Raw genomic sequence first — 328,422 nt, 5'->3', positions numbered from 1 at the left:
TGGCCGTCGAAACCAACGAAAACTGGATGGAGGCCAACCGCTATATCAACATGGATGATCTGCGCGAGCACAAGAAGCTCGCTCTGCGCCAAGCCGCATGACCAGCATCATGATCGCCCATTTTGCAGAACTTGACGCACACAACCTGATTTTGACTGATTTGGCGCCTTCGGACATACTGTGGCACCGCTTGGAGGGTCGGGGCACCGCCAGGGCACCATAAAATAGACAACCCGGCGACACTCACGGAAGCACCGTAGCTGATTTGCGTTGAAACTAATAACTTCCCGGACACTGGCTGCAACGCACGGAAACAGAACGAAAGAAAGGCCCTATGAATGGCATTCAAGAGGTCGTCGGTTCGATCCCGATTGGCTCCACCAAACAGTCTCTTTCCGACGCTCGGTTTCGCGGCATTCATGCTTGTCGCCTGCCAGTCGGCGCCTGAACCATCATCGCCGCCGCCAGCGCCCGCACCTCAGCCCATGGCTCCTGCCGCGATCTCTGCTCCGGATGGTGCGGCGGTCCTCGATCCATCCGTGCGGGTCATGCCCCCGGGCGAAGGCGTCCCAGCCAAATATGTCGCGTTTTCCGGCATATGGGGCGGACAGTTGGACGGGATGTATGACGGCAAGCTCGCCGTGCTGACGATTACGCGCGGCGGCAATGTCACCGCCACCTATGCCTGGGGCGATGTCGGCGACAACAAACCGGGCGTGGCCGACGGCGAAGGCAAGATTTTCGGCAACACGTTGAAACTGCGGCGCCTTCCCAATGGCGCGGACGTCAGCGCGGTGATTCAAGCGGACGGAACGCTGGCCGTCACCTATGGGCTTGCCGACCGCACCTATACGGGCACGTTCACCAAGCAGTAATCGCGAGAGCTAATCTTCCGGGGGAGCCACGGCGGGCTCCTTCCCTTGATCAATGCAGGCCGAATTCGCGCAGCAGTTCTTCGCGATAGCGCACGAAGCGGCTCTCGCTGCGCTCGCGCGGGCGTGGCAGGTCGATGTCGATCAACCGCGCCGCGCCGCCTTTCTCCTTGGGCAGGATCAGCACCCGGTCAGCCAGATAGATCGCCTCCTCCAGATCGTGGGTGACCATCACCATGGTGACGTTCTCCTCGCTCCAGATGCGCGCCAGTTCCTCCTGCATGCCGATCTTGGTCATGGCGTCCAGCGCCCCCAGCGGCTCGTCGAGCAGGAGGATCTCGGGCTGCACGGTGAGCGCCCGGGCGATGCCGACGCGCTGCGCCATGCCGCCGGAAAGCTGGCTCGGAAAAGCATCGGCGAATTCGGCAAGGCCGACCAGCGCGACGTAGAAGCGGGCGCGTTCCTCGGCCTGCCTCTTGGGAACACCGCGCACTTCGAGGCCGAACGCGACATTGCCGAGCACGCTCAGCCACGGCAGCAGCCGCGGCTCCTGGAAGATCACGGCACGCTCGGCGCCGACGCCATGCACCGGCTGGCCGTCGATCGCGACACCGCCGCTGTCGGCCGCCTCCAGCCCGGCCAGAATACGCAGCAGCGTGGTCTTGCCGGAGCCGCTGGCGCCGACAATGACCAGGCATTCCCCCGAACGAATGTCGAGGTTGAGCGTCCGCAGCACGGCAAGCTGGCGCCCGCCGAGGCTGAAGGATTTGGACAGGTCGCGGATCGAGACCTCTCCGCCACGGTTGGAACCGGCCATCTTATCTCTCAGCTGTTTCAAAGCTCAGTTGATCTTGGTTTCGCCGGGCCGGTACAGGATGTCGGCGGCTTTCAGCTTGCCCTGGGCCAGACGGCCGTCGCGCTCCAGCACGGCGACCCAGAAGTCGATGTCGCGGTCGGTCGCCTGTGCACCTTCGCGCAGACCAAAGCCGGTCCAGTAGCGGGCGAGATCGCCGTTTTCACCGCGCTTGTCGAGGATAGTGGCCAGCACCTTGCGGGCTTCGTCCGGGTTCTGGCGCGACCAGTCCGAGGCGCGCGCCGACTGTTCGACGAAGTTGCGCGCCGCATCCGGGTTGGCGGCAATGAAGTCGCGCCTGAGTACGACGAAGCCGCCGGCGAGTTCGCCGAGCACCTGCGTGTCGTCGAACACGCCGCGCACGCCGCCATTGGCGACCAGCGCGCCGGCAAAGGTCGCCTGCCAGTAGCCGAGGCCGGCAATGTCGACCTGGCGCGAGCGCAGCGTCTGCTCAAGCTGCGGGCCGGGCACGACAATGAGGTTGGCGGCGGTCGGCGGCAGGCCGACGCTGTGCAGGGCCTCACGCACCGTATAGTCGAGATGAGCGCCGAGCGTGTTGACCGAGATGGTCTTGCCGGCAATGTCGGCGATCGATTTGATCGGGCTGTCTTCCAGCACGTAGAAGACGCTCTTCACATCCTTGTTGATGCCGTTGCTCGGATACGCCGCGACGAAGTCGTTGCCGCCCGAGATTGAGTTGATCACCGCCGCGGTGGCGGCCGAGCCGATGTCGACGCTGCCGGAAGACAGCGCAAACAGCGATTCCGGTCCACCCGAGGAATAGCCGACATTCTCCAGCTCGACGCCGAGCCCTTTGAAGTAGCCAAGCTCGTCGGCCAGCTCGTGCGGAGAGATGCTGCCACGGCTGGCGAGGTAGCGGAACTTGACGGCTGCGGCTTGCGCAAAGGCCATGCGCGGCAGGCCGGCGGCGATGAGGCCGGCGGCAAGCGGCGCGCCGGCAAGCAGCGAACGGCGGGTGATTTTCATGATCGGGTCCTTCCTGGAGGTAAACGGTGAGGGGCGGACTGCTCAGTTGACAGGATTGCTCCAGCGACAGAGCCGCCGCTGCAGGGTGACCAATGCCTGGTTGGCGATCAGGCCAAGCCCGGCGAGGATGACGATTGCCGCAAACATCAGCGGGATCTGGAAATTGTACTGCGCGTTCATCACCTGGAAGCCGATGCCCTTGTTGGCACCGATCATCTCGGACGCGATCAGCAGCAGCAGCGCCGTGGTGGCGCTCAGCCGCAAGCCGACGAAGATCGACGGCACGGCGCCCGGCAGTACGACGCGGCGAAACACGGTGAGCCGGCTCGCACCATAGACGCGCGCCATTTCAAGCAGCTTGGGATCGACTTCCTTGACGCCGCTGGTGGTGTTGAGCAGCAGCGGAAACAGCGTCGCCCAGAAGATGACGAAGATCTTCGAGGTCTCGCCAAGTCCCAAGAGCAGGATGAACACCGGATAGAGCGCCAGCGCCGACGTCTGCCGGAACACCTGCAGGATCGGATCGAGCGCGGTTTCGACCGGGCGCACCTGGCCCATGAACAGGCCGAGCGGAATGGCAACGGCGACAGCCGCCGCAAAGGCGATGCCGGCGCGCTGCAGGCTGATGGCGATGTCGCCGAGCAGGCTGCCGCCGGCAAGCCCCTTCCAGAGCGCTTCGACGATCATGTCGATCGGCGGCAGCACCGCCGCGTTGACCCATCCGACGCTGCTCGCCACCTGCCAGAGCGCCAGGAAGCCGGCAAGCACGCCGTAGCGCTTCAGGAAGCGAACAGCAGCCCGACCGCCGAGGCGCAGAAAGTCGGTGCCGAGCCCGGTTTCGCCACCACTGCGGCGAACCGTGATTTGCCGATCGATGTGCTGCAACGTCATTGCTTCACCCCTTCGATGCCAAGGTCATTCGGCGGCAAGGACGGTCGAGCGGGCGACGGTCCATGGATTTTCCGGGCGCCTGAGGCCGAGATTCTCGCGCAGCGTGCGGCCTTCGTAAGCCGTGCGGAACAGGCCGCGCCGCTGCAGCTCGGGAATGACCAGGTCGACGAAATCGTCGAGCGCGCCGGGCAGCCAGGGCGGCAGGATGTTGAAGCCGTCGGCCGCCTCGCTGGTGAACCATTCCTCCAGCTGATCGGCGACCTGCGTGACGCTGCCGACGATGGTGTAGTGGCCGCGCGCCGTCGCTACCCATTGGTAAAGCTGGCGGATGCTGAAATTGTGCTCGTCGGCAATCTGCCGGATCAGCGCCTGGCGGCTCTTCATGCCTTCGGTTTCCTTGCTCGGCGGCAACGGGCCGTCGAGCGGATAGCCCCTGATGTCGAGCGTCTGGCCGGCAAGACCGTTGAGGAGCGCAACACCGTCCTCGGGCAGGATAAGGTCGTTGAGCTGTTGGTATTTGGCGCGGGCCTCGTCCTCGGTGCGGCCGACGAAGGGCGCGACGCCCGGCATGATCAGCACCTGGTCGGGATCGCGGCCGACTTCAGCCACGCGCGCCTTGATGTCTCGGTAGAATTCCTGCGCCGTCTCGAGCTTCTGATGGGCGGTGAAGATGACCTCGGCCGAGTGCGCGGCAAGCCCGCGTCCGTCTTCCGACTGCCCGGCTTGTACGACAACCGGATGCCCCTGCACCGGGCGCGGCACGTTGAGCGGACCCTTGACGCTGAAATGCTCGCCCTTGTGGTCGATGTCGTGCAATCTGTCCTTGTCGTAGAAACGGCCCGACTGCTTGTCGCGGATGAAGGCGTCATCCTCCCAGCTGTCCCACAGCGCCTTGACCGTCTCGACATGCTCATGCGCCCTGGCATAGCGCTCGGCATGGCTGGGCTGGACGTCGCGGTTGAAATTGCGTGCCGTTTCGTCGCCGGCCGAGGTCACCACGTTCCAGCCGGCGCGGCCGTTCGACAACAGGTCGAGCGAAGCGAATTTGCGCGCCAGCGTGTAAGGCTCCTCATAAGTGGTGGACGCCGTTGCGATGAAGCCGAGATGCGTCGTCAGCGGCGCCAGCGCCGCAAACAGCGTCACCGGCTCGAAACCGGCGATCTTGGCATTGCCGCCCTCGCGGGCGCCGAGGCCGACCGTCAGATTGTCGGCCAGGAAATAGGCGTCGAACAGGCCGCGCTCGGCGGTCAGCGCCAGCTGCTTGTGGAACTCGAAATTGGTGGCGCCGTCGGCCGGCGCATCGGGATGACGCCAGGCGGCGATATGCTGCCCGCCGCCGGGCAGGAAGGCGCCGAGCTTGATCTGCCGCGGCCTGCTATCGGACTTGCTGGCTCGAGTCATTGCAGGCGTCCTTCTGGTCTATGCGGGATGGACTATTGCGTCGCGGATCGTGGTTTCAGGCGGCAAGGACGAGGCTGTAGGGCACGCCGGCCACCCGGCATGCCTCGGCGACCGCCTGCCGGGCTCGCGCCTTGACTGCCTCTGACACCAGCACGCCATCTGCAAAGTCCTTGTCCGAGGCGTAGATCGCGGTCGGCAGGGTCTGCGCCTCGAAGAAGCCGAACAGCGGCCGCAACTGGTGTTCGACGACAAGCGAATGACGCTCGCCGCCGCCTGTCGCCGCCAGGATGATCGGCTTGCCGCGCAGCGACGACGGGTCGAGCAGGTCGAAGAAGTGCTTGAACAGCCCGGTGTAGCTGCCCTTGAAGGTCGGCGAGCCGACCACCAGCACGTCGGCGCCGAGCAACTGCTCGACAATGCCGCGTGCCGCCGGATCGAGATCGCCAAGCTGTCTTGCAGGCGCAAAGGACGGGCCGAGATCCTCGATGTCGAAAACGCTCAAAGCCGAGCCGGCCCGGCTCGCCACCTCACCGGCGATGTGGCTGACGAATGCCTTCGTCTTGGACGGACGGGTCAGGTTGCCGGACAACCCCACCACCAGCTTTTTTGACATCCGAGGCTCCTTCTTGCAGACGCACTATTCGCATTAAGCCTACCGATTTTGTAGAATTAAATGAGCGAGAAGATTTCAAAACCGGGCTCTGAAGCGAATGGAGTTTGCGGTACATCGCCTTTGGTTGGTTCATTTGGCCCCAAAAGCGCCGCGGCAGATGCTGACGCGGTCGCGCAAGGCATCGCCGGGGACCATGGCCTTGGTCCTTTGCGCACCGATGGGTATCGTTGCGAAACCGTCAAGGGCCGGCGGCATTGACACTGCGTTGTGTGAGTGTCGATTGAACCCGATCGCGTGGGCGACGAAGTAGGCAACTGGAATCAAAGAACAGGATGCGCGCATGAAAAAGATCGGCTTTCTTTCCTTCGGCCATTGGTCGCCCTCGTCGCAATCGCAGACGCGCTCGGCGTCCGACGCGCTGCTGCAGTCGATCGACCTGGCCGTCGCCGCCGAGGAGCTGGGCGCGGACGGCGCCTATTTCCGCGTCCATCATTTTGCCCGCCAGCTCGCTTCGCCGTTTCCGCTTCTGGCCGCGGTCGGCGCCCGCACCAGCCGCATCGAGATCGGCACCGCCGTCATCGACATGCGCTATGAGAATCCGCTGTATATGGCCGAGGATGCCGGTGCTGCCGACCTGATCGCCGGTGGCCGGCTGCAGCTTGGCATCAGCCGCGGTTCGCCGGAGCAGGTGATCGACGGCTGGCGCTACTTCGGCTACGTGCCGCAGGACGGCAAAAGCGATGCCGACATGGCACGCAACCATGCCGAGGTGTTCCTGGACGTGCTGCGCGGCGAAGGTTTCGCGCAACCCAATCCGCGGCCGATGTTCCCCAATCTTCCGGGGATGCTGCGGCTCGAGCCGTTCTCGGCCGGCCTGCGCGACCGGATCTGGTGGGGCGCCGCTACCAACGCGACCGCCGAATGGGCGGGCAAGCTCGGCATGAACCTGCAAAGTTCGACGCTGAAGTTCGATGAGAGCGGCCAGCCGCTCCACATCCAGCAGGCCGAACAGATTCGCGCCTATCGTGCGGCGTGGAAGGAAGCCGGCCACACACGCGAGCCGCGCGTGTCGGTCAGCCGCAGCATCTTTGCGCTGGTGAACGACCGCGACCGCGCCTATTTCGGCGGCGGCAGCAGCGAAGATCATTTCGGCTATATCGAGCCTGAGAAGCTTGCCGTCTTCGGCCGCTCCTATGCCGCGGAGCCCGATGTGCTGATCGATCAGCTGAAAGAGGACGAAGCGATCGCCGAGGCCGACACGCTGCTTCTGACCGTCCCCAACCAGCTCGGCGTCGAGTACAACGCCCACGTCATCGAGGCGATCCTGAAGCACGTCGCGCCGGCTCTGGGCTGGCGCTGACAAGAGGCGGCAGCCGCCCGGCAAACAAAGAGATAGACCGTTTCGCCGGCAAACGGTGAAACGCTCTAAGGGAAGAGGCGGCTAGGCATCCGCCTTGAAGGTCTGCTTCTGCTGGCCTAGCCCCTCGATGCCCAGTTCCACCACATCGCCGGGCTTCAGGAACACGGGCGGCTTGATGCCGAGACCGACGCCGGGCGGGGTGCCGGTGGAGATGATGTCGCCAGGATGCAGCGACATGAACTGGCTGAGATAGGAAACGAGATAGGCGACGCCGTAGACCATGGTCCTGGTCGAGCCGTTCTGCATCGTCTTGCCGTTGACCGTCAGCCACATTTTGAGGTTCTGCGGATCGGCAACCTCGTCCTTGGTGACAAGCCACGGGCCGGTCGGACCAAACGTGTCGCAGCTCTTGCCCTTGGTCCACTGGCCCTGGCGCTCGGCCTGGAACGCGCGCTCAGACACGTCATGGGCAACGGCATAGCCGGCGACATAATCCAGCGCCTCGGCTTCGGTGACGTATTTGGCTTTTCTGCCGATGACCACGGCGAGTTCAACCTCCCAGTCGGTCTTTTCCGAGCCGCGCGGGATCAGCACATCATCGTCGGGACCGACGATGGCCGAGCTCGCCTTCATGAAGATGATCGGCTCCGGCGGCACGGTGGCGCCGGTTTCGGCGGCATGGTCGGAATAATTCAGGCCGATGCAGATGAACTTGCCCGTGCCGGCGACGCAGGCGCCAAGCCTCGGGCTTCCGGGTACGGCCGGCAGCGACTTCGGGTCGAGCTTCGATAGCGCATCGAGCGACGCCGGATCGAGCGCCTTGCCGGCAATGTCGGCGACATGACCTGAAAGATCGCGGATCGTGCCATCCGCATCGAGCAGGCCGGGGCGTTCGCTCCCTATCTCGCCATAGCGCAGCAGTTTCATCTTGCTCTCCAAATTGCGGCCCAAGGCCGTTTTCAAAACTCGTTCCGCCAAGCGATGACTGGGTGGACTCTGGCTATCGGACCCGACCTAGGGCAAGCCGGACTTTAGAACTGTTCGAGCCTGGACCTGCGGATCGAGGCTATTGCTCAGATCGACCAGCCGCCGTCGATATTATAGGCCTGGCCTGAGGTGTACGTGGCGCCGGCGAGGTAAACCGCAAGGTCGGCGATTTCCTCGGGGGTGCCGAGACGGCCCATCGGCTGGCGGGCGATGAAGGCCGCCCGGGCGGCGTCATAGTCGCCCTGCGCATGCATGCGGTCCTGCAGCGACGGGCTTTCGACTGTGCCGGGGCAGATGGCGTTGCAGCGAATGCCCTTGGCGACATAGTCGGCGGCGACCGCCTTGGTCAGGCCGATCACGGCCGCCTTGGTGACGCCGTAGGCGAACCGGTTGGGCACACCCTTGCCGGCGCCGGCGACGGACGACATGTTGATGATCGAGCCATCGCCGCGCTCCAGCATGCCGGGCAGTACGGCCCGAATGGTGCGGATCATGGCGCGGACATTGAGGTTGAAGGCGAAATCGAGATCGGCGTCCTTCATCTCGAGGATAGACCCGGAATGGACGAAGCCGGCGCAGTTGAACAGCACGTCGACGCAGCCGATTTCGGCGAAGCCGGATGCCACCGCATCGTCGTTGAGAACGTCGAGCTTGCGGGTCTTGATGCCGGAGGTCTTGGCGAGTTCGGCCAGCAGCGCCTCGTTGATGTCGGTGGCGTGCACGATGGCACCTGCCTTGGCGAAGGCCAATGCGCTCGCTCTGCCGATGCCTTGTGCCGCCGCGGTGACGACAACGACCTTGCCTGCTAGATCCGCCATGCGTTTCTCCTCGCCCTCTTTGGCCACTGCTCGGCCCGATTTACTGCCGGCTGACTGGGGCGTCCCGTGCCAGACAGGCGCGACTATGCGGCCTGCACAATCCATCAGTCCTTAAATAACAAATGTTTTTTCTGGTTAAAGAACACATGTCCAAGCGTCAAGCCCGAACGCGATCACCTTCGCGACGGCCGATGTAATACACATCGCTTGCTCTGATGCAACAACATGTATGACAACCGGACAACGAGTCACGCTGCCATTGTTTACTCAAGCACAGCGCGCTCAGGGGCATTAGTCGCCGTATGGCACCCAGACGTTCTTCACTTCGACGGCGCGGCGCAGCAGGGCATCGCCGGCGGCCTCGTCGGAGGCCCAGTCGAGGCTGCGGCCGTTGCCGGTCCAGACGCGCTTGAGATTGCCGACGGAATCGGCCTCCGCCCTGGCGCAGGTGTCGGCATCGGCGAACAACCACAACCCGTCGACGTCGTCATGCTTGGCCAGCACGCCGGCAAGCTCCGCCGTGCGGCCGGTGACGATGTTGATGGCGCCGGCCGGAACGTCGGAATATTCGATCACCTGGTAGAGATCGGTGGCAAGCAGCGGGTATTTTTCCGACGGCACGGCCACCACGGTATTGCCCATGGCAAGCGCAGGTGCGGTCAGGGAGATGAAGCCGAGCAGCGGCGCGCTGTCCGGGGCGACGATGCCGACGACGCCGACCGGCTCGTGCAGCGCCAGCGTGACGGCGCGGGCCGGTGGCTGATGCACCCTGCCCTCGAACTTGTCGGCAAGGCCGGCATAGAGGAAGAGCCGCTCGATGGACTGTTCTACTTCCTCCCGCGCGGCCTTGGCGTTGGCGCCGGTCAGTTCGGTGAGGCGGGCGGCGAACTCGCCGGTGCGGCCGGACAGGTTTTCGGCAAGATAATAGAGCACCTGGGAACGATTGTAGGCGGTCGCCTCCGGCCACGCCTTGCAGGCGCGGGCGGCGGCAACGGCGTCGCGGATGTCCTTGCGGCTGCCGAGACCGACTTCGCCGGCGAGCTTGCCCCTGGCAGTGGCTATCGCCAGCGAATAATTGCCGTCGGGCCGCACCTGCTTGCCGCCGATGAACAGCTTTGCGGTACGATCGATGGCGCCGCCATCCGATTGCTCGACGGGCTGCGCCGAAGACGCCGTCGGCTTGATCACCGGGCCGAGCGGCAGCTTTGCCGAGAGATACTCGAACATGCCCTCGCGCCCGCCCTCGCGGCCAAAGCCGCTTTCGCGATAGCCGCCGAAGCCGCAGGCGGCGTCGAACATGTTGGTGCCGTTGACCCAGACGACGCCGGCCTTCAGCTGCGGCGCGACATGCAGCGCGAGGTTGATGTTTTCGCTCCACACCGAGGCGGCCAGCCCATAGCGCGTGTTGTTGGCGAGTTCGATCGCTTCCTCGGTGTTGCGGAAGGTCATGGTGGCCAGAACCGGGCCGAACACCTCTTCCTGCGCCAATATATTTGCCGGCGAAACACCGGTGGCGAGCGTCGGCAGATGGTAGTAGCCGGAAGACGGCAGCACCGCGTCGGGCTGCCAGCAGACGGCGCCCTGTCTGGCGCCTTCTGCGACCAGGCCCTTGACGCGGTCGAGCTGTGTGGCGTCGACCAGCGGGCCGATATCGGTGTTCTTGTCGAGCGGGCTGCCGACGCGAAGCCGGCTCATCCTGACCTTGACCTTCGCGATCAAGGCATCGGCAATGCCTTCCTGCACCAGAAGCCGTGACCCGGCGCAGCAGACCTGGCCCTGGTTGAACCAGATGCCGTCGACCAGTCCTTCGACGGCGCTGTCGAGATCGGCGTCCTCGAAGACGATGAATGCCGACTTGCCGCCGAGCTCCAGAGACAGTTTCTTGCCCGATCCGGCCGTGGCTTTCCTGATGATCTTGCCGACCTCCGAAGAGCCGGTGAAGGCGATCTTCTGGACGCCGGGATGGTTGACGATGGCGACGCCCGCTTCAGGTCCACCCTGGACGATGTTGACGACTCCCTTCGGCACGCCGGCGCGCTCGCAGATCTCGGCGAACAGGATGGCCGTGAGCGGGGTGAATTCGGCCGGCTTCAGCACCACCGTGCAGCCGGCGGCGAGGGCCGGCGCAATCTTCCAGGCCAGCATCAGCAGCGGGAAATTCCATGGGATGATCTGGCCGACGACGCCGACACCCTTGTGGCCTGGGAAATCCTTGTCCAGCGCCTGTGCCCAGCCGGCATGATGGATGAAATGGCGGATGGCCAGCGGCACGTCGATGTCGCGGCTTTCGCGGATCGGCTTGCCGTTGTCGATTGACTCAAGCACTGCGAACAGGCGCTGATGACGCTGCATCGCGCGGCCAATGGCGTAAAGCACTTTTGCGCGCTGGTAGCCCGAGGATGCCGACCATTTCGGTAAGGCCCTGGTGGCTGCGGCGACGGCTGCGTCGATATCGGCGGCGCCGGCATCGGAGATCTTGGCCAGCAGCTTGCCGGATGAGGGTTCGCTGGTCTCGAAGGTCTTGCCGCCGCCTGCTGCCTTCCAGCCGCCGTCGATGAACAGCGCCTTGCCGAAATCGCGTCCGGCAAGCCAGGCATCGGCCTCGGTGCGGGCTTCCGGCGCCGGGCCGTATTCCATGGCGTGATAGCGTTCGAGAATGTTCATGACGCGCTCCAGATAATCGTCTTGGCAGGCGCTCTGTGGCGCCCCCCTCTGTCCTGCCGGACATCTCCCCCACAAGGAGGGAGATTAGCCTTCGCGCCTGTCGGCTCTGAAACGTCGACAATTGGCGAAATCGCCGACGTTAGCCAATCTCTCCCCAATCGGGGGAGATGTCCGGCAGGACAGAGGGAGGCGCGAAGGAACTCGACGTTCAAGACCTTCTCCGCCTCACGCCATCGCGTGGCGGTGATTGGCCGAATAATGCCCGGTCAGATGGTGCTCGAGCTGGCGCTCGATGTCGGTGAGCAGGCTCGAGGCGCCGAAGCGGAACAGGTCTGGCTCCAGCCATGGCCGGCCGAGCTCCTCCTTCATCAGCACCAGCCAGTCGAGCGAAGCCTTGGCTGTAGAGATGCCGCCGGCCGGCTTGAAGCCGATGAGAAAGCCGGTCTCCTCGAAATAGGCTCGGATGGCGCGCACCATGGCGAGGCCGACGGGCAGCGTGGCGTTGACGCTTTCCTTGCCGGTCGAGGTCTTGATGAAATCGGCGCCCGCCATCATCGCCACCATCGAGGCCAGCATGACATTTCGCAGCGTGGCGAGGTCGCCGGTGCCGAGGATAACCTTGAGATGCGCATCACCGCAGGCTTCGCGCATCGAGACGATCTCGTTGTAGAGCTCCTGCCATTTGGCGCCGAAGACGAGGCCGCGCGGGATGACGACGTCGATCTCGTCGGCGCCGTCGCGCACCGAAGCCTCGATCTCCTGCAGGCGGGTCGACAGCGGCGCAAGGCCGTGCGGGAAAGCGGTGGAAACGGCGGCGACATGGATGCCGGTGCCGCGCACGGCATCAACAGCCGTCGCGACGAAGGGATGATAGACGCAGACCGCTGCCGGCCGGATTTTTTCGCCCTCGATGCCAAGCCCCTCGACGATGTCGCGGCGGAACGGGTTGATCGCCTTGGCGCACAGGCGGCGGACGCGCTCTTCGGTGTCGTTGGAATTCAGCGTCGTCAAATCCATGCAGGAGACGGCGCGCAGCAGCCAGGCGGCCTGGTTGTCGGCCTTGATCGAACGACGCTTGGTCAGGCTGGCGACGCGGCGCTCCAGCGCCGAGCGATTGACCGAGCGCACCGATTCCATGAAGCCGAGATCGAGCCGCATGCCGGTGTTGCGGGCGATGCCATGCGATTGCGGAACGGGCGTGTTGGCTGCGGCACGCGCCGGCAGCGGCGTGACCTTGGACCCGCCGAGATTGGCTTCGCGGATTGTGCTGCTCATCTCCTGCCCTTTCGCTCGACGATTTTACGTCGTGGTGCGTGTCGTTGCTCCCGGACCGCATGGCGGCTTTAGGCGACGCACACCGAAGATAGCTCGTGAAGCATCGCTTCACGAGTCCTTCAAGCGGTCATAGCAGAAAAAGGCGGCGAAAGCAGCTGAATTTTGACCGCATGGTCAAAATTCCAATCGAGAAGCTGGCGCCGAGGCGCCTGCTGATGTCAGCCGACGAAAGCGCGCTCGACGACGAAGGTCGACGGATGGCTGAGCGAGCCCTCATGGAAGCCGAGGCTTTCGGCCATTTCCTTGACGTCCTTCAGCATATGCATCGAGCCGCAGATCATGATGCGGTCCGTCTCCGGATTGAGCTTCTCGATGCCGAGGTCGGCGTAGAACTTGCCCGAGCCGATCAGCGCCGTGATGCGGCCCATGCGCGCCGATTCTTCGCGGGTCGTCGAATTGTAGAGGGTGACGCGGCCGCCGGTCAGTTCGCCGATCAGGGGATCGTTCTCGAGCGCGGCCACCAGTTCCTGGCCATAGGTCAGTTCGGCATTGTCGCGGCAGGTGTGGGTCAGGATGACCTGATCGAATTTTTCGTAGGTATCGGGGTCGCGCAGAAGGCTGGCGAAGGGCGCGATGCCGGTGCCGGTCGAGATCATGAACAGGCGCTTTGCCGGGGTCAGCGCGTCGACAACCAGCGTGCCGGTCGACTTCTGGCGCATGATGACGGTGTCGCCGACCTGGATCTTCTGCAGTTCGGAGGTCAGCGGACCATCCGGCACCTTGATCGAGAAGAATTCCAGCTCCTCGTCCCAGGCCGGGCTGGCGACCGAATAGGCGCGGTACACCGGCTTTTCGGCATTGGGCAGCCCGATCATGACGAACTCGCCGGAGCGGAAGCGCAGCGACTGCGGACGGGTGATGCGGAACGAGAACAGGCGGTCGGTGTAATGCTTCACCGAGACGACGGTTTCGGCATAGACATTGGCCGGAATCGGAAACTGCAGCGGACGGGCGCCGGCTGTGTTGAGTGCGGATGTGGTGTTCATCAATCCAACTCTGTCTTGCCCAAGCCACTACGCGGGCGCCAAACCGTTTCCTGCGCGCCCAGACCCTTCAGGTCCCGGCGTGCCGTTCACACACTCCAAAGCAGTAAGCTCTTGTGTCCCAAATTTATTAGTATACAAACGATATTTGTGTCAAGATACCACGCTAAAACAGCATTCCAAACTGCGGCATATTCATAGTCCTGGCATTTCGGGTTTCGACAATGAAAGAGAATTTTTCGGTGAAGCAGCCGGATTCCGCAGGCGACGTCGTTGCCGGCATCGATGTCGGCGGAACCTTCACCGACCTCATTTTGATCGACGGCAAAGATGGCGGAAAGGTGCATATCGCCAAGACGCCGACGACGGTCGACAATCAGGCGTTCGGCGTGGTTTCAGCGCTGGGCGCCACAGGCTTTGCCATAGACGGCATCGACCTCATCGTGCATGGCACGACCACCACCACCAATGCGGTGCTGGAACGCAGGCTGGCGAAAACCGGCATGATCACCACGCGCGGTTTTCGCGACGTGATCGAGCTTGGCCGCCGCACACGGCCGCAGCCCTACGGCATGACCGGAAGCTTCGTTCCGATCATCCCGCGCGATCTCCGGCTCGAAGTGTCGGAGCGCGTCGAGGCGTCGGGCGCGGTGCGCACGCCGCTCGACGAGGCCGAGATGCGCGACGCCGTGAAGACGCTGATCGGGGCCGGCTGCGAGTCCCTCGTCATCCATTTCCTGCATTCCTACGCCAACCCTGGACATGAGCGGCGCGCGGCCGAAATCGCCGCCGAGCTTTGGCCGAACGGCTACATCACGACTGGCCATGCGCTGCTGTCGGAAGCCCGCGAATTCGAGCGCGGCGTGACCGCCGCGGTCAACGCCTCGGTGCAGCCGATCCTCGAGCGTTATGTCGAGCGGCTGCGCAAGGAATTGGCCGCCAAGGGCTATGCCCGCGACTTCCTGATCATGAACGGCAATGGCGGCATGATCTCGGCCCGCTTCGTCACGCGCGAGTCGGCCAAGACCGTGATGTCAGGCCCGGCTTCGGGTGTCATCGCGGCCGCCTATACGGGCAAGCGCGCCGGCTTTGAAAACCTCGTCACCTACGACATGGGCGGCACCTCGACCGATGTGGCGCTGATCCGCAACGCCGAGCCGGCGGTCTCCAACGAGATCGAGATCGAATATGCGATGCCGATCCATGTGCCGATGGTGGCGGTGCATACGGTCGGCGCCGGCGGCGGCTCGATCGCGCGCGTCGATGCGGCCGGCCTGATCCAGATCGGCCCGGAAAGTGCCGGCGCCAATCCCGGTCCGATCTGCTACGGCCGCGGCGGCTTGGAGCCGACCATCACCGATGCCAATCTGGTGCTGGGACGGCTGGCGCCGAAAAAACTGCTGGCGGTCGAAAATCCGGTCACCGTCGAGCGCGTCACCGGCATTTTCGAGAACAGAATAGGCAAGGCCACCGGCCTCTCCGGCGTCGAGGCGGCGGGTGCAATCCTGCGGCTCGGCAACATGAAAATGGCCGGCGCCATCCGCATGGTCTCGGTGTCGCGCGGCCATGATCCGCGCGATTTCGCGCTGTTCGCCTTCGGTGGCGCCGGGCCGCTGCATGCCTCCGCCCTGGCGCGCGAACTCGGCCTGCCCCGTGTGCTGGTGCCGGCGCGTCCGGGCATCACCAATGCGCTCGGCTGCGTCGTGGCCGATCTGCGCCATGACTTCGTCAACACCATCAACCAGCCGGTCGCCGTGCTCGATGAAGCCAGGCTTCGCGAGGTGCTGGAACGTCACCGCGGGGAAGGCGAGGAACTGATCGGCAAGGAAGCGGTGAAGCCGGAAACGATCCGCGTCACGCACTCTGCCGACATGCAGTTCGTCGGCCAAACCCACATCATCAACGTGGCGCTGCCGTCTTCATCGGTGACAAGGCAAGAGTTGCAGGCGCTGTTCGAAAAAGCCTATTTCGCCCGCTTCAAGGTCGAGTTGCCGGAGATCCGCGCCAATCTGGTCAACCTCAACACGTCGGTGACGGGCGTGCGGCCGGCAATCGACCTGTCACGGCTGATCGACCCGGCCGGACGTACAAAGACGCTTGACGAGGCACGGCGCGAGATCAGGCCGGTCTGGTATGCCGGACGCTGGCACGATACGCCGATCTATGCGCGTGAAAAGCTGCCGCTCGATGCCGTCATCGAAGGGCCGGCGATCCTCGAACAGATGGATGCGACCACCGTGCTCGAACCCGGCGACCGCGCAAGATCGGACGCCGACGGCAACATCATCATCGATATCGGCGAGGCCTGAGATGCAAAAGCTCGACGCCATCACGCTTTCGGTCCTGCAGGCTGCCCTCCAGCAGGTCTGCGACGAGATGGATCTCACTTTCTCCCGCGCGGCCTTCTCGCCTGTCATCGCCGAAGCCAATGACCGCTCCGACGGCATCTACTCGGCCGTCGACGGCTCGCTGATCGCACAAGGCAGCCAGGGCCTGCCGGTGTTCGTCGGCGTCATGCAGTATTCGACCAGGACAGTGATCGAGATGATCGCCGCCGGCCGCTGCCTGCCACCTGAGCCGGGCGACATCTATATCGTCAACGATCCCTATCTCGGCGGCACGCATCTGATGGATGTGCGCTTCGCCATGCCGGTCTATCGCGACGGCAAGATATTTTGCTGGCTATCGAATACCGGCCACTGGCCCGATATCGGTGGCTCGGTGCCGGGCGGCTTCTCCGCTTCCGCCACAGCCGTCGAGCAGGAAGGCCTGCGGCTGCCGCCGGTCAAGCTGTTCAAGAAGGGCGTGCTGGACACGGAAATCTACGCCATCATCTGCTCCAACATCCGGGTCGCCGACCAGCGCATCGGCGATATAAGGGCGCAGGCCGCGGCACTGCTGATCGGTCAGGACCGGCTCAATGGAATCCTCGATCGTTACGGCAACGAAACTGTTGTCGAGGCGATCGCCGAACTGCGTCGCCGCGCCGCCGAGCAGATGCGCGCCAACATCTCCGCCATTCCCGATGGCACATACAGTTCGAAGGCCTTTGTCGACTCGGACGGCGTGGTCAACGAGCCGCTGACCATCGCGCTCGCCGTCGACAAGCAGGGCGACACGCTGACCTTCGACTTTACCGGCTCGTCAAAACCATGCGCGGGGCCCATGAACAGCGTGCTGGCGACGACCTTGTCGTCGGTCTATCTAGCCATGCGCCATATTTTCCCTGATGTGCCGATCAGCGCCGGCGCTTTCGAGCCGCTGATCGTCAAGCGGCCGGAAGGCACGTTCCTCGACGCCAAATACCCGCGTCCCGTCTCCGGCTGTGCGGCTGAAGTCTCGCAGCGCATCGCCGAGGCGGTGTTCGCGGCGATGGTGCAGGCGCTGCCGGAAAAGGTGACGGCCGCGCCCGCCGGCTCCAGCGGCAATTTCGCGCTCGGCGGCAACGATCCGGCCCGCGGCCGCGACTATGTGATGTATCAGATCTCCGGCGGCGGCTATGGCGGCAATTCCGGCCATGACGGCCTGACCAATGGCTGCTCGACCATCGGCATTTCGAAATCGCCGCCGGTCGAGATCATGGAGCAGGCCTTTCCGGTTCTCTACCGCCACTATGCCTTGCGCGAAGGCTCCGGCGGCGCCGGCAAGCAGCGCGGCGGTTTTGGCCTCGCCTATGAGGTCGAGATATTGCGAGGAGAGGCGCGCGCGTCCTTCGTCATGGACCATGGCCGTTTCGGCCCGCAAGGCGCGCTCGGCGGCAAGGACGGCGCGGTGAACACGGTGACCGTGTTCCGCGACGGCGAGGCACATGTGCCGCCGCATCTGTCCAAGGAACAGGACATCGCGCTCAAGGCCGGCGACCGCGTGAGGGTCGGCACGCCCGGGGGCGGCGGCTATGGTGATCCGCGTGAGCGCGACCCGAAACTGGTCGCCGAAGACATCAGGCTTGGTTACTACACCGTTGAACAAGCCAAAGAGCTGTTCGGAACCTGACAGCCGACAGGCCCGAGCCGCGTCAGGTCTGCAGCTTGGCCTTCAGCGCATCGGCGAATTTTTGCGCGATCTTCTTGAAGCCGGCGGGATCGGGATGCAGTTCGTTGGCCCAGTCGGCCACCTTCAACGTTCCCTGCGTGTCGACCAGATGGAAATTGTTGTTGGGATCGTCGGCCAGGCGCTTCACCACATCGCGGAACGCCGCCAGCGCGTCGTGAACGATGACCGTGCCCTTGCCGACCGTCCAGTTGCAGAAATCGAGCGACGGTTTCAGCCACGGGCCGACACAGGACGGATGCGCTCCGTTCGGGATCGGAAAATCATAGCAATGGCCAAAGATCGGCACGCCTGGCGCGACGCGGTCGCGCAGCGCGAACAAATCGAGATAGCAGGCCTCGACCATGCCGAGCGCCTTGGTGAAGCGGTTCTTGTTCAGCCCGGGGGCGTGGCCGTCATTGAAGTCAAGGAAGATGCAGAACTGGTCGCCGGCAATGTCGTTGCCACCGGCAGAGAACAGGATGGCATCGGGCTTGCCGTCCAGCCAGTTGGCCTTGTTGCGCAGGGCGGCGATCATGCGCTGCTGCTTGGGCAGCGACATCTCGTCGGTCGCCGCATCGCCATGATGGGCAAGGTTGAGGATGGTCGGCGGCATCGAGCCGATGCGGCGCAGCTGCGCGATCACGTCGGTGTCGACGAACGGAAAGCCGTTGCCGGTGAGCGGATAGTCGAACCAGGAATCGCCCTGCGCCAGCATCACCAGCGGCCGGTTGGCGACGGCCGCCTCGAGATTGCCGGCGCTTTCCCTTGCGGTTTCGAGCCGCTCGATGTTGGCCTGGTGAACCTTGATGCGCTTGGCGATGTCGTCGTCTATGCGCCGCTGCGCGGCTTCCTGCACGAATTCCTGCTGGTCCATCCCCAGGTCCCTCCCACGACCGTCTACTTCCAGCTGAACATGCGCCCATGTCCATGATCGGTCTGTAATTTAGATCACAGTAAGATTCCTGGGGAAGGACGGCTTGCCGCGCCGTGATCGCCGCAGAGCATGTCGTTTCCGTCTCCGTGGGGCCTGCAAAAGACCATAGACTTCTATCCTTGTTTTCGCGCAATTCCGGACGGGAAACCGCCAACACCTTCCCTGGAATTGCTTAGTCAACGGAGATCAGGAACATGCGTCTTTTCGGTCGTTTCGTGCTTGCCGCTTCCGCCGCCCTGCTGCTTGGGACCGGTGCTGCCTCCGCCGAGAAACTCAGGATCGGGACCGAGGGCGCCTATCCGCCTTTCAACTATGCCAACTCGGACGGCACGCTGGGCGGCTTCGACATCGACCTCGGCAAGGCGCTGTGTGCCGAGATGAAGGCCGAGTGCGAATTCTCCGTACAGGATTTCGATGGTTCCATTCCGGCGCTGCAGGCCGGCAAGTTCGACGCCATCATCAACATCACCATCACGCCGGAACGGGCCGAGAAGGTCGAGTTCACCCACAAATATTACCAGACGCCGCCGGCCATCGCCGTGCCGAAGGATTCGACCATCGCCGGCACATCGCCGGACGATCTGAAGGGCAAGGTGCTGGGCGTGCAGAGCGCAACCATCCACCAGAATTTCGCCGAGCAGAAATACTCCGGCTCGACCGTTAAGGCCTATCCGACCGGCGACGACGCCCGCACCGACATGGCCAATGGCCGGCTCGACGCGATGATGGACGGCTCGATCATCCTGACCGAATGGCTGAAGAAGCCCGACGGCGCCTGCTGCAAATTGCTCGGCACGTTGACGGCAGATCCGGCCATTCACGGCCCCGGCGTCGGCATCGCGCTGCAGAAGGGCAACAAGGAACTGGCCGACAAGTTCAATGCCGCCATCGACGCCCTGCGTGCCAACGGCAAGTACAAGGAAATCAACGACAAGTACTTCGCCTTCGACGTCTACGGGGGTTAATCCCTCAGCCAACCCGACCTCGGCAGCGCCACCCGGCGCTGCCGTTTTCATGAGATGACGGAGAAGTTTCTTGGTTGAGCGGCGCTCCCCTTTCTACACCAGCATCGTTGGCCTCGGCGCCACGATGGGCCGGGTCGGCGGCGACTTCGTCTCGGCCAAAACTTATTCCGGCATCGCCGACGAGCATCTGAACACGCGCAAGAATGTCGGCGTGCAGGATCTCAGCACCATGGGCAAGATGGACATCAAGGGGCCGGAAGCCGAGGCGCTGGTCAACCACATCATCGTCAACGATGCCGCCGCGATGAAGCCCGGCCAGGTGCGCTATTCCACCGTCTGCCGCGACGATGGCGGCATCATGGACGACCTCACCGTGTTCCGGCTGGCGCCTGAGCATTTCATGCTGGTGACCGGCTCGGTCAACCGGCTGAAGATGCTGCCCTGGCTGCAGCATCATGCTGAAGCGCGAAAGGCCTATGTCACCGACATCACCGCGGCCGTCGCCTTCCCGACCATACAGGGGCCGCGCTCACGCGAGCTGCTGAAAGCTATAGTGTCGGATGCCGATCTCGAAGAGTTGAAACGCTGGGCGTTCACTTCAGGGCGCGTCGGCGAGACCAAAGTCCTGATCTCACGCACCGGGGTGACCGGCGAGCTCGGCTTCGAACTGTTCGTGCCGGCGGACGAGGCCACTTCCGTCTGGGACGCGCTGATGCGGACCGGTAGCGATTTCGGCCTGAAGCCATACGGCGTGCTGGCCATGTTCACGCTCGGGCTGGAAAAGGCCTATCCGGCGCATGGCATCGACATGGACGAGAGCCGTACGCCCTTCCATGTCGGGCTCGATCGCTGGATCAAGTTCGACAAGGGCGAGTTCATCGGCCGCGAGGCATTGCTCACAATTCGCGGCAAGGGGCTCGACGAACGCTGGACCGGGCTGATTCTCGACGGTGACAAGCCGGCCGCGACGGATGCCAGGGTTTTCGCCGACGGCGAGGATGCCGGTGTCGTCACCTATAGCGATCACGGCTATTCGCTGGGCAAGGTGCTGGCGACCGCGCATCTGCGGCTGCCGTTCACCGCCATCGGCACCGAACTCAGCATCGACATTGACGGCAAGCCGACCCGCGCGGTGGTGGCGCCGATGCCATTCTTCGATCCTGAAGGCGCTCGGCTGCGGGCCTAAATCAGGCTAACTTCGCTAGCAGCCGCATAAACGTGGCCGCTTCCTTGGCCGTCAGCGGCGCCAGTGTCTCCTGGGTGATGGCGCGGGCCAACGGGATCAGCCGTTCGATCGCCTCGCGTCCCTCGGGCGTGAGGTTGACCAGCAGCCGCCTCTTGTCGACCTCGTGCTTGGTCAGGTCTACCAGGCCTCGCGCCTTCAGCCGGTCGATGACGCCCTTGACCGTCGCCGCGTCCATGGCGATCAGCGTGCCCAACTGGTTCTGCGAGGTCTCGCCGACATCGTGCAGCTTGGCAAGTGCAGCAAATTGCGGCGGCGTCAGGTCGCTGATCTGGGCGGCAAAGATCGAGACATGGCGCTGATGCGCCTTGCGCAGGATGAAGCCGACCTGCTCCTGCAGGCGGTAATCATGTTCGTCGGGCTCTTCGGCCTCGACCAGCTTGAGAAGATTGTCACCGCCGCTCATCGCAGGCCATCCCAGGCCTTGATGTCGCCTGCAGCCAGGCCGCCCATGCGGTCGTGCACGCGCGGGCCGCAGCTCATAGCGAGGCAAAACAGGATTTCGTCGGCACGCGGCCCGTCGCTGAGGCCGACCTCCATGGCGTCGAAATGGCTGCGGACATAGGCAGCGTTGGTGTGGCCGAGCGGCACGTCGAGCCGCGAGCCGAACGCCCCGACCTTGGTTGCCGACGGCACGATCGCCTTGGCGTCGCCCAGCCGCTCGCGCATGGCATAACCGCCCGGCACATGCCAGAGCGCGCCGTGCTCCAGCTCCCCTGACGAACCGACGATGGTGCCCTTGCCGTAGGCGTCGATCTGCTTGATGTCGCCGCCCAATGCGGCAATGAGCTTGTCGGTGAGCAGCAGGCCGAGCGGCTTCAGATCGTCCATGGCGCTCTGCAGTTCTTCGACGTAGCGGCCGGCGAACGGGTTCTTCACCAGGGCCACGGCTGCAGCGCGGCGGCGCGGCAGAGCAGCGACCGGCCCGCCATCGTGAAAGATCTCTTCGGTAAGAACCGCGATCTTGCGGATCGGAAACTCAGGCATGGGCAACTTCCTTCCCTGGACTTTTGTTGGGCGCGGCAAGCGCCATGGAACCACTGATGCGGGCTTCCCCGCCTAGAAACAGCGCCGATGCGGCAATCAGGCCGCGCCGGCGAAAATCTTCGGCGACGGCAAGGCCATTGTCCAGCGCCCGCTCCACATCGCCACGCGCGAGCATGCCGACGGCTTGTGTCACCAGCCGTGCACCGAGATCGCTGTCGGGCACCAAGTCCTGCGCGGGAATGCGCTTGATGGCGGGATTGCCGGGCAGGTCGACGGCGTTGGCAATGAGTGTCGCGGCCGCATCGGCCTCGGCGCCGGTGCGCGCGAGCACGGTGACGGCGTCGGCAATGCCAAGCGAGAACGAACGGCCGCGCCAGCCGCTCGTGGCGACGCCGCGCACGCCGTCCGCCGAGCGAATGGTGAGACGGTCGGCCAAGCCGTTGCCGGTGCCGGCGATCGCCAGGTTCATCGACTGGCCCTTGCCGATGTGGAGTGCGCTGTCGCCGCCATTGTTGACATAGGCGCGGTCGAGTCTGCGGCCTGCAAGCAATGCCGAGAGCATTTCGTCGGCTACCGATCCGGCGACGGCGGCCATCGGCGTGATGAAGCTTTCCGCCAAGGGCATGACGGCTGCTTCCATGCGCCGCGCGGTCGGGCCGGCGAAGGTGCGCGGCGCCAGGAAAAATGCCGGCAGCCGCAATTCGGGAAGCTCCTCGACCAACTCGATCAGGATCGTCTGGAAGCGCTCGATCGCCTGATCGTAGGCGGCACGACACTCAGCCGCCTCACCAAAGGCCTCGACGATCAGGTCGATCGGCCCGTGGTTGAGGTGCAGCCGCTTGCCGTCCTGCAGCCAGTGGACTTGCGGGCCTTGCATCACGCGGCCCCGTTCGAGCCGGCGCGGCGCAACTGCGCCAGCGGCGGCCATGGATTTTGACAGGCAGCCCCGGAGCCGCGACGCGGATTGAGGTATTCGCCGCCCTTGGCAACAATATCCTCGACGCTGCGTATCTCGGCCTCGTAGCCGCCCAGCCTGACATAGTCGTCGCGGCGCAGCGTGAACTCGATCGGCGCCACCAGGGCCGGGGTCGGCACATAGCCGAACGCGCCTTCCGGCACGCGCGTGACGTCGACCATCAGCGTGATGCCGCCGCCCGGCCAGACATAGACCGGCGCGCCGCCGACGGTGACATAGGTCTTCAAGCCCTGCACCGAGCGGGTGAGATTGACCGGGTTTTCGGTGACCCCGGCGCGCAGCGACCCGCCGGCGCCGCCGATGAACAGCACGGTGCAGAGCGCCGGTTCGCAATTGTCCTCGATCAGGCCGACCGATTTTTGCAACCGGTCCGGGAACGGTTTTTCCACAGGCTTCAACTCGTCGTCGAGCTCGTAATAGGCGAACTGCTCGCCAGTGGTCGACACCATCAACAGCGACAGGCCAGGACGCGCGCCCTTCTTGGAATTCCATTCGCCGAGGATCGACAGCGGGTCGGAAATGCTTGTGCCGCCCCAGCCGAGGCCGGGCTCGGAGACCTTGAAGTAGCGGCCCGGCGTCGAACGGCGGCCGATGATTTTTATCCCCGTATCCTGCCAGCCCAGCACCTTGCCGGCTTGATGCTCCGACACGACGCCGGTGATGTGGTCGTCGACCACCACCACTTCGTCGACCAGGCCGCGCCATTGCGTGGCGAACATGCCGATGGTGGCCGAGCCGCAACCGACGCGCATGCGATGTTCCTGCTTGCCGTCGATGACAGGTGGTTTGCCGGCTTCGACGATGATGGTGGCGCCACCGTCGATGGTCAGTTCGACAGGCTTGCGGTTGCACAGATTGAGCATCGCGTCGCAGGTTGCCCGGCCTTCGGCCTTGGAGCCGCCGGTCAGATGATGCACGCCGCCCAGCGACAGCATCTGCGAGCCATATTCGCCTGTCGTGACGTGGCCGATCGGCTCGCCTTGCGCGCGCACGATTGCCGTTTCGGGGCCGAGATGACGGTCCGTGTCGATCTTCACCTTGACGCCGCAGTACGAAAAAATGCCTTCGGTGACCACGGTCACCAGATCGACCCCCTCGACCTCCTGGCTGACGATGAAGGGAGCCGGCTTGTAGTCGGGATAGGTGGTGCCGGCGCCGATTGCAGTGACGAAGCGGCGGCCGGTGTTGACCAGTTCGCCGTCCCATTGCTCGCCCTCGGCAGTGAAAGGCACGACCGCGGCGCCGCTCTCTGCCGCATGGTCGAGGATGGTCAGCGGGTCCATACGCACGATGCGGCCACCGACATTGCCGTAGCGGTCGCAGGCGCCGGTGCGGCCATCGGCGATGTAGCACATGACCGGACAGGCATCGCAGCGGATCTTTTCCGCCACCAGCTTTTCGCCGGGATCGTGGGTTTCGAAGCGTTCGGCAAGCTCGCTCATCGGCGTGCCTCCTTGTCGTCGATGCCATCTTTTTCGCGGATGGCGGCGCGGATGCGCGTCGGCGTCGCCGGAACCTTGGTGATGAGAAGGCCGGTTGCGTGGCGGATGGCATTGAGGATGGCGGGTGCGGTCGGGATCAGCACATGCTCGCCCAGGCCCTTGGCGCCGAACGGCCCCTCGGGATCGGGAACCTCGATCAATATGTGCTCGATCTCAGGCACGTCGCCGATGGTCGGAATGAGATAGTCGTGCAGATTCTCGGTGCGGCCGGGGATGTATTCCTCCATCAGCGCCATGCCGATGCCTTGCGCGATGCCGCCCTCGATCTGGCCTTCGACCAGAAGCGGGTTGATCGCCTTGCCTACATCGTGCGCGGCGGTGATTTTCAAGAGCTTCACCGTGCCGAGCTTGAGGTCGACCTCCAGTTCGGCGATCTGCGCGCCATAGCCATAGACGGCGTAAGGCTTGCCCTGGCCCTTGGCGTCGAGCGGCAGCGTCGGCGGGTCGTAGGTTTCCTCGGCGCGGAAGACGTAGCCGTCCGCATCGACATCGAGGGCGGGGAGATCGATGCGCCGAGTGGCTTCGCCCTCGCGAATGACGATCGCCGGGCCGTCCAATTGCAGGCTCGCGTTCTCCGAGACATTGGCAAAACGCAGGATCTTTTCGCGCAAGGCGCGGCCGGCCTTCTCGGCCGCCTTGCCGGTGACAAAAGTCTGGCGCGAGGCCGATGTTTTGCCGGCGTCGGGGCTGATCGCGGTGTCGGCGCTCTTCAGCTTGAATTTTTCCAGCGGCAGGCCGAGTGCGTCGGCGCAGATCTGGGCGATGACGGTGTTGGAGCCCTGGCCGATATCGACGGCGCCCTGGTGCAGGATGACGTCGCCCTCCGGCGAGATACCGACCCTTATGGTCGACGGATTGGGCAGCGAGGTGTTGCCGCAGCCATACCAGCAGGACGCGATGCCGACGCCGCGCTTTTTGCTCGTATTGGCATTGTTGAATGTATCTGCGTCGGCCGTCGCGCGAGCCCAATGCGGCCGCAAGGAGTCGAGGCACTCGAATATGCCGACGCCCGACTCCAGTCGCTGTCCGGTAACCGTTTCGGATCCGTTCCGAAGGCAGTTCTTCAGCCGAAAATCGAGCCGGTCCATGCCCAGCTTGCCGGCGAGCTCATCATAGAGCGTCTCCTGCATGATCGTCGCCTGCGGCACGCCGAAGCCGCGGAAGGCGCCGGAAATCGGCCCGTGGGTGTGGATGGCGCGGCCTTCGGCGCGGTAATTCGGCGTCGCATAGGGACCGGAGGCATGCACCGGCACGCGGTTGGCGACGGTCGGGCCCCAGCTGGCATAGGCGCCGGTGTTGAAATCGCCGGAAAAGATCATGCCGGTGACATGGCCCTCGGCGTCAGTGCCGATCGTCGCCTTCATCTCGGCTGGGTGGCGCTTGGTGGTCGACATCATCGATTCGGTGCGGGTGTAGGCAAGCGCCGCCGGCCGGCCGGTTTTCAGCGCCACAAGGCCGATGAGCGGCTGCAGTGAAACGTCCAGTTTCGAGCCGAAGCCGCCGCCGGTCGCGGTCGGCACGATGCGCACCTTGTCGACGGCAAGACCGAGCACCTTTGCCGTTTCGTCACGGTCCATATAGGGGGCCTGGGTGCAGGCGACGACGACCAGCGTGTCGCCGTCCATGTAGGCATGGCCGGCTTCCGGCTCGATATAGGCGTGCTCGACATAGGAGGTGTCGATGGCACCGGACACCGTGTAAGCAGCCTCGCCAAGCGCCGCCTCGGGGTCGCCGCGCTCGACAAAGCCCTTGGTCAACAAATTGGCCGGGCGGTTCGCGTGGATGAGCGCAGCCCCTTCTGCCTGCGCGTCGCCGGGCTGCAGAAAATGCGGCAGCTCGGTCCAGCGGACCGGGAAATCCTGGAGGTCGAGATCGAGCATGGCCTCGCGCTCGCCGGCGACCAGCGCCACTGCCTCGCCGCGCAGCCGCGCAAAGCCTTCGGCCAGCGCCGGCTGGTCGGCAAACGGACCGATGACGCCGAAACAGTTTTTTCCCGGAATGTCGGCGGCGGTGAAGACGCCGACGATGCTGGGATGCGACTTCACCCAGCCCTCCAGGTCGCCGAAGGCGAAGCCGGCATGATAATGCGGCGAGCGGACCACCAGCACGGCCAGCGCATCGGCGGGAAAGGCATCGGCGCCGAATTTTTCAGCGCCGGTGACTTTTGGCACGCCGTCGAGCCGGACCGGGGAGGCGCCTACAGCATTCCCTGTGGTTGGCATTCTACGTTCAAAGTTGAATTCCAACGAATGACGTTGGCGCTGCCCCTCACCCTTACCCTCTCCCCGTGAAGAACGGGGAGAGGGGAGCGTCGGCGCTGGAGCACTTCCCTTCTCCCCGTCACTATACGGGGTGAAGGTGCCGGCAGGCGGATGAGGGGCAGCGCCGTCGGTCGACGTCCCGAACCGTCCCGCATCCATCACTGCCGCGACGATCTTTCTGTAGCCGGTGCAACGGCAGAGGATGCCGCCCAGCGCATCCTGCACCTCGGTCTCGGTCGGATTCGGCGTGCCATCCAGCAGCGCCGTTGCCGCGACCAGCAGCGCCGGCGTGCAGATGCCGCATTGCGCGGCGCCATGCGCCAGGAAAGACGCCTGCAGCGCCGACAGCCGGCGATCGGCGAGGCCTTCGACGGTCGTTACGGACGTCCCGGCTGCGGAGGCCGCCGGCATCAGGCAGGCGCAGACGGCGTCGCCGTCGACCAGCACCGTGCAGGCGCCGCAATCGCCGGCATCGCAGCCAACCTTGGTGCCCGTCAGCTGCAATTCGTCGCGCAAAACCTGCGACAGACGGCGCAGCGGCGGCACATTGACCGAGACGGCGGCGCCATTGACGGCGAAGGCGATCTCGGCGCGCTCGATGCCGAGGCCCGGCACGAGGTCGGGCAGGGCTTCAATCATCTCAGAGTGGCTCATGCCGCCACCATGCTGTTGTCGTTCGTCAGCCCGCAGGCCCCCAGCACGGCGCGAGCGACAAGCTCGCGCGCTGCGTCGAGCCGGTATTCGGCGCTGCCGCGCACGTCGGCAATCGGCGAGAGCTCGGCCATCGGCGCGGACAGGAGAGCATCGGCGAGTGCCGGGCCGACAGGCTTGCCCACCAGCACGGCTTCGACAGCGGCGAGCCGCCTGGCGACGGCCGAGCAGGACCCGACCGCGACAGCGGCTTCCATGACTATGCCACTCTCGGCAACGAGGCGCGCCGCCACCATGGCGATGGAGATGACGAGGTAGCGCCGCGCACCGAGCTTGACGAAGGCCGACGTGCCGGCAGAGGCCCGCTTCGTGATGCGGATGGCGGTGACCAGTTCGCCCGGCAGCAAAGCGGTGCGGCGGTTGCCGAGAATGAACTCCTGCAGCGGCAGATGACGCGTCGCGGCTGCAGAGCGCAGCTCGACCTCGGCGTCCAGCACCAGCAGTCCCGGAACGCCATCGGCGGCAGGCGAAGCATTGCAGAGATTGCCGGCGATCGAGGCGACATTCTGGATCTGCAGGGAGCCCACTTCGCGCGCGGCCTGCTTCAGCGCATCGAAAGCCGCCGGCAATGGATGGCGGACAAGGTCGGTCCAGGTGGTGCGGGCGCCCAAAACCCAATGGGTTTCGGTCTCGGCAATGCCGCGCAGCGAGACCAGGCCGTTAATATCGAGAACATTGTCGCGGAACGGTTTGGCGCCCTGCGCCGGATAGAAATCGGTGCCGCCGGCAAGCACGCGCCAGGCGCCCTCGCCCAGCAGAGCGAGCGCCTCGTCGAGCGTGGCGGGTTTCGCGTAACGGATCACGCTTTGCCTTCCAAAAAAATAGGCCTTCCCATTGGGACCTTCAAAAGGTGGGGTCTTCCCGAACCCCGCCAATGTCTGATCAGGCCAAATTCATTCGTATGCAAATGATATCAAGCTGGCGGAAATTGTCAAAGCCGGAGTTTAAGGGAACCCGGCCGCCAAGCATTTCTTACGCTTGCAGAGGTTGACGCAGGCGGCCATCCGGTCAAGTTTCAGTCGCATCAGCGGCGTATTTCACTCGATCCCCCGTTCGAGACGTAGAAGAGGAGAGGCGCCATGGCCGACGAAGCGCTTGTTGTCATCGACCTGCAAAACGACTTCTGCCCCGGCGGCGCACTGGCGGTTGCCGGCGGCGACGAAATCGTGCCGCTGGTCAACGATCTGATTCGGCATGCCGAGCATGTCGTGCTGACGCAGGACTGGCACCCGGCCGGACATTCGAGCTTTGCCTCCAGCCATCCGGGGGCGCAGCCCTTTAGCGCGATCGAGATGCCCTATGGGCCGCAGACGCTGTGGCCGGACCATTGCATCCAGGGCAGCCTCGGCTCGGATTTTCACTCGGGGCTCGCCTGGACCAAGGCCGAGCTGGTGATCCGCAAGGGATTTCGCCCTGATATCGACAGCTACTCCGCCTTCTTCGAGAACGACCACAAGACGCCGACGGGGCTCGCCGGCTACCTCAAGGAGCGCAGCATCGACAGTGTGACCCTGGTTGGCCTGGCGACCGACTTCTGCGTTGCCTTTTCGGCCCTCGACGCGGTCAAGCAAGGCTTCAAGACGACGGTGCGGCTCGACGCGTGCCGCGGCATCGATCTAAACGGTTCGGTCGAGGCGATGCTGAAGAGGATGCGCGATGCCGGGGTGAAGCTCGAAGACCCGATCTCGGAGTGACTGGATCGTGACGCATCGAGGGGGCTGCACACAGTTGGGGAAGGCTTTCGCGGCAGGTGTACTCGCTTCCGCTGTGTCTCCGCAAATGGCCTTCGCGGCCGAGGCCCGCGGCCTGCCCGATGCTGCCATGTCGCTGTGGTGGGCGCTGCCTTTCGCCGGCCTGCTGCTCTCGATCGCCACCGGACCGCTGCTGTTCCACCATGTCTGGGAGCATCATTACGGCAAGATCGCCGCCGGCTGGGCAGCGCTGGCGATCATCCCCCTGATGGTTGCATTCGGCGTTCCGGTAGCCGGCGAAGCCGTGCTGCACACGCTGCTCACCGAATACATGTCGTTCATTATCCTGCTGTTCGCGCTCTACACCATTTCGGGCGGCATCCTTGTGGCCGGCAACATCCATGGCACGCCGCTGGTCAATGCCGGGCTGCTGCTCGTCGGGGCAATGCTGGCCTCGGTGATCGGCACCACCGGCGCCTCGATGATCCTGATCCGGCCGATGCTGCGCGCCAACGACAACCGGCAGTTCAACGCCCATGTCGTCATCTTCTTCATCTTCCTGGTGTCCAACATCGGCGGCTCGCTGACGCCCTTGGGCGACCCGCCATTGTTCGTCGGCTTCCTGCGCGGCGTCGACTTCTTCTGGACGACGGCGAACCTCTGGCGCGAGACGCTGTTTACCGGCGGCCTGGTGCTGCTTGTCTTCCTGGCCATCGACATCATGCTGCATCGCCGTGAAGGCGGCGCGCCGAAGATCAAGGATCCGACGCCGGATACGAAGGTGCGTCTGCGCGGCCTGGCCAATCTGCCGCTGCTGGCCGGCGTCATCGCCGCCATCCTGCTGTCGGCAGCGTGGAAGCCGGGCGTGAGCTTTTCAGTGCTGGGCGTCAGCCTCGAATTGCAGAACCTGGCGCGCGACGCCATCATCCTGGGGCTCGCCGGACTGTCGCTTGTCGTTTCCCTCAAGAGCCATCGCGAGGCGAACGGCTTCACCTGGGGCCCGATCGCGGAGGTGGCAAAACTGTTTGCCGGCATCTTCGTCTGCATCGTGCCGGTCATCGCCATCCTTCGCGCCGGCCATGACGGGGCGCTGGCGCCGCTGGTCGCGCTGGTGACGTCACCCACCGGCCAGCCCAATGATCTCGCCTATTTCTGGCTGACCGGCGGGCTGTCGTCCTTCCTCGACAATGCGCCGACCTATCTGGTGTTCTTCGAACTCGCAGGCGGCGACGCGCGGCACCTGATGACGGAGGCGGCCTCGACGCTGGCTGCCATTTCGGCCGGCGCGGTGTTCATGGGCGCCAACACCTATATCGGCAATGCCCCCAACTTCATGGTCTACGCCATCGCCCGGCATCGCGGCGTGAAAATGCCGGGCTTCTTCGGCTACATGGCGTGGTCGGGCGTGGTGCTGATCCCGATATTTCTGATTACAGGTTTTGTCTTCTTTGCGTGATGCGAAGGGCGCTGGGCCCTTACCTACCCCGTGTGGGGAGGTCGGACCGAAGGTCCGGGTGGGGGTAGGTGCCGCCCCCACCCGGCTGCTTCGCAGCCACTTGTCGGGGCGAGCCACGGGTCTCGCCCGTCCTTCGGACCCCCACAAGGGGGAGGGTAATCTTAGCCGACGCCCACATATCGGCGCACCGCCGACGGATCGGCGCGAAGCTGTTCGACATCCACCGTCTCGCGGTTACGGCCGTTTTCGATGAAGCAGACGCGGTCGGCGACGGACAGCACGGCGTCGACGCGCTGTTCGACCAGAATGGTGGAGACACCTAGCTCACGCAGCTTCACCACCGTCTCGCGGATCTTGGCGATCATCGACGGCATCAGCCCCTCCGTCGGCTCGTCTAGCAACAGCACCTGCGGCTCAAGGCAAAGCGCACGGGCCATGGCCAGCATCTGCTGCTCGCCGCCGGACAAAGTGCCGGAGCGCTGGCGCAGCCGCTGGCGCAGCAGCGGGAAGAGATCGAGCACGCTTTCGCGCGTCGCTCTGCCCTTGCCGCGCGCCATCAGACCGATCTCGATGTTTTCCGCCACCGTCATCTCGGCGAACAGCCGCCTGCCTTGCGGTACATAGGCGACGCCGGCCTTGGGCACCTCATGCGCCGGCAGGCCGGTCAACTCCTTGCCGGCGAGCCGGATCGAGCCGGCGCTCGACGGAACCAGCCCCATGATCGCTTTCAGCGCCGTCGTCTTGCCGGCGCCGTTGCGACCGAACAGGCACAGCACCTCGCCCTTGTTGAGCACGAGATCAAGCTCGTAGAGCACCTGGACCTCGCCATAGAAGCAATCGAGCCTGGAGATGGTCAACGCTTCAGTCTCGTGGGCCTCAGTCTTGGGGGCTTCGCTCATGGCGCCGTCCCCAGATAGGCTTCCTGCACCTGTGTGTTGGCGCGAACCTGTTCGGGCGTGCCTTCGGCCAGGATCCTGCCGGCGTTGAAGACGGTGATGCGGTCGGCCAGCTGCATGACGACCGGCATGTTGTGCTCGATCAGGAGCACGGTGGCGCTCTTGGCAATCTCGCGCACCAGTCCGATGAAATTGTCGATCTCGCTGTCGGCCAGCCCCTGCGTCGGCTCGTCGAGGATCAAAAGCCGCGGCTTAAGCGCCAGGCCCATCGCGACTTCCAGCAGGCGCTGGTGGCCGTAGGAAAGCTGGCCGGCCGGCATATGGGCGCGGCCGGCAAGTCCGGTGCGTTCCAGCGCGGCCATGACGCCGGTGCGCACCGCACCTTTCGAGCGGCCATCGGTCAGCGTGCGCTGCACCGGCAACGCGACATTATCGTAGGCAGAGAGGTTGGCGAAGACGCTGGTGATCTGGAAGGTGTAGGCGATGCCCCGGCGCACCCTGAGATAGGCCGGCTGGCTGGTGATGTCGGCGCCGTCGAAGACGATCATGCCGGACGATGGCTGAATGCGGCCGCTGACCAGGCTGACGAAGGTGGTTTTGCCGGCGCCATTGGGGCCGATGACGGCGCGGATCTCGCCCGGCATCAGCTGAAAATCGACACCATCGACGGCGCGCAGGCCGCCGAAACTGCGCGCCAGGCCTTTGGTGGTCAGCAACGGCATCATGGGAGCCACCCGAGCCAGCGCTGGCGGATGGTGCCCAGAATGCCTTTGGGGAAAAACAGCACCAGCAGGATGAGCGCAATACCGACGATCAGGAGATAGGCGGAGGTGTAGCCGCTGGCGGTGTCGATGACATAGTACATGAACACCGTGCCGAGCAGCGCGCCCAGCGTCGTGGCGGCGCCGCCGAGCAGCACCCAGAGCAGCGGCAGGATGGAATACTGCACCGAGGCAAAGCTCGAGCCGACATAGCCGAACAGCAGCGCATAGGCCGCACCCGAGGCGGCGCAGATGGTGCCGGAGACGACGACGGCGATCAGCTTGTTGGAGAAGGTGTCGTAGCCCAGCATTTTCGTGCGCTCCTCGTTCTCGCGCACCGCGACCAGCACGCGGCCATAGCGGGAGCGGACGATGGCGAGGGTGATCAGCAGCACGACCGAGAACAGCGCCAGCGCGCTCATGTAGCGCACGGTCGGGTTGGTTAGGTCGAGCGATGTCGCGCCGAAGGCCAGAACCCGCGCCGGCTGCGGCACGACCAGACCCTGGTCGCCGCCGGTCCAGGCGGCGAAATAGAGGATGACGAGGTAAAACACCTGCGCGAACATCATGGTGACGATCATGAAGGCGACGCCGGTGGTGCGCAGCGCCAGCAGGCCGATCACCAGTGCCAGCAGCGCGCCGCAGGCGATGCCGGCGAGGAAAGCCAAAGGCACGCTCCAGCCGAGATGGATGACCGCGAGACCAGCGCCATAGAGCCCGGCGGCGAAGAACATGGCGTGGCCGAGGCTGAGCAGGCCGACATAGCCGAACAGCATGTTGTAGCCCATGGCGAACACCGCCAGCACCATGATTCGGGCCAGCAGGCCATGATGGTAGTCGGGCAGGACGAAGCTCAGCGCAAACAGTAGCGCGATGACGCCGAGATGCAATGCATAGGCTTTTGCCGGCGAAGCTTCGCTCATCGCGACGCCTGCCCGAACAGGCCCTGCGGCCGGAATACCAGCACCATGGCCACCAGCAGCGTGGCGATGATCTTGGCCAAAGTCGGCGAAAAGAACACCGAGATGATGCCGTCGGACAGGCCGATCAGCACGGCGGCGACGACGGTGCCGCGCAGCGAGCCGAGGCCGCCGATGATGACGACGATGAAGGACAACAGCAGCGGGTCCTGTCCCATCAGATAATGCGCCTGACTGATCGGCACGATCAGCACGGCGGCGATGGCCGCCAGCATGGCGCCGAGCCCGAAGACGCCGGCATAGACGCGGTCGACCGGAATGCCGAAGGCCTGCGCCGTCTCGCTGTCATATTGGGTGGCGCGCATGATGAGGCCGATCTTGGTGCGCGTCAGCACCAGCCAGGTGGCGATGAGCAGAAGGGCCGAAGCGGCAATGATCGACAGCTTGTAGCCGGAATAGCCGAACCAGGGCAAAAGGATGCGGTAGCTGAAGGGCGGCTCCACCGGGCGGGCTTCCGGGCCATAGAAGCTCAACGCCAGCTGCTGGATGATGTAGAGCATGCCGATCGTGGCGACGATGGTGGCTTCCGGATTGTAATTGAGCCGCCGCAGCACAAGCCGCTCGGCTACCAGCGCAATGGCGCCGACAATCAGCGGCGCAATCACCAGCGCCGCCAGGAAGCCGAGCGTGGGATGGCCGGGTATCGCCGTCGAGATCGCCCAGGCCAGCACCGCGCCCAGCATGAAGAACTCGCCATGGGCGACGTTGACGACGCGCATGACGCCGAACACCAGCGACAGCCCAAGCGCCGTCAGCGCCAACACGGCGGAGGTGACAAGGCCTTCGAGGGCGGCGAGGAGGAGATGGGGTCCGAAATGCATTCAGGGCGCCCTTACCCTCCCCTTGTGGGGAGGGTGACCGCGCAGCGGTCGGGTGGGGGTTGGGCACGGGCCGTCGCGACCCCCCCCCCCCCACGGGGGCCGAGGCAGGAGAGAGGGGGAGGGGGGGGCGCCCCCCCCCCCCCCCCGGGGGGGGGGGGGGGCCCGCCCCGGGGGGGGGGGGGGGTTGGGCCCGGCCCGGCGCGACCCCCACCCCGTCTCGCAAGCTTCGCAAAAGGCCGAAGCTTGCGTGCCGACCCTCCCCACAAGGGGGAGGGTAAGGCGCCTCACAGCGCCTGCGTCGTATAATCCCCTTCGGCCTCGTAAAGCCCGTCCTCGATCTTGGTCTTGTGGACGACATTCAGCTTGCCACCTTCGACCTTGGAGATGTTCTGGATGCCAAAACACTGGTGGATCTTGCCGTTGAAGGTCTTCGGCCCCTGCGGATGCTCCGGCCCTTCGGCGAATTCGGTCAGCGCCTCGGTCGCCTCGACCAGCTTGGCGCGGTCTTCCGGGCCCTTGTAGCCGGCGTCTTCCATCGCCTTCTTGACGACATAGAGCGTCTCCCAGCAGCCGAACATGTGGGCGGCGGTGGAGACGTCCTTGGGGTCGCCAACGGCAGCGCCATTTTCGTCGATGCCGACGGCGGCGCGGTAGGCTTTCTGCGCGGCCGAGTCATTGGCCTGGGCATAGCGCGGCGAGCCTTCCCAGAAATGGCTGCCGTCCAGGAATTCGAGGCCGGGGCTGTTGATGTCGGTGGCTTCGAGCGAATCGATGAAGCCGAACAGCTGCGGCCGGTTGGAGCCGTAGAACTCGCCGAGTTCCTTGACGAAGGTGAGCACGGCCGGGCCGACCATCACGTGGTAGATGACTTCGGTCTCGGCGGGTATCTGCGGGAAGTATTTCGTGAAAGACGACTCTGTCGGCGGGATGGCGATCTGGGCGATGACCTCGGCGCCTTGCGCCTTCAGCGCCGGCGGCAGGTAGTCGCGATGGTCGTAGCCGAAGGCGAAATCCGGGAAGATCTGCGTCACCTTCTTGCCGGCATTGGCCGCGATCCATGGCGCCATCGACTGGATCTGGCTCTTCACATCGGTGATGCCGGGCTGGAAGACGTAGCGGTTGAGCTTGGTCGAAGCGACATGGTGGCCTTCGCTGACGACGAAATAAGGGATCTTGTTTTCGCCGGCGGCCGGCGCCGAGCCGATCACGACATGCGAGAACAGCGTGCCGAAGACGATGTCGGTCTTGTGCTGGGTGGCGAACTTGCCGACCACTTCGGCGCCACGGCCGGGATCGGTGCCGTCATCCTCGATCACCAGTTCGACCGGCCGGCCGTTGATGCCGCCGGCATCGTTGATCGCCTTGACAGCGGCGGCACTGGTCTTTTCGTACCAGCGGCCATAGGCGGCGCCGATGCCGGTGCGGTGCGACTGGAAGCCGATCTTGATTGGCGCTGAACTCTGCGCCTGGCTGTAGCGGACGAAGCCGGGCGCGAGCGTCAGCCCGGCGCCGGCGGCGAGACCTTTCAGCGCGGTGCGGCGGCTAAGGGTGGATTTGGAGAGATCGAAAAACCCATTCTTGTCAGTCACGGCAGTTCCCCTGTTTTTGAGTTTTGACTGTCTGTAACGAGGCAAGGCCACTCCCTTGCAGGAGGGGCAGAAATTGCATGTGTACAAACTAAATCACCAAAGCACAGAGCTTGCAAGCGGGCTTTCCGCAAACGCATGTTGATCAGCTTGTCTCATCCGGCCGTCGGCGTGGCAAGCAACCACAGGCCGAAGATGGTGTAGGCAATCATCAGCATGGTGAGCGGCAACTGGCTGAGGGCGGCGCGCGATGGCACCTGGTGCAGTCGCCAGGCCAGTCCATGGGCAACGAGCACCGCCAGCATGTGCCCGGCGATGATGATGCCGGCCTGCAGGTTCCACAGCCACCAGGCGGAGTGGGCCCCGGCGACGATGCCGGCCTCGATCTGCATGTCGGCGGCGCCGAACAGGTTCCATCCCAGCGCGAACGGGTCGGACAGAGCGGCGATCGCATACTGGCCGTCGACCAGCAGCGCCGTCAGATAGTGCGCGACATGATAGGCGAGCGCGATCGGCACGATCGACCACACCAGCAGCCCGGCGGCCTCGCGGAGGGAATGTCGGCTGCCGGCGAGGCGCTGGCCGAGGATGACGGCCAGCAGGAATGCCGCCGCCAGCAGAACGAAGGTCAGCACGAGGCCGAAGCTGCTAATGCCGATGAGCGCGGTGCGGCCGGGATATTCCAGCGGGTTGATGCCGGACAGGCCGAGCCAGAAGAAGGTTTTCGACAGGCCGTCGAAGGACACCGATGACAGGCTGAGCAGCAGGACGGCCATACCGCTTGCCGGCAGGGGCGCTGCGCCGAGCAGTTTTGAGCCCGGCCAGCAGAGAGCGAGGCGACCGTGTTCATCGCGCTCGACGATGGCGAAACGAGCCACCATGGCGAAAAAGATCGTCAGGAATTCGCCGCGCCGGCTCCAATCGCGGTAGCCAAAGGCGAGCATGGCGATGAAGGTAAGCAACCAGTAGAGGCCAGCGACATAGGCAAGCCGCGCCGGGTCGTCGGGCGCCGGGTAGATCAGTTCGAACCAGGCGAAGGCGAAGAACAGGATAACGGCCGGCCAGCGGCCGAGCCATGAAGGCAAACGCGATTTCTGTCCCTCACCGCCACGAAGCTTGAACAGGCGGCTTACGATCCGCCACGGGCCATACCATGGATTCAGCCACGACCAGAGATCGCCGAACAGGCCTTGGGCGATGGCAAGGCCGACCCAGAGCAGCGTCCAGATGATCAGGGGCAGCGGATTGGAGAGCGGGTCGCGGCTGCCGAACAGGCCGGCGGCGACGAGGGTTGCGAAGCCGGCAAAGGAGATGAGGCTGATGATTGTGCGGGCGGTGTCGGCGAATGGGAAGAGCGGCAGGCGGCGGCGCCAGAAGCGGTCGAGGGTTGCGGGTGGCAGCAGGGCGAGGACGAGGAAGCTGAGGGCGACGGCGAGCGCGCCGCCGGCGATGTAGTAGCCGGTGGGCAGGAGGAGGACGTGGCCGCGGTCGGAGGCGTGGGCGAAGGCAGGGTTGGGGAGGAGTGTGAGGGTGGGGGAGCAGGCGACATATGTCAGCCTGATGCGATCCTTCACACCCCCCTCTGGCCTGCCGGCCATCTCCCCCGCAAGGGGGGAGATTGGATGTCGCCGGGGCTTTCGCCAACTTTCAAGGGTAAAGAAAGAGGCGCGGTACTCGACGCTGCCAATCTCCCCCCTTGCGGGGGAGATGTCCGGCAGGACAGAGGGGGGTGGGCGGGAACTCACGCTATCGCGATTTCCATTTCGTCCAGCAAGGCACCCGCCGACCCTCAAACCTTGACCAGCTGCTCCACGCGGTCCTTCGCCCCAAAAATCCGGAGATAGCGCTCGATCTCCTTCTTGTCGCCCGTCGCTTTCGCCGGATTGTCCGACAGCTTCACCGCCGGCCGGCCATTGGCCTCCGTCACCTTACAGACCAGCGATATCGCATCCAGGCTGTTGGTTTCGGTCGGCGCGCAGCCTTCGAAATCGTTGGTGAGGTTGGTGCCCCAGCCGAAGGACATGCGCACCTTGCCCTTGAAGTGCCTGTAGGTCTCCTCGATGGTCTCGACCTCGAGCCCGTCGGAGAAGATCAGCAGCTTCTGCCTGGGGTCCTTGCCCTTCTCGCGCCACCAGTCGATGATTTTTTCGCCGCCTTCGATCGGCGGCGCACTGTCGGGGCGGAAGCCGGTCCAGTCGGCGACCCAGTCCGGCGCGTCGCGCAGGAAGGATGCGGTGCCGAAAGCGTCGGGCAGCACGATCAGCAGGTTGCCGCCATAATAACGCTGCCAGTCCTGCAGCACCTTGTAGGGCGATTCCTTCAATTCCTTTTCCGACTTGGCAAGGGCGGCAAAAACCATCGGCAGTTCATGCGCGTTGGTGCCGAGCGCTTCGAGGTCGTTGTCCATGGCCAGCAGCACGTTGGAGGTGCCGGTGAAGGCTTCGCCAATACCTTCTTTGAGCGCCTCGACGCACCAGCGCTGCCACAGGAAGGAATGGCGGCGGCGGGTGCCGAAATCGGAGATGCGGATGCCGGGCAGCGCCTTCAAGCGTTCGGTCTTGGCCCACATCTTCCCCTTGGCGCGTGCATAGAGCACGTCAAGCGCGAAGGGACCGAAGGCGCGCATGGCGGCGCGGGAGCGAAGCTCATTGATGATCGCCAGCGCCGGGATTTCCCACAGCGTAGTGTACATCCAGGGGCCACTGAAGGAGAGCTCGTACTGCCCGTCGCGCTTGGAGAGCTCGTAGTCGGGCAGCCGAAAACCTTCCAGCCAGGCGAGGAATTCCGGCTCGAAGATCTGCTTGCGGCCATAGAAATTGTTACCGCCAAGCCAGATCATCTCCTTTTTGGAGAAGCGCAGCGTGCGGGCATGGTCGAGCTGGTCGCGCAATTCGCCTTCGTCGATGTCGTCGGCCAGGCGCACCGAGGTGGTGCGGTTGATCAGCGAAAAGGTGGCGTCGACCTTGGGGTACATGCCCCAGATCATCTGCAGCATCAGAAGCTTGTAGAAATCGGTGTCGAGCAGGCTGCGGACGATCGGGTCCAGCTTCCAGGTGTGGTTGTAGACGCGCCGCGCTATATCGGTTCTTGCCATGTCCTGCCGTCGCCTTCGCTGCTCACGTCTGTCTTACGCAATTCCGGACGGAAAACCGCCGCACTCGTTTCCTGGAATTGCCTGGCAAGAGCTTAGTAGCATTGAATTTTTGAAAGCGCTTCCCGCTTTCCGGGCTGGCCCGACAAAAAGCAGTCGCTCCGGTCCAGCCTCAACTCTTGGCGCCCACCACCCGCAGCGCCGGACGCTTCCGGCGGCTGCCGATGCGGCCAGCCACCGGCGCGTCGGCGCGGCTGTCGGCCTGTTCCTTTTCGGCGAACAGCCAGTCGACGAACAGCTGTACGATCGGCGCTGAACGCATCTCGTTGCGGCAAACGACGTAGAAATCGTCGACCGCCGGCACCGACAGGCTGAACGGCGCCACCAGCAGGCCCCTGGCGAGCAGCATGCTGGCGGTGACGGAATCGCCGAGCGCCACGCCATGTCCGTGAACCGCGGCTTCGATGGCCGTGCGGGCGTCGCCGAGATGGTGACGGCGGCCGCGTTCGAGGTCGAGCCCGTCGGCGGCGGCCAGCCAGGTGTGCCATTCGCGGCCATCATCGCCATGCAGGATGACATGGCCAGCAAGATCCCGGCAGATGCGGAGCGGCCGGTTGTTGATCAGCGTCGGGCTGACCACCGGGAACAGTTCGAGGCCCGACCATTTGCGCATCCAGCAATCGGTCCAGCTGCCGTCGCCATAGAGCACGCAGACATCGACCTGTGGGGCGCGGATGTCCTTGGGGTCGTTGGACGGGATCAGCGTCAACCTGATATCAGGATATTGCGCCATGAAGCTGCCGAGCCGCGGCGTCATCCACAGAAGCAGCAGCGCCGGCACGCAGGAGACCGACAGCGTACCGGCGCTGGCTGGCCTGGTCATGCGCTGGGTGGCGGCGGCGATGCCGTCGAAGGCGGTCGAGACCGCCGGCAGCAGTTCGGCGCCGTGCGGGGTGAGCTTTACCCGCTGTCCGGTGCGTTCGAACAGTTTTACGCCGAGTGATTGCTCGAGCGCCTTGATCTGGTGGCTGATCGCGCCGTGGGTGACGTTGAGCTCACTCGCCGCCTTGGTCAGCGAGGCATGCCGCGCCGTCGCCTCGAAGGCGCGCAGGGGATTCAAGGGGGGCAGACGCTTGGCCATGAGCAACCGGATACTCTGTGAGATTTTCTCACAATCAGCACCGTAACAATATCAATTGATTTTTCAATGCGGCTGCCGGACACTTTGGCAGGTCAACAGCATCAATGACGTGAAATCTACAGGCAGCCAGCGGGACAGCGACCCGGCCGGATGATGGTCAGTTCGCAGATGTCGCCACGGCCGCATGCATCAGCCCGCAGGAGGAGACCGACATGGGTTATGACAGAGGCAAGCTGGAAGCCTTGCGCCGCAAGTATGGCGAGAGCCATGGCGGCGAGATGTTCGACCCGAAGTTCCGCAAGGTCGCCGACAAGATCTTCTCCAAGAGCGGCACCCGACTCGCGCCCTATGCCGGCATCCCGACCTTCCTCGCCGCGCCCTACCGTGAAATCGCTGCCGACAATCCGGATTTCGGCGATTTGCAGGTGGCGATCATCGGCGTGCCGATGGATCTCGGCGTCACCAACCGGCCCGGCTCGCGCTTCGGGCCAAGGGCGCTGCGCGCCATCGAGCGCATCGGCCCTTACAATCATGTGCTGGAATGCGCGCCGACGCATGAGCTGCGCGTCGCCGACATCGGCGATACGCCGTTCCGCAGCCGCTACCGGCTGGAGGTCAGCCACGAAGACATCGAGCGCCGCACCAACCAGATCGTCGATGCCGGCGTGCTGCCGCTTTCGGTCGGGGGCGACCACTCGATCAGCCATCCGATCCTGAAGGCGGTCGGCAAAAAGGCGCCGGTCGGCATGATCCATATCGACGCCCATTGCGACACAAGCGGGCTGTTCGACATGACCAAGTTCCATCATGGCGGACCGTTCCGCAACGCGGTGCTGGACGGCGTGCTCGACCCGACCCGCACTATCCAGATCGGCATCCGCGGCTCGGCGGAGTATCTGTGGGAGTTCACCTATGAATCCGGCATGACGGTCGTGCATGCCGAAGAGGTGACGGGTCTCGGCATCCCGGCCATCATCGAGAAGGCGCGCAGAATAGTCGGCGACGGCCCGACCTACATTTCCTTCGACGTCGACAGTGTCGATCCGGCCTTCGCGCCGGGTACCGGCACGCCGGAAATAGGCGGCCTGACGACGCGCGAGGTGCTCGAACTGCTGCGCGGCTTGAAAGGTCTCAACATTGTCGGCGGCGATGTCGTCGAGGTGGCGCCGCAATATGACGCGACCACCAACACCGCCCATGTCGGCGCCCAGGTCCTGTTCGAGATCCTGAGCCTGATGGTGTTCAGCCCGGCGATCACCGGCAAGGGGGCCTGACGGATTTCACACGCAAAGGCGGCCGCCGCGCTGGAGCCGGCGGCCGTTTCCAAAACAAACAAGCTTCCAGAAGGGGAATACCAATGACAATCCAAATGAAATCAACCATCGCCGCCGCGCTGATGCTCGCCGGCCTCGGCTTCGCCTCCCAGGCCCATGCCGACGCCGTCGACGACATCACCAAGGCCGGCGCCATCAATGTCGGCATCTTCTCCGACTTTCCGCCCTTCTCCTCGGCCAGCGCCGATATGAGCATCAAGGGCTATGACGTCGACGTCGCGCAGGCGATCGCCGATTCACTCAAGGTGAAGCTCAATCTAGTCAGCGTCACCGGCCAGAACCGCATCCCGTATCTCACCGACAAGCGCGTCGATATCCTGATGAGCGTCGGCTATTCCAAGGAGCGCGAGGAGGTGATCGATTTCGCCGCCGCCTACGCGCCCTATTACATCGCCGTCATCGGTCCGGCGGCGCTCTCCGTCAAAGGCAAGGAAGACCTTGCCGACAAGTCGATCGCCGTAAATCGCGGCACGCTGGAGGATACGTCGCTGACCTAGGCGGCGCCGGCATCGGCCGACATCAAGCGCTTCGACAACTACAACTCCGTCATCCAGGCCTTCATCTCCGGCCAGACGCAGCTGATGGTGGTCGGCAATGATGTCGGCGCGCAGGTGCTGGCCAAGCAGGACGCGCTGAAGCCGGAGCAGAAGTTCCAGCTTTTGACCTCGCCTTCGCATATCGGCCTCAACAAGAAAGAGGACCGGCTGAAGACGACGGTCAATGATGCGGTTGCCAAGATGCTCGCCGACGGCAAGCTCGACGAGAGCTCGAAGGCTTGGCTGAAGACGCCGCTCAATCCCGACAACCTCAAGGATTGAGTTCCCGTGGCCTTTGCCTGGCTCCCAGGTGCTGTGGGCGACATCGCGCGCGGCGCGCTCACGACGATCCTGTTGATCGTCGTGACCACGCTGGTGGGTACGCTGCTCAGCATCCTCGGCGCTGCCGGCCGGCGCAACGGCCCGGTATTCGTGAAGCGCGCCATCGCGGTCTATGTGGAGGTGATGCGTAACACGCCGTTCCTGGTGCAGCTGTTCTTCATCTTCTTCGGCCTGCCCAGCCTCGGCATAAGGCTCGATCCGATCCTGGCCGCCATGCTGGCAATGACGCTCAACATGGCGGCCTACACCATTGAAATCGTCGGCGCCGGCCTCGATGCCGTGCCCGGCGGACAGACGGAAGCCGCGCTTGCACTCGGGCTTCGGCCACGCCAGGTGTTCATCAAGATCGTGCTGCCGCAGGCGCTGAAGGTGATCTACCCGGCACTGACCAGCCAGATCGTCATCATGATGCTGGAGTCCGCCGTTGTGTCGCAGATCGCGGTGCGCGAGCTGACCTATGAGGCCGACATGCTGCAGGCGCGCACCTTCCGTTCCTTCGAGACCTATTTCGTCGTGACCTTGGTCTATCTCGCTTTGTCGATGGCCTTGCGCCGGCTGCTGGTCACGGGCGGACGCCGCGTTCTGGGAGCCGGCGTGTCATGATCGAATTCACCTTCTGGGACATCGTTCGCAACCTTTTGCTCGCCGCGCGCTGGACGGTGCTTCTGTCGCTGGCCGCCTTCGTCGGCGGCGCGCTGGTTGGGCTGATCGTGCTGTTCTTCCGCATCTCAGAGACTAAATGGAGCCGGCGCATCGCCTCCGGCTACATCGCGCTGTTCCAGGGAACGCCGCTTCTGATGCAGCTGTTCCTGATGTTCTTCGGCCTGCCGATGCTGGGCCTGCGCATCGAGCCGTGGACGGCCGCCGTGCTCGGCCTGACCTTCTTTGCCAGCGCCTATCTCGCCGAGATATGGCGCAGCGGCGTCGATGCGCTGCCGCGCGGACAGTGGGATGCCGGCGCCAGTCTCGGCCTGCACCGTCTGCAGGAGCTGAGGCTCATCATCCTGCCGCAGGCCTTCTCGATCACAAGGGCGCCGATCGTCGGCTTCCTGGTGCAATTGATCAAATCGACGGCGCTGACCTCGATCATCGGCTTCGAGGAGCTGGTCAGGACTTCCAACGCCATCAACAACGCCACTTTCGAGCCGTTCAAGGTCTACGCGCTGGTGGCGCTGATCTTCTTCGTCATGTGCTTTCCACTGACGCAATACGCCCGTACGCTCGAACAACGAGCGGCGGCCCACTGACGCCAGGCGGCGACAGTGCGTGAAGGGAACCTGCCGGCATGGCCGGCATCAACTGAGGAGCAATCGGATGAACAGACTGATCGGAAAATCCATGACACGGCGCGGCGTGCTTGGCGCGGGCCTCGCAACAGCCGGCGTGCTCGCCATGCCGTCGATCCTGCGCGCGCAGGACAAGTCGCTGAAGGTCGGCGTCTATGGCGGCTACTTCAAGAAATCCTTCGACGAGCACGTCTTCCCCGACTTCACCAAGGCCACCGGCATTGCCGTGGAATCGGTCGCCGAGCCGACCGGCGAAGCCTGGCTGGTGCAGCTCGAACAGGCGTCCAAGGCCGGCCAGGCGCCGGCCGATCTTTCGATGATGTCGCAGACCTCGACGCTGAAGGGCCAGTCGACCGAATTGTGGACGCCGCTCGATACGTCGAAGTTCAAGCACTACAACGACCTGTTGCCGCGCTTCATCAACAAATACCCGGATGGCCGCGTTGCCGGCATCGGCGCCGTCGCCTGGTGGATCACGCTGGTCTCCAACACCGACGTCTACAAGGATGCGCCGACCTCGTGGGATGCGCTGTGGGACAAGGCCAATGAGGACAAGCTCGGTCTTCTGGCGCTTGCCTCCAACTCGTTCCTGCTCGAAGTGACGGCCAAGACCTTCATGGGCGGCACCAATGCGCTCGACACCGAGGAAGGCCTGAACAAGGCGTTCGAAAAGCTCGCCGAGCTCAAGCCGAATGTTCGCCTCTGGTACCGCGACGAGGCGCAGTTCGAGCAGGCGCTGAAGTCGGGCGAGATCCCGATGGGCCAGTATTATCACGACGTTACCGGGCTCGCGGCCGCAGACGGTTTCCATGTCCGCTCGACCTTCCCGAAGGAAGGCGGCATCCAGGATTCCGGCAATTGGGTGCTGTCGCGCGCCTCGACCAAGGTCGACGAGGCACATGCCTTCATCGACTATATGACCCAGCCGTCGATGCAGGGCCTGATGTCGCGCAAGGTCGGCACCACGCCGACACTGAAGAAAGAGGTGCTCGACCTCAAGCCGGAAGAGTTCGCCGCTGTGTCGTCGGATATCGATCCGATCATCCCGCGCTACGACCTCTATACGTCGAAGGCCGACTGGATCAACCAGAAGTGGACCGAGCTGATCGTCGGCTGAGCCGTTCGATCCGCTTGAAAACTGATCGGCCGCCGGATTTCTTCCGGCGGCCAGTTGGAGCAGTTCACCGTTTCATTCAAACGGCGACCTGCTTCAACTTCTTGCTTCTAGGCAATTCCGGACGGAAAACCGTTACACACTTTTCCTGGAATTGCTCCAGCGCACAGCCTGAGAGGGATGAGCATGTCCGGACTAGACATCAACAGCATCACCAAAAAATTCGGCAATTTCGCCGCCGTCGACAATGTCCAGCTCAACGTGCCGCATGGCACGTTCGTGTGTCTGCTCGGCCCGTCGGGCTGCGGCAAGACCACGCTGCTGCGCATGATTGCCGGACTGGAGGAGCCGACCAGCGGCGCCATCGTGCTCGACGGCGAGGACATCACGCCTTTGCCGACGCACAAGCGCAATCTCGGCATGGTGTTCCAGTCGCTGGCGCTGTTTCCGCATCTCTCCGTCGGCGACAACATCGCCTATGCGCTGCGCATTCGCGGCGCCTCGAAGGAGGAGCAGAAGAAACGCGTCGACGAGTTGCTGGGCCTCATCCATCTGACCGGCTTTGCCGACCGTCCGGTGGCCAAACTGTCGGGCGGTCAGCGCCAGCGCGTGGCAATTGCGCGGGCCTTGGCGCTGTCGCCGAAACTGTTCCTGCTCGACGAGCCGCTGTCGGCGCTCGACGCCAAATTGCGCGAGGCCATGCAGGTGGAACTGCGCCAGTTGCAGCAGCGGTTGGGCATCACCACCATCGTCGTCACCCACGACCAGCGCGAAGCCATGACCATGGCCGACCTGGTCGTCGTCATGGGCCACGGCAGAATCCTGCAGGCGGCGCCGCCGATCGAGATCTACCGCAAGCCGGCCGACGCCTTCGTCGCCGACTTCATCGGCATCACCAATCTGCTGCCGGCCGAGATCGACAGCACCGGGCGTACCACCATTCTGGGCACAGCCATTCCAGGTCTTGCCATGCCGGCGGGTCAGACCAAAGCGTCTGTTTCGGTCCGCCCGGAGGACGTGCATCTGGGCAGCCCCGGCGGCTCGGCCATTACCGGAGAGGTGAGCTTCGTTCGCGATCTCGGCGGCACCATCGAGACCTTCGTCGACGTCGGCGGCACCAGCATCATTGCGGTGACGACGCCGCGCGAGCGGCATGACGTGCCGGTCGGCGCCAAAGTCGGGGTCACGCTGCCACCGGCAAGCTGCGTGGTGCTCGGCGCATGAGACGCGAAGCCCCGAAGTCCATAGCCGACTATACGCCACTGTTCTTTCCGGCGCTGATGCTGATAGTCTTCTTCGTCGTGCCCTTCTCGACGATGATCGCGGTGAGCTTCTTCAAGCGCAACCCGTCCGGTTTCTACACGCCGGATTTCGTGTTCGACAATTACGCCCGCTTCCTGTCGGTGTTCTTCGGCGGCGTGCTCGGCTTTTCGCTAATGCTGGCGGTGCTGGTCGCCGTCTGCTGCGTCGCCATCGCCTTCCCCTTCACCTACCTTTTGACCCGTCGGCCGCGCCGCGTGCAGACGCTGTGGCTGGTCGGCCTCCTGTCGGTGCTGTCGCTGTCGGAAGTCATTATCGGCTTTGCCTGGTCGACGCTGTTTTCGCGCACCGCCGGCATCACCAATTTGTTCGTGGCGATCGGGCTGATGGACAAGCCGGTGGCGCTGCTGCCGACCTTTGGCGCGGTGCTGACCGGCATGGTCTACCAGGCGCTGCCCTATACGATCCTGGTGCTGTACCCCGCCCTCGTGCGCCTCGACCCGACATTGCTCGAGGCAGCGCGCACGCTCGGCGCCTCGCCGATCCGCGCCTTCTTCAACGTCGTCGCGCCGGCGCTCCGCAACACCATCGTGGCGACGCTGATCATGGTCTTCGTGTTCGCCCTCGGCTCGTATCTTTTGCCGCAGATTCTGGGACGGCCTCAACACTGGACGCTGTCGGTGTTGATTACCGACCAGGCGATCTACCAGTCCAACATGCCGTTCGCGGCCGCAATGGCGGTGTTCCTGGTGCTGATCTCGCTGGCGCTGGTCGGATTGACGCTGCTCGTCGGACGCCGCGAGAATGCACTATGACCGCGACCTTGCTGCGCCGTGTCTATTTCACCATCGTCGCTTTGTTCCTGGCGGCGCCACTGATCGTGGTGGCCGGGGTTTCGGTCAACTCGCGGCAGGAACTCAGCTTCCCGCCGGTCGGTTTCTCGCTCGCCTGGTACGCCCAGATCTTCACCGATCCGGAATGGCGGCTGGCGCTGATCCATTCGGTGACGCTGGCCGTCTGTTCGGCGGCGATTGCCGTTGCGGTGGCGCTGCCGCTGGCCTGGTTCTTGTGGCGGCGCATCGCGCCCTGGGCAAACATCTTCCAGGTGCTGGGGCTTGCCCCCTTCATCCTGCCGCCGGTCATCACCGCGCTCGGCTTCCTCTCCTTCTGGGCGACGGTCGGGCTGTTCGGCCAGTTCTTCACCGCCATCATCAGCCACGCCATTTTCTTCGTGACGCTGCCGCTGGTGACGCTGTCGCTGGGCTTTGCCTCGATCGACCGCTCGCTGGTCGAGGCCGCCGCCACCATGGGCGCCAACGACCGCACGGTGCTGAAAACCGTGGTGCTGCCGCTGATCCTGCCCTACCTCGTCTCGGGCTACGCCTTCGCCTTCGTCTTGTCGCTCAACGAATACATCGTCGCCTACATGACGATCGGCTTCACCACCGAGACGCTGCCGATCAAGATCTTCAACGCGCTGCGCTACGGCTACACACCGACCATGGCTTCGGTGTCGGTGTTCTTCGTCGCGGTGGCGGCACTGGTGTTCGGCTCGATCGCGCGATTTGGCGATATACGCAGGCTGCTCGGCGCGATGTCGTCGGACGGGAGTTGAGCGGACCCAGGCAACTTTGCATAGCGAGACTTCAGAATACGGCCGATCTGGACCAGATTCAGAAGGACAAAGAAAACGTTCCAGCCGACGACGTTCATGAGTGGCGCCGGCTGGCTGTAGAAATACACGGCAAGACAGATCGCAGCGGCTGTGGTGAGAATCCTCAGCCGCAAAATGTCCAGCGTGAAGTAGGCGATCACATACATGATGTTCGCCATGTTTATCAGAAGTTCCATGTCCCTGGTTTCCAATTCGCTGGCACTCAGACAAGACGGTCCTTGAAGTGCTCACGAACGGCATAGGAGATCGCACCGCGGCGAATGCCTATGTCCTTCAGGATGTGGTCAGGCAGTTCCTGCAAGGCCCTCTCGGCCCTGCGTGCTCTCAGACCGATCGAAACGCGTTTCAGGTAGTTAAACATTAGTTTCTCCATACGTGGGGAATTGCAGCGCTGGGAAGCGGCATGCCGCCCCGAGCGCGTCTGTTCATTGCTTGCTGGTTGGATGACGCTGCCCCGCTTTGATCACGCGAGGCAGCGACTGGAGGTCGTCAGGCCGCGGCCGTCATCGGATCGTTGCGAAGGATGACCGTGTCGAGGATCGGGTAGAATTCCTCACCGGGCATGCCGACGCGCTTGGCGTGATCCCGGATGGCATCGCCGTCTTTCGCCTCGTAGATGCAGAAGGTGCCGATGCGCCCGTCGGGTTCGTGCACGACATAGCTGCGGATCCAGCTGACCGTGCCCGACATCTGTTCCTTGGCGACCTTTGCCGATTTGGCGCCGGCGGCTTCGAGTTCCTGCAGAGATGCCCAAGCGCTGGGGCGGCGGATGACAAACAGGTTCATGATCTTTCCCTTTCGATTTCGCGCCAGCTTCTTCGCGGCGCCATTGATCGCAGGCGTGTCTGCCTGGCTGGGGAAAATTACCTCTAGGGGGACCGATCGTCCTTACCGGGACCTGATCTCTGGCTGATCTTTCGCTGTCACCGCTGATAAACTCGTCAGAGGGTGAGTTCCTGCGTAGAGCCATCGACAAGCGGCTGGCTATCGCGCGAAAAGCTATGGCTGAGCGTTGCGGCTTTCTCTTCCAGGCGCCGTGATCCCAGCTGGCGGGCCGATCTCTCAGCTGCGGTGATCTCCACTTTCGCTCCGCTGATGTCGCCGGAACTCAACAAGGCACTGGCGAGCTGCAGCCGGACCCTTGCCGCGTGATACTCGACGCCTGCACTGGTCCAGAGCTGGCGGGCCAATAGCAGAAGCCGATGTCCGTTCGGGTCGCCTGGCTCGCAAAGTGCGGCCTTGGTTTCGGCTATCAATGCTTGCGTTGCCGGTTGCCGCCAGCGTTCAGGCTGCGCATCGATTTCGTCGAGATAGATCGACGCCTGGGCTGGGCGCCCGCCGCGCGCTGCAATGCAGGCCGCATTCACCAGCAGGTTTCCGCGCCGCTGCAGATGGAACCACGACATCCCTTGCAGAGCCCTGTCGAGTGCAGCAAGCGCCCCGTCCAGATCGCCTGTTTCGGACAAAAGCACGGCATTGCCCGGCTCCGCGTCCCAGCCCAGTGCATAAGCCTGGTCGTAGTCGGCGCGCGCCGATGCGAGGTCGCCGATCATCGCGAAGATATCGCCGCGGACACGGAAGCCTTCGCCGAGCGACCAGGATTCCTCCGCGGAGAGTTTCGGAAGCGCTTCGTTTATGCAGGTCAGGGCTTCAGGCAATATCTGCTGTGCCGCCACCACTTCGGCTCGGTGAAGGTCGCACGCGCCCGAGGTCTGCGCAAAACTTGCGGTGCACCAGCTTTCGAAGCCTTCGCTCCACTGGCGAGCACGGGGCCAATCGGCGTATGTCCTGCAGCTCCACAGGATATTGCAGTAAACCAGACTGCCGGTGATCGGGTCGACCTGGCTCGACAAAGCGATGGCCGCCGCATGGTTCTGCTGCTCGCTGCCCTCGTCGATCTTGCCAAGGGCGAGATTGAAAAATCCCTTGTATGTCAGTGTCAGAGCTCGCAGGCCGGGATCGTCGCAATGTTCAGCTATCGCGTAAGCAGCTGACGCCAGTTGCAGCGCTTCCTCGGGGTGGCCGCCAGAAGATGCCAGGCGCGACTTCATCCAAAGCAGATAGGCTTGCGTACTATCGTCTGGCGACTGAGACAGAAGCGACGCAGCACGCTCCAGCCATCCCTCTGCGACGGAGCCGGATCCGCGCTCGGCCTGTATTTTTGCAAGTGTGACGGCGGATCTGGCGGCGCGGGCCAAGTCGCCGGAGTCGACATGAGCCGCCACCGCGCGGGCCAGCACAGGGATAGCCTCGGTCGGTCGCCCACCACATTCGACGACCAGCGCCCAAAGATCGACATCGGCAGGAGACAGATCTTCAGTGGCCGCCAAATGGGCGAAAAGTTTTGCAGCCGCGCTCCAATCGCGTGCCGCGGCCAGCCTGCGGGCGTCGGCAAGCTGGTCATCGCCTTGCAACGACGCGGGCCGCACGTAACCCAGTCCCGGTTCATCGATGGCGAAGCGATAGCCGTGGCGAACGTAGCTGTGGATTGCATCCTGCAACCCGCCTGCTGCAAGCACCTTTCGGGTGAGGCTGACGACCCGCTGAAGCGATGCTTCCGTCACGATGACATTCGGCCAGAGGGTGTCCATCAGTTCGTCTTTGGGGACCACCCGGCCGGCATTGCGCACTAGGTACACCAGCAGATCAAAGACAAGCGGCTGAATCTTCTGCCTAACGCCGCCTAGTGACAGCTTGCGGGCAGCTTCATCAAGTTCGAATTGTCCAAATGAGTGTCGCATCACCTTTCCCGATGCGACAATCTACATTATCGGCTCTGACTATGGGAGAGGCTTGGGCCGATAGGTCGCAAGCGCGTAGGTTAGGTCAGTAGCTAACGGCAGCTCCAGCGATAGTCCTCCATCCAAAACTGGACGGTCCGCTTTTTGTGTTCAGTGCCTGAAGACAAGTGGCGGTGCGATGCGGTCCCGCCGCAGCCAGCGCGCGAGCAGCAGCACCGCCACCACGGCCAGACCTGACGCCAGGCCGACCCAGATGCCGACGCCGTGCAGGCCGAAATGGAAGGCGAGCAGCACGCCGAGCGGCAGGCCGATGCCCCAATAGCCGATCGCGGCATAGATCATCGGCAGCTTGGTGTCGTGCAGGCCGCGCAGCATGCCGGCGGCAACGGCCTGCGCGCCGTCGAAGATCTGAAACAGCGCGGCAAAGGCCAGGAACGACACGGCCAGCGCGATCACCCTGGCGTTCGCCGGATCGGTCATGTCGATGAAGGCGCTGATCAACAGATGCGGCCACAGCACCATCACCAGCGCCATCAGAGCCATGGACGAGACGCCGATGACGAAGGCGGTCCAGCCGGCGCGCGAAACGCCTGCCGGATTGCCGGCGCCGTGGGCCAGCCCGACGCGCACGGTGACGGCCTGGTTGAGACCGAGCGGCACCATGAAGGAGATCGAGGCGATCTGGATGGCGATGGCGTGCGCGGCGAGCGAATCCGCATCGATCAGGCCCATCAGCAGGGCTGCGGCGTTGAAGATCGTCACCTCGAAGGCGAGGATGCCGGCGATCGGCATGCCGAGCCGCAGCAGACCCTTGAAGCGCGGCCAGTCGGAGCGCCAGAAGCGGCCGAACAGGCGGTAGCGGCGGAACTTCTTCTCCAGCATCACCACGGCTGCCAGGCCGCAGAACATCAGCGTGCTCGACAGCGTGGTCGCCAGCCCCGAACCGGCAATGCCCATTGAGGTGACGCCGAGATTGCCGAACATGAACACCCAGTTGAAAAAGGCGTTGCAGGCAACGGCGACGAAAACGATGACCAACGCCCAGCCTGGCCGCTCCAGCGCCGAGATGAAGGAACGCAGCACGATATAGCCGTAGAACGGCAGCACCGCCCATTCCAGCCAGCGCAGATAGATGCCGGCCTGGTGGGCGAGCGCCGGCTCCTGGCCCATGGCCAGCAGAATGGCCTCGCCATGCCACAGCACCATCCAGATCGGGATCGAGATCAGGATCGCCAGCCACAGCCCTTGCCGCACGGTGCGGCGCAAATCGCGCACCGAATAGCGGCGGCGGCCAAGCTCGGTGGCGATCATCGGCGAGGTCGCCAGCATCAGGCCGAGGCCGAAGATCAGCGGCATGAAATAGAGGTTGGCGCCGAGCGCGCCGCTGGCCAGCGTGTCCGCGCCCAGACGACCCATCATCATGACGTCTGTGGCGGTCATCGCGGTCTGGCCGAGATTGGTGAGCACCATCGGCCAGGCCAGCGCCAGCGTCGCCCTGATTTCCTGACGCCAAAGATTTTCCGGCGCACGAGCGCCGGCTTCGATCGCAGACATTGTCCTGCTCTTTCCGATTGCGGCGCGTCGGCAACGAGGCCGGAAGCCGCACTTCCAAACGGCAAAACCTTCGGTTTCGCAGCGTTTGCGTCGTTCTATTGGACGAAATGCGGCATGAAGGCAAGGGAAGACGGGCAGCCGGCGATTGAGCCAGCCATGGATACTCATCAACCGCGTTCATTTCGAAACTGCGTGGGCCTCCCCCCAAATGAAGCTCAGCACCCTTGCATGAGAACTAATTCATTACCATTTGCGCTAAATCATCAACAAGGGAGGCTTTAGATGGCCGTATATTTCTTTACTGCATCTGCGAAGAAACTTCTTGAGGATTTTGATTCAAGGATCGCCCAGAAGGAAGCAAAAGGTAAAATCGAAACCTGGGAGAAGGTTGGAGATTATTACACGCATAAAGCTGATGCATGGGCAAAAAAGGCATGGTTTAAAACCACGGTTTCGGATGATCGGCTTAAATTTAATATATATCCTTCTAAAGATCAAAAGGTTTCTGTTATCGCCTATGGCTATTACCACGGCCATCTTATCGAAACTTTTCTCAATCACTTCGACAATAGTTTCACCTCGGGCTCTGCAACTGCGAATGCAAAAGATGGTGACCACGTCGGATAATGGACCGTTCCAGCACACCTAGCACCAAGATTCGAATCAAGCGGCGCGGTGGCAACTCCTTTTGAAGAGTGGTGAGCACGTGTGAGAGGCGCGTTCCCACGTATCCCAGAAAAAGTCGCACGATACTGGCTGCATGAGCATTGGAACCATTCTCCTTATGGCTGGCTGCCCTGACGCCAAAGATTTTCCGGCGCACGAGCGCCGGCTTCGATCGCAGACATTGTCCTGCTCTTTCCGATTGCGGCGCGTCGGCAACGAGGCCGGAAGCCGCACTTCCAAACGGCAAAACCTTCGGTTTCGCAGCGTTTGCGTCGTTCTATTGGACGAAATGCGGCATGAAGGCAAGGGAGGACGGGCAGCCGGCGATTGAGCCAGAGGCGGGAACCCTCCTATCCGGCTGCCCTTATTTGTTTTTCGCAATTCCGGACGGAAAACCGTTACACACTTTTCCTGGAATTGCTCTAGATCAGCCGATGCTTTCGCCGCCGTCGATCACCAGCGCCTGGCCGGTCATGAAGGATGAGCGGTCCGAGACGAGGAACAGGATCGCTTCTGCGATCTCTTCGGCGCTCGCCCAGCGGCCCATCGGAATCTTGGTGCGGACATAGGTTTCGATCGCCTCGCGTCCGCCCATCTGGGCGATGAACGGCTCGTTGAAAGGCGTGTCGACCCAGCCCGGGCAGAGCGCGTTGACGCGCACATTGTGGCGGGCATAGTCGAGCGACATCTGTCTGGTCATCGCCACCACCGCATGTTTGGACGTGGCATAGGCGATCATCTCGCGGTCGTAGAAGACGCCCGAATTCGAAGCCGTGTTGAGGATGACGCCGCCGCCTTGCGCGACCATCGCCGGCATGGCCAGCCGCGCGGCCAGGAACTGCGCCCGTACATTGATGCGCCAGGACGCATCCATGCCATCGACCTCGACCTCGGTCAGCGTGCCGCCGACCTGGATGCCGGCGTGATTGTGCAGGATGTCGATGCGGCCATACTTGCCGAGCGTGCCTGTGATGAGCTGCCCGACCGCCGCGTCGTCAGAGACGTCGGTGACAATCGCCTCGGCCTGCCCGCCCACTGCCCGGATGTCCGCCGCTGTCGTCTCGCCGCTGGTCTTATCCCGGTCGGCGATGACCACCACAGCGCCTTCGCTGGCCATGATCATGGCGCCGGCGCGGCCGATGCCGGAACCGGCGCCCGTCACCACGGCGATGCGGTCTCTAAGGATCATGAATTTGTCTTTCAGCTGGATGGCTTGTTCAGTTTGACGGCTGGCGCTGGCGCAGCTGCCATTGGGCAAGCACCACCAGAAGAACCGAGGCGACGAGCACGATGGTGGCGATGGCGTTGATTTCCGGCGTCACGCCGCGCCGGATCGAGGCGAAGACATAGATCGGCAGCGTCGTCTGCGCGCCGGCGACGAAGAAGGCGACGATGAAATCGTCGAAGGAGAAGGTGAAGGCGAGCAGGAAGCCGGCGATCACCGCCGGCATGATCTGCGGCAGCACGATCGAGCGAAACGTCGTCAGCGGCGTGGCGTAGAGATCGCTCGAGGCCTCGACCAGGTTGCGGTCGAGGCTGGCGAGACGCGTGCCGACGATCATCGTCACCAGCGCCATCGAAAACAGGCCATGCGCGGCAATGATCGATCCATAGCCGAGCGACAGGCGCGGCGGCTGGTCGTTTGGCCAGATCGAGGCGAGGAACGGGTTGAGCACGCCAAACAGCTGGACCAGCGCGACAAGCGTCGAGATGCCGATGACGACGCCGGGAACGACGATCGCGGCACCCATCAGCGCGTCGAAGACGGCGCGGGTTCTGGGCCCGACCCGCGCCAGGCCGAGCGCTGCTGCCGTGCCGCACACCGCCGCCAGAAGCGCGCTGGTGGTGGCGATGAACAGGCTGTTCTTCAGCGCCTCGATCAGGAACGGGTTCGACAGCGCCGTGCCGTACCACTGCACCGAAAAGCCGGTGAACTCGCTAGCATGGCGGCCGGCGTTGAAGGAGAACAGCACGACCAGCGCGATCGGCAGATAGAGAAAGGCGAAGACGGCGGTGACGAAGGCGCGCATCAGATCAGATCCACCCTGCGGGCGCCCGACACCCGTGTCGAGATACGGTTTGCCGCGATCAGCACCATCACCGAAACCGCCACCAGCGTGATGGCGATGGCCGATCCGAACGGCCAGTTGCGCGACTGCAGGAACAGGTCGACCAGCGCATTGCCTATGAAGAACACCTTGCCGCCGCCAAGCAGCGTCGGGATCAGGTATTCTCCAAGCAGCAGGATCATGACCAGTGAGAAGCCGGTCATGACGCCCGGCAGCGACAGCTTCAGCGTCACCCCCAGAAAGGTTGAGAGCGGGGTCGCGCCGAGATCGGCGGAGGCTTCCAGCAGCCTTCGGTCGAGCCGCTCGAGACTGACATAGATCGGCAGGATCATCAGGGGCAAATAGCCGTAGACAATGCCGAGCAGAACGGCGCCCGGCGTGTTGATCAGCCTGACATCCTCGATGCCGACAAAGGCCAGCAGTGCGGGAATGCCGCGTCCGCCCAGAATGTACATCCAGGCGTAGGTGCGCATCAAAAGGCTGGTCCAAAAGGGAATGACGACGAGCGCCAGCAGGATCAGCCGCCAGCGTTGCGGCGCCTTCAGGGCGAGATAGTAGGCAACCGGGTAGGCGACGAGCAGGCAGGCAAGCGCGCCCACCGGCGCCAGCATCGTCGTGTTCCAGAAAGCAGTCGCCCGCGCCGGAAGATTGGCATACTGCGCCAGCGTGAAGGCGGCCTGATAGCCGCCCTCCGGCGCCCGCTCGCCGACGCTGAACACGGCCATGGCGATGAACGGCAACACCAGAAACACCACCAGCCACGCTGTAGCCGGAGCGAGCAGCAGCGCTGTCAGGATGTTATACCGAAATCTGTTGCCGTGCATGGAAACCGCCCCGATGCCGGCGGACATAGGCCCACCGGTTTCCGTTTGCGTCAGGCCAGCCTCAAGCCGACTTGAAGCGCGCCATCAGCTCGGCGCGACCCGGATCGGTCAGTGTTGCCGCCGCGCCGAACTCAAGCGGTGTCAACAGGTCGGCCGCCGGGTAAAGGATCGGATTGTCGAGCACTTCCTTGGGCAGCAGCTTGTTGACGCGTGCGTCGGTCGAGGGCGCGCCGTTGGCGAGATGCTCCTTCACAGCAACCTCCGGGGTCATCAGATAATTGAGCAAGGCATAGCCGGCCGGCTTGTTCGGCGCGTCCTTCGGGATGGCGTAGAAATCGGTCCAGATTTCCCCGCCCTCCTTGCCCAGCACGTAGGCGATCTCCGGGATATCGCGATGCAACTGCGCGCCGTCATTCGTCCAGCACATGGCCATCCAGGCGTCGCCCGCCCGCATTCCCGGCTGGTAGTCGGACGAGACCGCGAACAGATGCGGCTTGACCTTGAGCAGCAGCTCCTCGGCCTTGGCGAGCTCGTCCTGCTTCAGCGAGTTGAAGGAATGGCCGTAATATTTCAGCGCGTTGCCGATGGTGGTCAGCTGGTAGTCGTGGACCATGGTGCGGCCATCGCCCTCGGCCATGGCGACGTCCCAGAATTCCTTCCAGCTGGTCATCGGCTTGGCCAGCTTCTTGGTGTTGACGGCAAAGCCCGTGGTGCCCCAGTTCTTCGGCACCGCGTAGGTCGTGCCGTCGATCGTGCCTTCCGAGGTGAAGCGCGGGTCCTCCTGGGAGCTGTCGAAATTCGGCAGCTTGGCCATGTCGAGCGGATCGATGATGCCGAGTTTCTTGTAGGTCGAGATCGTGTAGTTGGTCGGCACGAACAGGCTCCAGCCCGAGGCGCCGGCCTGCAGCTTGGCCAGCATCTCCTCATTGGAGCCGAACACGTTGACCTCGACGGCGACGCCGGTGTCCTTCTTGAAATTCTCGAAGGTCTGCGGGTCGTGATAGTTCGGCCAGGTGGCGATCGACATGCGGTCGCCGAGGTTTTCGGCGGCGAAGGCCGGCGTCGGCATGATGCCGAGCTCGCGCGCCATCACCGCGGTTGCGATGCCAAGGCCGGTGAGGCCGAGGAAGTCGCGGCGGCCGATCGAGCCGCGCTTCAGGCGCATCAGCTGGTCGACGAAGTTCTCAGGGCTAATCGGCAGTCCGTCACGATATGATTTCGACATTTTTTGCTACCCTCTGGTTGGTCCCGTTGTTCTTGGTCTCCGGAAACGCCAGCGGCGTCCCGGAGGCAAAGCCGATGGCGACGGGTTCACCCGGCTTGAAGAGGTTGCCATGGCCGATCACATGGTCGGCCTTGGCCAGCAGCGTTCCGATACCCTGCACCTCGATGGCGTATTCCGCCGTCGAGCCCAAGAAGATCCGGTTGCGTACGATGCCCTTGAAAGGGCTGCCTTTGGTGGCGCCGAGGCTTAGCGATTCAGGACGCAGGCTAACAGAAACGGTCTCGCCCTGCTGCAAGGCGGTTCGTTTGCGCGCGGCAATGACGGTCCCGTCCGCCAGCGCCACATTGACAAGATCGCCTGTATGCCCGGCAACCTTGCCGCTCAACAGATTGGTCTTGCCGACGAAGTCGGCGACGAACAGGTCGGCCGGCTCGTCATAGATCTCGCTTGGTTGCCCGAGCTGTACGATGCGGCCGCCGTTCATGACGCAGACGAAGTCGCTCATCGACAGCGCCTCCTCCTGGTCGTGGGTGACCAGCACGAAGGTGATGCCGATCTCGCGCTGCAGGTTCTGCAGCTCGATCTGCATGTCGGTGCGCAGCTTTTTGTCGAGCGCTGCCAGCGGCTCGTCGAGCAACAGCACGGCCGGCTTGTTGACCAGTGCGCGCGCCAGCGCGACGCGCTGCTGCTGGCCGCCGGAGAGTTCGTGGATCTTGCGGCGGCCATAGCCGGCGAGCCGCACCATTTCGAGCGCCTCGCCGGCGCGCCGGCCGATTTCCTGCGACGACAGGCGCGGCCGTGCCTGGCGCAACCCGTAGGACACATTGGCTTCGACATCGAGATGCGGAAACAGCGCGTATTGCTGGAACACCATGTTGACCGGCCGACGATAGGGCGGCGTTCCGGCCATGTCCCGGCCACGGATAAACACCTGGCCTTCGCTCGGCTGCTCGAAGCCGCCGATCATGCGCAGGCATGTGGTCTTGCCGCAGCCGGACGGTCCGAGAAGGGCGACAAAGGCGGAGGGCGGCACAGCCAGATCGATGCCGCTGACAGCGGTCACGGCGCCATAGCGCTTGGTGACGCCGCGAAACTCGATGTCGGGCACTGCGGTCAAAGTGCTGGCTCCAGCAACAGGGCTATTCCAGGACGCTACCAGAGCCAATGGCGGCTAGTATATACCTCACTGGTGGTATATCTGATCTATTTTCTCGTTTGAGGGGGTATAGGTTGAGTGCGTCCCGCAGCGACGAATACAGCCGGCTCGCAGCCCTTGTCGCGGCAACGCGAGAGACCAGCGGCGAAATGTTCGGCCAGGCAATGGTCGATTGGCTGAGCCAGCATGTCAGCTTCGACCACTGCGTTATCTTCGGCTATCGCGGCGCATCGCGACCGCCGCTGCTGTTCGAAACCTTCTCGCCGGCCGAGAGCCATGTCTTCGTCACGCTCTATCAGGAAGGACCTTATCTGCTCGACCCATTTCATCACGCGGCGGTGGAGCGCAAGGAGGGGTTCTGGCGCATGCGCGAACTGGCGCCCGACCGCTTCTATGCCAGCGAGTATTTTCGCACCTACTATAGCCAGACAAGGCTGGCCGAGGAGGTCGGCTTCTTCGTGCCGCTGCCCGGCAAGGATGCCCTGGTGCTGTCGCTGATGCGATTGCACGCGTCGGGTCCCTTCGGCACCGCCGATGCCAGGCTGCTGCGCGACATGGCGCCGGCGGTCATCAACTTCGCCCGGTTGCGCTGGCCCGCACTTTCGGCCGAGGAGCAGGACGAAGCGGAGCAGGGCGAGACGATCGCCGCCGTCGACGAGTTCGACCGCGCCCACATCTGGGAAAGCCTGTCGCTGACCCCGCGCGAAAAGCATGTCGTCGATCTGGTGCTGCAGGGGCATTCCACCGAGTCGATCGCGAGAGCCATGCGCATCGTGCCGGGAACGGTGAAGGTCCATCGCCGCAACATCCATCGCAAACTCGGCGTCAAATCCCAGGCCGGGCTGTTCGCCCGCTTCATTGAGATCATCGAGAGCCGGCGTTGAAATCGCTGAGGCAGACATCGTTCACTTGCGGGCAACAGACTGCTACGGATTACCCGAAACCAGTCGCTTCCTCATACGCCCCGGAGAGCAGACGATGGCATTCAGGCGCAGAAAGAACACGGCCGCGATCCCTCGCACGGTGCCGGCTTTCGAGCACATCGTCACCGAGGCGAGCGACAGTTTCCTGTGGCGGCTCGACGACTATCCCTGGGAGCGCAATGTCTGGAATTTTCATCCGGAATACGAGATCCATCTCCTGAGGAAGTCTTCCGGGGTCGCGCTGGTCGGCGATCACATCGGCGAATTCGGGCCGGGCTACCTGAGCATCGTCGGCGGCGGGCTGCCGCATGACTGGGTGACATCGGTGCAACCCGGCGAGCTGATCGAAGGACGCGACATCGTGCTGCAATTCGATCCGCAGCGGCTGCGCGGCTCGGCGGGACTGCTGCCGGAGCTGCGCGAACTGGAACCGTTCCTGGAGCGATCGCTGCGCGGCCTGGTCTTCCATGGCCGCGCCGCGCTCGAAGGCGCCGCGCTGATGGAACGGATGGGCACGGTGCACGGGCTCGCCCGGTTTTGCCTCTTCCTCGAACTGGTCGATCTGCTGGCCAGGACAGACGAATACGAGCTTTTGTCCTCGCCGGATTTCTCACCCGCGCTCGACGCAACCTCGCTGGACATCATCCAGCGCACGCTGACCTATCTCTTCCAGCATTTCGCCGAGGATCTGAAGCTGCCGGAGGCGGCGGAGCTGGCGGGGATGAGCGAAAGCACGTTTTCGCGCTTCTTCCAGAAAAACACCGGCAACAGTTTCAGCGACCACATCGCCAAGCTCCGGCTCTGGCAAGCCTGCAAGCTGCTGGCGGACACCGATATTCCGATCACCGACATCTGCTTCCAGGTCGGCTACATGAACATCTCCAACTTCAACCGCGCCTTCCTGCGCAAGCACCGGATGACGCCGTCATCCTACCGCAAGCTGTCGAAGCAGCGGATGACGATGCGCGCCTGAAAACCGGCCTTCCTCACTCCATCGGTACTCATGTGACAGAGCCCGTGCAGGCGGGCCGGATTTTGCAGCGCACAATGCATAAAAGTACAGGTCTGCTGCAACGGGGCTTCTAGCGCGGCCTTTAGCAACTCCTCATTTTGGCGATGGGTGGCTTGTCGCTCGGGCGATGGCGAGGATCGCGCAACCGAAGACTTCCGCTTCCTGCGACTGTTCCTGGAGGAGAAAATCAATGAAACCAATTCGGCTTGCTGCGAGCATAAGCGCAGCTTTCATGCTTACCACGACCCTCTCGACCATGGCGCTGGCGGCGCCGGTCTGCTCGGCGCCGGTCAAGGTGCTGGCGCAACCGCGTGACGGGCTGACGCTGCTGGAGGCGTCCAAGGACGAGTTCCAGAAACTGGCCGGCGCCAGCTTCCAGATCGACTATCTCAACGAGAACGACCGCCGGGCAAAGTCGCGCGCCGATGCGTCCACGGTCGGCAACTACAACGTCTACTATGTCGACGAAGCCAATGTCGCGCTGTTCGCCTCGTCGAAATGGATCGTGCCGCTCACCGACTATTACCCGGCTGACTACGACTACGCCGATTTCGACCCGGGCCGGCAGAAGGTCGCCACCTATGACGGCAAAGTGTGGTTCGCGCCGCTGACCGGCGGCGGCGACCTGATGGTCTACCGCAAGGACATTCTGGAAGCCGCCGGCATCCAGCCGCCGAAGACGCTGGACGAGTTGATCGCCGACGTGCCGAAGCTGACCGATCCCGACAAGGGCATGTACGGCATCGCGCTGCGCGGCGCGCGTGGCTCGGGCGCCAATGTCTGGCGCTGGATGCCGTTCTTCAAGGCCTATGGCGGAAAATGGTTCGACGGTGACAAGCCGGCTTTCAACTCCGAGGCCGCGGTCAAAGCGACCGAGACCTATCTTAAACTGTTCAAGGATTCAGCGCCCGGCACGCAGACCGGCAGCTGGGATGAATCGACCGGCGCCTTCCTGTCGGGCCAGGTTGCCATCTTGGTCGAATCGACGCCGCTGTCGGGCATGGCGGTCGACCCGAAGACCTCGCAAGTGGTCGGCAAGATCGGCTTCCTGCCGCCGCCCTCGCCACTGACCGGCGGCGGCTACGGCCACGGCCTCGCCATCGCCGCCAAGGCCAATGCCGATGACGCCGCGAAGCAATGCGCCGGCCTGTTCATCGCCTGGGCGACGTCGAAGGAGAACGAGAAGCGCCGGCTCGACGCGCACCAATTCGGCGAGCTCAACCGCACCAGCGTGCTGTCCAGCAAGGAGTTCGCCGACATCTATGGCGCCGATCTCGGCCAGGCGCTTGCGGATACCGGCAAGGTGACGGCGGTGAACTTCTGGCAGGATCCGCGCTGGCCGGATCTCGGCGACCGCTGGGGCATCATCCTGGAAGAGCTGGTCACCGGCACGCGCACCGACGTCAAGGGCGGCCTCGACGAACTCGAGGCCTACGCCAACGAGCTGGTGAAGAAGAAGTAATCCTCCCGCCCGCGGCGCGCGGTCCACGGCATTCGACCGGATGCCGGGACCTGTGCGCCGCGGGTCTCTCCAAAAAGGCACAGCCCGAGGATAGGCAATGCGCCGACGCTCTTCCCTGCCCGTGACGTTTCTGGTTCCGACGCTCGCCATTCTTCTGGTGCTGTCGATGGTGCCGACGCTGTACGCCATCGTCATTGCGCTGCAGAACCGCGAGCTGAGCTCGTCGGACTATTCCTGGGTCTGGCTGTCGAACTTCATCGACCTGTTCGCCGACCGGCGTTTCCTCAACGCGGTCTGGGTTTCGGTGAAGTGGGAAATCGTCACCGTGGTGGCGACGATGATGGTGGCGATCGGGCTCGGCGTGCTGATGTTCGAAGTAGCGTCGCCGCGGCTGCGCAACATCTACTGCCTGCTGTTCATCATCCCGGTGCTGTTGCCGCGTGTCTCGGCGGCCTTCGTGTGGAAGTTTGCCTATCATCCGCTCTACGGCATCGCCACCTATCCCTACAGGCTGATCACCGGCGGGCTGATCTTCGACCCGCTGTCGAAGCCGTCGATTGCCCTGTTTGCCGTCGCCTCGGTCGATGTCTGGCAGTGGGGACTGTTCTTCGCGGTCATCGTGCTGAAGCTTCTGGAGACCTTGCCGCCGCAGCCGATCGAAGCGGCGCGGCTCGACCACGCCAAACGCTGGCAGATCCATGCCTATGTGACCTTGCCTATGCTGAAGGCGCCGCTGATCAGCCTGATGTTCGTCAAGATGATCGAATCGCTGCGCTCCTTCGACCTGATTTATGTGATGACGCGCGGCGGGCCGGGCGTGGCGACCGAGACGCTCGACATGTACGCCTTCTCGCAAGGCTTCATCGAATCCGGCAAGGTGTCCTATGCCTCGGCCATGGCGGTGCTGATGATGATCGCGACTGTCATCACCTTCACCATGCTGTGGAAGCGGGTGCAGGCATGAGGCCGTATCGCATGAGACCGGGCCGCCTCATCGGCAAGATCATCCTAGCCTTCGCCGGCTTCATGGCGGTGTTTCCGCTCGCCTGGACGGCGGTCAATTCGCTGAAGAACAATGTCGACATCATCACCCGCGTGCCGCGCCTGGTGTTTACCCCGACCTTCGACAATATCAGCTACATCATCGGCCGCGACAGCGTCATGACCGGTCTCTATAACTCGGTCATTTCCTGCGGCGTCGCCGTGCTGATCGGCGTCATGCTCGGCCTTCCGGCAGCCTATGCGGTGGCGCGCTATCCCAATCGCTTCGCTGGCGACATCCAGTTCTTCGTGTTGTCGCTGCGCTTCCTGCCCCCGGTGGCGGTCGCCATTCCGCTGATGGTGATCTGGCTGCAGATCGGGCTCTACGACACCTTGCCGGCGCTGATCGTCACCTATTCGCTGCTCACCATCTCGGTGATCATGTGGCTCGCCATTCCCGCCTTCCAGGCCGTGCCGAAAGAAATCGAGGAAGCCGCTTTCGTCGACGGCTACGGCGCTTACTCGGTGTTCTGGCGCATTGCGCTGCCGGTAGCGGCGCGCTCGCTGATCGGCGCCGTCGCCTTCAGCTTCGTGCTGGTGTGGAACGAATTCCTGATCGCGCTGATGCTGTCCAGTTCCAACGCCAAGACATTGCCGATCGTCGCTTCCGAACTTTCACAGCAAGGCATGAACGTGCCGTGGGGAATCCTCAACGCCTCGGTCGTGCTGTTGTCGCTACCGCCGCTGCTGTTCCTCGGCGTGCTCAGCGGCTTCCTGAATTCCGTTTTCCGGCAAAAAAAGACTTGATGCGAGGACTTACCTATGCGGGCACTGGTGCTTGAGAAAAAAGGCGAACTGTCGCTGCGCGAGATCGCGCTGCCGCTCGACGTCGGACCGGGCGATGTCAAGATCGCCATCCACACGGTCGGCGTCTGCGGCAGCGACGTGCACTATTACACCCATGGCGCCATCGGCAGCTATGTCGTGCGGGCCCCGATGGTGCTCGGCCACGAAGCCGCGGGAACGATCGTCGAGATCGGCGCCAATGTCGGCACGCTGAAGGTCGGCGACCGCGTCTGCATGGAGCCGGGCGTGCCGAACCTGTCGTCGCGCGCGACCAGGCTCGGCATCTACAATGTCGACCCTGACGTCTCCTTCTGGGCGACGCCGCCTGTGCATGGCGTGCTGGCGCCCTATGCCGTGCACCCGGCCGCCTTCACCTACAGACTGCCGGACAATGTCACCTTCGCCGAAGGCGCGATGGTCGAACCCTTTGCCATCGGCATGCAGGCGGCGCGCCGCGCCCGCATCGTGCCTGGCGACGTCGCCGTCGTCGTCGGCTGCGGCCCGATCGGCATCATGATCGCGCTGGCGGCGCTGGCCGGCGGCTGCTCGAAGGTGCTGATCTCCGATTTTTCCGCACCCAAGCTCAAGATTGCCGCGCAATATCCCGGCATCGTGCCGGTCAATATAGGTGAGCAATCGCTGGTCGACGCAGTCTCCGCCGCGACCGACAATTGGGGCGCGGATATCGTGTTCGAGGCGAGCGGCAGCCCGAAGGCATTCGCCGACCTGTTCGATGTCGTGCGGCCGGGCGGCGCGGTGGTGCTGGTCGGACTGCCGGTCGAACCGGTCACTCTCAACGTTCCGGCGGCGATCTCCAAGGAAGTGCGCATCGAGACGGTGTTCCGTTACGCCAACATCTTCGACCGCGCGCTGCAGCTGATCGCCTCGGGGAAGGTCGACCTCAAGCCGCTGATCACCGGCACTTATGATTTCTCGGACAGCATCGAGGCCTTCGAGCGGGCGGCGCAAGGCAAGCCGCAAGACGTCAAGCTGCAAATCCTTCTTACCGGCGAGAAGGGCTGACCATGTCCGCGATCGTTTGCTCCCATGTCGACAAGGCTTACGGCGCCACCACCGTCATCCGCGACCTCAATCTCTCGATCGAGGAGCACGAATTCGTCGTATTCCTCGGCCCGTCCGGCTGCGGCAAGTCGACCTTGCTCAGGATGCTGGCCGGACTGGAGGATATCAGCGGCGGCGAAGTGTCGATCGGCGGCAAAGTGGTCAACGATCTCGAGCCCGGCGAGCGCGGCATTGCCATGGTTTTCCAGAACTATGCGCTCTACCCGCATATGACGATCTTCGACAACATCGCCTTTGGGCTCAAGCGACAGAAAGTGCCCCCGGCCGAGATCCGGAAGCGGGTCGAGGCGGTGGCAGAGACGCTCGGCCTCGAACCTTACCTCGCCCGCAAGCCGACCGAACTTTCCGGCGGCCAGCAGCAGCGCGTGGCGATTGCGCGCGCCATGATCAAGACGCCGAAAGTGTTCCTGTTCGACGAGCCGCTGTCGAATCTCGACGCCAAACTTCGCAACCATATGCGGGTCGAAATCGCCCGCCTGCACCAGTCGCTGAAGACCACTACCGTCTATGTCACCCACGACCAGCTCGAAGCGATGACGCTGGCCGACCGGATAGTGCTGCTCAGGGATGGCGTCATCGAACAGATCGGCTCGCCGGCCGAGATCTATCGCCAGCCGGGCAATCTGTTCGTCGCCGGCTTCATCGGTACGCCGAACATGAATTTCATCGACGTGGCCGTCGGGCGGAAGGACGAACGCTGGACGCTGACAGGCGGCGGCTCGACCTTCTTCATAGAAGGCCTGGGCTTCGATCTGCGCGGCGTCCATCGCGCCGTGCTTGGAATCCGACCGCCGGACCTGAAGACCGCCGGTGCTCAGAGCATCAATCTTCTGCAAGGCACCGCCGACCTCATCGAGTTCCATGGCAATGACGCGCTGGTGACGTTCGCCTGCGGCGGCAAGGAGGCCGGCGCATTGGTATCGGCCCGCGAATGCCCGGCGTTGCGCGCGCCTGTGCGCTACACATTCGAGGAGGAGAGCGTGCATCTGTTCGACGCGGCGACCGGCGCATCCTTGCGCCGGCGAGAGGAGGCCTAGATTTGGTACGCAATTCCGGACGGAAAACCGTTTCACGCTTTTCCTGGAATTGCTCTAGCTGATGGCGTCGAGCTCCTGCCGCTGGCGGTGCATTTCGAGGAAGACCTTGTAGTCGCGGTCAAAGCGGCCTGAAGCGGCCGGGTTCGAAGCGCGGGTTCTGCCGCCTTGCTGCATGGCGACGCAAGCGGCATTCAGGTCCGGGAACAGACCGGCCGCGGTGGCGGCGACCATGCCGGTGCCGAGCAGAACGGCTTCGTCGGCCAGCGGCTCGATCACCGCGCAGCCGGTGGCGTCGGCATAGAGCTCCATCAGCAACGGGTTCTTGGTGTGGCCGCCGGTGACATGCAGCGTGTCTATGAGATAGCCGTTCTCGTTCAGCGCCTCCAGCACATGGCGCACGCCGAGCGCGATGCCGACGGCGGTGCGCCAATACAGCTTGCACAGGCTGTCGAAGGAGGAATCCAGCGTCAGCCCGCTGACCACGCCGACCGCATGCGGATCGGCAAGCGGCGAGCGGTTGCCATGGAAATCCGGCAGCACATGCAGCCTTGCCGCCAGCTTGTCACCTTCGGTGCTGCGCAGTTCGGCGACGCGCCTGGCGATTTTTGCATGCATGGCCGCGTCCGGCTCGCCGCCGGCGCCGTGCCAGCGGATGATATGGTCGAGCAGCGCACCGGTCGCCGACTGGCCGCCTTCCGACAGCCAGAGTTTTGGCAGTGCGGCGCCATAGTATGGACCCCAGACGCCGGCGAAAGGCTGCGGGTCGGGCGACATCGCCATGACGCAGGACGAGGTTCCGGCGATCAATGCCAGATGGCGGCCGATATTCTGCTCGTCGCCAGCAAAGCCGCCGAGCACGCCAAGCGCGCCGGCATAGGCATCGATGACGCCGGCGCCGACCCGACAGTTTTCGCTCAAGCCCAACTCCGCCGCCGCTTCAGGGGTGAGCGTGCCGATGTCTGCGCCGACAGCGCTTGCCTTCTCCGGCAGGCTGCCGTGTTCGAACAGATCGCCAAGCCCGACCCTGTCGAAGAAGTCACGGCGCCAGCCGGTTTCCTCATGCGCCAGATAGGTCCATTTGGCGGTCAGCGTGCATTGCGAGCGCGCCAGCGACCCGGTCGCCTTCCAGGTCAGGAAATCGGTGAGGTCGAATAGGTAGCCGGCTTCATGCCAAGTTCCCGGCAGATTGCGCTTCAGCCACATCAGCTTCGGCGTCGCCATTTCCGGCGACATGACGCCACCGATATAGTCGAGTACGGCGTGGCCGCTATCGGTGCATTCATCTGCCTCGGCGATGGCGCGATGGTCGAGCCAGACGATGGTGTCCCAGCGCCGTTCGCCCGTCACCGAGACGCTGAGCTGGCCGGCATTCCTGTCCAGCACCACCAGCGAGCAGGTGGCGTCGAACGACATGCCGACAATATCGTCGGCTGACACACCGGCCTTTTCGCGCGCGGCACGCACCGCGATGCACACAGCCGACCAGATATCCTGCGAATTGTGCTCGGCGTGATCGGCCTGCGGCTGGTTCATGACGATCGGATGCTCGGCGCGGCCGAGCAAGGTGCCTGACGTGTCGAGAATGCCCGCGCGGGCGCTCCCGGTGCCGACATCGACCGCGCAAACGAAGCTTTTCGTCAAGATGCTTTTACTCTCGCTCCCTAGAGCCGGATGATTTCAGGTCTGTTCGACCTGAAATCTGAATCCGTCTCTAAATCAAAGAAGTAGAGCATGATGTCGTCCGAAAACCGCTTCACACTTTTCGGCATCATGCTCTAGCCTGCAATCAGATCGGGCAATTGCAGCATGTCCGCGAATATAAAGTCCGGTTCACTCGACGCAAGCCGCGCTTTCAAGGCCGGGTTGCCGGCGTGCGAACCGCCGGTGAAAGCAAAGACGCGCATGCCGGCCGCACGCGCCGCCGCGATGCCGGCAGGGCTGTCCTCGATTACGATGCAATTACCGGGATGCGCGCCCATGGCGGCGGCGGCATGGAGAAAAAGATCCGGCGCCGGCTTGCCGCGCGCGACCATGGCAGCGCTGAACAGATGGGGCTCGAGCAGGCCGAGCAGGCCGGTAACGTCGAGCGCATAGCGAATGCGGTCGAGCGTGCCGGAGGAAGCGACGCAGCAGGGCACGCCCAGCCTCGGCAGGATGTCGCTGATGCCGGGAATCGGCTTCAGCTCCTCGCGGAATTTGCGCATCAGCTCGACGCGCATATCGGTCAGATGCACGTCGGTGATGTCGATGGTGAAATCGCGAAGAAGTATCTCGCGCACGCTCTTCATGCTCTTGCCTAGGAAATGCTCGTAGGCCGCATCCTCGCTGACCGAGCCCCCGGCGGCAGAGATCATGCCGAGCAGAGCCGAAACCGACAGCGCCTCGCTGTCGACCAGCACGCCGTCACAGTCGAAGATGACCAGTTCGGGCGTCATTGCGGCTGGCGTCAGAGCTTGCCGGAGATGTAGCGCGTCAGCGTCGCGCGCGTGCCATTCGCCCACAAGACGTTGAGCGCATGGGCAAAGGCCTCGGCGAACGCCGCCGAGCGGCCGACATCGCCATAGATGTCCTCCATCGCAAGCCAGGCGCCGGGCGCATCCTTCGCCGCCTTGGCGGTTGCCTGCAGCCGGTCCCAGCTCGGGTCGTTGGCTTCGATGTCGGCGCCGCTGTCGGTGGTGCCGAAGCAATAGCGGCACCACAGCGCCGATTCCAGCGCGAGACCCGCAACGCTCTTCCCGGCTTTCAGCCGGTCGGCGATGGTCGGGATGATGAATTTCGGCTGCCGGTTGGAACCGTCGAGGCAAAGCCGGCGGATGGTGTCGCCGATCTTGGGGTTGGAAAAGCGGTGCTCGATGAGCTGGTAATAATCCTCCAGCACGGTGTCCGGCACCGGCGGCACGGTCGGGATGATCTCGTCATGCTCGAGCTTGGCGAGGAAGCCGCGCACCAGCGGCTCCTGCATCGCCTCATGGACGAAATGGATGTCCATCAACCCTGCGGGATAAGCGATCGTGGCATGACCGCCATTGAGGATGCGGATCTTCATCAGCTCATAGGGCGCGACATCCCTCACGAATTGCACACCGACCTTTTCCAGCGGCGGGCGGCCGTCGGTGAAATGATCCTCCAGCACCCATTGCTTGAACGGCTCGCAGAACACCGGCCAGTTGTCCTCGAGGCCGAACTCGGTGGCGAGAATACCGCGCTCGCGGTCGGAGGTGGCGGGGGTGATGCGGTCGACCATGCCGTTGGGAAAGGCGACATTGTCGCTGACCCAGTTTGCCAGATCCTCGTCGATCAGCCGGGCGAGGCCGATGACGCCATCCGAGGTGACATGGCCATTGTGAGGGATGTTGTCGCAGGACATGACGGTGAACGGCACGATGCCGTCGGCCCGGCGGCGCATCAGGCCCGCAAGGATGAGGCCGAACACCGTCTTCGGCGTCGTGCCTGCCTGTGCGTCGGCGACGATGTCGGGGTGGGTCGGGTTGAACTTGCCGGAGGCCGGATCGATGAAATAACCGCCTTCCGTGATGGTCAGCGAGACGATCTTGATCGCCGGATCGGCGAGCTGGTCGATGATGGCATCGGCATCGCCGGGCGTCAGGAAGTCGATCATGACGCCGGTGACGCGGGCGCTCATATGGTCGGAATCCTGCTCGACCACGGTGGTCAGCCAGTCCTGCTCCTGCAGCTTGGAACGGCCGATTTTTTCGCCCTCGAAGACCCCGGCGCCGACCAGCGCCCAGTCATGGCCGATGCCTGAATTGAAGAGATCGTCGAGGTAGACCGCCTGATGCGAGCGATGGAAATTGCCGACGCCGAAATGGACGATACCGGGTTTGAGCCTGGAGCGATCATATCTGGGACCGGCGACCTTGGCGGGGAGTTCCGAGAGGATCGAGGAGGAGAGTTTCACGGTCATTTTTTTACCCTTTTGGCCGGGCTGCGGCCTTCGTGATCCCGGCCCATCAACTCATCCATTGGCCGCCATCGACATTGTAGGTCTGGGCGACGATGTATTCGGCGTCGTCGCTGGCCAGGAAGACCGCCATGCCGGTCAGGTCCTCCGGCTTGCCCATGCGGCCATAGGGCACGCCCTCGCCGACCAGCCGCTTCTTCTCGCCCTTCGGCCGGTTCTCATATTTGGCAAACAGCGCATCGACCTCATCCCACATATCGCTGTCGACGACGCCGGGCGCGATGCCATTGACGTTGATGCGGTGCTTGATCAGGTCGAGCCCGGCGGACTGGGTCAGCGAAATCACCGCGGCCTTGGTGGCGCAATAGACGGCGACCAGCGGCTCGCCGCGCCGTCCTGCCTGGCTGGCGATGTTGATGATCTTGCCGCCCTTGCCCCTTGCGATCATCGAACGCGCCGCTGCCTGCAGCATGAACAAGGTGCCGGCGACGTTGACGGAGAACAATTTGTCGTAGCTTGCTTTGGTGATCTCGACGATCGGCGCCAGGTCGAACAAGGCAGCGTTGTTGATCAGTATGTCGAGGCCGCCGGTCTTTGTTTCAACCGCATTGACCGCCGCATGGATCGAAGCAAGGTCGCTGACGTCGAGCCTGACCGGATAGGAGTTGGCGCCAATCTCGGCGGCTGTCTTTTCGGCAGCCGCCAGATTGATATCGGCAATGGCGACGGTCGCACCCTCACGCACATAAGCTTCGGCGAAGGCCTTGCCGATGCCGCGTGCTGATCCGGTGACCAGCGCCGATTTGCCTTTCAGCCTCACTGCGTCAGCGCCTTTCCGTCGGGGCCGAAGCGATGCATGCGGACCTTGTCCGGCGTCAAATAGATGGTGTCGCCATGGCGTACGGCCAGTTCGCCATCGGCGCGTACCGTCAGCGGACCGACGCCGTCGGCCTGGACATGCAGGAAGGTGTCGGAGCCCAGATGCTCGGCGACGCCGACAAGGGCTTTCCAGTCACCCGCCGTGGTCGATATCCCCATATGCTCGGGACGGATGCCGATGGTCTTGGCGTTGTATTTGGCCGCCGGCGCACCTTCGATCAGGTTCATTTTCGGCGAACCGATGAAGCCCGCCACGAACAGGTTCTTCGGCGACTTGTAGAGTTCCATCGGCGAGCCGACCTGTTCGATGTTGCCGGCGTTGAGCACGACGATCTTGTCGGCCATGGTCATGGCTTCGATCTGGTCGTGGGTGACGTAGACCATCGTCGTCTTGAGCTGATGGTGGAGCTCGCTGATTTCGAGCCGCATGGTGCCGCGCAGTGCGGCATCGAGGTTGGACAGCGGCTCGTCGAACAGGAAGGCCGAGGGCTGGCGCACGATGGCGCGGCCGATGGCGACGCGTTGCCGCTGGCCGCCGGAGAGCTGGCCGGGCCGGCGTTCGAGATAGTTGGTGAGGTTGAGGACCCGGGCTGCGTCCTTCACCTTCTTGTCGATCGTCGCCACATCTTCGCCCGCCATCTTCAGCGGGAAGCCGATGTTCTTGGCCACCGTCATATGCGGATAGAGCGCATAGGACTGGAATACCATGGCCAGCTTGCGCTTGGCCGGCGCCTCGCCGGTGACGTCACGGCCATCGATGTTGATGGTGCCCCCGCTGGTGTCCTCGAGCCCGGCGATGAGGCGCAGCAACGTGGACTTGCCGCAACCCGACGGCCCGACGAAGACGACGAACTCGCCATTCTCGATGACCAGGTCGAGGCCTGGAATGATGACCGTCGATCCGAAATGCTTGGAGACGTTCTTGAGCGTGATGTTTCCCATGGTTTCCTCCCCGAGGGGTTATTTGGCCGGATTGCTTCAGGCAACGTCCGTTATTTTACCGCGCCGAATGTCAGGCCGCGCACCAGCTGCTTCTGGCTGAACCAGCCCATGATCAGGATGGGGGCGATGGCCAGCGTCGAGGCCGCCGAAAGCTTGGCCCAGAACAGGCCTTGCGGGCTCGAGAACGAACTGATGAAGGCCGTCAGCGGCGCTGCCTCGGTGGTGGTCAGGCGGATGGTCCAGAACGCTTCGTTCCACGCCAGGATGATGTTGAGCAGCATGGTCGATGCGATGCCCGGCACGGCCATGGGGGTCAGCACATAGACGATCTCGCCCCACAAGGTGGCGCCGTCCATGCGTGCCGCTTCCAGGATCTCGCCGGGGATTTCGCGGAAGTAGGTGTAGAGCATCCAGATCACGATGGGCAGGTTGATCAGCATCAGCATGATCATCAGGCCGATGCGGCTGTCGAGCAGTCCGGCATCGCGGAAGATGAGGTAGATCGGGAACAGCACGGCAACCGCCGGCATCATCTTGGTCGAGAGCATCCACATCAGGATGTCCTTGGTCCACTTGCCCGGCGAGAAGGCCATCGACCAGGCGGCCGGAACCGCGACTATCAGGGCCAGGATGGTCGAGCCGACCGAGAGCAGCACCGAGTTGAAGAAGAACTTGAAGTAGCCGCTCTGCGCCTGGACCTCGGTATAGCTCTCGAACGTCCCCGACGGGATCAGCGCGAAGCCCTGGATGGCCTCCTGCTCCGACTTGAACGAGGTGATGATCGTGTAGAGGATCGGGAAGAAGATCAGCAGCGCGACGATCCAGGCGGCGCCTGTCGCAATGACCTTGTGTTGGGTGGTGACTGCACGTGCCATCGTATCCTCCCTTACTTGTCCAGGTTCTTGCCGACCGCGCGCATGGCGAAGAAGGCGACGATGTTGGCGAGAATGACGGCGATGACACCGCCGGCCGATGCCTGGCCGATTTTGAACTCCAGCAATGCCTTCTGGTAGACGAGGAAGGGCAGGTTGGTGGAGGCATAGCCGGGTCCGCCATTGGTGGTGACCAGGATTTCGGCATAGACCGACAGCAGGAAGATGGTCTGGATCAGGATGACGACGGTGATGGCGCGCGACATGTGCGGCAGCGTCAGATAGATGAAGCGGCTGACGAAGCCGGCGCCGTCCATCTCGGCGGCTTCCTTCTGCTCGCCGTCGAGCGACTGCAGGGCGGTCAAAAGGATCAGCGTTGCGAAGGGCAGCCATTGCCAGGCGACGATGATGATGATGGCCAGCATCGGATGCTGCCCGAACCAGTCGATTGGCTGGGCGCCGAAGAAGCGCGCAATGTCGGCAAAGACGCCGTATTGCGGGTGCATGATCATGTTCTTCCAGACAAGTGCAGCCACCGGCGGCATGACGAAGAACGGAGAGATGACGAGGATGCGCACGATCCCCTGTCCCCACATCGGCTGATCGATCAACAGCGCCAGCATGATGCCGCCGATCACGGTGATCAGCAGCACGCTGCCGACCAGGACGAGCGTGTTCAGGATCGATTGCAGGAATGCCGGGTTGGAATAGAACAGCGAGTAGTTCGAGAACCAGACGAAGCCGTCGCGGATCGGGTTCAGCGGATTGTATTGCTGGAAGGAGAACCAGAAGGTGATGACCAGCGGCACGATCATCCAGACGAACAGCAACACGACGGACGGCGCCATCATGAAGCGGGCAAGCGAACGGGTCTGCTGAGTAGCCATGACGGTCACCCTTCACTAGTCGGACTGAATTTTCACAGCGGGGAAAAAGCGGCCGCCCGAACTGGGACTCGGGCGGCCATCGCCGGTCAGGAGGCGACCGGCGTTCGGCACCGGGAGGAGCCTTACTTGATATAACCGCCTTCGGTCATGGTCGCCGTGGCGGCGTCCTGCGCCTGCTTGAGCGCGTCGTCTACGCTGGTCTGGCCGGCGAGCGCCGCCGAGAACAGCTGGCCAACGGTTGTGCCGAGGCCCTGGAACTCAGGAATGGCGACGAACTGCACACCGACATAGGGCACCGGCTTGACCGTCGGATGCGCCGGATCGGCGGCATTGATCGAGTCCAGCGTCATCTTGGCGAACGGGGCCGCCTTCTGGTACTCGGGATTGGCGTAGAGCGAGGAACGCGTTCCCGGAGGAACGTTGGCCCAGCCTTCCTTGGAAGCGACCAGTTCGGCATAGTGCTTGCTCGTCGCCCATGAGACGAACTTCTGGGCGGATTCCGCCTTCTGCGTGCCTGCGGGGATCGCCAGCGACCATGCCCAGAGCCAGTTGGCGCGCTTGCCGAGGCCATTGTCCGGCGCCAAAGCATAACCGACCTTGTCGGCCACCTTCGAGGCCTTCGGATCCGAGACGAAGGACGCCGCCACGGTGGCGTCGATCCACATGCCGCACTTGCCTTGCTGGAACAGAGCCAGATTCTCGTTGAAGCCGTTGGACGAAGCGCCTTCCGGACCGTCGGCCTTCATCAGGTCGACATAGAACTGCAGTGTGTTCTTCCATTCCGGCTGGTCGAACTGCGGCTTCCAGTTCTCGTCGAACCAGCGGGCGCCAAACGAGTTGGACATGGCCGTCAGGAACGCCGTGTTCTCGCCCCAGCCGGCCTTGCCGCGCAGGCATACGCCGTTCACGCCATTGGCGCGGTCGGTCATCTTGTCGGCGGCCTGCTTAATGAAGTCCCAGGTCGGGGCATCGGGCATGGTCAGCCCGGCCTTCTCGATCAGGTCCTTGCGGTACATGACGAAGGAGCTTTCGCCGTAGAAGGGCGCGGCATAGAGCTTGCCGTCGACCGAGAGGCCGCCGGCGATGGCCGGGATGATGTCCTTGGCGTCATAGTCGTCGCCGAGCTTGTCGAGCGGCAACAGCCAGTTCTGCTTGGCCCAGATCGGAACCTCGTAGGTGCCGATGGTCATAACGTCATACTGGCCGCCTTTGGTGGCGATGTCGGTGGTGACGCGCTCGCGCAGCACGTTCTCTTCGAGCGTGACCCAGTTCAGCTGGATGTCGGGGTTCGCCTTGGTGAAGTCGTCCGTCAGCTTTTGCATGCGGACCATGTCGCCATTGTTGACCGTGGCGATGGTGATGGATTCGGCGTGTGCGGCAAAAGCGAAAGCGCTGGCCGACAACAAGCCCAGGGTGAGCGTGCGCAGTTTCATCAAATTCCTCCCATGAACCAAGATGAGCATTTGCCTTGGTAATGGGCAATTACTCACTTGGCGTTAATTATGTCAAGCCGGATTCGATGCTGCAGCGCAGCACACGGGGCAGGTGCGCGACGTTGCGCGCGTAGAGGATATTGAATGGATTTGGGAAGCTGTTTGCACGGGATGTAAGAGCGGGTTGATGCCGACCCATCGCAACCCAATCATGGCGCCAAGGGAGCGATAGGGCCCAGCCCGTCAGCCGTGGGACGGGTAGCTTCCCACGGAATATTCGAAAACCCTGCCGTCGCGTGTTTGCTTGGCTCTGGTCAGCACTTCCGTCACCTGGATCCAGCTGGGCTCGTCCTTGCGCAGCCTAACTTCCCGGCCGATTACCTTCACGGCAGCTTGAAACGGCGTAAATGCTTCGATCACGTGCGTCGTGCGCACGGTGTTGTTTTCGATTTCTTCGACGCGATAGACTTTCATCAGCCGGCTGATCGACCCTGTTTCAATCTGCAGACGATTGATCCTGCTCAATTGGGTCGTCACAAGCACAAGCCTATGCCGGGCGAGTGATATCGACAGCGTTTTTGTCAAGCTTGGTTAACCCGGCGGCCCGATCGCACTGTTGGTCCGCGAAAGCGAGCATTCGTCGCGGATCCATGGCTCGCTTTGCAGATCGATCTCGGAAATCAGTACGCGAATCGCTCGCCGTCAGGCGCAGGCGATCTCGGCCAGGATCCAGTCCCGGAAGGCTTTTATCTTCGGCACGTTGCGACGCGCCGTCGGGTAGACCAGCCAATAGGCGTGGCCGTCGTCGCCGACCAGGTCGAAGGGCTGGATCAGGCGGCCGGCGGCGAGCTCGGTCTTGAACAATGCGGTGGTCAGGATCGCAACACCATGGCCGGCGATGGCCGCGTTCGCCTCATAGGCCTGCGCGCCCATGCTGGTGCCGGTGCGCCTGGCAAGTTCGTCCGCCGGGACGCCGGCAAGGGCGAACCATTCCCGCCACCAGATGTCGCCGGGATCGAGAATGGGCAGCTTGAACAGGTCGGCGGGTTCGTGGACGCCACCTATGGTGGCAGCGAGTGCCGGGCTCAGCACCGGGGTGAAATCGGCCTTGAACAAAAGATGGGTCTCCACTCCATGCCACTTGCCGCTGCCGGAGCGGATAGCGATGTCCATGTCCTCGCGGGCAAAATCGATCACCCTGTTCGAGGTATCGACGCGCACCGCCAGCGACGGATGCGCGACCTGGAAGGAGCCGAGGTGCTGCGCCAGCCAGTTCGAGGCAAAGGTCAGCAGCGTCGAGACGCACAGCACACCATCGGCGCCCCCACGCGCGGCGGAATAGGCGCTTGAGAGCAGGCTGAACGCCTCGCTGACGGCGGGCGCCAGGCGCTGGCCGGGTTCCGTCAGCACAATCTGGCGCGGCTGGCGCAGGAACAGCGGCGAACCGATGCGCTCTTCCAGAAGCTTGATCTGGTAGCTGGCGGCGGCCTGCGTCATGCCGAGTTCCTGCGCGGCCTTGGTGAAGGAGAGATGCCGCGCGACGGCTTCGAACACCCTGATGGCCTGCAGCGGCGGCAACTGGGCGAGCTGTGGTGCCTTGAGATCGGGCATAAGCCCTCCTTATGGGTCGTGATCGACGTTTGATTGGCGGCAAGAGGCAATCAGGCCGATATCTGGTGTCAACGATCAATCAAGTTCAAGCATAGCGGAGGCTGAAGATCATGACCACGGTACAGCAAAAGCTCCATTCGACCCCGGCGCAGAGCTGGTTTTCCCTGCTGGTGCATGAATTTTCCCTGCTTGTGCACCGCCGGCGCGGCTACGTCGACGTCCGGGAGTTGTCGCCGCATCTGCAGCGCGACATGGGTTTTCTCGACGGCAACGACCCGTCCGGGCGCTGCAAATAAACGTGTTGGATTTTATCGATGGACCGCTTAATCTATCAGGAACCGTCGAGCAAGGCCGTGGCGGTCCGCTCGTCGGTGATGAGGCCATTGACCAGCCGGCGGTTCACAGCGGCCAGGATGCCCGGCAACTTACGCTCGCCCATGGCGAGCGCAATGACCAGCGACTTTTCGCGTGACGGCAAGGCTGCCGACGATACCCGGTCGTTGGTGATGCCCTCGATCATGCGGCCTTCCCGATCGAACACCCAGCCGACGATCTCGGCGACGCCGCCAGCCTTTTGCAACGCCTTCAACTCGCTTTCCGAGATAAAACCGTCCTCGTAGAGCGGCGCCTTCGGGCCGAGATCGCCGATGCCGACAAAGGTCACGTCGGCTTCCGCGGCCAGCGCCAGCGTCGGTTGGATCATCGGCTGGGCAAGCAGCATCTCGCGCTCTTCCGGCGACGAGGCGATGACCGGCAGCGGCATCGGGAACGAGCGCGCCTTGACCCGGTCGGCCATGGTGAAGATGACGTTGTAGAAGGCGGCCGAACCGTCGGGCGAGATGTTGCCGGTCAAGGACACAACCTTGTGCTGCGAGCATTCCATCGGCGGCAATTGCTCGATCGCCGCCTTCAGCGTGCGGCCGGTGCCGATGGCCAAGACGATGGGCGTCGGTGACCGCAGCCGCCGCTCGATCTCGGCCGCAGCCGCCTCGGCAATGCCGATCGTGGTCGAGGATGAGGTTGGATCGCTCGGCACCACTTCGACGAGGTCGAGCGCGAAGCGTGACTTCAGTCTAGCTGCGAGATCAAGGCAATTGGCGATCGGGTGGTCGACCCGCACCTTGATCAGCCCCTCCGACACCGCCAGCGACACCAGCCGCTGCGCCGTCTGCCGGGAAATGCCGAGCGTGGCGGCGATCTGGTCCTGGGTGTTGCCGGCAACATAGTAAAGCCAGCCGGCGCGCGCTGCCTCGTCCAGCCTGCTGCTGCCGCCATCTTGCCGCGAATTCAAAATGTGCCTCCAGCCCTGCCCCTTTGCGCGCCCTTGGGCGAAGCGTCATAGTCTTGCAGGGAATGTGTCGGCGCGCAATTGTCTATCGGCAGGGCAATTGCTTGCTGCTTCGATCCGGCCGCCGCGCGGCAACCAACCAAGCGAAAATCGCCAGCGGACGGGCTCGGCGGTTTATCTCCTGATACAAACGCTTTAAGGGGATCGGAAAAGGAGCCTCGCATGACGCCGAAAGCGGTTTTCTGGGATATGGACGGCACGCTGGTCGACAGCGAGCCGCTGCATGAGGCGGCCTTGGTGGCGGCGCTGCGCAGCGTCGGTATCACGCCGCCGGCCGACCTGCATGAGCGGGTGCTGGGCGTCGCCGCCGCACCGGTCTACGAGATGCTGCGCAGCGAGTTCGGCCTCGACCTGCCCTTCGACGACTGGATCGTGCGCAAATACGATCACTACATGCCGATGGCCGAGACGCTGAAGCCGCGCCCCGGCGCGATCGAAGTGTTCAACGAATTGCGCGCGCTCGGCGTGCAGCAGGCGGTGGTGTCCAATTCCGACCGGGTGATCGTCGATGCAAATCTGAGCGCCGTCGGCCTGATCTATCCCGGCATGCGCACGATCAGCCGAAACGACGTGCGCGAAGGCAAGCCGCATCCCGAACCGTTCCTGCGCGCCGCATGGCTGGCCGGCGTCGATCCCGCAGACGCGGTGGCCGTCGACGACAGCGTTACCGGCGCCACATCAGGCCTGGCCGCGGGGATGCGGACGATCTTCTGGCCGGAAGCGCCGATGGCAGGACCGAAGGGCGCTGTCGTGATCAACAGTGCGGAAGAGTTGCGGGCTCAGTTGGGACTCTGAGTGAGCCTATGAACGTCGGCGCTGCCCCTCATCCCCCTGCCGGGACCTTCTCCCCGTGAACGGGGAGAAGGGTGAACTCATTCAGCTGCGGTACACCGGCTCCTCCTCGTCGAGGATCGCCTTCAGCTCGGCAAGGTGACGCTCCGCCTGGCCGGGATAGTCGTCCATTTCGCTGGCGGCCTTTTCGGCAATGGCGTCGGAGAGCGTGCGCAGCGGCCGGCCGGTCCACAGCGCCTTGATGTAGGTCTCGGCGGCGCGTTCGAAATAGAACATGCGGTTGAAGGCGTCGGCGACGGTGTCACCGATGACCATGACGCCGTGATTGCCCATCACCATCACCTTGACCTTAGGGTCGGTGAGCAGTTGCGAGCAGCGCTCGCCCTCTTCCTCGAAGGCCAGCCCGCCATAATGGGCGTCGACGACGTGGCGGTTGAAGAACATGGCCGAGTTCTGATCGATCGGCGGCAGGGTCGAGTCGGCCAGCGATGCAAGCACGGTGGCATGAATGGAATGCACATGCATGGCGCAGCGCGCATGCGGCACATTGCGGTGGATGGCGCCGTGCAGGCCCCAGGCCGTCGGGTCAGGCGCGTTGGGGCCAGTCAGTGTGTCGGGATCATTGGCGTCGATCAGCAGAAGGTCGCTCGCCTTGATGCGCGAGAAATGCACCTGGTTGGGGTTCATCAGGAATTTGCTGCCGGCCTCGTTGACCGACAGCGAGAAGTGGTTGGCCACGGCTTCATGCATGTTGAGCCGCGCCGTCCAGCGGAAGGCGGCGGCAAGGTCGACGCGCTCCTCATAATAGGGCAGGTTGGTCAGCGGCTCTTTCTGCAAACGGGCGATGCTCATCAAAAAATCCTCCATTTCCCCGAGAATGCCGCGCCCAATGCCGACCAGCAACCGGTAAGTACTGGGTCAGGCCGCCGAGCGGGCCGACTGCAGCCCGCCATGTTCGACGATGAAGTCGATGACTTCCTGCAGTCCCTTGCCGCGCGATAGATCGGTGAAGCCGAACGGGCGCTTGCCCCGCATTCGGGCGGCGTCGCTCTCCATGACATCGAGGTTGACGTTTACATAGGGCGCCAGATCGCTCTTGTTGATGACCAGGAAATCGGAACGGGTGATCGCCGGCCCGCCCTTCCTGGGGATTTCCTCGCCCTGGCAAACCGAGATGACATAGAGGGTCAGGTCGGCAAGGTCCGGCGAGAAGGTGGCGGCAAGATTGTCGCCGCCGGATTCGATGAAGACGATGTCGAGATCGGGGAATTTCCTGTTCAGCCCGGCGATCGCCTGCAAATTGATCGAGGCGTCCTCACGGATGGCGGTGTGCGGGCAGCCGCCGGTCTCCACGCCGACGATGCGGTCCTCAGGCAGCGCCTGCAGGCGAGCCAGCATCATGGCGTCTTCCTTGGTGTAGATGTCGTTGGTGACGACGGCGATGGAGAAATCGTCGCGCAGCGCCTTGCAGAGCTTTTCGGTTAGCGTCGTCTTGCCGGAGCCGACGGGACCGCCGATGCCGATGCGCAGGGGACCGTTGGCCTGAGTCATAGCGAAAAATCCGTCATGCCGAAAAACTCCGTGATGGCGAGGATGGCGAAGCTGAGCCCGATCAACAGGCAGAGCGGCGAATAGAAGCTGACATCGAGCCGCGCAAAAGGCTGTTCCGGCGCCAGACGGCGCCACCACGGCGTGAAGCCGGCAATGCCGCGGCCGAGGAAGACCAGCCCTATGAGCAGCGCTGTGGCGGCAAGGCCTTCCCTTGGAAAGGGGGTGGCGAAGACCCCGGTCAGCGCCAGCGGCCACAGGGTTGCGAGGCACAGGCACGCGGCAACGGCGAAACAGGCAAACGGCGTCGGCATCTCGTCGACGCCGCGAAAGCCGACGACGGCGTGGGCGCAGGAGACGCCGTCCCTGCCCGGCCAGATGCCGCCAAGGCCCCAATAGACATGCAGCGCGGTGATCAGCAGCAGGACGGCCGAGAGGGCGAAGGCGAGGACGATCATGAGCGGAACAGCCTGGAATACTGCGTCTCGTGCTTCATCGCCATGATGTCGGAGATGAAGGCGCAGCCGCCGAGATCGTCCAATGTCGAGCCGGCGGCGCGCGCGGCCGTCGACAGCGCCAACGGCTCGAAGCCGGCGAGCAAGGCCATAGCGTCCGTCTGGCCGACGATGCCGAGTCGGATCGCCGCCTGGACGAGGTTGGAGAAGAAGGCCTGCAGGAAGGCCGACATCGCGTCCTGAAGCGCGATGCCGTTGCCGCCGGCAACGGCGCCGACGGCGACACAGTAGGCGCATTCGGCCGGCAGGCGGCCCAACACCGGATTCGCCCAAGCCGCTGCCGCTTTCAGGAAGGCGGCGCCTTGCAGCATGGTTTCGGTGTGACGCTCACGCGAGCCGGCCAGCGCTTCGGCGAGATCGGCAATTTCATGGAGATCGCCGCCGCCGCGGGCGCGGCGCCAGGCTTCCGTGAAGAGCACGGCGTCGTTCCAGCCCGAGCCCATCTCGACCAGCGTCTCCAGCCAGAAGGCGAGGCTGGCGGTATCGGCAACCAGCCCGTCTTGCCCGGCGCGTTCGAGACCATGGCTGTAGGCAAAGCCGCCGACCGGAAAGGCCGGCGACAGCCACGCCATGAGCCGCAGCAAAGCGATGCCGGATGGCTGGTCAGTCATGATCGTGATGATGCCCGTCATGGGAATGGCTGTGCGAATGCGACTCGCTGTGTGCGTGGGAACGTCCATCATGGGAATGCGCTTCGGCGTGCGCATGCGCATGGCCATGATCGTGACCATGCGCACCTTGGGCGGAATAGGCGCCGCGCACCGGCTTGAACGGTTCGGAGACTTCGCGGACTGTGGCGCCCAGCCCTTCCAGCATAGCCTTGATGACATGGTCGCGCAGGATCAGGATGCGGCCGGGCTCGATCGCTGCCGCCAGATGGCGGTTGCCGATATGCCAGGCAAGCTCCGTCAGATGCACCGCGTCGCGGGCGCGGATATCATAGACCTCTTCGGGTGCCGCGGTGATCTCGACCTGGCCGCCATCCTCCAACACCAGCCGGTCGCCATCGTTCAAGGTCACGGGTTCGGGCAGGTCGACCAGCACCTTGCTGCCGTCGGCAAGCTCGATGGCGCGGCGGCGCAAATGACGCTCGTCATGGGGCAGGACGGCACGGCCGGATCGGGCCGTGGTTACGGCAGTGCCGGCAGGCACCACCGAGACGGCGCGCGGGAATTTGGTGAAGTCGGTGTTCAGGTTGAGTTTCATCGCTTGGCTCCACCGTTAGCCTGGGCTCTCGCACGGGCAGGCCGCGCCAGGACGCGGTCGAAATACGCGTTGACGCGCTCGGATTCGATCGGGAATTTTCCGGCGCGGGCCCAGCCGCCCATGTCGCCCAACAGCACGTCGACGGCGGAAAACCGGTCGCCCAGCGCAAACTCCCGATCTCCCAGCCGGCCGTCGAGCGCCTTGGCCTCCGAGGCGAAATCGTAGGCGGCGGCGGGGCCGACATCGACCCGCACGTCCTTCGGCAACAGGAAGCGGTGGCGCAATTTGTTCCACAGCGGCGCTTCGAATTCGCTCTGGGCAAAATGCATCCAGGAATCCATCTCGGCGCGTCCGGCCACACCTGGATTGGCGCCCATGCCTTTGTCGGCGTGCTTGTCGGCGAGATAGACGCAGATTGCCGCCGAATCGGTCACCGTCAGTTCGCCATCGATCAGGATCGGCACCTTGCCCGACGGGTTGAGCGCATAGGCTTCGGGCGAACGCAATTTGACCTCGACGAATTCATAGGGCTGCCCGAGTTCCTCGAGCATCCACAGAACGCGGCTGACGCGGGATCCACGCGATCCTATGGCCTTGTACACGGTTGAACCCTCTTTCCCGCGACCCTAAAGCGTTTCACCGTTTCAGGGAAACGGCGAACCGCTCTATCTCTTTGTTCTTGCGCAATTCGGGACGGAAAACCGATCACATTTTTGCTGGAATTGCTCTAGACGATTGCGCTCGCTCAGACGATGGTGTCGAAGAGCCGCAGGATGAACGATATCTGATAGATCAGCGTGCCGGCGACGAAGGCGATGTGGAAACGGCGGTCACGCACCAGTATGGCGGCAATGGACAACACCACGAAAACCGGCGTTCGGAACAGATATTCATTGCCGTAGCGGGCGAAATGCTCGGGACCTTTCAGCAGCGTGTCGACAACATCGAGCAGATAGGTGGCCGCCAGCAGGCCGAAGAACCAGCCACGGCGCGAATAGAAGAAATCCTCGTAGCTGGTGTAGTCGAGCATCGAATCCGGAAACAGCAGCGCGCACAGCAGGAACAGCGTGATGGCGTAGAAGATCAGGAACAGGTACTTGCCGAAAGTCCAGACCTCTATGGTGTAGAGGCCGAACTCCCACCACCAGAAATGCACCAGCAGCAACAGCATGGAGGCGACCCAGCCGAGGTGCACGGGATAGAGCCTGTACTGGCCGGGATGCTGGACGATTCGCGCCACCCCCGACAGCAGGCGAGCGACGCCAAGTCCGATCACCATGCCCATGACGATGCGGATATGCGGGAAGATGTCGTGGGCGGAGGCTATTTCGGTGGCCATGACCTGCTACGCGGTTTCTTTGAGCCGCATATTGCGGCGGCACCGACCGGCTCGCAATGGAATTTGCCGGGTCGATCAAATCGCCCCTCGCCTCAAAACAGGAAATACCGCTGCGCCATCGGCAGCACGGTTGCCGGCTCGCAAGTCAAGAGTTCGCCATCGGCGCGAACCTCATAGGTTTCGGGATCGACCTCGATATGCGGCGTGGCGTCGTTGAGGATCATCGAGTGCTTGCCGATGCCGCCGCGGGTATTTTCGACCGCGACGAACTGCTTGTCGACGCCGAGCCTGCCATGCAGGCCGGACTCCAGCGCCGCCTTCGAAACGAAGGTCACCGACGAGTTGGTCCTGGCCTTGCCATAGGCGCCGAACATCGGGCGGTAGTGCATGGGCTGGGGGGTCGGGATAGAGGCGTTGGGGTCGCCCATCGGGGCTGCGGCTATCATGCCGCCGATCAGCACCATGTCCGGTTTGACGCCGAAGAAGGCTGGGTTCCACAGCACCAGATCGGCGCGCTTGCCGACCGCGATCGACCCGATGTCCCTGGACAGCCCATGCGCGATGGCCGGGTTGATGGTGTATTTGGCGATGTAGCGGCGGACGCGGAAATTGTCGTTGTTGCCGGTCTCCTGCGGCAATGACCCGCGCTGGCGCTTCATCTTGTCGGCGGTCTGCCAGGTGCGGATCGCCACCTCGCCGACACGGCCCATGGCCTGCGAGTCCGACGAGATGATCGAGAAGGCGCCGATATCGTGCAAAATGTCTTCCGCCGCGATGGTCTCCTTGCGGATGCGGCTTTCGGCAAAGGCGATGTCTTCAGGGATCGACGGCGACAGATGATGGCACACCATCAGCATGTCGAGATGCTCGGCCAGCGTGTTGACGGTGTAGGGCCGGGTCGGGTTGGTCGAAGACGGAATGACGTTGGGCAGGCCGCAGACCTTGATGATATCGGGCGCATGGCCGCCGCCGGCGCCTTCGGTGTGGAAGGCGTGGATGGTGCGGCCCTTGATGGCGGCGACGGTGTTCTCCACAAAGCCGGATTCGTTCAGCGTGTCGGTGTGGATCATCACCTGCACGTCGTAATCGTCGGCAACCGACAGGCAGCAGTCGATGGCCGCCGGCGTCGTGCCCCAGTCCTCGTGCAGCTTCAGCGAGCAGGCCCCGCCCAGCACCATTTCCTCAAGCGCCGCCGGCAGCGAGGCGTTGCCCTTTCCGGACAGGCCGATGTTCATCGGGAAAGCGTCGAAGGACTGGATCATGCGCGCCATGTGCCAGGGTCCGGGCGTGCAGGTGGTGGCCAACGTGCCATGCGCCGGGCCGGTGCCGCCGCCGAGCATGGTGGTGATGCCCGACATCAGCGCTTCGTCGATCTGCTGCGGGCAGATGAAGTGGATGTGCGCGTCGAAGCCGCCGGCGGTGAGGATCTTGCCCTCGCCGGCGATGATCTCGGTACCGGGGCCGATGATGATGGTGACACCGTCCTGCGTGTCGGGATTGCCGGCCTTGCCGATCGCCGCGATGCGGCCGTCCCTGAGACCTATATCGGCCTTGAAGATGCCGGCCGTGGCATCGACCACCAGCGCGTTGGTGATGACGGTGTCGACCGAGCCGCCGGCGCGCGACACCTGGCTCTGGCCCATGCCGTCGCGGATGACCTTGCCGCCGCCGAATTTCACCTCCTCGCCATGGACGGTGAGGTCCTTTTCGACCTCGATAAACAGCTCGGTGTCGGCCAGGCGCACTCTGTCGCCGACCGTCGGGCCATACATCTGCGCGTAGGCGGCGCGGGTAATTCTAGCCATCAGTCAATGCTCCCCAAACGAGAGGCCGGCCGCAGCCGAACTCCACATCGTCGCCATCCAATGGTCATGCAATGACCCGCTCGGCGACACCTTCTGATCCCATTTGGCCGTTGAGGTGGACGTGCCACCCCAAACCGCCCGTTTGCCAAACCCTTGGCCAAATCGATGAAAGGAAAATACATGCGCAAAATCATCGTTCTTGCAGCCGCCGCCACGCTGGCCTCCGCAACCGTAGCCGGCGCCCAGCAACAGCCCACGCCGCAACCGAAGCCGGCGGCGCCCAGCGCTCAGCCGGCGGCGCCGGCGATCCAGAAGGTCAACATCGTCGATATCAGCGAATTGCCCAAGGCCACCCAGACGCAGGTCAATCAGGTGATCGCCCAGCGTGGCGATGCCGGGCTGCAGAAACTGCGCTCTTCGATCGACGCGACGCCGCAGATCAAGTCGGCGCTCGAAGCCAAGGGGCTCACCTCGGCACAGGTGGTCGCCGCCAGCATGACCACCGATGGCGCGCTGACCCTTGTCACCAAGAAGGCAAGCTGAAAGAAGCGCTTGGCGGGCCGGCACCCGGCCCGCCAGCCCACAGGGAACCTTCGCCCGACAGGAGGCGTTTCGTTCCTTTGGCGCCGAACGGCGTTGCACAGAAAAGTCCACCAGGAGCGAGCAATGCCTGTCTTTGCCGACACCAGATGGCTCCAGAGCCTTGCTGCCTGCACATTTCTCGCAGCTTTCGGCCCGCAAGCCGCGCAAGGTCTTGAAAGCGCTGACGCCGTCAACCGGGCCGAGACCGTCAACAGGATCGTCGGCTCCGATGTCCGGCAGGAGGAGGCGCGGACGGAACCACAGACCAACAAGATCATCACCGCGATCGAGCGGACGCGTGAGAACATCGGCGCCGTGCGCAAGACGTCCAAGCTCGATACTGTGGATATCGTCTTCCTCACCGACGCGGCGCGCAGCGAAGGCGGCCCGCCGCCGGCGGTCGAGAGCAAGGTCGAACAGCATCAGGACGACATTGCGGAACTGCGCAAGGAGATCGACGCCAACGCCTTGCTGTTCAACGCCATCGATTCGCGGCGCGTGCTTACGGAAGACGTCCTTGCGGTGGAATTCGACGGCTCGGCAAGAATCGTCATCTACGCGGCGGCCAGGCCGTCGAACTGACCTCAGGGCGCTCGACCCCGTCGATCTCACAGCCTGCCCATGATTTTCTGCTGAAAGCCGTAGACCTCGCGCTTTCCCCCCAATGGCACCAGCGTGACGTCGCGCTCTTGTCCCGGCTCGAAGCGCATGGCCGTGCCGGCGGCGATGTCGAGACGCATGCCGCGGGCTCTGTCGCGATCGAATTTCAATCCCTCATTGGCCTCGAAGAAATGATAGTGGCTGCCGACCTGGATCGGCCGGTCGCCGCTGTTGGCGACCTTCAGCGTCACCGTCGGCAGCCCCTTGTTGAGCTCGATGTCGCCGCTTGCCGTGATGATTTCGCCGGGAATCATCGTTAGCCTCACAAAACGCCGAAGACCAGGCCGGCGCCGACTGCAGCACAAGCGGCGCCAGCGGCGCGGGCAAGCCCGCGAAAGCGCATGCCGAGGCCAAGGCCGGCAGCGATGCCCATGGCATGGAGAAGTGCGGTGGCAACGGCAAAGCCGGCCATATAGTCAAGCCCACCGGCATTTTCCGGCACTTCGGTGCCGTGGGCATGGCCATGGAACAGCGCGAACAGGCCGATGATGGTGACTCCGGCCGAGACCGGCAGATCGACCGCCAACGCCACCAGCAAGCCAAGCGCGACGACGGAGGCAAGGATGCCCGGTTCGACGAAAGGCACCGGCACGTGGAGCATGCCGAACGCGCCGCCGACCAGCATGACGCCGACAAAGGCCAGCGGCCAGGCCCAGATCGCCTTGCCGCCCTTGAGCGCCGCCCACAGGCCGACGGCGACCATGACGGTCATATGGTCGAGGCCGGACAGCGGATGCGCGAAGCCCGCCGCGAAGGACGAGGTGGTGGCGATGCCGACATGGGCATAGGCGGGCATCGCCGCCGCCAGCAGCAGGATCGCTGCAAGCGTGGTGCGTTTGGTTGAAGCAGAGATCATCGGTCTTCCCTTCGAAGCCACGAAAACAATCACGCAGCCTTGCGCGGGCCGCAGCCCTCGGCCTTGAGCACGCGTTGGGTCGAGGCCGGATATTTCACCAGTTTCTCCACTGGGCGGATCGGGCGTGCGGAAAAATTGCCGCCGCAGTTCGGGCAGACGCCGCCCAGCACATGTTCAGCGCAGTCAGCGCAGAAGGTGCATTCAAAGGTGCAGATCAGCGCGTCCGCCGCTTCCGGCGGCAGGTCCTTGTCGCAGCATTCGCAATTCGGTCGCAGTTCCAGCATCGTTTTCTCCTCACCTGATCGGTTCGTGCACGGTCACCAGCTTGGTGCCATCGGGAAAGGTCGCCTCGACCTGCACGTCGTGGATCATCTCGGCGATGCCTTCCATCACCTGCGCGCGGGTAACCACATGGGCGCCGGCCTCCATAAGTTCGGCGACCGGGCGGCCGTCGCGGGCGCCCTCGACGACGAAATCGGTGATCAGCGCGATCGCTTCGGGGTGATTGAGCTTGACGCCGCGTTCCAGCCGCTTGCGCGCCACGATCGCCGCCATGGCGATGAGCAGCTTGTCCTTTTCACGCGGCGTCAGGTTCATGCGCTTTCCTGGATTTGGCCTGGATTTGGCTCAGAGTGACCATAATTTGGGCAGACCCGCCCGCCCGTTGAGCAGTTCGACGAGCGGAACCAGCCGCTTGCGCAGCTGGTAGCCGTCCTCGGCAAACAGCCTCGCAAGAAGCTTGCCAGATTTTTTGACGCTCCAGGCGCTGGCATCGCCGTCGGCGCCGATGATGTCGCGGGCCGCATCGAGCAAGCCTTCGGCCTGCGGCGAAACCATCAGCAGCGTCGCAGCGGCAATGGCGCCGCCGGCGACCGCCGGGCGGCCAAGTGCCGCCGCGATAGCCGGCCCGATGCGGGAATCCTCGGCATGAACGAGCGCACCATCCTGGCGGACACGCCAACGGTCGTGGAAATGGCCGTGCGCGGCCTCTTCGCCCATGGCGAGGCGGCCGAATATGGTGGCTTCAAGCAGCAATGCCTCGGCGCCTGCGGCAAGCTCGACCTCGAGCGTGCGGGCAAAGGCCGAGCGGTCGAAGACGATGGTTTCCTGGGGCAGCCAGGCGATACGCCCGCCCGCGCCGACGCTGAGCTTCACCCGAACTTCGGCGCGGTCGCTTGCGGCACGATAGATCTTTTCGCAGGCCTGGGTGGTTATCGAGGCGGAAGCACCTGGCCCGACATCGATTTCCCAGCCGAGCCGATCGCCGCCGGTCAGACCGCCGGCGGTGTTGATGAGCACGGCTTCGAGCGGATCGGCCGCAACGGCCGGCATGCGGATTTTGGCCGAGCCGTCCTGATAGAGGCGCAAAAGCCGGGTGCGTCCATCCCTGACGCCGCACGCAAGCCGGGCCGCCCCGGCCGCGCGCTGGGCCGGAAGAGCTGAGATCAAGACATGCTGCAACGTATCCACGGCGCTAACGTTAAGCACTCCCGGCGCTTTGTCGATATGGTGCTTGTTGATATAGCTTGTTGCTTGACAGCGTTTCCGTTTCTATAGAGGGAGCCTCTTTGGAACGGTCATGCTGCGCCTGGCGGGTTTTTGAAGGCGACGGCGATTTCAGTCCAGGCAACAGGGGCGCCAACCAATCGGCACCGCGACGTTATAAAATTGGGGAAGGAATCGAATGGCTGACGAGCTGGCAACGGAAATCATCGCCAAGATCAGGGCACATGCGGAGCCCGGTGGCGAAGAGATCACCACCAATACGGAATTGACCGCGCTTGGCATCCATTCCCTGGAACTGACCGAGATCATCTTCGATCTCGAGGAGCAGTACGGCATCGAGATCGAGATGAACACGGTCGATGCCTGGAGCAATCTCAAGAATGTCGGCGATATGGTTGAGGCTGTTCGCGCGCTGATTGCGAAAAAAGCCTGAGCTGAATGCAAAAGCGCGTCGTCATTACCGGCATCGGCGGCATATGCGGGCTCGGCGCCAATGCGCCTGCAATCTGGAACGAAATGCGGGCCGGCCGATCGGCCATCGGTCAAATCAGCAATCCCGGTTTGCATGATTTGAAGGTCAAGGTCGGCTGCGAAATCAAGACGCTGCCCGACCATGGCATCAGCCACAAGCAGACCGTGTCGATGGACCGCTTCAGCCTTTTGGCGACGATTGCCGCGCGCGAAGCCATGCAGCATGCCGGCCTGACATCGACTGAAGCAACCAGCTACCGGATGGGCGCGGTTGTCGGCGTCGGCGTCTGCGGCTGGGAGGCGATCGAGGAGAACTACCGCGCCATCCTGGTCGACGGCAAGAACCGGGCCGGCATCTTCACCGTGCCGAAAGTGATGCCGAGTGCGGCGTCCGGCCATGTCAGCATGAATCTCGGCCTGCGCGGGCCGGTGTTCGGCGTCACTTCGGCCTGCTCCTCGTCCAATCACGCCTTTGCCTCGGCGGTCGACCAGATCCGGCTCGGCCGCGCCGATGTCATGGTCGCCGGCGGCACCGACGCGCCGCTGCTCTGGGGCATCCTGAAAGGCTGGGAAGCCCTGCGGGTGCTGGCGCCCGATACCTGTCGGCCGTTCTCAGCCGATCGCCAGGGCCTGTCGCTCGGCGAAGGTGCTGGAATGGCGGTGCTGGAAACCTATGAACACGCCATGGCGCGCGGCGCGACCATTCTGGCCGAATTTGCCGGAGCCGGCCTTTCCGCCGACGCTTCCGATATCGTCGCGCCGACAGTCGAGGGACCGACGGCGGCGATGCGCGCCTGCCTGGCGGACGCCGGGCTCAATCCCGAGGACGTCGATTATCTCAACGCCCACGGCACCGGCACCAAGGCCAACGACCAGATCGAGACGGCGGCAATCAAGCGCGTCTTCGGCGACCATGCCTACAAGCTGTCGGTGTCGTCGACCAAGTCGATGCATGCCCATTGTCTCGGCGCCTCGGGCGGCCTGGAAATGATCGCCTGCGTGATGGCGATCCGCGAAGGCATCGTGCCGCCGACGGCCAATTTCCGGCAGGCCGACCCCGACTGCGATCTCGACATCACGCCGAATGTGGCGCGCGAGCGCAAGGTGCGCGCGGCGATCAGCAACGGTTTTGCCTTCGGCGGCACCAATGCCGTGGTGGCGTTCAAGGCGGTCTGACGGCAAGCGACTGGCCCTGAGCGACTGGCCCTGAATGACTGCGAAGACGGTGTGCGCACCGTCGGCCGGTTGATCGGCAAAGACGCCGAGGATAATCCTTCGCAACCCGCCAAACGGCGCGAGACCGCGCCAAATTCCCGACCGGAGCTTTCGATGACCGACCTGTCCGTCTTTCCGATCACCAAGCGCTGGCCGGCCAGCCACGCCGACCGCCTGCAGCTCTATTCCGCGACGACGCCGAATGGGGTGAAAGTCTCGATCGCGCTGGAAGAACTCGGCCTGCCCTACGAGGCGCATCTGGTGGATATCGGCAAGGACCAGAGCTGGACGCAGGAATTCCTGTCGCTGAACCCGAACGGCAAGATACCCGCGATCATCGACCCCGACGGGCCGGGCGGCAAGCCGCTCGGCCTGTTCGAATCCGGCGCCATCCTGCTCTACCTCACCGACAAGACCGGCAAGCTGATCCCGGTCGATCCGGCGCGGCGCTACGAGACCATCCAATGGGTGTTCTTCCAGATGGCGGCGATCGGACCGATTTTCGGACAGGTCGGGTTTTTCAATAAATTCGCCGGGCGCGAGATCGCCGACAAGCGGCCGCTGGATCGCTACCGCAATGAATCGCGGCGGCTGATCGGGGTGCTGGAGACGCGGCTGAAGGGTCGAACCTGGATCATGGACGACGACTATACGATCGCCGACATTTCGATGCTGGGCTGGGTGCGCAATCTGATCGGCTTCTACGAGGCGCGCGAACTCGTCGGCTTCGACGACTTCCCCACCGTCGCGGCATGGCTGGAGCGCGGGCTGGCGCGGCCCGCGGTGCAACGCGGCCTGACCATTCCCGCCAGGAATTGACCTCGGCCGGCCGAAGCAACCAGGTCTATTTCGCCTTGGCCTTGCTTTTCGAGCTGCCCTTGCCGATGACGGACGCAGCGAGCGACGCGGCGCCCCTGGCTGTCGCCGCCACCGCACCAGCGGCGACATTGGCAGTCGCCTTGACCGTGCGCATGGCCCCGCCGGCCATCGAGCCGCGGCTTGCCGGCTTCTTGGGTTTGGCGGTTTTCACCGCCACCTTCGCCGTCGCGACCGGTTCTACCTTCCTTGGCGCCGCTTTGCCGAAAGCCGGCTTTGCGTCCTTGGACCGCTCGGCGATCGCCGGGCCGGCGCCTGCCTTGGCCTGCGTGGCCTTTGCCTGCCTGGCTTTGGGTTGAGCGGTCTTGCTCTTGGCGGGTGTTTTTGCCTTGGTTGCCATCTGACGGTTCCCTCACGGCGGCACGATTGCCGATGAGAGATAACGACCTGAAAGTCTTAAGGTTCCCGTTCCGAAGTCCAGCGAACTATGCGGGATCGCCAACAACCAGGTCGGCGGACCTGCGACGGCCGAGCACGCGATCGATGTTGGGCATGTCGTTGGAAGCGATCCAGGCGCGGGCGTCTTCGTCGGAGCGGCCATGCTCGTGCCAGCGCACCAGAAGGCGGCGCTCGAGTTCGGCACGCGGCACATCGACAAAGATGGTGAAGTCGAACAGCGGCGCCAGCCGCGACCACGGCTCCTCGTCCAGCAGGAGGTAATTGCCTTCGACCAGGATGAACTTGGTCTCGGCGGCAACGATGGAGGCGGCGGCGCGCGACAATTCCATGCTGCGGTCGAACACCGGAATGGCGATGTCTGGCTCGCCCGAACGGATGCGCTTCAACAGCGTCTCGAAGCCGGCGAAGTCGAAAGTCTCCGGCGCGCCCTTTCTTGACCGCAGGCCGCGCTGGTCGAGCACGATGTCATCATAGTGGAAGCCGTCCATCGGCACGACTTCAGCCGCGCCCTCCGGCAACAGATCATGCAGGCCGGCCGAGAGCGTCGACTTGCCGGCGCCGGGCGGGCCGGCAATGGCGACGATGAAGCGTTTCGCCTTGCCGGCGCGCTTGAAGATGGTGGCGGCGAGATGGGCGATTTCGGACATTGGGCGCTTCCAGCTATGCTTTGCATCTTGTCGGCAGTTTGAGGAAATTTCAAACCGCGATTTGGGCAATCTCACGACATCCGCCACGTCAGCGCTGCCCCTCGTCGCCCTGCCGGTGTGCAGCCGATAGATGGGTAACACTTCTCCCCCTATGCGTCCGCCGCAGCGCCAAGCAGATTGGTTGGCGCGGCGGTGCGGCGGACAAGCTCCATGTGCCGTGTGTCGAGGATGCCGGCAGGCAGGTGAGGGGCAGGGCCAGCGTTCGAAAATCAGCCGGGCTGGCCGATCCGCAGGAAATCGCTGTCGAATGCGACATCGCGGGTCGAACCATCGGCTCCGGTGAGATGCATGTGACCTGAGGCTGTCCCGATAGCGCGCGGCGGCTCGCCGCTCGCCAGCGGCAGCGTGCCGATGACATGGCGGAAGGAGACTTCGCCGCCGAGGGTAAAAGCGGTCGCGACCCCTTCGCGCTTCAGCCAATTGTCGTCGATCGATGCGGCATGGCCGATGGCGGCGCGGCCGTCCTCGATGCCGAGCACGCCGCGATGGCGGCTGCTCCACGGCGCGTAGTCGCGGCCGCCATTGCTGAACCACAGCATGGTGACCGGAAGCTCCGCCGGGTTCTTCAGCACCAGCACCAGATCCTGTTCGGCCCGGCGCGCCAGCGCCGTCCAGCCCGGACCGTCATGATCGGCTTCGACCAGGGTGATGAAATCCTCGCGCTCATCCTCCATGCGGTAGTCGGTGAGATCGAGCGTGCCGCCGCCAGTGGCTGGAAAGCGCGTCAGATCGGTCGAGCGGGCGGGATAGGAAAGCTTGAAGCGGCCGCGGGCCGGATCGGGCTCCAGCGGTGCGTCCAGTGTCCCGGCAAAGCGCTTCGGCGAAAAGGCCAGCCGGCCGCCATCGCGCATCGCCGCCATCGGATGGTGGGCGGCGGAGACCGCTCCGGAACCGCCGGAAAAGACATGCTCCTGATAGAGAAAGGGATGACTGTTGCGGAGCGTGAAGATCTTGTCGACCGTCGCGCCCATCACCGTGCGGCGCAACCGGAAGACGGCCCGCCAGCCGTCGGATGTCGCTTCGCTGACGGTGACATCCCAGGGGCTGTTGGCCGGCCAGCCATGCAGCGGTGCGGCCTCGATGTCGCTGGCCGAAAACGGTGCGCATAGGAAATCGCCCGACAGCCGCACCGTGCCTTCAGGCAGGTCCGGCGGCAGCGTCTCGCCGGCATCGATCCAGGGCGCGCGGTGCAGCGGCTTCAGCTGGCGGCCATCGCTGTCGACCGTTATGTCGGCGATATGGCCGACAGTGAGATCGAGCGTGACCGAAATGCCCTTTGCCTTGATCGTGACCGTATCCATCCGCGCACCTGCTGATTCTGATGGCAGCGAACAAACCCGCTCCGCGAGGGATGCGCAAGCACAGCGACCGGCATTTTGCATCAGGGCGATTTTTACCCTCCCCCTTGTGGGGAGGGTCGGCGAGCGATCGGAGCGAAGCGGAGATCGATCGACGGGGTGGGGGTAGCGCCCTACGAGGACCCCCACCCCGATCCGCTACGCGGATCGACCCTCCCCACATGGGGGAGGGTGGGCGCCTACTGCCGCTTATACTCGCGCACCGGCGACTTGGTGCCGTCGGTGTAGGTGACCTGCACCGCCATCGACGTCACGTTGTCGGCGACCTTGAAGTAAGGCTGGTAGTCATAAGGAATGGCGTACGGGTCCTTCTTGTCGCAAGGCGGCAGCTTGATCTCCCTGTCGAGCGCCGTGCCGTTCAGGCTGTAGCGCACCTCCTTGATGCCGCAGCGGAACGACAGCATCTGGGAGAAATAGACCAGGCCATGATTGCCGCTGGCGTCGAAGGCGATCCACGACGTCCAGAACTGGTCGAGGATCTGTTTGTTGCCCTGTTGCAGCGCTGCGTCCGGATCGAAACTTATGTTGAACGGCCCGGTCTCGCGGCCCCTGAGATCGAGATACTTGACCCCGATGGTGGTGGCCGTGGTGCTGTCGGGCAATTCGAAGCTCGGATTGGGCATCGGCTTGCCGGTGCGCTGGTCGTTCATCGCCATCAGCCCGGTGTCGGTGAACGGACCTGACACACCCATGCGCCAGGAAATGCCGGTCGCGGCCTCGGGCAGCGAGATGGAGATCGTCCAGCCGGCATTGGAGCGCATCGGCGTCAGCGTCGGGGCAAAGCGTGCTGGGTCGAGCACGTCGCCAAGCGCCGTCAGGCGGGTACGGCTGCGGTCGAGCCAGTCGGCGAGCTGCGTCTGGTCGACGAAATATTTGAGCAGCCCGCCTTCCTTTTCATAGGAGACGAACCTGGTCAGCGCCTCGGCCTCGCTGCGCTTGTCGGACAGCGACTGGACGCCGAGGCGATCCTCGGAAAACTCCTGCGCGAGCAGGTAATAGGCCGGTGCGAAATCCGGATTGGCGGCGATGAAGGCGTTGAGCTTGTCGAGACGCTGGGCATCGTCGAACTGCAGGATATGGACCAGCTTGATCGACAGCGCCTTGGCCTTGTCGGCCAGGGCGCCGAACACTTCGCGGGCGCCGGCCTTGCCGTCCTGCACGCGCAGCAGGGTGGCGAAGCGTGTGTAGGGATCGACGGCGTCGACGTCGAAACCGGCGAAAGCGAGATAGGAGCGCCGCGCATTCAGCATGTCGCCGGAAAGCTCGTAGACGCGGGCATTGTGATAGAATTCGTCCGGCCGCTTCGGCTCGGCGATCGTCCCGCCCTGCGCGGCCAATGCGGCAAAGCCCTTGGCGATGGTGTCGATCGAGGCGGCGATCTGCTCGGTGGTCGCCTGAAGCTTATCCGCCTGCTCGGCCTGTTTCTGCTGGCCGGCAGCGAGCGTTTCGGTCGTCTGCTTGACCGCCTCTACCGACTTTTGCGTCTGCGCGCCCTGCTCAGCCTGCTGCTGCTGGGTCGACGCAATTTCCTCGGTCTTCTTCGCCACCGCGTCGGTCGATTGCTTGACCTGGTCGACCGCCAGCTTCGTCTCGGTTACCGTTTGCTCGATCCTGGCCACCCTGGCCGAGACGATGCCCATCTGCTGCTGCAACTGGGCGATGGCCGGCACCAGGCCGGCGATCACACCGTTCTGCGAATTGGACTGCTGCTGCAGGCCATAGACGCCGCCGGCGACGGCGGCAGCGCTGGTGGCAAAGATCAGCGCCGGCAGCGCCTTGGCGGCCAGCACCAGCCGCAGAACGATGGCAATGGCGATGACGGCGGCGGCAACCGAAGCGACCAGCGCGATATAGGCGGCGAACGGCGCCAGCGGATTGAGGATGTCGGAAGCCGCGCCGCCGATGAAAGCGACGCTGCCGGCCCATTTGCCGGTGCGGCTGAGCGAAGCCCTGATAAGAGATGGCGCAGCCGCGCCGATGTCACCGGTCATTGTCAAATCCCCCAAGCAATTGCCGCCTCTATAGCAGCACCGCGACCCCGCAGGCAAAACAGGACAGGAAGCAGGCGATTTCGGGGCGGGGATTACGGAGTTGGTGAGTAGCGAAGACCGAAGTCACAGCTAATCTCCCCCGCAAGCGGGGAGATTGGCAGCTCCGCCATTAACCAAATGGACGAACACAATGGGTTAGGCTAGGTTCCGGCCCTCTCAGCAACGCCGGACTTGCCTTGCCAAACTTCCATCTACCCTCCCTCGTCCAAAAATTTCTCGCAGCCCTGCTGCTTGTCTTCGTGGCCGGCTGCAGCACCACCGCACCGCCCGACAGCGTGCTGGCGGTGCCGGCGCCGCAGGAGAAATATGCCGCCATCGTAATCGATGCCGGCAGTGGCAAGACGCTGTTCGAGGTCAGTTCGAGGGCGCAACGCTATCCGGCGTCGCTGACCAAGATGATGACGCTCTACCTGCTGTTCGAGGCGCTGGAGACCGGCCGCGTCTCGAAGGAAACCCGGATCCCGGTCTCCGAGAATGCCGCCCGGCAGCCGCCGACCAAATTGCGCTTCAAGCGCGGCGAGAGCATCGATGTCGATTCGGCGATCCGGGCGATCGTGGTCAAGTCGGCCAATGACGTGGCGGTGGCGGTGGGCGAATATCTCGGCGGCTCGGAGAACCAGTTCGCCGCCATGATGACCTCGAAGGCGCGCCAGATCGGCATGAGCAGCACCGTCTTCCGCAACGCATCGGGCCTGCCCGACGATGGCCAGCACACATCGGCGCGCGACATGGCGACGCTGGGGATGGCGCTGCGCGCCCGCTTCCCGCAGCAGTTCCACTATTTCTCCGAAAGCGACTTCATGTTCCGCGGTCGGCTGGTGCGCGGCCACAACGACATGCTCGGCCGGGTGCGCGGCGTCGACGGCATCAAGACCGGCTATATCAGGGCATCCGGTTACAATATCGTCACGTCCTACAATGCCGACGGCCGGCATCTGATCGTGGTGGTGATGGGCGCCGACAGCGCCCGTCAGCGCAACGACCATGTCGAAGCGCTGATCCAGCGCAGTCTTTCGCCGACGCTGGCCGATACCAAGACGCGGCTGATGTTTGCGGGAGACCAGCCGGCAGCATCGCCGCTTCCCGGCCTGCCGCCGCCTGGTTTGCCGGCGCAGTGGTCGCAGTTGCCTGGTTTACCGCCGCAATAGAACCCGTTGTTGGGTGGAGGAACTCTGAAACGCCGGCGGGACAGCACCCCCCTCTGGCCTGCCGGCCATCTCCCCCTCAAGTGGGGAGATTAGCAGCTTCGGCGTCTCGCCTCTTTTTCGTGTTTGGCGAAGCCATGGCGACATCTGATCTCCCCCCTTGAGGGGGAGATGTCCGGCAGGACAGAGGGGGGGTCGTGAAGGATCGCTGCCTCATCTTAACTCTGCAGCAGGCGCAACAGCACTTCGGCGGTCTGGTTGCCGAGCAGCAGGCGAGCGAGGCCCCGGGGGGCTGCGCCGCCACAGGCAATTGCAGCAGGCATTCATCACAAGCGCTTGCACAAGCCCCCAATCTTCACCGCCACAGTGGCTATGGCGTGCCGGCTTGGCGTATCGTGGGCGCGACAGCAGGAGCCGGCATCATGAGCCCAAAACCATCCGAACAGGCCGCCAATGAAAACGACAGCGGCGGCGAGTATTTCGAGGCGCCGACCGACCACGACGCCGAGCTGGTGGCCGACGAGGCGCTGGAAGCGCCCGATGTGCCGGACTCCGAACCTCATGGCCGCCTGAAGCCGAAGCGGAAACCATCGGCGATATCAGGTAGAAAGTTTCGCAAGCGTGACCTGGTGCGCATCGACGACCTCAGGCCGAGCCTGGCCGACCGCATCCGCTCCGATCATCCCGACCTGCCGCGCGGCGCCCGCATCAGCCGGGAGGAGCTCGGCCGTTACCGCATGCGCTACATGGAGGAGCTGCTGCAGCAGGAGCATGGCGAATTCTCCGAGCTCGACCGCCAGGTGGTCGAATCGATCGCCAGGCAGGACACGATTTCGGAAAACTCGGAAGAGGAGTTCGAGGAGCACCGCTCGTTCGCCGACCGCGTCTCCGACAACATGGCGGCTTTCGGCGGCAGCTGGTGGTTCCTGATCTCGTTCGGCAGCGTGCTTGCGGTGTGGATCGGCATCAATTTGATCGCGGGCGTGAGCAGCGCCTTCGACCCCTACCCCTTCATCCTGCTCAACCTGCTGCTCTCCTGTATCGCCGCCATCCAGGCGCCGATCATCATGATGAGCCAGAGACGGACGGAGGCCAAGGACCGCCTGCGCTCGTTCAACGACTACCGGGTGAACCTGAAAGCCGAGCTGGAAGTGCGCCATTTGCACGAAAAGCTCGACTATCTGATCTCGCGCCAATGGACGCGGCTGGCCGAAATGCAGCAGATGCAGCTGGATGCGATGCACGAACTGACCGGCGCGAAGAAGGCGAAGCGGGCGCCGCGCAGGGTGCGCAGGCGGGTGGCGAAGGTGGAGGTGGCGGGGTGAGTCCCGGGCTGAGGCTGCAGGGCGGACGCGAAGTTGCCAAGCCGCGCGACGTGGCTTCGAAAATATCGCCACGCCAATTGCCCGTTGAAGCCCGGCGCGGCTTCCGCTAAGAAGCCGTGGCTGGCCGGCCTATCGGCTGGTTCGTTTTCAGGTTCCTTGAAGGCACCCGTAGCTCAGCTGGATAGAGCGCTGCCCTCCGAAGGCAGAGGTCACAGGTTCGAATCCTGTCGGGTGCGCCAATCTACCCATGTATTACAATAGCTCAGATAACCCTAAAGCGCGTCACGCTGAACGGATCCATGCGACCCGCTTGAAGTCTTTGTTTTAATGCATGTCGTTGTCCCAGAACCGCGGCTCACTTCTGGGCGACATGCATGAGTGCCCGGTGTAGGCATGGGCGATCAGTCCATATTCGGCGTCATGGCGCGTCGATTACCACTTCCGCCCGTTCAGTCAGACGCTATGCTGCCGACCATGACACCAAGGCGCGCGTTCCGTTCGTGATGAAGCAAAGTCAACACCGCTTGCATGAGCGGATGACCATTCGCGGCCACCTCGAACCCGCGTCCTTCCTGCCCTGGATCATGCGCCATGCGGCCAAGCTCGGTCTCGCGCACCACATCGCTCATGCAAGCACCGATCGCATCGAACTCGATATTGCCGGTGCGGCGGAACTGATCGACATGATGGAGATGGGATGTTCGCTTGGGCCCATTGAAGTCTGGGTCGAGACGGTCGACCGCGCGCCTGTCGAGCAAAAAAACATATAGCTTTGCGTGTGGTTACCCTCCGTTTGCACTTAATTTAATCAATATTGCAATTGCGAAATAATTATGCATACGTCAGCCGCATCGAGCGGTTCGCCAACTCCTTGCGCCGGCATCTCTCTGATAGCTTTGCGTGTGGTTACCCTCCGTTTGCACTTAATTTAATCAATATTGCAATTGCGAAATAATTATGCATACGCCGCATCGAGCGGTTCGCCAACTCCTTGCGCCGGCATCTCTCTGGTCGGGAAACAGTAGTATCAGTACGGAAAGTAAGGTCATGCTGTCCGACAAGACGGACACCTGGGTGCCGGTCGCCCTTACCCAGGATCTGCCAACAGGACAGGTAATGCCGGCGCGGACGCCCGCCGGTCCCATTGCCCTCTGGCGAAGCCAATCGGGGCGCTTGGCGGCATCGGCGGATCGCTGTCCGCATCGCGGCATGCGCCTCTCCCATGGCTTCGTGCGCGGCGAGGCGCTCTCCTGCATCTATCACGGCTGGACCTATTCGCAGGCCGGTCAGTGCCTGCGCATTCCTGCCCATCCCAGCCTCACGCCGCCGGAGACGATTCGCGTTGCGACCCGGTTGGTCGAAGAGGCCGGCGGGATCATCTGGGTCGCTGATGGAGAGCCTGATGGCAACCCACCCCTTTTTGAGGGTTACGTGCCGCTCCGTTCATTGACGGCCCGTGCCGGACATTCGGCGCTCTCGGTCGCTGCCGGTACGAAGGCCACCGTTGAAGGATACGTCTGGCAGGCACCCGGCGCGCCGGCAATTCGCCTGCTGCCTATCCCGCGGGAAGCCGGCGAGACGCTGATCCACGTCCTTGTTCCAGCCGATTGCGATGCGTCCGAGCGCATCGCCGCCTCGCGAGCCGCCGAGAGCCTTCGGCGCATGGCCGAAGGGATCGAGGCGAAAGGGGCTGTGCCATGATCGACGATGCGATGCGCGACGAATGGTATCCGGTCGGGCTTTTCAGCCGGCTCGACCGCTATGGGCGCGAGACCACCCTGATGGACGAGCGGATCAAGGTTGCGCTCGACGCCAATGGCGCGGCGAAAGTGACAGGCGAAAACGGGCGCGTGCTGCCGGTTTCGGTGCGCTATGGCCATATCTGGTCGTCGCTCGGCGAACCGAAGAAACCGGTCTTTCCGATTCCCGAGGCAGACCAGCCCGGGCGCCGCTTCGTCGATGTCGGCGTGGTGCGGGTGCGCTGCTCGCCGCTCCGCGCCGTCGAGAACTTCCTCGACATCGCACACTTCCCCTTCGTCCATACCGACATCCTCGGCTCGGAGCCACATACCGAGGTCGAAAACTACAAGGTCGATATCCGCGAGGAAGAGGATGAGGTCTGGGCGACCCAGGTGAAGTTCTACCAGCCGCAGGCGGCGAAATCCGCGAGCGGAGGTATCACGACGGAATACATGTACCGCGTGCCGGCTCCGACCTGCTCAGTCCTCTACAAGACCTGCCCGCCGCGCCCGGGCGAATGGGATGTGATTGCGCTATTCGTCCAGCCGCTTGCCGAGGATCTCTGCGACGTCTGGCCGTGGATGGCGCTTTTTGATGACGAGACGCCACAGACCGACCTCATCCATTTCCAGCAGACGATTTTCCTGCAGGACCGCTCGATCCTCGAAAACCAGATCCCGCGTCTTTTGCCGCTCGATCCCGGCATGGAAATCCCGACGCGCGCCGACCTGACCTCGGTCGCCTATCGCCGCTGGCTGAAGCGCCACAATTATACCTACGGCGCGCAATTGGTGGCACAATGAAGCTTTACGACTACATCCTCTCCCCAAGTTGCTACAAGGTGCGCCTGATGGCGACGCTGTCAGGTGTGAAGCTCGAAATCCGCCCGGTCGACTTCCATCCCGGCGCCGAGCATCGTGGCCCCGAGCTTATGGCGCTTAATCCGGGAGGCTCCATCCCGATCCTTGAAGACGGCGACCTGATCCTGACCGAGTCTTCCGCCATGCTTGGCTATCTCGCCGCGAAGGCAGCACCGGCCTGGCTCGGCAGCGGCGCCCCCGAGGAGACGGCGCGCATCCAGCAATGGCTTTCCTTCTCGCACAGGCTGACCGCCAACCTCGGCGGCGCGCGCCTGCATGAGATGCTGCTGCGCCCCGGTGACATCGGTGCGCTTCAGGCCAATGGCATAGCGGCACTGCGTGAGCTGGAAGCCGGCCTCTTCGAACAAAAAATGCGTGGCGACCGGTTTCTCGCTTCCGACCGGCCGACGATTGCCGACATTGCTTGCTTTCCCTATGTCGCGCTCGCGCCCGACGGCGGCGTTTCCCTCGATTCGTATCCCACGATCCGGCTCTGGTCGCGAGCGCTCCGCAGCCTCGACAATTTCATCGAGATGCCCGGTATCCACCGGCTGCACGAGTTGAAGCCCGAACCGCGACCCATGCTGGACGAGGCGTGAGGTGACCGGCTATCTCCTGAAGAATTGCGCAGCGGTCATCACCGACGAGGGCAGGGGTCCGAGCGTCCGGCGCAATGTCGATGTGCTGACGAATGGCCCGCAGATCGAGGCAATCGGGGATGGCCTGCACAGAAGCGAGTTGCCGGCCGGTACTATCGTGCAGGACGCCGACGGCTGGTTCGTCTATCCCGGCCTCGTCAACACGCACCATCACTTCTTTCAGTGCTTTGTGCGCAACCGTGCCGAACTCGACTGGACGAAGCTGTCGGTCATCGAATGGCTCGACCGGATCTATCCGATCTTCTCCCGGCTCAACGAGGATTGTTTCTACCACGCCTCGATCACGGCGATGGCAGAGATGATAAAGCACGGTTGCACGACGGCCTTCGACCACCAGTACAATTTTCCGCGCCATGCCGGAAAACGGCTCATCGACCGGCAGTTCGAAGCGGCCGATCTTCTCGGCATGCGTTTCCATGCCGGCCGCGGCGGCAACACGCTGCCAAAATCGGAAGGCTCGACCATTCCAGACGAGATGCTGGAGACCACGGACGAATTCATTGCCGACTGCGCACGCCTCATCGACACTTATCACGACACCAGTCCCTTCAGCATGCGTCAGGTCGTGGTCGCTCCCTGCCAGCCGGTCAACTGCTACCGCGAGACCTTCGTGGAATCGGTTTCGCTGGCGCGTGATCGCGGGGTGCGGATGCACACCCATGTCGGCGAGGGCGAAAGCCCGATCATCGAGGCCCGCCATGGCATGCGTACGGTGGACTATCTCGAGGACCTCGGATTTGCCGGCCGAGACACTTTCTATGCCCATTGCTGGGAGCTGACGCATGACGAACTGCGGCTGATGGCGGCGAGCGGCACCGGTGTCTCGCATTGCCCGGAGCCGGTCTATCTGGTGGGTGCGGAGGTGACTGATATTCCCGCCATGTCCGCCTTTGGCCTGCGCGTCGGTCTCGGCTGCGACGGTGCTGCCTCGAACGACAATTCCAACCTCATGCACTGCGTCCATTCCGCCTACATGCTGCAATGCCTGGCGGCCTCGACGCGCGCTCATCCCGTGCCTGCGCCGGTCGATTTCCTCGGCTATGCGACAACGGGCGGGGCCGCGCTTCTGGGCCGCAATGACATCGGCCGACTGTCGCCCGGCATGGCCGCCGACCTCTTCGCGATCGACACGCGCCGCATGGATTATGTCGGCACGCGCCACGATCCATTGAGCCTGATCGCCAAGGTCGGCATCGGCATGCCCACCGACATGACCATGATCAACGGCCGCATCGTCTGGGAGAAGGGTGCGTTTACCGGGCTGAACGAGACCCGGCTTGCTGCGGACGCGGAAGCCGCTTTTGCCGCGGTGGAATTCTAACAACTTAAGACAGGGGAACTGACATGCTGAACTATCTGACCCGCAGAACTCTGATGAAGGGCCTTGCCGCGACAGGGCTTGCCGGCGCGCTTGGCAGCCGTCCCGCCTTTGCGGCCGACGAGCCGCTCGGTATCACGCTCGTGCTCCCGTCGCCGGTCGGCGATGTCGGCTGGGGCCATGCGCTCGCCGCCGGCCTCGAGCCGGTCAAGGCCGCATACGGCGACAAGGTGAAGATCACCGTCATCGAGAACATCGCCGAAGGGCCGGACGCCGACCGGATCATGAACAAGACCGTCGCCGACGGTAACAAGTTCCTGATCGCCGGCTCATTCGGCTACCAGAATGGTGCATTACAGATCGCCCGCCGCGATCCTGCGGTCACCGTGCTGCATGCCTCCGGCTTCCAGACCGCGCCGAATTTCTCGCCCTTCGCGGCGAAGTATTTCCAGGGCACTTACCTGCTCGGCATAGCCGCCGCAGCTCTTTCCAAGACCGGCAAGGTCGGCTCCGTCTCGGCCTTCGCCATTCCGGAGCTGATCACCTCGATCAACGCATTTACGCTCGGCGCACAGACCGTAAATCCCGATATCGAGGTATCGGTCGTCTGGGTGAACTCCTGGTTCGACCCGGCCAAGGAACAGGAAGCCGCCAAGGCGCTGATGGCACAGAACTGCGACGTGATCTTCTCGAACGCGCAGGACACACCCTCCGTGATCTCGGCCTGCGAGGAGGCTGGCGTCTATGCGTTCAACCTCAATTCGTCGATGAAGAAATATGCGCCGAAGAAATATCTCGGCTGCATCGCGACGGACTGGTCGCCCTTCTTCAAGGCTTCCGTGGATGCCCATCTGGCCGGAACCTTCAAGGGCGCCAACACCTTCCTCGGCGTCGCCGAAAAGGTGGTGGAGGTCGTGGACTGGAACTCAGATATCCCAGCCGACACGATGACGAAGATCAAGGAAGTGGCGGCGAAGATCGCCGACGGCAGCTTCTCGCCCTTCACAGGTCCAATCACCAAGGCCGACGGCAGCGAAGCCGCCGCCGCCGGTGCGACGATAGCGGATCCCGAGATCGTCGCGATGGACTGGCACGTCAAGGGTGTCACCACACCACTGCCGAAGTAAGTCATGACCCCGCCCCTTCTGTCGCTCCGCGGCATCTCGAAGAGCTACGGCCAGATCCGGGCCAACCAAGCCATCGATCTGGACGTGGCGCCCCAATCGATCCATGCGATCCTCGGGGAGAATGGGGCGGGCAAATCGACGCTGATGAAGCTCATCTATGGCGTTGAACAGCCGGACGAAGGCACCGTCGTCTGGAACGGAGAGCATCTGCGCCTTGCCTCGCCGGCTGAGGCACGGCGCAGGGGCATCGGCATGGTCTTTCAGCATTTCTCGCTGTTCGAGACGCTGACTGTCGTCGAGAACATCCAGCTCGTCGTCCCCGGCGGCAAGGCGGAGCTGGCGGGGCGCATCCGCAGCCTCGGCCAGGATTTCGGCCTTGAAGTGGATCCTCTCGCCGATGTGCACGCGCTCTCGGTCGGCGAACGGCAGCGGGTGGAGATCATCCGCTGCCTGATGACGGACCCGAAGCTGCTCATTCTCGACGAGCCGACCTCGGTCTTGCCGCCGCAGGCGGTGAAGAAGCTGTTCGACACGCTCAGGCGCCTTCGCGACCGCGGCGTGTCCATCCTGTTCATCTCCCACAAACTGGAGGAAATTCGCACGATCTGTGACCAGGCGACGGTCTTGCGTGGAGGGCGCGTTATCGGCACCGTCGACCCGCGCGACTATGATGCGCACGACCTCGCCCGGATGATGATCGGCCGCGACATGCCCGAGGTGATGCCCGCGTTGGCCATGCCCGAGGGGGAGAAGCGGCTGGAAATAATCGACATGGACTACACGCCGGACGACCCCTTTGCCACGCCGCTCTCCGGCATCAGCCTCACGGTACGATCAGGCGAGATCCTTGGCATAGCCGGAATATCGGGCAATGGCCAAGGCGAGCTTGCCGCGCTCATCTCGGGCGAAGCGATGCTGCTGAAGGAACAACGCGACCGGATCTACATGATGGGCCGCGACGTAGGCACACTCGATGCGGCCGCGCGCAGGAGATTTGGCTTCGCCTTCGTGCCCGAAGACCGGCTGGGACGCGGCGCGGTCCCTGAAATGTCGCTCGTGCTCAACACCGTTCTTACCGCCCATCCTTTCGATCTCGTGAGGCGCGGCCTCATCAACAGCGCCGGAGCGACGGCTTTCACCAGCGAATGCATCCGTCGGTACGACGTCCGCGCCTCCGGCCCGGATGCCGAAGCGGGCTCGCTGTCCGGCGGCAACTTGCAGAAATTCATCGTCGGTCGCGAGATGATGCTGTCGCCAAAACTGCTTTTCGTGGCGCAGCCGACCTGGGGTGTAGACATTGGCGCTGCATCCGCCATCAGAAGGCGGCTCATCGCGTTGCGCAACCTGGGCGTGGCGATCCTCGTAATTTCCGAGGAACTCGAGGAACTTTTCGAACTCTGCGATTTCATCCAGGTGCTCCATCATGGAATGCTGAGTCCGCCTCTGGTCACGCGGGACACGCGCCCCGAAGACATCGGCAGATACATGATCGGAGCACATGCCTCGCCAGAGAAGGTTCCTGCATGAGCGTTTGGGCCGCGACGTTCCTCCCCGCGCTCGTCCGCCGGGAGCATGCCTCGCTCGTCGCGGCCATGCTGGCCCCGGCTGTCGCGCTTGGCATGGCGATCATCCTCAATCTGGGCCTTTATGTGCTGATAGGCCGAGATCCGGCGGCCGTCCTGTACGCGATGCTTCTCGAGCCGTTCCTCTCCTGGGCATCGTTTGCGGAGGTGCTGCTGAAGGCGGGGCCCCTTCTCCTCATTGCTCAGGGGCTGGCGATCGGTTTCCGCGCAAAAGTGTTCAACATCGGCGCGGAGGGCCAGTTTATCCTGGGCGCTATTTTCGCCTCGGCGATCCCCGTCTGGTTTCCGCAGGCGACCGGGCAGTGGATCTGGCCGCTGATGCTGCTTCTCGGTGCCCTCGGCGGTGCACTTTGGGCATCTATCACCGCCTTCTGGCGCGTCAGGCTCAATGCGAACGAGATCCTGGTCTCCTTGATGCTGAGCCTCGTTGCGGCGCAAGTCCTCAACTACCTGCTGCTCGGCCCATGGAAGGACCCGGCCGGCTTCAATTTCCCACAATCCGTCATGTTTCAGAACGACGCGATGGTGCCGACCCTGATCACCGGTACCCGCGTCAACGTCTCGCTGCTCATCACACTTGCGCTCTCGCTGGTGGCCTGGGTTTTCATGCAGCGAAGCTTCATGGGGTATAAGCTCAAGGTCGGCGGCCTTGCCCCGCGCGCGGCCGGTTACGCCGGCTTCAGCGAAGGGCGTGCGATTTGGCTATCGCTTCTGATCGGTGGCATGGCGGCGGGACTGGCAGGCGCGGCGGAAGTCGCGGGTCCGCTCGGCCAGCTGCAGCGCTCGATCTCGACCGGCTACGGTTATGCGGCCATCATTGTCGCCTATCTCGGCGGCTTGCATCCAGTCGGCATCATCTTTTCCGCGCTCTTCATGGCTGTCCTCTATATCGGCGGCGACAATGCGATGGTGTCGGCAAACCTGCCGATCGCCGCCGTCCGCGTCTTCCAAGGCAGCTTGCTGCTCGCCTATCTCGGCGCTGTGGCCTTCGTGCGCTACCGCATCGAGTGGCGCCGCCCCCATCACCTGAGCCAGCCATGAACGCCGTCGAGTTCATTATTTCGGGCATGCTCGCAGCGGCAACCCCCTTTCTCCTTGCCGCACTCGGCGAGTTGGTGGTCGAGCGCGCCGGTGTTCTTAACCTCGGCGTAGAGGGCCTGATGGCCCTCGGCGCGGTGCTCGCGTTCATCGTCGTCTACCACGGCGGTGGACACCTGCTGGGGTTCGTTGCCGCCGGCCTCGGTAGCGCCGTCCTGTCCCTCGTCTTTGCAGTGCTGGCACTCGGATTCCGGGCAAACCAGGTCGCGACAGGCCTTGCGATCGGCATTCTCGGCCAGGGCCTTTCGGCGCTGTTCGGCAAAAGCTACGAGAGCTTGACGGTGAAGGGGCTCCCGAAACTTGCCTTTCCCGGCCTCTCGGAAATCCCGGTAGTCGGCAGGCTGTTTGTCCAGGACATCGTCGTATGGCTTTCCCTTGCCGTGACGTTTGCGATCTGGGCGATGTTTGCCTATACGAGAGTCGGCCTTGTCGTGAGGGCAATCGGCGAGAATCCCAAGGCAGCCCATGCCATCGGCTATCCGGTCATCGCTATCCGTATCGCGGCCATAGCTTTTGGTGGCATGATGGCGGGTTTTGCCGGCGCCTATGCGGCGGCGGTGTACACGCCCCTTTGGGCGGACGGTATGATTGCCGGACGTGGCTGGATCGCGATCGCACTCGTTGTCTTTGGTACGTGGCTCGCTGGCCGCATCTTCCTGGGTGCCTGCCTCTTCGGTGCGGTTTCGCTGATGAGCCTCGCCGCCCAGGCGACCGGTCTGGACTTGCCATCGCAACTGCTTTCCAGCCTTCCCTATCTCGTTACGATCGTCGTGCTCGGTGTCATCTCGGCGGACCGCCGCTTGCTCAGGCTGAACGGTGTCGCCTCGCTTGGCGAACCCTTCGAACGTTAGCCGGGATTAAAGTGGATTTGCGAAACTCGGCGTAAGTTGAAGAGATTCGAAACGCCAGCGGACGATCGGCATCCGATCCAAAGGGCAGAAACGCCAAACGGGGCGAAGGTATGCCCGCAAGGGTAGCGCTGACGCCGTCGACTGCGAGCAGCGGAACGATGTGGCGCACAACGCGCCCGACATCGGTGGAGATCGTCGCGGGTTTCTTGGATCGTCCCCTTTTCTGCAGTACGAGCCCCATTCTCGAGGGTCCATTCTCCACCGCAGCCTAGGGAAGCGGCGTCGCAAGATGGCCTGAGGCATGCGACCGGTAAATTCCCGCATGCGAGCACTCGTCCTGCCTGTCTAAGGTTCCGAGTCTAACCGCAAATCCTCGATTTTTTCCGACAATTCCAACATATATATTCCGGTCGCCGCAAGAAGCCATAACAACGATTTCCAATACTACCTATTCTTGCAGAAACTAAAAACGCTACACTCGCGTAATCATATTGGTAACGGATGCTGTTCAACCTGCGTCCAGGCAACCAGCACGGGGAGTGGCGTTATGGATTTCTTTAAAAGTTTAACAAAGGTCTTGGCCGGCGGCGCGGTTTCCGTAGCTTTGTGCTTTCCGGCTGGCGCGGGCGGGCTCAGTGTGGGCATCGGCGGCAGCGGTGGGGTGGGTGTTTCGGTCGGCGGCAGTGGCGGCGGGCTTGGCGTCGGTGTCTCGGTCGGCGGGAGCAAGGGCGTCAATGCCGGAGCGACGGTCGGAGGCACCAGCGGCACCACCGCCAGTGTCGGCGCCTCGGTTGGCAGCGGCGTTACCGCCGGCGCCGGCGTATCGGTCGGCACGGGCGTCGGGGTCGGGGTCGGCGCAACCGTCGGCAGCGGTGTCGGGGTCGGCGCCGGGGTCGGGGTGGGCAGTGGAGTGACGGCCGGGGTCGGCGTCGGCATTGGCACACAGACAACGACCACCAGCCCCAGGGATCCCAACACGCCGGCGGTGCCGGCGCGACCGGCGGTGGTTGCCATCAGCGCCATGTCGGCCGGCCAGATCGCCAAGATGAAAAAACGCTGCGCCAGCGTGCTCAGCGGCAAGGGCACCTACGACCGGGACCTGAAGGAGCTCTGCCGGATATTGGCGCGGCGCTGAGTACCGCAACATCGCATCTGCCGTGGGGCGTCAGTCTCTCAGCCAGCCACTGCCGCAAGGTGGCGGGCATTCTTAGGGGGTAGCTTTGCCAAGCGGTTCAGAGTTTCGCGGAAAGGCGGAACCGCTCAGGCTGTGCGCTTTCATCGGCGGCATTCCGCATGGCTTGGTCGCCGAGCCGAAGGAAGCGCGCCGCCCGGTAGCGGCCTTGCTCCGACCTCTGCCGTCCGTCCGGTCACCCGTTTGGGCCGGCTCGAAGATTCGCCTCTGGCCTTTTGTATCACCCGCTCTAGCTGCTTTGTGTTAGGCTCGTCATGTTAGCCTTGTCTTGCTGATGGAGGTTTTGATGGATCGGCGATCATTCTTGACAGCATTGTTTGGCGTTGCGGGGGCCGCGGCGCTTGCTACCGCGGTTCGGCCTCTCGAGGCCGTGGCCGGGGTTCCCAATGTCGGTAACGGCATTCTCGATGAACTCGACAAGCAGGATGCCAATTCGTTTGATGACGACGAAGGCGCTGGCGATGTCGAGCAGATCTCGCATCGGCGATGGCACCATCGTCGCCACCACAGGCGGCATGTCTGGAGACGGCACTGCCGCACGTTCTGGCGGCATGGCCGGTTGCGCCGGCGCTGCTATCGCAGGCGCTCCTTCGTCGTCTTGCGGTTCTAACCGCGGCACGTTCCCGGATTGACCCTGCCCTGAGGCGCAAACACCAAACAGACCCATCCCGATTTGCATCGGGATGGGCTGGTTCAGCTTTATCCAGCCACAGCTGCCACCGAATCCCGCTGCACCAGCGGGCATTCCAGCTTGGTGATTGGATAGCGGCCGCGGCCGGGAGGCGGCGGCACTTCGAGCTGTTCGATCGCCCATTGGCCCATCGCCATGTGCGGCAGGATCGATGTTGTCAGCGGCGGGAACAGGTGGCGGGCGATCTCCTCGTCGTCATAGCCGACGACGGAGATGTCCTGCGGGATGTGCAGGCCCGCCTCCTTCAGCGCTTCGTAGCAGCCGATGGCTGTGCGGTCGTTCTGGCAGAAGATGGCGGTCGGGCGCTCCTTGAGCGCCAAAAGCTTAACGGTCGCGGCATAGCCGGCGCTCGCCGACCAGTCGCCCTCGACCACCAGTTCGGGATCGAACGGGATGTCGGCGGTGGCGAGCGCTCTGCGGTAGCCTTTCAGCCGGTCCTGCGCGGCCTGCATCCACGGCTCGCCGGTGATGGTGGCGATGCGGCGGTGGCCGTGGCCGATCAGATGCCGGGTCGAGTTCTGGCCGCCGGCGATCTCGGACGGCACCACGGCCGGGAAGGCATAATCGGCCGTGTAGCAGTTGAGCAGGATGACCGGGATGTCGAGGCCGTAGAGGAAGTCCGGTGCCGTGATCTCGCGGGTGAAGATGGTCATGTAGACCAGCGCCGAGATGCCGCGCCTGGTGAGCGCCGCAATGGCGCGCGGCTCCATGACGGAGTCGCCCATGGTCTGCGCCACGAGCAACACATTGCCGGCGTTCCACGACGCCTGGCGCGCGCCCTCGATGGCGACAACGGCTTCCGGGCTTGTCGCCAGCTGGTCGACGGCGAAACCGATGACACTGTCAAGTCCATCGAAGGCGGGAACAGGTTTGCGCAGCGCCGAGAAGGCGGGTGCTGCGTAGCCGAGCGCACGCGCGGCGTCGATCACCCGCTCGCGCGTCTGCTGCGACAGCCGGATGCCGGGCGAATCGTTGAGCACGAAAGAGACGGTCGCCTGCGAGCACCCGGCTGCCCTGGCGATGTCGGTCATGGTGACGCGGCCGCCCTTGGCGGCTCTCGCCGGCGCCTTGCGCCGCTTCGCCGTGTCGTCCGGATCCCTCGTCTCGCTCATGGCATTGCGTCCCAATCCACAGCCTGTCTAGTCGCAAGCCTGCCACACCGACAAGATGGTGTCGCGCCGTCGACCGATGGAAATAGTCGAAGGCGTTTATCTTTATTAGCAGCTTTGAAGTTCCCCGCCATGCCGCTGCGGGCCGCGTGAAATTCGAGGACTGCAAGGCATCTGCTTGCGCGAAGCGGTGCTGCACCTGTTCGGGAAAACTAGACCTAGGGCCACCGCCGAGTGTCCGCGCGGGACCTCTGCTAATAGTGTTTACTAATACAAAACGACGCTGTAACGTCAATCCGCCGTGTCCGGTCAGGTGGGACCCGTGCGGCGAGAAGTGCACGTGAATGGCCCGATGGCGAGCGGGGTTTGCCTCCGCAAGCGTGGTCTCGGACATGTGATATGTCAGACAAATCAGACTATTTACGAGCACGGGATGAGTCTCTAATGTCCGTGATCGCGACCGACGACGCCATTCTTCAGCGCCGGGAACCCCTGAGGAGGAGGGCGTCCAAATCGCGAGCGGCAAGTCAGTGAATGCAAGATCGGTTCAGTCCGACGACTGAGCCAAAACGGGAGGTTGAACATGAAATCCTTGATACGACATGCATCCGTGGCCACCGCAGCCCTGCTGCTTGGCCTGACCGCGACAGCCATTGCGCGCGCCGACGACAAGCCGACGCTGGCCTTCGTCGTCAACGGCGCTTCCGATTTCTGGAAGGCCGCCGAAGCCGGCGTCAAGAAGGCGCAGGCCGAATTGCCCGACTACAATCTCGAACTCAAATATCCCGAGCAGTCCTCGGTCGCCATCCAGCAGCGGCTGATGGATGATCTGGTGACCGCCGGCGTCAAGGGCATCATGGTCTCGGCCGTCGATCCCAAGACCTCGACCGACGGTCTGAACAAGATAGCGTCGGAAACGGCGCTGTTCACCACCGACTCCGATGCCCCGCAGACCAAGCGTGTTGCCTATATCGGCTCGTCCAATGTCGACGCCGGCAAGCAGGCGGCCGAGATCGCCAAGAAAGCGATGCCGGACGGCGGCAAGTGCCTCGGCTTCGTCGGCCTGCTCGGCGCCGACAATGCCAAGGAACGCATCCAGGGCATGAAGGACGGCCTCGCCGGCAGCAAGATCGAACTGGTGGACGTGCGCGGCGACGACATCGACCAGGCGCGCGCCAAGAAGAATGTCGAGGACGCGCTGGTCGCCAGCCCCGACATCACCTGCATGGTCGGCTTCTATTCCTACAACACGCCGCGCATCTATGAAGCGCTGCGCGACGCCGGCAAGCTCGGCTCGATCACCGTCGTCGGCTTCGATGACGATCCGATCACGTTGGGCGGCGTCAAGGAAGGCACCGTGGCGGCCACCGTCGTGCAGCAGCCCTTCGAATGGGCCTATCAGGGCATGAAGCTGATGGCCGCCTATCTCAAGGGCGACAAATCAGGCATTCCGGAAGGCGGCCTGATCATCATCCCGACCAAGATCATCGGTAAGGACGATGTCGACACCTATGCCGCCAATCTGAAGGCGATGTCCGGAAACTGAGACCACGAGCAGTTGCGCCGGCTCAGGGTTCGCCTTGAGCCGGCGATCGTGTTGACGGGTCGGCCAAGGCCCGTCAGTCTGTAGCCCACCAGCTGCTGGCAAGCCTGATCAAATATGGCGTGATGAATTATTCCGACCCATCCATCGTCGCAACCACCCCGTTCCTCGGCCTCGAGAACGTGCGCAAGACCTATCCGGGCGTGGTGGCGCTGGACGGCTTTTCCATGGAGGTCAGGCCGGGCGAGGTGATCGGCCTGGTCGGCGAAAACGGCGCCGGCAAATCGACCTTGATGAAGATCCTCGGCGGCGTCACCAGGCCGGACAGCGGCGCCATCACCGTCGACGGCGTTGCGCATGACGGGCTCACCGTCGAAGGCAGCCTGGGGTCGGGCATCGCCTTCGTCCACCAGGAACTCAATCTCTTCGAAAACCTCGATGTTGCCGCCAATATCTTCTTCGGCCGCGAGCCGTTGCGCGGCGGGCCGCTGAGATTGGTCGACCGCGCCAAGCTGCGCGAAATGGTGGCGCCACTGCTGAAGCGCGTCGGCGCCAATTTCTCCGCCGATACGCCGGTTGCCTCGCTGTCGCTGGCGCAGCAGCAGATGGTCGAGATCGCCAAGGCACTGTCGATCAAGGCGCGGCTGGTGATCCTCGACGAGCCGACGTCGAGCCTGCCGCTCGCCGAAACCGACAAGCTGCTCGACGTCATCAAGGCGCTGAAGGCCGATGGCATCAGCGTCATCTTCATTTCGCACCGGCTGCATGAGGTCGAGCGCGTCGCCGACCGCGTCGTGGTGCTGCGCGACGGCATGCTGGCTGGCACCTTGCCGAAGAGCGCCATCAACCACGACCAGATGGTCAAGCTGATGATCGGCCGCATGCTGAAGGAGCGCGAGAAGGCCTCCGAGGCGGCTCGGGCGCCGGGCGCCACTGCGCTCTCGGCCAAAGCCATCCGCACCCCCGCCTACCCTGCCCGGCCGGTCGACCTCGACATCAGGCGCGGTGAAATCCTCGGCCTCGCCGGCCTTGTCGGCTCCGGCCGCACCGAACTGGCGCGGGTGTTCTTCGGCATAGACAGCACGCTTGGCGGTGGGCTCGAACTCGACGGCAAGCCGCTTGTGCTGGGTTCGGCGGCCGATGCGGTCGCGCATGGCATTTTTCTGGTTCCGGAAGACCGCAAGCTGACCGGCATTTTGCTTGACCTGTCGATCGCGCAGAACATCTCGCTGCCCAACCTGCCGGCGCATGCGAAGCGTCGACTGGTGTCGGCAAGCGCCGAGACCGCCACCGCCGAGAAGCAGAAGAGCAATCTCGGCATCAAGGCGCCGTCGGTGCAGACGCGAACCGGCACGCTGTCGGGCGGCAACCAGCAGAAGGTGGTGCTGGGCAAATGGCTGGCGATGAACCCGAAGGTGATGATCCTCGATGAGCCTACGCGCGGCATCGATATCGGCGCCAAGGCCGAGATTTACGGGCTGATGCGAGCCTTGGCCGATGCCGGCGTGGCCGTGCTGATGATCTCCAGCGACATGGAAGAGGTGATCGGCGTGTCCGACCGCATCGCCGTCATGCATGAGGGCCAGATCTCGGGCATTCTCGACAAAGAACAATTCAGCCAGGAAAACGTGCTGTTGCTGGCGGTCGGCAAGCCGGCAAACTAGCGGGCTTCAGGCGATTGCCGGTCCGGCGCATTGGGGAGAAGACGATGAGCAAAAAAGATCTCGGCCTGCTGATCCTGATCCTGGTGGTCGGCGCCGTGGTGACCGCCATCAACCCGCGCTTTCTTTTGCCGATCAACCTCGCCAACACCTCGAACCTGATCGGCCTGTTCGGGATCCTCGCCATCGGCCAGGCCTTCGTCATCATTACCGGCGGCATCGAATTGTCGGTGGGATCGCTGGTGGCGCTGCTCGGCACGCTATTCATCGATTTCATCGCCGTGCGCGACATGCCATGGCCGCTGGCGCTGCCGCTGATCCTGGTGCTGGGCGGCATCATCGGACTGGCGCATGGCTGGCTGATCACAAGGCTGAAATTGCAGCCCTTCGTGGTCACGCTGTGCGGCCTTTTGATCTATCGCGGGGTCGCCCGTTTCTATACCGCCGACGGCACCGCCGGTTTCGCCTTCGGCCAGAATTTTCCCGAGCTCGAATTCCTCACCGCGGGCCGCAGCTATGGCGTGCCCAACAGCTTCATCGCACTGATCGTCATTTCGATCGTCATGTGGGTGGTGCTGCACCGCTCGGTGTTCGGACGCTACCTCTATGCCATCGGCAAGAACGAAGAGGCGGCGAAATATTCGGGAATTCGCACCGGCCGTGTCGTCATGGCCGCCTATGTCATCTGCGGCGTGCTGACGGCGCTGTCGGCGATCTATTTCGCCATGTACACGCGCTCGATCTCGCCGGCCAGCCACGGCCAGTTCTACGAGCTCTACGCCATTGCCGCCGCCGTTCTCGGCGGCTTCTCGCTGCGCGGCGGCGAAGGCTCGCTGGTCGGCGTCATCCTGGGCACCGTGCTGCTGCAGGAGTTGCAGAACCTGGTCAATCTGCTCGGCATCCCGTCCTCGCTCAACTTCGCGGTGATGGGCGGCGTGATCCTGATCGGCGTGCTGGTCGACCAGCAATGGGGCGTGTTCCGCGCAAGGCGGCTGATGCTCGATGCCAGCCGGAAGACTGTCGCGGCGGAGTAGCGCTACATCACGCCGGATATATCCGAGAAGGCCATCGCCTTGCGCAGCACCTCGGCGAAGCGTTCTCCGGCGGCTTCGCGCTGGCCGCCATTGTCGATCGAGGTGACGCCGGAGCCGGACAAAGCGATATTGGCGCTGCGGGCGAGCCGAGCCAGCACTTCGCCGCGCGATTCGCGGCCGCGCTGGGCGAGACGCTCGGCGAGGATTTCCGGCGAGGCGGTGATCTCGACGACAGCCAGATTGGCATAGCGCTCCCGCAGCACCGGGATGACTGCGCGCGAGACATTGGCGACCGCGACATAGCCGTTGGCGATGGACGAGTCGACATCGGCCGGAATGCCGTAGCGCAGGCCGTGCGCCTCCCAGGAAATGGCGAAGGCGCCGTCGGCCTCGGCTTCGACAAAGGCCGCGTCGGCCAGCGTGTCGTGATCCTCGCTTGCCGCATCGCTCGGCCTGGTGATGACCCGGCGGACGAACTCCAGCCTCGTCTCGTCGGCAAACAAGGTGCGGGCATAACCGATTACCGTATCCTTGCCGGCGCCACTCGGGCCGACGACGGCGACAAACACGCCGTTGCGGAGCGGAAAGGCCTCGCTGCTGAGTTCGCGCTCGATCGACGCCGAGACCATCAGGCGACCCGGCGCCCTTGGCGCCAGACAGTGCGCACGACCGGCACATGGTCGTCGACGCGCACACGCACGAGGTCGGCGCGGCGGCCCTGTTCGATGACGCCGCGGTCGTTTAGGCCGATCGCCTCGGCCGGATTCTTCGACACCATCGCAACCGCCTGCGGCAGGGAAATGCCCTCGACGACGTCGCCGAGGAAGAAGGCCGACTGGATCAGGCTGAAGGGAATGTAGTCGGACGACAATATGTCGAGCAGGCCGTCGCCGGCCAGCGTGCGGGCCGAGACGTTGCCCGAATGCGAGGAGCCGCGCATGACGTTGGGCGCGCCCATCAGCACGCCGAGCCCGGCATCCTTCGAGGCCTTGGCGGCTTCCAGCGTGGTCGGGAATTCCGCGACGCGCACGCCCTGCTCGATCGCTTCGTCGACATGGCCCGATGTGGCGTCGTCATGGCTCGCCAGCACAATGCCCCGCTCGTTGCAGGCGGCTGATATCGCCACCCGGTTCGGTCCCGAATTCTTCGCTGATTCCGACATCCGCTTTTCGCAGAACAATTGGAAGTCGCGATCGGTCAGCTTCAGCTTGCGCTGGTAGTAATAGGCGTAGGTCTCGAGATTGACGAACTGGCGCTGTCCCGGCGCATGGTCCATCAGCGAGGCCAGTTTGACCCGCTCGTCGCCATCGAAATTGGCGAAAGCCCGCAAGCAATCCGGCGCCGAGACCTCGCAGCGCAGGTGCAAGAAATGGTCGGCCCGCAACCGGTCTTTCGCGACGCTGTCCTCGATCGCGCCGGCGAGCTTGCGGATGTCGTCGCAGGTAATATCCGCGTCCTCGTCCATGCCGACACGCAAAGCGTCGAGCACGGTGGTGATGCCGGCGGTGGCCACCTGCGCGTCATGGGCAAGGACGGCGGCGATCGGGTTCCAGCGCACTTTCGGGCGCGGCGCATAGTGGCCTTCGAGATGGTCAGTGTGCAGCTCGACCAGGCCGGGAATGATGTAGTCGCCGCCCATGTCCTCGCCGCCCATGCTCCCGCCGGTGTGGCCGGTGCCGGCGTCGACGCCGGAGATAAAACCGTCGCGCAGCACGAGCGACCCTTCGACGATCTCGTCGGCAAGCACGATGCGGGCGTTGTGGAGAACAGTTTCGGCGGTCATTCAGGCAGTCCTTGCTTACTCGGACGAATTGCGGTCAGGCGGTTTTTCGGGCAGCGCGGCGGCCGAGCGCATGATGCGAAAGCACCATGAACGGAGCGCCCGGTTCGGTTTCGACGAACAGCGTCAGCGCATCCACCAGCACCGGCTGCTGCAGCACATCGGCGAACAGGCTGTCAATTGCCGCGCGCAGACGTTGGCTTTCCTGCGGCCCGGCCCGGCCGGACAGTGTCATGTGGAAGCGAAAGGTCTCGAACACGTAGGGGTAGCCCCACTGACAGAGATTGCGGAACTCGGCGGGTTTCAGCGAATCCGGGCTGCGCCGCTCGATCTCGGCCTCGGTGAGCGGCGCGCGAAAACGGTCGAAGCTAAGCACGACATCATCGGCGAAACGGTTGAGCGGCGGCAGCGGGCCTTCCGGCAGCAAAGCGAAGAAACCATCGATCTGGCTGACGACCAGGCGCGGGATGGTGACGGTCGGCGTTGCTTCGGCAAAGGCGTCCAGCGCCGCGCGCAACGAGCTTTCGGTTTCGTTGGCGGCCAACCGGAAGGGCGCTTTCAGCGTCGCATGAAAACCGTAGCGCCGCGCCGATGCGGTGTGAAAGGCGACTTCGGCCGCCGACAGTTCGCCCACCGCCTCGACCGGCCTGGTGGCGGCGCCAAAGGGGTCGCGGCCCAGCCAGTTGGCGGCGAGCCGCGCCAGCGGCTCGTCCTGCTTCGGGGTGAAATAGATGGCGTAGCGCATCGAAAAAAATCCTCGTCAGCCCGCTGCCATAGGTGATTTCCATGACGGATTGACGAAGCTTATGCGAGTTTTCGAAGGCAAATCGACCCCATGGATCGTTAGCCGACGATTTTTCTTCCGGCGCAAGCGAAGGCCGATCAGGCCTTCATGAGCCATTCGTGCTCGGGCGCGTTGTGGAACTTCCACGTCCGCTTCGGCCCGGCCATGACGTTAAGGTAATAGAGGTCGTAGCCGTGACAGGCCGCGCACGGATGATAGCCCTTGGGCACCAGCACGACATCGCCGTCCTCGATCGCCATCGCCTCGTCCAGTTCGCGGGCGCCCGACTTGTCGGCGTCGGTGTAGACCCGCTGGAAGGCAAAGCCCTGCGGCGGGTTGAGGCGGTGGTAATAGGTTTCCTCAAGATAGGATTCGGCCGGCAGATTGTCCTGATCGTGCTTGTGCGGCGGGTAGCTCGATGTGTGGCCACCGGGCGTGATGACCTCGACCACCAGCAGCGAGTCGGCGGGCTTGCCCTCGGGCAATATGTTGGTGACGTAGCGCGTGTTGGTGCCTTTGCCCCGAGTCTCCTGGCCGAGGTCGTCGGGTGCGATGACGCGAACGGGCAAGCCGCCGCCCAGGCCCGGCGCCGAGCAGACCGCGAGTTCGAGATCGGTGTCGGCGGTGACCGACCAGTCCGAACCCTCCGGAATATAGACCGACCACGGCTTGCCCTCGAAGGGCGACATGCGCTCGCCGAGCAGGCCGAGTTCCTGGCCGCCGGCCTTTGCCGTGCCCTTGCCGGTGACGAACACCAGGCAGACTTCGCGATCCTGCGTCTTGCCGGATGCGGTCTCGCCCGGCTTCAGCCGGTGCAGGTCGAAGCCGACATAGGTCCATCCGGCGCTTTTGGGCGTGACATGGGCGACGCGGCCATGGCCCTTGTCGGCTTTGACGAGCAGTTTCGACATGTTTTGTCTCCTATCGCAAGTCTTCGAGGTCGGCCTCTCAACTTCGTCATCCTAGGGCGAAGCAGGAGCGAAGCTCCGTCGCGAAGACCCTAGGATGACGAAGCGAGGGACGTTCCGGCCAATCACCGACGTAGGCGATACGCCAGGTGTCCAGTGTCCGACCCGCAAGCCCTTCCGAGCCACGGCCGCTTCATTCCTTCGGTTCGGCGTCCGCCTTCGCTTCGCCGGTCTTCGGTCGATCAGGCGCAGCCTTGCTCTCCTCCACCGGCTTGTAAAGATAGAAGAACTGCCAGACGGCGTAGGCGGCAAAGCCGAGCGCAATGATGCCCCAGAATGGGGTGCCGGAGGCGAATTCTATTCCGGCCCAGATCACGCAGACGGCGACGACGGCAACGCGCCGCCACAGCGGCCGGAAGAACGGGTGTTCGTAATCCTTCATCGGATCGCCTCAGGCATTGGGAAAACCCTGCGTTTCCACCGTGTAGCCGGCCGCCGTCATCACCCGCATCAATTCCTTGTGGCCGACCTGCGCCATCTTGAGCGGCGGGTTCTTCTTCGGGTCCTGCTCGGCCTCGACGACGAACCAGCCTTCATAGCCATGGTCGGCGAAGCGCTGCACGATGGCGCCGAAATCGAGCGAACCGTCGCCAGGCACCGTGAAGGCACCGAGCGCCACGGCGTCGAGAAAGGACTGCTTTGTGCGGTCGAGCCCGTCGATCACGCCCATGCGCACATCCTTCACATGGACATGGCTGATCCGCTTGTGGTGGTTGTCGATGGCGCGCAGCACGTCGCCGCCGGCAAAGGCGAGATGCCCTGCATCGAGCAGCAACGGAATGCCTTCGCCGGAATGGCGCATGAAGGCATCGAGCTCCGGCTCGGTCTCGACCACCGCCGCCATGTGATGGTGATAGGACAGCGGCATGCCTTGCTCTGCGCACCATTCGCCGAACTCGGTGAGGCGCCTGGCATAGGCCCTCATCTCGTCATTCGACAATTTCGGCTTGGTGGCGAGAGGCCTGGAGCGATCGCCCTGGATCGAGCGGCCGACCTCGCCATAGACGATGCAAGGCGCATTAACCGCCTTGAACAGGTCGATCATCGGCTGGATGCGATCCTTGTTCTTGCCCATGTCCTCATCGACCAGCGTGCCGGAGAACCAGCCGCCGCACAGCGTCACGTCGGCCTTTTTCAGGATAGGCAGCATGATTTCGGGGTCATTCGGAAAGCGGCGGCCCATTTCCATGCCGGTGAAGCCGGCCAAGCGCGACTGGCGCAGGCACTCTTCCAGCGAGACGTCGTCGCTGAGTTCGGCAAGATCGTCGTTCCACCACGCAATGGGGGACATGCCCAGTTTGGCTTTCAAGTTTTAGCTCCGGTCTCTTGTTCACCCTCCCCCTTGTGGGGAGGGTCGCTGCGAAGCAGCGGGGTGGGGGTGCGGCGCCAGACCCCCACCCGGACCTGCGGTCCGACCTCCTCACAAGGGGGAGGTAGGGGGCAGCGCTGACTTAGCATCAATCGCCGATTGTCTGCATCTGCCGCTTTTCGTCATAGGCTTTGCGCGCTGCGTTGACCTGCGGCCGTGCGGAGACTTCCGGCACCGCGACATCCCACCAATGGCCGCCGGCATCGGTGGAAATCAGCGGGTCGGTGTCGATGACCAACACGGTGGTGCGGTCGTTGGTTTTCGACTTTTGCAGCGCGGTCTCCAGGCCGGTGATCGACGGCACCTTCTCGGCAATAGCGCCCATGCTCGCCGCATGCGCGGCGAAGTCGATGTCGGGCAGGATCTCGTGGCGCGCGTCCTTCAAGAGGTTGTTGAAGTTGGCGCCGCCGGTGGCCATCTGCAGCCGGTTGATGCAGCCATAACCCCTGTTGTCGAGCACCACGATGGTCAGCTTCAAGCCAAGCATCACCGACGTGGCGATTTCGGAATTCATCATGAGGTAGGAGCCGTCCCCGACCATGACGACTATCTCCTGGTCGGGCTTGGCCATCTTGGCGCCGAGCCCGCCGGCAATCTCGTAGCCCATGGTCGAGAAGCCATATTCGCCATGGTACGAGCCGGGCGCGCCTGCCTGCCAGAGCTTGTGCAACTCGCCCGGCAAACCGCCCGACGCATTCAGCAGCGTTACGCCGGACCCCAGCGCGCGCTGCACGGCGCCGATCACCTGCGCGTCCGACGGGAAGGCGGCGTTGGTCGACGCCGTCACCTTCGAGGCTTCGGCCTGCCATGCCTTCTTGCCCTGGGTCGCATTGTCGGTCCATGTCGCCGGTGCTTTCCAGCTCCCCAACGCCGCACCCAGTTCGACAAGCCCTTCGGCCGCGTCGGCGACCAGCGGCAGCGCGCGGTGCTTGCCGGCATCGAAAAGCTGCACGTTGAGTCCGATGATGGTCTTGCCGGAATTCTTGAACAGCGCCCATGAGCCAGTGGTGAAATCCTGCAGGCGGGTGCCGATGGCGAGCACGACATCGGCTTCTTCCGCCAGCCGGTTGGCCGCGGACGTGCCGGTGACGCCGACCGCCGCCATGTTGAGAGGATGTGTGTCGGGCAGCGAGGATTTGCCGCCTTGCGTCTCGCAGACCGGAATGCCGGCGCTCTCGGCGAATTTCGCCAGTTCATCCCAAGCCTGCGAATACAGCACGCCGCCGCCGGCGATGATCAGCGGTTTTTTCGCACCCTTCAGCGCGGTGACCGCCGCCGCCAATTCATGCCGGTCCGGACGCGGCCGGCGCTGGTGCCAGACGCGCTCGGCGAAAAAGCTCTCGGGATAGTCATAGGCCTCGGCCTGCACGTCCTGGCAGAGCGACAGCGTCACCGGGCCGCATTCCGCCGGATCGGTCAGCACCTGCATGGTCCGCGCCAATGCCGGGATGATCTGCTCGGGACGGGTGATGCGGTCGAAATAGCGCGACACCGGACGGAAGCAGTCATTGACCGTCGCGGTGCCGTCGGAAAAGTCCTCGGCCTGCTGCAGCACCGGGTCGGGAATGCGGTTGGCGAAGACATCGCCCGGCAAAAACAGGACGGGCAACCTGTTTACATGGGCGAGCGCCGCCGCCGTCACCATGTTGAGCGCACCGGGGCCGATCGACGAGGTCGCGGCCATGAAGCGGCGGTGGAAATTGGCCTTGCCATAGGCGATCGCCGCATGCGCCATCGCCTGCTCATTGTGGGCGCGGAAGGTCGGCAATTCGTCGCGCAGCTGGTACAGCGCCTCGCCGATGCCGGCGACATTGCCGTGACCGAAGATCGCCCACACACCGCCGAAGATGGGCACTCGTCTGCCGTCGATCTCGGTCATCTGCTTGCTCAGAAAGCGGGTCAGCGCCTGCGCCATCGTCAGGCGGATTGTCTTGCTCATGGTGTTTTCCTCCGCAGTCCTCTTGCCGCGCCTTTATGCTGCTTTACGGCCACGCGCAGCAAGCCACGCTTCGGTCAACTGTTCGAAGCGCGCGGCCATGTCGGCGATAGCCTGGTCATCCGTCATCCTGCCGGCCAGCCATTGTTCGGCGGCGTGGACGAAGATGGTGCGGCCGACGGCAAAGCCCTTGACGATCGGCGCCTTGGCGGTGGCGGCAAAGGCCGCTTCCAGTTCGTCCTGCGGCGCTTCGAGACCCAGCAGCACGACGCCACGACACCAGGGATCGTGCTTCAGGATCACCGCTTCGATCTTGGCCCAGGCGCCGGCCGACGCCTGCGGTTCGAGCTTCCACCAGTCCGGCTTGATGCCAAGCGCATAGAGTTCTTCCAGGGCGCGCGGGATCGTCGTGTCATCGAGCTTGCCGTGCTTGCCGGCGATGATCTCGACCAGAAGCTCCCGGCCGACCTTCCGCGCGGCTTCGAACAGCGAGCGCAGCTTCTGCTGCTGCTCTTCCTTGAGCGCTGCCGGATCGTCGGGGTGATAGAAGCACAGGCATTTGATGCAGTGGTCGACCGGCCATTCCACCAGTTGCGAGCCGATGTCCTGCGAGAACTCGAAGCGCAGCGGCCGCGAGCCCGGCAGTTCGACGGGACGGCCGAGCCAGGCAAAGGGGTGGCGGGCGAATTCGAACATCGCCTCGCGGCCATGCTTCTCGTCGATCAGCATGCCATAGCCGTCGCGGCCGGCGGCGACTTTCGCCGCAGCCTTGACCGCCAGCACCTTGAAATCGCGGATGCGCGCCGGATCGGCGCCGGTCTTTGCCGCGACGTCCTCAAGCTGCACACGGTGGTCGCAGGCGAGCGCCATCATCGAGGGGATATCGCGGCGGCGGGTCGTCGCCCAATGGATGTGGTTGATAGCCTCGTCCTTGCGCAACGCTAAGTGCTTGCTGCCGTTCTTGAGGAAGAACTGCAATTCCTCGAAGGTCGGATATTCCGGCGCGCAGAGCAGCCGCGACACGGCGAAGGCGCCGCAGGCATTGGCCCAGGTCGCCGCTGTCGCATGATCTTCGCCACCCAGCCAGCCGCGCAGGAAACCGGACATGAAGGCATCGCCCGCGCCCAGCACATTATAGATCTCGATCGGAAAGCCCTTGCCGACGATACCGTCTTCCAGATCGTCGCTGATCGGCCCGTCATAGACGATGCAGCCCATGGCGCCGCGCTTCAGTACGATGGTTGCCTTGGACAGCGCGCGGATCGTCTTCAGCGCGCTCAGGCAATCGTCGGCGCCCGAGGCGATCATGATCTCTTCCTCGGTGCCGACGATGAGGTCGCAATCGGGCAGCACCGTCTTCAGCTGGGCCGAGACGCGGTCGGATTTGACATAGCGCTCAAAACCCTCGGCATGGCCTGCGAGTCCCCAGAGGTTGGGGCGGTAGTCGATGTCGAACACCACCTTGCCGCCCCTGGCCTTGATGATGCGGATCGCCTTGCGCTGGGCGGCGTCGCTGTTGGGTCGGGAAAAATGCGTGCCGGTGACGACGATGGAACGGGCCGAGGCGATGAAGGCTTCATCGATGTCTTCTTCGGCGAGCGCCATGTCGGCGCAGTCGCTGCGATAAAAGATCATCGGCGAGACGCCTTCGCTCTCGACCGAAAGCAGCACCAGAGCCGTCAGCCGTTCCTTGTCGGTCTTCAGCCCGTCGACATTGACGCCTTCGCGCCGCAGCTGCTCGCGGATGAAGCGGCCCATCTGCTCGTCGCCGACGCGGGTGAGCAGCGCCGAGCGCAGGCCTAGTCTCGCCGTGCCAACCGAGATGTTGGCCGGGCAGCCGCCGACCGATTTGGCGAAGGAGGTGATGTCCTCCAGCCGCGAGCCGATCTGCTGGCCGTAAAGGTCGACGGAAGCGCGACCGATGGTGATAACATCGAGCGTCGCCTGTTTGGCGTCCACGGCTTCGCTCATTGGAACCTCCCGTCGGTCTTGTTGTCTTGAGCAACGTAGTTGGGGGACACGCGCGAGCGGCAGCGTGGCGCCGGGAATATGAAATAATAATTCCAATCTATAGTCAATATGGAATGAGCATTCCTTCCGCGAATTCGAGCGCCGGGCGCCGGCCTAGGCTTTGCGCTTCTTGCCCGTGCTGCGCCGCTTCTCGCCGACGCCGACGGTGAGCGCCATGGCCAGCGCCATGGTGGCCGACAGCGAGCGGAAGCCGGCAAAATCGGCCTCGGCGACCTCGAACCAGACCTTGGCGAACTGCGCTAGTGGCGAAAACGAACTGTCGGTGATGGCGATGATCGGCACGCCCTGTTCGGAAATGGTGCGGGCCTCCTCGATGGTGGCCGGCGCATAGGGCGAGAAACTGATGGCAATGACGGCGTCCGCCGGGGTGGCGAAGGCGACCATCTCGGCATTGAGGCCGGCGGCGGATTCGATCAGCTGGTTGCGGATCTTCAGCTTGCCCAAGGCATAGGCGATGTAGCTCGCCACCGGGTAGGAGCGGCGCTTGGCCAGGACATAGATGGTCTCGGCCTTGGCCAGCAGCGAGATCGCGTCTTCCAGATGCGCCTCGTCCAGCGAGCGCGAAATATCGTTGAGCGAAGTGCTGGCGGCGGCGACGAAGCCGTCGAAGATGGCTCGGTGTCCAGCACCCGCATCGGCCTTGGCGCGCAGCGCCTGCAGGCGTTCGTCATAAGAGGAATTGCGCTCGCGCAGCCGCTCGCGAAACACCTGCTGCAGGCTGGTGAAGCCGTCGAAGCCTAGTTGCTGGGCAAAGCGGATCAAGGTGGACGGCTGCACGCCCGCCGAAGCGGCGATGCTGGCGGCGGTGCCGAAGGCGATGTCATCGGGATTGTCGAGCGCATAGGCGGCGATCTGGGCGATGCGCTTGGGCAAGGTTTCACGGCGATCGAGGATCGTGGCGCGCAGCGTCTCGAAGTCGCGAGGTACCCGTTCGTCCATCGTCGCCCCGTCCAAGCTCATCTAGAGCATGATGCCGAAAAGTGTGCAGCGGTTTTCGGACGACATCATGCTCTCTTTAACTCAAGTGACGTCCTCTCTGCCCCATCATAGCGAGCCTGCGCAAGAAGGCCATAAAAAATGAGGCAGACATTCCATTCGGAGAAGAAATGGACTAATTCATCCATCGATCGCTTCAGGTATTGGGAGAAAGAAATGGTCGGCGTTGGTCTTATCGGCACGGGTTTCATGGGCAAATGCCACGCCATTGCGTGGAGCGCCGTCGGCGCCGTCTTTCCCGATGTCGCCAAGCCGAAGCTGGTCCATCTCGGCGAGGTCAACGAGGAGCTGGCCAAGCGCAAGGCCGGTGAGTTCGGCTTCGCCAAGGCGTCGGGCGACTGGCGTGCCGTCGTCAACGACCCCGAGGTCGATATCGTCTCGCTGACCACGCCCAATCAGTTCCATCCGGAGATGGCCATCGCTATTCTCGAAGCCGGCAAGCATCTGTGGTGCGAGAAGCCGATGGCGCCGAGCTTTGCCGAAGCAGCGGCGATGGCGGCCGCGGCGAAGAAGTCCGGCAAGGTCGCAGCGCTTGGCTACAACTACATACAGAGCCCGGCCATCCGCCACATCGGCGCGCTGCTCGAGGAAAAGATCATCGGCGAGGTCAACCATCTGCGCATCGAGATGGACGAGGACTTCATGGCCGACCCCGAAGCGCTGTTCTTCTGGAAGCATGAGGCCGCATCCGGCTATGGCGCGCTCGACGATTTCGCCGTGCATCCGCTGTCGCTGGTCTCGACGCTGTTCGGCCGCGTCGCAAAAGTCATCTGCGACATGGCCAAACCCTATGTCGACCGCAAGCTGGCCAGCGGCGGCCGCCGTGCGGTGGAGACCTACGACATCGCCAGCGTTTTGATGCATCTGGAAAACGGCATTGCCGGCACGCTGCTGGTCAACCGCTCGGCCTGGGGCCGCAAGGGCCGCATCGCCATCCAGATTTTCGGCTCCAAGGGATCGATCCTGTTCGACCAGGAGCGGATGAACGAAATCCAGCTCTATGTCACCGCCGATCGCCCGACCGAACAGGGCTACCGCACCATACTGGTCGCGCCACATCACAAGCCCTACGACGCCTTCCTCCCGGCGCCGGGCCATGGGCTCGGCTTCAACGATCTCAAGATCATCGAGTGCCACGAATTGCTGACGCGGCTTGCCGGCAGGCCGGCACGGGTCATCGAGTTCGCCGAAGGGCTGGAGATCGAACGCACCGTGCACGCGATGGCGAGGTCGTTCGAGGAGAAGCGCTGGGTGGATGTGCGGTAAGATCCGCTCGCTTCAGCCGCCAGCGACAGCGTTCCAGCCATCGACCCAGACCTGCCGCAGGCGATCGCCTTCGCCCTTGAAGCGCAGGCCGGTCGCCCGGCAATCCGCGATGCGGTCGCTGCGGAAATTGCGGATGGCCTGGCGCAATTCGCACCAGGCGACGATGTTGGCGGTTTCTGAATAGTAGATCAGCGCGATTGGACGGATCAGCCGCTCGGAGGCGCGGCCGATTTCGTCGCGATAGGACAGGTCGAGCTTTTCCTCGTCGCGGATGGCGCGGCGCACAAGCGCCAGATCGATGGTGCCGATTGCCGGTGCTGCGAACCCCCAGACATGCAGTGCGTTGGCGTCGAACGCCTGGCGCAACGGCGGCGGCACGGCGCCGGCGATCTTGGCGCTGACGCGCTTGGCCGCCTGCTTGAGTTCGCTGTCTCCCGTGCGCTCCAGCAGGGCGAGCGACAGGACGATCGCTTCCATCTCCTCGATCGAAAACATCAGCGGCGGCAGGTCGAAGCCGGGCCGCAATATATAGCCGATACCGCGCCCGCCTTCGATCGGCACGCGCATCGCCTGCAGTGCGGCGATGTCGCGATAGATCGAACGCACCGTGACTTCCAGCTGCCCGGCGATCATGGCCGCCGTCACCGGCTGCCGCGCCAGCCGCAGGATCTGGATGATCTCGAACAGGCGCGACGCCTTGCGCATTTCCTCTCCCTGATGAAACGCTACTGACACATCCCCGTCAGTTGGGATGATTTATTGGACTGCCTATCGGGTTGAAAATCAACAAATTCCTCAACGGCACCCCAGCAGGAAGCGACAGGCAACTGACATGAGTTACGCGGAAAATCTCTGGCTGTTCTTTATCCTGCTGTCCGGCATCATCATCGTGCCCGGCATGGACATGCTGTTCGTGCTTGCCAATGCGCTCACCGGCGGCCGCGACCGGGGCCTCGCCGCCACCGGCGGCATCATGGCCGGCGGCATCGTGCACACGCTGAACGGCGCCATCGGCGTCGGCCTGCTGATGCATTTCGTGCCGATCCTGTACAAGCCGCTGCTGATAGCCGGCGCCGCCTACATGGCCTTCATCGGCATCTCGCTGATGCGCAGTTCCATCACCGTCGGCCATGACGGGCCCGCCGGCAGCCGTACGGCCTGGAAGGCCTTTCGCCAGGGACTGGTGACCTGCCTGATCAACCCGAAGGCCTATCTCTTCATATTTGCCGTCTATCCGCAGTTCCTGAAGCCGGATTACGGCCCGATCTGGATGCAGGCGACGGTCATGGGCTTGCTGACGATGCTGACGCAGGCCGCCATCTATGGCGGGCTCGCCATCACCGCCGGCCGCAGCCGCAATCTGCTGGTGGCCAATCCGCGGGCGACCGCTTTTGCGGGCCGGGCGGCCGGACTGCTGCTGTTTGCGGTCTCGGTGTTTACGGCATGGGAAGGGTTGAGGGCAGCGTGATCCCGATCAAGCGATGACGCCGCGTTTCTTCGCCTCGGCGCGGCGCTTGCGGATCACTGTCCCGGTCTTTTGGTCGTCGAGGGCGGCAGCTACCCCGTCCGCGAGACCGATGACGTCATGACCGCCTCACGCCCTCGCCCAAGACGACGAGAAGCTCGTCCAATTGCTCGAACGTCTCGCCCATCGCATCCGCCGCCCCGGTACCGGCCGCGTCGAGAGCCTCCTTCGAGGGATAGAGTTCGTGCATGACCAGCAGCGTCTTGCCACCCTTTTCCTCGAAGGTCAGCGTGGTGACGGGTCCACCGTCACCACCTTCGTCATTGGTCCAGACGAGGCGTGAGTGGGGTGTCACTTCGATATACCTGCCGAAGAATTCGTGAAGGTCCGAGGCGTCGTGGCCGAACACCAGGCGGTACGTGCCTCCGGTACGAGCATCCATCTCGCAGGAACGCAGGAACATGCCCATCGACTTCGGCACCCACCACTGCTTGAACAGCTCGGGCTTGGTCCACGCCTCGAACACGATGCGCGCCGGACCGTTGACCGTTCGCGTGACGACCAGCTCCCGTTCGGACTTCCGTTCGACCGTGGTGCGGCTGTTCGTGGGCTCACTCTCGGTTCTTTGGCGCATCGGCTTTCTCCTTCCGTTTCAATTCCTCGACAACCTTGTCCAACTCGTTGAAGCGTGCGTCCCAGAGCAGGCGGTGCCGCTCGATCCAGGCCGCCTCTTCCTCCAGTCCGCGCAGGCCGAGCTTGCAGGTCCGCACGCGGCCAACCTTCTGCGTGGTGACGAGCCCCGCCTGCTCCAGGACGCCGACGTGCTTCTTCATGCCCGTGAGGGTCATGTGGAACTTTCCGGCAAGCTCGGTGATCGAAGCGTCTGCGCGTCCGAGCTGCTCCAGAACGCCACGCCGGGTGGCGTCCGAGAGCGCGGCGAACGAGGAATCCAAGTCGGTATACTGAACCATACGGTTCAGTATTTAGCAGACCGGTTGCCGGGGTGCAAGGGGAGCCGCAGCGTCCTTCCCGCGCATCGCCTCGTATCAGGCGGCGCCCGGCCGGTTCTCCATCATGGCGCGGCGGGCTGAGCGGCGCCATTCTACGGCGCCGGCGAGGCCGTGCAGCACCGTCTCTGTGGTCGCCCAGTCGATGCAGCCATCTGTGATGCTCTGGCCATAGACGAGCGGCTTGCCTGATACCACGTCCTGCCGGCCGGCGACGAGATTGCTCTCGATCATGACGCCGATGATACGCTCGTCCCCTGCTGCCACATGGCCGGCGACATCGGCCGCCACCTTCGGCTGGTTCTCCGGCTTCTTGCTCGAGTTCGCGTGGCTGACATCGATCATCAGACGGGGGGCGACGCCGATGCGGGCAAGTTCGACCGAGGCCGCCTCGACGCTCGCCGAATCGTAATTCGGCTGAACGCCGCCGCGCAGGATGACGTGGCAGTCCTCATTGCCGGTAGTAGTCGCAATGCCGCTGCGTCCGCCCTTGGTCACCGCCATGAAATGATGCGGCTGGGCGGCGGATTTCACCGCCTCGGCGGCGATCCTGAGATTGCCGTCGGTGCCGTTCTTGAAGCCGACCGGGCAGGACAGGCCGGAAGCCAGTTCGCGGTGGATCTGGCTCTCGGTGGTGCGCGCGCCGATGGCGCCCCAGGCGACGAGGTCGGCAATGTATTGCGGCGTCGTCATGTCGAGAAATTCGGTGGCCGAGGGCAGGCCGAGATTGTTGACCGCCGACAGCACGTTGCGCGCCATCCGCAGCCCCTTGTCGATGTTGAAGCTGCCGTCGAGATCGGGATCGTTGATAAGGCCCTTCCAGCCGACAGTCGTGCGCGGCTTTTCGAAATAGACCCGCATGACGATCTCCAACCGGTCGGACAGGGTCTCGCGCAGCGCCACTAGCCGGCTGGCATAGTCAACGGCCGCGACCGGGTCGTGGATCGAACACGGGCCGACGATGACAAGCAGCCGGTCGTCGGTGCCGTTCAAGATGGCATGGGTGGCGTTGCGTGATGCGCTCACGGTGCGCGTTGCCATCAGCGTGCGCGGGATCTCCCGCATCACCTCGTCCGGCGTACTCAATTCTCGGATTTCCTTGACCCGAAGATCGTCTGTGGTGGTCAACACGGCTTTCTGCTCCTGTTTTTAGGAGACCTGCCGGCTGATACAAAAAAGCCGCCAGGTCTGGCGGCTGTTCGGACTTGTTGCTGCAATCTTCAGATCGAGCGCAATCCTCCCGCCGCCAGCGAGCTCGTAAAGTACCAATAGGTGGCGGTCAGGTTGATCATGAGGTTCATATAGTCGATGCCGAGGCGCTTGTCACGTGGGGTATGCGGAGACAATTCGGGATTGGCCGAATCCTCGCGATTTCGTCATCCCTGGGCGGAGCAGGAGCGAAGCTCCGTCGCGGAGACCCTGGGATCCATTCCGTGACCTGGGCCGTGGAGTGCGGCAGAGCAGAATTCTGGACCGTAGCAGCGCTCTGAAGTCGCGGCATGGATCCTCGGGTCTGCGCTGCGTCGCCACGCTCCTTGCTCCGCCCGTGGATGACGAAGTGCCGGCGGTTCGCCAATCGCCAACACGTATAACGCGGAGCGGCTCATGCGGTCCAGGGATCGAAGAGTTCAAGCCCAAAGCCTTCGAAATCTTTCGTATTGCACGTTGCCAAGGTGAGCTCGTGCGCAATCGCAGTGGCTGCGATCAGGCCGTCCATCGACGACAGACCACGACCGCGGCGCTTCGCAAGACCCATCAGGTCGCCCCAGGCCAAGGCAACCGCATCGTCCACCGGCAAAACCCGCTGTTCGAAGCGCTGGGGCAGGTCCCGGGCGAGCCATTCGGCCAGCGCCTCGCGTTTGCGGCCCTCATCCATCAGAGAGACGCCGCGCCGGATCTCGGCGATCGACACTACGCTGATGAAGGAGCGGTCCTCATCAAGCTCGTCCAGCCAGCCCAGGACACGTGCGTCAGGCGCTGGCCTCGTCACCTCGGACAGGACATTCGTGTCGAGCAGCAGTCTCACTGCGGCAGGTCACGCGGTTCGTCGCGCTGACGTTCAAGCTCGAGATCGGCGCCGCGCAGCGGCGAGTCCAGCAGGAACTCGGCAAGCGTACCCTTGCGTGCGATCTTGCGCTGCCATTCCTCGGCCGAGACGACAATCACCCTTGGTTTGCCGTTCTTGGTGATCGTCTGCGGCAAGGACTGTGCGCGCTCGATGACCTCGGAGAGCCGGGCTTTTGCCCCGGCAACCGTCCAGTTGGTGTCTTTGGATGACGTTAGCATCGCATGCTCGTGACTAGCCTGACTATCAGGACTATGTGGGAATGGCGATGTTGCTGCAACAGGGTTTGAGGCTACTCCGGCGAGGTCCCCGCGACGTTCTGGTCGTAGTCAACCAGCGAGCCGGTCATGACACCGGATTGCGGGCTGGCCATGTAGCTGATCAGCCGCGCCAGTTGGTCGGGCTTCACCAGTTGGCCCATGGGCTGGCCGGCCTCTGCCTTTGCCAGCCAGTCGTCGGAGGCACCGTGCCATTTCTTCTGCACGATGTCCTCGCCCTCGGTGTCCATCCAGCCCGGCAGCACGGCGTTGCAGCGGATGCGGTTGAAACGATAGGCGTTGGCGACGTTCTTGGTCAGCGTCGCCAGCGCGCCCTTGCTCGAGGAATAGGGCGCAAGGAACGACTGGCCGCAATGTGCCGACATCGACAGCACGTTGACGATCGAGCCCGGCGCCTTCTTGTCCAGCAGATGCGCCACCACGCCCTGCATCAGGAAGAAGGGACCACGCACATTGGTGTGGAAAATCTGGTCGAACACCTCTTCCGAAGTTTCGACAAGTGAACCACGCGCGGACGTGGCGGCGGCGTTGACCAGCGCGTTGATGGTGCCGAAATGCGAGATCGCGGTTGCCACCGCACGCTTGCAGTCCGCCACTTTCGAGACGTCGGCGCTGATGAAGATCGCATCGACGCCGGCCTTCTTGAAGTGGGCGACCGCCTTGTCGCCCTTCTCCTGCGAGCGGCCGATGAGCGCCAGCGCCTTGCAGCCCTCGTCGGCCAGCGCTTCGGCGACGGCAAAGCCGATGCCTTGCGCACCGCCGGTGACGATGGCGCGCGTGTTCGAATTGCGATCGGCGGATGTGCTCATCGCTCTGCTCCTGTGCCTTGGTTCCGGTTCTTACTTGTCGAGACGGACGGTCTTGCCTGATGTCGCCGACTTCAGCGCGGCATCGGCCAGCTTCAGCGCCACGAGGCCGTCGGCGCCGCTCGGCGATGCCTTCTTGCCCGAGGTTGCAGCAGTGATGAAAGCGGCAATCTCGATGGCGTAGGCGTCGAGATAGCGGGTCATGAAGAAATCGTGCAGCGGCGGGCGCGTATAGCCCTTCTCGTTGGCGACCTCTATCGACACCGGCCGCTGGTTTTCGGCGGCGACCATGCCTTTGGAGCCATGCACCTCGATGCGCTGGTCGTAGCCATAGGTGGCGCGGCGCGAATTGGAGATGACGGCCTGCTTCCCGGACGCGGTTTCGAGGATGACGCTGACCGAATCGAAATCGCCGGCCTCGCCGATCTTCTTGTCGACCAGCACCGAAGCATGGGCGCTGACCGCCGCCACCTCTTCGCCGAGCAGGAAGCGCGCCATGTCGAAATCGTGGATGGTCATGTCGCGAAAAATGCCGCCCGAGCGCTTGATGTAATCGACCGGCGGCGCGCCCGGATCGCGCGAGGTGATGGTGACCATCTCGACAGTACCGATGGCGCCGTCGTCGATCGCCTTGCGCACGGCGGCGAAGTGCGGATCGAAGCGGCGGTTGAAGCCGACCATCAGCGTCGCCTTGGCCTTGTCGACCACGGCCAGGCACTTCTCGACGCGCTTGACGTCGAGGTCGATCGGCTTCTCGCAGAAGATCGCCTTGCCGGCCTTGGCGAAACGCTCGATCAGATCGGCATGGGTGTCGGTCGGCGTGCAGATGACCACGGCGTCGATGTCGTTGGCCTTCTCGATCGCGTCGATGGTGCGCTCTTCGGCGCCATAGGCGGTTGCCAACTCGGTCGCCGCCTTTTCAAAAGCGTCGGCAACGGCCACCAGTCTGGCCTGCGGGTTGGAGCCGACGGCGCGGGCATGGACCTTGCCGATGCGGCCGGCACCGAGGAGGGCGAAACGAACAGTCATGGGGTTTTCCTCTAGGGGGATGGGTTCGAGAGAGTTGTGTCTCCACCTTCCTTTTGAGAAAGGTGGCAAGATAATTTTTCGAGCACGCCAGAAAACAGGATGACCATCCTGTTCAGGCCGCGAGTTCCGCCTCCCCCGTCTTGGCGCCGGTGATGTAGGAGACGATGTCGTTGCCGTCGGTGTTTTCCTTGCGCAGGTTGGCGACGATGCGGCCGCGCCGGAAGACGACGATGCGATCGCACAGGTCGAACACCTGGCGCATGTTGTGGCTGATCAGGATCAGCGGTTCGCCATTGTCCTTCAGGGTGCGGATGATGTTTTCGACCTGCGCGGTCTCCTGCACGCCAAGGGCTGCCGTCGGCTCGTCCATGATGATCAGCTTGGAGGCGAAGGTCGCCGTCCTGGCGATGGCAACGCACTGGCGCTGGCCGCCCGACATGTGGCGGATGGTGTTGGAGAGGTTGGGGATTTTCACTGCCGTGCGGATCAGCGCCGCCTCGGTCGCCTTGCGCATGTATTTGCGGTCGAGGATCGAGAACGGCCCGAGATTGAAAAGCACCTTTTCGCGGCCGAGGAACAGGTTCGACGGCACGTCGAGATCGTCGGCCAGCGCCAGATTCTGGAACACGGTCTCGATGCCCGCCGTGCGCGCTTCGATCGGCCCGGCAAAATTCACTTCCCTGCCGTCGAACCAGATCTGGCCGCTGGTGCGTTGCTCGACGGCGGTGATCTGGCGCACGAAGGTCGATTTGCCGGCGCCATTGTCGCCCATGATGGCGACATGCTCGCCCTTGCGCAGCTCGAAATTCGCGCCTTCCAGCGCGTGCACGCCGCCATAACGCTTGGTCAGGTTTTCGGTCTTCAGGACGATGTCTGTCGTGGAGATATCTGGCATGGTCAAGCCCTCAATGCCCGCATGCGCTGGCGCCATTGGTCGAGAACGACCGCGCCGACGATGATCACGCCCTTGACCATCTCCTGATAGTAGGCGTCGAGGCGCAGGAAGGTGAAGCCGGAAATGATGACGCCGAAGATCAGCGAGCCGATCACGGTGCCGACGATCGAGCCGCGGCCGCCCGACAAAGAGACGCCGCCGATGACCGCCATTGCGATGGCGTCGAGCTCGTACATGACTCCCATGCCGGACTGTGCCGTCAGGTTCTTGGAGGAGAGCACGATGGCGGCCAGCGCGGCGAGGATGCCGGCAATGACGTAGACGAGGATCTTGTGGTTGGCGATCTTGATGCCGGACATGCGCGCGGCATCCTCGTTGGAGCCGATGGCATAGCAATGCTTGCCGTAGCGTGTGTAGGTCATGATCAGCTGGAACAGCACCGCCAGCGACAGGAAGATGATGACCGGCATCAGCCCCTTGCCGATACCAGCGAAACTTTCGGTCGGAAACGAGATCGGCTGACCCTTGGACCACCATTTGGCAATGCCGCGCGCGGTCACCATCATGCCGAGCGTGGCAATGAACGGCGGAATGCGCGTGTATGCAATCAAGGAGCCGTTGACGAGACCGGCGAGCAGACCGCAGCCGATGGCGACCAGCACCGGCACGATAACCGGCAGGTCGGTCCAGCCTTGCGCCAGGAACATCGCCTTGGGGTTGGGGTTACCGTTGACCGTCGCCACCTGGGCAAAACTCATGGCGATCATGGCGGTGGCGCCGACGATCGAGCCCGAGGACAAGTCGATGCCGCCGCAAATGATCACCTGCGTGACGCCGATGGCGATGATGCCGACGATCGACACCTGCAGGATGATGATCTGCAGGCGGGCCTCATTGAAGATCCCGGCGACGTTGTCGCGCGTGTTGAACAGGAAGCTGTCGCCAAGAAAGATGCGGCCGATCATTTCGAAGATGACGACCAGAATGACCAGCGCCAGGAAGACGTTGAATTCGGCCGGCCATGTCCGCCTCTTCGCGTCATAGCTGACCCCGCCGACGCCATGAGATGTCTGTGACATGTCTGTCCTCCGTGAGGCGGCATTTGCCCTCCCGCACGTAAGGGCGGTGAGGGAAACGGGAGCGGCGCGATTGATGCGCCGCTCCGTTAGTCGAACGAGTTGCCGGCTCAGTTCTTCTTCAGGAACTTGTCGATGTTGGCCGGCGTAACCAGCTGGAAGGGCACGTAGACCTTGTGCTCGACCTTCTCGCCCTTGGCGAGCTTCAGTGCCGCGTCGAGCGCGCCGGCGCCCTGGCCGGCCGCGTCCTGGAACACGGTCGCATCGAGGTCGCCGGCTTGCATGGCGGCAAGCGCGTCCTGCGTGGCGTCGACCCCACCGACGACAACCGTCTTCATGTCGATGTTGGCGGCCTTCATCGCCTGGATGGCGCCGATGGCGCTTTCGTCATTGTTGGCGATGACGCCGTCGAACGGCTTGCCGGTCGACAGCCAGTTGGTCATCAGGTTCTGCGCTTCGTCGCGGTTCCAGTTCGAAGTCTGCTTGTCGATGATCTTGATGAAGCTGCACTCCGGCGTGGCGATCACCTCTTCGATGTCCTTGGTGCGCTGCACGGCGGCCTGGTTGGAAAGCTCGCCCATGATGACATAGACATTGGCTTCCTTCTTGCCGGCCTCGGTGAACAGGCGGCAGACTTCCTTGGTCTCGAGCGTGCCGGAATCGGCCTCGTTCGACGCGACGAAGGCCTGGTTGTCCGGCAGCGTGTCGACATTGACCGGCTGGCGGTTGACATAGACCAACGGGATCTTGGCGGCTGCGGCGGCGTCCGACATCGCCTGCGTGGCCGAGGTATCGACCGGGTTGACGATGATGGCGTCGACGCCCGAGGCGGCGAAGTTCTTGATCTGGTCGAGCTGCTTGGCGACGTCGTTCTGCGCGTCCTCGACCTGCAGTTCCACGCCGCTCATGCCCTTGGCCTGCTCGATCATGCCGTTGCGCAGCACGGTGAGGAAGTTGTCGTCGAACTTGGCCATCGACACGCCGACCTTGGCGGCAAAAGCGGACGAACTCATCAGCGCCGCAAAGGCGACGCCCAAAATCAGTTTCTTCATTGTGTTTCTCCTCCACATTGGTGTCCGGCTGCACCGATCTACCCGGAATCCCCGATAGCCCGAGGAATCGCTCCCTGATGCCTTCCTGTTCCGTATGGCGTTTTGTCCAAGGGATGGAACGCCAGGCTCCCAGTTTGAAACAGATGTTCCGGAACGAAAGAACCAAAATACCAATCTGATGAAATATTTATTCCATTTTTTCGCAAGACGTCAAGAGCGATTCCTAAGTCGGAAAGCGGATTTTCGGTCGCCGCGCCGCAATTTCACGTCGAATCAAGGCCGACAGCGGCCCAGGCCGAGTCTGAAGGCAGAATCTGATAGATTCTATCATCGCCGGGAGAGCCCACGCCGAACGGGTCGGCGCGGCAGAACGCGTTAGATATTTTCCGGCAGATAGATGTCGAAGGGCAGGAAGGTCTGGCCCGGCGCGTTGGCGGCGCCGGCCTCGATGGAATGCGCCATCAGGTCGACAAGCTCGCGGCACAAGGCGGCGAGCGGAGTCGAGATCACCATTGTCAGGATGTTGTCGGCGAGTGCCGCGCGCGATTCGGCGTTGATCTCGTTGCAGACGACCACCGGCATGTTTGCGGGCTTCGCTGCGCGCAGCGCCGAGACCGCGCCTTCCATGCCGCCGCCGGCGACATAGCAGCCGGCAAGATCCGGATACCGCACCAGGAGATCGATCATCGCATCGTGGGTGACCTGGTTGGCTTCCAGATTGACCAGCGTTTCCATCACCGTGAAGTCCGGCGCATGTTCGCGGAAGAAGGAGCGAAATCCGATCTCGCGCAGTTCATGGCCGTGGAAGCGATGACTGCCGACGAAAAGGGCGACCTTGCCGGGGTTCTTTGCCGCCCTGGCGATCATCCAGGCCGCGGTGCGACCGACCTTGCGATTGTCGAGGCCGACATATCCCTCACGGATGCCAGCGGCAAAGTCGGACAGCAGCGAGAAGACAGGTTGCCCCCTCGCTTTCAGCGACTCCACGACCGCCGTCAGCGTCGGATGGTCCGGACCGACAACGGCGATTGCTCTGGATTTCGCTGCCAGCTTGCGCATCTGGGCGGCGATCTCGTCGGCGGCTAGCGAGCTGGCGAAATCGATGGTGGCGACGCCGCGGAAGCGCTGCGATTGCGAGACCGCCATTTCTAGCTCCCTCGCGAAATCGCCGTAAAAAACATCATTGCCCCGCAGCAGCAGAAAGCCGAGGCGGTATTCCGGCAATTCCTGGCGCATGCGCCGCTTGATCAGCCCGGCGGCGTGGTAGCCGATGCCGGTCGCCGCCTCATAGACGCGGCGCGCGGTTTCCTCGCGCACCGGCAGCCGGTTGTTCAGCACCCTGTCGACAGTGGCGACGCTAACGCCGGAGATGCGCGCCAGATCGGTGATGGTTGGCCGTTTTGCCATGACTGTCCCGCATGAGTGCCTGCAACTGCTTACATCGTTCTGATGGAAAATGATAGAAACTATCTTTGTGATATTGAGACTATCACCGCATGGCGCTATTTTGCGCTCGGACACAGGCGCCTGTAATGGACATATCCGTCCTGACGGATGCTGTGGCCGACGGAGGCAGCCCCTATGGAAGCGACACTATCCACACCACCGTTTCGGCGCGACTACAGCCTGATCGGCCGCGATTCCAAGCTCGCCGTCGAGACCGGGCTGGCGGCGGCCGAGTGGTATCACACCGATATTCCGCGCAAGCAGATGAAGGAGCTGATGCAGCGCTCCGATGGGCCGGCGATCCGCGACACCGCGATCTGGCTGGCCGCGCTGATCCTGAGTGCCGCCGGCGGCGCCTGGTTCTGGGGCAGCTGGTGGTGCGTGCCGTTCTTCTTCGTCTATGGCGTGCTCTACGGCTCCTCCACCGACTCACGCTGGCACGAATGCGGCCATGGCACCGCCTTCCGCACCCAATGGATGAACGACGCCGTCTACCAGATCGCCTGCTTCATGATCATGCGCAATCCGGTGACCTGGCGCTGGAGCCACACCCGCCACCACACCGACACCATCATCGTCGGCCGCGACCCGGAAATCTCCGTCATGCGGCCGCCGGATCTGTTGCGCGTTGCGCTTGGCTTTATCGGCGTGCTGGATGCCTGGCATGCGATGTCGGACATGCTGCGCAACGCCGTCGGCAATATCAGCGCGGCGGAAAAGACTTTTATCCCCGAACAGGAGCAGCCTAAAGCCATTCGCATCGCCCGAATCTGGACGGCCATCTATGCCGTCACCATCGCGATCGCACTGTATTTCGGCTCATGGCTGCCGCTGATGCTGGTCGGGCTGCCCCGGCTCTACGGCGCCTGGCATCATGTCATGGTCGGCCTGCTGCAGCATGGCGGGCTCGCCGAAAATGTCGTCGACCACCGGCTGAACAGCCGCACCGTCTACATGAACCCGGTCAGCCGCTTCATCTACTGGAACATGAACTATCACGTCGAACACCACATGTTCCCGATGGTGCCCTATCATGCGCTGCCTAAACTGCATGCGCTTATCAAGCACGATCTGCCGGCGCCGACGCCGTCGATCCTGGCCGGCTACCGCGAGATGATCCCGGCCTTTTTGCGCCAGCTGCGCAACGAGGACTATTTCCTCAAGCGCGAACTGCCGCCAACGGCGCGGCCCTATCGCGAGGAACTCCACAACGACGCCGTCGCCGCCGCGGCGGAATGATCGCGCGATTAAGCTTTTGTTTTGTCGCAACTCCGAACGGAAAACCGCAACGCACTTTTCCTGGAATTGCTTTTGGGAGGAACACATGAGCGACTGGATCGAGGCCTGCGCCGCCGGCGACATCGACCAAGAAGATGTGATGCGCTTCGACCATGGCGGCCGCACCTTCGCCATCTATCGCAGCCCTGACGACGATTATTTCGCCACCGATGGCCTGTGCACGCACGAAAAGGTGCATCTGGCCGACGGGCTGGTGATGGACGACATCATCGAGTGCCCCAAGCACAATGGCCGCTTCAATTACAAGACGGGGGCGGCACGGGGCGCGCCGGTTTGCGTCAATCTCGCCACCTATCCGGTAAAGGTCGAGGCCGGCAAAGTGCTGATCCAGATCGGATAGGACCATGCAGGCGGGAATGGTCATCATTGGCGCCGGCGAGTGCGGCGGGCGGGCAGCGCTGACACTGCGCGAGCTGGGCTATGACGGGCCGGTGACGCTGGTGGGTGACGAACCCCATCTGCCCTATGAGCGGCCGCCCCTGTCCAAGGACGCAATGACGAGCGACGCGGCCGAGATCAAGACGATCGCCAGCGACGAAATTCTGGCCGAGAAATCGATCCGGCATATCCATTCCGTTCAAGCGGTGGCGATCGACCGCCCGGCGCATATGGTGCGGCTGTCGGACGGTTCGGCCCTGCCCTACGACAAGCTGCTGCTGGCGACCGGCTCGACACCGCGCAAGCTGCCGATGCCGGGATTGGGTCCGCGCTGCGTCTACCTCCGCACCTTTGCCGACGCGCTGGCCATTCGTGCCCACCTCAGCCCGGCAAACCGCATCGCCATCATTGGTGGTGGCTTTATCGGCCTGGAGCTCGCCGCTTCGGCGCGCAAGCTCGGGGCCAGCGTCACGGTCATTGAGGCGCAGCCGCGCATCCTCATGCGCGGGGTGCCGGCGGAGATCGCTGAAATCATCCATCAGGCGCATGAGGCCGAAGGCGTGACCGTGCTCACCGGTCAGGGCATCGCTGATATCGCCGACGACGGCGCTGAGGTGCACATCATGCTCGCCGATGGGCAGGACATCGTCGCCGATCTCGCCGTCATCGGCATCGGCGCCGTGCCGGTGACCGGGCTTGCCGCGGAAGCGGGCCTGACCGTCGATAACGGCATCGCCGTCAATGGCGAACTCCAAACAATCGATCCCGACATCTTCGCCGCCGGCGATTGCTGCTCGTTTCCGCTCGCTGTCTATGCTGGCCGGCGGGTGCGGCTGGAAGCCTGGCGCAATGCGCAGGAACAGGGTGCGCTGGCCGCGAAGAACATGTTGGGCGCCCGCGAAGCGCATGCCGCGGTGCCATGGTTCTGGTCGGATCAGTATGGTTTGTCGCTGCAGATCGCCGGCCTTTCGGACGAGGGCAAAAGCACGGTCCGCCGCGATCTCGGCGACGGTGCTTTTATTCTGTTTCATCTGGCCGAGGATGGCAGGCTGGTGGCGGCGAGCGGCCTCGGTACGGGCAATGCCGTGGCGCGCGACATCAGGCTGGCCGAGATGCTGATCGCCAAGCGGGCTAGGCCGGCGCCGGAGGCGTTGGGGTCGCCGGATGTGAAGCTGAAGTCGTTGCTGGCAGCGTGAAGGACTGACTTACCCTCCCCTTGTGGGGAGGGTCGCTGCGAAGCAGCGGGGTGGGGTGCGGCACCGGCCCCCACCCCGACCTGCGGTCCGACCTCCCCACAAAGGGGGAGGTAGACGGCTGAGCTAAGCCCGCTAAAACAGCGCCTTCAGCTCGTCCAGCTTGTCGTTGACCAGCCAGCCGTAATAATTCTCCTCGGGCAGTTTGACCGTCTCACCCGCGGCGCGGCGCTTGTCGTTCTCAGCCTTCAGCGCATAGGCGCGCTGCTCGGGATTGCCGACATTGTAGAGCGTGGCGGTCAGCCCCGGATTGCCTGAGATGTCGAAGCCGGCAATGTTTTTGTAGGCGTCGACCGATTTTCTGATCGTCGCTGCGACGTAGGGCAATGTCAGATCCGGATCCATGATCGTCTTGTAGACCCCATTGGGGTCGCCGACATCGAGTTCGGGCAGCCCCGAAACCTTATGCACGAGATCGCTCATCTGCAGCGCGGTCAGCGGGTTGAGCTGGCCGAGGCCAAAGGTCTGGCCGGCATAATAGGGCTGGAAGAAGGTGGCGCCGAAGCGGTCGTTGGGAAAGCTTGTGCCGCCGACGGTCTTGCCGCGGAAGGAGCGGTTCCACACCTGCTCGCGGCATTCCCACAGGTCGTAGCTGTCCGACATTGTGCACTTCTTGAATTCCGGCCGCTGCACGAAATCGGTGATGTCCTCGCCGTCATAGGCGAAGGACAGCTTGCTGGAGAGGTAGGAAATCGCCTTGACGTAGTAGGTCTGCAGCCGGTCGTAGGCGTCGACATTGTAGGTGTGCTCGCCGACGATGGCGCCGACGATGTGCAAAGGATTGATGCCGTAGGCAGCGGCGGCCTTCCTGATCTTGGCGCGCAGTTCGGCGTCGTTCTGAAGCAAGGCGTAGACCTTGCGGTATTTGGCCTGGAAGGTGGTGTTGGTGGCCTGGGTGCGGCGGCTGGAGGCGCCCGGTATGTCAGGTTGCACGGCATTGCGGTTGCCCGCCGGCACCAGTGTCGCCGCGTCGGCCGCGAACAGCGTCGCCGCCAGCGTCAAGCCGAGAATGACAAGGATCAGTTTTTTCATGCGCCGCCGCCCAAGCAATTCCAGGAAAGTGTGAAACGGCTTTCCGTCCGGAATTGCGTCTAGAGAATTGCCGCGCAAACTAGGGAGTGCTCCCGGTCGAGTCGAGAGCGCCCCTGCAGCCGGCAAGACGAAAGGTGGTCCGATGATACCATCCGGCCACACATCAACCTGTTAGCCGGATTGTTGCCTAAGCATCGGCCCAAAGATCGAAACCGATTTTTGGAAAGTCCGATGCATCGATTCAATACTGCTAGAGCGACCTTTGCGTGTCCAAAGGACGCGCGGCGCTCTAATACCGGCGCCGGATGAACCGGCGCCCTCGTTTAAAGGATGAATCGCGACAAATCTGTGTTTCGCGAGAGGTCGCCGACATGCTTTTCCACATAGGCGGCATCGATGGCGACGCTGGTGCCGTTGCGGTCGGGCGCGTCGTAGGAGATCTCGTCCAGCACGCGCTCCATCACCGTCTGCAGGCGTCTCGCTCCGATGTTTTCGACGCTAGCGTTGAGGTCGACAGCGATGCCGGCCAGCGAATCGATGGCATCGTCGGTGAAGGTGAGGTCGACGCCTTCGGTCTTCATCAGCGCGATATACTGCTTGATGAGGCTGGCCTCGGTCTCGGTGAGGATGCGAATGAAATCGTCCTTCTCCAGCGCCCGCAACTCGACACGGATCGGCAGGCGGCCCTGCAATTCCGGCAACAGGTCGGACGGCTTGGAGACATGGAAGGCGCCCGAGGCGATGAACAGTATGTGGTCGGTCTTCAACGGTCCGTATTTGGTCGCCACCGTCGTGCCTTCGATCAGCGGCAGCAGGTCGCGCTGCACGCCTTCGCGCGAGACGCCGGCGCCCATGCCGCCTTCGCGCGAGGCGATCTTGTCGATCTCGTCGAGGAAGACGATGCCGTCATTTTCGGTCGCGTCGAGCGCCCGGCGCACCACCTCGTCCTGGTCGAGCAGCTTGTCGGACTCGTCGTTGACCAACAGCGCGTAGGACTCCTTGACCGTCGTCTTGCGCGCCTTGGTCTTCTTGCCACCCATCGCCTTCGACAGCATGTCGTTGATGTTGAGCACGCCGATATTAGCGCCCGGCATGCCGGGGATCTCGAAGCCGGGCATGCCGCCGGTGCCGGTATCGGCAACCTCGATCTCGATCTCCTTGTCATCGAGCTCGCCGTCGCGCAGCTTCTTGCGGAAGGAATCGCGGGTCGCCGGGCTCGCCGTCTTGCCGACCAGGGCTTCCAGCACGCGCTCCTCGGCATTGAGGTGCGCGCGCGCCTTCACGTCCTCGCGCATCTTCTCGCGCACCAGGCCGATGGCGATCTCGACCAGGTCGCGGATGATCTGCTCGACATCGCGGCCGACATAGCCGACTTCGGTGAACTTGGTGGCCTCGACCTTGACGAAAGGCGCACCGGCGAGCCGCGCCAGGCGGCGCGAGATCTCGGTCTTGCCGACGCCGGTCGGGCCGATCATCAGGATGTTCTTCGGCATCACCTCTTCGCGCATCTGGCCTTCCAGCTGCTGGCGGCGCCAGCGGTTGCGCAAGGCAATGGCCACGGCGCGCTTGGCGTCCTTCTGGCCGATGATGAAGCGGTCGAGTTCCGAAACGATTTCACGGGGAGAGAAGGTGGTCATATCACTGAATTCCACTTTGCCACTGCTTGATGGACTCGAACGGATGCAGCAGCATGATCACGTTGAGCGTCAGATTGTCCCGGATGAGGTAGCCGACACCCAGTTCGAAGATGAGGGCGAGGCCGACGACCACCCATATAGGTAGCTTTCTGGCCATCACAAACCCCAGCACCATGGCCAGCGTGTCGGACACCGAATTGATGATGCTATCGCCATAGTAATCCAGCGAAATGGTGCCGGCGCGGTAGCGCTCGATGATGAACGGGCTGTTTTCCAGGAGTTCCCAGCCGCCCTCGATGACAACGGCGAAAGCCAGGCGCAGACCGATTGGCGAGCGCGGGAAGAGGAACCAGGCCAAGGCGTAGAACAGGAAGCCGTGGATGATGTGCGAGAACGTGTACCAGTCGGAAATATGCTGGGAATTCTCCGAACTGTTCACCACACCGTGCCAGAGTTTGACGTAACCGCAGGTGCAGATCGGCGTGCGGCCCATGCCGTAAAGCGCGCCGGCCTGGAAGATGAGCAGAGCGAGCACGAGCAGAAGCCCCATGCGCCAGCTGTCTTCATAGGCCGAGTAATTTTTGGCAGTGCCCGGTGTCGCCATCAACTCATTCCCCTTCTTCCGCGTCGCTCTCTTTGGCATCGACAGACATCAGCACGACGTCCCCATATCTAGAGTGTCTGCGATCGATAGCCCTGAAGCCCGCCTTTTCATAGGCGCGGATGGCGCGGCCATTGTCGGGATGCGGATCGATGATGACGCGCGGCGCGCCTTCCTCGAACAGTTGCTCAACGAATTGCCTGACGATAGCCGAGCCATGACCTTTGCCGACCAGGTCCGGCACGCCGATCGACAGGTCGATGCCGAGCGTGCCGAACGGCTGGTCGGCATAGGGATGGCCGTGTTCCAGATGCGGATCGTAGCTCTGCAGATAGGCGATCGGCCTGCCGTCGAGCTCGACGATCAGCGGCTCTACAGAAATAGAGTCGATGTGCTCCCGGATTTCGGCGATTTCCGTCTCCGGATCGTCCCACCATTCGGCGACATGCGGCTCGGCCAGCCAGCCGGCGATCATGGGCAGGTCTTTTTCGGCAACCGGTCGAAAATCATAGAGCACCGGCGGGTTAGCCGGCATCGAGCGTTTCGACAACAAAGTTGTTGTTGGTGTAGACGCAAATGTCGGAGGCGATCTGCATCGCCTTGCGGGCGATCTCCTCGGCATCCTTGTCGCTGTCCATCAGCGCGCGGGCAGCGGCCAGCGCATAGTTGCCGCCGGAACCGATGGCCATGACGCCGAATTCGGGCTCCAGTACGTCGCCGGTGCCGGTGAGCGCCAGCGAAACCGACTTGTCGGCCACCAGCATCATCGCTTCCAGCCGGCGCAGATAACGGTCGGTGCGCCAGTCCTTGGCGAGCTCGACGCAGGCGCGTGTCAACTGGTCGGGATATTGTTCGAGCTTGGCTTCGAGCCGCTCCAGAAGGGTGAAAGCGTCCGCTGTGGCGCCGGCGAAACCGGCAATGACATTGCCGCCCTTGCCGATGCGGCGCACCTTTTTGGCGTTGCCTTTCATGATGGTCTGGCCAAGGCTGACCTGGCCGTCGCCGGCGATCACCACCTTGTTGCCCTTGCGCACCGTCACGATGGTCGTGGCGTGCATACTCAGTTCATTGGACATTTTTAGCTCCGATTCGCGCGATCCCGATAAGGCGATTGGCGCGCGGTACGAGTGATTTCGATCGGCCATATGTATGCATGGGGCGGGTGATTGCAAACGGCGTACGCCATGGCCGGTGGCTGTCCGCATCGCAACTGGCAATCGCCGGATCATGCTGCTAGAAGGCTTTCGTTTTCAAGCAAATGACAGCTTGGAACCCCGTCTTGAGTTTCGAACCCCTCAGCCAAGGACAAGGTCATGGCGTCCCGTTCCGCCGAAGTCAGCCGCAAGACCAAGGAAACCGAGATCAGCGTCTCGGTCCATGTCGACGGCACCGGAAAATCCGACATGTCGAGCGGCGTCGGCTTCTTCGACCACATGCTGGACCAGCTGTCGCGCCACTCGCTGATCGACATCACGGTGAAGGCCAAGGGCGACCTGCACATTGACGACCACCACACGGTCGAGGACACCGGCATTGCGATCGGCCAGGCGCTGGCCAAGGCGCTGGGCGAGCGGCGCGGCATCATGCGCTACGCCTCTGTCGACCTTGCCATGGACGAGACGCTGACGCGGGCCGCGATCGACGTGTCGGGCCGTCCGTTCCTGGTCTGGAATGTCGCCTTCTCGTCGCCCAAGATCGGCACGTTCGACACCGAACTGGTGCGAGAATTCTTCCAGGCGCTGGCGCAGAATGCCGGCATCACGCTGCATGTCACCAACCATTATGGCGCCAACAACCACCATATTGCCGAGACCTGCTTCAAGGCGGTGGCGCGCGCGCTGCGTTTCGCACTGGAGCGCGACCCGCGCCAGCCGGAAGCGGTTCCCTCCACCAAGGGATCTCTGAAAGGGTAGGCTGATGGCCATCTATGTCGTGATGGAACCGCCAGGCCGCACCGAGGCGGCCGACGCAACCATTTTTGTCCGCGACGGTTTTTCCTGGCTGGCTTTCCTGGTGGCGCCGCTGTGGCTCGCCTGGCACAGGCTGTGGATCGAGGCGGCGCTCGCCTTCGTCGCCATGGGGCTCATCTCGGTGCTCGGCCAATGGCTGGGACTGGACTGGGCCGGCTCCGCACTGTCTTTACTGGTCTCGCTCTATATAGGGCTGGAAGGCCAAGGGCTGCGGATCGCAGCGCTGCGCCGCCGCGGCTGGCATGAATGGGGCGTCATCGAAGCCGACAATCCTGATGATGCCGACATTCGCCAGACGCTGGATGCCGAGGCGCTCGCCGATGAGCCGGCGCCGCTGCCGCGCATCGTGCCGGAAGCCAGCCTTGCCCGACCGGCTCAGATCGGGCTGACGCTGGGCCTGAGCCATACGCCGGGAAAAGCCTGAGATGCGGGTTGCCATCATCGATTACGGGTCGGGCAATCTGCGCTCGGCCACCAAGGCCTTCGAGCGCGCCGCGCATGAAGCCGGCATTGCCGCTGCCATCGAGCTGACCGCCGATGCCGAGCGTGTGCGCAGCGCCGACCGCATCGTTTTGCCCGGCGTCGGCGCCTATGCCGATTGTGCGGCGGGCCTGCGCGGCGTCGCCGGCATGTGGGAAGCGGTGGAAGAGGTAGCGATCGCCAAGGCGCGGCCGTTCCTCGGCATCTGCGTCGGCATGCAGCTGATGTCGGAGCGCGGCCTGGAAAAGACCGTGACCAAGGGCTTCGGCTGGATTGCCGGCGACGTCAAGGAGATCACGCCCGCCGATCCGGCACTGAAGATCCCGCAAATCGGCTGGAACACCATCGATCTGGAGCGCAAGCACCCGCTGTTTTCGGGTATTACGACCGGGCCTAAGGGTCTGCACGCCTATTTCGTTCATTCCTACCATCTCGAGGCGACAAGGCCGGACGAAGTGCTGGCCGTCGCCGATTATGGCGGCCCGGTAACGGCGGCGGTCGCGCGTGGTAACCTTGCCGGCACGCAATTCCATCCGGAAAAGAGCCAGGCGCTCGGCCTGGCACTGATCACCAACTTCCTGCGCTGGAGGCCTTGAGATGAGCAAGAAGGGCTACTGGATGGCGATGGTCGATGTGACCGATCCGGAAAACTATCCGAAATACATCGCCGCCAACAAAGCGGCGTTCGACAAATACGGCGCGAAATTCCTGACGCGAGGCGGTCAGTCGTCAAGCCCGGAAGGGCCATCCGGCAATCGCCATGTGATCGTCGAGTTCGAAAGCTACGAGGTCGCGCTGGCTTGCTTCCATTCCCCCGAATACCAGGCAGCGCTGAAATTCCGGCGCGCTTATTCGACCTCGCATTTCGCCATTGTGGAAGGGGTCTGAACGGTGATCCTGTTTCCGGCCATCGACCTCAAGGACGGCAAGTGCGTGCGGCTGAAGCACGGCGATATGGCGACCGCGACCATCTACAATGACGATCCGGCGGCCCAGGCCAAGGCCTTCGAGGACCAGGGTTTTGATTGGCTGCACGTCGTCGACCTCAATGGCGCGTTCAAAGGCCAAAGCGTCAACAGCGCGGCGGTCGGCGCCATCCTCAAGGCGACGAAAAACCCGGTGCAGCTCGGCGGCGGCATCCGCACGCTGGCGCAGATCGAGGATTGGCTCGACCGCGGGCTGGCCCGCGTCATCCTCGGCACAGTGGCGGTGCGCGATCCCGACCTGGTCCGGGAAGCCTGCAAGGAATTTCCTGGAAAAATCGCCGTGGGCATCGACGCCAAGGGCGGCAAGGTGGCGGTCGAAGGCTGGGCCGAGGCCTCCAGCCTCGGCGTCATCGAACTCGCGCAGAAATTCGAAGGCGCCGGCGTTGCCGCCATCATCTACACCGACATCGACCGCGACGGCGTTCTGACCGGCATCAACTGGGATGCCACGATCGATCTCGCCGACGCGGTGTCGATCCCGGTCATCGCCTCGGGCGGGCTGGCTTCGATCGCCGACATCGTGCGCATGACCATGCCCGACGCGAAGAAACTGGAAGGCGCCATCTCCGGTCGCGCGCTCTATGACGGGCGCATCGACCCGGCCGAGGCGCTGGCGGTGCTGCAGGGCAAGGCGATGGAGACCCGGCCGTGAAAATCTCCATCATCCTGGCCTCTTATGACAGCGGCCACTATCACGGCGGTATGGGCCGAGGCCCGGATGCACTCATCGCCGGCGGGCTTGTCGACGCGCTGACGCTCTCCGGGCATGACGTCGTCGTCACCGACATCGGCAGGGTTGGCGACGAACAGCAGCGCGAGATCGCCACCGGCTTTGCCGTGTGCGGTGCCGTCTCCGGCGAGGTCCGCATCGCCATAGACCGCGGCCGGTTTCCCATCGTGCTGGCCGGCAATTGCCTGACATCGGCCGGTGCGGTTGCCGGCGAGGATGCCGATGCGATCATCTGGGCCGACCAGCATGGCGATCTCAACACGCCGGAGACGTCCATCTTCGGCTTTCTCGACGGCATGGCGCTGGCCACGGTTCTCGGCCTGTGCTGGAAGCCGATGGCCTCGGCCATCCCCGGCTTCAGGCCGATCGATCCGGCGCGCTGCGTGCTGGTCAACGCGCGCGATCTCGATCCGGCCGAAACGGAGCTGTTGAAGACGTTGCCGGTCATCCGCACCGAATGCCCGGACTGGGCGACGGCGAGCGGCAGGCTGAAGGCGCCGGATGCGAAGCGGGTGCACCTGCATCTCGATCTCGACGTGCACGACCCCGGGGCGCTGCAGGCCAACCGCTACACCACGCCCGGCGGCCCGGAGCCGAAACAGCTGCGCCAGGCTGTCTGCGGCATGGCCGGCCTGCTGCCGATTTCCGGCATCACCATTTCCGCCTACGATCCGGCGTTCGATGCGCAGGCCGAGGTTCCGCCGCTGGTCGGCGAACTGCTCAGCGAGTTGCTGGCGACGATGGAGAAGGGCTGATGCTGAAGGCCCGAGTCATCCCTTGCCTCGACGTCAAGAACGGCCGCGTCGTCAAGGGGGTCAATTTCGTCGACCTCATCGATGCCGGTGATCCGGTCGAGGCGGCCAAAGCCTATGACGCGGCCGGCGCAGACGAGCTTTGCTTTCTCGATATCACCGCGTCGTCCGACAACCGTGAAACCATCTTCGACGTCGTCGCCCGCACCGCCGAACAATGCTTCATGCCGCTGACCGTCGGCGGCGGCGTGCGCCAGGTCGCCGATATTCGCAAACTGTTGCTGGCCGGCGCCGACAAGGTGTCGATCAACACTGCGGCGGTGAAGAATCCCGATTTCGTCGCAGAAGCCGCCGACAAGTTCGGCAACCAGTGTATTGTCGTCGCCATCGACGCCAAGAAGGTGTCGGCGCCGAAAGAGCCCGGCCGCTGGGAGATCTTCACCCACGGTGGCCGCGAAAAGACCGGCATCGATGCGGTCGAGTTCGCGCGAAAAATGGTCGATCGCGGCGCTGGCGAGATCCTGCTGACCTCAATGGACCGCGACGGCACCAAGGCCGGTTACGACATTGCGCTGACCCACGCGATAGCGGATGCGGTGCGCGCGCCGGTGATCGCGTCGGGCGGCGTCGGCACGCTCGATCATCTGGTCGAGGGCATTCGCGACGGCCATGCCGGTGCCGTGCTCGCCGCCTCGATCTTCCATTTCGGCACTTACACGATTGCGGAAGCCAAGGCGCATATGGCCGAGGCCGGGCTGCCGATGCGGCTGGACTATCCGGTTCAATCCACTCCACAAAGGCTGTAGGCTGCGCCATGGCTGAATTTTCGCTGTCCGATCTGGAAACGATCATTGGCGAACGCGCCCGTTCCGGCGACCCGGACTCGTGGACGGCAAAACTGTTCGCCAAAGGCATCGACAAGGCGGCGCAGAAGCTTGGTGAAGAGGCAGTCGAGACCGTCATTGCCGCCGTCAAGGGCGACGAGAAAGCCCTCGTTTCCGAAAGTGCCGATCTCATATATCATTGGCTCGTCGTGCTTGGCATGGCCGGCGTTTCGCTGGACGAGGTGCTGAAAGAGCTTGAGGGCCGCACCGGCCGTTCGGGCGTCACTGAAAAGGCATCCCGGCCGAAAGGCTGACCGCTAGAGCCGGGTGATTTCGGGCCGAGGCCTTAAATCTGAATCCGTCTCTAAATTGATAGAGGGAGCATGATGTCGCCCGAAAACCGCTTCACACTTTTCGGCATCATGCTCTAGAGGGCAGGAAACTCGATGGACCAGCTCGCTCCGACCGAGAAATACTCCCCCTATCGTTTCTTCTCGGCCGAGCAATGGTCGAACTTCCGCGCCGACACGCCGATGACGCTGGGCGAAGACGAGATCAACCGTCTGCGCTCGTTGAACGATCCGGTCGACCTGGAAGAAGTCAAGCGCATCTATCTGTCGCTCTCGCGGCTGCTTTCGGCGCATGTCGAGGCCAGCCAGTTGCTGTTTCGCCAGCGCCAGGCCTTCTTCAACGCGCTGGATGTGGTAAAGACACCGTTCATCATCGGCATTGCCGGTTCGGTTGCGGTCGGCAAATCGACCACGGCGCGCGTGCTGAAGGAGCTTCTGGCGCGCTGGCCGTCGAGCCCCAAGGTCGATCTCATCACTACCGACGGGTTCCTGCTGCCCAACAAGGTGTTGCGACGCGACAATCTGATGGAGCGCAAGGGCTTTCCCGACAGCTACGATGTCGGTGCGCTGCTGCGTTTCCTCTCGGGCATCAAGTCGGCCCAGCGCAATGTCCGCGCGCCCGTCTATTCGCATTTGACCTATGACGTCATTCCCGGCGAGTTCGTCACCATCGACCGGCCAGACATTCTGATCTTCGAAGGCATCAACGTTCTGCAACCCGGCAAATTGCCGAAGGACGGCAAGATAGTGCCGTTCCTGTCGGATTTCTTCGATTTCGCCATTTATATCGACGCCGACGAAAAGCTGATCCACCAATGGTACATCGCCCGCTTCATGCGCCTGCGCGAGACGGCCTTCCGCAATCCGGACTCCTTCTTCCACCGCTATTCGCAGCTTTCGGAAGACGCCGCGCGCGCCATTGCGGAAGGCTTGTGGGCCAACATCAACCTGAAAAACCTGCGCGAGAACATCGTGCCGACACGGGCGCGGGCCGACCTCATCCTGCGCAAGGGCGCCAATCATCTGGTCGAGGAAGTGGCGCTCAGGAAACTGTGACGACCGCCTCCGGGCGGCTGCCGCCAGCCGCCGATTGCCGGGCCGGGCCTGGCATCAGGATTTCGCCGTCGGGTACCAGCTTGCGGACGGCCGCACATAGGGCGATCGTGAGCGCGACCGCCGCATAACCATCGATCGCATAGTGCCAACCAAGATAGACCGAACTCGCGACTATGAAGGCGACATACAGAAATGCGATGGCGCCCAACCGCTGGTCGTACTCCCAGGTATACACCGCATTCAGGGTGATCAAGGCGACATGAACGCTTGGAAATGCCGATATTCCCGACGCGAGTCCAGTCACACCCTCGGTCTGGAGCGTCCACAGATACTGCTGGTACACGGCGGCGGAACTCGCCGACGGGCTTTGCGCAAGAAACGAAAGCTGTTCACCGAAGCGTGGCACATCGCCGGTGACATAGCCGTAGAACGCCGGTCCGGCCGACATGAACAGCCCGGCCAGGATGTTTCCGACGACTACCCACACCACCATGAAGGACAGCACATAGCGTCTCTTCAGATGCGTGGTGCGTGGTGACGTGACCATGAAAAACAGCATGCTGTAGCAAATGATGAACCACAGCATGTCGTAGTTCCATCCGACGGTTTCCCGTACCCAGTCATGCTTGCCGATAACGTAGAGCCATCGCCACGGATCAGTGCCGAAATGCAGATAGGCATCGATATCCGCCAAGGCGCGATCATAGGGGAAACCTTTCCACAGGACGGACATGCCGTTCTTGACCGAGGTGAAGGTGCTTTGGAAAATCATGATGCCCATCAACAGACATATGCCGGAAAAGAGAACCGCCATCCGCTCGGCTGAGAACATCTTGCCCGCAGCAAATTTCCGCCGACGCTCAAATCGATGCAAAAGCCAGCCGGTTTCCAGGAGAAGCGATACCGCCGGCAGCACGAAACCGAAAACCATAAGCCATATCGGCACGTAGGTCTGGTATGCGGTGCGATGGAGCGCGCCGACCCAAGCCAGAAACCCCAGCCCCGTTGCAGTGTAGATGCCAATGAACAGGTAGAGCGATGCATCCGAGCGGGCGATCGAAACCGTGCGCCATGCGGCATTTCGAATGTAGCGCCAAATCACTTCGGATTCGATTTCGAGCATGGTATCCACACCGGGAATGATGACGTTTTGGCGCAGACTAGCGGCCGAAACCTTAAATTCCGTTAGGGACTTTTCATTCGCAAGGTCAGTGGTTCAGTAAGTGCAAGAATGCACTCTCACCTCTTCAAGGCAAGGTCACCCGCCGCAGCGTGAGATTGATCCTGCCGCCTTTTTTCAGAAGCGCCGAGGTCGACGGATAGATGCGGTCGACGCCGTGGAAGCAGAGCCGGCCTTCGCCGCCGAGCACGACGACGTCGCCGCTTTTCAGGCGGAACGATTTGGTACCGCCGTCGCGTGTGGCCCCCCTGCCCGTCACTTGGCCGACCCGGAACAGGCAATCGTCGCCAAGTGACACCGAGACCACTGGGGCCGAGAAATCGGCTTCGTCGCGATCCTGGTGCAGACCCATTTTGGCGTCCTGCGTATAGAAATTGACCAGGCAGGCCTCCGGCGGATTCGGATAGGCGGCGACCTCCCGCCACAATTGCAGCAGCGCGTCCGGGATCGGCGGCCATGGCTCTCCGGTGAGTGGGTGCGTTGGCTGGTAGCGATAGCCCAGCTCCTTGTCGGTGACCCAGCCGAGCGTGCCGCAATTGGTCATGCGCACGCTCATCTCCTTGCCGGTCCGCGGCATCGCCGGCACGTACAGCGGCGCCCGCTGTACAATTGTCCTCACCTCTTCGACCAGCGCTTCCTGCGCCGCGCGGGACAGATAACCAGGCAAGTGGCGGACGCCTTTGGGCAGAACGAGCATGACTTCGCCTCCGGTTGATACTGAAACCATGCCACCGCCAATCAGAAACGGCGACCCGAAAGCCACCGTTGTCGGCCTCCCTTTCTGTGGCAATGGCGAAACCTTGCGGCTGCGGCAGGGGAGGCCGCTTTATGCGCAGTCGGCGCGGTCCTTAGTCGTTCTCTACCCGGCCGCGCAGCTTTTTGATCGTGCCGCGCCCTGCCTTGCTTTGCAGCCGCCGCTCCACCGAGCCTTTCGACGGCCTGGTCTTCTTGCGCGGCGGCGGCGGCGGTTCCGCGGCCTTGGCGACCAGCGCCGTCAGCCTTGCCCGGGCATCGGCCCGGTTCTGCTCCTGGGTGCGGAAGCGGCCGGCCTCGATGACGATGACGCCGTCCTTGGTGGCGCGCTGGCCGGCGAGCTTGATCGTGCGCGCGCGCACGCGTTCGGACAGGCCAGCTGCATTGGCGGCGTCGAAGCGCAATTGGACGGCGGTCGCCACCTTGTTGACGTTCTGGCCGCCGGGACCCGACGAGCGGATGAAATCCTCGTGCAGGTCGCCCGGATGGATTACGGCTTCGTCTGATATGATGATGTCGTCGATAGGCATGCCGCAGTCATGGCGCGGCGGACCAAAAAAGAAAAGGCCCGATCGAGACCGCGCCTTTCAAGGATGCTTCGGTGAAGATGCCTGGACTATTCCGCAGCTTCCTGCAGGCGGGGTGCTGCGCCGAGCACGACGGCATCGACATGGCTCTCGAATTTCTCGAAGTTGACGGCGAACATGCCGACCAATCGCGCTGCCTGCCGGTCATAGGCTGCCTTGTCGGCCCAGGTCGAACGCGGGTCGAGAATGGCGCTCTCGACGCCAGGCACAGCAACCGGCACCTCGAAGCCGAAATTGGCGTCAGTGCGGAAACCGGACGCCTTCAGCGAACCGTCAAGCGCTGCGGCCAGCAAGGCGCGCGTCGCCTTGATCGGCATGCGCTTGCCGGTGCCGTAGGCGCCGCCGGTCCAGCCGGTGTTGACCAGCCAGCAATCGGCGCCGTGGCGGGCGATCAGCTCGCGCAGCAGATTGCCGTATTCCTTGGGGTGGCGCGGCATGAACGGGGCGCCGAAGCAGGTCGAGAAGGTCGCTTCCGGCTCGGTAACGCCCTTCTCGGTGCCGGCCACCTTGGCGGTGTAGCCGGAGAGGAAGTGATACATCGCCTGCGCCGGGGTCAGCCGTGCGATCGGCGGCATGATGCCGAAGGCATCGGCGGTCAGCATGATGATGTTTTTCGGGTGGCTGGCCCGTCCGCTCTTCGAGGCATTGGGGATGAAATCCAGCGGATAGGCGCAGCGCGTGTTTTCGGTGAGCCGGCCGTCGTTGAAGTCCGGCACGCGGTCGGCGTTGAGCACGACATTTTCCAGCACCGTGCCGAAGCGCTGCGTGGTGGCGAAAATCTCCGGCTCGGCCTCGGCCGACAGCCGGATCGTCTTGGCGTAGCAGCCGCCTTCGAAGTTGAAGATGCCGTGCGGTCCCCAGCCGTGCTCGTCGTCGCCGATGAGCGTACGTGACGGATCGGCCGACAGCGTCGTCTTGCCCGTCCCGGAAAGCCCGAAGAAGATCGCCGCGTCGCCGGCCGGGCCCTCATTGGCCGAGCAGTGCATCGGCATGACGCCCTTTTCCGGCAGCAGATAGTTGAGCATGGTGAACACCGATTTCTTCATCTCGCCGGCATAGGAAGTGCCGCCGATGAGCACGATCTTGCGGGTGAGATCGACCGCAATCACCGTTTCGGTGCGGCTGCCGTGGCGGGCCGGATCGGCGCGGAAGGACGGCAGGTCGATGATCGTCATCTCCGGCACGAAATCCTCAAGCTCGGCGGCCTGCGGGCGGATCAAAAGATTGCGGATGAACAGCGAGTGCCAGGCGAATTCGGTGATGACCCGCGTCGGCAGCTTCAGCTCGGCATCGGCGCCGCCGACGAGGTCCTGCACATAGAGATCGCTATTCGCGGCGTGGACAAGGAAATCGGCGAGCAGCATTTCGAACTGGCCCGCCGAAATCGCCTTGTTGTTGTCCCACCAGACATGGGGCTCGGTGGCGCCATCGCGGACGACAAACTTGTCCTTGGGCGAGCGGCCAGTGTGCTGGCCGGTCTCGGCAAGCAGCGCGCCGCCGGCGGTCAACCGGGCCTCGCCACGACGGATCGCTGCCTCATAAAGGGCGGCCGCACCAAAATTATAATGCACCGTGCCGGTGGTTTTCAGGCCGATACGATCGATCGCGCAAGCAGAATTGCGTTTGCCGACTTCCGACATCAAGGGTCCCTTCTTCTGGATTCGCCGCACTTTGCCGGCGCGTTTCCGGCGAGCCCGCGTTAGGGGCTGAGACGGTGAGAACCAGAAAACTCGAATGATATCAAATCATTAATCGATTTAAAAATTTTGAAAGTTGTTTAAATCGTTTATATGTGCAAAAAATCACGGTGGTTGCCCAAAGGATTGGCACACAGTGTTCGTCCAACCCGTGTAGAGGTTCCGATGGGGCCGCCGGCAAGCCGTCCGCGACAGCGGGTGGAGCCTGTGCCACATTTTGTACCTAATTTGTCCTGCAAAAGCCCCTTCTCTAAGACAGAAGGGACAGCTCATGAGGGAGCCGCTTGAAATGGCAACAATCGCGCTTGTCGATGACGACCGCAACATTCTGACATCGGTGTCGATCGCCCTCGAGTCCGAGGGGTATCGCGTCGAGACCTACACGGATGGTGCGTCGGCGCTGGAAGGCCTGGCGGCGCGGCCGCCGAATCTCGCCATCCTCGACATCAAGATGCCGCGCATGGACGGCATGGAGCTGTTGCGCCGGATGCGGCAGAAGTCCGACCTGCCGGTGATCTTCCTGACCTCGAAGGACGATGAGATCGATGAGCTTTTCGGCCTCAAGATGGGCGCCGACGATTTCATCCGCAAACCGTTCTCGCAGCGCCTGCTGGTCGAGCGGGTGCGCGCCGTGCTGCGCCGCGCCAGCGCCCGCGAAGCTGCGGCAAAGGCGCCCAGCCAGCAGGCCCGTTCGCTGGAACGCGGCCAGCTCGTCATGGACCAGGAACGCCATACCTGCACCTGGAAGGGCGAGCCGGTGACGCTGACGGTCACCGAATTTCTCATCCTGCACTCGTTGGCGCAGCGCCCCGGCGTGGTAAAAAGCCGTGATGCGCTGATGGATTCCGCCTATGATGAGCAGGTCTATGTCGACGACCGCACCATCGATAGCCACATCAAGCGGCTGCGCAAGAAGTTCAAGGCCGTCGATGACGACTTCGAAATGATCGAAACCCTTTACGGAGTCGGATACCGGTTCCGCGAAGCTTGAGTTGATGCATGTCGCCCAAAAGTGGTCGCGGTTTTTGGGACGACGACATGCATAAAACCAAAGACTAGGCGGGAGCTGCTATTCGATGGCAGTGGATGTACAGCGGAGCAGACGAACGAGCGCTGTCAGGCGGTCGCGGATTCTGCCCGCATTCCTGTTGAGGTTGACGGTGCCGATGCGCCGCTTCCTCGGCCACCACATCTTTTCCAGCCTGACCCGGCGCATCCTGTTCCTCAACCTGGCCGGTCTCGCCGTGCTGGTCACCGGCATCCTCTATCTCAACACCTTCCGCGACGGGCTGATCGACGCCCGCGTCGAAAGCCTGATGACGCAGGGCGAGATCATCGCCGGCGCCATTGCCGCGTCGGCGACGGTCGAGACCGATTCGATCAGCATCGATCCGGAAAAACTGCTCGAACTGCAGGCCGGTGAAAGCCTGGGGCCGGGCTCAGACCAGCTCGACAATCTGGATTTCCCGATCAACCCCGAGCGCGTCGCGCCGGTGCTGCGGCGGCTGATTTCGCCGACGCGCACCCGCGCCCGCATCTATGACCGCGACGCCAATCTGCTGCTCGATTCGCGCCATCTCTACTCGCGCGGCCAGATCCTGCGCTACGACCTGCCGCCGGTCGAGGACGAGCAGCCGGATATGCTGGAGCGCGTGCAGAAATTCGTCTTCGACTTCTTCCGCAACAAGGACCTGCCCGTCTACCACGAGCAGCCCGGCGGCAACGGTGCGGCCTTCCCGGAAGTGGTCAAGGCGCTGACCGGCAGTCCATCGACGATCGTGCGGGTGAGCGAACAGGGCGAGCAGATCGTTTCGGTGGCGGTGCCGATCCAGCGCTTCCGTGCCGTTCTCGGCGTGCTGATGCTGTCGACGGAAGGCGGCGACATCGACAAGATCGTCGCCGCCGAGCGCAAGGCTATTTTGCGCGTGTTCGGCATCGCCGCCCTGGTCACCGCCATCCTGTCGATGCTGCTCGCATCCACCATCGCCAATCCGCTGCGCCGGCTATCGGCGGCGGCAGTGCGGGTGCGGCGCGGCGTCAAGAGCCGCGAGGAGATCCCCGACTTTTCCGACCGCCAGGATGAGATCGGCAATTTGTCGGTCGCGGTGCGCGACATGACCAATGCGCTCTATGCCCGCATCGAGGCGATCGAAAGCTTCGCCGCCGATGTCTCGCACGAGCTGAAGAACCCGCTGACCTCGCTGCGCAGCGCGGTGGAGACCTTGCCGCTGGCCAAGAACGACAATTCACGCGGCAGGCTGATGGAGATCATCCAGCACGATGTCCGGCGTCTCGACCGGCTGATCACCGACATTTCCGATGCCTCGCGCCTCGACGCCGAACTGGCGCGTGAGGATGCCGCCACGGTCGATTTGAAGAAATTCATAACCGATCTCGTCGCCGTGTCGCGCGAAGCGACGCGCAACAAAAAGGCTGTCGAGATCGAATTCAAGGCCGCCAAGCTGCCGCAAGGCGTCAAAGGCTATTTCGTCACCGGCCATGATCTCAGGATCGGCCAGGTCATCACCAATCTGATCGAGAATGCCCGCTCCTTCGTGCCGGAGGACCACGGCCATATCGCCATTTCCCTGGCACGCGCGGGCAAGGTCAACATCGTCACCGTCGACGACAACGGCCCCGGAATCCGCGCCGACGCCATCGACCGCATCTTCGAGCGCTTCTACACCGACCGCCCGGCGGGCGAGGCGTTCGGCCAGAATTCAGGGCTTGGCCTGTCGATATCCAGGCAGATCGTCGAAGCCCATGGCGGCACGCTGACCGCCGAGAACATCCCCGGCACCAAGCCCGGCGACATCAAGGGCGCGCGCTTCGTCGTTACGCTGCCGGCCGAAGGCTGATCGCGGCTGCGCATGCCCGATCCCACCGCGAAACCCGAGAACATCCATGCCACCGCAATCCTGATTGGCGAGCGGGGCGTCCTGATCACCGGGCCGTCCGGCTCGGGCAAGACAACGCTGGCGCTGGCGCTCATCGACCATTTCAGCCGGCTCGGGCTGTTTGCGCGGCTGATCGGCGACGACCAGCTGTTTGTCGCGGCGCGTTTCGGGCGGCTGGTCTGCCATGCGCCCGCCAGCATCGCCGGCCTCACAGAGGTGCCCGGACTTGGTCCGAAGCCGCTTTTGTTCCAACCTGTGGGGGTCATCGACCTTACGATCCAGTTGGTTGCCGCAAACGCTGTGGAGCGTTTCCAGGAAGAGTCGAGCGCGACCATTGCCGGCTGTGTGGTGCCGCGCATCGACCTCGTTCAGCGCAACGTCACTGCGGCTTTGCCGGCGGTAATGGCGCGGCTGGCGATTGCGCCTTTCGTATGATCCGCCGCCGGTTTTTTGCTGCAATGCGTCAAATTGGCCATGGCCGACGCAATTTTGGGCTTGTCAACGCGCCGCGCGTCGACAAGATAGCGCTCCCGCCGCCTGGGATGGCCGGCGAGCATAAAAAGCGCCTGTGAAGCGGCGATGACGGGAGCCACCATAGAATGATCGGACTCGTGCTTGTAACGCACGGTCAACTGGCCGCCGAGTTCCGCCATGCCGTGGAACATGTCGTGGGGCCACAAGACAATTTCGAAACCGTGGCAATCGGCGCCGATGACGATATGGAGCAGCGTCGGCGCGATATCGTCGACGCCGTCGGCCGCGTCGACACCGGGACCGGCGTCATCGTTCTGACCGATATGTTCGGCGGCACGCCTTCCAACCTCGCCATTTCGGTGATGGAATCCGGTCGCACCGAGGTCATCGCCGGCATGAACCTGCCGATGCTGATCAAGCTGTCGTCGATCCGCAAGGGCGACAACATGGCGACCGCGCTCGACGAGGCGCAGGCCGCGGGGCGCAAATACATCAACGTCGCAAGTCAGCTGCTGAGCAGCAAATGAACGCGCTGTCGCCCGGTGAGATCGTGCGCGAGTTCCCGATCGTCAACCAGCGCGGCCTGCATGCGCGCGCCTCGGCGAAGTTCGTCCAGGTCGCCAGCGGCTTCGACGCCACCGTCCATGTCGAGAAGGATGGTCTCAAGGTCGGCGGCACCTCGATCATGGGGCTGATGATGCTGGCGGCGAGCCCCGGTTATTCGATCCGCGTCACCGCCAGCGGCGCTGAAGCCGCAGCGGCGATGGACGCGCTGGAGCAGCTGGTCGCCTCGCGCTTCGGCGAAGAGTGCTGAAGTTTTTGCTTTGAACGCCGTTGTCCCAAAACCGCGGGATACTTTTGGGCGGCATGCATCCCCGTAAAACACATACGCGCATAAAGATTTCTTTATATCCCATTGTCGTCTTGGCGGCGATCTGCTAGTCAGTCCGGCATTCCGCGCCCTTCGACGCGCCGTGTGGCGCAGGCGCATTCTGAAGACAAATCACACCGGAGCACTGCCATGACAGGTAGCAAGGACTATGTGGTCGCCGACATCTCGCTTGCCGGCTGGGGCCGCAAGGAACTCGATATCGCCGAAACCGAAATGCCGGGCCTGATGGCCTGCCGCGAGGAATTCGGCGACAAGAAGCCGTTGAAAGGTGCGCGCATCACCGGCTCGCTGCACATGACCATCCAGACTGCGGTGCTGATCGAGACGCTGAAGGCGCTTGGCGCCGATATCCGCTGGGCCTCGTGCAACATCTTCTCGACCCAGGACCATGCGGCCGCAGCCATCGCCGAGGCCGGCATCCCGGTGTTCGCCGTCAAGGGCGAGTCGCTCGAGGAGTATTGGGACTACACCGACAGGATCTTCCAGTGGGCCGATGGCGGCCTCTCCAACATGATCCTCGACGATGGCGGCGACGCCACCATGTACATACTGATCGGCGCCCGCGCCGAGGCCGGCGAGGACGTGCTGTCCAACCCGCAGAGCGAGGAAGAGGAATACTTCTACGCCCAGGTCAAGAAGCGCCTGAAGGCGTCGCCCGGCTTTTTCACCAAGCAGAAGGAAGCCATCCGCGGCGTCACCGAAGAGACGACGACGGGCGTCAACCGGCTCTACCAGCTGCAGAAGAAGGGCCTGCTGCCCTTCCCGGCGATCAACGTCAACGACTCGGTCACCAAGTCGAAGTTCGACAACAAATATGGCTGCAAGGAATCGCTGGTCGACGGCATCCGCCGCGGCACCGACACCATGATGGCCGGCAAGGTTGCGGTCGTCTGCGGCTATGGCGACGTCGGCAAGGGCTCGTCGGCTTCGCTCAAGGGCGCCGGCGCCCGCGTCAAGGTCACCGAAGTCGATCCGATCTGCGCGCTGCAGGCGGCGATGGACGGCTTTGAAGTCGTCACGCTGGAAGATGCCGCACCGACCGCCGACATCGTCATCACCACCACCGGCAACAAGGATGTCGTCACCCTCGACCACATGCGCTCGATGAAGGACATGGTGATCGTCGGCAATATTGGCCACTTCGACAATGAGATCCAGGTCGCGTCGCTGCGCAACCTGCAATGGACCAACGTCAAACCGCAGGTCGACATGATAACCTTCCCGGACGGCAAGCGGATGATCCTGCTGTCCGAGGGGCGCCTGCTCAACCTCGGCAACGCGACCGGTCATCCGAGCTTCGTGATGTCGGCTTCGTTCACCAATCAGGTGCTGGCGCAGATCGAGCTCTACACCAAGCCCGGCCAGTACCAGAACCAGGTCTATGTGCTGCCCAAGCACCTCGACGAGAAGGTGGCGCGTCTGCATCTCGGCAAGCTTGGAGCCCGCCTAACCGAACTGTCCGGCGAACAGGCCGCCTATATCGGCGTGACCCCGCAGGGTCCGTTCAAGCCGGAACACTACCGCTATTAACAAAAGCAGCGTTTACCACTAGATATTGAAGCCGGGCGATTGACTTTTCGCCCGGCTTCTTTTTTGCGCGGATGATTCTTCACGCCGATTCCAGCACGCGCTATTGTGCTGATTCGTGGGCCGGGGACGAGGGCCGGCTAACGCATCGAGAGCATGATTCGAACCGAAGGACCGCGTCAGCGAAAAGTGGGAAGCGGTTTTCGGAAAAGATCATGCTCTTCAAGAGAGAGTTAGGTCAGAAGGGCGTTTCCATCAAACGTGATCCTGATCTAGGCGGTCTTGCATTCAGGCGGCGAAGAGGACCAAGGCATGCCGGGGGAAAACCCGCCTCGCGCGGGATCGGCCGTTTCCGGCGGCCATGACGATTCCGATAGCAATGGCTCCGTCACGACAGGCGGTGGCCTGAAGAGGCGCGTTGGCGCCCGCACCGCCGGCTTTCTTGCCACCTCAGCTCTTGCCGGCCCGCTCACCTCGTTTGCCGCCCATGCCGAGCCGGCCATTGCGCAGAAGGCCGGACTGTCGGTCAGCGCGGTCGAAGTCATCCAGCTCGCCATGTTCGTCGGGGTCATGGGCGCGGCACTGGTCTCGGCCATCTTCCTGATCCGCGAAAGAGCCCGCACCTCGGCGCAGAATGTCGAACTCAGAGCCCGCATTGCCGACATCAATGCGGCGCTGCAGCGCTCCGAGGCGCTGCTCAATCTGCGTGACCAGCGCGTCATCGTCTGGGCGTCGGAGAACAAGAAGCCGGAGCTGATCGGCACGCTGCCGCTGGAAAGCGGTGCGCCGGACGACCGTGCAGCCTTCCTCGCCTTCGGCCGCTGGCTGATGCCGCGCTCGGCGGCGGCGCTCGAAAATGCCGTCGCTGGTCTGCGCGAGAAAGCGAAACCCTTTGATCTCGTGATCGAATCGCAGGCCGGGGCGCCGCTTGAAGTGCATGGCCGCAAGAGCGCCGCGCATGTGCTGGTGCGCTTCGTCTCGCTGTCGGAAACTCAGAGGAGCCAAGCCAGGCTGAAGATCGAGAACCAGCGGCTGGCCGCCGACTACGAGACCATGATCGGCCTGCTCGACGCCTTGCCGATGCCGGCCTGGCTGCGCGCCACCGACGGGCGGCTGAAATGGGTCAACCGTGCCTATGCCGGAGCGGTTGAGGCACCGAACGCCGAGACCGCGGTGCGCGAAGCCAAGGAATTCCTCGGCGCCCAGGCGCGCGAACAGATCGCCGCGCAGCACAAATCGCGCCCAATCTTCGAACAAACGCTGTCGACAGTGATCGAGGGCGACCGCCGCGTGTTCGCCGTCACCGACTTCGCCGGTGCCGACGGCTCGGCCGGCCTTGCCTGCGACACCAGCGCCATCGAAACCATTCGCGGCGAATATGAGCGCACGGTGCGCAGCCATGCCGACACGCTCGACCAGCTCAACACGGCGGTGGCGATCTTCGATGCCAACGAGAAGTTGCGCTTCTTCAACCAGGCGTTCCAGAAACTGTGGGGGCTGGACCCGGGCTTCCTGCACAGCGCGCCCGACAATGCGCTGCTGCTCGACCGGCTGCGCAGCGAAGGCAAGATCGCCGAGCAGCCGGAATGGCGGCGCTGGAAAGAAGGCCTGCTTGGTGCCTACCGCGCGGTGGAATCGCAAGAGCATTGGTGGCATCTGCCCGACGGCAAGACCATCCGCGTGGTGGCCAACCCGCAGCCGAAGGGCGGCGTGACCTGGGTGTTCGAGAACCTGACCGAGAAGATGGACCTGGAAAGCCGCTACCAGACGGCGGTGCGGGTCCAGGGCGAAACGCTCGACAATCTGGCCGAAGGCGTCGCGGTGTTCGGTCCCGATGGGCGGCTGCGCCTGTCGAACCCGGCCTTTGTCGCGCTGTGGGGACTGAGCCAGGATGTGATCAAGCCCAACGTCCATGTCTCGGCGATCCGCGATCTCAGCGACCAGCGCGCCGTCGACAGCCCGTGGGGCGGGTTCGTCGCCGCCATCACCGGTTTCGACGACGAGCGCCGCGACCGCCATGGCCAGACCGAACTGAAGAACGGCACAGTGCTCAGCTACGCCGTCATCCCGCTGCCCAACGGCCAGGTGATGATGACCTTTGTGGACGTCACCGACAGCGTCAATGTCGAGCGCGCGCTGAAGGACAAGAACGAAGCGCTGCAGAAATCCGACCAGCTGAAGAACGAGTTCGTGCAGCATGTCTCCTACGAGCTGCGCTCGCCGCTGACCAACATCATCGGCTTCACCGAGCTTCTGTCGCTGCCGGCGACCGGGCCGCTCAGCCCAAAGCAGCGCGAATATGTCGAGCATGTCGGCTCGTCATCCTCGGTGCTGCTCACCATCGTCAACGACATACTCGACCTCGCCACCGTCGACGCCGGCATCATGCAGCTCGACATTTCGGAAGTAAGCGTCGAGCGCACCATCGAGGCCGCGGCCGAACTGGTCGCCGACCGGCTGCAAGAGCATTCGATCAAGCTCCGGATCGACGCCGCTGCGGCGCCGAAGAGTTTTCACGGCGACGAGACCCGGGTTCGCCAGATCCTCTACAATCTGCTCAGCAACGCCGCCAATTACGCGCCGGAGGCGAGCACTATCACGCTTGCCTGCCGGCATTTGGAGCAAGGTGTGGAATTCTCCGTCCATGACAACGGCCCCGGCATGCCGCCGGACCTGCTCGATTCGGTGTTCCGCCGCTTCGAGCCGCGCACCAATGGCGGGCGCCGGCGCGGTGCGGGCTTAGGCCTGTCGATCGTCAAGAGCTTTGTCGAGCTGCACGGCGGCAGCGTGCGCATCGAGACCGGCAAGGACAAAGGCACCACCGTCATCTGCACCTTCCCCGATGCACCGTCGGGCATCCGCGCCGCGGCCGAGTAGCGCGCTCGATGACCGTTGTTGTGCTGGAGCGTTTTCTCGCCGACGAGGCTGCGACCGCAAGGCTCGGCGAGGACCTGGCCATGGCGCTGCGGCCGGGCGACGTGCTGGCGCTCAAGGGCGATCTCGGCGCCGGCAAGTCGACGCTGGCGCGGGCCCTGATCAGGGCGCTGGCCGATGATGCCGGCCTCGATGTGCCGAGCCCTACCTTCACCTTGGTGCAAAGCTACGACACGCGCATCCCCGTGCACCATTTCGATCTCTATCGCCTGTCCTCGGCCGGCGAGATGGACGAGCTGGGTTTCGACGAGGCGCTGCTGCAGGGCGCTGCCCTTGTCGAGTGGCCGGAACGGGCGGAGGCCGCTCTGCCCAGGACGTCGATCTGGATCGAACTCGTCCATCAGGGCGAAGGCCGCCTGGCGAAACTATCGGGCCAAGGCGTTGCCTTCGAACGCGTGGCCCGATCGCTGGCGATGCGCGATTTCCTCAAAACGGCCGGTTGGGGCGACGCCGCGCGGCGCCATTTCGTCGGCGACGCCTCGGCGCGCTCCTATGAGATCGTCTCGCGCGCCGGCCTTGCGCCGCGCGTGCTGATGAATTCGCCGCGGCTGGTGCTGGGGCCGCCGGTGCGCGACGGCAAGCCCTATGCCGTGATCGCCCACACCGCGCAGTCGGTCACCGCCTTCGTCGCCATCGACAAGGCGCTGCTGGCGCAAGGTGTCAGTGTCCCAAAAATCCATGCCGAGGATCTCGAGCAAGGGTTTCTGCTGCTGGAGCATCTGGGCTCGGAAGGTTTTCTCGACGGCAATGGTGAGCCGGCGGCCGAGCGCTACACGGCAGCAGCCGAATTGCTGGCCATGATGCATGGCAAGACCTGGCTGCAGCGCATGGAGGCCGTGCCGGGCGTCTTCCACGAGGTGCCGCCCTTCGATCGCGACGCCATGCTGATCGAAGCCGATCTCTTGGTCGATTGGTATGTGCCGATGGTGACCGGCAGCCCGGCAAGCGAGGCTTTACGCGCCGGCTATCACAGGGAATGGAACGCGGTTCTCGATCGGCTGGACACACAGGAATACACGCTGATGCTGCGCGACTTCCATTCGCCCAACATCATCTGGCGCGGTGACCGCAAAGGCCACGACCGCCTCGGCATCGTCGACGTCCAGGACGCGCTGATGGGTCCGGCGGCCTATGACGTTGCGTCGCTGGCCATGGATGCCCGCGTCACCGTTTCGCCCGATATCGAGCAGCGGACCGTGGACGCCTATGTCGCTGCGCGCCACGCCGCCGGCGGCTTCGATGAGGACGCCTTCCGCGCGGCCTATGCGATCATGGCGGCGCAGCGCAATTCGAAGATCCTCGGCATTTTCGTGCGGCTCGAAAAGCGCGACGGCAAGCCCTATTATCTCCGACACCTGCCGCGCATCCGCGATTATCTCAGGCGGGCGCTGGCGCACCCGGCGCTGGCTCAGCTGAAGGAGTTTTACATGGCACATGGCCTGCTGGAGGAACGGCTCCCGTGACCTTGACCACAGCGATGGTGCTGGCGGCGGGTCTTGGCAAGCGCATGCGGCCGATCACCGACACCATGCCGAAGCCGCTGGTGCGGATCGCCGGCAGGACCTTGCTCGACTGGGGGCTGGACAGTCTCGAAGCGGCCGGCGTCGAGAAAGCCATCGTCAACGTGCACTATCTGCCGGACCAGATCGTCGCCCATATCGCCCACAGGCGGGCGCCAAAGATCGTCATTTCCGACGAGCGCGACGCACTGCTGAATTCGGCGGGTGGCATCGTCAAGGCATTGCCGCTGCTGGGCAGCGACCCCTTCTACATCATCAACGCCGATACGTTCTGGATCGACAGCGGCCAGCCCAGCCTCGAGCGCCTTGCCCTTGCATGGGACGGCGCGAAAATGGATATTCTGCTGATGCTTACCGATCTCGACTCGGCCACCGGACACGGTGTCGGCACGGATTTCCTGATGGCGCCGGATGGCGGCCTGCGGCGCTCGAAAGGCGATCCGGCCGGGTTGATCTATGCCGGAGCGGCAATCGTCAATCCCGCCATCTTCAGGGATGCGCCGGCCGGGGCGCATTCGCTCAACACCTATTTCGACAAGGCAATCGCCTCTGGCCGTCTGTTCGGCATGCAGATGCGCGGAAGCTGGATCACCGTCGGCACTCCCGACGCCATTCCGCAGGCGGAAGCGGCCGCCGCCGAAGCTCTCGCGAAGGTGGTATGAGCGGCGCGCGCCGCGTTCTTTCGATCCCGCCCGGAGCGCCATTCCTGCCGACTCTGGCCGAGGCCTTGCTGGCCGGACGGCTGGTGCCCGGCTTCCGGTTCGACGGCGATCCGCTGGCGCTGGCTGATGTCACCATCTATGTGCCGACACGGCGCGCGGCCCGTGCGCTGCGCGGCGCTTTTGTCGACGCGCTTTCGGGACCGGGGGGGAGCCGCCGTTCGGCGATCCTGCCGGTCATCCGCCCGCTCGGAGAGTTCGACGAGGACGAAGCCGCCTTCGACGCCGGCACGCCGACCGAGCTTGAAATGGCGCCGCCGATCGCAGCCATCGAACGCCTGCTGCTACTGGCGCCGCTGGTGCGGGCCTGGAAGCGCACCTTGCCGGCGCATGTCCTTGATATGTTCAACGAAGAGATCGTCGTGCCGGCCTCCGCCGCCGATGCGATCTGGCTGGCGCGCGACCTCGCCCGGCTGATGGACGAGATCGAAACCGAAGGCACGGACTGGACCAGGCTTGCCGATCTGGTCACCGGCAATCTTGCCGGATGGTGGCTTGTGACGCTCGATTTCCTCCGTATCGTCACCGAGGCCTGGCCGAAATTGCTGGAGGAGCGCGACCGCTCCAACCCGGCCGCGCACCGCAATGCGCTGATCCGGCGCGAGGCGAAGCGGCTGGAACGCAACCCGCCCAAAGGCCCGGTGATCGCCGCCGGCTCGACGGGCTCTATTCCCGCCACGGCCGAACTGCTTGCCACGGTCGCCAGCCTGCCCAACGGCGCCGTGGTGCTGCCCGGGCTCGATGGGATGCTGGACGAACCGTCTTTTGCCGCGATTGGGGCGCCCGGTGCGCGGCCGGCACTGCTTGGCCACCCGCAATACGGCATGGCCAAGCTGATCGGCAAGATTGGCGTGCTGCGTGGCGATGTCGAGGAAGTGGTCTCCGCCGAGCCCGCACTGGCGCTCCGCGCGGCCCTTGTCGGCGAGGCGCTGCGGCCGGCCGAGACCACGGAATTATGGGCCGAGACCCGCATATGCTTCAACGCCGTAGACATCGCCGAGGCCTTCGCCGACGTGACGCTGATCGAAGCCGCCAGCGAACGCGACGAGGCGGCGGCGATCGCCATCGCGCTGAAAACCGCCGTGGAACAGCCGGGACTAAGGGCAGCGCTCGTTACCGGCGACCGCTGGCTGGCGCGGCGCGTCTCGGCCGAGCTGTTGCGCTTCGGCGTGATCGCCGACGATTCCGGCGGCACGCCGCTCGCCAACACGCCTGCCGCCAGCCTGCTGCGGCTCACACTTCAAGCGGTATTCCGGCCCGGCGATCCCGTCGGCCTTTTGTCGCTGCTCAAGCATCCGCTGCTCGGGCTCGGACTTGAGCGCACCGGCGTGCGCCATGCCGCCGAGCTCATCGAACTCGTGGCGCTGCGCGGCGGCACCGGACGCCCCGACATCGCCTCTTTGCCAGCACTGTTCGAGGAGCGTCTCGCCGGGCTGAGCGGGGACAAGCGCCAGCCCTTCTGGTTTTCGCGCCTGAGCGGGCGCGGCATCGACGATGCCCGCGATATGCTGAGCCGGCTTGTGACGGCACTGGCGCCGCTGACCGCCTTTCGCGGTAAAGAGAACGCCGATCTCGTCGCGTTGACCAGAGCGAGCGTCGCCGCGCTGGAAAATCTCGGCCGCACGGCGGAGGGCAGCCTGGCTGAATTTTATGCCGGCGACGCCGGCGAGAAACTCGCCGAGCTGCTGCGCGGTGTGGTCGCCGCGTCTGCATCGTTCGACTTCCCGGCCGACGAATGGCCTGATGTGATGGACGCGCTGGTAGCACCGGAAACGGTCAAGCCGGGGCAAGGCACAGACCGCAACATCGCGATATGGGGCGCGCTGGAGGCACGGCTGCAGAGCGTCGACACGCTTGTCATTGGCGGGCTGAACGAAGGCGTGTGGCCACGCAAGCCGGAAAGCGATCGCTTCATGTCGCGGTTGATGAAGACCGGCATCGACCTCGAGCCGCCGGAGCGGCGCATCGGCCTTGCCGCCCACGACTTCCAGATGGCGATGGGGGCGAAAAAGGTGGTGCTGACGCGCTCCGCCCGCGCCGGCGACGCACCGGCGGTGCCGTCGCGCTGGTTGCAGCGCATCCTCACCTTCATCGGCAAGGATCCTGCAGCCGCACTGCGCGGACGCGGCGACGAATTGCTTGCCTGGGCGCGCGCGCTCGATGCCGGCGAGCGGCAGCATTTCGCGCCGCGACCGCAGCCGAAACCGCCGCTGAGCATGCGGCCCACCCACTTCTCGGTGACCGAGATCGAGACGCTGCGCCGCGACCCCTATGCGGTCTATGCCAAGCGTATTCTGAGCCTTCTGCCGCTCGAGCCGGTGATCCGCGACCCCGGCGCGGCCGAGCGCGGCACGCTGTTTCATGACATCCTGCATCTGTTCTCGACAGAGGTGGCGGATCCCCGCGCGCCCGAAGCTCTGGAACGCCTCATCGCTGCCGGCCGGACCTGCTTTGCCGAGATCGCCCTGCCCGCCGACGTCGAGGCTGTGTGGTGGCCGCGCTTCGAAAAGCTTGCCGCCAACATCATCGAATGGGAGCGCGGCCGCGCTCCCGCCGTCGCCCGGCGGCATGCCGAGGAGCGCGCCGAAAAGACCGCTGTCGGCCGCACCGGCGTGACGCTGTCCGGCTATGCCGACCGCCTCGACCTTTTGGCCGGTGGCATGGCCGACATTCTCGATTACAAGACCGGCTCGTCCCCGTCCAAGGCGCAGGCCCACACGCTGCTGGCGCCACAGCTGGCGCTCGAAGGGGCGCTGCTCCGGCGCGGCGCCTTCAAGGGGCTTGGCGCGCGCGAGCCCTCCCAGCTCGCATTCGTGCGGCTGAAGCCGAATGGCGAAGTGTTCGAGGAATCCATCCTCGACTACAACCGCCAGCCTCGGACCGCCGAAGACCTCGCCGAGGAGGCTTGGGCGCGGTTGGAAAAGCTGCTGGTCCACTATGCCGATCCGACGACCGGCTATCTGTCGCGGGCGCTGCCTTTTCGCGAGGGCGAGAGCGATGGCGATTACGACCATCTGGCGCGCGTGCTCGAATGGTCGGCCGGCGGCGACAGCGATGACGAGGCGGGGGAGGCATGAAAAAAGCCTATCCCATCCCCAGCGAAACCGCCGCCAGCCAGGCGCGCGCCTCCGACCCGAAGAACTCGGCCTGGGTGTCCGCCAATGCCGGCTCGGGCAAGACGCATGTGCTGGCCCAGCGCGTCATCCGGCTGCTGCTCAACGGCACCGATCCGTCGAAGATCCTGTGCCTGACCTATACGCGGGCGGCCGCCGCCAACATGTCGAACCGCGTGTTCTCGACCCTGTCGGAATGGACGGCGCTCGGCGATGCCGAGCTTGCCACAAAGATTGAGGCGGTGGACGGCCGCCGGCCCGACCGCGACACGATGCGGCGGGCGCGCCGGCTGTTTGCCGAAGCGCTGGAAACGCCGGGCGGGCTGAAGATCCAGACCATCCACGCCTTCTGCGAATCGGTGCTGCACCAGTTTCCGCTGGAGGCCAACATCCCGGCGCATTTCGAAATGCTCGATCCGCAGATGGAGGCCTCGCTGTTTGCTGGCGCCCGCCGGGACATGATTTCGGGCACGTCAGCCGGAGACACCGGACTGGCCGAGGCCTTTGCCACCGTGCTGGAGCGCGGCGGAGAACACGGGCTCGATGCGCTGCTCGCCGAAATCGTTCGCAAGCGCGACGGCTTACGCGGCTTCATCGATGCGGTCCGGCGCGACGGCGCCGGCTTTCGGGCCCTGTTCGACGAATTCCATTTCCGCCCCGGGCAGAACGCCGAAGACATAGCGGCATCGGTATGGCCGCTGCCGGGTTTCCTGCTGGACTTCTTTGCAGTGTTCGCCAGTGCCGCCGAGGCCGCCGACGCCCGCACCGTGCTCAACAATCTCTTGCCCTATGCCCGCTTGGCCTTTGCCGAGACGGACCCGACCCGCCGGCTGCAGATGCTCGGCAAAGCCTTTCTCAAGGCCGATGGCGACCCCTATGATCCCTCAAAGTTGTTCAAGAAGGCGCTGCTCGGCCGGCTGCCCGACCTTCCCGAGCGCTATGTGGCGGCCGTCGAGGCGATAACAGAGGTCTCCGACCGGCTGGCGCTGTTCCGGATGCTGGAAGGCACGGTCGCGGCGCTGACCATCGCCGACTGGCTGATCGTGCGGTACGAGCGGCTGAAACGCGGCCGCGGCTTCCTCGACTTCAACGACCTCATCACCCGCACCGTCAACCTTCTGGCGCGGCCCGATGCCGGCCCCTGGGTGCAGTACAAGCTCGACCAGGGTATCGACCACATCCTGCTGGACGAGGCGCAGGACACCAGCCCCGACCAATGGGAGGTGGTGAAGCGGCTGGCGGAGGAGTTCTTTGCCGGCCACGGCCAGCGCGGCACGACCAATCGCACGGTGTTCGCCGTCGGCGACGAAAAGCAGTCGATCTATTCCTTTCAGGGTGCCGCGCCGGATTCCTTCGCCGACAGCCGGCTCTTGTTTTCCGGACGCGTGAACGCCGCCAATGCTTCGTTTGCCGACCTGAAACTGACCTGGTCGTTCCGGTCGACCGACGACGTGCTTGCCGCCGTCGACCGCGTCTTTGCCGATCCGGGCGTGCGGCGCGGCATCAGCCATGACCCCGATCCGCTCGACCACAAGGCGATCCGCAACGACGCGCCTGGCTATGTCGAGGTCTGGCCGTCGCTCGGCGCTGACGCCGTCGAGGAGCCCGACGACTGGACGTTGCCGGTCAATCATGCCAGCGCGCCGGCTGTGCGGGTGGCCGAGCACGTGGCTGCGACCATCCAGACCTGGCTCAAGGACCGCGAGATCATCGAGGGCAAGGGACGCAGGCTGAGGGCCGGCGACATTCTTGTGCTGGTGCGCAAGCGCGACCGCTTCGTCCATGCGCTGTCGCGCGCGCTGAAGGACCGCGATATTCCCGTCGCCGGCGCCGACCGGCTGAGCCTGCCCGGCCACATCGCGGTCAAGGACCTGATCGCACTCGGCCATTTCCTCATCCAGCCGCAGGATGACCTGTCGCTCGCCGCCGTGCTGCGCAGCCCGGTTTTCGACGTGTCGGAGGAGACGCTTTTTACGCTTGGCGCCGGACGGCCAGCCGGAACATCGCTGATCGCCTCATTACGCCAGCATGCTGGCGACAACACCGCGCTGACCGATGTCGTTGCCCGGCTCGACGGCTGGGCCAACGAGGCGGCGTTCCGGCCGGTGTTCGAATTCTACGCCGGGGTGCTGGCGCGCGACGGCCTGCGCAAGAAGATGATCGCCCGGCTTGGACCGGAAGCCGGCGATATTCTCGACGAGTTCCTGAGTTTCTGTCTGGCCGAAGAACGCACCGGCTTGCCGGGGCTGGAGGCTTTCCTGGCGACGCTGGAAAACACCGGCCCGGAGATCAAGCGCGAGATGGACCAGACGCGCGACGAGGTCCGCGTCATGACCGTGCATGCTGCCAAGGGCCTGGAAGCGCCTGTTGTCTTCCTGGTCGATGGCGGTTCGGCGCCGTTCAGCGACCAGCATCTGCCGCGGCTCATGCCGTTCGACGCTTCGGGCCGCAATTTCGACGGCAAGGGCTATCTCTGGCGCTCGGCCGCCGATGTCGCCAACGGCTTCTCCAAGGCGGCCTCGGCCAGGGCGCGGGAGCTTGCCGACGACGAATACCGGCGGCTGCTCTATGTCGGCATGACGCGCGCCGAGGACCGGCTGATCGTCTGCGGCTATCACGGCAAGCGTCAGCCCAGCACCGGCACCTGGCATTCGATTGTCAGCCGCGCGCTGCTTGCCGCGCCGGAAAGCACGGAGCGCCGCCACCCCGCCAGCAGCGAGCCGGTGCACCGTTTCGTCATGACCAAGCTTCCGCCGGTGGCGCAAGCGGCAGCCGACGAGTCGCGGCTGCCGCAACAGGTGCCGCCGCTGCCGGTGGGCTTGTTCCGGCCCTTGCCGCCTTATGAGGAGCTGCCGCGCCCGCTGTCGCCTTCCGGCGCGTCGGCGCTGATCGACGAGGCCAAGGAAGCTGTTGTCGATACCCGCTCGCCGGTGCTGGACAGCGAGGCGGAGCCGGGCTTTGCGGTGATGCGCGGGCTGGCGCTGCACAAGCTGCTGCAGATGCTGCCCGGTTTTGCCGAAGACGAACGGCAAGGCGCGGCGGCGCAGTATCTCATTCGAGCCGGCGCCGACTGGCCGGAGGCCGAGCGCAACAAGGCGCTGGCTTCGGTGATGGCGATCCTCAGAGATTCGCGTTTTGCCGGGCTGTTTTCGCCGTCGTCCCGCGCCGAAGTTGCTGTGATGGGCAGCCTTGAGGTCAAGGGCAGGCTGCGCTCGATCTCCGGCAAGATCGACCGGCTGGCGGTGACGCCCGGGCGCGTATCGATCGTCGACTACAAGACCAACCGGCCGGCGCCCGCAGGCCTGGCCCAGGTGCCGCCGGCCTATATCCTGCAGCTGGCGCTCTACCGCGCGCTGCTCCAGCCGCTTTACCCCGGCCGCGCGGTGACGGCAGCACTGCTGTTCACCGAGGCACCGAGGCTTATCGAACTGCCGGTGCAAGCGATGGATGACGCCCTTGCCCGACTCACGGGAGCGTGACACAAGTTCTGCTTGAAGAAGGGCTGCTGAACCACCACATTTGGTGCGAGATAAATTTCGAAAGGATTTTCGTATGGCCACCGTCAAGGTCGACAAGAGCAATTTCCAGGCCGATGTGCTCAACGCCTCGCAGCCCGTCGTCGTGGATTTCTGGGCCGAATGGTGCGGCCCCTGCAAGATGATCGGTCCGTCGCTGGAAGAGATCGCCAACGAACTCGGCGACAAGATCAAGATCGCCAAGCTGAACATCGACGAGAACCCCGAGCTTGCCGCCCAATTCGGCGTGCGCTCGATCCCGACGCTGATGATCTTCAAGGGCGGCGAAGTCGCCGACATGAAGGTCGGCGCCGCGCCGAAGACCGCGCTGTCGCACTGGATCAATGGCAGCCTCGCCTGATCTGGCTTTGTTTTGATGCATGTCGTCCTCCCAAAACCGGGACCACTTTTGGGCGACCTGCATTAGTTCCCGAGATCGAAGCCCGGCCCTCGCGCCGGGCTTTTTCTTTGGCGTCATCGCCCGGCCGCCTCTGGCCCTCGCATCGGCGCACTCCATGTCATCTGCTTGAGGCAGGACAGGGAGAAACAGAATGACCGGATCCGCCAAGGCCACCGTCTTCATCGACAATGAGCGCGTCATCGTCACCGAATACCGCTTCCAGCCCGGCGACAACACCGGCTGGCACCGGCATCGCCATGACTACGTCGTGGTGCCGCTGATGGACGGCAAGGTGAAGCTGGTGACCAAGGACGGCGAGAGTTTTGCTGAAATGAAGAAGGGCGCGCCCTACTTCCGCAAGGAAGGCGTCGAGCACGACGTCATCAGCGCCAATGACGGCGAATACGCCTTCATCGAGATCGAGCTGAAATAGGCCTCAGACTGGTGCCGCGGCCGCCGATGTCTATTTAGTTTGAGCCACGGTTTTTTTGGCCTGCCTAGGCTTGCCGGGCTTCCGTCCGGTCGCGGGCTTCAGGACCTGCCCATATCCCTCTATAGCGCCCGTATACACACGATAGAGAAACGTCTCTCGGCTTACGAAATACGCGACACTGGGCTGGCCGGATGCATCATTGGGCGCGTCGGTCTGTGGGCCACTCGAACAATTGGGTGCGGTGGCTCGATGGCTCCCGGTAACATCACATGATCGCCGACCCGCGGAGCATATTCAAATATCAGCTCCTCCGGCGGGTCGTTGTCGACGGTAACAAGACACTTCACAACCATTCGAGCTTGCCTCCATGCTTGGCCAAGCATATCGGGGCTTCTGCCCGAGGGGCAACCGCCCGATAGATTCCCCGGGCCAAAATACTACCAGTCGGCGATGCGGTCGCCTCCGGTAAATTGCGCGCTTTTTGCGGTGTATTCGAACAGCTCGATCTTCACGCCGTTGGGGTCGCGGATCCAGGCCTGAAAAGTGTCGTCGCAGGCGTGCTTCTTGGCGGTGACGTCGATGCCCTTCGATTTGATATGGGCGATCGCCGCGTCGAGATCTTCGACTTCCAGGCAGAAATGGTTGATCTGGTTCTGCTCGCTGTATGCAGTGCCGTCCTTCTGGAACACCTCGACATGGCTGCGGCCGCCGCAATTGAGGTAGAAGCCGAAGACCTTGTCGTCGCGCAGGAAATTGAACTGCGTGTCGAGGCCAAGCACGTCGCGGTAGAAGCTTCGCGTCGCCTCCAGATCATGCGCGAAGATGCAGACATGGGCGAGTTGCTTGACCTTGATCATGATGGGCTCCTCGCAGTGAAATGGCTTCAGGTTGGCGGCGTGCCGTTTTCGGCCAGCACCGCGCCGGCGAGATATAACGACCCCCCGATCAGGATGCGTGGCGCCGGCCCGTCCCAGGTGTCGCGCAGCAGCATCAGCGCACTGGCGACGGAACTGACCGGTTCGGCCGTGAGGCCGGCTTCGGTCGCCCGCACCGCCAGCTCGTCATTCGGCACGCCGGCATCGCTCATGCTCACCGGCACGGTGTAGACGTGCCGAGCCAGGCCCTTGAAGGCGTGGAAGTAGCCGCTCTGGTCCTTGGTGTTGATCATGCCGGAGATCAGAAACAGCGGCCGCGGGTTCTTTTCCTCCTGCTCGGCCAGCGCCTCGGCAATGACCATGCCGGCGCCCGGATTGTGGCCGCCGTCGAGCCAGATGTCGGCGCCCTTGGGCGCCAGCTCCATCAGCCGGCCCTGTACCAGTTTCTGCATGCGGCCCGGCCATGCGACGCTCGCCATCGCCTTCTCAGTGGCGCGATGACTGATTTCGAAACCGGTGGCCTTGACGGCGGCAATCGCTGCCGCCGCATTGGCGAACTGGTGGCGCCCGGGCAGGCGCGGTGGCGGCAGGTCCATCAGCCCGTCCTCATCCTGATAGACCATGCGGCCGTTTTCCTCGAAGGCGAGAAAATCCTGGCCGTAGACGAAGGTCGGGCAATCCAGCCGCTCGGCGGTTTCGATCAGCACTTGCAGCGCCGTCTCGCTCTCCTGCGCGCCGATGACCACCGGGCAGCCGCGCTTCATGATGCCGGCCTTTTCGGCGGCGATCAGTTCGACCCGGTCGCCGAGATAGGCTTCGTGATCCATCGACACCGGCATGATCACCGACACCGCCGGCCGGGCAACGACATTGGTGGCGTCGAAGCGGCCGCCAAGGCCGACCTCGATGATGGCGGCGGCAGCCGGATGCTCGGAAAACAGGATGAAGGTGACGGCGGTTAGGATTTCGAAGACGGTGATCTTCTGGCCGGCATTGGCCCGGGCGACGCGGGCGATGGCCTCGGCGAAGGTCTCGTCGTCGACCAGCCGGCCGCCGCCCTCGGCCGCCAGCCGGTAGCGCTCGGCCCAGTTCACCAGATGCGGCGAAGTGTGGACATGGACAAGGTGGCCGCCGGCTTCGAGCAGCGCGCGCGAAAAGGCCGCGCACGAGCCCTTACCGTTGGTGCCGGCGATATGGATGACCGGCGGCAGCCGCTCCTGCGGATTGCCGAGGCGTTCGAGCAGCCTTGTGATGCGGTCGAGCGAAAGGTCGAAGCCTTTCGGATGCAGCGCCATCAGGGCTTCGATTTCACGATCTGCGGCAAGCGTTGTCATGAGCGAATCCTACGCATGCGCGCAGGTGCACGCAATCGCGGTTTGCGGCCAGAAATGTCGCGTCAGGCTTGCGGGCGGGCTTCCGTCGGGATGACCGACGGCGGCAGGATTTCCGGCTCCAGCGGCTTTTGCTCCTGCGGCAGTTTGAGCAGGATTTTCAACAGCCGTGAAATCGTCTCGCGCAGTTCCAGCCGCGACACCACCATATCGACCATGCCGTGCTCCATCAGATATTCGGAGCGCTGGAAACCGTCCGGCAGTTTCTCCCGGATGGTCTGCTCGATGACGCGCGGGCCGGCAAAGCCGATCAGCGCGCCGGGCTCGGCAATGTGGACGTCTCCCAGCATGGCGTAGGAGGCGGTAACGCCGCCGGTGGTCGGGTTGGTCAAGACGACGATGTATGGCAGGCCGGCTTCCTTCAGCCGGTCGACGCCGATCGTGGTGCGCGGTAACTGCATCAGGGACAGAATGCCTTCCTGCATGCGCGCGCCACCGGAGGCGGCAAACAGGATCAGCGGCCGCTTGCGCTGCAAGGCGACCTCGAAACCGTGCACAATAGCTTCACCCGCGGCCATGCCGAGCGAGCCGCCCATGAAGGCGAAATCCTGCACCGTCACCACAACCGGCAGACCTTCGACCGTGCCCAGCGCGTTGATGATGGCGTCTTCCAGGCCGGTCTTGGCCTTGGCGTCCTTCAGCCGGTCCGTGTAGCGCTTCTCGTCGCGGAACTTGAGCGGGTCCTGCACGACCTTGGGGTTCTCAAGCTGCTCGTATTTGCCGTCGTCGAGGAAGAATTTCAGCCGTTCCTTGGCCGAAATCTTCATGTGATGGCCCGATGACGGGATGACGAACTGGTTGGATTCCAGGTCCTTGTGGAACACCATCTCGCCGGTCTCGGGATCCTTGATCCAGAGATTCTCGGGCATGTCGGTGCGCCGACCGAGCATCGAATTGATCCTCGGGCGAACGTAATTGGTGATCCAGTTCATCGCTTCGGCTCCTGTCCTGACGAAGAGTTGGCTCGTGCATGTCGCCCAAAAGTGGGAACCGGTTTTGGGATAACGACTTGCACAAGGCCTAAGTAGGGAAACTATTCGGCAGCAGCAAGGCGGGCCGAACGCACGCCCTGAGACAGTCCGCTGACCAGGGTGGCGACGGCCTCGGCCGGGTCGGCGGTCTTCTCGCCCTTCGGTCCCAACACATTGGCGACCGCGTTGACGATCGCGGTGCCGACGACGACGCCATCGGCATTGGCGCCGATAATGCGCGCCTGCTCGGCGGTCTTGACGCCGAAGCCGACGCAGACTGGCAAGTTGGTGTGGCCCTTGATGCGCTTGACCGCGGCGGCAACCTTGCCGGTGTCGGCCAAAGCCGAGCCGGTGATGCCGGTCATCGACACGTAATAGACGAAGCCCGACGTATTCTGCAGCACCTTGGGCAGGCGCTTGTCGTCGGTGGTCGGCGTTGCCAGGCGGATGAAGTTGATGCCGGCCTTCAGCGCCGGAATGCAGAGTTCTTCGTCCATCTCCGGTGGCAGGTCGACGACGATCAGCCCGTCAATGCCGCTGGCAATCGCGTCCTTGAGGAAGCGATCGACACCGTAGATGTAGATCGGGTTGTAGTAGCCCATCAGCACGATCGGCGTTTCATTGTCGGTGGCGCGGAAATCAGCCGCCGTCTTCAGCGTCTTGACCAGCGTCTGGCCCCCTTTCAGCGCGCGCAGGCCCGCGGCCTGGATCGCCGGTCCATCGGCCATCGGATCGGAAAACGGCATGCCCATTTCAATGATGTCGGCGCCGGCCTTCGGCAGCGCCTTCATGATCGACAAAGCGGTGTCATAGTCGGGGTCGCCGCTCATGAAATAGGTGACGAGCGCCGGGCGGCCCTCGGCTTTCAGTTTTGCCATGCGGCGGTCGATGCGGGTCACCATGATCAGATCTCCATGCCCAGCATCGAGGCCACTGTGTGCACATCCTTGTCGCCGCGTCCCGACAGGTTGACGATGACGATCTGGTCCTTGTCCATATCAGGCACGATCTTCACCGCATGCGCGATGGCGTGGGCGGATTCCAGCGCCGGGATGATGCCTTCGACGCGCGTCGTCAGCTTGAAGGCCTCCAGCGCCTCGTCGTCGAGGATCGGCACATATTCGACGCGGCCGGAATCGCGCAGCCAGGAATGTTCGGGGCCGACGCCCGGATAGTCGAGGCCGGCCGAGATCGAATGGCCGTCGAGGATCTGGCCATCGGCGTTCTGCAGGAGATAGGTGCGGTTGCCGTGCAGGACGCCTGGCGCGCCGGCATTCATCGAGGCGCAATGCTCGATGCCGTCGAGGCCGCGGCCGCCAGCTTCGATGCCGATGATGCGGACTTGCCTGTCGTCGAGGAAAGGATGGAACAGGCCGATGGCGTTGGAGCCGCCGCCGACAGCCGCGATGATGGTGTCGGGCAGCCGGCCTTCCTGTTCGAGGATCTGGGCGCGCGCCTCGATGCCGATCACCGACTGGAAGTCGCGCACCAGCTCCGGATAGGGATGCGGGCCGGCGGCAGTGCCGATCAGGTAATAAGTGTCCTCGACATTGGTGACCCAGTCGCGCAACGCCTCGTTCATGGCGTCCTTCAGCGTGCCGTGGCCGGCGGTGACCGGCCGCACTTCGGCGCCGAGCAGCTTCATGCGGAAGACGTTGGGGCTTTGGCGGGCGACGTCGGTGGCGCCCATATAGACCACGCAGGGAAAGCCGAAGCGCGCCGCGACTGTGGCCGCCGCCACGCCGTGCTGGCCGGCGCCCGTCTCGGCGATGATGCGCTTCTTGCCCATGCGCTTGGCGAGCAGAATCTGACCGAGGCAATTGTTGATCTTGTGCGAACCGGTGTGGTTCAGGTCCTCGCGCTTGAAATAGACCTTGGCGCCGCCCCCGAGGCCCTTCGCCGAGGAAACCTCACGAAGATGTTTGGTCAGGCCTTCGGCGAAATACAGCTTTGACGGCCGCCCGGCATAGTGGGTCGAGAGGTTGGTCAACTCAGCCTTGAAGTCCGGATCGTCCTTGACCTCGTTCCAGTGCCGCTCGAGGTCGAGGATCAGCGGCATCAGCGTCTCGGCCACGAAGCGGCCCCCGAAGATGCCGAACATGCCCTGTTCGTCGGGTCCCGTGCGGAAGGAATTGGGTGTCGCCGGCTTGTTCATCGCCGATCTCCTGGTCTTGGTTCTGAGCATGTCTTATCGGAAAACCGGTTCCCACTTCTCCGGAACATGCTCGGGTTCGAAAGAAGTGCCTCAGGCAGCGCGGTCGTCGCGCGCGGCCCTGACGGCCCGGAAGAACTGCTCGATCAGCGCCGGATCCTTGACGCCCGGGCCGCTTTCCACCCCCGACGAAATGTCTATCGCGGGCGGATTGGCTGATATCAGGGCGTCGCCGATATTGGCGGCGTTGAGCCCACCGGAAAGCATGTAATCGAGCCCGGCGTCAAGGCCGGCCAGGATGCGCCAGTCAAAGGCGACGCCATTGCCGCCCGGAAGTTGCGAGCCCTTTGGTGGCTTGGCATCGAACATGAAGCGATCGGCAACGCCGATGAACGGCTTTAGCCGCTCGAGATCGGCAGCCTCATTGACGGAGAACACCTTCATGACAGGCAAGCCGTAGCGGGCTTTCACCTCGGCCACCCGCTCGGGCGTCTCCGTGCCGTGCAGTTGCAGCATGTCGGGTCGCATCTTTTCGACGATCTCGTCCAGGAAGGCGTCATCGGCATCGACCGTCACGGCAACCGCCAGGGCCTTGCCGATTGCCGCCTGGCGCAGGCGGCCGGCTGCCGCAGGCTCGACATAGCGCGGGCTCCTGGCAAAGAAGATGAAGCCGACATGGCTGGCGCCGCCGGCCAATGCCGCGGCCATTGCTTCATCGGTCTTCAATCCGCAGATCTTGATATCGAGCGCCATGGCGCGGGGATTGGCACGAAACCGGCCAAGAGTCGAGAAAAAGCATGCTGTTTGCCGGCAACGCCAAAGGCGCTACCTATTGATGGGAGAAGCAAGGCGGAGCAGACGAATGGCCGACCAGAGCATAGCCGAACTCAGGCAGAAGATCGCGCAAGCGCGCGACGTCATCGCCCATCTGATGCAAAAGGCCGCCTTCGACGGGGCGGAAGCGCACCGGGTCCTGGATTATTTCGGCAGCGATGCGTTCGAGCAGAATTTCCTGCCATGGCCGCGCCATGGCGACGAAGGGCTGCGGCCTGAAGAGCTTAATGCGGCCAATGATGACTAAGCGCGCCGCCGGCGAAGGCTAATCGAACACGATCGCCTGCAGCGCGCCGCCATTGCGCTTCAGCCAGTCCTTGCAACGGTCGGTGTCGGGGCAGAGGTGTTCGCACAGTTTCCAGAATTTCGGGCCGTGGTTCATCTCCTTGAGATGCGCCACTTCATGCGCGACCAGGTAGTTTATCACCGGCGTCGGCGCCATCATGATGCGCCAGGAGAAGGACAGATTGCCGTCGGAGGTGCAGGAGCCCCAGCGGCTCGACGTGTCCTTGAAGCGGATCGCCTTCGCGCGCTTGCCGATGGCCTCGGTATGCTTGACCACCAGCTTCTCGATGTCCTTCTTGGCCTCGCGCTTGAGGAAATCGGCGATGCGGCGCGGCAAATGTATGCGCTCGCCATGGACGATCAGCAGCGGACCGCGCTCGTCGCGCGACACGGTGACGGTTCCGCGTTTCGACGGTTCGTGGACGATGCGATGCGCGACGCCGCGTATCGGGATCTTGATGCCGGGGCGCACTTGCGGCCGGGTCGGGACCTTGGCCAGCCGCTGCTCCAGCCAGTCCTGGTGGCGGTGAAGGAATTTCTCCACCTCGCCGCGGCGCAGGCCCGGCGGCACGGTGATGCGCAGCCCCTGGCCGCCGGAATCGATGCGCAGCGTCAGCCGCCGTGCGCGGGCGCTCTCGACGATCCTGAGCGGCAGTGTGCGGCCGGCAACGACGTGCTCTCGCTCTTCGACAGGCGAGGGTTTTGGTTTGGTCAGGTTGCGGAAAAAGCCGAAGGACATGGCTGAACGATACGCGATTCGAGGAAAACGACCAGAACAAAAAAGAAACGGCGCCGCTCGCGCGACGCCGTCCATCATGCCAAGGCCTGTCTTAGAGCGCCGCGCGTCTCTGACGCGCAAAGGACGCTGTAGCACTCTAATTCGGCGCATGAACCTTTCCGAAAATCGGTTTCGATTTTCGGGGTCATGCGCGCAGCCTCAGTCGTCAAGCAGGTTCGGGCCCTTGCGCTTGGGCGTCGCGGGCTTGGCCGTTTCGGCCGAGCCTGTCTTCGCAGGCGCTGTCGACTTGTTGCGGTTGGCCATGAAGCGGTCGAACTCGTCCTGGTCCTTGGCGCGGCGCAATTCGCGGGCGTACTCGTCGAACTCGCTCAGCATCTCATCGAGCTTGCGACGCTCTTCGGCGAGGCGTTCGAGTTCCTTCTCGCGCCAGTCGTCGAAAGCGACATTGCCGGTGCGGGCCGAACCGTGGCCCCAGCGCGCGGCCTTGTCGGAACCGCGACGGCAGCCGGCGAAGATGCCGTCGGTGGCCCGGTTGACGTCGCGCTTGAAGCCGTCAAGCCGGTCGCCCCAGATGATGTAGGCGAGCATGGCGAAGCCAAGCGGCCAGAACACCATGAAGCCGATCACCATCAGCGCGATGGTCGCCGGCGTCCAGGCCGGGCGGATCAATGCGGATGTGTTCATTTTCTCCCATTCCTTCGGTTGGAGACAGCCAAGAGCGGCTGCGTGGATTCGAAATGGGATGAGAAAAACGGCGATTCAAGACAACGTCCGCCAAAACCGGACAAGGTCCTGAATTGATTATCGCTTTTTGACCGCTTCGAGGAAAAGCACGACCAGGCCGGCGACCAAGCCCCAGAAGGCGGCGCCAACGCCGAACAAAGTCAGCCCCGACGCGGTGACAACGAAGGTGACAGTAGCCGCCATGCGCTGGTCCTCGTCCTTGAGCGCGATCGCCAGCGCGTTGGCCAGCGACCCCATCAACGCCAGGCCGGCCACCAGCACGATCAGGCTTTGCGGCAGCACTGCGAAGATCGCCACCAGCGAGGCGCCGAAAACCGCGAAGATCAGATAGGCAAGTGCATAGAAGGGTCCGGTCTTCCAGCGCTCGGCCGGGTCGGGATGGACGTCCGGCCCGGTGCAGATCGCCGCAGAGATCGCGGCCAGATTGGTGGTCGAGCCGCCAAACGGCGCCGACAGCAGCGAGAACAGGCCGGTGACGCCGATCAGCGGGCCGGGTTCGGGGTGATAGCCGGCGGCGCGCAAGACGGCGAGACCCGACAGGTTCTGCGACGCCATGGTGACGAGGTAGAGCGGCAGCGCCAGGCCGATGACAGCTGCGGCGCTGAAATGCGGGGCAATCAGCGTCAGCGTCGACAGTTCCGGCGCCGGCAGTCCGCCGACGCGGCCTGTCAGGAAGGCGGCGATGCCGCCGCCGATCAGCACCGCCAGCACCGACAGCGCCGGGTTGAACAGGCGAATGACGAAGAAGGCCGCGATCAGCGGCAGGATCAACCAGGGGTCGACCGGAATGGTCTTGACGGCATTGAGCGCGAAGGTGACGACGATGCCGGCCAGCATGCCGGACGCGACCGACGTCGGTATCCTTGATATAAGCTGGGTCAGCGGCTTGAACAGGCCGGTGGCGATCAACATTAGGCCGGTGACGATGAAGGCGCCGACCGCATCGGCCATGGTAAAGCCGCTCGATGCCGCCATCAGCGCCAGGCCTGGTGTCGACCAGGCGGTGATGATGGGCATTTTCGTGCGCCAGGACAGCCACAGGCATTCGATCGCCATCGCCACGCACACTGCTGTCACCCAGCTCGCGGTCTCGGCCTGGGTGGCGCCAACCGCCTTGGCGGCGGCAATGACGACGGCGAGCGTGCCGCCGAAGCCGACGATTGCCGCGACAAAGGCGGATATCGGGATGGAAATGCGCATTCTTGCCTACCCCGCCCGCTGAACCATGTCGCCCACCGCCCTCAGCAGCATGTCGAGATCCTGCGGCCGCGACAGGCGGTGGTCGCCGTCGGGAATGAGCGACAAGGTGACGTCGTCGGCTGGCAGCAGCGAGACCAGCTTCAGCGCATGGCTTGCCGGCACGTCGGCGTCGGCCAGACCCTGCAGGATGTGGACGGGGCAATGGGTATCGATCGGCCCGGTCATGACCCGGTTCGCCCTGCCGTCCTCGATCAGCGCGCTTGTGTAGATGTAAGGCTCGGCGGAATAGTCCGAAGGTTCTTCGAAAAAGCCTTTCTCCCGGAGGTCGCGCCTCTGTTCCTCCGTCAGAGCCGGCTCGACCAGCTCGGCGGTGAAATCCGGCGCCGGCGCGAGCAGCACCAGGCCAACCACATTGCTGTCGCCCGCCTTGCGCATTTCCTGCACCATGCGCAGCGCGATCCAGGCGCCGATCGATGAGCCGACCAGGACCTGCCTGTCCTCGGTGAAACGCCGGAAGACGGCGAGGCTCTCGCCAAGCCATTTCGAGATGGTGCCGTCGGCAAAGGCGCCGCCGGATTCGCCATGGCCGGAATAGTCGTGGCGCAGATATGCGCGGCCTTCCCTGGCCGCCCAATCCGACAGCGTCTGCGCCTTCGTGCCCAGCATGTCGGATTTGTAGCCGCCGAGCCAGACGACGCCGGGCGTTGCGCCCGAGGAATGGCGAACCGCGATATCGATGCCGTCGACATCCAGCAGGGTTGGGGTGGTCGCGGTCATGGCTGTGGATCAATCCTGGTTCTGGGGGCTGATTGTGGGAGCCTGATTTTACTCGCCGGTCTTTTGACACAGGCACAGGCGAGGCGGAAAGTGCTCGCGACATCCTTTGTTTGGTGCAGGCCTGCGATCAGGGTGATTTTCTGTCAGCGCTGTGCTATTGACTCCGCCCGCGCGCTCACCACATTGGCGCGTCCCGAACATTTTTAGATTGAAACCCTGAACGAAACGGCCAAGGAGACCACGACCATTCGCAGACCTTTCAAAGCAGCGGCGCCCACCAAGGATGGCCCGCGCTCAAACCGTGATATCCGGGTTCCCCGGGTCCAACTGATCGACGCCGATGGCCAGAACCGCGGCGATATTTCCATCAACGACGCATTGCTGCTCGCCGAAGAGGCAGGGCTCGATCTGGTCGAGATCTCGCCCAATGCGGTGCCGCCTGTCGTCAAAATTCTCGATCTCGGCAAATTGAAATACGCCAACCAGAAGAAGGCGGCCGAGGCGCGCAAGAACCAGAAGGTCATCGAGATCAAGGAGATCAAGATGCGCCCGAACATCGACAGCCATGACTACGAAACCAAGATGAAGGCCGTGCGGCGCTTCTTCGAGGAAGGCGACAAGGTCAAGCTGACGCTGCGCTTCCGCGGCCGCGAGATGGCGCATATGGAACTCGGCATGCAGCTCCTGAACAAGGTGCGCGAGGAGACGGCTACCATCGCCAAGGTCGAAGCCGAGCCGAAGCTGGAAGGCCGCCAGATGATGATGGTGCTGGCCCCGCGCTAGATCAGTTCGGGCATTGCGCTCTAAATCCGCCTGAATCCTGTCTCATGGCGTCCCGGCGATCGGCGGGACGCCTATTCTCCTGCCCAGACGCCGCGATCGCCGGCAAAGCTTCTCGACGATCGGATTCCCGACATGGCCAATGAAATCAACCCTGCGCCCATCAAGGAGCTGGGCGGCTACCAGCACATGCGCCGCATGGTGCTTGCGGTGCTGGTGGTGGTGCTGTTTGCGGCACTGCTGTTCGGCCAGTCGACCTTCCCGCCCGATACCCCGGTGCATGAAACGATCGAGATGGTCGGCGTGCTGCTGATCTTCCTTGGCGTCGTCGGCCGTTTGTGGTCGACACTCTATATCGGGGGGCGCAAATCCTCCGAAGTGGTCACCGGCGGACCCTATTCGATCACCCGCAATCCTCTCTACGTGTTCTCGACCGTTGCCGCCGCCGGCGTCGGGGCGCAGATCGGCTCGTTCTCCGGCATCGTCCTGTTTGCGCTGTTGTGCGCCGGCGCCTTCCACATCGTCATCCTGCGCGAGGAACGGTATCTCAAGGAGGTTCTCGGCGCGCCCTACACAGCCTATCTGGCGCGGGTGCCGCGTTTCTTCCCCCAGCTGTCGCTCTACCAGGAAGGCGACACCGGCAGCTTCAAGCCGCGCCTCTTGCTGACCACCTTGCTCGACGGGCTGGTGTTTCTGGTGGCGTTGCCGGTGTTCGAGACCATCGATGGCGCCCAGCAATCGGGCATACTCCCGGTGCTGTTCAGGCTGCCCTGATCGCGGACAGAGCGTCGCAGCCGCTCGGGTGTTGCGCGCCAGCCCGCTTTGACGTATAGGACCGCCGTTCCAAGAAAACCGCCCGGCAGGGCATGCCGTGGCGGTTTCATTTGCTTTTCGGGCTTTTGGTCCGCCCGAAGCGAACAAGAAGCGCGATTGTGCGCCACCAATACGGAGTAGCAAAATGCCCAAGATGAAGACCAAATCGGCCGCCAAGAAGCGGTTCAAGATCACAGGTACGGGTAAAGTCCTGTCGGCTGCGGCCGGCAAGCGTCACGGCATGATCAAGCGTTCCAACAAGTTCATTCGAAATGCCCGCGGCACGATGGTTCTGGCTGAACCGGATGGCAAGAAGGTCATCAAGAATTTTCTGCCGAACGGCCTCTGAGCATTCGGTTTCAGGAACAGCGTTTAAGGAGATCATGACATGGCACGCGTAAAAAGAGGCGTCACCTCGCACGCCAAGCACAAGAAGGTCCTGAAAGCCGCGAAAGGCTTCTACGGCCGCCGCAAGAACACCATTCGCATCGCCAAGCAGGCGGTCGAAAAGTCGATGCAGTATGCGTATCGCGACCGCAAGAACCGCAAGCGCTCGTTCCGCGCGCTGTGGATCCAGCGCATCAACGCCGCGACGCACGAGCATGGCCTGACCTATGGCCGCTTCATCGACGGCCTCAACAAGTCCGGTATCGAGATCGATCGCAAGATCCTGTCCGACATGGCCATCCATGAACCGCAGGCGTTCGCCGCACTCGTGGCCAAGGCCAAGGTCGCGCTCGAATATCTGAAGAACACCACCCCGAATGCTTTTGAAAGCGCTGTCGCCTAGAGCATGATGCCAAAAAGTTGCTGACTTTTTGGACAACATCATGCTCAGGGAAATTTAGCGAGGAGCGCGATCTTTCCGAAAAGTCTGCAACTTTTCGGGATCGGGCTCCGAGCCCAGCGCTTCCCAGCATTCGCAATTCTGATTGGGGAACCCGCGCTGGCACGGCTGGCGCGGGTTTTTCTTATGGCTGAACTTTCAACTTGAAAGTGACTTTCACCTCAAAGTTGACTCCCAACACAGCGAGTTTGACCGTGAACGACATAGCTACCGGCTTGGATACTCTCGAAAACTCCCTGCTTGCCGACGTCGCGTCGGCCGCCGATGAGGCTGCTATCGAAGCCGTGCGCGTCGCGGCTCTCGGCAAGAAGGGGTCGATCTCGGAATTGCTGAAGACACTGGGCGCGATGAGCGCCGAGGAGCGCCAGGTCAAGGGCCCCGCGATCAACGGCCTGAAGAACCGCGTCACCGAAGCGCTGACGACACGCAAGGCCGAGCTGAAGGATGTTGCTGTCACTGCGCGCCTCGCCGCCGAGACGGTCGACGTGACGCTGCCGGTGCGGCAATCGCCGGCCGAGCGCGGCCGCATCCATCCGATCAGCCAGGTCATCGACGAGATCGCGGCGATCTTCGGCGATCTCGGCTTTGCCATCGCAGAAGGTCCCGATGTCGAGAGCGACTATTACAATTTCACCGCGCTGAATTTCCCCGAAGGGCATCCGGCGCGCGAGATGCACGATACCTTCTTTTTCCAGCCGGACGAAAAGGGCGAGCGCAAGCTGTTGCGCACCCACACCTCGCCGGTCCAGATCCGCACCATGGAGAAGCAGAAGCCGCCGATCCGCATCGTCATTCCCGGCAAGACCTACCGCCAGGATTCCGACGCTACCCACTCGCCGATGTTCCATCAGGTCGAGGGGCTGGTGATCGACAAATCGGCCAATGTCGCCAACATGAAGTGGGTGCTGGAAGAATTCTGCAAGGCTTTCTTCGAGGTGCCGCAGGTCAAGATGCGCTTCCGGCCGTCCTTCTTCCCGTTCACCGAGCCCAGCCTCGAGGTCGACATCCAGTGCGACCGCTCGCGGCCCGGCGAAGTGCGATTCGGCGAAGGCTCGGACTGGATGGAGATCCTCGGCTGCGGCATGGTGCACCCCAATGTGCTGCGCGCCGGCGGGCTCGATCCCGACGAATATCAGGGCTTTGCCTGGGGCATGGGCATCGACCGCATCGCCATGCTGAAATACGGCATGCCGGACCTGCGCGCCTTCTTCGACGCCGATGTCCGCTGGCTGTCGCATTACGGTTTCAGGCCGCTCGACATGCCGACGCTGTTCGGAGGTCTTTCCGCATGACGGCGCCGCACACGGGTGGCTGCCGCTGCGGCGCGGTACGGTTCGAGGCATCAGTCGAACCGCACCATATCAGCTATTGCCATTGCGGCGATTGCCGGCGCGCCAGCGGCGCGCCGGTGTCGGCCTTTGTCGGCTTCCTGACCGAGCAGGTGGCTTTCACCGGCAAGGCGCTGAAGATGTACGAGAACGGGCCGGTGACGCGCTCGTTCTGCGGCATTTGCGGCTCGCCTATCGCCTATGTCGACGAGCGGCTGGAAGACCACATCTATTTCATGCTGGGCGCCATGGACATGCCGGCCTATTTCCGGCCGACGCACCATGCCTATGTGCGCGAGCAGCTGCCCTTCGTGCATATGCCCGACGACTTGCCGCGCCATTTGAAGACAAGCGTGCCCAGACCCGATGGACAAGGTCCGGGCGGGTACAGACAAAACGGAACATAGTGATGAAACTCACCCTTTCCTGGCTCAAGGATCATCTCGACACCGACGCCACGCTCGACGAGATCGTCGAGAGGCTGACCTCGATCGGCCTCGAAGTCGAGCATGTCGACGACAAGGCCGGCCTGAAGCCGTTCGTCATCGCCAAGGTGCTGACGGCGGTGCAGCATCCCGACGCCGACCGGCTGCGGGTGCTGACCGTCGACACCGGCAATGGCGCAGCCCCTGTCCAGGTGGTGTGCGGTGCGCCGAATGCCCGCGCCGGCCTGATCGGCGCCTTCGCCGCGCCCGGCGCCTATGTGCCCGGTATCGACGTGACGCTGACCGTCGGCAAGATCCGCGGCGTCGAGAGCCATGGCATGATGTGTTCCGAGCGCGAGCTGGAGCTGTCGGATGAGCACAATGGCATTATCGACCTGCCGGCCGATGCGCCTGTCGGCACCAGCTTCGCGGCTTACGCGCATCTCGACGATCCGGTGATCGAGATCAATCTGACGCCGAACCGGCCGGATGCGACCAGCATTTACGGCGTCGCCCGGGACCTGGCGGCAAGCGGGCTTGGCCGGCTCAAGACCGCGCCGGTCGAAGCGGTCCTTGGCAAAGGTGAAACGCCGGTCAAGGTGACCATCGAGGCGCCGGAGCTCTGCCCCGGTTTCGCGCTGCGCCTGGTGAAAGGCGTGAAGAACGGGCCGTCGCCGAAATGGCTGCAGCAAAGGCTGATCGCCATCGGCTTGCGCCCGATCAGCGCGCTGGTCGACATCACCAACTACGTCACCTTCGACCGTGGCCGGCCGCTGCATGTGTTCGATGCCAAGAAGGTCGCCGGCAATCTCGTCGTGCGCCGCGCACGCGACGGCGAGAAGGTGCTGGCGCTCGACGGGCGCGAATACACGCTGACGCCGCAGATGTGCGTGATCGCCGACGACAATGGCGTCGAATCGATCGCCGGTGTCATGGGCGGCGAGCATTCCGGCTGTGACGAGAACACCACGGACGTGCTGATCGAATCCGCTCTTTGGGATCCGATCACCACGGCCCGCACCGGCCGTACGCTCGGCATCATCACCGATGCCCGTTACCGTTTCGAGCGTGGCGTCGACCCGGAATTCATGGTGCCCGGCGTCGAGCTGGCGACAAAGCTGGTGCTGGAGTTCTGCGGCGGAGAGCCGACCGAGACGGAGGTGGTCGGCTATGCCGGCTACAAGCCGAAGATCGTTTCCTTCCCGATCTCGGAAGTGAAGCGGCTGACCGGCATCGAGGTGCCGAAGGCGGAAAGCCTCGACATCCTGACCCGCCTCGGCTTCAAGCCGTCAGGCTCGGGCGACGTCGTCGATGTCGCTGTGCCGTCCTGGCGTCCTGACGTCGACGGCAAGGCCGACCTGGTCGAGGAAGTGATGCGCATCCACGGCGTCGACAACATCGCGCCGCAGCCGCTCGGCGCGCATGACGCGGTCAACTCCAAGATACTGACGACGGTGCAGGTTCGCACCCGCACTGCCAAGCGCTCGCTCGCCGTGCGGGGCATGCTGGAGGTTCTCACCTGGTCGTTCATCCCGGCCAAACACGCCGAACTGTTCGGCGGCGGCCAGACGGCGCTGAAGCTCGCCAATCCCATTGCAGCCGACATGTCCGACATGCGGCCCTCGTTGTTGCCCGGCCTGATCGTCGCCGCGCAGCGCAATGCCGACAAGGGGATCGGCGATGTCGCGCTGTTCGAGGTCTCCGGTACCTATGAGGGCGACGGCCCCGACCAGCAGCGGCGCGTTGCCGCCGGTGTGCGCCGCGGCACCGCCAAGCTCGACGGTTCCGGCCGCAGTTGGGCCGGCAATTCCGGTCCGGTCGGCGTGTTCGACGCCAAAGCCGACGCGATTGCAGCGCTGGAAGCCTGCGGCGCGCCGGTCGACAGGCTGCAGATCGAGCCAGGCGGTCCGGCCTGGTATCATCCCGGCCGCTCCGGCACGATCAAGCTCGGCCCGAAGACAGTGCTCGGCACCTTCGGCGAGTTCCACCCGAAGACGCTGGAGGGGTTGGACGTTTCCGGACCGATCTGCGGTTTCGAGGTCTATATCGACGCCGTGCCCGAGCCGAAGGCCAAGCCGACGAAAACCAAGCCAAAGCTGGAGCTGTCCGCCTTCCAGGCGGTGAAGCGCGACTTTGCTTTCGTCGTCGACAAGACGGTGGAGGCCGGCGCGCTGGTGCGCGCGGCGCTCGCCGCCGACAAGAAGCTGGTCACCGGCGTTTCGGTGTTCGATGTGTTCGAGGGGGCATCTCTCGGGACCGCCAAGAAGTCGGTTGCCATCGAAGTATCTATCCAGCCGGTTGAAAAGACGCTCACCGACGAGGATTTCGAGGCGCTGGCCAAGCGCATCGTCGACAATGTTGGCAAGCAAACGGGCGGCATGCTGAGAACGTAGAGCGGCTAACGCCGCCCTACGTATTTCGACTTCACGCAATTCTTAGGGAAAGCGCGTCTTAGGGAAAGCGCGGCGCGCTTTCCCAGTAAAACCGCTACACACTTTTCCTGGAATTGCTTCTGAGGATTGCCGGCACTTGCGAATCGCTCTCCAAAGGGCGATGGACCATCTGCGCTATTCCGGTCTGCCGTTCGAAGCCCAGCGCGAAGCGTTTCTCGCCATGGTGTTGGCGGATGCGCTCGTCAGCGACGCGCTGGAGCGGGCCCGCACGCTGGCGTTGCCGGACTGGCTGGTGGTGTCCGGCGCGCTCTACAACAGCGTCTGGAACCACCTGACCGGCAAGCCGCCGGGCTACGGCATCAAGGATGTCGATCTCTTCTACTTCGATGACAGCGACCTGTCCTACGAGGCCGAGGACGCGGTCATCCGTCGAGCCGCGCAGCATTTCGAGGGGCTGGCTCTGCCGGCCGAGGTGCGCAACCAGGCACGGGTGCATCTGTGGTATCCGCAGAAATTCGGCCAGCCCTGCCCGCGCTATACGAGTTCCAGCGAGTCGGTGAGCTATTTCGCCTCGAAGACGCATGCGGTCGGGGTGCGATACGATGCCGATGGGCAGCTTGAGGTCGTGGCGCCGTTCGGGCTGGATGACCTCTTCGCGTTTCGCATCACGCCCAACCGGCTGATGGATAACAGGCGCACGCATGAGGCCAAGGGGGCGAGGGCGAAGGCGTGCTGGCCGGAGATTACGGTGGTGCCTTGGTAATACGAAATGGCGGCGCGAGGCACCCCCCTCTGGCCTGCCGGCCATCTCCCCCGCAAGGAGGGAGATTGGCAGCTTCATCGTTGGCGCACTTTCTGCAACGTTGGTGATTGGCGAAAACAGCGACGACAGCCGATCTCCCCCCTTGCGGGGGAGATGTCCGGCAGGACAGAGGGGGGTGCCGCGCGCTGACTTCTCAGGGCGCCAAGCTCCCCCGCTTGTTCACCCATTCACCAGCGCCAACAGCTCCTCCGTATAGCGCTTACCCACCACCTTGTCCGGCGACAGCGCATCGCCGATCGCCGCGACCTCAGCCGCGCTCAGCTCGATCCCGACCGCCGCCGTGTTCTGCTCGAGATGGCGTATCTTTCTTGCGCCGGGGATCGGCACGATGAAGTCGCCCTGGTGCAGCACCCAGGCCAGCGCCAGCTGGGCCGAGGTGACGCCTTTTTCCACCGCCAGCTTTTCCAGCGTCGCAACGACCTTGGCATTAGCGGCCATGGCGTCGGCCTGGAAACGCGGCAAGGTCCGGCGCCAGTCGTCGTCGCTGAGGGCCTCGGGCTTGGCGATGGTGCCGGTGAGCAGGCCGCGACCGAGCGGGCTGTAGGGGACGAAGCCGATGCCGAGTTCGCGGCAGACATCGAACACTTCGTCTTCAGGGTCGCGGCTCCAAAGCGAGTACTCACTCTGCACGGCAGCGATCGGATGCACGGCGTGCGCCCGGCGGATGGTGGCGGCACTGACCTCCGACAGGCCCAGCGCCCGCACCTTGCCGTCGCGCACCAGTTCCGCCATGGCGCCGACCGTGTCCTCGATCGGCACGTTGGGATCGACGCGGTGCTGGTAGTAGAGGTCGATGACATCGGCATCGAGCCGCTTCAGCGAGGCTTCCGCCACCGCCTTGACGTGCTCCGGGCGGCTGTCGACGCCGACCATGCGTTCGAGGCCTGAGCCTTCCTCGGAGATCTTGAAGCCGAATTTGGTCGCGATCGTCACCTTGTCGCGCACCGGCTTCAACGCCTTGCCGAGAAGGATCTCGTTCTCAAAGGGACCATAGACTTCGGCGGTGTCGAAAAACGTCACGCCGATCTCGACAGCGCGGCGCAGCGTGGCGATTGCGTCAACCTCTGCCTGACCGCCATAGGCGAAGCTCATGCCCATGCAGCCGAGGCCGACGGGGAAGACTTCGAGTTCAGTACCAAGTTTGCGGGTTTTCATGGCGCGTCTCCTTGTTGCGATGAAAGGGAGATAGCGCCTGGCTTTACGTTCGATAATCGGCTGTCATTCGCACGGGCTGTTCTATAAAATAGAGCAATGAACCGAGCGCATCTTTCTCAACTGGCTGTACTGGCGACAGTCGCCCAATGCGGCAGTTTTCGTGGCGCGGCGCGCGAACTGGCCATCGCGCCCTCGGCAGTGAGCCATGCCGTGTCCAGCCTGGAGGCGCGGCTCGGCGTGCGGCTTTTGGCGCGCAGCACCCGCAGCGTAGCGCCAACGGAAGAGGGCGCGCAGTTGCTCGAACGGCTGCGGCCGGCGCTGTCCGAGATCGATCTGGCGCTGGAAACGGCGATTGAGGCGCGCGACCGGCCGGCCGGCAACCTGCGGCTGACCGTGCCGCGCACCGCGGCCCACCTGGCATTGACGCCCAGGCTCGGCGGCTTTGCCGCGGCCTATCCCGACATCGTGCTGGAAATCGTCATCGAGGATCGCTTCACCGACGTCGTCGAAGGCGGCTTCGATGCCGGCGTGCGGCTCGGTGAGAGCCTGCAGCGCGACATGATCGCGGTGCGCATCGGACCGGACCTTCGCGGCGCCGTGGTCGGCGCGCCATCCTATTTCGCGACCATGCCAAGACCCCGTCATCCGCGCGATCTTGCCGACCACCGCTGCATCCGCTTCCGTTTTTCCAGCGGCATTCTTTACCGCTGGGAATTCGAGAAGGATGGCGAAGAGATCGAGATCGCGGCGCAAGGGCCGCTGATCCTCGACGAAGACCATCTGATCGCCCAGGCAGCGGTCGACGGCGCAGGGCTCGCCTTCGTCTTCGACGATTATGTGCGCGCACCGCTCGCTGACGGCCGCTTGATCCACGTGCTGGAAGACTGGTGTCCGCCCTTCGACGGCTTCTTCGTCTACTACCCCAGCCGCCGCCAGATGCGCCCGGCGCTGCGGGCGTTTGTGGATTTCTTCAAGGTGAGTGGTTAGCCACCCTCCCCCTTGTGGGGAGGGCCGATCCGCGTAGCGGATCGGGGTGGGGGTCTTCGTAGGGCGACACCCCCACCCCGTCGCTTCGCGCCGACCCTCCCCACAAGGGGGAGGGTGGAAGAAAGCCCATCTGCCATTCGTTCACCAACCATGCCGGCATCCATCACCAACAACTCAACCCGCTACGGCTGGGCGGCGATCGTCCTCCACTGGCTGATCGGCATCCTGTTCATCGGCCAGTTCATGCTCGGCTTCATCATGGTGCGGTTGACCAGCCAGCGCACCGCCTTCGAGCTGATCCAGCTGCACAAATCCTTCGGCTTCCTGCTGCTCGGCCTCCTTATCCTGCGCATTGCCTGGCGGCTCGGCAATGCGGCCCCGGCCTTGCCGGCCTCGGTCGGAGGCCTGGAGCGTCGGACGGCGCCGCTGGCGCATCTGGCGCTTTATGGCTTCCAGCTCGCGCTGCCGCTGTCCGGCTGGGCACTGGTTTCGGTGTCGATGCTGGAGATCCCCAGCATGCCGTTCAACCTTTTCGTGATGCCGAACCTGCCGCTCGGCGTGTCCGACGAGGCGGAAAACTTCTGGGCGGTAGCACACTGGTATCTCGCCTATGCCGGCATTGCCTTGGTTGCGCTGCATGCGCTGGCGGCGCTGCGGCATCATTTCTGGCTGCGCGACAGCGTGCTCACGCGCATGATCACGCCTTCGTCAGATCAGGACATGGAATAGCGAGCGCCGCGCATTCGTTCATTGAGTGAGGGCGCAACACTTCGCCTGCCCCAGAAGGACAAAACCCATGTATGCGCGCATCTTCGGATTGGCGGCTGTTGCCGCTTGCCTTGCCATGCCTGTCTCCGCCGCTGTGGACCTCGGCGACGCCGCCGGCAGCTACACGGTCAACCCGGCCAGCTCCAGCATTCGCTTCTCCATCGGCAAGGTCGGTGGCGGCGGCCTCGACGGCGCCTTTGGCCGCTTCAAGGGCTCTATCCGCATCGACAACAGCGATGTCGGCCGTTCCGCGGTCAACTTCACCATCTATCCCGAAAGCGTTGGCACCGGCCAGGGCCGCATCGACGCCTTCCTGCGCTCCGATGCGGTGTTCGACGTGGCCAACAGCCCCGAAATCCAGTTCCGCTCGACCAGCGTAACCCGAACCAGCGACACCACGGCGCTGGTCAGCGGCCGGCTGACGGCGCGCGGCAAGACGTTTGCGGAAAAGTTCACTGCCGAGCTCGGCGGGCTGAAGGGTGGCGTCATTAAATTCCACGTCACCGGCAAGGTGCTGCGCTCCCGCTACGGCATGGGTGTCGGCACGCCGATCTATTCGAATATTGTCGATTTCGACATGACGCTGACGGGCAAGCGAGGCTAGCAGGACCAGCGATCCGCATTGGCTTTTCCCGCAATTTCGGGCAAACCTCTTCGCCTGTAAATCGATAGGAGAAGCCTGATGTTCCGATGGGGTGTTTTGTCGACGGCCAAGATCGGCCGCGAGCAATTGTTGCCGGCAATCGTCGAGGCCGAGAATGGCGTTTTGTCCGCGATCGCCAGCCGCGACCTGTCGAAGGCCGAGGCCCTGGGCGAGCGGTTCGGCGCCAGGCATGCCTTTGGTTCGTATGAGGAGCTGCTCGCTTCGAAAGACGTCGACGGCGTCTACATCCCGCTGCCGACCTCGCAGCATGTCGAATGGACGGCCAAGGCCATCGAAGCGGGAAAACATGTGCTGGTGGAGAAGCCGCTGGCGCTCGACGCCAAGGACATCGCGCCGCTGATCAAGCTGCGCGACAGCAAGAAGGTGCTGGTCTGCGAGGCCTTCATGGTCATCTACCACCCGCAATGGATCAAGGTGCGCGATCTCATCGCCGATGGCGCCATCGGCCGGCTGCGCCATGTGCAGGGCGCCTTCTCCTATTACAATGTCGATCCCACCAACATGCGCAACCAGCTCGATCTCGGCGGCGGCGCGCTGCCTGATATCGGCGTCTATCCGACGGTGTCGACGCGGTTTTCGAGCGGCAAGGAGCCGCTGCGCGTGCAGGCGACGATCGAGCGCGACAAGAAATTCGGCACCGACATCTATTCCTCGATCCGCGCCGATTTCGGCGATTTCGAACTGTCCTTCTATCTGTCGACGCAGATGGCGGCGCGGCAGGTGATGGTGTTCCACGGCGAGAAGGGTTTCATCGAGGTGTTCTCGCCGTTCAATGCCGGGCTCTACGACCATCACCGCATCGAATTGCACAACCAGAACCACACCGAGGCGCAGGTGTTCCGCTTTCCCGGCACGCAACAGTACCGGCGCGAGGTCGAGACGTTTGCCAGGGCGGCACAGGGCGGCAAGGAGCGTATCTTCACGCTGGAGGAGTCCGTACTCAACCAGAAGGTCATCGACGCCATCTTCCGCGCCGGTGCCAAGGAAGGCTGGGAGGCCGTCTGATACACCAATCTTAGCCGGTAATTTCATGGGAGAAGGGCATTGTGCATGCGGACGCTCCTTTCCTATTGGACTGACGATCTCACGCGCCTCTGAGCGTCAGGTGCAAGGTCTCGGCGAAGCGATCGGGATAGGGCGCAAAGCCCATATGGTCGCCGGGGAAGGCGGCGCGCTTGCTGCCGAGCCTGTCGGCCAGCGCCTTGCCCATGCCGTCGATCGGCTGGCCGATGGACTCTTCGCCGATGCCGACCACGACCGGGCGGCCGCGCAGCGCCCCGATATCAGGACGGTAGAGCGACAGCGGCATGACGCCATGCGCCAGCCAGTATTCGAAATTGCCGCTGACCCTGGCAAAGGTCTCGGCCTCCTCGGGCGACGGTTCGAACGAAGGCGGTCCGTCCTGCGGCCCGGCTTCATCCTGACCCGGCCCTTCCGACAGGCTGTTCTCGCTGAAGAATTTCTGCATCGCCGCCTCGACACCCTGGCTGCGATAGGTGTCGTGCAGGTCGCGCATGCCGGCCAGTGACGGCGACGGGTCGTCGAGCAGCATCATGCTGGGCGGCTCATGCGCCACCAGTGCACGAACCCGGCCGGGATGGCGGGCGGCGAGGTTGAGCCCGATCTGGGCGCCGCCGCTGGTGCCGAACACATAGGCCGGTCCGGCGCCAAGCGCCTCGATCAATCGCGCGGCATCGTCGCCATGGACATCGAGGTCCTGCTCTTGCGGCTCTCCGTCGAAGGTGCTGCGCGAATTGCCGCGCGGATCATAGGCGACCACCGTGTAGCGGTCGGCGAGGTGGCCCGCGACATCGGCGAAGACGCCGGCGTCCTGCGGTCCGCCGGGGATTATCAACAGTACGGGGCCGGAACCGCGCATCTCATAATAGAGGCTGGCGCCCGGTACTTTCAGCGTCGACGTTTGGGGGGTCATGTCCATCTCTCCTGTTGTTCTCATGTCAAAGTTCGGCTTTGCGCCGGGTCCGATCATTTGCTGGCGACAACCATGCGGTTGCCCTCGCTGTCGCGGAATTCGGCGACCGTGCGGCCCGGCTGCCAAGGCGCTTCCTGCGGCTCGGTGATGATTTCGACGCCGCGCGCCTTCAGGCCCGCGACCGTTGCCTCGACATCGCCATCAACGAGCACCAGCACGGGCTCAGTGCCCGGCGTGTCATCGGGGCGTTTGACGAAATGCAAATTGGTGACGGCGCCGGGAAATGTCAGCTCGATCCAGCGCCAGCCGCTGTCGCCCATCAGCTGGTCCTCCGCCACCTGGCAAGCAAGATGTCCGGTGTAGAAGGCCTTGGCGCGGTCCTGGTCGAACACCGGCAATTCGGCAAACTGGATGTGCATGATGGGTCTCTCCTGCTCCTGGACGGCTGCCGCGCAGCCGTCGACGGGAAAGACGATCCGGACGATCGAAAAGATTCGCCGGGCGACGAATCTTTTCGAGGCCGCGAAACGTCTTCTCTGTGCAGAGTTGAAAAACAGGAGACGACAATGGGCTACAATCTCATCCGCTACGGCGTGAAGGACGAAAGCATCGCCGAGAACCGTATGCTGGTTGCACAGGTGTTCGAGGCACTCGACGACACGAATCCGCAATCCGTGCGCTACCTCGTCCTGGAACTGGAGAATGGCGAGTTCATCCATCTTATCAGCCAGGATGGCGACGGCCTGACCGGGCTCGCAGCCTTCAAGGCCTTCAGCGCCGATCATGCCGGACGCCGCTCGACGCCGCTTGCCAGATCGCCGGCAAAGATCGTCGGCAATTATCGTATGCTGGCCGGCGAGGTCGTGCCGGCTTGAATGCAAAGACCGGCATTTTGGGAACGGACAGGATGAACACAGCAAAACTCGACCGCGTTGCCCTGGAGGCGATGCTCGGCTCCTTGCGACCGAAGCTGCACCGCTACTGCGCCCGCATGGCCGGCTCGGTGATCGATGGTGAGGACATCGTCCAGGAGACACTGATCAAGGCACTGCAGGCCATCGACGGCGACGCCGCCGTCGAGCGTCCGGAGCAATGGCTGTTCCGCATAGCCCACAATGCCGCGCAGGATCATCTGCGCCGGCGCCAGCGGGAGCAGGCGCGCATGAGCGAGACCGACATGACGACGATCGAAGACCCCTCCGCCAGCGCCGATGCGAGGCTCGCCACCGCCGCCAGCCTGCGAAGCTTCATGCAGCTGGCAACAGTGCAGCGCAGCGCCGTGATCCTTGTCGACGTGCTTGGCCTCAGCCTGCACGAAACCTGCGAAGTGTCCGGCGCGACCCTGGCTGCGACCAAGGCAGCGCTCCATCGCGGGCGGTCGCAGCTGCGCCTGCTGGCGTCACAGGACGAGCAGGCGCCTGCCCCAAAGCTCGACGCCGACGACGAGCGGCGCCTGCGCCGCTATGTCGACCTGTTCAACGCGCGCGACTTCGACGCCGTGCGCGCGTTGATCGCCGAGGATATCCAGCTTGAAGTCGTCAACCGCACCCGCATGCGCGGCAAGGCGCAGGTTTCCAACTATTTCGGCAATTACGACCGTGTCCAGGACTGGGCGCTGTCGCTCGGCTTCGTCGACCGCAGGCCGGCCATCCTGATCCGCAACCCGCAAACGGGAGATGACGCCGTGCGCGGCTTCATGCTGGTCGACTGGCAGGATGGAAAGGTCAGCCATATCCGCGATTTCCGCTACGCGCCCTATTGCCTTGCCGATGCGGACATCCGCTTCATCGACGGGTAAGCATCGGCCAGAGAGCGCGGGCTTCGCGCCTCAGGCGAAGCTTTGCAAATTGGCGTCCTGCAGCTTGGAGCCGGCGAGCAAGGCCTCGAGCACCTGCTTCTTGAGCGACAGGCACTGCGAACGGGCAAGCTTTGCGATGGCCGAGACCTCGGCCAGCTCGCAGGCAAGCACCAACTCCTTCTGCTGGCCGATGATCGCTTGCGTGAAGTCGCGCGATTTGAAGCCGAGATGGAGGACACGCTCCGACTGGTCGAGCGTTTGGTCGAGCAGGCGAACTAGGCGCAGATTGCCGGAGAGTTCGGCCAGGGCCAGGCGAAAGGCGCGGTCGGCCGCCAGAAAGGCGACATGGCTGCGCAGCGTCTCCGGCTTCAGCACCTTTTGCGCCGCCAGCCTGATGTCGTCGAGCCCGCGTTCGGTGAGGTTGGCCGCGGCCACCCGGAACACTTCCGGCTCGATCAGGCTGCGGACGTCGAAGATCTCGTCGACGTCGCGCAGGCTAAGCGGTGCGATGACATAGCCGCGGCGCGGCTCGCTCTTGATCAGCCCTTCCTGCGTCAGGCGGGCCAAAGCCGAGCGGATCGTCGCCTTTCTGATCTGGTAGCGGTCGCCGATCTGCTTTTCGGTCAGGCTTTCGCCGGGTTGCAGGACGCAGGCGACGATGTCGCTCTTCAGCTGCTCATAAGCTTCCTCGCTGCGCAATATGTCGGCGGTCGACGGCGCCTTGACGGCGGACGGTGACACTGATTTCGGAAGAGCCATATCTGCCTGCCCGTTTGGTCTGCCCGCGTGGTCTGCCCGCGTGGTCTGCCCGCGTGGTCTGCCCGCGTAGTCTGCTTGCCGGTTTCGACCATCCGGTTGACGGGTCTGCCGGCATTCGCTAGGTCTGAGCATCTCAGTTGTATTGATTGAGCTTCCCAATGGAGATGACGACAAATGTCTCTTGCCGCCAACTCGCCTCTTTACGCCGTAACCTCCGATATCGTCAACGCAGCCAAAGGTGCTCATGCCTTCGAACGGGTCAAGGCGGTGCTGCGCGAACACACCGACCGCTTCCATGCATCAGGCGTGCTCGCGCATGAGGAAGACGACGATGAGGTGCTGCTGCATGCCAGCCCTGACTTGACCATCTACCACATCACGCTGTCACCCGGCCTGCAGTACCCGCCGCACAACCATCTGATGGATGCGCTGATCGGCATCTACAAGGGCAGCGAGACCAACTTCATCTATCCCGTCGACGGCAGCGAGATCGATGCGCCGGAACGCCACGACATCGCGGCGCCCGCGGTGGTGCATATGACCCCGGATACGGTGCATGCGGTCGCCAACACCGGCAGTGCCCGCTCAGGCGCACTGCATGTCTATCTCGGCAATCTGACCGAGACCCACCGCCACATGTGGAGTCCGGACAGCACCCAGGCCGAGCCGTTCGACAATGAGCGGTATCTGGCTGGGGCGAGGCCGATTGGGCCCTGATCCGGGAAAGGCGGAAGAAAAGTGAGCGTGCTGCGCGGCGGCGTGAATGAGCATTCAGCGTCGCTGCGCCCAGATAACGGTCGCCGCGTACTCTCCCGTTTCAAGAACATCGCAGCGCGTTTATAGCGCAGTCAGGCTGACGACTGGGGTAATAAATGAAGAAGCCCGGAATAGGCGGCGTCCAGTTCTCCAGCACTCGGATGAGGCGGTGCTCGGCAACGTGTTCCGCGACCTGCTCTTCATATGCGAGCCCAAGACCGAAAGCGGATCGCAGGAAATCGCAGATTCGGCGGAAATGGCGCGCCCGAAGAGAAGCAGCGCACGATCGCCTTAAGCATTGATTCTGTTTATCTATTTTCATCGTATCGTAGCACGCCTGTAGCATGAATCGGCGACAAAGGCCAGTGCGGCTAGCCGAAAGATTGGGGCACCGATCTTGCAACGCTTGCGTTGGCAATGACTGATCTGGGCTGAGGGCGGACGTTCCGGCTTTCGGGATGTTTGCAGTCCGGAAGCAGACGTTCATGCACAGTGTGGCTTGCAACGCGGTGCACGAATTCCGGCATGAAAGCATCTCAATCAGTTCGATCCGGAAACGCTATTGCCTCTCCCGACGCAGCGGATTGCGTTTCGTAGACGTACACCAATCGCGGTAATGGTTCCGGTCATTGTTCTGCGGTTATCGTCGGCAAGGTGACAGTCCGGGTAGACGAGCATAGCGATCTGGCTGAATGGCTCTGTGAAAATACGGGGGCGCTCTAGAGTGGTGATCGATGTGTCGCCGCTCAAACGTGCCCAATGCAACAAGCGGGCCGAGGTCTTCATATCCAGAGTATTTCCCTGCGCCAGCTCGCAGATCTGCCCGTTGTGCCACATTCGGGTCAGCGATCTCGTGACCATCCAATCCTGTAAACGCATCCTGTTTGCTTGCCTTCGACACATTTGACGTAACCAAGCACCACGTCGTTCGTCGCGACGGCCTTCGAACCCCGGAAGTAAGGACCGTAGAGTGCAGAGGACTCCTCGAGCATAGTCGGACCCACCAGATTGATCCGACGATCTTGCCGAAGCTCAATTGCAGCACTTCGGACAAATCCCTCGAGCGCGCCGTTGACGATCGCGGACGATGTCCCAAGCGGTATCGGATCGTCGTTCGTTGGACCGGAGGTCAACGTGAACGATCCTTCCTCGCGAAGGAATTTAAGTCCAAGTCTGACAAGGTTCACCTGCCCCATAAGTTTGCTTTGCAAGCCGATTGCATACTGCTCAATGGTGAACTCCGCGAGCGGGGCGAAATGAACCGTGCCCGCTGTGCATACCAGGGCATCGAACTCGCCGATCTGGCTGAACATTCGACTTATGCTCGAGGGATCGTCGATATCGACCCGGAAATCGCCGGTGCTTCGGCCGACAGCGATGACATCATGCCGTCTGCCGAGTTCGGCCGACACGGCCTTGCCGATCACGCCACTCGCACCAACATGAACGATTCTCACGAAGCCCTCGCCTCTCTTCGCTCTAGACGCCCAACGGTTCAAGCGAACGGCGAAGCTGCGCTTCCTGATCTGCCGATAGCTTTCTCAATGGGCTGCGAACATTTCCTGTCCCGTAGCCGCGCAGTTGCGCCGCTCGAAGCACCGACGGCGTATAGGGCGACCTCCAGATAAAGAGCAACGAGGGCAACATGCGCTGCCAGAGCGCTAGCGCCTGTTCGTACTCATTGCGGTCCACCAATCTATATAGCTCGACCGCTTCAGAAGGCATGTAATTCGCACCGCCCCATATGACGCCGCGTGCCCCGGCCATCAACGCGTAGAGTGTGGTGGTGTCGCAGCCATTGAGGACCGTGCCGCTTGTCTGCAGGTATTCCTGATGGACAGTAAAGTCCCCTGCACTGTCCTTGATGTAGTTGAAGTTCTTCAACTGGCTCAGGCGCTCAAACAGCTGTGGTGAAACCGAAATGCCGGTGGCCTGTGGGATGTTGTAGCCGACCAGGTCGATACCCAGTTCGGCATCGACCGCTTTGTAGAAGTCGAAGATTCCCTGCTCATCACTCGGACCCTCCAGGTAGGGTGGCAGCACCATCAATGCGTCGGCGCCGACGGACTCCGCGTGACGCGACCTTCTGATGACTTCGTCCATATTCAAAGCGGAGGTCTGGCAAATGACGTTGCAGCGACCAGCTATTCGCTTTGCGCCTACTTCGTAGAGGCGGTTGCACTCGGCCTCGGTAAGATAGGGATGTTGCCCGGTCCCTGAGCCAAGCACCAGCCCGTGAACACCTGCGGCGACGTACTTGTCGATCAGATCCTCGAAAATCGAATAGTTGATCGCACCATTCTCATCGAACGGTGTCTGCATTGCCAGATTTATGCCCTTCAGGTCCGCCATGATCTCTCTCGTTGTATCTAGACTTCAGCTCCGGCCTGTCGGAAACGGACCGCGGTTACGATTCGAACGCCCATCGCTGTGACAGGCCTGGGATACGGCTTGCTGGGACTTGCGCGAGTCTTGAGGATGTCGACTACCGGCGACGATCGCCCTGACGCCAGGTCGGCTATGGCCTTGCCGAAGGCAGCTCCTCGCGCGACGCCTGTACCGTTGCAGAATGCGGCGCCGTAGACCTTCTCCGCCAACTCGCCGAAGACCATTCCGCCATTTTGCGCGAGAGTAAGAAGGCCACCCCAACTGGCCTCGAATCCCATCGACGAGAGCTCCGGCCACCGCCGATCGAATGCGATCTGCTGCTGCACCCGAGCCTTCATCACGTCCTGCGTGGTGGTCTTGAAGTCCGTCGCATAGGAATAGACGTTGCGAAGGAAAAGCCGGTTGTCGATCGTGCGACGAACCGTCGTGCCGAAGCTGTTGGCTGGGATAAGTCCGTAAGCTCTCTTGTTCCCCACCTGCGAAAGCTCGCTCTCGGTTAGCTGTCGTGTCATGCTCGCAAATGTGTACAGCGGTATAGCGCGGTTGTCGAAGAAACCGAACTTGGTCAGATAGCCTGACGCGCAGATGATGACCTTCGACGCCCTGATAGTTCCGGTGGGGGTCTCGCAGACGTGCTTCGGTGCCCCGAACTGCACCGCCACGATGGGGGTGTTTTCGTGAACGGTGACGTTCGCGGGCAGGCTTCTTGTCGCATTCTGGAGATATTTCGCAGGCTGGACCAAGACGGTGCCGGGATGATGCAAGGCTTTGATGTAGTGCTTGCTGCCGGTGATCGCCTGAATTTCGGGGGTCTCCACCCAGCTGTAGTTCTGGCCAAGCTTATCCAGCGCCTCCGAAAAGCGGTGCAGGTCCTCCACGCCGTGAGCGGTGGCCGCGCTGTGGTATTTTCCCTGCGCGTCCCAGTCGCAATCGACCCCATGCTCTTCGACAGCGCTTCGGATGTAGGCGATCCCGTCCAGGTTAACGAACAACTCTTCCTTGTTCCCTTTGATGTCTTCGACGAAATCGCGCTTCCGGGGATTGTGCGCGAGATCGATGACGAAACCCATGCACCGTCCGGATGCATTGTTGCCAATGCGCCCGGCATCTACCAAGACAACCGAAGACTGCGGGTTGAGTTCGGCAAATCGACGGGCCGCGTGCAGCCCCATCCAGCCGCCGCCAATCACCAGGCAGTCACATGCAACGTCGCCTTCTTGAGGTAGCAGCGCCAACTCCGGCCCTGACGTAGTGTACCAACCGGACATAGTCGGTTCGGGATGGGGTGGCTGAACGACTTTGCGCTCTTTCGTCATCGTTTGGTTGAACGAATTCACTGCCAACTCGCTGGGTTCAGGCGACCGATGACGAAGGCTTGGCAACAATCCGCGGTCGCATTGTTTGCCTGTTCGAATAGACCAGTTGGCGGGCATCTCGTAGACGGAAAAGATGGCGTCTGATATAGAACTGCTTCATGTCAAAGCTTCGTAGCCTGGTGCCTTCGACGCATTCGCTTTTTGTCTTCGAAGCGGCTGCCCGAACCCTGAGTTTCAAAAGCGCAGCCAGCGAGCTCAACGTGACGCAACCGAGCGTCTCGCACTCGATCAAGTCGTTCGAGAAGCATTGCGGGACCGCGCTCTTTGCCCGTGATAATCGAGGCGTGCAGCTGACGGAGGCTGGCCGGCAGCTCTACGATGAGGTGCGCACCAGTTTCCGCCGTCTGGAACAGAGGCTTGAGACCATCTCCGATCGCGGAAAGAAATACATCACTTTTGCTGCGTCGACATCCCTAGCCGCACATTGGCTTGCGCCTCAACTCTATCATTTCCAGGAAGAACATCCGGACGTTATGATCAAGGTTGTCGCCACCGATCGGGATATCGAGCCCGATCACGAAGTGGACGTCACCGTATGGGTGCGCCCACGGGATTTTGACAGTACGAATAGTTGGTTCGTATGCGACGAGATCATTTTTCCCGTCTGCTCCCCCGCATATCTTCTGGCACATGCCGCTCCAAAGAGCGTCGATGAATTGGTTCGACACCAGCTCATTCATTCGTCCGATGCTTTTCGCAAGCGAATGAGCTGGCCGGAATGGGTCGCGCTTGCAGGCGGAGATGCCAACGAGACAAAGCCTAACATTGTATTCAATGACTATCAGCTGACGCTTCAAGCAGCTCTTGCAGGCGAAGGAATCGCATTGGGATGGTCTCTGACCGCCCAACACCTGCTCAACAACCGCCAGCTGGTTCGGCCCATCGCGACCGAGATCAAGACCGACCGCGCCTTCTTCCTCTTGTCAAATGAAGATGCCGGCAAAAACAAGAAGTGCAAGGTTCTTGTGGACTGGTTCCTCGCTCAGTCGAAGGAATTGCGCCCTTAGACCGGCTACCGGCGTCGCGCCCCGGTTCCTGACCTCGCCGCGTCGGCTATCCTTACCAGGTAACCGGCACCTGCGCCGTCGACCCAGGTATAAACTGAGTTTAACGCCAGCGAAACCTTTTGCGAGTCCTCAGGGCGTTCGCCGAACCCTATCATCAAAGTCAATGAGCAGGGCCGCGTTCCTTACGCGGACCGAAGAAGGCTCTTTTGACGGCGACCTTTTGCGCCCCTCTGGGAAAACGCGATGTTGGACACTGATACTCCCGCAATCCGGCGCCGCGGAGGACGCGCGTCGGTCGTAGCCGCCCGGGAAGCAGAGAAGAGGCCTCGCGTCTCGACCATCAAGTACGGCATTCGGCCTGTGGAGGCCGTCACGGCTGAGCAGCTTGAGCGCATTCACCAGGCTTCGTTGGCGATCTTGCGCGAGATCGGAATCGAATTCCGCGATGAAACGGCGATCCGGCAATGGAAGGAGGCTGGCGCCGACGTCCAAGGCCAGCGTGTGCGCCTCGATGGCGAGATGCTGATGCATCTGATCTCCAAGGCGCCATCCCGTTTTGAGATGACATCTCGCGATCCGTCACAGCGTTTCGAGATCGCGCCGGACACAATGACCTTCGGCGCCATGCAAGGCGCGCCAAACGTCCGTGACCTTCAGGGTGTGCGACGCGCATCCACGATCGAGGATCTGCGGAACATGAACCGGCTGACCCAGATGCTGCCGGGGTTCCATATCGCCGGCGGGTTCACCTGTGAGCCGACCGACATCGCTGTTCCATGGCGCCATTTGCACATCAACCATTCGAGCCTGGTGGAAACCAACATGCCCTTCTTCGGTCTGACGACCGGGAGACAGCGAGCCGAGGACTCGATCGCCATGGGGCAGATCGTCCATGGCACGGCTTTTATGGACCAGAACGCGGTGATGATGGGGCACGTATCGGGAAACTCACCGCTGGTTTGGGATTCGACCATGCTGGAAGGGCTCCGCGCTTTCGTCGAAGCGAACCAGGTCGTCCTGCTGTCGCCTTTTGTGCTCGGTGCCGCAAACACTCCCGCCGACATCCCGGCCACAATCGCCCAGTTGAACGCCGAGGCGCTGGCAGCCCTCGCCTACACCCAGTTGGTCAGGCCCGGCGCCAAAATGATCTATGGGCAATATTCAGTCTCGGTGTCGATGCGCAGCGGCGCCCCGATGTCCGGCATGCCCGAAGTCACTCTGATCAACGCCGTCATCGGCCAACTGGCAAGGCGGTATGGTCTGCCGTGGCGAACGACTGCATCCCAGTCATCCGCCAAGACCTTTGATGCTCAGTCCGGCTACGAGTCGGCGATCGCTTACATGTCGGGGGCGAGCGCAGGCGCGAACCTGATGATGCACGCGGGCGGCTGGGATGAGGCCGGCCTCGTATGCTGCATGGCGAAGTTTGTCGCCGATGCCGAACAGAACCTGCTGATCGAAAAATACGCGCGGGGGATTTCGTTCGAGCATTTCGACGACGCTCTCGAGGCAGTGCGGCGCATCGGCCCCGGCGGCCACTATCTCGGAGATTCCTTCACGCTCAAGCGCTTTAAGGACGCATTCTTCGCGCCTGAGATCCTCGATTACCTCAGCTATGAGCAGTGGAAGGTCAAAGGCTCCAAGGATATGGCGCAGCGCTGCCGTGAGAAAGCGACATCGATCATCGCGAGTTACGAGCAGCCGCAGATGGATCCAGCCGTGCGCGAGGAACTCGATGCATTCGTGGCGCATCGCCAGGAGGAAATCTCGCCAAGCCTCGCCTAGGCATCCAAGAACCCACGCGATCAATATCCGGGAAACACTAACAAGGGAGAAGAAAATGGGACTGTTCAGAAGCAATGGGAATCACGTTCCGGCTGCCATCGAAAAGATGGCGAGCGACGTCAAAGCCGGACAAATGGACCGGCGCGAGTTTCTCGCGCTTGCAAGCACGTTCGGCGCCTCGGCTGCGATGGCCTACGGCTTGATCGGCGTGGCATTGCCGCAGCCCGCACGCGCGGCCGAGCCGAAGAAGGGCGGGACTCTGCGCGTGTCCATGCCGGTCAAGGCGCAGAAAGACCCACGTACCTATGACTGGGTTGAACTTGCCAACATTTCTCGCTGCTGGCTCGAACCGCTGGTTCGCTACACACATGAATTCACATTTGAACCTGTCCTGCTGGAAAGCTGGGAGGTCAATGAGGATGCCACCGAATATGTCTTCCATGTCCGGAAGGGCGTGACCTGGAACAATGGCGACGCTTTCGACGCCGATGACGTAGTCCTCAACATCACCCGCTGGTGCGAGAAGGGCGTCTCCGGCAATTCGATGGCCGCGCGCGTCGGGGGACTGATCGATACCAAGACCGGCAAGGCGAGAGATGGAGCGATCGTCAAGGTCGATGACCATACCGTCAAGCTCAAGCTGAGCGACCCGGACATCGCCATCATCGCGAATTTCACCGACTACCCTGGACTGATCGTCCATCGCAGTTTCGATGCCGGCGGCGCCGACCCGGTCGCAAAGCCGATCGGAACGGGCGCCTTCGAACTGGTATCCTACGCGGTCGGCAGCAAGGCTGAAGTCAAGCGGCGGGAGAATGGCAAATGGTGGGGCGGCGAAGCTCTGCTGGATGGAGTGCAATTCATCGATTATGGCACCGACTTCCAGGCAACGGTGGCAGCCTTCGACTCCGGTGAGATCGATGTGAATATGGAGACACCGGCTGACTTCATCGACATTCTGGACAAGATGGACGTGGTCAAATCGGAGGTCGCCACCGCAACGACGCTGGTGTGCCGCACCAACACGGCCAACAAACCCTATGACGACAAGAAGGTCCGTAATGCGCTGCAGATGGCGGTCGACAACAACACCATCCTTCAACTCGGCTATGCAGGACGGGGAACGGTCGGCGAAAACCATCACGTCGCGCCGATCCATCCGGAATATTATGCCTTGCCCAAGAAGAGCCGGGACGTCGAGGGCGCGAAGAAACTCATTGCTGAATCCGGACATGCCGACTTCGAGCATGAACTAATTTCGATCGACGAAGACTGGCAGAAAAACACCGGTGACGCCATTGCGGCGCAGCTTCGAGAGGCCGGCATCAAGGTCAAGCGCACGGTGCTTCCGGGTTCGACTTTCTGGAACGACTGGGCGAAGTATCCCTATTCGCTGACCGTTTGGTACATGCGACCGCTCGGGGTGCAGGTCCTGGCGCTGGCTTATCGCACTGGCGAGGCGTGGAATGAGACTGCGTACGCAAACGCCGACTTCGATGCCAAGCTCAAAAAGGCGTTCTCGGTCAGCGACGCCGCCAAGCGGAAGGAACTGATGCAGGACATCGAAGACGTGCTGCAGGATTCTGGGGTCATCATCCAGCCGTTCTGGCAAAGCCTCTTTGGTCACATGAACAAAAAAGTTCAGAATTATGCAATCCATCAGACTTTCCAGATGGATTTGCAGAAAGTCTGGCTGGCAGCCTAGCAGACTCCCAAGGCTCCAACCGGAAGCCTGGTCGGTGCGCCATCGGGCATGGGGTGCCGACCTCCTTTGAACTATGCGTGAGGCGACCCGACATGGCCGACGACGAGATCATCCTTTCCGAGCTTTCCGACGACGAGTTGGTGCAGCAGATGCACGACGACCTCTATGACGGGTTGAAGGAAGAGATCGAGGAAGGCACCAACATCCTGCTCGAGCGCGGCTGGGTGCCCTACAAGGTGCTGACCGAGGCGCTGGTCGAAGGCATGCGCATCGTCGGCGAGGATTTTCGCGACGGCATCCTGTTCGTTCCCGAAGTGCTGCTCTCCGCCAACGCGATGAAGGCCGGCATGTTCATCCTGCGGCCGCTGCTCGCCGCCACCGGCGCGCCCAAGCAGGGCAAGATGGTGATCGGCACCGTCAAGGGCGACATCCACGACATCGGCAAGAACCTCGTCGGCATGATGATGGAGGGCGCCGGCTTCGACGTCATCGACCTCGGCATCAACAATGCGGTCGAGAAATACATGGCAGCGATTGAAGAGCACCAGCCCGACATCATCGGCATGTCGGCGCTGCTGACCACGACCATGCCCTACATGAAGGTCGTCATCGACACGATGAAGGAAAAGGGCATTCGCGACGACTATGTCGTGCTGGTTGGCGGCGCGCCGCTCAACGAGGAATTCGGCAAGGCCGTCGGCGCCGATGCCTATTGCCGCGACGCGGCGGTAGCGGTCGAGACGGCCAAGGATTTCATGAAGCGCAAGCACAACGTCCGCAACTGAGTACCCATACTGCCGATACCCGCAGAACAGAGGCACAGGCATTCTTTGCCGAACCCAAGCGACTTCGCCAACATGTCCTCGTTTTCGATCATCAGTCATAAAATCGATCCCACTAGGGGAGAGATCGCGCGAAGGCCTGATGGGAGCATCGACGACAATGATCGTGTCGAAATAGGACCGACGGACATCGCGTTTGCCGAGTGGGCTGCATTGGGTCTCTCGGCTCCCACCCTCGATCGGATGAGAAGCACGCGCCTCCAACGGATCGTGAGCCAGCTACGCAAGCGGGACTACGCCGGCGTGCTATGCTTCGATCCATTGAACATCCGATATGCAACTGACTCCTCGAACATGCATCTTTGGATCACGCACAATCCGTCACGGGCCGTTTTTGTTTCAGCAGATGGCTACGTTGTTCTTTGGGACCTCCATCACTGCGGGCACCTTTCGGAGCATCTGCTATTGGTGAACGAGATTCGCATGGACGGTGCGGGCTTCTACTATTTCGCGGCTGGCGATCAGGAGCAAGCCGTTGCCAAAAGTTTTGCAGGGCAAATTGATGAGTTGTTGCGAACGCATGGGGGCAAGAACCGCCGCCTTGCAGTCGATAAGATCGAGATCCCCGGCTTGCGCGCACTGGACGCCGCCGGCATCGAGATCTGCAACGGTATGCAACTCATGGAGCATGCAAGGGCTGTAAAGGGTATCGACGAGATCAATGCCATGCGCTGCTCCCTGGCAACGTGCGAAATCGCGGTTGCGAAAATGCGCCAGCTTTTGCGACCAGGTATTGCAGAAACCGAATTGTGGTCAGTTCTCCATGCAGAAAACATCGCGCGCGGAGGCGAATGGATCGAGACACGAATACTCACTTCTGGCCCGAGGACAAATCCCTGGATGCAGGAAGCAGGACCCCGAAGGATAGCGGCAGGAGATCTGGTTGCCTTCGATACCGATATGGTGGGACCATATGGTATGTGCGCAGACTTTTCGCGAACCTGGTTTTGCGGTGATGGGCGCCCCAGCGATGAACAACGCAGACTTCACGCCATAGCTCTTGAGCACATAACGACCAACATGGAACTTTTGCGGCCAGGCATCGCCTTCACTGAGCTCACCCAGCGCGGCCACAAACTACCTGAAGAATTCGTAGATCAACGATACGGGGTCATGATGCATGGTATCGGGCTGTGTGACGAATATCCTGCGATCTATTACCCTCAAGATTTCATTCCGGGAGCGTTCGACTACATCCTCGAGCCAGGCATGACATTGTGCGTAGAGGCTTACATTGGTGCCGTCGGGGGCCGTGAAGGCGTAAAACTCGAAGAGCAGGTCCTGATAACCGAGGACGGGTACGAGAAGCTCACGAGGTGTCCTTTCGACGCTGCATTGATCAGTTGAGCCGTTGTCTCCAGGTCTGGTTTCGATGTCGGTGAGTTGGCGGCCGAAGCATCACCCTCCTGCTATTCGACGGCCAACCCCATGACAGGCGACGATCGAACCCTTGATAGCGGATTGACTATGGGTATCCCGCTTGTCGGCACGACCGAGACAGTCACGCCGCCGTTCTCCAGGCGCCTCACGAGGTGCCCTAAGCCAGCCGCACGGGCGGTCTTGTGCTTGGCCCGTCACGGTTACTCACGGCCTCTGTCAAAGCAGGCAACAAATCAGCCGCTCCTGATCGTGGTCGGCCTAACGCCGGTGTGCTGGCGGAAAACGCGACTGAAATGTCCGGCGTTCGTGAAGCCACACTTGGACGCGATTTCGCCAATCTGCAGATCGCTATTTTCAAGCAAGGATTTAGAGCAGTGCACCCTCAGGGCCAGGTAGGACGCCATCGGGCTCAGCTCGAGTTCAGCCGCAAAGAGCCTTTCCAATTGCCGCCGGGAGCAACCGACCCGACCGGCTATGTCTGTGACAGACATTTTCTCTTCCAGATTGCTCTCCATCAACAGCAAAGCTCGTCTTACCACCCGGCTCGATGCATTTGGAAATAGATCGCCAAGTGGTTGGACATCGCGGGTGCTGCGGATACGGTCAAGGACGAGGATCTTGGCCGCCTTCTCCGCGGCCTTCTGGCCGATCAATTGGGAAACGAAGAAACCGGCCAGATCGGCCGCGCCCGTGCCTCCAGCGCAGGTCGCGCGATCACGATCGACCGAATAAAGACTGTCGGCGTTTGCGTTGACTTGGGGAAATGACGTCCGAAAATTTGTGATATGGAACCAGCTTACGGTTGCTTTGTATCCATCCAGCAAGCCATATCGGGCAAGGACGAAACTTCCCGTGCAGAGCGCGGTCAACGGTATTTTCTTCTCGGCAGCGCGAAGAAGAAACTGCTCACCATCGGAGCTTAGTCCGCGGCTTTTGTCGAGAAGGCCCCCGACCACGACAATGTTGTCGAAATCCTCGGGTCTGCCCGAGGTTTTGCCAGGGAGCAATTCGACGCCGCAACTCGCCCTGATCGGCAGGCCATGATCGCCGATGATCTGCCAGTCGAATTCGACCCGACGGCTCCTGTCCCCTTCATCGCCTGCCAGGCGCAGTGTGTCGATGAACAGCGAGAGGGGCGAAAGCGTGAAATCCCGAACCAGCAAAAATGCAAATCTCTTGGTCACGCGATAAGTATCTCTATTCCGACGACTTAACCGGTCTGCCAAGGTCAGCAGGGGGCTGGCTGCCGACCCATAGGCACCAGAAAGCCAGCAATGGAGCGTTGTCTGAGGCCATAGCGTGCCGGATGTTCGGTTCGTTGTAGAGTGTCCCACCGACACCCGGCTCGAACCAACCCGAATTGCCGTGCTGGAAACGGCCTGGTGACAAGATGAGGTACACTTCTTCGGGCCCGTGATTGTGATCAGGGTATCGAACATCGGGGGCGAGCAGCGAAGCGCCGACGGCGACGTCCTTGCGTTGCTCGAGACCTCCTTGCCCGATGATCATCGAGTTTGCGTGACCAGTCGACCAGTTCTCGCTGGCAAAAGGCCCACTTGCTGGCCGCACAGCCCATTTCAGATTTGGCTCTAACGCAGCAAATGCATCCGTGACGCGAGCGAGCTGCGCTGATCCTGACCGCCCAAAGGAATAGGCATTTCCAAGATGCCGGCAAACCGGGATTCGCGTGCCTTGTACGGTGCCGCTTGTGCCAGCTACGCGAAGTGCTTCAAAAATTCGGGCGACTGAGGCTTCCGCTTCCGCCTCCATGGGGGCAACTGCAAACGCCTCATCGAGGGCCGCCACAAACGTTTCCAGCAATGTCGATCGGCTTTCCAAATCCTGATTTCTCCTCGTGCTTCAATTACGAATGATTGTCGCAGCCTTAGCGGCGGCGGCCTCCAGTCCGCTTGCCACGACATGGTTGAACCCTCCATCCAGCATGGCTTGCAACGCCGCGGCGGTGAGGCCGCGATAGTCGATCATTTCTTTGACGATGTCTGCCGGGTCGACATCGCCGCTAGCAAACAGCTGGCTGGCACCGGCCACCAAACCCTTGGCGGCGCGTTTGGCAAAATCGGGCGGAAGCCCTTGGCTGACGGCATGTGCTACGAGCGCTTCGGCAAGCAGAGCTGGAAAAGCCGCACCGGTGCCTGTCATACCCGCACAATAGTCGACGTGGAATTCAATCGGTACCTCGGCGGACTCCCCGCAAGCCTCAAACAGCTGGTGGACCACGCGCTTGTTTTCAGCCGAGACCGAAGCCGTTGCAAACCACGGGGTAAAGGACCGGCGGATCGCGGCGGCAGCATTGGGAATGGACCGGACGATCTCGTGCGTATTCGTGCCGTCAGCAATCGTCTGCGCCGAAACACCGGCCATTACGGACACCACCAGCTTGCCGCGGGCATCAATGAGCACTCCTGGAAATTGATCTGGGCGGACCGAAAGAACTACTACGTCTGAACGTTCGACCAAATTTTTGTTGTCATGGGTCCACTTTGCACCCGGAATGTCCACGCGGCGATCTGATCGTCCAGATAACGTCAAGCGGGTCGGATCAATCGACCCGCTTGAAACAGCTGCTTGCGCTATGGCGCTCCCGAGCCAGCCATTGCCGCCAATGATGCCTATGCGCGCTTCGATGCTCACGTGCAAATCTCCCTCTCTGGCCTACAGATGTCGAGCGTCGGAACTTCTAGCGAGCCACGCCAAGTTTGGTTGCTGTGGAGCAAGCTGATCAGATACCGGAAAACTGCCTTTGGAGGCCGTGCCGACTGGACTCTTCAGATACTTCCCGGCTGCGCGTTGTCGGCCATTCCTGACGACGGACAAGCCGCCCTCCCTGCCTGTGCGCAAACGGCGATTCCCCATAGGTGGCTTTGTACAGCCTGGAAAAATGACCGTGGCTCGCAAACCCGCAAGCGAAGGCAACTTCCGTAACATCGGTTTCCGTCTGCAGGATCAAATGTCGCGCGCGCTCGAGCCGGATTTCCAAGAAATACTTCTTGGGTGTCGTTTGGAGGTACCTCTCGAAGAGACGCTGCACTTGCCTAGGCGTGATTCCGATGCGGCGGGCGATCTCAGCGGCAGACGGCGGTTCCTCGATTCGCTCGCGCATGATCTGAATTGCCTCGATTAAATGCCTGCTTCGGATGCCGCTGCGCGCCTGTAGCGAGAAGCCCTGTACAGAGTTGGCGGTGCGAACGCCGCTGTAAACCATCTGCTCGGCCACGGCGATCGAGAGATCTCGACCATGCTTCCTCTCAATCAGGTGAAGCATCAAATCTGTGGCAGCAGTGCCGCCTGACGCGGTGATGCACCTTTCGTCCGCGACGAATACGCTGCGGACCAAGTCTACTTGGGGAAATTCCTGGCGGAAACTGTCATGGTACTCCCAATGGATTGCGGCGCGCGCACCGTCCAGAAGGCCGGCCCGGGCCAGGATGTGTGCACCCGAGCACAAGGCCCCGATTTGCACGCCGCGGGCGCGCTCCCGTCTTACTGCCGAGACCAGCAGGCGGATATCTTTGTGCTGCATGTCTATTCCAGAGAGCACGAACAGCATGTCACATGCCGGAAGCCTATCGAACCTGTGATGCACCTTGGTCTCGAAACCGTTGGAGCTTCTAGCTGATGCTCCGTCCGCCGAGGCAAGCGACCATGTGTAGAGTTGCTTTCCGCTCACAAGATTGGCGAGACGAAGCGGCTCGCTCGCGCATGAAAACGCGAAATGCGTGAAGTCATCAACCAAAGCGAACAAAAAACGTTGGGGCGTCTGCGATCGTGCCAAGCCTGGTTCGAGGGACTTTTGACGCACAAGATTGTAGTCAGGCTGCTCGATCCTGGCTTGCTGAGTGTGCTGCTTTGTGCCGGCTGAAGCTCTTGTCTCCCTGCCGGTAAAGGCGTGGTCGGATAGCTTCCCGAGCTTATTGTTTGACGTATTGCCCCCGACAATCGGATGGCGGATCCCGATCATTTCACCTCCGCCTCGCCTTCCGATGAGATGGCCGCCGTGATCAGGCGTAGGGAAACCGCTCCGATAGGGCGATCACGGTCATCAATGATGATAGCCGTATCGAAGGATGAACTCGTCAGTTCTCCGGCGGCGACCTCGAGCGTGGTACCGGACTTCAACTTTGGCATTGAACCGGTGTCGGATTGTCCGAGCGCCTCCATCACCGCGTCAACCTTCAGGTAACGCGCGCGGTTCACATCCTTGATGAAACGCTTGATGTAGTCGTCGGCGGGGTGGATTAGAATACGCTGGCTGTCACCTTGTTGGATGATCTCCCCGTCACGTAGAATCGCGATCGAATCGCCAAGCCGAAGTGCCTCGTCGAGGTCGTGAGTTATGAACACCACGGTCTTTTTCAATTCCTTTTGCAGTTCCAGCAACATCTTCTGCATGTCGGTTCGGATCAGCGGATCAAGAGCCGAGTAGGCTTCATCCATCAGCAGAATGGAGGCGTCGTTGCTCAGGGCGCGAGCGAGTCCGACCCGCTGCTGCATACCGCCCGACAACTCATTGGGATAGCGCGCTTCAAACCCATTGAGACCGACCCGTTCGATCCAGCGCATGCCGATCTCGCGGCTTTTGGCCTTATCCATCCCGCGCACTTCCAACCCGAACGTCACGTTGTCGATGACGCTGCGGTGCGGCAGCAGGCCAAACCGCTGGAAAACCATGGCCGTATGGGTGCGCCGAAACTCACGCAGCTCCGTTTCCGGCATGTCCAGGACGTTGCGCCCGTTAACAAGTATGGAACCGGAGGTTGGTTCGATCAGCCGATTGACGTGGCGGATCAGAGTCGACTTCCCGGACCCCGAAAGGCCCATGACAACCTGGATCTTACCTCCCGGCATCGAGATATTGATATTGTTCAGGCCCAGAATATGCCCATGGACCTTGCTCAGTTCGGTCTTCGTCAGACCGTTCTTAATCGAAGCGACGTACTGCCGAGGCGAAGGCCCGAATATCTTGTAGAGATCACGAATCTCGATCGAAGTTTCATTGCTGCTCATGCCGCGCCGCCTCGGTGCTTCTGCAGCCGCTGACCATATGCCTGGCTGATCCTGTCGAAGATGATGGCGATGCCGACGATAGCGAAGCCATTGAATATTCCCTGTGTGAAATACTGGTTGGCGATGGCCTGAAGCACGTTGAGTCCAAGGCCTTGCACGCCGATCATAGAGGCGATGACCACCATACCCAGCGCCATCATGATGGTCTGGTTGATACCGGCCATGATCGTGGGCATCGCGAGTGGAAACTGAACCTTCCAAAGCTTCTGGGAGCGTGAGCAGCCATAGGCGTCGGCCGCCTCGAGCACTTCCTTATCGACAAGCCGGATGCCAAGGTCGGTGAGGCGGATGATCGGCGGGATGGCATAGATAACGACGGCAATGAAACCGGGCACGCGGCCGATGCCGAGCAGCATGACAACGGGAATGAGGTAAACGAAGGGCGGCATGGTCTGCATGACGTCGAGGAGTGTCTTAAGGACACCGCCGAAACGCTCCAAGCGGTTCATCATGATGCCCAGGGGAATGCCGATACCGATGGAGAAGATCGTCGCGGCGAAAACAAGCGAGATCGTCAGCATAGCATCGTGCCAGAGGCCCAGGAGACCGATAGCGATCAGCGTGCCGACCACTCCCGCGACCACGCTCCATTTATGGGACGCAAACCAAGCGATGCCGGCGAGCACCAGAATGATGAGCGGCCACGGCGCACCTGTCATGACGTTCTCAAAGAAAGTCAGCATACGCTGCAGTGGATAGAAAGAGTTCTCGATAGACTGGCCATACAGGCGAGTCAGCGCTTTGAGAGAACCGTCAATGCCGCGCTTGATAGCGAGAAGAGCCTCGGGACTTACCTGAGGGAACTTGAACAGCCAATCCATATCTATTCCCCCTTCTGCGCCACCTTGCGCCGAAACCGTGCATGCCGGATCGGCGGCGGCGAATTTGAATTCCGCCTTGTCCATCGCACGGGCAAAGGGCATTTTGGTCCATTGGACGACGGCCTGCGATCCGGGAGGCCCCGGAGTCGCCGGGGCCTTCCGGTAGTCTCAGGTTTTAGAGAGCGGCCTTGACCTTCGCTGCGACCTCGGCGGGAACCCACTTCTCCCAAACTTCCGGCATGTTCTTCAGGAACCACTTGGCACCATCGGCACCGTTTGCCTGGTTATCGGTCATCCAAGCCATCACCTTGCTCACTTCTGCCTGGTTCCAGCTGCGCTTGGCCAAGTAGTCTTTGACAGCCGCATCGGCGCGATCCGAAAACGACTTGCTTGCCAACGTGACCATCTCGGCCTGCTTCCAATAGTTCGGCTTCGGGTCTGGGCAGTCCTGCTTGGAGGTGCAGCGTGCCCATTCAGCTTCATCGTGTGCCATCTCGAGGCGCACCATTGGGTATTTGACGAGAAGGGAGGTCGGCGCCCAGTATTGGGTGATAAAGCCCTGCTTCTGCTCATATGCCTTCGAAATGGCACCATCGAGAGCAGCGGCCGATCCGGTCGGCACCATGACGAAGTTGGGGTTATTCAGAGCCTTGAAGAGCTGAGCGGTGACAACGGTGTCGCCCCAGCCTTGCGGGCCCTGGATGACAGCGCCCTTCGACGAGTCCTCGCTTGAGGGAAACAGTTCTGGATGCTTCATGGCATCCTCGACTGTCTTAATGTCCGCATGCGCCTTGGCGAAGTATTCCGGAATGTACCAACCCGAAACCTGACCGTCGCTGATTGCCGTGCCAACCTGGCTGATCCGGCCTTCCTTCTCCCCATCCGTGTAGACTGCTCCAAGCAGACTCGGTGTCGCCTCAGAGGCTATATCCGGTTGGCCCTTTTCAATCATAGCGGTGATGGTCGGGACGGTATCACCGGCCACGACGGTCGCGTTGCAGCCATAGCCTGTCTGCAAGATCGCCTGATCGACATTCGTCATGGCCTGGCTGGACTGCCAGCTAAACTCGCCCAATGAAACATCGCCACAATCTGCATAAGCCGACCCAGCAAAACATGTTGCAGCGATGACGACCGTTAAAGGAAGTATATTCTTCATTTTATTCTCCTCTGTAGTGATGTGAATGTAGCAATTCGATAAGCATGCTCTCATATATATTTTGGCGCACCTTCAGATTGCTTGTATAGAGCGTTAGAATGCTGCAATTTCATGATCACAACGTGGCAAACGCTCGCCAGTTGGAATCGCAGCAGGATGATCGGCCCCAGTTCCCAGTCGCCCGTCTTGGCGATCTTACCTGCGCTAAAAAACACAAAACGAAGCTGTAGACAATATGTATTTTATCCCGCTACAAAGAACCTTCACTAAGGTTCGCGTCGAGGCGATCGGGAGCGGGGGCTATGGAAGAGGACAATCGGAGTAGGAAAGCGATCTGCCTGGATGCGCTCCGGCGGCGAATTTTGACCCAAGACCTGGAACCCGGTCTTTACGTCGACGAGACGCAACTGGCCGATGCCTATTCAATCTCGCGTCCGCCGCTTCGCGAAGTGCTGCGCCAGCTGGCCGGAGAAGGTTATCTCGTCTTGCACGAAAATCGCGGAGCTCAAGTTGCCCCGATGACGCACAAGACGTTGCGCAACTTCTTCGTTGCCGCACCGATGATCTATTCGGCTGTTTCGCGGCTGGCTGCGGAGAATGCCAAGCCGGCACAAGTGATGCGACTGAAGGATATCCAGTTGCTCTTTCGTGCCGCCATCCGCGATGGAGACACCGCAGGTAGAGCCCTTATGAACGAACGCTTCCATGCGGTTATTGGCGAGATGGCTGACAATGATTTTCTGATACCAAGCCTGCGGCGGCTGCTGATCGACCACACCCGCATTGGCATGACCTTCTACAATCCGCGCAATCCGGCACTGGCAGCGCAGCGCGCTATAGCCGCCGACCAGCACGATGAATTCATCGACTTGATCGAGGCTGCCGATTCTGACGGCTCCGCCGCCCTAGCGATTGCGCACTGGGAATTGTCTCGAACAGAAATCGAGAGTTTTGTCCGCGTGCCCAGCATCCAGATTCCTTTGGGTCGCGCACCCGTCGCCGAGTGAAAGTGAGGGAATTATGAAGTTCGAGGGTATTTACACACCTGTCATCACTCCGCATCACGACGACGGTTCGATTGATCGGGATAGTTTTGTCATGATGGTCGAGCATCTGATCGAATCTGGTGTCCAAGGCATCATCAATGGCGGATCGACAGGCGAATACTACGCCCAGACCATGGATGAACGGATCGAGATGGCCAAGCTTACCAAGGAGGTCATCGGAGATCGGGTAGAACTGATCATCGGCACCGGCGCGATCCGCTTACCCGATTCGATCACGATGGCCGACACCGCAGCGAGTATCGGCGCCTCTGCCATCCTGATCGGCTCGCCTCCCTATTCGGTCCCAACGGAACGCGAGAATGCCTTGAATGCGCTTGCCATCGACCGCGCGGCCGACCTTCCGATCATGCTCTACAACTATCCCGGCCGCATGGGCATCAACATGGGCGAAGAGTTTCTCGACAGGGTGGGGCGAAGCCGGAATTTCTGCGCCATCAAGGAAAGTTCCGGCGACATCAACCGCGTCCATCTTCTGGCGCGAGACTATCCGCATATTCAGATGTCGTGCGGGATGGACGACCAGGCGCTTGAATTCTTCGCATGGGGCGCGCGCAGCTGGGTCTGCGGCGGCTCTAACTTTTTGCCGAAAGAACACATCGCGCTTTACAAGGCTTGCGCAATCGATGGCGACTTTGCCAAGGGCCGACGCATTATGTCGGCCATGATGCCGCTGATGCGCGTGCTTGAACAAGGCGGCAAGTTCATTCAGTGCATCAAGTATGGCTGCGAGATGGCCGGCTTCAAGGCCGGCCCCCCCAGGCCGCCCCTGCGGGCGCTGAACAGGGATGATATGCGCGAGCTCGAACAGGTCGTCCAGGTACTGAAGCGGACGATCTCGAAAATCCAGGCGGAGGCATGAAAATGGGCAATCTTCTCACACACGAAGAATATGCAGCGCTTGCCGCCAAGATCGAGTTCCCGACCCAGGCCTTCATAGACGGCAGCTTTCGGCCCGCGATCTCCGGAAAAACCTTCGATACGACCAATCCAGCGACTGGAAAAGTCCTTGGCAAGGTCGCGGCATGCGCCGCCGAGGACGTGGACTTCGCCGTCCAGAAAGCACGAGACGCCTTTGAGGACGGTCGCTGGTCGCGCCTGCATCCGACAGCACGCAAGCAGATTCTGCTCCGCATGGCCAAGCTTATAAAGCGCAACGCCCGCGAACTCGCGGTTCTCGAAAGCCTCGACAGCGGCAAGACAATCTATGACTGCGAGAACGTCGACGTGCCCGAGACGATCCACTGCTTGCAGTGGCATGCGGAGCTTATCGACAAGATCTACGATCAGGTGTCTCCAACCTCCGACAACCATATTGCAATGATCGTTCGGGAGCCGATCGGCGTCGTGGGCCTCGTCCTGCCCTGGAATTTCCCACTGCTGATGCTGGCGTGGAAGATCGGTCCGGCACTTGCGGCAGGCAATTCCGTCATCGTCAAGCCGGCCAAGGAAACGACGCTGACCGCACTGCGAATTGCCGAATTCGCGATGGAAGCGGGCGTCCCCGCGGGTGTATTTAATGTGCTGCCAGGTGGCGGCGCCGAAGTTGGTGAACCTCTCGGACGCCATATGGATGTAGACATGGTGTCCTTCACCGGCTCGACCGCGACAGGACGGCGATTCCCTCAATATTCGGCCGACTCCAATCTCAAGGAGGTGACCCTCGAGATGGGTGGCAAAAATCCAGCCGTGGTTCTCGACGATGCCGAGAATCTCGACCGTGTCGCCGCCCACATTGTCAACGGCGCGTTCTGGAACATGGGCGAAAACTGTAGCGCGGCCTCACGTCTTATCGTCCAGCGCGGCATCAAAGACGAGTTGATGAAACGGGTGGTGGCGCACGCGCGGGAATGGCCGATGGGCGATCCGCTCAATCCGGAAAATCGCGTCGGCGCGTTAGTCTCGAAGGCGCATTTCGATAAGGTGTGTTCCTATTTTGAGAAGGGGCAAAAAGTGCTTCTCGGCGGCAAGGCCAAGGACGGCTTTGTCGAACCCACAATCATCGACGTCACAGACACGAACTCCAAGATCGTTCGCGAGGAGGTGTTCGGCCCGGTACTTTCGGTACTCACGGTTGGCAGCTTCGAGGAGGCGATCGCGCTGGCCAACGACACGGAATACGGCCTTGCTGCATCGATCTTCACCAGCAACGTCAAGCGCGCGTTGCGCGGCGCCCGCGCCATTCGAGCAGGCACCGTGACTGTCAACTCATTCGGCGAAGGCGACATCACGACACCCTTCGGGGGCTTCAAGTCGTCTGGCTTCGGTGGCCGTGACAATGGCATTCACGCGCACGACCAGTACACTCGCATCAAGACCATCTGGGTCGACCTTGCCGACGACGCCGATGAGGCTGTGGATTGAGCTCATACTCCGCGCGGCGCTTGCCGGTACGTCTAGGACCGGCGGCCTGGAACGCCATCCTTGGACAACAGGTGTCGCTCCCGCGAATTGAGGGCGACAGCACCGCCGATTTCGTCATCATCGGCGGTGGTTTCGCCGGCCTGTCAGCGGCAAGGCGGCTGACAGAATTGCAGCCGGGAGCGCGTATCACTGTTCTCGAAGCCGGGCGACTGGCCGAAGGGGGCACCGGGCGTAATTCAGGATTCATGATCGACCTGCCGCACGAAGTGCAGTCTGACAATTATTCCGGCGACGGCGACGACCGCGCAATGATCGGGCTCAATCGCCACGCCATCGCCTATGCACGCGATGCCGTCGAAGAATACGGCATAGACCGGAACTTCTTTGACCCAGCTGGCAAGATCAACGGTGCAGCGAGCGCCGCTGCAGATGAACACAACAGGAGCTACGCCAGCCACCTGACAAAGCTCGGCGAGCCGAGCGAACTGCTCGGCGAACGGGCCATGCGTGAGGTCACCGGCTCGTCGCATTACGTTTCCGGGCTTTACACGCCCGGTACGGTGATGCTGCAGCCGGCCGGATACGTCCGCGGTCTCGGTGCTGGTCTCGTGAGCAAAGGCGTCACCATCTTCGAGGACAGCCCGGTCACTGGCTTCATGCGCGAGAGCGGATGCTGGCGCGTGATTGCGCCAACCGGCTCGGTGAGCACCCCGCGTGTGATCCTGACCGTCAACGGACATCTGGAAAGCTTCGGTTTCGAGCAAGACCGGCTAATGCAGATATTTCTGTTCGCCGTGATGACACCCGAACTGGATGCTGAAGCGCTCAAAAGCCTCGGCGGCCAGCCACGCTGGGGGGTTACACCTTCCGATCCCATGGGCACCACCGTGCGTCGCATCGACCTCGGCCAGGGCGGAAACCGAGTCGTGACACGCACCTGCGCAGTGCTGAGGCCGAACTGCGAGGCGACGCAAGCCGACCTCCAGCGCGCCGCCAGAGTCATGCAGCGCAAATTTGATCAGCGCTTCCCGAGCCTCGCGGGCATGACCATGGAGTATGCGTGGTCCGGACACCTATGCTTGACGCTCAACGGCGTTGCCGTGATGCGCCAGGTCGACGACGGCGTCTATTCCGGCTGCGTCCAGAACGGTCTTGGAACGACGCGCGGGACCTTGACCGGCATTGGCGCAGCCGAACTGGCCTGCGGACAGACCAGCATTGTCACGGACTATTTTACGGCCCAAGCGCGGCCTAGGAAACTGCCACCGCAACCGTTTCGCCAGATTGGCGCCAACTTCTTGCTGCGTTGGAAGGAATGGAAAGCGCGCGATGAATAAAACCAATCCGATGCAGAGAACAGGCACGATCATTGTCACCGGCGCGACCCAGGGTATCGGCAAGGCGATCGCTCTGGCAGCCTTGCGCGAGGGCAAAAGAGTGATCGCGGTAGGACGGTCTCAAGAGAAACTTGAGGCGCTCGCCGAGGGTGTGGGCGACGCCGCACCCGGGTTGGTTGCCGAAGCTCTTGATCTTCGCGACGCGCGAGCCTTTGGCGCTCGACTGGCGACCTGGATCGATACCGATCCCAATATCATCGGGCTGGTGAATGCCGCCGGTATGCTGGAGACAGGCAGTCTGCTGCATTGCGACCCTGAAAGCCTGCGTCGGGTTATCGATCTCAACCTGATCTCCACACTGGAAATCACGCTTCCGGTCGCGCGGCATATGGCATCGCGACATGCGGGCAGCATCGTAACATTGGGGTCGAATTCAGGCACTTCGGCGCGCATGGGGCTCGGCTCCTACCCGGCTTCCAAGGCCGGCATCATCCATGCGATGAAGTGTCTTGGATTGGAGCTGGCCGAGTATGACGTTCGCTGCAACATCGTGTCGCCGGGCTCGACGAACACCGAAATGCAGCAACATTTTCAGACGACAACGGGCAGTCGAGAAGGCGTTTTGAAGGGTGACCCGAAACGCTACCGCCTTGGCATCCCGCTCGGCCGCATGGCCGAGGTGGAGGACGTCTGTGATCTCGTCCTGTTCCTGCTGTCGGGCCGTAGCCGCCACATAACCATGGAAAACATCGTCATCGACGGCGGCGCAACGCTCGGCGCCCGCTAATCACTGTGGCAGACTGAGCTTCGCCATCCGGCCGCCGTCCACGGTCCAGACTTGTCCAGTGACAAAAGCCGCCTCTTCGGATGCCAGCCAGGCAACCAAGGCTGCAACCTCTTCCGGCTTGCCGGTGCGACCGACGGGATGAATTCGGGCGATGTCGCGGCGAAAGGCGACCGGGTCGGGCATGCTGTTGATGAAATCAACGTTGAGGTCGGTGTCTATCCAGCCCGGCGCCACTGCATTGCAACGAATGCCTTCCCCGCCGTGATCGACCGCCACGGCACGGGTCAGCCCATGCAGACCAGCCTTCGACGCGCAGTAGGCGGCGTGCTTCGGGTTGGAGCCGAGACCTTCGATCGAGCCAACGTTGACGATGCTACCCTTCACTGCGCGCAGGTGCGGCAGGGCTGCCTTGATCAGGAGAAACGGCGCGGTCAGATTGATGCGCAAGGTCCGCTCCCAGTCGGCGAGCGACACGTCTTCGACGCGGGCTTCCTGCATCATGCCGGCATTGTTGACCAGCACGTCGAGGCGCCCGGCGAGCCCGACGACGTCGTCGATAATGGCCTCGGGGGCTCCGCCGTCGGCGAAGTCGGCGGTCATCGCTTCGAACTCGGCATGATCGCCTCGCTGTGCGGTGAACACGCGCGCGCCGTCCTCTCGCAGGCGAAGCGCAATGGCGTGACCGATGCCGCTGCGCCCGCCGGTGACGAGCGCCACCTTTCCGGTGAAGCGGCCCATACTCAGAACTTCGCTCCGTTCACTTCAACAAGCGCGCCGCAGACGTAGCGCGCCTCGTTGGATGCGAGGAAAACCACCACATCGGCAATGTCTTCCGGTTCGGCGATGCGGCCAATCGGTACGGTCTTGTTTAGCTCCCCAACTGCTGTATCCGGGTCAAGCCCGCGTATCGAGAAGCCGGTGCGCAACATCGGCGTGTTCACTTCATTGGGGCAAACGGCGTTGATCCGGATGCCCTGCGGCGCGTGATCGATTGCCATGCATTGCGTCAGCGATGCGATGGCCGCCTTCGTCATGCAATAGACCGCATGGTTCGGGCCGGGTCGTACGCCCCAGCAGGAAGAGATGTTGACGATCGCGCCTCCGCCGGCTTGGCCATGAGCGGAATCGCGGCGCGGCTGATGCGGAACGGCGCCTCGACATTGACACCTAGGGACAGCGACCAGTCTGCGTCAGTCGTTTCAGTGACTTTGCCGCGCGTGATGACACCTGCATTGTTGACGACAATATCAAGGCCGCCGAGGGCTTTGGCGACCGCTTCTGGAAGTGCGCCCGAATAGGCAGCGTCGCGGAGGTCGCCCGGAAAATGGGCGTCGGCTTCGACCGCCGAGACGTCTCGATCGGCGACCGCGACTTTCACACCCCGCGCACGAAGGGCTCGCACAACTGCCGACCCTATACCGCCCGCCGCGCCGGTCACCAACGCTACTTTACCCCTCATCACAGCCTTCCTTTTCTTCAAGAGCAACAGATCAGCCGCCCTTGCATTGTCGTTTCAACGCAGACACTCGCCAGCCATCATAAAACTAGTAGCTTTGATTGAGTTCATCGGCTGCCGGGATTTCCTGCTCACGACGAGCGATGTAGTCCCTCAGCGCCTCGTCCTTGGCCTCGTCGAGCTTGGGTTCTTGGTACTCCGACAGCAGCCGGCGAGCGTGGTTCAGGGCGCGTTTCGTGGTGTCGAGGGCGCCTTCCGCCTGCCATTGCTCGACCGAGTTGTTGTCAAAGAGTTCGGGCATGAAGTACGCTTTTTGAAAATTCTCCAATGTGTGAGGATGGCCCAGATAGTGCCCGCCCGGTCCGACATCGGGAATCGCGGTTAGGGCCTGATCGAAATCGTCCCATTTAGGTCCCTCGGCCATTCGATAGGCCATGGCGCATTGCTCCGCGTCTACGACGAATTTTGCGACCGAGCAGTGCATCCCGGCCTCATTCCAACCCGCAGAATGCCAGATGTAGTTCGCGCCCGAATGCAGGACCGCCGACATCGTCGTTGCGCTTTCATAGCCGGCTTGCGCATCGAAGGTCTTGGCCCCACCGAGATGGCTCGATGTGCGCCATGGCAGGTTATAATGGCGCGCCATTTGCCCTATCATGAAGTTCATTAGGGAGATCTCGGGCGTGCCTGCCATCGGGGCGCCGGATTTCATGCTGACGGTCGACAGGTAGTGGCCATAGATCGCCGGCGTCCCCTTGCGGATGACTTGGGTGTACGCCAGCGCCGAGAGTGCCTCGGCGTTAAGCTGTGCGACGGTCGCAGGCACGGAGGCTGGCGTGTTGGCGCCGCCGAGCACGAACGGAGAGCACAGCACCGGCTGATTGCGCCGACAGAACGCCCGCATTGCACCCAGCATGACCTCATCCCAGACCAGCGGAGAATTTCCGTTGCAGTTGCCGGTAGTGACGGGATGCGTTTCCATGAAATCTTCGCCGAAGAGGATCGCACACATATCCATCACATCTTCGGCGTTCTTGGCGCTCGTCGTCATTCCCATGAACATCTTGTCGGAATGCTTCATCGAGGAATAGGTAATGCGAAGATGCCGCTGGCTGATCGGATGATCATAAGGTTCCACGATGTGATGGGCCGATGAATGCAGTGCGGGCATCATGTGGCTCAGCTTGTGGAACATCGCCAGGTCTTCGAGCATGGGATTGCGCCTAACGTCATCCAGGTCGCGCAGATAGGGGGCGCCCGTCATCGGGACAAAGACCGAATGCCGTCCGCCGAGACGGACATTGTTGGCGGGATTTCTCGCGTGGTAGGTGAAATCCGATGGGATGGTGGAAATGAGTTCACGCACCAATCCACGGTCGAGGTAGACCATCTCTCCCTCGACCTTGGCGCCGGCGCGTTTCCAATCGTCCAGCGCGATCGGATCGCGAAAAAGCACGCCGATGTTTTCGAGGATGTGCATGGACGCATTGTCGATCTTCTCGACTTGGGATCCATCCATAACCTCACAGACGGGGATGCCACGGGTCAAACCGGGCAGCATTTGAAAGTCGGGGGTTGTACGCAGGATTTGTCGCGCTGCACGACCTCCTGATCTTATTCTGCCTGACGTCGCGGTGTTGCTCATGTCAAATCTCCGAATGGCTGGACACTGACACTCGTTGGCCACCGAGCCTTACACAAAACGGAACTGAACATGCCGAATGCGACATGCAAGTCAGCCACACAGACGTTTAACTCAACTAGCGCGAGCCCGACCCTTTGTGGGCTCGGCAGCCATCGGGAGCATTATCACTCAACGCAAGTGCGAGCGGATGGCACCACGTAGCGCTAGCCTGTCTCGGTCCCGGGCAGAAACATTTTCGCTATGTGCTCTTTACGAGCCAGTCCGCGAAAAGCCGGGCTTTCGGGCCTGCCCTGGGATGGATTTTCAGATAGAATGCCCTGGGCGATGGAATATTGTCGGGCACAAGTGCGACCAGCCGTCCCTGATCCATCAGACTTTTGACCAATCCATCCCAACCCAACACCGCCCCGATATCATCCTGAGCGGCCTGGAGGGCAATCATGTAGTTGTTGACTGAAAACCTTCGGCCCTTTGGGATGGTGTGTCCAAGCGCTTGAAACCAGTCCGACCAGTTCTCCCAGTCGGTTTCCTCGTTACTCGTATGAATCAACGGTGCCTTGAGCAGATCCTCCACTCGCCCAATGCCATGCTCAGCGGCGAATTTTGGAGTTCCCAGCGCGACGATGCGATCGTGAAAGAGTTTGTGGCACTCTTCGAGATTCTCCTGCGCATCCCCGTATTGAACACTTAGATCGCAACGGATGGCTGCTCCAGGCACGTCGCTGACGATCTGTGAGACCGTGATGGTGGGATGGCTTTTCCAGAAGGTAGAAATCTTCGGTGTAAGCCAAAGCGAACTGACGGCCGTCGTGATCCGGATGGTCACGTCTGCGGCTTCCGGCCGATCACGCATGTGACTGACGGCGTCGGAAATCGTTTCAAGCCCGCGTTGCACCGCAACGAACAAGAACGCGCCTTTCTCGGTCAATTCGACACCGCGGCTCCTGCGCAGGAACAGGCTGCATCCCAAGTCGCCCTCAAGGGCCTTGACTTGGTGGCTGATAGCCGCGGGTGTCACGTTCAATTCCTGAGCGGCCTTCTTGAAACTTGCATTTCGGGCGGCCGCCTCGAAGCAGATGAGTGCGGTCACCGAGGAGAGATCGTACGGTCTTGGCATCAAAGCCCCTTCGGAACCGCTTGTTGGCTCGTGGGAGCTCGCGGCGCGGAAGACATTAGCTGGACTAACTCGTGCTGAAAATTACTGCTGTTGCGCAAAAGGCGTTCAAGCCAGAGAATTTCATTCCAAATAGGCCTGCAATCTATGGAATTTCTGCATGAACGCCGCCTCGCCGTCCATCCAAGAGCTGCTAGCGCGCCGCGTCTCGGGCTATGCCCTTGAGCAGCCGTTCTACACATCGCCGACAATTTACCAGCTCGACCTCGAACACATCTTCTACCAGGAATGGCTTTACGCGGCCCCGGCGTGCCAGCTTGCCAAAGCTGGTAGCTATGTAACGATGCGCGTGGGTGCCTACGAGGTGATCGTCGTTCGAGGCCGGGATGGTGAAATCCGCGCTTTTCACAATTCCTGCCGGCATCGCGGGTCGCTGATCTGCAAGGCGCGCGAAGGCCAGGCGGCCAAGCTCGTTTGTCCCTATCACCAGTGGACCTATGAGCTCGATGGCAAGCTGATCTGGGCGAATGAGATGGGCCCAGCATTCGATGCGTCGAAACATGGTCTCAAGCCCGTCAATCTTCGCAATCTCGACGGCTTGATCTACATCTGCCTGTCCACCACTCCACCTGATTTCGATGCTTTCGCCCAGATGGCCCAGCCATATCTTGAAGTCCACGACCTTACGGATTCTAAGGTCGCTTACACGTCGACCATCATCGAAAAAGGCAACTGGAAGCTGGTGTGGGAGAACAACCGCGAATGTTATCACTGCAGCAGCAATCATCCTTCGCTGTGCCGCTCCTTCCCGCTTGATCCCGAAGTCGCCGGCGTTCAGGCTGATGGGGGGGTATCGGCGCGGCTCCAGGCGCATTTCGACCGTTGCGCTGGCGCCGGTGCGCCGGCGCAGTTCCAGCTCGCTGGCGACGGGCAATATCGCATGGCGCGGATGCCGCTTCAGGAAAAGGCTGTGAGCTATACGATGGACGGCAAGGCCGCCGTCGCCAAGAACCTTGGCCGGGTTGCACCGCCCGATGCCGGTTCGCTCCTCATGTTCCATTATCCCTCTACATGGAACCACTTCCTACCGGACCACTCCCTCACGTTCCGAGTGTTGCCGGTCAGCGCCACTGAAACCGAAGTCACCACCACCTGGCTTGTGCACAAGGACGCGGTCGAAGGTGTGGACTACGACCTCAAGCGCCTGACCGAGGTCTGGATCGCTACCAATGACGAAGACCGCGAGATTGTCGAAAACAACCAGCTTGGGATCCTGTCGCCGGCTTACATCCCTGGCCCCTATTCGCCCGGGCAGGAAAGCGGCGTGACACAATTTGTCGATTGGTATGCAGACTGGCTTGAGCGCGCGCTTGCGCCGCTTCAAGTTGCAGCGGAATGACCCGATGAGTGCATTCAAAAAGCTCTCGTTCTGGACCGACGCAGAAGAGTTGGAATGCGTCACCCGTACTCCGGAAGCGCCGAATGTCGTGACCTTCAGCTTTCAGAGTCCGTCAGGCGCGCTGTTCAATCATGAACCGGGACAGTTCGTCACCCTTGAACTACCTGTTCCTGAGGGGCCGGTCTATCGCACATATACGATCTCGTCTTCGCCCTCGCGTCCGACTGCCCTGACGGTCACTGTCAAGGCGCAGGAAGGGTCCATCGGCACCAGATGGATGCTCGACAATTTGCGCAAAGGCGCGCGCATCAAGGCTATAGGGCCGACTGGGAAATTCTCGATTGTCCACCATCCGGTCGAGAAGTACCTTTTCATCTCGGCCGGTTCCGGCATCACACCGATGGTGGCGATGACCACTTGGCTTTACGATTCCGGGCGCGAGCCGAACATCGTTTTCATCAACTGCGCCCGCCGCCCGTCCGACATCATTCTGCGCGACAGGATGGAACTCATGGCATCGCGCATCGTCGGCATTGATCTCAAGTGGGTCGTCGAAGAGGCAGATCCCTTCCGGTCCTGGACCGGCTACCGCGGGATGTTCAACCAGATCATGCTGGGCCTGATGGCGCAGGACTATCTGGAGCGCGAAGTGTTCTGCTGCGGACCTGAGCCTTTCATGCGGGCAGTGCGTGAGGCGCTTGCCGGTCTCGGCTACGACATGAGTCGCTACCATCAGGAAAGCTTCGCGGTAGAGCCGGAGCAGGCCGAGGACGTACCTGACGACGTGATGCCAAACGAAGAGAATCAGGCTGAGATCATCTTCGCCTCGTCTGGCGTCACAGCGAAATGCGCCGAGACTGATACCCTTCTTGCAGCAGCACGCTCTGCGGGCCTGGTGATCCCTTCAGGATGCTCGATGGGAATCTGCGGGACCTGCAAGGTCCTCAAGACCGAAGGGCAGGTGCACATGGTGCACAATGGCGGCATCACGGACGAGGACATCGCCGATGGCTATATCCTTGCCTGCTGCTCTCGCCCGATCGGTCGTGTGAGCGTCGCCGCATAGAAAACATTCGATCGATCCTCGATCCGGTCCGTCTTCGATGCGCGGCGCTCCGCGCTCAATCGAAGATGGATGGCGCTAAGGCGTCGACGAACAGTTCTATGGAGCTGCTGGAAAAGTCGTTCAATGATGGGTCTGTTCTACCAGCAGCGCCCAGAAAGCGAAAAGCGGTGACTCCAGCGATCTCATCGCGTGCTTGATGCCTGGCGGATTGTAGAATGATCCACCGATGCCCGGCGAAAACCACTCCTTGTCAGCCTGCCTGAACTCGGAATCCGAAAGCACGAGGTAGGTTTCTTCCGGCGGATGATTGTGGTCGGGATACCGGACGTGAGGAGCCATCAAAGTGACGCCGAGCCACAGATCGTTTCTGTCCTCGATGCCGCCCGGACCAAGGATCATCGCGTTGGCGTGACCGTCAGCGAAATTGCTGCTGGCAGACGGGGCGGGATTTGATTTCGGCCGCCATTCGAGCAGCGGCTCGATCGCCTTGAAGCGTTCGATCAAGTTGCGGAGCGTGGACGGGATCGCTTCTTCCGCCAACGCCGAGCCAAGATAAGAGCAGACCGGCAAACGGCTCCCGGCCTTGGTCCTTTCCGGCCCAGGAACCTCCGATTGGGCGAAGAGTTGGATGATCGATCTGCGCGATCGCAGGTCGTGTGCGAACTGGTCGAAGGCCACGAACGCGGTGTCTACAAAATATTGCAGGGCATCACTTCTGTTCATCTTGCAGCCCTTGGTGTGAGCGGGTGGTATCGTCCGTGGCCGAACGTCAGATATCTTTCGCCAGTCGAAGTGCGTCGTAGATCGCAGCGTGGGTGTTGCGCGCTGAAACGGCGTCGCCGATACGAAACAACTGGAATTGGCCTTGCGGATTCCGCACCACCGACTGCGGTTGTCCGGCGATCAGCTCATCGTGTGAAATCTCGCCGTGATTGGTCGATTTCGGTTTCAGCTCGAAATAGATGTCATCGAGTGGAATGGTGCCGTGGTTGACAACGACCTGGTCCACGATGCGTTGCCTGGATATGCCGCCGTAGTCGCTGCCGACATTTGCAATGAGCTGGTTGCCATTCTTTTCAACAGACTCGAGCCGATAGGTGACCGTGAAGGTCACATCGAGCTTTTGCAGGGACCGCATGTAAGGCACTAGGTTCATAGCCATCACCTCGGGGGAGAAGGACCGATCCGGCGTCATGATCTCAACCTTCGCTCCCCCACCCGCGATGAATTCCGCGGCCTGGAGTGCGGCATGGTCGCCGGCGTCGTCGAAGATCAGGACATTGCTACCCGGCTTTACGTCTCCGGAGATGATGTCCCATGAAGACACCACCAACTCATTGCCCTTGGAAAGGACGTCGGTGTGCGCCACCCCGCCCGTCGCAACGATGACGACATCCGGATTTTCCGCCTCGATGGTTTCGGCTTCCGCCCAGGCGTTGAACTTGATGGTCACTCCGTATTTTTCGCACTGGGCAATGCGCCAGTCGATGATGCTCATCATCTCCTTGCGGCGCGGGCTCAGCGCTGTCAGGCGGATCTGTCCGCCAGGGTTGCTGGCAGCCTCGAAGACCACGACCTCGTGTCCTCGCTCGCCCGCCACGCGGGCGGCCTCGAGGCCGGCCGGACCTGCGCCGACGATGACGATTTTCTTGCGGGTTTCTGCCTTGGGGATGATGTGAGGCATGGTCAGTTCGCGGCCGGTTGCGGCGTTGTGAATGCAGTATGCCGCCCCGCCCTGGTAGATGCGGTCAAGGCAATAGTTGGCGCCCACGCAGGGCCTGATTTCGTCTTCGCGATTTTCGATGATCTTGCGCACGAGGTGTGGGTCGGTCATGTGGGCGCGTGTCATGCCGATCATGTCGACTTTGCCCGATGCAATGGCGTGGCGCGCCGTCGCTACATCCGGTATTTTCGCTGCATGGAAGGTTGGGAAGTTGGTTGCCGCACGAATCTCACCGGCAAAATCAAGATGCGGCGCATTCGCCATTCCCTGAATCGGAATGACGTCCGTCAGGCCAGCATCGGTGTCGATGTGACCGCGGATCACGTTGAGGTAGTCGACAAGTCCGCTTTCCCTAAGCCGTTTGGAGATTTCAATGCCCTCCGACTTGCCAGTGCCGCCGGGGAGACATTCATCCGCAGTATAGCGCACGCCCAGGATGAAGTCCTCGCCGACCCGTGACCGGATCGCCTTCAAGACGTCCATACAGAAGCGCATGCGGTTCTCAAGGGAACCGCCATAAGGGCCGTCAAGGTCATTCATGAGAGGAGACGTGAATTGTTCGAGCAGGTGGCCGTAGGCCTCGAGCTCGACGCCATCCATCCCGCCCGCCTTCATCCGCTCGGCGGCGTCCGCGAAGTCCTTGATGATGCGCTCGATATCCCAGTCTTCAATTTTCTTGGGAAACGCGCGGTGGGAGGCTTCGCGATGATGGGACGGCGCCACAACGGGAAGCCAGTCGCCTTTGTCCCAGCGTGTACGCCGTCCAAGGTGGGTTAGCTGGATCATGATGGCGGCGCCCTCTTCGTGCACCGCATCGGTCATCTGCCTGATCCATGGCACGATCTCGTCCTTGTAGGCGAGCAGGTTGTTGAAAACCGGGGGACTGTCCTTCGAGACGGCTGCGGACCCGGCTGTCATCGTCATCGCTACACCGCCCCGCGCCCGCTCTAGCGTGTAAGCGAGATAGCGCTCCTTCGGCATCCCGTCCTCCGGATAAGCCGGCTCGTGAGAGGTCACGATGATGCGATTGCGCAGGGTCAAATGCTTGAGTTTGTAAGGTTGCAGAAGAGGATCGCTCGACATCTGACCGGCTCCGGGCTGGTAGGACAAGCGCGAACGCTAACCGGAAATGTACATATATGTCAAGTTTAGCTTCGGTAGAGTCGACAGAGTCGACACAGGTGTACATTTTGCTGGTTTTCAGTTTGACCTTTTGTTAGGCTAGTCGCCCATGGAGCAGATTTCGAACGATAGCGGATGGCGTGGATCGCCGGAGGGATGGCTCGAAGCCGCCTACGACCTGCTTCTGGAATCCGGCGTCGACACGGTGAGAATTTCGCCATTGGCCAAGAAGCTGGGCCTGTCGCGCACCAGCTTCTATTGGTTCTTCAAGGACAGAGAAGAACTGTTGGCGGCCCTCGTAGCGCGTTGGCGCGACAAGAACACCGGCAGCCTCGTCAAGCAGGCCGAGGCCTATGCCGAGACGGTTGCCGAAGCGATGCTGAACGTTTTCGACTGCTGGCTCGACAAGTCCTTGTTCGATGCCCAGTTCGAATTCGCAGTCAGAAGCTGGGCGATTCAATCCCCTGACATTCTGGCGGAGGTCCAGAAAGCCGACCAGACGCGTCTCGACGCCATGAGCCAGATGTTCGTCCGCTTCGGTTACAAGGAAAGCTTGGCCGATGTTCGAGCGCGCACCGTCTACCTCGTGCAGATCGGCTACATCTCAATGCAGACCCGGGAAGATCTCACGGCCCGCATGAAGCGCATTCCCGGATACGTGGAGATTTTTACAGGCGAGACCCCGCAGCAGCGTGAACTGGATCGGTTCTTCGCCAGACATGACTATTTGGCGGACTGAGGAAGAGTTGCGACAATGAGCGAACCCATGAGCATCGGGATAATTGGCGGTGGCGGCTGGCTTGGACGCGCCTTCGCCGAGGCCATTGTCGATGCACAAATAGTTGCAGCAGAGCACCTCATGCTCTCTTACAGGAGCGGGCAACCGGGCTTTCTGCCAAACGCCGCCTGGACCAGGGACAATCAGGAAATGGTGGATCGATCTGATGTCATCATCGTCTCGGTCCGGCCCCAGGATTGGCCTGCCATCGACATTTCTGCGTCCGGCAAGCTTGTCATGTCGGTCATGGCCGGGATCCCTCTCGACCAATTGGCTCGACGTCTCAAGACCGACCGCGTCGTCCGCACGCTTCCTAATGCAGCCGCAGAGGTGCGCAATTCCTACACGCCCTGGATAGGCTCCCAAGGCGTCACCGCGGATGACCGCAATGTTATTCGCCGGATCCTTGAAGCCTGTGGCGCTGCCGACGAAGTCAAAACCGAAGCAGACATCGACTACATGACCGGCCTCACCGGCTCCGGCCCGGCGTTTCCGGCGCTTTTGGCGGCGGCGATGATCGACGATGCGGTCAGCCGAGGAATGAACCCAGATATTGCCCGGCGGGGCGTCAGCGCGGTGCTTGTTGGAACCGGAAAACTCCTCGAGGCTCGCGCAGACAATCCCAAAGATATCGTCCAGACCTTCCTCGACTACCGCGGCACCACCGCGGCAGCAATCGAAGCCATGCGTGCAGCCGGGTTTGAATCTGCCGTGGCGGACGGCCTTGCCGCAGCGCTTCAGAAATCCGTGACGATGGGACAAGCCAACTGACCGCCGCACGAGCCGTGCCATCCGACTGCTGGTGAGATACTTATGTCAAAACTCTTTCCGCATCTGTTCTCGCCAGTAAAGCTGGGCAGTCGCACGCTGCGAAACCGGATCGTGTTCGGGGCTCATACCGCCAACATGGCGGAGAATGGCGTGCCGACAGAACGACACGTCGCCTACTATGCCGAGCGAGCCATCGGTGGGGCCGGCATGATTGTTGTCGAACCGATGCCCGTTCATCAGGCCGCCGTCCTGACACGCGGCAATTTTCGACCTGGCGACGATAGCGTCATTCCGCACTTCCAGCCGATTGCGCGCGCGATCAAGGACTATGGGGCGATCGCCATCCAGCAGCTCTATCACGTCGGTGCGCACGGAGATTCTGACAACTCGTTTCATGCGCATTGGTCGCCCTCGGGCCTGCCAAGCTACCATGACAGCGACGGTTCCCACGCTATGTCCGAGGATGAGATCTGGGAAACCATCGACGGCTTTGTCCAGGCCGCGCGCCGCTGCAAGGAAGCCGGCTTCGACGGCGTCGAAGTCTGGGCCGCCTATCTCGGACTGGTCGATCAGTTCTGGACACCCTGGACAAACCGACGTGAAGACCAGTGGGGAGGCTCGCTCGAAAATCGTACGCGGATCTCCCGCGAGATCCTGACCCGCATCCGCGAAACATGCGGCCGAGAGTTCATCGTTGGACTGTCGGTCAGCGATGAGCCCGACTACACCGTCGCGCTTAGTCGGCCAGAACTGGCGGAGATCATTCGGCTGCACGATGAGCAGGGGCTGGTCGACTACGTGACCTGCGGCACCGGCAGCTACCTCGATTTCTACAAGATAATGCCGACGTTTCTCTACCCGGAGAGGCTTGGCACCGATCTCGCAGCGGTCCTCAAGAGTGTGGTCAAGACGGCGCTCGTGATCGCCGAAAGCCATATCAGGACGCCCGAAAACGCCGAAACGGTGCTCGGCGAGAAGGCTGCAGACCTGGTCTCGATCGTGCGGGGCCAGATCGCCGACCCGCACCTGGCCCGCAAGGCCGCTGCAGACCGGCCGGAAGATGTGCGCGGATGCATATCGTGCAACCAGATGTGCTGGGGCCGCCGTTCCCGCGACTACTGGATCAGCTGCCTTATCAATCCCTCGGCAGGGCGCGAGTTTGAGTGGGATGGTGACCGGTTCACGGCAGCCGCCATCAAGAAACGGGTGCTTGTCGTCGGCGGCGGTCCCGCCGGCCTCGAGGCGGCTCGGGTTGCCGCCGAGCGGGGTCACGACGTGGTGCTGGCCGAAGCCTCCAGCAGATTGGGCGGGAACTTTCTGCTCGCCGGACTGCAACCGCGACGCGGCCAAATCCTCGACCTCATTGGGTGGTATGATCGCCAGCTCGGCAAACTGAACGTCGACGTACGACTGAATACCTATGTCGAAGCTTCGGAAATCGCCTCATTCGAAGCTGATACCGTCATCCTGGCTACGGGGTCCGTGTCTCCTGAAACCGGGTTTCAGAAGGCTATGCCGGCAATGCCGAGCCTGCCGGGCATCGAAAAGGGCAATGTCTTCTCCATCGAGTCCGTTATGGCCCGCGTTTCGCGACCGGGTAAGCGCGTGCTTTTGCTCGATGAGGGCGGCGGTTGGCGCGGCGGTGGCACAGCCTGGAAACTTGCCGAGGAAGGTCACCAAGTCACCATTCTGACGCCCGATCCGCTGGTCGGCAAGGAACTCCAGCGCACGGCTGCCGATTTCCCGCTGCGGCGGACATTGCGTCAGCTTGGCGTCACATGGCTGGTGGATGTCAGCGTGCTGGCGTGGCACGGGGACGGCGCGACCGTCGTTGACCACAACACCGGTGAAGAAAGCTTCGTGCCGGGCGATTGCCTTGTTCTGGCAACCACCAATGTGGCAGCGAATTGGCTGGCGAAAGAGTTGGAAAGTACGTCCCAGCCTTTCATGGAGATCGGCGACGCCGTCGCGCCGCGCCAGGCGCCCTATGCCTTCCACGAAGGGCGGAAGATTGCCTTGGGGCTATGAAGCGCGGACGTTGTGCTTGCGCTTCATGTAGTCCTTGGCGGTTTCGACTGCCACGGCCGCATCGCGGCAATAGGCGCAGGCGCCAACGGCCTTGCCGAATTCCTCGTTGAGCGGAGCGCCGCCAACCTTGCCCTCATAAACCCAGCAGCCCGACATGACGTGCCGGGCTGCCTCGACGGCAGCTACGGCGCCGCCCCCGCCCGCGGCAAGTTGAACGGCGTGATGATCTGGATGTTGGCCATTCCCGCCACAGGCGATTTCGGAAGCAGCCCGTGCGCACGCATGACATGCAGGCAGGCGTTGCGCATGTCTTGACCGAGATCGTGATGCAACACGGCGCTGATGCGGCCGGCCCGCAATAGCGCGATGTTGTCGGCATCGAGATCATGACCGACGAAGGCGCGGCAGGGGCGGCCAAGCGCGGCGAAAGCCTCGATCACAGCCAGATTACCGCCGCCGATCGAATAGACGCCGGCAATGTCAGAATGCGCGCGCAAGGCATCACGCGCGAGCCGGCCGGTGTCGCGGTCGAGGCCATGGCCTTCGCTGACCTCGACAATGCCAAGCCCGGGATAGCGCTCGCGAAGCGCCTGCCTGAAGCCGATCTCGCGCTCTTCCTCGCCGCGGAAACGGTTGCTTGAGATGGTCACCAGTATGCGCGCCGGGCCGCCGCCAAGCCATTCGCCCAAGAGGTAGGCCGCCGTCTCGCCCGCCGCGCGGTTGTCCACCCCCACATAGGCCTGCCGTCCTGTGTCGGGGAGATCGGTCACCAGCGTCACCACGGGGATGCCGGCGCCGACAAGCCGCGCTGCCGCAGCCCTCACCTCCGCGACGTCAGGCGTCTTGAGGAACACGCCATTGCTGCCCCTGCGCTGCAGGCCATCGATGATCCCGACGGTGGCCTCGACGTTGCGGGTCTCGGCGAGGTGATAGCGGGCGCGAAAAATCGCCGGCTGCAAGGACGGCATCGCCTGCTCAAGTCCTTGGCGGACCGCATCGCTGAAGCGGGCGGGCGCTTCCATGACGACATCGAGGACGAATTTGCGGCCGGAAAGGCCGATCTGGTCGCGCTGCTGTTCGAGCTCGCCGATGGCCTGCTTCACCCGCCGCACGGTGTGCTCGCGCACGCCCGGCCGGTCGTTCAGCACACGATCGACGGTGGCGAGGCTGAGCCCGGCTTGGAGGGCGATATCCTTGAGAAGAAATGCGCGCGACATCGACTGAGGTGTTTTTGAGGTGTTTGCGAGGCAACAAGCACAGCAGGCTGTTGTATACGGCACTCACGACGGACGGCCCGCCAGTCATCGCCGTTCTCCCGTTCGACAATCTAGGCGGAGAAGAACGCTGGACTCGTATCGCTGATGGTTTGTCGGCGGACCTCATAGTTGATCTCGCCCGCTACCGTGACCTTGCGGTGATCGCCCGCCAAACAATGCTTTCTTACAAAGGACGGCGTGTTGACGTGCGAGCCCTCGGACGAGAGTTGAATGCTGACTATGTGATCGAGGGAAGTTTTCAAGTGGACGGGCAGCGGGTGCGCATCCGTGTCCAACTCGTCGACGCCCACACAGGGGTTGATGTTTGGAGCGTGCGTTACGATCGGTCCGCGAACAACCTGTTTGCGATGCTGGACAGCGTGACCGAAAACGTCATCAATGTCCTTGCAACTTGCCACGGTCAGCTCGCCAATCTGCGGCGCGATGCGGCTCGTCGGAAGGCTCCAGCAAGTTTGCAGGCCTATGACTGCTATCTGCTTGGGCTTGAGCAGAAGCACCTTTTCACCCGTGAGTCGAACAAGGAGGCGATACGGCTACTGGCGCGTGCGGTCGAACTCGACCCGGGTCTAGCAAGAGCTTGGACCGCGCTGGCACTTGCGCATGCTGTGGAAGCTATCAACGGGTTTACCGACAACCTTTCCGGCTCGATCGAGAGCTGGAGCCAATGTGTCAAGCAAGCGCTGGCGCTCGATCCGGCCGACATTTACGCCCGCATAATGCTTGCCGATCTTCGGGCATTGCAGGGCGATGTCGAAGCTGCTGTCGAAGAACATGACCGAGTGTTGGTGGCTGCTCCAAATGACGCGGACTCACTTGCCTTTCTTGCGGGTAGCCTTGCTCTTGTTGGCAGCGACCCGAAGCGGGGCTACGAACTGGCCAAGCGAGCGGTCCGGCTAAATCCTTATGTTCCCTGGTATTATGGAATGCTTGCTCGATGCAGCTACGTTCTAGGCTTTTACCGTGAATCACTGGTCGCGCTACGTCAATCTGCGCCAGATTCGCCCGCCACCCTTCTGTTTCTGGCAATGGCTCATGCGATGCTCAATGAAACTCCTCAGGTCGCCAGGATCAATTCGCGACTGAAGGACGAGTTCCCGAATTTCACGGCTGAGGTGTTCATCAGAACCTATCCGGTTACCAATCCTGTCGCCATTGCTGCAATCAGAGAAGGCGCCCGTCGTGCGGGTTTGGCCTAGCTTCTTCACTCTGGTCACCTCAGAGGCGCATTGCTCCTCGGGCAGCAATGGGGCCGTAACCGGACCGAGGGCTTTCGGCGCACCTGCGCCGAAAGCTGACGTTGTGGTTATTGGCCGCGACATGGGGCACCACCACGTGGCAGAAATGGAGCGCGTTGCTGACATTCGGTCAGAGGGGCGTGTGTCGTAGGGGCGGTAACCCCCGATAGCAAACAACTGCTCCGGATTTGTCGCGCCCCCCTTTCCAGGAAGCCATCTTGCTTGGGATTGCGCCACTGCGGCCGCCAATGGCGGTTCCGCTATCAGATCATGTTCGACATGCCGAGCGCAGTGAGCAGGTTGTTTTGAATAGGAGCGACGGCCTGATTCAGTCCCTCCACCCCGAAGTCCATGCCCTCTGGCATGACGACGGTGCGCAATGGGCGCCTTTCCGTAGTGTCGACTAGCCGTGCGATGGCGTCAGCCACCAACTGAGGGCGGGGTGGATTCGCAGGATCAAATCCCTGATCGGAGTTGTTTTTGATTTGGCCTGGGACCAGCGCAACTTCGCCATATGCCGCCAAGACCTGCTCGTCCGAGGGCGCTGGGCTAGATGGAAGCAGATTGCTCGGAAATGGCCCGGGTTCCACGATCACCGAGTCTACGCCGAAGCTGGACAGTTCATATCGATATGCCTCGGCAAGCGCTTCAAGCGCGAACTTGCTTGCGGAATAGACACCAAAGAACGGAAAGATGACGCGCCCCATCAACGAGGTGACATGGATCAGCACGCCACTACCCGCAGCACGCATATGGGGCAGCACGGCGCGGTCGGTCCTTACGGCCCCAAAAAAGTTCACCGCAAATTGCTGCTCGATGTCTGGCACCGTGTAGGCTTCGGTCACGCCGACGAACATCGTGCCTGCGTTGTTGATTAGCGCATCAATCCTGCCGTGTTGCTCGACGACCCGGTCGATTGCAGCGTTGACCGACGCTTCGTCCGTCACATCCATCTCAATGACCTGCAGCTTATGCCCTTCGGTTTTTGCGGCGTTGATTAGCTCACTGCCTATCTGGCTGTTTTTGCCTTCGATGTCGCGCATGGTCGCGACCACCACGTGCCCGCGCCTGGCGAGCTCCAAGGCGGTGAGCTTTCCAAAACCGCTGCTCGCGCCGGTAACAACTACAACCTTACTGCTCATTTCTCGATCCTTCGCTTGTCGCTCTGATGGGACGAAAGCGGGGTATATACAGACCTGTCTGTCCTTGCAAACGAAAAATGGACAGACTATTCTGTCTCTGCAGCGAACGCGCAATGGCAGTATGAAATGAAAACTTTGGATGTAAGTGAGTGCGTCGACCTGGAACCGCTGCCGCTGGACGCCTTGGCTCCGCGAGAGCGAATTCTCAAAACAGCGTCCGAACTATTTTACCGGAACAGCATCCATACGGTGGGAATAGATCGCATCATCGCCGAGAGCGGCGTCGCAAAGATGACGTTCTATAAGCACTTCCCCTCAAAGGCCAATCTTGCAGCTACCTATCTGCGCCATAAAAGCGCGCTGTGGTTCGACATGCTGGCGACTGCGACCGAACAGGCCGGACCGGTGCCGCTGAATCGCGTGCTGGCCATATTCGACGCACTGAATGAGTCCTTCCAGGCGCCTACTTTTCGCGGCTGTCCTTTCGTTCGAGGGCTGGCCGAGTTCGGACCGGACGCGGAAACCCCAGAGGTGCAGGCAACGCTCGCAGCATATTTCCACGACTTACATGAGTTTGTCGTGTCGCTCATCCAGCCCTTGAAGTTAAAAAATCAAGAGAGCGTGGTCGTTCAGATCCTAGCGCTCATCCAGGGCTCGCTCGTGAACGCACAAGCCATGAGGGGGGGCATTGAACCTCTTGCAACGCGCGATGCGGCCAAGATGCTGCTCGAGGCTGCGGTTGAGCGCGGCTGATCGAAGGAAATTTCGGCGTGTGCGGCGCGCCTGATGGTCAGCTCAGACGAAAAAAAAACGTGGCCACAGGCCGAGCGCGAGAATTTGGCGGCGAATGGAGCGCATTCGGCCGAAGGCCGCGTGCCGCCGCTTATCGCGGGCGGCCGCAAGCTAAATCAGGCAGAGAGAGACCGATTGGTTGCTACTGCGGCAGCTCGGGTGAACTCTGCATCCGGCTTGGAGAACGATGCCATGATGGCGTCGCGGTTCGAAGGAGCGCGTTTCCTGTCAGCGGCGGTGAGCGCAGCCTTGAGTTCGTGGGCGGTCAACTCAGTGCAATAGGCGGGAGTGCCCGGCTGCAGTCGCCAGGACTCCTCAAGAGTACCCGCATCCACCGTATCGAAGCCAGTGACGCTGACGAGATCGGATACAAGTGCTTTGGCCGCGGCGTCGTCACCCGAAATGGGGATGGCAATGCGACCTGGAGCACCGGCCTCCAAACCGGCCTCTGCCAATGTCTGCGCTAGCAGCGCGTTCCAAGCCTTAACAAGGGGGCGCCCCACCTGCTCGCTGACCCAAACGGTCTCCGGCTTGCCGCTATCAGCCTCGAAGATTTTGCTGTCACGGGTTGGATAGTAATTGGAGGTGTCCACCACGATTGCGCCAGCAGGGGCGCCGGCAAGAATCGTTGCCAGGTCTGGGTTCTTGGCAAAGGGCACTGACAGGATGACCACATCGGCATCCAGCACTGCCTCCTCTCTCTCAACGGCCTGGATGCCGGTGCCGGCAACTGTGTCCGCAAGACTTTCGGGTCCACGCGAGTTCGCCAGTTTCACCTGGTGGCCAGCGGCGTCCAGCTTCTTTGCAACCAGCGAGCCGATGTTGCCGGCCCCAATGATTCCGATTTTCATTTTACATCCTTTGGTTTTCAAATTTTAGCAGGGTGAGCGAAGTCATGAAGAGTGTCTCGCAGCGCAATGATCTCGTCCTCGGACATTTGACAGGCACTCTTGATCTTGCCGGAGATGGTCCAGACCTCGTCCTTGATGCTGTGAGCGGCAGGTGTGAGATCGACAAGGACCCGGCGTTCGTCCTCGGGATCGCGCATTCGCGTCACCATCCCGCAGGTATCGAGCCGCTTGAGCAATGGGGTGATCGTGCCGGTGTCCATGCCCAAAGAGTTTCCAAGATCACCTACGGACCGAGGTGCGGACGCATAGAGCTCCAGCATCACAAGGTACTGGGGAAAGGTCAGGCCCAGCGGATCGAGGAACGGCTTGTGCATGCGTGCCATCCGGCCCGCCGCCCCATAGACGGCGAACGAGATTTGCATTCGAACCTGATGTGACGCGCTTTTTCGAGGTGCCATACCGTGGCCTGCAGAGACAGAATTCACTGGTTAACTAGTATCTAGCGCACTAGATAATACCCCTTGTTGAGAATTGCAACCTCCCAGGTTCGGGCGCTGCTATGGCAACTTGAGGCGCGCTGCATTCGACTTGAGGTGGGTACGGAAGGATTGATCGTTTTGCCGCTGCTGAACCGGAAGGCGACCGAAGGAAAGGCTTGTCGCTATAGGAGTTCGCGATACGGCGACAACTGCTGTTTGCGGAAAACGTCCGCCACCTTCCCTGGTTAGACAGAGGTCAACGTCCGGTTTCGGGCAATCGATGATCCGTAGTCAACGGCCGGAATGAGGCGCGAAGCTGCCGTTTGTTGGGGCACGGCCCACTCTAGTCCGCACTTTCGTTTCACTCCACCGAATTTTCTGCTTGAATACCTCTGAAACCTGGCCGTGGAGCGCCTCCCATTTTGGAAGATCCCTTCGCCCTCCTACGGGAACGTTTCCTGGCCCGGTGCGCCGCTCAACTAGCGGAGTTGAAGGCGGCGCGTCAAACAGGCCTTTTGCCAGTGTCCAGCGACACGCTGATCGGGACCGCGCACTCGCTCGCCGGAGCCGCGGGAACGTTCGGGTTTGCGGAGATAAGCGTGCGGGCATCGGCGCTGGAAACATTGCTGATTGGGCAGGCGGATGACGGGGCCGCGCACACGGCGCTCGATGCGCTTATCACTGAAATCGAGCGGACGCTGCGGTGAGCCAACTGGCTGGCTCACTTCTTCGGCCCAGTCAGGCCGGTCCTAGTCATCTCGCCCCAGCTTTGGTCGGCGCGCAGATATTGCCACCATCCCTTCACGCGCCAGAGATTGTTGAGCTGGCGGTAGCCGAAATTCTCGATCACAGCCACGGCCGTGAGCAAGGCGAGGTCCCGCGCGCGCGGAAAACGTTGAAGCTCGGCCTCTTCGAGGACCAGCGAACACACGCTCACGCAAACCCCGTAGGTGAAAACCAGCGACGTGAATGCCAAGAGATATTCGGTCGAAAGGATGCCGAGCAGCCAGAAGGTCGGGATCAGCACATAGCCCAGCACCTCCGATATCGGCCCCAGCACATCGACAATCAGTATGTGGCCAAACCCAAGGAAGCCAACGCGCCCATAGCGGGGGTTGAAGAGCATGGAGCGGTAACGGAAGAAGCATTCGAGCGCACCGCGCTGCCAGCGCGTACGCTGCCTTGCCAGAACGCGAAGTGACTCCGGCGCTTCGGTCCAGCACACCGGCTCAGGAATGAACTGGATGCTGTATCTTCGCTTGGTGTCCAGCATGTGGCGATGCAGCTTGATCACGAGGTCCAAATCTTCACCCATCGACCCACTGGTGAAGCCGGCAACCGCCACAACTTCCGTGCGGCGAAACAGACCAAAGGCGCCGGACACCAGCATCAGCGAGTTGATGCGGCTCCACGCAAGCCGCGCCATGAGAAAGGCCCGCAAATATTCGACCACCTGCAGCAGCGGCAATAGCCGGCGCGGCAGCCGGACCTCGCGCACCCTGCCACCTTCGATCCTGGAGCCGTTGGCAATCCGAATCGTGCCGCCCACGGCGATGGTGCGCTCTGGATCGTCGATGAAGGGCTGCGCGGCACGCATCAACGCATCGGGCTCGAGGATGGAATCGCCGTCGATCACGCAAAACAGCGGCGCGCGGCAGACATTGATACCGGCATTCTGGGCATCGGCCTTGCCGCCATTTTCCTTGTCGACCACGAACAGCCGTTCGGTAATCAACGAGGAATAGAGCCCGCGAACCGGCTTGTGCGCCAGGGCGTCCTCATAAGGCCGGTGGAATTTCACCAGCTTGAAGCCTTCGATAAGGCGCTGCAGAGTCTGATCCTTCGAGCCGTCATTGATGACGATCACCTCGAAATTCGGATATTCGAGCGCCAGCATCGAGTGCACGCTCTCGACTACGTTAACTTCCTCATTGTAGGCAGGCACCAGCAGCGCGATCGGCGGCGCGACGTCGCCGTAACGGTGCCACAGCAGGGCGGATCGCGCGACCGGCGGGCGCTTGGACAGCGCGTAGGCGGCAATGATGAGTTGCAGGAGGTATACCGCCGTCTGCGCCAGCCCTGCCCCAATGATGAACCAGGACAGGATGGAGGCACCCAGGACGATCTCTTGGCTCCAGTCGAACATCACGCGGCCGGCCCCTCGGCAAGGATCAGTGAGGCCGTGCGCTGGCGGCGCGAGACCTCGCTGGCGGCGATCTCGCGCAGCACCTGTTCTCCCTGCTGGCCGAGCGAGCGCAATGCGTTAGCGGCGGCATAACGCACGGTCCATGCCTCGTCGTCCATCAGCTGAGCGAGCGGCGCGGCGAGTTCAAACAGGCCGAGGCGGCCCGCTGCATCGGCAGCGTCGGCACGCACATCCCAGCCGCCATTTTCCATCGCCTTGGCCAGGATGGCCGGCGCATTGGCATGTCCCGTCAGGCCGAGTGCCCGCAATGCGGCTGCGGCGACCTCCGGTGACGGATCGCCAGCCGCGCGAGCAAAGAACTCACCAAACCGGAAGCCGCCGTTGCGAGCAAGCGCATCGATTGCCGCCGCCCTGATAAAAGGCACCGCGTCCTCACGGCTGCCGTAATCCTCAAGCTCGTCGAACCGCTTTGACGGAAAGCGCCTGAAAAGCTCGATCACGCGCCGTGAGCGCTGCCCCGCCACGCCGATCTTGCGTAGCGTTATGACCAGCGGCGGCAGGGCGCCGATATCGCACAGCGCAATGGCGACGGCGATCCTGACCTCGCGCGAGCGGTCGCGATCGAGCGCCGAAAGCAGGTTTGCCACCGCGTCCTCCGAACGCAGCGCGGCCAGCATCTCGGCCGCGTGGATGCGTTCGGCGCCGTTGCCCTTTTCAAGCTGGGTGCCGACAAGGGTCGGCAAGCCACATTCGTTGAAGGCTGAAAGCAGCTCGTCGTGCTCCTCGCCGCGCAGCAGCGAGATAAACTCGAAGCCGGCATCGATCGCCACCCTTGCCGGCACCGCAAGCAGCGCCGTCTTCAATGCCTCGCGATCGCGATTTTCGGTGAAGGCGATCAGCGCCGTTAGAAGAAGGCGCCGCTGATCGGCGCCCGCCGTCCCCCGGCGCTCGTGCAGCACCCGGCGCCCGATCAGCAGAAGCATGATCACCAGGGAAAGGGCACTGAGCAGGATGGACAGGTACCAGACGTACAACATGATCAGAACCGCGCAGTCAGGCCGAGCCCGAATGTGGTTAGATCGAATGTCGGGCGCTGCTCATGGGCGAAGCTACTGCGCAGCGTCAGCGGGTCGGAAACGTCCCAGGAGATGCCCCCAAAGACGGTACGCGTAGGCACCAGCGTGCCGTCGGAGATCTCGGGGGCATCCCCAAAACCACCAAAAACATTGACGCTAGGGGTGACTGCAAGATCGACTCGCAGGACATAACCGTCGGCGCGCGTGCCGATATCGTCGGCCGCGTGCACCCATCGCGCCGCAAGCCCGAGCCGGCCATCCAGGACATAGGCCTGCACCCAAGGCGAGATGGTGGTGATCTCGGTGTTGGCAAAATTGTCATAACGGGTATCGATGTTGAGCGAGAACGGACCGAACGCTTTGGCGGGCGCGAGGATCTGCCATGAAGCGCCGGCTCCGATCGAGTAGCGCGCGAGGGAATCGGCATCCGGCGTCGCAGCCACCAGCGCATGCGCTGAAACAGTGGGCGAGAAAGCCTGGTCGATGCGGCCCTCGATCTGGAAGTCGGTGTGGCCGAAGCGGGTCGCCACCCGGGTGCGGCCCGAAATTGTCGTTTGCGCGCTGAGCCGATATGCTAGGCTAGCCGAACTGTCGGTCCAGCCACCAAGCCCCTCGGTGAGATCGCTCACTTCGCTGCCCAGATCGAGCCGCCATTTGCGTGGCGGCGGCGCGGCGAGCCTCTGCTCGACATCGCGCGAGCCGGGTTCGAGGGCAAGCGCCTGGCGGTAGGCGTCTCGCGCGCCAGCATCGTCGCCACGCGCTCTGCGCAGATCGCCGATCCCCACAAGCGCCTCAGCGTTGCGCGGATCGACCGCCAACACCCGCAGAAACGATTGCTCGGCCCGCGTGTAATCCTGCTCCAGCATGGAAATCCGCGCATCGAGAGCGATCAGTTCGGTATTGTCACGTTCAGCGCCAAGCACATCACCGATCATTGTACGGGCTCGCGGCACGTCGTTCTGCCAGATCGCCAGACGGACCTTGCCTAAACGGGCGTCGAGAAGTCCGGGCCTGATGGCCAGCGCCCGGTCGAAAAAATTCCCGGCTTCGTCAAATTTCTGTTGGGATCCAGCCACGAGACCCATGGCGACCAGGATGTCGGTATTTTTCGGCGCCAGCAGTAGCGCTCGGCGATAGGCGTTCTGCGCCTTAGGCAATTGTCCCGCCGCCCGCAATCTCTGGCCCTTCTCCATCAGGCCGGCGACGGGATCCGGCCGCGGCGGACGCAGCCCCTTCCTCGCGGTTGCAGGCTTCGCTTTGCTGCTGCCGGCTTGCTGGGCCTTGTGGATGCTGGCGACAAGCGTACTAGCATCGGCGTTGTCGGGCTGGGCACGCGAGACTTTTTCGGCCAGCGGCAGGGCAGCGTCCAGATTGCCCGACCGGAACTCGACCTGAGCCATGCCGAAGCTGGCATCCAGATATTCCGGCGCAATCGCAAGCGCCTTGGAAAACGCTTCACGCGCCGCTGGCAGATTGTTGCGGCCAAGTTCGGTGAAGCCAAGTTGCACCAGGGCGTCGGCATTGTCCGGCTTGAGCGCCAGCGCACGCCTAAGCAGCTGCGCCGCCTCGTCGAAATGCTGGGCCTGTCTGGCCTTGACGCCGGAGGCGTACAGTTCCTCGACCGTCTGGGCCAGCGTCGCGGCGGGCGCTGCCGCAACCGCCAGGAAGACGCATGCTGCAACCATGGCGCACCGGCCGCGCCTCATCAGCGCTTCCCGCTCTTCCGCGCCAATAGACGCGCAAGCCGGGCCAGGAGTTCCTCGGGAATGAAGGGTTTCACTAGGTAGTCGTCGGCCCCCTTCTCAAGGGCCGAGACGATGTCTTTTTCGCCCTTGCGGGCGGTCAGCATGACCACCGGGATTGCCGACAAAGCCGGGTGGCTCCTTATGCGGGCAAGAACCTCCAGGCCGTCGGCCTTAGGCATCATCGCGTCGAGCACGATTATATCGGGCGCCTCATGCTCCGCCTTCAAGAGCGCTTCCGCCCCGTCTACTGCTTTGATGACCTCGTATCCCTTTGCCCTGAGCCTGAATTCCATCAGTTCGATCAAGAGGGGATCGTCATCGCAAATCAGAACTCTTGCCTTCTCTCCGTTCAACAGCCTTGCTCCGGTTCCGTCGCCCCCCGGAGTGATCAATCCATGAACCACATCCGCCAATGCGGCTCATCAGAGAAATACTGTTCTCAACTCTCATCGCCGTCCGCCGATGCCAGGCGATTATAGACCACCTGATTCGCTACGCCTGCACCTCGTCAAAATCAGTAGATGAATAAGGAGACATGGTATAGGAGCCGTGAACGGCGGCGCTCAGTCTGCAGCCAGACTGCGCTCGGTGCCAAGCCAAACGTCGGCTCAGGCGCGCGGTCGAAGCAATCTTTTGACTTCACCGGCAAGCGCCAGGGGGTCGAACGGCTTCGCGATGACTCCTACCGCCCCCATCGCCAGATAGCGTTCGACCTCATGGATCTGGGTGCGCGCGGTGATGAACACCACGGGTATCGAAGCCGTCGCCCCAGATCCGGCAAGGCGCCGCAGCGTCTCTGGTCCGTCCATGTCCGGCATCATTACATCGAGTAGAATAAGGTCGGGTCGCCATTCGGCGGCATCGGCGAGCGCCTGCACGCCGGACGGGCAGGACAGCACCTCGAACTCCGGCTCGAGTTCCAGCGACATCTGGGCGATTTCGCGGATATCGTCCTCGTCATCCACATAGAGAATCCTTGCGGGCATGAGCGTCACTCCTTGGCGTGCGCGACAGGTTGGGTGCGGGACGAAACCAACATGCTCCTGACCAGCTTTGCCACATCGATTTCCGACGCCCTGGTCTTGGTCATGATGGCCTGCACGCGATCCCCCAGTTTCTGGTCTAGCTCCGCCGCCGAAAACACGATGACTCCAGTCTCAAGAGGCAGATCGGTCAGCAGGTCCAACCCCGATCCGTCGGGGAGTGCTATATCCAGGATCACCAGGTCGAAGCGATGCTGCGCGATCGCCTCCCGGGCGTCCTTGAGCGTCTTCGCAGAAGTGATCGAGACACCCGAACCCAACCCCACCGACATCACCGCAAGCACGCCCTCGTCGTCCTCGACATGCAGAATCTTAGGCCTCTGCTCGGTCCTGCCTGCAAGGATCTTGACAAGGGCGGCGTGAAGCCGCTTTGAATCCACCGGCTTCTCCAGCCAGTCGACAATACCGACGGCGCTGCCGTTCAGCGATCCCCTGGCCTCATCGGCAACGGCGGAGATGACGATGACCGCAATGTCGGAATTGACCGGCGATGCCCTAATGTCGTGGAAGAGCTTGATACCGGATTCCCCCGCCAGCTTGATGTCGAGGGTCAAGGCCACGTATTCGCGGGACCTCAGAAGGGCCGTTGCCGTCGCGATATCGGGTGCGATGTCGCTGGAAAAGCCCTCCGCATCCAAGAGTGCCGCAATCACGGCGGCGACGTCGGATTCGTCTTCACAGATCAGAACCCGTAGGCGGCCATCGGGCTTCCGCGTCAGGTGCGGTGGCGGATACGGCCTTGGGTGGTGCCTGCGTGCTTCTGCAAGGTCGAGGTGGAACGAGGTTCCCTTGCCTTCCTCGGTTTCGAAGGATATGGCTCCGCCCAGTTTTTCGGTAATGGCCTTGACGATGCTCAACCCCAGGCCGGTGCCGCCTATCTTACGGGTGCTGGAAGCGTCCGCCTGCTCGAATTTTCCGAATATACGGCCGCGGAAAGCCTCCGGGATGCCAGTGCCCTGATCCATGACGGAAATACGCAGCATGTCGCCGTCACGACGCTGGAATTTCACCGTGACGGTGCCATCAGCATGCGAGAACTTGATCGCGTTCGACAGAAGGTTCGCCATCACCTGATGCAGGCGATCCGGATCGATGTTGGCCTCAGCGCGTGGGGCATCGTCGATCAGAACGATCTTGATCCGGCTGTCAGCCATGTAGTTGGAGCTGGCGGCAATGGCCTGCTCTAGCACCTGACGGACAGACATCTGCTTGATCTTGAAGGTGATCACGCCCGATTCGATCTTCTCGATATCCAGAATGTCGTTGATGAGAAGAACCAGCCTTTCGCTATTGGTGTGGGCGATGTTGACGAGATTCGCGGCCTTCGGCGGCAGTTCGCCGGCAACACCGGCCGCGATCAGGCCAAGCGAGCCGCGGATGGAGGTCAACGGGGTGCGCAATTCGTGGCTGACCGTGGAAATGAAATCGTTCTTGAGCTGGGCGGTGCGTTTCTGATCGGTGATGTCGCGATTGTAGGTGATGACGCCAACGATGTTGCCCGACTCGTCGCGGAAGGGGGCCTTGAGCGTGTAGAGCCAACCTTGCCGGCCGTCCGGGAAAAGCGCCGGCTGGTCGATCCGCAACGTCTGCCCGGCCTCCAGTGCGCCCATCTCATCTTGCCGGAAGCGCTCGGCCACCTCCCTGGGATAGAAATCGTAATCCGTCTTGCCGATCAAATCGTCGACCGATGCGGCACGCACCATTTCGGCGGTGGCGGGGTTGGCGGCGATGAAGCGGCCGTCCACATCTTTTATGTTCAGGCAATCCGGCAGTTCGCGGACCATGGCCCGGTAGATCATGTTGGACATCAAGAGCTCCCGCCGGCGCTGCTGCCGGTCGAGCAAAACGCCGATGATGAATGTGCCGAGGAAGCGGAACACCAGGGACGGAAACGTGCTCTGCTGCACTAGGCCGGTGGCTTGCGCGGGGATTACCAGGAGCGTGATCAGCCCGGCGAGAGCGACCGTTAGGCCCAGACCGAATATGTCGTACATGGTGCGCGATCGGGCCGCTACGATGTGGTGCCACGCAATGCCGACGACTGCGGTGATGAGGATACCCATGACCCCAGCACCTGCACCCTGCCCGCCGAGATGGGCGCGATAGGCAATGGAGCCGGCCGTAGCGATGAGCATTGCCGGCCATCCGCCGAAGAACGCGGCCGCAGCAATGAAGGCGGCGCGCAGATCGACGACGAAGCCGGATATGGACAGCGCGTTCGCCATCGAAATGATTGCGCCCGCGCACATCACCACGCCGAGAATCAGGGATTGCGTCCGCTTCGACAGGCGCCCGGTGAAATCCGCGACAAGATCCCAGGCGACCACGAGGATCGAGACCAGCGCAAGATTGGCGAGGAGTGAATGCCAGATGTCGGTCATCACTTCGGCTCCTTTTCCCGACAAATACCGGGAAAACCTATCTGAGGTCTAAAGAAGCTACAGTTCCCGTCGGTGGCACTGCGACCCGGCGATCAGGGCAGCACGGTGGTAGCGACTTGATTGCTCGCACTTCTCAAGCATCAGGTCAGTCAGACGGCGTTAAGGGCGATGACCTGCGCAGACTTCCCTACTGCATTGTTCTGCTCTAACTGCTGCCGGACAGAGGCGAAGTTCCTTATGGCCGACATGATGCGCGCATAGTGACGTTCGCGTAAGGCCGAACGTAGCTATCATCTTATCGCCATTGTCACATCGAGGTTTAGGCTTCGGCCCCATCATGTCACAACGGGCGATGCCGGGCCCAAATGTTATGCTGGACCGCGCCGGATAAGGGCCTAGGGGTATACCCTGATGTTATCAGCGACTATCCACCCCTCGGCTAAGGCACCGGTTTTTAAATTCGCTTGATGGTGTCCCTGCCCTTGCCGTTCGATGCCGTCAATCCTGTCAACGTGTCGCGACGAGAGCTAGTCCCTGTCGTGCTGGTCCCTCTCGTCTCATCCTCGTAGCGTTGCGTTACAAACCGTAGCAGTCCGGCGTCGTCTCCCTCAAAGCAGCGCCGGCGAGGCTGGCGCCCTTCGGTTTCCCCGTATGTCAAAAGGAGGTCGCCGGGCCTACCCGGCCGTTGCTCATCGTTTGCGGGATGCTCCTGGGCTGCGCTTGGCCCCGTGGCCTAACGGAGAATCAACCTTCCGAAAACCTTTCGCTGCACAAGAGGGATCGTCAGACCGCTCCTGGCGCACCACAGCGACACCACCAAGCTGTAAGTCAGGTCCATCGGCCCTGCTGATGAGTGCCCTTGGACAGATGGATTGCGTTTGCCACGAAAAAGGAATCGTACCGGCCCGTTCTCAGCACGTCAGCCGGAACGGGCCATGAGCAGAAGCAGCCAACTAGCTAAAATCGCAAGACGACCGAAGGACCACGTCGGCGATAGCACCGGACCCGACGGCGCCCGTGTCGCCAGTAACTACGGCAGACTCTTCTCCAGCCGCGCCGGCGGCGGCGGCGCCGGTGGTAGTAATCTGGGTCGTAGTCTGGGTCGTAATCTTGGTCGTAGTAGCGCCGATGGTTGACCGGCTCCACTTCCGCGTGAGTACCTTCGTTGTCGAAGGCGTCTGGCGCGTCGAGTTCTTCGAGAATGCCGCTTTTTGCCGCTGGAACACCGGCCAATGCGTTGATAGGCCGGACCGCGCTTGCAAAGGCTGCTGCCCCTGCAACGCCAAATATCGCTGTCAAAAAGGATCGCCGATCCATAGTAAACCTCCCAAGTTAAATGAGCTGAACGAAGCGCCGCGCCTGCTGAAGGAGCAGGCCCAGCGCACGGTAAAATAGAGGATTCGCCAGCCGATCAAGCAACTCGCGAATCCTATCAGCGCAGGAAGGGACCTGGCTGCGCCGATCCAAGACATGTCAGCTAAGGATGACCGCCATTACCAGAAAGGTAACGGCTGTTGCAAAAATCGGTGCGAGCAACCATCGCGCCTGGCCAACACTTTGATCCATTTGTTCTCTCCCGTTGTGGAGAACCAACAGGCTGAAGCCCTAATCCGTTCCGCCTAGTCCAAAGGTAAGACCATTGCGTTGTACGGTCGGACTTTAGACCAAACGGATTAGACAAAGGTGCGTAGGCGGAACGATTACCCCGGTTCAAAGTTGGTTGCCGGGCAGTGCGGGACGATGATCGTCGTGTGCCGGTCCTTGCAGGAGAGAATATATGAAGATGCACATTGTGAACACCGCCGCAGCCATGTTGCTCTTGGCGGGGATCGGCTCCGCCGCCGCTGACGACATTATCATCCAGCCGGAACAGGACACGGTCATCCGTGAGTATGTCAAGAAGCAGCCCTTGGCTTCGGTGAACCTTCCCGGCGTGGAATTGAACGTCGGGACAGCTCTGCCGGAAACTGTGGAGATCCACGAGGTCCCGAACGTCAAATACCGTTACGTGGTGGTCGACAACCGCACGGTCCTGGTCGATCCGGGCACCCGCAAGATTGTCAAGGTCTACGACTGAGATTTCGAACGAACCCACACTCGCCACCCTTGGGTGGCGAGTGTGTGCATTCAAACGCTACTCAGCCGGACAATTCAAATTGCCACTCAGCTGGACAATGAACATGACGAACCCTGAACTCGAGAGGACGCAAGCCCTGGTTGCCCGCTTGGCTGATCTCCAAGCAAGAATGCAGGCAGCACGTCTTGTTGGTGCCGAGGTAACAACCGTCCGAAAGGTTGCAGCCACAATCGATGACGGCCGCGGCCAAATTGCTGGCAACGACCTGGTCGCAGCATCGTTCCTAGTCGGCAATACGGTTGAGTGACTGCGACTGAGGCGCAAGATGTGATCGTTGACCCTGCCCAGCCGTAGAAACGGCCGGCGCGGTGACTGCTTTAGGAGTGGGGGAACCGCACCGGCGGGGAATTGAAGTCCCGTAAGATACATGCACATTAGCAACCACGCAGTTAGCCCTATAGGCGAGCTTGCGAAGCTGTTCCCTCGAACAGCAAAGAGAGCGATACGGCCACCCCGACATCAGCGTTGCGACGCTTCTATTGGAGTCCGCTATGGGAATCCGCTCATCTTGACGCCAGAGCAGCGCTAGCCGGTCCGTCAACCCGGCTACCCGCAGAAGCAGTGCGACACCGACCCCATAAGGGATGAACACAGCCGCCAACGCCGACCCAGATGCCCGGATCGGCGAGCACGTGCATTTCCTTGCGAAGCCGTTCCATAGGACCCAACGGCAAAAGGCCGGCTGTGTTCCCAAAACGGAAAAGGCCGGCGCACACAAGCGGTCGACGGGCATTAGGTTCCATTCACCAGCAAGCGCGCTTACCTGCAGCGGAACCTGACGGCCACTACGACCGTTATTCGAAAGGACGAAGAAAGGAGATCGCCATCATGGACTGGAACCGTGTCGAAGGAAATTGGAAGCAATTCAAAGGTAAGGTCAAGGAGCAATGGGGCAAGCTCACTGATGATGATCTCGACCGCATAGCCGGCAACCGCGATCAGCTCGAAGGGACGATCCAGGAACGCTACGGCATTGAGAAGGATCGCGTGCGGCGAGACGTCGACGACTGGTATGGTCGGCAAGACTCGTAGGCCACGACAGTTGAACCTATTCAAATAAAAGGGCGCGTCATGAACCGCGCCCTTTTCACATTTTGGCATCCGTGTGCAGTTCGGCTCGGCCTTGAACAAGCGATTTTTGGGAACGTGTCGGCTTCCAGCCGCGTTGATCTCCAAAATGGAGATTGTAGCAATGTCCATCCACAAAGAAGACTATCGAACGAACAGGGCTGACTACCTGATAGCGAAAAGGCCAGATCTGGTTGAGAAGACCAAGCCGAAAAAGAAGACGTTGCGGCGTGACGATCAGCGTTCCGCAAAGTTATTGGAAAACCCCGCCGCGTTACCCGAGAGGCCGGCCTCACGCCGTTAGAAATCGCAGAAGGTCAAGAGGAACATTTTAGCGATATTGAATGTTCGACTGTCTATGGACAGTCGAACCGTACTCTCAGCAGATCAATCCAGAGCAGCACGAGCCCTACTGAACTGGCCGCGTGTGCGACTTGCCGCAAAGGCCAATCTTAGCGAGATGGTGATCAGCGATCTTGAGAACGGCTTCAGGAGACCGCGTCCCCACAACATCGCGGCCGTCCGCAAAGCGTTTGAAGACGCCGGAATCATCTTCACAGTCGAAGGCACTCCATCGCTAGCCCGCTCAGAAGGTGATAGCAGCCTCGCCACCGATAATAGACAGTGGCGCCGCAGGGAGAAAAAAGGATAAGGAGAAAAGCCCGTGTACCCTCCTCTGCAACCCGATCTCTAAAGCGGCCGTTAACAAGGGCGGTTGTTCACTGAATTTGTGCTGGCGCTCACCTTTCTAAGGTGCCGGTCGAATATGGCCAGCTTCTCTTCGTAGCCGATCCGCACTCTGGACCTGCAGCTATCGCAGTTGAAACCGGCAATCGTTTTCAGCCAGGATCCCCTTCTCACCATTGGGCACGAACAGGAGGGGCATTGGAATTCTATAGGTACGTCGCGCAGTTCATTTGATAGAGGCACTGTGCATGTTCTCCTCAGCGGCACGGCCACTGCAACAAAGTGGAAGGAGAAATGTTTCGCGGCTCGGCCATTTACGTGAAGGAATCAGACCTAAGTCCAAATGCTGGGGGGGCAGGCAAGCTGTTCGTTGGCCCTCGATCCCGGTTAGTCGCAGTGGCCTCACCAGACACAGCCCTAGCTCAAAGGCTCGTATCACCGGCCAGAAGGCACAGTTCATCCAGTGGACGCGACCGCAAAGGCCAGGGCATAGGATTCGAGCCCGAATGATCGGCTGTCTTCCTTGCCCTTCTCTACCACGCGGACGAACCATTCTCCGCAGGCTTCGACCACCTCAACCACTGTCTGAGTTTTGGTGTTTTGAACTCCGCCCATCGCAATTGCCTCCACCGCCCAACGGGACAATTAATGGATTTATAAGATGGGGGAAAATCGATCTTTCAAGGTGGAATCCGCATTGGCGCTGGATTGTGCATCGTGGCTTGGATCGCCCTGCGCGATTCCCATGTTCTGGCGAAACGTGGCGCGTTGCTCCATGGACTTCTGCCACCTCAGCAAGGTGGCCGTAGTCGCAGTGGCCGCTTGAGCGATATCTATGGACGTTGCAACCATCGCGTCCTCCCAAAAAGGCAATGGTAAACGCCTCATTAATAAGCCGGCCGACGCCCTCGCTGCAATGAAAAGTTGTACGAGTTTTACTCAATGGCGAGGCACATTGCCATGCGACAGCCTCATCGCCGGCCCCTACCACACGTCAAACAAAAAACCCACTGATCGAAGTCAGCTAAAGCCGCTCAACCTTGTCGAGATGCAGGCGTATCCGCTGGCCTTCCGCGAAGGACAGCGCGAACGATTCCAGGGCGAATGAGCGTGTAATCTCCTGGTCAGTTTCAAAGATGCGGACGACCCATTCGCCACTGGCTCCGACCACTTGCACGCAAGGCGCGGCCTTCCAGATTGGCACCACGTTGCCCATCACGTCCTCCTACGAAAAGCAATGGCAAGTCGACTTAAGACCGTCGTAGCCGGTAGATCAATAACAATTGCTTGTTCGGATCGGGCGAACCATCCTGGATGGGCAACACGACGGGGGCTAATGCCACTTCGGTCAGGCAAACCCTCCGGGGAACCTCCCGTGAGATAGCCTCTGCTTCAGGTCGTTGGCATTCAGGATGGCGACCAGCTCTTCGGCATACTCCATGTCGGGAAGGTCGACAGATGGGTGGCCCGCTACAATAGCCGGCAGCCCGGTGAACACGTCGAACACCGTCCACGTCCCATCCGGTTCTCGCCTTACGCCGTACCGCAGAGTTGCCATGAGAGGATGCTAATGGAAGCCGCGAATATATGGTACAAAAAATGCAAGCGGGCGATCGGGCAACAGGCACCGGAAGTCTTTGCCGCTGCGACGGGTTCGGTCGGGCATGACCAGATTAGCCGACCTCGGACCGCCCATCCCCGGCAAGCCACACGACCTGACTGGGAGCATTTCTATGCGCGCCCCATCTGCGGCCAGCGGGTCGACCGGCGTGACTTCCGCCAGGTCATGGGGCACGAGCAACCGGACCGTGAGCCGCTCGAACTGGATCAGGAGGCAGGAAAAACTGGGCAGCCTTCATTTTTCAGTATCGAACCAGCGTTTGCGCGCCACCGCTTCTAGGCGCATGGTGCATAGATGAGCTCTATTGATCGGAAGCTGGCGGAACTGAATCACATTCAGGAGGCCTTGACTGAAGAGGCTATAATCCTGCGCTATCTCTCCGAGATTTCGCGCCAAGACGCGAGAGAGATATGCGAAGAGCTCCGCCAAATGGTAGGTGTGGCTCGCAGCAGCAACAAATTCGCGTCCGTCATAACCGGCTCGTGCAAAGGCTAGGCGACGGCGGCCCGCGCCACCCCAGGAAGGAAAGCACGGGCCCGACTGTTGCTGTCTTCCATCTTCCGGGGGGCGAAGATGATGGCGTCATCGGGCAAAAACTTGGCACCACTCCACGCATGACTTGATACTCTTGGGATTGTCATCGGATAATGAGGTCCAATAGAGGCGGCTGATCCGACGGGGGCGAGTTGCCCACCAACGAGCGCCTTATGGCAATACGGGTGGGATCGGATGGCGCCACGATTTATAGCGAAACAACTATCCTGGCCGACCGGAGTCGGCGGCTGGCTGGTCCGGGCCGGAATGAACCGGGGCAATGCCCGGCTCAACGGCTACGCTCTCGATCAATGCAACTGGTCACGGCAGATCGTGCCGTGGAGGTCGGTTTCGGCGGCGCAGTTTTACTGCCGCAACTTATCCGTGAGGCAGCATTCGTTTGCGGTGTTGATCGCTCGCAGGATGTCGTGAACGCTGCCTCCCAAAGGTTCGCCGATGCAGTGCGCGTCGGACGAGCCGAGTTCCGAACCGGCTAGTCGAGGACTTGCCTTGCCGGATAGCACATTCGACAAGGCTCTCCGCGTCCACACAGTGTACTTCTGGCAAAGCCTTAGAGCTGGATCCGCAGAGCTCCATCGCGTCCTCAAACCAGCCGGTCGCGTCGTGCTTGGCTTCCTCCCGAAGGCACATATGGACCGGATGAACATGCCGGCCGATATTTTTACACCTCGCGAGCCGGATGAGGTCATTGCTGCCTTGCGAGATGCAGGGTTCAGCGACCCTGAAGTGCGGAGACCGAGCACGGAAACCGCATGGCTCGTTGTGACAGGCACGCGAAGATAAGTTTCGGCCGCCTGGAAGCGGAAAAGCCCGCCGGCGAAGCCAACTGGCTTTGTTGCAGGGGTTTGCCTAGGCTCCTCTGGGTTCAACACTGGGTGCCAATTGCGCCGTCACTGCGCTGAGACGCCCACGTTTGGTCAGTACCGGCTTGCTGTATTCTTTCTTCACTGCAGTCCCTCTCTGGTGAATTTCGGCAAAACGCCGGTCTAAAGGTTCTCACTCATCGGTGCAGGTTGATGGCGTGCACACAGCCGTTACGGCCGAGAGCTTGTCGCGCTTCTTTAATTCAGGCTTCTGATCAGGCTTGTTCATGCAGGATCCCCAAGTTTGTCCCTCAACGCCAAAAATGCGGTGCGCCGATCACGATTGTCAACCGGAAACACTGAAGTAGCGGCCGAGCGACGCCAGGGGACCGGCACGCGCGGTCAGGGCGGCGTGCGCAGCGTGGATGCTGCAATTGCCTGGCCGGTTGCCATTGCCTGCTAACGAGCGCACACTGCTGCGGTCGCCTCGAAAAATCAAAAAAAACAGGCACGAGGCGCTTGGGAGCGATCATCAGGCTTTCGCCCGACCAGGGAGAAGGCCCATGCCCACACAGGCACAGAGCCGGCTCATGTATTTTATGGGCCAACTCGTTCACAACGAGAGCATCGTTTCCAAGCAGGATATTATCGTCGGCTTACTGGATCACGAAGGCAGTCCGACGGCCGACGCCGACGAATTGCTGGCGAACTTGCATCGATCACTGCAACAGGCCCGCCAGAGCTTGCACGAGGCGCAAGAGATATATCGAGTCAGAAATGCGGAGTAGCGAAAAAACCGCTTCATTGTCAGGTTGAGCAGCCAAATCGCACCGGCTGCGAAAGAGCTTGTGCCTGCGGCAAATCCAAAAAGTCTGTGTTCCCGGATCACATCATCAGCCTGGAAGACGGCCGGAAATTCAAGTCTATGAAACGCCACCCTGGCCTACTTGGCATGACTCCCGACGAATACCGGGAGAATTGGGGCTTGTCTCACGATTACCCCATGGTCGCGCCGAACTACGCCGCGAAGCGATCGGCCCTTGCGAAGGCGTCTGGTCTAGCTCGGAAGGCTGAGGTTAAGGCGCCGGCGAAACGGGCGAAGAAGGCGTAGTCCGAACCCCACCTGACGCAACGTCAAGAATCAGCTATCGATTGAGTTGCGGCGGACCTGATTTTACCGCCCGGCCGGCGCTGATCAGGCAATGCTCCCATTGCGGCGCCGGCCATCTTCATGCAGATGCCACGGTCCCCCGAATTAGCGGTGCACAAAGAAAAGCCCGTCGCGGCAAGCGGCAGGCTTTTCTATTGGGACTTGCGAGGACTAGAATTTGTAGGCGATGCCGAGGCGAACCTCATTGGTTTTCAAATCAACCTTCCCATTTGGCAACGCTTCAGTGCCGAAGTCAGTATAGCGGTACTCGGCCCGCAGCAGAAGATTGTCGGTCATGGCGTAGTCCAAGCCCGCGCCTATCGTCCATCCTGTGGATGTATCTCCGAAGAACCTGAGACGGTAGTATTACTGCTTGTGTCGATGCCGCCATATGCAACGCCGCCCGCGATATAGGGCAGAAAGCGATCGACGGCATACCCTAGGCGAAGTCTTGCCGCCCCACTCCAATTCAGTTCCTCGGTCCCGATGCCGCCCGGAAACGGGAGACCTGGAGCCGCGAATATTTGGCCGCTGCCATCAACATTCGCATACTCGACGTCGAGTTCCACACCAATGACGATATTGCTCGGCATCTGATAGTTGTAACCGGCGTAGACACCGCCAAGGAACCCGTCAGGATCTGTCTCAATGAAGCCCCGGCCGTTGCGTTGGCGTATATTTCCGTCGCTCCGAGCGTAGCCTGCCTGAAGACCGATATACCCACCTGTCCAGCTAAAAACTGGGGTGACTTCTTCGAGGACGGCATCGGCAGCAAACGCCGAAGACCCCATCAGAGACAACGACGAACCAAGAAGCAGCGTCTTCGTGGGCATCTCCTAACCTGCCCTTCGGTAGCAGAGCGCGCCGTTAGGGGTAGTTGTTTTTCTGCCACAGTTGGCAGTCAAATCGGCTGCCCACAGGTGGCATGAGCCTCATCTGCCAAGTCGCTGGCGGCGATCGGATCGCCCCGCGCCACAATTGGCAACTCTTCGGCTACCCATTTATCGAGAAACTTCCTGCCGCGAACACTCATTCGGTCAAGCCAGGATCAAAGTGCACCACAGCATCGACAAGCGTCCGATATAGGCTGTCAACTTCTTCGTCGATCTCTTCGCGCCTGATCCCCAGCGCCTTAGCGTCGGCGTACAATTTGTGTGTGTACTCACTTATCGAAACCGTGTCGGCCTTCGCCGTTTCGGGGAGATTGTTGCCGATCCAGCGATCGAGGAAATTGATACCGCGTGTACTCATGGAGCCTTAAGCTCCATCAGGCGCTTAGGTTCCGGCTGTTCGGTGGCGAGGTCATAGACTAGGCTCTTCGTAGCGGCCGAAGCAGCTTTTGACCTTCAACCAGGCCGCACATCGGCCCAATCAAGAACCCCCGTCGGAGTCCATGAGTTCGGCCTGGAGGATGATACCACCCCCGAGCAGGCGTCATCGATCATACTGAAAGATGACGCACGACAGTCGCCAGTGATCGGCGCGAAATCCATGATCGGAATGCTCGAAGACGAGACCGACGAGACCGCGAAACAGATAGTCGCTCTGCTTCAGCGCGTCGCTCGCTGATTTCGTCAAGTTGCTCGCTTCGGGGGAGCTTCCAATCCTAGACGAGAAGACTGATCGCTGGCGAAAGCGACGGCATCTGCTTCATATTCGAATGCTCGGGAATACGTTTCACCGTTCCTCCCTATGATGCGAACAACCCACTCGCCCAACGAATGGCGGATCTCTAGGAAGACGGAAGACGAAGACGGCGGCCGGTAAGTGACGCTGCCCAATGCCCTCGGGAGGCCTGTCCCGCCAAAATCGGCTCCATCATCGGAGGAATGAACTTCACGCATGCACTGACTCCCGAGACCGCGAGTCAATTAGCGCGTGCTTAATTAGTTCCAGAACGTTTTAACGAATCGTTGACCGCGCTGTCCCATTATAGGACGGCGCGGTCAAACCCCAACCTTGGCTGCGCAGGCGGCTTCGGCATTGAGTTCCACCCCGAACTGTCGGAGCCGCCCCCCACATTCCACAATTTACCAGCAATGGTTGAATCAACCGTTACTGCACGTGCTTTCCAGGGCGCTCGCCTGACCGTCAGATTTTGACGGAACGAACCGGGGATTCAAATATTCGCGATTGGGATCTAGAATCTGGGGTCATGGAAGCGATCTTCGATGATATCGCCAACGCCCTCAGAGAGCCCCGCCAGGACGTGTGGTGCCCTGTCCTCGCCTTCGCCATCGATATGGCAGGCAAGCTGTTCATGGGCCTCGCTATCGGCCTAGGTGTTGGCTTTGGAATGGTGCTGGCTGGTTAGCGTAGATCTGCCCCGGCGATGCGCCGCGTGAATGCCCGTTCGACTCCAACAACAGCCTCATCTTTCGTTTTGACTGTTCGCACGCGCCGCCGTCATGGCAGGTCCAGAACCAAGTGCCTGCGGCTGGGCATTCACGCCTCGTCCTGCTTCTCGAACGTCTGGAGGATCGCGCTGCCGTCGAGGACCTGAAAGCCGCGTTGATAGGCGAAGCGGACGGTAAGGCGATCTGCTGCTGGCATGGCTCCGATATAGCGTTCAATCTTCCTCGCGGAAATCCTGCAGTGAGGCATGACGCAGGTCATCCTCGCCGCGCAGGTGCTTCACGCGTCCGATCAGCCCCGGCTTGACCCATGCCCTTGGGCGCCGTGCCTGAGTGCTCCTGGACGCGTTTCCATAGCCTCTCGCGCATTTCCCGGTTCAAGGTGACGAAGGCGCTTCCGACATAGCGCCCGGTGCCGCGCTCAGCCATCAGAGCGAAAGCCGGCTTGCCAGTTTCACGCTCGACGCCGAGCAGATCGAACTCGTCGATCGCATAGCACTTGGCCTTCAGCCAGTTGGTCGACGGACCGCTTCGGTATTTGCTGTCCTTCCGCTTCGACACCATGCCTTCAAGTCCGGCCTTGTCGAGCAAGTGAAAAATGGCCTTCGGTTCGTCCGGCAGCGGCTCGCTGAACTGAATGCGCCCGCCGGACTCGGTCATGCTGGCGAGGATCTCGCGCCGCTCCGCTAGCGCCTTATCGCGCAGATCGTGGCCGTTAAGATGAAGCAGATCAAAGGCATCAAAATACAAGTCGTGCTGCCGGCGGGTGATGGCTTTGCGCAGCGCTGTGAAGTCCGAAAGGCCCTTGTCGTTCAGAACGACGATCTCGCCCTCGACAATGGCGCTTTCGGCACCAAGGCGCTTTGCCTCTCTCACCAGGTCGCGATATTTCGCCGTCCAGTCGTGGCCATTGCGCGTATAAATGCGTGTGCCGACTTCATCAATGATCATCTGCGATCGGTAGCCGTCGAACTTGACCTCGTGGGTCCAGCCTTCACCCTCGGGAGGCTTCTCCACAAGGGTCGGCATCAACGGCTCGATGAACTTCAAACGAAGCACTGACCCACCCTCCGGCGATTCAATAAGATTATAGTTCCGAAACCGGAAATCAGCCTTTTGGTGCAACAAACACGTCAACTCGACGTTGCGGGATGAGGGAAGGAGGAAACGATATGGCCGATGACAAGAGCAAGCGGGATTTTCGCGATCGGGACCGTGTCTCAGCCGACGAGGATTATGAAGTTGAATATTTCGCAACAAAGACCGGCATCACACCCCAGCAGGTCAAAGAGCTGATCGCGAAGCACGGCAACCAACGCGAGACTTTGGAGCGGGTAGCCAAGGCGCTGCGGAAACAATGACCAGGCTATCTGATCTCGGCAGACCACTAATCGGGCACCGACATGAAGGCCCGCCCGCGAGCGAACTCGCGCATTTCCTCCCTTGCCCTGTTTGCGGTCAACAGATCGATATGCGCGATTTTCGCCAGGTCACTTATCATGCCGATCCGGAGCACGAGCCGCTCGAACTGGACGCTTAGGACCAAAAGTGCCGAAATACCACGTTGAGGAAATGGACGGCGATACCGTGACGGCTACCCACATCGTCCATGCGACAACGCCGACCAGGGCGGCGCGGGAAGCGACAGAGCGGGAAGTCACTCTGCGCACCAGCGAGCCCATCTGGATCAGGGTTGCCGACGAAAAGCGCGGCCACATATTCGAATACAGTTTCAGCCTGTAGCTGGCGATCCAACTCGGCTAGCTGAGTTTTTGAATGGCATACCATGCCGTCGACCTCGATACGCAAGTTCGACTATGACCCCAACACCAGGGTTCTCTCGGTTTGGTTTGTAGCGAGTGGGAAGCATTACGAGTTTTTGGACGTACCTGCTGAGGCCGTTGCTGCTTTCAAAGCTGCCTTTGCCAAGGGCGTCTATTTTAACAGCCACATCCGCAATCGTTATGCATTCCGGCTTGCGCCATGGAGGGCATCAGGCCCGACGGGCGATTGACAGAGTCTCAGATCGAGTGGCCCGCGCCATCCCAGGGAGCAACTGTGCGAATTGGCCCAGGGTCCGAGGGCAAATGAAAACGCCCGCCGGCCGGGCCAGCGGGCGCGTATTATACTAAGCTAGGTGTTGGGCCTATTTGCCCATCATCATCGCAGCTTTGCAGAAGTTTTCATGGGCCTTCGCAATATCTGCGTCAGCGCAGTCCTTCATCACCGCGTCCTTATCCTCCTGAGACATAGCCGACCAAGCGGTTTTCGCTTCGGCCTCAGACTTCATGGTCTTCATGCTGCTGTCCGTGAAGAAAGGAGACATTTTTGCAGGATCGTCGAGCGCAGACGTGCCAGTGGCACTGCCGGCAAAGGCCGATCCGGTCATAAGGGCAAATGTCGCGCCGAGAATGAGCATTTTCGAATTCATCTAAATTCCTCCGAATGCAACTGCTTGAATGCAGCCGTGCTAATTCAACGCTTGCGGGTAGAAAGGCTTTCCAGCCAAATTGAGAATTGTAGAAATGGCTACCGATAGTCCGTCGTCAACCTAGGAGGAATTGGCCCGCAAGTTCGGTCAACGCCGGCGGCCACCATCGATGCTGCAATTGCCTGGCCGGTTGCCCCGGACTTGTTCAGGGATGGCCCGCGCTTGCTTCCGAGCGCGGGCCGACCACGATGAGTGAGGGGCCATCTTGGTCACCGGCAGGACCGCTTAAGAACGAGCCGGGTGTGACTGAACAGCCTCAGGGCGAGGATGTTCCCGACTGACCCAAAAAAGCCCGCCAGCGTGAGCCAGCGGGCAATCGGCCGAACGAGTTCCCGGCTCGCTCGTTGAGAGGCATGAAAGACAAATGGGAATCTGACCACCAGTTCGTCGAAGGCGACCGCAGTAGCCAGAGATGGGCGGAGAGAGAACTGAATCCCTACAATCGACCATCCAAGAGACGCGCCGTGTCCTGGCTTCACGGAAGCTCTTGGAAAAGATTTCCGAGCGCGAATACCATACGCAGCCGTAGGGAATGGCCGGCGCAGTTGGGCATGCTTGTGGGGCTTAACCCCACCGGAATGCTCAACCGCGAAGCCAACGTAATTCCGGCAGAATGGACGGAATTGGTGAACGCGATGTCGAACCTTGATAACGGTGAGCATCTTTGGGCTTTGGCCCTTGCCGACCTGCGCAAGGAGTTTGGAAAGTTCGCTCAAGAGCACGGGACAACGCCTCTTGAATGGGACGAGCACACCAAGCTGTTCCTTGAAGAACGACGGGAACGCCGCCGGGAACCGGATCTCTCCCAGCCGTTGGGGGAATGGCTAGGCTAGAGCCTGTCGCGATTTAAGGCATTCAGGATTCCATTTGGTTTGAGTTCGTGATTCATTGCGGTTGAAAGGAGACCGCGATGGGCAAGCCGCTGCCGCTTGAGTTGCGTCAGCGTGTTGTTGCGTATGTCGATGAGGGGCATGGTCACCGCGAGGCAGCGCGCCATTTCCGCGTTTCGCCTCGCTTTGTGAACAATCTGATCAACTTGCGGCGGCAGACCGGTTCGCTTGAAGCGCGCCGGCAGGGCCATGTGGGCGGCGGCAAGCTTGAGCCGCATGCCGAGTTTGTGCGTTTGCGTTGGCCGAGACCGGCGAACTGACGCTGGATGAGCTTTGCGTCGAACTGGAGGTGCGTGGTGTGAGCGTGCACCGCTCCAATGTCGGGCGCCTGCTCCATCGCCTTGGGCTCAGTCATAAAAAAAACTCTACTGGCCAGCGAGCAGCAGCGGGCCGACGTGCGCCAGGCGCGTGAGCTGTGGACCGGGCGGCGAAAGCGCTTCTTCAACAAGGCTTTGGCGCGGCTGATCTTCATCGATGAGACGTCGACCAACACCAAACTGACCAACACCGGCTGGGCGCCGAAGGGCGAGCGCTTCAGGACCCATGCGCCCTCGGCAAATGGCAGACGCAGACCTTCATCGCCGGGCTACGATGCCACGGCCTTGTCGCGCCGTGGATCGTCAACGCGCCGATGAATGGCGCCATCTTCGAACACTACATCGAAACACAGCTTGCTCCCCAACTGTCGCCCGGCGATATCGTCATTCTCGACAATGTTGGCTTCCACAAGAACGAGCGCGCCGCACAACTGGTTCGCCGGGGGCGCTTGGCTCCTGTTCCTGCCGCCATACTCACCCGATCTCAATCCGATCGAGATGGCCTACTCAAAACTCAAGGCGCGGCTGAGAAAGAAAGCGGCCAGAACCTCGACGAACTCTGCCAAGCTCTCGGCGATATCTGCCACCTGCTCGAGCCAGTTGAATGCAGAAACTTCTTCAAGGCTGCAGGATACGAGGCTAATTAATCGCGACACGCTTTAAGTCGTCGCGATCATCATTCGCCTTCCGGCTTTGGGGTCTTGTTGTCAGCAAGGCGCGGCGTTGCGGATTGGCACCACGTTGCCCATCACATCCTCCCTACGAAAGAGAGAGTTCCCGCCAAGACGCGAGAGAGATATGCGAAGAGCTCGGCCAAATGGTAGGTGTGGCTCGCAGCACCAACAAATTCGCGTCGCCGGCTTGGTGAGAACGAAAGGCCGATCCTGCATTCCGATCAGGGATGGCAGTATCAGATGTCGGCATTCCAACGCAGGCTGGAAGCCAGAGGCCTCCAACAGAGCATGTCACGCAAAGGCAATTGCCTCGACAACGCCCCAATGGAGAGCTTCTTTGCCATCCTCAAATCCGAGCTCTTCCATCCCGGAACCTTCGACACCGTTCAAAGCCTGGACGACGCCATCACGGGGGCTTGTGTGGCAGGGCCCTCGCTGGGTTATAGCGGCTCAGGCGGCAAGACAACAACACTGGGTGACCCTCCCGCCGTCACCGCGCTGAGACGCCACGTTTGGTCAGTACCGGCTTGCTGTATTCTTTCTTCACTGCAGTCCCTCTCTAGCGTGAATTTCGGCAAAGCGCCGGTGTAAATGTTCTCACTCATCGGTGCAGGTTGATGGCGTGCACACAGCCGTTACGGCCAAGAGCTTCTCGCGCTTCTTCATTCAGGCTTCTGATAAGGCTTCTTCATGCAGGATCCCCAAGTTTGTCCCTCAACGCGAAAATGCAGTGAGGCCGCCACGATTGTCAACCAGAGGCGCCGAGGTCGCGATAACTCACGTTTGGGTGTTGCTCTTGCATATTGATCGCTCACAGCCGACGGACTTGCCTGCGGACCGCAGATGTCCCATTTTTAATTAACTGCGTTGATCGGCCCGAGCCAAGCTTTGGCGCGCCCGCGCTAACCTATTCGCCTTGCTATCGGCCTTTGCTTCGGAAATTGAATGGCAATAGCGATGGTGATCGAAGGCGGCCCCGGCGTAAGGCTGGCAAGTGGGGCCAAGACGGCGGCGGTAAAGCGGAGCCTGTGGCGATCAAATAACCGATTCGCCTAGAATCTCGTTCACCCAGCTCATAGTTCTCAGCCCGTATGCCATTCCGGCGCAGTCGGCAAACCAGTCGAAGACACTCATGTCACGCCCTGTGACGCATTGAAGGATTTCGATCGCTGCGCCCGTTAAAGCAAGTAGAACCGCCAGCCGGACCACCTGTTGGGGCCAGCCGAGGCTACCCCAAGCCGACAAGGTGGCGAACGCGGCGGCGTGGTTGAGCTTGTCGTGATGAGACGTAAAGGCCAATCCGAGGGCGTGCAGTAAGTGGTCTGGCAATAGCGCGAGCAGCAGGACGACTGCCAACGTGGAGAGAAAGGCAGCCCTTGCCATGCTCTGATAGAAGCTCGACTGCGGCAATCTATTCGTAGCACTGCCGGTTCCTAGTTCTCGCTTCCGATACTGGTGCACTAGGCAGAGCTCCAACCTGCATCTGAGCTACGAGCGCGAACAACTGGCATGCTTAACAGGCCTCCTGATGTCATCAGCAAGTTCCATGAAACAGCCTATGTCACTCTGGATGGTTCCATAGGGCGCTGCGAATGTCGCCCTCCATTGTGATGAGGCCGAGGGTTTCCTGCCGAAGAGGCGCGGCGGAATAGGCGAGCCATTGGTACGGCTTGCGCCCAGGTGCGATGCGTATCATGCCGGGCACGGCTGGGCGGGAGCGGAACCTCTTTCCAGCCTTGGCCCGGCTGTCTGTGCACCCTGATGTTGGGCAGCCGGGCCGACGCCCTTCTGAATTCAATTATCGCCGGCGTCGCGGCTAACAGACGAAACCGTTGCTAGCCTGGTTCATTCCTGCCTTGGTGATCTCGCCTTTACAAATTCCAATCCTGGACGGTAAGGCAGCAACGGCCACTCGCTGCTGTCCAATCAACAAGCTCCAAACATCAGGTTGCGCTTATATACGAAAAAGCCGGCCACCTTTCGGCAGCCGGCCAGTGCAAACAAGGAAGTGAACGTTGCACTGATGGGGCAGTGCACCGTCCGAAGCGTTTCCAGCCGACAATTTTCCACCGATGAGAGAACAAGGAAGGCTTCACCGCCAGCGCACATTCCTTAGCCGCGCTGTGTTGCCATCGGCTAGTCTCTAAAGGCCTTTAACCAGCCACGGATTGGTGTCGTATCCGAGGCGCGGCTTTTCCGGCGTTCCACCGGCCGGCAATTTGGCGGTTCCGGTCGGCCTGCAGTCCAGCTCGAGCACCTGCTTCTTGGCAGAGTGCTTCGTAGAGCAAAGGTCCGTGGCGTCACTCACCACCACCTTCTTCTCCTTCTTGGCCACAGCGACACCAGTCCCAGCGATCACGATCGCCGCGCAAAACACAGCTAATCTCATCATACTCCCCACCGTTGCTCCTCCCCAAAAACGCTGAGCATGACGTTACGGCACATTTAAATTAGCGCAAGCGAATATTAGCTGCCTAGTCCCTTCACATCGGCTCTGGTCGCCTCCCCTTGCTGCCGGCGCCTTGCGATACCGGCAGCGCGATATGCTAGGATGGGCGCATGCCTGCTCATGACCGGGCGGCCGCTGTTAATGACTTGAGCTTGACATGGCAGAAGGCTGCAACCGTCAAGTTTCCCAAGTCGTCGTGGCGATGAACGATCGAGTCGAGGATCGCTTACCAAGCGGCGTTTACTAAGTTCCGCTGGTGCAGCCCTGCGCGATCACACCATAACCATGTGATGACAAATCAGCCATGTGTGTGGCGCGGCGGGCTTGTTCCGCTTGTGGCCGGCGCCTACCCACCCGGGTTCCCCAACCATGGCGTCGGCCATTTTCGTTCTCTCAGCGATTATGGGCCTTTGCTATCGGCCTATGTGTTGGCCTTGGATGGCGAGATCGCGGTTAGATCGCCTCGTTCGTTTGGATGTTTCGCTGGCGTTGGCAGGGGGCGCATATGTTCGCCAGCCGGCGGATACCACACCGCCCCACCGGTCAGGCCCAGCGCGTCCGCTGCAAAGTCCCGCAGACGGCTGCTGGGCCGCTGGCGGGCAGCGGCTACTTGCTGACGATCCAATCCACCAAGCCAGTTTCGATCAGCTCGCACCCCGTGAAATCGTGCACCAGGGCCTTGGCTAAATCGCGCCATTGACATTCAGGCGTACCCGTTTCCCGTACTAGGGCTTGGAATGCAGAGCGGAAAACGTCGGCTTGAAACGCGGAGACGACAACACGGGTCGGCATCTTCCCAGCCTCGCGCCACGTCATCGCGATGACGTTGACGAAGGCGCTCGCGTGAGGCTCGGATGGCCCTGCGCGATTGATCCATGTCCCGGCGAAATGTGGCGGATTCCGCCATGGACTTCTTGCGCATCAGCAAGGTGGCCGTAGTGGCCGCTTGAGCGATATCTATGAGCTTTGCAACCATCGCAGCCTCCCTCAAAGCAATGGTAAACGCCACATTGCTAAGCCCGCCGAAACTCTCTCTGCAATGAGAGTTGTACGATTTTTACGAATTCCCGCACCTTCAGTGATGCCGGACCGCTGCTATCCTCGCTCTTGTTCTGTCATCGCAATGAAGGACGACATCTTCGAGCAGCCGTCGCACACCTGTTGCATGAAAAAAGCTGTAGGCGTTTATAGGTGCCCGGGGAATCCGCCGTTTGTTTGCGTTGTGGAGCGGGACAAAGCAAGTTTCCTCACTCAGGCTGCCTACCGTGAAGCGGGGCACAAGCCCGACTTCCACGCGTTGCCGTGGGAAGCTGAACACAGGGCCGTCAAAGAAAGGCAGGTGAACGGGACGGCGCTCGCTGAACGGGACGGCGCTCGCTGAACGCGCCGGCTGCCTTCACGTTCACAACCGGCGCGCCGCTGGTGCGGCTTCTCAGGCGCGCTCCATCGCAGAAGGGAAGCATCAGCTGCAGCACTGCTGGCCTTTTCCCACACGAAGGCTTACGCGCATCGCTCTCCCACGGTGTCGGTAAAGTTGTTTACTCGACCGACAAGAGAGTTGGTTATTCATACTCCGGACGCTTGCGTTCCGATCAAAGCAGCCGCAACACACGGCCCTCGTTGTTGAACAGAACGAGCGGTTGAAATGGTGAAGTCGCGTCTACCCATTGGGCGGCGACTCGTTTCGGAAGTAGGGAACTTGCGACACACCTCAACTCGACCTGATCTTCTGGCGGCCTGTGGCGCGAGGCGTCGTCAGAAGTAACCGCGAAAGCAACAAAGAAAACGGGCGCCAACTGGTCCGAAAAACCGTTTGCCTGTTGTCAGCAAGGATCGGTCCCTCCATGCTCTGACCGCTGCAAACACTGGCGTGGAGAAGCCTCGATGTCACAGACCGATGAAAGTCTTATAACCGCTACCATCGAAGGCTACGTTTTGGCCATGTCCACCGGTGCCGAAGAAGGGCTGCGGGCAGCCCTCCACCCACGCGCATCAATCATCGGTAACTTCCAGGGCGCGGTCGAATGGCTGAGTGTCGATGCCTATGTCGGCGAGGTGATTGGTGCGGGCTTGCCGCCGAACACCAGCCCCAACTGGACAGTCGCATGGCTCGACATTACGGGCGATGCAGCGACTGTGAAGGTTGAGGACGAGTTTGGAACCACAAGATTCACCGACTATCTTTCCCTGCTCAAGATCGCTGGAGAGTGGAAGATCGTTAGCAAACTCTACCACCTTCACCATTAGGACCGTCCAGATCACAGGCCAAATACCGCGAAACTGGCGACCTTCAACCTGTCGTAGGTCCCCCAGCGCCTTTAGAGCTTGAGCTCACTCCTTAGCGCGTCGATTCGCTTCGAGGCCTCGGCTTTGCTTAGATCTTCGGCGTAGTCGAGTCTGCCGGAACCAGCCTTTTCCTTATCATGGAAGATTTGCAAGTTGGCGCCTGCGACGTTGCGCCATTGGATCAACCCGTCCATGGGACGATGGTCAGGCCTCCGCTCGAAAAGCCGGTATAGAACTCCTCCGCTTTGTCCATCCTTGCCGTGGCGAGCACGGCGTAAACTCCTTGGATTTGCATTCACATGCCTCGTGCAAATTGACTCCACCAATAAAAGGCAAGGGTGGATTCCGTTCCGAAATGCGGGTGTTTGCGGCAACATGCTTTGTACGTTTCCGGCTCTTGCCTTTTTCGGAGAGTGACCCACACAATAGCTGACTGAGGTTCTATCTCTCTGGGAGGATGGGATGGACATTCAAGCACCTGTTCGGCCTGCGCAGCGAACGGCCAAGGAGCTGGTCCGCGAGGTCCTGTTGGGTTCTCAACCGGGCAATATAATTTCCGTGAAGGCGGCCATTGCAGCGGTGCGCGAGCGCGGCCATGATCTTCGTGAGACTGACTGCCAGTTGGTCGAAATGATCGTCAATTCAGCCTCCGTTTGGGGACTGTTCATCGCCTTTGACGTTCGAGAGGCTTGATGCCCCACCGTTGGTTCAACCCTCCGGTTTATGTGAAGACTGAGCGCCCGGGGCTTCGCCTTGGTGTCAACCGAGTTGATGCCGCCGCCGAGGAGCTTCTAAAGTGGTCCAATCGTGGCCCCAAGTGGCGGCTGGCGGCCGAGGCTTGCCTATCTGCGATGGATGGCAAAATGCCGGGTAACGACTTCCGGCTGTTGTTCGAAGCCGCGGCTGATGAAGAGGAGATGCTGCTGCCGGATTGACACCGCTGGACGGGACCATTCGGGTCTGTTCGCGTCTGGTCGGCGAATTCACCAGCGCAACTGGCATCTATGCCGTCCGGCTACCGAGCGACGCCCCAGATGGACAGTTGTTCGCCGGTGGGCGTACCATAGGGCCGGGGGTGACCGATGGACGTCACATGGTTGATGAAGAGCATCGCCGCGAACGGAGGCAGCGGGTGCTGAAAGGCGCCTCGATCATCAGCGGAATCACAAACTCCGAGATCAGTTGCACCATTCGGAACCAAAACAGTGGCGGAGCTGAGCTCAAAGTCCCGGTGGAATCGCGTGTCCCTGAGCGGTTCGTGCTTTACGTGCCGACCGACGGGTTGCCTACCAAGCAGTCCTGCGGTGGCGCAGGAACGACCGAATTGGGGTTCAATTTATAGGAACGTTGCCAAAGCCGCGTCTCCACTATGGCTAAGCAGCGCCGGTGCGTTGGCTTTGCGAAATTTGGACACTTTCCGGCGCTCCGCACGTGTTTCAGGGCAGTCGTCCTTTAGAGGTTTCCCCCGGCGAACCTTCGCTTCAGGTCGACACGGTGAAAAGGCTGACGAGTTCGCGGGAATATTCCTCGTCCAGATATTCAGCCGGAGCGCCCACCGTTCAGGTTTCGTCGGGTTCCTTCCTGAGGCCGTATCTTTGGGAAGCCATGCCGTCGCTAGGTAAGTCTGCGGTCCAGTTCTCAAGCAGTGATCGACATCGTGTGGGAGTGCATGTTCTAGAGCAGATTCGGTTTCAAGTATCGCGAGGGTTTGGCTCAATGCATCATGAGCGACCCAGCATTCTCAGAAACCGGCACCCGTCTGCGCAGCCCTACGATGCAGATAGGTAGAGTCAAAATCTGCGGCGCGAACGAGCCCTGCCCAGTCGGGCGCATGAAAACGCGAGCCAAGGGTAGATATCAGACCGTCGCGTCGAAGGTCCTGAAGCACTCGGTTCACGTGCACGGAGGAGAGGCCAAGTGCGTCGCCAAGTGCAGCCTGCGTTATGGGGAGATAGGCCACATGATCTTCAATGCGACCGACCGAGCGAAGGCGGACAATAAGTTCGCAAAAAATGTGAGCCATACGAGAGTAGGCGTCGCGCCTTCCGACGTTGGTGACCCACTCTCGATAGATCGCCGCATCGATCACAGTGGAGCGCCAAAACACTTTCGTTATCGAAGAGTGCTGGTCGCAAATGGCGCGAAGATCGTCGTGCCGCATGAAGCCCACTCGAGAGGGCATGAGAGGGGTGAAAGTGCAATCCATGACCGACAAATGCAAACCATGCAGGTCGGGAATGTCGCCCGGAACAAAAAAGGAGGAGATCTGACGCTTGCCCTCCCCGGTTAGTTTGGTCGACCCTATCAAGCCCTCAAGAACGACGAAGGAAAGGCTCGGCTTCTCGCCCTCCCGCAAAATGTCTTTATTGGCGTGATATTTCTTCTCCTGAATCGAGATGTTCCCCAAGATCGCAATGTCTGATTCTGCGAGTTCCGAGATGGCTTGGAGCTTGCGGATCAAGATGTTGAAAGACGGACCATCTGCCATCAAAAACCTGTTCGGGTTTGCTCCCAACTTTTAGTTGGCGCTAATGTTCCCGCTGCCCAGAGGAGACGACGGCCAATGGTCAGTGCGTCGACGATGCAGGCGGGGCTGAGGTTCAGCTGTCCTCAATCCTTTTCGCCTGCCGCACCATGTTCGAAACGGCCGGAATGACTACCTGCTTTCCACCGTATTAACAAACGCTATTGCGCCAGGACCGATGTCGTCGGGTTCCGTCCTGATCGTGGAGGATGAAAGCATGATCCTCTTAGACGTCGAGAACTCTCTCCGGGAGGCCGGGTTCGAGGTGATCGCCATCTTAAAGGACTGTGGCCCGGCACCTCCGAGGTGCCGATCTCACTATGCCAGTGATATACATAAGTGGCGATGGCGCGGATGATTGGAAACGCTTGGAGTGCCCAACAGCCTGACGATCGCCAAGCCGTTTGTTATGCCGCAGATCATTGCCGGACCGGCAACTCTCCTCGATCAGCAGGGAGTGGACCAACTCCCAGTGTCAGCATAGCTGCGGTTGGTAGCTGCCATGTCGTTGTCTAGAGGGAAGTCATGGACGCCTCTGCTATCGGCCATCATTCGCGGTTCTCTCAGGTCGTTGTTCTCTCTGATCAGGAGGAAAGAAAATGGCAGACGACAAGAGCAAGCGTGATGTTCGAGATCGCAACCGCGTATCAGCCGATGAAGATTATGAGGTTCGCTATTTCGCCAAACAGCATCGTATCACGCCAGAACAGGTTCGCGAGCTAATCAGAGAACACGGCAACGACCGGAAGACGCTCGAACGCGAGGCAAGAAAGCGGGCTGACATCGGCTGATGGTCGCGACGCACTACGCGGCTTTTCGACGAGCGGGTTTGAAAGGCTGCGCGAGCGTGAAGACGTCCGCGTCTTAGCCGGGCCCATCAACGCCAATGCTTCCGCGCCTACGTCGAGCAGCAGCTCATCACCGCTGAGCCTGGCAATATCGTCATCCTGGATAATCTCGGAAGCCCAAAGCTGCCGGCGCCAGGCTTTGCTACCTGCCGCCCTACTCCCCAGACCTCGAGCAGGCCTTCGCCAAGATAAAACACTGGATGCGTCAAGCCCATAAACGCACAGTCTAGGACACTTGGCGCCACATCGGCCACCTCGTCGCAACGATCGACCCCACTGGATGCAAGAACTACTTCGAAAAGGCCGGTTACGCTTCCGTCAAAACCTGAAAGCTCTAGTTCGTCCGTGGCAACTTCGCCGGATAGTTTTGGTATTCGGCACGTTCCGCAAACGGCCTGTTGGCAGCCGGTTGGGATGTAGATGCTCCAGTTCCGCGCCGCGTCCAGCAGGGTCTCTCCGGACGCGCAGCGATGCTGCACGCCCGAGCGGGCAAAACGGACCGCTATCTTGTCGGTCGCATGCGCTTGGCGGCACCTCCGATTGCGTTGCGAAAGGCAGCATCGAAATTTACGCCGGCGATCTCCCACTTTGTATCTTCTGCACCAATTGGCAGGCGCCAAACCGCATGCCAGCCCGGCTCGTTGGTTTCCCAATGGAGGTGCCCGACCAAGATAATGTCAGCTCCCAATCTGGATTTCAGTCTGGCCAGGCGCTCATGAGGTATTGCATCAACGTTTTCCTGCGCGACCGCCGACAGATCGGCTTCTTTTGCGAAAATGATCGGTATGGCGAATAGGGCCGAAGCATCTTCAAAGCTTGCGCGCAGATCCGATCCGTGGACGCCATCGGCGGCGAGTACATAGCTACGCGCCATATCGGTAACCTCGATGACAAGCGCCAGCTTCGGGCGCGGCCCCAACCACGGTCTCTCACCCAGCAGCGCCATCGCATGGTCCATTCGCGTCCGGTCGAACTGGAAGGTGAGATCGAAAGGGCGATCGCGTGTGCCCTGCTCGTCGTGAATTGGCCTGCCGAACATGCGGTCATGGTAGGTGTAGGACCAAACCATGGCAGGTGCCCCGGTCGCCAGCGAAGCGAAGGTCAGATTGTGCACGACGTCGGGATTTCCGGTCAGCTTTTGCGCTGCCAGTGCGAAACCCTCAGGGATGGCAGGGACGCGCGTTTCCTCGCGATCTCCGGTGACGATCACGCTTGAGCGATAAAGGACATCGTCGTTTGCCTGGCCAGTGACTGCAAACGCAAACCAGGACAAGACCGTCAACAGAGGCTTCTTCATTTAACCCGCCCTGCCCTCTTGAGTAACTGTTTAGGAGGTTACATATTGACAGCGATGGAATCAACAGAATTTCTACGGACCTACGTCTCGCCGCGCGGGCCTATGCGCATGCTGGGTGGTGCGCCCGCACTTGATCTTGCCAACACATTGCACTGGCGCCAGGGAGCAGAGATCGATTGCATAACGAGCTATCAGGATCTGTTGGCCTTTTGCATTCCGGCCCTGTTGTTGTCGGAAACTGAAAGGCGGGTCCTCGACCGTCATGCCGTAAATCGCCCACGGGTCGCTCGCGAGGTACATCTCGAGGTGCTAAAACTGCGCGCCGCCCTCAAATCGTGGCTCAATGTCAGCGCGAAAAACCTCAACCGTGGTGTCGCCTCGGAGCGCGTCGCCCTGCGCAGCTTTCATAAGGCGATAGCGCAGGCGGGCGGCTCGGCTGGCGTTGGCGACATCTTGAAGCTCCCATCCGCGTCGACAAACGAAGGGCTATACCTGCCGCTGCGCCGGTCGGCAGCAGCCGCTGCCATGCTGGTGCTGTTTCCATCGGGAAACGATATCCGGCAATGTGAGGCTGACAAGTGCGGTGGCTTTTTCATCAACGACAGCCGCTCAAAGCCGAGGCGCTGGTGCTCGATGGACAGTTGCGGCAACCGCGCCAAGGCGGCCCGCTACCGCCTGGCACATCGGAAGTAGCGCGGTCGAAGGGCAGAATGGAAAGTCCGGCAGCCAGCCCGCGCAAGGGCTGCCATCGGACATTCAGGGGTACTGTGTCGCTAGTCGTCCGACTCTCTGTCGGTCGAGGCATGTCCGCTGTAGCGGGGGACGCGGCAAGCGTTGCGTGACCTGGAGGTATTGAACTGATGGGATAACTTGATCGTCCGAAGAAGCGATCAAAATCGGCGCACTCATCCTTTGGCTCGCCCCGGCTGGGTTGAGGCAGGCAGACATTTGCTTACGGACCTTCAGCTTGCTGGTAGCGAAATCAACGGCGCTCGGTGAGGCTTTTTAATTCTAGCTTCACGGAATGTCCGCTTTCGGTGCTCCGGAGCGGTATCAACGTGCGACGTGAGGCGCTTAGCGGTCATCGGAGTGCGATGCCAGGTTCGCGGAACTGACCTGTAGTCAATCGGCCCCATTGCTGCCATTCCGGAGAACAGGCATGGGTCAATCTACACAATCCGTTAATTGATCGGCTCCGTCTCGCGACGTTTGCTACCATTGAACACGGGTGAGTGATCACGTTGGATTGGCGCAGCTTTGCGCCCAACATCGGCCGTAGAAAGAGGTATCGCCCCATCTCGAAAGCAGCCGCATCGCGCAGACCCCGAACCGTGCCGGTCAGTATCGTGCGGCAAGCCGTCTCTCGAAAAACCCGAAGCCAGTGGCGCGAGGCCAGTGCCCGCGCCTCCTAGCACCGCCGCGTTCGCGCCTGCAGCCTCGTTGCATCGCCGGGTTCCCGGCTGGCATCCCAGGATTTCTGGCAGCCGTCCGGAGAACAAAGGTTTGGCGTTCGAATTCCTTGCCCTCGATCAATGTTTCATGTGTGGGAGCTCGCACATTAGCATTGACTATTTCTAGCATTGTCTTTTTTTTGCAAAAGCGTTTGCACTGACGCATGAAAGGTGCTTGGGCTGACGCGGTCACGCGGGCGGGTGGGTGCATAGCGGGTCTAGACATGCCACGGGATAGTACTGAAGGCGGGGGTTGTTCTGAATTTGTCTGGTCCATACAAGCTCGCGAGAGACGTCTCGTGCGAGAATTTCGACGGTGAGTATGTGGTCCTCAATCTTGCGTCGGGACACTATTTTTCGGTGTCGCCATCGGGCAGTGCCGTTCTCGACGGCATTATCGGGGGTTTCGACCTGTCTGAGGTGACGGATGCGCTCGCCGCCGCGGAGCCAGCGAGGCGAGATGAGATCAGGGGCTTCTTGGCCAGGATCATCGACCACGGTCTCGTTGCCCCCGATGTCGGGGCAATGGCCCTGCCGCTGACGGCGGCCTGGCGCGATGTAGCGCGCACTGTGAGCGGTCCCATGCTGCTCGAAGCGTTCGACGACATCGCCGACCTCATCACTGCCGATCCGATCCACGACACCGACCCATCCGCCGGCTGGCCCGTCAGAAAAGACGCGTAGTTGGTCGCGACGACAGCCTTTACGACCGGCGACGGGATTACCCTGGAGAATTTGCGGAGGTTTGCCGGATGGGCGATCGAGCGGGCGCAAACCGCCATGGATACGATGGCGCCCGCTGTCCGCCTGGCACTGCCCCGCCTCGAGGTTTCGCTTTACACGCAAAACACCGGCTATGCCGAGCTTGCCCGGCAACGGCTTTCGCAGGCCGGCGCCGGCACGGATCGTGGCGAACCTTGCCGCATCCTGGTGACGTCGCCAGGCATCGATGGAATGATGGCGCCGCCGGGATGGGGCGATGAGCTCTTCCATTCGCGCCGTTTCGAAGAAGCGCTTTCGGGAACCGCGTTTCGTGCCGAATTCGACCATGGTTTGCGCTTCTGGCAAATCTTCGACATCAGGCGAAACATCGGTGTGCAGTGGATGCAGTCCGAGCGCGCCTATCCGCCCTGGGAGCCCGGCTCGCCGCTTCGCGTCTTTCTGCACTGGTTCTACAGCGCCCGGGGGATGCGGCTTGCGCACGCCGGCACGCTTGGCAAGAACGGCAAGGGCGTGTTGCTGGTCGGCCGCGGCGGCTCCGGCAAGTCCGGCAGCGTCGTTGACGGTGTGCTTGCCGGATTGCAAACTGTCGGCGACGACTATGTTCTTCTCGACCATGGCGGCGGCTTTCCGATGGCCTTTCCAGTCTTCCGGACGTTCAAGCAGGATGCCGGTGGCCTTCGGCGCCTCGGCCTCTACGACGCCATCAGAGCCGGGCGGGAGCCGAACTGGCAGGGGAAATATGAATTCTTCAGCGAAGATATCGACGGTGTCGCAATGACGCCTTCGCTGGAGATAAGGGCCTTGCTGGTGCCGCATCTCGTCGAGCAGCAGCACAGCGAACTGAGCGCGGTGTCGCGGGCGCGGGCGATGTTGGCGCTGGCGCCGTCGGGACTTTTCCAGATGCCGGGCGAGCGTGACAGCGGCGTCACCCGTTTTGCCGAGCTGGTCCGCTCGCTGCCCTGTTTCGGCCTGTCGCTGGGCCACGATCGCGCCGCGCTCTCGCAGGTGATTGGCGATTTTCTGGATGGCGTGGCATGAGGCAAGGACAGCATTGAAGAAGATCTCGGTCATTGTGCCGCTCTACAACCGGGCGAAATTCATCGAAGCCGCGCTTCGTTCGCTCGTCGTACAGGCAGCCGATTGCGATCTGGATATCATCGTGGTCGATGACGGCTCAACTGATGAAGGTCCGGCCATCGTGCATGGCATGGCCGAGCGCTACCCGTTCATCAGGATGATATCGACCGAGAACCAGGGTGTCTCCAAGGCACGCAATGTCGGACTGAAGCAGCTGAGGCCCGGTTGCGAATTTGTCACCTTCCTGGATTCGGACGACGTTTCGACGGCTGCGCGGTTGGCGACCGATCTTGCCGAATTCGATGCCACACCTGAACTAAGCCTCACCTACGGTCAGATCATGATGATCGACAAGATCGATCATCTGACGCTGGCGCCGACGGCCGATTCCAATACGGCGATCATTCGCAGCATTCATGTCGGCGCCGGGATTTTCCGCAAATCGCTCGTCGATAGGGTCGGCACGTTCGATGAAAGCCTGCCCCAGGGCGAAGACACTGACTTCCTGCTTCGCTGCTTTGAGACCGGCGATCCGTATCGTCTGGTGGAAACCATCACGCTTTACTATCGCCAGCACGCCGGCAACATGAGCCGCGACAAGGAGATCGTCATCAAGTTTCTGATCCATGCGCTGCGCCGCTCGATCGTGCGACGACGCAGCAATCCCGGTGCGCGCATTCCCGAGAACCTGTTCAACATGAAGGCTCTCGAGCACGTCTACTTCGAGTTTGAAAAATGAGCGGGTCAATCACCGCCTACAGCGTCGTCATCCCGGCTTTCAACGCAGCGGAGACGATCGGCGAAGCGATCGCGTCGATCCTTGGGCAAACTGTGTTGCCAGCCGAAATCCTTGTCATCGACGATGGATCGACGGACGCGACCGCCGCTCTGGCACTGCAGTCTCACCCTCTGGTGCGCGTCATTGCGCAGGCCAATACCGGTTGCGGCGGCGCTACCACACGCGGCATGGCCGAGAGCCGGCACGCCATCATCGCCACGCTCGATGCCGACGATGTCTGGTTGCCGGGCAAGATGAAGCGACAGCTTTCGTGTTTCGCGGAAGATCAGACGATCGACGGTGTATTTTCAAATCTCGAGCTTTTCGGCAAAGACTCGATGGCCGGACAGGTTCGAGCTGGCTGGGTCCGCTCCACCATGGTCATCCGGCGCCATGTCTTCGAAACCGTGGGGCCGATGATCGATCCGCCGGGAAATCGCGGCGACATGGTCGACTGGCTGGCGCGGGCCCGCGAGGCCGGGTTACGCCTTGATCTCTTGACTGAAACGCTGGTTCGTCGGCGCGTCTGGCCAGGCAGCATGTCCTATGGTCATGACCCGCTCAAAGACCGCGGCTACCTCCATGTTGCCAGGGAGCGCATCCTGCGAAGGCGACGCGTCGAGGATTCATCTGCGTGAATCTGACAGCGCGTTTATTGCCAGCGCCCGAGCGCACCTTTCCGATCGGCTGGCATGACCGGCTGATCAAGGCCGCAATCCATGCCGACGACGCCATCGCGCTGGCACATGCGGAAGCCTGGCTGCTGGCCAACGACATCGACTATGCCTCGCTGCGCGATCACGGCCTGTTGGTCGAGATAGCGACGCGTTTCGGGCCGCGTCTTGCCGCGCACAGCCCCTATCCCCGGCTCGTCGGCCTGCGCCGGATGTTGTGGACGCGTTCGCTGATGGCGCTTCGCGAGGCAATGCCGGCCCTTGCCGCGATTGCCGGCGCGGGTGCCCGGATGCTGCTGCTCAAGGGGGCAGCACGCCTCACCGATGCGGACCAGGAGCGGGTCGTCCACCATATCGAAATTGGCCTTCGCTCCGAAGACATGCTGACGGCCTATGACGGGTTCATCGACCGAGGCTGGCGGCCCGCGCAAGGTGTAAGCCATCACTATGTCCGTGAGCATCTGGCCTCGATGCGCGGCGTCAAGATGTCCCGGGAAAATGCCGGCGACATCGACCTTCATCTCAGCCTTTTCCATCCTGGGCAGGGCGGCGCGGGTGATGATGAAGCATTATGGGAGCGATCGCGCCCGGTGCTGCTCGATGGGGTGGAAGTGCGGTTGGCCTCGCCGGAGGACCGGTTGGCGCTCGCCATTGCCCAGGGCGGCCTCAATGGCCATGACAACAGTGACTGGCTGGTGGATGCTGCCGGCATCCTGTCGCGGCAGACGGTTGACTGGCGCCTTTTCGAGGAGATCGTCGAGGCCCGGTCGCTTCAGGCGCCAACGCTGTTTGCGCTTTGCTATTTGTCTGATGAGGCGGGCTTGCCGGTCCCCCAATCCCTGCTCGACACCATGGCGACGGCAGCACAAGCGAGTCCGTTGACCTATCTCAGAATCTTTGCGCAGGCCAAGCCGCGCGAAAGCGCAACGGTCGTCGACAACACCATCCGCCGCTTCGTCAGGCTGCTGCGAAAAGGTGCGGCCCGCCGACAGACTAGGCGGGCCGGCGACCGCTTGCTCAACGTGCGCAAGATCACAGGCGGCGACAGCGCACCCCAATCATCGCCCGATATCGAGCAGTCCGTCGCCGTGCCGCCGCAGTTGCATCTGGGCCGTGCACATTTCCATGCCATCCTCCAGCTTGCGGCGCCACCAGGTCGGCGCAGAATCGAACTGGAGATCAACAGCGCCGGCCGCCACATCGGTCGCATCCGCTACCGCAAATGGACCAGGGGCGGTTGTCTGCTCACGTTGGCCATCGAGGGGCCCATCGATATCGCGGCCGGTGAGACGGACATCAGAGTGGTGTCGCGGCCGAGCCGGCTGTTGCGCCATGGCGGCGACCCCAGGCAGAGAGCGCGCTACGATGCGCTGCCGTTTCGATGTGTCGAGGTGGAGATCACGCAGGCCGCAGAGCGCTAAGGCTGCGACCAGATCAATCGTTCAAGTAAGAAGATGGGAGTTCGTCCGGTATCAATCTGGCATGAATAGATCTCGAGAGGGTATGGATGAGACTCTGGAGGCACGGTGAGAACTGGCGGCGCCGCCGGGTCATGCGCCGGCTGAAGCTGCGCAGCGCCTTCTTGCGGTGGTGGCACGGTCCACTAGGCCCCAACCCGGATGCGCGCATCGTGCTGACCGTCCGCTACAGCGTACATTTCCTCGGTGGCCGGGAAGGCTGGGTCGTCAAGGACAAGTTGAGCCCGCAGGAACATGTAGCCTGGCTGTTCAATGAGGACAGATTGCTTGAGCGCCTGCAATTCTTCTCCGGCATTCTGTTGCCCTCGCTGCTGACCCAGGACATGCCGATGCAGCGCAACCGCCGCGAACTGGTCGTCTATATCTCGGAAGGGTTGCCCGATGCACATCGCACAGCGCTGGAGGCAACGATTGGCCAATATGATTGGGCACGGCTGGTGCCGGTGCCGATGGGCGCGCTGGAATATCCCGATGTCGGTGTGGACGTCGAACACGCGCATTTGCGGATCGATGACGACGACGCCCTGTCGCGCGATTTTCTCAGCCGGTTGTCGGCCTATGTCAGGCCCGAATTTCACGGCAACATAATCACGCAGCCGGTGGGCTATTTCGCCGGCTTCAACGATGCCGGCCATCTCATCCTCAAGCGGGTCTGGGTGCCGATGATTGCGATGGGCATCGCCTATATCGTCGGTCCGCGGACTGCATTCCGGTCGATCTATGAGGTTGGCCCTCATTTCCATGCCTATGGCGCTGCGCCCACCATCATCGGGGACTCGGCGCCAGCCTACGTTCGCACGGTGCATCCTGGGCAGTCGATGTATCCGCTGACCCTGTTTGAGGGCGATCCTACAATAAACCTGGAGGAGGTGTGGCGGCATATCGAGTTCGATCCGGATGCGCTGCGCCCGGTCCAGCGCTCGCGGAGGGCCTTGTGATGCGTATCGTCTGGATGCAGCACAGTCCGCGGTCGGCAGGGATGGAAACCTTCCTAGCGTGGATGAGAACCGTATTGTGAGACTGTCGAGCCTCGGATGAGAGCGAACGAACTCTAAAATCCGTCAGATTGGCGTGACGCCCAATTCGGCAAAGACTGAGTCTACCGCCTGCATAGGTTCCTCTTGGCAGTATCGCCTCGATCGAAAAGTTGCTGTAGCATGTTGTGAAAAAGCTGCCGATCCGCTTGGGTCGATTGCTGCCGTCCGCAATGCGCCCTTATCAGCCGTTGAGATCAGACTCGTCTTTTCCTGAAAGCAGAGGTTTCGCTTTGTCAGCGGAACAGCCTGACCTTGGCGACGTTCATTGGACCGGAGTGTGATTTTAATGGCGATGTCGGATAGCGCGTTGCTAGTCACGGTACTTGATCGAGTTAAGCGGGCGGCGAGGGAGCGGATCGCGATGACAGGATCTATGCTGGCCGAAGAGTTAGCCGTCCTCGATGTACCCACATGGAGAGTTGACAGTGCGATCTATTCTCTCGAACACTCCCGGAAACTTGCTGCCGATGAGAAAGGCGAACTGCACCATACTATGCCTCCGCAAAATCGCGGGAGGCCATAAGTGGCAGAGGACCAATTGGCCTTAAGGGACTTGTCCGATTACGGACCAGCCCGCTCTTGTTAATCCAGATACGATAGGCGATGTCCGAGAGTTCATCTGTCCAGACTGTGGGCAGTTCAAGATCACGAACTATGCAATCGCTATGTTCAAAGGCTTGTCGCGTGATGAGAAACTGGAGCGCCTGGAGTGCGCGAAATATGTCGCCGGCGACAACCAGGTCGTCGTGAGCACGGAACACGGTTCGATCGAACCAGATGATGGATTAAGTTGAGGGAAGTTATATTTATATTAGCCGTCTCATCCGTAGCTTGTGCCCCTATGCCCTTCACCGTGGTGCTGGACGCAGAGGCACTGCCCGCTTGGCTGCTGTCGCGATTGTCGATCTTGGTCCTGTCGTCGGTCGCGCTCTGCTTGGCCCTGACTCGTGCGGAACGCTATTCTTGCCCTTGGTGCAGTGATGCGGCTTTCCGCTTCGCCCCGGAAGCGCGCGCGAACCTACGGACCATTTACTTTGGTTCTCCTGGTTGACCCTTCGCCCTCGGACCCCAGGTAACTACCCGTCTCTGCCGTCAGTGAGGGTTGCAATGTCCGTCATCGTCAATGGTTTAAACGTCCCCCTACCGGCTGACCCTCGCGTTTCGGTTCTCGACCTCCTTCGTGAGCATCTTCGCCTAACGGGTACCAAGAAAGGCTGCAACCAGGGAGCCTGTGGCGCCTGCACGGTTTTGCTCGACGGCGAGCGCATCATTTCGTGCCTGACGCTTGCAGTGCAGGCCGACGGCCGCTCGATAACCACGATCGAGGGACTTGCCGACGGAGATCACCTCCATCCTTTGCAGCAGGCCTTTGTCGACCGTGACGGATTTCAATGTGGCTACTGCACGCCCGGGCAAATCTGCTCCGCCATCGGCATGGCGGCTGAATTGGAGCGGGGCTTGCCCAGCCATGTGACCGTCGATTTGGCGGCCACGTCCATTTCGGCCAGTCGCCAGGAACTGGCCGAGCGCATGAGCGGCAATCTGTGTCGTTGCGGTGCGCATAACGGCATCATCGACGCCATCGACGCCACGTTCTTCAGCAAAGAGGCCGCACAGCCCTACCAGCCAGACCTCCCCGAGGTGGCGGCATGACCCCCTTCAACTACTCCCGGGCATCGGATGCGTCCGACGCTGTGCGGCGCGCCGGCGTCGAGGCCGCCAAATATCTCGGCGGCGGCACCAACCTTGTCGACCTGATGCGCGAGACCATCGAGCGCCCGACCGCTCTTGTCGACGTCACCGGGCTGTCGGCCTCCATCGAGGACCGGGATGGCGGCCTGTTGATCGGAGCGGCTGTTCGAAACACTGCCCTGGCGGAACACCGCGCCGTGCGTGAGCAATATCCTGTTTTGGCACGTGCGATCCTGGCAGGTGCATCGGCGCAGATTCGCAACATGGCTACCGTAGGCGGCAACATCCTCCAGCGCACGCGCTGCGCCTATTTCTATGACGATGAAGGATCGCGCTGCAACAAGCGGAGCCCTGGACAAGGCTGTGACGCCGTTGATGGTTTCAATCGCATGCATGCCGTCCTTGGCGCTTCGGCCGCCTGCGTTGCGACCCATCCTTCCGACATGTGCGTAGCGCTCGCTGCACTGGGTGCGATCGTCCATTTGCAAAGCGCGAAAGGCGCTCGCACCTTGCCATTGACGGATCTTCATCGACTGCCTGGGGACCATCCGGAGCTCGAGACCGTTCTGGAAAAAGGAGAACTCATTACTGCGATCGAATTGCCCCCGCTTGGCACAGGCGCGCGATCGACTTACCGAAAGGTCCGTGACAGGGCTAGCTATGCCTTTGCGCTTGCGTCCGTCGCTGCGGTGCTCGAGGTGGAAGGGGACGGCACTGTCAAGGATGTGCGGCTCGCCCTCGGTGGCGTGGCTCACAAACCCTGGCGGGCATGGAAAGCAGAGGCTGCGATCAAAGGCGGCGCAGCCAACGCCGCCACCTTCCGCGCCGCCGCCGAGGCCGAGCTCGCCGACGCTGTGGCGTTGCGCGACAACGCGTTCAAGATCGAGCTGGCAAAACGGACGATCGTGAGTGTTCTCAGCGAACTGTCCGGAGACGTCGCATGAGCGTTTTGGAAGAAGCTGCCAAGGCAGCACAGGGTGTTGCCCAGGGGTTGATGAAAAAAGCCATCGAACTCGCACCCGATAGCTGGATGCCTGGTGGAAAACCGGATCCGCTCATCCATCATCAGCATGGACATGTCGGAAAGTCCGTGTCGCGGATTGATGGTCCCCTCAAGGTCAAAGGAGCGGCACGCTTTGCAGCGGAGTTTGCGCCCTCAAACATGACCTACGCCGCAGTGATGTTCAGCACTATAGCCAAGGGCAGGATCGCATCTATCGACACATCCGCTGCCGTAACAGCACCCGGGGTCATCCTGGTGATGACGCATCACAATGCGCCAGCCATGAAACCGATGCCGCTGTTCATGACCAATGCCAGAGCCGCGGGCGGCGACAATTTGCCCATAATGCAGGACGACCGCATTCACTGGAATGGCCAGCCCATCGCCCTGTTGCTTGCAGAGACGCAGGAGCAGGCCGACCACGCCAAGTCACTTATCCGCGTCTCCTATGAAGTGGAGAGCGCAATTACGTCGTTTGCGGCGGCCAAGGCGCAGGGAACTGAGCCTGGAATGTTCATGGGCGAGAAGATGAAGGTGGAAATCGGCGATGCCGACGCTGCCTTGGCTGCGGCTCCGCACAAAGTGTCTGCCACCTACCGGACGCCACGCCACAACCACAACGCCATTGAGCCCCACGCCGCAACTGTCGCCTGGGACGGCGATGAACTGAGGGTGCACGACGCCTCGCAGGCCGTGGCACATACAGCCTGGTCGCTCGCACAGGTCTTCGACATCGACGAGAAACTGGTGCACGTCACCTCGCCCTATGTCGGTGGCGGCTTTGGATCGAAGTGCCTGTGGCAACACCAGGTCCTGGGTGCCGCCGCGTCCAGGATCGCCGGACGTCCGGTACGCATTGCGCTGTCGCGGGAGGGCGTCTACCGCGTGGTGGGCGGTCGCAGCCTGACCGAACAGCACGTGGCGATCGGCGCGCAGGAAGACGGGCGCTTCACGTCTATTATCCATACCGGCGTGACGGTGATGAGCCGCCAGAATGCCTTGCCTGAGCCATTCATTGTCGCGACGCGCAGCGGCTATGCCGCCGACACGTTCAAGCTCGACGTGGAAGTGGCCTACATGGACATGCTCGCCAACACATTCATGCGCGCACCGGGCGAGGCAGTCGGCACATTCGCACTCGAGTGCGCGATCGATGAACTGGCTGTCGAACTCGCCATGGACCCGATCGAACTGCGAATCCGCAATGAGCCCGACAAGGACCCTACCCAGGGCACGCCTTTCTCCTCGCGGCACATTGTCGAGGCCTATCGTGCAGGCGCCGAGCGATTTGGCTGGAACCGGCGAACCTTACCCGGCGCGCGCCGCGAGGGTGAGTGGCTGATCGGCATTGGCTGCGCCACCGGAACCTATCCCTACTACCGCATGCCTGGCGGCGCTGTGAGGATAACCCTGGCCCAGGACGGACGGGCAAGGGTCGCGGTTGCGGCTCATGAAATGGGCATGGGCATGTCTACAGTCAACACCCAGATCGCCGCTGAGCGGCTCGGCCTGGCCCTTGATGAAGTATCGGTCGAATACGGCGATTCCACACTGCCGGGTGTCATTTTGGCAGGTGGTTCGCAGCAGACCGCTGCTATCGGAGCGGCCGTCATCGCCGCCCAGCGCCTGCTGGTAACCGAACTTCTGAAGCTTGCAGGCAATGATTCGCCGCTGGCCGGACTAAGCGCCGACGAGGTGGGCGGGCTTGACGGCGGCCTGGCCAAGCTCGATGAGCAAGATCGCCACGAGAGTTACGTATCCATCCTGTCACGAGCCGGCCGCAACGAGGTGACGGTCGAGGCGCAAGCTCCCATGCCAATGGAATTGCAACACTGGTCAATGCACTCCTACAGCGCGATCTTTTCCGAGGTGCGTGTCAACGTTGTCACCGGCGAGACGCGGGTCAGCCGGGTTCTGGGCTCGTTCGATTGCGGACGCATCCTGAACCACAAGACGGCCGCCAGCCAGTTCCGTGGCGGCATTATTATGGGCCTTGGCCTGGCGCTGATGGAGGAAACCCAGTTTGACGAGCGTAACGGCCGGATTATGAATGCGAGCCTGTCCGACTATCACGTCCCAGCTCACCTCGACGTTCCGCCAATCGAGATTATCTGGACCGATATTCCCGACCCTCACACACCTATGGGTGCTCATGGTGTTGGCGAGATTGGCATAACCGGCACTGGTGCAGCTGTTGCGAATGCGGTTTTCAACGCAACGGGAAAGCGCATTCGCGATCTACCGCTGACACTCGATAAGCTGATGTAATATCGGGCGCCTGTCCACAATTGGCGCGAAGGGGTAAGCACTTTTGCCGGACGCAAACGTCGGCTACTAGCCACCTATCCCGAAAACCCGCCTGTCCGCTTCCGGCCCAAATTGGTCGCGCGGAAATCAGCATTGGCCGATTGACCCCGACCAAAACGCAGCTCCCGCAACTGGCGGCGAACAAGCACGCTGGGTGATCGTCCAGCCGTAATTCGGCGATTGCTTGCGGATGGACATGCGCAAGCTCGTAAGCCGAAACTTTGCGCCTTCGTGCTCGGTCAGGATTGACGCAGAAGGCCGTGGCCGAACGGGCCAACCTCAGTCAGCAATACGTAAGCGGATTGGAGCGAGGCCAGCGGAACCCTGCCGTTGAGACGCTATTCGCTCTCTCCAAGCGTTGGGGGTTAGCCACGTCGAGTTGGTACAGTCGCCAGCCGACTCAGAGTGGCCGCGACGCAAAAAATGGCGTCGTGCGGGACGATGTGCTGTCGTCCTTTGGGCCTTGGCCGCTCGTGGGCCATGCGGCATGCATCGAGCGAGATCCGAGCATAGCCGCTACTATCGAAGAGGATGAGAGAGCTGCGGCTGATACGGCGGACGACCGTCCAATGGTTAAGCGAGCCGAAGACCGACAACACTACTGCCTGACCTGGTTGTCCAACCCAATCGCCGAGACGACGCAAGAGCTCTTCAAAACATGGCTGTTCGTCTCGACCCAGCATAGGTTTGGCTCGGATGGCCACGTCGTGTTCGGTCGCCAGATGTAAGATCGCGGCCTTCAACAGATATCTTAGAGGCTGTGTATCGATACCGTTCGACGCGGCGTGGGCCGCCCCTACTGACTGATCAACCGATTCCAGCAATGCGACAAAAAGATCCTGCCAAACGGGTGGCCGGAAAAGGTTGGCACGCACGCCGAGCGCGAGCCGGATTGCGTTGATGACGGCGTAAATGCCGCAGAGGCCATCAAGTTCGCCTTGGCGAAAGGGGAGAAGTGCGTGATGTGACATCAGGCTTCCTCCCTCGTCGGCTTGGCGGGTCGGAGTGCAAGGCGGCTACAGTAGTGTCCGAGCGGACACCAATGGAGTTCGCAGGGGAGAGTGTCACGAATGTTGTTTCCATTGCAGACGGATAGTTCGTCAGCGGCGCAGAAACGCCAGACCGCGTGCTGCAGCGCTCGTGGCGAGATGGATAGGGTCGGCTCGTCAGCCATTTTTGCTGCGAGGTCGCGCAAGATAAACTCACAGCCGACAGCGCTGTAGCAGCGTTGCCCATAGAGATGGTCAGCTTGATAGGCAGCATGGATGCCAGTCCGGTGAAGAAAGTTATGCACCAGCGAGTCGACGACGACGACTGATGCGCCGACGGCGTACCATCGTTGGCGATCGGGACCAGCGTGGAGGAGGATTTGCGAGAGCATCATGCCGGCAAGCTTGCGTGAGACGCCAACGACTTGCGTGAAAGCCGCCAGAAGCTCTTCGCGTCCGGCGGAGACCGGGTCTTCGCTGGTGTTGGTCACATCAAGCAATCGGTCGATGAAGGCAACCAGATCGCCACGGCAGACGTCGCGGATGAACAGATAGAGCGAGAAAGCTTGCTCGTTGAGGACACCCTTCCTCAATGCCAGCTTCGGCACAGGGCACGTGGCCAGGCTGTCGGGATTAGCGCAGGTCTGAGTTGCCTTGCGATAACGGCAACCGCGATAGCTATCAAAGTCGGTCAGCTTCGGGCAGAGTTCCTGCTCGCTGGAACGTCCCTCCCTGCTGAGCGCATCGGTGACGCCGTACCATTCGGCGTTGCCGTGCTTTTCGATATAGGCGCGGGCGTGTGAGTCACGGATGCCTTGAAGAGCAAATCCGTCGATCAGTGATCGGTACAGCCAGGAGGTATCGGAATTGGCAATTGCCTCTGACGCATCTGAGGATTGGCCGAGCGCCAATGGGTCAATGCCATGATGTTCTGACTGGGCTGGCAGAGAGACCAGCGCTACCACCATAGCTTGGGCGTCATCGATTGTTTTCACCATCGTAATGTCCCGCTCAATATTCATCGGCGCGCATGACGGTCATGACGCGAGAGGTGACGTTTCGGTCGGCGGCATCGGGTGAAAGAAACTGACGTTTCAGGTCGAAATAGTCGATTTTCCAAATGATTTTGACGCCATCGACGGTCATGACGGCACAGTCATGCTCGCCGTTGGGATCGTTCTCAGGCGTGAAAGCATCGAAGGCGGCGATTGCGGCGATGGTCTTCGTTACGGCCGATGCGCCAAGGCCGGCGATACCAGCGGTAATGACAATTGTTCCACCAAGGCGTCGGATCCTAAGGTCGTCGTTAAGTTGACGGATTTTGACCAGGTTTTCATCGAGCATTCCCCGGATCATTTCGATATCAGCCGGTGACATTCCGTTGTCTTTCTTGGTCATGAGGTTTTCCTTTTTTGAGCACGAGCGCAGGCGACCCGGCCGCGATTGCTGCCGAGGTGACGGTCGTTGGATTTTCAGTGGGGGTTAGAGGAGACGCATCAGCTTGCGCTGGGCGGTAGCGTCGCCGTCGATGTAGCCTTGGGTCGTGTTGAGCGACTTATGGCCGGCGAGCTGCTGGACATCGCGCAGCGAACCACCGGCTTTGTGGATCATGCGAGCGGCGTGGGTGATGAAGGTTCGACGGCCCGAATGTGATGAGCAGCCTTCGAGGTTCAAGTTGCCGTAGACGCGAGCAAACCAGTTGACGATGGTTTTTGCGCTCATTCGGTCTCTGCGTTCCGACACGATGACTGGCCCGGTCAGGTCGGCACCGCGAACGAGTTGCTTGAGCGCCTGGCTGATCTCAGGATGCATCGGAATGCGTCGACCGCTTCCTTTCTTCGCCGCCCACCCAGGCAACTCGATCAATGGCGCGATTTTGCCATTCGCTGTCGATACCATCGACCAATCGAGGGCAGCGATTTCGCAGGCTCGAAGGCCAGCACGAAAACTCAAAAGTACGATTACACGATTTCTCAACGGCAGTCGGCTTCGCTTGCTCCAAGTCAGAAGCGCGCGCAGTTCCGACGGCCGCAGCAACTTTGCTGGCTGACCTCGCATGTTGAATTCCTTGTGTGTTTGGTGGCGGTTAAAACGGCCGGCTATCTTCGACAAAGCTCAACCAGTTGACACAACCATAATAGCACATTTACGAGTTAAATGCAACTTAAGATTGCACAATCACCTTTTGGCGGAATAAAGGTGCCTTCGGCGGGCGCGTTCCCGCCGAAGGCAACCGAGGTTCAAGCGCTCGGTGCAGCAAGCGCTACGCGGCGCCGTGATGTACTAAACGACGGCAGGTTCGGCCAATCACGCCACGACAACGTTAAGCGGTCGCTGGAGGGATCGGCGGCAAGGACAACGGCCTCCCACCAGCCGTCCTCGCGGCCGACCGTGGCAAGCACAGTCGAGCCGACGACAATACTAGACCAAAGATCCAGCTGTTGCGCCGGTGCCGTGACGGGAGGCTGGTCGGCGACGCTGCCGGCATCGGCTGGTCGCAGCTCGTGCTCGGTGCCGATCAAAGCCGCGAACTTTTCGTAGACATCGTGTTTTACAAACGCACAGACGACCTTGCCGGCCGGCGACACTCGACCGACCGGTATCTCTTTTGCCAGGACGGCAAGCTCGTCGGTCGACGGGACCACTACGGCGACACGCTGCGCGTGTGCGACAGTAAGAGCTGCGCCAATCGCATCCCCCGCGAACGTGCACGCACGCGGTCTGCCTTCAACGCTACCGTCAAGAATAACGGCAAATTTCTCCATCTCAATCTCCATCTGTTTATTCAGTCACAATAGAACATAACATGAACACGCGACAAAGTCAAATATAGATGTAAATATGACGAATATATGAATGGAGCAGTTCGTCGCAAAACCGAATAACGGTTCCCCAGAGAGGCTAAGCGGTGAAAAAAACCTGATACTGGCTGCTCTGAGCCGAGCGCAAGCTTCCGACGATTTCCGAAACGGAAAGGGGCACTGAAGGCGCCCCTTTCACATGCTCGGGCTTGCGATCGAAGATAGTGATTGAACTAGGGCGCAATCATCCGAGCGGCAGGGAGATGAGGTAGGCGCATCCAGTGGCGTTTCGTTCTGCGCTGCGGCTTGCGAATTTGAGAGCACTGAGCAGCAATTTCTACGTAGGTCAGCGTTTCGGCAGTTGGCAACACGGACCGACTTGTCAACGCGGGTCCCCAACCAACGGCCCGATGCCACTTCACCCGAAGGCTTACAGTACGAGAGATGCAACGATGGGCAAGAGATCGCGAATTTAGAGACTGATCGCGCCGCCAGGCATACTCTCATCTCGTCGTCAGCTCTGGGGCCGGATTCGGAAGGTCTGCTTATGGCGTCCGAAGTACGTTAGTGGGCTTTCGGCGCGTGCGACCGAGTTTGGAATCTAACCCAATAGCAGCCAAGCGGCGTGATAGACTCCACACCTCAGGGTCCATACAATCCGCGCGATTTCCTTCGCTCTAGGTTGCCGCATTGCCAATGGCCGAAGAACGCAATCAGCGTCGCCTTGCCGCCATCCTCGCGGCCGATGTGGTCGGCTACTCCAGGCTCATGGGTCGCGACGAGAGCGGAACCCTATCGGCGTTCAAGGCGCATCGCCACGAACTGGTGGACGCTAAGATCGCCGAGCATCAGGGCAGGATCGTCAAGCTGACCGGCGATGGCTGGCTGGCAGAGTTCCCCAGCGTGGTAAATGCCGTTGCCTGCGCCACCGACATCCAGCACAAGATGCGCGAGCGTAATGCGAACGTGCCGGCGGACAGGCGCATCGAGTTCCGCATTGGGATCAACCTCGGAGATATCATTATCGACGACGACGACATCTTCGGCGATGGCGTCAACATCGCAGCACGGATCGAGAGCATTGCCAAGCCGGGCGGCGTTGCTGTGTCCGGCTCTGTCCGGGACAGTCTCGGCAACAGACTCGCACTGACCTTTGAAGATACCGGCGAGCAGACGCTCAAAAACATCGAGCGGCCGGTGCGCGTCTACAACGTCAGCCTCTTTCCCGACGTGCCGTTCCTGCAGCCCGTTGGAGCAGTTCCGGTCGCCAACGAGAAACCATCGATTGCCGTGCTCCCCTTCAACAACATGAGCGGCGATCCGGAACAGGAGTATTTCTCGGACGGCATCACCGAGGACATCATCACTGAACTAGCCCGCAATCATGGCCTGTTCGTCATCGCACGGAACTCGTCCTTCACGTTCAAGGGAACCGCCGTCGACATCGCAGAAGCGGGGCGAAAGCTTGGCGTGCGCTACTTGGTGGAGGGCAGCGTTCGCAAGGTCGGCAAGCGCGTGCGCATTACTGCCCAGCTGATTGAGGCAGCGACCGGTAGTCACGTCTGGGCGGAACGCTATGATCGTGACCTAGAAGACATCTTCGCAGTTCAGGACGAAGTGACTCGAAGCATCGTGGCCGCCGTTCCGGGGTATGTTGAATCCGACGTCGTGAAAGCATCGCGGCGCAAACCGACTGAGAGCTTGGGCGCCTATGACCATTATTTGCGCGGTATGGAGATCGTCAATCGCTGGCGCAACGATGATATTCCGCAAGCCATGACGGAATTCGAAAGTGCGGTGAAGCTTGATCCAAACTTTGCCCGCGCTCATGCGGCGGTGGGCCATATGCACGTTCGCGTCTATTGGCAAACGCTTGCCCCACATGCGTTGGAAAAAGCAAACCGAGAAACAGAACTCGCCGTGCGGCTCGACGGGGAGGACAGCAGGTGCTTGGGTGTTCGTGGGATGTGCCTTATGCTGGAGAGGAACTTCGACGCGGCGTCGGAAACGTTCCAGCGCGCCTTCCAGCTGACACCTGATGACGCTGATCTCAATGACATGATGGCGTACTATCTACTTTGCACGGGACAGGCGGGCGAGGCTATTGAGAGATCGCTCAAAACTATCCGCGCCAGTCCACTGTTCCTTCCCGCCTCTCTCCGTGAGACTGTGGGCATGGCATTCATGATGACGCGACAGTACGAGGAGGCGATAAAGTCTTTCGCCACTATCAGCAGCCCGTATTATTATATCCACGTTTATGCGGCCGGATGCCTGGCGAAGCTCGGGCGTCCCGATGACGCGCGGGCGCAAGCCCGTTTGGCAAACAAGATCAAACCAGATTGGCCTAGCGTGGATTGGGGCTATCAGTACACAAAAGAAGAATATAGGGAGCACGAGCGCGAACTGGCCCATCTGGCTTTGGATGCTTTTGCGGACCAACGTTGAGTGTCGGTCCGACTCTCCATCGGGTCAATCATTGTTTTGCGCCGGCCTTCCTTTCGGACCTTGAGGTTGCCCACATCAGCGTGCCGCTGCTGGTGCTACGGCCGACAAGCTCGGCATCGACCTGATCTGGTTCGGCATGCTGCTCGGCTCAGCATGCAGAGCAATTTCATGCGTCCGCCCTTCCGCTTTGCGATTTCTGTCTTCGCTCGGTCGCTGCCCGCGCGCCTTAATTCGACCGTCTCATCGGGAGTCAAATCGCGCCGGCAACCACGTGCGCAACTTCCGGACACCAAGAATAGCTCGTACAGTCTAACATTCCTCAGCCCATCGACTCTGGGACCGGTATGGTGGAACAGCAGACGACGCGCCGGCTTTCGGCCATCCTCGCAGCCGACGTTGTCGGTTACTCCAGCATGATGGGAATCGACGAGGCAGGTACCGTTGCGGCGCTGCGGGAGGTTTGGCAGGAGACCTTCAATCCCGCTGTCACCGCGCGTCACGGCCGCATCGTAAAGATGATGGGCGACGGAGCGCTGGTCGAATTTCCAAGTGTGGTGGGCGCTGTGGAATGCGCAGCAGCGATCCAACGTGCGATGGCGCAGCGCAATCTCGTCGCTGGCGCCTCAATTCAGTTCCGCATCGGCATCAATCTTGGCGACATCATCGTTGAGGGCGATGACATTTTCGGTGAGGGCGTGAACATCGCCGCCCGGATCGAGGCCATCGCCAAGCCCGGTCGCGTGTCGGTGTCCGCTTCTGTTCGTGAAAATGTCGGCAACAAGCTCGAACTGGCTTTCGATGATACCGGCGAGCACAGCCTTAAGAACATTGAGCGGCCAATACGCGTGTATGATGTCGTTTTGGACGCTGCTTTGCCCAAGACCGCCGCCATGGCGCACGCTTCGGGGACGCGGACCAAAGGCAGCGTAGCCGTGCTGCCCTTCTCCAACATGGGAGGAGATCCAGAGCAAGATTACTTCGCCGAAGGCATCGCGGAAGACATTCTGACTGAGCTCTCGCGCTTCCGAAACCTGTTCGTGATTGCCCGAAATTCATCTTTCTCATTCAAGGGGAAGGGCCTTGGTACTCAGGAAATCGCAAAGGCACTGAATGTCGAATATATCGTAGCCGGTGGCGTGAGGCGCATCGGCAAACGCGTCCGTGTGGCGGCACAACTTATCCATAGCACTACTGGTCAGGAACTCTGGGCCGAACGCTATGATCGTGAACTTGAAGATATCTTCGTCGTCCAAGACGAAGTTGTCCGGACCATCGTTGTGACGCTCGAATCGCGCCTTCAATTGGCGATGGCCAATGATGCGAGCAAGCGGAACCTCCCTAGCCTAGCGGCCTATGAATGCGTTCAATTGGCAAAAAAGTATGTTGCCCTGCATGATGCTGCACGAGCAATGCCATTTGTAGAGAGGGCTCTCCAGCTAGATGCTGAGTACACCGTTGCTTATGCTATGCGAGCCGCGACGTTCTACGTGCAGTACCTCGAAAACGCGCAAGCGAATACGCTCGACGAAATGGCGGCGGCCTCCCGAACCGCCATCGCTTTGGATGAAGGTGATCCCATAGGGCATGCGCTACTCGGAATGGCCCTGATTCTCAAAGGGCAATACGAGTTGGCAGCGTCTCATCTGGAACGGGCCATCAGCCTAAATCCGGCCAATTCTGTCGCCGTCGCGTATCAGGCAGAGTTGCTCTTGCGAAACGGTGACTTCGCCATAGCGCTCAAGACGATGGATTTGAGTTGCTTCAGCGCGATCCAATTCCGGCTACATGGCATTGGGAAATCAGGGGCATGGCTCTGCTAATGCTGCGACGATATCAAGAAGCGATCTTGGCATTTTCTCGGCAGATCCATCCATTTTGGTACATTCATGGCGACCTAGCGATGTGCCATGCGCGCCTTGGTCACCTAGGTGAGGCGAAGGCGGAGATTGGGAAGCTCATATCGGCAATGCCCGATATAACGATCAGCCGGTATGTCGAAATCGACCCATATAGAAATCAGCAGGATCGCGACTTCATCGTAGAGAGCCTTCGGCTGGCTGGGCTGCCCGAGTAGCGATGCCAGATTAGCGCTCGCGACGTCGTCCAGGGGTCAAGTTTACCGATGCTCTGGCCTCGGGAAAAGGTCTGCGTATGGGTGTCTCTTTTTGGCTTCTAGGGCATCCCTTGCTGATCGGCAGATTGGGCCGAAAGAGAAGTGTCCGCTCCGAGGATTCGACCTTGTTTAACCGACGTTCCAACCCTCGACCCCGCTTCTGCTATGACATCGCGAGGACCGACTCAAACTTATCGGCGAGGCATAGGCGTTCCCGCCGACCCGCGCTCCTGACCGCCATGATAGGGACGATGCTAAAACACCTGATCACGACAGCGTTTTTCTTGGCACTATGTGGCGTTGCCCAAGCTGAGCGGCCATTATCGGTTGCCGCTACCTTATGGAAGAAGACCCAAACGCGACTCCAGCAGGGTGGCTCCGTCGAGTAAAAAGTTGGTCATTCCGGAAAGCCAGCCTTACGAAGGCCTTCGAGGTACATGTCTCGCAAGGCCAGGTCGCGATAGGGCTGGGATTCGACCCAATGGCTCATCCTGAAATGGGGGTTTGTTGCCAGATATAGCGTGGCCTCTTCACGCGCTTCTTCTAACCGGCCGAGCAGCGCCAGGATCGACGCCAATTTAACCCTGGATTCGGTTCGATACGTTGCATCATTCCTCAGAGTCTTCACTGCTTCCTCATACTTACCGGCCGCGGATTGGGCACCTCCGAGTAACCAGAAATACCAGCTCGGCGGGCGCGGATTCAGGCGCAATGCCTTCTCCATGCAGGCGATCGCCTCTACTCCGCGACCTTCATAGATCTTCAGATTCCCGAAGTTTGCCCAAGCATCTGCGTCGTTCGGATTGAGGCGGAGCGAAATCTCGCACTCCTTGGCAGACTCATCCCACTGGCGCTCGATGAGGAGTATGAACGCGAGCACCCAATGCGTGCCAGAATTTTCGGGATCGAGTTCAATCGCCTTTCTTGCCGACGCCATAGACTGTTGACGAAGGGGATTCATCGGATAGTTCCTGAAGACCCAGGCCTCGCACTGACTGATCGCCAACCACCGATAAGCATCCGCGTAGTTAGGATCGAGCGCGATGGCCCGCTCGAACAAGGGTATGGCCGCAACGCCCGCCTCTGTGGAGTGTGCCCATTCAGCCCGCCCCCGTAGATAGAGATCATAGGCCTTCAGGTTCGTTGGCCGATAGCGCTCCTTCAGGTTTGCCGTGGCCAACTTGCCGGCGAGCGCCTCAACAATCTTGCCGACGACTTCGTCTTGAGCCGCGAAGATATCGGCAAGGTCCCGGTCGAAGCGATCCGCCCAGATGTGCCCACCGGCGGGTGCATCGATGAGCTGTGCATTGATCCGAACACGGTCCGCCAGCCGTCGGGCACTACCCTCCAGTACATATTTCACGCCCAGTTCGCGAGCGATCTGGCGGGTGTCTACCGATCTGCCCTTATAGGCAAAGGATGAGTTCCGGGCGATGACGAAGAGCTCGGGTACTTTGGAGAGGTCGGTAATCAGATCCTCCGTCAATCCATCGACGAAATACGCCTGCTCGGCGTCAGCGCTCATATTCACAAAGGGGAGGACGACTATTGACGGCTTGTCGGGCAGCGCGAGCTGCGGCGAAGGCTTCTCCGGAACGAGGGCCTCCTCCGGTGGCGCGCGTCCGGCCTTCGCGGGAATTCCGACCTGCAGCGAATAAACCCGGACCGGATCGGCGATGTTCTTCAGAGTAACCGCGCCGCGATCGTAGATTGCGATATCGAGCCTTGACTTTACCTGCCAATAGGCCTGTTCGGAAAGACAGATATTCCCTGGTTCGCAGATGCCTTCAAGGCGTGCGGCGATATTGACGCCGTCGCCCATCAGGTCGCCGTCGTTCTCTTGCACAACGTCGCCCAGGTGAATGCCGATCCGGAACTCGATGCGGCGATCATCCGGCACCCCGGCATTGCGCTCAAGCATGGCGTTCTGCACTTCGATCGCGCAGCGCACAGCCTCCACGACGCTACTAAACTCGATGAGGCTCCCGTCGCCAGTGCGCTTAACGACGCGACCACGATGAACAGCGACAGTGGGGTCGATGAGATCGCTGCGCAGCACCCGTAGCCGTGCCAGGATGCTATCTTCGTCAGCGCCGGCTAGCCGGCTGTAGCCGACCACATCCGAGACCAGGATCGCAGCTATCTTACGGGCCTCACTCATGTCGTGCTCCCTCCATCCAGTCTGGCACTACTGCCGAGCCAAAGGAAGATAGCTCCGAGCCATTGGTCGCATGATCCGCATCGGATCGATTCCAGTCGTCAGAGACCCGTGTTGGGAAGATAACACCCTGAGACCTGCCCATTGGCGATGTCCGCTTTTGGTGAATGGACGGGACCGCAGGAATGACTGCCGTGAGGCGCATAGCGGACATCAGGTGCGATGCGACGTTCGCGCAACTGACTTGTGGTCAATCGGTGATAGTGGCGCGAGTGCAAGTTGGACGCGTCGTCGCTGATATGACCTGGAACGGTGCCGCCGTGCCTAACGCTCGCTGCGTGCCTTCGGGAAGATGACAATGTCATCGACGCTGCTGCGGCCCGATTTGATCGACTTAAGCGCATATCCAACCACATAGCCGGGATCAGTCTTGATGCGCTTTGCATGCAACCGACAGAGTGGCTTGTCGACAACCACATAGGCCTTCTGGTTGAGCCTGAAGTGGCGGCTAAGCCGTTTGCGGAACCGGCAGACTTTCGGCATCACGATGATGGCATGGAGATGAAGGCCGTCGTTGACCGTGACGGCCGCGAGGCTCATTTTGGCGTACTTGGCGACAGGAAAGTCCGGCACCAGGATCAAGAACGGCAGTAAATCGGGGTCTTTAATGCGTTCGCAGTTCCGCACTACCCGCATGATCAAAAACTTGTAGACCCGCTCGGCTTCGCGCAACATCTGATCGTACTTTGCGCGATGCCCCCCTTGTAAGTGAGTAAATTGCATCGTCACTAGGTAGACGCGATGCCCGTTGCAAAATTTTTCCGCTACCCATTGCGAATAGCCACTGATCATCTGGTGAACAGCTTTGCGGTTATCGTGGTGGTGATGGTCGTTGGGTCTCATTTGGCAATACCTTCCAACTACCGGGCGAGGATGTCCTTCGGCCGGTCTAAGCTGTTTGATTGATGGGCGGCGTGGCGAGCGAGGCGATCCGTCGCTGCTAGCCGCCCATCTATTTTACTGATGGAAAATTAGGATCTACGTTTGCAGGTATAGAAAAAGTGCATCGTTAAGACACCGCTGCTGGGGTGACGTTTCTTGCCCAACGGCTATTGCGCCCGGACGCTCGCGGTTTCGTTAAGTGTTGTCAGCGGCAGCCTCCGGAAACAGCTGTGTTGAACGAGCAATAAACTTTCCCTTGCGGCGTTCGACGGCCACAATGAAACATCCGCCAACCGGCAGCGCCTTGATCCGCTCGACGAGCGTTTCGCTTTTGAACAGCACCCGCACAGTGGGCTTGCTGTGCTTAGTCCGCTCCGGCTTGGGCATACGCAAAGTGGCTGGCACCTCCGAGCTGACCGACCTGTCCTCCTTCCTGGGCTTCTTAGGCTCCATCAAGGTCAGCAGCCTGTACTTGCGCGACTTTTTGTTAAGCCGAGCTGCGACTTCGTCCGCCGGACGTCCGTCGTTATAATGTGCACACAGGAGCGTTGCGTAGCGCCGGGCCGCTCGATAAAGCCCGCTTCTGGTCTCGAAGGCCTGGAAGCCAAAGCGCAGGACATGGCGCATGACATCAAGCGGCTCGTCGTCCAATTTCGGGCGCTTCTTGCGATACAAGTGGAAGAAGGGGTGATTGATAAATCGCTGATAGTGTTCTGCCCGGTTGTTCTCCATTTTGAGGAAAATTTCATACTGATTTTGAAGCCAGCTCTGGTTTTGGATCTCCATCCCGTCTTGAATGAGATCCCAGGCTTGCTGGCCCTTCTCCGCTTCAGCGACCGGATCGAAGTCCTTACGTAGGATCCAGTCTCCAACGAACTGACCATTTTGTGCAATGTTGACAGAATCGATGGTGGTCACTTTTTTGAGGGGGTCTACAGGTTTCTCGGCAACGTAAGACTCCATGTCGCCTTTGTCGTCATGTGGTTGATCAGACATTGTGTATCCTTTGATTAACGTTCGCCACCGGTCGGGCTGCCGCTGGGCTTATGCTTTACTGTTGGGTCGTGGGCGCCGCTCTGCCACCACTGGCGCAGCCTCGTGCCTTGACTATCCCTACACTTTCTGCCGCATTCGGCGCCTGGCTGAGCGTCGAGTTGAAGCACGCAAGATCAGCCCACATCATCAAATGAGGACGGATCGTTCGGAAACTGGGCGATCTTTGCCGCCCACAACCGTGTGATCTCAGCGCGCGCAACTTTTACGATTAAAGGTGTGTCTTCGACGCGCGGCAGATCCAGAAGCCAGTAAGAATCCTTGTCGAAAAGATCAAAAATTTCTGTCTGCCAGCAGCCACGCTCCCAGTTAAAAATGTCAATAAGCCCATTGTAATGTTCGCCAACCATGCCGGAATAGATACCGCAGGCGAAGAGGTCATTCAGTTCCGCATCGACCAGGTACAAAATGACGCACTGCTTATTTACATTGAGCCGGACTTCATAGCCGCCCGCAGCGGTCTGCAACTCGTTCGGTCTGAGGAAGTTCGGGACCTTCGCATGCCGGATCGCGCCCATCAGTCGCGGCAAAATTACCGACAGCGCGTCGTCCACATTGTCGTGCATCGCGAGCCTCTTCTTGAGGCTGCGCATCTCTAAATTGTCATTCATCCCGGTATCGTTCGCTCCCTTCAAAATTCAAATGCCGGTTGGCCTGAACAAGATAGCGAGCGAAGTGACGCCGCAGAATTGCGGTAAGCTTCAATTCCTACTGGGTATCGGTGGCGGGTGGACTCACGCGGGGCAGTTGCCGACGTGACAAACGTACCGCTCTTCAAATCAAGGGCGCAGTGAAACAACCGATTGGACGGACCTAAAGCAATCGTTCCCGTGCGAGCTGTTAGCCAGCGGGGCAAAGTCAATCGGTGGTGGTGGGTGATCGCGACTGCGCAAGGAATCGATCTACGATCGCCGACCACTTGGCTTCTGTCATCGGCCTTCCGCCTTTACGTTTGCTGGGCACGCCGATCATCACATTCGCTATCCAATCCGACGTTGCGCGAATGCCCAACAACCGTTGAATAAGAACTTCGACATCTTTCTTTTTTAAATTTCTAAAGGTCTCTGTATCTAGAATGATGTCGAGCGCTTCGACGACCCTATCGAATTCTCGTTGAGATAACGGCCGCTTTGGAGTGAACTCATCGCGCAGCCATTTGCGAAACGGAGCTTTTTCTATCCAGACTGGCTCGCGTGTCGTGCGCTCCCCTTTCACTCTTTTCACAATCCCGGCACCAAAAACCGCTACACGCTGCCGATTCAGCAAGCCAGCATTTAGAGCGCGTTTTACGCCTTCATCCGAAACCGTATAAGCCGGCACCTTCTTTGGTAGAACGAATGCATCATACAAATGCGAAATCGTGAGGCGGTATTGCTCTAAAACTATGCGAGCTGCCTGGGTGTCTTCGACGGTTCGCTTGGTGAAACGGCGCCGATCTTTAGGATCCAGTGTGAAGAGCCCAAGCTTCCGACTTGCGAATAGTGGCAGGTTTTCAAATCCTGCGAGGTGGCCCCAATCGGGAAACAGAGTGCTCCCGATTGCATCCAACGCGTCGTCGACTCTGATGCCATTGCGCGGCACTCTAGGCCTGTAAGTCCTAAACTTCAGCTTGGGTCGTGTCATGAGTTTGTCCGACATCACTCGCATCCAGTCTAACATAGGCGGTCCTAAATTTCGCGGGGGCGCATGGTTGTCGGCCAAAGGCACATAAGTCCGGTGAGCACACTCGTGGTATTTCACCGCAAATGACGTGAGCCTTATCTGCGACTGCTTTGCGCCTGATTTCGGTCGTTGGGGGCGCGCTGACGGTTTCCTGAAAAGGTGCCTGTCCGTTCAGCCTATTGTCTGGCGAGGAGATCGGCACAATTCGGCATCCGCCATCGTAGCCGTAATTCGTCATCTCTCACCGGGTTGACAATCGCTCCTCAGGCGCCATGCTGCAGTGCAACATGGCTAGCTACGAAACCAGCATCATCAAGTCGTCGCGCATCGTATGCCTGGACGGGCTTCGCGCGCTTGCGGCGATCTGGGTGCTGGTCGGGCACTGCCTGCTTTTGACCGGCTGGCAAATTCCGATCGTCGGCGAGCCGGATCTCGGCGTCGACCTGTTCATCATGCTGTCCGGCTTCCTGATGGTGTTCCACTATCAGCTGCGCCAGGAAAAGGAGCCTTGGCAAAGATCGGAAACCTGGCTCAAATTCTGGACGCGCCGCTATTTCAGGATCGCGCCGCTGTTCTATGTCATGCTTTTCCTGGCGCTGGCGCTTGGCCCCTATCTCTACGATTGCAGGATCATCATCGACGATTTCCTCTCCAGATCGCACCAGGCGCCGGAACGCTACCTCGACGGCAGCCTGAAGAACATCGTCGCTCATCTCACGTTCCTGTTTGGGCTGGTGCCGAACCTCGCCTATCGCACGCCGCTGCCTGACTGGAGCCTGGGGCTGGAGATGCAGTTCTATGCCGTGTTCCCGGCCGTCATGCTGCTGGTGCGCAGGCTGGACTGGATCAGGAGCGCCCTTGTGGTCGCGGCGGCCGGCTGCGTCATCGTGTTTGCGATGCGGCTGTTGTCGATCCATTTTCCGATGCCGTCCTTTCTGCCGCTGAAGATACAGATATTCCTGTGCGGGATGCTGCTGGCCGGAGTCGTGCATCAGAGCCGACCGAGGCCGTTCCTCTATCTGGCATTGGCCATGCTTTTGGCGGCGCTGCCCTTTGGCGGCGACCCGGGGCTGGGCAAGCTTCTGGTGCGTGAAGCGCTTGTGGCGGGCTTCTTTGCGCTGGTTCTCTACCGCATGCTGCCTGGAAGGGCGGGAATGTTGGCGCGAGCGATCGCCGTGACGCTCAGCAACCGGTTCTTCCACCTGATGGGCGAGCTTTCCTTCAGCATCTACCTGATCCATCTGCTGGTGCTGCAGCCCGTCGCGGCGTTCGTCATCAGTGAGTTCGGCCACGAACTGTCGGCGCCGCTGCGCTTCGCCATCGTCGTTGCCGTTGTGCTGCCGACGGTGACGTTGCTGTCCTGGATCACCTACACTCTGATCGAGGTCCCCGGCCAGAAGGCGGGCCGCTTCGTTGTCCAGCGCTTTGGCCGGAAAATTGCGCAGGTGCTCGAGAAGACCGCGGCGGAGTAGGGCGCCAAGCGCGGCGCATAACCACTGACGTTGCCTGCTCCCCCTGAGGGCGTTAGTAGCCCGCAACCGGAACATCACATGTGCTGGTGCATTGCTAGTGAACGCCAATTCGACTGGGGCGCAAAATGCATCGCGCGATCACAAATGCATGGGCAATGGTGCGAGAAGCCGTCGTTGGGTTCGTCAACGACAATGCTCTCAGCCATGGCGCGGCGATCGCTTTTTATGCCACAACATCGTTGGCGCCAATTCTGCTCATCGTGGTTGCAATTGCGGGTCTCGCATTCGGTCACGAGGCAGCCCAAGCGGCATTGTCCGCCCAAATCACAGGGATGATGGGTACAGAAAGCGCAAATATCCTGCAAACCGCACTGAAGAGCGCATCCGAAAAGCCATCCGGCGGCACCTGGGCGGCGGTGATTGGCATCATCACCTTGCTTGTGAGCGCTTCCGGGGTCTTCGGCGAAATACAGCAGTCCTTGAACATGATATGGAAGGTCGAGGCGCAGGGCAGTTCGTTGTCGCGCCTGGTGCGCGCACGTGCGGTAAGTCTGGGACTGGTCACCGCACTTGGCTTCATGTTGCTCGTCTCTCTAGTCGCGAGCGCGGCGATTTCGGCCTTAGGCAACCTCATCAACGCACAGTTGCCGTTCGGGACACTTGTCCTGGCCGTTATCAACGCGGTCGTTTCTTTTGTCCTCCTCGCAGCTATTTTCGCCGCTATCTTCAAGATCTTGCCTGATCGAACCCTGGAATGGCGGGATGTCTGGATTGGCGCTGTTGTAACCGCTGCCCTGTTCACGCTCGGGAAATCGCTTATCGGTTGGTATATAGGCTCCAGCGCGGTCGCGGCCTCATATGGGGCCGCCGGTGGGCTGCTCGTCATCCTGCTGTGGGCTTACTACTCGGCGGAAATTTTTCTTTTTGGTGCGGAAATCACTCGCGCCTATTCCATTCGACACGGCAGCAGGTCCGATCTGGATGCTGTGCTTCACAGTGCTTGACTGCAACACATGCCACTAACTACCAAATCGACTAGGCGCGCGGCGCACCGGCCGGGGCTTCGCCACATCACCCATCGGCGCCGCATCACCGAGCAGGGCACGCGAGCTGGATACGGTCGACACCATATAATGAGTGCAAGTGCGCTGGTTGGTCAAACCATGAGGGTCACAGTTTGAGTTGCGAAAGACGCGGTTCAGCGGCGACGCGGACGGCGCTTGCGTATCGGCTTTGTACTCGCGCGCCTGCCGTCCGGCGCCTTCTTGGCGGCAGCGGAGCGGTACAGGTTCATGAGGTCAATCAGGAGCCGAACAATGGCAATCGCAGTTGCAGCATCGAGCCAGCCCGCAATGCTTTTGAGCATCGGGATTGTTCTCCAAGCTTACGACGTGAAAGCGGTCGAAGGACCGGGGCGGCAGTGCTCCTTCGCCTGGTTTAGGCGAGGACTGCCACCCATTCGTTGTGGCACTCAGTTGCCAAGCAACATGACATGAAAAAGGCCTCCGAAGGAAGCCTTTGGATGGTGTGAGCGAGAATCTCCACCTAACAAATTATCCCACATTTTGTGCATGCAGCGCAAGCCGTTCGCTTGACCAAGGCGCGCTTGGCGACTTGATGCTGCTTGGCAGCGTGACCGTCACCCCGGCTCTTCGGCCGCAGCCGATGGTCGCTGTCGACACTTTCAGCAGCCGCAATGCGATGTCATTGTTGGCGCCGAAAACCACCGCTTCACGGCGCCTCCGTGAAATGGATACTTGCAAGCACCAAGCGCAAGCTCATGAGGCAGAGGGTGTCGGAGCGGGGTCTCATAGTGTGAAACGCCGAACGGATCCCGGGTCCCTGGAAGGGCGGCAGCAAAGGTTAGAGAGCCGCACTTCCAGGGAGGCTGGATCAATAGTCGTTGTTGTAATAGCGATCATCGCAAGGCGCCGTGTAGATCCGGCCGCGGCGGTCCTGGTAGCGGCAAAGCTGTTCGCCGCGGCGCTGCGGCGTGGTCGACTGGCCGATGACAGCGCCGAGCAAGGCACCGCCGGCGGCACCCACGACCGTGCTTTCGGTGTTGCCGCCCAGTGCTTGGCCGGCGAGGGCGCCGACACCGCCGCCGATGAGTGCGCCTGTGGTTGCCCTCTGCTGCTGTTCGGTCTGGGTCGCGCAGCCTGCAAGTGCTGCAGTCATGAGCACGGCGCCAATAGTTTGTCTGATCATCATCTTGGAACTCCTTTGGAGCCCCAAACGCGGATCGGGGCGAATGGTTGCCAGTTGCTGGCGCAATGCGGCCAAACGGCGGCACGCCCGCTCACGAAATGAGACGTGGTTTCTCGGGCCTTGAAGACAATGGTTGCCAAAGCGGAAACGCCTTGCACGAACCGGGCGATCGCGCCTCGGTTTGAATCCGCTTGAGGAGCAGCTAGGCTGGCTCGTTGCGCATCGCCTTTTGCGCGGCGGCGATCAGGAATCCAGATCGGCTGTAGCCATGCCGTTCCGCATATTGATCGATTGAGGACATCTTCCGGGATGGTGACGTTGACGCGCACGACCTTCTTCGCCTCGGCTTTCAGGGCAACCAGGACGGCGACCCGGTTGAGATTGTCCTTGTCCGACATAACATCTTCCAGGGATGATGACTCGGGAATGGCTTCGCCATCCTCGACAAGGCCTTCGAGATGGAAGGCCAGGGCCTCTTCGGCCATGGCGCGGGCGTCGGCCAGGTTGGTGCCGGCGGTGGCCACGCCCGGAAAATCGGGAAAGGATACGCCGAAGTCGCTGTCCGCTTGCTTGTGGATCAGTCCGATATAGTGACGCACGGGTCGGTTCCCCCAAGGAGCGGCTTCGAGGCTCGATCAGACTATCGAGCCATTCGACACAAACTGTCGAGGTATTCCTAATGGGACCGTAGGAAGCTGCCTAGTAGGTTGGGCATGCCCCAGGCAGACATTGCCTGGGCAACGGTCGAGAGTGTGGGGAAAGTGCCAAAGTTAGATGGCGGGAACCAGACTGTGCCTAGAGTTCGCGCCGCGCAGTACGTGCGCATGTCGACGGAACACCAGACCTACTCGATCGACAACCAAGCGGATGCCATTCGCGACTATGCCGATATCATGGCTTACGACATTGTCGCCACTTACGAGGACCTCGGTCGCAGCGGTTTAAACCTTGGAGGGCGCCCCGGTCTTCAGAAGCTGTTGGCCGATGTCGAAAGTGGGCGAGCCGATTTTGAGACGGTTGTGGTCTATGATGTAAGCCGTTGGGGGCGTTTTCAGAACATTGATGAAAGCGCAGCCTACGAATACCGATGCCAGATGGCCGGCGTCCGTATCGAATTTTGCGCCGAGCAATTCGCAAACGACGGCAGCATCGGGTCAGACGTCCTCAAAGCAATCAAACGGAGCATGGCTGCCGAGCAGAGCAGAATGCTCTCGCAAAAAGTCTTCATCGGCCAGGCGAGATTGATCCGGCTGGGCTTCCGGCAGGGCGGGAAGGCCGGCTTTGGCCTGCGGCGCTTGCTTGTCGATCAACACGGCCGCTCAAAAGGCATCCTTTCATCCTACGAATACAAGAGCCAGCAGGCGGATAGAATAGTTCTGGTGCTCGGCCCGCCTGACGAGATTGCGACAGTGAAGTGGATCTTCAGTCACTTTGTCAGAACACGCAAGACAGAGCTGGAGATGGCAAGACTGCTCAACAAGCGCGGCGTGCTCAGCGATTTGGGGCGACCATGGACGCGGGAATCCGTGCACTCGGTGCTGACCAACGAAAATTACATTGGCAACAGCGTCTGGAACAAGCATTCGGCCCGGCTGAGAAGCCATCAAGTCCGAAATCCCCCGGAACAGTGGGTGCGGGTGGAAAACGTCCTGGAGCCGATCGTCGACCGCAAACTGTTCGACCGGGCGCAGATCGTGCTCAAGACCATCTATCGCCACATGACCAACGACGAGATGCTGGCCGCTCTTAGGGCACTTCTGGCTCGCCGTGGCGCCTTGTCGTTGGCCATGATCGACGCGGATCCCGGGTGCCCGCCGGCCCAACGCTACCAGTGGCGTTTTGGAACCATTATCAAAGCCTATGAACTGATCGGATACGAGCCATCCAAAAACTACCGCTTCATCGGCGTGAACCGGCACCTGGAATCAATGAGGCTGCAGATTATCCGGGATCTTGTGGGCGCGATTGATAAGCAGGGCGGGGTTGCTGCCCATGACATGGCGATGGACCTCCTGCGGATAAACGAGGAGATCACGGTGGCGATTACAATGGGCCGATGCAGGGTTTCCGGCTTCGGCTATCCACGCTGGTTTTCCAAGGCCGATAAACGGCCACTACCCGACATTTTCGTCCTGATCCGTATGAATCCCGGCGACCTGACCATTCGGGACTATTTGATTGCGCCTGCCCACGAGATCGCGGGTAAATCGGAACTGCATGCCATCAATGGGATACCCCTGGACAGCTATATTTTTCCCACGCTCGACCCCATTATCAGGTTGGCAGAGCGAGAGCCTGTCGGAGGCGTGGCTTGGTAGTCAAGCGCTTAGCCAAGGACGCCGCCTACCGTGCGTTGGAAAACGGTGGCGACAGACATGCGAGCAATATTGTTGCTGGCGCATTAGGGTCCAAGAAGAGGCTTCGTTCACACGAATTTTTGGCGACCTACGATACGGAATGCAAACGCATGCGCGATTTCGTAACGCAAGCGGCAAAGTCTGAACAGAGCCTAGACCGGATAGTAGCGGCGCTCCACCTGATGATGCGCGACAAGCAATTCTGCGCCACGCTGGTGTCCGAGGGCTTCAGGACAATGCCAAGCCTACTGGCACATAGGTTGCGTGGCGCGACCCGCGAGCCGCAAATGTTCTGCTCTCCCGGAAAACCCGCTTCCGAGACAGGCGAGAACCGGAAAGCCGTTAACGGAATTTGCCCTGATGTCCTCGACCTGCTTCGGGACGCGCCGGTAAAAACAAAAATCTTCGGGTTGCTCCAGAAGGTGCTGCCAGCCAGGCAATTGGAGATTGCCCGGCTGATGGTGGCGATGGACCGGGTCAGGATCACCTACGCGAGACTACTCGTCGCTCTGACACCGCAAGCCCTGCTGGTCGAGGGTTTTAATCTCTCAACGATCACCACACAGGCGGAAGACCAGCGCGGCGCGATGGTGCTCGATGTCGGCGCGGTAAGCCTTGCGGTTCTCAGCGCCGCGGAACGTCATGGCCAGGTGGGCCTGGAGCTTGTCGCAGCCAACCGCTTTTTCGACCGGTTGATGGATAATTCCAGAGTGGTGCGGTATCTCGCCCGGACCTTTCCGGGGCATTTTGAAGAGTTTCACAGCTTCTCGATGCCATGCCTCGAACAGGGGCGCTAGATGGTCGGACGTCAACTCCTATAGAAACCGATAGCCGTCGCCGGGACGCAAACAACAGAACCAATGTGACTTCTGTCTATGCCTCGAAAAGCCAAACCCGCCGAGCTTGCCGCAGCCAGAATGCTCGCAAAGCGATTTTCGATCGGCTCTCGGCCGCGCGGAATCGCTGTCATGTCTTCGGCAAGCCGGCCCGGTTCTTGCTCATAGCGGGTTGATCGGCCCGACTAGGCCGGGATGCGTCGTTGGGCAACTTGTTGACGGCGCTGGTGTTCACCTCACGCCCAACGCGATTGAACTGCAGCTGACCGTCGATGTCGTGGCTGAGAATGTCCTTGAGGCTGTCCTTGGGCGTCGCCGGGTCCAGCCAGGCGTCATAGTAGGCCGGGTCGAGAATGAGAGGCTGCCGATCATGCAACTGCTTCATCGGTTCTGCGGCAGGCTCGGTGATGATGTTGCAGCTGGTTATGTCGAGATTGGAATTGTAAGCCCAAAGCCCGGCGAACGAGAAAGGCGGGTGGCCTGGCTGGTAGATGTGCCAAGGGTCTTTCTTGCCGTCCGCTGGCGATATCGTCCACTCGGAGAAGCCATCGGCAGGGATCAGGCAGCGCTTGGACTTGTAGGCGTCGCGGAAGGCGGGCGCTGTATCGATGCCCTCAATCCTCGCATTGAACATAGCCGCCTTGGGCATTTCCTTTGCCCAGAAAGGGACCAGCCACCAGCGCCCTTCACGGAGCCTGTGGTTGCCATCCTCACCGGCAGTGACGAATGGGACATCCTGAGTCGGCGCGATGTTGTACCGGGGCTCGTCGTTGCGGCCCGTCTCCGCCGGCGCAGTCAGGCGGTAGAGCCGGTGGATTTCCGACCACGACAGATATTTGGTGTAACGTCCGCACATCGCTCTGCCTCAGTTGCGCAGGAGTTCAGGCACGCTGAGCGGGCCAAGGTCGGAATTCTCCTATTCTCGTCGCTGCGGCGCCAGACGCCGCGTATCTTGGCGGCGGTGACCGATTGATTGCCTTCGCCAGTAGCCTTGCGGAAGGCTCTGGGCGACCACAGAGTTCCCCTTGGTGTGCGCCGTGGAGGCAAAAAGGGCAAAGTCGACGACGATCATGCCAAGTCCCTCTCACTGCGGACTTAGCAAAGGCTCTCGCAAGGAATGCCGTCCTTGTCGCGGTCGAGCTTGCCGCCCCAAGAGCAGTTGGCCAAATACCAGTTCGCCTCGTTGCATGAGCTGATCTGGGGACAGGTTCGCCGTGGCTGACAAGAATAGCTCTGCGCCACCTGCCCATTACGCATGATACCGAGTGGTTGTTTTGCTGACGGCCTGGTGGTGCCGTTCGCATGCTCGGCGCGCCAATCCCATGGCGCCTGAAACGCTCCAGCCCACAGACCGACCTTCGCCGCCTGGGCCTTCGCCTGCTGTCTTGCGTAGGCTCCGTGGCTGTAGCGCGGCCAATCTAGTGCCAAGCCCCGCTCGACAAGCCAGCTCTGGACGTTGCGACCGTCGGCGCGATCGCAATCCCCAACAAGCCGGCCGTACCGGTCTCGGTTAACAAAGCTGCAATACAACGGACGCGATGCAGCCAGGAACTCGTCCAAGGCTTGGGCAGCATGGCGCCCGCAGGCGTATTCGAAGCCCTTAGCGTCTTCGCAATATTGCTTACTCTCGGGCGCATCGATGCCGTTGAAGCGGATGCGCTGTCCGTGGATCTCGATCGTGTCGCCGTCGATCACAGACGCGACACCGGCGATCGGCGCCGGCTTCGAGCCGAACCAATTCGATGCATTGATCTCTGGCAAACTTTCGCTGTGCTGGATGGCGGTTTGCGCGACCAGAGCGCCAGCCGCTACCGCAGTCACCAAAATCAGGCGCCGCGGCACATTCGCCCATCGGTGCGCACGGCTATCTTTGGCACCGGTTCGCCTTCGCCAGCGATCAGATCGATTGTCGTATCGGTATTTGTCCACGCCCTCATCCCCGCAGAGAGGATGCGACTGTTTCAACGAAGAGTCCAGAAGACGAGACGCGCGGAATGCTAGCCCCGAAGCCGATGCGTGCCGACGCCCCCTCGACTTCGATCTCGGTTAAGGGGGTTCGATGACCTGTTGGGGTGCATTCGGCTGTCGGGCCTGACCGGCGCGCTCCCGAAGGTGCGTTCACGCGGGAAAACCGGCCTTTCTGAAGCCTGACGTGAAAAGCTCGAGGTCGACTTGGTGGGCGAACGGGAGACGTGAAATCAGCCGGATAGTCAGGTCGTGTTTCCTTATCAGTGCTTCCTGAACTTCAGCACGCGCCTTCTGCGTCTCGCCCAAATGAGCGTACGCCGCTGCGAGAAAGGCATGAATGAAGAATTGGTCGCCGGCCTTCTGATACGAACCGACGGCCTCCGAGTACCTTCTTAGCAGAAAGAGGGAGCTGCCCTTCACCTCCCAGAACCATATTGGAGGTAACGGGTCGCGCAGCAGCGCAGATTCAAGCACGTTCAGCGCGCTCTCGGCCCGGCCGCCGTAGTTGAGCCAGCTTGCGTAGTCCCCCGCTATGTTCACGTCCAACGGGTTTAATGAGCGCGCTTGCTCGAAATGCACTCCCGCGTCGCTGTGCTGGCGCATGTGCGTAAGCACCAGGCCCATGCTCTGGTGACAGACGCCATCGCTCCTGTCGAGAGCGAGCGCCGTTCGTGCCGAGTCCCAGGCGTTCTGTAGCGTCCGCGGATCGTTGTCGTACCAAAATCTGCCGACGAGCGCCTGCGCGAGGAAGGCGTGGCCTTGAGCGAACGTCGCATCGAGCTCGACACACCGGACGAATAGGGGCTCGGCCATGTCCAGTTCATACCGGTAGAACTGTGCGCGCCCCTGCAGGTAGCAGTCGTATGCATCCCAATCGGCCGGAGGCTTGCGTCTGGTCCTGCTCGTCGAATCGGCCTCCGCCTGGCCTTCGACCATCGAGGCGATGAGAGCCGCAACCTCGTCTTGCAATGCGAAGATGTCGTCGAGGGCCCTGTCGTACCGTTGGGCCCACAGGTGGGTACCGGTGGAAGCGTCAATCAACTGTGTGGTGATCCGAATGCGATCACCGAGCTTTCGTATGCTGCCTTCGACGAGGTAGCGAACTCCGAGTTTGCGATGGACTTCGGCAATGTCCAATGCCGGATAGCGAAACTGAAAAGATGAATTCCGCGCGATGACAAGGAGGGAGCGGAACCTGGCCAGCTCCGTAATTATGTCCTCGGTTATGCCATCGCTGAGATACTGCTGGTCCTGATCGCCGCTCAAATTGGCAAAAGGCAGGACCGCAATCGACGGCTTGCCGGACCCTGGTATCGGTCTGCGGGATGCGCTCGCCACCGGCTCGACAGTCCCGGTGAAGCGGTAGCCGACGCGAGGCACCGTGGCGATCCACTCGCCGCCGTTGTCAGCCGGACCGAGTGCCTTTCTCAGTGTCGCTATTTGGACCGTAAGGTTGCCTTCCTCAACGGCGGTTCCCGGCCAGGCAGCGTCCATCAGTTCGGCCTTGGTCAGGATCTCGCCGGGCCGGGCCGTAAGCGCAGCAAGCAGCGTCAGCCCACGATGCCCAACAACGATCGGGATCTGCTCTTTCAGGAGCGTCCCGACGTCGGGATCGAGTACGAACGGACCAAAAGCGATGCGTGTCCCCTGCATCTGGGCATATTAGACGTTCCGGCGGTTTTCGGAACAGTGTCGGCACCCCTTTAATCCCGGGGTCGCTTTCGAGGCCTATGCCCAGAACGCGGCCACCTGTCCATCGATTAGAAGATAGCGATCGGGCGCTGGCCGCTGCGCGCGAATGTCCGGAGTGGCTACCCCGACTGCGTATTGGCCTGCGCCGCTGATCAGAGATAGGGAACCGCAGAACTGACCGGAGCAAGGCTGGCGGTAAAGCATTGATATTGCTGTTGTGAATCTAGGGATTTTGGGAGGTACTCCCCAGCTTCGGAGAAAGATGGGCATTCGGAGAGCAGTTTGGGTGGGAACGTTGTGTCCGCTCTCCCCAGCTTTCGGCCGCACATCCCGCAAACGCCGGGCTTCCGGGAAGCCATGAAGGGATCGGAGAATGGTTAGGACCTCGAAGGTGGTAGAGGATCAAGAGTTCGAACCCTCCGACAATATCTGCTTTTTAAAGAAATCAATAAATTTCCGCGTTTTCAGCGGCAGGTAGGCGCGCGAAGGATAAGCGACCCATACGGCACTCTCCTGCGCCCCGACGCTGATCTTCCAACCAGGGAGGAGTTGGACAAGCCTTCCGCTCTTGATGTCCTCATCCACCGACCACTCCGGCAGCAGCGAGATCCCGACGCCGTCGCGTACCAACTGGCGAAGCGCCAGTGTGTTGCTGGTCCTGATCTTCGCCGGCACGGTCAATTCGATATTTTCGAGATCCCGCCTGAACAGCCACAGCGGCGTTTGAGGTGAATTCGTGGTCGGCAAACAGACATGCGCACCAATGTCTTCTGGCCGATCGACTGGAGGCACTGAAGACAGATATTCTTTCGACGCCACCAAACGACGCTCGATTGTCTTTAACTTGGAGACGATGAGGTCGCCGGTCGGACGCGGCCCGAGACGCAAGGCGACGTCGACCTGCTGGGCAACGAGGTCCACCAAAGCGTCCGAGAGCAGCAGATCAATTTCAATGCGCGGGTACTGCGCGCAGAATCCGGCCAGCAGTGGCGCGACGACCGCTTCGCCGTAGGCGTTTGAGGCTGTAACGCGCAACATGCCGCTTGGCTGTTCGACGGTGGCAAGCGCTGCTTCGCGGGCCGCCGCAACCTCGTCCACAATAGGCAGGATGCGAGACAGGAAAATCGCTCCGGCCTCTGTCAACGACAGTTTCCGGGTCGTTCGCTGGAACAGTCGTGTCCCAAGCTGTGCTTCCAGTCCAGCTATCCTGCGAGACAATGTCGATGCCTCGCTGGCTTCGGCCCGCGCCGCAGCCGCAATGCTGCCAAGTTGAGCGACGCGGCAGAATGTCTTGAGGTCGTCAACGTCCATTCTTGCAAAATTGGCATGAATATCATGCCAAATACAAGCATTATCTCTCAGTCATCATCGTTTATATCGATACAACGACAGATAGCCGAGCCTTCCAAGGAGAGATCTATGAAGTGTGAAATCAAACGTGTCCTGTTCGGCTGGCCGCTGGCGGTGACGGCAGTGGCTGCGTTTTTGCTCGCCTCTGGGGCGACCGAAGCCGCGTCCAGCAAGCCCACCATTGTTCTGGTTCACGGTGCGATGGCAGACAGTTCGTCTTGGAATTCAGTGATCCCGATTCTCTCTCGCGATGGCTACACGGTCGTGGCAGTAGCGGACCCGCTTCGAAGCGTCTCTGGCGATGCCGCAGCCGTTGCCAGCGTGGTGGAGAGCATCGACGGGCCTGTTGTGCTGGTTGGCCATTCCTATGGCGGGTCCGTCATCACAAACGCCGCGCTTAACGGCAAGAATGTCAGGGCGCTGGTCTATGTCGCCGCATTCGCGCCTGACAAGGGCGAGAGCGCCTTCGCTTTGATCAGCAAGTTTCCGGGTAGCGAGCTTGGCGCGGCTCTGGCCAAGCCAATTACGCTTCCAGATGGCAGCCTTCAGTTGAGCGTCGATCCGGCAAAATTTGCCGGACCCTTTGCCGCCGACCTGCCTATGGAGCAGGTGGCGCTGCTGGCTATTACGCAGAGACCTGTTGCCGAGACCGCGCTGAAGGAAGCTTCAGGCGCGGCCGCCTGGAAAACCCTTCCCTCCTACTTCGTCTACGGCTCGGCAGACAAAAGCATCCCTCCGGCTCTGCACGACTTCATGGCGAAGCGTGCGCACGCGCGCGAAGTGGTGGTCGTGCAGGGTGCATCGCATGTTGTCATGCTTTCTCATCCGGCAAATGTTGCTGAAGTGATCGAGGAGGCGGCGCAGGCCCATTGAGCGATCACCGTCACCTGAATTCAGGTCTCTACCTCATTTGCGGCGCCAAACTGCGCCAATTGCCATCAAGGACAGACACATGACGAACTTTCCCATTCACTCCATCGAAACGGCGCCCGGAGCTTCCAGGCCGGCACTTGAGGCACTGAATTCAGCCTTCGGCTTCATTCCAAATATCGCCGGCACGATGGCAACCTCGCCTGTGCTTATCGGTAGCTTGACCGACCTCTTCGCGCGGGTACATGGCGGGAGCTTCAGCGAAGCGGAGATCCAGATCCTGCTTTTGACAAATGCAGTCACCAACAAGGCAGAGTGGGCTGTGGCCTTTCACTCCTATCTGGCGATTGCCGAGGGGGTCGGCGCTGAATCTGTCACCAGCATCAGAGATGGCGCTCTACCTGTGGACGCCAGGCATGCGGCTCTGGCGAAACTCACGCGTACGCTTATCGAGAGGCGCGGTGGGCTCAGCGAGGTGGATAAGCGCGAATTCCTCGATGCGGGCTTTGATGAGAGCCGGTTGCTGGAGGTGGTCGCCGTTCTTGCGGCGTCTACGATCACCAACTACACGTCCAACATCACCCAACCGCCGCTGGAGACCCCATTTCAGCCGCATGTCTGGCAGACAGGTAGGGGCTGATCCGGACAGTATGCGGTCGTGCCGGGCGCGTTCGATGCATTGGGCGCGGAGGCAAAGACCATGTAACGCCAGGACCGAGTAAAATTTGCCACGCGGCCGTCATCGAGCTTTCCATGTTGCGTGATCTAATCTCAGCTATGCCAGGTGGCGTTCATCAATCAGCTGATGGTCGGTTTCAGACGTTCGTCTGCCGACCCTTTCGTCTGCTATCATTCTCCGGCGGCCAAAAGCCGACCTTCCGCTTCCGGCCCGTTCCAGCCGTCAAGGTGCCGGCCGGTAAGAGCGCCCGCTAAACTTGGTCGTCAAAGCAGCGTATTCGTCAGTTGACAAGGCAAACTTCGCTCGATGACCGTGAACTCGAACGGCAGCTTACCGACGAGCGCTTCCTAGAAGCAGACCGTCCGGATACGGCTCCGAAGCTGCCGGACCGCTTTGCGGGTCATCTCAGTCGTAAAGTTGCATTTTCGTTGCCGGGAAGCAGACATTTTCTGCAAGGCGCTTCGAAGGGTTGGATAGGCTAGGCTCACGCGGACCTAGACCAGGCGAAGTTTATCTCGAGCGATCTGCCACGCCGATTCGACATGTCGCCGTGCCGCCGCTTCCGCTTCATCGGGCTTGCGCGCCCTTATCGCATCCATGATCTCATTCATCTCGGTGATCGCCGCTTCGCGCCGGTTGGTCGAGACGATGGTCATCGAACGAAGCTGGTTGATGCGGACATTCAGCCCGGAGACGATTTCCCAGGCGACACGCTTGTCGGCGGCCTCGAACAGCGCCTCGTAGAATTTGGTCGTCGCCCGCATCACCGCAGGCGGCGTCGCCGACGCCCACGCATCGAACAAATCCGCCAGCGCCCCTTCGAGCCTTGCCAACTGCTCGCCGGTGGCCGACAGGGCACAGGCTCGGGCCGCGATGCCTTCAAGCAGAGCCCGAAGCTCGTAGATCTCGTCGGTACGGCCGAGGTCCGGCCTGGCGACGGCCGGCCCATGCCCAGGGATCATCTGCACGAGCCCCTCTGCCTCCAGCTGCCGCAGAACCTCACGCACGACGGAACGGCTGACGCCGAGCTGGTGGCAAAGCGGCCGTTCGACGAGCCTTTCGCCAGGCTGGAAATGGAAATCCATGATCGCTTCGCGCATGCGCTCCAGCGCCAGGGTCCTCAAGGTCTTGGCGCTGCGGTCGATGCGAAGCGTGTCGTCTGGCATGTATGCCTCCTGCGCCGCTACCAAAACAGATTCGACGCCCGGTTGACAAGGTACTTGGCGCTCCATATCATGGTATACCATAAGATGACAACGGACGTCCCGAGCATTACCTACCGAGGAATCGATGCAGCCCGCCATTCGTAAGATCGTGACTTATACCGAGAACACGCTGATCGAAGGCGGCAAGGCCGCCCCCCGGCCGCTGCGCCTTATCGGCGTCGCCGCGGTGCTGACCAATCCCTGGGCCGGTCGCGGCTTCACCGACGATCTGTCGCCCCAAATCCGAGCCTGTGCGCCGGTGCTGGGGGAGATCCTGACCCGCGAGATCGTTGCCGTCGCCGGTTCCGGCGAGGCTATCGAGGGCTATGGCAAGGCCGCCATCTGCGGTACGTCGGGCGAGATCGAGCATGCCTCGGCGCTGATCCACACACTCCATTTCGGCAACCATTATCGCCGTGCCGTCGGCGCCAAGACCTACCTTGCCTTCACCAACCTGCGCGGCGGGCCAAACACGCCGATCATGATCCCGCTAATGGACAAGAATGACGAGGGACGGCGCTCGCATTACCTGACCGTTCATTTCCAGATCGGCGATGCGCCGGCGCCGGACGAACTGGTGGTCGCGCTTGGCGCTTCGATCGGCGGTCGCCCGCATCACCGCATCGGCGACCGCTATCAGGACCTCAAGGAGCTTGGGGACGTGCATGGCTGATGCTTCTGCATGGGCTCGACAGGGCACGGCGCCCGACGGCACCGGCTTCATCCGGGCCGGTGTCGGTACCCCAGTGCTGTTCATCCATGGTGTCGGCATGAACGCTGCGATCTGGCAGCCGCAGCTCGAGCGCATGGTTGGCCGCTTCGACGCGATCGCCATCGACATGCTCGGCCATGGTCAGTCGCCGCTGCCACCTCAAGATCCGGAACTGGCCGATTATGCCGACCAAGCCATTCGCCTCCTCGACCATCTCGGCCTCGACAAGGTATCCGTCGTCGGCCACTCGATGGGTGCACTCGTTGCTCAGGAACTCGCGCTGCGCGCACCGGAGCGCGTCCGCCGCATCGTTTCCCTGAATGCCGTGTTCCGGCGTCCACCTGAACTGGCCGAAGCCGTTCGCCAGCGCGCGGTCGCGCTCAACGGCCGCAGCGATACGGCCGGCACGGCACGGACTATCGCCCGCTGGTTCGGCGATCCGGTGCCGGCCGAGTTGGAAGCGGCAGCGCAGAAGACGGCATCCGCACTGAGCGCGGTCGACCCGGAAGGCTATGCCCGCACCTATCTCCTGTTCAGTCGTGCCGACGGCGATCATGCTGATCGCCTGCCGACGCTGGCCGTGCCGGCCCTGTTCATGACCGGCTCCGAGGACAGGAACTCTTCACCGGCAATGTCAGCCGCGATGGCACGCCTGGCGCCGCATGGCCGCTGCACGGTACTGCCAGGTGAGAAGCACATGATGGCGGTCGCGGCACCGGACCTCACCACGCGCTGCATCGTTGACTTCCTCACAGAGGACGAAGCGACCGAACAAGACGGCCCTGCGGAAGCAAATACCGGGTTCGACAGCGGCGAATTCCGCCGTGCGCTTGGCTCCTTCCTCACCGGCGTCACCATCGTCACCACGATCGGCCCCGAAGGCGAGCCGCGCGGCTTCACCGCCAACTCCTTCACCTCGGTGTCGCTCGATCCGCCGCTGGTGCTGGTCTGCATCGCACACAAGGCGCTTGGCCATCCCGTCTTCGCGACATCGAAGAGCTTCGCCATCAACGTTCTCAACGAGGGTCAAAAGGCAGCGTCCGGCATCTTCGCCTCGAAAGTGGCCGACAAGTTCGCCGCCGTTGCCTGGCGGCCGGGACGGACCGGCAGCCCTGTGCTGGACGGCTCCGTCGCGTCCTTCGACTGTGACATGGAGCGACTGGTCGAGGCCGGCGATCATTCGATCCTCATTGGGCGCGTCCGCGATTTCGAGCACAATTCCTCGCAGCCGCTCGGCTATTGCCGCGGCGCCTATGTCGCACCCGGCCTCAGCCAGGACGCGCTCGCCGCAACCCAACCCGGCACCGATGTTGGCGCCATCCTCGAAAATGGCGGCCGGATCCTGTTCGTGGAAACCGCGGACGGTTTTGAACTGCCGCGTGGCCGGGGATTGGGCTCGGCCAGCGACGGCAAAAGCCTGCGAGGGCTGCTTGCGGCGAAAGCCATCGAGGCTCAGCTCGGCTTCCTTTTTGCCGTCTGGGACGATGCCGGACCTGTTTCACGCACGCATGTCTACTATCGCGGCACGTTCGACGTGCCCGCTTCCAGCGATCGCGGCATCCGGCTGATCGAGATCGACGCGATCGAAGGATTGAAGATCGCCGATCCGGCGATCCGCTCGATGCTCGCGCGCTATGTCAGGGAATGCTCGGTGGATGCATTCGGTGTCTATGTCGGTAACAATGTCGAAGGCGAGGTCCGGCCGCTCGCCAGCGCCGGCGCTTCCGCCGTCAATACAGGTGACCAGCGATGAAATTCTCGCTTTTCGTGCACATGGAACGATCGGACCTGGCCAAGCCGCATTCCGAGCTTGTGACCGAGCTAGAAGAACTGGTCCTGCTGGCCGAGCAGGCAGGGTTCGAGACCGCCTGGATCGGCGAGCATCACGGCATGGAATTCACCATCTCGCCGAACCCCTTCATCAACATCGCCTATCTCGCCGCCAAGACCAGCCGCATCCGCCTCGGTACCGGAACCGTGATCGCGCCCTTCTGGCACCCGATCAAGCTTGCCGGCGAAGCCGCGATGGCCGACGTAATCAGCGGCGGCCGGCTCGACATCGGCATCGCGCGCGGCGCCTACAGCTATGAATATCAGCGCATCTTTCCAGGCCTCGACGCCTGGGGGGCCGGCCAGCGCATGCGCGAGATCATACCGGCGATCCGCGGCCTATGGGACGGCGACTTCGAACTCTCCGGCGAGTTCTGGCAATTCCCGGCCACCACCTCCTCGCCCAAGCCGCTGCAGAAACCCTACCCGCCCATCTGGGTGGCGGCCCGCGACCCGAATTCGCATGATTTCGCCGTCGCCAATGACTGCAAGGTCCAGGTGACGCCGCTGGCTTCCGGCGATCACGAGGTGACCAGCCTGATGCAGCGCTTCAACGGCGCCTGCACCGCGCATCCCGAGATCGAACGACCGGAAATCATGCTTTTGATGCACACCTTCGTCGCCGAAGACGCGACCGATGCCGATCGCCTCACCCAGGACCTGTCGACTTTCTACTGCCAGTTCGGCGCCTGGTTCCAGAACAAGAAGCCGGTGCATCAAGGCATATTGGAGCCGCTGACGGCGGATGAGATCGCGGCCATGCCGCAATACGCGCCCGACAAGATCAGGCAGAACCTGGTGATTGGCGAGGCTGATGAGGTCATCGCCCGTTTGAAGGCTTATGAGGCGCTCGGCTACGACCAGTATTCGATCTGGATCGACAGCGGCCTTTCGCACCAGCGCAAGATGAAATCGCTGCAATTGTTCATCGACCGGGTGATGCCGGCCTTCCTCTGATCGCGAGCCCATGACCGACGCTGTTTTCAGGAACTTCATCGACGGCCGCTTCGACGAGCCGTCCGCCACGTTCGACAGTGTCGACCCCTCGACCGGGACGGCCTGGGCCAGGATGCCGGCGGCGAGCGAAGCCGATGTCGACCGTGCCGTCGGGGCGGCGCACCGCGCACTGCGCTCAGACCTATGGCGAAGGATGACTGCGACAGCGCGTGGAAAACTGCTGGTCAAGCTCGGCGACCTCGTCGCCGCCAACGTCGGGCGGCTTGCAGAACTCGAGACGCGCGACACCGGCAAGATCATCCGCGAAACCCGCGCCCAGATCGCCTATGTCGGCGACTACTACCGCTATTATGGCGGGCTTGCCGACAAGCATGAAGGCACGCATGTGCCTGTTGACAAGGCGGATCTCGACGTCACCATACGCAGCGAACCGATCGGCGTCGTTGCCGCGGTGGTGCCGTGGAATTCGCAGCTCTTCCTCTCGGCCGTCAAGCTCGGCCCGGCGCTCGCCGCCGGCTGCACCATCGTGCTCAAGGCCTCCGAAGATGGGCCGGCGCCGCTGCTTGCCTTTGCCGAATTGGTTCATGAGGCCGGCTTTCCAGCCGGTGTCGTCAACATCCTCACCGGCTTTGGCCATGATTGCGGCCGGCGCCTGACCAGCCATCCGCTGGTTTCGCGCGTCGCCTTCACCGGCGGTCCGTCGACGGCGCGCGCCGTCGTCAGGAACACGGCGGAAAACCTTGCCTACACCACGCTCGAACTCGGTGGCAAAAGCCCGGTCGTCGTCTTTGCCGACGCCGACCTCGACAGTGCCGCCAATGCGGTGGTCGCCGGCATTTTCGCGGCGACCGGCCAGAGCTGCGTCGCCGGCTCGCGGCTGCTGGTTGAACGTTCGGTGAAGGATGAATTCCTCGCTCGCCTGAAGCGCAAGGCCGAGGCGATTCGCATCGGCGATCCGCAGGATCCGGCGACCGAAATGGGTCCGCTCGCCACGCTGCGGCAGCGCGACTGGATCGAGAAGGTTGTCGCGGAAAGCCTCACCGCGGGCGGCATGCTGGTCACCGGTGGAACACGGCCAGTCGGCAGCGGCTTCTACTACGCACCGACCATCATCGATGCCGGCGGCAGCGACCTGCCCTGCGTGCGGGAGGAATTGTTCGGACCGGTGCTCAGCGTGCTTGCCTTCGACAGCGAAGCGCAGGCGCTGGCACTCGCCAATGACACTCCGTTCGGCCTGGCTTCCGGCGTGTTCACCAGCAATCTCAGCAAGGCGCATCGCATGGCGCGCGACATCCATGCCGGCGTTGTCTGGGTCAACACCTATCGCGCCGTATCGCCGCTCGTTCCGTTCGGCGGCTACGGCCTGTCGGGCCTCGGCCGCGAAGGCGGTCTCGACGCCATCAGAGACTACACGCGCTCGAAATCCGTATGGATCAACACCTCGGACGAGCCGATCCCCGATCCCTTCGTCATGCGCTGAGTTGCGCAGGACGCAGGTGCACTGAGAAAAACAAGAACAGACCAACAGAGGAGAATGACAATGAAATTGATTTTGACCGGCCTGCTGGCCGGACTGCTCGCGGCGACAGCCGCCAAGGCCGATGAGATGGCGTTCACCAGCTGGGGCGGCACCACGCAGGAGGCGCAGACCAAGTCCTGGGCCGCCCCCTTCGAGGCCAGCTCCAGCATCAAGGTTTTGCAGGATGGACCGACCGACTACGGCAAGCTCAAGGCCATGGTCGACGCCGGCAACGTCACCTGGGATGTCGTCGACGTGGAGATGGATTTCGCCATCAAGGCCGCCAAGGACGGACTGCTCGAGCCGATCGACTATGCGGTCGTGCCCAAGACCGATCTCGACCCGCGCTTCAGCAATGAGCATGCCGTCGGCAGCTTCTACTATTCCTTCGTGCTCGCCTGGAACAAGGGCGCGGTCGCGAGCGAACCGGCCGGCTGGGCCGACATGTTCGACACCAAGAAGTTTCCCGGCAAGCGGACCTTCTACAAATGGTCGGCGCCGGGCGTGATCGAGATCGCTCTGCTGGCCGACGGCGTGCCGGCGGACAAGCTCTATCCGCTCGACCTCGACCGTGCCTTCAAGAAGCTCGACACCATCAAGTCCGACATCGTCTGGTGGGGCGGCGGTGCCGAGTCGCAGCAGTTGATCGCCTCCGGCGAGGCCGCCTTCGGGCAATTGTGGAACGGGCGCGTCTTCGCCCTTCAGCAGGACGGCACCGATGTCGGCGTCTCCTGGAACCAGAACCTCACCGCCGCCGACGTGCTCGTCGTGCCGAAGGGTACCAAGAACAAGGCCAGCGCGATGAAGTTCCTTGCCGCCGCCACCAGCCCGACCGGCCAAGCGAAATTCGCCGAAGCAAGCGGCTATGCGCCCATCAACACCAAGGCCAAGGCGGAGATGCCGGCCGATTCCGTCAAGGCCCTGCCAGATGCCCATGTCGAGGGCCAGATCAACCTGGACATGAACTACTGGGCGGAGCATCGCGACGAGATCGCGACGCGCTGGTATGCCTGGCAGACCAAGTAACGCCGTTGCAGACCGAGGGGGCGCGGCTTGCGCGCCCCGTTTCGAGACAGGACCGCTCGATGCAAGGAAATTCTCCTAGACGCGGCTCGATCGTCGGCCTGCCGACCGGCAGTGGCAGCGCCTTGCCGGCCCTGCTCCTGGTCGGGCTGTTCTTTATCGTGCCGGTGGTCGCCCTGCTGCTGCGCAGCGTCACCGATCCCGAACCGGGCTTACAGAACTACGCGGCGCTGTTCGGCAGCGGCACCTATGTGCGGGTGTTCCTCAACACCTTCCTGGTTGCATCGGTCGTAACCGCCGTCACCATCCTGGTGGCTTTCCCCGTCGCCTGGATGCTGGCGATCATGCCGCCCGCCCTGGGCTCGATCGTCTTCGGCATCATCATCCTGTCTATGTGGACGAACCTTCTTACCCGCACCTATGCGTGGATGGTGCTGCTGCAGCGCACCGGTGTCATTAACCGGGCACTGATGGGCCTGGGCATCATTCACGAACCGCTGCCGCTCATCAACAATCTGGCCGGCGTCACCATCGGCATGGTCTACATCATGCTGCCCTTCATGATCCTGCCGCTGGTCGGCACACTGAGGTCGATAGACCCGATGACGCTGCGCGCGGCAGCCCTTTGCGGCGCAAGCGCGTTCGAGGCCTTCCGCCGCATCCTCTTGCCGCTGTCGCTTCCCGGCGTCGCTGCTGGCGGCCTGATGGTCTTCGTCATGTCGCTTGGCTACTTCGTCACCCCGGCCCTGCTCGGTGGCACATCGAACATGATGCTGGCCGAGATGATCGCCCAGACGGTGCAGTCGCTGCTCAACTGGGGGCTCGGCAGTGCGGCCGCCTTTGTCCTGCTTGCCGTCACCATGGCGCTCTACGCGATCCAGTTTCGCCTGGTTGGGGCCAGGCGCGCCGGGGGAGGGACCTGACATGCTGCTCGACTATGAACGGCTCGGATGGCTGCGGATGGTGCTTGGCGGCTTCACGGCGGCCGTCACGGCTTTCCTGCTGCTGCCGGTGGTCTTCATCGTGCTCCTGTCATTCGGCTCGTCGCGCTGGCTGGCCTTTCCGCCACCCGGCTGGACGCTGAAATGGTATCAGCAATTACTGGGCGACCCGACCTGGATCGATGCCGCGCTGACCAGTGCCCGAATTGCCGCCATGGCCGCTATCCTCGCCGTCATCATCGGCCTGTTCGCCTCCTTCAGCCTGGTCAGGGGTGAGTTTCGCGGACGCCAGGTCCTGCGCGGCTTGCTGTTGACGCCGATGGTGCTGCCGGTGGTCGTTTTCGCCATCGCCATCTACGCCTTCTTCCTGCGCATCGGCCTTGCCGGCACCACGGTCGGCTTCGTCATCGCCCACACCATCTTGGCGCTGCCTTTCGCCATCATTCCGATCACGGCCGCGCTCGAGGGTTTTGACAAATCCATCGAGGACGCGGCCATCGTCTGCGGCGCCAGCCCGCTGCAGGCGAGGCTTAGGATCACCTTGCCGTCGATCAGGATCGGCATCTTCTCGGCGGCGATCTTCTCTTTCCTGGCCTCATGGGACGAGGTCGTGGTGGCGATCTTCATGGCGAGCCCGAGCTTGCAAACCTTGCCGGTGAAAATCTGGGGCAGCCTGCGCGCCGACCTCAGCCCGGTCGTCGCCGCCGCCTCCAGCCTGCTTGTCGGCTTGACCTTGTGCCTGATGATCGTGACCGCACTTCTTCGCAGAAAATTGTCCAGATGATCCCTCCCTTCCTGTCCATACGCGCAGTAAGAAAGACGTTCGGTGCCTTCGTCGCCGTCCACGACGTCACCATCGATGTGCCCAAGGGCGAGTTCCTGACGTTCCTCGGCCCGTCGGGCTCCGGCAAGTCGACCACGCTGTACGCCATCGCCGGTTTCCAGGATCCGAGCTCGGGCGATGTGCTCCTGGAGGACAGGTCGCTGCTTTCGGTGCCGTCGCACAAGCGCAACATCGGCATGGTGTTCCAGCGCTACACCCTTTTTCCGCATCTGAGCGTCGCCGAGAACGTCGCCTTTCCGCTGCGCGTGCGCCGCCGGCCCGACGGTGAGGTCAAGCGCAAGGTTGCCGACATGCTGGCGCTGGTGCGCCTCGAAAACTTCGCCGACCGCCATCCGGGCGCGCTGTCTGGCGGCCAGCAGCAGCGCGTGGCGCTTGCACGCGCGCTGGCCTACGACCCACCGATCCTCTTGATGGACGAACCGCTGTCGGCACTCGACAAGAAGTTGCGCCAGGAGATCCAGGCCGAGATCCGCCGCATCCACCGCGAGACAGGCGTCACGATCCTCTATGTCACGCATGACCAGGAGGAGGCGCTGCATCTTTCGGATCGCATCGCTCTGTTCAGGGAAGGCCGTATCGAACAGATCGGCACCGGTGAGGATCTTTACCTCCGGCCGGCGAGCGAGTTTGTCGCCGGCTTCATCGGCAACTCGAATTTCCTGCCGGCCGAGCATCTGCTAACCGCAGGTGGCGCGTCGACGGTCCGCCTGGCCGACGGCTCGATCGTGACCGGCGTAAAGACGACAACATCCTTTGGTCAAGGTCAAAAGGTGCGCCTGATGGTACGCCCCGAAGCCTTCCGCCTGACGCCCGGGCCAGCGAGCGCAGCACTCGGCGTCGAGATCGTCGATACCGCCTTCTTCGGCGACCGCCGGCGCATCGTGGCGCGCACGGCGGCCGGAGAAGATATCGACGTCAGGCCGACCTCCGATGCAGAGGAAGCGGACAGCGCCATCGCACCGGGTCAACGCATTTTCTTCGATCCTGCCTCGGCGTTCCTGTTCCCTGGCTAGGGCTTGGATTGCGCCCTGTCAGGTCGATTCCATTGCGGCATGAAAGTCCGCTTGTGAAAATTCGTGCTTAGAAGCTGACAGTCCCCTTTCGGCCCCATTGCTGCCATTCTGTAGAAGAGGCATCTGTGGCCAATTGGTACATACGTCACGAGTGGCTTTTCCAGCGTGGCAACACCAGTCCATCATAGGTAACCCGATCGATCTCAGCTTTCAGCCGCTCCAGCGAGATGCCGCGATCCATAACTCCATCGCTCCGGCGCATTCGTCCATAGCTGCGGCCGACACCGCCACCAGCATGGCCGGTGAACGCATGGTGGACTTCCTCGGAAATTCCGGCCTCGCGGCAAGCTCGTTTGAAGGTATGCCGGAACGAGTGAAATGTTTTCGACGGGCTGTCGACGGCGTACTCACCCAAGTAGCGGCCAAACCACTTCGACCACAACTTTGCTTTTGGTCCAATTGGCGAACTGAACTCGGCCCAAAGTGGATCGTCAGCCTTTGCCTTCTTCGCTCGCTCAGCGACATAGTCGAGTAAACCAGCGGCGATGAGGTCGCGATGAATCGGCACTGACCGAGCCGAGCTCGTAGTCTTCAGGTTCTGATCATCGCCGTCGTCATTGAAGTCGATGAAAGCAATTCCGGCGCCACCGGTACGAATGTCACCGAGCCTGAGCTGCGCAATCTCAGATCGCCGCGCGCCGGCGTAAAGTGCAATGACCGGGAACCAAAAAGCGGCTTCGCCCTTGCCGCCGAGTTGACGCTTCCGTTCGACGAAGACCGGTGAAGAAAATAGCTTGTTCAACTCGTCGACGCTGAATGGCTCGTAATGGCCCTTTTCCATCGTTGATACATCGAAGGTCACATAGAACGGATTGGACCACCCCGAAGCGGCATCGAAGTGTCCGTCCTTCTCAGCCTTGGTCAGAACGCCGGCGAGAAGATTCAGGCTCTTGTTGATGGTCTGAGCGTCCCTTGGCTCGTAGGCGCTGAGATCATTCTTCAGCAATTCGGGCAACCGCATCTTCGCCAGCTTGTGTGGCAGTCGCTTCGGCACGCGAGCGAGCGCGTCGCGAAATTCACGAGTGTGCGTTTTGGTGATCTTGCCGACGTCGAGGTCACCATGCAGCTCGACGAACCTCTGCACGGCCCGCGTCGCTTCGTTGATCGACTCCTGACGTGGCTTCCGAGCCGACCGACTGTTCGACTGCGACCAGTTCGCTAGAGCGGTCGTTAATGGCTGAGCTTTCGTGGTGGGGAGGTCAGGGGTTGCGATCTCCTCTCCGTTTAGCCGCGCCGCAATAGCTTGCACGGCCTTACTCTGCGCCCTGATGAACGCTAGCTCAAGCTGCCGCCAGGCGGGATCATCCGGGTGGAGTACTATCCCGGCGTCCTCGACGGACTTGTTGATGATCCCGTGGATCGCTTCACTGCCGCGCATTTTAGCAACTTCATCACGCGACAACTTGTCGAGCGAGGCTACGATTGCCCGATACGCCGCAATGTCACCGTCAGTCATGCCGGCTCCATCCGGCGAAAAGGCACCGGTGTCGAGATCGAGCCCAAGACCCTTCCTGCGCAATGCCTCGTCGTTTCTCATCAGCCTCGCGGTGTGAGCGGCTGCAAGCGCATCGATCGTGGCTGGCGCGATCTCTGCCGGCGGCCCGTCAGTAATTGATTTCCTAGCAAGATCGACGAGACGGTGAGCTTCTTCGATCAAAGGAAGGGCGGCTCGTTCGGCTGTTCGCTGATCGTTGGTTCGCAACGATTTGACCAGCTCGTTCTTAAATCGGCCAGACCTGCGGTTCACGCACCATTCGACAGCTTCCGGCCAAGGCATCGGGAATGGCCGACCGGCTATGTCGTCAGGCAGAGCGAACCGGAATTCAAACCGGTTCGCGCGACGTTGGATGTATTTCATGCGCGCCATTTTACACCCCGAATGTAGCACGCGAAAGTAGCACGCGTGCGGATCAGATAGCAGTAAAATCAACGCTTTAAGTGATATCAAGCACTTACTTGAAGAGTGGCGCGCCCGAAGAGATTCGAACTCCTGACCCCCAGATTCGTAGTCTGGTGCTCTATCCAGCTGAGCTACGGGCGCGCAACAGGCCATGCTTTACATAGCCCCGCTAACCGATCCTGACGACCGGCCGCGACAAGACGTGTTCCCTAGCGACTGAATTTCCGAAAAGCAAGCCAATCCGGCAAAAGTTTTGTCGCAGCTGCTTTCGACGGTGCCGATCAAAGGGGTGCTGAGATTCAGCTCAGTCCGGCTTCGGCTGAATATCAATACAGCTCAGGCAGGGCGGCGCAGGCCGTTGCGGGCCTGGTCGAGGCGGACCGGCTGGTCGGGGATGGTGACGGCGAAGGTGGTGCGGCCGCCGATCGATTCGACCAGTTCCACCGTGCCGCCATGGGCGCGGATCAGCTCGTGCGCGATGGCCAGGCCAAGGCCGGTGCCGCCGCTGCGGGCCGAGCCTCGAAACGCCGCGAACAGGTTTTCTCGCGCCTTCGCCGGCAGGCCGGGACCGGTGTCGGTGACAATGATGCGGCTTACGCTGCCTATGCGCTCGGCCGATACGGCGAGCCGGCGCACCAGCGCGCTCTCGGCGTCGGCCGCCATCGCCTGCACCGCGTTTCGGCACAGATTGGTGAGCACGCGAAACAGCTGGTCGGAATCGGCATCGACCTCGAAGGCGAGCTCGACGGCATTGACGAATTCGATGCCGTCCTCGATGTCGAGCAGGCCGTGGACGTCGTCGACCAGCTGGCGCAGCCGCAAGCGGCGGCGTGAGGGCGCCGGCTCCTGCGTGCGACCATAGTGGAGCACACCTTCGGAATAGGAGACGGCGCGGTCGAGCGCGCGCAACAGCTTTGGCGCGAAGGCCTGCACCGTCGGGTCCTTGACCAGGCGCAGGCGGTCCGACATCAGCTGCGCCGAGGCCAGGATGTTGCGCATGTCATGGTTGATCTTGGAGACGGCGAGGCCAAGATCGGCAAGATGCTTCTGCTCCGACAGCATCTTTTGCAGCCGTTCCTGCATCTGCGACAGTTCGCGCTCGGCAACGCCGATCTCGTCGGCACGGGCGGCCGGGTGGATGATGCGCCCTGGATCGTCGGGCGCCTCGGAGAAGGACAGCATCGAGCGCGTCATGGTGCGGATCGGGCCGATCATGATCAGGTCGATCGCGGCATAGACCAGCATTGCGGTGAACAGCGAGATCAGCAGCGAGACGAAGGCGACGTTGCGCGAATAGCGCAGCATGGCGTTGCGGAGGGAATAGTCGGGCATGATCAGCTCGAATTCCTTGTCGCTGTCGCCGACCGGGCCGAACACCCGCAGCATGCGCTTGCCGCCGAAGAACAGCGTATCCAGCGCCCCGGTCATGCCCTTGATCATGCCGACATTGGCGATGTCGATGTGCTCGTCGACCTGCGGCGGCATCTCGGCCACCACCAGCAGGCGCGATACGCCGCCGTCGCGCACCGCGATCGCCTTGGCGCCGATTGCCATCAGCACGTCGTTCTGGGCGGCGCGGGAGAGCGAATTGGGCTCGCCCTGCACCAGCACGATCGACACCGCGGCAGCGGTGCTTAGCCGCTCCTTCAGCCAGGCCAGGCGGTAGCTGGCGATCCAGGGCAGGAAAATGAGGACTTCGGCCAGGAGCACGAAGACAATGGTGAGCAAGAGCAGCTTGGTCGACAGGCCGCGCGCCAAGGGCACTGAACGATTGGGCACCGAACGGCTCGCAACCGGGCGAACGGTCGCCGGGCTGGCATCGGCTGTCGCCGGGCCGCTCCCTTCATCCGCTGATGCAACTTCGCTCATTAAGGCCTGTCTTCACAAACGCTTGATCCGTTGAGATTAGGCGATTGCGGCTTTTTTGCCAATTTCATCCTTCGTTGGACGATGGTACCAGCAATAAAAATAGCCTCGAACGGGGTGTCGCGTCGTGACGAACTGGCAGTTCGCACTGCGACGAACTGGTATTCGCGCCGCGACGAACTGGTATTCGCGCCGCGACGAACTGACGTTCGCGCCGGATTGACTCCCAAAACCCTTCTTTCTATAAGCCGCTCACGCTCGGGCCATTCGTCCCGGCGCGGTTTCGATCGCGCCAATGCCGGCCCGGCAAAGCTCCTGTTACACAGTGACAGAATCAAGAAGGGCCGCACCCCGCGGTATTAAAACAAATGAAGCGTACCTACCAACCGTCCAAACTCGTCCGCAAACGCCGGCACGGTTTCCGTGCTCGCATGGCCACCAAGGGTGGTCGCGGCGTCGTCGCAGCTCGCCGCAACCGCGGCCGCAAGCGGCTCAGCGCCTGAACGGAAGACGAGATCGTTGCCCGCAACCGGCAAGCCAGTGGGACCAAACCCCAAGCGGCTTCTGAAACGTGCGGAATTCCTGGCCGTCCGCCGCGGTGAAAAGCGGCGCGGGCGGCTTTTTCTCGTCGAAGTTCTCGACCGCAATGACGGCCTGCCGCCGCGCGTCGGCTTCACCGTCACCAAGAAGGTGGGCAATGCGGTTGTCCGCAACCGCGTCAGGCGGCGGCTGAAAGAAGCCGTGCGCACCCATGCCGCAAGTGACATGGCGCCCGGCAATGACTATGTCATCGTCGGGCGTGAAGACGTGCTCACCATTCCGTTCGGCCAGTTGAAGGCCGAACTCTCCCGCCGTCTCAGCGGAACACGATAGGCCAAGGGCTTTCGATGGAAAACAACCGGAACTTCTACATCACCATCGTCTTGTCGGTGCTGATCCTCGGGCTGTGGCAATATTTCTATGTGCTGCCGCGCAGCGAACAGCAGCGCGAGGCGGCCCGCATCGAAGAGCAGCGGGCGGCGGAGCAGAAGAAGGCGGCCGAGGCCGCCAACCCCGGCGGCACGCCGGCGCCCGCAGCGCCCGGCGCCATTCCAAACGCGCCCGGCACCTATGTCACGACGCCGGAAGGCCGCGCGCAGGAAGTGGCCAAGACGGCCCGCGTCAACATCGACACGCCGAGCCTGTCGGGCTCGATCAACCTGGCCGGCGCGCGTCTCGACGACCTAAAGCTCAAGCACTATACCGAGACGGTCGACAAGACATCGCCGCAGATCCAGCTGCTCAATCCGCAGGCGCTGCCCACCGGCTATTATGCCGAGATCGGCTTTGTCGGCAGCGACACGACCGGCACGGTGCCGGGCCCGGAAACGGTCTGGAGCGTCGACGGCAATGCGACTCTGACGCCGGCGACGCCAGTGACGCTGACCTTCACCAACGACAAGGGCCTGACCTTCAAGCGCACGATCTCCGTCGACGGCGACTACATGTTCACCGTTTCCGATGCGGTGCAGAATTCAGGCTCGGCCCCGGTCACGCTGTCCAATTACGGCCGCGTCATCCGTTTCGACAAGCCAGCCATTGCCAGCTCCTATGTGCTGCATGAAGGCCTGATCGGCGTCACCGGCACGGAAGGCCTGCAGGAGCACAAATACGCCGACATCGAGAAGAACAAGCTGTATACGCCGAGCAAATCGACCGATGGCTGGCTTGGCATCACCGACAAATACTGGGCGGTCACCCTGGTGCCGACCGAGAAGCAGCCCTTCCAGCCGCACTATGCCTATTACGACAATGGCCGCCCGCGCTACCAGTCGGACTTCCTCACCGACCCGATCACCATTGCCGCCGGCCAGTCGGCGACGGTGGAGACCGAGATCTTCGCCGGCGCCAAGGAAGTCAACAAGATCAACGCCTACGCCCAGGACCGGCAGATCAGGCTGTTCGACCGGCTGATCGATTGGGGGTGGTTCATCTGGATCACCAAGCCGATGTTCTACCTGATCGACACGCTGTACAAATTCTTCGGCAATTTCGGCCTGGCCATCCTTGCCACCACGGTCGTCGTCAAAACCCTCTTCTTCCCGCTCGCCAACAAATCCTATGCGTCGATGGCGAACATGAAGAAGGTGCAGCCCAAGA

322 protein-coding genes, 2 tRNA genes and 12 pseudogenes (1 of these 336 running past the window's edge) are annotated in these 328,422 nt (G+C 62.0%); 164 read left to right on the top strand and 172 right to left on the bottom strand.

Annotated features, from left to right (window positions below):
* Window positions 1-539 precede the first annotated feature (539 nt).
* Window positions 540-875, top strand: a complete 336-nt coding sequence (locus NKI32_RS05335; RefSeq protein WP_245260320.1) for a hypothetical protein — start codon at window positions 540-542, stop codon at window positions 873-875.
* Window positions 876-924: 49 nt separating this feature from the next.
* On the opposite strand, the gene NKI32_RS05330 is transcribed toward NKI32_RS05335, so the two are convergent.
* From NKI32_RS05330 to msuE, 5 genes are read right to left on the bottom strand one after another with little or no spacing between them, the layout of a single operon-like run.
* A complete protein-coding gene (locus NKI32_RS05330; protein ID WP_023671311.1) occupies window positions 925-1,689 on the bottom strand; it encodes an ABC transporter ATP-binding protein in 765 nt (254 codons plus the stop codon).
* 24 nt (window positions 1,690-1,713) lie between these two features.
* Window positions 1,714-2,712 (bottom strand): ABC transporter substrate-binding protein, encoded by a 999-nt coding sequence (locus tag NKI32_RS05325; protein ID WP_023695917.1) that lies wholly within the window; start codon window positions 2,710-2,712, stop codon window positions 1,714-1,716.
* A 42-nt stretch (window positions 2,713-2,754) separates the two neighbouring features.
* Entirely contained in the window at window positions 2,755-3,603 is an 849-nt protein-coding gene (locus tag NKI32_RS05320) for an ABC transporter permease (RefSeq protein WP_023683543.1), read from the bottom strand.
* A 24-nt stretch (window positions 3,604-3,627) separates the two neighbouring features.
* Window positions 3,628-5,004: an LLM class flavin-dependent oxidoreductase gene (locus tag NKI32_RS05315; protein WP_023683544.1), complete on the bottom strand. Its 1,377-nt coding sequence runs from the start codon at window positions 5,002-5,004 to the stop codon at window positions 3,628-3,630.
* A 55-nt stretch (window positions 5,005-5,059) separates the two neighbouring features.
* Window positions 5,060-5,617 carry an FMN reductase gene (msuE, locus tag NKI32_RS05310; RefSeq protein WP_353002150.1) on the bottom strand — a complete coding sequence of 186 codons (558 nt, stop codon included), beginning with the start codon at window positions 5,615-5,617 and terminating at the stop codon, window positions 5,060-5,062.
* Window positions 5,618-5,677: 60 nt separating this feature from the next.
* Between msuE and NKI32_RS05305 the strand changes: the two genes are divergently transcribed.
* Both NKI32_RS05305 and NKI32_RS05300 read left to right on the top strand, forming a co-directional pair.
* Complete coding sequence (locus tag NKI32_RS05305; protein WP_155923261.1) at window positions 5,678-5,875, top strand: hypothetical protein; 198 nt, start codon at window positions 5,678-5,680, stop codon at window positions 5,873-5,875.
* 82 nt (window positions 5,876-5,957) lie between these two features.
* The gene (locus NKI32_RS05300; protein WP_353002148.1) at window positions 5,958-6,977 is read left to right on the top strand and encodes an LLM class flavin-dependent oxidoreductase; all 1,020 of its coding nucleotides are present in this window, start codon (window positions 5,958-5,960) and stop codon (window positions 6,975-6,977) included.
* Between the two features lie 81 nt (window positions 6,978-7,058).
* Here the strand turns inward: NKI32_RS05300 and NKI32_RS05295 are convergent, their stop codons facing one another.
* The 5 genes from NKI32_RS05295 to NKI32_RS05275 form a co-directional block, all read right to left on the bottom strand.
* Window positions 7,059-7,904: a fumarylacetoacetate hydrolase family protein gene (locus NKI32_RS05295; protein ID WP_353002147.1), complete on the bottom strand. Its 846-nt coding sequence runs from the start codon at window positions 7,902-7,904 to the stop codon at window positions 7,059-7,061.
* A gap of 146 nt (window positions 7,905-8,050) precedes the next feature.
* On the bottom strand, window positions 8,051-8,782 hold the full coding sequence (locus NKI32_RS05290) for an SDR family oxidoreductase (protein ID WP_023739679.1): 732 nt from the start codon (window positions 8,780-8,782) through the stop codon (window positions 8,051-8,053).
* Between the two features lie 291 nt (window positions 8,783-9,073).
* Complete coding sequence (locus NKI32_RS05285) at window positions 9,074-11,446, bottom strand: aldehyde dehydrogenase family protein (RefSeq protein WP_353002146.1); 2,373 nt, start codon at window positions 11,444-11,446, stop codon at window positions 9,074-9,076.
* A gap of 225 nt (window positions 11,447-11,671) precedes the next feature.
* Entirely contained in the window at window positions 11,672-12,721 is a 1,050-nt protein-coding gene (deoC, locus tag NKI32_RS05280; protein ID WP_353002145.1) for a deoxyribose-phosphate aldolase, read from the bottom strand.
* A 218-nt stretch (window positions 12,722-12,939) separates the two neighbouring features.
* On the bottom strand, window positions 12,940-13,767 hold the full coding sequence (locus tag NKI32_RS05275) for a ferredoxin--NADP reductase (RefSeq protein ID WP_023683551.1): 828 nt from the start codon (window positions 13,765-13,767) through the stop codon (window positions 12,940-12,942).
* A gap of 221 nt (window positions 13,768-13,988) precedes the next feature.
* On the opposite strand from NKI32_RS05275, the gene NKI32_RS05270 reads away from it, so the two are divergent.
* Together NKI32_RS05270 and NKI32_RS05265 are read left to right on the top strand one after the other, a co-directional pair.
* Entirely contained in the window at window positions 13,989-16,073 is a 2,085-nt protein-coding gene (locus NKI32_RS05270; protein WP_353002144.1) for a hydantoinase/oxoprolinase family protein, read from the top strand.
* A gap of 1 nt (window position 16,074) precedes the next feature.
* Entirely contained in the window at window positions 16,075-17,757 is a 1,683-nt protein-coding gene (locus NKI32_RS05265; protein ID WP_023815980.1) for a hydantoinase B/oxoprolinase family protein, read from the top strand.
* 22 nt (window positions 17,758-17,779) lie between these two features.
* On the opposite strand, the gene NKI32_RS05260 is transcribed toward NKI32_RS05265, so the two are convergent.
* The gene (locus tag NKI32_RS05260; protein WP_023703684.1) at window positions 17,780-18,670 is read right to left on the bottom strand and encodes an SGNH/GDSL hydrolase family protein; all 891 of its coding nucleotides are present in this window, start codon (window positions 18,668-18,670) and stop codon (window positions 17,780-17,782) included.
* A gap of 254 nt (window positions 18,671-18,924) precedes the next feature.
* On the opposite strand from NKI32_RS05260, the gene NKI32_RS05255 reads away from it, so the two are divergent.
* Both NKI32_RS05255 and NKI32_RS05250 read left to right on the top strand, forming a co-directional pair.
* Window positions 18,925-19,695 (top strand): ABC transporter substrate-binding protein, encoded by a 771-nt coding sequence (locus NKI32_RS05255; RefSeq protein WP_023683553.1) that lies wholly within the window; start codon window positions 18,925-18,927, stop codon window positions 19,693-19,695.
* Between the two features lie 70 nt (window positions 19,696-19,765).
* Window positions 19,766-20,881 carry an aminomethyl transferase family protein gene (locus NKI32_RS05250; protein WP_353002143.1) on the top strand — a complete coding sequence of 372 codons (1,116 nt, stop codon included), beginning with the start codon at window positions 19,766-19,768 and terminating at the stop codon, window positions 20,879-20,881.
* 1 nt (window position 20,882) lies between these two features.
* Here NKI32_RS05250 and NKI32_RS05245 read toward each other — a convergent pair whose 3' ends face one another.
* Genes NKI32_RS05245 through NKI32_RS05220 form a run of 6 tightly spaced genes read right to left on the bottom strand, consistent with a single transcriptional unit; the run spans window position 20,883 to window position 28,178 of the window.
* Entirely contained in the window at window positions 20,883-21,344 is a 462-nt protein-coding gene (locus tag NKI32_RS05245) for a MarR family winged helix-turn-helix transcriptional regulator (RefSeq protein WP_023671294.1), read from the bottom strand.
* Window positions 21,341-21,925: an amino acid synthesis family protein gene (locus NKI32_RS05240; protein WP_023703687.1), complete on the bottom strand. Its 585-nt coding sequence runs from the start codon at window positions 21,923-21,925 to the stop codon at window positions 21,341-21,343. The genes NKI32_RS05245 and NKI32_RS05240 overlap by 4 nt, the downstream gene beginning before the upstream one ends.
* Complete coding sequence (locus NKI32_RS05235) at window positions 21,918-22,802, bottom strand: UPF0280 family protein (protein ID WP_023693117.1); 885 nt, start codon at window positions 22,800-22,802, stop codon at window positions 21,918-21,920. Before NKI32_RS05235 ends, NKI32_RS05240 begins: the two co-directional genes overlap by 8 nt.
* Window positions 22,802-24,343, bottom strand: coding sequence for a hypothetical protein (locus NKI32_RS05230; RefSeq protein ID WP_023693116.1), 1,542 nt, complete (start codon window positions 24,341-24,343; stop codon window positions 22,802-22,804). The genes NKI32_RS05235 and NKI32_RS05230 overlap by 1 nt, the downstream gene beginning before the upstream one ends.
* Window positions 24,340-27,303: a molybdopterin-dependent oxidoreductase gene (locus NKI32_RS05225; RefSeq protein WP_353002142.1), complete on the bottom strand. Its 2,964-nt coding sequence runs from the start codon at window positions 27,301-27,303 to the stop codon at window positions 24,340-24,342. Before NKI32_RS05225 ends, NKI32_RS05230 begins: the two co-directional genes overlap by 4 nt.
* An 11-nt stretch (window positions 27,304-27,314) precedes the next feature.
* Entirely contained in the window at window positions 27,315-28,178 is an 864-nt protein-coding gene (locus NKI32_RS05220; RefSeq protein WP_023745842.1) for an FAD binding domain-containing protein, read from the bottom strand.
* Between the two features lie 276 nt (window positions 28,179-28,454).
* Here NKI32_RS05220 and pncA point away from each other — a divergent pair, with 276 nt between their 5' ends.
* Complete coding sequence (gene pncA / locus NKI32_RS05215; RefSeq protein ID WP_023683560.1) at window positions 28,455-29,069, top strand: bifunctional nicotinamidase/pyrazinamidase; 615 nt, start codon at window positions 28,455-28,457, stop codon at window positions 29,067-29,069.
* An 85-nt stretch (window positions 29,070-29,154) separates the two neighbouring features.
* A complete protein-coding gene (locus NKI32_RS05210; protein WP_023823943.1) occupies window positions 29,155-30,522 on the top strand; it encodes a sodium:proton antiporter in 1,368 nt (455 codons plus the stop codon).
* Between the two features lie 161 nt (window positions 30,523-30,683).
* Here NKI32_RS05210 and NKI32_RS05205 read toward each other — a convergent pair whose 3' ends face one another.
* The 8 genes from NKI32_RS05205 to gcvA form a co-directional block, all read right to left on the bottom strand.
* The gene (locus NKI32_RS05205) at window positions 30,684-31,421 is read right to left on the bottom strand and encodes an ABC transporter ATP-binding protein (RefSeq protein ID WP_023707773.1); all 738 of its coding nucleotides are present in this window, start codon (window positions 31,419-31,421) and stop codon (window positions 30,684-30,686) included.
* Complete coding sequence (locus NKI32_RS05200) at window positions 31,418-32,143, bottom strand: ABC transporter ATP-binding protein (protein WP_023693111.1); 726 nt, start codon at window positions 32,141-32,143, stop codon at window positions 31,418-31,420. Before NKI32_RS05200 ends, NKI32_RS05205 begins: the two co-directional genes overlap by 4 nt.
* Window positions 32,140-33,102, bottom strand: coding sequence for a branched-chain amino acid ABC transporter permease (locus NKI32_RS05195; protein ID WP_023689192.1), 963 nt, complete (start codon window positions 33,100-33,102; stop codon window positions 32,140-32,142). The genes NKI32_RS05200 and NKI32_RS05195 overlap by 4 nt, the downstream gene beginning before the upstream one ends.
* Window positions 33,099-33,980 carry a branched-chain amino acid ABC transporter permease gene (locus NKI32_RS05190; RefSeq protein ID WP_023671284.1) on the bottom strand — a complete coding sequence of 294 codons (882 nt, stop codon included), beginning with the start codon at window positions 33,978-33,980 and terminating at the stop codon, window positions 33,099-33,101. Before NKI32_RS05190 ends, NKI32_RS05195 begins: the two co-directional genes overlap by 4 nt.
* 284 nt (window positions 33,981-34,264) lie before the next feature.
* A complete protein-coding gene (locus tag NKI32_RS05185; RefSeq protein ID WP_023689191.1) occupies window positions 34,265-35,569 on the bottom strand; it encodes an ABC transporter substrate-binding protein in 1,305 nt (434 codons plus the stop codon).
* A gap of 152 nt (window positions 35,570-35,721) precedes the next feature.
* The gene (locus tag NKI32_RS05180; RefSeq protein ID WP_353002141.1) at window positions 35,722-37,164 is read right to left on the bottom strand and encodes a hypothetical protein; all 1,443 of its coding nucleotides are present in this window, start codon (window positions 37,162-37,164) and stop codon (window positions 35,722-35,724) included.
* Window positions 37,165-37,355: 191 nt separating this feature from the next.
* Complete coding sequence (pncB, locus tag NKI32_RS05175) at window positions 37,356-38,660, bottom strand: nicotinate phosphoribosyltransferase (protein WP_023683568.1); 1,305 nt, start codon at window positions 38,658-38,660, stop codon at window positions 37,356-37,358.
* A gap of 169 nt (window positions 38,661-38,829) precedes the next feature.
* Window positions 38,830-39,798, bottom strand: a complete 969-nt coding sequence (gcvA, locus tag NKI32_RS05170; protein WP_023671280.1) for a transcriptional regulator GcvA — start codon at window positions 39,796-39,798, stop codon at window positions 38,830-38,832.
* Window positions 39,799-40,010: 212 nt separating this feature from the next.
* On the opposite strand from gcvA, the gene speB reads away from it, so the two are divergent.
* From speB to NKI32_RS05130, 8 genes and pseudogenes are all read left to right on the top strand, one after another.
* Entirely contained in the window at window positions 40,011-41,072 is a 1,062-nt protein-coding gene (gene speB / locus NKI32_RS05165) for an agmatinase (RefSeq protein WP_023714542.1), read from the top strand.
* An 83-nt stretch (window positions 41,073-41,155) separates the two neighbouring features.
* Window positions 41,156-41,950 (top strand): annotated as a pseudogene (locus NKI32_RS05160) (transporter substrate-binding domain-containing protein).
* Between the two features lie 6 nt (window positions 41,951-41,956).
* A complete protein-coding gene (locus NKI32_RS05155; protein ID WP_353002140.1) occupies window positions 41,957-42,613 on the top strand; it encodes an amino acid ABC transporter permease in 657 nt (218 codons plus the stop codon).
* Window positions 42,610-43,257, top strand: a complete 648-nt coding sequence (locus tag NKI32_RS05150; RefSeq protein ID WP_353002138.1) for an amino acid ABC transporter permease — start codon at window positions 42,610-42,612, stop codon at window positions 43,255-43,257. Before NKI32_RS05155 ends, NKI32_RS05150 begins: the two co-directional genes overlap by 4 nt.
* A 67-nt stretch (window positions 43,258-43,324) precedes the next feature.
* The gene (locus NKI32_RS05145) at window positions 43,325-44,413 is read left to right on the top strand and encodes an ABC transporter substrate-binding protein (RefSeq protein WP_502897902.1); all 1,089 of its coding nucleotides are present in this window, start codon (window positions 43,325-43,327) and stop codon (window positions 44,411-44,413) included.
* Between the two features lie 183 nt (window positions 44,414-44,596).
* Complete coding sequence (locus NKI32_RS05140) at window positions 44,597-45,634, top strand: ABC transporter ATP-binding protein (RefSeq protein ID WP_353002136.1); 1,038 nt, start codon at window positions 44,597-44,599, stop codon at window positions 45,632-45,634.
* Window positions 45,631-46,485, top strand: a complete 855-nt coding sequence (locus NKI32_RS05135) for an ABC transporter permease (RefSeq protein WP_023732672.1) — start codon at window positions 45,631-45,633, stop codon at window positions 46,483-46,485. Before NKI32_RS05140 ends, NKI32_RS05135 begins: the two co-directional genes overlap by 4 nt.
* The gene (locus NKI32_RS05130) at window positions 46,482-47,285 is read left to right on the top strand and encodes an ABC transporter permease (RefSeq protein WP_023693105.1); all 804 of its coding nucleotides are present in this window, start codon (window positions 46,482-46,484) and stop codon (window positions 47,283-47,285) included. The genes NKI32_RS05135 and NKI32_RS05130 overlap by 4 nt, the downstream gene beginning before the upstream one ends.
* A gap of 262 nt (window positions 47,286-47,547) precedes the next feature.
* Here NKI32_RS05130 and NKI32_RS05125 read toward each other — a convergent pair whose 3' ends face one another.
* The 4 genes from NKI32_RS05125 to NKI32_RS05110 all read right to left on the bottom strand — a co-directional run bounded on the left by NKI32_RS05125 (window position 47,548) and on the right by NKI32_RS05110 (window position 51,640).
* A complete protein-coding gene (locus NKI32_RS05125) occupies window positions 47,548-47,706 on the bottom strand; it encodes a DUF1127 domain-containing protein (RefSeq protein WP_352497006.1) in 159 nt (52 codons plus the stop codon).
* A gap of 128 nt (window positions 47,707-47,834) precedes the next feature.
* Window positions 47,835-48,131, bottom strand: a complete 297-nt coding sequence (locus NKI32_RS05120; RefSeq protein ID WP_353002135.1) for a nickel-binding protein — start codon at window positions 48,129-48,131, stop codon at window positions 47,835-47,837.
* 155 nt (window positions 48,132-48,286) lie between these two features.
* Window positions 48,287-50,086 (bottom strand): winged helix-turn-helix domain-containing protein, encoded by a 1,800-nt coding sequence (locus NKI32_RS05115; protein ID WP_353002134.1) that lies wholly within the window; start codon window positions 50,084-50,086, stop codon window positions 48,287-48,289.
* Window positions 50,087-50,236: 150 nt separating this feature from the next.
* Complete coding sequence (locus tag NKI32_RS05110; protein WP_353002133.1) at window positions 50,237-51,640, bottom strand: MATE family efflux transporter; 1,404 nt, start codon at window positions 51,638-51,640, stop codon at window positions 50,237-50,239.
* 282 nt (window positions 51,641-51,922) lie between these two features.
* Between NKI32_RS05110 and NKI32_RS05105 the strand changes: the two genes are divergently transcribed.
* Complete coding sequence (locus NKI32_RS05105) at window positions 51,923-52,267, top strand: hypothetical protein (protein ID WP_353002132.1); 345 nt, start codon at window positions 51,923-51,925, stop codon at window positions 52,265-52,267.
* Window positions 52,268-52,733: 466 nt separating this feature from the next.
* Here the strand turns inward: NKI32_RS05105 and NKI32_RS05100 are convergent, their stop codons facing one another.
* The 5 genes from NKI32_RS05100 to NKI32_RS05080 form a co-directional block, all read right to left on the bottom strand.
* Complete coding sequence (locus NKI32_RS05100) at window positions 52,734-53,495, bottom strand: SDR family NAD(P)-dependent oxidoreductase (RefSeq protein ID WP_353002131.1); 762 nt, start codon at window positions 53,493-53,495, stop codon at window positions 52,734-52,736.
* A 28-nt stretch (window positions 53,496-53,523) separates the two neighbouring features.
* Window positions 53,524-54,336 carry an ABC transporter permease gene (locus NKI32_RS05095; RefSeq protein ID WP_353002130.1) on the bottom strand — a complete coding sequence of 271 codons (813 nt, stop codon included), beginning with the start codon at window positions 54,334-54,336 and terminating at the stop codon, window positions 53,524-53,526.
* Window positions 54,336-55,199, bottom strand: coding sequence for an ABC transporter permease (locus NKI32_RS05090; protein ID WP_353002129.1), 864 nt, complete (start codon window positions 55,197-55,199; stop codon window positions 54,336-54,338). Before NKI32_RS05090 ends, NKI32_RS05095 begins: the two co-directional genes overlap by 1 nt.
* A gap of 61 nt (window positions 55,200-55,260) precedes the next feature.
* Complete coding sequence (locus NKI32_RS05085) at window positions 55,261-56,424, bottom strand: ABC transporter substrate-binding protein (RefSeq protein ID WP_353002128.1); 1,164 nt, start codon at window positions 56,422-56,424, stop codon at window positions 55,261-55,263.
* A complete protein-coding gene (locus tag NKI32_RS05080; protein ID WP_023700452.1) occupies window positions 56,405-57,541 on the bottom strand; it encodes an ABC transporter ATP-binding protein in 1,137 nt (378 codons plus the stop codon). The genes NKI32_RS05085 and NKI32_RS05080 overlap by 20 nt, the downstream gene beginning before the upstream one ends.
* Window positions 57,542-57,654: 113 nt before the next feature.
* Here NKI32_RS05080 and NKI32_RS05075 point away from each other — a divergent pair, with 113 nt between their 5' ends.
* From NKI32_RS05075 to NKI32_RS05045, 7 genes are all read left to right on the top strand, one after another.
* On the top strand, window positions 57,655-58,464 hold the full coding sequence (locus tag NKI32_RS05075) for a helix-turn-helix transcriptional regulator (protein WP_353002126.1): 810 nt from the start codon (window positions 57,655-57,657) through the stop codon (window positions 58,462-58,464).
* Between the two features lie 94 nt (window positions 58,465-58,558).
* Window positions 58,559-59,476 (top strand): AraC family transcriptional regulator, encoded by a 918-nt coding sequence (locus tag NKI32_RS05070; protein ID WP_023819728.1) that lies wholly within the window; start codon window positions 58,559-58,561, stop codon window positions 59,474-59,476.
* 229 nt (window positions 59,477-59,705) lie between these two features.
* Entirely contained in the window at window positions 59,706-60,977 is a 1,272-nt protein-coding gene (locus NKI32_RS05065; RefSeq protein WP_023693095.1) for an ABC transporter substrate-binding protein, read from the top strand.
* Window positions 60,978-61,074: 97 nt separating this feature from the next.
* A complete protein-coding gene (locus NKI32_RS05060) occupies window positions 61,075-61,941 on the top strand; it encodes a carbohydrate ABC transporter permease (RefSeq protein WP_023700455.1) in 867 nt (288 codons plus the stop codon).
* Between the two features lie 11 nt (window positions 61,942-61,952).
* On the top strand, window positions 61,953-62,765 hold the full coding sequence (locus NKI32_RS05055; protein WP_023671259.1) for a carbohydrate ABC transporter permease: 813 nt from the start codon (window positions 61,953-61,955) through the stop codon (window positions 62,763-62,765).
* A gap of 15 nt (window positions 62,766-62,780) precedes the next feature.
* A complete protein-coding gene (locus NKI32_RS05050; RefSeq protein WP_353002123.1) occupies window positions 62,781-63,827 on the top strand; it encodes an NAD(P)-dependent alcohol dehydrogenase in 1,047 nt (348 codons plus the stop codon).
* A 2-nt stretch (window positions 63,828-63,829) separates the two neighbouring features.
* Entirely contained in the window at window positions 63,830-64,924 is a 1,095-nt protein-coding gene (locus NKI32_RS05045; protein ID WP_353002121.1) for an ABC transporter ATP-binding protein, read from the top strand.
* A 54-nt stretch (window positions 64,925-64,978) separates the two neighbouring features.
* On the opposite strand, the gene NKI32_RS05040 is transcribed toward NKI32_RS05045, so the two are convergent.
* The 10 genes from NKI32_RS05040 to NKI32_RS04995 all read right to left on the bottom strand — a co-directional run bounded on the left by NKI32_RS05040 (window position 64,979) and on the right by NKI32_RS04995 (window position 75,470).
* Window positions 64,979-66,565, bottom strand: a complete 1,587-nt coding sequence (locus NKI32_RS05040; RefSeq protein ID WP_023736918.1) for an FGGY-family carbohydrate kinase — start codon at window positions 66,563-66,565, stop codon at window positions 64,979-64,981.
* 134 nt (window positions 66,566-66,699) lie between these two features.
* The gene (locus NKI32_RS05035; RefSeq protein WP_023689170.1) at window positions 66,700-67,359 is read right to left on the bottom strand and encodes an HAD family hydrolase; all 660 of its coding nucleotides are present in this window, start codon (window positions 67,357-67,359) and stop codon (window positions 66,700-66,702) included.
* Window positions 67,360-67,370: 11 nt separating this feature from the next.
* The gene (locus NKI32_RS05030) at window positions 67,371-68,849 is read right to left on the bottom strand and encodes a mannitol dehydrogenase family protein (RefSeq protein WP_023714529.1); all 1,479 of its coding nucleotides are present in this window, start codon (window positions 68,847-68,849) and stop codon (window positions 67,371-67,373) included.
* Between the two features lie 46 nt (window positions 68,850-68,895).
* The gene (locus NKI32_RS05025; RefSeq protein ID WP_353002118.1) at window positions 68,896-69,666 is read right to left on the bottom strand and encodes an L-iditol 2-dehydrogenase; all 771 of its coding nucleotides are present in this window, start codon (window positions 69,664-69,666) and stop codon (window positions 68,896-68,898) included.
* Window positions 69,663-70,667, bottom strand: a complete 1,005-nt coding sequence (locus NKI32_RS05020) for an ABC transporter ATP-binding protein (protein WP_023689168.1) — start codon at window positions 70,665-70,667, stop codon at window positions 69,663-69,665. Before NKI32_RS05020 ends, NKI32_RS05025 begins: the two co-directional genes overlap by 4 nt.
* Before the next feature lie 50 nt (window positions 70,668-70,717).
* The gene (locus NKI32_RS05015) at window positions 70,718-71,542 is read right to left on the bottom strand and encodes a carbohydrate ABC transporter permease (RefSeq protein WP_023671250.1); all 825 of its coding nucleotides are present in this window, start codon (window positions 71,540-71,542) and stop codon (window positions 70,718-70,720) included.
* Window positions 71,543-71,553: 11 nt separating this feature from the next.
* Window positions 71,554-72,426 carry a carbohydrate ABC transporter permease gene (locus tag NKI32_RS05010; protein ID WP_023711367.1) on the bottom strand — a complete coding sequence of 291 codons (873 nt, stop codon included), beginning with the start codon at window positions 72,424-72,426 and terminating at the stop codon, window positions 71,554-71,556.
* A gap of 122 nt (window positions 72,427-72,548) precedes the next feature.
* The gene (locus NKI32_RS05005; protein WP_352762022.1) at window positions 72,549-73,859 is read right to left on the bottom strand and encodes an ABC transporter substrate-binding protein; all 1,311 of its coding nucleotides are present in this window, start codon (window positions 73,857-73,859) and stop codon (window positions 72,549-72,551) included.
* A 243-nt stretch (window positions 73,860-74,102) separates the two neighbouring features.
* The gene (locus NKI32_RS05000) at window positions 74,103-74,444 is read right to left on the bottom strand and encodes a hypothetical protein (protein WP_155921639.1); all 342 of its coding nucleotides are present in this window, start codon (window positions 74,442-74,444) and stop codon (window positions 74,103-74,105) included.
* A gap of 117 nt (window positions 74,445-74,561) precedes the next feature.
* The gene (locus NKI32_RS04995; protein ID WP_023739716.1) at window positions 74,562-75,470 is read right to left on the bottom strand and encodes a LysR substrate-binding domain-containing protein; all 909 of its coding nucleotides are present in this window, start codon (window positions 75,468-75,470) and stop codon (window positions 74,562-74,564) included.
* A 110-nt stretch (window positions 75,471-75,580) separates the two neighbouring features.
* On the opposite strand from NKI32_RS04995, the gene NKI32_RS04990 reads away from it, so the two are divergent.
* The gene (locus NKI32_RS04990) at window positions 75,581-75,766 is read left to right on the top strand and encodes a hypothetical protein (protein ID WP_023671244.1); all 186 of its coding nucleotides are present in this window, start codon (window positions 75,581-75,583) and stop codon (window positions 75,764-75,766) included.
* A gap of 35 nt (window positions 75,767-75,801) precedes the next feature.
* Here NKI32_RS04990 and NKI32_RS04985 read toward each other — a convergent pair whose 3' ends face one another.
* Window positions 75,802-76,761: a sugar-binding transcriptional regulator gene (locus NKI32_RS04985; protein WP_023671243.1), complete on the bottom strand. Its 960-nt coding sequence runs from the start codon at window positions 76,759-76,761 to the stop codon at window positions 75,802-75,804.
* A 219-nt stretch (window positions 76,762-76,980) separates the two neighbouring features.
* Here NKI32_RS04985 and NKI32_RS04980 point away from each other — a divergent pair, with 219 nt between their 5' ends.
* Window positions 76,981-77,613, top strand: a complete 633-nt coding sequence (locus NKI32_RS04980; RefSeq protein ID WP_023693084.1) for an HAD family hydrolase — start codon at window positions 76,981-76,983, stop codon at window positions 77,611-77,613.
* 81 nt (window positions 77,614-77,694) lie between these two features.
* Here the strand turns inward: NKI32_RS04980 and NKI32_RS04975 are convergent, their stop codons facing one another.
* The 8 genes from NKI32_RS04975 to ureC form a co-directional block, all read right to left on the bottom strand.
* The gene (locus NKI32_RS04975) at window positions 77,695-78,462 is read right to left on the bottom strand and encodes a class II aldolase and adducin N-terminal domain-containing protein (protein ID WP_353002115.1); all 768 of its coding nucleotides are present in this window, start codon (window positions 78,460-78,462) and stop codon (window positions 77,695-77,697) included.
* 66 nt (window positions 78,463-78,528) lie between these two features.
* Window positions 78,529-79,161 (bottom strand): urease accessory protein UreG, encoded by a 633-nt coding sequence (gene ureG, locus NKI32_RS04970; protein WP_023671240.1) that lies wholly within the window; start codon window positions 79,159-79,161, stop codon window positions 78,529-78,531.
* Window positions 79,158-79,616, bottom strand: a complete 459-nt coding sequence (locus NKI32_RS04965; RefSeq protein ID WP_023745871.1) for a DUF3995 domain-containing protein — start codon at window positions 79,614-79,616, stop codon at window positions 79,158-79,160. The genes ureG and NKI32_RS04965 overlap by 4 nt, the downstream gene beginning before the upstream one ends.
* Window positions 79,613-80,284: an urease accessory protein UreF gene (locus tag NKI32_RS04960; RefSeq protein WP_023693083.1), complete on the bottom strand. Its 672-nt coding sequence runs from the start codon at window positions 80,282-80,284 to the stop codon at window positions 79,613-79,615. Before NKI32_RS04960 ends, NKI32_RS04965 begins: the two co-directional genes overlap by 4 nt.
* Entirely contained in the window at window positions 80,277-80,879 is a 603-nt protein-coding gene (locus tag NKI32_RS04955; RefSeq protein WP_352916899.1) for an urease accessory protein UreE, read from the bottom strand. The genes NKI32_RS04960 and NKI32_RS04955 overlap by 8 nt, the downstream gene beginning before the upstream one ends.
* Window positions 80,876-81,481 (bottom strand): glutathione S-transferase family protein, encoded by a 606-nt coding sequence (locus NKI32_RS04950; protein WP_353002112.1) that lies wholly within the window; start codon window positions 81,479-81,481, stop codon window positions 80,876-80,878. Before NKI32_RS04950 ends, NKI32_RS04955 begins: the two co-directional genes overlap by 4 nt.
* 143 nt (window positions 81,482-81,624) lie before the next feature.
* Window positions 81,625-82,218, bottom strand: a complete 594-nt coding sequence (locus tag NKI32_RS04945; RefSeq protein ID WP_353002110.1) for a hypothetical protein — start codon at window positions 82,216-82,218, stop codon at window positions 81,625-81,627.
* Between the two features lie 92 nt (window positions 82,219-82,310).
* Entirely contained in the window at window positions 82,311-84,023 is a 1,713-nt protein-coding gene (ureC, locus tag NKI32_RS04940; protein WP_031245402.1) for an urease subunit alpha, read from the bottom strand.
* Window positions 84,024-84,203: 180 nt separating this feature from the next.
* Here ureC and NKI32_RS04935 point away from each other — a divergent pair, with 180 nt between their 5' ends.
* Together NKI32_RS04935 and NKI32_RS04930 are read left to right on the top strand one after the other, a co-directional pair.
* Window positions 84,204-84,566 (top strand): hypothetical protein, encoded by a 363-nt coding sequence (locus NKI32_RS04935; protein WP_023671233.1) that lies wholly within the window; start codon window positions 84,204-84,206, stop codon window positions 84,564-84,566.
* A 123-nt stretch (window positions 84,567-84,689) separates the two neighbouring features.
* Window positions 84,690-85,187 carry a hypothetical protein gene (locus NKI32_RS04930; protein ID WP_023750389.1) on the top strand — a complete coding sequence of 166 codons (498 nt, stop codon included), beginning with the start codon at window positions 84,690-84,692 and terminating at the stop codon, window positions 85,185-85,187.
* Window positions 85,188-85,213: 26 nt separating this feature from the next.
* Here NKI32_RS04930 and NKI32_RS04925 read toward each other — a convergent pair whose 3' ends face one another.
* From NKI32_RS04925 to NKI32_RS04905, 5 genes are read right to left on the bottom strand one after another with little or no spacing between them, the layout of a single operon-like run.
* On the bottom strand, window positions 85,214-85,519 hold the full coding sequence (locus NKI32_RS04925) for an urease subunit beta (protein ID WP_353002108.1): 306 nt from the start codon (window positions 85,517-85,519) through the stop codon (window positions 85,214-85,216).
* An 8-nt stretch (window positions 85,520-85,527) separates the two neighbouring features.
* Entirely contained in the window at window positions 85,528-86,121 is a 594-nt protein-coding gene (locus NKI32_RS04920; protein WP_353002106.1) for a HupE/UreJ family protein, read from the bottom strand.
* 29 nt (window positions 86,122-86,150) lie between these two features.
* A complete protein-coding gene (locus NKI32_RS04915; protein WP_023671229.1) occupies window positions 86,151-86,405 on the bottom strand; it encodes a DUF1272 domain-containing protein in 255 nt (84 codons plus the stop codon).
* Window positions 86,406-86,415: 10 nt separating this feature from the next.
* Window positions 86,416-86,718 (bottom strand): urease subunit gamma, encoded by a 303-nt coding sequence (locus NKI32_RS04910; protein WP_023693076.1) that lies wholly within the window; start codon window positions 86,716-86,718, stop codon window positions 86,416-86,418.
* A gap of 30 nt (window positions 86,719-86,748) precedes the next feature.
* A complete protein-coding gene (locus NKI32_RS04905) occupies window positions 86,749-87,570 on the bottom strand; it encodes an urease accessory protein UreD (RefSeq protein WP_084568503.1) in 822 nt (273 codons plus the stop codon).
* A gap of 235 nt (window positions 87,571-87,805) precedes the next feature.
* On the opposite strand from NKI32_RS04905, the gene NKI32_RS04900 reads away from it, so the two are divergent.
* The 3 genes from NKI32_RS04900 to NKI32_RS04890 all read left to right on the top strand — a co-directional run bounded on the left by NKI32_RS04900 (window position 87,806) and on the right by NKI32_RS04890 (window position 90,132).
* Entirely contained in the window at window positions 87,806-88,060 is a 255-nt protein-coding gene (locus tag NKI32_RS04900) for an acyl carrier protein (protein WP_023671226.1), read from the top strand.
* Between the two features lie 5 nt (window positions 88,061-88,065).
* Entirely contained in the window at window positions 88,066-89,274 is a 1,209-nt protein-coding gene (locus tag NKI32_RS04895) for a beta-ketoacyl-[acyl-carrier-protein] synthase family protein (protein ID WP_353002104.1), read from the top strand.
* A 153-nt stretch (window positions 89,275-89,427) separates the two neighbouring features.
* The gene (locus tag NKI32_RS04890) at window positions 89,428-90,132 is read left to right on the top strand and encodes a glutathione S-transferase family protein (RefSeq protein ID WP_353002102.1); all 705 of its coding nucleotides are present in this window, start codon (window positions 89,428-89,430) and stop codon (window positions 90,130-90,132) included.
* Window positions 90,133-90,157: 25 nt separating this feature from the next.
* On the opposite strand, the gene NKI32_RS04885 is transcribed toward NKI32_RS04890, so the two are convergent.
* The 4 genes from NKI32_RS04885 to NKI32_RS04870 form a co-directional block, all read right to left on the bottom strand.
* Window positions 90,158-90,529, bottom strand: a complete 372-nt coding sequence (locus NKI32_RS04885) for a hypothetical protein (RefSeq protein ID WP_353002100.1) — start codon at window positions 90,527-90,529, stop codon at window positions 90,158-90,160.
* 85 nt (window positions 90,530-90,614) lie between these two features.
* A complete protein-coding gene (locus NKI32_RS04880; protein WP_023671222.1) occupies window positions 90,615-91,235 on the bottom strand; it encodes a nucleoside triphosphate hydrolase in 621 nt (206 codons plus the stop codon).
* A gap of 269 nt (window positions 91,236-91,504) precedes the next feature.
* Window positions 91,505-92,596: a hypothetical protein gene (locus NKI32_RS04875; protein WP_023755467.1), complete on the bottom strand. Its 1,092-nt coding sequence runs from the start codon at window positions 92,594-92,596 to the stop codon at window positions 91,505-91,507.
* 236 nt (window positions 92,597-92,832) lie between these two features.
* The gene (locus tag NKI32_RS04870) at window positions 92,833-94,644 is read right to left on the bottom strand and encodes a methyl-accepting chemotaxis protein (protein WP_023714517.1); all 1,812 of its coding nucleotides are present in this window, start codon (window positions 94,642-94,644) and stop codon (window positions 92,833-92,835) included.
* 236 nt (window positions 94,645-94,880) lie between these two features.
* On the opposite strand from NKI32_RS04870, the gene NKI32_RS04865 reads away from it, so the two are divergent.
* From NKI32_RS04865 to NKI32_RS04805, 13 genes are all read left to right on the top strand, one after another.
* Window positions 94,881-95,852: a D-alanyl-D-alanine carboxypeptidase family protein gene (locus NKI32_RS04865; protein ID WP_023806261.1), complete on the top strand. Its 972-nt coding sequence runs from the start codon at window positions 94,881-94,883 to the stop codon at window positions 95,850-95,852.
* A gap of 419 nt (window positions 95,853-96,271) precedes the next feature.
* Window positions 96,272-97,174 (top strand): DUF1003 domain-containing protein, encoded by a 903-nt coding sequence (locus NKI32_RS04860; protein ID WP_023745876.1) that lies wholly within the window; start codon window positions 96,272-96,274, stop codon window positions 97,172-97,174.
* Window positions 97,175-97,336: 162 nt separating this feature from the next.
* Window positions 97,337-97,413: transfer RNA gene (locus NKI32_RS04855), tRNA-Arg, on the top strand.
* 264 nt (window positions 97,414-97,677) lie between these two features.
* Window positions 97,678-97,944 carry an acylphosphatase gene (locus NKI32_RS04850; protein ID WP_023714515.1) on the top strand — a complete coding sequence of 89 codons (267 nt, stop codon included), beginning with the start codon at window positions 97,678-97,680 and terminating at the stop codon, window positions 97,942-97,944.
* 277 nt (window positions 97,945-98,221) lie between these two features.
* Window positions 98,222-98,875 (top strand): Rieske 2Fe-2S domain-containing protein, encoded by a 654-nt coding sequence (locus NKI32_RS04845; protein ID WP_023714514.1) that lies wholly within the window; start codon window positions 98,222-98,224, stop codon window positions 98,873-98,875.
* A complete protein-coding gene (locus tag NKI32_RS04840) occupies window positions 98,872-99,717 on the top strand; it encodes an aromatic ring-hydroxylating oxygenase subunit alpha (protein WP_023699367.1) in 846 nt (281 codons plus the stop codon). Before NKI32_RS04845 ends, NKI32_RS04840 begins: the two co-directional genes overlap by 4 nt.
* Window positions 99,714-100,373 (top strand): glutathione S-transferase family protein, encoded by a 660-nt coding sequence (locus NKI32_RS04835; protein WP_023689145.1) that lies wholly within the window; start codon window positions 99,714-99,716, stop codon window positions 100,371-100,373. The genes NKI32_RS04840 and NKI32_RS04835 overlap by 4 nt, the downstream gene beginning before the upstream one ends.
* A gap of 1 nt (window position 100,374) precedes the next feature.
* Window positions 100,375-101,754 carry an amidohydrolase gene (locus NKI32_RS04830; RefSeq protein ID WP_353002098.1) on the top strand — a complete coding sequence of 460 codons (1,380 nt, stop codon included), beginning with the start codon at window positions 100,375-100,377 and terminating at the stop codon, window positions 101,752-101,754.
* A 26-nt stretch (window positions 101,755-101,780) separates the two neighbouring features.
* Window positions 101,781-102,878: a BMP family ABC transporter substrate-binding protein gene (locus NKI32_RS04825; RefSeq protein WP_196814159.1), complete on the top strand. Its 1,098-nt coding sequence runs from the start codon at window positions 101,781-101,783 to the stop codon at window positions 102,876-102,878.
* Window positions 102,879-102,881: 3 nt separating this feature from the next.
* Entirely contained in the window at window positions 102,882-104,405 is a 1,524-nt protein-coding gene (locus tag NKI32_RS04820; RefSeq protein WP_023739727.1) for an ABC transporter ATP-binding protein, read from the top strand.
* Window positions 104,402-105,502, top strand: a complete 1,101-nt coding sequence (locus NKI32_RS04815) for an ABC transporter permease (protein WP_023695008.1) — start codon at window positions 104,402-104,404, stop codon at window positions 105,500-105,502. The genes NKI32_RS04820 and NKI32_RS04815 overlap by 4 nt, the downstream gene beginning before the upstream one ends.
* Window positions 105,499-106,410 carry an ABC transporter permease gene (locus NKI32_RS04810; protein ID WP_023700481.1) on the top strand — a complete coding sequence of 304 codons (912 nt, stop codon included), beginning with the start codon at window positions 105,499-105,501 and terminating at the stop codon, window positions 106,408-106,410. The genes NKI32_RS04815 and NKI32_RS04810 overlap by 4 nt, the downstream gene beginning before the upstream one ends.
* A 661-nt stretch (window positions 106,411-107,071) precedes the next feature.
* Entirely contained in the window at window positions 107,072-107,545 is a 474-nt protein-coding gene (locus NKI32_RS04805; protein ID WP_245271902.1) for a hypothetical protein, read from the top strand.
* 355 nt (window positions 107,546-107,900) lie between these two features.
* Here the strand turns inward: NKI32_RS04805 and NKI32_RS04800 are convergent, their stop codons facing one another.
* Entirely contained in the window at window positions 107,901-108,098 is a 198-nt protein-coding gene (locus NKI32_RS04800; RefSeq protein WP_352986445.1) for a hypothetical protein, read from the bottom strand.
* Between the two features lie 203 nt (window positions 108,099-108,301).
* Window positions 108,302-109,405, bottom strand: coding sequence for a LacI family DNA-binding transcriptional regulator (locus tag NKI32_RS04795; protein WP_023832680.1), 1,104 nt, complete (start codon window positions 109,403-109,405; stop codon window positions 108,302-108,304).
* A 580-nt stretch (window positions 109,406-109,985) separates the two neighbouring features.
* Between NKI32_RS04795 and NKI32_RS04790 the strand changes: the two genes are divergently transcribed.
* From NKI32_RS04790 to NKI32_RS04780, 3 genes are all read left to right on the top strand, one after another.
* Complete coding sequence (locus NKI32_RS04790; RefSeq protein WP_023672352.1) at window positions 109,986-110,948, top strand: sugar-binding protein; 963 nt, start codon at window positions 109,986-109,988, stop codon at window positions 110,946-110,948.
* A 122-nt stretch (window positions 110,949-111,070) separates the two neighbouring features.
* Window positions 111,071-112,609, top strand: coding sequence for a sugar ABC transporter ATP-binding protein (locus tag NKI32_RS04785; RefSeq protein ID WP_023672351.1), 1,539 nt, complete (start codon window positions 111,071-111,073; stop codon window positions 112,607-112,609).
* Between the two features lie 44 nt (window positions 112,610-112,653).
* Entirely contained in the window at window positions 112,654-113,640 is a 987-nt protein-coding gene (locus NKI32_RS04780) for an ABC transporter permease (RefSeq protein ID WP_023672350.1), read from the top strand.
* Between the two features lie 2 nt (window positions 113,641-113,642).
* Here the strand turns inward: NKI32_RS04780 and phnN are convergent, their stop codons facing one another.
* The 9 genes from phnN to NKI32_RS04735 form a co-directional block, all read right to left on the bottom strand.
* Window positions 113,643-114,272, bottom strand: a complete 630-nt coding sequence (gene phnN / locus NKI32_RS04775; protein WP_023827374.1) for a phosphonate metabolism protein/1,5-bisphosphokinase (PRPP-forming) PhnN — start codon at window positions 114,270-114,272, stop codon at window positions 113,643-113,645.
* Window positions 114,269-115,423: an alpha-D-ribose 1-methylphosphonate 5-triphosphate diphosphatase gene (locus NKI32_RS04770; RefSeq protein ID WP_353002095.1), complete on the bottom strand. Its 1,155-nt coding sequence runs from the start codon at window positions 115,421-115,423 to the stop codon at window positions 114,269-114,271. The genes phnN and NKI32_RS04770 overlap by 4 nt, the downstream gene beginning before the upstream one ends.
* A gap of 34 nt (window positions 115,424-115,457) precedes the next feature.
* Window positions 115,458-116,165, bottom strand: coding sequence for a DUF1045 domain-containing protein (locus NKI32_RS04765; protein WP_353002093.1), 708 nt, complete (start codon window positions 116,163-116,165; stop codon window positions 115,458-115,460).
* A 137-nt stretch (window positions 116,166-116,302) separates the two neighbouring features.
* On the bottom strand, window positions 116,303-117,115 hold the full coding sequence (iolB, locus tag NKI32_RS04760) for a 5-deoxy-glucuronate isomerase (protein ID WP_353002091.1): 813 nt from the start codon (window positions 117,113-117,115) through the stop codon (window positions 116,303-116,305).
* 190 nt (window positions 117,116-117,305) lie between these two features.
* A complete protein-coding gene (locus NKI32_RS04755) occupies window positions 117,306-117,554 on the bottom strand; it encodes a hypothetical protein (protein ID WP_023672345.1) in 249 nt (82 codons plus the stop codon).
* A 9-nt stretch (window positions 117,555-117,563) separates the two neighbouring features.
* Window positions 117,564-118,481: a myo-inosose-2 dehydratase gene (iolE, locus tag NKI32_RS04750; RefSeq protein ID WP_023744936.1), complete on the bottom strand. Its 918-nt coding sequence runs from the start codon at window positions 118,479-118,481 to the stop codon at window positions 117,564-117,566.
* A 148-nt stretch (window positions 118,482-118,629) separates the two neighbouring features.
* Complete coding sequence (gene iolD, locus NKI32_RS04745; protein WP_353002089.1) at window positions 118,630-120,480, bottom strand: 3D-(3,5/4)-trihydroxycyclohexane-1,2-dione acylhydrolase (decyclizing); 1,851 nt, start codon at window positions 120,478-120,480, stop codon at window positions 118,630-118,632.
* 33 nt (window positions 120,481-120,513) lie between these two features.
* On the bottom strand, window positions 120,514-122,448 hold the full coding sequence (locus tag NKI32_RS04740; protein ID WP_353002087.1) for a bifunctional 5-dehydro-2-deoxygluconokinase/5-dehydro-2-deoxyphosphogluconate aldolase: 1,935 nt from the start codon (window positions 122,446-122,448) through the stop codon (window positions 120,514-120,516).
* 153 nt (window positions 122,449-122,601) lie between these two features.
* Window positions 122,602-123,447, bottom strand: a complete 846-nt coding sequence (locus tag NKI32_RS04735) for a MurR/RpiR family transcriptional regulator (protein ID WP_023703746.1) — start codon at window positions 123,445-123,447, stop codon at window positions 122,602-122,604.
* A gap of 213 nt (window positions 123,448-123,660) precedes the next feature.
* Here NKI32_RS04735 and NKI32_RS04730 point away from each other — a divergent pair, with 213 nt between their 5' ends.
* A complete protein-coding gene (locus tag NKI32_RS04730; protein WP_353002085.1) occupies window positions 123,661-124,770 on the top strand; it encodes a Gfo/Idh/MocA family protein in 1,110 nt (369 codons plus the stop codon).
* 12 nt (window positions 124,771-124,782) lie between these two features.
* Here the strand turns inward: NKI32_RS04730 and NKI32_RS04725 are convergent, their stop codons facing one another.
* Window positions 124,783-125,475: a helix-turn-helix transcriptional regulator gene (locus tag NKI32_RS04725; protein WP_353002083.1), complete on the bottom strand. Its 693-nt coding sequence runs from the start codon at window positions 125,473-125,475 to the stop codon at window positions 124,783-124,785.
* A gap of 127 nt (window positions 125,476-125,602) precedes the next feature.
* Here NKI32_RS04725 and NKI32_RS04720 point away from each other — a divergent pair, with 127 nt between their 5' ends.
* Window positions 125,603-126,238: a LysE family translocator gene (locus NKI32_RS04720; protein ID WP_353002081.1), complete on the top strand. Its 636-nt coding sequence runs from the start codon at window positions 125,603-125,605 to the stop codon at window positions 126,236-126,238.
* Window positions 126,239-126,353: 115 nt separating this feature from the next.
* On the opposite strand, the gene NKI32_RS04715 is transcribed toward NKI32_RS04720, so the two are convergent.
* The 12 genes from NKI32_RS04715 to NKI32_RS04660 all read right to left on the bottom strand — a co-directional run bounded on the left by NKI32_RS04715 (window position 126,354) and on the right by NKI32_RS04660 (window position 135,850).
* The gene (locus NKI32_RS04715) at window positions 126,354-126,869 is read right to left on the bottom strand and encodes an SRPBCC domain-containing protein (protein ID WP_023702091.1); all 516 of its coding nucleotides are present in this window, start codon (window positions 126,867-126,869) and stop codon (window positions 126,354-126,356) included.
* Window positions 126,847-127,206 carry an ArsR/SmtB family transcription factor gene (locus NKI32_RS04710; protein ID WP_023672338.1) on the bottom strand — a complete coding sequence of 120 codons (360 nt, stop codon included), beginning with the start codon at window positions 127,204-127,206 and terminating at the stop codon, window positions 126,847-126,849. The genes NKI32_RS04715 and NKI32_RS04710 overlap by 23 nt, the downstream gene beginning before the upstream one ends.
* 75 nt (window positions 127,207-127,281) lie before the next feature.
* Entirely contained in the window at window positions 127,282-128,373 is a 1,092-nt protein-coding gene (locus NKI32_RS04705) for a 3-deoxy-7-phosphoheptulonate synthase (protein WP_353002079.1), read from the bottom strand.
* Between the two features lie 89 nt (window positions 128,374-128,462).
* Window positions 128,463-128,588 (bottom strand): hypothetical protein, encoded by a 126-nt coding sequence (locus tag NKI32_RS04700; protein ID WP_280800225.1) that lies wholly within the window; start codon window positions 128,586-128,588, stop codon window positions 128,463-128,465.
* Window positions 128,589-128,845: 257 nt separating this feature from the next.
* Window positions 128,846-129,268 (bottom strand): type II toxin-antitoxin system VapC family toxin, encoded by a 423-nt coding sequence (locus tag NKI32_RS04695; protein WP_023672336.1) that lies wholly within the window; start codon window positions 129,266-129,268, stop codon window positions 128,846-128,848.
* A complete protein-coding gene (locus NKI32_RS04690) occupies window positions 129,265-129,528 on the bottom strand; it encodes a type II toxin-antitoxin system prevent-host-death family antitoxin (RefSeq protein WP_353002076.1) in 264 nt (87 codons plus the stop codon). Before NKI32_RS04690 ends, NKI32_RS04695 begins: the two co-directional genes overlap by 4 nt.
* A gap of 71 nt (window positions 129,529-129,599) precedes the next feature.
* A complete protein-coding gene (locus NKI32_RS04685; RefSeq protein ID WP_023672334.1) occupies window positions 129,600-130,394 on the bottom strand; it encodes an SDR family oxidoreductase in 795 nt (264 codons plus the stop codon).
* Between the two features lie 30 nt (window positions 130,395-130,424).
* Window positions 130,425-131,420: an inositol 2-dehydrogenase gene (gene iolG, locus NKI32_RS04680; protein ID WP_353002074.1), complete on the bottom strand. Its 996-nt coding sequence runs from the start codon at window positions 131,418-131,420 to the stop codon at window positions 130,425-130,427.
* A gap of 112 nt (window positions 131,421-131,532) precedes the next feature.
* A complete protein-coding gene (locus NKI32_RS04675) occupies window positions 131,533-132,315 on the bottom strand; it encodes an ATP-binding cassette domain-containing protein (protein WP_027049093.1) in 783 nt (260 codons plus the stop codon).
* A 2-nt stretch (window positions 132,316-132,317) separates the two neighbouring features.
* Window positions 132,318-133,394 (bottom strand): ABC transporter permease, encoded by a 1,077-nt coding sequence (locus tag NKI32_RS04670; protein WP_023703753.1) that lies wholly within the window; start codon window positions 133,392-133,394, stop codon window positions 132,318-132,320.
* 107 nt (window positions 133,395-133,501) lie between these two features.
* Complete coding sequence (locus tag NKI32_RS04665; protein ID WP_023684065.1) at window positions 133,502-134,443, bottom strand: sugar ABC transporter substrate-binding protein; 942 nt, start codon at window positions 134,441-134,443, stop codon at window positions 133,502-133,504.
* Window positions 134,444-134,818: 375 nt separating this feature from the next.
* Window positions 134,819-135,850: a LacI family DNA-binding transcriptional regulator gene (locus NKI32_RS04660; RefSeq protein ID WP_023684066.1), complete on the bottom strand. Its 1,032-nt coding sequence runs from the start codon at window positions 135,848-135,850 to the stop codon at window positions 134,819-134,821.
* 174 nt (window positions 135,851-136,024) lie between these two features.
* On the opposite strand from NKI32_RS04660, the gene NKI32_RS04655 reads away from it, so the two are divergent.
* The 3 genes from NKI32_RS04655 (at window position 136,025) to NKI32_RS04645 (ending at window position 138,762) form a co-directional block, all read left to right on the top strand.
* A complete protein-coding gene (locus tag NKI32_RS04655) occupies window positions 136,025-137,128 on the top strand; it encodes a fatty acid desaturase family protein (RefSeq protein WP_353002072.1) in 1,104 nt (367 codons plus the stop codon).
* A gap of 85 nt (window positions 137,129-137,213) precedes the next feature.
* A complete protein-coding gene (locus NKI32_RS04650) occupies window positions 137,214-137,528 on the top strand; it encodes a MocE family 2Fe-2S type ferredoxin (protein ID WP_353002070.1) in 315 nt (104 codons plus the stop codon).
* Between the two features lie 4 nt (window positions 137,529-137,532).
* On the top strand, window positions 137,533-138,762 hold the full coding sequence (locus tag NKI32_RS04645; protein ID WP_031196408.1) for an NAD(P)/FAD-dependent oxidoreductase: 1,230 nt from the start codon (window positions 137,533-137,535) through the stop codon (window positions 138,760-138,762).
* A 132-nt stretch (window positions 138,763-138,894) separates the two neighbouring features.
* Here NKI32_RS04645 and NKI32_RS04640 read toward each other — a convergent pair whose 3' ends face one another.
* The 5 genes from NKI32_RS04640 to hslV all read right to left on the bottom strand — a co-directional run bounded on the left by NKI32_RS04640 (window position 138,895) and on the right by hslV (window position 143,165).
* Entirely contained in the window at window positions 138,895-139,851 is a 957-nt protein-coding gene (locus NKI32_RS04640; protein WP_352500112.1) for a DUF1402 family protein, read from the bottom strand.
* Between the two features lie 323 nt (window positions 139,852-140,174).
* Complete coding sequence (gene hslU / locus NKI32_RS04635; RefSeq protein WP_023672325.1) at window positions 140,175-141,488, bottom strand: ATP-dependent protease ATPase subunit HslU; 1,314 nt, start codon at window positions 141,486-141,488, stop codon at window positions 140,175-140,177.
* A 1-nt stretch (window position 141,489) separates the two neighbouring features.
* The gene (locus NKI32_RS04630; protein ID WP_023672324.1) at window positions 141,490-142,092 is read right to left on the bottom strand and encodes a DUF2585 domain-containing protein; all 603 of its coding nucleotides are present in this window, start codon (window positions 142,090-142,092) and stop codon (window positions 141,490-141,492) included.
* Between the two features lie 4 nt (window positions 142,093-142,096).
* Complete coding sequence (locus tag NKI32_RS04625) at window positions 142,097-142,624, bottom strand: GNAT family N-acetyltransferase (protein WP_353002067.1); 528 nt, start codon at window positions 142,622-142,624, stop codon at window positions 142,097-142,099.
* Window positions 142,614-143,165: an ATP-dependent protease subunit HslV gene (hslV, locus tag NKI32_RS04620; protein ID WP_023672322.1), complete on the bottom strand. Its 552-nt coding sequence runs from the start codon at window positions 143,163-143,165 to the stop codon at window positions 142,614-142,616. Before hslV ends, NKI32_RS04625 begins: the two co-directional genes overlap by 11 nt.
* 237 nt (window positions 143,166-143,402) lie before the next feature.
* Between hslV and hisB the strand changes: the two genes are divergently transcribed.
* From hisB to coaA, 9 genes are all read left to right on the top strand, one after another.
* On the top strand, window positions 143,403-144,002 hold the full coding sequence (hisB, locus tag NKI32_RS04615) for an imidazoleglycerol-phosphate dehydratase HisB (RefSeq protein WP_023672321.1): 600 nt from the start codon (window positions 143,403-143,405) through the stop codon (window positions 144,000-144,002).
* A 4-nt stretch (window positions 144,003-144,006) separates the two neighbouring features.
* Window positions 144,007-144,483, top strand: coding sequence for a DUF2628 domain-containing protein (locus NKI32_RS04610; protein ID WP_353002065.1), 477 nt, complete (start codon window positions 144,007-144,009; stop codon window positions 144,481-144,483).
* Between the two features lies 1 nt (window position 144,484).
* Window positions 144,485-145,135, top strand: coding sequence for an imidazole glycerol phosphate synthase subunit HisH (gene hisH, locus NKI32_RS04605; RefSeq protein ID WP_352986403.1), 651 nt, complete (start codon window positions 144,485-144,487; stop codon window positions 145,133-145,135).
* A 1-nt stretch (window position 145,136) separates the two neighbouring features.
* Window positions 145,137-145,427, top strand: a complete 291-nt coding sequence (locus NKI32_RS04600) for a DUF1330 domain-containing protein (protein WP_023672318.1) — start codon at window positions 145,137-145,139, stop codon at window positions 145,425-145,427.
* A gap of 3 nt (window positions 145,428-145,430) precedes the next feature.
* Complete coding sequence (gene hisA / locus NKI32_RS04595) at window positions 145,431-146,177, top strand: 1-(5-phosphoribosyl)-5-[(5-phosphoribosylamino)methylideneamino]imidazole-4-carboxamide isomerase (protein WP_023687422.1); 747 nt, start codon at window positions 145,431-145,433, stop codon at window positions 146,175-146,177.
* Window positions 146,174-147,010, top strand: a complete 837-nt coding sequence (locus NKI32_RS04590; protein ID WP_023681410.1) for an arginase family protein — start codon at window positions 146,174-146,176, stop codon at window positions 147,008-147,010. Before hisA ends, NKI32_RS04590 begins: the two co-directional genes overlap by 4 nt.
* Window positions 147,007-147,813, top strand: coding sequence for an imidazole glycerol phosphate synthase subunit HisF (gene hisF / locus NKI32_RS04585; protein ID WP_352510746.1), 807 nt, complete (start codon window positions 147,007-147,009; stop codon window positions 147,811-147,813). The genes NKI32_RS04590 and hisF overlap by 4 nt, the downstream gene beginning before the upstream one ends.
* Before the next feature lie 8 nt (window positions 147,814-147,821).
* Complete coding sequence (locus NKI32_RS04580; protein ID WP_353002063.1) at window positions 147,822-148,145, top strand: phosphoribosyl-ATP diphosphatase; 324 nt, start codon at window positions 147,822-147,824, stop codon at window positions 148,143-148,145.
* Between the two features lie 132 nt (window positions 148,146-148,277).
* A complete protein-coding gene (gene coaA / locus NKI32_RS04575) occupies window positions 148,278-149,237 on the top strand; it encodes a type I pantothenate kinase (RefSeq protein WP_023672313.1) in 960 nt (319 codons plus the stop codon).
* Here the strand turns inward: coaA and NKI32_RS04570 are convergent.
* The 4 genes from NKI32_RS04570 to NKI32_RS04555 all read right to left on the bottom strand — a co-directional run bounded on the left by NKI32_RS04570 (window position 149,224) and on the right by NKI32_RS04555 (window position 153,397).
* Window positions 149,224-150,360, bottom strand: a complete 1,137-nt coding sequence (locus NKI32_RS04570; RefSeq protein ID WP_352510642.1) for a phosphatase PAP2 family protein — start codon at window positions 150,358-150,360, stop codon at window positions 149,224-149,226. The two genes, coaA and NKI32_RS04570, sit on opposite strands and share 14 nt — an antisense overlap.
* A gap of 124 nt (window positions 150,361-150,484) precedes the next feature.
* Window positions 150,485-151,114, bottom strand: a complete 630-nt coding sequence (locus NKI32_RS04565; protein WP_023703765.1) for an alpha-ketoglutarate-dependent dioxygenase AlkB family protein — start codon at window positions 151,112-151,114, stop codon at window positions 150,485-150,487.
* 151 nt (window positions 151,115-151,265) lie between these two features.
* Entirely contained in the window at window positions 151,266-151,700 is a 435-nt protein-coding gene (arfB, locus tag NKI32_RS04560) for an alternative ribosome rescue aminoacyl-tRNA hydrolase ArfB (protein WP_023672309.1), read from the bottom strand.
* Window positions 151,701-151,786: 86 nt separating this feature from the next.
* A complete protein-coding gene (locus tag NKI32_RS04555; RefSeq protein ID WP_352510643.1) occupies window positions 151,787-153,397 on the bottom strand; it encodes a phosphoenolpyruvate carboxykinase in 1,611 nt (536 codons plus the stop codon).
* 346 nt (window positions 153,398-153,743) lie between these two features.
* Between NKI32_RS04555 and NKI32_RS04550 the strand changes: the two genes are divergently transcribed.
* The 13 genes from NKI32_RS04550 (at window position 153,744) to NKI32_RS04490 (ending at window position 171,878) form a co-directional block, all read left to right on the top strand.
* Entirely contained in the window at window positions 153,744-154,445 is a 702-nt protein-coding gene (locus NKI32_RS04550) for a response regulator transcription factor (RefSeq protein ID WP_010912942.1), read from the top strand.
* 85 nt (window positions 154,446-154,530) lie between these two features.
* On the top strand, window positions 154,531-156,312 hold the full coding sequence (locus tag NKI32_RS04545) for a sensor histidine kinase (RefSeq protein WP_353002060.1): 1,782 nt from the start codon (window positions 154,531-154,533) through the stop codon (window positions 156,310-156,312).
* Window positions 156,313-156,324: 12 nt separating this feature from the next.
* Window positions 156,325-156,786 carry an HPr kinase/phosphorylase gene (locus NKI32_RS04540; protein WP_023710429.1) on the top strand — a complete coding sequence of 154 codons (462 nt, stop codon included), beginning with the start codon at window positions 156,325-156,327 and terminating at the stop codon, window positions 156,784-156,786.
* A gap of 164 nt (window positions 156,787-156,950) precedes the next feature.
* Window positions 156,951-157,352, top strand: coding sequence for a PTS sugar transporter subunit IIA (locus NKI32_RS04535; protein ID WP_023672304.1), 402 nt, complete (start codon window positions 156,951-156,953; stop codon window positions 157,350-157,352).
* On the top strand, window positions 157,349-157,639 hold the full coding sequence (locus NKI32_RS04530; protein ID WP_023672303.1) for an HPr family phosphocarrier protein: 291 nt from the start codon (window positions 157,349-157,351) through the stop codon (window positions 157,637-157,639). The genes NKI32_RS04535 and NKI32_RS04530 overlap by 4 nt, the downstream gene beginning before the upstream one ends.
* Before the next feature lie 207 nt (window positions 157,640-157,846).
* Entirely contained in the window at window positions 157,847-159,247 is a 1,401-nt protein-coding gene (ahcY, locus tag NKI32_RS04525) for an adenosylhomocysteinase (protein WP_353002057.1), read from the top strand.
* A gap of 309 nt (window positions 159,248-159,556) precedes the next feature.
* Window positions 159,557-162,121 (top strand): sensor histidine kinase, encoded by a 2,565-nt coding sequence (locus NKI32_RS04520; RefSeq protein ID WP_353002055.1) that lies wholly within the window; start codon window positions 159,557-159,559, stop codon window positions 162,119-162,121.
* 8 nt (window positions 162,122-162,129) lie between these two features.
* Window positions 162,130-163,641 carry a tRNA (adenosine(37)-N6)-threonylcarbamoyltransferase complex ATPase subunit type 1 TsaE gene (gene tsaE, locus NKI32_RS04515; protein WP_023681400.1) on the top strand — a complete coding sequence of 504 codons (1,512 nt, stop codon included), beginning with the start codon at window positions 162,130-162,132 and terminating at the stop codon, window positions 163,639-163,641.
* A 14-nt stretch (window positions 163,642-163,655) separates the two neighbouring features.
* Window positions 163,656-164,360, top strand: coding sequence for a nucleotidyltransferase family protein (locus tag NKI32_RS04510; RefSeq protein WP_031197320.1), 705 nt, complete (start codon window positions 163,656-163,658; stop codon window positions 164,358-164,360).
* Window positions 164,357-167,494, top strand: coding sequence for a double-strand break repair protein AddB (addB, locus tag NKI32_RS04505; protein ID WP_353002053.1), 3,138 nt, complete (start codon window positions 164,357-164,359; stop codon window positions 167,492-167,494). Before NKI32_RS04510 ends, addB begins: the two co-directional genes overlap by 4 nt.
* Window positions 167,491-171,009, top strand: coding sequence for a double-strand break repair helicase AddA (gene addA, locus NKI32_RS04500; protein ID WP_353002051.1), 3,519 nt, complete (start codon window positions 167,491-167,493; stop codon window positions 171,007-171,009). The genes addB and addA overlap by 4 nt, the downstream gene beginning before the upstream one ends.
* Window positions 171,010-171,082: 73 nt before the next feature.
* A complete protein-coding gene (gene trxA, locus NKI32_RS04495) occupies window positions 171,083-171,406 on the top strand; it encodes a thioredoxin (RefSeq protein WP_023672297.1) in 324 nt (107 codons plus the stop codon).
* 190 nt (window positions 171,407-171,596) lie between these two features.
* Window positions 171,597-171,878 carry a cupin domain-containing protein gene (locus NKI32_RS04490; RefSeq protein WP_023672296.1) on the top strand — a complete coding sequence of 94 codons (282 nt, stop codon included), beginning with the start codon at window positions 171,597-171,599 and terminating at the stop codon, window positions 171,876-171,878.
* Between the two features lie 437 nt (window positions 171,879-172,315).
* Here NKI32_RS04490 and NKI32_RS04485 read toward each other — a convergent pair whose 3' ends face one another.
* The 6 genes from NKI32_RS04485 to NKI32_RS04460 all read right to left on the bottom strand — a co-directional run bounded on the left by NKI32_RS04485 (window position 172,316) and on the right by NKI32_RS04460 (window position 178,020).
* Complete coding sequence (locus NKI32_RS04485; RefSeq protein WP_023681395.1) at window positions 172,316-172,735, bottom strand: VOC family protein; 420 nt, start codon at window positions 172,733-172,735, stop codon at window positions 172,316-172,318.
* A 26-nt stretch (window positions 172,736-172,761) separates the two neighbouring features.
* Window positions 172,762-174,087 (bottom strand): bifunctional folylpolyglutamate synthase/dihydrofolate synthase, encoded by a 1,326-nt coding sequence (locus tag NKI32_RS04480; protein WP_023672293.1) that lies wholly within the window; start codon window positions 174,085-174,087, stop codon window positions 172,762-172,764.
* Between the two features lie 62 nt (window positions 174,088-174,149).
* A complete protein-coding gene (gene accD / locus NKI32_RS04475; RefSeq protein WP_352811144.1) occupies window positions 174,150-175,076 on the bottom strand; it encodes an acetyl-CoA carboxylase, carboxyltransferase subunit beta in 927 nt (308 codons plus the stop codon).
* A gap of 101 nt (window positions 175,077-175,177) precedes the next feature.
* Window positions 175,178-176,017, bottom strand: a complete 840-nt coding sequence (trpA, locus tag NKI32_RS04470) for a tryptophan synthase subunit alpha (RefSeq protein ID WP_023693067.1) — start codon at window positions 176,015-176,017, stop codon at window positions 175,178-175,180.
* Window positions 176,018-176,019: 2 nt separating this feature from the next.
* The gene (gene trpB / locus NKI32_RS04465; protein ID WP_353002049.1) at window positions 176,020-177,270 is read right to left on the bottom strand and encodes a tryptophan synthase subunit beta; all 1,251 of its coding nucleotides are present in this window, start codon (window positions 177,268-177,270) and stop codon (window positions 176,020-176,022) included.
* 90 nt (window positions 177,271-177,360) lie between these two features.
* Complete coding sequence (locus NKI32_RS04460) at window positions 177,361-178,020, bottom strand: phosphoribosylanthranilate isomerase (protein ID WP_353002047.1); 660 nt, start codon at window positions 178,018-178,020, stop codon at window positions 177,361-177,363.
* 109 nt (window positions 178,021-178,129) lie between these two features.
* Between NKI32_RS04460 and NKI32_RS04455 the strand changes: the two genes are divergently transcribed.
* Window positions 178,130-178,348 carry a hypothetical protein gene (locus NKI32_RS04455; protein ID WP_023672288.1) on the top strand — a complete coding sequence of 73 codons (219 nt, stop codon included), beginning with the start codon at window positions 178,130-178,132 and terminating at the stop codon, window positions 178,346-178,348.
* 18 nt (window positions 178,349-178,366) lie between these two features.
* Here the strand turns inward: NKI32_RS04455 and NKI32_RS04450 are convergent, their stop codons facing one another.
* From NKI32_RS04450 to NKI32_RS04435, 4 genes are all read right to left on the bottom strand, one after another.
* Complete coding sequence (locus NKI32_RS04450) at window positions 178,367-179,125, bottom strand: M48 family metallopeptidase (RefSeq protein ID WP_353002045.1); 759 nt, start codon at window positions 179,123-179,125, stop codon at window positions 178,367-178,369.
* A 198-nt stretch (window positions 179,126-179,323) separates the two neighbouring features.
* A complete protein-coding gene (locus NKI32_RS04445) occupies window positions 179,324-179,809 on the bottom strand; it encodes a DUF2852 domain-containing protein (RefSeq protein WP_023672286.1) in 486 nt (161 codons plus the stop codon).
* Window positions 179,810-179,926: 117 nt separating this feature from the next.
* Window positions 179,927-181,069 (bottom strand): benzoate/H(+) symporter BenE family transporter, encoded by a 1,143-nt coding sequence (locus NKI32_RS04440; RefSeq protein ID WP_023672285.1) that lies wholly within the window; start codon window positions 181,067-181,069, stop codon window positions 179,927-179,929.
* A 6-nt stretch (window positions 181,070-181,075) separates the two neighbouring features.
* Entirely contained in the window at window positions 181,076-181,846 is a 771-nt protein-coding gene (locus NKI32_RS04435) for an alpha/beta hydrolase (protein ID WP_353002043.1), read from the bottom strand.
* Window positions 181,847-182,092: 246 nt separating this feature from the next.
* Between NKI32_RS04435 and infC the strand changes: the two genes are divergently transcribed.
* The 8 genes from infC to NKI32_RS04395 all read left to right on the top strand — a co-directional run bounded on the left by infC (window position 182,093) and on the right by NKI32_RS04395 (window position 189,195).
* On the top strand, window positions 182,093-182,629 hold the full coding sequence (gene infC, locus NKI32_RS04430) for a translation initiation factor IF-3 (RefSeq protein WP_023744911.1): 537 nt from the start codon (window positions 182,093-182,095) through the stop codon (window positions 182,627-182,629).
* A 132-nt stretch (window positions 182,630-182,761) separates the two neighbouring features.
* Window positions 182,762-183,400 (top strand): methyltransferase family protein, encoded by a 639-nt coding sequence (locus NKI32_RS04425; RefSeq protein ID WP_023681388.1) that lies wholly within the window; start codon window positions 182,762-182,764, stop codon window positions 183,398-183,400.
* Window positions 183,401-183,584: 184 nt separating this feature from the next.
* Window positions 183,585-183,788 (top strand): 50S ribosomal protein L35, encoded by a 204-nt coding sequence (gene rpmI, locus NKI32_RS04420; RefSeq protein WP_006201248.1) that lies wholly within the window; start codon window positions 183,585-183,587, stop codon window positions 183,786-183,788.
* A gap of 39 nt (window positions 183,789-183,827) precedes the next feature.
* Window positions 183,828-184,229 carry a 50S ribosomal protein L20 gene (gene rplT, locus NKI32_RS04415; RefSeq protein WP_023672281.1) on the top strand — a complete coding sequence of 134 codons (402 nt, stop codon included), beginning with the start codon at window positions 183,828-183,830 and terminating at the stop codon, window positions 184,227-184,229.
* 251 nt (window positions 184,230-184,480) lie between these two features.
* Window positions 184,481-185,578, top strand: a complete 1,098-nt coding sequence (gene pheS / locus NKI32_RS04410; protein ID WP_023696008.1) for a phenylalanine--tRNA ligase subunit alpha — start codon at window positions 184,481-184,483, stop codon at window positions 185,576-185,578.
* Window positions 185,575-186,021, top strand: a complete 447-nt coding sequence (locus tag NKI32_RS04405; protein WP_023696009.1) for a GFA family protein — start codon at window positions 185,575-185,577, stop codon at window positions 186,019-186,021. Before pheS ends, NKI32_RS04405 begins: the two co-directional genes overlap by 4 nt.
* Window positions 186,022-186,023: 2 nt before the next feature.
* Window positions 186,024-188,432 (top strand): phenylalanine--tRNA ligase subunit beta, encoded by a 2,409-nt coding sequence (gene pheT, locus NKI32_RS04400; protein WP_353002041.1) that lies wholly within the window; start codon window positions 186,024-186,026, stop codon window positions 188,430-188,432.
* 160 nt (window positions 188,433-188,592) lie between these two features.
* On the top strand, window positions 188,593-189,195 hold the full coding sequence (locus tag NKI32_RS04395; RefSeq protein ID WP_023725578.1) for a nucleotidyltransferase family protein: 603 nt from the start codon (window positions 188,593-188,595) through the stop codon (window positions 189,193-189,195).
* A gap of 219 nt (window positions 189,196-189,414) precedes the next feature.
* On the opposite strand, the gene NKI32_RS04390 is transcribed toward NKI32_RS04395, so the two are convergent.
* The gene (locus NKI32_RS04390; protein ID WP_353002039.1) at window positions 189,415-190,410 is read right to left on the bottom strand and encodes an aldo/keto reductase; all 996 of its coding nucleotides are present in this window, start codon (window positions 190,408-190,410) and stop codon (window positions 189,415-189,417) included.
* 96 nt (window positions 190,411-190,506) lie between these two features.
* Here NKI32_RS04390 and NKI32_RS04385 point away from each other — a divergent pair, with 96 nt between their 5' ends.
* From NKI32_RS04385 to NKI32_RS04370, 4 genes are all read left to right on the top strand, one after another.
* The gene (locus NKI32_RS04385) at window positions 190,507-191,397 is read left to right on the top strand and encodes a LysR family transcriptional regulator (RefSeq protein WP_023828832.1); all 891 of its coding nucleotides are present in this window, start codon (window positions 190,507-190,509) and stop codon (window positions 191,395-191,397) included.
* A gap of 150 nt (window positions 191,398-191,547) precedes the next feature.
* Window positions 191,548-192,126, top strand: a complete 579-nt coding sequence (locus NKI32_RS04380; protein ID WP_352862073.1) for a cytochrome b — start codon at window positions 191,548-191,550, stop codon at window positions 192,124-192,126.
* Between the two features lie 67 nt (window positions 192,127-192,193).
* Window positions 192,194-192,769, top strand: a complete 576-nt coding sequence (locus NKI32_RS04375; protein WP_353002037.1) for a YceI family protein — start codon at window positions 192,194-192,196, stop codon at window positions 192,767-192,769.
* 78 nt (window positions 192,770-192,847) lie between these two features.
* Window positions 192,848-193,834 (top strand): Gfo/Idh/MocA family protein, encoded by a 987-nt coding sequence (locus tag NKI32_RS04370; RefSeq protein ID WP_023819907.1) that lies wholly within the window; start codon window positions 192,848-192,850, stop codon window positions 193,832-193,834.
* 79 nt (window positions 193,835-193,913) lie between these two features.
* On the opposite strand, the gene NKI32_RS04365 is transcribed toward NKI32_RS04370, so the two are convergent.
* Both NKI32_RS04365 and NKI32_RS04360 read right to left on the bottom strand, forming a co-directional pair.
* The gene (locus NKI32_RS04365) at window positions 193,914-194,762 is read right to left on the bottom strand and encodes an alpha/beta fold hydrolase (protein WP_353002035.1); all 849 of its coding nucleotides are present in this window, start codon (window positions 194,760-194,762) and stop codon (window positions 193,914-193,916) included.
* A 53-nt stretch (window positions 194,763-194,815) separates the two neighbouring features.
* Entirely contained in the window at window positions 194,816-195,181 is a 366-nt protein-coding gene (locus NKI32_RS04360) for a VOC family protein (RefSeq protein WP_023672270.1), read from the bottom strand.
* A gap of 147 nt (window positions 195,182-195,328) precedes the next feature.
* On the opposite strand from NKI32_RS04360, the gene NKI32_RS04355 reads away from it, so the two are divergent.
* Both NKI32_RS04355 and NKI32_RS04350 read left to right on the top strand, forming a co-directional pair.
* On the top strand, window positions 195,329-195,637 hold the full coding sequence (locus NKI32_RS04355; RefSeq protein ID WP_353002034.1) for a hypothetical protein: 309 nt from the start codon (window positions 195,329-195,331) through the stop codon (window positions 195,635-195,637).
* 32 nt (window positions 195,638-195,669) lie between these two features.
* Entirely contained in the window at window positions 195,670-196,560 is an 891-nt protein-coding gene (locus tag NKI32_RS04350) for a sigma-70 family RNA polymerase sigma factor (protein WP_353002032.1), read from the top strand.
* A 30-nt stretch (window positions 196,561-196,590) separates the two neighbouring features.
* On the opposite strand, the gene NKI32_RS04345 is transcribed toward NKI32_RS04350, so the two are convergent.
* The gene (locus NKI32_RS04345) at window positions 196,591-197,319 is read right to left on the bottom strand and encodes a GntR family transcriptional regulator (RefSeq protein WP_031243299.1); all 729 of its coding nucleotides are present in this window, start codon (window positions 197,317-197,319) and stop codon (window positions 196,591-196,593) included.
* A 174-nt stretch (window positions 197,320-197,493) separates the two neighbouring features.
* Between NKI32_RS04345 and NKI32_RS04340 the strand changes: the two genes are divergently transcribed.
* Complete coding sequence (locus NKI32_RS04340) at window positions 197,494-198,036, top strand: autotransporter (RefSeq protein WP_353002030.1); 543 nt, start codon at window positions 197,494-197,496, stop codon at window positions 198,034-198,036.
* A gap of 881 nt (window positions 198,037-198,917) precedes the next feature.
* Here the strand turns inward: NKI32_RS04340 and NKI32_RS04335 are convergent.
* From NKI32_RS04335 to NKI32_RS04325, 3 genes are read right to left on the bottom strand one after another with little or no spacing between them, the layout of a single operon-like run.
* Entirely contained in the window at window positions 198,918-199,532 is a 615-nt protein-coding gene (locus NKI32_RS04335) for a short chain dehydrogenase (RefSeq protein WP_352514409.1), read from the bottom strand.
* A 22-nt stretch (window positions 199,533-199,554) separates the two neighbouring features.
* Window positions 199,555-200,427, bottom strand: a complete 873-nt coding sequence (locus NKI32_RS04330; RefSeq protein WP_352514408.1) for a dihydrodipicolinate synthase family protein — start codon at window positions 200,425-200,427, stop codon at window positions 199,555-199,557.
* A 17-nt stretch (window positions 200,428-200,444) separates the two neighbouring features.
* Window positions 200,445-201,800, bottom strand: a complete 1,356-nt coding sequence (locus NKI32_RS04325; RefSeq protein ID WP_353002028.1) for an NAD(P)/FAD-dependent oxidoreductase — start codon at window positions 201,798-201,800, stop codon at window positions 200,445-200,447.
* Between the two features lie 137 nt (window positions 201,801-201,937).
* On the opposite strand from NKI32_RS04325, the gene NKI32_RS04320 reads away from it, so the two are divergent.
* The 5 genes from NKI32_RS04320 (at window position 201,938) to dddP (ending at window position 208,525) form a co-directional block, all read left to right on the top strand.
* A complete protein-coding gene (locus NKI32_RS04320; protein ID WP_352514406.1) occupies window positions 201,938-202,846 on the top strand; it encodes a LysR substrate-binding domain-containing protein in 909 nt (302 codons plus the stop codon).
* A 243-nt stretch (window positions 202,847-203,089) separates the two neighbouring features.
* A complete protein-coding gene (locus NKI32_RS04315; protein WP_353002027.1) occupies window positions 203,090-204,631 on the top strand; it encodes a trimethylamine methyltransferase family protein in 1,542 nt (513 codons plus the stop codon).
* Between the two features lie 55 nt (window positions 204,632-204,686).
* Window positions 204,687-206,336 (top strand): ABC transporter substrate-binding protein, encoded by a 1,650-nt coding sequence (locus tag NKI32_RS04310; RefSeq protein WP_352514404.1) that lies wholly within the window; start codon window positions 204,687-204,689, stop codon window positions 206,334-206,336.
* A gap of 92 nt (window positions 206,337-206,428) precedes the next feature.
* Window positions 206,429-207,121, top strand: a complete 693-nt coding sequence (locus tag NKI32_RS04305; protein WP_352514403.1) for a cobalamin B12-binding domain-containing protein — start codon at window positions 206,429-206,431, stop codon at window positions 207,119-207,121.
* 72 nt (window positions 207,122-207,193) lie between these two features.
* Complete coding sequence (gene dddP, locus NKI32_RS04300) at window positions 207,194-208,525, top strand: dimethylsulfonioproprionate lyase DddP (protein ID WP_353002026.1); 1,332 nt, start codon at window positions 207,194-207,196, stop codon at window positions 208,523-208,525.
* A 266-nt stretch (window positions 208,526-208,791) separates the two neighbouring features.
* Here the strand turns inward: dddP and NKI32_RS04295 are convergent, their stop codons facing one another.
* From NKI32_RS04295 to NKI32_RS04265, 7 genes are all read right to left on the bottom strand, one after another.
* Window positions 208,792-209,742, bottom strand: coding sequence for a GlxA family transcriptional regulator (locus tag NKI32_RS04295; RefSeq protein ID WP_352514401.1), 951 nt, complete (start codon window positions 209,740-209,742; stop codon window positions 208,792-208,794).
* Window positions 209,743-209,755: 13 nt separating this feature from the next.
* Complete coding sequence (locus NKI32_RS04290; protein WP_352885636.1) at window positions 209,756-210,397, bottom strand: dimethylsulfonioproprionate lyase family protein; 642 nt, start codon at window positions 210,395-210,397, stop codon at window positions 209,756-209,758.
* A gap of 21 nt (window positions 210,398-210,418) precedes the next feature.
* Window positions 210,419-211,210 carry a pyrroline-5-carboxylate reductase family protein gene (locus NKI32_RS04285; protein WP_353002024.1) on the bottom strand — a complete coding sequence of 264 codons (792 nt, stop codon included), beginning with the start codon at window positions 211,208-211,210 and terminating at the stop codon, window positions 210,419-210,421.
* Between the two features lie 88 nt (window positions 211,211-211,298).
* The gene (locus NKI32_RS04280) at window positions 211,299-212,537 is read right to left on the bottom strand and encodes a GlxA family transcriptional regulator (protein ID WP_353002023.1); all 1,239 of its coding nucleotides are present in this window, start codon (window positions 212,535-212,537) and stop codon (window positions 211,299-211,301) included.
* Entirely contained in the window at window positions 212,534-213,583 is a 1,050-nt protein-coding gene (locus NKI32_RS04275; protein ID WP_353002021.1) for a quaternary amine ABC transporter ATP-binding protein, read from the bottom strand. The genes NKI32_RS04280 and NKI32_RS04275 overlap by 4 nt, the downstream gene beginning before the upstream one ends.
* Window positions 213,580-214,464 carry an ABC transporter permease gene (locus NKI32_RS04270; protein WP_031239491.1) on the bottom strand — a complete coding sequence of 295 codons (885 nt, stop codon included), beginning with the start codon at window positions 214,462-214,464 and terminating at the stop codon, window positions 213,580-213,582. Before NKI32_RS04270 ends, NKI32_RS04275 begins: the two co-directional genes overlap by 4 nt.
* A 175-nt stretch (window positions 214,465-214,639) precedes the next feature.
* A complete protein-coding gene (locus tag NKI32_RS04265; RefSeq protein WP_352537369.1) occupies window positions 214,640-215,623 on the bottom strand; it encodes a glycine betaine ABC transporter substrate-binding protein in 984 nt (327 codons plus the stop codon).
* 302 nt (window positions 215,624-215,925) lie between these two features.
* On the opposite strand from NKI32_RS04265, the gene NKI32_RS04260 reads away from it, so the two are divergent.
* The 5 genes from NKI32_RS04260 to NKI32_RS04240 are packed head-to-tail and all read left to right on the top strand — an operon-like array spanning window position 215,926 to window position 221,175.
* On the top strand, window positions 215,926-216,630 hold the full coding sequence (locus tag NKI32_RS04260; protein ID WP_023731468.1) for a GntR family transcriptional regulator: 705 nt from the start codon (window positions 215,926-215,928) through the stop codon (window positions 216,628-216,630).
* Between the two features lie 13 nt (window positions 216,631-216,643).
* Window positions 216,644-217,549, top strand: coding sequence for a dihydrodipicolinate synthase family protein (locus NKI32_RS04255; protein ID WP_352514394.1), 906 nt, complete (start codon window positions 216,644-216,646; stop codon window positions 217,547-217,549).
* A gap of 2 nt (window positions 217,550-217,551) precedes the next feature.
* Complete coding sequence (locus NKI32_RS04250) at window positions 217,552-219,051, top strand: aldehyde dehydrogenase (RefSeq protein WP_352514393.1); 1,500 nt, start codon at window positions 217,552-217,554, stop codon at window positions 219,049-219,051.
* Window positions 219,048-220,388 (top strand): NAD(P)/FAD-dependent oxidoreductase, encoded by a 1,341-nt coding sequence (locus NKI32_RS04245; protein ID WP_353002018.1) that lies wholly within the window; start codon window positions 219,048-219,050, stop codon window positions 220,386-220,388. Before NKI32_RS04250 ends, NKI32_RS04245 begins: the two co-directional genes overlap by 4 nt.
* Window positions 220,381-221,175: an SDR family NAD(P)-dependent oxidoreductase gene (locus tag NKI32_RS04240; RefSeq protein WP_353002016.1), complete on the top strand. Its 795-nt coding sequence runs from the start codon at window positions 220,381-220,383 to the stop codon at window positions 221,173-221,175. Before NKI32_RS04245 ends, NKI32_RS04240 begins: the two co-directional genes overlap by 8 nt.
* Here the strand turns inward: NKI32_RS04240 and NKI32_RS04235 are convergent, their stop codons facing one another.
* From NKI32_RS04235 to NKI32_RS04220, 4 genes and pseudogenes are all read right to left on the bottom strand, one after another.
* Entirely contained in the window at window positions 221,176-221,913 is a 738-nt protein-coding gene (locus NKI32_RS04235) for an SDR family NAD(P)-dependent oxidoreductase (RefSeq protein ID WP_023731473.1), read from the bottom strand.
* Between the two features lie 2 nt (window positions 221,914-221,915).
* Window positions 221,916-222,634, bottom strand: a pseudogene (locus tag NKI32_RS04230) (SDR family NAD(P)-dependent oxidoreductase).
* Between the two features lie 85 nt (window positions 222,635-222,719).
* Window positions 222,720-224,276, bottom strand: coding sequence for a trimethylamine methyltransferase family protein (locus NKI32_RS04225; RefSeq protein ID WP_031239502.1), 1,557 nt, complete (start codon window positions 224,274-224,276; stop codon window positions 222,720-222,722).
* 238 nt (window positions 224,277-224,514) lie between these two features.
* Window positions 224,515-225,393, bottom strand: coding sequence for a LysR substrate-binding domain-containing protein (locus tag NKI32_RS04220; protein WP_353002014.1), 879 nt, complete (start codon window positions 225,391-225,393; stop codon window positions 224,515-224,517).
* Window positions 225,394-225,550: 157 nt separating this feature from the next.
* Here NKI32_RS04220 and NKI32_RS04215 point away from each other — a divergent pair, with 157 nt between their 5' ends.
* Window positions 225,551-226,789 carry an aromatic ring-hydroxylating oxygenase subunit alpha gene (locus NKI32_RS04215; RefSeq protein WP_353002012.1) on the top strand — a complete coding sequence of 413 codons (1,239 nt, stop codon included), beginning with the start codon at window positions 225,551-225,553 and terminating at the stop codon, window positions 226,787-226,789.
* Window positions 226,790-226,793: 4 nt separating this feature from the next.
* Window positions 226,794-227,855, top strand: coding sequence for an FAD-binding oxidoreductase (locus tag NKI32_RS04210; protein ID WP_031239504.1), 1,062 nt, complete (start codon window positions 226,794-226,796; stop codon window positions 227,853-227,855).
* A 120-nt stretch (window positions 227,856-227,975) separates the two neighbouring features.
* Here NKI32_RS04210 and NKI32_RS04205 read toward each other — a convergent pair whose 3' ends face one another.
* Window positions 227,976-228,578 (bottom strand): dimethylsulfoniopropionate lyase, encoded by a 603-nt coding sequence (locus tag NKI32_RS04205; RefSeq protein WP_023731479.1) that lies wholly within the window; start codon window positions 228,576-228,578, stop codon window positions 227,976-227,978.
* A gap of 46 nt (window positions 228,579-228,624) precedes the next feature.
* On the bottom strand, window positions 228,625-230,661 hold the full coding sequence (locus tag NKI32_RS04200; RefSeq protein ID WP_353002010.1) for an oxidoreductase: 2,037 nt from the start codon (window positions 230,659-230,661) through the stop codon (window positions 228,625-228,627).
* A 148-nt stretch (window positions 230,662-230,809) separates the two neighbouring features.
* On the opposite strand from NKI32_RS04200, the gene NKI32_RS04195 reads away from it, so the two are divergent.
* The 3 genes from NKI32_RS04195 to NKI32_RS04185 are packed head-to-tail and all read left to right on the top strand — an operon-like array spanning window position 230,810 to window position 234,277.
* Entirely contained in the window at window positions 230,810-231,439 is a 630-nt protein-coding gene (locus NKI32_RS04195; RefSeq protein WP_352537376.1) for a TetR/AcrR family transcriptional regulator, read from the top strand.
* A 15-nt stretch (window positions 231,440-231,454) separates the two neighbouring features.
* Complete coding sequence (locus NKI32_RS04190; protein ID WP_353002007.1) at window positions 231,455-232,249, top strand: pyrroline-5-carboxylate reductase family protein; 795 nt, start codon at window positions 231,455-231,457, stop codon at window positions 232,247-232,249.
* 42 nt (window positions 232,250-232,291) lie between these two features.
* Window positions 232,292-234,277, top strand: a complete 1,986-nt coding sequence (locus NKI32_RS04185) for an oxidoreductase (RefSeq protein ID WP_353002005.1) — start codon at window positions 232,292-232,294, stop codon at window positions 234,275-234,277.
* Here the strand turns inward: NKI32_RS04185 and NKI32_RS04180 are convergent.
* Window positions 234,272-234,403, bottom strand: a pseudogene (locus tag NKI32_RS04180) (cobalamin-binding protein); the annotation flags it as partial. The gene NKI32_RS04185 and the pseudogene NKI32_RS04180 sit on opposite strands and share 6 nt — an antisense overlap.
* Before the next feature lie 56 nt (window positions 234,404-234,459).
* Window positions 234,460-235,494, bottom strand: coding sequence for a LacI family DNA-binding transcriptional regulator (locus tag NKI32_RS04175; protein ID WP_353002003.1), 1,035 nt, complete (start codon window positions 235,492-235,494; stop codon window positions 234,460-234,462).
* Between NKI32_RS04175 and NKI32_RS04170 the strand changes: the two genes are divergently transcribed.
* The gene (locus NKI32_RS04170) at window positions 235,482-236,750 is read left to right on the top strand and encodes an adenylate cyclase (RefSeq protein WP_353002000.1); all 1,269 of its coding nucleotides are present in this window, start codon (window positions 235,482-235,484) and stop codon (window positions 236,748-236,750) included. The genes NKI32_RS04175 and NKI32_RS04170 overlap by 13 nt on opposite strands.
* Window positions 236,751-237,052: 302 nt before the next feature.
* On the opposite strand, the gene NKI32_RS04165 is transcribed toward NKI32_RS04170, so the two are convergent.
* Window positions 237,053-237,931 (bottom strand): SDR family oxidoreductase, encoded by an 879-nt coding sequence (locus NKI32_RS04165; RefSeq protein ID WP_353001998.1) that lies wholly within the window; start codon window positions 237,929-237,931, stop codon window positions 237,053-237,055.
* Window positions 237,932-238,057: 126 nt separating this feature from the next.
* Between NKI32_RS04165 and NKI32_RS04160 the strand changes: the two genes are divergently transcribed.
* Window positions 238,058-238,684 (top strand): TetR/AcrR family transcriptional regulator, encoded by a 627-nt coding sequence (locus NKI32_RS04160; protein ID WP_353001996.1) that lies wholly within the window; start codon window positions 238,058-238,060, stop codon window positions 238,682-238,684.
* 155 nt (window positions 238,685-238,839) lie between these two features.
* Here the strand turns inward: NKI32_RS04160 and NKI32_RS04155 are convergent, their stop codons facing one another.
* Both NKI32_RS04155 and NKI32_RS04150 read right to left on the bottom strand, forming a co-directional pair.
* Window positions 238,840-239,574, bottom strand: a complete 735-nt coding sequence (locus NKI32_RS04155) for an NADPH-dependent F420 reductase (protein WP_353001994.1) — start codon at window positions 239,572-239,574, stop codon at window positions 238,840-238,842.
* Window positions 239,575-239,591: 17 nt separating this feature from the next.
* Window positions 239,592-239,996, bottom strand: a complete 405-nt coding sequence (locus tag NKI32_RS04150; RefSeq protein WP_353001992.1) for a MarR family winged helix-turn-helix transcriptional regulator — start codon at window positions 239,994-239,996, stop codon at window positions 239,592-239,594.
* Window positions 239,997-240,475: 479 nt separating this feature from the next.
* Here NKI32_RS04150 and NKI32_RS04145 point away from each other — a divergent pair, with 479 nt between their 5' ends.
* Window positions 240,476-240,760, top strand: a complete 285-nt coding sequence (locus tag NKI32_RS04145; RefSeq protein ID WP_353001990.1) for an Hpt domain-containing protein — start codon at window positions 240,476-240,478, stop codon at window positions 240,758-240,760.
* 14 nt (window positions 240,761-240,774) lie between these two features.
* Here the strand turns inward: NKI32_RS04145 and NKI32_RS04140 are convergent, their stop codons facing one another.
* The 6 genes from NKI32_RS04140 to NKI32_RS04115 form a co-directional block, all read right to left on the bottom strand.
* A complete protein-coding gene (locus NKI32_RS04140; RefSeq protein ID WP_353001988.1) occupies window positions 240,775-242,199 on the bottom strand; it encodes a glycosyltransferase family 2 protein in 1,425 nt (474 codons plus the stop codon).
* Complete coding sequence (locus NKI32_RS04135) at window positions 242,199-243,236, bottom strand: HEAT repeat domain-containing protein (RefSeq protein ID WP_353001986.1); 1,038 nt, start codon at window positions 243,234-243,236, stop codon at window positions 242,199-242,201. The genes NKI32_RS04140 and NKI32_RS04135 overlap by 1 nt, the downstream gene beginning before the upstream one ends.
* A gap of 2 nt (window positions 243,237-243,238) precedes the next feature.
* A complete protein-coding gene (locus NKI32_RS04130) occupies window positions 243,239-244,981 on the bottom strand; it encodes a YaiO family outer membrane beta-barrel protein (RefSeq protein ID WP_353001985.1) in 1,743 nt (580 codons plus the stop codon).
* Window positions 244,981-245,373 (bottom strand): response regulator transcription factor, encoded by a 393-nt coding sequence (locus NKI32_RS04125; protein WP_353001983.1) that lies wholly within the window; start codon window positions 245,371-245,373, stop codon window positions 244,981-244,983. Before NKI32_RS04125 ends, NKI32_RS04130 begins: the two co-directional genes overlap by 1 nt.
* A gap of 255 nt (window positions 245,374-245,628) precedes the next feature.
* Window positions 245,629-246,006 carry a response regulator gene (locus NKI32_RS04120; RefSeq protein ID WP_353001981.1) on the bottom strand — a complete coding sequence of 126 codons (378 nt, stop codon included), beginning with the start codon at window positions 246,004-246,006 and terminating at the stop codon, window positions 245,629-245,631.
* Between the two features lie 5 nt (window positions 246,007-246,011).
* Window positions 246,012-248,444, bottom strand: coding sequence for a hybrid sensor histidine kinase/response regulator (locus tag NKI32_RS04115; protein WP_353001979.1), 2,433 nt, complete (start codon window positions 248,442-248,444; stop codon window positions 246,012-246,014).
* 1,128 nt (window positions 248,445-249,572) lie between these two features.
* Between NKI32_RS04115 and NKI32_RS04110 the strand changes: the two genes are divergently transcribed.
* The 5 genes from NKI32_RS04110 to NKI32_RS04090 all read left to right on the top strand — a co-directional run bounded on the left by NKI32_RS04110 (window position 249,573) and on the right by NKI32_RS04090 (window position 252,301).
* Window positions 249,573-249,839, top strand: a complete 267-nt coding sequence (locus NKI32_RS04110; protein WP_353001977.1) for a hypothetical protein — start codon at window positions 249,573-249,575, stop codon at window positions 249,837-249,839.
* A 382-nt stretch (window positions 249,840-250,221) separates the two neighbouring features.
* A complete protein-coding gene (locus tag NKI32_RS04105; protein ID WP_023819403.1) occupies window positions 250,222-250,521 on the top strand; it encodes a DUF1236 domain-containing protein in 300 nt (99 codons plus the stop codon).
* A gap of 103 nt (window positions 250,522-250,624) precedes the next feature.
* A complete protein-coding gene (locus NKI32_RS04100; protein ID WP_353001975.1) occupies window positions 250,625-250,828 on the top strand; it encodes a hypothetical protein in 204 nt (67 codons plus the stop codon).
* Between the two features lie 581 nt (window positions 250,829-251,409).
* Window positions 251,410-251,613, top strand: coding sequence for a CsbD family protein (locus NKI32_RS04095; protein ID WP_023673385.1), 204 nt, complete (start codon window positions 251,410-251,412; stop codon window positions 251,611-251,613).
* A gap of 394 nt (window positions 251,614-252,007) precedes the next feature.
* Entirely contained in the window at window positions 252,008-252,301 is a 294-nt protein-coding gene (locus tag NKI32_RS04090) for a helix-turn-helix domain-containing protein (protein ID WP_353001973.1), read from the top strand.
* Window positions 252,302-252,792: 491 nt separating this feature from the next.
* Here NKI32_RS04090 and NKI32_RS04085 read toward each other — a convergent pair whose 3' ends face one another.
* The 4 genes from NKI32_RS04085 to NKI32_RS04070 all read right to left on the bottom strand — a co-directional run bounded on the left by NKI32_RS04085 (window position 252,793) and on the right by NKI32_RS04070 (window position 253,843).
* Window positions 252,793-252,951, bottom strand: a complete 159-nt coding sequence (locus NKI32_RS04085; protein ID WP_353001971.1) for a hypothetical protein — start codon at window positions 252,949-252,951, stop codon at window positions 252,793-252,795.
* Between the two features lie 39 nt (window positions 252,952-252,990).
* Complete coding sequence (locus NKI32_RS04080) at window positions 252,991-253,188, bottom strand: hypothetical protein (RefSeq protein ID WP_353001969.1); 198 nt, start codon at window positions 253,186-253,188, stop codon at window positions 252,991-252,993.
* Between the two features lie 172 nt (window positions 253,189-253,360).
* Window positions 253,361-253,552, bottom strand: coding sequence for a hypothetical protein (locus NKI32_RS04075; RefSeq protein WP_353001967.1), 192 nt, complete (start codon window positions 253,550-253,552; stop codon window positions 253,361-253,363).
* A 132-nt stretch (window positions 253,553-253,684) separates the two neighbouring features.
* Window positions 253,685-253,843 carry a hypothetical protein gene (locus NKI32_RS04070; RefSeq protein ID WP_353001965.1) on the bottom strand — a complete coding sequence of 53 codons (159 nt, stop codon included), beginning with the start codon at window positions 253,841-253,843 and terminating at the stop codon, window positions 253,685-253,687.
* Between the two features lie 63 nt (window positions 253,844-253,906).
* Between NKI32_RS04070 and NKI32_RS04065 the strand changes: the two genes are divergently transcribed.
* The 4 genes and pseudogenes from NKI32_RS04065 to NKI32_RS04050 all read left to right on the top strand — a co-directional run.
* Window positions 253,907-254,236, top strand: a complete 330-nt coding sequence (locus tag NKI32_RS04065) for a hypothetical protein (RefSeq protein WP_353001963.1) — start codon at window positions 253,907-253,909, stop codon at window positions 254,234-254,236.
* A 711-nt stretch (window positions 254,237-254,947) separates the two neighbouring features.
* Window positions 254,948-255,295: a class I SAM-dependent methyltransferase gene (locus NKI32_RS04060; RefSeq protein WP_353001961.1), complete on the top strand. Its 348-nt coding sequence runs from the start codon at window positions 254,948-254,950 to the stop codon at window positions 255,293-255,295.
* Between the two features lie 583 nt (window positions 255,296-255,878).
* A complete protein-coding gene (locus NKI32_RS04055; protein ID WP_353001959.1) occupies window positions 255,879-256,103 on the top strand; it encodes a hypothetical protein in 225 nt (74 codons plus the stop codon).
* Between the two features lie 54 nt (window positions 256,104-256,157).
* Window positions 256,158-256,426: pseudogene (locus NKI32_RS04050) on the top strand (Ros/MucR family transcriptional regulator); the annotation flags it as partial.
* Between the two features lie 210 nt (window positions 256,427-256,636).
* On the opposite strand, the gene NKI32_RS04045 reads toward NKI32_RS04050, so the two are convergent.
* The 4 genes from NKI32_RS04045 to NKI32_RS04030 form a co-directional block, all read right to left on the bottom strand.
* Complete coding sequence (locus NKI32_RS04045; RefSeq protein WP_353001957.1) at window positions 256,637-256,762, bottom strand: outer membrane protein; 126 nt, start codon at window positions 256,760-256,762, stop codon at window positions 256,637-256,639.
* A 20-nt stretch (window positions 256,763-256,782) separates the two neighbouring features.
* Window positions 256,783-257,298: an outer membrane protein gene (locus tag NKI32_RS04040; protein ID WP_353001955.1), complete on the bottom strand. Its 516-nt coding sequence runs from the start codon at window positions 257,296-257,298 to the stop codon at window positions 256,783-256,785.
* Window positions 257,299-257,494: 196 nt separating this feature from the next.
* Window positions 257,495-257,716 (bottom strand): DUF768 domain-containing protein, encoded by a 222-nt coding sequence (locus tag NKI32_RS04035; RefSeq protein WP_353001953.1) that lies wholly within the window; start codon window positions 257,714-257,716, stop codon window positions 257,495-257,497.
* A 183-nt stretch (window positions 257,717-257,899) separates the two neighbouring features.
* On the bottom strand, window positions 257,900-258,043 hold the full coding sequence (locus NKI32_RS04030; RefSeq protein WP_353001951.1) for a hypothetical protein: 144 nt from the start codon (window positions 258,041-258,043) through the stop codon (window positions 257,900-257,902).
* Window positions 258,044-258,620: 577 nt separating this feature from the next.
* Here NKI32_RS04030 and NKI32_RS04025 point away from each other — a divergent pair.
* Entirely contained in the window at window positions 258,621-258,779 is a 159-nt protein-coding gene (locus NKI32_RS04025; RefSeq protein WP_353001949.1) for a hypothetical protein, read from the top strand.
* Window positions 258,780-259,034: 255 nt separating this feature from the next.
* Here the strand turns inward: NKI32_RS04025 and NKI32_RS04020 are convergent.
* Window positions 259,035-259,848: pseudogene (locus NKI32_RS04020) on the bottom strand (ATP-dependent DNA ligase).
* Window positions 259,849-259,991: 143 nt separating this feature from the next.
* Between NKI32_RS04020 and NKI32_RS04015 the strand changes: the two are divergent.
* From NKI32_RS04015 to NKI32_RS04005, 3 genes are all read left to right on the top strand, one after another.
* Entirely contained in the window at window positions 259,992-260,180 is a 189-nt protein-coding gene (locus NKI32_RS04015; RefSeq protein ID WP_023708231.1) for a DUF3606 domain-containing protein, read from the top strand.
* Window positions 260,181-260,367: 187 nt separating this feature from the next.
* Window positions 260,368-260,562, top strand: a complete 195-nt coding sequence (locus tag NKI32_RS04010; RefSeq protein WP_353001947.1) for a hypothetical protein — start codon at window positions 260,368-260,370, stop codon at window positions 260,560-260,562.
* Between the two features lie 43 nt (window positions 260,563-260,605).
* Window positions 260,606-260,833, top strand: coding sequence for a KTSC domain-containing protein (locus NKI32_RS04005; protein ID WP_023723937.1), 228 nt, complete (start codon window positions 260,606-260,608; stop codon window positions 260,831-260,833).
* Between the two features lie 132 nt (window positions 260,834-260,965).
* Here the strand turns inward: NKI32_RS04005 and NKI32_RS04000 are convergent, their stop codons facing one another.
* Entirely contained in the window at window positions 260,966-261,250 is a 285-nt protein-coding gene (locus NKI32_RS04000) for a hypothetical protein (protein ID WP_353001945.1), read from the bottom strand.
* A gap of 413 nt (window positions 261,251-261,663) precedes the next feature.
* On the opposite strand from NKI32_RS04000, the gene NKI32_RS03995 reads away from it, so the two are divergent.
* The 5 genes and pseudogenes from NKI32_RS03995 to NKI32_RS03975 all read left to right on the top strand — a co-directional run.
* Window positions 261,664-262,143, top strand: a complete 480-nt coding sequence (locus tag NKI32_RS03995) for a hypothetical protein (protein WP_353001943.1) — start codon at window positions 261,664-261,666, stop codon at window positions 262,141-262,143.
* A 77-nt stretch (window positions 262,144-262,220) separates the two neighbouring features.
* On the top strand, window positions 262,221-262,460 hold the full coding sequence (locus tag NKI32_RS03990; RefSeq protein WP_353001941.1) for a helix-turn-helix domain-containing protein: 240 nt from the start codon (window positions 262,221-262,223) through the stop codon (window positions 262,458-262,460).
* 29 nt (window positions 262,461-262,489) lie between these two features.
* Complete coding sequence (locus NKI32_RS03985) at window positions 262,490-262,612, top strand: helix-turn-helix domain-containing protein (protein ID WP_353002159.1); 123 nt, start codon at window positions 262,490-262,492, stop codon at window positions 262,610-262,612.
* A 99-nt stretch (window positions 262,613-262,711) separates the two neighbouring features.
* Window positions 262,712-263,180, top strand: a pseudogene (locus NKI32_RS03980) (transposase).
* Between the two features lie 194 nt (window positions 263,181-263,374).
* Window positions 263,375-263,599, top strand: a pseudogene (locus tag NKI32_RS03975) (transposase); the annotation flags it as partial.
* Window positions 263,600-264,226: 627 nt separating this feature from the next.
* Here NKI32_RS03975 and NKI32_RS03970 read toward each other — a convergent pair.
* Entirely contained in the window at window positions 264,227-264,601 is a 375-nt protein-coding gene (locus tag NKI32_RS03970) for a VanZ family protein (RefSeq protein ID WP_353001939.1), read from the bottom strand.
* Window positions 264,602-265,334: 733 nt separating this feature from the next.
* The gene (locus NKI32_RS03965) at window positions 265,335-265,583 is read right to left on the bottom strand and encodes a hypothetical protein (protein ID WP_353001937.1); all 249 of its coding nucleotides are present in this window, start codon (window positions 265,581-265,583) and stop codon (window positions 265,335-265,337) included.
* Window positions 265,584-266,586: 1,003 nt separating this feature from the next.
* Here NKI32_RS03965 and NKI32_RS03960 point away from each other — a divergent pair.
* The 5 genes and pseudogenes from NKI32_RS03960 to NKI32_RS03940 all read left to right on the top strand — a co-directional run bounded on the left by NKI32_RS03960 (window position 266,587) and on the right by NKI32_RS03940 (window position 269,303).
* Window positions 266,587-267,021, top strand: coding sequence for a hypothetical protein (locus NKI32_RS03960; protein WP_353001935.1), 435 nt, complete (start codon window positions 266,587-266,589; stop codon window positions 267,019-267,021).
* 503 nt (window positions 267,022-267,524) lie between these two features.
* The gene (locus tag NKI32_RS03955; protein WP_353001933.1) at window positions 267,525-267,887 is read left to right on the top strand and encodes a nuclear transport factor 2 family protein; all 363 of its coding nucleotides are present in this window, start codon (window positions 267,525-267,527) and stop codon (window positions 267,885-267,887) included.
* Window positions 267,888-268,388: 501 nt separating this feature from the next.
* A complete protein-coding gene (locus NKI32_RS03950; RefSeq protein WP_353001931.1) occupies window positions 268,389-268,619 on the top strand; it encodes a hypothetical protein in 231 nt (76 codons plus the stop codon).
* A complete protein-coding gene (locus tag NKI32_RS03945) occupies window positions 268,619-268,861 on the top strand; it encodes a DUF982 domain-containing protein (RefSeq protein ID WP_023669677.1) in 243 nt (80 codons plus the stop codon). The genes NKI32_RS03950 and NKI32_RS03945 overlap by 1 nt, the downstream gene beginning before the upstream one ends.
* 158 nt (window positions 268,862-269,019) lie before the next feature.
* Window positions 269,020-269,303, top strand: a pseudogene (locus tag NKI32_RS03940) (PilZ domain-containing protein).
* 364 nt (window positions 269,304-269,667) lie between these two features.
* Here the strand turns inward: NKI32_RS03940 and NKI32_RS03935 are convergent.
* A complete protein-coding gene (locus NKI32_RS03935) occupies window positions 269,668-270,414 on the bottom strand; it encodes a Crp/Fnr family transcriptional regulator (RefSeq protein WP_353001929.1) in 747 nt (248 codons plus the stop codon).
* Between the two features lie 635 nt (window positions 270,415-271,049).
* Between NKI32_RS03935 and NKI32_RS03930 the strand changes: the two genes are divergently transcribed.
* A complete protein-coding gene (locus NKI32_RS03930; protein ID WP_023832311.1) occupies window positions 271,050-271,241 on the top strand; it encodes a DUF3606 domain-containing protein in 192 nt (63 codons plus the stop codon).
* 70 nt (window positions 271,242-271,311) lie between these two features.
* A pseudogene (locus tag NKI32_RS03925) lies at window positions 271,312-271,627 on the top strand (IS630 family transposase); the annotation flags it as partial.
* A gap of 15 nt (window positions 271,628-271,642) precedes the next feature.
* Here the strand turns inward: NKI32_RS03925 and NKI32_RS03920 are convergent.
* Window positions 271,643-271,777 (bottom strand): annotated as a pseudogene (locus NKI32_RS03920) (2Fe-2S iron-sulfur cluster-binding protein); the annotation flags it as partial.
* 23 nt (window positions 271,778-271,800) lie between these two features.
* Window positions 271,801-272,595, bottom strand: a complete 795-nt coding sequence (locus NKI32_RS03915) for a DUF8605 domain-containing protein (RefSeq protein WP_353001926.1) — start codon at window positions 272,593-272,595, stop codon at window positions 271,801-271,803.
* A 54-nt stretch (window positions 272,596-272,649) separates the two neighbouring features.
* Here NKI32_RS03915 and NKI32_RS03910 point away from each other — a divergent pair, with 54 nt between their 5' ends.
* The 11 genes and pseudogenes from NKI32_RS03910 to NKI32_RS03860 form a co-directional block, all read left to right on the top strand.
* Window positions 272,650-273,288, top strand: a complete 639-nt coding sequence (locus tag NKI32_RS03910) for a CGNR zinc finger domain-containing protein (RefSeq protein WP_353002157.1) — start codon at window positions 272,650-272,652, stop codon at window positions 273,286-273,288.
* Window positions 273,289-274,370: 1,082 nt separating this feature from the next.
* On the top strand, window positions 274,371-274,730 hold the full coding sequence (locus NKI32_RS03905; protein WP_353001924.1) for a PqqD family protein: 360 nt from the start codon (window positions 274,371-274,373) through the stop codon (window positions 274,728-274,730).
* Window positions 274,731-275,807 carry a serine kinase gene (locus NKI32_RS03900; RefSeq protein WP_353001922.1) on the top strand — a complete coding sequence of 359 codons (1,077 nt, stop codon included), beginning with the start codon at window positions 274,731-274,733 and terminating at the stop codon, window positions 275,805-275,807.
* A gap of 13 nt (window positions 275,808-275,820) precedes the next feature.
* The gene (locus NKI32_RS03895; protein WP_353001920.1) at window positions 275,821-276,585 is read left to right on the top strand and encodes a glycosyltransferase family 2 protein; all 765 of its coding nucleotides are present in this window, start codon (window positions 275,821-275,823) and stop codon (window positions 276,583-276,585) included.
* A complete protein-coding gene (locus NKI32_RS03890; protein WP_353001918.1) occupies window positions 276,582-277,262 on the top strand; it encodes a glycosyltransferase family 2 protein in 681 nt (226 codons plus the stop codon). Before NKI32_RS03895 ends, NKI32_RS03890 begins: the two co-directional genes overlap by 4 nt.
* Window positions 277,259-278,719, top strand: a complete 1,461-nt coding sequence (locus NKI32_RS03885) for a nucleotidyltransferase family protein (RefSeq protein WP_353001916.1) — start codon at window positions 277,259-277,261, stop codon at window positions 278,717-278,719. The genes NKI32_RS03890 and NKI32_RS03885 overlap by 4 nt, the downstream gene beginning before the upstream one ends.
* 86 nt (window positions 278,720-278,805) lie before the next feature.
* Complete coding sequence (locus NKI32_RS03880; protein WP_353001914.1) at window positions 278,806-279,714, top strand: glycosyltransferase; 909 nt, start codon at window positions 278,806-278,808, stop codon at window positions 279,712-279,714.
* Between the two features lie 1,206 nt (window positions 279,715-280,920).
* A complete protein-coding gene (locus NKI32_RS03875) occupies window positions 280,921-281,466 on the top strand; it encodes a 2Fe-2S iron-sulfur cluster-binding protein (RefSeq protein WP_353001912.1) in 546 nt (181 codons plus the stop codon).
* Complete coding sequence (locus NKI32_RS03870) at window positions 281,463-282,449, top strand: FAD binding domain-containing protein (RefSeq protein ID WP_353001910.1); 987 nt, start codon at window positions 281,463-281,465, stop codon at window positions 282,447-282,449. The genes NKI32_RS03875 and NKI32_RS03870 overlap by 4 nt, the downstream gene beginning before the upstream one ends.
* Before the next feature lie 50 nt (window positions 282,450-282,499).
* Entirely contained in the window at window positions 282,500-284,776 is a 2,277-nt protein-coding gene (locus NKI32_RS03865) for a xanthine dehydrogenase family protein molybdopterin-binding subunit (RefSeq protein WP_353002155.1), read from the top strand.
* Window positions 284,777-285,005: 229 nt separating this feature from the next.
* Window positions 285,006-285,209: pseudogene (locus tag NKI32_RS03860) on the top strand (helix-turn-helix domain-containing protein); the annotation flags it as partial.
* Here the strand turns inward: NKI32_RS03860 and NKI32_RS03855 are convergent.
* From NKI32_RS03855 to NKI32_RS03835, 5 genes are all read right to left on the bottom strand, one after another.
* Complete coding sequence (locus tag NKI32_RS03855; protein WP_245265776.1) at window positions 285,181-285,786, bottom strand: hypothetical protein; 606 nt, start codon at window positions 285,784-285,786, stop codon at window positions 285,181-285,183. The pseudogene NKI32_RS03860 and the gene NKI32_RS03855 sit on opposite strands and share 29 nt — an antisense overlap.
* A complete protein-coding gene (locus NKI32_RS03850; RefSeq protein ID WP_353001908.1) occupies window positions 285,786-286,802 on the bottom strand; it encodes a hypothetical protein in 1,017 nt (338 codons plus the stop codon). Before NKI32_RS03850 ends, NKI32_RS03855 begins: the two co-directional genes overlap by 1 nt.
* A gap of 13 nt (window positions 286,803-286,815) precedes the next feature.
* A complete protein-coding gene (locus NKI32_RS03845) occupies window positions 286,816-287,202 on the bottom strand; it encodes a DUF3768 domain-containing protein (protein WP_353001906.1) in 387 nt (128 codons plus the stop codon).
* Window positions 287,203-287,286: 84 nt separating this feature from the next.
* On the bottom strand, window positions 287,287-287,862 hold the full coding sequence (locus tag NKI32_RS03840) for a tyrosine-type recombinase/integrase (RefSeq protein WP_353002154.1): 576 nt from the start codon (window positions 287,860-287,862) through the stop codon (window positions 287,287-287,289).
* A 182-nt stretch (window positions 287,863-288,044) separates the two neighbouring features.
* On the bottom strand, window positions 288,045-288,581 hold the full coding sequence (locus tag NKI32_RS03835; RefSeq protein WP_031199901.1) for a hypothetical protein: 537 nt from the start codon (window positions 288,579-288,581) through the stop codon (window positions 288,045-288,047).
* Between the two features lie 720 nt (window positions 288,582-289,301).
* Here NKI32_RS03835 and NKI32_RS03830 point away from each other — a divergent pair.
* Complete coding sequence (locus NKI32_RS03830) at window positions 289,302-291,053, top strand: adenylate/guanylate cyclase domain-containing protein (RefSeq protein ID WP_353001904.1); 1,752 nt, start codon at window positions 289,302-289,304, stop codon at window positions 291,051-291,053.
* 344 nt (window positions 291,054-291,397) lie between these two features.
* Window positions 291,398-292,873: an adenylate/guanylate cyclase domain-containing protein gene (locus NKI32_RS03825; protein ID WP_353001902.1), complete on the top strand. Its 1,476-nt coding sequence runs from the start codon at window positions 291,398-291,400 to the stop codon at window positions 292,871-292,873.
* Between the two features lie 690 nt (window positions 292,874-293,563).
* On the opposite strand, the gene NKI32_RS03820 is transcribed toward NKI32_RS03825, so the two are convergent.
* From NKI32_RS03820 to NKI32_RS03800, 5 genes are all read right to left on the bottom strand, one after another.
* On the bottom strand, window positions 293,564-295,327 hold the full coding sequence (locus NKI32_RS03820) for an adenylate/guanylate cyclase domain-containing protein (RefSeq protein ID WP_353001900.1): 1,764 nt from the start codon (window positions 295,325-295,327) through the stop codon (window positions 293,564-293,566).
* Window positions 295,328-295,648: 321 nt separating this feature from the next.
* Window positions 295,649-296,227 (bottom strand): hypothetical protein, encoded by a 579-nt coding sequence (locus NKI32_RS03815; RefSeq protein ID WP_353001898.1) that lies wholly within the window; start codon window positions 296,225-296,227, stop codon window positions 295,649-295,651.
* Window positions 296,228-296,461: 234 nt separating this feature from the next.
* A complete protein-coding gene (locus tag NKI32_RS03810) occupies window positions 296,462-297,262 on the bottom strand; it encodes a hypothetical protein (protein ID WP_353001896.1) in 801 nt (266 codons plus the stop codon).
* Window positions 297,263-297,435: 173 nt separating this feature from the next.
* Entirely contained in the window at window positions 297,436-297,930 is a 495-nt protein-coding gene (locus NKI32_RS03805; protein ID WP_353001894.1) for a hypothetical protein, read from the bottom strand.
* Between the two features lie 247 nt (window positions 297,931-298,177).
* On the bottom strand, window positions 298,178-298,957 hold the full coding sequence (locus NKI32_RS03800) for a hypothetical protein (RefSeq protein WP_353001892.1): 780 nt from the start codon (window positions 298,955-298,957) through the stop codon (window positions 298,178-298,180).
* Between the two features lie 311 nt (window positions 298,958-299,268).
* On the opposite strand from NKI32_RS03800, the gene NKI32_RS03795 reads away from it, so the two are divergent.
* Both NKI32_RS03795 and NKI32_RS03790 read left to right on the top strand, forming a co-directional pair.
* Complete coding sequence (locus NKI32_RS03795) at window positions 299,269-300,453, top strand: acyltransferase family protein (RefSeq protein ID WP_353001890.1); 1,185 nt, start codon at window positions 299,269-299,271, stop codon at window positions 300,451-300,453.
* Between the two features lie 125 nt (window positions 300,454-300,578).
* Entirely contained in the window at window positions 300,579-301,457 is an 879-nt protein-coding gene (locus tag NKI32_RS03790) for a YihY/virulence factor BrkB family protein (RefSeq protein ID WP_023830230.1), read from the top strand.
* A gap of 194 nt (window positions 301,458-301,651) precedes the next feature.
* Here the strand turns inward: NKI32_RS03790 and NKI32_RS03785 are convergent, their stop codons facing one another.
* The 3 genes and pseudogenes from NKI32_RS03785 to NKI32_RS03775 form a co-directional block, all read right to left on the bottom strand.
* Window positions 301,652-301,819: a hypothetical protein gene (locus NKI32_RS03785; RefSeq protein ID WP_023834013.1), complete on the bottom strand. Its 168-nt coding sequence runs from the start codon at window positions 301,817-301,819 to the stop codon at window positions 301,652-301,654.
* A gap of 527 nt (window positions 301,820-302,346) precedes the next feature.
* The gene (locus NKI32_RS03780; protein ID WP_023731577.1) at window positions 302,347-302,664 is read right to left on the bottom strand and encodes a YMGG-like glycine zipper-containing protein; all 318 of its coding nucleotides are present in this window, start codon (window positions 302,662-302,664) and stop codon (window positions 302,347-302,349) included.
* Window positions 302,665-302,863: 199 nt separating this feature from the next.
* Window positions 302,864-303,260 (bottom strand): annotated as a pseudogene (locus NKI32_RS03775) (type II toxin-antitoxin system HicB family antitoxin).
* Window positions 303,261-303,374: 114 nt separating this feature from the next.
* Here NKI32_RS03775 and NKI32_RS03770 point away from each other — a divergent pair.
* Entirely contained in the window at window positions 303,375-304,979 is a 1,605-nt protein-coding gene (locus NKI32_RS03770) for a recombinase family protein (RefSeq protein WP_353001888.1), read from the top strand.
* On the top strand, window positions 304,973-305,815 hold the full coding sequence (locus tag NKI32_RS03765; RefSeq protein ID WP_023731574.1) for a plasmid partitioning protein RepB C-terminal domain-containing protein: 843 nt from the start codon (window positions 304,973-304,975) through the stop codon (window positions 305,813-305,815). Before NKI32_RS03770 ends, NKI32_RS03765 begins: the two co-directional genes overlap by 7 nt.
* 169 nt (window positions 305,816-305,984) lie before the next feature.
* Here the strand turns inward: NKI32_RS03765 and NKI32_RS03760 are convergent, their stop codons facing one another.
* From NKI32_RS03760 to NKI32_RS03745, 4 genes are all read right to left on the bottom strand, one after another.
* Window positions 305,985-306,710, bottom strand: a complete 726-nt coding sequence (locus NKI32_RS03760; RefSeq protein WP_353001886.1) for an SOS response-associated peptidase — start codon at window positions 306,708-306,710, stop codon at window positions 305,985-305,987.
* A gap of 239 nt (window positions 306,711-306,949) precedes the next feature.
* Window positions 306,950-307,783: a thermonuclease family protein gene (locus NKI32_RS03755; protein ID WP_353001885.1), complete on the bottom strand. Its 834-nt coding sequence runs from the start codon at window positions 307,781-307,783 to the stop codon at window positions 306,950-306,952.
* 189 nt (window positions 307,784-307,972) lie between these two features.
* Window positions 307,973-309,475 (bottom strand): winged helix-turn-helix domain-containing tetratricopeptide repeat protein, encoded by a 1,503-nt coding sequence (locus NKI32_RS03750; protein ID WP_353001883.1) that lies wholly within the window; start codon window positions 309,473-309,475, stop codon window positions 307,973-307,975.
* A 441-nt stretch (window positions 309,476-309,916) separates the two neighbouring features.
* Complete coding sequence (locus NKI32_RS03745; protein ID WP_352597767.1) at window positions 309,917-310,825, bottom strand: LysR family transcriptional regulator; 909 nt, start codon at window positions 310,823-310,825, stop codon at window positions 309,917-309,919.
* A gap of 132 nt (window positions 310,826-310,957) precedes the next feature.
* Between NKI32_RS03745 and NKI32_RS03740 the strand changes: the two genes are divergently transcribed.
* Together NKI32_RS03740 and NKI32_RS03735 are read left to right on the top strand one after the other, a co-directional pair.
* The gene (locus tag NKI32_RS03740) at window positions 310,958-311,737 is read left to right on the top strand and encodes an alpha/beta fold hydrolase (protein WP_502897904.1); all 780 of its coding nucleotides are present in this window, start codon (window positions 310,958-310,960) and stop codon (window positions 311,735-311,737) included.
* Window positions 311,738-311,816: 79 nt separating this feature from the next.
* The gene (locus NKI32_RS03735) at window positions 311,817-312,374 is read left to right on the top strand and encodes a carboxymuconolactone decarboxylase family protein (RefSeq protein WP_353001878.1); all 558 of its coding nucleotides are present in this window, start codon (window positions 311,817-311,819) and stop codon (window positions 312,372-312,374) included.
* A 533-nt stretch (window positions 312,375-312,907) separates the two neighbouring features.
* Here NKI32_RS03735 and NKI32_RS03730 read toward each other — a convergent pair.
* Window positions 312,908-313,579: a GntR family transcriptional regulator gene (locus NKI32_RS03730; RefSeq protein ID WP_353001876.1), complete on the bottom strand. Its 672-nt coding sequence runs from the start codon at window positions 313,577-313,579 to the stop codon at window positions 312,908-312,910.
* A gap of 124 nt (window positions 313,580-313,703) precedes the next feature.
* Between NKI32_RS03730 and NKI32_RS03725 the strand changes: the two genes are divergently transcribed.
* The 8 genes from NKI32_RS03725 to NKI32_RS03690 are packed head-to-tail and all read left to right on the top strand — an operon-like array spanning window position 313,704 to window position 322,457.
* Window positions 313,704-314,291: an amino acid synthesis family protein gene (locus NKI32_RS03725; RefSeq protein WP_353001874.1), complete on the top strand. Its 588-nt coding sequence runs from the start codon at window positions 313,704-313,706 to the stop codon at window positions 314,289-314,291.
* The gene (locus tag NKI32_RS03720; protein ID WP_023697482.1) at window positions 314,284-316,083 is read left to right on the top strand and encodes an alpha/beta fold hydrolase; all 1,800 of its coding nucleotides are present in this window, start codon (window positions 314,284-314,286) and stop codon (window positions 316,081-316,083) included. The genes NKI32_RS03725 and NKI32_RS03720 overlap by 8 nt, the downstream gene beginning before the upstream one ends.
* A complete protein-coding gene (locus NKI32_RS03715) occupies window positions 316,080-317,117 on the top strand; it encodes an LLM class flavin-dependent oxidoreductase (protein ID WP_353001871.1) in 1,038 nt (345 codons plus the stop codon). The genes NKI32_RS03720 and NKI32_RS03715 overlap by 4 nt, the downstream gene beginning before the upstream one ends.
* A gap of 10 nt (window positions 317,118-317,127) precedes the next feature.
* Window positions 317,128-318,597 carry an aldehyde dehydrogenase gene (locus tag NKI32_RS03710; protein WP_353001869.1) on the top strand — a complete coding sequence of 490 codons (1,470 nt, stop codon included), beginning with the start codon at window positions 317,128-317,130 and terminating at the stop codon, window positions 318,595-318,597.
* 60 nt (window positions 318,598-318,657) lie between these two features.
* Window positions 318,658-319,662 carry an ABC transporter substrate-binding protein gene (locus NKI32_RS03705; protein WP_023816752.1) on the top strand — a complete coding sequence of 335 codons (1,005 nt, stop codon included), beginning with the start codon at window positions 318,658-318,660 and terminating at the stop codon, window positions 319,660-319,662.
* 59 nt (window positions 319,663-319,721) lie between these two features.
* Window positions 319,722-320,582, top strand: coding sequence for an ABC transporter permease (locus tag NKI32_RS03700; protein ID WP_023835070.1), 861 nt, complete (start codon window positions 319,722-319,724; stop codon window positions 320,580-320,582).
* 1 nt (window position 320,583) lies between these two features.
* A complete protein-coding gene (locus tag NKI32_RS03695; protein ID WP_023825143.1) occupies window positions 320,584-321,384 on the top strand; it encodes an ABC transporter permease in 801 nt (266 codons plus the stop codon).
* The gene (locus NKI32_RS03690; RefSeq protein WP_023825142.1) at window positions 321,381-322,457 is read left to right on the top strand and encodes an ABC transporter ATP-binding protein; all 1,077 of its coding nucleotides are present in this window, start codon (window positions 321,381-321,383) and stop codon (window positions 322,455-322,457) included. Before NKI32_RS03695 ends, NKI32_RS03690 begins: the two co-directional genes overlap by 4 nt.
* Before the next feature lie 145 nt (window positions 322,458-322,602).
* Here the strand turns inward: NKI32_RS03690 and NKI32_RS03685 are convergent, their stop codons facing one another.
* The 3 genes from NKI32_RS03685 to NKI32_RS03675 form a co-directional block, all read right to left on the bottom strand.
* Window positions 322,603-324,384, bottom strand: a complete 1,782-nt coding sequence (locus NKI32_RS03685; protein ID WP_353001866.1) for a tyrosine-type recombinase/integrase — start codon at window positions 324,382-324,384, stop codon at window positions 322,603-322,605.
* A 97-nt stretch (window positions 324,385-324,481) separates the two neighbouring features.
* Window positions 324,482-324,558: transfer RNA gene (locus tag NKI32_RS03680), tRNA-Arg, on the bottom strand.
* A 195-nt stretch (window positions 324,559-324,753) separates the two neighbouring features.
* Complete coding sequence (locus NKI32_RS03675) at window positions 324,754-326,286, bottom strand: ATP-binding protein (RefSeq protein ID WP_023672265.1); 1,533 nt, start codon at window positions 326,284-326,286, stop codon at window positions 324,754-324,756.
* 365 nt (window positions 326,287-326,651) lie between these two features.
* Between NKI32_RS03675 and rpmH the strand changes: the two genes are divergently transcribed.
* The 3 genes in view from rpmH to yidC are tightly spaced (at most 16 nt apart) and all read left to right on the top strand, a layout consistent with a single transcriptional unit that may run on beyond the window.
* Complete coding sequence (gene rpmH, locus NKI32_RS03670) at window positions 326,652-326,786, top strand: 50S ribosomal protein L34 (RefSeq protein ID WP_008833937.1); 135 nt, start codon at window positions 326,652-326,654, stop codon at window positions 326,784-326,786.
* A gap of 16 nt (window positions 326,787-326,802) precedes the next feature.
* On the top strand, window positions 326,803-327,156 hold the full coding sequence (rnpA, locus tag NKI32_RS03665) for a ribonuclease P protein component (protein ID WP_023672264.1): 354 nt from the start codon (window positions 326,803-326,805) through the stop codon (window positions 327,154-327,156).
* A gap of 14 nt (window positions 327,157-327,170) precedes the next feature.
* Window positions 327,171-328,422, top strand: the 5' portion of a protein-coding gene (gene yidC, locus NKI32_RS03660) for a membrane protein insertase YidC (RefSeq protein WP_023739770.1). The gene runs 563 nt beyond the window's last position; the window shows 1,252 of its 1,815 coding nt (coding positions 1-1,252); the start codon lies at window positions 327,171-327,173; its stop codon lies beyond the right edge, outside the window.

This window comes from Mesorhizobium sp. M0761, from assembly GCF_040320205.1.
Classification (GTDB): domain Bacteria; phylum Pseudomonadota; class Alphaproteobacteria; order Rhizobiales; family Rhizobiaceae; genus Mesorhizobium.
The sequence above is the reverse complement of the archived record's forward strand: the minus strand, read 5'-3'. Positions and strand labels throughout refer to the sequence as shown.

What these genes read in the sequence shown, in the direction of transcription:
- NKI32_RS05135 (WP_023732672.1), top strand. Translation starts at nt 45,631, where the DNA reads ATGAGACGCGAAGCCCCGAAGTCCATAGCCGACTATACGCCACTGTTC.
- NKI32_RS03865 (WP_353002155.1), top strand. Translation starts at nt 282,500, where the DNA reads ATGAAAAAAGCCATCGAACTCGCACCCGATAGCTGGATGCCTGGTGGA.
- NKI32_RS04440 (WP_023672285.1), bottom strand. Translation starts at nt 181,069, where the DNA reads ATGCGCATTTCCATCCCGATATCCGCCTTTGTCGCGGCAATCGTCGGC.
- NKI32_RS04040 (WP_353001955.1), bottom strand. Translation starts at nt 257,298, where the DNA reads ATGCCCACGAAGACGCTGCTTCTTGGTTCGTCGTTGTCTCTGATGGGG.
- NKI32_RS04980 (WP_023693084.1), top strand. Translation starts at nt 76,981, where the DNA reads ATGACGCCGAAAGCGGTTTTCTGGGATATGGACGGCACGCTGGTCGAC.
- NKI32_RS03785 (WP_023834013.1), bottom strand. Translation starts at nt 301,819, where the DNA reads ATGCTCAAAAGCATTGCGGGCTGGCTCGATGCTGCAACTGCGATTGCC.
- NKI32_RS04445 (WP_023672286.1), bottom strand. Translation starts at nt 179,809, where the DNA reads ATGAACACATCCGCATTGATCCGCCCGGCCTGGACGCCGGCGACCATC.
- NKI32_RS04045 (WP_353001957.1), bottom strand. Translation starts at nt 256,762, where the DNA reads ATGACCGACAATCTTCTGCTGCGGGCCGAGTACCGCTATACTGACTTC.
- iolD (WP_353002089.1), bottom strand. Translation starts at nt 120,480, where the DNA reads ATGAGCAAGACAATCCGCCTGACGATGGCGCAGGCGCTGACCCGCTTT.
- trxA (WP_023672297.1), top strand. Translation starts at nt 171,083, where the DNA reads ATGGCCACCGTCAAGGTCGACAAGAGCAATTTCCAGGCCGATGTGCTC.
- NKI32_RS04660 (WP_023684066.1), bottom strand. Translation starts at nt 135,850, where the DNA reads ATGGCAAAACGGCCAACCATCACCGATCTGGCGCGCATCTCCGGCGTT.
- NKI32_RS04840 (WP_023699367.1), top strand. Translation starts at nt 98,872, where the DNA reads ATGATCGACGATGCGATGCGCGACGAATGGTATCCGGTCGGGCTTTTC.
- NKI32_RS04715 (WP_023702091.1), bottom strand. Translation starts at nt 126,869, where the DNA reads ATGCGCCAAAGAACCGAGAGTGAGCCCACGAACAGCCGCACCACGGTC.
- NKI32_RS04375 (WP_353002037.1), top strand. Translation starts at nt 192,194, where the DNA reads ATGTATGCGCGCATCTTCGGATTGGCGGCTGTTGCCGCTTGCCTTGCC.
- NKI32_RS05205 (WP_023707773.1), bottom strand. Translation starts at nt 31,421, where the DNA reads ATGAGCGAAGCCCCCAAGACTGAGGCCCACGAGACTGAAGCGTTGACC.
- NKI32_RS03825 (WP_353001902.1), top strand. Translation starts at nt 291,398, where the DNA reads ATGGTGGAACAGCAGACGACGCGCCGGCTTTCGGCCATCCTCGCAGCC.
- gcvA (WP_023671280.1), bottom strand. Translation starts at nt 39,798, where the DNA reads ATGGCCAAGCGTCTGCCCCCCTTGAATCCCCTGCGCGCCTTCGAGGCG.
- NKI32_RS05055 (WP_023671259.1), top strand. Translation starts at nt 61,953, where the DNA reads ATGAGACCGGGCCGCCTCATCGGCAAGATCATCCTAGCCTTCGCCGGC.
- NKI32_RS04165 (WP_353001998.1), bottom strand. Translation starts at nt 237,931, where the DNA reads ATGAGCAGTAAGGTTGTAGTTGTTACCGGCGCGAGCAGCGGTTTTGGA.
- hisB (WP_023672321.1), top strand. Translation starts at nt 143,403, where the DNA reads ATGGCGTCCCGTTCCGCCGAAGTCAGCCGCAAGACCAAGGAAACCGAG.
- iolB (WP_353002091.1), bottom strand. Translation starts at nt 117,115, where the DNA reads ATGTCGAAACTGCTCGTCAAAGCCGACAAGGGCCATGGCCGCGTCGCC.
- NKI32_RS05260 (WP_023703684.1), bottom strand. Translation starts at nt 18,670, where the DNA reads ATGGACCAGCAGGAATTCGTGCAGGAAGCCGCGCAGCGGCGCATAGAC.
- NKI32_RS03870 (WP_353001910.1), top strand. Translation starts at nt 281,463, where the DNA reads ATGACCCCCTTCAACTACTCCCGGGCATCGGATGCGTCCGACGCTGTG.
- pheT (WP_353002041.1), top strand. Translation starts at nt 186,024, where the DNA reads ATGAAACTCACCCTTTCCTGGCTCAAGGATCATCTCGACACCGACGCC.
- NKI32_RS04110 (WP_353001977.1), top strand. Translation starts at nt 249,573, where the DNA reads ATGGTTGACCGGCTCCACTTCCGCGTGAGTACCTTCGTTGTCGAAGGC.
- NKI32_RS04780 (WP_023672350.1), top strand. Translation starts at nt 112,654, where the DNA reads ATGAGCAAAAAAGATCTCGGCCTGCTGATCCTGATCCTGGTGGTCGGC.
- NKI32_RS05200 (WP_023693111.1), bottom strand. Translation starts at nt 32,143, where the DNA reads ATGATGCCGTTGCTGACCACCAAAGGCCTGGCGCGCAGTTTCGGCGGC.
- NKI32_RS04100 (WP_353001975.1), top strand. Translation starts at nt 250,625, where the DNA reads ATGACGAACCCTGAACTCGAGAGGACGCAAGCCCTGGTTGCCCGCTTG.
- NKI32_RS03700 (WP_023835070.1), top strand. Translation starts at nt 319,722, where the DNA reads ATGCAAGGAAATTCTCCTAGACGCGGCTCGATCGTCGGCCTGCCGACC.
- NKI32_RS04330 (WP_352514408.1), bottom strand. Translation starts at nt 200,427, where the DNA reads ATGGCGGACCTGAAGGGCATAAATCTGGCAATGCAGACACCGTTCGAT.
- NKI32_RS04360 (WP_023672270.1), bottom strand. Translation starts at nt 195,181, where the DNA reads ATGCACATCCAGTTTGCCGAATTGCCGGTGTTCGACCAGGACCGCGCC.
- NKI32_RS05015 (WP_023671250.1), bottom strand. Translation starts at nt 71,542, where the DNA reads ATGGCACGTGCAGTCACCACCCAACACAAGGTCATTGCGACAGGCGCC.
- NKI32_RS04610 (WP_353002065.1), top strand. Translation starts at nt 144,007, where the DNA reads ATGGCCATCTATGTCGTGATGGAACCGCCAGGCCGCACCGAGGCGGCC.
- NKI32_RS04990 (WP_023671244.1), top strand. Translation starts at nt 75,581, where the DNA reads ATGACCACGGTACAGCAAAAGCTCCATTCGACCCCGGCGCAGAGCTGG.
- NKI32_RS04055 (WP_353001959.1), top strand. Translation starts at nt 255,879, where the DNA reads ATGCCCACACAGGCACAGAGCCGGCTCATGTATTTTATGGGCCAACTC.
- NKI32_RS05035 (WP_023689170.1), bottom strand. Translation starts at nt 67,359, where the DNA reads ATGACGCCCGAACTGGTCATCTTCGACTGTGACGGCGTGCTGGTCGAC.
- NKI32_RS05210 (WP_023823943.1), top strand. Translation starts at nt 29,155, where the DNA reads ATGGCCTTCGCGGCCGAGGCCCGCGGCCTGCCCGATGCTGCCATGTCG.
- NKI32_RS04600 (WP_023672318.1), top strand. Translation starts at nt 145,137, where the DNA reads ATGAGCAAGAAGGGCTACTGGATGGCGATGGTCGATGTGACCGATCCG.
- NKI32_RS05330 (WP_023671311.1), bottom strand. Translation starts at nt 1,689, where the DNA reads ATGGCCGGTTCCAACCGTGGCGGAGAGGTCTCGATCCGCGACCTGTCC.
- NKI32_RS05235 (WP_023693117.1), bottom strand. Translation starts at nt 22,802, where the DNA reads ATGCAAGGCCCGCAAGTCCACTGGCTGCAGGACGGCAAGCGGCTGCAC.
- deoC (WP_353002145.1), bottom strand. Translation starts at nt 12,721, where the DNA reads ATGAGCAGCACAATCCGCGAAGCCAATCTCGGCGGGTCCAAGGTCACG.
- NKI32_RS04395 (WP_023725578.1), top strand. Translation starts at nt 188,593, where the DNA reads ATGGACCATCTGCGCTATTCCGGTCTGCCGTTCGAAGCCCAGCGCGAA.
- NKI32_RS04060 (WP_353001961.1), top strand. Translation starts at nt 254,948, where the DNA reads ATGCAGTGCGCGTCGGACGAGCCGAGTTCCGAACCGGCTAGTCGAGGA.
- NKI32_RS03790 (WP_023830230.1), top strand. Translation starts at nt 300,579, where the DNA reads ATGCATCGCGCGATCACAAATGCATGGGCAATGGTGCGAGAAGCCGTC.
- NKI32_RS03995 (WP_353001943.1), top strand. Translation starts at nt 261,664, where the DNA reads ATGAAAGACAAATGGGAATCTGACCACCAGTTCGTCGAAGGCGACCGC.
- NKI32_RS04255 (WP_352514394.1), top strand. Translation starts at nt 216,644, where the DNA reads ATGAAGTTCGAGGGTATTTACACACCTGTCATCACTCCGCATCACGAC.
- NKI32_RS03750 (WP_353001883.1), bottom strand. Translation starts at nt 309,475, where the DNA reads ATGCAGGGGACACGCATCGCTTTTGGTCCGTTCGTACTCGATCCCGAC.
- NKI32_RS04085 (WP_353001971.1), bottom strand. Translation starts at nt 252,951, where the DNA reads ATGGGCGGAGTTCAAAACACCAAAACTCAGACAGTGGTTGAGGTGGTC.
- NKI32_RS04340 (WP_353002030.1), top strand. Translation starts at nt 197,494, where the DNA reads ATGTCTCTTGCCGCCAACTCGCCTCTTTACGCCGTAACCTCCGATATC.
- NKI32_RS04645 (WP_031196408.1), top strand. Translation starts at nt 137,533, where the DNA reads ATGCAGGCGGGAATGGTCATCATTGGCGCCGGCGAGTGCGGCGGGCGG.
- ahcY (WP_353002057.1), top strand. Translation starts at nt 157,847, where the DNA reads ATGACAGGTAGCAAGGACTATGTGGTCGCCGACATCTCGCTTGCCGGC.
- NKI32_RS04810 (WP_023700481.1), top strand. Translation starts at nt 105,499, where the DNA reads ATGAACGCCGTCGAGTTCATTATTTCGGGCATGCTCGCAGCGGCAACC.
- NKI32_RS04160 (WP_353001996.1), top strand. Translation starts at nt 238,058, where the DNA reads ATGAAAACTTTGGATGTAAGTGAGTGCGTCGACCTGGAACCGCTGCCG.
- NKI32_RS04220 (WP_353002014.1), bottom strand. Translation starts at nt 225,393, where the DNA reads ATGCCAAGACCGTACGATCTCTCCTCGGTGACCGCACTCATCTGCTTC.
- NKI32_RS05020 (WP_023689168.1), bottom strand. Translation starts at nt 70,667, where the DNA reads ATGGGAAACATCACGCTCAAGAACGTCTCCAAGCATTTCGGATCGACG.
- NKI32_RS05255 (WP_023683553.1), top strand. Translation starts at nt 18,925, where the DNA reads ATGCGTCTTTTCGGTCGTTTCGTGCTTGCCGCTTCCGCCGCCCTGCTG.
- NKI32_RS04890 (WP_353002102.1), top strand. Translation starts at nt 89,428, where the DNA reads ATGACCGACCTGTCCGTCTTTCCGATCACCAAGCGCTGGCCGGCCAGC.
- NKI32_RS04935 (WP_023671233.1), top strand. Translation starts at nt 84,204, where the DNA reads ATGCGCAAAATCATCGTTCTTGCAGCCGCCGCCACGCTGGCCTCCGCA.
- NKI32_RS04455 (WP_023672288.1), top strand. Translation starts at nt 178,130, where the DNA reads ATGGCCGACCAGAGCATAGCCGAACTCAGGCAGAAGATCGCGCAAGCG.
- NKI32_RS04185 (WP_353002005.1), top strand. Translation starts at nt 232,292, where the DNA reads ATGTCAAAACTCTTTCCGCATCTGTTCTCGCCAGTAAAGCTGGGCAGT.
- NKI32_RS04965 (WP_023745871.1), bottom strand. Translation starts at nt 79,616, where the DNA reads ATGATCGTCCTCGCCTTCGCCCTCTCGGCCGTCCTGCTGCTGATCACC.
- arfB (WP_023672309.1), bottom strand. Translation starts at nt 151,700, where the DNA reads ATGCCTATCGACGACATCATCATATCAGACGAAGCCGTAATCCATCCG.
- NKI32_RS04320 (WP_352514406.1), top strand. Translation starts at nt 201,938, where the DNA reads ATGTCAAAGCTTCGTAGCCTGGTGCCTTCGACGCATTCGCTTTTTGTC.
- NKI32_RS04770 (WP_353002095.1), bottom strand. Translation starts at nt 115,423, where the DNA reads ATGACCGCCGAAACTGTTCTCCACAACGCCCGCATCGTGCTTGCCGAC.
- NKI32_RS04035 (WP_353001953.1), bottom strand. Translation starts at nt 257,716, where the DNA reads ATGAGTACACGCGGTATCAATTTCCTCGATCGCTGGATCGGCAACAAT.
- NKI32_RS03675 (WP_023672265.1), bottom strand. Translation starts at nt 326,286, where the DNA reads ATGAGCGAAGTTGCATCAGCGGATGAAGGGAGCGGCCCGGCGACAGCC.
- NKI32_RS04370 (WP_023819907.1), top strand. Translation starts at nt 192,848, where the DNA reads ATGTTCCGATGGGGTGTTTTGTCGACGGCCAAGATCGGCCGCGAGCAA.
- ureC (WP_031245402.1), bottom strand. Translation starts at nt 84,023, where the DNA reads ATGGCTAGAATTACCCGCGCCGCCTACGCGCAGATGTATGGCCCGACG.
- NKI32_RS04105 (WP_023819403.1), top strand. Translation starts at nt 250,222, where the DNA reads ATGAAGATGCACATTGTGAACACCGCCGCAGCCATGTTGCTCTTGGCG.
- NKI32_RS03805 (WP_353001894.1), bottom strand. Translation starts at nt 297,930, where the DNA reads ATGAATGACAATTTAGAGATGCGCAGCCTCAAGAAGAGGCTCGCGATG.
- NKI32_RS05285 (WP_353002146.1), bottom strand. Translation starts at nt 11,446, where the DNA reads ATGAACATTCTCGAACGCTATCACGCCATGGAATACGGCCCGGCGCCG.
- NKI32_RS04265 (WP_352537369.1), bottom strand. Translation starts at nt 215,623, where the DNA reads ATGAAGAATATACTTCCTTTAACGGTCGTCATCGCTGCAACATGTTTT.
- NKI32_RS03770 (WP_353001888.1), top strand. Translation starts at nt 303,375, where the DNA reads ATGCCCCAGGCAGACATTGCCTGGGCAACGGTCGAGAGTGTGGGGAAA.
- NKI32_RS03945 (WP_023669677.1), top strand. Translation starts at nt 268,619, where the DNA reads ATGCCCCACCGTTGGTTCAACCCTCCGGTTTATGTGAAGACTGAGCGC.
- NKI32_RS03810 (WP_353001896.1), bottom strand. Translation starts at nt 297,262, where the DNA reads ATGTCTGATCAACCACATGACGACAAAGGCGACATGGAGTCTTACGTT.
- NKI32_RS04955 (WP_352916899.1), bottom strand. Translation starts at nt 80,879, where the DNA reads ATGAAACTCAACCTGAACACCGACTTCACCAAATTCCCGCGCGCCGTC.
- NKI32_RS04345 (WP_031243299.1), bottom strand. Translation starts at nt 197,319, where the DNA reads ATGGCTCTTCCGAAATCAGTGTCACCGTCCGCCGTCAAGGCGCCGTCG.
- addA (WP_353002051.1), top strand. Translation starts at nt 167,491, where the DNA reads ATGAAAAAAGCCTATCCCATCCCCAGCGAAACCGCCGCCAGCCAGGCG.
- NKI32_RS05030 (WP_023714529.1), bottom strand. Translation starts at nt 68,849, where the DNA reads ATGACCGTGAAACTCTCCTCCTCGATCCTCTCGGAACTCCCCGCCAAG.
- ureG (WP_023671240.1), bottom strand. Translation starts at nt 79,161, where the DNA reads ATGACTCAGGCCAACGGTCCCCTGCGCATCGGCATCGGCGGTCCCGTC.
- NKI32_RS05300 (WP_353002148.1), top strand. Translation starts at nt 5,958, where the DNA reads ATGAAAAAGATCGGCTTTCTTTCCTTCGGCCATTGGTCGCCCTCGTCG.
- NKI32_RS03930 (WP_023832311.1), top strand. Translation starts at nt 271,050, where the DNA reads ATGGCAGACGACAAGAGCAAGCGTGATGTTCGAGATCGCAACCGCGTA.
- NKI32_RS05105 (WP_353002132.1), top strand. Translation starts at nt 51,923, where the DNA reads ATGGCCGTATATTTCTTTACTGCATCTGCGAAGAAACTTCTTGAGGAT.
- NKI32_RS03955 (WP_353001933.1), top strand. Translation starts at nt 267,525, where the DNA reads ATGTCACAGACCGATGAAAGTCTTATAACCGCTACCATCGAAGGCTAC.
- NKI32_RS04820 (WP_023739727.1), top strand. Translation starts at nt 102,882, where the DNA reads ATGACCCCGCCCCTTCTGTCGCTCCGCGGCATCTCGAAGAGCTACGGC.
- speB (WP_023714542.1), top strand. Translation starts at nt 40,011, where the DNA reads ATGGGTTATGACAGAGGCAAGCTGGAAGCCTTGCGCCGCAAGTATGGC.
- hisH (WP_352986403.1), top strand. Translation starts at nt 144,485, where the DNA reads ATGCGGGTTGCCATCATCGATTACGGGTCGGGCAATCTGCGCTCGGCC.
- NKI32_RS04900 (WP_023671226.1), top strand. Translation starts at nt 87,806, where the DNA reads ATGGCTGACGAGCTGGCAACGGAAATCATCGCCAAGATCAGGGCACAT.
- NKI32_RS05320 (WP_023683543.1), bottom strand. Translation starts at nt 3,603, where the DNA reads ATGACGTTGCAGCACATCGATCGGCAAATCACGGTTCGCCGCAGTGGT.
- NKI32_RS04860 (WP_023745876.1), top strand. Translation starts at nt 96,272, where the DNA reads ATGAGCCCAAAACCATCCGAACAGGCCGCCAATGAAAACGACAGCGGC.
- NKI32_RS03695 (WP_023825143.1), top strand. Translation starts at nt 320,584, where the DNA reads ATGCTGCTCGACTATGAACGGCTCGGATGGCTGCGGATGGTGCTTGGC.
- NKI32_RS04535 (WP_023672304.1), top strand. Translation starts at nt 156,951, where the DNA reads ATGATCGGACTCGTGCTTGTAACGCACGGTCAACTGGCCGCCGAGTTC.
- NKI32_RS03840 (WP_353002154.1), bottom strand. Translation starts at nt 287,862, where the DNA reads ATGCGAGGTCAGCCAGCAAAGTTGCTGCGGCCGTCGGAACTGCGCGCG.
- NKI32_RS04800 (WP_352986445.1), bottom strand. Translation starts at nt 108,098, where the DNA reads ATGGTGCCATCGCCGATGCGAGATCTGCTCGACATCGCCAGCGCCTTC.
- NKI32_RS04740 (WP_353002087.1), bottom strand. Translation starts at nt 122,448, where the DNA reads ATGAGCGAAGCCGTGGACGCCAAACAGGCGACGCTCGATGTTATCACC.
- NKI32_RS03690 (WP_023825142.1), top strand. Translation starts at nt 321,381, where the DNA reads ATGATCCCTCCCTTCCTGTCCATACGCGCAGTAAGAAAGACGTTCGGT.
- NKI32_RS04885 (WP_353002100.1), bottom strand. Translation starts at nt 90,529, where the DNA reads ATGGCAACCAAGGCAAAAACACCCGCCAAGAGCAAGACCGCTCAACCC.
- NKI32_RS03965 (WP_353001937.1), bottom strand. Translation starts at nt 265,583, where the DNA reads ATGATGAGATTAGCTGTGTTTTGCGCGGCGATCGTGATCGCTGGGACT.
- NKI32_RS04305 (WP_352514403.1), top strand. Translation starts at nt 206,429, where the DNA reads ATGGCCGACGACGAGATCATCCTTTCCGAGCTTTCCGACGACGAGTTG.
- NKI32_RS04310 (WP_352514404.1), top strand. Translation starts at nt 204,687, where the DNA reads ATGGGACTGTTCAGAAGCAATGGGAATCACGTTCCGGCTGCCATCGAA.
- NKI32_RS04960 (WP_023693083.1), bottom strand. Translation starts at nt 80,284, where the DNA reads ATGACTGACCAGCCATCCGGCATCGCTTTGCTGCGGCTCATGGCGTGG.
- NKI32_RS04490 (WP_023672296.1), top strand. Translation starts at nt 171,597, where the DNA reads ATGACCGGATCCGCCAAGGCCACCGTCTTCATCGACAATGAGCGCGTC.
- NKI32_RS04580 (WP_353002063.1), top strand. Translation starts at nt 147,822, where the DNA reads ATGGCTGAATTTTCGCTGTCCGATCTGGAAACGATCATTGGCGAACGC.
- NKI32_RS05195 (WP_023689192.1), bottom strand. Translation starts at nt 33,102, where the DNA reads ATGAGCGAAGCTTCGCCGGCAAAAGCCTATGCATTGCATCTCGGCGTC.
- NKI32_RS03850 (WP_353001908.1), bottom strand. Translation starts at nt 286,802, where the DNA reads ATGGTGAAAACAATCGATGACGCCCAAGCTATGGTGGTAGCGCTGGTC.
- NKI32_RS03780 (WP_023731577.1), bottom strand. Translation starts at nt 302,664, where the DNA reads ATGATGATCAGACAAACTATTGGCGCCGTGCTCATGACTGCAGCACTT.
- NKI32_RS05115 (WP_353002134.1), bottom strand. Translation starts at nt 50,086, where the DNA reads ATGCGACACTCATTTGGACAATTCGAACTTGATGAAGCTGCCCGCAAG.
- NKI32_RS04545 (WP_353002060.1), top strand. Translation starts at nt 154,531, where the DNA reads ATGGCAGTGGATGTACAGCGGAGCAGACGAACGAGCGCTGTCAGGCGG.
- NKI32_RS04425 (WP_023681388.1), top strand. Translation starts at nt 182,762, where the DNA reads ATGGCCAATGAAATCAACCCTGCGCCCATCAAGGAGCTGGGCGGCTAC.
- NKI32_RS05010 (WP_023711367.1), bottom strand. Translation starts at nt 72,426, where the DNA reads ATGGCTACTCAGCAGACCCGTTCGCTTGCCCGCTTCATGATGGCGCCG.
- NKI32_RS04195 (WP_352537376.1), top strand. Translation starts at nt 230,810, where the DNA reads ATGGAGCAGATTTCGAACGATAGCGGATGGCGTGGATCGCCGGAGGGA.
- tsaE (WP_023681400.1), top strand. Translation starts at nt 162,130, where the DNA reads ATGACCGTTGTTGTGCTGGAGCGTTTTCTCGCCGACGAGGCTGCGACC.
- NKI32_RS05130 (WP_023693105.1), top strand. Translation starts at nt 46,482, where the DNA reads ATGACCGCGACCTTGCTGCGCCGTGTCTATTTCACCATCGTCGCTTTG.
- NKI32_RS03735 (WP_353001878.1), top strand. Translation starts at nt 311,817, where the DNA reads ATGACGAACTTTCCCATTCACTCCATCGAAACGGCGCCCGGAGCTTCC.
- NKI32_RS04790 (WP_023672352.1), top strand. Translation starts at nt 109,986, where the DNA reads ATGAAATCCTTGATACGACATGCATCCGTGGCCACCGCAGCCCTGCTG.
- NKI32_RS05110 (WP_353002133.1), bottom strand. Translation starts at nt 51,640, where the DNA reads ATGTCTGCGATCGAAGCCGGCGCTCGTGCGCCGGAAAATCTTTGGCGT.
- rpmH (WP_008833937.1), top strand. Translation starts at nt 326,652, where the DNA reads ATGAAGCGTACCTACCAACCGTCCAAACTCGTCCGCAAACGCCGGCAC.
- NKI32_RS04210 (WP_031239504.1), top strand. Translation starts at nt 226,794, where the DNA reads ATGAGTGCATTCAAAAAGCTCTCGTTCTGGACCGACGCAGAAGAGTTG.
- NKI32_RS04655 (WP_353002072.1), top strand. Translation starts at nt 136,025, where the DNA reads ATGGAAGCGACACTATCCACACCACCGTTTCGGCGCGACTACAGCCTG.
- dddP (WP_353002026.1), top strand. Translation starts at nt 207,194, where the DNA reads ATGTCCTCGTTTTCGATCATCAGTCATAAAATCGATCCCACTAGGGGA.
- NKI32_RS05230 (WP_023693116.1), bottom strand. Translation starts at nt 24,343, where the DNA reads ATGAGCGAGCTTGCCGAACGCTTCGAAACCCACGATCCCGGCGAAAAG.
- NKI32_RS04385 (WP_023828832.1), top strand. Translation starts at nt 190,507, where the DNA reads ATGAACCGAGCGCATCTTTCTCAACTGGCTGTACTGGCGACAGTCGCC.
- NKI32_RS04845 (WP_023714514.1), top strand. Translation starts at nt 98,222, where the DNA reads ATGCTGTCCGACAAGACGGACACCTGGGTGCCGGTCGCCCTTACCCAG.
- NKI32_RS04650 (WP_353002070.1), top strand. Translation starts at nt 137,214, where the DNA reads ATGAGCGACTGGATCGAGGCCTGCGCCGCCGGCGACATCGACCAAGAA.
- pncA (WP_023683560.1), top strand. Translation starts at nt 28,455, where the DNA reads ATGGCCGACGAAGCGCTTGTTGTCATCGACCTGCAAAACGACTTCTGC.
- NKI32_RS03835 (WP_031199901.1), bottom strand. Translation starts at nt 288,581, where the DNA reads ATGGAGATTGAGATGGAGAAATTTGCCGTTATTCTTGACGGTAGCGTT.
- msuE (WP_353002150.1), bottom strand. Translation starts at nt 5,617, where the DNA reads ATGTCAAAAAAGCTGGTGGTGGGGTTGTCCGGCAACCTGACCCGTCCG.
- NKI32_RS04270 (WP_031239491.1), bottom strand. Translation starts at nt 214,464, where the DNA reads ATGGATTGGCTGTTCAAGTTCCCTCAGGTAAGTCCCGAGGCTCTTCTC.
- NKI32_RS04135 (WP_353001986.1), bottom strand. Translation starts at nt 243,236, where the DNA reads ATGTTGTACGTCTGGTACCTGTCCATCCTGCTCAGTGCCCTTTCCCTG.
- NKI32_RS03800 (WP_353001892.1), bottom strand. Translation starts at nt 298,957, where the DNA reads ATGTCGGACAAACTCATGACACGACCCAAGCTGAAGTTTAGGACTTAC.
- NKI32_RS04435 (WP_353002043.1), bottom strand. Translation starts at nt 181,846, where the DNA reads ATGACCGCGACCACCCCAACCCTGCTGGATGTCGACGGCATCGATATC.
- NKI32_RS03890 (WP_353001918.1), top strand. Translation starts at nt 276,582, where the DNA reads ATGAGCGGGTCAATCACCGCCTACAGCGTCGTCATCCCGGCTTTCAAC.
- NKI32_RS04915 (WP_023671229.1), bottom strand. Translation starts at nt 86,405, where the DNA reads ATGCTGGAACTGCGACCGAATTGCGAATGCTGCGACAAGGACCTGCCG.
- NKI32_RS04895 (WP_353002104.1), top strand. Translation starts at nt 88,066, where the DNA reads ATGCAAAAGCGCGTCGTCATTACCGGCATCGGCGGCATATGCGGGCTC.
- NKI32_RS04080 (WP_353001969.1), bottom strand. Translation starts at nt 253,188, where the DNA reads ATGGTTGCAACGTCCATAGATATCGCTCAAGCGGCCACTGCGACTACG.
- NKI32_RS04275 (WP_353002021.1), bottom strand. Translation starts at nt 213,583, where the DNA reads ATGAGCAGCAATGAAACTTCGATCGAGATTCGTGATCTCTACAAGATA.
- NKI32_RS04725 (WP_353002083.1), bottom strand. Translation starts at nt 125,475, where the DNA reads ATGCGCAAGGCGTCGCGCCTGTTCGAGATCATCCAGATCCTGCGGCTG.
- NKI32_RS03730 (WP_353001876.1), bottom strand. Translation starts at nt 313,579, where the DNA reads ATGCCAGACGACACGCTTCGCATCGACCGCAGCGCCAAGACCTTGAGG.
- NKI32_RS05100 (WP_353002131.1), bottom strand. Translation starts at nt 53,495, where the DNA reads ATGATCCTTAGAGACCGCATCGCCGTGGTGACGGGCGCCGGTTCCGGC.
- NKI32_RS04665 (WP_023684065.1), bottom strand. Translation starts at nt 134,443, where the DNA reads ATGAAGAAACTGATTTTGGGCGTCGCCTTTGCGGCGCTGATGAGTTCG.
- NKI32_RS05270 (WP_353002144.1), top strand. Translation starts at nt 13,989, where the DNA reads ATGAAAGAGAATTTTTCGGTGAAGCAGCCGGATTCCGCAGGCGACGTC.
- NKI32_RS04090 (WP_353001973.1), top strand. Translation starts at nt 252,008, where the DNA reads ATGGACAGTCGAACCGTACTCTCAGCAGATCAATCCAGAGCAGCACGA.
- NKI32_RS04880 (WP_023671222.1), bottom strand. Translation starts at nt 91,235, where the DNA reads ATGTCCGAAATCGCCCATCTCGCCGCCACCATCTTCAAGCGCGCCGGC.
- NKI32_RS04945 (WP_353002110.1), bottom strand. Translation starts at nt 82,218, where the DNA reads ATGGCCACCGAAATAGCCTCCGCCCACGACATCTTCCCGCATATCCGC.
- rplT (WP_023672281.1), top strand. Translation starts at nt 183,828, where the DNA reads ATGGCACGCGTAAAAAGAGGCGTCACCTCGCACGCCAAGCACAAGAAG.
- addB (WP_353002053.1), top strand. Translation starts at nt 164,357, where the DNA reads ATGAGCGGCGCGCGCCGCGTTCTTTCGATCCCGCCCGGAGCGCCATTC.
- NKI32_RS05120 (WP_353002135.1), bottom strand. Translation starts at nt 48,131, where the DNA reads ATGAACCTGTTTGTCATCCGCCGCCCCAGCGCTTGGGCATCTCTGCAG.
- NKI32_RS04140 (WP_353001988.1), bottom strand. Translation starts at nt 242,199, where the DNA reads ATGTTCGACTGGAGCCAAGAGATCGTCCTGGGTGCCTCCATCCTGTCC.
- NKI32_RS03915 (WP_353001926.1), bottom strand. Translation starts at nt 272,595, where the DNA reads ATGAAGAAGCCTCTGTTGACGGTCTTGTCCTGGTTTGCGTTTGCAGTC.
- NKI32_RS04565 (WP_023703765.1), bottom strand. Translation starts at nt 151,114, where the DNA reads ATGCTCGTTCTGCCCAAAGGCGTCCGCCACTTGCCTGGTTATCTGTCC.
- NKI32_RS04785 (WP_023672351.1), top strand. Translation starts at nt 111,071, where the DNA reads ATGAATTATTCCGACCCATCCATCGTCGCAACCACCCCGTTCCTCGGC.
- NKI32_RS04235 (WP_023731473.1), bottom strand. Translation starts at nt 221,913, where the DNA reads ATGGGCCGCTTCACCGGAAAGGTGGCGCTCGTCACCGGCGGGCGCAGC.
- NKI32_RS03950 (WP_353001931.1), top strand. Translation starts at nt 268,389, where the DNA reads ATGGACATTCAAGCACCTGTTCGGCCTGCGCAGCGAACGGCCAAGGAG.
- NKI32_RS04120 (WP_353001981.1), bottom strand. Translation starts at nt 246,006, where the DNA reads ATGCCCGCAAGGATTCTCTATGTGGATGACGAGGACGATATCCGCGAA.
- NKI32_RS03820 (WP_353001900.1), bottom strand. Translation starts at nt 295,327, where the DNA reads ATGAGTGAGGCCCGTAAGATAGCTGCGATCCTGGTCTCGGATGTGGTC.
- NKI32_RS05140 (WP_353002136.1), top strand. Translation starts at nt 44,597, where the DNA reads ATGTCCGGACTAGACATCAACAGCATCACCAAAAAATTCGGCAATTTC.
- NKI32_RS05070 (WP_023819728.1), top strand. Translation starts at nt 58,559, where the DNA reads ATGGCATTCAGGCGCAGAAAGAACACGGCCGCGATCCCTCGCACGGTG.
- NKI32_RS04735 (WP_023703746.1), bottom strand. Translation starts at nt 123,447, where the DNA reads ATGGACGAACGGGTACCTCGCGACTTCGAGACGCTGCGCGCCACGATC.
- NKI32_RS04795 (WP_023832680.1), bottom strand. Translation starts at nt 109,405, where the DNA reads ATGAGCGAGACGAGGGATCCGGACGACACGGCGAAGCGGCGCAAGGCG.
- NKI32_RS04155 (WP_353001994.1), bottom strand. Translation starts at nt 239,574, where the DNA reads ATGAAAATCGGAATCATTGGGGCCGGCAACATCGGCTCGCTGGTTGCA.
- NKI32_RS03685 (WP_353001866.1), bottom strand. Translation starts at nt 324,384, where the DNA reads ATGGCGCGCATGAAATACATCCAACGTCGCGCGAACCGGTTTGAATTC.
- NKI32_RS04380 (WP_352862073.1), top strand. Translation starts at nt 191,548, where the DNA reads ATGCCGGCATCCATCACCAACAACTCAACCCGCTACGGCTGGGCGGCG.
- NKI32_RS05150 (WP_353002138.1), top strand. Translation starts at nt 42,610, where the DNA reads ATGATCGAATTCACCTTCTGGGACATCGTTCGCAACCTTTTGCTCGCC.
- NKI32_RS05125 (WP_352497006.1), bottom strand. Translation starts at nt 47,706, where the DNA reads ATGTTTAACTACCTGAAACGCGTTTCGATCGGTCTGAGAGCACGCAGG.
- NKI32_RS04630 (WP_023672324.1), bottom strand. Translation starts at nt 142,092, where the DNA reads ATGGCGACACCGGGCACTGCCAAAAATTACTCGGCCTATGAAGACAGC.
- NKI32_RS03845 (WP_353001906.1), bottom strand. Translation starts at nt 287,202, where the DNA reads ATGACCAAGAAAGACAACGGAATGTCACCGGCTGATATCGAAATGATC.
- NKI32_RS05090 (WP_353002129.1), bottom strand. Translation starts at nt 55,199, where the DNA reads ATGCACGGCAACAGATTTCGGTATAACATCCTGACAGCGCTGCTGCTC.
- NKI32_RS04390 (WP_353002039.1), bottom strand. Translation starts at nt 190,410, where the DNA reads ATGAAAACCCGCAAACTTGGTACTGAACTCGAAGTCTTCCCCGTCGGC.
- NKI32_RS04510 (WP_031197320.1), top strand. Translation starts at nt 163,656, where the DNA reads ATGGTGCTGGCGGCGGGTCTTGGCAAGCGCATGCGGCCGATCACCGAC.
- NKI32_RS05325 (WP_023695917.1), bottom strand. Translation starts at nt 2,712, where the DNA reads ATGAAAATCACCCGCCGTTCGCTGCTTGCCGGCGCGCCGCTTGCCGCC.
- NKI32_RS05095 (WP_353002130.1), bottom strand. Translation starts at nt 54,336, where the DNA reads ATGCGCGCCTTCGTCACCGCCGTCTTCGCCTTTCTCTATCTGCCGATC.
- NKI32_RS04930 (WP_023750389.1), top strand. Translation starts at nt 84,690, where the DNA reads ATGCCTGTCTTTGCCGACACCAGATGGCTCCAGAGCCTTGCTGCCTGC.
- NKI32_RS04000 (WP_353001945.1), bottom strand. Translation starts at nt 261,250, where the DNA reads ATGAATTCGAAAATGCTCATTCTCGGCGCGACATTTGCCCTTATGACC.
- coaA (WP_023672313.1), top strand. Translation starts at nt 148,278, where the DNA reads ATGGACCAGCTCGCTCCGACCGAGAAATACTCCCCCTATCGTTTCTTC.
- NKI32_RS03745 (WP_352597767.1), bottom strand. Translation starts at nt 310,825, where the DNA reads ATGGACGTTGACGACCTCAAGACATTCTGCCGCGTCGCTCAACTTGGC.
- NKI32_RS04520 (WP_353002055.1), top strand. Translation starts at nt 159,557, where the DNA reads ATGCCGGGGGAAAACCCGCCTCGCGCGGGATCGGCCGTTTCCGGCGGC.
- NKI32_RS03720 (WP_023697482.1), top strand. Translation starts at nt 314,284, where the DNA reads ATGGCTGATGCTTCTGCATGGGCTCGACAGGGCACGGCGCCCGACGGC.
- NKI32_RS04175 (WP_353002003.1), bottom strand. Translation starts at nt 235,494, where the DNA reads ATGTCGCGCGCATTTCTTCTCAAGGATATCGCCCTCCAAGCCGGGCTC.
- NKI32_RS05275 (WP_023683551.1), bottom strand. Translation starts at nt 13,767, where the DNA reads ATGAACACCACATCCGCACTCAACACAGCCGGCGCCCGTCCGCTGCAG.
- NKI32_RS04640 (WP_352500112.1), bottom strand. Translation starts at nt 139,851, where the DNA reads ATGAAAAAACTGATCCTTGTCATTCTCGGCTTGACGCTGGCGGCGACG.
- NKI32_RS05225 (WP_353002142.1), bottom strand. Translation starts at nt 27,303, where the DNA reads ATGATTGAAGCCCTGCCCGACCTCGTGCCGGGCCTCGGCATCGAGCGC.
- NKI32_RS05050 (WP_353002123.1), top strand. Translation starts at nt 62,781, where the DNA reads ATGCGGGCACTGGTGCTTGAGAAAAAAGGCGAACTGTCGCTGCGCGAG.
- NKI32_RS04910 (WP_023693076.1), bottom strand. Translation starts at nt 86,718, where the DNA reads ATGAACCTGACGCCGCGTGAAAAGGACAAGCTGCTCATCGCCATGGCG.
- iolG (WP_353002074.1), bottom strand. Translation starts at nt 131,420, where the DNA reads ATGACTGTTCGTTTCGCCCTCCTCGGTGCCGGCCGCATCGGCAAGGTC.
- NKI32_RS05290 (WP_023739679.1), bottom strand. Translation starts at nt 8,782, where the DNA reads ATGGCGGATCTAGCAGGCAAGGTCGTTGTCGTCACCGCGGCGGCACAA.
- NKI32_RS04350 (WP_353002032.1), top strand. Translation starts at nt 195,670, where the DNA reads ATGAACACAGCAAAACTCGACCGCGTTGCCCTGGAGGCGATGCTCGGC.
- NKI32_RS03715 (WP_353001871.1), top strand. Translation starts at nt 316,080, where the DNA reads ATGAAATTCTCGCTTTTCGTGCACATGGAACGATCGGACCTGGCCAAG.
- NKI32_RS04190 (WP_353002007.1), top strand. Translation starts at nt 231,455, where the DNA reads ATGAGCGAACCCATGAGCATCGGGATAATTGGCGGTGGCGGCTGGCTT.
- NKI32_RS03705 (WP_023816752.1), top strand. Translation starts at nt 318,658, where the DNA reads ATGAAATTGATTTTGACCGGCCTGCTGGCCGGACTGCTCGCGGCGACA.
- NKI32_RS04250 (WP_352514393.1), top strand. Translation starts at nt 217,552, where the DNA reads ATGGGCAATCTTCTCACACACGAAGAATATGCAGCGCTTGCCGCCAAG.
- rpmI (WP_006201248.1), top strand. Translation starts at nt 183,585, where the DNA reads ATGCCCAAGATGAAGACCAAATCGGCCGCCAAGAAGCGGTTCAAGATC.
- NKI32_RS04480 (WP_023672293.1), bottom strand. Translation starts at nt 174,087, where the DNA reads ATGACAACGCTTGCCGCAGATCGTGAAATCGAAGCCCTGATGGCGCTG.
- NKI32_RS03875 (WP_353001912.1), top strand. Translation starts at nt 280,921, where the DNA reads ATGTCCGTCATCGTCAATGGTTTAAACGTCCCCCTACCGGCTGACCCT.
- NKI32_RS05315 (WP_023683544.1), bottom strand. Translation starts at nt 5,004, where the DNA reads ATGACTCGAGCCAGCAAGTCCGATAGCAGGCCGCGGCAGATCAAGCTC.
- NKI32_RS04570 (WP_352510642.1), bottom strand. Translation starts at nt 150,360, where the DNA reads ATGCTCGAAATCGAATCCGAAGTGATTTGGCGCTACATTCGAAATGCC.
- NKI32_RS04875 (WP_023755467.1), bottom strand. Translation starts at nt 92,596, where the DNA reads ATGGATACGGTCACGATCAAGGCAAAGGGCATTTCGGTCACGCTCGAT.
- NKI32_RS04710 (WP_023672338.1), bottom strand. Translation starts at nt 127,206, where the DNA reads ATGGTTCAGTATACCGACTTGGATTCCTCGTTCGCCGCGCTCTCGGAC.
- NKI32_RS03880 (WP_353001914.1), top strand. Translation starts at nt 278,806, where the DNA reads ATGAGACTCTGGAGGCACGGTGAGAACTGGCGGCGCCGCCGGGTCATG.
- hslU (WP_023672325.1), bottom strand. Translation starts at nt 141,488, where the DNA reads ATGACCACCTTCTCTCCCCGTGAAATCGTTTCGGAACTCGACCGCTTC.
- NKI32_RS04225 (WP_031239502.1), bottom strand. Translation starts at nt 224,276, where the DNA reads ATGAGCAACACCGCGACGTCAGGCAGAATAAGATCAGGAGGTCGTGCA.
- NKI32_RS04015 (WP_023708231.1), top strand. Translation starts at nt 259,992, where the DNA reads ATGGCCGATGACAAGAGCAAGCGGGATTTTCGCGATCGGGACCGTGTC.
- NKI32_RS05005 (WP_352762022.1), bottom strand. Translation starts at nt 73,859, where the DNA reads ATGAAACTGCGCACGCTCACCCTGGGCTTGTTGTCGGCCAGCGCTTTC.
- NKI32_RS04280 (WP_353002023.1), bottom strand. Translation starts at nt 212,537, where the DNA reads ATGATCGGGATCCGCCATCCGATTGTCGGGGGCAATACGTCAAACAAT.
- NKI32_RS04115 (WP_353001979.1), bottom strand. Translation starts at nt 248,444, where the DNA reads ATGACCGACATCTGGCATTCACTCCTCGCCAATCTTGCGCTGGTCTCG.
- NKI32_RS04540 (WP_023710429.1), top strand. Translation starts at nt 156,325, where the DNA reads ATGCCCGATCCCACCGCGAAACCCGAGAACATCCATGCCACCGCAATC.
- NKI32_RS05240 (WP_023703687.1), bottom strand. Translation starts at nt 21,925, where the DNA reads ATGCCTGAGTTTCCGATCCGCAAGATCGCGGTTCTTACCGAAGAGATC.
- NKI32_RS05190 (WP_023671284.1), bottom strand. Translation starts at nt 33,980, where the DNA reads ATGCATTTCGGACCCCATCTCCTCCTCGCCGCCCTCGAAGGCCTTGTC.
- NKI32_RS04025 (WP_353001949.1), top strand. Translation starts at nt 258,621, where the DNA reads ATGGAAGCGATCTTCGATGATATCGCCAACGCCCTCAGAGAGCCCCGC.
- trpA (WP_023693067.1), bottom strand. Translation starts at nt 176,017, where the DNA reads ATGGTGACCCGCATCGACCGCCGCATGGCAAAACTGAAAGCCGAGGGC.
- NKI32_RS05295 (WP_353002147.1), bottom strand. Translation starts at nt 7,904, where the DNA reads ATGAAACTGCTGCGCTATGGCGAGATAGGGAGCGAACGCCCCGGCCTG.
- NKI32_RS04555 (WP_352510643.1), bottom strand. Translation starts at nt 153,397, where the DNA reads ATGTCGGAAGTCGGCAAACGCAATTCTGCTTGCGCGATCGATCGTATC.
- hslV (WP_023672322.1), bottom strand. Translation starts at nt 143,165, where the DNA reads ATGTCCAATGAACTGAGTATGCACGCCACGACCATCGTGACGGTGCGC.
- NKI32_RS05065 (WP_023693095.1), top strand. Translation starts at nt 59,706, where the DNA reads ATGAAACCAATTCGGCTTGCTGCGAGCATAAGCGCAGCTTTCATGCTT.
- NKI32_RS04205 (WP_023731479.1), bottom strand. Translation starts at nt 228,578, where the DNA reads ATGAACAGAAGTGATGCCCTGCAATATTTTGTAGACACCGCGTTCGTG.
- NKI32_RS04150 (WP_353001992.1), bottom strand. Translation starts at nt 239,996, where the DNA reads ATGCAAATCTCGTTCGCCGTCTATGGGGCGGCGGGCCGGATGGCACGC.
- NKI32_RS04870 (WP_023714517.1), bottom strand. Translation starts at nt 94,644, where the DNA reads ATGACCGGTGACATCGGCGCGGCTGCGCCATCTCTTATCAGGGCTTCG.
- NKI32_RS04215 (WP_353002012.1), top strand. Translation starts at nt 225,551, where the DNA reads ATGAACGCCGCCTCGCCGTCCATCCAAGAGCTGCTAGCGCGCCGCGTC.
- NKI32_RS04200 (WP_353002010.1), bottom strand. Translation starts at nt 230,661, where the DNA reads ATGTCGAGCGATCCTCTTCTGCAACCTTACAAACTCAAGCATTTGACC.
- trpB (WP_353002049.1), bottom strand. Translation starts at nt 177,270, where the DNA reads ATGAACAAGCCGGCGACACCCAATTCCTTCCGCACGGGACCCGACGAA.
- NKI32_RS04460 (WP_353002047.1), bottom strand. Translation starts at nt 178,020, where the DNA reads ATGGCGCTCGATATCAAGATCTGCGGATTGAAGACCGATGAAGCAATG.
- NKI32_RS03760 (WP_353001886.1), bottom strand. Translation starts at nt 306,710, where the DNA reads ATGTGCGGACGTTACACCAAATATCTGTCGTGGTCGGAAATCCACCGG.
- NKI32_RS04920 (WP_353002106.1), bottom strand. Translation starts at nt 86,121, where the DNA reads ATGATCTCTGCTTCAACCAAACGCACCACGCTTGCAGCGATCCTGCTG.
- NKI32_RS04095 (WP_023673385.1), top strand. Translation starts at nt 251,410, where the DNA reads ATGGACTGGAACCGTGTCGAAGGAAATTGGAAGCAATTCAAAGGTAAG.
- NKI32_RS05145 (WP_502897902.1), top strand. Translation starts at nt 43,325, where the DNA reads ATGAACAGACTGATCGGAAAATCCATGACACGGCGCGGCGTGCTTGGC.
- NKI32_RS04005 (WP_023723937.1), top strand. Translation starts at nt 260,606, where the DNA reads ATGCCGTCGACCTCGATACGCAAGTTCGACTATGACCCCAACACCAGG.
- NKI32_RS03990 (WP_353001941.1), top strand. Translation starts at nt 262,221, where the DNA reads ATGGGCAAGCCGCTGCCGCTTGAGTTGCGTCAGCGTGTTGTTGCGTAT.
- NKI32_RS04835 (WP_023689145.1), top strand. Translation starts at nt 99,714, where the DNA reads ATGAAGCTTTACGACTACATCCTCTCCCCAAGTTGCTACAAGGTGCGC.
- NKI32_RS04065 (WP_353001963.1), top strand. Translation starts at nt 253,907, where the DNA reads ATGGAAGCCGCGAATATATGGTACAAAAAATGCAAGCGGGCGATCGGG.
- NKI32_RS04170 (WP_353002000.1), top strand. Translation starts at nt 235,482, where the DNA reads ATGCGCGCGACATCGACTGAGGTGTTTTTGAGGTGTTTGCGAGGCAAC.
- NKI32_RS04755 (WP_023672345.1), bottom strand. Translation starts at nt 117,554, where the DNA reads ATGAAGGATTACGAACACCCGTTCTTCCGGCCGCTGTGGCGGCGCGTT.
- NKI32_RS05265 (WP_023815980.1), top strand. Translation starts at nt 16,075, where the DNA reads ATGCAAAAGCTCGACGCCATCACGCTTTCGGTCCTGCAGGCTGCCCTC.
- NKI32_RS04485 (WP_023681395.1), bottom strand. Translation starts at nt 172,735, where the DNA reads ATGATCAAGGTCAAGCAACTCGCCCATGTCTGCATCTTCGCGCATGAT.
- NKI32_RS03725 (WP_353001874.1), top strand. Translation starts at nt 313,704, where the DNA reads ATGCAGCCCGCCATTCGTAAGATCGTGACTTATACCGAGAACACGCTG.
- NKI32_RS04450 (WP_353002045.1), bottom strand. Translation starts at nt 179,125, where the DNA reads ATGTCCTTCGGCTTTTTCCGCAACCTGACCAAACCAAAACCCTCGCCT.
- NKI32_RS05305 (WP_155923261.1), top strand. Translation starts at nt 5,678, where the DNA reads ATGAGCGAGAAGATTTCAAAACCGGGCTCTGAAGCGAATGGAGTTTGC.
- NKI32_RS04355 (WP_353002034.1), top strand. Translation starts at nt 195,329, where the DNA reads ATGGGCTACAATCTCATCCGCTACGGCGTGAAGGACGAAAGCATCGCC.
- NKI32_RS04995 (WP_023739716.1), bottom strand. Translation starts at nt 75,470, where the DNA reads ATGCCCGATCTCAAGGCACCACAGCTCGCCCAGTTGCCGCCGCTGCAG.
- NKI32_RS04690 (WP_353002076.1), bottom strand. Translation starts at nt 129,528, where the DNA reads ATGCTAACGTCATCCAAAGACACCAACTGGACGGTTGCCGGGGCAAAA.
- NKI32_RS04975 (WP_353002115.1), bottom strand. Translation starts at nt 78,462, where the DNA reads ATGAGCATCGCCCGTTTGCAGAAAGAGCCGCTGACCAACCTGCCCTAT.
- NKI32_RS03795 (WP_353001890.1), top strand. Translation starts at nt 299,269, where the DNA reads ATGGCTAGCTACGAAACCAGCATCATCAAGTCGTCGCGCATCGTATGC.
- NKI32_RS03710 (WP_353001869.1), top strand. Translation starts at nt 317,128, where the DNA reads ATGACCGACGCTGTTTTCAGGAACTTCATCGACGGCCGCTTCGACGAG.
- NKI32_RS04815 (WP_023695008.1), top strand. Translation starts at nt 104,402, where the DNA reads ATGAGCGTTTGGGCCGCGACGTTCCTCCCCGCGCTCGTCCGCCGGGAG.
- NKI32_RS03855 (WP_245265776.1), bottom strand. Translation starts at nt 285,786, where the DNA reads ATGTCACATCACGCACTTCTCCCCTTTCGCCAAGGCGAACTTGATGGC.
- NKI32_RS04530 (WP_023672303.1), top strand. Translation starts at nt 157,349, where the DNA reads ATGAACGCGCTGTCGCCCGGTGAGATCGTGCGCGAGTTCCCGATCGTC.
- NKI32_RS03815 (WP_353001898.1), bottom strand. Translation starts at nt 296,227, where the DNA reads ATGAGACCCAACGACCATCACCACCACGATAACCGCAAAGCTGTTCAC.
- NKI32_RS04315 (WP_353002027.1), top strand. Translation starts at nt 203,090, where the DNA reads ATGTTGGACACTGATACTCCCGCAATCCGGCGCCGCGGAGGACGCGCG.
- NKI32_RS03910 (WP_353002157.1), top strand. Translation starts at nt 272,650, where the DNA reads ATGGAATCAACAGAATTTCTACGGACCTACGTCTCGCCGCGCGGGCCT.
- NKI32_RS04405 (WP_023696009.1), top strand. Translation starts at nt 185,575, where the DNA reads ATGACGGCGCCGCACACGGGTGGCTGCCGCTGCGGCGCGGTACGGTTC.
- NKI32_RS05085 (WP_353002128.1), bottom strand. Translation starts at nt 56,424, where the DNA reads ATGTCGAAATCATATCGTGACGGACTGCCGATTAGCCCTGAGAACTTC.
- accD (WP_352811144.1), bottom strand. Translation starts at nt 175,076, where the DNA reads ATGAACTGGATCACCAATTACGTTCGCCCGAGGATCAATTCGATGCTC.
- NKI32_RS04260 (WP_023731468.1), top strand. Translation starts at nt 215,926, where the DNA reads ATGGAAGAGGACAATCGGAGTAGGAAAGCGATCTGCCTGGATGCGCTC.
- NKI32_RS05060 (WP_023700455.1), top strand. Translation starts at nt 61,075, where the DNA reads ATGCGCCGACGCTCTTCCCTGCCCGTGACGTTTCTGGTTCCGACGCTC.
- NKI32_RS04365 (WP_353002035.1), bottom strand. Translation starts at nt 194,762, where the DNA reads ATGACCCCCCAAACGTCGACGCTGAAAGTACCGGGCGCCAGCCTCTAT.
- NKI32_RS04130 (WP_353001985.1), bottom strand. Translation starts at nt 244,981, where the DNA reads ATGAGGCGCGGCCGGTGCGCCATGGTTGCAGCATGCGTCTTCCTGGCG.
- NKI32_RS04850 (WP_023714515.1), top strand. Translation starts at nt 97,678, where the DNA reads ATGAAGCAAAGTCAACACCGCTTGCATGAGCGGATGACCATTCGCGGC.
- pncB (WP_023683568.1), bottom strand. Translation starts at nt 38,660, where the DNA reads ATGGCAAGAACCGATATAGCGCGGCGCGTCTACAACCACACCTGGAAG.
- NKI32_RS04550 (WP_010912942.1), top strand. Translation starts at nt 153,744, where the DNA reads ATGGCAACAATCGCGCTTGTCGATGACGACCGCAACATTCTGACATCG.
- NKI32_RS04720 (WP_353002081.1), top strand. Translation starts at nt 125,603, where the DNA reads ATGAGTTACGCGGAAAATCTCTGGCTGTTCTTTATCCTGCTGTCCGGC.
- NKI32_RS03830 (WP_353001904.1), top strand. Translation starts at nt 289,302, where the DNA reads ATGGCCGAAGAACGCAATCAGCGTCGCCTTGCCGCCATCCTCGCGGCC.
- NKI32_RS04675 (WP_027049093.1), bottom strand. Translation starts at nt 132,315, where the DNA reads ATGCCAGATATCTCCACGACAGACATCGTCCTGAAGACCGAAAACCTG.
- NKI32_RS04685 (WP_023672334.1), bottom strand. Translation starts at nt 130,394, where the DNA reads ATGAGCACATCCGCCGATCGCAATTCGAACACGCGCGCCATCGTCACC.
- NKI32_RS04075 (WP_353001967.1), bottom strand. Translation starts at nt 253,552, where the DNA reads ATGGGCAACGTGGTGCCAATCTGGAAGGCCGCGCCTTGCGTGCAAGTG.
- NKI32_RS04730 (WP_353002085.1), top strand. Translation starts at nt 123,661, where the DNA reads ATGGTCGGCGTTGGTCTTATCGGCACGGGTTTCATGGGCAAATGCCAC.
- NKI32_RS05245 (WP_023671294.1), bottom strand. Translation starts at nt 21,344, where the DNA reads ATGAGCGGCGGTGACAATCTTCTCAAGCTGGTCGAGGCCGAAGAGCCC.
- NKI32_RS05045 (WP_353002121.1), top strand. Translation starts at nt 63,830, where the DNA reads ATGTCCGCGATCGTTTGCTCCCATGTCGACAAGGCTTACGGCGCCACC.
- NKI32_RS04240 (WP_353002016.1), top strand. Translation starts at nt 220,381, where the DNA reads ATGAATAAAACCAATCCGATGCAGAGAACAGGCACGATCATTGTCACC.
- NKI32_RS04765 (WP_353002093.1), bottom strand. Translation starts at nt 116,165, where the DNA reads ATGCGCTACGCCATCTATTTCACCCCGAAGCAGGACGAGCCGCTGGCG.
- NKI32_RS04670 (WP_023703753.1), bottom strand. Translation starts at nt 133,394, where the DNA reads ATGTCACAGACATCTCATGGCGTCGGCGGGGTCAGCTATGACGCGAAG.
- NKI32_RS05180 (WP_353002141.1), bottom strand. Translation starts at nt 37,164, where the DNA reads ATGGCCGGCAGGCCAGAGGGGGGTGTGAAGGATCGCATCAGGCTGACA.
- NKI32_RS03935 (WP_353001929.1), bottom strand. Translation starts at nt 270,414, where the DNA reads ATGGCAGATGGTCCGTCTTTCAACATCTTGATCCGCAAGCTCCAAGCC.
- NKI32_RS04625 (WP_353002067.1), bottom strand. Translation starts at nt 142,624, where the DNA reads ATGCCGGCTAACCCGCCGGTGCTCTATGATTTTCGACCGGTTGCCGAA.
- NKI32_RS04925 (WP_353002108.1), bottom strand. Translation starts at nt 85,519, where the DNA reads ATGATTCCCGGCGAAATCATCACGGCAAGCGGCGACATCGAGCTCAAC.